Origin of the sequence: Micromonospora zingiberis (assembly GCF_004331455.1) — a bacterium.
Lineage (GTDB): Bacteria > Actinomycetota > Actinomycetes > Mycobacteriales > Micromonosporaceae > Micromonospora > Micromonospora zingiberis.
In genome coordinates this window covers 170,404-631,776 of record NZ_SJJR01000001.1, presented here as the reverse complement: position 1 = coordinate 631,776, position 461,373 = coordinate 170,404, and the positions used below count along the sequence as shown (strand labels likewise).

At 71.4% G+C, this 461,373-nt stretch carries 394 protein-coding genes, 6 pseudogenes and 1 riboswitch (2 of these 401 cut by a window edge); of the genes and pseudogenes, 240 read left to right on the top strand and 160 right to left on the bottom strand.

Features of this window, described 5'->3' with window-relative positions; genetic code table 11:
• The 4 genes from rfbA to E0H26_RS02780 all read left to right on the top strand — a co-directional run.
• A protein-coding gene (gene rfbA, locus E0H26_RS02795) for a glucose-1-phosphate thymidylyltransferase RfbA (RefSeq protein ID WP_131300374.1) crosses the window boundary here: on the top strand, nucleotides 1-105 show its end. Its footprint begins 795 nt before the window's first position; only the last 105 of its 900 coding nucleotides appear in the window; its start codon lies off the left edge, out of view; the stop codon is at nucleotides 103-105.
• Nucleotides 102-716, top strand: coding sequence for a dTDP-4-dehydrorhamnose 3,5-epimerase (gene rfbC, locus E0H26_RS02790; RefSeq protein ID WP_131300372.1), 615 nt, complete (start codon nucleotides 102-104; stop codon nucleotides 714-716). Before rfbA ends, rfbC begins: the two co-directional genes overlap by 4 nt.
• Nucleotides 717-788: 72 nt before the next feature.
• The gene (gene pafA / locus E0H26_RS02785; RefSeq protein ID WP_131300370.1) at nucleotides 789-2,147 is read left to right on the top strand and encodes a Pup--protein ligase; all 1,359 of its coding nucleotides are present in this window, start codon (nucleotides 789-791) and stop codon (nucleotides 2,145-2,147) included.
• 54 nt (nucleotides 2,148-2,201) lie between these two features.
• Nucleotides 2,202-2,387, top strand: coding sequence for a hypothetical protein (locus E0H26_RS02780; protein WP_131300368.1), 186 nt, complete (start codon nucleotides 2,202-2,204; stop codon nucleotides 2,385-2,387).
• Between the two features lie 52 nt (nucleotides 2,388-2,439).
• On the opposite strand, the gene E0H26_RS02775 is transcribed toward E0H26_RS02780, so the two are convergent.
• Nucleotides 2,440-3,558 carry a DUF3866 family protein gene (locus tag E0H26_RS02775; protein ID WP_131300366.1) on the bottom strand — a complete coding sequence of 373 codons (1,119 nt, stop codon included), beginning with the start codon at nucleotides 3,556-3,558 and terminating at the stop codon, nucleotides 2,440-2,442.
• Between the two features lie 171 nt (nucleotides 3,559-3,729).
• Between E0H26_RS02775 and E0H26_RS02770 the strand changes: the two genes are divergently transcribed.
• The 6 genes from E0H26_RS02770 to E0H26_RS02745 all read left to right on the top strand — a co-directional run bounded on the left by E0H26_RS02770 (nucleotide 3,730) and on the right by E0H26_RS02745 (nucleotide 8,606).
• On the top strand, nucleotides 3,730-4,719 hold the full coding sequence (locus E0H26_RS02770; protein WP_131300364.1) for a helix-turn-helix transcriptional regulator: 990 nt from the start codon (nucleotides 3,730-3,732) through the stop codon (nucleotides 4,717-4,719).
• A 31-nt stretch (nucleotides 4,720-4,750) separates the two neighbouring features.
• Nucleotides 4,751-5,749: a helix-turn-helix transcriptional regulator gene (locus E0H26_RS02765; protein ID WP_131300362.1), complete on the top strand. Its 999-nt coding sequence runs from the start codon at nucleotides 4,751-4,753 to the stop codon at nucleotides 5,747-5,749.
• Between the two features lie 9 nt (nucleotides 5,750-5,758).
• A complete protein-coding gene (locus E0H26_RS02760; protein WP_131300359.1) occupies nucleotides 5,759-6,007 on the top strand; it encodes a hypothetical protein in 249 nt (82 codons plus the stop codon).
• A 206-nt stretch (nucleotides 6,008-6,213) separates the two neighbouring features.
• Nucleotides 6,214-6,504 (top strand): Sec-independent protein translocase subunit TatA, encoded by a 291-nt coding sequence (gene tatA / locus E0H26_RS02755; RefSeq protein WP_131300357.1) that lies wholly within the window; start codon nucleotides 6,214-6,216, stop codon nucleotides 6,502-6,504.
• A gap of 18 nt (nucleotides 6,505-6,522) precedes the next feature.
• Nucleotides 6,523-7,473 carry a twin-arginine translocase subunit TatC gene (gene tatC / locus E0H26_RS02750; protein WP_131300355.1) on the top strand — a complete coding sequence of 317 codons (951 nt, stop codon included), beginning with the start codon at nucleotides 6,523-6,525 and terminating at the stop codon, nucleotides 7,471-7,473.
• Between the two features lie 206 nt (nucleotides 7,474-7,679).
• A complete protein-coding gene (locus tag E0H26_RS02745; protein ID WP_131300353.1) occupies nucleotides 7,680-8,606 on the top strand; it encodes a diacylglycerol kinase in 927 nt (308 codons plus the stop codon).
• Nucleotides 8,607-9,420: 814 nt separating this feature from the next.
• Here the strand turns inward: E0H26_RS02745 and E0H26_RS02740 are convergent.
• A complete protein-coding gene (locus E0H26_RS02740; protein ID WP_240741981.1) occupies nucleotides 9,421-10,176 on the bottom strand; it encodes an HAD family hydrolase in 756 nt (251 codons plus the stop codon).
• Between the two features lie 86 nt (nucleotides 10,177-10,262).
• Between E0H26_RS02740 and E0H26_RS02735 the strand changes: the two genes are divergently transcribed.
• Nucleotides 10,263-13,043, top strand: coding sequence for a DEAD/DEAH box helicase (locus E0H26_RS02735; RefSeq protein ID WP_131300351.1), 2,781 nt, complete (start codon nucleotides 10,263-10,265; stop codon nucleotides 13,041-13,043).
• Between the two features lie 167 nt (nucleotides 13,044-13,210).
• Nucleotides 13,211-14,101, top strand: coding sequence for an MHYT domain-containing protein (locus E0H26_RS02730; RefSeq protein ID WP_131300349.1), 891 nt, complete (start codon nucleotides 13,211-13,213; stop codon nucleotides 14,099-14,101).
• Between the two features lie 54 nt (nucleotides 14,102-14,155).
• On the opposite strand, the gene E0H26_RS02725 is transcribed toward E0H26_RS02730, so the two are convergent.
• Nucleotides 14,156-15,676 carry a chitinase gene (locus E0H26_RS02725; RefSeq protein WP_131300536.1) on the bottom strand — a complete coding sequence of 507 codons (1,521 nt, stop codon included), beginning with the start codon at nucleotides 15,674-15,676 and terminating at the stop codon, nucleotides 14,156-14,158.
• A gap of 187 nt (nucleotides 15,677-15,863) precedes the next feature.
• On the opposite strand from E0H26_RS02725, the gene E0H26_RS02720 reads away from it, so the two are divergent.
• From E0H26_RS02720 to E0H26_RS02710, 3 genes are all read left to right on the top strand, one after another.
• Complete coding sequence (locus E0H26_RS02720; protein ID WP_131300347.1) at nucleotides 15,864-16,274, top strand: type II toxin-antitoxin system Phd/YefM family antitoxin; 411 nt, start codon at nucleotides 15,864-15,866, stop codon at nucleotides 16,272-16,274.
• Nucleotides 16,275-16,382: 108 nt separating this feature from the next.
• On the top strand, nucleotides 16,383-17,513 hold the full coding sequence (locus tag E0H26_RS02715; protein ID WP_240741980.1) for a transporter substrate-binding domain-containing protein: 1,131 nt from the start codon (nucleotides 16,383-16,385) through the stop codon (nucleotides 17,511-17,513).
• The gene (locus E0H26_RS02710; protein WP_240741979.1) at nucleotides 17,417-18,565 is read left to right on the top strand and encodes a hypothetical protein; all 1,149 of its coding nucleotides are present in this window, start codon (nucleotides 17,417-17,419) and stop codon (nucleotides 18,563-18,565) included. The genes E0H26_RS02715 and E0H26_RS02710 overlap by 97 nt, the downstream gene beginning before the upstream one ends.
• On the opposite strand, the gene smpB is transcribed toward E0H26_RS02710, so the two are convergent.
• The gene (smpB, locus tag E0H26_RS02705) at nucleotides 18,551-19,042 is read right to left on the bottom strand and encodes an SsrA-binding protein SmpB (protein WP_131300345.1); all 492 of its coding nucleotides are present in this window, start codon (nucleotides 19,040-19,042) and stop codon (nucleotides 18,551-18,553) included. The genes E0H26_RS02710 and smpB overlap by 15 nt on opposite strands.
• Before the next feature lie 70 nt (nucleotides 19,043-19,112).
• Nucleotides 19,113-21,419, bottom strand: coding sequence for a hypothetical protein (locus E0H26_RS02700; protein ID WP_131300343.1), 2,307 nt, complete (start codon nucleotides 21,417-21,419; stop codon nucleotides 19,113-19,115).
• Nucleotides 21,420-21,684: 265 nt separating this feature from the next.
• Between E0H26_RS02700 and E0H26_RS29095 the strand changes: the two genes are divergently transcribed.
• Together E0H26_RS29095 and E0H26_RS02695 are read left to right on the top strand one after the other, a co-directional pair.
• Nucleotides 21,685-21,828 carry a hypothetical protein gene (locus tag E0H26_RS29095; RefSeq protein WP_165521739.1) on the top strand — a complete coding sequence of 48 codons (144 nt, stop codon included), beginning with the start codon at nucleotides 21,685-21,687 and terminating at the stop codon, nucleotides 21,826-21,828.
• Entirely contained in the window at nucleotides 21,828-23,105 is a 1,278-nt protein-coding gene (locus E0H26_RS02695) for a YeiH family protein (RefSeq protein ID WP_240741978.1), read from the top strand. The genes E0H26_RS29095 and E0H26_RS02695 overlap by 1 nt, the downstream gene beginning before the upstream one ends.
• 277 nt (nucleotides 23,106-23,382) lie before the next feature.
• On the opposite strand, the gene E0H26_RS02690 is transcribed toward E0H26_RS02695, so the two are convergent.
• The 6 genes from E0H26_RS02690 to E0H26_RS02665 all read right to left on the bottom strand — a co-directional run bounded on the left by E0H26_RS02690 (nucleotide 23,383) and on the right by E0H26_RS02665 (nucleotide 29,172).
• Nucleotides 23,383-24,111: an ABC transporter ATP-binding protein gene (locus E0H26_RS02690; protein ID WP_131300341.1), complete on the bottom strand. Its 729-nt coding sequence runs from the start codon at nucleotides 24,109-24,111 to the stop codon at nucleotides 23,383-23,385.
• The gene (locus E0H26_RS02685; RefSeq protein ID WP_131300339.1) at nucleotides 24,084-24,920 is read right to left on the bottom strand and encodes an ABC transporter permease; all 837 of its coding nucleotides are present in this window, start codon (nucleotides 24,918-24,920) and stop codon (nucleotides 24,084-24,086) included. Before E0H26_RS02685 ends, E0H26_RS02690 begins: the two co-directional genes overlap by 28 nt.
• Nucleotides 24,917-25,885: an aliphatic sulfonate ABC transporter substrate-binding protein gene (locus tag E0H26_RS02680; protein ID WP_131300337.1), complete on the bottom strand. Its 969-nt coding sequence runs from the start codon at nucleotides 25,883-25,885 to the stop codon at nucleotides 24,917-24,919. Before E0H26_RS02680 ends, E0H26_RS02685 begins: the two co-directional genes overlap by 4 nt.
• Before the next feature lie 271 nt (nucleotides 25,886-26,156).
• On the bottom strand, nucleotides 26,157-26,669 hold the full coding sequence (locus E0H26_RS02675; RefSeq protein ID WP_131300335.1) for an NUDIX domain-containing protein: 513 nt from the start codon (nucleotides 26,667-26,669) through the stop codon (nucleotides 26,157-26,159).
• Between the two features lie 68 nt (nucleotides 26,670-26,737).
• Nucleotides 26,738-28,783, bottom strand: coding sequence for an amylo-alpha-1,6-glucosidase (locus tag E0H26_RS02670; RefSeq protein ID WP_131300333.1), 2,046 nt, complete (start codon nucleotides 28,781-28,783; stop codon nucleotides 26,738-26,740).
• On the bottom strand, nucleotides 28,780-29,172 hold the full coding sequence (locus tag E0H26_RS02665; RefSeq protein ID WP_131300331.1) for an SCP2 sterol-binding domain-containing protein: 393 nt from the start codon (nucleotides 29,170-29,172) through the stop codon (nucleotides 28,780-28,782). Before E0H26_RS02665 ends, E0H26_RS02670 begins: the two co-directional genes overlap by 4 nt.
• A gap of 464 nt (nucleotides 29,173-29,636) precedes the next feature.
• Between E0H26_RS02665 and E0H26_RS02660 the strand changes: the two genes are divergently transcribed.
• Nucleotides 29,637-29,951: a TraR/DksA family transcriptional regulator gene (locus tag E0H26_RS02660; RefSeq protein WP_131300329.1), complete on the top strand. Its 315-nt coding sequence runs from the start codon at nucleotides 29,637-29,639 to the stop codon at nucleotides 29,949-29,951.
• A 23-nt stretch (nucleotides 29,952-29,974) separates the two neighbouring features.
• Here E0H26_RS02660 and E0H26_RS02655 read toward each other — a convergent pair whose 3' ends face one another.
• Nucleotides 29,975-30,454 (bottom strand): ATP-binding protein, encoded by a 480-nt coding sequence (locus tag E0H26_RS02655; RefSeq protein ID WP_131300327.1) that lies wholly within the window; start codon nucleotides 30,452-30,454, stop codon nucleotides 29,975-29,977.
• Between the two features lie 95 nt (nucleotides 30,455-30,549).
• Here E0H26_RS02655 and E0H26_RS02650 point away from each other — a divergent pair, with 95 nt between their 5' ends.
• From E0H26_RS02650 to E0H26_RS02640, 3 genes are all read left to right on the top strand, one after another.
• Nucleotides 30,550-30,909, top strand: a complete 360-nt coding sequence (locus E0H26_RS02650) for a VOC family protein (RefSeq protein WP_131300326.1) — start codon at nucleotides 30,550-30,552, stop codon at nucleotides 30,907-30,909.
• Nucleotides 30,910-31,140: 231 nt separating this feature from the next.
• The gene (glpK, locus tag E0H26_RS02645; protein WP_131300324.1) at nucleotides 31,141-32,658 is read left to right on the top strand and encodes a glycerol kinase GlpK; all 1,518 of its coding nucleotides are present in this window, start codon (nucleotides 31,141-31,143) and stop codon (nucleotides 32,656-32,658) included.
• A gap of 131 nt (nucleotides 32,659-32,789) precedes the next feature.
• Complete coding sequence (locus tag E0H26_RS02640) at nucleotides 32,790-34,121, top strand: metallophosphoesterase (RefSeq protein WP_131300322.1); 1,332 nt, start codon at nucleotides 32,790-32,792, stop codon at nucleotides 34,119-34,121.
• 53 nt (nucleotides 34,122-34,174) lie between these two features.
• Here the strand turns inward: E0H26_RS02640 and E0H26_RS02635 are convergent, their stop codons facing one another.
• Nucleotides 34,175-35,155, bottom strand: a complete 981-nt coding sequence (locus E0H26_RS02635; RefSeq protein ID WP_131300321.1) for a TetR family transcriptional regulator — start codon at nucleotides 35,153-35,155, stop codon at nucleotides 34,175-34,177.
• Between the two features lie 104 nt (nucleotides 35,156-35,259).
• Here E0H26_RS02635 and E0H26_RS02630 point away from each other — a divergent pair, with 104 nt between their 5' ends.
• The 3 genes from E0H26_RS02630 to E0H26_RS02620 all read left to right on the top strand — a co-directional run bounded on the left by E0H26_RS02630 (nucleotide 35,260) and on the right by E0H26_RS02620 (nucleotide 38,243).
• Nucleotides 35,260-36,162 carry an ABC transporter ATP-binding protein gene (locus E0H26_RS02630; protein ID WP_131300319.1) on the top strand — a complete coding sequence of 301 codons (903 nt, stop codon included), beginning with the start codon at nucleotides 35,260-35,262 and terminating at the stop codon, nucleotides 36,160-36,162.
• The gene (locus tag E0H26_RS02625; protein ID WP_131300317.1) at nucleotides 36,159-37,784 is read left to right on the top strand and encodes an ABC transporter permease; all 1,626 of its coding nucleotides are present in this window, start codon (nucleotides 36,159-36,161) and stop codon (nucleotides 37,782-37,784) included. Before E0H26_RS02630 ends, E0H26_RS02625 begins: the two co-directional genes overlap by 4 nt.
• Before the next feature lie 318 nt (nucleotides 37,785-38,102).
• Nucleotides 38,103-38,243, top strand: a complete 141-nt coding sequence (locus E0H26_RS02620; RefSeq protein WP_240741977.1) for a hypothetical protein — start codon at nucleotides 38,103-38,105, stop codon at nucleotides 38,241-38,243.
• 490 nt (nucleotides 38,244-38,733) lie between these two features.
• Here E0H26_RS02620 and E0H26_RS02610 read toward each other — a convergent pair whose 3' ends face one another.
• The 4 genes from E0H26_RS02610 to E0H26_RS02595 are packed head-to-tail and all read right to left on the bottom strand — an operon-like array spanning nucleotide 38,734 to nucleotide 40,354.
• Nucleotides 38,734-39,162, bottom strand: coding sequence for a hypothetical protein (locus E0H26_RS02610; protein ID WP_131300315.1), 429 nt, complete (start codon nucleotides 39,160-39,162; stop codon nucleotides 38,734-38,736).
• The gene (locus tag E0H26_RS02605) at nucleotides 39,159-39,812 is read right to left on the bottom strand and encodes a hypothetical protein (RefSeq protein WP_131300313.1); all 654 of its coding nucleotides are present in this window, start codon (nucleotides 39,810-39,812) and stop codon (nucleotides 39,159-39,161) included. Before E0H26_RS02605 ends, E0H26_RS02610 begins: the two co-directional genes overlap by 4 nt.
• Nucleotides 39,809-40,069 carry a hypothetical protein gene (locus E0H26_RS02600; RefSeq protein WP_131300311.1) on the bottom strand — a complete coding sequence of 87 codons (261 nt, stop codon included), beginning with the start codon at nucleotides 40,067-40,069 and terminating at the stop codon, nucleotides 39,809-39,811. The genes E0H26_RS02605 and E0H26_RS02600 overlap by 4 nt, the downstream gene beginning before the upstream one ends.
• 3 nt (nucleotides 40,070-40,072) lie before the next feature.
• Entirely contained in the window at nucleotides 40,073-40,354 is a 282-nt protein-coding gene (locus tag E0H26_RS02595) for a hypothetical protein (protein WP_240741976.1), read from the bottom strand.
• Nucleotides 40,355-40,658: 304 nt separating this feature from the next.
• Here E0H26_RS02595 and E0H26_RS02590 point away from each other — a divergent pair, with 304 nt between their 5' ends.
• Together E0H26_RS02590 and E0H26_RS02585 are read left to right on the top strand one after the other, a co-directional pair.
• Nucleotides 40,659-41,021: an effector-associated constant component EACC1 gene (locus E0H26_RS02590; protein WP_131300309.1), complete on the top strand. Its 363-nt coding sequence runs from the start codon at nucleotides 40,659-40,661 to the stop codon at nucleotides 41,019-41,021.
• On the top strand, nucleotides 41,018-42,172 hold the full coding sequence (locus E0H26_RS02585; RefSeq protein ID WP_131300307.1) for a caspase family protein: 1,155 nt from the start codon (nucleotides 41,018-41,020) through the stop codon (nucleotides 42,170-42,172). The genes E0H26_RS02590 and E0H26_RS02585 overlap by 4 nt, the downstream gene beginning before the upstream one ends.
• Here E0H26_RS02585 and E0H26_RS02580 read toward each other — a convergent pair.
• The 7 genes from E0H26_RS02580 to E0H26_RS02550 all read right to left on the bottom strand — a co-directional run bounded on the left by E0H26_RS02580 (nucleotide 42,160) and on the right by E0H26_RS02550 (nucleotide 51,977).
• On the bottom strand, nucleotides 42,160-44,874 hold the full coding sequence (locus E0H26_RS02580) for a site-specific DNA-methyltransferase (RefSeq protein ID WP_131300305.1): 2,715 nt from the start codon (nucleotides 44,872-44,874) through the stop codon (nucleotides 42,160-42,162). The genes E0H26_RS02585 and E0H26_RS02580 overlap by 13 nt on opposite strands.
• Complete coding sequence (locus E0H26_RS02575) at nucleotides 44,874-47,936, bottom strand: BPTD_3080 family restriction endonuclease (protein ID WP_131300303.1); 3,063 nt, start codon at nucleotides 47,934-47,936, stop codon at nucleotides 44,874-44,876. The genes E0H26_RS02580 and E0H26_RS02575 overlap by 1 nt, the downstream gene beginning before the upstream one ends.
• 169 nt (nucleotides 47,937-48,105) lie before the next feature.
• Nucleotides 48,106-48,837, bottom strand: coding sequence for an amino acid ABC transporter ATP-binding protein (locus tag E0H26_RS02570; RefSeq protein WP_131300301.1), 732 nt, complete (start codon nucleotides 48,835-48,837; stop codon nucleotides 48,106-48,108).
• Nucleotides 48,834-49,616 carry an amino acid ABC transporter permease gene (locus E0H26_RS02565; protein ID WP_131300299.1) on the bottom strand — a complete coding sequence of 261 codons (783 nt, stop codon included), beginning with the start codon at nucleotides 49,614-49,616 and terminating at the stop codon, nucleotides 48,834-48,836. The genes E0H26_RS02570 and E0H26_RS02565 overlap by 4 nt, the downstream gene beginning before the upstream one ends.
• 35 nt (nucleotides 49,617-49,651) lie before the next feature.
• Nucleotides 49,652-50,497 carry an ABC transporter substrate-binding protein gene (locus E0H26_RS02560; RefSeq protein ID WP_131300297.1) on the bottom strand — a complete coding sequence of 282 codons (846 nt, stop codon included), beginning with the start codon at nucleotides 50,495-50,497 and terminating at the stop codon, nucleotides 49,652-49,654.
• Nucleotides 50,498-50,772: 275 nt separating this feature from the next.
• Nucleotides 50,773-50,885, bottom strand: a riboswitch (SAM riboswitch).
• A gap of 55 nt (nucleotides 50,886-50,940) precedes the next feature.
• Nucleotides 50,941-51,597, bottom strand: coding sequence for a hypothetical protein (locus E0H26_RS02555; protein ID WP_131300295.1), 657 nt, complete (start codon nucleotides 51,595-51,597; stop codon nucleotides 50,941-50,943).
• Nucleotides 51,598-51,599: 2 nt separating this feature from the next.
• Nucleotides 51,600-51,977: a PadR family transcriptional regulator gene (locus tag E0H26_RS02550; protein ID WP_131300293.1), complete on the bottom strand. Its 378-nt coding sequence runs from the start codon at nucleotides 51,975-51,977 to the stop codon at nucleotides 51,600-51,602.
• A 294-nt stretch (nucleotides 51,978-52,271) separates the two neighbouring features.
• On the opposite strand from E0H26_RS02550, the gene E0H26_RS02545 reads away from it, so the two are divergent.
• The 8 genes from E0H26_RS02545 (at nucleotide 52,272) to E0H26_RS02510 (ending at nucleotide 58,852) form a co-directional block, all read left to right on the top strand.
• A complete protein-coding gene (locus E0H26_RS02545; RefSeq protein ID WP_131300291.1) occupies nucleotides 52,272-52,574 on the top strand; it encodes an urease subunit gamma in 303 nt (100 codons plus the stop codon).
• A complete protein-coding gene (locus E0H26_RS02540) occupies nucleotides 52,571-52,894 on the top strand; it encodes an urease subunit beta (protein WP_131300289.1) in 324 nt (107 codons plus the stop codon). Before E0H26_RS02545 ends, E0H26_RS02540 begins: the two co-directional genes overlap by 4 nt.
• The gene (locus E0H26_RS02535) at nucleotides 52,891-54,594 is read left to right on the top strand and encodes an urease subunit alpha (protein WP_131300287.1); all 1,704 of its coding nucleotides are present in this window, start codon (nucleotides 52,891-52,893) and stop codon (nucleotides 54,592-54,594) included. The genes E0H26_RS02540 and E0H26_RS02535 overlap by 4 nt, the downstream gene beginning before the upstream one ends.
• Nucleotides 54,594-55,277 (top strand): urease accessory protein UreF, encoded by a 684-nt coding sequence (locus tag E0H26_RS02530; protein WP_131300285.1) that lies wholly within the window; start codon nucleotides 54,594-54,596, stop codon nucleotides 55,275-55,277. The genes E0H26_RS02535 and E0H26_RS02530 overlap by 1 nt, the downstream gene beginning before the upstream one ends.
• The gene (gene ureG / locus E0H26_RS02525) at nucleotides 55,267-56,058 is read left to right on the top strand and encodes an urease accessory protein UreG (RefSeq protein ID WP_131300283.1); all 792 of its coding nucleotides are present in this window, start codon (nucleotides 55,267-55,269) and stop codon (nucleotides 56,056-56,058) included. Before E0H26_RS02530 ends, ureG begins: the two co-directional genes overlap by 11 nt.
• Nucleotides 56,058-56,831 (top strand): urease accessory protein UreD, encoded by a 774-nt coding sequence (locus E0H26_RS02520; protein ID WP_131300281.1) that lies wholly within the window; start codon nucleotides 56,058-56,060, stop codon nucleotides 56,829-56,831. Before ureG ends, E0H26_RS02520 begins: the two co-directional genes overlap by 1 nt.
• A 107-nt stretch (nucleotides 56,832-56,938) precedes the next feature.
• A complete protein-coding gene (locus E0H26_RS02515) occupies nucleotides 56,939-57,685 on the top strand; it encodes an SAM-dependent methyltransferase (protein ID WP_131300279.1) in 747 nt (248 codons plus the stop codon).
• A 99-nt stretch (nucleotides 57,686-57,784) separates the two neighbouring features.
• Nucleotides 57,785-58,852 carry a serine hydrolase gene (locus E0H26_RS02510; protein WP_131300277.1) on the top strand — a complete coding sequence of 356 codons (1,068 nt, stop codon included), beginning with the start codon at nucleotides 57,785-57,787 and terminating at the stop codon, nucleotides 58,850-58,852.
• Between the two features lie 140 nt (nucleotides 58,853-58,992).
• On the opposite strand, the gene E0H26_RS02505 is transcribed toward E0H26_RS02510, so the two are convergent.
• Complete coding sequence (locus E0H26_RS02505) at nucleotides 58,993-59,442, bottom strand: MarR family winged helix-turn-helix transcriptional regulator (RefSeq protein WP_131300275.1); 450 nt, start codon at nucleotides 59,440-59,442, stop codon at nucleotides 58,993-58,995.
• A gap of 97 nt (nucleotides 59,443-59,539) precedes the next feature.
• Here E0H26_RS02505 and E0H26_RS02500 point away from each other — a divergent pair, with 97 nt between their 5' ends.
• The 7 genes and pseudogenes from E0H26_RS02500 to E0H26_RS02470 form a co-directional block, all read left to right on the top strand.
• Entirely contained in the window at nucleotides 59,540-60,667 is a 1,128-nt protein-coding gene (locus E0H26_RS02500) for a substrate-binding domain-containing protein (protein WP_240741975.1), read from the top strand.
• Between the two features lie 454 nt (nucleotides 60,668-61,121).
• The gene (urtA, locus tag E0H26_RS02495; protein ID WP_131300274.1) at nucleotides 61,122-62,366 is read left to right on the top strand and encodes an urea ABC transporter substrate-binding protein; all 1,245 of its coding nucleotides are present in this window, start codon (nucleotides 61,122-61,124) and stop codon (nucleotides 62,364-62,366) included.
• Between the two features lie 85 nt (nucleotides 62,367-62,451).
• The gene (gene urtB / locus E0H26_RS02490) at nucleotides 62,452-63,339 is read left to right on the top strand and encodes an urea ABC transporter permease subunit UrtB (protein WP_131300272.1); all 888 of its coding nucleotides are present in this window, start codon (nucleotides 62,452-62,454) and stop codon (nucleotides 63,337-63,339) included.
• Nucleotides 63,336-64,496 carry an urea ABC transporter permease subunit UrtC gene (gene urtC / locus E0H26_RS02485; protein WP_131300270.1) on the top strand — a complete coding sequence of 387 codons (1,161 nt, stop codon included), beginning with the start codon at nucleotides 63,336-63,338 and terminating at the stop codon, nucleotides 64,494-64,496. The genes urtB and urtC overlap by 4 nt, the downstream gene beginning before the upstream one ends.
• A complete protein-coding gene (urtD, locus tag E0H26_RS02480; RefSeq protein ID WP_131300268.1) occupies nucleotides 64,496-65,269 on the top strand; it encodes an urea ABC transporter ATP-binding protein UrtD in 774 nt (257 codons plus the stop codon). The genes urtC and urtD overlap by 1 nt, the downstream gene beginning before the upstream one ends.
• Nucleotides 65,266-65,961, top strand: a complete 696-nt coding sequence (gene urtE / locus E0H26_RS02475) for an urea ABC transporter ATP-binding subunit UrtE (protein ID WP_240741974.1) — start codon at nucleotides 65,266-65,268, stop codon at nucleotides 65,959-65,961. The genes urtD and urtE overlap by 4 nt, the downstream gene beginning before the upstream one ends.
• A 38-nt stretch (nucleotides 65,962-65,999) precedes the next feature.
• A pseudogene (locus tag E0H26_RS02470) lies at nucleotides 66,000-66,435 on the top strand (cellulose binding domain-containing protein); the annotation flags it as partial.
• Nucleotides 66,436-66,641: 206 nt separating this feature from the next.
• Here E0H26_RS02470 and E0H26_RS02465 read toward each other — a convergent pair.
• The 6 genes and pseudogenes from E0H26_RS02465 to E0H26_RS02440 all read right to left on the bottom strand — a co-directional run bounded on the left by E0H26_RS02465 (nucleotide 66,642) and on the right by E0H26_RS02440 (nucleotide 70,201).
• A complete protein-coding gene (locus tag E0H26_RS02465; protein WP_131300265.1) occupies nucleotides 66,642-67,118 on the bottom strand; it encodes a Rieske (2Fe-2S) protein in 477 nt (158 codons plus the stop codon).
• A 26-nt stretch (nucleotides 67,119-67,144) separates the two neighbouring features.
• Nucleotides 67,145-67,657 (bottom strand): DUF6529 family protein, encoded by a 513-nt coding sequence (locus tag E0H26_RS02460; RefSeq protein WP_165521748.1) that lies wholly within the window; start codon nucleotides 67,655-67,657, stop codon nucleotides 67,145-67,147.
• Between the two features lie 116 nt (nucleotides 67,658-67,773).
• Nucleotides 67,774-68,547 (bottom strand): hypothetical protein, encoded by a 774-nt coding sequence (locus E0H26_RS02455; protein ID WP_131300261.1) that lies wholly within the window; start codon nucleotides 68,545-68,547, stop codon nucleotides 67,774-67,776.
• Nucleotides 68,548-68,801: 254 nt separating this feature from the next.
• Nucleotides 68,802-69,347: pseudogene (locus tag E0H26_RS02450) on the bottom strand (STAS domain-containing protein); the annotation flags it as partial.
• 80 nt (nucleotides 69,348-69,427) lie between these two features.
• Entirely contained in the window at nucleotides 69,428-69,697 is a 270-nt protein-coding gene (locus E0H26_RS02445; RefSeq protein ID WP_131300258.1) for a GlsB/YeaQ/YmgE family stress response membrane protein, read from the bottom strand.
• 36 nt (nucleotides 69,698-69,733) lie between these two features.
• Nucleotides 69,734-70,201: an STAS domain-containing protein gene (locus tag E0H26_RS02440; protein WP_131300256.1), complete on the bottom strand. Its 468-nt coding sequence runs from the start codon at nucleotides 70,199-70,201 to the stop codon at nucleotides 69,734-69,736.
• A 154-nt stretch (nucleotides 70,202-70,355) separates the two neighbouring features.
• Here E0H26_RS02440 and E0H26_RS02435 point away from each other — a divergent pair, with 154 nt between their 5' ends.
• From E0H26_RS02435 to E0H26_RS02410, 6 genes are all read left to right on the top strand, one after another.
• Complete coding sequence (locus E0H26_RS02435; RefSeq protein WP_131300254.1) at nucleotides 70,356-71,039, top strand: response regulator transcription factor; 684 nt, start codon at nucleotides 70,356-70,358, stop codon at nucleotides 71,037-71,039.
• Nucleotides 71,036-72,391: a sensor histidine kinase gene (locus E0H26_RS02430; RefSeq protein ID WP_131300252.1), complete on the top strand. Its 1,356-nt coding sequence runs from the start codon at nucleotides 71,036-71,038 to the stop codon at nucleotides 72,389-72,391. The genes E0H26_RS02435 and E0H26_RS02430 overlap by 4 nt, the downstream gene beginning before the upstream one ends.
• Nucleotides 72,388-72,966: a GerMN domain-containing protein gene (locus tag E0H26_RS02425; protein WP_131300251.1), complete on the top strand. Its 579-nt coding sequence runs from the start codon at nucleotides 72,388-72,390 to the stop codon at nucleotides 72,964-72,966. Before E0H26_RS02430 ends, E0H26_RS02425 begins: the two co-directional genes overlap by 4 nt.
• Before the next feature lie 135 nt (nucleotides 72,967-73,101).
• Entirely contained in the window at nucleotides 73,102-73,368 is a 267-nt protein-coding gene (locus tag E0H26_RS02420) for a GlsB/YeaQ/YmgE family stress response membrane protein (RefSeq protein WP_131300249.1), read from the top strand.
• A 147-nt stretch (nucleotides 73,369-73,515) separates the two neighbouring features.
• The gene (gene htpG / locus E0H26_RS02415) at nucleotides 73,516-75,432 is read left to right on the top strand and encodes a molecular chaperone HtpG (protein ID WP_131300247.1); all 1,917 of its coding nucleotides are present in this window, start codon (nucleotides 73,516-73,518) and stop codon (nucleotides 75,430-75,432) included.
• A gap of 122 nt (nucleotides 75,433-75,554) precedes the next feature.
• Nucleotides 75,555-76,211 carry a diacylglycerol/lipid kinase family protein gene (locus E0H26_RS02410; RefSeq protein WP_240741973.1) on the top strand — a complete coding sequence of 219 codons (657 nt, stop codon included), beginning with the start codon at nucleotides 75,555-75,557 and terminating at the stop codon, nucleotides 76,209-76,211.
• Here E0H26_RS02410 and E0H26_RS02405 read toward each other — a convergent pair.
• The 3 genes from E0H26_RS02405 to E0H26_RS02395 all read right to left on the bottom strand — a co-directional run bounded on the left by E0H26_RS02405 (nucleotide 76,138) and on the right by E0H26_RS02395 (nucleotide 78,279).
• On the bottom strand, nucleotides 76,138-77,349 hold the full coding sequence (locus tag E0H26_RS02405) for an MFS transporter (protein ID WP_131300245.1): 1,212 nt from the start codon (nucleotides 77,347-77,349) through the stop codon (nucleotides 76,138-76,140). The genes E0H26_RS02410 and E0H26_RS02405 overlap by 74 nt on opposite strands.
• Nucleotides 77,350-77,426: 77 nt before the next feature.
• Entirely contained in the window at nucleotides 77,427-77,906 is a 480-nt protein-coding gene (locus E0H26_RS02400; protein WP_131300243.1) for a hypothetical protein, read from the bottom strand.
• Between the two features lie 52 nt (nucleotides 77,907-77,958).
• Nucleotides 77,959-78,279 (bottom strand): hypothetical protein, encoded by a 321-nt coding sequence (locus E0H26_RS02395; RefSeq protein WP_240741972.1) that lies wholly within the window; start codon nucleotides 78,277-78,279, stop codon nucleotides 77,959-77,961.
• Nucleotides 78,280-78,604: 325 nt separating this feature from the next.
• Between E0H26_RS02395 and E0H26_RS02390 the strand changes: the two genes are divergently transcribed.
• Both E0H26_RS02390 and E0H26_RS02385 read left to right on the top strand, forming a co-directional pair.
• Nucleotides 78,605-81,364, top strand: coding sequence for a M14 family metallopeptidase (locus E0H26_RS02390; protein WP_131300241.1), 2,760 nt, complete (start codon nucleotides 78,605-78,607; stop codon nucleotides 81,362-81,364).
• Between the two features lie 24 nt (nucleotides 81,365-81,388).
• Nucleotides 81,389-82,021: a hypothetical protein gene (locus E0H26_RS02385; RefSeq protein WP_131300239.1), complete on the top strand. Its 633-nt coding sequence runs from the start codon at nucleotides 81,389-81,391 to the stop codon at nucleotides 82,019-82,021.
• A gap of 139 nt (nucleotides 82,022-82,160) precedes the next feature.
• Here E0H26_RS02385 and E0H26_RS02380 read toward each other — a convergent pair whose 3' ends face one another.
• The gene (locus E0H26_RS02380; protein WP_206024810.1) at nucleotides 82,161-84,194 is read right to left on the bottom strand and encodes an RICIN domain-containing protein; all 2,034 of its coding nucleotides are present in this window, start codon (nucleotides 84,192-84,194) and stop codon (nucleotides 82,161-82,163) included.
• Between the two features lie 243 nt (nucleotides 84,195-84,437).
• Here E0H26_RS02380 and E0H26_RS02375 point away from each other — a divergent pair, with 243 nt between their 5' ends.
• A complete protein-coding gene (locus tag E0H26_RS02375; protein WP_131300234.1) occupies nucleotides 84,438-85,508 on the top strand; it encodes a LacI family DNA-binding transcriptional regulator in 1,071 nt (356 codons plus the stop codon).
• Between the two features lie 74 nt (nucleotides 85,509-85,582).
• On the opposite strand, the gene E0H26_RS02370 is transcribed toward E0H26_RS02375, so the two are convergent.
• The 4 genes from E0H26_RS02370 to E0H26_RS02355 form a co-directional block, all read right to left on the bottom strand.
• Nucleotides 85,583-87,661, bottom strand: coding sequence for a beta-galactosidase (locus tag E0H26_RS02370; protein ID WP_131300232.1), 2,079 nt, complete (start codon nucleotides 87,659-87,661; stop codon nucleotides 85,583-85,585).
• Between the two features lie 73 nt (nucleotides 87,662-87,734).
• Nucleotides 87,735-89,066 carry an ABC transporter substrate-binding protein gene (locus tag E0H26_RS02365; protein ID WP_131300230.1) on the bottom strand — a complete coding sequence of 444 codons (1,332 nt, stop codon included), beginning with the start codon at nucleotides 89,064-89,066 and terminating at the stop codon, nucleotides 87,735-87,737.
• Nucleotides 89,067-89,092: 26 nt separating this feature from the next.
• Nucleotides 89,093-90,016 (bottom strand): carbohydrate ABC transporter permease, encoded by a 924-nt coding sequence (locus tag E0H26_RS02360; protein WP_131300228.1) that lies wholly within the window; start codon nucleotides 90,014-90,016, stop codon nucleotides 89,093-89,095.
• Nucleotides 90,016-90,927 (bottom strand): carbohydrate ABC transporter permease, encoded by a 912-nt coding sequence (locus E0H26_RS02355; RefSeq protein WP_131300226.1) that lies wholly within the window; start codon nucleotides 90,925-90,927, stop codon nucleotides 90,016-90,018. The genes E0H26_RS02360 and E0H26_RS02355 overlap by 1 nt, the downstream gene beginning before the upstream one ends.
• Before the next feature lie 226 nt (nucleotides 90,928-91,153).
• On the opposite strand from E0H26_RS02355, the gene pdxY reads away from it, so the two are divergent.
• Nucleotides 91,154-92,005, top strand: coding sequence for a pyridoxal kinase PdxY (gene pdxY / locus E0H26_RS02350; protein ID WP_131300224.1), 852 nt, complete (start codon nucleotides 91,154-91,156; stop codon nucleotides 92,003-92,005).
• A gap of 857 nt (nucleotides 92,006-92,862) precedes the next feature.
• On the opposite strand, the gene E0H26_RS02345 is transcribed toward pdxY, so the two are convergent.
• The 7 genes from E0H26_RS02345 to E0H26_RS02315 all read right to left on the bottom strand — a co-directional run bounded on the left by E0H26_RS02345 (nucleotide 92,863) and on the right by E0H26_RS02315 (nucleotide 101,214).
• Nucleotides 92,863-95,250, bottom strand: coding sequence for a WD40/YVTN/BNR-like repeat-containing protein (locus tag E0H26_RS02345; RefSeq protein ID WP_240741971.1), 2,388 nt, complete (start codon nucleotides 95,248-95,250; stop codon nucleotides 92,863-92,865).
• Between the two features lie 122 nt (nucleotides 95,251-95,372).
• Nucleotides 95,373-95,840, bottom strand: coding sequence for a hypothetical protein (locus E0H26_RS02340; RefSeq protein ID WP_131300222.1), 468 nt, complete (start codon nucleotides 95,838-95,840; stop codon nucleotides 95,373-95,375).
• Nucleotides 95,841-95,857: 17 nt separating this feature from the next.
• Nucleotides 95,858-96,733, bottom strand: coding sequence for a carbohydrate ABC transporter permease (locus E0H26_RS02335; protein WP_131300220.1), 876 nt, complete (start codon nucleotides 96,731-96,733; stop codon nucleotides 95,858-95,860).
• Nucleotides 96,730-97,728, bottom strand: a complete 999-nt coding sequence (locus E0H26_RS02330; protein WP_131300218.1) for an ABC transporter ATP-binding protein — start codon at nucleotides 97,726-97,728, stop codon at nucleotides 96,730-96,732. The genes E0H26_RS02335 and E0H26_RS02330 overlap by 4 nt, the downstream gene beginning before the upstream one ends.
• Nucleotides 97,725-99,011 carry an ABC transporter substrate-binding protein gene (locus tag E0H26_RS02325; RefSeq protein ID WP_131300216.1) on the bottom strand — a complete coding sequence of 429 codons (1,287 nt, stop codon included), beginning with the start codon at nucleotides 99,009-99,011 and terminating at the stop codon, nucleotides 97,725-97,727. The genes E0H26_RS02330 and E0H26_RS02325 overlap by 4 nt, the downstream gene beginning before the upstream one ends.
• On the bottom strand, nucleotides 99,008-99,916 hold the full coding sequence (locus tag E0H26_RS02320; RefSeq protein ID WP_131300214.1) for a carbohydrate ABC transporter permease: 909 nt from the start codon (nucleotides 99,914-99,916) through the stop codon (nucleotides 99,008-99,010). Before E0H26_RS02320 ends, E0H26_RS02325 begins: the two co-directional genes overlap by 4 nt.
• Before the next feature lie 53 nt (nucleotides 99,917-99,969).
• On the bottom strand, nucleotides 99,970-101,214 hold the full coding sequence (locus tag E0H26_RS02315; protein ID WP_131300212.1) for a PucR family transcriptional regulator: 1,245 nt from the start codon (nucleotides 101,212-101,214) through the stop codon (nucleotides 99,970-99,972).
• A 147-nt stretch (nucleotides 101,215-101,361) separates the two neighbouring features.
• On the opposite strand from E0H26_RS02315, the gene E0H26_RS02310 reads away from it, so the two are divergent.
• From E0H26_RS02310 to E0H26_RS02300, 3 genes are all read left to right on the top strand, one after another.
• Complete coding sequence (locus tag E0H26_RS02310; protein ID WP_131300210.1) at nucleotides 101,362-101,793, top strand: helix-turn-helix domain-containing protein; 432 nt, start codon at nucleotides 101,362-101,364, stop codon at nucleotides 101,791-101,793.
• A 40-nt stretch (nucleotides 101,794-101,833) separates the two neighbouring features.
• On the top strand, nucleotides 101,834-102,265 hold the full coding sequence (locus E0H26_RS02305) for a VOC family protein (protein WP_131300208.1): 432 nt from the start codon (nucleotides 101,834-101,836) through the stop codon (nucleotides 102,263-102,265).
• An 85-nt stretch (nucleotides 102,266-102,350) separates the two neighbouring features.
• The gene (locus E0H26_RS02300; protein WP_165521737.1) at nucleotides 102,351-103,088 is read left to right on the top strand and encodes a maleylpyruvate isomerase family mycothiol-dependent enzyme; all 738 of its coding nucleotides are present in this window, start codon (nucleotides 102,351-102,353) and stop codon (nucleotides 103,086-103,088) included.
• A gap of 138 nt (nucleotides 103,089-103,226) precedes the next feature.
• Here the strand turns inward: E0H26_RS02300 and E0H26_RS02295 are convergent, their stop codons facing one another.
• The 3 genes from E0H26_RS02295 to E0H26_RS02285 form a co-directional block, all read right to left on the bottom strand.
• On the bottom strand, nucleotides 103,227-104,174 hold the full coding sequence (locus tag E0H26_RS02295) for a sugar phosphate isomerase/epimerase family protein (RefSeq protein WP_131300204.1): 948 nt from the start codon (nucleotides 104,172-104,174) through the stop codon (nucleotides 103,227-103,229).
• Nucleotides 104,175-104,253: 79 nt separating this feature from the next.
• Nucleotides 104,254-106,365 (bottom strand): PQQ-dependent sugar dehydrogenase, encoded by a 2,112-nt coding sequence (locus E0H26_RS02290; RefSeq protein WP_131300202.1) that lies wholly within the window; start codon nucleotides 106,363-106,365, stop codon nucleotides 104,254-104,256.
• Nucleotides 106,366-106,730: 365 nt separating this feature from the next.
• Nucleotides 106,731-108,158, bottom strand: a complete 1,428-nt coding sequence (locus E0H26_RS02285; protein WP_206024808.1) for an arylsulfotransferase family protein — start codon at nucleotides 108,156-108,158, stop codon at nucleotides 106,731-106,733.
• Nucleotides 108,159-108,844: 686 nt separating this feature from the next.
• Here E0H26_RS02285 and E0H26_RS02275 point away from each other — a divergent pair.
• The 8 genes from E0H26_RS02275 to E0H26_RS02240 all read left to right on the top strand — a co-directional run bounded on the left by E0H26_RS02275 (nucleotide 108,845) and on the right by E0H26_RS02240 (nucleotide 116,995).
• On the top strand, nucleotides 108,845-109,225 hold the full coding sequence (locus E0H26_RS02275; RefSeq protein WP_240741970.1) for a nucleotide pyrophosphohydrolase: 381 nt from the start codon (nucleotides 108,845-108,847) through the stop codon (nucleotides 109,223-109,225).
• Nucleotides 109,226-109,346: 121 nt separating this feature from the next.
• The gene (locus E0H26_RS02270) at nucleotides 109,347-111,284 is read left to right on the top strand and encodes a DUF2075 domain-containing protein (RefSeq protein WP_131300200.1); all 1,938 of its coding nucleotides are present in this window, start codon (nucleotides 109,347-109,349) and stop codon (nucleotides 111,282-111,284) included.
• Between the two features lie 232 nt (nucleotides 111,285-111,516).
• Nucleotides 111,517-112,254, top strand: a complete 738-nt coding sequence (locus E0H26_RS02265) for a TauD/TfdA family dioxygenase (protein ID WP_131300198.1) — start codon at nucleotides 111,517-111,519, stop codon at nucleotides 112,252-112,254.
• Nucleotides 112,241-113,266 carry a hypothetical protein gene (locus E0H26_RS02260; RefSeq protein WP_131300196.1) on the top strand — a complete coding sequence of 342 codons (1,026 nt, stop codon included), beginning with the start codon at nucleotides 112,241-112,243 and terminating at the stop codon, nucleotides 113,264-113,266. The genes E0H26_RS02265 and E0H26_RS02260 overlap by 14 nt, the downstream gene beginning before the upstream one ends.
• Before the next feature lie 19 nt (nucleotides 113,267-113,285).
• Entirely contained in the window at nucleotides 113,286-114,080 is a 795-nt protein-coding gene (locus E0H26_RS02255) for a protein phosphatase 2C domain-containing protein (RefSeq protein ID WP_276320373.1), read from the top strand.
• A gap of 63 nt (nucleotides 114,081-114,143) precedes the next feature.
• Nucleotides 114,144-114,581: an NUDIX hydrolase gene (locus E0H26_RS02250; RefSeq protein WP_131300192.1), complete on the top strand. Its 438-nt coding sequence runs from the start codon at nucleotides 114,144-114,146 to the stop codon at nucleotides 114,579-114,581.
• A gap of 272 nt (nucleotides 114,582-114,853) precedes the next feature.
• Complete coding sequence (locus tag E0H26_RS02245) at nucleotides 114,854-115,297, top strand: hypothetical protein (RefSeq protein ID WP_131300190.1); 444 nt, start codon at nucleotides 114,854-114,856, stop codon at nucleotides 115,295-115,297.
• Between the two features lie 81 nt (nucleotides 115,298-115,378).
• On the top strand, nucleotides 115,379-116,995 hold the full coding sequence (locus E0H26_RS02240) for a flavin monoamine oxidase family protein (RefSeq protein ID WP_131300188.1): 1,617 nt from the start codon (nucleotides 115,379-115,381) through the stop codon (nucleotides 116,993-116,995).
• A 77-nt stretch (nucleotides 116,996-117,072) separates the two neighbouring features.
• Here the strand turns inward: E0H26_RS02240 and E0H26_RS02235 are convergent, their stop codons facing one another.
• From E0H26_RS02235 to E0H26_RS02225, 3 genes are read right to left on the bottom strand one after another with little or no spacing between them, the layout of a single operon-like run.
• A complete protein-coding gene (locus E0H26_RS02235; protein ID WP_131300186.1) occupies nucleotides 117,073-117,861 on the bottom strand; it encodes a hypothetical protein in 789 nt (262 codons plus the stop codon).
• 35 nt (nucleotides 117,862-117,896) lie between these two features.
• A complete protein-coding gene (locus E0H26_RS02230; RefSeq protein ID WP_131300185.1) occupies nucleotides 117,897-119,210 on the bottom strand; it encodes an HEXXH motif domain-containing protein in 1,314 nt (437 codons plus the stop codon).
• A complete protein-coding gene (locus E0H26_RS02225; protein ID WP_131300183.1) occupies nucleotides 119,207-120,406 on the bottom strand; it encodes an FxsB family cyclophane-forming radical SAM/SPASM peptide maturase in 1,200 nt (399 codons plus the stop codon). The genes E0H26_RS02230 and E0H26_RS02225 overlap by 4 nt, the downstream gene beginning before the upstream one ends.
• A gap of 293 nt (nucleotides 120,407-120,699) precedes the next feature.
• Between E0H26_RS02225 and fxsA the strand changes: the two genes are divergently transcribed.
• Genes fxsA through E0H26_RS02210 form a run of 3 tightly spaced genes read left to right on the top strand, consistent with a single transcriptional unit; the run spans nucleotide 120,700 to nucleotide 125,724 of the window.
• Complete coding sequence (gene fxsA / locus E0H26_RS02220; protein ID WP_131300181.1) at nucleotides 120,700-120,882, top strand: FxSxx-COOH cyclophane-containing RiPP peptide; 183 nt, start codon at nucleotides 120,700-120,702, stop codon at nucleotides 120,880-120,882.
• Nucleotides 120,869-124,720, top strand: coding sequence for an FxSxx-COOH system tetratricopeptide repeat protein (fxsT, locus tag E0H26_RS02215; protein WP_131300179.1), 3,852 nt, complete (start codon nucleotides 120,869-120,871; stop codon nucleotides 124,718-124,720). Before fxsA ends, fxsT begins: the two co-directional genes overlap by 14 nt.
• Nucleotides 124,721-124,731: 11 nt before the next feature.
• Nucleotides 124,732-125,724: a hypothetical protein gene (locus E0H26_RS02210; RefSeq protein ID WP_131300178.1), complete on the top strand. Its 993-nt coding sequence runs from the start codon at nucleotides 124,732-124,734 to the stop codon at nucleotides 125,722-125,724.
• Between the two features lie 14 nt (nucleotides 125,725-125,738).
• Here the strand turns inward: E0H26_RS02210 and E0H26_RS02205 are convergent, their stop codons facing one another.
• Nucleotides 125,739-127,940, bottom strand: coding sequence for a BREX system ATP-binding domain-containing protein (locus E0H26_RS02205; RefSeq protein WP_165521734.1), 2,202 nt, complete (start codon nucleotides 127,938-127,940; stop codon nucleotides 125,739-125,741).
• Between the two features lie 314 nt (nucleotides 127,941-128,254).
• On the opposite strand from E0H26_RS02205, the gene E0H26_RS02200 reads away from it, so the two are divergent.
• Nucleotides 128,255-130,057: a RyR domain-containing protein gene (locus tag E0H26_RS02200; protein WP_165521733.1), complete on the top strand. Its 1,803-nt coding sequence runs from the start codon at nucleotides 128,255-128,257 to the stop codon at nucleotides 130,055-130,057.
• The gene (locus tag E0H26_RS02195; protein ID WP_131300173.1) at nucleotides 130,047-130,556 is read left to right on the top strand and encodes a hypothetical protein; all 510 of its coding nucleotides are present in this window, start codon (nucleotides 130,047-130,049) and stop codon (nucleotides 130,554-130,556) included. Before E0H26_RS02200 ends, E0H26_RS02195 begins: the two co-directional genes overlap by 11 nt.
• A gap of 51 nt (nucleotides 130,557-130,607) precedes the next feature.
• Here the strand turns inward: E0H26_RS02195 and E0H26_RS02190 are convergent, their stop codons facing one another.
• The 5 genes from E0H26_RS02190 to E0H26_RS02170 form a co-directional block, all read right to left on the bottom strand.
• Nucleotides 130,608-131,234, bottom strand: a complete 627-nt coding sequence (locus E0H26_RS02190; protein WP_131300171.1) for a response regulator transcription factor — start codon at nucleotides 131,232-131,234, stop codon at nucleotides 130,608-130,610.
• Nucleotides 131,231-132,427, bottom strand: coding sequence for a sensor histidine kinase (locus E0H26_RS02185; RefSeq protein WP_131300169.1), 1,197 nt, complete (start codon nucleotides 132,425-132,427; stop codon nucleotides 131,231-131,233). The genes E0H26_RS02190 and E0H26_RS02185 overlap by 4 nt, the downstream gene beginning before the upstream one ends.
• 10 nt (nucleotides 132,428-132,437) lie before the next feature.
• Nucleotides 132,438-132,887 (bottom strand): ABA4-like family protein, encoded by a 450-nt coding sequence (locus E0H26_RS02180; RefSeq protein WP_131300168.1) that lies wholly within the window; start codon nucleotides 132,885-132,887, stop codon nucleotides 132,438-132,440.
• 48 nt (nucleotides 132,888-132,935) lie between these two features.
• Nucleotides 132,936-133,868, bottom strand: a complete 933-nt coding sequence (locus tag E0H26_RS02175; protein WP_240741969.1) for a hypothetical protein — start codon at nucleotides 133,866-133,868, stop codon at nucleotides 132,936-132,938.
• A 184-nt stretch (nucleotides 133,869-134,052) separates the two neighbouring features.
• On the bottom strand, nucleotides 134,053-138,738 hold the full coding sequence (locus E0H26_RS02170; RefSeq protein WP_131300166.1) for a tetratricopeptide repeat protein: 4,686 nt from the start codon (nucleotides 138,736-138,738) through the stop codon (nucleotides 134,053-134,055).
• A gap of 958 nt (nucleotides 138,739-139,696) precedes the next feature.
• Between E0H26_RS02170 and E0H26_RS02165 the strand changes: the two genes are divergently transcribed.
• Nucleotides 139,697-140,401, top strand: a complete 705-nt coding sequence (locus E0H26_RS02165) for a CBS domain-containing protein (RefSeq protein ID WP_131300164.1) — start codon at nucleotides 139,697-139,699, stop codon at nucleotides 140,399-140,401.
• Between the two features lie 142 nt (nucleotides 140,402-140,543).
• Here the strand turns inward: E0H26_RS02165 and E0H26_RS02160 are convergent, their stop codons facing one another.
• Nucleotides 140,544-141,179 carry a CG0192-related protein gene (locus E0H26_RS02160; RefSeq protein ID WP_131300162.1) on the bottom strand — a complete coding sequence of 212 codons (636 nt, stop codon included), beginning with the start codon at nucleotides 141,177-141,179 and terminating at the stop codon, nucleotides 140,544-140,546.
• A gap of 154 nt (nucleotides 141,180-141,333) precedes the next feature.
• On the opposite strand from E0H26_RS02160, the gene E0H26_RS02155 reads away from it, so the two are divergent.
• The 3 genes from E0H26_RS02155 (at nucleotide 141,334) to E0H26_RS02145 (ending at nucleotide 144,159) form a co-directional block, all read left to right on the top strand.
• Entirely contained in the window at nucleotides 141,334-141,909 is a 576-nt protein-coding gene (locus E0H26_RS02155; protein WP_131300161.1) for a Dps family protein, read from the top strand.
• A gap of 9 nt (nucleotides 141,910-141,918) precedes the next feature.
• On the top strand, nucleotides 141,919-142,266 hold the full coding sequence (locus E0H26_RS02150) for a hypothetical protein (protein ID WP_131300159.1): 348 nt from the start codon (nucleotides 141,919-141,921) through the stop codon (nucleotides 142,264-142,266).
• 219 nt (nucleotides 142,267-142,485) lie between these two features.
• Nucleotides 142,486-144,159, top strand: a complete 1,674-nt coding sequence (locus tag E0H26_RS02145) for a serine/threonine-protein kinase (RefSeq protein ID WP_131300158.1) — start codon at nucleotides 142,486-142,488, stop codon at nucleotides 144,157-144,159.
• A 49-nt stretch (nucleotides 144,160-144,208) separates the two neighbouring features.
• Here E0H26_RS02145 and E0H26_RS02140 read toward each other — a convergent pair whose 3' ends face one another.
• Nucleotides 144,209-145,018, bottom strand: a complete 810-nt coding sequence (locus E0H26_RS02140; RefSeq protein ID WP_240741968.1) for a FadR/GntR family transcriptional regulator — start codon at nucleotides 145,016-145,018, stop codon at nucleotides 144,209-144,211.
• Between the two features lie 188 nt (nucleotides 145,019-145,206).
• On the opposite strand from E0H26_RS02140, the gene E0H26_RS02135 reads away from it, so the two are divergent.
• The 8 genes from E0H26_RS02135 to E0H26_RS02100 all read left to right on the top strand — a co-directional run bounded on the left by E0H26_RS02135 (nucleotide 145,207) and on the right by E0H26_RS02100 (nucleotide 152,864).
• The gene (locus tag E0H26_RS02135) at nucleotides 145,207-146,445 is read left to right on the top strand and encodes an ABC transporter substrate-binding protein (RefSeq protein WP_240741967.1); all 1,239 of its coding nucleotides are present in this window, start codon (nucleotides 145,207-145,209) and stop codon (nucleotides 146,443-146,445) included.
• Nucleotides 146,446-146,515: 70 nt separating this feature from the next.
• Nucleotides 146,516-147,463 carry a carbohydrate ABC transporter permease gene (locus E0H26_RS02130; protein WP_240741966.1) on the top strand — a complete coding sequence of 316 codons (948 nt, stop codon included), beginning with the start codon at nucleotides 146,516-146,518 and terminating at the stop codon, nucleotides 147,461-147,463.
• Nucleotides 147,460-148,275: a carbohydrate ABC transporter permease gene (locus tag E0H26_RS02125; protein ID WP_131300154.1), complete on the top strand. Its 816-nt coding sequence runs from the start codon at nucleotides 147,460-147,462 to the stop codon at nucleotides 148,273-148,275. The genes E0H26_RS02130 and E0H26_RS02125 overlap by 4 nt, the downstream gene beginning before the upstream one ends.
• A gap of 6 nt (nucleotides 148,276-148,281) precedes the next feature.
• Nucleotides 148,282-149,430 (top strand): galactonate dehydratase, encoded by a 1,149-nt coding sequence (gene dgoD / locus E0H26_RS02120; protein WP_131300152.1) that lies wholly within the window; start codon nucleotides 148,282-148,284, stop codon nucleotides 149,428-149,430.
• A gap of 2 nt (nucleotides 149,431-149,432) precedes the next feature.
• On the top strand, nucleotides 149,433-150,071 hold the full coding sequence (locus tag E0H26_RS02115) for a bifunctional 4-hydroxy-2-oxoglutarate aldolase/2-dehydro-3-deoxy-phosphogluconate aldolase (protein ID WP_165521732.1): 639 nt from the start codon (nucleotides 149,433-149,435) through the stop codon (nucleotides 150,069-150,071).
• Entirely contained in the window at nucleotides 150,068-151,042 is a 975-nt protein-coding gene (locus E0H26_RS02110; protein WP_206024806.1) for a sugar kinase, read from the top strand. Before E0H26_RS02115 ends, E0H26_RS02110 begins: the two co-directional genes overlap by 4 nt.
• A 24-nt stretch (nucleotides 151,043-151,066) precedes the next feature.
• The gene (gene manD, locus E0H26_RS02105) at nucleotides 151,067-152,296 is read left to right on the top strand and encodes a D-mannonate dehydratase ManD (RefSeq protein WP_131300148.1); all 1,230 of its coding nucleotides are present in this window, start codon (nucleotides 151,067-151,069) and stop codon (nucleotides 152,294-152,296) included.
• A complete protein-coding gene (locus tag E0H26_RS02100) occupies nucleotides 152,286-152,864 on the top strand; it encodes a gluconokinase (RefSeq protein WP_131300146.1) in 579 nt (192 codons plus the stop codon). Before manD ends, E0H26_RS02100 begins: the two co-directional genes overlap by 11 nt.
• Before the next feature lie 43 nt (nucleotides 152,865-152,907).
• On the opposite strand, the gene E0H26_RS02095 is transcribed toward E0H26_RS02100, so the two are convergent.
• The 3 genes from E0H26_RS02095 to E0H26_RS02085 are packed head-to-tail and all read right to left on the bottom strand — an operon-like array spanning nucleotide 152,908 to nucleotide 154,946.
• Nucleotides 152,908-153,129, bottom strand: coding sequence for a hypothetical protein (locus E0H26_RS02095; protein ID WP_131300144.1), 222 nt, complete (start codon nucleotides 153,127-153,129; stop codon nucleotides 152,908-152,910).
• A 21-nt stretch (nucleotides 153,130-153,150) separates the two neighbouring features.
• Complete coding sequence (locus E0H26_RS02090) at nucleotides 153,151-153,993, bottom strand: ABC transporter permease (RefSeq protein ID WP_131300142.1); 843 nt, start codon at nucleotides 153,991-153,993, stop codon at nucleotides 153,151-153,153.
• Nucleotides 153,990-154,946: an ABC transporter ATP-binding protein gene (locus E0H26_RS02085; protein ID WP_131300140.1), complete on the bottom strand. Its 957-nt coding sequence runs from the start codon at nucleotides 154,944-154,946 to the stop codon at nucleotides 153,990-153,992. The genes E0H26_RS02090 and E0H26_RS02085 overlap by 4 nt, the downstream gene beginning before the upstream one ends.
• Before the next feature lie 444 nt (nucleotides 154,947-155,390).
• Between E0H26_RS02085 and E0H26_RS02080 the strand changes: the two genes are divergently transcribed.
• The 9 genes from E0H26_RS02080 (at nucleotide 155,391) to E0H26_RS02040 (ending at nucleotide 167,264) form a co-directional block, all read left to right on the top strand.
• Nucleotides 155,391-157,535 carry a TOMM precursor leader peptide-binding protein gene (locus E0H26_RS02080; RefSeq protein WP_165521731.1) on the top strand — a complete coding sequence of 715 codons (2,145 nt, stop codon included), beginning with the start codon at nucleotides 155,391-155,393 and terminating at the stop codon, nucleotides 157,533-157,535.
• Nucleotides 157,536-157,590: 55 nt separating this feature from the next.
• On the top strand, nucleotides 157,591-157,773 hold the full coding sequence (locus E0H26_RS02075; protein WP_131300136.1) for a hypothetical protein: 183 nt from the start codon (nucleotides 157,591-157,593) through the stop codon (nucleotides 157,771-157,773).
• 180 nt (nucleotides 157,774-157,953) lie between these two features.
• A complete protein-coding gene (locus tag E0H26_RS02070) occupies nucleotides 157,954-158,172 on the top strand; it encodes a thiazolylpeptide-type bacteriocin (RefSeq protein WP_131300134.1) in 219 nt (72 codons plus the stop codon).
• A 76-nt stretch (nucleotides 158,173-158,248) separates the two neighbouring features.
• Complete coding sequence (locus tag E0H26_RS02065; RefSeq protein WP_131300132.1) at nucleotides 158,249-158,434, top strand: thiazolylpeptide-type bacteriocin; 186 nt, start codon at nucleotides 158,249-158,251, stop codon at nucleotides 158,432-158,434.
• Nucleotides 158,435-158,522: 88 nt separating this feature from the next.
• Entirely contained in the window at nucleotides 158,523-160,481 is a 1,959-nt protein-coding gene (locus E0H26_RS02060) for a TOMM precursor leader peptide-binding protein (RefSeq protein ID WP_131300130.1), read from the top strand.
• Nucleotides 160,482-160,491: 10 nt separating this feature from the next.
• The gene (locus E0H26_RS02055) at nucleotides 160,492-162,171 is read left to right on the top strand and encodes a SagB family peptide dehydrogenase (RefSeq protein WP_131300128.1); all 1,680 of its coding nucleotides are present in this window, start codon (nucleotides 160,492-160,494) and stop codon (nucleotides 162,169-162,171) included.
• A 41-nt stretch (nucleotides 162,172-162,212) separates the two neighbouring features.
• The gene (locus E0H26_RS02050; protein WP_131300126.1) at nucleotides 162,213-164,987 is read left to right on the top strand and encodes a lantibiotic dehydratase; all 2,775 of its coding nucleotides are present in this window, start codon (nucleotides 162,213-162,215) and stop codon (nucleotides 164,985-164,987) included.
• Nucleotides 164,980-166,029 carry a thiopeptide-type bacteriocin biosynthesis protein gene (locus tag E0H26_RS02045; protein ID WP_165521730.1) on the top strand — a complete coding sequence of 350 codons (1,050 nt, stop codon included), beginning with the start codon at nucleotides 164,980-164,982 and terminating at the stop codon, nucleotides 166,027-166,029. The genes E0H26_RS02050 and E0H26_RS02045 overlap by 8 nt, the downstream gene beginning before the upstream one ends.
• On the top strand, nucleotides 166,026-167,264 hold the full coding sequence (locus E0H26_RS02040) for a M50 family metallopeptidase (RefSeq protein WP_131300122.1): 1,239 nt from the start codon (nucleotides 166,026-166,028) through the stop codon (nucleotides 167,262-167,264). The genes E0H26_RS02045 and E0H26_RS02040 overlap by 4 nt, the downstream gene beginning before the upstream one ends.
• 105 nt (nucleotides 167,265-167,369) lie before the next feature.
• Here the strand turns inward: E0H26_RS02040 and E0H26_RS02035 are convergent, their stop codons facing one another.
• From E0H26_RS02035 to E0H26_RS02020, 4 genes are all read right to left on the bottom strand, one after another.
• Complete coding sequence (locus E0H26_RS02035) at nucleotides 167,370-168,254, bottom strand: carbohydrate ABC transporter permease (RefSeq protein WP_131300120.1); 885 nt, start codon at nucleotides 168,252-168,254, stop codon at nucleotides 167,370-167,372.
• Nucleotides 168,251-169,384 (bottom strand): carbohydrate ABC transporter permease, encoded by a 1,134-nt coding sequence (locus tag E0H26_RS02030; RefSeq protein ID WP_131300118.1) that lies wholly within the window; start codon nucleotides 169,382-169,384, stop codon nucleotides 168,251-168,253. Before E0H26_RS02030 ends, E0H26_RS02035 begins: the two co-directional genes overlap by 4 nt.
• Nucleotides 169,385-169,462: 78 nt before the next feature.
• Nucleotides 169,463-170,713 carry a sugar ABC transporter substrate-binding protein gene (locus E0H26_RS02025; protein ID WP_131300116.1) on the bottom strand — a complete coding sequence of 417 codons (1,251 nt, stop codon included), beginning with the start codon at nucleotides 170,711-170,713 and terminating at the stop codon, nucleotides 169,463-169,465.
• Nucleotides 170,714-170,745: 32 nt separating this feature from the next.
• Nucleotides 170,746-171,726 (bottom strand): LacI family DNA-binding transcriptional regulator, encoded by a 981-nt coding sequence (locus tag E0H26_RS02020; RefSeq protein WP_240741965.1) that lies wholly within the window; start codon nucleotides 171,724-171,726, stop codon nucleotides 170,746-170,748.
• A 153-nt stretch (nucleotides 171,727-171,879) separates the two neighbouring features.
• Between E0H26_RS02020 and E0H26_RS02015 the strand changes: the two genes are divergently transcribed.
• On the top strand, nucleotides 171,880-173,994 hold the full coding sequence (locus E0H26_RS02015) for an amylo-alpha-1,6-glucosidase (protein ID WP_131300514.1): 2,115 nt from the start codon (nucleotides 171,880-171,882) through the stop codon (nucleotides 173,992-173,994).
• A gap of 69 nt (nucleotides 173,995-174,063) precedes the next feature.
• Here E0H26_RS02015 and E0H26_RS02010 read toward each other — a convergent pair whose 3' ends face one another.
• Nucleotides 174,064-174,720 carry a TetR/AcrR family transcriptional regulator gene (locus E0H26_RS02010; RefSeq protein ID WP_131300112.1) on the bottom strand — a complete coding sequence of 219 codons (657 nt, stop codon included), beginning with the start codon at nucleotides 174,718-174,720 and terminating at the stop codon, nucleotides 174,064-174,066.
• A gap of 83 nt (nucleotides 174,721-174,803) precedes the next feature.
• Here E0H26_RS02010 and E0H26_RS02005 point away from each other — a divergent pair, with 83 nt between their 5' ends.
• Together E0H26_RS02005 and E0H26_RS02000 are read left to right on the top strand one after the other, a co-directional pair.
• On the top strand, nucleotides 174,804-175,751 hold the full coding sequence (locus E0H26_RS02005; protein ID WP_131300109.1) for an NAD(P)-dependent alcohol dehydrogenase: 948 nt from the start codon (nucleotides 174,804-174,806) through the stop codon (nucleotides 175,749-175,751).
• A gap of 174 nt (nucleotides 175,752-175,925) precedes the next feature.
• The gene (locus E0H26_RS02000) at nucleotides 175,926-176,447 is read left to right on the top strand and encodes a flavin reductase family protein (RefSeq protein WP_131300107.1); all 522 of its coding nucleotides are present in this window, start codon (nucleotides 175,926-175,928) and stop codon (nucleotides 176,445-176,447) included.
• Between the two features lie 36 nt (nucleotides 176,448-176,483).
• On the opposite strand, the gene E0H26_RS01995 is transcribed toward E0H26_RS02000, so the two are convergent.
• The 3 genes from E0H26_RS01995 to E0H26_RS01985 are packed head-to-tail and all read right to left on the bottom strand — an operon-like array spanning nucleotide 176,484 to nucleotide 179,588.
• Nucleotides 176,484-177,467, bottom strand: a complete 984-nt coding sequence (locus E0H26_RS01995; protein ID WP_240741964.1) for a carbohydrate kinase family protein — start codon at nucleotides 177,465-177,467, stop codon at nucleotides 176,484-176,486.
• Nucleotides 177,460-178,413: a glycoside hydrolase family 68 protein gene (locus tag E0H26_RS01990; RefSeq protein WP_131300105.1), complete on the bottom strand. Its 954-nt coding sequence runs from the start codon at nucleotides 178,411-178,413 to the stop codon at nucleotides 177,460-177,462. Before E0H26_RS01990 ends, E0H26_RS01995 begins: the two co-directional genes overlap by 8 nt.
• A 50-nt stretch (nucleotides 178,414-178,463) precedes the next feature.
• The gene (locus E0H26_RS01985; RefSeq protein ID WP_240741963.1) at nucleotides 178,464-179,588 is read right to left on the bottom strand and encodes a LacI family DNA-binding transcriptional regulator; all 1,125 of its coding nucleotides are present in this window, start codon (nucleotides 179,586-179,588) and stop codon (nucleotides 178,464-178,466) included.
• Nucleotides 179,589-179,870: 282 nt separating this feature from the next.
• Between E0H26_RS01985 and E0H26_RS01980 the strand changes: the two genes are divergently transcribed.
• From E0H26_RS01980 to E0H26_RS01965, 4 genes are read left to right on the top strand one after another with little or no spacing between them, the layout of a single operon-like run.
• Nucleotides 179,871-181,232 (top strand): ABC transporter substrate-binding protein, encoded by a 1,362-nt coding sequence (locus tag E0H26_RS01980; protein ID WP_131300103.1) that lies wholly within the window; start codon nucleotides 179,871-179,873, stop codon nucleotides 181,230-181,232.
• Nucleotides 181,233-181,277: 45 nt separating this feature from the next.
• Entirely contained in the window at nucleotides 181,278-182,249 is a 972-nt protein-coding gene (locus E0H26_RS01975) for a carbohydrate ABC transporter permease (RefSeq protein ID WP_206024804.1), read from the top strand.
• Nucleotides 182,246-183,073: a carbohydrate ABC transporter permease gene (locus tag E0H26_RS01970; protein WP_206024802.1), complete on the top strand. Its 828-nt coding sequence runs from the start codon at nucleotides 182,246-182,248 to the stop codon at nucleotides 183,071-183,073. The genes E0H26_RS01975 and E0H26_RS01970 overlap by 4 nt, the downstream gene beginning before the upstream one ends.
• 6 nt (nucleotides 183,074-183,079) lie before the next feature.
• A complete protein-coding gene (locus E0H26_RS01965; RefSeq protein WP_131300101.1) occupies nucleotides 183,080-184,228 on the top strand; it encodes a serine hydrolase domain-containing protein in 1,149 nt (382 codons plus the stop codon).
• Nucleotides 184,229-184,353: 125 nt separating this feature from the next.
• On the opposite strand, the gene E0H26_RS01960 is transcribed toward E0H26_RS01965, so the two are convergent.
• Complete coding sequence (locus E0H26_RS01960; protein ID WP_131300099.1) at nucleotides 184,354-184,698, bottom strand: nitroreductase/quinone reductase family protein; 345 nt, start codon at nucleotides 184,696-184,698, stop codon at nucleotides 184,354-184,356.
• 174 nt (nucleotides 184,699-184,872) lie between these two features.
• A complete protein-coding gene (locus tag E0H26_RS01955) occupies nucleotides 184,873-185,685 on the bottom strand; it encodes a type 1 glutamine amidotransferase family protein (RefSeq protein WP_131300097.1) in 813 nt (270 codons plus the stop codon).
• Nucleotides 185,686-185,739: 54 nt separating this feature from the next.
• Here E0H26_RS01955 and E0H26_RS01950 point away from each other — a divergent pair, with 54 nt between their 5' ends.
• On the top strand, nucleotides 185,740-186,216 hold the full coding sequence (locus E0H26_RS01950; RefSeq protein WP_131300095.1) for a hypothetical protein: 477 nt from the start codon (nucleotides 185,740-185,742) through the stop codon (nucleotides 186,214-186,216).
• Nucleotides 186,217-186,502: 286 nt separating this feature from the next.
• Entirely contained in the window at nucleotides 186,503-190,231 is a 3,729-nt protein-coding gene (gene lacZ, locus E0H26_RS01945) for a beta-galactosidase, LacZ type (RefSeq protein ID WP_131300093.1), read from the top strand.
• Nucleotides 190,232-190,343: 112 nt separating this feature from the next.
• Here the strand turns inward: lacZ and E0H26_RS01940 are convergent, their stop codons facing one another.
• Both E0H26_RS01940 and E0H26_RS01935 read right to left on the bottom strand, forming a co-directional pair.
• Nucleotides 190,344-191,027 (bottom strand): response regulator, encoded by a 684-nt coding sequence (locus E0H26_RS01940; RefSeq protein ID WP_131300092.1) that lies wholly within the window; start codon nucleotides 191,025-191,027, stop codon nucleotides 190,344-190,346.
• Complete coding sequence (locus tag E0H26_RS01935; RefSeq protein WP_131300090.1) at nucleotides 191,024-192,400, bottom strand: sensor histidine kinase; 1,377 nt, start codon at nucleotides 192,398-192,400, stop codon at nucleotides 191,024-191,026. The genes E0H26_RS01940 and E0H26_RS01935 overlap by 4 nt, the downstream gene beginning before the upstream one ends.
• A 170-nt stretch (nucleotides 192,401-192,570) precedes the next feature.
• Here E0H26_RS01935 and E0H26_RS01930 point away from each other — a divergent pair, with 170 nt between their 5' ends.
• The 7 genes from E0H26_RS01930 (at nucleotide 192,571) to E0H26_RS01900 (ending at nucleotide 203,565) form a co-directional block, all read left to right on the top strand.
• Nucleotides 192,571-194,778, top strand: coding sequence for an MMPL family transporter (locus tag E0H26_RS01930; protein ID WP_131300088.1), 2,208 nt, complete (start codon nucleotides 192,571-192,573; stop codon nucleotides 194,776-194,778).
• Nucleotides 194,779-195,273: 495 nt separating this feature from the next.
• Nucleotides 195,274-197,541, top strand: a complete 2,268-nt coding sequence (locus tag E0H26_RS01925; RefSeq protein WP_131300087.1) for an alpha-L-fucosidase — start codon at nucleotides 195,274-195,276, stop codon at nucleotides 197,539-197,541.
• 91 nt (nucleotides 197,542-197,632) lie between these two features.
• The gene (locus tag E0H26_RS01920) at nucleotides 197,633-198,703 is read left to right on the top strand and encodes a sugar ABC transporter substrate-binding protein (protein WP_131300085.1); all 1,071 of its coding nucleotides are present in this window, start codon (nucleotides 197,633-197,635) and stop codon (nucleotides 198,701-198,703) included.
• A complete protein-coding gene (locus E0H26_RS01915) occupies nucleotides 198,700-200,241 on the top strand; it encodes a sugar ABC transporter ATP-binding protein (protein WP_131300084.1) in 1,542 nt (513 codons plus the stop codon). The genes E0H26_RS01920 and E0H26_RS01915 overlap by 4 nt, the downstream gene beginning before the upstream one ends.
• Nucleotides 200,234-201,280, top strand: a complete 1,047-nt coding sequence (locus tag E0H26_RS01910; RefSeq protein ID WP_131300082.1) for an ABC transporter permease — start codon at nucleotides 200,234-200,236, stop codon at nucleotides 201,278-201,280. The genes E0H26_RS01915 and E0H26_RS01910 overlap by 8 nt, the downstream gene beginning before the upstream one ends.
• A gap of 81 nt (nucleotides 201,281-201,361) precedes the next feature.
• On the top strand, nucleotides 201,362-202,684 hold the full coding sequence (locus E0H26_RS01905) for an enolase C-terminal domain-like protein (protein ID WP_131300081.1): 1,323 nt from the start codon (nucleotides 201,362-201,364) through the stop codon (nucleotides 202,682-202,684).
• Entirely contained in the window at nucleotides 202,681-203,565 is an 885-nt protein-coding gene (locus E0H26_RS01900) for an amidohydrolase family protein (RefSeq protein ID WP_131300079.1), read from the top strand. Before E0H26_RS01905 ends, E0H26_RS01900 begins: the two co-directional genes overlap by 4 nt.
• A gap of 129 nt (nucleotides 203,566-203,694) precedes the next feature.
• On the opposite strand, the gene E0H26_RS01895 is transcribed toward E0H26_RS01900, so the two are convergent.
• Complete coding sequence (locus tag E0H26_RS01895; RefSeq protein ID WP_240741962.1) at nucleotides 203,695-204,294, bottom strand: FadR/GntR family transcriptional regulator; 600 nt, start codon at nucleotides 204,292-204,294, stop codon at nucleotides 203,695-203,697.
• Nucleotides 204,295-204,518: 224 nt separating this feature from the next.
• Between E0H26_RS01895 and E0H26_RS01890 the strand changes: the two genes are divergently transcribed.
• The 6 genes from E0H26_RS01890 (at nucleotide 204,519) to E0H26_RS01865 (ending at nucleotide 212,541) form a co-directional block, all read left to right on the top strand.
• Nucleotides 204,519-204,854 carry an L-rhamnose mutarotase gene (locus E0H26_RS01890; RefSeq protein WP_131300077.1) on the top strand — a complete coding sequence of 112 codons (336 nt, stop codon included), beginning with the start codon at nucleotides 204,519-204,521 and terminating at the stop codon, nucleotides 204,852-204,854.
• Nucleotides 204,851-205,876: a zinc-dependent alcohol dehydrogenase gene (locus tag E0H26_RS01885; RefSeq protein ID WP_131300076.1), complete on the top strand. Its 1,026-nt coding sequence runs from the start codon at nucleotides 204,851-204,853 to the stop codon at nucleotides 205,874-205,876. The genes E0H26_RS01890 and E0H26_RS01885 overlap by 4 nt, the downstream gene beginning before the upstream one ends.
• Complete coding sequence (locus E0H26_RS01880) at nucleotides 205,873-206,634, top strand: SDR family oxidoreductase (RefSeq protein ID WP_131300073.1); 762 nt, start codon at nucleotides 205,873-205,875, stop codon at nucleotides 206,632-206,634. The genes E0H26_RS01885 and E0H26_RS01880 overlap by 4 nt, the downstream gene beginning before the upstream one ends.
• Nucleotides 206,635-207,217: 583 nt before the next feature.
• Entirely contained in the window at nucleotides 207,218-208,600 is a 1,383-nt protein-coding gene (locus E0H26_RS01875) for an RICIN domain-containing protein (protein ID WP_131300070.1), read from the top strand.
• 119 nt (nucleotides 208,601-208,719) lie between these two features.
• Complete coding sequence (locus E0H26_RS01870) at nucleotides 208,720-209,196, top strand: hypothetical protein (protein ID WP_131300068.1); 477 nt, start codon at nucleotides 208,720-208,722, stop codon at nucleotides 209,194-209,196.
• A 345-nt stretch (nucleotides 209,197-209,541) separates the two neighbouring features.
• Nucleotides 209,542-212,541, top strand: a complete 3,000-nt coding sequence (locus E0H26_RS01865; RefSeq protein WP_131300065.1) for a glycoside hydrolase family 95 protein — start codon at nucleotides 209,542-209,544, stop codon at nucleotides 212,539-212,541.
• 117 nt (nucleotides 212,542-212,658) lie between these two features.
• Here the strand turns inward: E0H26_RS01865 and E0H26_RS01860 are convergent, their stop codons facing one another.
• Nucleotides 212,659-213,960 (bottom strand): hypothetical protein, encoded by a 1,302-nt coding sequence (locus E0H26_RS01860; RefSeq protein WP_131300063.1) that lies wholly within the window; start codon nucleotides 213,958-213,960, stop codon nucleotides 212,659-212,661.
• A gap of 589 nt (nucleotides 213,961-214,549) precedes the next feature.
• On the opposite strand from E0H26_RS01860, the gene chvE reads away from it, so the two are divergent.
• The 4 genes from chvE (at nucleotide 214,550) to E0H26_RS01840 (ending at nucleotide 219,879) form a co-directional block, all read left to right on the top strand.
• Nucleotides 214,550-215,680, top strand: coding sequence for a multiple monosaccharide ABC transporter substrate-binding protein (gene chvE, locus E0H26_RS01855; protein ID WP_131300061.1), 1,131 nt, complete (start codon nucleotides 214,550-214,552; stop codon nucleotides 215,678-215,680).
• A gap of 105 nt (nucleotides 215,681-215,785) precedes the next feature.
• The gene (mmsA, locus tag E0H26_RS01850) at nucleotides 215,786-217,324 is read left to right on the top strand and encodes a multiple monosaccharide ABC transporter ATP-binding protein (protein ID WP_131300059.1); all 1,539 of its coding nucleotides are present in this window, start codon (nucleotides 215,786-215,788) and stop codon (nucleotides 217,322-217,324) included.
• The gene (mmsB, locus tag E0H26_RS01845; protein ID WP_131300057.1) at nucleotides 217,321-218,571 is read left to right on the top strand and encodes a multiple monosaccharide ABC transporter permease; all 1,251 of its coding nucleotides are present in this window, start codon (nucleotides 217,321-217,323) and stop codon (nucleotides 218,569-218,571) included. The genes mmsA and mmsB overlap by 4 nt, the downstream gene beginning before the upstream one ends.
• A gap of 120 nt (nucleotides 218,572-218,691) precedes the next feature.
• Complete coding sequence (locus E0H26_RS01840) at nucleotides 218,692-219,879, top strand: ROK family transcriptional regulator (protein ID WP_131300055.1); 1,188 nt, start codon at nucleotides 218,692-218,694, stop codon at nucleotides 219,877-219,879.
• Nucleotides 219,880-220,053: 174 nt separating this feature from the next.
• On the opposite strand, the gene E0H26_RS01835 is transcribed toward E0H26_RS01840, so the two are convergent.
• Nucleotides 220,054-221,703, bottom strand: coding sequence for a glycoside hydrolase family 27 protein (locus E0H26_RS01835; protein WP_131300053.1), 1,650 nt, complete (start codon nucleotides 221,701-221,703; stop codon nucleotides 220,054-220,056).
• An 851-nt stretch (nucleotides 221,704-222,554) separates the two neighbouring features.
• Here E0H26_RS01835 and araB point away from each other — a divergent pair.
• The 9 genes from araB to E0H26_RS01790 all read left to right on the top strand — a co-directional run bounded on the left by araB (nucleotide 222,555) and on the right by E0H26_RS01790 (nucleotide 235,379).
• A complete protein-coding gene (gene araB, locus E0H26_RS01830) occupies nucleotides 222,555-224,240 on the top strand; it encodes a ribulokinase (protein WP_131300051.1) in 1,686 nt (561 codons plus the stop codon).
• Nucleotides 224,237-224,911: an L-ribulose-5-phosphate 4-epimerase gene (locus tag E0H26_RS01825; protein ID WP_131300049.1), complete on the top strand. Its 675-nt coding sequence runs from the start codon at nucleotides 224,237-224,239 to the stop codon at nucleotides 224,909-224,911. Before araB ends, E0H26_RS01825 begins: the two co-directional genes overlap by 4 nt.
• A gap of 126 nt (nucleotides 224,912-225,037) precedes the next feature.
• Nucleotides 225,038-226,042: an ABC transporter substrate-binding protein gene (locus E0H26_RS01820; protein ID WP_240741961.1), complete on the top strand. Its 1,005-nt coding sequence runs from the start codon at nucleotides 225,038-225,040 to the stop codon at nucleotides 226,040-226,042.
• Between the two features lie 184 nt (nucleotides 226,043-226,226).
• Nucleotides 226,227-227,768, top strand: a complete 1,542-nt coding sequence (locus tag E0H26_RS01815) for a sugar ABC transporter ATP-binding protein (RefSeq protein WP_131300046.1) — start codon at nucleotides 226,227-226,229, stop codon at nucleotides 227,766-227,768.
• Nucleotides 227,765-228,829 carry an ABC transporter permease gene (locus E0H26_RS01810; RefSeq protein ID WP_131300043.1) on the top strand — a complete coding sequence of 355 codons (1,065 nt, stop codon included), beginning with the start codon at nucleotides 227,765-227,767 and terminating at the stop codon, nucleotides 228,827-228,829. Before E0H26_RS01815 ends, E0H26_RS01810 begins: the two co-directional genes overlap by 4 nt.
• Nucleotides 228,826-229,815 (top strand): galactofuranose ABC transporter, permease protein YjfF, encoded by a 990-nt coding sequence (gene yjfF / locus E0H26_RS01805; RefSeq protein WP_131300040.1) that lies wholly within the window; start codon nucleotides 228,826-228,828, stop codon nucleotides 229,813-229,815. Before E0H26_RS01810 ends, yjfF begins: the two co-directional genes overlap by 4 nt.
• Before the next feature lie 27 nt (nucleotides 229,816-229,842).
• Nucleotides 229,843-231,345, top strand: a complete 1,503-nt coding sequence (gene araA, locus E0H26_RS01800; RefSeq protein ID WP_131300037.1) for an L-arabinose isomerase — start codon at nucleotides 229,843-229,845, stop codon at nucleotides 231,343-231,345.
• Nucleotides 231,346-231,837: 492 nt separating this feature from the next.
• Complete coding sequence (locus E0H26_RS01795; RefSeq protein ID WP_131300034.1) at nucleotides 231,838-233,922, top strand: family 43 glycosylhydrolase; 2,085 nt, start codon at nucleotides 231,838-231,840, stop codon at nucleotides 233,920-233,922.
• 467 nt (nucleotides 233,923-234,389) lie between these two features.
• Entirely contained in the window at nucleotides 234,390-235,379 is a 990-nt protein-coding gene (locus tag E0H26_RS01790; RefSeq protein WP_206024800.1) for a LacI family DNA-binding transcriptional regulator, read from the top strand.
• Between the two features lie 311 nt (nucleotides 235,380-235,690).
• Here the strand turns inward: E0H26_RS01790 and E0H26_RS01780 are convergent, their stop codons facing one another.
• From E0H26_RS01780 to E0H26_RS01770, 3 genes are all read right to left on the bottom strand, one after another.
• Nucleotides 235,691-237,064, bottom strand: coding sequence for a glycoside hydrolase family 10 protein (locus E0H26_RS01780; protein WP_131300029.1), 1,374 nt, complete (start codon nucleotides 237,062-237,064; stop codon nucleotides 235,691-235,693).
• Nucleotides 237,065-237,595: 531 nt separating this feature from the next.
• A complete protein-coding gene (locus E0H26_RS01775) occupies nucleotides 237,596-240,337 on the bottom strand; it encodes a beta-L-arabinofuranosidase domain-containing protein (RefSeq protein ID WP_131300026.1) in 2,742 nt (913 codons plus the stop codon).
• Between the two features lie 239 nt (nucleotides 240,338-240,576).
• Entirely contained in the window at nucleotides 240,577-241,968 is a 1,392-nt protein-coding gene (locus E0H26_RS01770) for a glycoside hydrolase family 43 protein (RefSeq protein WP_131300024.1), read from the bottom strand.
• Between the two features lie 540 nt (nucleotides 241,969-242,508).
• Between E0H26_RS01770 and E0H26_RS01765 the strand changes: the two genes are divergently transcribed.
• From E0H26_RS01765 to E0H26_RS01730, 8 genes are all read left to right on the top strand, one after another.
• Nucleotides 242,509-244,020, top strand: coding sequence for a glycosyltransferase family 39 protein (locus E0H26_RS01765; protein ID WP_206024798.1), 1,512 nt, complete (start codon nucleotides 242,509-242,511; stop codon nucleotides 244,018-244,020).
• Between the two features lie 186 nt (nucleotides 244,021-244,206).
• Complete coding sequence (locus E0H26_RS01760) at nucleotides 244,207-246,066, top strand: glycosyltransferase family 2 protein (protein ID WP_240741960.1); 1,860 nt, start codon at nucleotides 244,207-244,209, stop codon at nucleotides 246,064-246,066.
• Entirely contained in the window at nucleotides 246,054-247,202 is a 1,149-nt protein-coding gene (locus E0H26_RS01755; RefSeq protein WP_131300019.1) for a glycoside hydrolase family 26 protein, read from the top strand. Before E0H26_RS01760 ends, E0H26_RS01755 begins: the two co-directional genes overlap by 13 nt.
• 278 nt (nucleotides 247,203-247,480) lie before the next feature.
• On the top strand, nucleotides 247,481-249,040 hold the full coding sequence (locus tag E0H26_RS01750) for an MFS transporter (protein WP_240741959.1): 1,560 nt from the start codon (nucleotides 247,481-247,483) through the stop codon (nucleotides 249,038-249,040).
• Between the two features lie 136 nt (nucleotides 249,041-249,176).
• Nucleotides 249,177-250,058 (top strand): bifunctional helix-turn-helix transcriptional regulator/GNAT family N-acetyltransferase, encoded by an 882-nt coding sequence (locus tag E0H26_RS01745; RefSeq protein WP_131300016.1) that lies wholly within the window; start codon nucleotides 249,177-249,179, stop codon nucleotides 250,056-250,058.
• 33 nt (nucleotides 250,059-250,091) lie between these two features.
• Nucleotides 250,092-251,720 (top strand): isovaleryl-CoA dehydrogenase, encoded by a 1,629-nt coding sequence (locus tag E0H26_RS01740; RefSeq protein WP_131300013.1) that lies wholly within the window; start codon nucleotides 250,092-250,094, stop codon nucleotides 251,718-251,720.
• 447 nt (nucleotides 251,721-252,167) lie between these two features.
• Nucleotides 252,168-254,192 carry a cellulose binding domain-containing protein gene (locus E0H26_RS01735; RefSeq protein WP_240741958.1) on the top strand — a complete coding sequence of 675 codons (2,025 nt, stop codon included), beginning with the start codon at nucleotides 252,168-252,170 and terminating at the stop codon, nucleotides 254,190-254,192.
• A 189-nt stretch (nucleotides 254,193-254,381) separates the two neighbouring features.
• A complete protein-coding gene (locus E0H26_RS01730) occupies nucleotides 254,382-254,816 on the top strand; it encodes a DUF7144 family membrane protein (protein ID WP_131300007.1) in 435 nt (144 codons plus the stop codon).
• Here the strand turns inward: E0H26_RS01730 and E0H26_RS01725 are convergent.
• A complete protein-coding gene (locus E0H26_RS01725) occupies nucleotides 254,813-256,444 on the bottom strand; it encodes an esterase/lipase family protein (RefSeq protein WP_131300004.1) in 1,632 nt (543 codons plus the stop codon). The genes E0H26_RS01730 and E0H26_RS01725 overlap by 4 nt on opposite strands.
• A 210-nt stretch (nucleotides 256,445-256,654) precedes the next feature.
• Here E0H26_RS01725 and E0H26_RS01720 point away from each other — a divergent pair, with 210 nt between their 5' ends.
• Nucleotides 256,655-257,560 carry an oxidoreductase gene (locus tag E0H26_RS01720; protein WP_131300001.1) on the top strand — a complete coding sequence of 302 codons (906 nt, stop codon included), beginning with the start codon at nucleotides 256,655-256,657 and terminating at the stop codon, nucleotides 257,558-257,560.
• Nucleotides 257,561-257,695: 135 nt separating this feature from the next.
• On the opposite strand, the gene E0H26_RS01715 is transcribed toward E0H26_RS01720, so the two are convergent.
• Nucleotides 257,696-259,096 carry an extracellular catalytic domain type 1 short-chain-length polyhydroxyalkanoate depolymerase gene (locus E0H26_RS01715; protein WP_131299999.1) on the bottom strand — a complete coding sequence of 467 codons (1,401 nt, stop codon included), beginning with the start codon at nucleotides 259,094-259,096 and terminating at the stop codon, nucleotides 257,696-257,698.
• 344 nt (nucleotides 259,097-259,440) lie between these two features.
• Here E0H26_RS01715 and E0H26_RS01710 point away from each other — a divergent pair, with 344 nt between their 5' ends.
• The 4 genes from E0H26_RS01710 (at nucleotide 259,441) to E0H26_RS01695 (ending at nucleotide 263,551) form a co-directional block, all read left to right on the top strand.
• Entirely contained in the window at nucleotides 259,441-260,715 is a 1,275-nt protein-coding gene (locus E0H26_RS01710) for an MFS transporter (RefSeq protein ID WP_131299996.1), read from the top strand.
• Between the two features lie 211 nt (nucleotides 260,716-260,926).
• The gene (locus E0H26_RS01705; protein WP_131299994.1) at nucleotides 260,927-261,778 is read left to right on the top strand and encodes a fumarylacetoacetate hydrolase family protein; all 852 of its coding nucleotides are present in this window, start codon (nucleotides 260,927-260,929) and stop codon (nucleotides 261,776-261,778) included.
• On the top strand, nucleotides 261,775-262,566 hold the full coding sequence (locus tag E0H26_RS01700; protein ID WP_131299991.1) for an SDR family NAD(P)-dependent oxidoreductase: 792 nt from the start codon (nucleotides 261,775-261,777) through the stop codon (nucleotides 262,564-262,566). The genes E0H26_RS01705 and E0H26_RS01700 overlap by 4 nt, the downstream gene beginning before the upstream one ends.
• 16 nt (nucleotides 262,567-262,582) lie before the next feature.
• Nucleotides 262,583-263,551, top strand: a complete 969-nt coding sequence (locus E0H26_RS01695; protein ID WP_131299988.1) for an aldo/keto reductase — start codon at nucleotides 262,583-262,585, stop codon at nucleotides 263,549-263,551.
• A gap of 60 nt (nucleotides 263,552-263,611) precedes the next feature.
• Here E0H26_RS01695 and E0H26_RS01690 read toward each other — a convergent pair whose 3' ends face one another.
• Nucleotides 263,612-265,849 carry a glycoside hydrolase family 95 protein gene (locus E0H26_RS01690; RefSeq protein ID WP_131299985.1) on the bottom strand — a complete coding sequence of 746 codons (2,238 nt, stop codon included), beginning with the start codon at nucleotides 265,847-265,849 and terminating at the stop codon, nucleotides 263,612-263,614.
• Between the two features lie 288 nt (nucleotides 265,850-266,137).
• Between E0H26_RS01690 and E0H26_RS01685 the strand changes: the two genes are divergently transcribed.
• Complete coding sequence (locus E0H26_RS01685) at nucleotides 266,138-267,295, top strand: macrolide family glycosyltransferase (RefSeq protein WP_131299982.1); 1,158 nt, start codon at nucleotides 266,138-266,140, stop codon at nucleotides 267,293-267,295.
• 64 nt (nucleotides 267,296-267,359) lie between these two features.
• On the opposite strand, the gene E0H26_RS01680 is transcribed toward E0H26_RS01685, so the two are convergent.
• The 3 genes from E0H26_RS01680 to E0H26_RS01670 are packed head-to-tail and all read right to left on the bottom strand — an operon-like array spanning nucleotide 267,360 to nucleotide 269,902.
• Nucleotides 267,360-267,713 (bottom strand): PepSY domain-containing protein, encoded by a 354-nt coding sequence (locus tag E0H26_RS01680; RefSeq protein WP_131299979.1) that lies wholly within the window; start codon nucleotides 267,711-267,713, stop codon nucleotides 267,360-267,362.
• On the bottom strand, nucleotides 267,706-269,226 hold the full coding sequence (locus tag E0H26_RS01675) for a sensor histidine kinase (RefSeq protein ID WP_131299976.1): 1,521 nt from the start codon (nucleotides 269,224-269,226) through the stop codon (nucleotides 267,706-267,708). The genes E0H26_RS01680 and E0H26_RS01675 overlap by 8 nt, the downstream gene beginning before the upstream one ends.
• A 7-nt stretch (nucleotides 269,227-269,233) precedes the next feature.
• On the bottom strand, nucleotides 269,234-269,902 hold the full coding sequence (locus tag E0H26_RS01670; protein WP_131299973.1) for a response regulator transcription factor: 669 nt from the start codon (nucleotides 269,900-269,902) through the stop codon (nucleotides 269,234-269,236).
• Between the two features lie 151 nt (nucleotides 269,903-270,053).
• Between E0H26_RS01670 and E0H26_RS01665 the strand changes: the two genes are divergently transcribed.
• Nucleotides 270,054-270,551: a GNAT family N-acetyltransferase gene (locus E0H26_RS01665; RefSeq protein ID WP_131299970.1), complete on the top strand. Its 498-nt coding sequence runs from the start codon at nucleotides 270,054-270,056 to the stop codon at nucleotides 270,549-270,551.
• A 115-nt stretch (nucleotides 270,552-270,666) separates the two neighbouring features.
• Here the strand turns inward: E0H26_RS01665 and E0H26_RS01660 are convergent, their stop codons facing one another.
• The 5 genes from E0H26_RS01660 to E0H26_RS01640 form a co-directional block, all read right to left on the bottom strand.
• The gene (locus E0H26_RS01660) at nucleotides 270,667-272,532 is read right to left on the bottom strand and encodes an adenylyl cyclase (RefSeq protein ID WP_131299967.1); all 1,866 of its coding nucleotides are present in this window, start codon (nucleotides 272,530-272,532) and stop codon (nucleotides 270,667-270,669) included.
• A gap of 247 nt (nucleotides 272,533-272,779) precedes the next feature.
• Complete coding sequence (locus E0H26_RS01655) at nucleotides 272,780-274,243, bottom strand: PepSY-associated TM helix domain-containing protein (RefSeq protein ID WP_131299964.1); 1,464 nt, start codon at nucleotides 274,241-274,243, stop codon at nucleotides 272,780-272,782.
• A 217-nt stretch (nucleotides 274,244-274,460) separates the two neighbouring features.
• Nucleotides 274,461-275,630: a 4-hydroxybenzoate 3-monooxygenase gene (locus tag E0H26_RS01650; RefSeq protein WP_131299961.1), complete on the bottom strand. Its 1,170-nt coding sequence runs from the start codon at nucleotides 275,628-275,630 to the stop codon at nucleotides 274,461-274,463.
• A gap of 70 nt (nucleotides 275,631-275,700) precedes the next feature.
• Nucleotides 275,701-276,561, bottom strand: coding sequence for an IclR family transcriptional regulator (locus E0H26_RS01645; protein ID WP_240741957.1), 861 nt, complete (start codon nucleotides 276,559-276,561; stop codon nucleotides 275,701-275,703).
• Between the two features lie 13 nt (nucleotides 276,562-276,574).
• On the bottom strand, nucleotides 276,575-278,035 hold the full coding sequence (locus tag E0H26_RS01640; RefSeq protein WP_131299958.1) for a benzaldehyde dehydrogenase: 1,461 nt from the start codon (nucleotides 278,033-278,035) through the stop codon (nucleotides 276,575-276,577).
• A gap of 250 nt (nucleotides 278,036-278,285) precedes the next feature.
• Between E0H26_RS01640 and E0H26_RS01635 the strand changes: the two genes are divergently transcribed.
• The 10 genes from E0H26_RS01635 to E0H26_RS01590 all read left to right on the top strand — a co-directional run bounded on the left by E0H26_RS01635 (nucleotide 278,286) and on the right by E0H26_RS01590 (nucleotide 287,408).
• Nucleotides 278,286-279,104: a CoA transferase subunit A gene (locus tag E0H26_RS01635; protein ID WP_131299956.1), complete on the top strand. Its 819-nt coding sequence runs from the start codon at nucleotides 278,286-278,288 to the stop codon at nucleotides 279,102-279,104.
• Nucleotides 279,101-279,871, top strand: a complete 771-nt coding sequence (locus tag E0H26_RS01630) for a CoA-transferase subunit beta (protein ID WP_131299953.1) — start codon at nucleotides 279,101-279,103, stop codon at nucleotides 279,869-279,871. The genes E0H26_RS01635 and E0H26_RS01630 overlap by 4 nt, the downstream gene beginning before the upstream one ends.
• Nucleotides 279,872-279,947: 76 nt before the next feature.
• The gene (locus E0H26_RS01625) at nucleotides 279,948-281,129 is read left to right on the top strand and encodes a thiolase family protein (protein ID WP_131299950.1); all 1,182 of its coding nucleotides are present in this window, start codon (nucleotides 279,948-279,950) and stop codon (nucleotides 281,127-281,129) included.
• Nucleotides 281,130-281,144: 15 nt separating this feature from the next.
• Complete coding sequence (gene pcaH / locus E0H26_RS01620; protein WP_131299947.1) at nucleotides 281,145-281,882, top strand: protocatechuate 3,4-dioxygenase subunit beta; 738 nt, start codon at nucleotides 281,145-281,147, stop codon at nucleotides 281,880-281,882.
• Nucleotides 281,875-282,444: a protocatechuate 3,4-dioxygenase subunit alpha gene (gene pcaG / locus E0H26_RS01615; RefSeq protein WP_131299944.1), complete on the top strand. Its 570-nt coding sequence runs from the start codon at nucleotides 281,875-281,877 to the stop codon at nucleotides 282,442-282,444. The genes pcaH and pcaG overlap by 8 nt, the downstream gene beginning before the upstream one ends.
• On the top strand, nucleotides 282,419-283,759 hold the full coding sequence (gene pcaB, locus E0H26_RS01610; protein WP_131299941.1) for a 3-carboxy-cis,cis-muconate cycloisomerase: 1,341 nt from the start codon (nucleotides 282,419-282,421) through the stop codon (nucleotides 283,757-283,759). The genes pcaG and pcaB overlap by 26 nt, the downstream gene beginning before the upstream one ends.
• Nucleotides 283,756-284,538 carry a 3-oxoadipate enol-lactonase gene (gene pcaD, locus E0H26_RS01605; RefSeq protein WP_131299939.1) on the top strand — a complete coding sequence of 261 codons (783 nt, stop codon included), beginning with the start codon at nucleotides 283,756-283,758 and terminating at the stop codon, nucleotides 284,536-284,538. The genes pcaB and pcaD overlap by 4 nt, the downstream gene beginning before the upstream one ends.
• Entirely contained in the window at nucleotides 284,535-284,915 is a 381-nt protein-coding gene (gene pcaC / locus E0H26_RS01600; protein ID WP_131299936.1) for a 4-carboxymuconolactone decarboxylase, read from the top strand. Before pcaD ends, pcaC begins: the two co-directional genes overlap by 4 nt.
• On the top strand, nucleotides 284,912-285,694 hold the full coding sequence (locus E0H26_RS01595; RefSeq protein WP_131299933.1) for an IclR family transcriptional regulator: 783 nt from the start codon (nucleotides 284,912-284,914) through the stop codon (nucleotides 285,692-285,694). The genes pcaC and E0H26_RS01595 overlap by 4 nt, the downstream gene beginning before the upstream one ends.
• A gap of 142 nt (nucleotides 285,695-285,836) precedes the next feature.
• The gene (locus E0H26_RS01590) at nucleotides 285,837-287,408 is read left to right on the top strand and encodes a Na+/H+ antiporter (RefSeq protein WP_206024794.1); all 1,572 of its coding nucleotides are present in this window, start codon (nucleotides 285,837-285,839) and stop codon (nucleotides 287,406-287,408) included.
• Nucleotides 287,409-287,420: 12 nt separating this feature from the next.
• On the opposite strand, the pseudogene E0H26_RS30530 reads toward E0H26_RS01590, so the two are convergent.
• Both E0H26_RS30530 and E0H26_RS01585 read right to left on the bottom strand, forming a co-directional pair.
• Nucleotides 287,421-287,753 (bottom strand): annotated as a pseudogene (locus tag E0H26_RS30530) (helix-turn-helix domain-containing protein); the annotation flags it as partial.
• Nucleotides 287,754-287,818: 65 nt separating this feature from the next.
• Nucleotides 287,819-288,650, bottom strand: a pseudogene (locus E0H26_RS01585) (RsbRD N-terminal domain-containing protein); the annotation flags it as partial.
• An 83-nt stretch (nucleotides 288,651-288,733) separates the two neighbouring features.
• Here E0H26_RS01585 and E0H26_RS01580 point away from each other — a divergent pair.
• Nucleotides 288,734-289,825 carry a ferredoxin reductase gene (locus E0H26_RS01580; RefSeq protein WP_131299927.1) on the top strand — a complete coding sequence of 364 codons (1,092 nt, stop codon included), beginning with the start codon at nucleotides 288,734-288,736 and terminating at the stop codon, nucleotides 289,823-289,825.
• 15 nt (nucleotides 289,826-289,840) lie between these two features.
• Nucleotides 289,841-290,983 carry a fatty acid desaturase family protein gene (locus E0H26_RS01575; RefSeq protein WP_131299925.1) on the top strand — a complete coding sequence of 381 codons (1,143 nt, stop codon included), beginning with the start codon at nucleotides 289,841-289,843 and terminating at the stop codon, nucleotides 290,981-290,983.
• Between the two features lie 41 nt (nucleotides 290,984-291,024).
• Here the strand turns inward: E0H26_RS01575 and E0H26_RS01570 are convergent, their stop codons facing one another.
• Together E0H26_RS01570 and E0H26_RS29085 are read right to left on the bottom strand one after the other, a co-directional pair.
• Entirely contained in the window at nucleotides 291,025-291,861 is an 837-nt protein-coding gene (locus E0H26_RS01570; RefSeq protein ID WP_131299921.1) for an alpha/beta fold hydrolase, read from the bottom strand.
• Between the two features lie 58 nt (nucleotides 291,862-291,919).
• Nucleotides 291,920-292,096 carry a hypothetical protein gene (locus E0H26_RS29085; protein WP_165521727.1) on the bottom strand — a complete coding sequence of 59 codons (177 nt, stop codon included), beginning with the start codon at nucleotides 292,094-292,096 and terminating at the stop codon, nucleotides 291,920-291,922.
• A 191-nt stretch (nucleotides 292,097-292,287) separates the two neighbouring features.
• Here E0H26_RS29085 and eccB point away from each other — a divergent pair, with 191 nt between their 5' ends.
• Together eccB and E0H26_RS01560 are read left to right on the top strand one after the other, a co-directional pair.
• Complete coding sequence (gene eccB / locus E0H26_RS01565) at nucleotides 292,288-293,673, top strand: type VII secretion protein EccB (RefSeq protein WP_131299918.1); 1,386 nt, start codon at nucleotides 292,288-292,290, stop codon at nucleotides 293,671-293,673.
• Nucleotides 293,674-293,917: 244 nt separating this feature from the next.
• Nucleotides 293,918-294,376 (top strand): hypothetical protein, encoded by a 459-nt coding sequence (locus E0H26_RS01560; protein WP_131299915.1) that lies wholly within the window; start codon nucleotides 293,918-293,920, stop codon nucleotides 294,374-294,376.
• A 115-nt stretch (nucleotides 294,377-294,491) separates the two neighbouring features.
• On the opposite strand, the gene E0H26_RS01555 is transcribed toward E0H26_RS01560, so the two are convergent.
• The 3 genes from E0H26_RS01555 to E0H26_RS01545 all read right to left on the bottom strand — a co-directional run bounded on the left by E0H26_RS01555 (nucleotide 294,492) and on the right by E0H26_RS01545 (nucleotide 296,918).
• A complete protein-coding gene (locus E0H26_RS01555; RefSeq protein WP_240741956.1) occupies nucleotides 294,492-295,061 on the bottom strand; it encodes a dihydrofolate reductase family protein in 570 nt (189 codons plus the stop codon).
• 85 nt (nucleotides 295,062-295,146) lie between these two features.
• Nucleotides 295,147-295,809 carry a response regulator gene (locus E0H26_RS01550; protein ID WP_131299909.1) on the bottom strand — a complete coding sequence of 221 codons (663 nt, stop codon included), beginning with the start codon at nucleotides 295,807-295,809 and terminating at the stop codon, nucleotides 295,147-295,149.
• Nucleotides 295,806-296,918, bottom strand: coding sequence for a sensor histidine kinase (locus tag E0H26_RS01545; protein WP_131299906.1), 1,113 nt, complete (start codon nucleotides 296,916-296,918; stop codon nucleotides 295,806-295,808). The genes E0H26_RS01550 and E0H26_RS01545 overlap by 4 nt, the downstream gene beginning before the upstream one ends.
• Nucleotides 296,919-297,133: 215 nt before the next feature.
• On the opposite strand from E0H26_RS01545, the gene E0H26_RS30525 reads away from it, so the two are divergent.
• A complete protein-coding gene (locus E0H26_RS30525; RefSeq protein ID WP_420812770.1) occupies nucleotides 297,134-297,478 on the top strand; it encodes a DUF6223 family protein in 345 nt (114 codons plus the stop codon).
• A gap of 39 nt (nucleotides 297,479-297,517) precedes the next feature.
• On the opposite strand, the pseudogene E0H26_RS01535 reads toward E0H26_RS30525, so the two are convergent.
• Nucleotides 297,518-298,126 (bottom strand): annotated as a pseudogene (locus E0H26_RS01535) (class I SAM-dependent methyltransferase); the annotation flags it as partial.
• Between the two features lies 1 nt (nucleotide 298,127).
• Entirely contained in the window at nucleotides 298,128-298,487 is a 360-nt protein-coding gene (locus E0H26_RS01530) for a MerR family transcriptional regulator (RefSeq protein WP_131299903.1), read from the bottom strand.
• Nucleotides 298,488-298,541: 54 nt separating this feature from the next.
• On the opposite strand from E0H26_RS01530, the gene E0H26_RS01525 reads away from it, so the two are divergent.
• Nucleotides 298,542-299,513 (top strand): aldo/keto reductase, encoded by a 972-nt coding sequence (locus E0H26_RS01525; RefSeq protein ID WP_131299900.1) that lies wholly within the window; start codon nucleotides 298,542-298,544, stop codon nucleotides 299,511-299,513.
• Nucleotides 299,514-299,536: 23 nt separating this feature from the next.
• On the opposite strand, the gene E0H26_RS01520 is transcribed toward E0H26_RS01525, so the two are convergent.
• Both E0H26_RS01520 and E0H26_RS01515 read right to left on the bottom strand, forming a co-directional pair.
• Complete coding sequence (locus tag E0H26_RS01520; protein ID WP_131299897.1) at nucleotides 299,537-300,160, bottom strand: class I SAM-dependent methyltransferase; 624 nt, start codon at nucleotides 300,158-300,160, stop codon at nucleotides 299,537-299,539.
• A 23-nt stretch (nucleotides 300,161-300,183) separates the two neighbouring features.
• Nucleotides 300,184-300,795, bottom strand: coding sequence for a class I SAM-dependent methyltransferase (locus tag E0H26_RS01515; RefSeq protein ID WP_131299892.1), 612 nt, complete (start codon nucleotides 300,793-300,795; stop codon nucleotides 300,184-300,186).
• A 431-nt stretch (nucleotides 300,796-301,226) separates the two neighbouring features.
• On the opposite strand from E0H26_RS01515, the gene E0H26_RS01505 reads away from it, so the two are divergent.
• The 10 genes from E0H26_RS01505 (at nucleotide 301,227) to E0H26_RS01460 (ending at nucleotide 309,882) form a co-directional block, all read left to right on the top strand.
• Complete coding sequence (locus tag E0H26_RS01505) at nucleotides 301,227-302,612, top strand: MGH1-like glycoside hydrolase domain-containing protein (protein ID WP_240741955.1); 1,386 nt, start codon at nucleotides 301,227-301,229, stop codon at nucleotides 302,610-302,612.
• A gap of 168 nt (nucleotides 302,613-302,780) precedes the next feature.
• Entirely contained in the window at nucleotides 302,781-303,425 is a 645-nt protein-coding gene (phoU, locus tag E0H26_RS01500) for a phosphate signaling complex protein PhoU (RefSeq protein ID WP_131299889.1), read from the top strand.
• A gap of 202 nt (nucleotides 303,426-303,627) precedes the next feature.
• On the top strand, nucleotides 303,628-304,704 hold the full coding sequence (gene pstS, locus E0H26_RS01495; protein ID WP_131299885.1) for a phosphate ABC transporter substrate-binding protein PstS: 1,077 nt from the start codon (nucleotides 303,628-303,630) through the stop codon (nucleotides 304,702-304,704).
• A 76-nt stretch (nucleotides 304,705-304,780) separates the two neighbouring features.
• Nucleotides 304,781-305,773, top strand: a complete 993-nt coding sequence (gene pstC / locus E0H26_RS01490) for a phosphate ABC transporter permease subunit PstC (RefSeq protein WP_131299882.1) — start codon at nucleotides 304,781-304,783, stop codon at nucleotides 305,771-305,773.
• Entirely contained in the window at nucleotides 305,770-306,684 is a 915-nt protein-coding gene (gene pstA, locus E0H26_RS01485) for a phosphate ABC transporter permease PstA (RefSeq protein WP_131299879.1), read from the top strand. Before pstC ends, pstA begins: the two co-directional genes overlap by 4 nt.
• 1 nt (nucleotide 306,685) lies before the next feature.
• The gene (pstB, locus tag E0H26_RS01480) at nucleotides 306,686-307,549 is read left to right on the top strand and encodes a phosphate ABC transporter ATP-binding protein PstB (RefSeq protein ID WP_131299876.1); all 864 of its coding nucleotides are present in this window, start codon (nucleotides 306,686-306,688) and stop codon (nucleotides 307,547-307,549) included.
• 29 nt (nucleotides 307,550-307,578) lie between these two features.
• Entirely contained in the window at nucleotides 307,579-308,322 is a 744-nt protein-coding gene (locus E0H26_RS01475) for a winged helix-turn-helix transcriptional regulator (RefSeq protein WP_131299873.1), read from the top strand.
• Nucleotides 308,319-308,897 (top strand): DUF6416 domain-containing protein, encoded by a 579-nt coding sequence (locus tag E0H26_RS01470; RefSeq protein ID WP_240741954.1) that lies wholly within the window; start codon nucleotides 308,319-308,321, stop codon nucleotides 308,895-308,897. Before E0H26_RS01475 ends, E0H26_RS01470 begins: the two co-directional genes overlap by 4 nt.
• A 50-nt stretch (nucleotides 308,898-308,947) precedes the next feature.
• Nucleotides 308,948-309,331, top strand: a complete 384-nt coding sequence (locus E0H26_RS01465; protein WP_131299870.1) for a DUF2267 domain-containing protein — start codon at nucleotides 308,948-308,950, stop codon at nucleotides 309,329-309,331.
• Between the two features lie 68 nt (nucleotides 309,332-309,399).
• Complete coding sequence (locus tag E0H26_RS01460) at nucleotides 309,400-309,882, top strand: type II toxin-antitoxin system PemK/MazF family toxin (protein WP_131299867.1); 483 nt, start codon at nucleotides 309,400-309,402, stop codon at nucleotides 309,880-309,882.
• Between the two features lie 122 nt (nucleotides 309,883-310,004).
• On the opposite strand, the gene E0H26_RS01455 is transcribed toward E0H26_RS01460, so the two are convergent.
• Nucleotides 310,005-310,652, bottom strand: coding sequence for a GGDEF domain-containing protein (locus tag E0H26_RS01455; RefSeq protein WP_131299864.1), 648 nt, complete (start codon nucleotides 310,650-310,652; stop codon nucleotides 310,005-310,007).
• A gap of 254 nt (nucleotides 310,653-310,906) precedes the next feature.
• Between E0H26_RS01455 and E0H26_RS01450 the strand changes: the two genes are divergently transcribed.
• The 5 genes from E0H26_RS01450 (at nucleotide 310,907) to E0H26_RS01430 (ending at nucleotide 315,282) form a co-directional block, all read left to right on the top strand.
• Nucleotides 310,907-311,149: a DUF397 domain-containing protein gene (locus E0H26_RS01450; RefSeq protein ID WP_131299861.1), complete on the top strand. Its 243-nt coding sequence runs from the start codon at nucleotides 310,907-310,909 to the stop codon at nucleotides 311,147-311,149.
• A gap of 138 nt (nucleotides 311,150-311,287) precedes the next feature.
• A complete protein-coding gene (locus tag E0H26_RS01445; protein WP_420812769.1) occupies nucleotides 311,288-312,169 on the top strand; it encodes a helix-turn-helix domain-containing protein in 882 nt (293 codons plus the stop codon).
• A 177-nt stretch (nucleotides 312,170-312,346) separates the two neighbouring features.
• The gene (locus E0H26_RS01440; protein ID WP_131299855.1) at nucleotides 312,347-313,393 is read left to right on the top strand and encodes a LacI family DNA-binding transcriptional regulator; all 1,047 of its coding nucleotides are present in this window, start codon (nucleotides 312,347-312,349) and stop codon (nucleotides 313,391-313,393) included.
• Between the two features lie 2 nt (nucleotides 313,394-313,395).
• Nucleotides 313,396-313,602, top strand: coding sequence for a hypothetical protein (locus E0H26_RS01435; protein ID WP_131299852.1), 207 nt, complete (start codon nucleotides 313,396-313,398; stop codon nucleotides 313,600-313,602).
• A 108-nt stretch (nucleotides 313,603-313,710) separates the two neighbouring features.
• Nucleotides 313,711-315,282: a serine/threonine-protein kinase gene (locus tag E0H26_RS01430; protein WP_131299849.1), complete on the top strand. Its 1,572-nt coding sequence runs from the start codon at nucleotides 313,711-313,713 to the stop codon at nucleotides 315,280-315,282.
• A gap of 6 nt (nucleotides 315,283-315,288) precedes the next feature.
• On the opposite strand, the gene E0H26_RS01425 is transcribed toward E0H26_RS01430, so the two are convergent.
• Nucleotides 315,289-315,981, bottom strand: a complete 693-nt coding sequence (locus tag E0H26_RS01425; protein ID WP_131300491.1) for a carbon-nitrogen hydrolase family protein — start codon at nucleotides 315,979-315,981, stop codon at nucleotides 315,289-315,291.
• A 97-nt stretch (nucleotides 315,982-316,078) separates the two neighbouring features.
• Here E0H26_RS01425 and E0H26_RS01420 point away from each other — a divergent pair, with 97 nt between their 5' ends.
• Together E0H26_RS01420 and E0H26_RS01415 are read left to right on the top strand one after the other, a co-directional pair.
• On the top strand, nucleotides 316,079-316,885 hold the full coding sequence (locus tag E0H26_RS01420) for a DedA family protein (RefSeq protein WP_131299847.1): 807 nt from the start codon (nucleotides 316,079-316,081) through the stop codon (nucleotides 316,883-316,885).
• 83 nt (nucleotides 316,886-316,968) lie between these two features.
• Nucleotides 316,969-317,394 (top strand): protein-tyrosine phosphatase family protein, encoded by a 426-nt coding sequence (locus tag E0H26_RS01415; protein ID WP_131299844.1) that lies wholly within the window; start codon nucleotides 316,969-316,971, stop codon nucleotides 317,392-317,394.
• A 117-nt stretch (nucleotides 317,395-317,511) separates the two neighbouring features.
• Here the strand turns inward: E0H26_RS01415 and E0H26_RS01410 are convergent, their stop codons facing one another.
• Nucleotides 317,512-318,822, bottom strand: a complete 1,311-nt coding sequence (locus E0H26_RS01410) for a hypothetical protein (RefSeq protein WP_240741992.1) — start codon at nucleotides 318,820-318,822, stop codon at nucleotides 317,512-317,514.
• A gap of 315 nt (nucleotides 318,823-319,137) precedes the next feature.
• Between E0H26_RS01410 and E0H26_RS01405 the strand changes: the two genes are divergently transcribed.
• The 3 genes from E0H26_RS01405 to E0H26_RS01395 all read left to right on the top strand — a co-directional run bounded on the left by E0H26_RS01405 (nucleotide 319,138) and on the right by E0H26_RS01395 (nucleotide 322,591).
• The gene (locus E0H26_RS01405; RefSeq protein ID WP_131299841.1) at nucleotides 319,138-320,430 is read left to right on the top strand and encodes a D-alanyl-D-alanine carboxypeptidase family protein; all 1,293 of its coding nucleotides are present in this window, start codon (nucleotides 319,138-319,140) and stop codon (nucleotides 320,428-320,430) included.
• A 72-nt stretch (nucleotides 320,431-320,502) separates the two neighbouring features.
• Nucleotides 320,503-321,741, top strand: coding sequence for a D-alanyl-D-alanine carboxypeptidase family protein (locus E0H26_RS01400; RefSeq protein ID WP_131299839.1), 1,239 nt, complete (start codon nucleotides 320,503-320,505; stop codon nucleotides 321,739-321,741).
• 7 nt (nucleotides 321,742-321,748) lie between these two features.
• On the top strand, nucleotides 321,749-322,591 hold the full coding sequence (locus E0H26_RS01395) for a M15 family metallopeptidase (protein WP_131299836.1): 843 nt from the start codon (nucleotides 321,749-321,751) through the stop codon (nucleotides 322,589-322,591).
• A gap of 262 nt (nucleotides 322,592-322,853) precedes the next feature.
• On the opposite strand, the gene E0H26_RS01390 is transcribed toward E0H26_RS01395, so the two are convergent.
• The 3 genes from E0H26_RS01390 to E0H26_RS01380 form a co-directional block, all read right to left on the bottom strand.
• Nucleotides 322,854-323,813 carry an endonuclease domain-containing protein gene (locus E0H26_RS01390; protein WP_240741953.1) on the bottom strand — a complete coding sequence of 320 codons (960 nt, stop codon included), beginning with the start codon at nucleotides 323,811-323,813 and terminating at the stop codon, nucleotides 322,854-322,856.
• A gap of 327 nt (nucleotides 323,814-324,140) precedes the next feature.
• The gene (locus E0H26_RS01385; RefSeq protein WP_131299833.1) at nucleotides 324,141-324,335 is read right to left on the bottom strand and encodes a DUF397 domain-containing protein; all 195 of its coding nucleotides are present in this window, start codon (nucleotides 324,333-324,335) and stop codon (nucleotides 324,141-324,143) included.
• Nucleotides 324,328-325,203, bottom strand: coding sequence for a helix-turn-helix domain-containing protein (locus tag E0H26_RS01380; RefSeq protein ID WP_131299831.1), 876 nt, complete (start codon nucleotides 325,201-325,203; stop codon nucleotides 324,328-324,330). Before E0H26_RS01380 ends, E0H26_RS01385 begins: the two co-directional genes overlap by 8 nt.
• A gap of 370 nt (nucleotides 325,204-325,573) precedes the next feature.
• On the opposite strand from E0H26_RS01380, the gene E0H26_RS01375 reads away from it, so the two are divergent.
• Nucleotides 325,574-325,873 (top strand): hypothetical protein, encoded by a 300-nt coding sequence (locus tag E0H26_RS01375; protein ID WP_131299828.1) that lies wholly within the window; start codon nucleotides 325,574-325,576, stop codon nucleotides 325,871-325,873.
• On the opposite strand, the gene E0H26_RS01370 is transcribed toward E0H26_RS01375, so the two are convergent.
• Complete coding sequence (locus tag E0H26_RS01370) at nucleotides 325,850-326,635, bottom strand: alpha/beta hydrolase (RefSeq protein WP_131299825.1); 786 nt, start codon at nucleotides 326,633-326,635, stop codon at nucleotides 325,850-325,852. The two genes, E0H26_RS01375 and E0H26_RS01370, sit on opposite strands and share 24 nt — an antisense overlap.
• Nucleotides 326,636-326,873: 238 nt before the next feature.
• Here E0H26_RS01370 and E0H26_RS01365 point away from each other — a divergent pair, with 238 nt between their 5' ends.
• The 10 genes from E0H26_RS01365 to E0H26_RS01320 all read left to right on the top strand — a co-directional run bounded on the left by E0H26_RS01365 (nucleotide 326,874) and on the right by E0H26_RS01320 (nucleotide 338,680).
• Entirely contained in the window at nucleotides 326,874-327,803 is a 930-nt protein-coding gene (locus E0H26_RS01365) for an ion transporter (protein ID WP_240741952.1), read from the top strand.
• Nucleotides 327,804-328,005: 202 nt separating this feature from the next.
• Nucleotides 328,006-330,828, top strand: coding sequence for a Na+/H+ antiporter subunit A (locus tag E0H26_RS01360; RefSeq protein ID WP_131299822.1), 2,823 nt, complete (start codon nucleotides 328,006-328,008; stop codon nucleotides 330,826-330,828).
• On the top strand, nucleotides 330,825-331,295 hold the full coding sequence (locus E0H26_RS01355) for a Na(+)/H(+) antiporter subunit C (protein WP_131299820.1): 471 nt from the start codon (nucleotides 330,825-330,827) through the stop codon (nucleotides 331,293-331,295). Before E0H26_RS01360 ends, E0H26_RS01355 begins: the two co-directional genes overlap by 4 nt.
• Complete coding sequence (locus E0H26_RS01350; RefSeq protein ID WP_131299817.1) at nucleotides 331,292-332,869, top strand: Na+/H+ antiporter subunit D; 1,578 nt, start codon at nucleotides 331,292-331,294, stop codon at nucleotides 332,867-332,869. Before E0H26_RS01355 ends, E0H26_RS01350 begins: the two co-directional genes overlap by 4 nt.
• Nucleotides 332,866-333,489 carry a Na+/H+ antiporter subunit E gene (locus E0H26_RS01345; protein ID WP_240741951.1) on the top strand — a complete coding sequence of 208 codons (624 nt, stop codon included), beginning with the start codon at nucleotides 332,866-332,868 and terminating at the stop codon, nucleotides 333,487-333,489. Before E0H26_RS01350 ends, E0H26_RS01345 begins: the two co-directional genes overlap by 4 nt.
• A complete protein-coding gene (locus tag E0H26_RS01340) occupies nucleotides 333,486-333,746 on the top strand; it encodes a monovalent cation/H+ antiporter complex subunit F (protein ID WP_131299814.1) in 261 nt (86 codons plus the stop codon). Before E0H26_RS01345 ends, E0H26_RS01340 begins: the two co-directional genes overlap by 4 nt.
• A complete protein-coding gene (mnhG, locus tag E0H26_RS01335) occupies nucleotides 333,743-334,120 on the top strand; it encodes a monovalent cation/H(+) antiporter subunit G (RefSeq protein WP_131299812.1) in 378 nt (125 codons plus the stop codon). Before E0H26_RS01340 ends, mnhG begins: the two co-directional genes overlap by 4 nt.
• A gap of 177 nt (nucleotides 334,121-334,297) precedes the next feature.
• Nucleotides 334,298-335,497 (top strand): RtcB family protein, encoded by a 1,200-nt coding sequence (locus E0H26_RS01330; protein WP_131299809.1) that lies wholly within the window; start codon nucleotides 334,298-334,300, stop codon nucleotides 335,495-335,497.
• Nucleotides 335,498-335,571: 74 nt separating this feature from the next.
• On the top strand, nucleotides 335,572-337,893 hold the full coding sequence (locus E0H26_RS01325; RefSeq protein ID WP_165521726.1) for a LamG domain-containing protein: 2,322 nt from the start codon (nucleotides 335,572-335,574) through the stop codon (nucleotides 337,891-337,893).
• A 40-nt stretch (nucleotides 337,894-337,933) separates the two neighbouring features.
• Nucleotides 337,934-338,680, top strand: coding sequence for a DNA alkylation repair protein (locus tag E0H26_RS01320; RefSeq protein ID WP_131299803.1), 747 nt, complete (start codon nucleotides 337,934-337,936; stop codon nucleotides 338,678-338,680).
• Here E0H26_RS01320 and E0H26_RS01315 read toward each other — a convergent pair.
• A complete protein-coding gene (locus E0H26_RS01315) occupies nucleotides 338,654-339,883 on the bottom strand; it encodes an acyltransferase family protein (protein WP_131299800.1) in 1,230 nt (409 codons plus the stop codon). The genes E0H26_RS01320 and E0H26_RS01315 overlap by 27 nt on opposite strands.
• A 136-nt stretch (nucleotides 339,884-340,019) precedes the next feature.
• Here E0H26_RS01315 and E0H26_RS01310 point away from each other — a divergent pair, with 136 nt between their 5' ends.
• Nucleotides 340,020-340,634, top strand: a complete 615-nt coding sequence (locus tag E0H26_RS01310; protein WP_131299797.1) for a TetR/AcrR family transcriptional regulator — start codon at nucleotides 340,020-340,022, stop codon at nucleotides 340,632-340,634.
• Nucleotides 340,635-340,845: 211 nt separating this feature from the next.
• Entirely contained in the window at nucleotides 340,846-345,636 is a 4,791-nt protein-coding gene (locus E0H26_RS01305) for a CHAT domain-containing protein (RefSeq protein WP_131299795.1), read from the top strand.
• Between the two features lie 12 nt (nucleotides 345,637-345,648).
• Here E0H26_RS01305 and E0H26_RS01300 read toward each other — a convergent pair whose 3' ends face one another.
• Nucleotides 345,649-346,410 (bottom strand): NPP1 family protein, encoded by a 762-nt coding sequence (locus E0H26_RS01300; RefSeq protein ID WP_240741950.1) that lies wholly within the window; start codon nucleotides 346,408-346,410, stop codon nucleotides 345,649-345,651.
• 220 nt (nucleotides 346,411-346,630) lie between these two features.
• On the opposite strand from E0H26_RS01300, the gene E0H26_RS01295 reads away from it, so the two are divergent.
• Complete coding sequence (locus E0H26_RS01295) at nucleotides 346,631-347,611, top strand: ion transporter (protein WP_131299789.1); 981 nt, start codon at nucleotides 346,631-346,633, stop codon at nucleotides 347,609-347,611.
• A gap of 27 nt (nucleotides 347,612-347,638) precedes the next feature.
• On the opposite strand, the gene E0H26_RS01290 is transcribed toward E0H26_RS01295, so the two are convergent.
• From E0H26_RS01290 to E0H26_RS01275, 4 genes are all read right to left on the bottom strand, one after another.
• Nucleotides 347,639-348,553 carry a Gmad2 immunoglobulin-like domain-containing protein gene (locus E0H26_RS01290; RefSeq protein ID WP_131299787.1) on the bottom strand — a complete coding sequence of 305 codons (915 nt, stop codon included), beginning with the start codon at nucleotides 348,551-348,553 and terminating at the stop codon, nucleotides 347,639-347,641.
• On the bottom strand, nucleotides 348,550-349,965 hold the full coding sequence (locus E0H26_RS01285) for a sensor histidine kinase (RefSeq protein ID WP_131299784.1): 1,416 nt from the start codon (nucleotides 349,963-349,965) through the stop codon (nucleotides 348,550-348,552). The genes E0H26_RS01290 and E0H26_RS01285 overlap by 4 nt, the downstream gene beginning before the upstream one ends.
• A gap of 13 nt (nucleotides 349,966-349,978) precedes the next feature.
• Entirely contained in the window at nucleotides 349,979-350,659 is a 681-nt protein-coding gene (locus E0H26_RS01280; protein WP_131299781.1) for a response regulator transcription factor, read from the bottom strand.
• A 98-nt stretch (nucleotides 350,660-350,757) separates the two neighbouring features.
• Entirely contained in the window at nucleotides 350,758-351,327 is a 570-nt protein-coding gene (locus tag E0H26_RS01275) for an AMIN-like domain-containing (lipo)protein (protein WP_131299778.1), read from the bottom strand.
• Between the two features lie 228 nt (nucleotides 351,328-351,555).
• Between E0H26_RS01275 and E0H26_RS01270 the strand changes: the two genes are divergently transcribed.
• From E0H26_RS01270 to E0H26_RS01260, 3 genes are all read left to right on the top strand, one after another.
• Nucleotides 351,556-352,740, top strand: a complete 1,185-nt coding sequence (locus E0H26_RS01270; protein ID WP_131299775.1) for a snapalysin family zinc-dependent metalloprotease — start codon at nucleotides 351,556-351,558, stop codon at nucleotides 352,738-352,740.
• A gap of 71 nt (nucleotides 352,741-352,811) precedes the next feature.
• Nucleotides 352,812-353,852: a TRM11 family SAM-dependent methyltransferase gene (locus E0H26_RS01265; RefSeq protein WP_131299772.1), complete on the top strand. Its 1,041-nt coding sequence runs from the start codon at nucleotides 352,812-352,814 to the stop codon at nucleotides 353,850-353,852.
• Nucleotides 353,853-354,033: 181 nt separating this feature from the next.
• On the top strand, nucleotides 354,034-355,143 hold the full coding sequence (locus E0H26_RS01260) for a ricin-type beta-trefoil lectin domain protein (protein ID WP_131299769.1): 1,110 nt from the start codon (nucleotides 354,034-354,036) through the stop codon (nucleotides 355,141-355,143).
• Nucleotides 355,144-355,173: 30 nt separating this feature from the next.
• On the opposite strand, the pseudogene E0H26_RS29705 reads toward E0H26_RS01260, so the two are convergent.
• A pseudogene (locus E0H26_RS29705) lies at nucleotides 355,174-357,720 on the bottom strand (CDP-alcohol phosphatidyltransferase family protein).
• A gap of 95 nt (nucleotides 357,721-357,815) precedes the next feature.
• Here E0H26_RS29705 and E0H26_RS01245 point away from each other — a divergent pair.
• From E0H26_RS01245 to E0H26_RS01215, 7 genes are all read left to right on the top strand, one after another.
• Nucleotides 357,816-358,796, top strand: a complete 981-nt coding sequence (locus E0H26_RS01245) for a zinc-dependent alcohol dehydrogenase (protein ID WP_131299763.1) — start codon at nucleotides 357,816-357,818, stop codon at nucleotides 358,794-358,796.
• A 3-nt stretch (nucleotides 358,797-358,799) separates the two neighbouring features.
• Complete coding sequence (locus tag E0H26_RS01240; protein WP_131299760.1) at nucleotides 358,800-359,231, top strand: 6-pyruvoyl trahydropterin synthase family protein; 432 nt, start codon at nucleotides 358,800-358,802, stop codon at nucleotides 359,229-359,231.
• Between the two features lies 1 nt (nucleotide 359,232).
• Entirely contained in the window at nucleotides 359,233-360,270 is a 1,038-nt protein-coding gene (locus E0H26_RS01235; protein WP_165521725.1) for a glycosyltransferase family 4 protein, read from the top strand.
• Complete coding sequence (locus E0H26_RS01230) at nucleotides 360,267-361,139, top strand: class I SAM-dependent methyltransferase (RefSeq protein ID WP_131299757.1); 873 nt, start codon at nucleotides 360,267-360,269, stop codon at nucleotides 361,137-361,139. The genes E0H26_RS01235 and E0H26_RS01230 overlap by 4 nt, the downstream gene beginning before the upstream one ends.
• A gap of 86 nt (nucleotides 361,140-361,225) precedes the next feature.
• On the top strand, nucleotides 361,226-362,164 hold the full coding sequence (locus tag E0H26_RS01225; RefSeq protein WP_131300479.1) for a lysylphosphatidylglycerol synthase domain-containing protein: 939 nt from the start codon (nucleotides 361,226-361,228) through the stop codon (nucleotides 362,162-362,164).
• A gap of 11 nt (nucleotides 362,165-362,175) precedes the next feature.
• The gene (locus E0H26_RS01220) at nucleotides 362,176-362,805 is read left to right on the top strand and encodes a GTP cyclohydrolase II (RefSeq protein ID WP_131299754.1); all 630 of its coding nucleotides are present in this window, start codon (nucleotides 362,176-362,178) and stop codon (nucleotides 362,803-362,805) included.
• Nucleotides 362,802-363,509 carry a RibD family protein gene (locus E0H26_RS01215; RefSeq protein WP_131299751.1) on the top strand — a complete coding sequence of 236 codons (708 nt, stop codon included), beginning with the start codon at nucleotides 362,802-362,804 and terminating at the stop codon, nucleotides 363,507-363,509. The genes E0H26_RS01220 and E0H26_RS01215 overlap by 4 nt, the downstream gene beginning before the upstream one ends.
• Before the next feature lie 106 nt (nucleotides 363,510-363,615).
• On the opposite strand, the gene E0H26_RS01210 is transcribed toward E0H26_RS01215, so the two are convergent.
• The 5 genes from E0H26_RS01210 to E0H26_RS01190 are packed head-to-tail and all read right to left on the bottom strand — an operon-like array spanning nucleotide 363,616 to nucleotide 369,139.
• Entirely contained in the window at nucleotides 363,616-364,179 is a 564-nt protein-coding gene (locus tag E0H26_RS01210; RefSeq protein WP_131299748.1) for a GNAT family N-acetyltransferase, read from the bottom strand.
• Nucleotides 364,172-366,229, bottom strand: coding sequence for a penicillin acylase family protein (locus E0H26_RS01205; RefSeq protein WP_131299745.1), 2,058 nt, complete (start codon nucleotides 366,227-366,229; stop codon nucleotides 364,172-364,174). Before E0H26_RS01205 ends, E0H26_RS01210 begins: the two co-directional genes overlap by 8 nt.
• Complete coding sequence (locus E0H26_RS01200) at nucleotides 366,226-367,035, bottom strand: ABC transporter ATP-binding protein (protein ID WP_131299742.1); 810 nt, start codon at nucleotides 367,033-367,035, stop codon at nucleotides 366,226-366,228. Before E0H26_RS01200 ends, E0H26_RS01205 begins: the two co-directional genes overlap by 4 nt.
• Nucleotides 367,036-367,067: 32 nt before the next feature.
• Nucleotides 367,068-368,090 (bottom strand): FecCD family ABC transporter permease, encoded by a 1,023-nt coding sequence (locus E0H26_RS01195; RefSeq protein ID WP_131299738.1) that lies wholly within the window; start codon nucleotides 368,088-368,090, stop codon nucleotides 367,068-367,070.
• Nucleotides 368,087-369,139 (bottom strand): FecCD family ABC transporter permease, encoded by a 1,053-nt coding sequence (locus tag E0H26_RS01190; protein WP_131299735.1) that lies wholly within the window; start codon nucleotides 369,137-369,139, stop codon nucleotides 368,087-368,089. Before E0H26_RS01190 ends, E0H26_RS01195 begins: the two co-directional genes overlap by 4 nt.
• 115 nt (nucleotides 369,140-369,254) lie before the next feature.
• On the opposite strand from E0H26_RS01190, the gene E0H26_RS01185 reads away from it, so the two are divergent.
• The 7 genes from E0H26_RS01185 to E0H26_RS01155 all read left to right on the top strand — a co-directional run bounded on the left by E0H26_RS01185 (nucleotide 369,255) and on the right by E0H26_RS01155 (nucleotide 377,288).
• Complete coding sequence (locus tag E0H26_RS01185; protein ID WP_131299732.1) at nucleotides 369,255-370,280, top strand: ABC transporter substrate-binding protein; 1,026 nt, start codon at nucleotides 369,255-369,257, stop codon at nucleotides 370,278-370,280.
• Nucleotides 370,281-370,416: 136 nt separating this feature from the next.
• On the top strand, nucleotides 370,417-371,961 hold the full coding sequence (locus E0H26_RS01180) for a pyridoxal phosphate-dependent decarboxylase family protein (RefSeq protein WP_131299729.1): 1,545 nt from the start codon (nucleotides 370,417-370,419) through the stop codon (nucleotides 371,959-371,961).
• Between the two features lie 35 nt (nucleotides 371,962-371,996).
• Nucleotides 371,997-373,277, top strand: coding sequence for a lysine N(6)-hydroxylase/L-ornithine N(5)-oxygenase family protein (locus E0H26_RS01175; protein WP_131299726.1), 1,281 nt, complete (start codon nucleotides 371,997-371,999; stop codon nucleotides 373,275-373,277).
• Nucleotides 373,274-373,852: a GNAT family N-acetyltransferase gene (locus E0H26_RS01170; protein WP_131299723.1), complete on the top strand. Its 579-nt coding sequence runs from the start codon at nucleotides 373,274-373,276 to the stop codon at nucleotides 373,850-373,852. Before E0H26_RS01175 ends, E0H26_RS01170 begins: the two co-directional genes overlap by 4 nt.
• 50 nt (nucleotides 373,853-373,902) lie before the next feature.
• Complete coding sequence (locus tag E0H26_RS01165) at nucleotides 373,903-375,702, top strand: IucA/IucC family protein (protein ID WP_131300477.1); 1,800 nt, start codon at nucleotides 373,903-373,905, stop codon at nucleotides 375,700-375,702.
• Between the two features lie 84 nt (nucleotides 375,703-375,786).
• Nucleotides 375,787-376,371: an RNA polymerase sigma factor gene (locus E0H26_RS01160; protein ID WP_206024792.1), complete on the top strand. Its 585-nt coding sequence runs from the start codon at nucleotides 375,787-375,789 to the stop codon at nucleotides 376,369-376,371.
• A complete protein-coding gene (locus tag E0H26_RS01155) occupies nucleotides 376,368-377,288 on the top strand; it encodes a CU044_5270 family protein (protein WP_131299720.1) in 921 nt (306 codons plus the stop codon). The genes E0H26_RS01160 and E0H26_RS01155 overlap by 4 nt, the downstream gene beginning before the upstream one ends.
• Nucleotides 377,289-377,356: 68 nt before the next feature.
• On the opposite strand, the gene E0H26_RS01150 is transcribed toward E0H26_RS01155, so the two are convergent.
• The 4 genes from E0H26_RS01150 to E0H26_RS01135 form a co-directional block, all read right to left on the bottom strand.
• Complete coding sequence (locus E0H26_RS01150) at nucleotides 377,357-378,361, bottom strand: phosphotransferase family protein (protein ID WP_131299717.1); 1,005 nt, start codon at nucleotides 378,359-378,361, stop codon at nucleotides 377,357-377,359.
• Between the two features lie 83 nt (nucleotides 378,362-378,444).
• Nucleotides 378,445-381,150 carry a hypothetical protein gene (locus tag E0H26_RS01145; protein ID WP_131299714.1) on the bottom strand — a complete coding sequence of 902 codons (2,706 nt, stop codon included), beginning with the start codon at nucleotides 381,148-381,150 and terminating at the stop codon, nucleotides 378,445-378,447.
• A gap of 94 nt (nucleotides 381,151-381,244) precedes the next feature.
• Nucleotides 381,245-382,273 (bottom strand): LacI family DNA-binding transcriptional regulator, encoded by a 1,029-nt coding sequence (locus E0H26_RS01140; RefSeq protein ID WP_131299712.1) that lies wholly within the window; start codon nucleotides 382,271-382,273, stop codon nucleotides 381,245-381,247.
• Between the two features lie 88 nt (nucleotides 382,274-382,361).
• Nucleotides 382,362-383,204 carry a class I SAM-dependent methyltransferase gene (locus tag E0H26_RS01135; protein WP_131299707.1) on the bottom strand — a complete coding sequence of 281 codons (843 nt, stop codon included), beginning with the start codon at nucleotides 383,202-383,204 and terminating at the stop codon, nucleotides 382,362-382,364.
• Between the two features lie 148 nt (nucleotides 383,205-383,352).
• On the opposite strand from E0H26_RS01135, the gene E0H26_RS01130 reads away from it, so the two are divergent.
• Genes E0H26_RS01130 through E0H26_RS01120 form a run of 3 tightly spaced genes read left to right on the top strand, consistent with a single transcriptional unit; the run spans nucleotide 383,353 to nucleotide 386,470 of the window.
• Nucleotides 383,353-384,504, top strand: a complete 1,152-nt coding sequence (locus tag E0H26_RS01130; protein WP_131299704.1) for a Gfo/Idh/MocA family protein — start codon at nucleotides 383,353-383,355, stop codon at nucleotides 384,502-384,504.
• Nucleotides 384,501-385,655 carry a dihydrodipicolinate synthase family protein gene (locus tag E0H26_RS01125; RefSeq protein ID WP_131299702.1) on the top strand — a complete coding sequence of 385 codons (1,155 nt, stop codon included), beginning with the start codon at nucleotides 384,501-384,503 and terminating at the stop codon, nucleotides 385,653-385,655. Before E0H26_RS01130 ends, E0H26_RS01125 begins: the two co-directional genes overlap by 4 nt.
• The gene (locus tag E0H26_RS01120) at nucleotides 385,652-386,470 is read left to right on the top strand and encodes a sugar phosphate isomerase/epimerase family protein (RefSeq protein WP_131299699.1); all 819 of its coding nucleotides are present in this window, start codon (nucleotides 385,652-385,654) and stop codon (nucleotides 386,468-386,470) included. The genes E0H26_RS01125 and E0H26_RS01120 overlap by 4 nt, the downstream gene beginning before the upstream one ends.
• Nucleotides 386,471-386,539: 69 nt before the next feature.
• On the opposite strand, the gene E0H26_RS01115 is transcribed toward E0H26_RS01120, so the two are convergent.
• Nucleotides 386,540-387,448: a 5'-3' exonuclease gene (locus E0H26_RS01115; RefSeq protein ID WP_131300473.1), complete on the bottom strand. Its 909-nt coding sequence runs from the start codon at nucleotides 387,446-387,448 to the stop codon at nucleotides 386,540-386,542.
• Nucleotides 387,449-387,661: 213 nt separating this feature from the next.
• Nucleotides 387,662-388,432, bottom strand: a complete 771-nt coding sequence (locus E0H26_RS01110; protein WP_131299697.1) for a DJ-1/PfpI family protein — start codon at nucleotides 388,430-388,432, stop codon at nucleotides 387,662-387,664.
• A 151-nt stretch (nucleotides 388,433-388,583) separates the two neighbouring features.
• Here E0H26_RS01110 and E0H26_RS01105 point away from each other — a divergent pair, with 151 nt between their 5' ends.
• The 6 genes from E0H26_RS01105 to E0H26_RS01080 all read left to right on the top strand — a co-directional run bounded on the left by E0H26_RS01105 (nucleotide 388,584) and on the right by E0H26_RS01080 (nucleotide 395,976).
• The gene (locus E0H26_RS01105; protein WP_240741949.1) at nucleotides 388,584-389,564 is read left to right on the top strand and encodes a GlxA family transcriptional regulator; all 981 of its coding nucleotides are present in this window, start codon (nucleotides 388,584-388,586) and stop codon (nucleotides 389,562-389,564) included.
• Nucleotides 389,565-389,631: 67 nt separating this feature from the next.
• A complete protein-coding gene (locus tag E0H26_RS01100) occupies nucleotides 389,632-390,747 on the top strand; it encodes a M24 family metallopeptidase (protein ID WP_131299694.1) in 1,116 nt (371 codons plus the stop codon).
• Entirely contained in the window at nucleotides 390,744-391,886 is a 1,143-nt protein-coding gene (locus E0H26_RS01095; RefSeq protein ID WP_131299691.1) for an acyl-CoA dehydrogenase family protein, read from the top strand. Before E0H26_RS01100 ends, E0H26_RS01095 begins: the two co-directional genes overlap by 4 nt.
• A 130-nt stretch (nucleotides 391,887-392,016) precedes the next feature.
• Nucleotides 392,017-392,514: an Lrp/AsnC family transcriptional regulator gene (locus E0H26_RS01090; RefSeq protein WP_131299689.1), complete on the top strand. Its 498-nt coding sequence runs from the start codon at nucleotides 392,017-392,019 to the stop codon at nucleotides 392,512-392,514.
• 325 nt (nucleotides 392,515-392,839) lie between these two features.
• On the top strand, nucleotides 392,840-394,294 hold the full coding sequence (locus E0H26_RS01085) for a polysaccharide pyruvyl transferase family protein (RefSeq protein ID WP_131299687.1): 1,455 nt from the start codon (nucleotides 392,840-392,842) through the stop codon (nucleotides 394,292-394,294).
• Nucleotides 394,291-395,976 carry a CDP-glycerol glycerophosphotransferase family protein gene (locus tag E0H26_RS01080; protein WP_131299684.1) on the top strand — a complete coding sequence of 562 codons (1,686 nt, stop codon included), beginning with the start codon at nucleotides 394,291-394,293 and terminating at the stop codon, nucleotides 395,974-395,976. Before E0H26_RS01085 ends, E0H26_RS01080 begins: the two co-directional genes overlap by 4 nt.
• Before the next feature lie 75 nt (nucleotides 395,977-396,051).
• On the opposite strand, the gene E0H26_RS01075 is transcribed toward E0H26_RS01080, so the two are convergent.
• Nucleotides 396,052-396,660: a histidine phosphatase family protein gene (locus E0H26_RS01075; protein WP_131299681.1), complete on the bottom strand. Its 609-nt coding sequence runs from the start codon at nucleotides 396,658-396,660 to the stop codon at nucleotides 396,052-396,054.
• 152 nt (nucleotides 396,661-396,812) lie between these two features.
• On the opposite strand from E0H26_RS01075, the gene E0H26_RS01070 reads away from it, so the two are divergent.
• Nucleotides 396,813-397,007 (top strand): CsbD family protein, encoded by a 195-nt coding sequence (locus E0H26_RS01070; protein ID WP_131299679.1) that lies wholly within the window; start codon nucleotides 396,813-396,815, stop codon nucleotides 397,005-397,007.
• A 66-nt stretch (nucleotides 397,008-397,073) separates the two neighbouring features.
• On the opposite strand, the gene E0H26_RS01065 is transcribed toward E0H26_RS01070, so the two are convergent.
• Complete coding sequence (locus E0H26_RS01065) at nucleotides 397,074-398,477, bottom strand: KamA family radical SAM protein (RefSeq protein ID WP_131299676.1); 1,404 nt, start codon at nucleotides 398,475-398,477, stop codon at nucleotides 397,074-397,076.
• Between the two features lie 141 nt (nucleotides 398,478-398,618).
• On the opposite strand from E0H26_RS01065, the gene kdd reads away from it, so the two are divergent.
• Genes kdd through E0H26_RS01035 form a run of 6 tightly spaced genes read left to right on the top strand, consistent with a single transcriptional unit; the run spans nucleotide 398,619 to nucleotide 405,272 of the window.
• Complete coding sequence (gene kdd / locus E0H26_RS01060; protein WP_131299673.1) at nucleotides 398,619-399,674, top strand: L-erythro-3,5-diaminohexanoate dehydrogenase; 1,056 nt, start codon at nucleotides 398,619-398,621, stop codon at nucleotides 399,672-399,674.
• Between the two features lie 4 nt (nucleotides 399,675-399,678).
• A complete protein-coding gene (locus E0H26_RS01055) occupies nucleotides 399,679-401,247 on the top strand; it encodes an amidohydrolase (RefSeq protein ID WP_131299670.1) in 1,569 nt (522 codons plus the stop codon).
• Nucleotides 401,244-402,800 (top strand): lysine 5,6-aminomutase subunit alpha, encoded by a 1,557-nt coding sequence (kamD, locus tag E0H26_RS01050; protein ID WP_131299667.1) that lies wholly within the window; start codon nucleotides 401,244-401,246, stop codon nucleotides 402,798-402,800. The genes E0H26_RS01055 and kamD overlap by 4 nt, the downstream gene beginning before the upstream one ends.
• Entirely contained in the window at nucleotides 402,797-403,552 is a 756-nt protein-coding gene (gene kamE, locus E0H26_RS01045) for a lysine 5,6-aminomutase subunit beta (RefSeq protein ID WP_131299664.1), read from the top strand. Before kamD ends, kamE begins: the two co-directional genes overlap by 4 nt.
• On the top strand, nucleotides 403,552-403,944 hold the full coding sequence (kal, locus tag E0H26_RS01040) for a 3-aminobutyryl-CoA ammonia lyase (RefSeq protein ID WP_131299662.1): 393 nt from the start codon (nucleotides 403,552-403,554) through the stop codon (nucleotides 403,942-403,944). The genes kamE and kal overlap by 1 nt, the downstream gene beginning before the upstream one ends.
• A complete protein-coding gene (locus E0H26_RS01035) occupies nucleotides 403,941-405,272 on the top strand; it encodes a glutamate mutase L (RefSeq protein WP_131299659.1) in 1,332 nt (443 codons plus the stop codon). The genes kal and E0H26_RS01035 overlap by 4 nt, the downstream gene beginning before the upstream one ends.
• A gap of 425 nt (nucleotides 405,273-405,697) precedes the next feature.
• Here the strand turns inward: E0H26_RS01035 and E0H26_RS01030 are convergent, their stop codons facing one another.
• The gene (locus E0H26_RS01030; protein ID WP_131299656.1) at nucleotides 405,698-406,279 is read right to left on the bottom strand and encodes a helix-turn-helix domain-containing protein; all 582 of its coding nucleotides are present in this window, start codon (nucleotides 406,277-406,279) and stop codon (nucleotides 405,698-405,700) included.
• Between the two features lie 71 nt (nucleotides 406,280-406,350).
• Between E0H26_RS01030 and E0H26_RS01025 the strand changes: the two genes are divergently transcribed.
• Nucleotides 406,351-407,931 carry a bifunctional NAD(P)/FAD-dependent oxidoreductase/class I SAM-dependent methyltransferase gene (locus tag E0H26_RS01025; protein WP_131299653.1) on the top strand — a complete coding sequence of 527 codons (1,581 nt, stop codon included), beginning with the start codon at nucleotides 406,351-406,353 and terminating at the stop codon, nucleotides 407,929-407,931.
• 9 nt (nucleotides 407,932-407,940) lie between these two features.
• Here the strand turns inward: E0H26_RS01025 and E0H26_RS01020 are convergent, their stop codons facing one another.
• Nucleotides 407,941-408,456 carry a pyridoxamine 5'-phosphate oxidase family protein gene (locus tag E0H26_RS01020; protein ID WP_131299650.1) on the bottom strand — a complete coding sequence of 172 codons (516 nt, stop codon included), beginning with the start codon at nucleotides 408,454-408,456 and terminating at the stop codon, nucleotides 407,941-407,943.
• A gap of 83 nt (nucleotides 408,457-408,539) precedes the next feature.
• Between E0H26_RS01020 and E0H26_RS01015 the strand changes: the two genes are divergently transcribed.
• The 4 genes from E0H26_RS01015 (at nucleotide 408,540) to E0H26_RS01000 (ending at nucleotide 412,341) form a co-directional block, all read left to right on the top strand.
• Nucleotides 408,540-409,223: a winged helix-turn-helix transcriptional regulator gene (locus E0H26_RS01015; protein WP_206024790.1), complete on the top strand. Its 684-nt coding sequence runs from the start codon at nucleotides 408,540-408,542 to the stop codon at nucleotides 409,221-409,223.
• Nucleotides 409,224-409,240: 17 nt separating this feature from the next.
• Nucleotides 409,241-410,857, top strand: coding sequence for an apolipoprotein N-acyltransferase (gene lnt, locus E0H26_RS01010; protein WP_240741986.1), 1,617 nt, complete (start codon nucleotides 409,241-409,243; stop codon nucleotides 410,855-410,857).
• A 32-nt stretch (nucleotides 410,858-410,889) separates the two neighbouring features.
• Nucleotides 410,890-411,696, top strand: a complete 807-nt coding sequence (locus E0H26_RS01005) for a polyprenol monophosphomannose synthase (RefSeq protein WP_131300465.1) — start codon at nucleotides 410,890-410,892, stop codon at nucleotides 411,694-411,696.
• A gap of 90 nt (nucleotides 411,697-411,786) precedes the next feature.
• Nucleotides 411,787-412,341 (top strand): FxsA family protein, encoded by a 555-nt coding sequence (locus E0H26_RS01000; protein WP_131299647.1) that lies wholly within the window; start codon nucleotides 411,787-411,789, stop codon nucleotides 412,339-412,341.
• 137 nt (nucleotides 412,342-412,478) lie between these two features.
• Here E0H26_RS01000 and E0H26_RS00995 read toward each other — a convergent pair whose 3' ends face one another.
• The 6 genes from E0H26_RS00995 to E0H26_RS00970 form a co-directional block, all read right to left on the bottom strand.
• Entirely contained in the window at nucleotides 412,479-412,820 is a 342-nt protein-coding gene (locus tag E0H26_RS00995) for an RNA polymerase-binding protein RbpA (protein WP_007070998.1), read from the bottom strand.
• 271 nt (nucleotides 412,821-413,091) lie between these two features.
• Nucleotides 413,092-414,261: a coiled-coil domain-containing protein gene (locus E0H26_RS00990; protein WP_131299644.1), complete on the bottom strand. Its 1,170-nt coding sequence runs from the start codon at nucleotides 414,259-414,261 to the stop codon at nucleotides 413,092-413,094.
• Nucleotides 414,262-414,288: 27 nt separating this feature from the next.
• A complete protein-coding gene (locus E0H26_RS00985; RefSeq protein WP_131299641.1) occupies nucleotides 414,289-415,326 on the bottom strand; it encodes a LacI family DNA-binding transcriptional regulator in 1,038 nt (345 codons plus the stop codon).
• On the bottom strand, nucleotides 415,323-417,770 hold the full coding sequence (locus E0H26_RS00980) for a beta-glucosidase family protein (RefSeq protein ID WP_131299638.1): 2,448 nt from the start codon (nucleotides 417,768-417,770) through the stop codon (nucleotides 415,323-415,325). The genes E0H26_RS00985 and E0H26_RS00980 overlap by 4 nt, the downstream gene beginning before the upstream one ends.
• Nucleotides 417,771-418,015: 245 nt before the next feature.
• A complete protein-coding gene (locus E0H26_RS00975) occupies nucleotides 418,016-419,233 on the bottom strand; it encodes an ROK family transcriptional regulator (RefSeq protein WP_131299636.1) in 1,218 nt (405 codons plus the stop codon).
• 244 nt (nucleotides 419,234-419,477) lie between these two features.
• A complete protein-coding gene (locus E0H26_RS00970; RefSeq protein ID WP_131299633.1) occupies nucleotides 419,478-421,826 on the bottom strand; it encodes a TIM-barrel domain-containing protein in 2,349 nt (782 codons plus the stop codon).
• 164 nt (nucleotides 421,827-421,990) lie between these two features.
• Here E0H26_RS00970 and E0H26_RS00965 point away from each other — a divergent pair, with 164 nt between their 5' ends.
• Complete coding sequence (locus E0H26_RS00965; protein WP_131299630.1) at nucleotides 421,991-424,066, top strand: beta-galactosidase; 2,076 nt, start codon at nucleotides 421,991-421,993, stop codon at nucleotides 424,064-424,066.
• A gap of 9 nt (nucleotides 424,067-424,075) precedes the next feature.
• On the opposite strand, the gene E0H26_RS00960 is transcribed toward E0H26_RS00965, so the two are convergent.
• Nucleotides 424,076-424,726 carry a LysE family translocator gene (locus E0H26_RS00960; protein ID WP_131299627.1) on the bottom strand — a complete coding sequence of 217 codons (651 nt, stop codon included), beginning with the start codon at nucleotides 424,724-424,726 and terminating at the stop codon, nucleotides 424,076-424,078.
• Between the two features lie 132 nt (nucleotides 424,727-424,858).
• Here E0H26_RS00960 and E0H26_RS00955 point away from each other — a divergent pair, with 132 nt between their 5' ends.
• Nucleotides 424,859-425,326, top strand: a complete 468-nt coding sequence (locus E0H26_RS00955) for a DnaJ family domain-containing protein (RefSeq protein WP_131299624.1) — start codon at nucleotides 424,859-424,861, stop codon at nucleotides 425,324-425,326.
• Between the two features lie 24 nt (nucleotides 425,327-425,350).
• On the opposite strand, the gene E0H26_RS00950 is transcribed toward E0H26_RS00955, so the two are convergent.
• Nucleotides 425,351-426,055 (bottom strand): MerR family transcriptional regulator, encoded by a 705-nt coding sequence (locus E0H26_RS00950; RefSeq protein WP_131300463.1) that lies wholly within the window; start codon nucleotides 426,053-426,055, stop codon nucleotides 425,351-425,353.
• Nucleotides 426,056-426,138: 83 nt separating this feature from the next.
• On the opposite strand from E0H26_RS00950, the gene E0H26_RS00945 reads away from it, so the two are divergent.
• On the top strand, nucleotides 426,139-427,737 hold the full coding sequence (locus E0H26_RS00945; protein WP_131299622.1) for a DUF6194 family protein: 1,599 nt from the start codon (nucleotides 426,139-426,141) through the stop codon (nucleotides 427,735-427,737).
• Nucleotides 427,738-427,913: 176 nt separating this feature from the next.
• Here E0H26_RS00945 and E0H26_RS00940 read toward each other — a convergent pair whose 3' ends face one another.
• From E0H26_RS00940 to E0H26_RS00900, 9 genes are all read right to left on the bottom strand, one after another.
• Nucleotides 427,914-428,381, bottom strand: a complete 468-nt coding sequence (locus tag E0H26_RS00940) for an HNH endonuclease (RefSeq protein WP_131299619.1) — start codon at nucleotides 428,379-428,381, stop codon at nucleotides 427,914-427,916.
• A gap of 4 nt (nucleotides 428,382-428,385) precedes the next feature.
• Entirely contained in the window at nucleotides 428,386-428,733 is a 348-nt protein-coding gene (locus tag E0H26_RS00935) for a CU044_2847 family protein (RefSeq protein WP_131299616.1), read from the bottom strand.
• Between the two features lie 15 nt (nucleotides 428,734-428,748).
• Nucleotides 428,749-430,077: an ABC transporter substrate-binding protein gene (locus E0H26_RS00930; protein WP_131299613.1), complete on the bottom strand. Its 1,329-nt coding sequence runs from the start codon at nucleotides 430,075-430,077 to the stop codon at nucleotides 428,749-428,751.
• A complete protein-coding gene (locus tag E0H26_RS00925) occupies nucleotides 430,074-431,162 on the bottom strand; it encodes a hypothetical protein (protein WP_131299610.1) in 1,089 nt (362 codons plus the stop codon). Before E0H26_RS00925 ends, E0H26_RS00930 begins: the two co-directional genes overlap by 4 nt.
• On the bottom strand, nucleotides 431,162-432,604 hold the full coding sequence (locus E0H26_RS00920) for a VWA domain-containing protein (RefSeq protein ID WP_131299607.1): 1,443 nt from the start codon (nucleotides 432,602-432,604) through the stop codon (nucleotides 431,162-431,164). The genes E0H26_RS00925 and E0H26_RS00920 overlap by 1 nt, the downstream gene beginning before the upstream one ends.
• Nucleotides 432,605-432,632: 28 nt before the next feature.
• Nucleotides 432,633-434,852 carry a serine/threonine-protein kinase gene (locus tag E0H26_RS00915; protein ID WP_131299604.1) on the bottom strand — a complete coding sequence of 740 codons (2,220 nt, stop codon included), beginning with the start codon at nucleotides 434,850-434,852 and terminating at the stop codon, nucleotides 432,633-432,635.
• On the bottom strand, nucleotides 434,849-436,522 hold the full coding sequence (locus E0H26_RS00910) for a trypsin-like peptidase domain-containing protein (RefSeq protein WP_338106179.1): 1,674 nt from the start codon (nucleotides 436,520-436,522) through the stop codon (nucleotides 434,849-434,851). Before E0H26_RS00910 ends, E0H26_RS00915 begins: the two co-directional genes overlap by 4 nt.
• A gap of 84 nt (nucleotides 436,523-436,606) precedes the next feature.
• Nucleotides 436,607-437,389: an FkbM family methyltransferase gene (locus E0H26_RS00905; RefSeq protein WP_131299599.1), complete on the bottom strand. Its 783-nt coding sequence runs from the start codon at nucleotides 437,387-437,389 to the stop codon at nucleotides 436,607-436,609.
• Between the two features lie 55 nt (nucleotides 437,390-437,444).
• On the bottom strand, nucleotides 437,445-438,992 hold the full coding sequence (locus tag E0H26_RS00900) for an ArnT family glycosyltransferase (RefSeq protein ID WP_131299596.1): 1,548 nt from the start codon (nucleotides 438,990-438,992) through the stop codon (nucleotides 437,445-437,447).
• Nucleotides 438,993-439,077: 85 nt separating this feature from the next.
• On the opposite strand from E0H26_RS00900, the gene E0H26_RS00895 reads away from it, so the two are divergent.
• From E0H26_RS00895 to E0H26_RS00880, 4 genes are all read left to right on the top strand, one after another.
• Entirely contained in the window at nucleotides 439,078-439,548 is a 471-nt protein-coding gene (locus tag E0H26_RS00895) for a MarR family winged helix-turn-helix transcriptional regulator (RefSeq protein ID WP_131299593.1), read from the top strand.
• 133 nt (nucleotides 439,549-439,681) lie between these two features.
• Nucleotides 439,682-440,098, top strand: a complete 417-nt coding sequence (locus E0H26_RS00890) for a DUF6069 family protein (protein ID WP_131299590.1) — start codon at nucleotides 439,682-439,684, stop codon at nucleotides 440,096-440,098.
• Between the two features lie 108 nt (nucleotides 440,099-440,206).
• Nucleotides 440,207-441,205 (top strand): tyrosine-type recombinase/integrase, encoded by a 999-nt coding sequence (locus tag E0H26_RS00885; protein WP_131299587.1) that lies wholly within the window; start codon nucleotides 440,207-440,209, stop codon nucleotides 441,203-441,205.
• A gap of 76 nt (nucleotides 441,206-441,281) precedes the next feature.
• Complete coding sequence (locus E0H26_RS00880; RefSeq protein ID WP_131299584.1) at nucleotides 441,282-441,740, top strand: Rv0361 family membrane protein; 459 nt, start codon at nucleotides 441,282-441,284, stop codon at nucleotides 441,738-441,740.
• Here E0H26_RS00880 and E0H26_RS00875 read toward each other — a convergent pair whose 3' ends face one another.
• The 7 genes from E0H26_RS00875 to E0H26_RS00845 form a co-directional block, all read right to left on the bottom strand.
• Entirely contained in the window at nucleotides 441,741-442,439 is a 699-nt protein-coding gene (locus tag E0H26_RS00875) for an ABC transporter ATP-binding protein (RefSeq protein ID WP_131299582.1), read from the bottom strand. It lies immediately after the preceding gene.
• Nucleotides 442,440-442,503: 64 nt separating this feature from the next.
• A complete protein-coding gene (locus tag E0H26_RS00870) occupies nucleotides 442,504-443,472 on the bottom strand; it encodes an ABC transporter ATP-binding protein (RefSeq protein ID WP_131299579.1) in 969 nt (322 codons plus the stop codon).
• A gap of 49 nt (nucleotides 443,473-443,521) precedes the next feature.
• On the bottom strand, nucleotides 443,522-446,218 hold the full coding sequence (locus E0H26_RS00865; RefSeq protein WP_131299576.1) for an ABC transporter permease: 2,697 nt from the start codon (nucleotides 446,216-446,218) through the stop codon (nucleotides 443,522-443,524).
• A gap of 164 nt (nucleotides 446,219-446,382) precedes the next feature.
• Entirely contained in the window at nucleotides 446,383-449,586 is a 3,204-nt protein-coding gene (locus E0H26_RS00860) for an FtsX-like permease family protein (protein ID WP_131299573.1), read from the bottom strand.
• Nucleotides 449,587-449,729: 143 nt separating this feature from the next.
• Nucleotides 449,730-450,458: a thymidine kinase gene (locus E0H26_RS00855; RefSeq protein WP_131299570.1), complete on the bottom strand. Its 729-nt coding sequence runs from the start codon at nucleotides 450,456-450,458 to the stop codon at nucleotides 449,730-449,732.
• Nucleotides 450,459-450,519: 61 nt separating this feature from the next.
• Complete coding sequence (locus E0H26_RS00850; RefSeq protein WP_131299566.1) at nucleotides 450,520-451,914, bottom strand: MFS transporter; 1,395 nt, start codon at nucleotides 451,912-451,914, stop codon at nucleotides 450,520-450,522.
• A 24-nt stretch (nucleotides 451,915-451,938) separates the two neighbouring features.
• The gene (locus tag E0H26_RS00845; protein ID WP_131299563.1) at nucleotides 451,939-452,706 is read right to left on the bottom strand and encodes a glycerophosphodiester phosphodiesterase family protein; all 768 of its coding nucleotides are present in this window, start codon (nucleotides 452,704-452,706) and stop codon (nucleotides 451,939-451,941) included.
• Nucleotides 452,707-452,817: 111 nt separating this feature from the next.
• Between E0H26_RS00845 and E0H26_RS00840 the strand changes: the two genes are divergently transcribed.
• Entirely contained in the window at nucleotides 452,818-453,801 is a 984-nt protein-coding gene (locus E0H26_RS00840) for an aldo/keto reductase (RefSeq protein ID WP_206024787.1), read from the top strand.
• A 21-nt stretch (nucleotides 453,802-453,822) separates the two neighbouring features.
• Here the strand turns inward: E0H26_RS00840 and E0H26_RS00835 are convergent, their stop codons facing one another.
• Nucleotides 453,823-454,602, bottom strand: coding sequence for a lysophospholipid acyltransferase family protein (locus E0H26_RS00835; RefSeq protein WP_131299560.1), 780 nt, complete (start codon nucleotides 454,600-454,602; stop codon nucleotides 453,823-453,825).
• Nucleotides 454,603-454,778: 176 nt separating this feature from the next.
• Between E0H26_RS00835 and E0H26_RS00830 the strand changes: the two genes are divergently transcribed.
• Genes E0H26_RS00830 through E0H26_RS00820 form a run of 3 tightly spaced genes read left to right on the top strand, consistent with a single transcriptional unit; the run spans nucleotide 454,779 to nucleotide 457,731 of the window.
• Nucleotides 454,779-456,191, top strand: a complete 1,413-nt coding sequence (locus E0H26_RS00830) for a cytochrome ubiquinol oxidase subunit I (protein ID WP_131299556.1) — start codon at nucleotides 454,779-454,781, stop codon at nucleotides 456,189-456,191.
• Between the two features lie 14 nt (nucleotides 456,192-456,205).
• On the top strand, nucleotides 456,206-457,204 hold the full coding sequence (gene cydB / locus E0H26_RS00825) for a cytochrome d ubiquinol oxidase subunit II (protein WP_131299553.1): 999 nt from the start codon (nucleotides 456,206-456,208) through the stop codon (nucleotides 457,202-457,204).
• Between the two features lie 53 nt (nucleotides 457,205-457,257).
• Nucleotides 457,258-457,731 (top strand): OsmC family protein, encoded by a 474-nt coding sequence (locus E0H26_RS00820; protein ID WP_131299550.1) that lies wholly within the window; start codon nucleotides 457,258-457,260, stop codon nucleotides 457,729-457,731.
• Nucleotides 457,732-457,789: 58 nt separating this feature from the next.
• Here the strand turns inward: E0H26_RS00820 and E0H26_RS00815 are convergent, their stop codons facing one another.
• Together E0H26_RS00815 and E0H26_RS00810 are read right to left on the bottom strand one after the other, a co-directional pair.
• Nucleotides 457,790-458,497 (bottom strand): hypothetical protein, encoded by a 708-nt coding sequence (locus E0H26_RS00815; RefSeq protein WP_131299547.1) that lies wholly within the window; start codon nucleotides 458,495-458,497, stop codon nucleotides 457,790-457,792.
• A gap of 70 nt (nucleotides 458,498-458,567) precedes the next feature.
• Nucleotides 458,568-459,029: a peroxiredoxin gene (locus E0H26_RS00810; protein ID WP_131299544.1), complete on the bottom strand. Its 462-nt coding sequence runs from the start codon at nucleotides 459,027-459,029 to the stop codon at nucleotides 458,568-458,570.
• 128 nt (nucleotides 459,030-459,157) lie between these two features.
• On the opposite strand from E0H26_RS00810, the gene E0H26_RS00805 reads away from it, so the two are divergent.
• Nucleotides 459,158-459,886 carry an SDR family oxidoreductase gene (locus tag E0H26_RS00805; RefSeq protein ID WP_131299541.1) on the top strand — a complete coding sequence of 243 codons (729 nt, stop codon included), beginning with the start codon at nucleotides 459,158-459,160 and terminating at the stop codon, nucleotides 459,884-459,886.
• 1 nt (nucleotide 459,887) lies between these two features.
• Complete coding sequence (locus E0H26_RS00800) at nucleotides 459,888-460,496, top strand: GNAT family N-acetyltransferase (RefSeq protein ID WP_131299538.1); 609 nt, start codon at nucleotides 459,888-459,890, stop codon at nucleotides 460,494-460,496.
• A gap of 150 nt (nucleotides 460,497-460,646) precedes the next feature.
• Here the strand turns inward: E0H26_RS00800 and E0H26_RS00795 are convergent, their stop codons facing one another.
• Nucleotides 460,647-460,850 carry a DUF397 domain-containing protein gene (locus E0H26_RS00795; RefSeq protein ID WP_131299535.1) on the bottom strand — a complete coding sequence of 68 codons (204 nt, stop codon included), beginning with the start codon at nucleotides 460,848-460,850 and terminating at the stop codon, nucleotides 460,647-460,649.
• A gap of 135 nt (nucleotides 460,851-460,985) precedes the next feature.
• On the opposite strand from E0H26_RS00795, the gene E0H26_RS00790 reads away from it, so the two are divergent.
• Nucleotides 460,986-461,373, top strand: the 5' portion of a protein-coding gene (locus E0H26_RS00790; protein ID WP_131299532.1) for a tyrosine-type recombinase/integrase. 614 nt of this gene lie beyond the right edge of the window; 388 of the gene's 1,002 nt are visible here — the first part of the coding sequence; its start codon is at nucleotides 460,986-460,988; the stop codon falls past the right edge of the window.

Below are 461,373 nucleotides of genomic sequence, written 5' to 3'. Positions count from 1 at the left end.
CGCGCCCTGGCCGAGCCGCTGACCAGCAGCGGCTACGGTGACTATCTGCTCGACCTGCTCGCCGACGAACGCCACGAGCTGATCGGGCCCGGGGAGGTCCGGTGAAGCTGCGGCCGATGGGCATCGAGGGTGCCTGGGAGATCACGCCACAGCAGCACGGCGACTCCCGGGGCCAGTTCCTGGAGTGGTACCGCTCCGACCGGCTCGCCGAGGCGGTCGGGCATCCGCTGCGGCTGGCCCAGGGCAACATCTCGGTCTCCGCCCGCAACGTGGTGCGCGGCATCCACTTCGCCGACGTGCCACCCGGGCAGGCGAAGTACGTGACCTGTGTCCGTGGCGCGGTGCTGGACGTGGTGGTCGACCTACGGGTCGGCTCGCCCACCTTCGGGCAGTGGGAGAGCGTACGCCTGGACGACGTGGACCGGCGCGCCGTGTACCTGGCGGAAGGGCTCGGCCACGGCTTCTGCGCACTGACCGACGACGCCACCCTCAGTTACCTCTGCTCGACGATGTACAACCCGTCGGTCGAGCACGCGGTGAACCCGCTGGACGAGGAACTGGGCATCGAGTGGCCGAGCGAGACACCGTTGCTGTCCGCCCGTGACGCCGCCGCGCCGACCCTGGCGCAGGCCCGTGCATCGGGGCTGCTGCCGGACCATGACACCTGCCGGCGCCGGGTCGCCGCGCTGGACGCCGAGCAGCCCGACGGGCGGTGACCGTTGCGGCGCGGGGCAGCGCGCGTGCCACGACAGTGACGAATCGGCGCCTCGTACGGCTAATGTCTCATCATGGAACGGCGAATCTTCGGTCTGGAGACCGAGTACGGCGTCACCTGCACCTACCGCGGACAGCGCAGGCTGTCCCCTGACGAGGTAGCCCGGTACCTATTCCGCCGGGTGGTGTCCTGGGGCCGGTCGAGCAACGTGTTCCTGCGTAACGGCGCCCGGCTCTACCTGGACGTCGGCTCGCACCCGGAGTACGCCACCCCGGAATGCGACTCGGTGGTCGACCTGGTGGCCCACGACCGGGCCGGCGAGCGCATCCTGGAAGGGCTGCTCGTCGACGCGGAGAAGCGGCTGCACGACGAGGGCATCGCGGGCGAGATCTACCTGTTCAAGAACAACACCGACTCGGCCGGCAACTCCTACGGCTGCCACGAGAACTACCTGGTCTCCCGGCACGGGGAGTTCGGCCGGCTGGCCGACGTGTTGATCCCGTTCCTGGTCACCCGGCAGTTGATCTGTGGCGCGGGCAAGGTGCTGCAAACCCCGCGTGGCGCCGTCTACTGCCTCTCCCAGCGGGCCGAGCACATCTGGGAGGGGGTCTCCTCGGCCACCACCCGCAGCCGTCCGATCATCAACACCCGGGACGAGCCGCACGCCGACGCCGAACGGTACCGCCGGCTGCACGTCATCGTCGGCGACTCCAACATGAACGAGGTCACCACGCTGCTCAAGGTCGGCACCGCCGACATCGTGCTGCGGATGATCGAGGCCGGGGTGGTGATGCGCGACCTCACCCTGGAGAACCCGATCCGGGCGATCAGGGAGGTGTCGCACGACATCACCGGCCGGCGCAAGGTGCGGCTGGCCTCGGGCAAGGAGGTCAGCGCCCTGGAGATCCAGCAGGAATACCTGACCAAGGCGACCGAGTTCGTCGAGCGCCGGGGCGGGGACCAGACCGCCAAGCGGGTGGTCGAGCTCTGGGGCCGGGTGCTGCGGGCGGTGGAGACCGGCGACCTGGAGCCGGTCTCGCGGGAGATCGACTGGGTGACCAAGCTGCGGCTGATCGAGCGCTACCAGCGCAAGCACGACCTGCCGCTGTCGCACCCCCGGGTCGCCCAGATGGATCTCGCCTACCACGACCTGCGTCGGGGCCGGGGGCTCTACGCGCTGCTGGAGCGGCGTGGCGACGTGGACCGGGTGGCGACCGATCCGGAGATCTTCGAGGCGAAGGAGACGCCGCCGCAGACCACCCGGGCCCGGCTGCGCGGCGAGTTCATCCGGCACGCCCAGGAGAAGCGGCGCGACTTCACCGTCGACTGGGTGCACCTGAAGCTCAACGACCAGGCGCAGCGCACCGTGCTGTGCAAGGACCCGTTCCGCGCGTACGACGAGCGGGTGGAACGGCTGATCGCCAGCATGTGACCGGCCGCACCGGGCCCGGCCACGCCGGGCGGGCCCGGGTAGGCTGGCCGGACCATGCTTCCTTCCGAACCTTCCACCCAGGGTGCCCAGCGGCAGAGTTGGCTCGAACGTCGCCGCGACAAGGTCCGCGCCGAGATCGAGCGCAATCGCCGAGGCGAGTACACCGTCCCGACCTGGGTGCTGGCGTTGGCCCTGGCCCTCATGGTCGGCGGCTGGATCGCCCTCATCCTCTTCGCCTGAGGTGTAAGGAAGGGCACCTTATTAACGCCTCCGGTAGAGCAAGGGGCCCCTCTTAACGCGTACCCCCGGCTTGGGGTGTCGGCGCGGCGGCGAGCAGGCGGGCGGCGTGTCGGCCGGCCGCGGCGGCGGCCAGGAAGTAGGCGTGGTCGGCGTCCAACCCGCGGCCCATCGTCGACAACGGCACCGGGCTGCTCCGCAGCGCCGCGTCCAGCCCGGCGGTGTCCACCCGCCGCACGATGTGCCGTTCGGCCAGCGGCGCCAGCGCGGCGTCGACCTCGGCGGCCAGCGCCGGCTCCAGACCGTCGGGCACCACCAGCTCCGCGCGGGCCAGCGCCACCCGGCCGTACGCGGTCAGGCTGTGATGCGACACCCCACGGTGCCGCGCCCGGGGGTCGGCGTCGGAGATCCGCAGCGAGCCGACCGGCCGCCCGCCCAGCGTGGCGACCGCGTTGACCGCCTCGCCGACCGCCACCCCGGAGAAGCCCCAGCGGGTACCCGTACCGAGGTTGCCGGGGCCCTGGGCCACCACCGCCACGTCGGCGTGCAGCACGTGCCGGGCGGCGAGCAGGCCGCTGTGCAGCGTGGATGCCTCCAGGTCCCCGCCGAACGCCTGCCCGACGCTGATCGTGCCGACCAGCTCGTCGCGCAGGGCGGACAACGTACGGGAGAACCAGGCCGGCAGCGCCCCACCGTCGGTGAGCAGGTACGCCACCCGGGCCGGCGGGGCATCGGCGTGGATGCCGGCCAGAATCGCCGGCAGCGCGGAGTGCAGATCGGCGGTGACGACCGGGAGGCCGGCCAGGTCCTCGGCGGCGGCCAGCACCTCGTGGTGCGGTGACGCCTCCTCGTCGACGCCGAGCAGGATGGGTTGCAGCGGGGTGTAGCGGGCCTTCACCAGGTGGCCGGCGTCGCGGCTGTCGACCGCCTGCGGCGGGTCCGGCGGCAGCCGGTCCGGCAGCGCCACGACCAGGGCGTACCCCCCGGTCCCCAGCCCCATCAGCAGCGCCCCGGCGTTGAGCAACACCCGGTCGCCCGGCTCGGGCGTGCCGACCAGTTCCGGGTACGCCAGCGCCCGCATCGACGTGCCGTCGGTGAGATGGACGTCGATCTCCACCGCGCCGGCCCACTGCCGTCGCCGCGCCGCCACCGTACCCACCCGCCATCGCACCATGCCCGCACGCTAACTGCCGCGCCCGCGCCTGCCGCAGCGGGGTGTGGGTGCCTCGTCCGGTTGTTAACAAGGGGCCCCTGCTCTACCGGAGGCGTTAATAAGGTGCCCTTCCTTTTGAGAAGGGCGGCGCGGGTGCGTGCGGGGGGTGGCGCGGCTGCTAGCGTCTACGGGGTGTCGCGCAGCCGCACCGAACGCCTGGTCAACCTGGTGATCTGTCTGCTGTCCACGCGGCGGTTCCTGACCGCCGCGCAGATCGCCGCGACCGTGCCCGGTTACGAGCACGACCCCGACGACGCCCGTGAGCACGAGGCGTTCCAGCGCAAGTTCGAGCGGGACAAGGCCGAACTGCGGGAGTTGGGCGTGCCGCTGGAGACCGGCACGGCGAGTGCCTTCGACGCGGAGCCCGGATACCGGATCGCCCGCCGGGAGTACGCGCTACCCGAGATCCCGCTCAAACCGGATGAAGCCGCCGCGGTGGGCATCGCGGCACGGTTGTGGCAGCACGCAGGGCTGGCCGCTGCCGCGTCGTCCGGGCTGGCCAAGTTGCGTGCCGCCGGGGTGGACGTGGACCCCCAGGCCACCCTCGGGCTGGAACCGATGGTCACCGTCGATCCGGCGTTCGCGCCGCTGACCGCCGCCGCCCGGGACCGGCGCGAGGTCCGCTTCGACTACCGGGTACCGGACCGGGACGCGCCCGATCGCCGGCGACTTCAGCCGTGGGGTGTGGTCTGCTGGCGTGGGCGCTGGTACGTGGTCGGCCACGATCTCGATCGTGACGCCACCCGCTGTTTCCGGCTGTCCCGGGTCGTCGGCCAGGTCCGCGCAACGGGTACGGCCGGCGCCTACGACCCACCGGCCGGCGTCGACCTGATCAGCCATGTGGCCCGCTGGTCCGGCCCGACCGAGCACACCGGGCGGGCCACCGTCCTGGTCACCCCCGGGCGGGCCGCCGGCTTGCGGCGTTGGGCGGTCGACGTGACCACCGGGCCGGAGGCGGACCGACTGGTCCTGCCGTACACCGACGCGGAGCTGCTCGCCAGCCATCTCGTCGGCTACGGTCCCGACGTGCGGGTGCTCGACCCACCCGAAGTACGCGACGCGGTCATCCAGCGGCTCAAGGAGATCGCCGCCCGGCACGACTCGTTGGCGGTGGTCCTGTGAACCCCGCAGTCTTGAGCGGAAGGCGGATGCGGTGAAGGCCGGCACGCGTACCTCCGCCGACCGGTTGGCGCGGTTGCTCAACCTGGTGCCGTACCTGCTCGCCCGGCCCGGGATCGAGATCGCCGAGGCGGCCGGGGACCTCGGGGTGACCGAACGGCAGCTGCGCGAGGACCTGGAACTGCTCTGGGTCTGCGGGCTGCCCGGTTACGGCCCGGGTGACCTGATCGACATGGCCTTCGACGGCGACCGGGTGACCATCACCTACGACGCCGGCATCGACCGGCCGCTGCGGCTCACCCCGGACGAGGCCCTGGCCCTGGTCGTCGCGCTGCGGATGCTGGCGGAGACCCCCGGGGTGGCCAACCGGGAGGCCGTCGAGCGGGCCCTCGCGAAGATCGAGGACGCGGCCGGCGACCTGGTCACCGCCCCGGTGGAGGTGCGACTGCCCGGTGACGCGCGTCGGGTCGAACAGCTGCGCGCCGCCGTGGAGGGTGGGCGTGCCCTGCGCATCACCTACTACACCCCGGCCCGCGACGAGACCACCGAGCGGGTGGTCGACCCGCTGCGGGTGCTGATGTTCGGTGGCCGGGCGTACGTCGAGGCGTGGTGCCGGCGGGCCGAGGCGGTACGGCTGTTCCGGGCCGACCGGATCGACGCGGTCACCGAGCTGGACGAGCCGGCCGTGGTGCCGGCGCAGGCCCGCCCGCACGACCTCAGCGAGGGGGTGTTCCGGCCCTCGCCGGACCTGCCGCTGATCACGCTGCGGATCGGCCGGGGCGAGCGCTGGATGACCGAGTACTACCCGTGTGAGCGGGTCGAGTCCGACGGCGAGCGGTGGGTGGTTTCGCTCCGGGTCACCGACCTCGGCTGGGCCCGGCGGTTCGTGCTCGGGCTGGGCCCGGACGTCACCGTGCTTTCCCCGGCCGAGCTGGCCGAGCAGGTCCGCGACACGGCGGTGGCGGCGCTGGACGCGTACGCGACGCCGGTGCCGCCCGGCGCGGACCCGGCGGCGAGCGTGCCCAGGCAGTAGGCTGGCGCCGTGCTGAAGTGGATCGTGCTCGCGCTGGTGCTGGTGCCGTTGGTCGTGCTCGCGCTGGCGGTCCGACCCGTGCTGGCCCGGCTGCCCCAACTACGTCGGGCGGCCGTGCGCCTCAAACAGCGCGCCGACGAGGCGGCGGCGTTGCGCGCGGCGGCGGAGAGCCTCCAGCAGCGGGCCGAGGGGTTGCAGGGCCGGCTGGAGACGACTCAGCAGCGGCTGACCTTGATCAAAGCCCGGCGCGGCGACTGAGCGCCGAGCGCCTGGTCCACTGCTGAGCGGAGCAGCCCGTTTTCGGGTACGAAGATCCAACCGATGGTTGACGGGACACTCGCAGGTGGCCGAGACTTCACCCGCCGGGACGATTCCACCACCGCCCGGTGGGTGGCAACAGCCAATGTCGGACGTACGATGGGCTGCGGAACCACCCCCGTTGACACAAGCGACTGGAGCTTCACATGGGTGCCCTCAGGCCCTGGCACATCGCCGTACTCGTGGTCGTGCTGATCCTGCTCTTCGGCGCGAAGCGGCTCCCTGACGCGGCGCGTTCCCTGGGTCGTTCGCTGCGCATCATCAAGGCCGAGACCAAGAGCCTGGCCGACGACGACGAGCGCGACCTGGCCAGCAAGGCAGACGCGCAGGCCGGCTACCAGCCGCTGACGCCGCAGCAGCCCACGCAGCAGCAGCCGTACCAGGGCACGGTGCAGCAGCCGGTCGCCGACCCGGTGCAGCGCGTCCGCGAAAACTGAGCGAGGGGCCCGACCACCGTGGCCTTCGCCCTGCGTAAGCGTGGCCCGAGCAACTTCGAACGGGCCTCCGACGGCTCGATGACCCTCGTCGAGCACTTCCGCGAGCTGCGTACCCGGCTGTTCCGGGCATCACTGGCGATCGTGGTCGGCCTGATCGCCGGCTTCGCGCTCGCCCAGCCGGCGTTCAACCTGCTCAAGCAGCCGTACTGCCGGCTGCCCGGGATGATGGTCGACGGCGACTGCCAGCAGTTCCTGATGCTCGCTCCCGCCGACGGCTTCATCCTCAAGCTCAAGTTGGCGCTCTGGATCGGGTTGATCATCGGTGCCCCGGTCTGGCTCTACCAGTTGTGGGCGTTCATCGCACCCGGCCTGCACCGCAACGAGCGCAAGTGGGCGTACGTCTTCGTCGCGATCGCCGCGCCGCTGTTCGCCGCCGGTGCGGTGCTCGCCTATTTCGTGGTCGACAAGGGCCTGGCGTTCCTGCTGGAAGCCGGCGTCACCGGCACCGATTCGCAGCTTGAGGTGACCCGCTACATCAGCTTCGTCACCACCATGATCCTGCTCTTCGGGGTGGCCTTCGAGTTCCCGCTGACCCTGCTGATGCTCAACTTCACCGGCGTGGTCAGCGCCAAGCGGCTGCTCAGCTGGTGGCGGGTGGTGGTCTTCGTCTGCTTCGCGTTCGCTGCGGTGGCCACGCCGGACCCGGGCCCGTTCGGCATGACGCTGCTGGCACTCTGCCTCAGCCTGCTCTACTTCATCGCGGTCGGGGTGGCGTTCCTCAACGACAAGCGCCGGGGACGCGGCAAGGAGATCTATGCCGGCATCGGCGACGACGAGGTCTCCCCGCTGGACGTCGACCGGGAGCCGGTGCAGGCCGGCCGGCCGGTCGACCAGGTCAGCCCGATCGACGCCCCGGAGCCGATTGTGGCGCCCAAGCCGATCGAGCGGCGCTACGACGACGTGACCTGACCGGTTCCGACGAGCACCGGAAGACGCCGCCCCCGCATGGGCGGCGTCTTTCGTCGTCCCGGCATCCTGCTGCGACTGCGCCGAAGGCGCCGGCATCGCCCGGTGCCGGGGACGGCCAAGCCATGCTGCCGCCGAGCGCCGTTGGCTGACCGGCCGGCGCTGCCGCCCGGTGCCGACTGGACACCGCGGGAACCACGGCAGGTACGGTGCACGCCGTGACCGCAGACGATCACCGCCCCGACGGGCCGGTCGCCGTACTTGCCAACCCGACCGCCGGGCGCGGCCGGCACCGCGGCCTGCTACCGGAACTGCTGGACCGGCTCTCCACCGCCGGCCGGCCGGTACGACTGTTGCGGGCCGACAGCGCCGACGGCGCGGAGGCGGCCTGTCGAGCGGCCGTGGCCGACGGCGTCGCCGCACTGATCGCGGTCGGTGGCGACGGTACGGTGCACCGGGCGATGCAGGCGGTCGCCGGCACCGCCGTACCCTTCGGGCCGGTTCCGGCCGGCACCGGCAACGACTTCGCGGTGGAGACGGGCTTTCCGAGCGAGCCTCGGGCGGCCGCTGACGTCATCGCGGCGGCGTTGCGCGAGGGCCGTAGCCGCCCGGTCGACCTGGCTCGGATGACCGGCGCCGACGGTACGGTCCGCTGGTACGGCGCGGTGCTCGCAGCCGGCTTCGACGCCATCGTCAACGAGCGGGCCAACCGGATGCGCTGGCCGCGCGGCCCGCGCCGCTACGACCTCGCGATAGTGGCCGAGCTGGCCCGGCTGCGCCCACGCCGCTACACCCTCACCCTCGACGGTGAGCGGGTCGAGGTGGACTCGGTGTTGGTGGCGGTCGGAAACACCGCCAGCTACGGCGGCGGGATGCGGATCTGCCCGGCCGCCGACCCGACCGACGGTCTGCTCGACGTGGTGGTCGGTGGCCGTTTCGACCGCCGCACGCTGATCCGGGTCAAGCCGCGCATCTACGCCGGCACCCACGTCACCCATCCGCTGGTCCACACCTACCGGGCCCGCACCGTCACCATCGCCGCCGAGGACATCACCACCTATGCCGACGGTGAACGGTCCCTACCCCTCCCCGTAACCGTCACCGCCACCCCCGCAGCCCTCCACCTCCTCCACTAACCCCACCCCCGGCTCCTCGGGCCTCCACCCCTCGCCGCCCCGGCCACGCCGCCCCCGCCCGCCCGACCCCTCATTCCCCGCCGCGTCGTGTCGCCCGCCCCGCCTCTCACCCCGCGCCGCGTCGTGACGCCCGCCCCGCCTCTCGTTCCGCGCCGTGTCGTGACGCCCGCCCCTCATTCCGCGCCGTGTCGTGACGCCCACCCCTCATTCCGCGCCGTGTCGTGACGCCCACCCCTCATTCCGCGCCGTGTCGTGACGCCCACCCCTCATTCCGCGCCGTGTCGTGACGCCCACCCCTCACCCCGCGCCGTGTCGCCTGCCCAGCCTCTTCATCCCGCCGTCGATCTTGCAGTTTTCGTCCGGACGTAAGCCGCCAGACGGGCATAAGGGCGACGAAAACTGCAAGATCGGCGCGAGCGCGGGCGCGGGCGGGAGCGCGGGCGCAGGCGCGGGCGGGAGCGGGAGCGTGGGGCGGGAGCGGGGAGTGGGGGGTAGGTTCTGGCTCGCGGATCTTGGTACGAAGCGGCCCCGATCGGGGCCCCGATCGGGGCCGTTTCGTACCAAGATCCGCGGCTAGGATCGGGTGAAGCGGATCGGGTCGGCCGGCGGTGTCGATCGGGTGGCCGACCAGCGATGTTGGACCGCGGCGTGGACGCAGTAACGCAGTCAGGTCGAACGCGGCTTCAACCTCACGGGCACTGGCGCGACCAGGCGGCCCCGACGTGCTCGGTACCCACTTCCACGACTTGCTCGACTCGTCGGACTTCGATCGGGCTACCCGCCGTCCCTGATTACGAGATCCGCGAGGCAGAACCTAGGGGTGGGGGGTGGTGAGGGCGAGGGCGGAGCCTAGGCCGTTGGGGTGGCCGGGGTCGGCGGTGGGCAGGACCAGGACGGCGCAACCGGCGGCTACGGCGCCGGCGTCGGCCGGGGTGTCGCCGACCATCAGGGTTCGCTCCGGGTCGACGCCGAGCATGCCGCAGGCGCGCCAGAAGATGGCCGGGTCCGGCTTGCAGCGGCCGACCTCGTAGGAGAGTACGAAGGCGTCGACCAGGTCGGCCAGGCCCCAGGCGGCGAAGTGCGGCCGGATGTCGAAGCCGATGTTGCTCACTACCGCCACCCGTACGCCGGCTGCCCGCAGTGCGGTCAGGGTGGGGGCGGTGTCGGGATACGGTACCCAGCCGTCCGGTATCAGTAGCCGCTCGTAGAGGGCGTCGGCGAAGCCGTCGATGCCGGCATCGACGGTGGCGGCCAGCCCGGTGTAGGCGCCCCGGTGGGCGTGCTCGTAGAGGTCCCGGTCGGCCCAGAGTTCGGCCAGGTGCGGCGGCACCCGGGCGGGCAGCGGTCCCCCGGCGCGGCCCGCGGTGAGCAGCCGGTCGGCCAACGCGGTGGCCCGGACCCGGTCGAGTTCCACGCCGCACGTGGCCGCGGCGGCCAGGACCCAGTCGCGGGGCTCCTCGACCTGGGCGAGCGTGCCGTGGAAGTCGAGCAGTACCGCCTCCACCTGCCGGCGGGACGGCCTCGGCTGGACGTCGCGGACAAGGTCGGTCGGTTCGGCATGATCCGGCACGTCGTGCACCCTACCGACCCACTCCGACCATGCTGCCGGTCGGCCTTGCCGGGTGCCTGTCAGGCGCACGGACTAATCTTGGTGGCATGTCGAGCCCCGCCGAGCGGTACGCCGCGGCGCGCCGCCGGGCCGCCCAGGCCTCACAGTTCCCGGCGCTGGAAGAGTTCACCGTTGACCTGGGGTTCGACCTGGACGACTTCCAGCGTGAGGCGTGCCAGGCGCTGGAGCGGGGCAGCGGCGTGCTGGTGTGCGCGCCCACCGGCGCCGGCAAGACGGTGGTCGGCGAGTTCGCCGTACACCTGGCGCTGCGTGGCACACCGGGGCAGCCGGCGGTGGCCGACGGCGCCCGGCGCAAGTGCTTCTACACCACCCCGATCAAGGCGCTGTCCAACCAGAAGTACCACGACCTGGTGGATCGCTACGGTGCCGAGCAGGTGGGGCTGCTCACCGGCGACAACGCCATCAACGGGGACGCGCCGGTGGTGGTGATGACCACCGAGGTGCTGCGCAACATGCTCTACGCCGGCTCGGCCACGCTGGAGGGCCTGGCCTACGTGGTGATGGACGAGGTGCACTACCTGGCTGACCGGTTCCGGGGCGGGGTGTGGGAAGAGGTCATCATCCACCTGCCCGCCTCGGTGACCCTGGTGTCGCTGTCGGCGACGGTCTCCAACGCCGAGGAGTTCGCCGACTGGCTGATCACCGTGCGCGGTGAGACCACGGTGGTGGTCAGCGAACACCGGCCGGTGCCGCTGTGGCAGCACATGCTGGTCGGCAAGCGGATGTTCGACCTGTTCCACGATGCCGCCGCGGCCCGCAAGCACGACGTGCACCCGGAGTTGCTGCGCTACACCCGGGAGACGGCGCGCCGTCTCGATCTGGGCGAGGGACGTTCGGCGGGGCCGGGTGGCGGCCGGCGGGGACCGCGCTGGCGGGGGCCGATGCGGCCGGACATCGTCGACCGGCTGGACCGCGAGGGGTTGCTGCCGGCGATCCTGTTCATCTTCAGTCGGGCCGGCTGTGACGCCGCCGTGCAGCAGTGCCTGGCCGCCGGGCTGCGGCTCACCTCGCCCGAGGAGCGGGCGGAGATCCGTCGGGTGGTGGAGTCCCGGGTGACCGCCATTCCCGGCGAGGACCTGTCGGTGCTGGGCTACTGGGAGTGGCTCGACGGGCTGGAGCGTGGGCTGGCGTCACACCACGCGGGGATGCTGCCGGCCTTCAAGGAGGTCGTCGAGGAGTTGTTCGTCCGTGGTCTGGTCAAGGCGGTCTTCGCCACCGAGACCCTCGCGCTGGGCATCAACATGCCGGCCCGCTGCGTGGTGCTGGAACGCCTGGTCAAGTACAACGGCGAGGCGCACGTCGACCTGACGCCGGGGGAGTACACCCAGCTCACCGGGCGGGCCGGACGTCGGGGCATCGACGTGGAGGGGCACGCCGTGGTGGTGTGGTCCCCGGAAACCGACCCGCGGCATGTGGCCGGTCTGGCCTCCACCCGCACGTACCCGCTGCGGTCCAGCTTCCGGCCGTCGTACAACATGGCGGTGAACCTGGTCGGCAGCGTCGGCGCGGAGCCGGCCCGGGCGCTGCTGGAGTCCTCGTTCGCCCAGTTCCAGGCGGACCGGTCGGTGGTCGGCCTGGCCCGGCAGGTGCAACGCAACACCGAAACCATCGAGGCGTACGGGGTGGAGGCGGAATGCCACCACGGGGACTTCGACGAGTATTTCGGGCTGCGGGTGGCGATCGCCGACCGGGAACGGGCCATCGCCCGGCAGGGGCAGAGCCAGCGCCGGGCGGCGGCGGTGGCGGCGCTGGAACGGCTGCGTGTCGGTGACGTGATCCGGGTGCCCTCCGGGCGCCGTGCCGGCCTGGCCGTGGTGCTCGACCCGGCCGCCGGTGGCTTCAGCGAGCCCCGCCCGCTGGTCCTGACGCAGGACCGTTGGGCCGGGCGGATCAGTCCCGCCGATTTCACCACGCCGGCCGAGGTGCTGGCCCGCATCCGGGTGCCGAAGCACTTCAATCCCCGCAATCCGGCCGCCCGGCGTGACCTGGCCGCGCAGGTCAGCGGCACCGGGCTGGACCGGCACTCCCGTCGGGGGGCCCGGGGTCGGCAGTCGGGGGAGGACCACCAGCTCACCCAGTTGCGCGGCGAACTGCGGCGTCACGCGTGCCACGCCTGCCCGGAGCGGGAGGAACACGCCCGGTGGGCCGAGCGCCGCCGGCGCCTGGAGCGGGACACCGAGGAGCTACGCCAGCGGGTGGCCGGCCGTACGGGGTCGCTGGCGCGGACCTTCGACCGGATCGTCGCGCTGCTCACCAGCCGGGGCTACCTGACCGCCGAGGGGGAGGTGACCGACGCGGGGCGGATGCTCGGGCGGATCTGGACGGAGGCCGACCTGCTCGTCGCGGAGTGCCTGCGTCGGGGCGTCTGGGACGGGCTGTCGCCGGCCGAACTGGCCGCCGCGGTCTCCGTGGTGGTCTTCGAGGCCCGGCGCGACGTCGACGAGCGGGCCTCGTTGCCGCGTGGCGCGGTCGCCGAGGCGGTCGACTCGACCCTGAAGCTGTGGAGTGAGATCGAGGCCGACGAGGCGGCCCGTGGTCTCGCGGTGACCCGCGAACCGGATCTGGGCTTCGCGTGGCCGATCTACCGCTGGGCCCGGGGCGAGGCGTTGGCGAAGGTGCTGGGCAGCGGGCACGAACTCGACGGTGAGATGCCGGCCGGCGACTTCGTCCGGTGGGCTCGACAGGTGGTGGACCTGCTCGGCCAACTGGCCGACTCCGGTGGTGCCTCGGTCGAGCTGCGGGCCACGGCCCGCCAGGCGATCGGTGTCGTCAACCGGGGTGTGCTCGCCTACCACGCGCCGGCCTGACGGGCACTCACCCGACCGCTGCACGATCGGCGCCGACGCGGCCGCGAAAATCACCAGAAGTCGACCTTCCGCACGGGCCGATGATCCTATTGTGCCTGCTGAGAGGTTCCCTGATCATGTTACCGGCGCGTCAACAGCGTGCCGGTAATGCTCTGGGGGGAGCCGCCGTGGCGGAAATCAATCATTTCGAGTACGGATGGATCACACCTGCGCTCAGCTATGCGCTGTCGGTGCTGGGCTCCGTTCTCGGACTCATCTTCGCGGGCCGGATCCGTGCCGCGTCAAGTGCCGGCCAGCGGGTCTGGTGGGGGCTGCTCGCGGCCTGGGCCCTCGGCGGTACCGCCATCTGGACCATGCATTTCATGGCGATGCTCGGCTTCGCCGTGGCCGGCTCGCGGATCAGGTACGACGTGCCGGTCACCGTGGCCAGTGCGCTGATCGCGGTGGCGGCCGTCGGCATCGGGTTGGCCATCGTCGGCACCGGTCGGCTGTCGGTGGTACGGGTGCTCGCCGGTGGCCTGTTCACCGGCCTCGGGGTGGCGGCGATGCACTACACCGGCATGGCGGCGATGCGGCTGAACGGCCAGTTGGGCTACGACGCGGTGCGGGTCGGCCTCTCCGTGCTGATCGCGGTGGTTGCCGCCACCGTCGCGCTGTGGCTCGCGGTGACCGTCCGTCGGGGCGCGGCGATCTTCGCCTCGGCGCTGGTGATGGGCGTGGCGGTCAACGGCATGCACTTCACCGGGATGAGTGCCCTGTCGGTGCACGTGCACGAGCAGCGGGGAGAGGTGGCCGGCGCGGAGGTGGGTGCCCTGCTGATCCCGATCGTGCTACTTGTGATCTTCGGCGTGGTGGGGCTGGTCTACGCGCTGCTCGCCGCGCCGACCGACGAGGACCGGGCCGCGGCGGCCTACCTGGAGGCCCGGCGTGCCCCGGCGTCGGCCGTGTCAGGTCAGGCGGCCATCGACTCGCCGGATCCGGTGGGTTTGCGCGCCCGCTCCACCCTGGCCCGGCCGGGTGCCCCGTTCCCGTCCCGGCGGGACCATCCGCCGCGCTGATCCGCGCGGCCGTGGCGCCCGAGCAGCGTCGGTCAGGGCCACGGCCGGCGGTGCTCAGGGCAGGGATTTCAGGTACGGACCGTGGTTGCGGCTGAACTCCCACTGGTAGTACCGGTCCCAGTTGATCGACCAGGTCATCAGTCCCCGGAGGTGGGGATTGGTGCCGCTGCGCGGGGTGTAGCTGCCGCAGCGCAGTCCCTGGACCAGGCAGCTGACCGCCGACTGGATGCCGGCGGGAGCGAGGTAGCCGTTGCCGGCGCTGACCGACGAGGGCGCGCCGAAGGCCACCTGGTCCTGACGTAGGGCGGGGAACCGCCGGTCCGGGTTGCCGGCGACCGGGAACCCGGCGAGCAGCATGTCGGTCATGGCCACGTGGAAGTCCGCGCCGCCCATCGTGTGGTACTGGTTGTCCAGTCCCATGATCGGTCCGGAGTTGTAGTTCTGGACGTGCAGCACGGTCAGGTCGTCGCGCAGTGCGTGGATCACCGGTAGGTACGACCCGGCCCGTGGATCCTGGCCGCCCCAGGGTCCGGGGCCGTAGAACTGGTAGCCCAGCTGGACGAAGAAGGTTTCCGGCGCCATGGTGAGTACGAGGTTCGGCCCATAGCGTTGCTTGAGGGCCCGGATCGCGGCGATCAGGTGGACGATGACCGGGGTGGTCGGGTTACGGAAGTCGGTGTCGCCGGGATTCAGGTAGAGGGAGTGGCCCTCGAAGTCGATGTCGAGTCCGTTCAGGCCGTACCGGTCGATGATCGCCGACACCGAGCGGACGAAGGCGTCCCGGGCGGCGGTGGTGGTGAGTTGGACCTGCCCGTTCTGGCCGCCGATGGAGAGCAGCACCTTCTTGCCCTGCTGTTGTTTGGCGCGGATCGCGGCGATGAACGCCGTCTCGCTCTCCACGCCCGGACATTCGGTGACCGGGCAGAGTTGGAAGCGGATGTCGCCGGAGGTGACCGAGGTCGGTTCGCCGAAGGCCAGGTTGATGACGTCCCAGTCGGCGGGCACGTCGGCCATGCGCAGGTAGCCGGAACCGTTGGCGAAGCTGGCGTGCAGGTAACCGATCAGCGCGTGGCGGGGAATCCCGCCCGACGGCGGTGTGGTCGGCGGCGGTGTGGTCGGTGGTGCTGTGGTCGGTGGCGGTGTGGTCGGCGGTGCGGTGGTCGGTGGTGGCGTGGTGGGTGGACTGGTCGGGGTGCCGCCGCAGGGTGCGCCGTTGAGCAGGCAGTCGGTGGGTGTGCCCGGGCCGGTGGCCAGGAAGCCGAACGAGACCGAGGCGCCGGACGCGATGGTGCCGTTCCACGACCGGTTGGTGAAGGTGTGCCGCTGGCCGACGCTGCTGACGGTGGCGTCCCAGTAGCTGCCGAGGGTGGTGCCGGTGGGCAGCGTGAAGGTGACCTGCCAGGAGGTGATGGTGCCGGCCCCGCCGTTGGTGATGGTGTACTTGCCCTCCCATCCGGTGCCCCAGTCGGCGGTCTTGACGAAGCTGGCGGTCGGGCCGGCGGCCCGAGCCGGGCTGGCCGCCACGAGCGTGCCGACGGCGGCGGTGGTCAGGGCCGCGAGGGCGGCCAGCAGCAGATGTCGGGCAGGGCGACGCATCCGGACCTCCCGGGGAACGAGAGCCGTCGATCGACGGATGGACAATTATTAAGTTTGTTTACTGTGGATGTCCAGTGTCCGCGTCACCGGTGGCGGGACGGTTCGGCGGCAGGCTCCCTCGTGGACGGTTGCGGAAAGTGTCGTACCCGGCACCGACGATGTATTCATGGCTGTCCCCGCCCTCACCCCGCGCAACACCCCGCCGCGCTCGCTGCCGTTGCGCGAGGCGCGCACCCGACTGAGTCAGCTCGTCGCGATGGCGGAGCTGACCGACACCGTCACCGTGGTAACCCGCGATGGCGACGCCCGGCCGGTCGCCGCCATCGTGCCGGCCGACGCCGCCCGCAGTGCGGCTCAGGCTCGCGCCGACGCCGACCGGCTCGCCGAGGTGACCGCAGGCTGGGCCCGGCGCCTCGAAGCGCAGCGCGAGCAGGCCGGTCGCCGGCACGCCGCCGAGTTGCGGGCGATGCGAGCGGCGCTCGCCGAGGTGTGGGCCGAGTTGGAGCGGCGGGCCGCGCCGGGAGATCCCGAGTTGGCCCGACTGCGTGCGGCGCACGCGGACCGCCTCGCCGGCTGACCTCCGGTCGTCGGGTCCGCCAGCATCTCGCTTAGGTAACTGTGGGTCACCTGGTGGTGCCGGTCGGCCACAATAGACCCTCACGGCAGGTCGTATCCGGGGGTGACGATGGGCGAGTCAGAAGCACCGGCCGGCGGCGCGCTCCCGCCGCGGTCCGCCACCCCTGGCCCGACGGCCCGAATTCGGCGGCTGCGCCTCGTCGCGCTGCTCATCCTGCTGGTGGTGGCTGCGGTCACGGTGGTGCGGGTGGTCAGCGTGGTCGGCCCGCCCAGCCGTGAGCAACTGCGGGAACGGGCCGGGCTGACCGGCAAGCAGGAACTGCTCATCGGCGTCAAGGACGACCAGCCAGGGGTGTCGCAGCTGCTGGAGAACGGGGCGTTCGCGGGCTTCGACATCGAGATCGCCTACATGATCGCCGAGGATCTCGGATTCGACGCGCCACGGGTGCGGTTCCTGCCCATCGAGAGCGAGGACCGGGCCCGCCGGCAGGCTCTCGTCCCCGGTGAGTCCCGCTACGTCACCGTCGACCTGGTCATCGCCTCCTACAGCATCACCGAGAGGCGTCGGCAGCAGGGCGTGATCTTCTCCGCGCCCTACCTACAGACCGAACAGTCGGTGGTCACCCGAGCCGACAGCGACCTGCGGCCGACCACCTTCACCGATCTCGCCGGTCGGAAGGTCTGCACGCTGGCGACCTCGACGGCCGAGCAGAACCTGGCCGCGGCCGGCGCCCAGGCCCACGGCCGCAACCGGATCCGCCAGTGCATCCAGGAGTTGTACGACGGCGAGGTCGACGCGGTCACCACCGATGCGGCGATCCTGGCCGGCTTCGTGGCTCCGCCGCCGGTCGGCGAGGCGCCGCCGGCCAGCAAGCTGACCAACCCCAAGCCGTTGCGTCACTTCGACATCGGCGCCGACGGCGACGAGCTGTGGGGCGTCAACACCGGGCCCAACCCGGCCATGCGTGACCTGGTCAATCTCTCGTTGGAGGAGGCGCGTACCGGCCACAACGGCAAGCGCTGGCGGGCCGCCTTCGACCGGTACTTCGGCCACGCGCAACAGTACAACGACGAGCAGCAGGTCGCGGTCGACCGGCAACCGCCGCCCGGACCGGCGGACAAGGTGGAGGTGCGACAGTGGCCATGGGAGAGGTCCGCATGGCGGCACCCGAACCAACCACGGCCGGGGCTGTCGCCCGTCGCCGCCCGGGTGCGCGCCAGACGCAGCAGTGGCTGCTGACCCTGCTGCCCGCCTTCCCGCTGCTGCTGCTGGTGCTGCGGCTGTGGCGGCTCAGCCGGCAGGACATGTCGACGATGCTGCTGCTCGTGCAGTACGTCAGCCCGCTCGGGTTGCTCAGCGCGCTGCTCATCGCCCTGGTCTGGGCGGTGCCGCTGGTGGTGCTGGTGCCGGTGGTGCTCGGCCGACTGTTGCAGGTCAGCGCACCGGACCGGTTCGACCCGGAGCGGTCGCTGCTCGCCTACGCGGCGGCGCGTACGCCGGGCTGGGTGTTGGTGGTGACGGCCGCGCTCGCCGCCCTCACCTGGCAACTGCGGTTCCTGCCGGCCCTGCTGATGTTGCTGGTGTGGCTGGTCGCCCTGCACACCCGCAGTCGCTACCCCGACCGGCCGCGACTGCTGGTGGCCACCGGTCTGGTCGTGCCGGTCGTCGTCGCGGCGGCTGGCTACGCCTGGCTCGCCCCGGCCATCCGGGCGGCGGTCGGGCACGGGGAACTGGCCACCGCCCTGCTGCTGGCGCTCCCGCCGGCCGGCGCGCTGGTGCTGACCGGCCCGGTGCCGGCGCGGATGGCCCCGGCGGTGACCCGGACGGTCATCTACGCCGTCGGCGCGCTGATGCCACTGCTGACCGGCGCGGTGTTCCTGCGCGTCCCGCTGCTGCCCGCGGTGGCCGTCGAGGTCGGTCAGCCGGAGACCCAGGAGGTGGTGCTGGGCGAGGCGGTGACGGTCACCGACCGGATGACCATCGTGCTGAGCCGCGGCGGCGAGGTCCGCTTCCTACCCAATGACGACGTCCGGGCGCAGGTGCTCTGCCCGGACGCGGGTCGGGTGCCGAGCAGCCGGGTGGAGGTGGCCGGCTGGCCGGTGGAGGACACCGCGTTGGAATGGCTCATGCCGCGCCGGCCGGTCGGCGCGCCGGACCCGCGCTGCGGCGGTCTGGTGCCGTTGCCATCACCATCGACAACGCCACCGCCACCGCCACCGACAACGCCACCGCCACCGCCACCGCCATCGCCACCGCCATCGACCTCGCCGTCGGCGTCAGCGGGGCCGTGATCGTCCCTTGAGACGCCGGCCCAGCTCGCGGGCGATCTCGCGGTCCGCGTCGCGGGCGGCGAGCACCTGCCGCTTGTCGTACGACCTGCGCCCCTTGGCCACGGCGAGTTCGACCTTGGCCCAGCCACCGGAGAAGTACATCGACAGTGGCACGAGGGTGAAGCCGCCCTCCCGGATCTGCGCCAGGATCCGGGCGATCTCCACCCGGCGCAGCAGCAGCTTGCGGGTCCGGCGGGGGGCATGGTTGGTCCAGGTGCCGTAGGCGTACTCGGCGATGTGCAGGCCGTACAGCATGATCTCCCCGTCACGTTCCTGGGCGAAGGCGTCGACCAGCGACACGCGGCCCGCTCGCAGCGACTTGACCTCGGTGCCGGCCAGCACGATCCCGGCCTCGTACGTCTTGAGGATGGTGTAGTCGTGCCGGGCCTTGCGGTTCGACGCGATCAACGTCGGCTCGGGGCGACGGGAGGTGCTCACCCGGCGAAGGATATCCGCTGCCCGGACGCCGATCGGGTGGCCGTTGCGGTGCCGGCTCAGCGGTGCCGGCTCAGCGGTGCCGGGTCCGCAGCCGGCCGGCCAGATCCGTTACCGCAGCGGTGAATCGGGAATCGGCCTCGCCGGGCCAGTGCCCGGTGATCTGCGGCGGCACGCTGTCCCCCGGTGGGGGAACCACGTCCGCCGGGTCGCGTAGTCGTCGATCGACCGTGCCCGGCGGCCCGGGCGTCACCGGTTCCCGGCCCGGCCGGTGGGGTGAGAAGACCCAGCCGCCGATCGGATCGGTGTCCCGCCACAGGTTCACCCACCGCCAGTTCACCCGCTCGCCCACCTCGCGTAGCACCTCCTCGTCGACGTACGCGGGAAACAACCGCCCGTACAGCCGGCGCAGCGGTGACCCGTACGTGAGCAGGGCCAGATGGCCGCAGACCTGGTGGGGTAGCTGCAACACCGTGGCGGCGAGCAGCACCGCGCCGTGGCTGTGTCCGGTCAGCAGTACGCCGTGACCCTGTTCGGTGAGGTAGGTGATCCGTCGGCTCAGCTCGGGCACCGCCCGCTCCGCGTAGCAGGGCGGCGCGAACGGGTGTGCCGCCCGGGGCCAGAAGGTACCCAGGTCCCACAGCACACCGACGTACCGGCGGAACTCGGCCGTGCGGTAGGCGAAGATCCCCCCGATGAGCAGGCCGAGTACCACGACCGCGATGAGGAAGCTGCCCACCTGGATGCCGAAGTTCGTCGCGGCTTCCGGTATCCCGGTGAGCCGCTCCACGACCTCGCCGGGGGAGATCTGCAACATGCCGAGCGTGATGGTGGGCAGGCCCGCGCCGACCATGCAGGCGTAGACCACCGCGAGGATCTCCAGGCGTTCGGTGAACCGGGCTCGCGCGATGGTCCGTTCGACCTGGCGCAACCGGTAGCGGGCGGCGGGCGGGGCGTCGGGGAAGTCCCGGGCCACGGTGGCGCGGGCGGTACGCATTCGCGCGGATCGGCTGGCCAGGGTCACCACCACCGCGCCGATCAGCACGGTCGCGGCGGCCACGAGGAACACGAAGATGGCCCATTTGAAGCCCAGCGGGGCGGAGATGTCCCGCTCGCCGTCGGCTGCGGCGCGGCGGTTGAGCAGGTCCGCGACCCGGAAAACGAGGTCCGCGGAGAGGGCGATCGCCAGACCGGTGGCGACGGCGGCGATGACCGGGGCCCCGAGCCCCTGCAACGGTCCCGACCCGAGCCCGTCGCAGCCGAAACCACGCCGCATCTCGTCGGTGTCGACCCCGCTGGCCGGCCCGGCGGGTCCACCCGCCGCGGTCGCGCCGCGACGCAGTTGGCCGCGGCTGGCGAAGACCATCACGCCGAGCACGAAGAGCAGGATCGTCTGCGAGAGGATGACCAGGCTGCCCAGCATGCTGTAGCCGGGCAGGCCCACGTGTGGTCGCCAGGGCGTCGGGTCGACCGCCAGCACGACGAGGACCAGTGCGGTGAGCACGCAGGCGGCCGTACGCAGACCGGCGCAGACGCGGTCCACCGGTCCGCTGTCCGGGGCGTCGATCCAGCAGTGTGCGCAGATCAGCGCGACACAGGCGCCGAGCATCGCGCCGGCGACGACACCGAGTACGACGCTCACGGCCGAGGCGCCCGAGTAGATCCGGGCGATGAGCAGGCCGGTGCTCAGGGTGACGAAGCCGGCGGCGACGTGCACCGAGCGCAGGCGGCCCACCACCGGTGCGCTGTCCCACTGGCCCACGGCGCTGAGTTGGTGCGGCCCGGAGCCGTTGGTGGTCGTGTGGAAGGCGTCGAAATTGCGCCCCGGTCGTACGCCGAGCCGCCAGACCAGCGTCAGGGCGGCGGCCGGTGCCACGGCGAGCACCGCCAGGCGTAGGCCGGTGGGTCGACCGCCGAGCCAGGACAACCACGGTCGGCCCGTCAGGCAGGTCGGGTTCGACATGCATCGGGCGGCGACCAGGTCCAGCGCGACGCCCATCGCGGCGAGCACGTACAGCATGGTGAGAGTGAGGGCGAGCAGCCGGCACACCGCCTTGAGCCCCGCGCCGGAGGTGCCCCGGGCCGCCGGTCGCATCCAGATCGCGACGTTGCAGAGCATGAAGGGCAGCAGGAACACCAGCGACAACGTTCGGACGGTGGTCCCGGAGGGCAGATCGCTCCAGCGGTACGCCTCCAGGGTCACCCCGGCCGGGCCCTCGGCGTCCGGGTAGCCGGGACGCGGACGGTAGAACCCGCCGCTGCCGTCCCCGGCCACCTGGTAGCTGTGCGGGCGGTCCAGGATCTGCTCGGCCCCGGCACCGGAGACGCCGTGCACCCGCAGCTCCACGACGTCGTCGGTTGGCTGCGGTCCGCTGGTCATTCGTCCCCCGGGTGGTGTCTGCCGGCCGGAGCCGCCTGGATCCGTCCGGACCTGCGGCATGGCGTCGCCGTCTACCCGTCCCGACGCCGGTCACGCCTGCGCCCGGTGTGGCCGATGCGTCGGCAGCGAAGCGGCACCCGGAGGCCGGATCGGGCACGGGAGTCTTGAAATCCTAGTTTCCCGGTAGGAATATAGGTCTACGTTCGTCCGGACCCCCTTCCATCGACGGGCGGTCGCCCCCCGCTGACCTTCGAAAGAGACATCCATGACCAAGCAGCAACCTCCCACCTCGCCCACCGCCCCCGAGAGCCGGTTCGCCATCAACGAGGACTGGGCCGCCACGATCCTGGGCCTTGCCCTGCTCGGCCTGGTCCTGGCCGGTGCGATTCCCGCCGGGCTGGTGCCCTGATGACCGCCGACACGACCCGGCCGGCGCCGGACACCGAGACTCCGACCACACCGCCACCGGCGACCGGACCGCAAGCCACCGGCGTTGAGCCGGCCGAGCGCCCCGCCACCACCGAGCCCACCCCGCCACCGGCCACCACCGAGCCAGCCCAGTCACCGGCCGATCCGGCGGCGGTACCGCCCGGTGCGGCCGGCCGCTCGGGCGCGTTCTGGGCCTGGACCGCCGCCGGGCTGCTGGTGGTCCTGTTCCTCGCCGCGCTGACCCGCTACCTCGAACAGAACGTGCCCGAGTGGGCGGCCGGCACCGCGCTGGAGGACATCGGTGCGGCGATCGAGTACCCCGTCTACGCCATCCTGCTCGGCCTGCTCGGCAACCTCGTGGTCACGCTGACCGGGCTGCGCGACCGCATCGCCGCCGCCTTCCGTACCGAGTTCTTCATCAAGACCGGACTGGTGCTGCTCGGCGCCTCGATCAACCTGGCCGTCATCGCCAGCGCCGCCGGGCCGGCCATCGCCCAGGCGATCCTGCTGATCAGCGGGGTGTTCCTGTTCACCTGGTGGCTGGCCGGGCGGCTCGGCCTGGACGACAAGCTGCGCGCCCTGCTCGCCTCCGCAGTGTCGATCTGCGGGGTCAGCGCGGCCATCGCCGCCGCCGGGGCGGTCCGCGCCCGCCGCGAGCAGCTCGCCTACACGGCCAGCCTGGTGATTGTCTTCGCCCTGCCGTCGATCTTCCTGCTGCCCTGGCTGGCCGACGTGCTCGGCCTGGAGTCGGCGGTGGCCGGCGCCTGGATCGGTGGCAACATCGACACCACCGCCGCGGTCACCGCCGCCGGGGCGCTGGCCGGCGAGGAAGCCCTACAGATCGCCAGCATCGTCAAGGTGACCCAGAACGCGCTGATGGGCGTGGTCGCGGTGGCGCTCACCGCCTACTTCGCACTGCACGTCGAGCGGCAGGCGGGCGCGGCCCGCCCGGGGCTGGGCGAGCTGTGGCGCCGCTTCCCGAAGTTCGTCCTCGGCTTCGTCGCGGCATCGGTGATCGCCACCTGGTACCTGAACGCGGCCGGGGCGGACGGCAAGGCCACCATCGCGATCGTCAACGACCTGCGAGTCTGGTTCTTCATCCTGGCCTTCGTCAGCATCGGCCTGGAGGTCCGGGTGTCGGCACTGCGGCAGGCCGGATGGCGCCCCGTCGTCGTGTTCGGTGGCGCCACGGTGTTCAACCTGGTTCTCGCGCTCGGTCTGGCCTCGCTGCTGTTCGCCGGCTTCTCCACGAACTGAGCGCCGGCCGCCACGCCAGGTTGATCGACTCGGTTCCGGCGGAATGGTGGACTTCTGGCGCCCGGGATACCGCCATCTCGCCGGAACGGCGAGCCGATCTGCGGCCCGCCGAGGGGAGCCGCTGACGGCGACGGCCCGGAACTGGATCCCTTGACTCCAGTTTCGGGCCGTCGCCGGCTGGGCGACGGTGCGGGGTGTGGTCAGGTCAGCCAGCCGAGGAACCGTCGGTGCAGCACCGCCTGAGTTGCGGTGCCGTGGTTCAGGTGGACCTCCGGCCTCAGGTGGGTACACCGAGTCGATCGAGCAGGCGGCGGCGTAGCGCGCCGAAGGCGGGGTCGTCGGGAGTCCGGGTCGGGCCGAGGGGCACGGCCAGTTCTTCGGCGATGACGCCGTGTTCGAGTACGAGAAGCCGGTCGGCGAGCAGCAGCGCCTCGTCCACGTCATGGGTGACCAGCAGCGCGGCGAAGCCGTGCTCGGCGCGCAACCGGCGCAGCAGGCCCTGCATACGCAGCCGGGTGAGGGCGTCGAGCGCGCCGAACGGTTCGTCGAGCAGCAGTAGGTCCGGCTCCCGGATCAGGGCCCGTGCGACCGCGACCCGCTGCGCCTGCCCGCCGGAGAGTTCGGCGGGCCAGGCCCGGTGCCGCTCGGCGAGGCCGACCTCGGCCAGTGCCCGGGCGACCCGGTCGGTCACGTCCGGACCGGACAGTCCGAGTGCGACGTTGTCGGCGACCCGCTTCCAGGGCAGCAGCCGGTGTTCCTGGAAGACCACCGCCGTGGTGCCGCGCAGCACGATCTGGCCGGTGGCCTCCTGGTCGAGGCCGGCGAGCACCCGCAGCAGGGTGCTCTTGCCGGAGCCGCTGCCGCCGAGCAGGGCGACCACCTCGCCCGGCGCGATGTTCAGGCGTACGCCCGCCAGCACCGTGCTGGCACCGAACTGACGGCGTACGCCCGTGGCGGTGAGCACCGACGCGTGGCCGGTCAGGTCGCCCGAAGTCCCCGGCGCCATGCCAGCGTCCTCCTTTCCACAGTCCGGATGGCAACGTCGGAGAGCAGGCCGAGCAGGGCATAGACGAGCAGGCCGAGGACCACCACGTCGGTCTGGCTGAACTCGCGGGCCTCCATCATCAGGAAGCCGATCCCGGTCTGGGCGTTGACCTGCTCGCCGACCACGAGGCTGAGCCAGGCGGCGCCGATGGCCAGCCGCAGGCCGAGAAAGAGCGCGGGCAGCGCGCCGGGCAGCACCACGTGCCGTAGTCGGGCGACCGGCCCCAGCCCGCAGGTACGGGCCGCCTCGACCAGCCGTTCGTCGATGTCCCGAATGCCGGCGTAGGTGTTGAAGTAGAGCGGGAAGAAGGCACCGAGAGCAACCAGGCTGACCTTCAGCGACTCGCCGATGCCGACCCAGATGATGAGCAGCGGCACCAACCCGAGATGCGGCAGCATCCGGGCCATCTGCACCGGCGGGTCGACCAGGTCGTCGCCGATGCGGAGCAGTCCGGCGACGGCGCCGAGAAGCAGGGCGAGTCCGCCGCCGATGAGCAGACCGGTGCCGGCCCGGGTGAGCGAGTCGAGCAGGTGCGTCAGCAGGGTGCCGTCGCGGGTCAGCCGCCAACCGGTGGCCAGCACCGTGCTGGGCGCGGGCAGCTTCTCCGGGGCCAGCAGCCCGGACCGGGCCGCCAGCTCCCACCCGGCGACCAGCAGGACCGGGGTGGTGAGCCGGCGCCACGCCTGGGTGCGTCCGGGCCGCCGGGAGACGCCCGGTGCGACGGCCGGTGCCGCGACCGGCGCCGGTGGGATGACCGTCGCCCTGGTCACCGGAACACCTCGGTGAAGCGGCCGTCGACCCGCGCGCGGATGTCGACCGGGCCGGGGATCAGTTCGAGGGTGGCGAAGCCGTCCGCGATGGCCTGCAACTCGTCGCCCACCGCCGGCGTGACCGGTGCCAGGGCCCGGGCGCTGCGGGCCAGGGCCCGGCTGGTGACATCCTCGGGGATCTTCAGTTCCGGGGCGAGCACCGTGGCCCGTTCGACCGGGTTGGCGATGCCCCAGTCGGTGACCGTGCGGTACGTACGCAGGAACGCCTCGATCTGCGCGGACTTGTTCGTCAGCGCGTCCGGGTGGGCCAGCACGTACTCGCGGTTGCTGGCCAGGCCGGTGGCGTCGGCGAGGATCCGTACCCCGGGTCGCTCGGCGAGGGCGAAGTAGGGATCCCAGATCACCCAGGCGTCGACCTGCCCGTTGTCGAAGGCGGGCCGGCCCTCGGCGGGCTTGAGGTACTTGACGTTGATGTCCTGCAACGTCAGGTTGTTCGCGGCCAGCAGGCGGACCAGTAGCCAGTGCACGTTGGAGCCTTTGTTGAGCGCCACCGTGCGGCCCTTGAGGTCGGCGAAGGTACGCAGCCCGGAGTCCTCCTTGACCAGTACGGCCTCGCCCTGCGGTATCGGTTCCGAGGTCCCGATGATCTGGAACGGGATCTTGCCGGCGGCGGCGAAGATCGGTGGTGCCTCCCCGGTCTGGCCGAGGTCGATGGAACCGGCCTTGAGCGCCTCGGTCAGTGCCGGCCCACTCTCGAACAGCGACCACTCGACGTCCGGCGCCGCACCTCGGGCCTTGACCAGGCTCAGCCCGCCGAAGCGCTGGTAGCCGATGCGCAGTCGGGGCGTGTCGTCGTCTCCGCCGGCCGGTTGACCGCCGCAGCCGGTCAGCGCGCCGACGGCGACCAGGGCGAGCGCCGCCAGGGCGGCGATGACGCGGACTCGACGCGGGGCAGGGGTATGCATGCGGGCTCCTCGACAGCACGGGGGGATCGAGCGGACATCGATCGCCGTCCGCCGCCGACAGCCTACTAACCCGATAGGTTTTATGGGTAGCCTGCGCGGGTCGCCGTCCACATCGGACCGGTCGGACCAGCCACCGTCGTCCGGAGGATCGAGCCCTGCCGTTTCGTCCTGTCCGGACACCCCGACCTGGCCGTGCGCGTGCCCCAGCCCACCGGTATTCCGTTCGGCACGCCGCCGGTACCGGCCGGGCGTGGCTGGTCGAAGTGGCGGTTCAGCCGCGGTGGCGGGCGAAGAAGTCGGTCAGCACCTGGGTGTGCGTGGAGAAGGCCAGCTCGGTCGGCTCGGTCAGCACCAGCCACTCGGTGGCCTCCGGGGTCGGCGCCGATGCCGGTAGTTCCTCGACCGGGCGGGCCGGCAGCTCACCGAAGATCATTATCGTGCCGCCGGCCGGTGCGCTGTGCACCGCGACGAGTTCGGCCCCGCCCGGTTCGGCGGCCAGCCCGGTCTCCTCCCGTAGCTCGCGTACCAGGGCCTCAGGCCACTGCTCGCCGTACTCGATGAAGCCGCCCGGTAGTGCGAGCAGCCCACGGGCCGGCTCGATGGCGCGGCGGACGGCGACCACGCCGAGGCCGGCCGGGGTCAGCACCGGCAGCAACGCCACCGCGACGGGCAGCGGATTACGCCAGACCGTCTGGCCGCAATCGGCGCAGAGCCGGGGCCAACCGGCCTCCGCCGGATACGCCGTGCCGCAGTACGAGCAGTGCGAGTGGGCCACGCCGGTCATGCCGATGCACGTTACCGCCGCCGTCGTGCGACCACCGGACCCGGGTCAGCAATGCGGGACGGTGCTGGTCAGGGGACGGTGACGCGGGCATTGCCGATCGCGTCCATCCGGCCCCACCGCCCGGGGATGTCGAGCAGCTCGATCCGGCCGAACCGCTGCGGTATCGCGGGGTGCACCACCAGGTGCTCGCCGTACGGTTCGAGGCCGAGCAGGGTGCGCAGCAGCAGGAAGATGGCGCCGGTGGCGGATGCCTGCGGGCTGTTCGCCGCCGGATACGGCACCGGATACCGGGTCAGGTCCCGGTCGTAGCCGGCGAACGACTCCGGCATCCGCCCGGCGAAGTGCTGGGCGGCGTCGATGATGGTCTCGGCGATGACCCCGGCCTCCGCGACGAAGCCGTACCGGCGCAGTCCGGCGGCGATCAGCGAATTGTCGAACGGCCACACCGTGCCCAGGTGGTAGCCGAGCGGGTTGTACCTGGCCTGTCCCTTGCCCAGGGTCCGGACGCCCCAGCCGGAGAACAACCCGGGCCCGAGCAGGTGACCGGCCACCGCCGGGGCCCGGGACTCCTCCACGATGCCGCTCCACAGCAGGTGGCCCATGTTCGAGGCGAGGGCGTCGACCTGGTCACCGTCCGGACCGAGCGCCAGCGCGAAGTACTCGCCGTCGCGGATCCAGAAGTCCCGGTTGAACCGCTGCTTGAGCTCCGCCGCCTGCCGTTCCAGGCGGTCGGCGTACGCCGGGTCGCCCCAGAACTCGCGCGCCAGCCGGGCGCCGCGCCGCTTGGCGTCGTACGCGTAGCCCTGCAACTCACAGGTGGCCCGGGGCAGCCCGGGCAGCCGGCCGTCGCGGTAGCAGATCGCCTCCGGCGAGTCCTTCCAACAGTGGTTCATCGCGCCGGTTCGTTCGTTGCGGCGCTGGTACCAGACGTAGCCGTCGCCGCGTAGGTCGGCGTACTCGTCGATCCAGTGCAGGGCCGCGCGGGCCGCGTCCTCGAGGTTGCGGACCAGGTCGGCGTCGCCGGTCCAGCGTTCGTACTCGTCGAGCAGCACGACGAACAGCGGGGTGACGTCCGCACCGCCGTAGTACGGCGACTGGGGCCGCTCCTCGAAGGCGGCCATCTCCCCGTAGCGGAACTCGTTGAGCATCTTCCCGGGCTCCTCGTCCCGGAAGTCGTCGAGCACCATGCCCTGATCCAGGGCGAGCAGTCGCAGCGTGGTGGCGGCCATCCGGGGCACGAACGGCAGGGTCTGGTAGCAGGCGAGGATGGCATCGCGGCCGATGATGGTGGCCGACCAGGGCAGGCCGGCGGCGAGCATCGTCTCGTGTGGCAGCGCGAGCGGGGAGAACCGTAGGCCGGCGAGGTCCACCAGTCCGCGGTTGTAGGTCGTCGCCAGCGGCTCCCAGTCACACTCCAGCCGGGGCGCGTCGCTCAGCCACTGCCTCAGGTCATGGCGCAACTGGGCACCGACCTGGCCGTGCCCGTGCCGTAGCTGCTCGCGGATGTCGGCGCCGTCCGGGCGTAACACCATGCTCCTGACGTTCAGCGTGGTGCTCCACCGCGCCTGCCGGTCCACCCGGATCCGGTAGGTCAGCCCCTGGTCGTCGATGTCGGCCGGCTCGCTGGTCGAGACATCGGTGACCCGGTGGAACCTCTCCCGCTGGTAGCCCAGCCGCAGCCTGTCGTCGGACACCTGCCGGTAGCCGCGCAAGCTCGACGCGTGCGGCCAGACCACGTTGTAGATCGGCGCGAAGTCGCTGTCGATGTCGAGACGTACGACGTAGTCGACCGGCTCGCCGGTGTGGTTGAGCACAGTCAGCCGTTCGGTGAAGCTGCTGTCGGAGATCCACCGGTCGCGGATGACCGAGACCTTCGCGTCGACGTAGTGGGTCGGATTACCGGGGACCAGGAAGAACCGGATCTCGTAGTAGCTCGGCTCGTGGATCGCCAGTGGGTGCAACCGCTCTCCGTCGAGGCTCAGCCGCCAGGTGGAGAGGAAGCGGGTGTCGAAGGCGAAGAACCCGCTCGGACTGGTCGGGCTGAAGGCCATGTCCCCGTTGTCCTCGCTGAGCGCGAAGATGTTGCCGTCGAGGATGCGCACCATCTTCTTCATCGTGGCTCCCGGTCGCCCGCCGGCCACTGTCGGGCGGCCAGGGCCCGGGGGTGGCGGGCTCCCGGCGGTGGGGCGAACAGGCGCTCAAGCATGATCACCCAGCGGAACTCGCCATCCGCGGTGAAGTCGTTGCGCAGCCACGCCGGCAGTGGTTTGACCTCGCCGTGCGCCATCCGGAGGAAGAGCGGCTCATCGGCGCGGATCACGGTGTCGGCGTCCGCCACGCCGCCCTGGGAGACGGTGACCCGACCCTGCTCGATGGTGACCAGCCAATGGTCGACACCGTCGGGGCGGACCAGGTCGAAGCGAACGCTGCCGGAGACCTGCCGCAGCATCCGACCCCCGCCGTGGGCGAGGGCGTCGAAGAACGCACGTACGGACTCCGACATCGCACCACCTCCAAGGGTTGCGACCCGGCGGCGATTGGCAGCGGAGGACCGAATCGGTGGGCGGCGTCGACCTGGCTCGGCTCCGCCACTGTATGTCACCTTAGCGTCTTTGATCCGCTTTCGGGGCTGCTCTGTCAGGGCACCCCTCTCCCGGCGCTGGTGGTGGGGGGCGTCGACTTCCCGCCGGCGGCGTCGGGCGGTCGTGGATATGCCATTGGGCTTGCGCCATGGGTGGGTCTATGGTGGTTCGATGTACCCCGCCGCGTTGCTGGACCGCGTCGCCGTCGTCACGGCGACGCTGGTGTCGGCTGCGGCGACCCGTCCGGTGTGGGTTTCCGGGCAGGCCGGTCACGGCCAGCCGAGCCCCGCCGGCCGGAGCCCTCCGGTAGTCGTCCATCCACGCAGGGACGACCAGGGCGAAGCCAAAGGCTTCGGCCCTTTTCTTTTTCCGGAAGGGATCCGACATGAGCACCGACACCTACGACCAGAAGTGGCTGACCGAACTCAGGGCGACGCTGACGCACGAGTTCGAGGCGCAGACGGCGCGGCTGACCCAGCTGACCGCCGACACCGGCGACCCGGGCGAGGCACACACCAACGCCGCGTTGATCGCCGCCACCCGGCAGAGCCTCGACCGGATCTCCGCCGCGTTGCGGCGGCTGAACTCCGGTAGCTACGGCGATTGCGAGCGGTGCGGTACGGCCATTCCCCGCGAGCGCCTGGAGATCCTGCCGCAGGCCCGCTTCTGCGTGCCCTGCCAGCAGAAGCAGAACGGCTGACCGGGTGCGGGCTGCCGGCCGCCCTAGCGGTGCGGCAGCCCGCCCTCGCCGAGCGTGCCGTCCACGATCAGCGGAGCGGTGACCGTGGCGGTCATGCCGTCCGGCCGGTGGGTGAGGGTCAGTGCTCCGGTCAGCTGATGAGCCAACCAGAGTCCCCGGCCGCCCGGGGTGTTGGTGGCCGGCAGGTGCACCGTCAGGTCGGCGCCGCCGGGCCCGTGGTCGGTGACCTCGCAGACCAGCCGGTCGGCGCGCCGGAACAGTTCGAGTCGACCCTGGCCACCGCCGTGCAGCACGGCGTTGGTGACCAGTTCGTGGACGGCCAGAACGAGATCCTCGGCCGCGTCGCCGCGCAGGCCCGCAGCGACGATCCGCGTGGCGAGCAGGTGCCGCAGTGCGGTCACCGTCTGCCCGGTGAAGGCCAGCGACAGCAGTGGGGCGCCCTCGTCACCGCCGGGTGACGGGCCGCTCGGGCCGCTGGCGTCCGGTCGGCCGAGGTTGTTCATGCTGGCAGATTACGTTGTCCAGCGACATCCGCGACCCTTGCCAGACGGCAAGGGACCCCGGTCTGACCTGGCAAGGGGGCCGATACGATGATCGAATGCCGCAGCTCGCCGCGATCGTGATCCACTGCCGCGACCCGTACCTGATCGCTCCGTTCTGGAGCACGGTCACCGGACTGCCCGTCGCACCCGCGGACCGTGCCAAGCTTGCCGCGCGCTCGCTGGGGCCGACCGAGTCGGTGCTGCTGACCGACCCGGACGGTGACGGCCCGGACATCTGGATCGCGCCGGCGCAGGAGTTGCCACCGGTCGGTCGGGTGCACCTGGACCTGGCGATCGAGGACGGGGAACTCGCGACGGTCGTCGCGGCGGGTGCCACGGTGGTGCGTACGCTGTCGCGCTGGACGGTTCTGGCGGACCCGGAGGGCAACGAGTTCTGCCTCTTCCAGCGGCATTGATCACGCCAGCCGTGGTGACCGGGATCACTCGCGCGGTGCGGCCAGCGAACGGTCCGGGCGGTCGTCGCCCGGTCCGGCGGCGCGGTGACAGTGGTGGCGACCGGGGCCGGGCCGTGCTTTGCTCTGCTTCAATCCACGCCACGCTTCGTCAGCGGAGTGGGGCACAGCGCAGCCGAGCAGGGCGCCCGCAGCGGCCGGGGCGCGACGACCACAACAGGGGGATACCCGGACATGGCTGACTTCGTCGGCGCCATCGACCAGGGCACCACCAGCACCCGCTTCATGATCTTCGATCACGGCGGCAACGAGGTGGGTCGCCATCAGCTGGAGCACCAGCAGATCCTGCCCCGGTCCGGCTGGGTGGAGCACAACCCGCTGGAGATCTGGGAACGGACCCAGACGGTGGTGCGTACCGCGCTGAACACGCACAGCCTGGACGCCACCGACCTGGCCGCGCTCGGTGTCACGAACCAGCGGGAAACCACGGTGGTGTGGAATCGTCGCACCGGCCGGCCGTACCACAACGCGATCGTCTGGCAGGACACCCGTACCGACCGCATCGCCTCCGCGCTGGAGCGCGACGGACGGGGCGCGGTCATCCGGCGCAGGGCCGGGGTGCCTCCGGCGACCTACTTCTCCGCCGGCAAGATCCAGTGGATCCTGGAGAACGTCGACGGGGTACGGGCGGCTGCCGAGCGCGGCGAGGCGGTCTTCGGCAACACCGACACCTGGCTGCTCTGGCACCTGACCGGCGGCGTCGACGGTGGCGCGCACGTCACCGACCCCACCAACGCCAGCCGCACCATGCTGATGGACCTGGAGACGCTGGACTGGGACGACGAGCTGCTGTCGTTCTTCGACATCCCCCGGGCGATGCTGCCGCAGATCGTCCCCTCCTCGGACCCGCACGCCTACGGCACCACCCTGCCCAACGGCCCGTTCGCCGGGGCGGTCCGGATCACCGGCGATCTGGGTGACCAGCAGGCAGCCACCGTCGGGCAGGTCTGCTTCGCGCCGGGCGAGGCCAAGAACACCTACGGTACGGGCAACTTCATGCTGCTCAACACCGGTACGGAGATCGTCCGCTCGGAGGCCGGCCTGCTCACCACGGTGTGCTACCAGTTCGCCGGAGAGGCACCGGTGTACGCGCTGGAGGGCAGCATCGCCGTCACCGGCTCCGCCGTGCAGTGGCTGCGCGACCAAATCAAGATCATCAGTAGCGCCGCGCAGAGCGAGGACCTCGCCCGCCAGGTCGACGACAACGGCGGGGTCTACTTCGTGCCCGCCTTCTCCGGCCTGTTCGCCCCCTACTGGCGGGCCGACGCCCGGGGCGCCATCGTCGGGTTGTCCCGCTACCACACCGACGGTCACATCGCCCGGGCCACCCTGGAGGCGATCTGTTACCAGAGCCGGGACGTGGCCGAGGCCATGGCGCAGGACTCCGGCGTGACCCTGGAGTGCCTCAAGGTCGACGGTGGGGTCACCGTCAACGACCTGTGCATGCAGTTGCAGGCGGACATCCTCGGTGTACCGGTCAGCCGGCCGGTGGTCGCCGAGACCACGGCCCTCGGTGCCGCGTACGCCGCCGGACTGGCCGTCGGCTTCTGGAAGGACACCGACGAACTGCGGGACAACTGGAACGAGAGCCGGCGCTGGCAGCCGTCCTGGTCGCCGCAGGAGCGCGCGTCCGGGTACGCGAACTGGCGGAAGGCGGTCCGGCGCACGCTCGACTGGGTGGACGTGGAGTGACCTCGCGGGGTGACCAGGTTTCACGGACACGCCGTGAGCGCCTGATGACGCCTGGTTGACCGGCGTGTCCGGTTGGTCTGCCTTAGCATGCCGATGTCGGGCACGGGGGCCAGGCGTGGAGAGGGGCAACCATGCGGGTCACGCGCGCGATCGTCGCGGTCGTGGTCGTACTTTCGGGCGGAGTGCTGACGGGCTCGGCGAACGCGGCCGCGCCGTCGCCGTTCACTGTGGTCAACGGGACGATCCAGCCGGCCACCGGGAGCCCGGAGCCGCCGTCGGGCACCCATGCCACCCTGTGGCACAACGCCAGCTATGCGCTGACCACGGTGCAGGGCGCCGGATCGTTGGTGGTGGGCGCGATCGGCGACCACTGCGACGGGTGGCCGACCATCCGGGTGAGCGTGGACGGTGCCCCGCTCGGCGAGGTGTCCGTGGCCAGCGCCACGGACTACGGCGCCTACCGGGTCGGCTCGGTGCTGCCCGAAGGGCAGTACAGCGTCCGGATCGAGCTGGTCAACGACCGGTACACCAGCGAGTGCGACCGCAACGTGCACCTGGCGTACGCCCGGATCGAACCGGCGCCGGCCGTCGACACCACGTTCAGCTTCGCGGTCGTGCCGGACACCCAGGAGGAGGTGCTGGACGCCTCGGACGCCCGGTTGCGCCAGCGCGTCGACTGGCTGGTGGCGCAGCGCGGCGCGCTCGACCTGCGCTTCGTCACCCACTCCGGCGACGTGGTCAACTACGACACGCCGGATCACGTCCAGTACGTCCGGGCGAGCAGCGCACTGCGACCGCTGGAGCGGGCCGGGGTGCCGTACACGCTGGCCGTCGGTAACCACGACACGCAGATCTTCGGCCCGGACGGCGAGCCGCGGCGGCCGGCCGGGCCGCTGTTGCGCGACACCACGGTGTTCAACCGGTACTTCACCGCCGAACGCTTCGGCGCGGTGCGGGGCCAGTTCGAGGCGGGCAAGGTCGACAACGCCTACGCCACCTACACGGCCGGGGGAGTGCGCTGGCTGGTGCTGACCCTGGAGTTGTGGCCCCGCCGGGCGGCGGTCGCCTGGGCACGGGGCGTCGTCGCCGCCCACCCACGGCACAACGTCGTCGTCGTGACCCACCACTACCTGGAAAGCGACGCGACCATCGGGCAGAGCGCCGGGTTCGGCTCCACGAGCCCGCAGTACGTCTTCGACAACCTGGTGCGCCAGTATCCCAACATCCGGTTCGTCTTCTCCGGGCACACGGGCACGGCGGCGGCGCGGGTGGACACCGGCGTGCACGGCAATCGGGTCTACTCGTTCCTACAGACCTTCCACTCCCGACGGACCAACCCGGTACGGCTGGTCGAGGTCGACACGGCGGCGGATTCGCTGCGTACCTGGATCTACGCGCCGCACACCGACGAGGGCTTCCCGGCGCACGACCGCGCGTACGCCGGGATCGGCCTGGTGCGCTGAGACGCTGCCGCGACCCTCCGCCGGAGCCGGTGGAGGGTCGCGGCGTCTCAAAACTAACTCAAAACCGTCTCGTTATTGCCCGACGAATTGAGATACCGGTAGAGGGTGGCCCGGGAGACCCCGCAGGCGGCGGCGATCTCGTCGATGGAATGGCTGCCCGTCTCGTGCATCCGGCGGGCCGCCGACAACTGCTCCGGGCTCATCGACCGGGGCCGGCCGGGTCGCCGTCGGCCCACCCGTACCGCCCCGGCCGCGCCGTCGACCCGACCCGGGCCGTCGCCGCCGAAGGCAGCGTCGCCGTCGACCACCGCACCGTTGCCGCCGGAGGCAGCCGCGCCGTCGACCGCCGTGCCGGTGCGGGCGCGCGTGGACCCATCGTCGAGGGTGGAGCCGCCACCGGTGCGGACGGCCGGAGCCGGCGTCGGGCCCGCATCGACAGCCGCCCGTCCGGCGTCACCGTCGGGCCCGCCAAGGCAGGAGTCGTCGCCCGGCGCGTCGGCCAACAGCCGGCGGACGCCGTCGAGCATGTCGGCGCGCAGCACCGGCGCGGGCACCTCCATGAGGAACACCACCGGGTCGCTGCACATCGCGATGGCCTGCACCGCGCGGACCCGGTCGCGGCGGCTGGCACGCGGGCCGGCGAGGATCTCGTTGGCCCGCATCGCGATCCGCACCAGACGGTGGTACGTGCTGCCCTGGTCGACGAGCGCGAGGTCGTGCAGGAGCATGCCGAGCGGACCGCGATGTTCGAGCATGGTGTCCACCCAGTCCTCCAGCAGCCGCCACCTGGCCTGCTCGGGTGGCAGCGCCCCGGCGGCGTCCACCAGCTTCTCCAGGTCGCCGACCATCGGTTCGGCCAGGGCGGTGAGCAGGTGTCCCTTGCTGGGGAAGTGGTAGAGGATCGCGGCCTTGGTCAGTTCGAGCCGCTCGGCGATCTGGCGCAGCGAGGTGCGCTGGTAGCCCTGCTCGGCGAACAGGTCGAACGCGGCGCGCAGGATTCGGCCGCGGGTGCCGTCGGTCTCCGCCCAGGTCATGGCGCTCAGCGTAGCCGCTGCTGACCGCCGGATGGTCGGCCTGGCGCCGATCCCTTACCATCGGTCAGTACAGTGAGTCGCAGCGGTACGACGGGGAGGCGTCCATGTCCGTGATCTCCATCGACAACCTGGTCAAGACGTTCGGCAGCGTACGCGCGCTCGACGGGCTCGACCTGCGGGTGGAACCGGGGGAGGTGCACGGCTTCCTCGGACCCAACGGCGCTGGCAAGTCCACCACCATCCGGATCCTGCTCGGCCTGCTCCGCCGAGACTCCGGGCAGGTGAGGGTCCTCGACGGCGACCCGTGGCGGGACGCGGTCGCGCTGCACCGACGCCTGGCGTACGTGCCGGGCGACGTCAACCTCTGGCCCAACCTCTCCGGCGGCGAGGCGATCGACCTGTTCGGCGCCCTACGCGGTGGCCTCGACGAGCGCCGACGCGACGAACTGCTGCGCCGCTTCGACCTGGATCCCACGAAGAAGTGCCGCACCTACTCCAAGGGCAACCGGCAGAAGGTCGCCATCGTCGCCGCCTTCGCCTCCGACGTCGAGCTGTACGTGTTGGACGAGCCCACCTCCGGGCTGGACCCACTGATGGAGGCGGTGTTCCAGGAGGAGGTACGCCAGCTCACCCGGGCCGGCGCCAGCGTGCTGCTCTCCAGCCATGTGCTGGCCGAGGTCGAGGCGCTCTGCGACCGGGTCAGCATCATCCGCGAGGGGCGCATCGTGGAGTCCGGCACCCTCGCCGAACTGCGGCACCTGGCCCGCACCACGGTCACCGTCGAGACCGTACGTCCCCTCACCGGGGTGACCGACCTGCCCGGAGTGCACGAGGTCCGGGCGGTCGACGGTCGGGTCCGGCTGGAGGTCGAGCCCGCCCACCTCGACACGCTGCTCGGCCACCTGGTCCGCTTCCAGGTCCGCGCCCTGACCAGCGCACCGCCCACCCTGGAGGAGCTGTTCCTGCGGCACTACGGCGACACCGTCAACGGCGGCGGTGACCGATGAGCACCTTCACCGGCACCGGCCGGCTGGCCCGGCTCGCCGTCCGCCGCGACCGGATCCGGCTGGGCATCTGGGTGCTCGGCACGCCCCTGATCGGGTACGCCCTCGCCGAGAGCGTCGCCGGGCTCTATCCCGACGAGCAGACCCGCCTCGGGTACGCCGAAACGGTGATCACCAGCGTGGTCGCCCGGGCGTTCAACGGCCCCATCGCCAGCACCGAACTCGGCGCCGTGGTGGTCACCGAGTCGTACCTGACGCTGGCGCTGCTCGCCGCCCTGCTCAGCACCTTCGCCGTGATCCGGCACACCCGGCAGAACGAGGAGACCGGTCGCGCCGAACTGCTCGGCGCCGCTCCGGTCGGCCGGTACGCCCTGCTCACCGCCGCCCTGGTCGTGGTGGTGGGCGCCAACCTGATGGCCGCCGCGCTGCTCGCCCTGGCCCTCGTCGGCACCGGCCTGCCGGTCGCCGGATCGGTGGCCGCGGCGGCGGCGATCGGTGGAGTCGGCGTCGCCTTCACCGGCGTCGCCGCCGTCACCGCCCAGCTCTCGGTCACCTCCCGAGGCGCGAACGCCCTCGCCGCCGCCACGGTCGGTGTCGCGTTCCTGCTGCGGGCCGCCGGTGACGTGCTCGGCGAGCGCGGTGCCGGCGGCACCCGCCTGGACAGCGCCTGGCCCAGCTGGCTGTCCCCGCTGGGCTGGGGCACCCAGATCCGGGCCTTCGGCGCGGAACGCTGGTGGGTTCTCGCCCTACCGCTCGCCCTGCTCGTCGCCGGGATCGCCGTGGCCTACCTGTTGGCCGAGCGCCGAGACGTCGGTGCGGGTCTGCTCGCCGCGCGTCGTGGACCCGCCCGGGCCGCGGCCGGACTGCTCAGCCCGGCCGGGCTGACCTGGCGACTGCACCGGGGCGCGCTGGCCGGCTGGGCGGTCGCGGTGGGCGTGCTCGGCCTCGCCATGGGCGTGGCCGGGAACGAGGTCGACGCCATGATCGCCGAGAATCCGCAGGCGGCCGAGGTGATCGCCCAGCTCGGTGGCGGTGCGGAACTTGTCGACGCGTACCTGGCCGCGATGCTCGGGCTGTTCGCGTTGACCATCGGGGCGTACGTCGTGCAGGCCCTGCTGCGGACCCGCAACGACGAGTCCGACGGCATCCTCGAAGCGCTGCTCGCCACCGCCGTCAGCCGCACCCGATGGCTCGGTACGCAGGTGCTCGGCGCCATCCTCGGCGCGTCGGCGTTGGTGCTGCTGGCCGGCGTCACCACCGGCCTCGGCTACGGGGCGGCCGCCGGTGACCCGATCGGCTGGGCGGTGGAACTGGCCGGCGCGGCGCTGCTGCGGCTACCGGCCCTGCTGGTGGTCGCCGGCGTGGTCACCGCCCTGTTCGGCGTACTGCCGCGCTGGTCGGTCGCGCTGAGCTGGACGCTGCTGATCGCCTTCCTGCTGCTCGGCCAACTCGGCCCGGTGCTCGACCTGCCGCAGGCCGTACTCGACCTGTCCCCCTACACCCACGTCCCCTCCGTACCCGCCACCGATCCGACGCTGCTGCCCCTGCTCACCCTCACCGCCGCAGCCGCCGCCCTGCTCACCCTCGGCCTGGTTACGTACCGCCGCCGCGACCTCACGGTGTAAGGAAGGGCACCTGCTTAACGCCTCGTGCATAGCACGGGCCCCTTCTTAACAAGCGGGTGTTCCGCACAGGCACCCAGCGACGACGGCGCGGCACATCTGGCGCCGCCGTTGTGCGGGTTCAGCCTCTTCCGCCGGTAGCGCGACCGTGCCGGCCGAGGTAGCGGGCGGCGAGCGCCACACCGCCGCCGAGGACGGCACCAAGCGCAAGGCCGACTGCGCGGCCCTGGGGCCTTCCGCTCGGCGCATCATGCGGTTCCGGTTCGGTTGTCCAATCGCCATATCGCCATGTCTGTGTGGATCTTTGGCGAAGAGGCCATCGTGGCCACGCACATCGGTGCCGGGCTCGGACAGGACTCCGTGACACTGCACCTGCGGCGTGTGCAGGACGGCGGCATGTTCGACCGGTACGTGGAGCACTTCGAGTCACTGTGGTCCGACGGCAGACCCGCCGATTCGTAGGGCTGAGGGGAGGTCGCTCCCGTAGCCTTCGTTCTGCCAGGTCTGCACGTCGATCTTGCTGCACATTCGCACCAGCAACACTGAGCACCGACCGGTACGCGTCCCCTTCAACCCGTTGTTGGCGACCGGAATCAAGTCGTCACCCCCCCCATGGGAACCTGGCAATAATCGCCAGGCTCCGGCCCGAAGAAGCCGCCGGATGATCATCGTGCCGGCCGGACTGGAGGACGTCGACGCCATCATGGGCTGGCGGTGGGAACGCGTAGCGTGGCTCGCTGTCCGAGGGGAGGAGTAGTGGTCGATTCCGTTGCCCCGCTCGGCCCTAGTGGCTACGGTCTCATCCGGACAGACGTGGATGGTGTGGGAGGAGCCAGGGCAGGGCGATTACATAGTCTGATGTCAAGGCTCTGAGCTGGGGATTCGCTGAGTGAGTGGCCGGTGGTACCTGTTCACCCTATGGATCGGTACGCACGAAATGATCATCTAACGCCTACATGTACTCGGCCGCGACCTCCTCTGCCTCTGCCACGAACTCGTTGAGTTCGTCCGGAGTCAGCGTCATCTCTAGGAGCAGTTGTCCAAGTACGAAGATCTCGGCGGCGATCATGGTCTCGGCTGGGATGTTGTCGACCAGTTGCGGCTCACCGAGAGCGGCTCGGATGAGACCTTCCATCTCAAGGGCCGGCAGGGTGTCGCCCTCGTCGTATCGGGCGCGGGTTGTGGCCACCCAAGCGGCTACATCGGTCGGGGTGGTGCCGGGGCCAAAGTAGCGGTTGACGGCGAGGGTGAACGCCGCACCGATGACCTGGAGGCCACCGATCCAGCCGCCACGGCCGATCTCCGCGACAAGCGCCTCGGCAGAATCCCAGTCAGCTCGGGCCAACGCCCGGACAAGCTCGCTGAGCGCCTGAACCGTCATCGCTTCAACCTCGCAATCATCCTGCTTGCCGCCATCGCGAACCATCGCGCCCCCATGCCTGCCAACAGGCCGACCACCACAAGGTTGCCTGCGGCCTCCGCGTTGTCAATCTTTGGCCGTGGTGCGGTGCCCGGGGCAGAGGGGGTGCCAGTTCCCGTGTGGTGTGTTCCGGTAGGACCCTTGGGGCCACGATAGATCTTGATTATCTGCTGGGTGGCCTCGGTGGCGTTGGTTACCTGCTCCTGTAGTTCGTCGGCTTTCCGTACGGCCCGGGTGAGCATTCCCCGCATCCGCTCGCGGGTGAGGGCACGGCGGTCGCTGTCCGTCAGGATTTCCTCGCCGGACGGCGGGCCGGAGTCGGCGGCTGGTAGCGAAACCGATCCCGGCGCGATGACATTCGCATACGCCCCGATGTGTCGGGCCGCGTCGCTGCACAGCCGGGATAGCCGGTGAGCTTTGTCGACGCCGACGCGGCTCTGTATCACCGCTGCCCGGAGCTTCGGATGATCGGTGCCTGTGCCGACCCGGGTGTAGAGGGCGTTTGCCTCAGCGGCGTCTGTTGCGGCGCGGGTGGCGCGTACCGCGATGCCGTCCAGTTGGTCCACGGCGGATTTGAGTTGGGCGATGACCTGGGCGAGCAGGCCACTCATCCCAGCACGTCCCGGTACGCGCTGCCGTTGTCCGCAGCGGCGGCGATGACTCGCAGGGTCAGCTTTACCTCGCGGATGGCGTCGGCGATGGCCTTACGGGCCTGCGCTGCCTCGGCCCGCTGGCTGTCGTGCAGGGTGGCGAGCACGAGCGCGGACACCTCGTCCAGGTCCGTACCGACCCCCTCGACCGTCGCCCCGGCCTGGTCCAGGGATTGGTGCGCTTGCGCTAGGGCCGCCTTGACCTCACCGATACTCACCGGTCAGCCAAGAATGCTGATGTACTGCCGGGCCGCCTGGGTGCTGCCCGCAAGGACGGTGGCCGCCTCGATCAACCGCTGCTTGCTCTGTTCGGCGCGGTTGATCGCCTCGGAGATTGCGGGATGTCCGGTGCCGGCGGCGACCGCACGTAGCCGGGAGAGCACCTGCTCGGTGCCCTCGATCGCGGCCCGGATCTGGTTCGTCGTCGCGTTACTCTGCGCGGCTGCCTGGGTAAGCTCGGCCTTGACTTGCTCGATGCTGGCCATGCCGTCCTTCCGGTCCACAGCGAGGGATGCTGGGCGCTCCCGCACACGCCGTAGCGGAGCAGACACTACCCAACATGAATCCCCTTGCGTAGCCCCGTTTGCCTGAGCCGGCGTGACAGCGGCAGGCCGACGCTGCCAGCGCTCAACTACTCCTCTCGTTTTCCGGTCACGAGGTAGTTGACGTCTCGGCAGAACGAAGAGTTCGGCGCTCTGGCTGGTCGTGATGACCTGAGCCCAGGTGCCTGCCTAGGCCAGAGCGTAGAAGACCACGCCTGTGGGGTGTTGGGCGAGTTCCGGTTCCTCCCTAATGAATAATGGCGCTATGGCGCTGATCAACGTGTCACTTCTTGATGGGAATCCCAGCGACTTGTATTCCCTGGTCGATTGGCTTCAACGCACCGATGACCTCCATGGCAGGGTCAGGATGGTGCCCCGCCAACCAGGTCCAGAGGATATGGGCAGCGCGATGGAGACCCTTTCGGTAGCGCTCGGCAGTGGTGGCTTGGGCGCTGTGCTCGCCGGTGCCCTGTCGACCTGGTTGGGGACGCGAAGGGCACGCATCAGCGTCGAGTTCGTCGAGAGCGATACGGGCGAGACCATCCGGAAGGTGGAGGTCGAGGCCACCAACGCGAAATCCGTCAAAGATATGTACGCCCTGCTGGCTCCCGGTCGGACGGTGCCATGACCGCCCGACTGCCAGAGCGACACTCCTCGCGGGCGCTACTCATCGGCGCATCAAAGTTCAGCTACCCGGGCTTATTCGACCTGCCTGCGGTGATCAACAACGTGCAGGCGCTGTCTGGCCTGCTCACCGATCCAAAGTTCGGGGGTTTTGACGAGGCGGGGTGTCGAGTTCTGACGGATCCGGCGACGCAGCAGGTGGGTGACGCCATCCATGCCGTGGCCGACGAGGCGCTCGATACGCTCGTGTTGTACTACGCTGGCCACGGGGTGCTGAGCCAGCGTGGAGACCTGTTCCTGGCTGTTGATGACACGAATCCGGATCCACGACGCGTCCGCTACTCAGGGGTCCCGCTGGACTGGTTCCGATCCGCGCTGGCCGAGAGTCCCGCCCGGAACCGGGTGCTGATCCTCGATTGCTGCTTCTCGGGTCGGGCTGCGGAAGCAATGTCGGACGCCGCCTCCATCGTGCGCGGCACACTCGATATCCGGGGCACCTACACGCTGGCGTCGGCGCCTGCCTATGAAGCCGCTGTCGCGCCGATCGGCGCACGCTTCACCGCATTCAGCGGTGAGTTGCTGACAGCGTTGCGGCAGGGCATCCCCGGTGCTGGGCCGCTACTTACACTCGGCGATATCTATCCGACGCTGACCCGGGCGCTGCTTGCGAGCGGTCTGCCTCGCCCACAGCATCTCGGCACAGGTCTGGCCGACCACATCGCACTTACCTGCAACCCTGCCTATCGGCCCGCGACCCTACCCGCCGTCAAGTCGCGTCCGGTCGCGGAACCGCGTCGAAGCACCGCCACGGTTGGTGGACGTGCTGCGAACGAGCAGGATCCGAAAGTGGCTGCCGAGTTCCACGCAGCCATGCTGGACGGTTACCGGAGGGCCAAGAAGGAGTTGAACTACAACGCGGCCTACTTCCTGCAAATGGTGCAGCAGATAGGCGGGCTTGAGGCGGCCCGCCGCTTGATCAGGGCAAGCTCGGTTTCCAGCGGTTTCACCACTTTGTGGGAGAAGGGCAGGCTTGACCTTGCAGTTGAGGCGGTGGTGCTGCAAGACCGATTCACCGGACTGTTCACCGAGGAGGAACTGGACATTGCCCGGAACCGGTTGGCGGAGTACGGCTACTCGCCTGCTCAGACTTCGTAGACCTTGACCACCTCGTCGCCGTAGTGGTTGACCACCTTCACCGCGATCTTCCCTGACCCGGGACGGGAGAACGGCCGAGAGCGGTGGCCGTAGAGGCTGGACCAGGCAGACTCGTCGATCTGCGCGCGTAGCGCCTTGCGCAGCCGGGAGTACGGGTCCAGCCCGTCCGGCTTGCCTTCGCTGCCGGCGAAGTAGATGTGCCGGACGAAGAACTCTTCCTCGTTGTAGTCGGTGTCGATCATCCACAGGGCGATGTCGTCGACGCCGTTGTCCGGCCGCAGCTCGCCGGTGGTGGGGTTGTAGACGTCGACACCGCGGATCTCGACAATGAGCCCCTCCGGTGCCGGGTCGATGGCGATGTCCGGCTCGCCGAAGACCGTGAAGAGATTGGCTGTTCCGGTCTTCTTGAGCAGGGTGTCGCCCATGGCCAGGTCCGCGTTCATCCGGACGAGCAGAATGGGAAGCCGTCCGAGCTGCCGCTGCTCCGCCACGGTCGCGAAGTCGTTGCCCTCCGGAGCGAACTTGCCAGCCGCCTCGCTCGCACGACCGTCGAAGCCGAACGCGCACACCAGCAGCAGGTCGAAACCGACGCCCTTGAGTGCCTCCCGGGCTGCGTCCTTGACGAAGTCGGCGTCCACCGTGCCGTACTGCGGGCCGACGCTCACCGCGATCCGCGCTGAGGTGCCCTCGTCGTCGTTGCGTCGCGCGGCCTCCGCGTGGACGAACTTGCCGGGGTACGGATTCAGCGAAGCGAACTCCAGCCGCTCGTTACGCCAGCCGTTCTGCACCCCTGCCTTGGTGAGGTTGTCCAGGATGGTCTTGACGTAGGCGTTGACATCGGTCCCGGTGGCTTGCTCCTCGGTGATCGAGAAGTTGGCCGACCGGTGTGGCGACAGGCTCTCCACGGTGAACTTGCCAGCCACGCGGATGCGCTTCTTGTCTTCGTAGGGCCGGTCGTAGAGCAATTCGGTCTCGGCGTGCCGGGCGATCGCCGCGTCGATCTCCTTGCGGCTCATGCCCTCCTTGATGTCCGGGTTGTTGGCGATGGACTTCAGCGTCACGTGCGGGACGCGCTCGTAGACAAAGCCCTTGCGGATGTCATTACCCGGCACAGTGGGCGGCGACTCGCTGCCGGACAGTTCCCGTTCCTTGGCCCGGCCCTCAACAGAGTCAGCGAGCAGGTAGGCGGGATACTTTGCGCCCACCAGCCGCTGTCGGGCGAGCGTGATCGCCACCCGCGAGGTGTCGATGGTGATCCACCGTCGCCCCCACTGCTCAGCCACGTACGCGGTGGTCCCCGATCCGCAGGTCGGGTCCAACACCAGGTCCCCCGGATCGGTGCACATCAACATGCACCGTTCGACGACTTTGGTGTTGGTCTGAACAACGTAAACTTTAGGGTCGCCGAAACCAGATGTAACTGTGTCATCCCAAAGGTTGCTAAACGGGAACGCTGCGAAATCGTCGAAATATCGGACGTAAGTTAGCGTATTGCCGACGGGCATGAGGCGGCTGGCGCTCTTGAGGCGTGCCATGCCAGTCTCATTCGTCTTCCAACGTGCCTGCATGCCGGGAGTAAAAGTGCGTCCATCTGCTTGTACTTCGAACCACGATGACGCACCTTCCCCTTTGGCTCGCCCAGCGCTCTGGCTAGTGAGCTGATCCCGCCTGAACAGGCGTCCAGGCTTTCTCCCAAGGAGGGCATCCTGGTCCGCCTGCATCCGGACGCCATCGGGTGTTTCTATCCAACTATATTGGCCTGAGCCTTGGCCGCCGTACTCGCGAGTTTTGAATAGATGGCGATACTTGACTCTGCTGCGGTCCAAGCAATACCAGAGGATGTAGTCGTTCACTCCACCCAGATAGTCGCCGGTTGAGCTAGTGGTCTTCTTGTACGTGATCAGTGATATGAAATTGTCGGGGCCGAAGACTTCGTCGAGGAGGCAGCGGACTAGGTGGACGTTTTCGTCGCCGATCTGGACGAAGACGCTGCCGGACTCGGTGAGCAGGTCGCGGGCGATGATCAGCCGGTCGCGTAGGTAGGCCAGGTAGGAGTTGATGCCCAGCTCCCACGTGTCCCGGAACGCCTTGATCTGCTCGACCTCGCGGGTGACGTCGGCGAGATTGCCGTCCTTGACGTCCCGCTTGCGGGCCGACATCTGCCAGTTGGAGCCGAACTTGATGCCGTACGGCGGGTCGATGTAGATCATCTGGACCTTGCCGCGCAGGCGTTCCTTCTCTGCGAGCGATGCCATGACGCGCAGCGAGTCGCCGAGGATCATCCGGTTGGACCAGTTGGCCTGGTGCTGGTAGTACTCGACCGACTGCCAGTTGTCCAGCCCGTCGAAGTCGGCGTAGTCGTCGGCGAAGAGGCCGAGCTGCTCGTTCTCCCGAGGGCGGGCCTTCTCGCTGGCCCTGCGCAACTCCTCGACCAGGGTGCGCGGGGCGATCTTCTCCTGGATGTAGATCGGTGGGGCCTCGACCACCAGGTCTTCGGCGTCCTGTTCCTTTTTACCGATCCAGACGAGCTGCGGGTCCAGGCTCGGATCGCGTTCCTTCTTGACCTGCTCGATCCGGGCGGCGTCGGCCGAGACGAACTCCTGGCCGTCCGGCGTCGGCAGGTGCACCCGCCGGTCCGTCGGGTGCGCGATCGCCTGCACCGGCACAGGGCTGACGGCGGTCTTGCGGCTCCTCGGGGGCATCAGACCAGCTCCTCCTCGGCGGGTACGGCATCGGTGAGCGCCGCCGCGCCTTGCAGGGCGAACAGCGCATCGATGGCAGGTCGAAGGTCGCGTTTGGCGGTGGTCGGGTCACGAAGTTCGCAGAAGCTCCAGCGTCCGAACCGGCCGCTGTTGTTGACCGCCTGCACCCAGAGATTGCGGGCGGCCCAGGACTTCTGCGAAGCCTCGGACTGTGACTTGCGACCGCCCGACACCTCCACGATCAGGGTGCGGGTGATCTCGTCGCCGGTATCGGCCAACCTGACCAGGAAGTCCGGGTAGAACTTCCGGCTCCGCCCGGCGTGTTCGTACGGGATGAAGAAGTCGAGGTGGTCGTTGCGGACGTACGCGCCGACTTGGTCCTCCGGCAGCGACTCGATCGCCTGGGCGACGGCCCGCTCCCAAGCGTTGCCGTCCTTACCATCGAGGGTCACGAGGTTGACCTGGCACCGTCGCGGGTCCGTCGGCCAGACCTCCCTGGTCGTCCGGAAATCGACGCTCGACGTGGTGCCGACCGGGTCCGTCGTCCGCAGCACCGGTAGCACCCAGCGTTCCCGCCGGCCACCCTGCCAGGTGATCGACTGCGAGACCTTCTCCACCGCCTCGGCCTCCCGAAGCAGGATCAGCCCGACCGCCTGGTCATCTCGGAGTTCGACGCAGCGACGGAGCCACTGTTGAGCGATCTGAAGCACCTGCGGGAAGTACCACGGCCGGAGGTCACCGTCCCCGGTGAGCAACTTGCGCTTGAGTACCTCACTGGCCAACCGGTAGGCCACGAACTGTCCACGGAGGCGCTTTAACCGTTCGAGGCCGTGCACGTCCTCCTCGCCGACCTGTCCCGCCACCATGGTCTTCGTCGGGAGGTCCTGTCGAGACAGGATCATCTTCAGGTCTTGATCCCTGAAGTCGCCGACCAGCGGCACGTCGGGTATCTCCAGGTGGTATCCGACCACCCGCGGAAAGGTGATCTCCAGCTTTGCCGCGTCGCGGTCCGGCTCGGCCCGCACGTTGCGGACCGGCTTCATCGGCAGCTCCCGGCTCACCGCCACCGTCGGGATGAACTGGAACGGAACACCGTAGACATCCGCGTACTCGGGAGTGAACATGCCGTTCTCGTCGGCGACGTACGAGCGTCGCCGCAGGCCCCGGCCGACCACCTGCTCACACAGCAACTGGGTGCCGAAGGCCCGTACCCCGAGGATGTGGGTGACCGTGTTGGCGTCCCAGCCCTCCGTCAGCATGGAGACGCTGACGACACACCGTACCGGCTCACCGAGCTTCCCCGGTTTACCGACGGTGTTCATCACCTCACGCATCAGCTCCGCGTCGCCGATGTCGTCGGCGCTCCGGCCAGGGAAACGCTCGGCGTACTCCTGTTTGAACTCCGCGATCTCTCGTGCTGCGGTGCGGCGGAATTCCGGTGACAGGCTGCCGGACTCGAACTCCGCAGCGTCGACGAGGATCGTGCGCTGCCGGTGCAGCCACTGCCCGTCCGCCACGTTGCTGAACAGGGGTAGCTGTCCGGCGGTCGGCAGCAGATGACCGGCCTGTTCACGGTCGTAGCCGCCGATCCACTCGTAGACGGCCTTCGAGATCGTCGTGTTGCTGCAGACGACGATGAACACGGGTGGCGGTTGTCCGTGGGCGGCAGCCTCCGACTTTTCCCATGCCTCGAACGCCGAGACGTAGGAGCCGTAGAGACTGTGCAGGGCGGCGGTCAACGCGCCAGGCAGATCCGCTGGAGTGAAGTCCTGGTTGGACCGGCGTCCACCCTTGGGCAGGGCGTCGCGGATCTCCTGCCAGAGGTTCAGGTAGGTCACGCGGTTGGCGACCCGGTCGTCGTCGACCGGCACCCGGGGAATCTTGACGATGCCGGCCTCGATGGCGTCGATCAGCGAGAAGTCGCTGACCACCCAGGGAAAGAGCGTGCCCTCCCGGTAGCCGGATCCGGCCAGGAAGAAGGGGGTTGCAGATAGGTCGTACACCCTTTTGATGCCGACCTTGGCGCGGACCGCTTCCAGGCCGCTGAACCATATTTTGGCGTCCTCGGCCCGGTCGGCGGCCTCTTTGCGCTCGTCGCCGCGCAGATTCTCGACGGTGTCGGCGTCCGGCTCCGGCTCGCCGGCACGTCCCCGGTAGCAGTGGTGTGCCTCGTCGTTGAAGACGACGATCTCCGACGATCCGCCGAGTTCGCGTAGCACCCGGCTGACCATCTGGGCCGGGGTTTCCCGAAACGGGTCGGGTCGGCCGGGCGCTACCAGGGCCTTGGTGTTTCCGGTCGCGTTGCGGCCGAAGCGGGTTTCGCGGAGTTGGAAGGCATGGAAGTTGGTGATGACGATCTTTGCCTGACCGAGGTCGTCGACGAACTCGGCCGGCACCAGATCACGCTCGCGGTAGTAGTTGCCCGGATCCTCCGGCAGCAGAACTCTGAGCCGGTCGCGGATGGTGAGCCCGGGGGTCACCACCAGGAACCGCTTGGCGAACGTCTTGTCGTATCGGGCATGGACTTTGTTGATGGTGTGCCAGGCGATCAACATGGCCATCACCACCGTCTTGCCGGTACCGGTCGCCATCTTGAGAGCCGCGCGGGGGAGTCCGTTGTTGTGCTCGGCGTTGTGCGCGTCCAGATCGTTGTTGATCCAGCTTCCCTGCCACTTTGTCGCGCCCTCGGCAAGGAAGATGGCCGTCTCGACCGCCTCACGCTGGCAGAACAGGATCTTGTTGTCCCGCTCCGGATCGCTCCAGTACTCCAACAGGCGGCGGGTCACCGGAGTGACGTTGGGCCAGCCTGCCTCCCGCCACGCGTCGACGCGCTCTCGGACATCATTGACCTGCTTGTTGGGCTTGATGTCATCTTCGGTGAAGACCTGCAACTCAAGCTGCTGCCCCCGCTTGCGAGGTTGTGGCACCGGGATGAAGAAGCTCGACGGTCGCCGCTGCTCCTCGATCCGGTCGGTGATGCCGTCCCGGTCGAAGGCGAAGTGGCGGGTGGGGCGGCCGTACGGCGAGTTGATGATCGGGTTGTCGATGACCCGGTCGCTCAACGCTGACCTCCCGGTTGAGTTGGATGTTGCAGATTCGAGCGACAGCCTATACCGGCCGTTAGAAATCGAGGCTGAGGAGCCTGTTGTGGCGGCCCAACGGCGGTCGCCGCAGAACGCGATGCGCATACTCCTGCACCGGAGGGTGATGTTGGATGCGCTGGCGTTCGCCTCAGAGCACCTGGGAGAGGAAGCGGCGGAGGCGGGGGTGCGCGGCCGACTCGAAGATCGCGGTCGGTTCGCCGGCTTCGAGGACCACGCCGGCATCCATGAAGGCGACTGTGTCGGCGACCTCGCGGGCGAAGCCCATCTCGTGGGTCACCACCACCATGGTCATGCCCTGCGTCGACAGGTCCGCCATCAGTGCCAGTACGCCCTTGACCAGTTCCGGGTCCAGCGCCGAGGTCGCTTCGTCGAAGAGCATCACCTGCGGCTGCATGGCCAGCGCGCGGGCGATGGCGACGCGTTGCTGCTGCCCGCCGGAGAGGTGGGCCGGGCGGGCGTCGGCCTTCGCCACCAGCCCGACCCGGTCCAGGTGTTCGCGGGCCACCGCCACGGCCTCGTCCTCGCCGAGTTTGCGGATCCGGCGCAGGGCCAGGGTGATGTTGCGCAGCACGCTCATGTGGGGAAACAGGTTGAACTGCTGGAACACCATGCCGATTCGCTGGCGTAGGGCGTCCGGGTCGTCGCGCAGTACGCTGCGCCCGTCCAGCAGCACGTCGCCGCGATCCGGTTCGAGTAGCCGGTTGACGGTCCGCAGCAGAGTGGACTTGCCCGAGCCGGAGGGGCCGATCACGCAGGCGGTGGCGCCTCGGGCGACGTCCAGATCCACCCCGCGCAGCACCTGGTGGCGCCCGAAGGCCAGGTGCACGTCGCGCAGGCTCAGGCTGACCGAGCTGCTCATCGTTGGTTCCCTCCGGCGGCGCCGGGCAGCGCCAGGTCCAGGTCGTCGGGGTCGTCGCCGGCCGCTGCGGTGGCCGGTCGGCCGTGCCGTAGCCGGCGGTCGATCCAGTTGACGACGTGCGTCAGCGGCACCGTCAGCGCCAGGTAGAAGAGTCCGGCCAGCAGCAACGCCGACTGGTTGCCGGTGTTGGCCGCGTAGTCCTGCCCGATCCGGAACAGTTCCCGCTGGCTGGCCAGCAGGCCGAGGAAGTAGACCAGGCTGGAGTCCTTGATCAGGGCGATCAGCTGGTTCACCCAGGCCGGCAGGATCCGCCGGATGCCCTGCGGGATGACCACCATCCGCATCGCCTCACCCCAGGAGAGCCCGAGCGCGCGGGCCGCCTCCAACTGGGTGGCCTCCACCGACTGGATGCCGGAACGGAAGATCTCACCGATGTACGCGGCCGCGATCAGCGACAGCGCCAGGATGCCCAGCGGGTACGGGTTGGGTCCCCACACCTGCATGCCCAGCGGGGCCAGCCCGACCCCGATCAGCAGGATCGTGGCCGCCGCCGGCAGGCCGCGGAACACGTCGGTGTAGACCCGCGCCGGCCACCGCAACCAGCGGGTACGCGAGATGCCCGCGACCGCCAGCACGATGCCCAGCGCCGAGCCGAGCAGGGCGGCGGTGACCGCCAGGATCAGCGTGTTCGGCAACCCGACGGTGATCATTTCGGGTAGCGCCTCGCGCATCGACTCCCAGTCGAAGAACGTCTCCCACAGGGTGCGCAACGGATCCACGGTCGACCTCCGCCCTACTCGCTCGTCGTCCTACCTCAGGAGGCGGCCGGCGCCGACACGTCGCCGCTGCCCGGGGTGAAGTCGGCCGGAATGGGCCGGCCCGGGTAGTACTGCTCCTGCAACCGGGTCCAGGTGCCGTCGGCGATCACCTCGTCCAGGGCCTTGTTCAGCGCCTCGCGTAGCGCGTCGTTGCCCTTGGCGAAGGCGTACGCGGTCGGGGCCGGGCTGAGTTCCTTCGCCGCCACCTTGATCTTGCCGCCGCTGTCGGCGGCGGTCTTCTCACCGATCTCGGCCGGGGCGATCCAGGCGTCCGCCGTGCCGGCCTTGAGTTGGTTGATCGCGCCGTTGTAGTCCGGCACCCGCACCGGGTCGAGGCCCTTGTTGGTGGCGTAGTCGTCCTGCACGGTGCCCTGCACCACCACGACGCGCTTGCCCGGCAGTTCGTCGAAGCTGGTCAGCGCCGAGCCGGCCGGCACGTCCAGACCGAAGTAGCCGAAGTCGTAGCCGTTGCCGAAGTCCACGGTCTTCTTGCGCGCCTCGGTGATGGTGATCGAGGAGCTGCCGATGTCGAACTTGCGGGTGTTGACCTGCGACAACAGTGCCGAGAAGTCGGTGCCGACGAACTCCACCTTCAGGCCGAGCTTGTCGGCGGCGGCGACCAGCAGGTCGTTGTCGAAGCCGGTGAACTTGCCGTCCTTGAGGTACACGTTCGGCGGCGCGTCGGTGAGCGTGCCGGCCCGCAACACCCCCGGCTGGAGCAGGTCGTACGGGTTGTCGGCGGTGCCGGCGGAGTCCGAGCCGCAGGCGGTGAGGGTGGCGGCACCGAGGATGGCGGCGACGCCGACGGCGGCGGCCCGGGTCAGGGCAGGAAGGATGCGCACAGGTGTCTCCTGGTTGAGCGGCGGCGGGCACGGACGTGCCACACCGACGGTCCGCCGCGCGACGGACCGCTGGGATGGGTGGACGTACGGACGTGGCGGTCGACCGACCAACTCGGGTCGGTGACCGGCGGCGACGCGGTCAGCTACACGCGGCGCTGCAGACCCGCATCATGTCGACGTGCCGGCGCCGGGTCAGGCCCGGGCGGGCCGCGACGGGAGCGGGTCGACTGCGGTACGACATGGGTCTCCTCAAGGTCGTGATGACCTGGGACACCAGGCCACGCTTGCACCGGAGGTCGCTCCGATGCCTGGTCCTCACCCGGGGCACCCCTGCGCGGACGAGGGTTGCCGGCCAGCGAGCCGGGGCTTGACGCTGGCGCTCATGACCTGTTGCCGAGGCTAGCAGCCGGTGACGGGGCAGCGTCCACCCGTTATGACCACCCTCACGCCCGCGCCGGGCGGCGGTGCAGGGCCAGGCGCCGGGCCAGGATCGTGGCGCCGGCGAGCGCCGCGATGACCATGGCGACTTCGACGGCGACCACCTCCGGTGCGGTGCTGTAGTCGGTGGACCAGGCGAACCCGATGGTGATCGGGGTGACGACGATGCCGGCCGCCGGCAACAGCAGCGTCATCATCCAGGCGGTGCGCCGGATCTGGGGCAGGTCGCGCAGCCGCAGCCGTACCGCGACGACCGCGGCGGCCACCACGACGGCGGCCGGCAGCCCGTAGTAGACGCCGACCCCGACCAGGATCGGCACGTCGACCGAGCGCGGAATGTCGATCATGCGGACGAAGAGTGGATACAGCGCGTTCAGCAGGGCGTAGCCGAGCAGGCTGCCGAGCACCGCACCGGTGAGCGCGGTCCGTAACAGCCGGCCGTAGTCGCGGCGTACCCGCCGGACGCCGGCCTCGTCGGCGAGCCGCCGGGCGAATCCGGCGACGTCGCCGCCGATCAACTGCGCCGGGTCGCCGCCGTCGGCGGCCGCTGCCGCCAGGTCGAGGCGTAGGTCGGCGGCGAGCGCCTGCCGGTCGGCCGAACCGACCCCGTAGGCGCGCCACGCCCGGTCGGCCTCGGTCAGGACGCTGTCGAGGGTGTCCATGGTCAACTCCTGGGCGAGGTGGGGTCGGACGGGACGATGATGGCGTTGACGGTGTCGGCGAACCGGCTCCACTGCTGCTGCCATGCGTCGAGGTGGACCCGGCCGGATCCGGTGAGTGCGTAGACCTTGCGGGGCGGGCCGGTCGGACTGGCCTGCTGTTCGTCGGCGACGAGGCCGAGGCGACGCATCCGGGTCAGCAGCGGGTAGATGGTGCCGTAGCTGATCGGGCCGAAGCCGGCCGTCTCCATCCGGCGTACCAGCTCGTAGCCGTGGGCCGGTTCGCGGGCCAGCAGTGCCAGCAGGCACATGTCCAGCGCGCCGCGCAGGAGCTGTGTGTGGCGGTCGTTGTCGTCGGTCGGCTGGCTTCCTGCCACTACCATGCGACACATAATAGCCCACTATTCGGTGTGGCGATATACCGGTCATCGGATTCCCGCGCCGCATGGTTGCCGACGGCCCGCGTGATCCCTTACGGTCTGCTCAGCGGTGGGCGGTGCGGTCCGCATCCGAGAAGACACCGCCGGTGCTCCGCGACGCCGGGCCGGGATGGTGGAATCCCGCACCAGCGAGCGTGTGGCGGACGAACCGGCGGGCGAACCCCGACCTGCGGGCGGCGCGTCGAGGCGCCGGTGCCTGTGGCGTACGGGAGCGCGGACACCCACCGGGAGCACCCCGTGTACCTCACCCCCCACGAGCAGGACCGTCTGCTCGTCCACGTGGCGGCCGACGTCGCCCGGCGCCGCCGCGAACGCGGCCTGCGTCTCAACTATCCGGAAGCCGTCGCGGTGATCACCGCCTTCCTGCTCGAAGGGGCCCGCGACGGCCGGTCCGTGGTCGACCTGATGTCCGCCGGCCGCACCGTCCTGAGCCGGGACGACGTCCAGGACGGCATCCCCGAGCTGCTGGGGGAGGTGCAGGTGGAGGCGACGTTCCCGGACGGCACCAAACTGGTGACGGTGCACCACCCGATCCCGTGATCCCCGGGGAGATCCTGCCGGCCACCGGACCGGTGGAGATCAACGCGGGCCGGCCGGTGACCACGCTGCTGGTGGTCAACACCGGGGACCGGCCGGTGCAGGTCGGCTCGCACTACCACTTCGCCGAGGCCAATCCGGCCCTGGACTTCGACCGGGACATCGCCTGGGGGCAGCGGCTGGCCGTACCGGCCGGCACGTCGGTGCGCTTCGAACCGGGGGTGAGCCGCACCGTCGACCTGGTGCCGTTGGGCGGCGCCCGGGTCGTGCCCGGCCTGCGCGGTGAGTGCGCTGGCGCACTGGACGGGAGGCGGGACGCATGAGCATCGTGGAACGGAACCGCTATGTCGCGCTGTACGGGCCGACCACCGGTGACCGGATCCGGCTGGCCGACACGAACCTGCTGATCGAGGTGGAGCACGACCACTGTGCCGGCGGCGACGAGGCGGTCTTCGGCGGCGGCAAGGTGATCCGCGAGTCGATGGGCCAGTCCCGGGCCACCCGGGCCGAGGGCGCCCTGGACACCGTCATCACCGGCGCGGTGGTCCTCGACCACTGGGGCGTGGTCAAGGCCGACGTGGGGCTGCGGGACGGCCGGATCGTCGCCCTCGGGCGGGCCGGCAATCCGGACACCATGGACGGTGTGCACCCGGACCTGGTGATCGGCCCGGCGACCGAGGTGATCGCCGGCAACGGCCGGATCCTCACCGCCGGTGCGGTCGACACCCACGTGCACCTCATCTGCCCGCAGATCGTCACCGAGGCCCTCGCGGGCGGGGTGACCACCCTGGTCGGTGGCGGTACCGGGCCGGCCGAGGGCACCCGGGCCACCACGGTCACCCCGAACGCCTGGCACCTGGCCCGGATGCACGAGGCCCTCGACGCGTTCCCGGTCAACGTGCTGCTGCTCGGCAAGGGCAACACGGTCTCGGCGGAGGCGCTCTGGGAGCAGCTGCGGGCCGGTGCCGGCGGGTTCAAGCTGCACGAGGACTGGGGCACCACGCCGGCCGCGATCGACGCCTGCCTGCGGGTCGCGGACGCCTCCGGCGTGCAGGTGTCGATCCACACCGACACCCTCAACGAGGCCGGGTTCGTCGCCGACACGCTGCGGGCGATCGGCGGGCGGGCGATCCACTCGTACCACACCGAGGGGGCCGGGGGCGGGCACGCGCCGGACATCATCACCGTCGCCGGTGAGCCGAACGTGCTCCCGTCGTCGACCAACCCGACCCGCCCGTACACCCGCAACACCCTGGCCGAGCACCTCGACATGCTGATGGTCTGCCACCACCTGAACCCGGCCGTGCCGGAGGACCTGGCGTTCGCGGAGAGCCGGATCCGACCGTCCACGATGGCCGCCGAGGACCTGCTGCACGACCTGGGCGCGATCTCCATCATCGGATCGGACGCGCAGGCGATGGGCCGGGTCGGCGAGGTCGTGCTGCGGACCTGGCAGAGCGCGCACGTGATGAAGGCGCGGGTGGGGGCGTTGCCGGGTGACGGTGCCGCCGACAACCACCGGGCCCGGCGGTACGTGGCGAAGTACACCATCTGCGCGGCCATGGCCAACGGGCTCGACCACGAGATCGGCTCGGTGGAGCCGGGCAAGCTCGCCGACCTGGTGCTCTGGGAGCCGGCGTTCTTCGGCGTCCGACCACACCTGGTGATCAAGGGCGGGTTCATCGCGTACGCCCAGATGGGTGACGCGAACGCCTCGATCCCGACGCCGCAGCCGATGCTGCCCCGGCCGATGTTCGGTGCGTACGGCGGCGCGGCCGCCGCCACCAGCCTGGCGTTCGTGGCACCCGCCGCGCTCGACGCGGGGCTGCGGCTGGACGTGCGGCGCCGGGTGGTGCCGGTGGCCGACGTACGGTCGCGCGGCAAGGCCGACCTGCCGGAGAACAACGCGCTGCCGCGCATCGAGGTCGATCCGGACACCTTCACCGTCCGGATCGACGGCGCGGTGGTCGAACCCGATCCGGTGACCGAACTGCCCATGGCCCAGCGGTACTTCCTGTTCTGATGACCGCACCGACGATGTTGCTGCTGCTCGCCGACGGGCGGTTCCCGGCCGGGGCGCACGCCCACTCGGCCGGTCTGGAGGCGGCCGTCGCGGCGGGGCGGGTCACCGACCTGGCCACGCTGGGGGAGTACCTGCGCGGCCGGCTGGCCACCGCCGGGCTGGTCGCGGCGGCGTTCGCGGCGGCGGCCCGCCGGGCGGCCTGGTCGGCCCGGCGGCCCGCCACCCTGGTCCGGCTCGACGCCGAACTGGACGCGCGTACCGCCTCGCCGGCCCAGCGGACGGTGTCCCGCCGGCAGGGCCGGGCACTGCTGCGGGCCGGCCGCGAGATCTGGCCCACGGCCGCCTTCGACGACCTGCCCGCCACGCCGGGCGGCCCACACCAGCCGCTCGCCCTCGGGCTGGTCGGTGCCGCCGCCGGTCTCGACCCGGCGCAGGTCGCCACGGTCGCCGCCCACTCGACGGTGACCGGTTCGGCCAGTGCCGCCGTACGCCTGCTCGGCCTCGACCCGTACCAGGTGCAGGCCCTGCTGGTCCGGCTCGCCGGTGCCTGCGACGCCACCGCCGCGCGGGCGGCGCGGGCCGCCGAACAACCACCGCAGCGGCTGCCCGCCGCCGCCGCGCCCCTCGCCGACATCCATGCCGAAGCTCACGCCACCTGGGAGGTGCGTCTCTTTGCGTCCTGAAATCGACCACGATGAGTCCGTTCCCCACACCCACCCCGAGCCGGGGGTCGACCCGCACGCCCCGCTGCCGCCGGCCGTCCGGGCGCTGCGCGTCGGCATCGGCGGGCCGGTCGGCTCGGGCAAGACCGCCCTGGTCGCCGCGCTCTGCCGGGCGTTCGCCGACGAACTGCGCCTCGGGGTGGTGACCAACGACATCTACACCACCGAGGACGCCGACTTCCTCAAGCGGGCCGGGGTGCTCGATCCGGCCCGGATCCGCGCCGTGGAGACCGGGTGCTGCCCGCACACCGCCATCCGCGACGACATCGGCGCCAACCTCGACGCGGTCGACGAACTGGCCGAGGCGCTCGGTCCGCTGGACCTGGTGTTGGTGGAGAGCGGCGGCGACAACCTGACCGCCACCTTCAGCCGGGGCCTGGTCGACCGGCAGATCTTCGTGGTGGACGTGGCCGGCGGGGACAAGGTGCCGCGCAAGGGCGGGCCGGGGGTCACCGCGGCCGACCTGCTGGTCGTCAACAAGACCGACCTGGCGCCGATGGTCGGCGCGGACCTCGCGGTGATGGACCGCGACGCCCGGGCCCGGCGCGGCAGCCTGCCCACGGTGTTCCAGTCCATCACCGAGGACCCCCTCGCCACCCGGGTCGCCGAGTGGATCCGCCACGAACTCGCCCACCATCGCGTGACGGCGGCCAGCACCGGACCGGGCGATGTGGACCGATCCGCGTCGGGCGAGATGGGACGACCGACGCCGGTCGTCGCGGCCTCCGCCGGGCAGGTCTGATGCGGGCCACCGCCCGGCTGGTGGCCCGCGCCGACCGGCACGGCCGCACCGCCCTGGCCGAGCTGCGTGGCGAGAGCCCGCTGCTCCTGCGCCAGGTCGCGGCCACGGGCGGTGGCGTCACGGTGTACGTCGTCGGCGGTGCCGCCGGTCCGCTCGCCGGCGACGAGTTGCGTCTGGACGTCGAGGTCGGCCCGGGCGCGGTGGTACGCGTGCAGACCGTCGCCGCGTCCATCGCGCTGCCGGGCCGCCCCGGCGCGGTCTCCAGGATGCTGGTCCGGGTGTCCGTCGCGGCAGATGCCGTGCTGCACTGGCTGCCGGAGCAACTGGTCGCGGCGGCCGGCTGCGCGCATGTCGCCGACGCCCAGGTGGACGTCGCCGAGGGCGGCACCCTGCACTGGCGGGACGAGTTGATCTGCGGCCGGCACGGCGAGCAGCCCGGCCACGCCGAGATCAACACCTGGGTCGACCTGGCCGGCCGACCGCTGCTGCGGCAATCGCTCAGCGTCGGGCCGGACGCGCCCGGCTGGGCCGGTCCGGCGGTGCTTTCGGGAGCACCCGCCACCGGCTCGTTGCTGGTGGTCGACCCGGCCCGGCCCGCCGAACCGCCGGCCGTACGCGGCACGGTCGCCCGGCTGCCACTGGCCGGTGGGCCGGCGACGCTGTGGACCGCCACCGCCCCCGACGCGCACACCCTGCGGACGTACCTCGACGGGGCGAACAGCAGCGCCGCTTCGGCCGGGGGAGAGGTGAACGGGCGGGTCCGAGTCGGATGAGGTCGCCGCCGAGTGGCGAGTGGTGATGACAGGCCCGGCCCACGCCGCGACGGGTTGCGGGTAAACCGGTTGGGCGCGTAGGGAAAAGCGGCTAGCGTGCCGATCTCATGGATCTGCCTCGAAGTTTCGTCATCCGCGAGGGTGACCTGCGCATCCTCAACCCGTTCGACGCCGGCAAGCTGGCCACGCTGGGTCGGGCGCTGAAACTCGCACCGGGTACGTCGATCCTCGACCTGTGCAGCGGCAAGGGTGAGCTGCTCTGTACCTGGGCCCGCGACCACGGTGTGGTCGGCACCGGAGTCGACATCAGCACCGCCTTCACCGCCGCCGCCCGCCAGCGAGCGACCGAGCTGGGCGTGGCCGAACAGGTCCGGTTCGTGCACGGCGACGCCGCGTCGTACGTGCCTGACGAGCCGGTCGACGTGGCCGCCTGCGTCGGGGCCGCCTGGATCGGCGACGGCGTCGCCGGCACCCTGGAGATCCTCGCCCGGTGGTTGCGTCCGGGCGGGTTGGCACTGATCGGTGAGCCGTACTGGCGGATCGATCCGCCCGACCAGGCGACCGTCGAGGGCTGCGACGCCACCAGCCGGGACGATTTCCAGGGCCTGCCCGGCCTGGTCGCCCTCTTCGGTGAGCAGGGCTGGGACCTGGTCGAGATGGTGCTGGCCGACCAGGACAGTTGGGACCGTTACGCGGCGGCGCACTGGCTCAATCTGCGTCGCTGGCTGGACGACAACCCGGACGACCCGCTCGCCGACGAACTGCGGCAGGAGCTGACCGACGATCCGCTGCGCCATGTCCGTTATCGCCGTGAGTACCTGGGCTGGGGCGTCTTCGCTCTCAGTCAGCGGTGAATCCACATCGGACGACCGGGCGGGCGTTGGGTTGGTATGGCACCGTGTGTCCGGTGCCGGCAACCGCCGGTCTGACCGCGAAAGTCAGGAGTGTGGCAAATGGCCAAGCAGCTGAGTCGGCGAGCCGCGATCGGAATCGGCGCGGCGACGGCGGCACTGGTGGCGGCACCGCGTAGCGCCTCCGCCGCACCGGGCGCGGATCCCGCACCGGGCGTGGATCCCGCACCGGGCGTGGCCGACCCCGCCGCCGGGGCAGGCGTCGGCACCGGGTCGGCGTCGAGCCTGATCCGCCATGCGTACCAGCATCGGAAGGCGGCCGCCGGTGGCGTGTGGCACTCGCACGTCGCGATGCTCGACAGCGCTGGCGCGCTCGGTGTGGTCGTGGACGATGACGCCGACCGGGTGACGCACGGCTACAGCGTGCAGAAGCTCGCGGTCGCGGTGGCCGTCATGGACAAGATCGACCGGGGTGAGCTGCGGCTCGACCAGCGTCTCGACCTCACCGCCGACATCATCCTCGGCGGCAGCGGGATCTACTTCCTCCAGACCGTCTGGGGCGACGAGGTCACGGTGGCGAACTTCCTCACCGCCCTGCTGCTCGTCTCCGACAACACGGCCGTACGGATGTGCGGCCGGGTGGTGCCGGCACTGGAGATCAATCAGATCCTCGCGGCCAAGGGCTTCGCCCACACCCGGGTGGAGCCGGTGGCCAACCCGAACCGGTTCTTCCTCGGCGTCACCACCCCACGGGAGACCCACGACCTGCTGTGGCGGCTGGCCAACAAGACCCTGCTGTCCACCCGGTCGTGCAACTTCCTGCTCGGCATCCTGCGGTGGATCAACGGCTACCACGACGGGATCCGCCGCGACATGTCCTCGGCCGAGCGCAGCCGGGTCGCCACCAAGTACGGCGCGGACTACGACTCGCGTGGCGCCGCCCGGCACGAGGTCGGCATCATGTTCGACCCCACCGGCGCACCGACCCTGACCTACGCGTTCTTCGCCGACTCCCTGGGCGACCTGGACAACTACGGCGGTACCCACCCCGCCGTACGGGCCCACGCGTCCCTCGGCCGGACCATGTTCGACGCCATCGCCCCGATCACCCACCGCACCGCCCGGTCCCGCCACTCCATCCCCCAGTTCCGCCCCGTCAACGGCGGCTGACCCGGGCCCGCCGGGTCGGCGGAGTTCGGGAACCGTCGCACGGTCGACGTGGAAGATCGTGCCCGTTTCGGGATCGAGTGGTGTCGCAGTCGCGGTGCGACCACCCGATCCCGATTCGAGCGCGACCGTGGGCTCGAAGGTCAGGCCGGGCTCGGGGCTCGCCGACGGTCCGCGTCGAACCGCTCGATCAGGCCGCTGAGCAGCGCCGCCAGGTCGGCGTCGGCCACCGCGGTCAGCCCGGCCAGGTCCGCCTGGATCAGTGCGGAAAGGCGCTCGTGTTCGTGGCGCCCACGGGTGGTGAGGTAGGCCCGGATGCGGCGGCGGTCGATCGGGTCTACCCGGCGGAAGACCAGGTTACGGTCGACGAGCTGGTCGACCAGTTTGGTCAGGGTGCCCGGCGGCAGGGACGCCTCGGTGGCCACCTCGCTCATCGGGTGGCCCAGGCCGTCGGCGAGCAGGCAGAGCACCCGCCACGCCTCGATGCTGAGCGACTCGTCGGCGAGTAGCCCGCCGACCCGGCGCGCGAGCAGCCGCTCGGCGCGGGTGAGCAGGGGCAGCAGGTCGGCTGCGGAGCCGGGAAACTCTGACATGGCACTCCCGCCTTGCGGTTGCCGGGTCATCGTACCGAGACGTCCCGCTGGATGGGGAGGGCTGGTCATCACCATCGGTGGCGGCCACCATGTGTTCATGTCCGCGCCGGCACCGGGGTACGGGCGCCCGCAGGCGGGGGAGAGTGTCGCCGCCGGGGCGTCCTGGCTCACCGTCGACCGGGGCGTGGTCAGTATCGCGCTGGTGTACCCGATGCGCGGGCCGGCCGGCATGTTCGGCCCGAGCTGCGAGCTGTGCGCCCAACTCGCCGTCGAGCAGGTCAACGGTCGCGGTGGGGTGCTGGGCCGGGAGCTGCGGCTGGTGCCGGTCGACGGCGGGGCGCCACCGGCCGAGGTGGCCGCCGAGGTCGAGGCGCTGGTGTCGGTCGGTGCGGTGCAGGGTGTCACCGGCTGGCACATCTCCTCGGTACGTCAGGCGGTGGCGCCGCGCATCGCGCACCGGGTGCCGTACGTCTACACCGCGCTGTACGAGGGCGGTGAGCGTACCGAAGGGGTCTTCCTGACCAGCGAGACGCCGGACGCGCAGCTCTGGCCGGCGATGCGGGTGCTCGCCGCCGACCTGGGGGTGCGGCGCTGGTTCGTGGTGGGCAACGACTACGTCTGGCCCCGCCGGACCACCCGGGCCGCGTACCGGTACGCGCTGCGCAGCGGTGGCCGGGTGGTCGGGCACCACTTCCTGCCGCTGGAGACCCACCAGTACGCCGAGGTGCTGCGCCGGATCGAGCGCAGTGACGCCGACGCGGTGCTGATGCTGCTGGTCGGGGCGGACGCGGTGCGGTTCAACCGGGCGTTCGCCCGGTCCGGCCTGGACCAGCGGTGCCTGCGGTTGAGCACGTTGATGGACGAGAACATGTTGCTGGCCAGCGGTGCGACCAACACCCGGCGGCTGTTCAGCACCGCCGGCTTCTTCGCCGGCCTGGTCACCCCGGAGAACCTGGACTTCCACGGCGCGTTCGGCCGCCGGTTCGGGTTGGAGGCGCCGCCGCTGGGCAGTCTCGGTGAGTCCTGTTACGAGGGGGTCATGCTGCTCGCCGCGCTGATCGCCAAGGCCGGCACGCTGGACGTCCGGGCGGTGGAGGCCACGGCCGACGTGGTGACGTACGACGGGCCCCGGGGTGAGCTGCGGTTGCGGCGCCGTCACGTCCGCCAGCGGATCTACCTCGCCGAGGCCGACGGTCTGGATTTCACCGTCCTCGCCGAACTGTGACCTTCGGTGGCCCGGCCGTGCCTTGACACGCCGGGCCGCCCGCCGCCTAAGATACTTCCTGCGTGAAGTATCCGGCCGGTGTGCCGGATATCGCCACCCGCCCGACGGGTGGTCGAATCGGTGCCCACAGCGGCCGATAATTGTGTGCCGGTGCCATTCCGCCGAATCTCCGTGGCGGGGCGCCGGCATTTTCGCGTCCCGCTTCGACATGCGCGACTACGGCCAGTGGAAACAGTCTATTGAGGATCGGGAAACATCCGCGCAACGAAGCGGATCGAAGCTTTCCCTGCCCGATATTCGAATCGGTGCCCGGCCGGCGTCCACCCGCCCCGTCGGGCATCGCGATGTTCCGACGGACCGCACCGTAAACCGCAGATCAGCACTCTCGACCCGGGACCGGCGATCGTTCCCGGGCAACTGACTCCACGCCTCACATGCGACGCAGGGAGAATTGATGACACTGTTCCGGGGCCGCCGCATCCTGGCGGGTGCCATGACCCTGGTCGCCGCGGCTGCACTGGCCGCGTGCGGCAGCAAGACCACCGACCAGAACACCTCCGCCGGCGTCACCGCCGACGTCTCCGGCGACACCGTCAAGGTGGGCCTGCTCAACTCCCTGTCCGGCACGATGGCCATCAGCGAGGTGACCGTCCGCGACTCGATCATGCTGGCGATCGAGGAGATCAACGCGGCCGGCGGGGTGCTCGGCAAGAAGATCCAACCGGTCGGTGAGGACGGTGCCTCGGACTGGCCGACCTTCGCCGAGAAGGCCGAGAAACTGATCCGCGAGGACCGCGTCGCGGCCGTCTTCGGCTGCTGGACCTCGGCCAGCCGAAAGGCCGTAAAGCCGGTGTTCGAGAAGAACAAGGCACTGCTGTTCTACCCGGTGCAGTACGAGGGCCTGGAGCAGTCGCCGTACATCTTCTACACCGGTGCGACGACCAATCAGCAGATCGTGCCCGGCCTGGACTACCTCAAGGCGCAGGGCGCCAAATCGCTCTACCTGGTCGGTTCCGACTACGTCTTCCCGCGGACCGCGAACAAAATCATCAAGGCGTACGCCGAGGCCAATGGAATGAAGGTGCTGGGGGAGGACTACGCCCCGCTCGGCTCCACCGAGTTCGGCACCATCACCAACAAGGTGAAGTCCTCCGGCGCGGACGCGGTCTTCAACACCCTCAACGGTGACAGCAACGTGGCGTTCTTCAAGGAGTACAAGTCCGCCGGGCTGACCGCGACCAGCATGCCGGTGGTGTCGGTGTCGATCGCCGAGGAGGAGGTCAAGAGCATCGGCACCCAGTACCTGGAGGGCCAGCTGACCGCCTGGAACTACTACCAGACCACCCCCGGCGCGGCCAACGAGAAGTTCGTCGCCGCGTACAAGGCCAAGTACGGGGCGGACAAGCCGACCAGCGACCCGATGGAGGCCGCGTACGTCTCGGTCTACCTGTGGAAGGCGATGGTGGAGAAGGCCGGCGCCTTCGACGTGGAGAAGGTCCGGCAGGCATCCGACGGGATCACCTTCGAGGCGCCCGAGGGACTGGTCACCGTGGACGGCGCGACCCAGCACATCGCCAAGACCGCCCGCGTCGGCAAGGTCGGCGCGGACGGCCTGATCACCGAGGTCTGGAACTCCGGTGCGCCGATCACGCCGGATCCGTACCTCAAGAGCTACCCGTGGGCCGGCGGCCTGAGCTGACGGCAGGCCCTGGGACAACCCGACCCGGGCGGCGCCGCACGGCCCGCCCGGGTCGGCACCCCACCAGCAGTACGGAGTACCCACCGTGACAGTTCTCATCGGTCAACTCTTCACCGGCGTCAGCATCGGAGCGGTGCTGCTGCTCATCGCGCTCGGCCTGGCCCTCACCTTCGGCCAGATGGGCGTGATCAACATGGCGCACGGCGAGTTCATCATGGCCGGCGCCTACACCACCTTCGTCCTGCAACAGGTCATCACCGCGGCCGGCTGGTCGCTGCTGATCGCCCTGCCGGTGGCCTTCGTGGTGGCCGGCGCGATGGGTGTGCTGCTGGAGATCCTGCTGATCCGTCGCCTCTACGCCCGCCCGCTGGACACCCTGCTGGTCACCTGGGGCGTGTCGCTGATCCTGCAACAGCTGGCCCGGGACATCTTCGGCAGTCCGAACGTGCAGACCCGCGCCCCGGAACTGCTCACCGGCAACATCGCGCTGCCCGGCGGGATCACCGTGGCCAACAACCGGCTGTTCATCCTGGCCCTGGCCGGCGGCGCGGTCGTCGCGTTGACCGTCGCGCTGCGGGTGACGCCGTTGGGTCGCCGGATCCGGGCCGTGGTGCAGAACCGCGACCTGGCCGCCGTCTCCGGCATCGCCACCGCCCGGGTCGACCGGATGACCTTCTTCATCGGCTCCGGCCTGGCCGGCATCGCCGGGGTCGCCCTCACCCTGCTCGGCCCGATCGGCCCGACCATGGGCACCAACCTGATCATCGACGCCTTCCTGGTCGTCGTGGTCGGCGGGATCGGCCAGCTCAAGGGCACCGTGATCGTCGCGTTCGCGCTGGGCGTGCTCCAGGCGAGCGGCGAGTACCTGACCACCCTCAGCGTCGCCAAGGTGATGGTGTTCGTCGCCATCGTCGCGTTCCTGCAGTGGCGGCCCCAGGGCATGTTCACCCTGCGTACCAGGAGTTTGGCATGACCACCGTCGCCCGAGACCCCGTCACCGCCGCCGATCCGACGCCACCTGCGGCCAAGCCGGCGGCCGGACCGTCGCGCCACCGCTTCCGCGCTGTCGCCGGGTTCGCCTTCGGCGCCGCCCTGCTGTTCGCCGTGGCGCCGCTTCTCCTGTCGGACTTCCGGCTCTCCCTGCTGGCCAAGTACCTCTGCGTGGCCATGGTCGCGATCGGTATCGGCCTGGCCTGGGGGCGCGGCGGCATGCTCGCCCTCGGTCAGGGCGTCTTCTTCGGCCTCGGCGGCTACGCGATGGCCATGCACCTCAAGCTCGCCGACGCGGGCCCCGGCAACATGCCCGACTTCATGCTGCTGTACGGGCAGCTCGACGAGCTGCCACTGTGGTGGCGGCCGTTCGCCAGCCCATGGTTCGCGTTACCCGCCACGGTGCTGCTGCCGATGGCGGTGGCGTTCGTGCTCGGCTCGCTGGTCTTCCGACGCCGGGTACGCGGTGCCTACTTCGCCATCCTCAGCCAGGCCCTCGCCGCCGCCATGGTGATCCTGCTGATCGGCCAGCAGGGCACCACCGGCGGCACCAACGGACTCACCGACATCCAGGGCTTCTTCGGCTACGACCTGGACGACCCGGTCAACCAGCGGATGGTCTACTTCATCATCGCCGGCACCCTGCTGGCGCTGCTGGCCCTGACCCGGCACCTGATGCAGAGCCGATACGGCGAACTGCTGGTGGCGGTCCGCGACGGCGAGGAACGGGTGCGCTTCCTCGGCTACGACCCGGCCACCGTCAAGCTCGTCGCGTACGTGGTCGCCGCCGGCATGGCCGGGCTGGCCGGTGCGCTCTTCGTGCCGGCGGTCGGCATCATCTCGCCGGCCATGATCGGGATCGTCCCGTCCATCGAGTTCGTCATCGGCGTCGCCATCGGCGGGCGGGCCACCCTGCTCGGGCCGGTGCTCGGCGCGGTGGCGGTGGCCTGGGCCCGTACCGCCCTGTCGGAACGCTTCCCCGGCACCTGGACGTACCTGCAGGGGCTGCTGTTCGTGGTGGTGGTGGCGTTCCTGCCCGGCGGCCTGGCCTCGCTGGTCGGTCTGCTCCGACGCGGCGACGGCGAGCGGCGGCCCGGCTGGCTGCGCCGGTCACGCCGAACGGAAGCGGAGGCGTCGTGATGACCGAGCAACTGCACGGGCTCTACGTGCGAGACCTGCGGGTGAGCTTCGACGGGTTCACCGCGGTCGACGGGGTGAGCCTCGACGTGGCGCCGGGCGACATCCGCTTTCTGATCGGCCCCAACGGCGCCGGCAAGACCACCCTGGTCGACGCGGTCACCGGGCTGGTCAAGGCCACCGGCTCGGTCCGCTTCGGTGACCGGGAACTGCTCGGTCGCCCGGTGCACCGGATCAGCCGCCTCGGCGTCGGCCGCACGTTCCAGACCTCGACGGTGTTCGAGGAACTTACCGTGTTGCAGAACCTCGACATCGCGGCGGGTGCCCGACGCGGCTGGGCGACGCTGCTGCGTCGCCGGCACGGCGTGCCCGACGAGGTGGCCGAGGCCCTGGAGGTCATCGGCCTGGCGAGCCGGGCCGACCAACTCGCCGGCACCCTCGCGCACGGCCAGAAGCAGTGGTTGGAGATCGGCATGCTGCTCGTGCAGGACGCCCGGCTGTTGCTGCTCGACGAGCCGGTGGCCGGGATGAGCCACGAGGAACGCGACGCCACCGGGCAACTGCTGGAGCAGGTCAGCCGCGACCGAACGGTGGTGGTGATCGAGCACGACATGGACTTCCTGCGCCGGTTCGCGCGTACCGTCACCGTGCTGCACGCCGGGAAGGTGCTCAGCGAGGGCACCGTCGCGCAGGTGCAGGCCGACCCGCGCGTGCAGGAGGTCTACCTCGGCCACCCGGTCGACGCCGGGACGGCCCCGACGGCTACGGAGGCATGATGCTCACCATCCGGGGCGTGCACGCCGGTTACGGGCGGAGCCGGGTGCTGCACGGTGTCGACGTCACCGTGCCCGGCGACGGGGTCGCCACCGTCCTCGGCCACAACGGGGCCGGCAAGTCCACGCTGCTGCGGGTCGCCGCCGGGCTGCTGCGGCCCAGCGCCGGTAAGGTCGAGTGGGACGGCGAGGACATCACCCGGCTCGCCCCGCACCAGCGGGTCGCCCGGGGAATCGCGTACGTCCCCCAGGGCCAGCAGTGCTTTCCGCACCTGACCGCGGCGGAGAACCTGCGCCTGGTCGCCGACGGGCGCCCGGACGGTGCGGCGGCCACCGCCGAGGTGCTGGAGTTGTTCCCGGCGCTGCGTACGCTGCTGCGTCGCCGGGCCGGGCTGCTCTCCGGCGGGCAACGCCAGCAACTGGCCATCGCCCGAGCGCTGATCACCCGGCCCCGGTTGCTGATGCTCGACGAACCGACCGAGGGGATCCAGCCCTCGGTGGTGGCCGAGATCCAGGAGCGGATCGTGGCGCTGATCGCGCAGCGGGGCTTCAGCGTGCTGCTGGTCGAGCAGCATCTCGGGTTCGCGCTGCGGGTGGCCGACCGGTACCACGTACTGGAGTCCGGGCGGGTCACCTCCGCGGGCGACGGTGGCGGCGACGCGGAACGCACCGTCCGGGAGGCTCTCGCCGTGTAGCCGGCTGGTCAACTCCGTACCGACGGAATGGCGGTATTACCACCTACCGCGCCACGAACCTCACGGCGTCGACCAGCTACACCTTCACGGTGCGGGCCCGCGACGCGGCCGGCAACGTCTCGGTGGCCTCGCCGCCGCTGACCCTGACCACACCGGCCGGCGACACCGGTGGCGGTGATCGGGGTTGCGCCGCGACGTACCGGGTGGTCAGCTCCTGGCCGGGCGACTACCAGGCGGAGGTGACGGTGCGCAACACCGGCACCACGGCGATCAGCGGTTGGACGGTCAGCTGGACCGCTCCCGCCGGCACCACCATCTCGTCAGTGGAACGGTCGGTTGACCACGTCCGGCAGCTCGGTGACCGTCCGCAACGAGCCGTACAACGGTCAGCTCGGCACCGGGGCCAGCACCACCTTCGGGCTCACCGGCAACGGATCGGGCGTGCCGGCCGCGCTCACCTGCGCCGCGTCCTGACCTGCGCCGGGGGACCCCTGCCCCACCCGCCCCCGGGTCGGGGCAGGGGCCGTCCGGAATCGCGATGCCATCCCGAACGGCCCCGCGCGGCCCGGGCCTGGGATGGGCCGCGTCATCGGGGTACGCCATGGACCCCGGTGGTCGAGGTCCCTGGCCGGTCGTCGCCCGGCCAGGGACCTCGGCTGGACCGGGACCCGGCCCCCGGTCTAGGCCAGCCGGATGGCGTCACCTTCGACGGTGACGTTCGCGGCCGGCAACGGGGCGCCCGCTGGTCCACTACGGACGGATCCGTCCGCGATGTCGAAGACGCTGTTGTGGCAGGCACAGGTGATGACGCCGTTGTCGACCGAGGTGACGGTGCAGCCCTGGTGGGTGCACTTGGCCGAGAACGCCTTGATGGTTCCCTCGGTGGGCTGGGTGACCACCACGCCGGCCGAGGCGAAGATCGCGCCGCCGCCGACCGGAATGTCGGCGAGGGCGGCCAGCGCCGGGGGGCCGCCGCCGTCGTCCGGCGCACCCGAGCCGGACGGGCCGGCGCTGCCGCCCGGCGGGGCCGGTGGCGGTGGGGCTGCCGCCGGTTGGCCGTACGTCGCGCAGCCGGTCAGTGCGGCCACTCCCGCCGCGCCCGTGCCGGCCAGGAAAGCCCGTCGCGACCGGCAACAGCCGGCCTGCTCGTGGTTCATCTGTGCAGCCTTTGCCTTTCGGAGATTCAGAACTGGATGCCGAAGGTGGTGAAGTACCAGACCGACGAGGTCAGGAAGACACCGATCAGGGCGACGAACACCACCCCGCCGACCACCGGTAGCACCCAGCCGGCGAGACCCCGTTTGGGCAGGGTCAGCATCTTGGTGGCGAACGCACCGAAGAAGAAGCAACCCAGCAGGGAGTGCAGCAGCGTACGGGTGTCGTAGTCGGCGAAGCCGAGCGCGTACAGGCAGTGCACCGCGACCGGGACGGTCAGCAGGAACGCGATCCGCCCCGACCAGCGGTGTGCGGTGCCGGCCCAGGACGGGGAGATCCCGCCGAGCCGGCCCCACATGGACAGCGCGGACAGCAGCTGGATGACGGCGAAGAACGCCGCCCCGGTGCCCAGCCACACCTTCACCGTCAAGGGTGACGAGAAGCCGGCCACGTTGACCGCGATGCCGGTCGGGGTGTGGGTGCGGCCGTAGACGCCCAGCGCCACGGCCACGCCCGCCCCGACCACCAGCGGCACCAGCATCGAGGGGCGCTGGCGTGGTGCGGCCGGCGCACCGCCGAAGTCGCGGATCACCTCGACGGTGGGCTCCGCCGGGCGGCGGGGCACCGTACGCACGTTGCCCTGACGGTGCTGGGACATCACCGCGCCCCGGGAACGACCGGCTCGGCGGCGATTGTCACTCCGTTGACCACGGTGCTGTAGAACGCCGGGTCCAGCGGCGGCGCGGGGATCGGCTTGCCGTTCCAGGTGACGATGCCGATCTGCGTACCGTCGGGCAGCATGATCCAGCCGCCGTCGATACCGGCCTTGCGGACCTCGTTCGAGGCGCGGTAGATCGCCGGGGCGGTGCCGGAGCCGGACTTGGTGACCGCCTCCTCGACCACCTTGTCGTCGGGCTGGGCGGTGAACTTCCACCGGCGGACACCGACGATCATCTCGCCGCTGGCGCTGTCACCGCGGATGATGCCGCTCAGCTTCGCGTCGTTCCCGGTCAGTTCGATCTTTCCGTCGCGTACCGTGCCGGACAGCCACACCTCCATGCTCTTGCCATCGCAGACGTACGCCTCGGCTTTGCCGCCCTTGACGGTGATGGCGATGGTGGCGCCGTTCTCCAGCTGGCCGATCCAGTTCTGCTCCACCGAGGCGACCTCGGTAGACGACCCGTCCGGTGCGTCGGGCGGGGAAACCTCGGCCGGGCGGGTGCTGGCGGGGTCCGGTTGCTCCTCGTCCACGGGGGCCTCGGCGTCGGCCTCGACGTCGACATCGGCCTCCGGTGGTGCGGCGACGGCCGGTGGGCCGGTCTCCCCGGTCGGTTGGGTGCTCGGCGGGGATGCCTGTGCACTCATCGTGAACAGCACGGCAGCCGTCACCGCCCCCGACAAGAGGGTGAGCAACGGGGTCAGGCGCTTCATGGGCCACTCCCTTCGCCATGAGGTACGGCAACGGAAGTGGATCGGTTCAACGCCGGCCCTGAAACCTTGCCGGATGACCTCGGCCCGGACGGGGCAGACCCGCCGGCGGCTCAGACGGTGACGCGGGTGACCGGTCGACGGGCGGCGGATGCCTGTCGGGGCGCCAGGGACCGGGGCCGGCTCGCCTCGGCCGGCGTCACGTCGACCAGCACGACGTCGCCGGCGGTGGGCGCCTCGGCGCGTAGCTGGGCGAGGGCCTCGTCGCGGCTGGCGAAGATCGGGAAGACCCCGTCGAGTTTCATCGTGTGCAGCACGGTACGGATGAACCGCGACGGCGCGGCCAGGCAGAGCCGCTCGCCCCGCTCGCGTACCTCCCGGTGGGCGCGGACCAACAGGCCCAGCCCGACCGAGTCGATGACCTGGACGTGCACCAGGTCCACCACGACCGTCCCGGCCAGGGCCACGGCGTCGCGCAACGCGGCACGCAGCGCCTCGCCGGCATCCGCACCGAGATCGCCGCCGCTGGCCAGCACCGCCACCTCGTCACCCTGCCCGGCCGGGAGGCCCGCTCCGGGTCCACCGGTACGGTCGCCGCCGCCCGGCGTGGTGCCCGGCGGCAGGGTGCTGCACCGGGGGCAGCGGTGCGGACCGGTGGCGAACGGGGAACCGCTCCAGCCGTGGTCGGAGACCAGTGTCCAGACGACCTCGGCATCGGGCAGCACACAGGCGGTGCCGGTGGTGGTCTCGCCGCACACGTCGCAGATCAGGGTCATCAGGTTGTCGTCCGGTACGACGGTCATCCTGCTTCCTCTCCGGTGCCGTTGGTGCGAGGCCGGGACATGGGCTCGGGGCGAGCGGCGGGTGGGGCCGCCGTGCGGACTCAGCGGGAGTCTGAGTGTTCCTTGCTGGCGGTGGCGACCACGATCACCACGCCGACGGCGGCGAGACCGGCTTGGACGACGAGGCCCAGCAGGCTGAACCCGTGGGCTCCGACGAGCCAGGCACTGATGGCGCCGAGCAGCGCGGCCGCGGCGCCGATGGTCATGGTGAGCCACAGTGGAACACCCGGACGACCGGGGACGACGAGCCGGCCGAGTACACCGACGGCGAGGCCGACGGCCAGGGCCGCGGCGATCCCGGCGATGGTCATGCTGCTCCTCGTCTTCGTGTCTGGGTGGCCGCTGGATCAGGTCCGCACGGTGACGGCGGCGCGGCCGTACGCCGCCGGGTGACCGGCGGCACCTACCGCCGCGCCGACGCCGGCTGGCGCTGTCGCGTCGGTGGATGGTGTCGCGTCGGTCGACGGTGCCGCCGAGTCACCTGTCGAGGCGGACGGCGCCGTGCCGCCGGTGTGCACCGGCAGGATCTGGTCCAGCCGGGCGGTCTGCAGGATGCGGGCGATGCGCGGGTTGGGATCGCGTACCGACAGCACGCCGCCGGTGCGGACCATCCGACGGTGCACGTCGAGCAGCAGTCCGATGCCCGCGGCGTCGATGTGCCGGCACCCGGACAAGTCGATCATGACCTGTTGCGGTCGCAGGGCGAGCAGCCGGTCGAACACCGTGCCGGTCTCCGGCAGGCAGGCCAGGTCGAACTCGGTGATGGCCACCTCCACCAGCGGCACGGTGCACTCGGGGCGTCGTGGCGTGGTCACGTCGGTGCCCCCTCTCCTGCTGTCCCGAGGTCGGCTCTCACCCTGCCCAGCGGGGTTGGCAGGCACCGCGCGGACGTATGACAGTTGCGTGACAAAACACCCTGAAGCCGGTGGTGGTTGGCCGGTCGGTGCGCGCTTGGGGATGATTCCGGGTATGACAGCCGTGCTGGTGATCGAGGACGACGACCGGATCCGGTTGGCGTTGCTGCTCGCCCTGGAGGACGAGGGCTACGAGGCGCAGGGTGCGGCCACCGCCGAGGAGGGGCTGCGGGCCCAGCGCCGAACCCCGGCCGACTACGTCCTGGTCGACCTGATGCTGCCCGGCATCGACGGTTTCGAGTGCATCCGTCAGCTGCGGCGCGACGACGACGTGCCGATCGTGGTGGTCAGTGCCCGCGACGACACCCATGACATCGTCGCCGCGCTCGAGGCCGGTGCCGACGACTACGTGGTCAAACCGGTGGCGATCAAGGAGCTGACCGCCCGGCTGCGGGCGCTGCGGCGGCGGGCCCGCACGGTGGCCCCGCTGGAGGAGCCGGTGCCGGTGCTCGCCTTCGGTGAGCTGGAGGTCAGCCCCGAGGCCGGGGAGGTACGCCGGGGGGGTGAGCCGGTGGCGGTCACCCGGACCGAGTTCCGACTGCTCTGCGAACTGGCCGAGCACGCCGGGCGGGTGCTCTCCCGTCAGCAACTGCTCAGCCGGGTCTGGGGGTACGACACCGGCGACGAGCGCCTGGTCGACGTGCACGTGGGCCGGCTGCGCCAGAAGATCGAAGCCGACCCCGCCAATCCCAAACACCTGGTCACCCTGCGTGGGCTCGGCTACAAACTGCAACGATGAGACGCCTCGGACTACGTGCCCGGGTCACCGCGGCCTTCGCCGTCGGTGCCCTGCTGCTGTCGGCCTCGATGGCCCTGGTGTCGTACGAGCTGACCCGTCGTACGCTGCTCGACGAGCGGGAACGCGCGGTGCTGCGGGCGGCCTACTACGACGCGGAGGTGGTCCGCGCCGGACTCGACACCGAGAATCCGGACGCCGGTGAGGCGCTGCGGACGCTGGACACCGGGACCAGCCGGCGCGCGGTGGTGTATCTCAACAACGACTGGTACAGCCGCGCCGCCGACAACGGCCTGACCTCCGCCATCCCGGCGCGGATGCGGGAACTGGTCAGCGCGGGGGAGCCGGCGGTGCAGCGGATCCGGGTCGACGACCAGCCGGTGCTGCTGGTCGGCGTGCCGTTGTCCGACTCGGCGTCGTTCTACGAGATCGCCTCGCTGCGCGAGCTGGAGCAGACCTTTCAGGTCCTGGCGTTGGCGCTGACCGCCGTCGCGATCATGGTGGCCGGTTCGGGTGCCGCGCTCGGTTGGTACGCCACCCGGCACGGGCTGCGCCCGCTGACCGCCGTCGCCGACGCCGCCGAGCGGATCGCCGCCGGTGACTTCACCACCCGCCTCGCACCCGACACCGATCCGGACCTGACCCGGCTGTCGACCTCCTTCAACCGGATGGTCGACGAGTTGGCCCAACGCATCGACCGGGACCGGCGGTTCGCCGCCGACGTCAGCCACGAGCTGCGCTCACCGCTGCAGACGCTCGCCGCGGCGGCGAGCGTGCTGGCCCGGCGCCGGGACAACCAGGACGAGCGGACCGCCACCGCGGCCCGGCTGGTGGCCGACGAGATCGACCGCTTCCAGCAACTGGTCAACGACCTGTTGAACCTGGCCCGCAGCGACCAGCCGGTCCACCGGGAGTCGGTCGACATGGTCGAACTCGCCCGGCAGTCCTGCCGGGACCGGGACCTGCCGGAGACGATGGTGCGGTTGGCGGTGGGCACCCCGGGGACGTGGCGGGTGGACCGGCGCCGGGTCGCCCAGGTGCTGACCAACCTGCTCGACAACGCCGAACGGTACGGCGCGGGCCCGGTCGCGGTACGGCTGTCCCGGGCGGGCGACGTCGGCGTGGTCGAGGTGGACGACGAGGGCCCGGGGGTGCCGGTGGAGGACCGGAAGTCGATCTTCGATCGGTTCGTGCGGGGTCGGGCGGCCAACTACCGAGGCGGCGGTGACGGCACCGGCCTCGGGCTCGCGCTGGTGGCCCAGCACGCCGCCGCCCACGGTGGCGACGCCTCGGTCAGTGACCGCCCGGAGGGTGGCGCCCGGTTCCGGATCACGTTGCCCGGGAGCCTGTCATGACCGTCACCCGCGCCGGCCACGGCGCCGTGGCCGCCGTACTGCTCGCCCTGGTCGCCGCCTGTGGGGTGCCGGGCGAGGACCGGCCCCGGACGGTGACTCCACCGCCCGGCCCCTTTCCGTACACCGCGACCGCCGCGCCGACCACGGCCGAGACCGGCGCCGTGACCGAGGTGCTCTATTTCGCGCGGGACGACCGGCTGGTGCCGGTGATCCGCCGAATCGACGAGCTACCGACGGCCGCCGCGCAGCTGCGGGACCTGCTCGCCGGACCGACCCACCCCGAGCGCGACGACGGCCTGACCAGCGCCCTGCCCGGTGCGCTGAGCAACGCGCTCGTCGAACTGGTCGACGGGCAGGCCCGGGTCACGGTCACGCCGGCCGCCGCCGACACCGGCCGGATCGACGAGATGCTCGCCTACGGGCAGATCGTCTGTACGCTCACCGCCCGGACCGACGTCAACGCGGTGATCTTCCTGCGCGACGGCGCTCCGTTGAGCGTGCCCCGGGGGGACCACTCGTTGTCGCCGGATCCGCTCACCATGGCCGACTACGCCGTCCTGATCAGCCTCCGCTGACGATCGATGACGGGTGTCGCACGGAACTGTGACGGTTGCGACACAAAGCGATCGGCGACGGGCGTCGACGTTTGAATGGCCTTCAGGCCGGGGCACCAGAGCTGCCGACGTAACCGCTCGGAGGGACAGGCTCTCGTGGAAATCACCGGCTTCTTCACCGCCATCGTCATCGGTCTGATCATCGGCGCGTTCGGCCGGCTCGTCGTACCGGGACGCCAGCGCATCCCGATCCTGCTGACCATGCTGATCGGTATCGTCGCCGCGATTCTCGGCACGCTCGTCGCCGCGGCGCTCGGCGTGGACGACACCCGTGGCATCGACTGGATCGAACTGTTCATCCAGATCGCCTTCGCCGCGGTCGGTGTCTCGCTCCTCGCCGGTGTCTACGGCCGCCGCCGCTGACCCGATCCGTCCGCCGGCCCGTCCCCGCCAGCCGGGGGCGGGCCGCGCCGTGCCGGCAAGGGTGGACCACCGGCGCACGCGGACAGCGACGACTCGTATCCTTTCCGCGAATCGTCGTGGCGGACGAGTAGAGAAGGGAACGAGGGCGTGAACGATCGGGCCGAGACGTTGGAGTTCCAGGCCGAGGCCCGTCAGCTGTTGCAGCTGATGGTGCATTCGATCTACTCGAACAAGGACGTTTTTCTCCGTGAACTGATCTCTAACGCCTCGGACGCGTTGGACAAACTGCGGCTGGCCGCGTTGCGCGACAAGGACCTCACCGCCGACACCGACGACCTGCACGTCACCATCGAGGTCGACCGGGACGCCCGCACGCTCACGGTGCGGGACAACGGCATCGGCATGACCCGCGACGAGGTCGTCTCCGTCATCGGTACGATCGCCAAGTCCGGCACCGCCGAGCTGCTGCGCCAGCTGCGCGAGGCCAAGGACGCGGGTGCCTCGCAGGAGCTGATCGGGCAGTTCGGGGTCGGCTTCTACGCGGCGTTCATGGTCGCCGACAGGGTCGAGTTGACCACCCGCCGGGCCGGCGAGAGCGGTGGCACCCACTGGGCGTCCAGCGGCGAGGGCACGTACACCATCGCCGCGCTCGACGAGGCGCCCCAGGGCACCGCGGTCACGCTGCACCTGAAGCCGGCCGACACCGAGGACAACCTGCACGACTACACCGCCGAGTGGACGATCCGCGAGATCGTCAAGCGGTACTCCGACTTCATCGCCCACCCGATCCGGATGACCGTCGAGCGGTCCGCTGCCGACGACGCCGAAGCCACCACCGAGACGGTGACGCTCAACTCGATGAAGGCGCTCTGGGCCCGCCCGCGTGGCGAGGTCGAGCCGGCCGAGTACCACGAGTTCTACAAGCACGTCGGCCGCGACTGGGCCGACCCGCTGGAAACCATCCACATGCGCGGTGAGGGCACCTTCGAGTACGAGGCGTTGCTGTTCATCCCGTCGCACGCGCCGCTCGACCTGTTCTCACCGCAGGGCCGCCGGGGCGTGCAGCTCTACGTCAAGCGCGTGTTCATCATGGACGACTGCGACGCGCTGATGCCCAACTACCTGCGCTTCGTCAAGGGCGTGGTGGACGCCCACGACCTGTCGCTGAACATCTCCCGGGAGATCCTCCAGCAGGACCGGCAGATCCGGGCCGTGCGCCGCCGGCTGGTCAAGAAGGTGCTCGCCACGGTCAAGGACCTCAAGACCGGGCAGCCCGAGCGGTACCGCACCTTCTGGACCGAGTTCGGCGCCGCGGTCAAGGAGGGCCTGCTCGAGGACACCGACAACCGGGACGTCCTGCTGGAGATCCTCTCGGTGGCCTCCACCCACGACCCGGCCGAGCTCACCGACCTGGCCGGCTACGTCGGCCGGATGAAGGACGGCCAGACCGACATCTACTACGCCACCGGCGAGCACCGCGCGACCATCGAGAACTCGCCGCACCTGGAGGCGTTCCGCGCCAAGGGGTACGAGGTGCTGCTGCTCACCGACCCGGTCGACGAGGTCTGGGTGGAGCAGGTGGGCAGCTACGACGGCCGGACCCTGCGCTCGATCGCCAAGGGCGAGGTCGACCTGGACACCGAACAGGAGCGCGCCGAGGCCGAGGCGGAGCGGGAGCGGCAGCGCGGCGAGTACGCCGACCTGCTGACCTGGATGGGCGGCGTGCTGGCCGACTCGGTGCGGGAGGTGCGGCTGTCCTCGCGGTTGACCACGTCACCGGCCTGTGTGGTCGGTGACGCCCACGACCTCACTCCGACGCTGGAGAAGATGTACCGGGCGATGGGCCAGGAACTGCCGAAGGTCAAGCGGATTCTGGAGATCAACCCGGGTCATCCGCTCGTCGCCGGGCTGCGCAAGGCGTACGAGCAGGGTGGTGCGGACGGATCCCTGGCCGAGACCGCCGAGTTGTTGTACGGCACGGCGCTGCTCGCCGAGGGCGGGGATCTGGCCGATCCGTCGAGGTTCGCCCGGATCCTCGCCGACCGCCTCGCCCGCACCCTGTAGGGGCTCGGGCGGCTGAAGCATGATCGCGCTCGACCGGGATCGGATGGCCACGCCGTCGCGGCGCCGCCACCCGATCCCGGATCGGGCACGAACCCGGCCCAGGCTCGGTCGGCCCCGCGCCGGTGGCGATCCTGCCCGCCGGCACCGCCAACCTCTTCGCCGGCAACCTCGGCATACCCGAGGACCTGCCGGCGGCGGTCCGGATCGGTCTGCACGGCCGGCGCCGCCGCCTCGACCTCGGCAAGCTCAACGGGGAGCACTTCGCGGTGATGGCCGGCGCCGGGTTCGACGGGGAGCTGATCCGCGCGGCCGACCGGGAGCTGAAGGGCCGCCTCGGCCGGCTCGCGTACGTGTGGACCGGGCTGCGGCACGTACGCGGCGAGTTGACCCGTACCCGGATCACCGTCGACGGTGACCGCTGGTTCGACGGCGAGGCCAGCTGCGTGCTGTTCGGCAACGTCGGCACGATCACCGGTGGCATCCCGGCCTTCGACGACGCCCGCCCCGACGACGGGGCGCTGGAGATCGGTGTGTCGACGGCCAGCGGCGCGATCGACTGGGCACGCACCCTGGGCCGGATGGCCAGCGGCCGATCCGAGGACTCGACGTTCGTCCGGATCACCCGAGGCCGCAAGGTCAAGGTCCGCTTCGCCGAGCCCAAGACGTACGAACTGGACGGTGGCGCCCGGTCGCGGACCAGGCGGCTCAAGGTCCGATCCGTGCCGGCTGGGCTGACCGTGTGCTGTCCAGATCGGTCCGCGACCGCCCCGACCGAGTGAGCCGGTGCCCGGCCAGCGCGGCGGCGGTGAGGCAGCCGGCGGCGGCGAGGACGAGCGGTGGCCGGGCGCCCAGCAGCACGGCCGCGGAACCGAGCGGCGTGGCCACCGCGATCGGTCCGAACATGACAGTGGTGGCGGTCGCGGCGGCCCGGCCCAGCAACTCGTCCGGACTGTGGGTCTGTACGGCGGTGACGGCCGCGACGAGCGTCCACGGCAGACCGACCCCGGCCACCACCGAGGCGGCGAGCACCGCCGGCCACCAGGGCAGGCCACGGGCCAGGCAACTCGCGCCGAACAGGGCCGCGCCGACCACGGCCACGGTGGCCGGGCCGAACCGGGCGATCAGCCGGCCGACGACCAGGCCGCCGGCGATCGAGCCGGCGCCCTGTGTGCTGAGCAGGACGCCGAGGAAGGCCGCCGGCATACCCAGCACGCCGGTCACGATCTCGTATCCGGCGGCGGTGACGAACGTCGACATGCCGATCGCGGTCGCGGCGAGGGTCAGCGGCAGTCGGATCGACGCCGAACCGAACAGCACGGCGAGGCCGGCGCGGGCGGCGCCACGCCGGTTCCTGGTGGCCCGTGGGGTGCGGGTCAGGCGCAACGCCGCGTAGCCGACCGCCACCAGGGCCGGGGCGACGGCGGCGAGCAGCGCGACGAGGTGTCCGCCCTGCCAGGCGTACAGGCCGGCGCCGGCCAGCGGGGCGACGAGCTTGACGCCTTCCTGGGCGCTGGAACGCCAGCCGTTGACGTGACCGAGTTCGGCCGGTGACAGCGCGGCGGGCAGGATGGCGCTCTCGCCGGCGTCGATGAGGACGTAGGCGATGCCGTACACCGTGCAGACGGCGAACAGCAGCCAGGTCTGCGCTGGCCCGCGTACCGCCAGCAGGGTGGGTAGCACGGCGGCCAGGGTCAGGTTCGCCGCGATCAGCAGCGGCCGGCGGGGCAGCCGGTCGACCAGCGCGCCCAGCCACGGTCCGGCGAGCGTGGGGGCGTACACACAGAGCCCGGCGAGGGCGGCCAGCCCGCTGGATCCGGTCAGGTCGAGGATCCAGATGCCGGCGACCAGGGCCATCGCGCTGCCGCCGAAGCCGGACAGCACGGAGATGGTCACGAACAGGATCGCGTTTCGCCGCACCGGTGCCTCCGGGTTGAGTCGAGCTGACTCACAGCCTCAATCCTGAGTTGACCCGGAGCAATAGTGGCGAGGCCCTGTCAACGTACTGTTGACAGGGCGGTGTGCAGATCGCGGCTGACGGCGCGGATCGGAAGTGGCAGCCGGCGTCCGGCGGTGGCGAGGTCGGCGGCGACGTGTCGGGCCAGGTCGTGCAGGGCGCCGGGCTCGGCGTCCAGGGCGAGGGCGATGGTGTGGCGGGTCAGTGCGGCGCCGGAGAAGCGGCCGTCCCAGCGGCGGTCCGCCTCGATCCAGCGATGCAGCCCGGCGAGCAGGGCGCGCAGCCCGGCGACCTCACCCGGCCAGCGTCGGTCGGCCGTGACCCGCCGGGCCCGGCGCCCGGCGGCCAGCCGCTGGCGCCGCTGCTCGGCGGCCTGCCGGCTGCCCAGCCCGAGCGCCGCGCCGACCTGGTGCCAGGTCGCCCCGGCCTGCCGAGCCTGGTCGATCAGGTCCAACTCCGCCTCGTCCAGGTGGTCGCGGGCCGTCCGGATCCCCGCGAGACGGTCCAACGGCTCACGCACCCGTCAACGCTATCTTGACAGTCGGCGGGGCCAACCCGTGCTGTCCGGCCGCTCAGGCGGCTGCGGAGTCGCCGCGTGGCTGCTCGCCGTGCCAACTCGGCAGCGCCACCGGTGTCGGCCAGACGCCCTGCCGGCCGGGTGCCGGTGGCGCATCCGCCGAGCCGCCCTGTGCCAGGTTGAGGGCCCGTTGTGCCTGCTGCCAGGGCGCGCAGGGCCAGTCCTGTCCCGCGCAGAGCAGGTGGGCGCAGCCGCCGTCCTCGGCCGGAGCGTGCGCGTCGGCGACGTCCAGGGCGAGTCGCCACAGCAGCGGATCGGTCACCTGCTCCGGACGGTCGGAGGTGTGGCTGGGTCGGTTGCCGGCATTCTCGGACACGCGTGGTCCCCCCTTTTACACGAGCTTCATCGCTCTTGCTCTCCAGTCTGCATGCAGGTCAAACACCTGATCGGCTGCCATTCGCCAAGGTGGGGGTGATCACCTGTCCATACTTTGGGATGATTGACAGTTGACCTTCGGCGGACGAAAGTGGTCCGCAACCTGATCACTCCTATGGTCCGGTGCGTGACGCTACGTAGTCGGTGATGCGGGTGGCGTCCACGCCGGACGCCTTGTCGTGCTGGCCGTCACGGGGGTACTGGCGGCCGAGGCGAGGCTCGTCATCCCCACCCCCACCGCACGCCGAGAAGGGGCCACAAGCCTCATGTCTGAGTTCCGTACCCGTTCCCGGTGGCGACGCCGGGTACCCGTGTCCGCCGCGCTGGCGGCCGGCACGGCGGTGCTGCTGCTGGTCAGCCCGGCCGCCGCCGTTCTGCCGCAGGCCGCCGCCCCCGCTCCGGTCCGTGAGACCCCCGAAGACCTCGGCCGGCTGGCCGACGAGAAGGCCAGCGTGGTCGAGGTGCTGCTGGCCGACAACGACGAGTTGGACGCGCTGGTGGCCACCGGCGTCGACCTCGACCACCACGTCGACCGGACCGAGAACGGCATCGTCGTACACGCCGTGGTGACGGGCAACGAGGTCGACAGCCTGACCGCCGCCGGCTTCACCTTCGGCAAGGTGCTGCACACCCCGGCCGACTCCGAGGCCCGGATCGCCGAGCGGGAGGCGACCATCGCCGAGCACCTGGCCGACAACCAGGAGTTCATGGCGGGGGCGGGGATGGCGGCCCGGGCGGCCGTCTCCGACGTCAAGATCATTCGCGCCGACTACTACACCAACGGCACCAGCCAGGTGCTGTCGGTGGAGGCGAAGTGGGCCCAGGGCCAGACCGCCACCACGGCGCTCACCGTGGCGCGGGACAGCGGGCCGGGCACCGAGATCGGTTCCGGCGGTACGCAGAACATCACCCGCTTCGTCGACGCCGGGGTCTACATGTACCACCGGGGCGCGGCGAACGTGACCAGCAAGCCGGAGTACGTGCGGATCACCAGCCCCACCGGTGACGTGGCGGTGGCCAAGGTGAAGGAATGGCTGCCCATCGAGGGTGACGCCCCCGAGGGACCGGGCTACCAGAAGGACTTCGTCACCAGCTACCTGACCCCCACCGAGCTGTACGCCCGGATCAAGGCGGTGGCCGAGCAGTACCCGAGCATCTCCGAGATCGTCGAGCTGCCGTACAAGACCAACGGCTACCGGCGCAAGGCGCAGGCCGTGCTGGGCACCGCCAACGCCAGCCGGGTCGGCGTGGACTCGCTGGCCTGGGGCCACGAGGGCGGCAACAACGTCTCGGTGGAGCTGGCCAACCCCGGTGCCGCCGACTCGCCGCTGGCGGTCACGGTCACCGGCAGCGACGTACGCGTCAGCCTGGCCACCAACGCCGCCGGTGCCGTCACCAGCACCGCGGCTGAGGTCGTCGCGGCGCTGAACGCGCAGGCGGGGACGCTGCTGACCGCGTACACCTATCGGGGTAACGCGGGCACCGGCGTGGTCGCCACGGCCGCGAAGACCACGCTGACCGACGGCCTGGCCGCGCCGGCATCGGTCTCCCGTGACCCGCACTCGGTGTACGCCATCCGGATCGGCAAGCACCGTGACGGCTCCAAGCTCGGTGTGCTCGCCTACGCCCAGGAGCACGCGCGCGAGTGGGTTCCGCCGCTGGTGACCATCGAGACCGCCGAGCGACTGCTGCGCAACTACGAGCACGACGCGAACACCCGTGAGCTGGTCGACAACCTGGACATCTGGATCGCCCCGTCGATCAACCCGGATGGCGGGCACTACTCGTTCTACGACTTCAACTCGCAGCGTCGGAACATGACCAACCACTGCCCGCTCACCGGGAACGCGGACTTCCTCGCCCGCAACTCGTGGGGTGTGGACAACAACCGCAACTACACCGAGTACAGCCTCTTCGACGGCTACTCGGGCGCCTCGACCAGCTGCACCAGCGACACGTACGCCGGACCGAGCGAGCTGTCGGAGCCGGAGAACAAGAACGTCGACTGGCTGGCCTCCCGGGGCAACATCAAGTTCTCGATGAACCTGCACTCCTCGGGTAACTACTTCATGTGGTCGCCCGGCTCGTACGCGACCCCGGGCCGGATCTCGGCGCCGCGGCCGACGCTGGCCGAGGAGTCGCTGTTCTGGGGTGCCTCGTCGCGGATCCTCACCGCCATCAAGCGGCACCGCAACCTGGCGGTCACCCCGGCGCGTACCGGACCGATCGCCGACGTGCTCTACTCGGCGGCCGGCAACTCCGGTGACATGCTCTGGTACAAGTACGGCATCTACGCCTGGAACTTCGAGGTCGGCACCTCCTTCCAGCCGACCTGGGCGTCGGCCAAGGAAGAGACCCTGGAGTACTCCAACGGTCTGGTCGAGATGCTGCGGGTGGCCCGCGACTACGACACCGACACGGTGGCACCCACCAGCACGGTGAACGTCGAAGCGAGCGCCACGCCCGGCATGGTCGACGTCACCTTCGACACCAGCGAGCCGGCGGCGGTCTTCTACACCGTCGACGGCAGCCGGCCCACCTACGAGTCGGCGCTCTACGGCTCGGCGGGTGTCCGCGAGGGCGGCGAGACCCTGACCCTGCCGAGCGGCACCACGCTGCACTGGTTCTCGGTCGACTCGCGGGGCAACGTGGAGGGCGGCTACCTGCCCGACGGAACCAGCACCAACTACAACAAGAAGAAGGTGTGGGACCCGGAGGCGCTGCCCGTGACGGTCACCGTCCAGGTGCGGTGCGTGGCGGGCAAGGCGTACGTCGCGGTGCAGGCGAACAACGAGCACAACGCGGGCGTGAGCATCGCCCTGGAGAGCGCGTACGGCACCAAGGCCGCCGCCAACGTCGCGCCGGGCGGTAACACCTTCCAGCAGTTCAACACCCGGGCGACCGCGGTCGCCGCCGGCTCGGCGTCGGCGCGTGCCACCGGGACGCTCGACGGCACCGCGGTGACGACCGTCGTCACCAAGGAGTACGCGGCCCTCAACTGCGCCGACCCCCGGCCAGCTCAGTAACTGAATGCAATGACGGAGAGTCGAATGAACACATGGAGTCGTAAGCGGCTGGTCGCCGCTGGCGCCGCCGGTGCCCTGCTGGCCGGGTCGGTGGCGGTGGGATCACCGGCCCTGGCCGAGCCGGGTGACAGCGCCGACGTGTCGGTGACGGTCGACATCGAGGAGATCAAGGAACCGGGTGTGCTGGCGATGTCGATCGCCGGTGATTCGGTGGCGTTGGCCGAGGACGGCTCGACGCTGCTGGTGCGTCAGTTCGTCGGCACCCTGCCGACGGTGACCGTCACCGACACCCGTACCGCCGACGAGGTGCCGGCGGGTGCCGCGTGGGCGGTGCTGGGTAGTGCCACCGACTTCACCGGTGACGCCGGTCAGGCGTCGATCGGTGCCGGGCACCTGGGTTGGAAGCCGAAGCTGATCGATGGTGGTGACACCGGTCTGGTCAGTGAGGGTGAAGAGGTGGTGACGGTGTTGGACGAGCCGACGCAGCCGGGTAACAACGTGGGTCTGGTGGATCAGGAGTTGCTGGTCTCCACGTTCGATTCGGGTGCGGTGGCTGGTGACGCGTACACGGTGAACGCGGATCTGTTCCTGCGTACGCCGGGTGATGTGGCGGCGGGTGCGTACACCTCGACGCTGACCCTGTCCCTGTTCGAGTAGGGCCGGAACCGAAAGGGGGGCCGTGATGGCGCGGCCCCCCTTTCGCCATCAGCACCGGGGCCCGGCAGGCCGAGGGGAGGGCCACCGGCCGTCGTGTCGACCATGTCGGCGCGGTGAGCGGTTGCGGCCCGCCGGGCAGTCACGGGGTGGCGGTCACGTCCACCACCTGCCAGCGTTGGTTGGCACCGGAGTTCGGCTGCCAGGTCGAGACACCCGCCCCGTCGTGGGTGGCCTGGCCGGCGACGTCCAGCAGTCGTCCGGTCGCCACGTTGACCAGAGTGTGGGTCCCGTCCCCGGTGCTGGACAGGATCCACTGTGCGGCCGGCGACGGGGTGGCGCTGGCGGGTACCAGCGTTGCCCCCTGATTCACCACGGCCAGGTGCTGGCCGCCGACGGCCGTGCTGACCACGTACCGCGCCCGGTTGCCGTAGCCGGGGTCCAGCCTGGTCAGTCGCCATCGTTGCGACACGTCGCCCGCGCTGTCGGTGCGGATCACCACCGCACTGCCGGACGGGGTGAGCGAGCGGCCACTCTGCACGCCCCGCAACCGGTAGGTCCGCTGGTCCTGGATGGGGGCGGCGGCCGGGTCGACGCCGCTGACCCCGGTGAGCAGGAAGGTGGTCACCGACTGGGCGGGCACCTCCAGTTGGGCGATGCGGCCGTCGACACCGACCGTGACTCCCCGGGTCAGTGCGCCGCTGGCGCTGGTGACGACCGGGGTCACGGTGGCGTCCGGCGCGACGGCCCCGAACGCGGACAGGTCCAGCCGGACCGTCCGGGCGGCGGCGGTGGAGTTGACGTGTACGACGGTGGCCCGACCGTCGGCGGAGACGGCCGCCACGCTGTTGCTGTCGCCGACCCGCACCAGCCGGTCACCGGGCCGGATGTGGTGGGTGAAGTTGCGCAGCGTGTGGAACTTGGTGTTCGTGTAGATCGGACAGCTGCGCAGGGTGTCGGTGCGGGTGCAGGCGAAGGAGACCTGGATGCTGCCCCAGTTGCCACCCTGCGGGAACTCGCCGCCGGGCTTCATGTTGTCGTAGTCCTCGACCGGCTGCCAGAGCACCCAGGCGGTCGGCTCCAACTCCCGCAGGTCGTCGACGATGTGTTGGGCGATGCCAAGGCCGGGAAGCATGCTGGTGAAGCTCTGGCCGGTGCTCCAGGAGCCCTCCACCTCACTCATCCACAGCGGCTTGTCGGCGGCTTTGGCGATGTCGCGCACCACGGTCCGCTGGCCGGTGCCGTAGGTGTGCACGTTGAGCCGGTCGATCTGGTCGCGTACGTCGTCGGCGTAGGCGTTCCAGTTGGTGGCGAAGGTGCCCGGGTTCGTCTCGTCCATCGCGGCGAGGGCGGTGCGGCTGCCCTCGGCCCGCAGTCGCTGCGCGACCGCGCGTAGCACCTGCTGTTGTCGGGCCGGGCCGGCGTGCGCCCCTTCCTGCCGTCCGCCGACCGGGTTACCGTCGGCGCCGAGTCGGGTGGACCAGTAGTTCGTGTTCGGCTCGTTCAGCGGGTCGATGCTGTCGACGGTGATGCCGTGGGCCTGTTCCAGGTGCCGGGTGGCCCGCACCAGGTAGGTGGCGAAGTCGTCGACGGTGTCGGCCCGGATCTGCTCGGTGCTGGCGTCGAAGCCGCCGGAGACGTAACCGCTGACCGTCTGGAACCACGGTGGTGAGTTGCTGAACGTCTCCCAGCGGGTCACGTCGTCCTTGATCCGGTCGATCCACCACCGTTGTGCCGGGTCCGCGTCCCAGTTCCAGTGGGCCGGGTTGTCGGGGTTCCACCAGTCCCGGTCGGCGCGGGTGGTGCCGGCCGGCGCCCGCCACCAACCCGGCACGGCGCCGCCCGGACGCAGGTAGTCGGGGACGTCCGGGGCGTTGCCGCCACCGATGTTGTACCGCGCGATGTTGAGGTTGAGCCCGGTCGCGCCGAACAGCAGCTCGGCCAGCCGTTCTCGGATCTCGTCCGGGTAGCCACCGGTGGCGTTGGCGAACCAGACGAGGCTGGTGCCCCAGCCCTCGAACTCCGCGCCCTGGTAGGAGGGGTCGGGTCGGACGGTGACCACCGTCGCCGCCTCGGCCGGGGCACTGTCGGTGGCGACGGTGCCCGCCGCCGCGGCGGTGGCGATCAGGACCGCGCCGAGCGTTCCGGCCAGCCGCCGGCTGCGATGTCCGTGCACGATGGACGGCCTCCTTCGGCCCTGGAGCCCCGGATCGCGGTGCGGCGACGGCCGGCGACAACCGAAACGAGCGGCTAATGTTTGCGTAAACATCGGTGGCGATGATGGTCCCAGTCGGCTACCGGCGAGTCAAGGGCGACCGCGCCGTGCCGATGGCACCGCCATCCCGACCGACTACGTAGGGTGGTGCCCCGGGGGCGGGCACCGACCTGACCCGGGACGCGGACGAAGGGAGCCGACGGGATGAGCGAGTCCCCGCCACGTGGCGTGGCACCGGACCCGGCCGGCGACAACGGCCGGGCGCCGCGCCGCCGTCGCGTCTCGATGGCCGACGTCGCCCGGCTGGCCGGAGTCTCGGCGCAGACCGTCTCCCGGGTGTCGACCGGCCACCCCGGAGTGGTCGGCTCGACCCGCAAGCAGGTGCTCGACGCCATGCGCACCCTCGGCTACCGCCCGAACAGTGCCGCCCGCGCCCTCAAGTACGGCGAGTTCCGGACCATCGGCGTCATCCTGTTCACCCTCTCCACCACCGGCAACAGCCGCACCCTCGAAGCGATCGCCAGCCACGCGGCCGACGAGGGCTACGTGATCACCCTCATCCCGGTCGCCGCGCCCACCCAGGACGGCGTGTACGGCGCCTTCACCCGGCTCGGCGAACTCGCCGTCGACGCGGTCATCGTCATCATGGAGGTGCACCTGCTGGACAGCACGACGCTGGTGCTGCCGCCGGACGTCCCCGTGGTGGTGGTCGACTCGGACGCGGGTGACCGCTACTGCGTGGTGGACACCAACCAGGACGACGGTGCCCGGCAGGCGGTCGACCACCTCCTCGACCTCGGCCACCGTACGGTGTGGCACGTCGCGGGTCCCGAGGAGTCGTACGCGAGCCAGCGGCGGACGCTGGCCTGGCGTACGGCGCTGGCGGAGGCGGGCCGCCCGGTGCCGCCGCCGTACCGGGGGAACTGGTCGGCCGAGGCCGGCTACCGGATCGGGCGGGAACTGGCCGACCGGACCGACTGCACGGCGATCTTCGTGGCGAACGACCAGATGGCCCTCGGGGTGCTGCGTGCCCTGCACGGTGCCGGCCGGATCGTGCCCGGTGAGGTCAGCGTCGTCGGCTTCGACGACATCGCCGAGGCGGGCTCGTTCATCCCACCCCTGACCACCGTCCATCAGGACTTCGCGGAGGTCGGCCGCTGCTGCGTCGAGGCGGCGTTGCGCCAGGTCCGCACCGGCTCGGCGGAGACCGGGACCACGCTGGTGCCGACCCGACTGGTGGTACGCGACAGCACGGCGCCCCCACCGGGTGGATGACCCGATGGGGGCGCCTTCGACGGTGCGTGGCGGGATCACGGCACGCCCCGTCGACGTCCCTGGTCGCGGCGTGGTCAGCCGGGGGACCAGCGGGACGCGGCGAGGGGCACGCCGAGGCCGGCGGCCGGCGGCCGGTCCGGTGCGGCGGCGAGGGTGCGTACCGTGACGCCCCGGGGTGGCAGCACGTCGTCGTCGCCGAGTAGCGCGGTGCCGGGCAGGCTCGGCAGGCCGACCGGCTCGTCGGTGCGGTTGATCAGGAACCGGTAGGCGCCCCGGATCGTCAGTTCCACCCGCCCGCGCAGCGCCTCGGGCAACTCGGAGGCCAGCCCGGCGGCCTGGGTGAGCTGGTCCAGCACCGGGACCAACCCGGCGACCCCGAGCCTGGTCGACACGTAGCTCGCCGAGCCGGTACCGACCGGTCGCCGGGTGATCGCCGGGCGACCCGCCTGTTCTCCGGTGTGGTACGAGGCGAGCACGGTCACGTCGGGATCGGTCACCTCGATCCGGTCCGTCCACAGGGTGCCGACCTCACCGGTGTCCAGCGTCACCTGGTCACCGTCGAGCAGCGGGCCGAACTCCTCGATCCGGATACCGAGCAGGTCCCGCAGGGCGCCCGGGTAACCGCCCAGCCAGACGTGGTCGTGCTCGTCGACGACGCCGGAGAAGTAGGTGGTGACCAGGTGCCCGCCCTGCTCGGCGAAGCGGCCCAACCGGGCCGCCAGCGGCGCCGGCATGACGTGCAGGATCGGCGCCACGACCAGGCGGTATCCGTCCAGTGGTGCGGCCACCGGCAGCACGTCGGCCCGGACACCCAGGGCCAGGAGGGCCGAGTACCAGTCCAGCGCCTCCTGCCGGTAGCGCAGCAGGGAGGTGGGGTGCGAGTCCAGTTCGCTGACCCACCAGGACTCCCAGTCGAAGAGGATGGCGACCTCGGCCGGCGTCCGGTCGGTGCCCGCCACCTCCGCCAGGTCGGCCAGCTCGGCACCGAGGTCGCGGACCGCCCGGAACACCGCGCTCTCCTCACCGGCATGCGGCACCATCGCCGAGTGGTACTTCTCCGCGCCGGCCGCGGACTGGCGCCACTGGAAGTAGCAGACCGCGTCGGCGCCGTGCGCCACGTGGGTCAGCGAGTCCCGGGCCAGCTCGCCGTGGCGTTTGGCCAGGTTGACCGGTTGCCAGTTGACGGCGCTGGTGGAGTGTTCCATCAGGAACCAGGGCCGCCCACCGGCGAGGTTGCCGACCAGGTTCGCCGAGAAGGAGAGCTCGTCGAGGGACTGCGGGCCCGGGTGCCGGTAGTGGTCGTTGGCGACGAAGTCCACCTCGTCCGCCCAGTCGGCGTAGTTCATCCCCGAGGTGCCGGACATGACCATGAAGTTGGTGGTGATCGGGATCCGGGGGTTCGCTGCCCGCAGGATCTCGCGTTCGGCGCGCAGGTGATCCCGCAGAGCGTCGGAGGAGAACCGCTTGAAGTCCAGTTGCTGGGTCGGGTTGGGGTGGGAGGCGGCCCGCCGGGGTGGCAGCACCTGCCCGAAGTCGCCGTACCGCTGGGACCAGAAGTCGGTGCCCCAGGCCCGGTTGAGCGCCTCGACGCTGCCGTAGCGGGCCCGCAGCCAGTGCCGGAATGCCCGCGCCGCGTCGTCGGAGTAGTCGTAGACGTTGTGGCAGCCCAACTCGTTGCTGATGTGCCAGGCGGCGAGCGCCGGATGGTGGGCGTACCGCTGTGCCATCGCCTCGACCAGTCGCAGCGCGTGGGCGCGGAAGACCGGTGAGGTCGGGCGCCAGTGCTGCCGGGCGCCCGGCCAGACGGTCTGCCCGTCCCGGTCGACCGGGAGGATCTCCGGATGGGCGGTGGTCAGCCAGGGTGGTGGCGAGGCGGTCGCGGTGGCCAGGTCGACCGCGATGCCGTTGTCGTGCAGCAGGCCGATGACCTCGTCCAACCATCCGAAGTCGTACTCGGCCGGGGCCGGTTCCAGGCGGGCCCAGGAGAAGATGGCCAGCGAGACGATGTTGACCCCGGCGGCGCGCATCGCCCGTACGTCGTCGTCCCAGACTGCTCGGGGCCACTGTTCGGGGTTGTAGTCCGCGCCGAACGCGAGCCGGGGGCGGCCAGCTGCCGGCCAGCGCAGCCAACTCGGGGTCTCACCGGATGCCATCACTTCTCCCTGGAGGGTCGGACGTTGACACGGCCGGGCCGGGCCGCCGTGGTCGGCCCGGCCCAGCCGCCGGCTACCGGAGGGTGAAACCCTGCTCGGTGCCGTACTTCGCGGCGGCCTCCCGCCAGGCGTTCAGGCCGTCCTGCAACGAGGTCGAGCTGACGTACGCCTGGCCGACGGTGTCGTTGAAGACGCTGTTGGCGTACACCTGGAAGGGCAGGTACGACCAGCCGCTGACGACGTTCTTCGCCGACTCGGCGAACACCTCGTTGGCCTTCTGGCCGCCGAAGTAGCTGAATTCGGTGGCGAGGAACTCGGGCGAGTTCAGCTCGGCGGTGGTGGCCGGGAAGGCGCCACCCTTGAGCCGGATCGCCACTCCGTCACCGGCGTTGGCGTAGTTGATGAAGCCGTACGCCAGGGCCTTGTTGTCGGCCTTCTCGGGGATGGCCAGTGAGCTGCCGCCGTTCTCGGCGCTGGCGGTGCCGCCGGCCTGCCACTGCGGCAGCGGCGCGACCCGCCACTTGCCGGCGGCGGCCGAGGCGCCGGAGGTCAGGTTCGCCGGCATCCAGGCACCGATCACCAGGCTGGCGATGGTGCCGTTGGACAGGCCCTGGAACCACTCGTCGCTCCACGGCGCCACCGGCGCGACCAGCTTCTCGGTGATCAGCTGCTGCCACAGGTTGGCGAACTGGGTGGTGCCGGCGTCGGTGAAGTCCACCTTCACGGAGGTGCCGTCGACCTGGAACGGCCGGCCGCCGGCCTGCCAGATCATGCTGGTGGCGAAGCCGGCGTCCCCGGCGTCGTTGATCAGGTAAGCCTTCGGGTCCGCCTGGCGCAGTTTGCGGGCCGCCGCGACGAAGTCGGCCCAGGTGGCCGGCACCTCGATGTCGTGCTTGTCGAAGACCTCCTTGTTGTAGAACAACGCCATCGGTCCGGAGTCCATCGGCAGGCCGTACACGCCGCCGCCGGTGTTGACCGACGCCCAGGGGCCCGGGGTGAAGGTGCCGCCGAGCCCACCCGCCCCGTACGCCCGCAGGTCGGTGACCGACTTGGCCAGCGCGAACTGGGGCAGGGCGTAGTACTCGACCTGCGCCACGTCCGGCACGCCGCTGCCGGCGGCGATGGCGTTCTGCAGCGCGGTGTACTGGTCGTTGCCGCTGCCGGCGTTGACCAGCTTGACCTTGACCTTCGGGTACTTGCGCTGGAAGCCGGCGACGACCTCGGTGATGGTCGGCTCCCAGGCCCAGACCGCGATCTCACCGCCGGCGTCCAGGGCCGCCTGGATGTCGGCCGCGGAGACCGGCCCGTTCGGTGTGTCGGCCGGATCGTCGCTCGACGCGCAGCCGGTGAGCGCCAACGCGGCCACGGTGGCCGCCGTGACGATCTTCGTAAGGGTTCTTCTCATCGATGTCCCTTCATGGTGGTGGGTGTTCACTGCTTGACGCTGCCGGCGGCCAGTCCGGACTGCCAGTAGCGCTGCAACAGGAGGAAGGCCGCCAACAGCGGCAGGATCGTCAGCAACGAACCGGTGACGACCAGGTGGAACACCGCCTCGCCACCGGCGGTGCTGGCCTGCTTGTTCCAGGTCTGCAACCCCAGGGTCAGCGGATACCAGTCGGGATTGCGCAGCATGATCAACGGCAGGAAGTAGTTGTTCCAGGTGGCCACCATGCTGAACAGCAGCACCGTCACGATTCCCGGGGCGAGCAGCGGCAGGCAGAGCTGGAAGAAGGTGCGGAACTCGCCCGCGCCGTCCACCCGGGCGGCCTCCAGCAGCTCGTCCGGAATCGCCTCGGCGGCGAAGGTCCACATCAGGTAGAGCCCGAACGGGGTGACCAGCGACGGGACGATCACCGACCAGGGCGTGTCGGTGATCCCCAGCCGGCTGAACATCAGGAAGGTGGGTACCGCCAGGGCGGTACCGGGCACGGCGATCGCCCCGATGACGACCGCGAAGACCGCCCGCTTGCCGACGAAGTCGAACTTGGCCAGGCCGTACCCGCCGAGGGTGGCGAGCAGGGTGGCGCCGCCGGCTCCGACCAGGACGTAGCCCAGGGTGTTCGCGAACCAGCGCAGGAAGATCCCGTCGCGGTAGGTGACGGTCTGCGCGATGTTGTCCCAGAGCGCGAAGTCGCTGGCGAACCAGAGGCCGAAGGAGGTGAACAGGCCCTCCTGGGACTTGGTCGCACTGATCACCAGCCAGACCAGCGGGAAGAGGCTGTAGACCAGCACGATCCCGGTCGACACGGTGAGGGTGAGGCTGCGCGCCGGGCGGCGCCGGGGCCGGCGTCGCTCGACGGTGGCCGACCGGGCGGTGGCCGGGCGGGCGGTGGCCGGCTCTGCGGTGGTGGCCATCAGGGTTCCCTCCGCATGCCGCGCAGTTGGACGAGGTACGCGATCGCCATGGTGATCAGACCCATCAGCACGGCCACCGTGGCGGCGTAGTTGAACTGCTGCCCGGAGAAGGAGAGCGAGTACGCGTACAGGTTGGGCGTGAAGTAGGTGGTGATCGCGTTGGGCGCCAGGTCCTTGAGGATCGCCGGCTCGTTGAACAGCTGGAAGCTGCCGATGACCGAGAAGATGGTGGCCACCACCAGGGCGCCCCGGATGGCGGGGAGCTTGATGGCCCGGATGATCCGGAACTGGCCGGCACCGTCGATCGCCGCCGCCTCGTAGAGCGAGGTCGGCACCACCCGCAGCGCCGAGTAGAAGATCACCATGTTGTACCCGACGAACTCCCAGGTCACGATGTTGCCGATGCTGAGCAGGATCAGTTCGGGGGTCAGCGGACTGGGCAGGGTCAGCCCGAGGGCGTCGTTGAGGCTGCCGACCAACCCGAACTGGGTGCCGTACAGGAAGCCCCACATCAGGGTGGCGACGACCGCCGGTACCGCGTACGGCAGGAAGACGCCGACCCGGAAGAACCGCATCCCGTGCAGCCGGCCACTGTCGACGGCGAGCGCCACGAGCAGGGCGAGGAAGAGCATGATCGGCACCTGGACCGCGAGGAACAGCGACACCCGGCCGAGCGCCGACCAGAACTGCGGGTCGGTCAGGGCCCGCTGGTAGTTCTCCAAGCCGACGAAGCTGGTCCCGCCGATCAGGCGCTGGCGGTACAGGCTGAGGTAGATCGAGTAGCCGATGGGGGCGAGGAAGACCAGCGCGAAGACCGCCATGAAGGGACCGACGAACTGCCAGCCCGCCAACCCGCGGCGGCGCCGTCGAGCCGCCGCCGCGCCCCGGGCGGTGACCTGCGGGACTGTCATAGGCCCGTACTCCACATCAGTCGTCGATGTTTGCGCAAACATGCCGGCTGTCGAGGCAGCCGGCGATGCGCGCGGGCACCGGAGGGAAACGCAACGTGGGGGTTATGTGCGTGTTAACGCAAACATCGCTGATGGTCGCATCGGGACCGATCATCGTCAACCCTGCCGCCGGGCCAGCGACCCGACCCGGGAGGAACCAGCAGGCGGCAACGGCGATGATGGGACGGTGAAGATCCTGTCCATCCAGTCCTCGGTCGCCTACGGCCACGTCGGCAACTCCGCCGCCGTGTTCCCGCTGCAACGACTCGGCCACGAGGTCTGGCCGGTGCTGACCGTGCACTTCTCCAACCACACCGGCTACGGCGCGTGGCGCGGCCCGCTACTGGCCCCGGCCGACGTCGCCGAGGTGATCGCCGGCATCGCCGATCGGGGGGTGCTCGGCGACGCCGACGCGATCCTCTCCGGCTATCAGGGCGACCCGGCGATGGGCCGGGTCATCCTCGACGCGGTGACCCTGGTCAAGACCGCCAACCCGGACGCCGTCTACTGCTGCGACCCGGTGATGGGCGACGTCGGCCGGGGCATGTTCGTCCGGCCCGGCATCCCGGAGTACCTGCGCGACGTGGTCGTACCCCGGGCCGACATCGTCACCCCGAACCAGTTCGAGCTGGAGTTCCTCGCCGGCCGCCCGACCGACTCACCGGAGGCGCTGCTGGCCGCCGTCGACGTGGTCCGCGCGACCGGCCCCCGACACGTCCTGGTGACCAGCGTGCTGCACGGTGCCGTACCGTCGGGGTCGCTGGAGGTGGTGGCGGTCTCCGACGAGGGTGCCTGGGCGGTGACCACCCCGCTACTGCCGATCAACCCGAACGGCGGCGGCGACGTCACCGCCGCGCTGTACCTCGCGCATCTGCGCACCACCGGCTCGCCCGCCACCGCCCTGGAGCAGACCACCGCCTCGATCTTCGCCGTGCTGGAGGCGACCCTTGCCGCCGGCACCCGGGAACTCCAACTGGTCGCCGCCCAGGAGGCGATCGCCCACCCGCCGCCCCGGTTCCCCGCCCGCCGGCTGCGCTGACCGCCCAGCAGCGCCGGGGCGACGAATCCCGCCCTCTGCCGGGCGATCGCCTATCCGTCGGCCCGGTTCCCCGCCCGCCGGCTGCGCTGACCGCCCGGCAGTGCCGGGGTGATGAATCCCGCCCTCTGCTGGGCGGTCGCCTATCCGTCGGCCCGGTTTCCCTGCCTGTCGGCTGTGCTGCCCGGCCGGCAGTGCCAGGGCGATGAATCCCGCCCCTTGCCGGGCGATCGCCCGCCCGTCGACCCGGTCCCTGCCCGTCGGCTGCGCTGCCCGGCTGCGCTGCCCGGCTGCGCTGCCCGGCTGGCAGTGCCGCGGGGCCCCGTGCCGGACTATGCCTCGGTCCGGGCCCTGTCGAGCTGAGTCGCTTCTGCTATCACCAGGATCGACCGCCGGCCGGCTTGCCGGCCCACGCGGGCCCGTGTCGTTACGTCCGCCGCCGGCGCCTGCGCAGCCGAGGACTTGCAGGTACCCGAGGTCGCCCCGCCGCGCAACGCCACAGTCGTCCGATGCTGCCGGCGCCTGCGCACCTGCGGCCTGCGCCGTGTGCACGACAACGCCTCGCTCGCCGCGAACCGTTCGCGCTATCAGCTCGACAGGGGCCGCTTGCGGGTCGGGCGGGGAGGGGCGGTCCAGGTCAGCTCGACAGGGCCGGTCCGGCCGGACAGCTGCGCGAAGGCCGGACAGCTGCTGCGCGGGCCGGACAGCTGCTGCGCAGGCCGAACACCTGCTGGCGCAGGCCGGAGGCCACCTCACCCGGACGGGTGAGGTGGCCTCCGGTTCTGGTTCGGGCCGGTGTGTCCAAGTCCCTGACCGCCGCTTGGGGGCCTCCGCGTCGGCAATCGGGGACTTCGACGGGGTTAGCCGGCGCGGCAGGACGACAGCGTGCCCACCAGGCCGACCCCCGGGTCCTTCAGCGGCAGCCGGGTGGACGCCGCCGGGCAACGCGGGACCGTCAGGTCGTAGATGCCCCGACCGAACGTGGCGGCGGTGAGCTGCCGCGACGGCTCGTGGTAACGCAGGTACATCACTGCCGCCTGCGGCAGGTCCGCGCCGAGCGCGGCCCACTCGCCGCCGTTCCAGCCAGACAGGAACACACCGACGTCGGTGCCGACCAGCAGCAACCCGTCGGCGGTCGGGATCACCGAGTTGACCGGCGCGTCGGGCAGACCCCGACCGATGTCGGTCCAGGTGTGCCCGCCGTCGCGGGTCATCATCACGTGCGCCCGGTCGCTGCCCGAGCGGAAGCCGGAGAACGTGGCGTACGCGATGTTGGCGTCGTTCGGGTTCACCGCGACCCGGGTGACCCAGGTGCCGGGCAGTTGCGCCGGGTCGACCTCGTGCCAGCTCCCGCCGAGGTCGCGCGTCCACCAGAGCTTGCCGTCGTCGGTGCCCACGTAGAGCGTGTTGCCGTCGGTGGGCGCGGCGGCGATCGTGGTGATCGTGCCCCACGGGTAGCCGGACGGGTCGTTCGGGCCACCGCCGGTCAGGTCGGGGCTGATCGCCGTCCAGGTACGACCGTTGTCCGTCGACCGGTTCACGATGTTGCCGGCGTAGTACATGACGTTCGGGTCGTTCGGGTCGAACTGCAACGGGGTCAGCCAGTTGCGCCGCTGCGAGGTGGTCTGGCCGGTCCCGATGTTCTGCCGTGGCGTGCCACCGGCGGTCTCCGACCGGTAGCAGGCGCCGTACTGGCTGCACCCGAAGACGATGTTCGGGTTCTCCGGGTGGATCAGGGTCTGCAGGCCGTCACCGCAGCCGATGGCGTTCCAGGGGCCGCCGGGGCCGTTATAGCCACGGTTGCAGCCGTTGTCCTGGGTGCCGCCGACCTTCAGGCTCGGGTCGGTCTGCGCCACGTCGACGGTGTAGAACTGCGTGTACCGCTCGTCGGTGGACTTCACCCAGCCGCTCGCGCCGTTGTTCTGCGAGCGGTAGAAGCCGCCGTCGTTGCCGAGGTAGACCCGGCCCGGCACCTTCGGGTCCCAGCGCATCGAGTGCTGGTCGGCGTGTACCCCGCCGACGGAGGAGAAGCTCTGCGCGCCGTTGGTGGAGCGCATCAGGTTCACGCCCATCAGGAACAGGTGGTTGGCGTTGCCCGGATCGACGAAGATCTTGCCGAACCACCAGCTGAACGTCGACTGCGACGCCTGGTTGGCGCTGATCGGCTGCTGCGTCCAGGTGTCGCCGCCGTCGTCGGAGCGGTAGAACGCCCGGAACGGCCCGAGGGCGGTGCCGACGTACGCGTACAGTCGCTGCGGGTTGTTGGGGGCCAGAGCGAGTCCCCAGCGGCCCTGGTCGGCGTCGGTGGGCAGGCCGGTGGTCATCCGCTGCCAGTTCTGGCCGCCGTCGTCGGAACGCCAGAGGCTGGAACCGGGGCCACCGTAGGTGCGCTGGTGGGGCTCGCGCAGGTGGTCCCACATCGCGGCGTACACCCGGTCGGGGTTGCTCGGGTCGATCAGTACCTCGGTGGCGCCGGTGGTGTCGTTCGGCGGGGCGAGGACCTGCTGCCAGCTGTCACCGCCGTCCTCGGTGAGGTAGACGCCGCGCTCGCCGCCGGGAACGAACAGGTTGCCGCTGGCCGCCGCGAAGATCCGGTCCTCGTTGCTCGGGTCGATCGCGAAACGTCCGATGGCGTGGCTGTCGGCCAGCCCGACCCGGTGCCAGCTGGCACCCCGGTCGGTGGAGCGGTAGACGCCGTCGCCGCCGAAGGTGATGGAACCACCGCCGGGCTGCGCCTCACCGGTGCCGGCGAACAGGACGCCGTCACTGGTCATGGCGACCGCACCGATGGCCTGACCCCAACCGTCCGGCCAGGCCGGGGTGAAGGTGGCGCCGGCGTCGCTGGACTTCCACACGCCACCGGAGGCGGCGGCGATGAACACCTGGTCCGGTACCTGCGGGTCCACCGCGATGTCGACGACCCGGCCACCGATGTTGTGCGGCCCGAAGAAGGACCAGTTCCGCTCGGCCAGCGGCCGGTAGACGCTACGGGTACGGGCAGCCAGCTGGTTGGCCGCGCCGCGGGCGTTGACGTACTTGGCCACCGACAGGTCGGTGCTGCCGTCGCTCATCCGCTGGGCGGTCATCCACTCGTCGGGCAGTTCCATCGGGCCGGTGGGCAGGTTGGTGGCCAGCGACGGTGCGGTCGGTGGTGGGCTGGACGACGCGGCCAACGCGACCGTGGCGAGCAGCCCGAGCACCGCCGTCGCCGCCAGCCCGCGATGACGTCTCGCGAGGGTGAATATCATTGCGTCTCTCCTGATCCGGACGTGAACGGTCCTGTGTGCGCACGCTAGAGTGCGCATCGGTGAACGTCACCGAGCATCTGTCGGGAAACGCGCCGTCCGGTTAGGACAGGTGTCGAGGCATCTCAGCCGCTACGGAACTCGGGTAGGCCGGCGTCCTCGGAGTCGGGTCCCACCATCACCGTCAGCGTGGTGCCGTCGGCGCACAGCGCCCCGGCCCGCAGGTACATCCGCCGGTCCTGGGTTCGGGCCAGCACCTCGGTCTCGAAGATCTCGTCCTCGACGCGGAGCAGGTCGATGTCGGTGCGCTGCTCGTAGTGGGCGCGTACGTCCAACGGGGACATCCGGATGGTGGCCGCCACACTGGTCAGTACGCCCTGCTCGACCACGCTGGTGACCCGGGCGCCCTCGGGCAGGACCAGACCCGGCACGTCGGCGGCGACCTCCGGTTCGTCGTCCATCGGCACCCGGTCGCAGCTGGGCAGGTTCGCCAGCAGGTCGCGTCCGGCGCCGGCCGGTGCCGGCGTGCCACCACCGCAGGCGGCCAACAGCGGGAGCACGACAACGGTGGCGGCCAGGACCCGGAACCTCATCGCAGCAGGATGCCAGCTCATCGCAGCACCCGCCAGCGCCGGACCAGGAGCAGCAGCCCGGTGATGATCACGGCAGTGATCAGCATCAGCAGGATGGTGACCAGCGAGCCGTACGCGAAGCCGGAGAACTCGAAGACCTGGTCGAAGATGTAGACCGGCAGGTAGAGGGTGGCGTTGGCCGGCCGGCCGTCGGTCAGCACGTACGCCGGTACGAAGTTGACCTGGAGGGTGAGGATGATGTCCCGCACCGCCAGCAGCACCAGCACCGGCGCGAGCAGCGGCAGGGTGAGCCGACGCAGCTGCCCGAACGGGCCGCAGCCCTCCAACGCCGCTGCCTCGTACAGCCGGCCGTCCAGCAGCCGGCGGGCGGCCAGCACCACCACGAACCCCTCGCCGATCGGGAACGCGAGCATCAACACCACGCCGATCCGGGCGGTGGTCGGGTCGGCGAGCCAGTTGTACCCGGCGTGCCCGAACAGCCCGAGGAGTTGGTTCAACGGCCCGTACAGCGGGTTGAGTACCCACAGGAACAGCACCGCCAGGGCCACGTCCGGAATGACGGTGGGCAGGTAGACGGCGGTGCGGAACCAGCGGCCGCCGGGGCGTGGGGCGGCGAGCAGCAGGCCGAGCCCCACGGCGGCGACGAAGCGCACCGGCACGGCGAGCGACACGTGGAACAGTGACGCCTGGAGGCTGTCGAGCAGGAACCGGTCGTCGAGCATCCGCCGTACGTTGGCCAGGCCGACGAACTGCGGGTCCCGGGTCAGTCCGGTGTGGTCGGTGAACGCGTACCCCACGTTGAGCAGCGCCGGCACCGCGACGAGCAGGGCCACCGCGATGGCGTACGGGGCGAGGAACGCCCAGCCGGTCAGCGCCGGCCGGGGGCGGGTCACCGGCGCCGTCCGGTGGCCGCGTCGAACCGGTGCAGCCGGTCGGCGCGCAGCCGCACCTCGTCGCCGGGGCCGACGCCGGGGCGGGGTCCGGTGCGGACGGTGAGCCGGGTGCCGTCCGGGCAGCGGGTCAGCAGGATCGCCTCGCTGCCCAGCGCCTCCACCGCCTCGACGGTCGCGGCGATGCGCCCGGCGTCGTCGAGCGTCAGGTCCTCCGGCCGTACGCCGAGGGTCAGCGTGGCGTCGCCGCCGAGCACCCCGCCGCCGGGAACCAGGTTCATCGGTGGACTGCCGAGGAACCCGGCGACGAACGTGTCGGCGGGGGCGTCGTACACCTGCTGGGGTGGGCCGACCTGACGGATCTGCCCGGCGGCCAGCACCACCACCCGGTCGCCGAGGGTCATCGCCTCGTGCTGGTCGTGGGTGACGTGGATGGTGGTGGTACGCAGTTCCCGGTGCAGGGCGAGCAGGTCGGCGCGGGTGGCGAAGCGCAGCGGCGCGTCCAGGCTGGCCAGCGGTTCGTCGAGCAGGTAGACGCTCGGGTCGCGCAGCAGCGCCCGGGCCAGCGCCACCCGCTGGCGTTGCCCGCCGGACATCTGGTCGGGGTAGCGGTCCAGCAGGTCGCCGATGCCGAGCCGTTGCGCGGCGATGCGGGCCCGCTGGTCCGCCTCGGCCCGCCGCACCTTGCGTACCCGGAGCCCGAAGGTGAGGTTGCCCAGCACGGTGAGGTGCGGAAACAGCGCGTAGTCCTGGAAGACCATCGCCACCGCGCGCCGGTGTGCCGGCATCCGGGCGACGTCGACGTCGTCGACCAGGATCCGGCCACTGTCCGGCCGGTCCAGCCCGGCGATCAGCCGCAGGATGGTCGACTTGCCCGACCCGGACGGCCCGACCAGGGTGATCAGCTCGCCGGCCCGGACCTCCAGGTCCACGCCGTCGACGGCGGTGGTCGTCCCGTACGACCGGGTCAGCGCCGCCAGCCGGATGACACCCTTCACTTGCCCACCGTCAGGGCGAACAGTGGACGGACCCGTTCCTCCAGTTGGCGCAGCCCTTCTTCCCGGTCGACCCGGCCGTAGAAGACCTCCGCCAGCAGACTGTTCCCCTCCTTCTCCACCCGCGACCAACTGCCGGTGCGCGGGGTGGCCCGCAGGTGCGGCTCGGCGTCGAGGAAGACCTGTGAGGAACGGGGTGGCTTGGCCGGATCGAGGAAGGCGGGGGAGTTCGCCACCTCCAGGCGGGACGGCACGGTACGGCCGGACTCGGCGAGGGTGCGCTGCCCGGCCTCGCCCATCGCGTACTCGATGAACCGCCACGCCGGCCGGTGGTCCGCCAGCCCGGCGCTCATGCAGTACGCGTCGCTGTGCAGGATCGACGCCGGCACCCCGCCCGGCGCCACCGGCAGCGGCGCGACGTCCCAGCCGAAGTCGGTGATGGTGCGCAGGGTGGGCACGGCGACCCGACTGTTGAGGTACATGCCGAGCGTGCCGCGCAGGAACCGGGCCTCGCTGGACTCGCTCTGTTCCTGCGCGTCCGGCGGCACCACACCGTGGCGCAGTTGCAGGTCGACGAACCAGTCCACGGCCGCCCGGGCGGCCGGGTCGTCGCGCAGGGTCAGCCGGCTGGGCCGTTGCTCGTCGTCGACCAGCTCACCCCCGTTGGACCAGACGAACGGGGCGAGCCGGGGAATGGACGGCTCGACGCCGAGGCCGTACCGGCCGTCGCGGGTCAACGCCTTCGCCGTGGCGAGGAAGTCGTCCCAGGTCCAGCCCGGCGTCGGTACGGGCACACCGGCGGCGCGGAACAGGTCGGCGTTGTAGTAGACCACCAGTGAGGACAGGTTCTGCGGCAGGCAGGTCAACTCCAGACCGTCGAACCGGAACGCGTCCAGCGCCCGCGGACTGAAGTCGCTCTCCCGGATCGCCTCGCTGGTGTCCAGGTACGACTGCACCGGCTCGATCGCCCCCTGCGCGGCGAACTGCCCGTAGCGGCGGTAGTTCAGCAGGAACACGTCCGGCGGTCGGCCCCCGGCGAACGAGGTGGTCAGCCGGGCCATCAGTTCGTCCTGGGTGGCCACCGGGGACAGGGTGACCGGCAGGTCCGGATTGGTCGCGGTGAAGCCGGCCACCAGTTCCCGGTAGCCGGCGATCTCCTCCGCGTCGCCGAACAACACCACGGTGATGCCGGCGCGGTCGGCCGCCCGGTCACCAGACGTGCATCCGGCGCCGACCAGCAGCACGGTGAGCAGGGTGGCGCACGCGCGCCGCCAGGGCGGGGTCATCGGCGTCCTTTCGAGCGAAGCGCCGCCAGCGGATCGTCGGCCAGCAGGATCCGCTGGGCGAACAGAAACACCAGTACGCACGGCGCGGTGGCGATCACGCTGCCGGCCATCAACAGCGGCCAGTCCGTCGGGTTGAGCAGCAGCAGGAACCGCAGGCCCAGCGGCCAGGTGTAGCGGTCCCCGCTGGTCAGGTACAGCAGCGGGTCGATGAAGTTGGACCAGTGGAAGGTGAAGGCGAGCACCGCCACCGCGAGCGTCGCCGGTTTCACCTGGGGCAGCGCCAGCCGCCGCCAGATGGTCAACCAGCCGGCGCCCTCCAGCCGGGCGGCCTGCAACTGGCTGTCCGGTACGCCGCCGAAGCTCCACGCGTACAGCAGCACCAGGAACGGGCTGACGGCCAGCGCCGCCGGTGCCAGCAGCGGCAGGTAGGTGTCGACGGCTCCGGCCAGCCGGAACACCTCGAACCGGGTGGCCCACACGGCGGTGACCGGCACCAGCAGCACGACCAGCAGCCCGAGCAGTGCCCGGCGTCGCGCGGCGCCGGACAGCAGCCGCAGCCCGAAACCGGTAAGCGAGGCCACCAGCACGGTCACCGGGACGGCCAGCGCGACCACCAGCGCCGAGTTCGCCAGGTAACGCAGCAGCGGCACCAGTTCCGGCAGCCGTGTGTACGCGGCCGTGGTGGGTTCGGCCGGCCACAGCTCCAGGGTGCGTGGCGGTGGGGCGCCGGTCGGGCGCAGCGATCCGACGAGCATGAACCACAGTGGGGCGACGAACAGTGCCGCGAAGAGGGCGGGCACGACGTAGCGCCCGAGCCACCGCCCGACCACCGCGCCACCCCCTGTCCACAACCGGCGCACCACGCACGCTGCGCCGAACCTATGGATCGGCTCGCCACCGGTCATCGGGCACCTGTCGAAGATCTCCGAGCCGGGTTGCTACGTGTGTCGCAGCCGCCTCACTCCTCGGGTCGATGCTGCCCGGTCAACCGGGCCAGTTTGAGTCCCAGGTGCAGGCAGAGCCGCTCGTCGCCGTCCTTGAGGTCGGTGCCGGCGAGTTCCTCGATGCGTTGCAGTCGGTAGTAGAGCGTGGTGCGGTGCAGCCGCAGCCGGGCGGCGGTGGCGTGGGCGTTGCCGGCCTGGTCCAGATACCGTTCCAGTGTCGTCAACAGCACCTGGCTGCCCGGGGTGGCCAGTAGCCGGGCCAGCCCCGAATGCACGTCGGCCACCGTGAGCTGCTGGTCGCCGAGGCGGGCCAGCACCCGGTAGCTGCCCAGGCCGGACCAGAAGACCACCCGGCCCAGCGCCGGCAGTTGCGCACCGACCCGCGCCGCGTGCAGGGCCTCGACGTACGACTCGACCGCGTCGGCCAACCTCGGTCGCGCCTGGCCGACGCCGACCACGGTGCGTTCCACCGAGCCGAGGCTGCGGGTGACGTGTTGCAGGTCCTCGTCGAGTTGGCGGGCGGCGGCCTCCGGGGCGGGCCGACCGGCGGCCGGTTCGGCGGGCAACAGCAGCACCCCGTGGTCGTGCCGGACCAGGTGCAGGGCCTCCCGGATGCCGGCCCGGCGGCGGGCGGCCACCAGCGACTGCTCCAGCGCGATACGGGCCAGTTCGTCGGGTTGCCGGTGCGCGGGTGAGACGAGCCGGGCGACCAGCGCCGCCCGGGGGCCGTCGGCGGCGATCATCCCCGCCTCCAGCAGGGCCCGGGCCGCCTGGTCGCGGGTGTCCGGGCTGTCGGCGAGCAGCGTACGGGCCGCCTCGGTCTCGCTCTGCGCGGCCAGTTCGCCGAGCAGGTTCTCCCGGTACAGGGCCAGCGAGAGTTCCTTGAGCAGCCCGGTCGCCGTCAGGTCGACGTCGGTCATGGTGGCGTCGGGGTCGATGAACCACACGTAGCCGAGGAGCAGTTCGTGGTGGCGTACCGGCACGCACAGGCGGGGCAGCAGTCCCAACTCGGGTCGGGCGGGGGTGCGTACCGGCCCCCGGGCGTCGACGATGCCGAGATCGCGCAGCCAGGCGACGACCTCGGGGGCGTTCTGCCGGCGCAGGATCGAGGCCCGGCGGACCTCGTCGGTCAGGCCGGTCTGCTCGCTGTACACGACGACCCGCTGACGTCGGTCCTCGATCAGGGCGGGACGGCCGGCGTGGGCGGCGACGGCATCGACGATGCGTTGCAGTTCGCCCCGCACCAGGCCCCCTCTCACGTCACGGACCCTGGCGCGCGGCAGCCAACCCGCGCACCCCCGCCATGATCAGGATCCTGTCTACACCCGCAATAGGCGTTCAACCACGCTGATTCGTTACAGCTATGTGCATCATTCTCCCCTCCGCCGTCACATAGGCTCGACGTGATGAGCCGACCACCCCGCCGTGCCCCAGGTGACCTGCTGGTTCACCTGCGAAGGGCCCGCGACCACATGGACCGCCACTACACCGAGCCGTTGGAACTCACCGCCGTCGCGGCGGTCGCCGGCATCAGCAAGTATCACTTCCATCGCTTGTTCACCGTCACGTACGGGTGCTCACCCGCCGCGTACCTGTCACAGCGGCGCATCGAACGGGCTCAGGACCTGTTGCGGGCCACGAACCTCACGGTGACCGAGGTCTGTTACGCGGTCGGCTTCGCCAGCCTCGGCTCGTTCAGCAGCCGGTTCCGCGAACTCGTCGGCGAGCCACCGAGCGAGTTCCAGCGCCGCTGGGCGAGCAGCGGCGCGCCGCGCATCCCGGGCTGCTTCGTGTTCATGGTGGGATTCGCCGAGCGGCGCGGTGACGCCGCAAGCTAGGAGAAGTCGTCACCGCCTCGGCGTCGCCTAGCCTGGCCCCATGATTACCAACGTCTCGCTGACCAGCGTATTCGTCAAGGACATCGATGCCGCCAAGGCGTTCTACGTCGACGTGCTCGGCTTCGTCGAACGTACCGACATCACCATCGGTGACGGCTCCTACCGGTGGTGCACGGTCGGCCATCCCAGCCAGCCGGAACTGGAGGTGCACCTGACCCTGCCCGGCCCGCCGCTCTCGCCCGAGGTGGCCGAGCTGTTCCGCCGGGCGCAGGACGAGGGTGGCCTGTTCGCCGTCGGGCTCGCCGTCGACGACTGCCACAAGACCTACGACGACCTGCGGGCCAAGGGAGTGGAGTTCCTCCAGGAACCGGCGGAGCGCCCGTACGGCGTGGAGGCCGTCGCCCGCGACAACTCCGGCAACTGGCTGGTCCTGGTGGAGCACCGGGAGTTCACCCCGGCCGACTTCGACTGATCACCACAGCCCCGGCGTGGCGGCCACCCGCAGGAGGGCACGTGGGCGGATGCCGGCCACCGCCGCGGCCAATACCCTGACCGGCATGCGCGTCTTCGACATGATCGTCGATGAGCGGCGCCGGGCGGCTGATCTTTTCGACGGACTGACGGCCGACCAACTGCGTCAGCCGAGTCTGTGCGCGGGCTGGACGGTGCACGACGTCGCCGCTCACCTGATCACCTACCTACGGTTCGGCCAGTTGAAGATCTACACCGCCATCGTCACGACCGGCGCCGACTTCGACCGCTTCAACGTGTTGCTCACCCGCCGGGCCGCCCGGCTGCCGATCGAGGAGATCGTCGCCCGGCTGCGCCGCAACTCGGCTAGCCGGACCACGATCCCGCGGTCCGGCTACGACCCGGTCCTGACCGACCTGCTGTTGCACGACCTGGACGTGCGGGTCCCGCTGGGGCTCGACCGCGACACCCCGGAGCAGCGGCTCCGGGTGGCGTTCCGGCACCTGACCGAGCAGCCGTCGCCCGGGTACGCGTTGGGCGACCGCCTCCGGGGCCTGCGGCTGGAGGCGACCGACACCGGCTGGGTGCACGGCACGGGACCGGCAGTTCGGGGCCGCGCCGACGCCCTGCTGCTCGGCATCGGCGGGCGGCCGTGGGCCTTCGACCACCTGGCCGGTGACGGAGTGCCCCTGCTGCGGGCCCGGGTGCTGGGCCGAATCCGACCGGGGCTGGTCGGCCGGCTGATGGCACCGCTGCGGGTGCTCGCGAGCCCTCCGCCACGTGAGCGCCGGTCCCGCGAAGCGGGGGCGCCCGGGGCGGCGTGAACCTCGTGGCCGCCGTACCGTCCCGACGGACGCCTCGGGCCGGCCGGTCGCCCGTGATCGTGCCAGCGCCACGGCGCACCGGGCGATGACGTCGCCGAACACCGGGCCACGAGCGGCCCGGTGCCCGGCGGTGTCCGGTCAGTACCGCAGCTTGCGCAGGTAGCGGTAGCCGACCTCGGCGGTCTGCTGGGGCGTCACGTCCGGGGTGTCGTTCTCGACGATGTACTCCAGTACCGAGTGCCCCCGGAAGATCCGGGCAAAGTCGATCATCCCGGTGCCCAGGTCGGCCATGTCGCCGTCGGCGGCGTGCCGGTCCTTCACGTGGTACTGGAGGACCTGCTGCGGTGCACGGCGGATCACGTCCAGGGTGAAGCCCTCCGGGTCGGCCGCCCCGACACCGGACTGGATGCCGCCGGTCACCGCCCAGTAGATGTCGATCTCCAGGTGGACGAGCTTGGGGTCGAGTTCGGCGGTCAGCACGTCCCAGGGCGTACGGCCACCGCCGAGGTCGATGGTGAACTCGTGGGCGTGGTTGTGGTAGCCGTACCGCAGGCCCGCCCGGCGTGCCGCCGCGGCCTCCACGTTCATCTGCTCCGCCCAGCGCTTCCAGTCGTCGGCGCTCTCGGAGTACAGGTACGGCACCACCATGAACTTCTGGCCCAGGGTGACCGCGTTCTGGATCTTCTGCCGCAGCGCGGCGGCGTCGGCGCTGATCCCGTCGTGGCTGGAACTGGCCTTGATCCCGATGCCGTCCAGGAACCGGCGCAGCTGAGCAGCACTGCGGCCGAAGTAGCCGAGCGCCAACTCCACCTTCGGGTAGCCGATGCGGGCGAGATGTCTGAGGGTGGCGTCGTAGCCCGGTGCGCCGTTCAGCGCGTCACGGACCGTCCACAACTGGATGCTGATCAGGCCCGGCGGCACGTGCCGCCGACCGGTGCGACCGGGACCGGCGACCGCGGCGGTCGCCCCCACCCCGGACGCGACCAACCCCACCCCGGCGGCGGCCGCCAACGAACCGCGCAACAGGCCCCGTCGGTCGATGACGGACCGCCGCAGCGCGGCCTCGCCGTCGTACCCGTAACACATGTGGCACTCCTCTCGTGGTGCGTGACCCGGGACCGGGGTCCCCGGCCGGCTCGCGCCGGGCCAGGGACCCCGACCAGGGCTAGCGGGTGGGAACCAGGACGACCTCGGCGGTGCCGGTCAGCGGCGGCAGACCCTCACCACCCGGGTCGGTGTACGACGCGACGAACACGGCGGACAGGTTGTCGGTCGCCGGATCGTGCCCGGACGGCACCGTGGTGGTGATCGAACCGGTGCACCCGTTGGCGGTGGTCATCGGGTGACCGTGGTCGTCGTGGCCCAGGATGTAGGTCACGCTGACCCGGGCGCAGTCCACCGGCTGGTCGTCGGTGACCCGCACCTCGAACCGCACCACGTCACCGAAGGTGAACGGCTGCCCGACCACCGGGCTGACCAGTTCCACCACCGGCGCGGCGTTGCCGACCACCACCCGGACGGAGGCCGAGGCGGACCGTCCCTTCTGGTCGGTGACCTTCAGGGTCGCCTCGTAGATGCCGTTCTTGCGGTACGTGAACGTCGGGTTCGCCTCGCGCGAGTCGACCTTGTCGTCATCGTCGAGGTACCACTCGTACCGGAGTCGGTCACCGTCCGGGTCGGCGGTGCCCTCGCTGGAGAACTCCACGGTCAGCGGAGCGAGTCCGGCGGTCTGGGTGGCCGACACCTGCGGCACCGGGCTGTGGTTGCCGTCCCAGCCGATGTAGTCGATCCGGGCCAGCTGGGCGTCCGGGTTCTCGCTGAAGAAGCCGTCGCCGTACTCCAGCACGTAGAGCGCGCCGTCCGGGCCGAACTCCAGGTCCATCGGGTTGTCGAAGACCACCGACGGCAGCACCGACTCGATCCCGCGCAGCGCGCCGCGCCGGTCCAGCTCGAAGGCCTTCACGTAGTCGCGGGTCCACTCGTAGAACAGCGGCTTGCCGTCGTAGTACGCCGGCCACGCCACCGGGTTGCGGCCCCGCGTCGTACGGTGGTCGAACTGGTACGCCGGCCCGGCCATCGGCCCGATGCCGCCGGTGCCCAGCTCGGGGAAGTTCGGGGAGAGTCCGTAGCCGTACCAGACGTCCGGCTGTTCCACCCGGGGCAGCTTGCGCAGCCCGGTGTTGTGCGGCGACTCGTTGACCGGGGCGGCACAGTCGAACGGCTCGCCGGACTGGTTGGTGGCGAAGTCGTAGTCGCGGTACGGCAGATCCGGCGTGACACAGTACGGCCAGCCGTGGTTGCCCGCCTTACGGGCGGCGATCCACTTGCCCTGCCCGGCCGGCCCGCGCTGCGGGTTCGGCTGGCTCGCGTCGGGGGAGTAGTCGCCGACGTACAGCTCGTCGGTCTTGCGGTTCAGCTCGATCCGGAACGGGTTGCGCAGACCCATCAGGTAGATCTCCGGCCGGGTACCGGACGTGCCCTTCTTGAACAGGTTGCCGTCCGGGACGGTGTACGAGCCATCGGCGCGGACCTTGATCCGCAGGATCTTGCCGCGCAGGTCGTTGGTGTTGGCCGAGCTGCGTTGTGCGTCGTACGCCGGGTTGCGGCCGGGGCGCTCGTCGATCGGCGTGTACCCGCCGGACTCGAACGGGTTGGTGTCGTCGCCGGTGGACAGGTAGAGGTTGCCCTTGCTGTCGAAGACGATGTCCCCGCCGACGTGGCAGCAGATGCCCCGGTCGACCGGCACGTCGAGGATCTGCTGCTCGGTGCTCAGGTCCAGCTTGTCCTTGACCAGGCGGAAGCGGGAGAGCCGGATCAGCCCCTCGAAGGGCGCGAAGTCCTCCTCGGTGCCCCAGGTCGGCGCGTCACCCTCGTTCACGTCCGGGGTCGACGGGTCGTCGACCGGGGTGTCCATGGGCGGTGAGTAGTACAGGTAGACCCAGTTGTTGCCGCCCTTGCCGAAGTTCGGGTCGATCGCGACGTTCTGCAGGCCCTCCTCGTCGTGCTGGTACACGTCGAGGGTGGCGGCGATGGTGTTGCGACCGGTGGCGGGGTTGTGCAGCCACACCTGACCGGCGCGGGTCACGTGCAGCACCCGGCCGTCGGGGAGTACGGCGAGGTCCATCGGCTCGCCCGGCCGGTCGTTGAGGGTGACTTTCTGGAAGGCCGTCTCCGGGGGAGCGCTGGTGGCGTCCGGTGCGGCCATCGTCGGGGTCGGCGTCGCGGTGAGCGCGATGGTGGTCAGGCCGGCCACGGCGAGCGCGAGTCGTCTCTTCAACTGCCTCTCCTTCTACTGAGGACTGATCGGGGCAGGTCGCAGACGTACGGCTGGTTCCTCCTTGTGGGTGGGCAGCACGGAATCGCCCTTCGACGCCGCTTCGCGGGTCTGGGCGTGGGTTCTGATGGGTGTGGGGGGCGCCGGGGTGGTCGGATGGGTGGCGGTCACGGTCGAGGCACTGGCCCCCGTATCGGTTCACCTCGACGTAACATCTCGCCTGAAGCTAACAAAGCGGATGTCCATGTGTCTATGGCTTCCGACGGTCTGCGCCCAAACTTTCCGCTAAGACAGCGAAAGCGCCGTCCGTACAGTAAAAACCGCCCCCTGCTCGGCGTCCCGAGCGGAGGGCGGCAGGTCGGCGGCGCTCAGTCGTCGAGCCGGACCACCGCCGAGGCGGACAGCACGGCCCGGTCCGCGTCCAGCGCCCGCACCTGGAAGTACGGCCCCGGGCTCCCGGTGCCGACGGCCGTCTCGAACCCGCTCCGCATGGCGTGCTCGACCACCACCGCCAGCGACTCGGGATCCGGACCGGCCAGCACCTGCCACGCCCGGGTCACCGTCGACCCGTTCCACGACACGTGGACGACGCTCTGCCCGCCGACCCGACGCACCGCCGCAGCCGGCGGGTAGTACGGCGTGCCGACCCACTCCCCGCGTACGACCCGGTCGGAGACGTTCTCCCCGGGCATCCGCGCCTCGTAGAGCAGCCGGCCGTCGCCCGCGTACTCGGAGTAGTACTGACTCTGCCCCCACCCGACGAACTCGTTACCGTCCGGCAGCCCTTGCAGGCTGCCCGCCGACGACGCGTACACCGGCGGCCGGTGCGGATAGGCCCGCTCTACGGTCGCGGTGCGCTGGTCGAGGTCGAGCTGGAGGACCAGCCCACGGGACTGCTGCCCCGGCGTGCCACCCGACTGCTCGCAACAGCCGTTGTCGAACAGCCCGATCCGGTTGCCCACCCGGAAGCGGGCGTCGTGCTGCCAGGAGAAACTCGCCTGCGGCCCGAAGCTGAAGTCACTCTGCGCGCCACCGAGCCGCCACCGGATCTCCCCGCCGGCCCGGCCCACCGCGTACACCGTCGACATGTTCCGAGACGAGATCAGCAACTCCCCGTCCGGACCCTCGTCGATCGAGTTCAGGTGGTACGCGTCCCACACCCCACCGGTGCTCCACGCCTGCGCCGCCGGCACCCGCGACTCGGCCGGATCGACATGCTCACGGACGTTCCAGGAGAAGACCAGATCCCCGGTGGCCAGGTCCACCTCCTGCACCTCGCCGTTGAGGATCGCCCCGTCGGCCGGCCCACCGTACGCCCGCAGATCCGCCGGCTCGGCACGGGAGGCCAGGAACAGCGCGGTGCCCCGCCGGGTCAGCAGGAACTCGTGCCGGTCGGCGTGGAACCCGTTGCGGGCGGTGACCGTCTGCCGCAGCCGGTAACTCGAATCGAAGACGTAGTAGCAGCCACCCGGCCCGGTCGTACCCACCGGCGACGGCGAGCGCCGATCCGCGGCGGCGGGAGGCGTGATGGGGCCCTGCCACCAGGTCAACACCGGCTGCGCCGCGCCGGTCTGCGGGTCGTACCAGGTCTGCACCCTGAAATCGGCATTCTGTAGCCCCGGCGACGGCAACGGCCGGAACCACACCGGATCACCGCCGCCGTCGAGGATCAACGCCCCGGTCTGGCCGACCATCGCCGATTCGCTGTACGGAGCGACGAAGACCTGACCAGCAGCGGTGCCCGACCGGTGCGTGCTGACGGCGACCCGCATCGGACGCAGATGCGGCGCCGACACGAAACTCCACACCTGCCTGCCCGAGGTGATCGACGGCTGCCCGGCCGAATCGTCAGCCGAGGATGTCTCGTTCGCACACGGCGCCGGCTGCGTCTCGTACCCGGGCGGCTCCGGCGGCCCGTCGGCCTCCACGCCGCCCCCGGCGTCCGCAGAGCCCCCGGCGTCTGCGGTGCCCCCAGCGTCCGTGGTGCCCCCGGAGTCCGTGGTGCCCCCGGAGTCCGTGGTGCCCCCGGAGTCCGTGGTGCCCCCGGAGTCCGTGGTGCCCCCGGAGTCCGTGGTGCCTCCGGCCGACGTGGGCCCTCCCGGGTCCGTCGATCCGCCGGGTCCTGCGGCAGCCTCCGGCGATGCGCTGGCATTGGTGGCCGGAGCGGCACGCGGCGCCAGGCCGCTGCAACCCGCCCCGCCGGCACCCGCGAGCATGACGGCAGCCAGCACGAGCGCCGCCGGCAGCCGCCGGCTAAGACTGCTCGCGGTACGGCTCGTCCGCATGTTCGGATCCGACACCACTGCCCCCGTACCCCGGAGGGAAGGTGAATTACTCTCCTGCCCGGCCAAGCTACCATTTTCCGGTCACGCCGGGGCGGACTCCGAACCCACCCTCCGGCCGTACCTCGTCATGGTTCTCCCTTCCGGCTGGGCCGACTGGTCGCGCTGCCGGGTATTCGACGCCGGTAGGGTTCGACCTTGTGGAGGAACCGAATGACCGTGGGTTGGCGGACCTTGCGGACCAGCTACGCCGGTTTGCCGACGCGCGGGACTGGCAGCGGTTCCACACCCCGAAGAACTTGGCAATGGCACTCGCCGGGGAAGTGGGCGAACTACTGGCGGAACTACAGTGGCTCACTCCGGAGGAGTCTGTCGGCATGATGGCTGACGCGGATCATGCCGACCGGGTACGGGCCGAGATTGGCGACGTCATGATCTACCTGGCCCGACTGGCCGACGTGCTGGGAATTGACCTTGTAGCGGCGGCCAACGACAAACTCGCGGACGCGGCCCGACGCTATCCGGTCGAGCGGGCATTCGGGACAGCGGCCAAGGCTCGGTCGTCCGACACTCCTGGCTAGCCACTACCGCCTTGATCCGACTCGGTAAGGTGCTCAGAGCCAAGCGGTCCGACGGGCTTCCGGTGCACGGATATGCCCCCCATCCGCACGATTACTTCGTGCTGCCTGGGGGCACCTGCCAATGTCGGCGTTCCGTACGTCCGCAGCCAACCTGCTGCGTCTCGCCACCGAGGGCACACTCGCCGACCGTATCGCCGAGCACCTGCGAGCAATGCGCCACGGCGTGAGCCCGGCCGAGCAGCGCTCGTGGAAATCCAGCCTGCTGGTGCTGGCGCAGGATCTCGCCGATGCGGGCCTCGGTCAGGTCGAGGTACTGGTCGAGTATCAGCTGCCGTTGACGAGCCGGCGTATCGACGCGGTGCTCGCCGGAGTCGATCCGCGTAGCGGGGATGATTCCTATCTGGTTGTCGAGCTGAAACAGTGGTCGTATGCCACCGCGTACGAGGAATCGGACACCCTGGTCGCCGTAGAGCATGCACGCGGAGCGCGACTCCATCCGGGCCAACAGGTTGCTGACTACTGCCAATATCTCATCGACTTCCTGGGCGTTCTGGGCCGCCAGCAATATCCGCTGCACGGCGCGGCCTACCTGCACAACGCCGTCGACCGGGACGTTGCCGATCTGCTCGACCGGCCGGTCACCGAGCAGAGCCGTCTGTTCACCAAGCAGCGGCGCGGGCAGTGGCTTGACTATCTACAGTCGCGGTTCGCACCGGCCTCCGGTGCGACCGCCGCAGATCGGTTCCTCACCAGCACCGTCCGACCCAGCCGGCACCTGTTGCGGTACGCCGCGCAGGAGCTCAAGGAAAGGCCGCAGTTCACCCTGATCGACGAGCAGCGCGTGGCGTACGAGTTGGTGCTGCACGCGGTCGAGCGGGCCAGGACGACGAACCGCAAACGGGCGGTGGTGGTGGCGGGTGGACCGGGTAGCGGCAAGAGCGTCATCGCGCTGTCGGTGATGGGCGAGTTGGCCCGTCAGGGCCGGTCGGTGCTGCACGCCACCGGCTCCCGGGCCTTCACCCAGACCCTGCGCCGATACGCGGGACGCGGTTCGACCCGGCTACAGGGGATGTTCAAGTACTTCAACAGCTTCATGGATGCCGGGGCCAACGACATCGAGGTGCTGCTCTGTGACGAGGCCCATCGGATCCGGGAAACCTCGGTCAACCGTTTCACGCCGAAGACCCGCCGGGACAGGGCCCGCCCGCAGTTGGACGAGCTGATCTCGGCCGCGCGGGTGCCGGTCTTCCTGCTCGATGAGCACCAGGTGGTCAAACCTGGCGAGTTGGGCAACGTCGAGGTCATTTCGGCGTACGCCGAGAAGCTGGGCCTGGAGGTCGAGGTCGTCTCGCTGCATGACCAGTTCCGGTGCGGCGGCAGTACGGCGTACGAGGAGTGGGTGCTCAAGCTGCTCGGCCTCGACGCCGGTGGACCAATTGTGTGGGCTGGCGACGGCAAGTTCGACCTGCGGCTCGCGGAGTCACCGACACAGTTGGAGGAGTTCCTCCGGACTCGCCAGCGTCTGGCGGGAGCGCCCGGCGAGCCCGGACAGACCGCCCGGATGTCTGCCGGCTACTGCTGGCCCTGGAGCGACCCTCGGCGCGATGGCAGCCTGGTACCGGATGTGGTGCTCGGTGACTGGGAGCGCCCGTGGAACGTCAAGAGCGATCGCAGCGTGGGTGACGCTCCCGGCAGCCCTTTCTGGGCCACCGACCCCAACGGCTTCGGCCAGGTGGGCTGCGTCTACACCGCCCAGGGCTTCGAGTACGACTGGTCCGGCGTCATCCTTGGGCCCGACCTGGTGGCTCGCGGCGGTCAGCTGGTGGCCCGGCGGGCCGAGTCGAAGGATCCGGCACTGCGTAGCCGCAAGGCCGTCAGTGAGGACGAAGCCGACCGGCTGATCCGCAACACCTACAAGGTGCTGCTTACGCGTGGCATGCGCGGGACGATCATCTATTCCAGTGACCCGGAAACCCGTGAGTTTCTCGCTGGTCTGGTGAAACCCGTCCGCGGGGTGGAGACGCACTACGAACAGAGCGGCGCCCCGGAGGCCGGGTAGCCGCTCGTGTCCCTGCACCCTCGGTGGGAGGGCATCGCGTGACCGCCGGTGTTGGCCAGCGTGGCCGCGCTGCCATCGTCCGCCCCGTAAGGCGACGCAATCTGGAATTTGCGGCTCGTGGAATTAGAAAGATCGTGAGCTGCTGTCGGATTTTTTCCAGCGATATTCCGGCGAGATTCTTCGACTATAGTCGATTGCTCGACGACGTCACTCGAACATTGCTGGGCGGGCCATGCGACTGCTGGAGACGGACGGTGGAACCCAGATCGCCGCCGACCAGATTCCCGCTATTCTTGCCCGTGACGGCATTGTACTGATCAAGCAGGGGGGTGTCGCCGAAGTCCGGGAGTTGCTCGACACCTGGACGGAGCCTGTTGACCATCCGCATCAAGCAGGTGCAGGGCTCACGATCATTTCGCCGCGAGAGGTGCCTGATCATCTGGAAAACGTTGCGGGTTTCTCTCGCGGCCTCCTGTCGCCGCACACAGATCGAAGCCTCCACGACCAGCCGCCCAGCCTGGTTGCCGCCTTGATGGTGTCCGGTGCGCCCGATGGCGGAGAAGGGGTCCTGGTCGATGGGGCGCGCGTCCTACGGCAACTCCGTCTCGATCATGCCGAGTCGGTGTTGGCCGGGTTGCGGTTGGTCACTGCTGAGGGTGCGCGTGATGTCGCTGTCCTGGATATGCGAACTGGTCTCATCAGGATTCGCTACCGCGATGACGATGTTGCCCAGCCGCACAGCACCTATGGACCGGGGGATCCGGCCGCGGAATTCCGGCACCTGGTTCGCGTCACCGCGAGGACCGTCCATCTTGCTGCGGGGGACGGATACCTGATCCATAATCATCGAATACTGCACGGACGGGCGGAGTTCAGCGGTGATCGGCTTCTCGTGCGGCTACTCGCCAAGGTCAAAAGCGGCCATCCTTATGCATGGCTGAATCGGGGGTTCCAGCGTGCGGATTCCTAGGGCCCGATCGGCTCCGACGGCAAGTCTCGCGCGGGCCCGGCTCGCCACGGATCTGGCGAAGACGCGACCAGCCGATGCGGAATTTCCGCTGGCCATCCGTGCGGTAATGGAGGCACATCCAGAGCCAGAGCCGGCGCTGCGGGCGATCCTCGACGATCGGGCCGCGCGAGCGCGGACCCGCTTCGCGGCACTGTACGCGCTGTTGCTGCGCCTACGTCGGGAGGAACGCCACGCGGAGTACGCTGCGGTGGTACGCCAGCACGAGGCAGAGTTCGGAGCCGAGCCGTATTTTCACACGTTCCGGGCGATCGCTGCGCGCACTCGGGGTGACCTTGCCTCCCTTCGAAGCGCCGTCGAGTATTCCCGCCACGCGGTCGCAGCCATGCCGGATGTGCCGGCGGTGGTGCACCAACTGGCCGCCTTCTGGGTCGAGTATCTGGAACGACTCGAAACACCACAGCGCCCTCACGAACTCGATGAGGTCGAGCGCCACATCGACCGTGCGATCAGCCTGTCGCAGGGCAGGGTGGCTCACTACTTCGAGACGAAGGGCCGGGTGCTGGCGCTGCGTGGAGAGTTCGAGGCGGCTCGCTCTGCGGTGGCGCAGGCCATCGAGTTGGAGCCGAGATCCGCCCGCGACTATCTGCGTCGACTGACGCAGTACCAGGCCACTCGGGTCCGTATCGACCTGATGCAGGAACGGGCGCGGTGGGCCCAGGCCCACGAACGTTTCCGTACCGAGCTTGCCGAGTTCAAGACCCAGCAACTTCAACTGCTTGGCCTGCTGGCGGCGGTCGTCGCGTTCATCGCCACCGGTGGGAACATCGCGAGTCAGACCGGAGGAATCGACGGCATCCGGCTGATGCTCGTGGCCTCCGGCGCGGTCGGTGTGGTGTTCGGTACGTTCTCTCTTGTCAATAACAGTCGGATACGCCGAGTGGTAGTGGCAGTTGCGTTCGGCTGTGCGCTGATCGGGGCGGGGATCTTCTTACCCGCCTCGTGGATGTCATGAGGGACGGCGACCGGTGCGGATGCGAACGGCGATATCAACGGCAGGTGGCGTACGGACGAACGAAGACCGGGTCGGCTATGGAGGGACTCTCGCCTGGGTGATCGATGGGGCCACCGACCTGTATCAGGAGGCCGCGCTACCTGCCGAAAGCGATGTGCAGTGGCTGGTGGACACCATCGGTCAATACTTGTCCGAGGCCGGCGCCGACGGGTATCGGGGCTCGGCCGCCACGCTGCTCGAGGCGGTTGCCGATGATGTCGCTGAGCGGCAGGCGGCCCTGAAATTTCCGGCCGAGCGAGTGCCACCGGCATGCTCGATCGCGCTCTGCGTCGACCAGGGCACCAGTTATGACATCAGCCGAATCGGCGATGCGACAGCCGTGATCGCAGGTCGTGAGCCCTCCGTGCTGGCCACCGGGTATTTTGACCGCCGCGAAGCGGCGGCGGTCGCAGCCCGTGAAAAGGATCCCGAACGGGTTACCGCCGCCATGCACGAGCGGCGGCTGTACACCATGACTTCCGGCGACAGCGAATCCATCTTCTCCGGTCATCTGCGACGCCGCTTGCGCCCGCACGGTGTCGCAGGCACCTGGGCGGCAACCGACGCCGTCCTGCTCTGCACGGACGGCTTCGCCCGGCTGATCACCGACTACCAGATCTACCGGGACTGGGCAGACGTGATCCTGCATGCCTTGGACCACGGCCTGCCGTACCTGGAGAAGCTGATCCGGGAGGCCGAGAACCGGCCCACACAAGGGGCGGGCCGGTTCAAACGAGCCGATGATGTGGCTGCCGTGCTACTCACCCCGAACTGAGTCCACGCCCTGCTGCTCGAGAGTTCGCCGGAGGCCCGCTCCCCGCAACCCATGAGGATCCGTATGACCGAACATCCCCCGTACCTTGTCGAACGCAATCCAGGCTACTTCGAGTATCAGTTGCCGATCTCGGTGAAGCTGGTTGTCGACTACCACGGCCGGGTGCCGCTGCTCAAGAACGAGCGAGACGAGTGGGAGCTACCCGGCGGCAAGCTCGAAGTCGGTGAGACACCCGAGGATGGCGTCTGCCGAGAGGTCGCCGAGGAACTCGGCCTTACGGTAGCCAGCGTCGACATCGTGGACACCTGGGTTTACGAGATCACGCCATTGCGGCACGTCTTCATCGTCAGCTACGGCGCGAGATATATGGGGTCGGAGGATCTCGCATATTCGGCCGAACACAAGGACCTCGGCGTGTTCGGGTACGACGAGGTGGTGGGTCTGCACATGCCCGAGCCGTACAAGAGGACCATCGCCCGCTGGCGAGACCTCCTCGTCTGATCGCAGCGTCTTCGCGCGGGTGAGTCGTCACCCTTGAGGAGCCGAACCCGTATCCGAGGACTGGCAGCTCGCCGATCCCGCCGGCTCACCCCTATCCGTCGTGCGCGAGGTCCGCGATCGGATCCGGGCCCGCGTCACCGGTCTCCTTGCCGAACTGACCACTCTCGACCGCCTCGCCGGCGGCCGGTGTTGAACGCGCGATCCGTGCAGGCGCCGGCGTGCACCGCTGATCTACGATCCAGCGGTCCGGCCAGCACCCAGGGATGGTCAACATGTCCGATGACACCGATCTGCGCGTCCGCCACCTCGACACCCTCCAGGCGACCATCGGTCGTCTGTCCCAGCACTCCTTCACCATTCGCGGCTGGACGGTCACCGTGGTGTCGGCCGTCTTCGCGCTGTTGACCACCCAGTCCGGTGCCTCGTCCCACGTGACCCTGCTCGCCCTGTTGCCGACCGCCATCTTCTGGGGGTTGGATGCCTACTACCTGCACCAGGAGCGCCTCTACCGGCGGCTCTATGCCGCCGCCGCAAATCGCCTGACCGACCCGGCCAGCCCGGACGTGATCCCGTTCGACATGAACACCACCCCGTTCCGGGCCACCACCCCCAGTTGGGTGCGGACGCTGGTCACGCCGACGGTGGCGGCCATTCCGGTGGTGCTGACCTTCGCCATTCTCGCCACCTGGATGGTCGCCGTCGCCGCCGACCGGTGACGCCCGCGTTACCGCGACGACGCATCGGCGAAATCCGTCACTGAGATCGTCACCCATCGATCTTGTGTGAGGGAGGCGACGGTGACCACACCAACGACGCGGCGCCAGTTCCTACAGGCGGTCGGGGTGTCCGGCGGAGCGGGTGTCCTCTACGGCACCATGGGTGCCCTGGGCCTGACGCCGGCCGCGCAGGCGGCACCGGCGTTCCGGGCCCCCGAACGCTCCGACTTCACCCTCACCGGCCGGACCACGAAATCCGTCCTCGTCCTCGGCGCCGGCATCGCCGGCCTGGCGACCGCGTACGAGCTTGGCAAGGCGGGCTACCAGGTGCGGATCCTGGAGGCGCGCAGCCGTCCCGGCGGTCGCAACTGGACGGTGCGCGGTGGCACCGTGGAAACGGACCTGGACGGGCAGACCCAGCGGGCCCGGTTCACCGGTGGCCAGTACCTCAACGCCGGGCCGGCGCGGATCGCCCAGCACATGGTGACCCTGGACTACTGCCGGGAGCTGGGCGTGCCGGTCGAGGTCTTCGGCAACCAGAACGCGGACAGCTATTACTTCAACGACAACGTCGGTGCGCTCTCCGGCCGGCCGATCCGGCACCGGGAGGCCAAGGCCGATGTCTACGGCTACGTCTCCGAACTGCTCGCCAAGGCCACCGACCAGGGCACCCTCGACGGGTACCTGACCGGTGAGGACAAGGAACGGCTGCTGGAGTTCCTGCGCGGGTTCGGCGCCATCGGCGGCCGGGTGGCCGGCGACCCGGCGGCCAGTTGGCGGTACGCGGGCACCAACCGGCGTGGCTACGAGGTGGAGCCGGGTGCCGGCTTCGAGGCGGGTACGCCGAAGCTCACCCCGTACCCGCTGGCCGACGTGCTGGCCAGCGGTGTCGGCCGGTACATCTCCTTCGAGTTCGGCTACGACCAGGCGATGCTGATGTTCCAGCCGGTGGGTGGGATGGACCGCATCGCGTACGCCCTGGAGGAGGCCGTGGGTCGGCGCCTCATCACCTACGGCGCCGAGGTCCGGTCCATCTCGAACACCGGCTCCGGTGTTTCCGTGGTCTACGCCGGAGCCGACGGCCGGACGCGGACCGCCACCGCGGACTTCTGTGTCTGCACGATTCCGCCGCAGGTGCTGGCGAAGATCCCGTCGAACCTCGCCGAGCCGGTCCGGACCGCCCTGGCGTACGCCGTCCCGAACGCCACCGGGAAGATCGGGTTGCAGTACCGCCGGCGGTGGTGGGAGCAGGACGAGAACATCTACTCCGGCATCACCAACACCAACCTGGACCTGGCCGCGATCTGGTACCCGTCGTACGGCTACCACGGTGCCAAGGGCCTGGTCGTCGGGTACTACAACACCGGGGCCAACGCCCGGGCGTACGCCGCCCTGTCACCGGCCGAGCGGGAGGCCCGCGCGGTCGCGCAGGGAGTCCGGATCCACGGCGAGAAGTACCGCACCGAGCTGGAGACCTCGTTCTCGGTGGCCTGGGACCGCACCCGTTACTCCGAGGGCGGCTGGGTGTCGTGGCCGTCGCGCACCAGCGGCGGGCACTACGGCCGGCTGCTGGAGCCCGACGGCCGGGTGTACTTCGCCGGTGACCACCTCAGCCACTACATCGCCTGGCAGGCCGGGGCGTTCGAGTCGGCCCGCAAGGTCGTCACCGACCTGCACACCCGGGTCATGTCGAGCTGACCGCGCGACCAGCTCCGACCCGGCCGGAAGCCGATCGAAGACCGCTCCGACCCGGCCGGGAGCCGCTCGACGGCGGCTCAGCCGGGGCGGTGATTGTTGGCGCGACCGACCCGCTGGATGAGCGCCTCGACCCAGCGTTCGAACCGGCTGCTGCTGCCACCGCCGAGCAGCCCGGTCAGGTCGTCCTCGGTCACCCCACCCCGGGCGGCCAGCGACTCGACGAGCGTGCGCAGCCGGCGGTGGTCGTCGTCGGCCGGGCCCTCGCTGAAGCTGCCCGTGCCCAGGTGCCGCTGCACGTCCTGGAGGATGTCCATCATCTGCGGCAGGGTCTCGATGATCTGGGACAGGCCGGCCTCGCGCGGGCTGGACGACCCGCGTAGCTCTTGCAGGGTGAGGGCGACCGACATCGGGGTGACGATGTCGGCACCCTCACCGAAGGCGTCGATGGCCCGACCGAGCTGGTCCTTGGCGTTGTGCACGCTGTCCAGGTCGGTGTGGTCGACCAGGATCACCCGCATGCCCTGCACGTCGAACGGCAGTTGTTGGTCCTTCGCCAGCAGCTGCACGAACGGCTTGCGCAGCGCGTGCCGGACCGCCAGCTCGTAGAAGACGTTCGGGTTCTGGTCGGTGAGGTCGGCGATGACCAGGTCGTTCTGGATGATCCGGTCCAGCACCTGGGAGGTGATCAGGCCAGCGCGTTCGATTTCGTCGCCACGTACCGCGACGTAGCCGCGCTTCTCCACCACCGGCCGGATGACGTGCTTGAGGATCTGGTCGCTGCGTTTGCGGATGTCCGAGCCCTCCGGGCCGATCGGTGCGATCACGAAGCACTCACGGCGCGTCGGCTGGTCGATACCCTCCCCCATGGACACAGCGTAATGGAGACCAGCGATACGGGTTGTCAGCCGGTCGGCGCCCGGCGCCGGTCCCACCGGTTGCGGTGCCCGTCGAGTAGTTGCCGGGCCCGCTCGGCCGCCCGCGACGTCACCGGCTCCGTCGCCCAGCGGGCGAGCACCCCGGCCATGCCGTCGACCAGGTGCCGGCCCACCGGGGTCAGCCGCCGCTGCGCGGCCAGCACCCGTACGGTGTCACCGGCGGCCCTGGTCCACCGGGCGAACTCGACCTCGGCGCGGTACCGGGCCGCACCGGCGACCGTCACCCGGGCCTGCCGGCGCCAGAACCCCGCCACCCCCAGATGCGCGTACACGCCGTGCAACAGGCCGTCCAGGGGCCGCGGGTCGGTCCGCCACGGCGCGTAGAACAGTTCCGGCGGCCCCGGCTCCAGCAGGGCGAACATGTCGTTCAACGCGGCCAGTTTGGCGTGCTGGATCTCGTGGGCCAGCACGACGGCGGCGGACCGGGCGTCCGGTGGCAGCGACATGGCCACCGATCCGAAGGCGTGGTGGAACGTGCCGCTGCGGCTGCCGGCCCGGGGCGAGGGGACCGGCACCAGCGCCCGCATCGCGCCGGAGATCTCCTCGGCGACCGGTCGGTGGTCCTCGACCAGGACGCGCCATGCCCCGTCCAGTCGGGACCGCCAGGGGCCGGTCAATCCGCCGCCGATCCGGTGGCCGGCGCCGATGCCGGGAACATGTCGCCAGGTGCGGGTGTCCAGTAGCAGGGACAGCCGCAGTCCGTGGTGTGCGAACTCCAGCCGGAGCATCGGCTGCCAGCGCGGGTCGGTCGACCCGGCGCCGATGGCGACCCGCTCGCCCGCGCCGTACGCCCAGGCACCTCCGCCGGTGACCCGGATCCGGGCCCGGGTGGTGGAGACCGGCAGCGTTGCCGTGCCGAGGCCGGGCAGATCCAACCGGCCGTTGGCGCCGGTGGCGAGCGGGACGTCGAGGTCGGCGTCGGTCCCGGCGCGTACGGCCGCGGTCGCCGCCACCGCGGCCAGCAACCCGGGGTACGCCTGCGCGGCGTCGGCCCCGCCGAGCAGTGCCGCGGTGCCGAACGCCCAGGCGGCCACCGGCGGATGCCCGAGCGCCGTGGCGCGTTGGTCGGGCCGCATCCCGGCCAGCAGCCGGTACGCCGCCTCGACCGCCGCCCGGTCGGGGTGCCCCCGCTCCCGCAGCAGCAGGACGATCGAGCGGACCAGCAGCACCGATTTACTGTGTTGGGCGGCCCGTAACCGGGCCACGGCGTCCGCGCCACCGCGACCGGCGGCCAACTCGTCAAGGACCGACCTGGGCAGCCGGTGCTCGGTGGGGATCATCGGGCCGCCCCGGACAGCAGCGTGAGATCGCGTCGCACGGTGCGACCGATGTGGCTGATGAGGGCGTACAGGTCGGGGCAGTAGACCGACGGATTGTCGAAGCCGTTGTCGGCCCGGTAGCGGTGGGTACGTAGCCCGCCGCCGCACACCTGGCGCAGGTCACAGACCTGACAGGTGGCGCAGAGCGCCGTCAGGCCGGCCTGCTGCGCACGGACCACCGGCAGGTCGAGCGCGTCGTCGAACCGGTCACGCAGCACGTGCAGCCCGGTGTGGGCGGCGCCGGCGTGGGCGGCGGCGAGCGTGTCGTCCATCTCGATCGCACCGTCGGTCTGCACCACCGCCACCGCGCCGGGACTGGTACCCACCCCGGCCAGCCGGGAGGTGCCACCGAGCAGCACCTGGATGATCTCGTCGAAGAGGCGGATGCGTACGGGGGGCCCCGGCGCGTGGTACCACTGCTCGAAGACGGCGATCAGCCAGTCCGCGTACGGGGTCGGGTGGGGTTGTGGTGCCCGCCCGGGTGGGGGAGTGCTCCAGGTGCCGTGTGGCAGCAGGAAGTCCACCGTCGGCGGCCGGTGCGCCAGCAGGCTCCGGTAGGTGGTGACCGGGTCGTTGCGCAGGTCGATGGTGCACAGCAGACCGTTGAACAGGTGCGGGTAGCCGGTGGCGAGTCGACCGATGGCCGCGTCGACCCGGTCGTGGCTGCCCCGCCCGTCGGGCCCGCGCCGGTGCCGGTCGTGGGCCGTCCGGTCCCCGTCGAGGCTGAGGCTGACCCGTACGTCGAGCCGATCGAACAGTCGCAGGTACGCCTCGTCCAGCCGGATGCCGTTGGTCTGCACGGTGAGCCGGACCGGCACCGGGGCCACGGCCTGTCGGATGGCCGACACGGCGCTTTCGATCCGCGTCGGCCCGGCCAGCAACGGTTCGCCGCCGTGCAGGACGACGGAGACGACGCCGAGCCGGTGCGCGCGGGCGTGCTCGCCGATGCGGCGCGCGGTCGCGTCGAGCACCCCGGGCGACATCGTCCGGGGCAGGTCCTGCCAGCGCTGGTCGGCCATCGTGTAGACGTAGCAGTGGTCGCAGGCCAGGTCGCAGCGACTGTGCAGCTTGAGCACGAACTGGCGGAAGGCGACGGGCGGGGCGCGGTGGATGGCCGAATCACCGGCTGGCCGGTGGTCGTCGTCGGATCCGGGCATCAGGGGCTCCACGATCAGGCGGCGGCCGGCGGGCCGCCGTCGACGCCCACCAGCATACATCGACGTACGACGTTGACCGGGCGTCGTGCCACCGGCATGCGCTGCGTGACCGTCGCCGGGTCGGGTCCGGGCGAGGCGGCACGCCATCCGCCGTGTCGGTGGCGGGGCGCTGCTCCTTGGCGTCGACACCGTACCGTTATCATGGGCGTACGCAGCGGATCTGGCCAACGATCGATGTCCGGCTTCGAGGCGACGCGATCATTGTGCGATACGCAGACAGGCGGTGATCGGGGATGGACACCGGGGAGGACGTGTTGCGCTCCGATCTGATCGATCTCACCGATGTGGACCTGGCCACGCTCGAAGGCGTGCCCAACCAGGTCCTCCTCGCCGCGCTGCACCGCCTGCAACGTCGCAGTGCCGCCGCCGGCGACCAGTACGCGGGCTGGCAGAGTGCGATCGATGGCGACGACTGACCAGCAGACCGGCCCGGCCACCGTGGGCGTGACCGAGCCGGTGGCCCACTGCACCATCGTGTCCTTCGTGTCACCCAACAACGGCAACGCCGGGCGCAGCAGCGCGGTGGCCAACATCGCCTGGATCCTCGCCTCCCACGGCAAGCGGGTCCTCGCGGTCGACTGGTGCACGAAGACCCCCCGGGTCTACGACTACCTACGCTCCTTCCGGGTCGACGCCGTGGTGAGCGCCGGGGTGCTCGGCCCGGAGTTGGCCGCCCTGACCAGCCCGCATCCGGACGTGCCCGTCCACCGTGCCCCGATGGTGGGTACACCACCCGCGCCGGAGCAGGGCTTCCTCTACCGGTACGCGATTCCGGGGTCGAGTCACGGGTTCGCGATGGTCGGAGTGAGCCTGGAGATCGACGGCCTTCCCGAGGTGGACCCGGTGCGGGCCCGGCAGTTGTTGCGGCAGGCCGGATTCGACTACGTCCTGATCGACACCCCGGTGGATCTCACCATGCCGGGCGTCAGCTACACCGCGATGCTCAGCGACGTCGCGGTGGTCACGATTCCGCCTCGCCGCCCGGCGTTGCAGGAGGCCGCCGACCTCGCCGTCCAACTGCAACGGCAGGCCACCGGCGGCATCCGACTTCTCGCGGCGCCGACGCTGCGTGACGTCAGCCAACCGTGGTACGGCGAGGCCCGGGACTCGGCCCGCAAGGCGTTCGCGAAGCTGCTCGACGACTCCGCCGGTGCGCCGAACTCCTCGATCGAGATCGTGGAGGTGCCCGAGCCGACCTACGACACCTACGACGACGTACTGGCGGTGCTGGCCGACGCCCCCGGCGAGCAGAGCAGCCTGCTGTCGGCGTACGAACAGATGGCCTCCTGGATCAGCGGTGGCACGGTGACCCGGGTGGCCGAGGTGCCCGAGCGGATCCGTCGCCGCTACCGCCGGGGCGTACTACTGGACCGGGCGGAGAGCGCGGACGAGATCCACGTGCTGTACGAGCCGGCCGACCGGCCGTACGCCGACTGGATCGCCGGGCAGCTGCGGCGGGCCAACGTCCACGTCCATCCGCACGCACTGCGCTCCGGCGCCGCACCGGCGTACGAGGCGGACGCCACCGTGCTGGCCCTGCTCTCTCCGGGGGTGCTCCGGGTGCTCGGTGCCGGGCTGGCGACCGCGCCCGGCACCGACGTCGAGGTGTTCGGTGTGCTGACCGGCGGCCAACCGCCCAAGCAACTCGACCCGAACCGGATCATCGACCTGCGGGAGATCGACGCGGCTCGGGCCCAGCCGCTGCTGCTGAGCCGGCTCGGCCTCATCGCACCCACCCAGCCCACCGGCGACCTGCGGTCCGCGCCGCGCTACCCGGCGGAGACGGATCGTCGGCTGCGCTCCAACCTGCCCCCGCGCAACGAGTCGTTCGTCGGTCGCAGCGAATACCTCGAACGGCTGCGGGACCAGCTCACCGACGGGGGCGGGCCGGTGACCCTCAGCGGCGGGGCCGGCGTCGGCAAGAGCGAGATCGCCCGCGAGTTCGCCCACCGCTTCGCCTACGACTACGACGTGGTCTGGTGGATCCCGGCGCAGGACCGGGAGACGGTGCAGGCGGCCCTGGGCGAGCTGGCCCAGGAGATCAACGTGGTGGACAGCGTCGGCGCGGCGGAGGCGGCCGTGGCCGCCCTGTCGACGCCGCGTGGCACCATCGCCCGCTGGCTGCTGATCTACGACAACGCCGACGACGCCGAGGTGCTGAGCGGACTGCTGCCCCGGGTCGGCGCCGGTCACGTCCTGTTCACCTCGCGCGACGACGGGTCCTCGAATCTGCCGGCACCGCTGGAGGTGGCGGCGTTCAGCGGCGACGAGAGCGTCGCCATGCTGCGGCGGATGCTCGGCATCAGCGCCAAGGACGCGCGGGCCATCGCCGCCGCGGTCGACCACCTGCCGTTGGCCCTGCGGTTGGCCACCGCCTGGATCCGTGAGCGCACCCGGACGCTGGAACGCGAGGGCGTGCCGAACCTGGTGGCGGTCGGCCGGTGTGTCGAGGAACTGCTGTCCTGGCTGAGTCAGCCGGGCGCGGAGGAGCCGACCGAACGGATTCCGGGCTCGCGCACCTCCACCGTGGCCCGGGTGCTGGACAACACCCTGGCCACCCTGCGCGAGACCAGGTTCGGGGCGTTGGCGATCCGGGTGGCCGAACTCGCCGCGTTCCTGTCACCGGAGGGGATCGGGCTGCCGCTGTTGCGGTCGACGCCGATGCTGGTCCAGCTCGCCGCGGCGGCCGAGGCCGACCCGGAGGAGTTGCTGCTCGCCGCCGGAGAGATCGACCTGGTGTTGACGGTGGGCGCCCGGTTCGCCCTGTTCGACATCGACTGGGGGCGGGGTGCCGCGCTGCGGATGCACCGGGCCATCCAGGTCCTGATCCGGGAGTCGATTCCCGAGCCGCAGCGGCGGGAACGGCACCGTCAGGTCCTGCACGGGCTGGCCGGTTACGCGCCGACCGACCCGGAGGCCGACGACCGGCGCTACCTGCCGATCTTCGAGGAACTGCAACGCCATCTCGTACCGTCCGGGGCGTTGACCGCCGACGACGTGCGGGTGCGGCACTGGGTGGTCAAGCAGGTCCGCTACCTGTTCCACTTCGGGGACAGCGACGCCTGGCAGTCCGCGGTCCGGCTGGCGCAGCAGGCGTGTGACCGTTGGACGGCCGGCGGCGACTTCGACCAGTTGACCATGCGGCTGTTCGTGCAGACCGCGAACCTGCACCGGGTGCTCGGCCGCCCTCAGGATGCCCTCGACCTCGACGATCAGGTGCTCAGCGAGCAGCGCCGCCGGTACGGCCTGCGGCACTTCCGTACCCTCATCGCCGGTCGGGGTCGCGGCGGTGACCTGCGTGGTCTCGGCCGCTTCGAGGACGCCCTGGTGGAGGATCAGGCAACCCTCGTCGCCTACCAGGAGGTGCTCGGTGGCGATCACCCGAACACCCGGATGGCGATCAACAACCTGGCCATCTCCTTCCAGTTGACCGGTGACGCCCGGGAGGCGTTGCGCCTGGCCCACCAGCTGTTCGATCGGTGGATGACCCTGTTCGGGCCGGACGAGCCAGCGACGTGGCGGGCCTCGCGTCTGGTGGGCACCCTGGAACGCGAGGTCGGCGAGTACGAGCTGTCGCTGGCCACGTTGCGGGGGACCCTGGAACGCGTGCACGAACTGCGCTCGGCCAACCCACTCGACGAACTACAGGTCAACCGCAGTCTCGCGGTCACCGAGCGGCGCCTCGGGCTGACCCTCGCCGCGAAGAAGCGCAGCATCGAGACGTTCCGTGGCTACCGGGACCGGTTCGGCGAGGACCATCCGCTCACCCGGTCCAGCCTGCTCAGCATGGCGATCGACTACTACCGGGCCGGGGACGCCGGGATCGCCGTCGAACACGCCATGCGCTGCCTGCGTGGTTACGAGCGGACGTTGGAGACCGGGCACCCGTTCACGGCGGTCTGCTCGGTCAACCTCGGCATCTGTCACCGGGGCACCGGCGAGTACGACCACGCGATCCGCGACGGGGAGCGGGGCATGCGCACCCTACGGGTCCGGCTCGGGGACGCCCACCCGTGGACGTTGACCGCGGCCACCGCCCAGGCTGGTCACCTGGCCGCCCGCGGTGACCTGGCCGACGCCGTACGCATCCAGCAGGAGACGCACCTGACCAGCCTGCGTTTCCTCGGCCGGCGGCACCCGTGCACCACCGACGCCGCCGCCAACCTCGCCGCGATCGTCGCCCGCCGGGACGGGGCGGACGGCGCGGGTGTGACGGCGTTGACCGACACCGACATCGACGTGCCGAGAAGCTGAGGAGTGACCAGGTGACCGACCCGCAGCTGATCGCTGCCGTGGTGGAGGAGTCCGCCGAGCAGGACGTGCCGGGGTTCCGCAAGAAGCGGGACCTGTGCCGGCAGTTCCTCCTCAACGACCAGGCCGTCTACCACGTCGCGCACTACACCGGCGGGGTGCTCGACTTCTCGCTGGACCTGTTGGCGCACGAGTCGGCGCCGGCCGGTCGACCCGACACGGAACCGGCGCAGCGCCGCGAGGCGTACCGCCGGGTGGGTGCCCAGCTGGTGTACCGCGCCGCCGACCTCAACCGGCGGGTCTGGCACCTGCAGTGCGGCGGGCTGGTGCGGCTGGCCATCCAGACCCGGGTCGACTTCGTCTTCTGCAACGCCACGGTCGGTGGGGAACACGTGGTGGGCTTCGCGAAGACGTCGCCGGCCACCGATGCGGTGGTCAACCCGGCCACGGCGAGTCGGACCGACCAGGGCGCCGCGAAACTCGCGAGTGACCTGCGGGGACTGACCCGACAGCCGGCCCAGAACCTGGGTGGTTGGCTGACCGAGGAGTACGACCAGTCGGCGTCGGCCGGCGAGGACATCGCCCCCTACCTGACCGGCGTGGCGGACCGCGACGGGATCCTCGCCCGGTCCCTGCGGTCGGCGGGGTTGCACTACCTCAGCCATCACCGGTTGGGGGAGCAGGTGGCGGCGGTCGACATCCTGGGGCATCCCGATCTCGAACAGTTCTTCAGCCGGGGCGCCACCGTGGTCGACCGTCGTATCGGCTACGAGCGGTTGGCCCGTGACCTGTCGTTGCTGGCGCTACAGGTCAGCCGGGACCTGCGGCGGGTGATCACCGGAGAGGTCGAGCGGCTGGTCCTCGACGTGGAGATCGGGGCGGTCTACTACTACCTGCTCGCACCGGACGACTACCTCTTCGGCGTCTGCCTGGACCAGGACTGGGTCAGCCACGCCGACCAGGCCATGTGGAGAGTGGGCGCGCAGTTGTCGGCTGCCCGGAGCTAGGCGGTGCCGGCGGGTCAGCCGTCGACCACCTGCCGGCGTACCCGGCCGCTGAGCCCGTCGAACATCGATCGCGCCTCCGACCAGTTGAGGGACCGGTCCGCCGGCTCGACCGTACCGCCACCGTCGGGCAGGGCCAGGTCGTCGAGCAGGTCCAGTTGGAACAACGGTAGATATTCGGCGATCCCGTCGTAGGTCTCGCAGAGTCGATCCAACCGGTGCAGGTCGGCCGGATGGGGGGCACGACGATGGTTGACGTACCACTGTTCGACCCCGGCACGGAACGCCTCGATCAACCGCCGCAGCACCAGCGCCGTGCCCAGCGCCCGCTGCACGTCGCGCGACCGCAGGCCGGAGCGCAGCGGCACCGCCTCGCCGGAGGTGCGTCCGGGCTCTGGCCGGCACGGGGCGAACGCGTCACGCAGGTGGCGTTCGAAGCCGGTGAGCTGGTCGAGCGCCCGCATCGCCTCGGCGAAGACCCGGGCCACCCGGCCCGGCAGCGGGCTGGCGAGGCCGACATCGGTCTGGTGCGCCGACGCCGCCGCGTCGCGGTGCGTCGTCCCTCGGGAATCCTGGCGCAGGTCACCCCGGATCTCGTCAAGCTGGTACGACAGCCGTTCGAGCGAGCGCTGGGCGTTGGTCTGTTGGCGCTGGATGCGCTCGACCCGCTGCCGCACGGAGGTCAGCGCGTCCTCGCCGAGCGCCTGCTCCAGCCGGCGCATCGACGCCTTGACGCTGCCGGACAGATCCTCGGCGAAGGTCTGCGGATCGTGGACGATCGGCTCCACACTGAACGTCTCGGTGAGGTCCACGGCGAACTCCGCCGGCAGGTGCCCGACGACGACGAGGATCACCTCGCTGTCCGGCACCGCCGCCCGGATCGCCACGACCCGACTGTTCAGCTCGTCGACCTCCTCGGCCTTGAGGACCGACTCGGTCAGCAGCACGCAGCAGCCCGCGCCCTGCTCGTCCAGCGGCACCCAGAAGTCGACCGGCAGATCCCGCAGCGAGCCGATCAGGTGGTCCCGCTGGTATGACCAGCCCTCCTGGGTGAGCACCCGCCGTACGTCGGCGGCGACGTCCTGCCGGCTGGCCAGGTCGAACTGGATCCGCACCGCCTCCCGGACCATGCGGTGGGTGACCGGGGTGCCGTCCTGCATCGCCCGCTGGTAGAGGTGATAGCACAGCCGGATCAGTCGACGTGGCACACCGTCGGTCAGGTTGGTCAGGTATTCGGTGGTCTCCACCGTGAAGGGCGTCAGCCTCGCCTGGCCGAACGCCCGCAGTTGGCTCTGCCGGATGAAGTCGCGCACGTCCTGCGCGTTGAGCGCCGACATCCGTACGATCGGCCCGATCCGCTGGCGGACCTGCGGGGTGAGCAGGTGCAGCAGTTCGGGTAGCCCGGCGATCACCAGCAGCGCCCCGGCCGACCCGAAGACGCCGATCATCTTGGAGAAGCGGGCCAGCGTCTCGTCGCCCGGTCGCCCGGCCGCCGAGAGGATCTTGTCCAACTCGTCCAGCACCAGGACGAACCGCTCGTGTCGGCGCGCGTACAGCAGCGCCAGCACACCCATCGTCTCCACCGCGCCGGACTCCACGTCCGTCCGCGCGGTGACCCCGACGCTCACCAGCGCCGGCCCCGGTGGGTAGCCCATCAGCCAGTCCCAGGCCATCGCCTCGGTGGCCGGATCGATCAGCATCGCCAGCACCGTGCCGAAGGCCGGGTCGGTGGTGACCTCGGCCAACTCGTCACGGAGCCGCTCGGCAAGCAGTTGCGTACCCGGCGGAGTCCGCTCATCGTCGGGCGTCGCCGGGCCATCGGGTGCGGTCGCCGTAGCGGCCAACGCCGCGCGGTAGTCGTCCACCAGGGCGCGTACCGCCTCGCGGGACAGCCGGCCCAGGAACCGGCGGCTCAGCGACAGGAACGTGTCGGCCGGCGCGTCGAGGTACACGGCCTGACCCGCCCGGGTGGTGTCGCGCCGGGCGTGGGCCAGCAACTCGGCCGCGAGGTGGGTCTTGCCGGTGCCGTAGTCACCGACCACGGCGACCGTTCCGCCGTTGCCGGTGTGCAGGTAGTTGTCCAGGTGGGCGAGAGCGTCGCGGATGGCCACCGTGACCACGGTGGTGGCGAGCGCGCCACCCTCGCTCACGCGGGCCACCGCCGTCGGGGAGAACGGGTTGACCGGGCCGACCGCCGGCGGATCTTCGTTTGCGTCCATTGCCCTGATCCTCCGGTAGCTCTGGTCTGGGCACCAGGCAGTCCCACGCCGGAGGCCGGTTCCCCGTGCAGGCCGCCACTGGAACGTCCTCAAATCGTAGCCGTCGGTAGCCATCCAGGCGGACCCCCAGTCGGGCACAGATGGGGCTCACCTGCAAAAAAGAGCCGATCGGCGGGCATGCCGGACGTCTTCGCGATCGACTGCGTCCAATACCATTGGCGCATGGGAGCAACCCGGTGGCCGCACCGCGCACCGGGGCCGTCCCACCTGGCCGGTTCGCCTGCACACGGCCCTCCGGAGGAGGACACCGTTTCATGACGTACCCGGCCTCCGGCTTTGGCCGGCCGTCCGCCTGGTGGCTGCGGGCGGTGTTCGGCGTCATCGGAGTGGTCGCCCTGGTCCTCGGCTACCTCGGGTTCGACCGCCTGCGTACGGTGCGACCGGAGGCCATTCACGATTCCTACGACGTGCTCTACTACGCGCTGCAACTCTTCGTGCTCAGCGCCGAACCCTTCGAGGAGCCCGGCCCCTACCCGTGGCAGTTGCAGGTCGCCCGGTTCGTCGCCCCGCTGTTCACCCTGCTCGCCGTGGCCGAGGCGGCCCGCCTGCTGCTGGCCGCCGAGATCCGCCGGTTGCGCGCCCGGCGGGCCAGCGGTCACGTGCTGGTCTGCGGTGACTCCCAGTTCGCCCAGATGCTCGCCGACCGGCTCTTCGCCGATGGCGAGCGGGTGGTCGTGGTGCGTTCCGAACCGTTCGGGCCGCTGGAGTACCGCCGCCGCCGGTACCTCGGGGTCATCGGCGACCCCACGAGTGTCGAGGTGCTGCGCGGCGCCGGCCTGCCCCGGGCACACACCATCTACGCCTGCACCCACGACGATGACCTGAACCATGCGATCGCCAACACCGCCAGCCGACTGATCCAGGACCGCCGGCACCCACCCCGGGTCTACGTCCAGGTCCACGATCCGGAGATGTGCCTGTCGTTGCAGGCGCGGCGGCTCGGCGCCGCCGGTTCCAGCCGGCTGCGGCTGGACTACTTCCACGTCGACGACATCGCCGCCCGCGCGCTGCACCGGCACCATCCGCTGCGACCGGCGCGGGGCCGGGCCACGACGGTGCTGATCGCCGGCAACGGCAGCTTCCGTCGCGCCCTGCTGGTGGAGACGGTCCGGCACTGGCGGGCGCAGCACACCCGGCCGGACCTGGCCGGTACGCCGCTGCGGGTGGATCTGGTGGCACCGGACGCCAGCGCCGAACTCGCCCTCGTCTCGGCGCGTTACCCGTTCCTGAGTACCGTTTGCCGGGTGACGGCGTACGACCTGGACATCGACGGACTGACCGGGTTGGCGCAGTTCGCCGCCGGCGGCTACGACCGCATCTACCTCTGCGGGCCGGACGAGGACTCCGGCCTACAGTTCGCGCTCGACACCCCCGCGCTCTGGCAGGGCACCCGCAGCAGCGTCTTCGTGCCGGTCTACCGGCAGGCCGCGCTCGCCGCCGCCTTCCACGGCGACTCCCGGCACGACCTGCTCGACGAGGTGCACGGCAAGCTGTGCCTCTACCCGGTGCTGACCCATGCCTGCGAGGCCCGACTCATCGCCGAGGACCTCACCGAGCGGCTGGCCCAACAGATCCACGAGCGGTATCTGCACGCCCGGCAGCGGGCCGGAGTGCGTCTCGGAGACGCCCCGGCGATGGTGGACTGGTCCCGGCTGCCCGAGTCACTGCGCCGCGCCAACCGCAGCCACGTCCAGGACATCGCCGCCAAGTTGCTCAACCTCGGCTGTGTCGTCGCACCCCGGCACGGGCACACCGGGGACGCCTCGGCGGCGGGGCAGGCCATCGCCGACCGGATCGAGCAACTGGCCCGCCTCGAACACGAACGGTGGTGCCGGGAACGGCGCGCGGAAGGCTGGACGTACGGTGACCCGCGGGACGACGTCCGGCAGCGACATCCCGAGCTGCGGCCGTGGGACGACCTGACCCCCGCTGTGCAGGAGCAGAACCGCGAGGAGATCCGGGCCCTGCCGGACGTGCTGTCCGACAGCGGGTTCGAACTGATCCGGCTGACCGCCGCGGTACCCGCACAACGGCCAGGAGCAGCCGATGGTCGCTGAGCACAGCCCGCTTCGCGTCGGCATCGCGGGTCACATCCACCTGGCCCCCGGCAGCGAGCGGCCGATCGCCGACGCGCTGCGGGTCGAACTGGACCGGATCAGCGACCGGCCGGTGCACGGCGTCACCTGTTTGGCGGCCGGCACCGACCAGATCTTCGCGCGGGTGGTCCTGGCCACCGGCGGCACGTACGAGGTGATCCTGCCCGCCCTGGACTACCGCGACACGATCGTCGAGCCGAGCCGGGCCGACTTCGACGAGCTGCTGGCGCGAGCCACCCGGGTCATCCACACCGGGTACCGGCACTCCGACACCGCCGCCTACCTGGCCGCCAACCGGGAGCTACTGAGCCGGGCGGACCGGCTGGTGGCGGTCTGGGACGGGATACCGGGCTGCCATGCGGCCTCGACCGACCGGACCGTCGACGAGGCCCGGCAGCGGGGCATCCCGACCACGGTCCTCTGGCCCGCCGAGGCCCGCCGCGCCGACCGCCGGCCCTGACGGTCGCGGTCCGCGTCCGGGAGGGCGGCGGCCCGACGGCCCGGCCCGTCCTCAGACGCCGCGGGCGAACAGGGCCAGGCGTACCCGGTTCGGGCTGCCGGTCTTGGTCATCAGGCTGGTGATGTGCGTCTTGACGGTGGTGACGCCGATGTGGAGCCGCTCGCCGATCTCCGCGTTGGACAGGCCCTCGGCGACCAACTCCAGCACCGCCTGCTCGCGGGCGGTCAGCCCGTCGACCGGCTCCGGTGCGTCGGCGCGGGCGCGCACCGCCCGGTGCACCAGCCGCCGCAGTACCTCCTGGCTGAACGGGCTGTCGCCGGCCGCGGCCCGGCGGATGCCGTCGAGCAGGTCGGTGGGGGGCGCGTCCTTGAGCAGGAATCCGCAGGCCCCGGCGGTCAGGGCCGGATAGAGGTGGTCGTCGTCGCCGAACGTGGTCAGCACCAGCACCCGGGTGGTGGGGCGGTCGGCGAGGATGCGGCTGGTCGCGGTGATTCCGTCCACGCCCGGCATCCGCAGGTCCATCACCACCACGTCGGGCCGCAGCCGGGCGGCCAGCGACACCGCGTCGCGGCCGTTGTCGGCCTCGCCGACGACGTCGAGGTCCGGCGCGGCGTCGCAGAGCATCCGCAGGCCGGCGCGGATGAGGTGCTGGTCGTCGACCAGCAGTACGCGGATCATGAGGCCCCTTCCGGTGCGGCGGGCAGTACGGTACGCACCTGCCAGCCCGTACCCGTCGACCGGTCGCCGATCGGCCCGGCCGCCAACCGGCCGCCGAGCACCTCGACCCGCTCCCGCATGCCGGGGATGCCGTGGCCGCCGCCGGCCGGCACCCGGGCCGGCACCGAGCCCCGCCCGTTGTCCGCGACCTCCCAGTGCACCGCCCCGTCGACCAACCGGACCGTCAGCCGGGCCACGGCGGAGGTGCCGGCGTGCTTGGCCACGTTGGTCAGCGCCTCCTGGGTCAGGCGCAGTACGGCCAGGCCGCGTACCGCGTCGATCGAACCGATGGCCGGGTCGATGTCGGCCTCCACGGTGACCCCGGCCTGACGGGCCCGGTCCACCGCCGCGCCGAGCGCGGCCGGCAGCGCCGACGGTTCGATCGCGGTCAGCGCCGCGTCGCCGCGTACCCCGTCGGGGTCGCGCAGCACGGCGACCAGCTGGCGCAGGTCGGCCAGGGCCGCCGTGCCGGTGCCGTGCACGTCGTCGAAGACCGCGCCCACCCGTGGATCCAGGTCGGTGAGCACATGCCGGGCCACGCCGACCCGTAGCACCATCGACGCCACGTGATGCGCGACCACGTCGTGCAGCTCGCGGGCGATGGCGCTGCGTTCGTCGGCGCGGGCGGCCCGGGCCTCCGACTCCCGGCGGCGCTGCTCCTCCGCCGCCCGCTGCTGCGCCTGCTGGCCCAGTTCGCGGGTGGTCCGGACGACCAGCCCGAGCAGCAGCGGAACGCCGACCTCCAGCAGCAGCCCGACCACACCGGTAAGGAAACGTGGCAGCGGGCCGCCGATCGAGTCGGTCAGGTCGACCACCGCCAGCCCGGCAGCGGCCAGCCAGATGGTCCGGGTCCGGTCGGCCCGCATGGTCAGTTCGAGCAACGCCCAACTGGCACCGACATGGTTGATCGTGGTGTCGTCGAGCAGCCGGATCGCCACGGCCAGCAGCGCGGTCTGCACCACCAGGTTGACCAGGGGCCGGCGGTGGAACACCAGTCCGAGCGAGAACGCGAGCACCGCGAGGGCCCATTGCAGGGCGGTCGGTCGCGCGCCACCGAGCGGGACGAAGATCAGGTAACCGAGGCCCGCGAGGACGAGCAGGACCATCCGCACGAAGCTGTCCCGCGCGTCGAACAGCCGCCCCACCCACCCCACGCGGCTCACCCTAGCGCTCGGCGGCGGCGGGGCGAGGCGTCGCCGGCCGCGTCCACCTGCCCCGGATGATCAGGTACGCGGCCAGGCCGAGCGGCCCGAGCAGGATCGTGAGCACCAGCACCGGCGCCATGATCAGCGACGGCACGCCACGTTCCCGGCTGTCGAGCCACGCCCACCGACCGACGAACAGGTCGAACACGATCATGTGTGCCCAGCCCGCTGCCGCGCCGACCGCCCCACCCAGCAGCTCACGCACCCCGTCCAGGGTCGGCGACAGTACGGCCGGCAGCACCTCGGCGAGCGCGGGGAGCACCAGGACCGCGTAGATCAGCAGGCCGGGCGCCACCATCAACGGCGACTTGATGATCCGGGCGGTCACCGACCAGTTCGGCAGCAGGATCATCAGCACCCAGAAGGGCGCAGCCACCGCGAACGTCAGCGTGAACAGAACCTCGGTCATGCCTGCTCTCCTTCTTACGGTCGGCTGTGCACCTGATGTTCCGCTCGCTCACGCCGCCAGCGCCACTTCGGGTTTGCGGCCACTGGCCAGCACCAGGCCGGCGGCGGTCACCGTCGCCACCAGCAGCGCCGCGGCAACGCCCAGGGTGAGCGCGTCCGGCCGCAGCAGCGGTTGCCCGCGCAGCGCCTGCCAGGTCAACAGGACCGTCAGCCCCCCGTACGCGGTGCCCGCGACGACCAGCAACCGCGCCCGGGTACGCCCGCCGAGCCGGTCACCGCCGTACCGGCCGAGCAGGATCGCCAGGACCGGCAGCACCTGCATCGCGTGCAGCCCCACGAAATGGCCGATCCGCAGGTCCCCGCCGGTGCTGCTCCAACCGACCAGGGGCAACCCGGCCCCACCGTCGGCCACGCCCACGCTGTGCGCACCGGCGATCCCCTCGACGCCGGGCGCCTGACCGGGCAACACCATCGGGATCGCCACCAGCATGCCGAGCAGCGCCAGCCCCAACCCCAGCCTGATCGCGTACCGGCCGGCCCGGTCCGCGATCGGCTGCCGCAGCACCGCCACGGACAGGACGAGGTGCGCCCCGAACAGCACCATGATCGCCGTACCCATCAGCATCCACAGCACGGCATTCAGCGGGCTGGTCACGTTGTAGTGGCTGGTCGTACCCCGCAACACCTGTCCGACGATGACGACCATCTCGACCACCGCCATCGCCATGATGACGGTGGTCGCCCACTCCGCGATCCGGCTCCGCCAACGCAGCAGGGAGAGCATCCAGGCCAGCGTCACGCCGTACAACGCCAGGGACACCGCGAACTTGAACGGCTTCAGCCAGATCGGCGCGCCGGTCAACACCCGCCCGTCGGCGACGATGCCGACGGCGCAGACGACGGCGAGGCCCGCCATCGCCCAGACGAAGACCATCAGTGGACGGTGCCAGGTCACGCCCCGGCGCGAACAGGTAGCAGTCATGCGTCAGATGCTGTTCGGCGCGGTGCCGCGTCGCGCCCGACCGCCGGCCCCAATCGCGTCCCCTGGTCTGGCCACCACCTCCTACCCAGGTAGGAGAACGGCGGAGGGCGGCCGGCGTACACCATGCCCCCCACGAGCTGCTGGTGCGTCCGGCTGGCATCGCCGGGCGGTCCAGGGGGTGTCGTTACGTCGCCGCACCCTCTTCGGGAAGACTTCCCAGCAACTCGCTGATCGCCCGAACGCGGTCAGTCATGCCGATTTTTTGGGCGGCAGCCAGGCTTCCCTCCAGTACCAGTCGAGCCTCATCGATCCGGCCCGCGCTGGCCAACAGCCAGCCGAGGGTGCCACCCACGACGGCAATGCCGTCGGGGCGTTGCAGTTGGACGAGAATCTGGAACGCCTCGACCAATTGCGAAAATGCCGAATCGTATTCCCGCCGCTCAATATAAACTTGCGCTAGCCCCCACTTCGCGCCTGCGATCCCGTCGAGGTCTCCGTGATTCTGGTGCACTTCTAGCCGCTTGCGGTGCAGGTCGGCGGCGCCGTCGTAGTCGCCGCGTTGGTGGAGGATGTCGGCGATCTGTCCCCAGGTGATGGCCGTGGATCGGGTGTCGCCGAGGCGTTCGTAGACGGGTAGTTCGACGTCGCGGCGGATGCGTAGTGCTTCGTCGTAGTCGCCGCGTTGGTGGAGGATGTCGGCGACCTGTCCCCAGGTGATGGCCGTGGATCGGGTGTCGCCAAGGCGTTCGTAGATCGGAAGTTGTCGTTCCCGGAGGATGCGTAGTGCTTCCTCGTGATCGCCGCGTTGGAAGAGGATGTCGGCGATCTTGCCGTGGCAGATGGCGGTCGACCGGGTGTCACCGAGGCGTTCGTACGCGGGTAGCTGTAGTTCCCGGCGGATGCGTAGTGCCTCGTCGTACTCGCCGCGTTGATAGAGGATGTCGGCGATCTGTCCCCAGGTGATGGCGGTGGATCGCGTTTCGCCGAGGCGTTGGTAGACGGGTAGTTCGATTTCGTGGCGGATGCGTAGTGCTTCGTCGTAGTCGCCGCGTTGATAGAGGATGTCGGCGATCTTGCCGTGGCAGATGGCGGTGGACCGGGTGTCGCCGAGGCGTTGGTAGACGGGTAGTTCGATTTCGTGGCGGATGCGTAGTGATTCGTCGTAGTCGCCGCGTTGGTGGAGGATGTCGGCGATCTGTCCCCAGGTGATGGCGGTGGACCGGGTGTCGCCGAGCCGTTCGTAGACGGGTAGTTCGACGTCGCGGCGGATGCGTAGTGCTTCGTCGTAGTCGCCGCGTTGATAGAGGATGTCGGCGATCTTGCCGTGGCAGATGGCGGTGGACCGGGTGTCGCCGAGCCGTTCGTAGACGGGTAGTTCGACGTCGCGGCGGATGCGTAGTGCTTCGTCGTAGTCGCCGCGTTGATAGAGGATGTCGGCGATTTTGCCGTGGCAGATGGCGGTGGATCGGGTTTCGCCGAGGCGTTCGTAGGCGGGCAGCTGTATTTCCCGGCGGATGCGCAGTGCCTCGTCGAAGTCGCCGCGCTGGAAGAGGATGTCGGCGATCTTGCCGTGGCAGATGGCGGTTTCCCGCGTGTCGCCGAGGCGTTCGTAGACGGGCAGCTGTATTTCCCGGCGGATGCGTAGCGCCTCGTCGTAGTCACCGCGATGTTGGAGGATGTCGGCGATCTGTCCCCAGGTGATGGCCGTGGATCGCGTTTCGCCGAGGCGTTCGTAGACGGGTAGCTCGACGTCGCGGCGGATGCGTAGTGCCTCGTCGTAGTCGCCGCGTTGGTGGAGGATGTCGGCGATCTGTCCCCAGGTGATGGCGGTGGATCGGGTTTCGCCGAGGCGTTGGTAGACCGGTAGTTCGACGTCGCGGCGGATGCGTAGTGCCTCGTCGTAGTCGCCGCGTTGATAGAGGATGTCCGCGATCTTGCCGTGGCAGATGGCGGTTTCGCGAGTTTCGCCGAGGCGCTCGTAGACGGGTAGTTGTATCTCGCGGCGGATGCGTAGTGCTTCGTCGTAGTTGCCGCGGCGGAAGTGGATGTCACCGATCCCGCCCATCGCGGCGGCGGCCTCCTGCTCCGATCCGGCCGCCGTGAACAGATCATGCGCACGCCGGAACAGTTGCTCGGCCTGCTCCGGCTCGCCCCGCTCCCGCAGGAATTCTGCCCGCTCCGCGATGACCCGGGCCTGCTCCAGCGGGTCGGTATCCTGCTCACCCTCGTCCTGCACCTGCCGGAGCGCACGGTCGAACAGTCCGCCCGCCGCGTCGCCGTCGCCGCTGGTCACGGCCGCATCGGCGACCCGGCGGAGCAGGATGGTCGGCACCGGTGTGTGGTGCCGGTCGAGCAGTGCGATCGCCTCCCGCCCGAGGTGGAACGCGTTTATCGCCCGGCCGGTGCGGAGCGCCCGCACAGCCGATGCGGCGCAGGTGGCGACGACCACCGGATCGTCGGCGGCAAGAGCAAGTCGGGTCAGTTGCAGATCCAGGGCCGCGCCCCGCCTGGAATGGTTCGAGACGTCGCCCCAGGCGGCGAAGAGTGGCTCGACCACCAGGGCGGCCAGCGTGGTGTGCTCGTCAGCGGTGAGCGGATCGATCCGCCCGGCGGCCAACGGGTTGGCGGCCATGGCGGGACGCTGCGGGTCGTACGCGTCGGGAAAGACGTCCAGGAGTCCGAGCCCACGCAGCCGGGTCGTCGACCCGCCCGTCTGCCTGGCCAGCACCTCGATCACCGGCGCCGGCACCGGCAGGTCGAACAGCGTGACCGTCCGGAGCAGGGCGACGTGCGTCGGCCCGGCCACGGTCAGCAGCTCGTCCAGGTCCAGGTTCTCCAGGAACGTGCGGACGTCGGCGTCCGAGGGCAGGTCGCCCTGGCGCAGGTACGCCTCCAGGCCGGCCACCGCCGCATCGGCCCGTTCCAGGGTCACCTGCTCGCCGTAGACCAGCCGCCGACCGATGAGATCCTGAAGGCCGGGGTTGCCGCCGCTGGCGGTGAGTGCCCGCCGGGCCAACTCGGCCCGCTCGGTCTGCCGGTCCGGTGGGGTGAGTGCCTGTTGCCGGCGTTGGAGTTTGCGCTGGGCCACGCTGGACAGCGGACGTAGCTGCACCGGTTCCAGCCGGGACTCCAGCCCGCCGAGGGTGAACAGGTAGCGGCTGGTCAGCAGCAGCCGGCTGTCGGTCTCGGCCGGGTCGAACGCGCGCAGCACCGCCGCCAGCATCGGGGCGGCCCCGGCCAGCAGCCGGTGCGGGCCGGTCGGGTCGGGTTCGAGGATCTGCTCCAGATCGTCGATGATCAATAGCAGTGGACGCTGACCGTCGCCGGGCTGGGCGCACGGGCCGGTGAGCAGGTCGATCAACACCGCCTCAAGGGCCTCGGGCCGGGCGCGCACCTCCGGCCGGCGGCGTTCGATCAGCTCCCGGGCGGCCGGGTTGGCGCGTACCGCCTCGGCGATTTCGTCGAGCACCGCCATCGCGCTGTAGTCGCCGAAGACCACCGCGACCGCGCGATCCGGGAAGCGGTCCACGACCCGCGCGGCCAGGCTCGACTTGCCCAACCGCCCCTGGCCGTGCAGCAGAACCCCGGCCCGCTCGCCCGCGCGCAGCGCCCGTAGCGCCTGCTGCAACTCGGGTCGCCGGCCGACGAACATCTCCGCCGCCGCGACCGGCACCTGCTCCTTGCCCTTGAGGAAGGTCGTGATTCCGCGTACGGCCGACACCAGCGACCGCCGCCGGGTGCCCGCCACCAGCGGCCCACCCCCGGTCGGCCCCAGCCACAGCCGTGCCAGGTGCCAGTCTGTCCGTACCGCCGGGTCTGTCGACTCGAACAACGCCCGGCGCGCGTCACCGACCGCCACCGCGAGATCGGCCCGCGCGCCCAACTGGCCGTACAGCTTCTCGGCGAAGACGATGGCGGCGAGGTCGCCGACCGAACCGTCCCAACCCAGCACCGCCGGTACGCCCGCCGACACCAACGCGGTCGCCAGCGAATGCGCCACCAGAGCGTCGCCGTCGGCAGGCCGGCCGGCGCCGGCACGTTTTCCGCTACCCGGTGGCAGATGACCGGCCGCGTCGGCGGCGGTGGCGGTCAGGCAGGCCGAGACGAACACCAGCCGGGGCATCGCCGTCAGCAACCTGACCAGGTCCGCGCCGGTCGTCGGGCGGCCGTCACCCAGCTCGTCTTCGAGCAGCAGCACCGGCACACCGGGCCGGCCCGGCTGCACCGGATAGTTGTTCAGCCCGTGACACGACAGGTGCAGCACCGGGAAGCCGCCCAGATCGGCGAGCCGATGCGCCAACTGCTCCGGGTCACCGGTGTCCTCGACCATCAGATCGAGTCGGGTGTCGCCGACCGCGCGTAGGATCGCCGCTTCCTCGGCCTCGAAATCCAGCTCATGCTGCCCGCGTGGGGACGCCGCCATGAAGGCCAGCCCCAACCGGAACCCGTCGAGCGCCGGCCGGGGGCCGGGTGTTCCGAGCCGGCGGACCACGGAGAACCGCGCCAACTCGTCCTCCACGAGGAACCCACCGCCCGGCCGGGCCAACAACTCGTACGGCGCACGCAACGCCGCCCACGCCCGGTCGGATGGCGTACGCGGCCCCTGGACCTCGAAGACCAGTGGTGTCGGTGCCCGCTTCAGCAGGGCGGACAGTTGACCGTGCTCGGAGTCCAGCCACTCGTACAACTCGCGGCCCAGCGCGACGAACACGCCATCGTCGCTGTTGGCCTGCACCGCGCGTACGTAGCGTGCGGCCAGCCCGTCGAGCAACGCCGCGTCGTCCCCACCCAGCGTCCGTCGGGGCCCGACCCGATCCCCGTCGATCAGCACCTCGAAGCCGGTGTCGTCGAGGACGAGACCAGTTGTCACGCGAGCCCTCCCGTGCCGATTCTCACCGCATTGCCGAACAGTTGCCGGGAGCACGAGGGCGTCGGTGATCGTTTCCTGAACGAAGATCGAATGGTGTCCCCACCGCCCACTCCCCGGGATCACCGTCAGGCGAGCAAGATGATCGCCACACTACCCAGCAGATGCTCACGTGCAAGCAATGTCGAGAACCTGACAGGATCTGTTGTTCGACTGTCTCATATGGTCGCTCGCGTTGCCGAAAGCGATCACGGAATTGCCGGTCCGAGATCCGCGTCGAGGGATGTCACCGGAACCGGCACATGGCGGCCCTCAACAACCCGGTCATTCTGACCTGGACTGGGCATCCCGGTCCGCGAGGCCCGAGCCGACCGTCGATGGGTGCGGTGGGTGTCTGCTGGTGCGGCAGCGCAGCCGCAGGCGGCCTTGGGCCCGGCTCGGGACTACACCTCCGCCCGCGTCCATCGGCGGAGCGTGCCGTCTCACCACACGGGAGGCAGTCAGTAGACCTTGGAACGTTTCCGTTAGCTCCTAACGGAAACGTTCCAAGGTCTACTATGGGCGGTGCCCGAATCAAGCTTCGGGGTTGAGAGATGACCAGTCGCGGGATTGGCTCGGAAGCTCTCCGAACCGCGTCCACCAACTCCTGTTGGCGGCCAATGACGACAGCCTTGTGTTTGTTGTCGGGACGTTGTTCCTCGCCCGTGCCGCGAGCAGGCCAGTGCGCACATGCGAGAGATCTCCTGATGGGCGGGGCCGGAGAGTTCCTGGAGCCGGAACGTTGTCGTCCACGATCTCCGGCAACTGCCCTGTCACCTGCCTGTCGTCCAATCGAAGAGACCCCCGGTCGCGGTTCAGGCCATCCCGGGCCCAAGGTCCCGAAGATCGGGGTCGGCCGGCACTGAGCTGCCCCGATGGGTGGGTCATAGCGTGGGTTCGCAAGCCGACAGAGGAGGTCGTGATGCGGGCCTGGCAGGTGGGCGATGTGATGACCAGGGACGTCGCCACGGTGGTGGAGCAGACGCCGTACCGGAGGATCGTCGATCTGCTTGCCGAGCGGCGGGTCAGTGCCGTGCCGGTGGTGGACGACTTCGGGCACGTGCGAGGGGTGGTGTCCGAGGCGGACCTGCTGCACAAGGTGGAGTGGATGGGCGAGCCGCACGAGCGGCGGGTCTTCGAGCGGGCCCGGCAGCGTACGGCGCGCCGCAAGGGCGAGGCGGGGATCGCGCGGGAGCTGATGACCGCGCCGGCGGTGACCGTCTCCCCGCACACCTGCCTGGTGGCCGCCGCCAAGCTGATGGACCGTGAGCAGGTCAAACGTCTGCCGGTGGTGGACGACCTGGGTCGGGTCGTCGGCATCGTGACCCGCGGCGACCTGTTGCGCGTACACCTGCGTCCCGACGCGGACATCCGCGACGACGTGGTGCAGGAGGTGCTGCGGCGGGTGTTGGCGGTGCGTGACGGCACCGTCCGGGTCGAGGTGCGCGACGGCGTGGTGACCATGACCGGGAGGCTGGACCGGCGTTCGGCGGTCGACATCGCGGGGCGGCTCGCTGCCCGGGTCAGCGGCGTCGTCGAGGTGGTCAACGAGTTGGGCTTCGACTTCGACGATGCCGACCTGGCCCGCTTCCCGTCGTTCCCCGTGCAGCCGACCCGCGTCCCCTGACACCGACCCGCGTCTCCTGACACCGGTAGCGCACTCGGGCCGGGCTGGCCCGGCTGGACCTCGGCACCTTCACCGACTGACGACCGGCTGGCGGAGTCAGCGGTAGGCGGCCCGCCGGAGCGTCCGGTGGTGGGGTCGGGCGTCAGCGCAGGGTGGCGTACGCCAGCGGTGCGCTGACGCCGTCCCAGGTGCCGGTCAGGGTGGCGCCGGCCGGGCCCGTCGGCTGGCTGCCGGTAAGGCCGGGGCGGCGGGCCAGGGTCAGCTCCACGGTGTCGGTGACGATCACGGTCCGGTCGCCGTCCACCACCCGGCGCACCGCGCCGACGGCCGGTACGTCGGCGCCGGCCCCGTCGCTGGTGATGTCCATGCTGGGGGCGCGGACCTCGGGCCGGCCGTCGACCTCGAAGTACTCCTCGGCCTGCCCGCTGCCGGTGAGGACGGCGTCGGCCAGCGCGGCGGCGTACACCGGGTCGGCGCACGCGTCGTAGACCCAGCGGGTGCCCAGCACCGAGTGCTCCAGGGTGCCGATCAGCCAGGCGTCGGCGGCCGGTAGCGGCGCGCCGCGATAGGTCAGCGGCACCTGGTGGACCGGGCCGGTCCCAAAGCGCACCAGCAGCGTCTCGATGCCGACCTCCCCGGCCGGGTCGTCGAACCGGTACGCGGCCACGCGCACCAGTTCGGCGGCGCTGTCGCCCTGGTACCAGCTGCGGCTGGGCAGCCAGGAGGCCAACAGTTCGAGCTTGGTGGGGCGAAGGTCCGCCCGATGCAGCAACGCCATGCGCCGCATCGTACGTCCGTTCGGCCGCTGACGTGCGGCCCGGCACGGCCCGTGGTCACCGAAGTGTGCGACGCCCGCCAGTGGGTATCCGCCGGCTCACCCAGGGCGGGCGGAGGGCGTCGGGCTGCCGCCGGAGCATCCCGAGGAGGAGAACATGACCCAGCAGAAGGCGCGCTCGGACAGTCAGCCCCGGCTGCACCAGCACGGCCGCGAGATCCAGGCGTACGGCACCGTGCGGCAGTTGCCGGTCGCGCTGTCGTACGACGCGCGGATGTACTCCTGTGAGCGGCTGAACCGGGTACTGGCCGACACCCGGATCCTGCATTCGCTGTACAAGAAGCATCACTGGCTGATGCGCGGGCCGACCTTCTACCAGCTGCACCTGCTGCTGGACAAGCACGCCGACGAGCAGTTGGCGCTGGTGGACATGGTCGCCGAGCGGATCCAGACGCTGGGCGGGATCGCCGTGGGGGACCCCCGGCACGTGGCCGAGATCACCCGGATCCCGCGCCCGCCGGACGGCGCCGAGGAGGTGCCGGCCATGCTGTCCCGCCTGCTGGAGGCGCACGAGACGATCCTCACCGACGCGCACGACGCGGCGGCGCGGGTGGCCGAGCAGGGCGACGACGGCAGCAACGACCTGCTGGTCTCGAACGTCATCCGGACCAACGAGTTGCAGACCTGGTTCATCGCCGAGCATCTGGTCGACACGCCGATCGTCGTGGCGTAGGAGCGCGTCGTGACGGATCTCGGCGCGAAGGTCTCGTACCTCGCACTGGCTGCCGGCACCCCGGTCTACGCCCCCGATTCGACGATGATCGGGATGGTCGAGCATGTCCTCGCCGACGAGCGGCAGGACATCTTCCACGGCGTGATCATCGCGCCGTCCCGGGCCCACCACACGCACCGCTTCGCCCACCGCGAGCAGATCGCCGACCTCTACGAACGGGGCGTGCTGCTGTCGGTGCCGGCCGCAGCGCTGCACGAGCCCGGTACGGACACACCGGCGGAGCAGGCCGAGGAAGCCGACGACCCGGTCCGGCTGGGCCTGCGTCGGGCCTGGGAGTGGCTGGTCCGAGCCCGCTGACCCCGGCGCTGCCTGGTCGGCCGGACGGATCATGGCCCGCACGTGTCGGCGCACCGCACCGCCGCGTCACCCACCGATCAGCCGCAACCACGTGGGGTAGGCGGGAGGCCGGTCCACTCTGGAGTGCCGGTAGGGTCTCTGATCGACCTCCGAGTATCCGTAGGGGAAGACCATGAGCAGAACGGTTCACGGGTCGGCCGCGAACTGTGGGATCGTGACGTGAACCAGCCGTTGCGCCCCGGTGATCCGGTCCGGCTTGGCGATTACCATCTGCTCGGCCGGCTCGGTGAGGGCGGGATGGGCGAGGTGTTCCTGGCCCGCAGTGGGCAGGGCCGGCAGGTCGCGATCAAGATGATCCGGCCCGATTTCTCCGACGACCACGAGTTCCGGGCCCGGTTCCGCAGCGAGGTGAACCAGGCCCGCCAGGTTCCGCCGTTCTGCACCGCCGAGGTGCTCGACGCCGATCCGGATCACGATCCGCCGTACCTGGTGGTGGAGTACGTCGACGGACCGAGTCTGGCCCAGGTGATCCGGGTGCAGGGGCCACTGGGCGCGGGTGCGTTGCACAGCATGGCCGTCGGGGTGGCGACGGCTCTCGCCGCCATCCACGGCGCGGGGGTGATCCACCGGGACCTCAAGCCGGGAAACGTCCTGGTCGCGCTGGGCGGCATCAAGGTCATCGACTTCGGTCTCGCTCGTACCTTCGAGGCGACCAGCCAGCACACCCGTACGAATCAGATGGTCGGCACCATCGCGTACATGGCACCGGAGCGGTTCGAGACCGGACGCAACCGGACGGTCGGTCCGGCGGCCGACATCTTCGCCTGGGGAGCGATGGTCGCGTACGCCGCGACGGGGCGTAACCCGTTCGGTGCGGACAGCGGTGCCGCCATGGCGATGCGGATCCTCAGCCAGCCGCCGGATCTCACCGGACTCGCCGGGCCGTTGCGCGGGTTGGTCGAGCGGGCGCTGGCGAAGGATCCGGCCGACCGGCCCACCGCCCGGACGTTGCTCGACGAACTGCTGGTCTCGGCGCCCTCGGCGAGTGCCGCCCGGACCATGCTCGCCGACGCGGCGTCCGCGCTCACCCTCCGTGCCGCCGATCCGCTGGCATCCACGATGGATGGGGCGAGGGCTCCCGGGCGCGAGGGCGCCGACCCGGACCGGTCGCCGCCCCGGGTGCCGGGGCGGGTCTTCGGTGGGCGGACGGCGAGACGGCGGAATCAACTGCTGGTGTTGACCGCCGTGGCGGTCGCGGCGGCGCTGGCGGTGCCCACCTTCGTGTTCGGTCCGCAGCTGCTCAGCGGTCTCTCCGGAGACGCGGCACCGACCTCCACCGGACCGGCTCGGTCCGGCAGCAGCGCGGACCTCACGTCCACCGGGGAGGGCGGGCCGAGTGCCACACCATCCGCCGGCGTCACCGGCATCCTCAGCGGGAAGCGCCGCACCATGCTGCACATCGCGGAGATCGACCGAAATCTGTCGATGAACTACCGTGGCGAGGTCCGCGTCGGTGACGGTACGGGGCCGGAAGCTCTCTTCGTCCTTGAGCCGAGCGGCGGCAGCGACTACATGATCAAATCGCTGAACCCCGAGATCGATGACCCGTCCTGCCTCGGTGTGAAGGCCCAGCCGGACGGTTTGTCCACGCTTGTGGCTGCCGACTGTGTGGCGGGTCCGGCGACGTTGTTCAGTGTCGCGCGTGCCGAGTTGTTCGCCATCGTGCCTTCCGGCGGGGTCGAGGATGACCAGGGCCGCCCCACCCATGTGCTGCACAACGGGGAACACGGCTTCGTGCAGTGGAGCCGGAGCCGGAAGGTGATCTACCTGGATGCCGTCGGCTACGGCACGCTTGACACGACCTTCAGCCTGGTGGACCGCGGCGCGCTCTGAACCTGCCCGGCGCTGCCGCGGTGGCGAGGTCGGGGGTGTGCGGTCTCGGTCAGGCCGGCTCGGGCTGGGGAGCGAACGTCGACCCGGGCTGGGTGGTGGGTGTCGGCTCGGCGCTGCCCCCCTGTTCCCAGATCGAGGACATCTCGTCGAAGGCGTGTTCCATGATCTGCACCATGGCGCGCCGGGCGGCGTCGCCGTCGCCGCGCTGGATCGACTGGGCGACATCCGCGTGCAGTTGGAGGGCCTGCTCGTGCGGGTAGTGCGGCATCAGGTGGTAGTGATGCCGGCCGATGAGCACCTCGGCGACCAGGTTCTGCAACTTCACGAACATCTCGTTACCCGAGGCGGCGAGTATCCGCTGGTGGAACTCGATGTCCAGGCGGAGGAAGCGTTCCTCGTCGCCGGCCTTGCCGGCGGCCCACATCTTCGCGGCGAGCCCGACCAGTTCGCTCGCGGCGTCGTGGTCGACGCGCTGGGCGGCGAGCCAGGCGGCGTGCGGTTCCACGGCGGTACGCAGTTCGGTGATCGAGCGGATCTGGGCGATGCGGCCGGCCGAGGCCAGCCGCCAGCGGATCACCTGGGGATCGAAGACGTTCCAGTGGTCGGCCGGACGGATCATGACCCCGACCCGGCGGCGGGTCTCGATGAAGCCCATCGACGCCAGCACCCGGAGGACTTCGCGGATCACCGAGCGGGACACCGCGTACCGGTCGACCAGGTCGTCGATGTTGAGCACGGCGCCGGCGGCCAGTTCGCCGCCGCAGATGGCGGTGCCGAGGTGGTCGAGGACGCGTCCGTGCAGCCCGGCCTCGGCAGGGGCGGCCTGAGCGGGTGCAACCCCTGGGGAGGGCAGATTCACGCGTCGGATCATATCAGTTAGGTCTACCACTTGTATAAGTCTGCTTTTTCGGCCTAGCATCCGGACGTTAAGCGGATGTAACAGGCCCAGGTCGCGCCCGTCCCCCCGGGGCCGCGACCAGCACAGAAGGAGAGACGGACGTGGGACGTCGATCAATAATTGGGACATCTCTGGCGGTGGTTGCCGCCATGACGCTGTCCGCCTGCGGCGGCGGTGACGACAGCGGCTCCTCGGACACCGTGCGGGTGACCCTGGTCAACCATGTCTGGACCGAGAACATCCGGAAGGCGCTGCCGGAGTTCGAGCGGGAGACCGGCCTCAAGGTCGAGGTCACCCAGCTCGGCGAGGACCAGCTGTCGGACCAGTACAACGTCAAGCTCAACGCCGGCTCCAGCGACATCGACGTGATGATGTACCGGCCGTTGCAGGAGGGTCGGCTGTTCGCCAAGAACAAGTACCTCGCCGACCTGACCAGCAAGGCCAACGGCAGCGGCGACTTCGACCTCGCCGACTTCCAGTCCGCGCCGCTGAGCGCCACCACCTACGAGGAGAAGGTGGTCGGCATCCCGATCATCACCGAGCAGCAGGTGCTCTACTACCGCAAGGACCTGCTGGAGAAGTCCGGCTTCAGCGCCCCGCCGCAGACGCTCGACGAGCTCAAGGCGCAGGCCGCGAAGATCCAGGCCGACAACCCGGGCGTGGCGGGCTTCGTGTCCCGGACCGGTAAGGCCGCCGCGGTCACCCAGTTCTCCAGCTTCCTCTACAGCTTCGGCGGCGACTTCGTCGACGGCGCGGGCAAGGCCGCCGTCAACAGCGACGCCGCCAAGCAGGCGTACGCGTACTACGGCGGGCTGCTGCGCGAGCACGGGCCGGCCAACATCAGCACCGACATGAGCTGGTCCGAGGCGATGGCCATCTTCACCCAGGGTCAGGCCGCCTTCTACACCGAGGCCAACTCGCTCTACAAGAACGCCACCGACCCGGCCAAGTCGAAGGTCACCGAGACCGTCGGATTCGCGCCGTTCCCGGCCGGCCCGGCCGGCTCGAAGCCGTACAACATCCCCTCCTGGGGCCTGGCCGTCAACGACGCCTCGAAGAACCAGGACAACGCCTGGAAGTTCATCGAGTGGGCGGCCGGCAAGACGCAGACGCTGGAGCAGCAGAAGGCCGGCGTACCGGGTGCCCGTACCTCCGTCTGGGAGAACCCGGAGGGCATCGCCACCTACCCGAAGGACATGGCCGACGCGATCACCGTGAGCCTGGCCAACGGCGTGGGTCACGACCGGCCGCTGGTCGAGCGGGTCGCCCAGGCCCGCGAGATCGTCGGGCAGCCGATCGTCGACGCCATCACCGGCAAGGACGCCGCGGCCTCCGCCGAGACCGCCAACCAGGGTTTCCAGAAGTTCCTGGACGACGAGGCCCGCTAAGTCCGGGCGCGGGGGTGGTGGGGCGAATCGCCCCGCCACCCCCGTCCGGCCTCCCCACCACGGAGAACTGATGCCAGCTGTCACCGCCCCGAGCAGAGCGCCCCGCAGCGCCTCCGTCATGCCCGACACGCCCGGCTGGGCGCGTTGGGCCAACGACCATCGCAAGTGGCTCTTCGCGGCCCCGGCCATGGCCTTCGTCGCCGCGCTGATCATCTTCCCGCTCGCCTGGACCGTCTACCTCAGCCTCACCGACTCGTCGGGGTCCGTCCGGGCCGAGTCGGAGTTCATCGGCCTGCGCAACTACCTCGACGTGCTCACCGACACCGACCGGTTCTGGCCCGCCGTGGGGCGGACCGCCGCGTTCACCGGTGTCGCGCTCTTCTTCGAGGTCGTCCTCGGCATGGCGATCGCCCTGCTGCTGTGGCGTCCGTTCCGGGGCGAGAAGTGGGTCCGGGTCGCCATCCTGCTGCCGCTGGTCGCCACCCCGGTCGCCGTCGGCATGATGTGGCGGCTCATCTTCGACCCCAACATCGGCCTGGCAAACCAGGCGCTCGGCTGGATCGGCATCGGTCCGCAGCCCTGGCTGGCCGGCCAGCACACCGCGCTACCCACCACCATCTTCATCGACATCTGGCAGTGGACGCCGATGGTGGTGCTGATCCTGCTCGCCGGGCTGACCTCGCTCTCCGACGAGCCGCAGGAAGCCGCCATGATCGACGGCGCCAGCGCCTGGCAGCGCTTCCGGCACGTCACCCTGCCGCTGCTGATGCCCACCGTGATCGTCGCGGTGCTGCTGCGCGGCATCGACGCGCTGAAGACCTTCGACATCCTCTACGCCACCAAGGGCCGCGGCGGCGGCTCGTTCAACGAGGTCGAGACCCTCAACGTGTACGCCTACGGCCTGAGCTTCGACTACAACGAGTACGGCCTCTCCTCGACCGTGTTGATCCTGTTCTTCCTGCTCATCATCGCTCTGATGTGGGTCCTCACCGCGCGCAAGAAGGAGGCGGGTCGATGAAGCCGGGTCGCGGGTTCAAGATCTTCCGCGTGGTGGCGCTGGCCGTGGTGGTGCTCTCGCTGCTGCTGCCGTTGATCTGGATGGTCGCCGCGTCGTTCAAGACCAACGTCGACATCTACGACTCCAGCAAGGCCCTGGTCTTCACGCCCACGCTGGACAACTACGACACCGTCCTCCAGCAGGCCAACTACGTCCAGTTCATCGTCAACAGCCTCTGGGTGGCGTTTGCCGCGACCGTGCTGTCACTGCTGCTCGGGGTGCCGGCGGCGTACTCGATGAGCCGGTTCAACATGCGCAAGTCGGCGCTGGTGGTGCTGATGGCCCGGGTCATCCCCGGCGTCTCGCTGCTGGTGCCCTGGTACTACGTCTTCTCGAACCTGCGCATGGTCGGCGGCTTCACCGTGCTGATCCTGAGCCACATGTTCGTCTCGCTGCCGCTGATCGTCTACATCATGATGGGCTACTTCGACGGTCTGCCGGAGGAGTTGGAGGAGGCGGCGCTCGTCGACGGGCTGACCCACATCGGCGCGTTCCGGCGGATCACCCTGCCGCTGTCCATTCCGGGTATCGCCACCGCCGGCATCCTGTCCTTCATCTTCTCCTGGAACAACTTCATGTTCGCCCTGGTGCTCTCCGGTGCCAGCACGAAGACCCTGCCGGTGGCGATCTTCGACTTCGTCGGCTACGCCAGCATCGACTGGGGCGGGCTGATGGCGGCCACCACAGTGGTCACCCTGCCGATCATGATCATCGCGCTGTTCGTGCAGAAGTACATCGTCTCCGGACTCACCGCGGGCGCGACGAAGGGCTGATCGACAATGACCACCATCTCCCGCGTCGAGACGTTCCTCGTCGCACCCCGCTGGCTGTTCGTCCGGGTGGAGACCGACGACGGGCTCGTCGGCTGGGGCGAGGCGACCTGCGAGGGCCGCTCGGAGACCGTACGCACCGCCGTGGAGCAGCTCAGCGAGCTGCTGATCGGCCGGGACGCGCTGCGCATCGAGGACCACTGGCAGGTGATGACCAAGGGCTCCTTCTACCGGGGCGGCCCGATCCTGGCCAGCGCCGTCGCCGGTCTGGACCAGGCGCTCTGGGACATCGCCGGCAAGCGGTACGGCGCCCCCGTGCACCAGTTGCTCGGCGGGCCGGTCCGGGACCGGATCCGGGTCTACGGCTGGGTCGGCGGGGACGAGCCCAGTGAGGTCCGCGACCAGATCGCCGCGCGGGTGGAGGCGGGGCTGACCGCGGTGAAGATGAATGCCTCCGGGCGGATGAGCCCGCTGGCCTCCGTCGCCGAACTCGACGCGGTGGTGCAGCGGGTCGCCGCCGCCCGCGAGGTGCTCGGCGAGCACCGGGACGTGGCGGTGGACTTCCACGGCCGCTTCACCCTCGCCAACGCCCGCCGGGTCGCGCCGCTGCTGGAGCCGTACCGGCCGTTCTTCCTGGAAGAGCCGGTGGTGCCGGAGAACTCCCACCTGATCGGTGAGTTCGTCCGCTCCACCACCACCCCGGTCTCCACCGGGGAGCGGCTCTACAACCGGCAGGAGTTCCTGCCCGTGCTCCAGGCCGGCATCGCGGTCGCCCAGCCGGACCTGTCGCACGCCGGCGGCATCACCGAGGTACGCAAGATCGCCGCGCTGGCCGAGACGTACGACGTGCAACTCGCCCCGCACTGTCCACTCGGGCCGATCGCCCTGGCCGCCTGCCTCCAGGTCGGCTTCGCCACGCCGAACTACCTGATCCAGGAGCAGAGCATCGGCATCCACTACAACCTCGGTGCCGAGGTGCTGGACTACTGTGTCGACCAGCAACCGCTGACCTTCGTCGACGGGTACGTGCAGCGGCTCACCGCGCCCGGACTCGGCATCGAGATCGACGAGCAGGCGGTCCGCGCGGCGGACAAGCGGGGCCACGCCTGGCGCAGCCCCACCTTCCGGCACCTCGACGGCTCGTACGCGGAGTGGTGACCATGACCGACGTGCTCACCACCGAACTCACCGCGACCCGACTGCTGGCCATCATCCGGGGCACCGACACCGCCGCCGCGATCGCCACCGGCACCGCCCTGCTGGCCGAGGGGGTGTCGATCGTGGAGGTGGCCCTGACCACCCCCGGCGCGCTCGACGCCATCGCGGCGATCCGGGCGGACGCGCCGGCCGGCACCCTGGTCGGCGCCGGTACGGTGCTCACCCCGGCCGCCGTCGCCGACGTGGCGGCAGCCGGCGCACAGTTCGTGGTCACCCCGGCCGTGGTCGACTCGATCCCCGAGGCGGCCCGCCGGGGCCTGCCGGTCGCCGCCGGCGCGCTCACCCCGACCGAGGCGTACACCGCCGTGCGGCTCGGGGCCAGCGTGGTCAAGCTCTTCCCGGCGTCGGTGGGCGGCGCGGCGTACCTCAAGGCGCTCCGTGACCCGTTCCCGGACCTCCCGTTCGTGGCGGTCGGCGGGGTGGGCCTGGCCGAGCTGCCCGGCTACCTGGCGGCCGGCGCGGTCGCGGTCGGTGTCGGTGGCCCGCTGGTGGGCGACGCCGCCTCCGGCGGCGACCTCGACGCACTCCGGGAACGGGCCCGTGCCTACCGGGCGGCGGTCCGCGAAGCGGGGCTGCGGTGAGCGAGCCGGACACCGCGCCGCGCGGCGTGGAACTGCTCACCGTCGGCGAGGCGCTGGTGTCGCTGCGCTCGACCGGCCCGCTGGCCGTCGGTGGGCCGCTGAGCATGCACCTGGCCGGCGCGGAGACGAACGTGGCGATCGGGCTGGCCCGGCTCGGCCACCGGACCGCCTGGGTGGGCCGGGTCAGCGACGACGAGCTGGGCGAGTTCGTGCTGCGCCAGCTGCGGGCCGAGGGCGTCGGCACCGACGGGGTACGCCGGGACGCCGAGCGGCCCGCCGGGCTGATGTTCCTGGAACGGCGTACCGCCGATGTGACCCGGGTGCGGTACCACCGGGCCGGATCGGCCGGTTCGGCGCTGCACACCGACGACGTGGCCGCGCCGCTCGCGGCCGGCGCCCGGGTGCTGCACCTGACCGGCATCACCCCGGCGCTGTCCGACAGCGCCCGGGCGGCGACGACCTTCGCGGCCCGGCAGGCCGCTGCCTCGGGCGCGACGGTGTCGCTGGACGTCAACTACCGGGCCGGGCTCTGGTCCCGGGCGGCGGCCCGGGCGGCGTTGACCCCCCTGGCCGGGTACGCGTCGATCGTCATCGCCTCCGCCGACGAACTGGACCTGCTCGCCGAGCCGGGCGCCGACGAGCCGACCGCCGTGGCCGGGCTGCTGCGCCGGGGCGTGCGGACCGTGCTGGTCAAGCTCGGCGCCGACGGGGCCCGCGCGTACACCCACGACGGTGTGCAGCAACTCGCGGCGGTGCCGGTCACCGCCGTGGACACCGTCGGCGCCGGTGACGCGTTCACCGCCGGCTACCTCTCCGGCCACCTCGACGGACTGGACCTCATCGACCGGCTGCGGCGTGCGGTGGCGCTCGGCGCCTTCGCGGTCACCGCGCACGGCGACTGGGAGGGCCTGCCCCGTCGTGACGAGCTGTCCCTGCTCACCGGCAACGCCGCCGGCACCACCCTCCGCTGACCTCCTGCGAGAAAGGCACCCCTCGTGAAGATCGTCGCTGCCGACGTCATCGTTTCCAGCCCTGACCGCAACTTCGTCACCTTGAAGATCACCACAGCGGACGGCATCACCGGCCTGGGCGACGGCACGCTCAACGGCCGCGAACTCTCCGTCGCCTCGTACCTGCGGGACCACGTGGTGCCGTTGCTGATCGGCCGGGACGCGCACCGCATCGAGGACGCCTGGCAGTTCCTCTACCGCTCGGCCTACTGGCGGCGGGGACCGGTCACCATGGCCGCCATCGCCGCGGTGGACGTGGCGCTCTGGGACATCAAGGCCAAGGCCGCCGGCATGCCGCTCTACCAGCTGCTCGGTGGTGCGTCGCGTACCGGCATCATGGCGTACGGCCACGCCTCCGGGCGGGACCTGCCGGAGCTGTTCGACTCGATCCGCGCCCACCTCGACCAGGGCTACCGGTCGATCCGGGTGCAGACCTCGGTGCCCGGCATCAACGCCGTGTACGGCGTCGCCGCGCAGCCCAGCACCGACGGCAAGCGCTACGACTACGAGCCGGCCCAGCGCACCCCGCTGCCCGCCGAGGAGGACTGGGACACCCGCGCCTACCTGCGGCACCTGCCCGGCGTCTTCGAGGCGGTCCGCGCCGAGTTCGGTCCGGAGCTGCCGCTGCTGCACGACGGCCACCACCGGATGACCCCGATCCAGGCCGCGAAGCTCGGCAAGGCGCTCGAACCGTACGACCTGTTCTGGCTGGAGGACTGCACCCCGGCGGAGAACCAGGAGGCGCTGCGGCTGGTCCGCCAGCACACCACCACCCCGCTGGCCATCGGCGAGATCTTCAACACGGTGTGGGACTACCAGACGCTGATCCGCGAGCAGCTGATCGACTACGTGCGTTCCGCGGTCACCCACACCGGCGGCATCACCGCGATGCGCAAGCTGCTCGACTTCGCCGCGCAGTACCAGATCAAGTCCGGCATCCACGGCCCGACCGACATCTCCCCGGTCGGCATGGCCGCCGCGCTGCACCTGGACCTGGCCATCCACAACTTCGGCATCCAGGAGTACATGCGCCACGGCGCGTTGACCAACGAGGTGTTCCGCCAGTCGTTCACGTTCGCCGACGGCTACCTGCACCCGGGGGAGCAGCCCGGTATCGGTGTGGAACTCGACGAGGACGCCGCCGCGCGGTTCCCGTACCAGCCGGCGTACCTGCCGTTCAACCGGCTGAAGGACGGCACGGTCCATGACTGGTGAGCCGTCGACCCGGCACGTCGTGGTGATGGGGGTGTCCGGCGCCGGCAAGACCACGGTGGCCCGGGGCATCGCGGGGCTGACCGGACTGACCTTCGCCGAGGCCGACGAGTTCCACTCCGAGGCCAACGTGACGCGGATGCGGGCCGGCGTACCGCTGGACGACGACGCCCGCTGGCCGTGGCTGCGCGCCCTGGCCGACTGGATGGCGGCCCGGCACCGGGAGGGCACCTCGACGGTGCTGGCCTGCTCGGCGCTCAAGCGTTCCTACCGTGACCTGCTGCGCCTTGGGCCGCCGGGGGTGGACTTCGTGCACCTGGACGGGCCGACCGAGGTGATTCGGGAGCGGATGTCGCTGCGCGCCGGCCACTACATGCCGCCCAGCCTGCTGGATTCGCAGACGGCGACGCTGGAACCGCTCTGGCCGGACGAGCGGGGCATCGTCCTCGACCTGCGGCAGAGCACCGAGGCGCTGGTCGTTCAGGCGGTGCGGCGGCTCGGCCTGCCGGTGGGCGACGAGTCGCCGGAGGTGCCGGTCGAGCGGCAACCGGATCCGTCCGGCCGTTCGTGAATCGGCGGCGGCGACCCGGCCGAGGAGGTCAGGTCGCCGCCGCTCAGCGCTCGGGCTTGCGGCGGACGAAGTCCTGGTAGGTCTCGTTGGCCAGTTCGGCCTGGCGCAGTTCGGCCTGGCGGATCTCCGCCGCCGACCGGGCGCGGGCCAGCCGCAGCTCGTGGCGGCGGTCCCGGAACCGGGACCAGCCCCGCACCCCGGCCCAGGCGATCCAGCCGCCGGTGGCGACCAGGCCGGTCAACGCGAATGCGAGCAGGAACTCCATCTGTTCGTCCCTTCCGGCGGGTCAGCCGACGTCCCGACGGGCCGCCAGCCAGCTGCCCAGCGTGAACATCAGCAGGGTGTACCCCAGCAGGACCACAGTCGGCAGCACCGCGCTCGACGATTCCAGCACGCCGGGCGTGCCACCGTCGAATTGGGACCGCGCACCCAGCGCGCCGGCCAGCGCGCCGGAACTCGGCGCCAGCAGGATCTTCTGCAACACCGTCAGCGGGCTCAGCACCAGGGCCAGCCCGCTTATCGCGTTCTCCAGGACCAGGGTCCACACCAGGCCGATGGCGATCGCCGTGGCGGTGCTGCGGAAGGCGATCGCGAGGAACCAGCCGATGCTGGCGTGCGCGGTGCAGATCAGCCAGGCGGCGGCCACCGCGCCGGCCAGGTCGGCGACCGGCGGCCAGTCCGCGGCGCGTCCCTCCACCATGGCGAGCACCCCGGTGACCAGTGCCAACGCGCCGAAGGTGGCCACCGCGACCAGCAGGGTCAGCCCACTCAGGACGACGGCGTGGCCGGCCAGCACCTGTCCGCGTCGGGGCCGCTGCGTGAAGATCAGGTTGAGCGTGCCCCAGCGGTACTCGTTGCCGACGACCAGCGCGCCGAGGATGACCACGATGGCGCCGCCGAAGAGGGGGAACAGCCCGATGCCGGTGGTGACCAGTTGGCCGGGCAGGACGGCGGCCAGCAGGGTCTCCGCGGCGTCGGCCTGCTCCGGGTCGCCGGCCAGGCTCAGGTGCACCAGGTAGGGGATGCCGATGCCGAACGCGAGGGCGAGCAGGGTCCAGGTCGCGGTGACCGTCCACACCGCCGGCCGCCGCCGGTCGGCGAACCAGGCGGCCCGTACCGAGGCGATCATCGGTTCGCTCCCGTCGTCGCGGCCGGCTGGTCGGATCGCTGCGGCCGGGATGGCGCCGGTGCGGTCAGTTCCAGGAACGCCTCCTCCAGCGAGTGGCGCAGCGGGCGCAGTTCGCGTACCTCGACGCCGGCGGTGACGAGTAGCCGGTTGAGCGCGCCGGCCAGGGCCGGATCGGTACTGACCCGCAGTTGCCCGTCGACCTGTTGCACCGCCGCGACCCGGTCGTCCGCGCGCAGGCAGGCGATCGCCTCGTCGGTGGGGTCGGCGTCGATGAGCAGTACGCCGGTGCCCAACGCGCCCCGCAACTCGTCCGGCGTGCCCTCGGCGACCAGCCGGCCCCGGTTGATGACCGCGATCCGGTCGCAGACCTGCTCCACCTCGGCGAGCACGTGACTGGAGAGCAGTACGGTCTGCCCGCGCTGGCCGAGGGTCCGCAGCAGTTCCCGCATCTCCGCCACGCCGGCCGGGTCGAGGCCGTTGGTCGGCTCGTCGAGGATCAGCAGGCTCGGCTCCTTGAGCAGCGCGGCGGCCACCCCCAACCGCTGCTTCATGCCCAGGGAGTAGGTGCGAAACGGTGAGCCGGCGCGGTCGGTCAGGCCCACCTCGGCCAGCACCCGGTCGGCGGCGGCATCCGGTACGCCCGCGTACCGGGCGGCCAGCCGCAGGTTGTCCCGTCCGGACAGGTGCGGGTAGAAGGTGGGCGATTCGATCAGCGCGCCGACCCGGGCCAGTTGCCGTCCGGGCGGTTCGCCCAGGACCCGGATGCGGCCACCGCTCGGGCGGACGAGTCCGACCAGCATCCGCATCGTGGTGGTCTTGCCGGCACCGTTGGGGCCCAGGAAACCGAGCACCTCACCCTCGCGTACCCGCAGGTCGAGCCCGTCGACGGCGGTGACCCCACCCGGATAGCGCTTGCTGACCTCGTGCAGTTCGACGGCGAAACGGTCGCCCATCAACGGAGCGCCGTAACCGGAAAATCGGGCAATGGGGACCGGTCCCGTCGATTTTCTCGAATGTTCATGTCTGGTGCCTCGAATTCCCCTGCCGCCACGCAGGGTTGCTTGCACGTCGCCAATTAACTTTTCCTTAGCTGGATCCGGCGTGGTGCCCGGTGGTGCGGTTGCCCAGAAGTCGCGCAGCCTCGGTCCAGGTTGGAGGCACCGCTTCATGCCTTTGACCTGCACCGAAGCCGGGACGCACCACAGGGTAGCGGAGGTCATAGGCTCGCGACAGCCCCTACCCGGCCGCTGAACGTACGTTTTGTCTTAGCCGCAGCTCACGGCCGGGATATTCACCTCGGGCATTACTTTTTTCGAAAGAGTTTGTTGACTGGCGAGTAGATCATGGGCAGCATGTAGTCACTTTCGAGACGGTCGATGTCGATGCATGGGGGCCTGATGAGCGAGTCGCTGGACGGCGGGAAGACGCTGGCAATGCGGCCGAAGCTGCGGCACGACGTGGTCTTCCTGGACGCGCCGGCCGGGGCGTACCTGCGCGGCCCGGACACCGCCTTCCTGATCAAGGGCAGGACGGCCTTCCGCTGGTTGACGTCGCTGAGCCCGTACCTGACCGGCGAACACACCCTCGCGCAGCTCACCGAGACCCTCGACCCGGGGCAGCGGCAGACCGTGCTGACCCTCGTCCGGGCGCTGATCGCCCGTGGCTTCGCCAAGGACGCCGGGGACCGCGCCGAGCTGCCGCCGCCGTTGGCCCGCCGGTTCGCCGCGCAGGTCGAGTTCGTCGACCACTTCACCGACGACCCCACCGGCCGGTTCCTGCGCTTCCACCAGGCCCGGGTGGTGCTGGGCGGTAGCGGGGCGCCGCTGCTCGCCGCCGCCCTCGGTCTGCTGCGCAACGGATGCGTACGGCTGGACCTGTATCCCGACGACGACCCGGGCTGGTACGTCGAGGCGCTGCGGGCCGACCTGGCCGAGTTGCGGGCCGACGGGGTGGCGGCCGAGGCCACCGTGCACGCCGTACCGCTGACCGTCGGCGACGCGGACGCGGTGGTCTACTGCACCGGGCCGGACGGCCTGTCCCGCCTCGCCGAACTGGCCCGCCGCTGCCACCGGGACGGCCCGCTGCTGGTGCCGGTCTGCTGGGACGAGCAGCGCGCGGTGGTCGGGCCGACCGTGGCCGCCGGCCAGGCGCCCTGCTGGCTCTGCGCCCAGCTCCGCCTCACCGCCGCGGCCGACCCGGCGACGTCGGCCGAGTTCTGGCGCCAGCTTGCCGTCTCGGTCGGCGTACCGGCAGCGCTGCCCGAGGTGACCGGGCGGATGCTGGGCAACGCCGCCGCGTTCGAACTGTTCCGGGCGCTCACCGGGGCACTCGCGCCGGACACCGCGGCCGGGGTGCTCCTGCTCGACACGACCACCCTGGAATCCACCCGGGAGCGGGTGCTGCCGCACCCGGCGTGCCCCGTCTGCCGGCACGTCGAGGTGCCCGCACCGCCGACGCCCGCCGACACCGACGACGAGACGTACCAGCGGGCCGAGGTGCTGGTGGCACCGAACGCCGGAGTCTTCACCCGGTTCGTCGACGACCCGCTGGAACAGGCGCCGCTGAAGACGGCCCGGCTGCGGCTGCCCGGCCGCCGAGGGCCCCGCGAGGTGACCGCCTTCGACGTGCACACCGTGATGGGCGCCCGGCTGGCCGCCTACCGGACGGTGATCCGCGACCACGCCGGCCGGTACGCCGATCCGGCCGGTGCGCTCACCACGTCCGCCGCCGAGCTCCGCGAGCGTGGTGCGGATCCGGTGCCCTGGCTGGAGCTGGACACGGCGACCGGCGCACCCCCGGACGACTCGCGGCGGCGGTGGCTGCCCGCCCAGGTGCTCGGCAGTTCCGACCAGGTCTGGGTTCCCGCCGTGCTGGCGCTGCCCGGCGGCGGCCACGGCGCCGGAGAATGGGCCGAGCCGACGGTGGCCGGTGCGGCCGTCGCGGCCACCCTCGACGGGGTGATCGACCAGGGTCTGGCCGACGCGCTCGCCTACCACGCCCTGATCAGCGCCATGCGCGGCCGGTCCGGGCCACGGGAGGTCAGCGAGGAGGAGCTGGTCGGCGACGAAGACACCGCCTTCGTGGTGAAGGCGGCACATCGGCTCGGCTGCCGGCTGACGGTCGTCGCACTGCCCGCAGCCGCCCCGGCGCACGCGGTGCTCGCCGTCACCGAACTACCCGGCACCGACCGCCGTCACTGGGCACTGGCCGGCGGCTTCGACCCGGTCACCACCCGGCTGGCCGCCGTACGGGACGCGGTCGGCCAGGTCCAGGTGCGGCACTTCGAGCGGGCCGACGCCGACCTCGGCGACCCGGTGCTGCGCGACTTCGAGCCGGCGACGCTCGTGGCCGGCCCCGCCCCGGCCGCCACCGACGCCGCCGACGCCTCGGCGGTCACCGACCGGGCCGCCGTGCTGGCCGCGCTGGCCGAACGGTCGATCAGCGTCCTGCTGGTCGAGACCACCACCCGCGACATCAGGGCCAGCGGGGCGTTCCGCAGCGGTGTGGTCCTGCTGCGCCACCACGGCCGCACGGCCGACTGAAACCACCACGACACGTGGTCCAGCGAGGCACCCACCGTGGGAAGGAGGTGGAAACATGCCGATCACCCTGAACGACGAGCTGCGCGAACTGGAGACCGAAACCTTCGAAATCGAAGAGGTCACCGACGGCGGAGAGACGCTCGCGGCCAGCAGCTCCAGCTGCTCCTGCTCCAGCTGTTGCAGTTGCAGCACGTCCAGCTGCTGCAGCACCAGCACCAGCACCTCCAGCTGCGGCTGACCGGGTGAACGGGTTTGCCCCCGACGCCGATGACCTTCCGTCCCGGTGGGACCGCAACACAACGCCCGACCGCCGCCGGCTCACCCCGGCGAGCAGCCCCGCGTGCCTCCGCTGGATCCACCGTGGTGGTGCGGCCCCCACCCCGACGACTGGCGCCGATCGCGGCTCAAGGAGACGTCCGTGCCGACACAACCCCCGCCATCCGGTTCGCTACCCGACTCGGTCCGCAGTGAACTGCGCGACCTGCAGACCGAGACGTTCGAGGTCGAGGACATCGCGGAACTGTCCGCCGACCTGATGGACATCTGCAGCAGTAGCACCAGCACGTCGAGTTGTTCGAGTTGCAGTACGTCCAGTTGTTGCAGCTGCACCTCGTCGAGTTGCAGCAGCACCAGTTAGGTCACCGGGCCGCCGGGTGGTCCGGACGCCCACGGTCGACGTGACCCTCAAGCCCTCCGAGGGGAGGTGTACCCAGATGCCGGAGCTCAGTGAGGAACTGCGCACGCTCGAAACGGAGACGTTCGAGATCGAGGACGTCGACGCGATCGACGCCATGGTCATGGACTGGTCCAGCTCCAGCTGCTCCTGCTCGAGCTGCTGCAGTTGCAGCACGTCGAGCTGCTGCAGCAGCAGCACCAGCACCGGATGCGGCGGCGGATAACCACCCGCCACCGTCCCCGCCGGCGGTCCACGTCGGCGGGGCACCCGGTACCCCGCCCCCGCCGCACGACCGCAGACAGGTGAACCGCATGATCGTCGACGTCCGGACCACCTCCACCGGATGGGACAGCAGCCTCAAGCAGCTCGGTGAGGTGCTCCACGAACGACGCCAGGACCGGCCGCCTCCGCCGGGTCCGACGCCGCTGGACGGGCTCACCGTCCGGATCGCCGCGCTGGGGCTCACCGACGCCAACCGCGACGACGCCGAGGCGGTACCGGGCGGTGCCGTCCTGCCGATCTGGTTGTACGGCAGCACCGCGCTGGTCGGCCCGCGCTGGGCAGCGCCGACGGACGGCCGACGAGGCGGGCCCTGCCCGCTCTGCGTACAGCGTCGCTGGCAGGCCATCCGGGTACGCGAGGAGCGGCACGCCCTGGAGCACGGCGCCCAGGTCGGCACCGTCGGCGCGTTGCCACACCTGACGCCGTTCGCGGTCGACGCGCTGTGGCAGCTGGTGCTCACCGCCGCCAGCAGGGCGTCCGATCGGCCGGGCGTGGGCCGGCTCTGGCAGCTGCGGATGGACACCCTGGAGACGACGACCGTGGCGGTGCTCGCCGACTCCGAGTGCCCGGCCTGCGCCGATCCCGGGGCGGACACCGCCGAGGCCGCGGTCATGCCGTTGACCAGCCGACCCAAGCCGGACCCGGCGGCGTACCGGCTGCGCTCGGCCGCCGAGCTCGACCTGCCGGTGACGGCGCTGGCCAACCCGGTCGTCGGCGCGTTGGGTGGCAGCGCGCTGCGCGCCTACAACGCCACCGCGACCGCGCCGGTGACCGGATATTTCCGGGTACGCAGCCGCTACGACCTGCACGAGATGTGGTGGAGCGGACACGCCAACAGCTACGGCAGCAGCGAGACGTACGCGCTGCTGGAAGGACTGGAACGGTATGCCGGCCAGTTCCCCCGGGGCAAGCGGCCCACGGTCCTCGACAGCTACGCCAACCTCGCCCCGCACGCCCTCGACCCCGCCGGCCTCGGCTACCACCCGGCGTTCTACCACGGCCACGGGCTCTACTACACCCCGTACTCGCCGACCGAGCCGATGCACTGGGTCTGGGGCTACTCGCTGCGCGACCGCGCGTCCCGGCTGGTCCCCGAGCAGTTGGTGTACTACCTGGACCGGCGCACCGACCAACGCAAGTTCGTCCAGGAGTGCTCCAACGGCTGTGCCAGTGGCAGTTGCCTGGAGGAGGCGCTGCTGCACGGCATGCTCGAACTGGTCGAGCGGGACGCCTTCCTGCTCGCCTGGTACGGCTCCGCGCGGCTGGCCGAGATCGACCCGGCCACCTGCCGTGACGAGCGGGTGCACTTCATGATCGATCGGGTGAACCTGCTCGGGTACGACCTGCGCCTCTTCGACACCCGCGCCGACCTGCCCGTACCGGTGGTCACCGCGGTCGCCGTCAAGCGTGGCGACGGGCTCGGCCAGCTCTGCTTCGCCGCCGGGGCCAGCCTGGACCCCGACGACGCGGTCCGCGCGGCGGTCTGCGAAACCGCGTCGTACGTGCCCGGCTTCGACGAGCGGGTGGCCGCCAGCGAGCCGGAACTGCGGGAGATGACCCGCGACTACACCAAGGTCACCGAGCTGAGCCACCACGCCCTGCTGTACGGGCTGCCGGAGATGACCGACCACGCGCGGTTCCTCTTCGACGACCCGCCGCTGCGCTCGATGAGCGACCTGTACGGCGACTGGCTGGCCGCCCGGCCGACCCACGACGACCTGCGGGCCGACACGGAGTACCTGGGCGAGCTGATCGCCGGGCTGGGCGGTGACGTCGTCGCGGTCGACCAGACCTGCCCGGAGCAGGAGATCGCCGGGGTGCACACGGTGGCCGTGGTCGCCCCCGCCCTGGTGCCGATCGACTTCGGCTGGCAGCGGCAGCGGGTGCTCTACAGCGACCGACTGGACCGCCACCTGGCCCGAGGCCAGCACGGACCGGACCGGCTCGGCGCCACCGGCCGCAACCTGAACCCGCACCCCTTCCCGTAGGAGCACCGGCATGCAGCTTCCGGCCCGCGACATCGTGCGGGACTACACCGAGGCGGTCTTCCGCCGGGCCCGGGTTCCGATGGAGCCCCTCAACTTCGAGGTGGACTGGGTCGACCAGCCGTCCCGGCACACCGCATACCCGGGCGCCCCCCGGTTGCCGCTGCCGACGCAGCTGCCCGAGTTGGCCAGCCTGCGCGAGCTGTTCACCCGGACGGATCCGCCGGCACCGGCGGGCTGGTCGTTGACCCGGCTGGCAGCCCTGCTCCGGCTGTCGTACGGGGTGCTCGACCGGCGGATGACCATCAACTGGAACCAGGACGTCGCCAAACGGGCGCACTTCGAGCACGCCGTCTGGGGGCGGGGCACCGCCTCCGGCGGCGGCATGTACCCGGTGGAACTGCACCTGGTCGCCGGGGCCTCCGCGCCGCTGCTGCCCGGCGTCTACCACTACGACACCGGTCGGCACGTGCTCCAGCGCCTGCTGGTCGGCGACGTCAGCGGCACCGTCCGGGCCGGACTGGTCGGCGCCGAGGACGCCGACAGCTACCTGGTGGTGAGCCTCCGGTTCTGGAAGAACTCGTTCAAGTACAACAGCTTCTGCTACCACGTGGTCACCCAGGACCTCGGCGCGCTGCTCGGCTCCTGGGAGCTGCTGGCGTCGGCGCTGGGGGTGCCGCTGCGCCGGCTGCTCTGCTTCGACCCCGAGCCGATGGACCGGCTGCTCGGGTTCGACAGCGACGCGCAGAGTGTCTTCGCCGTCGTACCGCTGCGCTGGGACGCCGCCCCGGCCGAGATCGAAGCCGCCCCGGCCGAGAACGAAGCCGACCCGGTCGGGAGCGCCGGGCCCGTGGCTCCCACCATGGACGGCGGGTCGCCCCACCCGCCGTCGGTGGATCTTCGGGTCCGCTACGCCGCGCACGAACGCTCCGAGCGGGTGCGGCAGTTCGCCGCCGTGACCGCGGTGCACCGGGCGGCGGCCGCCGCTCCGACCGCCGTCGATCCCGCCGCGGTCATCGCCGCGGCGCCCCGGCCACTGTCCGGCGAACCGGTCGCGCTGCCCGGACCCCGGCTCGACCTGCTCGACCGTCCGCTGTCGACGGTGCTGGCCACCCGGTCCAGCAGCTTCGGGCGATTCCGTCGGCCACCCGAACTGACCGCCGCCGAACTCGGCACCACCCTCGCGTTCGCCGCCGCCGGCCGGCCCCACCCGGCCGACGCCGGCCTACCCGCCGACGCACCGGCACTGACCCGACTCTGGGTCTTCGCCAACCACCTCGACGGGCTGCCCGCCGGCGGCTACGCCTACTGCGCCCGGCGGCACGCGCTGCTGCCCGCCGCCCCTGAACCCGACATCGGGATGCCGGCGTTCCTGCAACAGCAGTACTTCCTCACCAACTACACGATGGGACAGGTCGGCGCGGTGCTGGCCATCTCCGGACGGCTCGACGCCGTGCTCGACGCGTACGGTCCCCGGGGTTACCGGATCCTCAACGCCGAGATCGGCGCGGTCGCCCAGCGGGTCTACTGCGCCGCGACCGCGCAGCGGGTCGGCTGCGGTGCGGTGCTGGGTTTCGACAACGTGTCCATGGACGCCGCGCTCGGCCTGGACGGCAGCGACGAACGGACGGTGTTGTTCCTGCTCCTCGGGCGCCACCCGGACGCCGTCGCCGACCTGGAGTACCGGCTGTGACGCCCCCGACCCGCACCGACGCGCCGACGAAGGAGAGACCCGTGACGGTGTCGCTGCCCGCCCCACCGGCCGCCGAGATGTCCTGGCGGATGCCCGAGGTGTTCATGCTGCGCACCGGCGGCCTGCCGCTGGAGGTCGCCGACCGGCTCGCCTTCGACCGCAGCGCCGCCTGGGCCCGCCAGGTCGTCGACCTGGAGACGCGGCTGCGCGACACGGGCCGGGAACTGGCCGACGCGTTGCAGGCGGTGGTGGCCCGCCACCTGCACGACGACGGGCTGCGGCAACGGCTGATCCGGCTGCGCCGCGACGTGTACAACCTGCGCCGACCGCGCCCGGCCAACCCGGCGGACTGGCCGGACGGACCACTGGGCCGCGACACCCACCGGGCGCTCACCGACTGGCTGGAGACCTTCGCGGCGTACCAGCAGAAGTTGACCGACGGCGCGACCGTGCTGGCCGAGGAGCTGACCGAACGCCGCGCGGTGCTGCGCGACCTGGCCGACGACCCCGACCTGCGCGGCGGGATCCTGCTCGCCTCCCCGTCGCTCGACCAGTACCTGCCCGGATACCTCGCCACGGCGGGCCGGCCCGGCAAACGCACCCGCCGGGTGGAGCGTTCACTGCTCGAGTACGCGCTGCGAACCGCCTGCAAGACCAGCCCGTTCAGCCGGCTGACCACCGTCAACGTCGGCACCTTCAGCCGGGGCACCGGCGCGTTGCTCGACGTACGCCCGGCCACCGGTGCCGGCAAACGCGGGGTGACCCGGCTCAACCTCGCCGCCCTGGGGCGGCTGTCGGCGATCGTGCTGGCCGACGAGACGTTACGCGCGGACCTGCCGGTCACCGTCACCACCGGCTGGCGCATCGAACGCGGCCGGCTGCGCTACCTGCGGCGGCGACGGACCAGCTCGGAGGACGGCGACGCGGCGATCACCCTGGAGTCCATCCACGAGTCGCTGTTCGTGCTGCCCACCGGTCAGGTGCTGCACGACATCCTGGCCGCGCTCGACGGCGGTCGCGTCCGGCGACTCTCCGAACTGGCCGCCGAGTTGGCCGCCGACGGCCGTCCCGCCGACGAGATCGGGCAGTACCTGCACCACCTGCTGCGGGTCGGCCTGCTGGTGGTGCCGAACCTGCAACTGGACATCCACGCCGACGACCCGGTGGAGGGCTACCGCCTCGCGCTGTGCGGCATCGACCGGCAGTGGGCCGAGCGGCTCGCCGAGCGGGTCGGTGCCGTCAACCGCCTCGCCACCGACTACCCGGCCGCCGACGTGGCCGGCCGCCGCGCCGCGCTGGCGGGGATCCGCCAGGAACTTGTCGCCGCCCACGCCGACCTCGGCCGCGCCGACGTCCCGGCCCCCCGGACCCTGGTGTACGAGGACGCCACGCTGGACACCGACGCTCCGGTCACCGCCGACCCGGACCGCTGGCAGCGGGCGGTGCTGCCCGGCCTGCGAGCGCTGGCGCGGATCATGCCGGTGTTCGACGTCAACCTGCCCCGACGGCTGGTCACCAAGGGCTTCTTCCAGGCCCGCTACGGTGTCGGCGGGCGCTGCGACGACCTGCTCAGCTTCGCCCACGAGTTCCAGCAGGACTTCTTCGAGCACTACACCGGGCGGATGATGCGCCGTCGGGCGTTCGACGCGGACAACGCCTACGTCCGGCAGGAGAACTGGTTCCGGCAACAGGAGATCACCGCCCTGGACGACGCGCGCGTCGAGGTGGCCCGGCGGGTCGACGAGGCGTACGCCGGGCTGCCGGACGACGCCGAGGAACTGGTGCTCGACGAGGCGTTCATGACCGAGGTGGCCGCCATGGTGCCGGACACGCTCGGCATCCTCGACCCGCGTTCCTTCTTCCTCCAGTTCGCCGACCAGGACGACCGGCAGCGGGTGGTGGTCAACCGGGTCTACTCGGGCATGACGCTGCTCTTCTCCCGCTTCGCGCACCTGTTCGCCGGTGCGGATCTGGCCGGGGCGCTGCGTACCGAGCTGGCCCGGCTCCAGCCGCCCGGTGCGGTGCTCGCCGAACTGCGTGGCGGGTACGACGCCACCAACCTCAACCTGCACCCGGCGGTCACCCCGTACGAGCTGGTCTGCCCCGGGGAGATCAGCTTCCGGCCGGCGGCGGAGCAGATCCACATGGACGACCTCAGCATCGAACACGATCCGGTGGCCGACCGGCTGCTGCTGCGCTCGCGCCGGCTCGACGCCGAGGTCATCCCGGTCTACCTGGGTTTCCTGCTGCCGATGGCGCTGCCGGAGGTGCAGCAGGTGCTGCTCAACTTCGCCCACCTCGGGATGGCCCAGCCGGACCTGTGGGCCGGCACCACCGTGCCGTTGCCGGACCGGGGCATGGTCGGTTACCCCCGCATCGTGCACGGCGACCTGGTGCTGCAACGGCGGATGTGGAAACTGCACCCCGATCACCTGCCACCGGCGCGTACCCCACAGGTCGGCGACGCCGACTGGTTCCTCGGCTGGCAGCGGTGGCGGCGGGAGAACAGGCTGCCGCGCCGGGTGTTCGCCACCCCGGAGGGCACCCGCCTCGCCCCCGCCACCGACGGTGCCGCACCGGCGGGCGGCGGCACGGCGGGTGGCCGCCCGGAGCACAAACCGCTCTATGTCGACTTCGACAGCTACCTCTGTCTGCAACTGCTGGAAGCGATGGGACGCTCCGCGGGCAGCCGGCTGGTCCTCGTCGAGATGCTGCCGGACCGCGACGAACAGGTGGTACGCGGGGAGTCCGGCACGTACGTCACCGAACTGACCGTCGAACTCAACGGTGTCCGAGGGGGAGTGGACCATGACTGACTATCCGTCGCCGGTGGACCACGGCTGGCTCAGCGTCCACGTGTTCTACGCCAGCAACGCCAACCCGATGCTGGTGGAAGGGGTGCGGCCGCTGGTGGACGAGTTGCGCGACGAGGGGCTGATCAGCCGGTACTTCTTCATCAAGTACTGGATGGAGGGCCCACACGTACGGCTGCGGGTGCTGCCGGCCCCCGGCGTCGACCCGGAGCTGGTGCGGGCCCGGGTGGACGAGGCCATCGCGGCCTTCCTGCGTCGCCGACCCGCGCTCTACGAGGTCGACAGCGAGGGACTGGGCGAGCTGTACAAGCAGATGTTCCTCGCCGAGTACGGCCAGCAACGGTGGGATGCCGAGTACGGCCCGACCGGGGTGATGCCGATGCGGGAGAACAACAGCGCCCACCACATCCCGTACGAGCGCGAGTACGGCCGCTACGGCGGCCCGGCCGGCATCGAGTTGGCCGAGTGGCACTTCGAGCACTCCAGCGACGTGGTGCTCGACCTGCTGGCCACCACCAACGTCCACGTACGACCGGTGCTGCTGGGCCTGTCGGCGCAACTGAGCATGATGATGTGCGCGGTGTTTCTCGACGACGACCGGCAGATCGCCGAGTTCCTCGACGAGTACCGCCGGTTCTGGGAGATCTCCTACTCCGAGCCGAGCGACGACTACCACGCCAGCTTCGACACCAGCTACCGCCGGATGGACGTCGCGCTGCGCGACCGGCTCGCCGCCATCCGCGCGGCGGCGCGCGGCCCGGCACCGGCCCGCGCCACCGGGGTCGAAGACCGCTGGGCGGCGCACTGCCGTGAGCTGCGCGACCGGGTGGTCACCGCGGCCGGGCAGGGCAACCTCCTCTTCCAGCGCGGCGACGCCGAGCCCCGCGTGGTCGACGACCTCGACGCGGTCGTACCGATCCTGCTCAGCTCGTACCTGCACATGACCAACAACCGGCTCGGCGTGAGCATCCTCGACGAGATCTACCTGTCGTACCTGATGCGGACCGCGCTGCTCGACGAGCTGGCACCGGCCGGACCCCGATGACCACCGTCGAGGCCAGCCAGAGCGCCACCTGGGCCCGGCCCCGGCTGCGGCCCGGGGTGGTGCTCGGCCCGGGGGTGTGGCGGGACGGGAAACTCGTCCACCACGTGATGGATCCCGAGACCGGCTGGTACTACCGGGTGGGGCCACGGGAGCACTTCCTGATGTCGCGGATGGACGGCACCCGCGGCCTGGACGACCTGGCCGGCGAGTACGCCACCGCCTACCAGCGCCGGCTCGGGCCGGAGAACTGGCAGCAGCTGTTCGGCATGCTGCACCAGCGGCAACTGCTGCACGGCGCGACGGATCCGGATGCCCTCGCCGAACTCACCGCCTCGGCCGCCGCGGGCGCGGCGAAGGCCCGGCGTGGTCCGCTGTCGGCGCGGCTGCCGCTGTTCGACCCGCAGCGGCTGTTCACCCGGGTGCTGCCCTGGCTGGCGCCGGTGTTCACCTGGTGGTTCGTGGTGCCGGCGCTGCTGCTGGCGCTGGCCGTCGCCGGGTACGTGGTCTGGCAGCTGCCGGAGCTGGCCGGCGGCGTCGGTGGTGGCCGCCCGCTGCCGGCCATCCTGATCGCGGTGGTGGTCACCTGGCTGATCGTCTTCCTGCACGAGTGCGCCCACGGGCTGACCTGCCGGCATTTCGGTGGGCGGGTCACCGAGATCGGGGTGATGTGGCGTTTCCCGCTGCTGGCCCCGTACTGCAAGGTCGACGACGTGGTGCTGTTCACCCCGCGCCGGCGGGTGGCCACCGCCTTCGCCGGCGTCTTCGTGAGCATGCTGGCGCTGGTGCCGTTCGCGGCGCTGCGCCTCTGGGGGCCGCCGGACGGGATGCTGTACGACCTGGCCGGCACGATGCTGCTCTTCGGCACCGCCACGGCCGCGATCAACCTGGTGCCGTTCCTACGGCTCGACGGTTACCACATGCTCAGCCACGCGTTGAACCTCGCCGACCTGCGCGCCGACACGTACCGGTTCTACCGCCGGCTGCTGCGCCAGGGACCGCAGGCGGTGCGCGACTACCGCCCACGCGACCGGCTGGCGTACGCCCTCTACGGCCTGGCCTCCGCCCTGTTCGCCGGCACCGTGCTGAGCCTTCTGATCCACTACTGGTACACCACCCTGGCCCGGTGGGTCGGCCCCGGCTGGTCCATCACCATCCTGATCGCCGAAGCAGCCCTCCTGACGGCCCTCCTCACCCACCACACCCGCCGCCGCCCGGCCCCACCCCGCCCCCGTTGATCAAGAGGTTTGCGTCGGAGTACGGCCTGATCCCAGACGCAAGGCTCTTGATCAACGAGGGCGGAGGCGGGGGAGGGGGGAGAGGGGAGGGGTGGAGGGGTGGGGTTAGGTCTTGTCGGCGCCTTCGTTGGCGTCTCGGACGAAGTGGCGTTGGAAGACGACGAAGATGATCGCCACGGGGATGGTGGCGAGCAGGGCGGCGCCGAGCTTCAGGGGGTACTGGGTGCCCTTGCCGAGCGAGCCGCTGACCAGGTCGGCGAGGCCGCGCGGCAGGGTGAACAGGCTCGGATCCTGCACCGAGACCAGGCTGTGCGGGAACTCGTTCCAGGAGCCCTGGAACGACAGGATGGTCAGGGTGATCAGGGCTGGCTTCGCCATCGGCAGCACCACCGACCAGTAGGTGCGGAAGATGCCGGCGCCGTCGATGCGGGCCGCCTCCTCCACGCTGACCGGAATGGACTCGAAGAACTGCTTCATGATGAACACGCCGGCGGCGTCGGCGAGCAGCGGCAGGATCAGTCCGGTGTAGCTGTTGTAGATGCCGAGCTGGTTGAGCACCAGGAACTTCGGGATCAGCAGCACCACACCGGGCACCGCCATCACCGCGATGACCGCGGCGAACAGCCCGCCACGACCCCGGAAGCGCAGCCGGGCCAGCGCGTACCCGGCGAGTGAGCAGAAGAACACCCGGCCGGCGGTGGCCAGCACCGTCACCAGCACCGAGTTGCCCAGCCAGAGCGGGAAGTTGGTGCCGGTGAAGATCCGGACGAAGCCGTCGAGCACCAGCGGGTCGGGGATGGGTGACAGCGGGTTGGTCGCCGCGTCCGGCTCGGTCTTGAGCGAGTTGCCGATCTGGATGACGAACGGGTAGAGGAAGACCAGCGAGAAGAAGACCAGGACGGCGTACCCCAGGAAGCGGGTGGCCAGGGTGCGTGGCCCCCGGTCGCCGCGCCGCGTGGGCGTCGCCGGTCGGTCGGCCAGGGTGGTCATCGCGCGGTTCCTTCCGGTGTACGACGTCGACGGCGCCGCCCCCATCGGGACCGTTCGGGATCCCGGTCGGCCATCAACCAGCGTTGGGTCAGGGTGAGCACGATGATGATCAGGAACAGGACGAAGGAGATCGCCGCACCGGAGCCGTACTCGAAGTCCCGAAACGCGGTGCGGTACGACAGGTAGGCCGGGGTCAGGGTGGTCTTGGCCGGGTCGCCCTGACTCATCACGTACACCTGGTCGAAGACCTGCCAGGAGCCGATCAGGCCGAGGGTGAGCACCAGGAAGGTGGTCGGCTTGATCATCGGCAGGGTGACGTGGCGGAACCGCTGCCAGCGGCCGGCACCGTCGAGGGTGCTGGCCTCCTCCAGGGCGACGGGGACGTTCTGTAGGGCGGCGAGGAACATCAGCATGAAGGTGCCGGAGGTGGTCCAGATGACCAGCGCGATGATCGACGTCATCGCCACACTGGGCCCGGACAGCCACTCCCACCAGCTCAGCCCGAACGGCCCGCCGTCGGTCAGCGCGGCGGGTGGGGTGTCCACGCCGACCACGCCGAGCAGCAGGTGCAGCACGCCCCGGGAGTCGGCGAACCACTGCGGCCCGCTGATGCCGAACATCGCCAGCAGGCTGTTGACCGCGCCGGAGTTGGCGAACAGGAACAGGAACACCACGCTGATCGCCACCGAGCTGGTGACCGACGGGAAGTAGAACGCGGTCCGGAAGAAGCTCTTGCCCTTGAGCAGCCGGTTGTTGACCACCAGCGCCAGCCCGAGGGCGAGCACCGTCTGCGTCGGTACGACCAGCAACACGTAGTACAGGTTGTTGCGGATGCTGGTCATGAAGTCCCGACGGGCCAGGCCCTCGTCGGTGAACAGCCGCGTGTAGTTGTCGGTGCCGACGAACGGCACCTTGCCGGTGAACGGACTGCCCTGCCCGTTCCAGCCGGTCAGGCTCACCCACAGCGCCATCAGGATCGGCAGCAGCAGGAACAGCCCGAGGATGACGATCACCGGCGCGACGAACAGCCAGCCGGCGATGTTCTCGTTGGCGCGTACGCTGCCGCGCGGTCGGCGGCGATCTGGTTCGCCGCTCGCGGTCGCCGCGGCCGGCAGCACGTTCGTCGCCATCTTTCCCTCCCTCCGGTCGGGTGGAAGCAGGGGCCCCTTCCTAACGCCTCAGGTATAGGAAGGGGCCCCTGCAATCACTCAGTTGCCGCCGAGCGCGGCCTGGGCGTTCTTGTCGAAGGTGGCGAGGATGTTCTTCGGGTCGCCGTTGGCCAGACCCTGCAGGCCGGCCTCCAGGTCCTGTAGGACGCTGTCCATCTTGGGGGCGTTCACCGGACCCTGGGCGTACTCGGCGCCGTCGATGAACGGCTTGTCGGCGGGGAACGCCGCGGTGTACTGGTCGCGGACCGACTGGCGCGAGGGCATCACACCGAACGCCGTGGCGAAGGCCATCTGCTGCTCGCCGCTGGTCATCGCCTCCACGAACGTGATCGCCTGCTCCTTGTACTTGGACTTGGCGGCGATGCCCCAGCACTGGGTGAAGGAGAGGGTGCCCTTGCCGGCCGGCCCTGCCGGCAGCTCGACGACCTGGTACTTGACGTTCGGGAAGTCGTTCTGGAGGGCGCCCTTGATCCAGTTGCCCTCGATGGTCATCACCGCGGCGCCCTTGCCGAACGCCTCACCGGACCAGCCCGCGTCGAGCTGCTTCGGGAAGCGGACGAGACCCTCGGTGACCAACTCCTTGACGTACGTCAGCGCGGCCACGTTCGCCGGGCTGGCGCCGGTGGCGGTACGCCCGTCGGAGTTGAGCAGCCAGCCACCGTTCTGCACGAAGAAGGCGCCGATGCGGTCGCGGGTGTCGCCCAGCACCAGCGGCACCATCCCCTTCGCCTTGATCTTGCGCGAGGTGGCGGTGAGCTGGTCCCAGCTGGTCGGCACGTCGGCGTCGGTCAGTCCGGCCTTGCTCCAGAGTTCGGTGTTGATCTGGAGGGCGAGGGTGGAGAAGTCCTTGGGGGCGCAGTACAGCTTGCCGTCGTAGGTGAAGGTGTTGCGCAGGCTCTCGTAGAAGTCGCCGGTGTCGCTGATCTGGTCACCGTACGGTTCGAGGGCGCCGACGCTGGCGTAGTCGGCGAAGCGGGTGGCGTCGACGTAGAAGACGTCCGGCGGGTTGCCGCCGGCCAGCCCCTGGCCGAGCTGCTGGGTCAGGTCCTGGGCGGGTACCACGGTGGCCTGGTTGCCGGAGGCGGTGGCCCAGGCCGCCGCGGCCTCCTGGACGGCCTTGGTCTCGGCGTCCCCGGAGGAGCCGATCATGATCTGGAGACTGGCCGGGCCGGTGGACTGGGTGGTCTCACCGGCGGAGTCGTCGAAGCCGCTGCCGCAGGCGGTGGTGCCGAACAGTGCGGCGGCGGTGAGGCCGGCGACGGCCACCCTGGTGAGGGCGCGAGGTGTCATCGGATTGTTCTCCTGAGGTGGGGGACGGAATTTCAGGCGAGGTGCCGCAGGACCAGTGCGGGTCGTAGCAGCACCTGCCGGGGGTCGCGGTGCGGCCCGTCGAGCAGGTCGGTGAGCAGGTCGACGCAGCGGGCGGCGGCGTCGCCGAGGGGCTGGCTGACGCTGCTCAGGCCGATCGCGGCGGCGACGGGCGTGTCGTCGAAACCGATCACCGGCAGGGTGGTGCCGGCGCCGCGCAGCGTCTGGAGTGCACCGAGGGCGAGTGAGTCGCTGGCGCAGACCAGGGCGGTGGGTGGGGTGGCGCGGCCCAGCAGTTCCCGCGTCGTACGCGCACCCTCGGCGATGCCGTCCTCGGTCCCGGTGTCGAGTCCGTCCGGGTCGACGCCCGCGCCGAGCAGGGCCCGCCGCCAGCCCGCGCGGCGGTCGTCACCGACTCCGGAACCGGCCGGCCAGCCGAGGAAGCCGACGTGTCGGTGACCGGCGGCGATGAGGTGGCCGGTCGCCTCCGCGGTGCCGGCCGCGCCGTCGACGTCGACCCAGCTGTGCGCCTGCGGGTGGTCCCACGGCCGTCCGAACGTGACGAACGGAATCTCCCGTTCGGCGAGCCAGGCGGTACGCGGGTCACCGTGATCGGTGCCGGTGATCACGAAACCGTCCAGGTCGTACGTGCTGAGCAGGTCGCCGTACGCGGTGATCTCACGTTCGTCGTCGGCGGCGGTGTAGAGCATGACCCGGTAGCCGGAGGCCTCGGCGGTCTCGGTGAGCCCGTGCAGGAAGCGGTCGAGCACCGAGCCGTTGATGCCGTCCCGGGTCGGTTCGATGCGTACCGCGATCAGCCGGGAACGGCCGGTACGCATCTGCCGGGCGGCCTGGTTGGCCCGGTAACCCAGAGTGACGATCGCGTCCTGTACCCGTTGCCGGGTCTCGGGTCGCACGATGTGCGGCGCGTTGATGACGTTGGACACGGTCTGCCGGCTGACCCGGGCGTGCCGGGCCACCGTCGCGATGGTCACCTTTTCTGCCACGTCATGCCTTTCGGGGGGCTTGAACGATCCAATTTGGATGAGGCAGGATTGGATCGTTCAAGTTGCTGGAGTGTTTCGGACTCTGCACCGCCCGGAACCGTCTGTCAAGAGGCTGTTCCACCGATGAACCTGGAGTCGTACGTGACCGCACGCCACCTGCAACCCCTGCTGCATGACCTGGTCGGGGTCGTCCTCGCGCCGACCAGTGCGATGGGGGACCCCGCCGGGCAGATCCGGCCGCTCGGCGTCCAGGGCGTCTTCCACGCCGACACCCGCGTCCTGTCCCGTGCCGAACTGCGCGTCGACGAGCAGGAACCCGAGTCGATCGGGCACGCGCCGGTCGGCGCCCACGCGGCCCGCTTCGTCGGTCTGGCCCGCTGGCTCGGCGACCCCGGCGCCGACCCGACCGTCCGGCTCGACCGGATCCGCCGCCTCGAACGGTACGGCCTCACCGAGGAGATCCAGGTGGTCTCCACCGCCGACGTGCCGGTGCAGGCCACCGTCACCGTCGACCTCGGCTGCGACCTCGCCCCGATCGAACGGGTCAAGACCGGCTTCGACACCGCGTCGTTGCCCGCGCAGGAGCTGGCGCCCGACCGGCTCGGTTGGACCGCCGGCAGCACCACCGTCACGGTCACCGCCGAGGACGCGCAACTCGACCTCGCCGGTGACCGGTCCCACGCCCCCCGGCTGGCCTGGTCGGTAAGCCTCGGACCACGGCAGAGCCGGACCCTGCGCTGGCGGCTCACCGTCACCGACCCGCGCGCCGTCGTGGCGTACCCGCCCACCGAGCCGACCTGGGCCGAGCCGCAACTGCGGGCCGACGACCGACGGTTGACCCGGCTGCTGCATCGCGCCCTCGACGACCTGCACGCGCTGCGGCTGGCCGACCCCGACGCCCCGGGCGACGTCTTCCTCGCCGCCGGGGTGCCCTGGTTCCTCACCCTGTTCGGGCGGGACAGCCTCTGGGCCGCCCGGATGCTGCTGCCGCTCGGCACCGACCTGGCCGCGGGCACCCTCAACGTGCTGGCCCGCCGGCAGGGGCGGCGCACCGACCCCGGCACCGGCGAGCAGCCCGGCAAGATCCTGCACGAGCTGCGGCGCGGCGAGTTCAGCCTGCCCGACAACGGGCTGCGGCTGCCGCCGGCCTACTACGGCACCGTGGACGCCACCATGCTCTGGATCAACCTGCTGCACGACGCGTGGCGCTGGGGGTTGCCCGCCGTGCGGGTCGAGCCGCTGCTGCCGCACCTGGAGGCCGCGCTCGGCTGGCTGCGCGAGCACGCCGACGCCGACGGCGACGGGCTGATCGAGTACATCGACACCACCGGGCACGGGCTGTCCAACCAGGGCTGGAAGGACTCCGGCGACGCCGTGCGGTTCCGCGACGGGAGCCTGGCCACCGGGCCGATCGCGCTGGCCGAGGTGCAGGGTTACGCCCACGAGGCGGCCCTCAACGGCGCCGCGCTGCTCGACGCCTTCGACCGGCCCGGCGGCGACCGCTGGCGCGAGTGGGCCACCCGGCTCGCCGCCCGGTTCCGGGCCGCCTACTGGGTCGACGGCCCGCACGGTCCGCAGCCGGCCCTCGCCCTGGACCGGGACAAGCGCCCGGTCGACTCGTTGACCAGCAACATCGGGCACCTGCTCGGCACCGGTCTGCTCGACGGTGACGAGCAGGCACAGGTGGCCCGGCTCCTCGGCACCGACACCCTGGCCGGGGCGTACGGGCTGCGGACGATGTCGACCCTGGACGCCGGGTTCAGCCCGCTGTCGTACCACTGCGGCTCGGTCTGGACCCACGACACCGCCATCGTGCTCGCCGGCCTGGCCCGGGCCGGATTCCACGAGCCTGCCCTGCGGCTGGCCGACGGGCTGCTCGCCGCCGCCGAGGCGTTCGACTACCAGCTACCGGAGTTGCACGGCGGTGACGACCGGTCCGGGCTCGGTCGGCCGGTGCCGTACCCCGCGGCCTGCCGTCCCCAGGCCTGGTCGGCCGGGGCGGCGGTGTCGCTGCTGCACGCCGCCGCCGGTGTCTACCCGGACGTGCCGGCCGGCACCGTACGGGTGGCGCCGCTGGCCGGCCCGGGTCTCGGTGCGGTCTCCGTGACCGGTCTGCGGATCGCCGACGCCCACCTCGACGTCACCGTCGACGCCGCCGGGCACGCCACGGTCTCGGGCCTGCCGGCCGGGCTGACGGTGACCACGGCCCCGATCCCGGCGCAGCGCGCCGCTTCGGTGCGGGCCGCCGGCCGATGACCTCCGGGTACGTCTCCTGTCGCCGGAGGGCAGGAGACGTACCCGGAGCAACAGCCGGGGCCGACCCGGTCAGGCCGTCTCGCGGGCGTGGTGGCGTTGGAGGCTGTCGAGGATGAGGTCGAGGCCGAACCCGAACTCGTCGGCGTAGCGGTAGTCGCGGCCCACCACCTGGTTGGTGATCATCTCGACCAGGTGCGGGTACTCGTCGGCTGGTAGTGCGTGCCGGATCTCGGCGACGAACTCGTCGGCTCCCTCGCCGGCCTCGAACGGGAGGTTCAGCTCGGTCAGCACGAAGCCGTACACGTAGGCGTCGATCGCCGAGAAGGCGTGCGCCGCCAGGGTGACCGAGAAGCCGTTGCGTCGCAGGCAGGCGAGCACCGTGTCGTGGTGGCGCAGGAGCGCCGGCCCGGGGGAGCGGCGCGACTCGATGAGGCCGAGGGCCCAGGGGTGCTGGGACAGCGCCCGGCGACTGGACTCCGCCCGTTCGGCCATGGCCGGCCGCCACGGCTGGTGCGGTTCGGGCAGCTCGATCTGCGTGAAGATCCAGTTCGCCAGGCCGTCGAGCAGCGCGTCCTTGCCGGCGAGATGGTGGTAGAGGGACATCGCCTCGACGCCGAGTTCCTTGCCGACGTTGCGCATGCTCACCTGGGCGACGCCGCCCCGGTCGGCGACCCGTACGGCCGCGGCGATGATGCGGTCGTGGTTGAGCGCTGGACGACGAGCCATCACAGGGAAACTCCGGTCCTGATTGCCGACTTACGGGTGTAAGGCTATCATGCCACCAGACTTACGAGTGTAAGGAGAGCGCCGTGCTGGCAGCAGTTGTGGATCGATACGGCCCGCCCGACGTGGTGCGCCTCGCCGAGGTCGCCCGGCCGCGACCCCGTTCCGGGGAAGTGCTGGTGCGGGTCCGGGCGGCGGCCGTCACCTCGGCCGACTCCCGCATCCGGGGCGCGCGGTTCCCGGCCGGCTTCGGCGTGCCCGCGAGGCTGGCGTTCGGCGTCGTCCGGCCCCGTCGCCCGACGCTGGGCAGCTCCTTCTCCGGCATGGTCGAGCAGGTCGGTGCCCAGGTCGGTGGCTTCGCGCCAGGTGACGAGGTGTGCGGCATGACCGGCGTGCGGCTCGGCGCGCACGCCGAGTACGTGGCGGTGCGGGCGGACCGGCTGGCCCGCAAGCCCAGCGAGGTCACCCACGCCGACGCCGCCGGGCTGCTCTTCGGCGGCAGCACGGCGCTGTTCTTCCTGCGCGACAAGGCGGACGTCGGGCCGGGCGCCACGGTGCTCGTCAACGGCGCCTCCGGTGCCATCGGTACGAACGCGGTGCAGCTCGCCCGGCACTTCGGTGCGACCGTCACCGCGGTGACCAGCGCGGCGAATCGCGAACTGGTCACCGGGCTGGGTGCCGAGCGGGTCATCGACTATGCCGAGGGTGGCCTTGCGGCCACCACCGAGCGATTCGACGTGGTGCTGGACGCGGTCGGCAACCTGTCGATCGAGTCCGGTCGGCGGCTGCTCGGTAGCCAAGGGGTGCTGCTGCTGGTGGTGGCGAGCCTCGGGGAGACCATCCGGGCGCGCGGCAACGTGGTGACCGGGGCGGCGCCCGAGCGGGTCGCCGACTTCGAATTCCTGCTCGGTCTCGTCGCCGGGGGCGAGATGACCGTCGTCCTCGACCGGGTCCACGGCCTCGACGGCATCGCCGACGCCCATCGTCGCGTGGACAGCGGCCGCAAGGTCGGCAACGTGGTGGTCTGCCCGTAGGGCCATCCGGCGCCGGGTGCTCGACGGTGCCCACGGTCTGGGTACCCGGGGTGCGCCTTGTCATGGTCCGCGCTGTCGGCCCACAATACCCATATAACCAACCGGACCAATAGGTTATATGGTCGGGGCCTGCCCCGGCTCGCCCCCAGCAGCCCGGACCACAGGGAGGACCGCATGGCGTCCACCGACGATCTCGCGCCCGTCGACGCCGACGTGACAGAGCTACGGCGCCTGCTGAGTCACCAGGCCAGCACGGTCGCCGTGGTCACCGCACCCGGGCCACCGCTGACCGGGTTCACCGCCACCTCGTTCACCACGGTCTCGCTGCGGCCGCCGGTCGTGTCGTTCTGCCTGGACACCGCCGCGTCCAGTTGGCCTGCGGTGGCCGTCGCGCGGCATGTCGGAGTGCACCTGCTCGCCCACCATCAGCAGGACCTCGCGCGGACCTTCGCCACCAGCGGGATCGACCGGTTCGCCGCACCCACCCGCTGGCGGCCCGGCCCGGAAGAGGTGCCCGTCCTGGCCGACACGCTCGCCTGGATGCTCTGCCGGGTGATCGACCGGGTCACGGTCGGCAGCCACGCCATCGTGCTCGCCGAGCCGGAACTGCTCCACCGCGCCGACGCCGGCTCACCGCTGCTGTACCACCGGGGTGGCTACACCGGCCTGCCGGTGGCCCGGGAGGCGGCCCGCTGAGCCGGTCGACCGGAACAGCACGCGTTCCCGGCCTGGTCAGGTGGACGCGTCCGACTCGCCGCCGCCCGCCCGACCGCGCAACTCGTGCCGGTACGGCGGGTCGGCGCCGGCACGGGTGCAGGTGACTGCGGCGACCTCGACCGCGTACCGCAGCGCGGCGGCGATGTCCTCGTCGGACCAGTCAGCGCCGGCCCGGGACAGTTCGGCGAGCATCCCGGCGGTGAACGCGTCACCGGCACCGATGGTGTCCACCACGTCGATCGCCGGTGCCGGCTGCCGGAACCCGCGCGTGCCGGAGAAGGCGACCGCCCCACCGGCACCCAGGGTCACCACGGCGAGGGTGACCCCGAGATCCTGCCAGTGCCGCAGGACGTCCTCGACTGGCCAGCCCGGGTAGAGCCAGGCCACGTCCTCCTCGCTGGCCTTGACGAGGTGGGCCAGCCGCACCAGGTGCTCGGTGCGGGTGCGGGCCTCGGCGGGAGTGCCGATCAGGCCGGGCCGGATGTTCGGGTCGACGCTGACCAGCGTGCCCTGGGCCCGCGCGGTACGCAGGGCGTCGGCCACCCGGTCGGCGCCGGGGGAGAGGAACACCGCCAGCGAGCCGGTGTGCAGGATGCCTCGGCCGGTCAACGCCGGAGACAACTCCTCGTCGCGCCACTGCCAGTCGGCGGTGCCGTTGACGTAGAAGTCGTAGGCGGCCACCCCGTCGTCGCTCAGCGCGGCGATCGCCAGGGTGGCCGGGTCGTCGGTGTCGACGGCGTGCCGCAGGTCGACGCCGTTGGTCTCGGCGTGCGTACGCAGTTGCCGGCCGAACCGGCTGGTGGCGAAGCGGGCGAGCAGCGTGGTCGGTACGCCGAGCCGGGCCAATCCCACGGCGACGTTGAGCGGGCTGCCGCCGGGGTGGGCGGCGAACCGGCCGTCCGGTGCCTGCACCAGGTCGACGACCGCCTCACCGAGGACGGTGACCGCCGCGTCGTCGCCCATTTCCGGCGCCGGTTCCGGCGCCCGCACCTCAGCCACCCGTGCTCGCGGCTGCCGGTAGCCGGGTGAGCAGGCCGGCGGCCGGGTCGTAGCGGACCGGGATCGGGTCGCTGATCTCACCGACGAACTGACCGTCGGCGTGGTCGACGAAGCCGATCAGGGACCAGCCGTCGCCGTCGGGCACCAGCCGTGGCGCGTACAGGTCGGGCAGCGCGATCGGCTGAGCGGCCGACACGTCCCACGGCCCCTGGACCGTCGGCGCGGGCACCACCCAGAGCTGCTCCTCGGACCCTCGGCTGGCGGCGATGGCGTTGGTGCAGAACAGCAGCAGCGGCTGCCCGTCCACGACGGCGACCTGGGGCACCTCGAGGTGACCGAAGCCGGCCGGCGCGGACAGCGGCGGCTGGACGGTCCAGTTCAGCAGGTCCGGGGAGGTCGCGTGGCCGACGACGCCCCGCGCGTCGGCGGGTCCCTGGTTGGCGCGGGCGGTGATGAGCATGTGCCAGCCGTCGCCGGCCGGATCCGGGAACACCCACGGGTCACGCCAGGCCTGCTCGTACCACATCTCGCGGTCGAGCAGTTCGTACCAGGTGGGGTCGGCCTCCACGAGGGGGCCGTCGCCGTGCCGGTGCCAGGTGACCAGGTCGTCGGAGACGGCCAGGCCGATGCGCTGGACGAGGCCGTCGTCCGCCCGGCCGACGCCGGTGTAGAACAGGTACCACCGCCCGTCCGGGCCGCGGACCGTGCAGCCGGTCCAGGTGGCCAGGTCGTCCCAGCCGGGGGAGTCGGCGGGCACGAGCGCGTCGGGAACCAGCCGCCAGGTGCGTAGGTCGTCGGAGACGGCATGGCCGATCGAGGCGCGCCGGTGGCGGCGGTGCGGGTCGAGCAGGGCCCGGGACGCACGCAGGAAGAATGCGTGCCACGAACCGTTGTCGTCCTGGGCGTACCAGCTGTCCCACACCCAGTGGTCGGGCAGACGTAACATGGCGGGGAACGTACCAGTAAATCGGTTTAGCGGCTACCGCGGGGCGGCCGTCAGTCGTGCGGCGCCACCCAGGGCGAGCCGGCCGGCGGGCCCACGGAACGACGCCGGCGCAACGGCATCGGTACGAACGACGGCGACTCGGCTTCGCCGTCGAGCAGCAACTCCACCGCCCGGCGACCCATCTGCTCGTGCGGCAGGGCGGCGGTGGACAGCCGGGGGCGTAGCCAGGAGGCGGTGGGGTCGTCGTCGAAGGAGATCACCGAGATGTCGTTCGGGATGGTCAGTCCGGCCTCGCCGAGCGCCTGGTAGGCGCCGAAGGCGAGTCGGTCGTTCATGCAGATGATCGCCGTCGGCCGCTCGGGTCGGCCGAGTAGCGCCCGGGTCGCGGTGTAGCCGTGTTCCGGTAGCCATTCGGGGCAGAAGGTCTCGCTGAGCAGCTTGACCCCGGCGGCGGCCAGGGTGGCCCGGATGCCGCGCAGCCGGGCCTCGGCGGCGAGCGAGATCTCGGGATCGCGTTCCTTCTGCCGGTTGCGCCCGATCAGCGCGATCCGGTCGCGGTGTCCGTGCCCGAGCAGCGTCTCGGCGACCGTGACGCCGGCCCGCTCGTCGTCCGGCAGTACGCAGGGCAGCTTCTCGGCACTTGTCGCGTTGAGCAGCACCACCGGGCCGCTGAGGATCGCTGGCGGCACCGCCAGGCGGCGGGTGGCCATGGCCGCGTAGATCACCCCGTCGACCTGACGGTCCAGGATCGCCTCGATGGCGTACTGCTCGAACGCCGCGTCGCCCTGGGTCTCGGTGATGAGCAGGACGTGGTCGCGTTCGCGTGCCGCGTCCAGGGCGCCGCGGATCAGACCACCGGCGAAGCGGGTGGTGGCGACGATATCGGAGACGAAGGCGATGGTGGCGGTCTTGCGGGTACGCAGGCTGCGCGCGGCCACGTTGGGTCGGTAACCGAGTTCCTCGGCCGCCGCGAAGACCCGCTGGTGTGCCTCCGCGGACAGCCGGGTCCCCTCGCGCCCGTTCAACACCATCGACGCGGCCGTCTTGGACAGCCCTGCCCGCTTGGCGACGTCGGCCAGGGTTACTCGGTTACGGCCCATCAGTCCTCCGATCGCGGCGGTCCGTCGGGCGCCGCTGTCCCCCACCATGATGCGTTGCCGCCGGTGGCTGGTCACCAGCGGGCGGCCCGCCCTCGACGGCCGGTCAGGTGAACCAGCTGTTTCCGGACCGTTGCCAACTCGTTCTTGACAGTCCCCGGCATCACGCGCATGCTCTGCTAAATCAGTTTAGCGACGAGGTTCAGCTGTTGGCGGAGGGCGTAATCCGCCAAGTTTCCCATTGGGTACCGCGAGCCGGAGTTCCGGTGCGCGACGTCCGTTGTCGGCCTGTGGCCGGGACCGGAGGTCGCCCCCGGCCGCCAGTCGGCGAGGCACGCGGAAGAGTCAAGGAGCATTGAGGTGCCGGAGTTCTCGACCAGGTTCACCCGACGCCGGCTGGCACTGCTGGTGCCGCTACTTACCGCCGGCCTGACCATCACCGCCTGTAGCGCGCCGGGCACGGAGCAGACCACGTCGGGTGACTCCGACGCCAAGGTCAGCACCGAGCTCGGAACCGACCCGATCACCCTGGAAATGTACGCCGAGACCGGTTTCCCGCTGGCCAAGGCGCTCGCCGACGAGTTCACCAAGCAGCACCCGAACGTCAAGTTCAACGTCCGCGAGGACCAGTTCACCGTCATCGTCGAGAACGCGCCGCGCGTGCTCTCCTCGGACAACGCGCCCGACATCATCCGGCTGCCCACCATGGTCGACCTGGTCAAGGACGGGCTGCTGAAGAACCTCGACCCGTACTTCGACGCGCACGGCTGGGACAAGTTCCCCGCCTCCCAGCTGGTGCAGCTGCGGCTCACCGACGGCGGTGCGCAGCGCGGCAGCGGCACCCTCTACGGCATGGGGCTGGGTTACAGCGTCACCGGTGTGTTCTACAACAAGAAGCAGGCCGAGCAGATCGGCATGACCCAGCCGCCGGCCACCATCGCCGAGTTCGAGGACCTGCTGGCCAAGGCGAAGGCCGCCGACCTGCTGCCGATCATGCAGTTCAACAAGAACACCGCCGGCATCAACTTCCCGTACCAGGCGCTGCAGAACCAGTTCGGTGACGCCAGCCAGATCGCGGACTGGATCTTCCAGAAGCCGGGCGCCACCTTCGACACCCCTGGCTCGCTCAAGGCCGCCCAGACCATCGAGAAGTGGGCCAAGGCCGGCTACTTCCCGAAGGACGCCAACGCCATCGACTACACCGCGATGATGGGCGAGTTCCAGAAGGGCAACGGCCTGTTCATGTTCAACGGCGACTGGGAGTCGGCGAACCTGGACAAGAACATGGCCGGTGACGTCGGCTTCTTCCTCTTCCCCGGTGAGAGTGCCGGCGCCAAGCACGTCGCGATGTCCGCCCCGAACACCTTCGGCGTCGGCGCCAAGGCCAAGAACCCGGACGCCGCGGCGTACTTCCTCAACTGGGTGCACACCAACGACAAGGCCCGGGAGATCTCGGTGAACGTCGGTGGCTCGCACCCGGGCGGCCCGAGTGACCTGGCCCTGCCGGCCGTCGGCGACGGCACCGTACTGGCCGAGACCCTCAAGGCGTCGCAGCAGCTCGGTGCCGACAACGGTGCGGTCGACTTCACCGCCAACGCCACCGGTGGCATCTTCGCCGCGGCCATCACTCCGGAGATGCAGAAGCTGATCGCCGGCCAGCAGACCCCCGAGGGATACGTCAAGGCGGTCCAGGCCGAGTACGAGAAGGAACTGTCCCGTTGACGTCCTCCCCCGCCTGACGGCAGGGGTATCCACGGAAGGAATCCGATGACGTCTGCCCTCGGCAGCGTCCCCGCCGGGCCGGGCACCGCGCCCCGGCCCGGCGGGGCGGACCCCCAGCGACCCGTGCGGCTCCACCGGAAGCGGTGGGGCCGCACGGCCCGGTGGATCGGCTGGCTCTGGGTCCTGCCCGCCCTGATCATGTACGGGTTCTTCGTGCTGCGCCCGCTCGTGCTGACCGTGCAGTACTCGATGTACCGCTGGAACGGCATCGGACCGGCCCGGTGGGTCGGGTTCGACAACTACCTGACCGTCTTCACCGACCGGGACCTGCTGAAGATCATCTCGAACGCGTTCATCCTGATCATCTTCTTCAGCTTCATCCCGGTCGCGCTCGGCCTGCTGGTGGCCAGCCTGGTGCGGCGCATCACCACCGGCCCGGGCGGCACCCTGGTCCGTACCGTGCTGTTCCTGCCGCAGGTGATCCCACTGGTCGCGGCCGGCATCGCCTGGAGTTGGGTGCTGTCCAGCAGCGGCCTGGTCAACCAGGTGCTGCGGGCCATCGGACTGGAGGCCATCACCCGCCCCTGGCTCGGCGAGTTCAACACCGCGCTGCCGGCGGTCGGGGTGATCGGTACCTGGATCATGCTGGGCCTCTGCACCATCCTGCTGGTCACCGGCATGAGCAAGATCGATCCGTCGCTCTACGAGGCGGCCCGGATGGACGGGGCCGGCCCGATCCGTGAGTTCTTCGCGGTGACCCTGCCCAGCCTGCGCCAGGAGATCGGCGTCTGCCTCACCGTCACCGTCATCGCCGCGCTGGCCAGCTTCGACATCGTCTACATCTCCACCAGCGGCGGCCCGGGCATCCAGACCACCGTGCCGGGTCTGGAGATCTACCGGCTCGCCTTCTCCCAGCGGCAGGTCGGGCTCGCCTCCGCCCTGGGCGTGGTGCTGATGCTGCTGGTGCTGCTCTGCGTACTGCCGATCCAGCGGCTGACCCGAGGGGAGAAGCCATGAACATGACCAGTCGCAGCGAGCGGGTGAGCGGACGGATCTTCCTGATCGCCCTGGTCGTGGTCACCCTGCTGCCGTTCCTCAGCATGCTGTCGGCGGCCCTGCAACCACGCGGCACCGTACCCACCGGCCTCGCCTGGCCGGCGGACCCACAGTGGAGCAACTTCGTCGACGCCTTCACCGCCGCGAACATGGGTGCCCTGCTGAAGTCGAGCATGCTCATCGTGGCCGGGGTCGTACCGATCGGGGTGCTCATCGCCACCATGGCCGGCTTCGGGCTCGGCCACCTGCGGGTGCCCGGCGGTCACATCGCCTTCGGGCTGTTGCTGCTCGGCCTCACCCTGCCCTTCGAGGCAGTGGTCACCCCGCTCTACTACCAGATGCGTGACCTGGGCCTGCTCAACACCCGGTGGGCGATCATCCTGCCACTGATCGGCCTCTACATGCCGTTCGCGGTGTTCTGGATGCGGGCCCACTTCACCAACGTGCCCCGCGAGTTGTCCGAGGCGGCCCGGGTGGACGGCAGCAACACCTGGCAGCTGTTCTGGCGGGTGCACGTGCCACTGGCCCGACCGGCGATCGCCTCGCTGACGATCCTGCTGTTCCTCTGGACCTGGAACCAGTTCCTGCTCGCCATCGTCATGGTCGACGATGCCACCAAACGGACCATGGCTGGTGCGCTGGGCGCGTTCCAGGGACAGTGGGGGACCGACCTGGTGCTGCTGTGCGCCGGGTCGCTGCTGATCCTCACCCCCACCCTCATCGTGTTCCTGATCTTCCAGCGACAGTTCATCAAGGCCCTGCTCCAGGGCTCCGTGAAGGGATAGCGGGTCGTGACCGACACCCAGATCCACGGTGACGTCGACGACGGCTTCGGCCGGGTCGCCGACGTGTTCCGTGACAACTTCGCCCACCGCCGGGAGGTGGGCGCCGCCGTCGCCGTCTACCTGCGCGGTCGCAAGGTCGTCGACCTGCACGGCGGGTCGGCCGACCCCCGGGCGGGGCGCCCGTGGACTGCGGACACCACCGCCGTCGTCTTCTCCTGCACCAAGGGGATCATGGCGATCTGCGCGTACCTGCTGGTCCAGCAGGGTCAACTCGACCTGGACGCGCCGGTCACCCGCTACTGGCCCGAGTTCGGCAAGCACGGCAAGGCGGAGATCCCGGTACGCTGGCTGCTCACTCACCAGTCCGGCCTGTCGGCGCTGGACAAGCAGTTCACCCGCGAGGAAGTGCTCGCCTGGGACCCGGTGATCAAGGCGATCGAGGACCAGACGCCACTGTGGCAGCCGGGTACCGCCCACAGCTATCACCCGATCACCTACGGCTGGCTGATCGGCGAGGTGATCCGCCGGATCACCGGCGAGATGCCGGGCGCCTACTTCGCCCGGAACCTTGCCGAGCCACTCGGCCTGCGTACCTGGATCGGCTTGCCGGCCGCCGAACGCGACGCGGTCGCCTGGATGCTGGGGCCGATCGGTGACCTCGGCCCGGCCAACCACCCGGTCGCCGAGCGCGGCATCACCATGGGCGGCGCCTTCGCCTTCCCCGCCGACGAAGACGGCCTGGTCAGCTTCAACGACCCGGCCATCCAGGCGGCGCAGATCCCCGGCGCGGGCGCGGTCAGCACGGCCGAGAGCCTGGCCCGCCTCTACGGCGCCTGCGTCACCGAGGTCGGCGGACCCCGGCTGCTCACCACCGCGTCCGTCGACGACGCACTCACCCTCCGCGTCGCCGGGCAGCAGGTGTACGGACACCCCGATGCCGGACACCGGTGGGGCACCGGGTTCCTGGTGCACTCCGTGCCCCGGCCGATGCTCGGCACGCGCAGCTTCGGCCACGACGGCGCGGGCGGGCACCTGGCCTTCGGCGACGACACCCACCAGGTCGGCTTCGGCTACGTGGTCAACCAGATGGGTGGCATCGACGACGAGCGCGCCAACCTGCTCAGCGCGGCGGTGCGCGACTGCCTGGGGGAGTAGCGGGACAGCTCCGCCCGGCTCTGCCCGCTGATCGTCCGGTGCCCGCGCCATCCGCTCCGCGTGGGCACCGGCTCGTCACCGCGTCCCGCCGAGCCCGCCTCAGCGGGCAGCGGCCGGCGGAGGGATCAACCCTCCAGGCGTACGGTGACGCTCACCCGTCCCCGGTCGTCGCGTCGGGCGACCGCGTGCCCGGTTCGGTCGACGCCGTCCAGTTGCAGGGCGATCGGGCCGCCCTCACCCAGGAAGTTGCGCCACCAGTTCTTCGAGTCGGGCATCGCCACGCTGATCGTGACGGTGTCGCCAGCGCGTCGGAACGACACCGGGGTGCTGAAGGTGCGGCCCGAGCGGCGTCCGGTGTAGGTGACCACTGTCAGGTTCCTGCTGAGCAGGGGGCCCAGTCCGGGCGAGGAGCGCAGCGCCATGACCGCCGAGTTGACGCGGTTGACGACTCGCCTGGTCCGCGGTCCCATTCGTGCCAACAGATCCTCCACAAGCGACAGTACCGATTGCTGGCGAAGCTAACACGGAGGCTCAGGGGGCCGATCGACGGGCTCGCCGTCCCCGGCCCCACGTGTTGCGAGCGCACTGGTGAGGCGGTACGTCACCCGGCTCCGGGTGACGTACCGCCTCCTCGGCGAGCTGGCTCAGCGGTGCGCCGCCGTCATGCCGGTGAGCAGCTTGTCGATCTCGTCCGCGAGGGCGTCCACGCCCTGCGGGCCGTTGGTCGAGACGACCTTGACGGAGGGCTCGTAGTACACCTCGACGGAGGCCGGATTGGGCTTGTGCAGGTTGTGGATTCCGGCGGCCTCAAGTGCCTCGTCGATGTAGTACGTGAGCCGGGTCTGTTGGTCGGGCACGTGCAGGTAGCCGTAGTCCTCGGCGGCGCGTTCGGCGGCCTTGGGCACGGTGCTCACCGTGGTCCCGGCGAAGGGGTTCGCGTCGAGCCGGTACGGGTTGCCGTGCTCGTCGATGCGCGACCGCGTCGAGGTGAGGATCACCGGCGCGTGGCAGATCAGCGAGACCAGCACCTCGTTCTCCCGCAGGACGTGCAGCAACTCGCCCAGCCACGGGTCGTCCCGAAAGCTGATCATCGGCGCGTGACCACCGGGTGCGTGGAAGAAGTCGAACTCGGCCAGGTCGAAGTCGTCACCCGGGTCGCGGTGGCGCGCCACGATCTGCCGAGCGGAGAGGTAGTCGCGTCGGGGCAGGGTGGCCAGCCGGGCGGTCAGGTCCGCCTGGATGGCGGCGGCCTCCCGGTCGGTGCCGGGGAGTACGTCGGAGAGCGTGACCTGCCCCAGGTGTCGCGCCAACACCCCGAGCTCCTGGTCGCTGCGGGTGACCAGGGATGCGTACCGGTCGCGGTAGTTGGCCAGGTCGAAAGCCGGGTCGGCCTGTAGTTCCCGGGCCTGCCGCATCGTCGCGGCAAGCTCGGCGACGGCGAAGTACGGCAACGCCATGCCGTTGATGTCGACCTGCGGCAGATCGCCGTCGACGGTGGCGAAGGTGAACTCGTGCGTGCCCTCGAACCGTCTCGCGGGCGACGTTTCTTCAACTACTTCCCGGCCAAGGAAGACGTCATCACCCAGCCGGACCCGCAGGAGCGCGCCGTCTGGGCCGACATCCAGGCCCGGCACGTCGACACCGAGCCGCTCTGGCAGGCGTTGACCGCCACCGTCCTGGAAGGGTTGGCCTCGATCGAGGACTCGTTCGTGGCGCTGCGGCGGATCAAGGCGTCCGCCCCCGCGATGGCCGCGACGTTCGGCAAGGGCAGTCGGTGGATCAGTGAGGACCTCCGCCAGTGGGTCGAGCGGCGGACCCCGGCCGAGCAGTTGCCCGCGGCCCGGCTGCAACTGAACGTCGTGATGGCGGCCCTGATGACCGCGTACGAGCAGTGGCAACCCGACGAGCCGTTCGGCGACTTCATCGACACCGCCCGCCGGCACCTCGCCGCCGCCGGAGCCGGCTTCGCGGGCCCGGCGGGTCGCTGAGCCTCGCCGCGTCGCCCTGTTGGGCCGGCCGTTGTCTCGACGGCCGGTCCAGGCGGAACTCGCCAGTCATCAGACCAAGTTGTTGCCGTGTGGCTCTGCTGCGTGCTCGTGTCCGGGGTGTTGCGTCGGGACATTGACATACATCTGATGATTACCATACGGTTACAGCGGGATTCATCGATGCCCGGATCATATGGGTTGGGTCGTTTTCACCCCTCGACCTTCCGGCGCACGCCCCCGGTGAGCTGAACCCCGTTGACGCTGTGCCCGGAAGGGAGACATCAGCATGTCCGAATCGCTGGGACCGGAGGTCCGTCGGCGGCTCCTCCTCGGAGCCGGTCTGGGCGCCCTGAGCTCCATGGCCATGCCCTGGTCGGCGGGCGCTTCGGCGGCACTGCCGCAGGGCCTGGCCGCGACCTGGGACGATCCGCCCAACGGCTATCCCGAGTGGAACAACAACATCGGGATCTTCCAGGTCAACGCCCAGCCGGCGCACGCGACCTTCATGCCGTACGCCGATCTCCAGCAGGCGCTCAACGCCGACCGCAGCACCTCGCCGTACCGGTTCAGCCTCGACGGCACCTGGCGATTCCAGCACGTCACCCGGGCGGCCGACCGGGATCCCAACTTCCACCGGACCGATCTCAACGACAGCACCTGGCGCACCATCCCGGTGCCGTCCAACTGGCAGCAGCACGGCTACGACTTCCCGATCTATACGAACATCGCGTACCCGTGGTGGGGTGGCACCGGCTACGACGAGGCCCGCACGCCGCCGTTCGTACCGACACAGTTCAATCCGGTCGGGCAGTACCGCCGTACCTTCCAGGTCCCCGCCGGGTGGCAGGGCCGGCGCATCCACATCCACTTCGAGGGGGTCAAGGCCGCCTTCTACCTGTGGATCAACGGTACCCGGGTGGGCTACCGCGAGGGTTCGTACACCCCGGCCGAGTTCGACCTCACCGACCACCTCCAGGCGGGAAACAACCTGATCGCCGTCGAGGTATTCCGGTTCCCCGACGGCGACTGGCTGGAAGACCAGGACATGATCCGGCTCTCCGGGATCTTCCGGTCGGTCTACCTCTACTCGCTGCCCACCGTGCACCTGCGGGATTTCAAGATCGAAACCCCGCTGCGCGACAACTACACCAACGCCGACATGGTGGTCGCCGCCAGCGTGCGCAACAGCGGCACCCAGCAGACCGGCACCTACACCGTCGAAACCCAGCTGTACGACCACAATCGACAGCCGGTGTGGCCGGAACCGCTGCGTACCCAGATCGCCATCGGCTCGGTGGCGCCCGGACAGGACGCCACCGGGCGGGGCAGCCGGGCCGTCCCGGGGCCCCGGCTCTGGTCCGCCGAGTACCCCAACCTCTACACCGCCGTACTCCAACTGCGGGCCCCGTCGGGCGCGGTCGTCCAGATCGTGTCGGCCCGGGTCGGATTCCGCGAGTTCGCCATCCGCAACGGACTGATCCGCATCAACGGCCAGCCGGTCTCCCTGCGTGGGGTCAACCGGCACGAGATGGACCCGGACCGGGGTGCCGCGCTGAACCGCGCCGACATGATCCGCGACATCCGGGTGATGAAGCAGCTCAACATCAACGCGGTACGCACCGCGCACTACCCGAACATCCCGACCTTCTACGAACTCGCCGACGAGTACGGCCTCTACGTCATGGACGAGGCCAACCTCGAGACGCACGGCGTGATGGGCAGCTATCCGGCCTCCCGGGCGGACTGGACCGCGCCCGTCATCGACCGGGCGAGCGCGATGGTGCACCGGGACAAGAACCACCCCAGCGTGGTCATCTGGTCGCTGGGCAACGAGGCCGGCGGGGGCAGCAACTTCGTCACCATGCGCAACTGGATCCGGGCGGCCGACCCGACCCGGATCATCCAGTACCAGGGCGACAACCGGCCGGAGGTCAGTGACCTGCGCGTCGAAGGGTACGAGTCGCTGGCCCGTACCGAGCAACGCGCCCACGACCCGGACCAGCGGCCGTACGTGTCACACGAGTACGCCCACTCGATGGGCAACTCGACCGGCAACCTCAAGGAGTACTGGGACATCTACCGGCGCTACCCGATCCTGCAGGGCGGGTTCATCTGGGACTTCGCCGACCAGGCGTTGCGCCGCCCGGTGCCGAACGGCGGCGGCGCCACCTACCTCTCCTACGGCGGAGACTGGGGCGACCGACCCGACTTCGAGGGCGCCTTCTGCGGCAACGGCATCGTCGACGCCGACCGCCGGGCCGGCGGCAAGGCCGTGGAGGTCAAACAGGTCTACCAGGCGATCAACGTCACCGCCGGTGCCGACATCACCAGCGGGAACATCCGGATCACCAACGAGTACCTGTTCACCAACGTCAACGCCTTCGAGGGGCGCTGGTCGCTGATCGCGGACGGCCAGGTCGTCTCCAGCGGCACCCTCACCGCGCAGCAACTCGACGTCGCACCACTGTCGAGCCGGACGGTCCAGCTGCCGATCCAGCGGCCGGGCACCATCGCGCCCGGGGCCGAACACTTCCTCCAACTGTCGTTCCGGCTCCGCGCGACGCAGCTGTGGGCCGACGCCGGGTTCGAGGTGGCCAAGCAACAGCTGCCGGTCAACTTCAACAGCCCGCCGATCCAGCCCACCCCGGTCAGCAGCGTGCCGACGGTGACCCTCGCCGAGACCGGCACCAGCGTGACCATCACCGGCACCGGGTTCGCCGTCACCATCGCCAAGGCGACCGGCCTGATCACCGCGTACGACGGGCTGGGCATCCGGCTGGTCAACTCCGGTCCGACGCCGAACTTCTGGCGGGCGCCGAACGACAACGACCGGGGCAACGGCCACCCGACCCGCAACGCCACCTGGCGACGGGCCGGTGCCAACCGGACGGTGTCCACAGTCGTGGTGACCCGACTGTCGGACCGCGCGATCCGGGTCGACGTCAACGGCACCCTGCCGACCAGCACCACGTCCACGTACACCACGACGTACACGGTCTTCGGTAACGGCGAGATCAGGGTCGACAACACGCTGCGCCCGGGCGCGTCGAGCCTGCCCTACATCCCCGAGGTCGGCACGATCCTGATGCTGCCCGGCGGGCTGGACCGGCTGCGCTACTACGGCCGGGGGCCGGAGGAGAACCACTGGGACCGGCGCACCGGATCCGACGTCGGCGTGTACCAGTCGACCGTCGCGCAGCAGTGGACCGGTTACCTGCGCCCGCAGGAGAACGGCAACAAGACCGACGTACGCTGGGCCGCCCTGACCGACGGCAACGGCCGGGGCCTGCTGGTGGCCGGCGACTCGCTGCTGGAGGTCAACGCGTCGTACTTCACGCCGGAGGACCTGTCCGTCGGCGTCCGGCACGACTACCAGCTGACCCGGCGTCAGGAGATCGTGCTGCGGGTCAACCACAAGCAGATGGGGGTCGGCGGCAACGACACCTGGGGCGCGCACACCATCGACGCGTACAAACTGTTCCCCGACCGGACCTACAGCTACACCTACCGGCTGCGGCCGCTGCCCGACGTCGGTCAGGCGATGGCCCTGTCCCGGCAGCCGGTCGGCGAGGTGACCGGCGGTGCACCGGTGCAGCCCGGCGTCCACTACCGCCTCGTCGCCCAGCACAGCGGCAAGGCCGCCGACATCAACGCCAACTCCACCGCGCCCGGGGCGCAGCTGATCCAGTGGCCGGTCGGCAGTGGCCTCAACCAGCAGTTCGACTTCGTCGCCTCCGACGGCGGTCACTACCGGATCCGGGCCCGGCACAGTGGACTCGTGCTCCAGGTGGCCAGCAACAGCAGTGGCGCCGACATCACCCAGCAGCCCGACAGCAACGCCGCCAGCCAGCAGTGGCGGCTGGTCGACCACGGTGGCGGCGTGGTCAGCCTGGTCAACCGGCAGAGTGGGCTGGCGATGGACGTGTACGCCGTGTCCACCGCCGACGGAGCCCGGATCTCCCAGTGGACGCTGTCCGGCAACCCCAACCAGCGCTTCCAACTGCAACGCGTCTAGGTCCTAGCCGCGGATCTTGGTACGAAAGGGCCCTCACGGGGCCCTCACGGGGGCCGCTTCGTACCAAGATCCGCGCGGGACAGATGGGTGTCGACACCGATCCTCGGCCCGCTCAGCGGGCGGGCAGTCGGTCGCCCTGGCGTACCAGACCGCTCTGGTACGCCAGGACGACCAGTTGCGCGCGGTCGCGGACGTTGAGCTTGGTCATCGCCCGGTTCACGTGGGTCTTGGCGGTCAGCGGTGAGACGAACAGCCGGTCGGCGATGTCGTCGTTGGACAGCCCGTGCGCGACGAGCACGAGCACCTCGCGCTCCCGGTCGGTGAGCAGGTCGAGGCCCCGGATCCGGCTGTCCGGCGGCGACCGCAGCTCGGCGAGGAACCGGCTGACCAGCGCGGTGGTCGCCTTCGGTGAGAGCAGCGCGGCACCGTCGGCGACGACCCGGATGGCGCGCAGCAGCTCCTCGGGCGCGACGCTCTTGCCGAGGAAGCCGCTGGCACCGGCCTGGAGCGCGCGTACCACGTTGTCGTCGTTCTCGAAGGTGGTGAGCACCAGTACGCGGACTCCGGCCAGGTCGTCGTCGGCGCCGATGCGGCGGGTGGCCTCGATGCCGTCCAGCCGGGGCATCCGGATGTCCATGAGTACGACATCGGCGCGGCAACTGCGGGCCAGGTCGACCGCGGCCCGCCCGTCCTCCGCCTCGGCGACCACCGCGAAGCCCGGCTCGGAGTCGATGATCATGCGGAAACCGGCGCGGATCAGCGCCTGGTCGTCGGCGAGCACGACCCTGATCGTCACGCCGGCTCCCGGTGTGCCCGGGCACTGGCCCAGGCCGGGCACACCCGGGCGCCCGCCCCGGCGTCGAGCGCCCCGGCGCTGGTGCCGGTGGGCAACGGTCCGGTGCTGGTGCCGGTGGGCAACGGTCCGGTGCTGGTGCCGGTGGGCGCTGGCGTGGCCCTGGTCCCGGTGGCAGCGCAGGCCAGGGGGGCCGGTGGGTCGGCCGGATGGTGCCGAGGTTCGTCGGTGGGCAGGGCGGCGTGCACTCGGAACCGGCCGTCGTCGGTCGGGCCGGCGCTGACCCGACCGCCTGCCGAGGCGGCCCGCTCGTGCATGCCCACCAGGCCGTAGCCGGCGCCGGAGGCGGGCGGGAACGGCCGGATCTCGTTGTCGATGTCGAGGACGACACCGCCGGGCGTGTACTCGACGAGCAGCCCGGCGGTGCCGAGGCCGTACCGGTGCGCGTTGGTCAACGCCTCCTGAACGATCCGGTAGGCGGCGAGGTCGACCAGCGCGGGTAGCTCGCGGGCCGGGCCGCGCTGCTGGTGGCGTACCCGGAAACCGGCCGCCGCCAGGCCGGCGAGTAGTTCGGGTAGTTGGGCCAGGCCCGGCGTCGGCTCGGTGCTCTCCGTCTCGCCGGGCCCGCGCAGCATGCCGACCACCGTCTGGATCTCCTTCAGGACGGTGTCGGAGGCTTCCCGGATGTGTGCGAGCACCGGCCCGATCCGCTCGGGCTGGCGTTCCAGCACGTGCGCGGCGGCACCGGCCTGCACGTTGATCACGGCGATGTGGTGGGCGACCACGTCGTGCAGTTCCCGGGCGATGCGGAGCCGTTCCTCCACGACCCGTCGCCGGGCCTCCTCGTCGCGGGTCTGCTCGGCCCGGTGGGCCCGCGCCTCCACCTCCAGGATGTAGGCGCGTTGGGTACGCCGCGCGTCGCCGACGGCCGCGGCGAGGAAGATCCACGCGAACACGCCGAGGACCTCCAGCCGCCACCAGTTGTCGGGGGCCACCACCAGACCGGTCAGGTAGACCACCGACGATGCGGCGACGGCGCAGGTCCAGCCCCGCCGGCGGTCGGTGTGTGCGGCGATCGAGTACGTGATGACCCCGATTGCGATGATCAGACCAGGATTGCTCACTCCGTGCCATATCGCGCCGGCCGTGGCGACCGTGGAGATGCCCAGCGCGAGCCAGGGACGGATGCGTCGCAACAGCACCGCGACGAAGGCCACCGTGGCGATCAGCATGTCGCCGAACGCGGGTTGCCCGTCCTCGGCCGCCTTGCGCAACACGGCGATCGAGAGCACCACGGCCAGCAGCAGGTCGAGCAGCAGCGGCCTACCCACCGCCTGCCTGAGCGCGCTGAACCGTACGGCGTTCCTGGTCTCCATCGTCCTGAACGGTACGCGTCGTCACCGCCCCATGCCTCCTGCACGCGTAGTAGCTGGACGGCGTCCGAATACCACGCTCGTGGTACGGACCTGCCTGCGTACGGACGACGCTTGGCGGCTGCGCGAATGCAAGCGTGGACACGTTCCGTAGTCGGCGTACTGGAGACTCGATGGCTACCTATCTGTATCGGCTCGGCAAGCTCAGCTTCCGCCGCCGAAGGCTGGTACTGGCGCTGTGGGTGGCGCTGCTCGCGGCGCTGGGGGTGGGCGCGTTCACGCTCTCCGGACCGGCCGCCGAGAACTTCTCGATTCCCGGTACCGAGGCCCAGGAGGCTCAGGACCTGCTCGCGCAGCGTTTCCCGCAGGCCGCGGCCGGCAACGCCCAGGCGCGGGTGGTCTTCGCCGCGCCGGCCGGGGAGAAGCTGACCGACCCGCAGAACCGGGCCGCCGTGGCGGCGACGGTCGCCCAACTGCGCGACCTCGGGCAGGTCGCGGACGTCACCGATCCGCTCGCCAGGACGGTCAACCAGGCCGGTACGGTCGCGTTCGCACAGGTCACGTACCAGGTTCAGGCGGACGGCATGACCGATGCGGATCGGGCGGCGTTGATCGCCGCGCTCGACGTCGGCCGGACCACCGGCCTGACCGTCGAGGCCGGCGGCGACGCGATGCAGGAGCGTGGCGGTGGGCAGAACGCCAGTGAGGTGATCGGTCTGGCGGTTGCCGCGGTGGTCCTGCTGATCACCTTCGGCTCACTGGTCGCGGCGGGGCTGCCCCTGCTCACGGCGATCATCGGGGTGGCCGCCGCGTTGGCCGCGATCCAGATCGCCTCGGGTTTCGTCGAACTCGGTGCCACCACTCCCACTCTCGCGCTGATGCTCGGGCTCGCCGTGGCGATCGACTACGCCCTGTTCATCGTCTTCCGTTACCGGCAGGAACTGGCCCAGGGGCGTACCGGTGTCGAGGCGGCCGGCCGCGCGGTCGGCACCGCCGGGTCCGCGGTGACCTTCGCCGGGCTGACCGTGGTGATCGCGCTCACCGCGTTGGCCGTGGTGAACATCCCGTTCCTGACTCAGATGGGCCTGGCCGCGGCCGGTGCGGTGGTGGTCGCCGTGTTCATCGCGTTGACCCTGCTGCCCGCCCTGCTCGGCTTCGTCGGATCGCGCGCCCTCGGCCGCCGGCAACGCCGTACGCCGGGCGCCGAGACGACCGCACCGGCGGCTCGGCGCACCGCCGGACGGCGCTGGGCCGAGCTGATCACCCGGCGTCCGCTGGTGGCGGTGCTCGCCGCCACGCTGGGCCTGCTCGTGGTCGCCGTCCCCGCCCTGGACCTGCGACTCGGCCTGCCGGGCGACAACATGGGCTCGGCGCAGAGCACCCAACGCAAGGCGTACGACCTGCTCACCGAGGGTTTCGGCGCGGGCTTCAACGGGCCCCTGATGGTGGTGGTGGACGCCGCGGGCAGCGCGGACCCGCAGGCTGCCGCAGCGGACGCCACGGCCACGGTCCAGGCTCTGTCCGGGGTTGCCACGGTCGCCCCGCCGGCCTTCAACCCCGCCGGTGACACGGCGATCCTCCAGGTGGTGCCGACCAGCGGACCGGACAGCGAGCAGACCACCGACCTCGTACACGCGATCCGGGACCAGGCGCCGGGACTGACCGACCGGACCGGGGCCGACCTGGCGGTCACCGGCGCCACCGCGATCAACATCGACATCTCGGCGCGGATGGGCGGGGCCCTGGTGCCGTACCTGGCGGTCATCGTGCTGCTGGCGTTCCTGCTGCTGACCGTGTTGTTCCGTTCGCTGCTGGTGCCGTTGAAGGCGATCGCCGGGTTCCTGCTCAGCGTGGCCGCGACGTTCGGCGCGCTGGTCGCGGTGTTCCAGTGGGGCTGGCTGTCCGGTCTGTTCGGGGTCGAACAGACCGGACCGATCGCCAGCCTGATCCCGGTGCTGCTCATCGGCATCGTCTTCGGGTTGGCGATGGACTACGAGGTCTTCCTGGTCACCCGGATGCGTGAGGAGTTCGTGCACGGCGCCGAGCCGACCCAGGCGGTGGTCAACGGCTTCAGCCACAGCGCGCGGGTGGTCACCGCCGCCGCCATCATCATGATCAGCGTGTTCGCCGGTTTCATCCTCGCCGACGAGTCGATCATCAAGTCGATCGGGTTCGCGCTCGCGGCGGCGATCCTCTTCGACGCCTTCGTGGTGCGGATGACCCTGGTACCGGCCGTGATGACGCTGCTCGGCAAGCGGGCCTGGGCACTGCCGGGCTGGCTGGACCGGATCCTGCCGGACGTGGATGTCGAAGGCGACCGGCTGCGTACGGCGGCCGAGCCGGCCCCGCCCGAGCGGGACCTGGTCGACGCCGCTCGCTGATCCGGGCCGCTCCGAGAACTGCCACCGGTCGACCCGGTGGCAGTTCTCGTTTCAGGTGACTGGCGCTCGACGGTACGGGCGATTTGTCCAGCGGAAACAAGCTGGCAATTTTAGTGCCATCGATGTTAACGTTCGCACAGTGGCGCCGCGTGCGGGAACACTGCCTCCGCAGGTGCCTCGATGTGACCGCCAACATGACGGGTTTCGGCGGGTTCGGGCCCACCGCCTCGCGGCCGTCGGCCCGCCCCGGCTGTGCCGCGTGCTGGTGGCCGCCGGCCGGACCGGGGTCCTCATGATCCCCCTTCCGTCGCCCCGAGGCGAATTCATCAGACCTATCGCTGCCTGCTCAGCTCCATGGCCGGCGAGCACGATCGTCACGAGCACGCATCTCTTCCAAACAGGGGCGTTGACGTTACATACCGGAAACGCTTAACGTCTGATGTCTAAGGCACGCGAGCTCCACCACCCCCGCCACCGTGTTTTGGAGGGATCCCCATGTCCCGTCCCCCGCTCACCCGACGCTCGCTACTGGCCGCCCTCGGCGCGGGTGGCGCCGCCGCCGCGGTCGGCATCGGTGCCGGCGGCATCGCCCGCCCGCTGCCCGCCCACGCCGCGATCCCCGGCCCCTCCAGCTACGCCGAGACGTGGGCCTCGGTCGGCCAGCACCCTGCGGCAGCCGAGTGGTTCCAGGACGCCAAGTTCGGCATCTACTTCCACTGGGGCGCGTTCAGTGTTCCGGCGTACGCCAACGAGTGGTACCCGCGCAACATGTACAACGCCGGCTCGAACGAGAACAACCACCACCGCAACACGTACGGCGACCCGTCGGTCTGGCCGTACCACAACTTCATCAACGGGGCGAACGACCGCTCGGGCCGGTTCGTGCAGTTCGCCCCACGGCTGCGCTCGGCCGGCGGCAACTTCGACCCCAACGAGTGGGCGCAACTGTTCGTCGACGCCGGGGCCCGGTTCGCCGGGCCGGTGGCCGAGCACCACGACGGTTTCTCCATGTGGAACAGCCAGGTCAACGAGTGGAACTCGGTGGCCCGGGGGCCGCGCCTGGATCTGCTGCGGCTGCACACCGACGCGATCCGGGCCCGAGGGCTCAAGGTCATGGTCGCCATGCACCACGCCTTCAACTTCACCGGCTTCTACGGCTGGGCGCCGCAGCAGTCCGACCCGAGCCTGCGCAAGCTGTACGGCCAGTTGGGCACCGCCGCGCAGGAGCAGCTCTGGTTCGACAAGCTGCGGGAGATCATCGACCAGGCGCAGCCGGACATCATCTGGCAGGACTTCGACCTGCGCCGGATCAGCGATGCCCAGCGGCTGCGGTTCCTGGCGTACTACTACAACCGGGCCGTCGCGTGGGACAAGGAGGTCGTCGCCACCTACAAGGACGGCCTGGAACTCGGCGGTGCGGTCTACGACTACGAGCGCGGTGGTCCGGCCGAGCTGCGTGAGCCCTACTGGCTCACCGACGACAGCATCAGCAGCTCCAGTTGGAGCTACACCGTCGGGCTCGGCTACTACACGCTCAACCAGATGCTGCACTCGTTGATCGACCGGGTCAGTAAGAACGGCAACATGGTGCTCAACATCGCGCCGATGGCCGACGGCACCATCCCGACCGGGCAGCAGACCCTGCTCCGCAGCATCGGTGACTACCTGCGCCGCTTCGGTGAGTCGATCTACTCCACCCGGGCCTGGACCGCCTTTGGTGAGGGGCCGACCCGGATGGGCGGCGGTTACTTCGTCGCGCCGGTGGCCGGCACGCCGCAGGACATCCGGTTCACCCGCAGCAAGGACAGCCGGGTGCTGTACGCCACGATCCTCGGCTGGCCGGGCAGCACGGTCAACATCACCACGCTCGCCTCGAACCGGATCAACCTCAGCTCGCTGGCCGGCGTACAACTGCTCGGCTCGACCGCCGGCAGCTACATCAACCTGCCGACCCGTACCCAGGACGCCACCGGGCTGCGGATCACCATGCCGTCGGCCAGCGCACCGTTCAGCGCGCCGGCGTACGTGGTCAAGCTGACCTTCAACGGTCCGATCCCGACGCTCGGCGGCGGACCCACCGTCTCGCCCCCGGTCAGCGTCTACCAGCACACCGGTTACGAGAACGGCGTCAACCTGGCGGTCGGCAGCTACACCGCGGCCCAGTTGCAGGCGGCCGGCGTCGGGCTGCGGACCATCTCGTCGGTCCGGGTCACCGCCGGCCACCAGCTCGTCGGGTACGCCAACGACAACTTCTCCGGCACCAGCTGGACCTTCACCAGCGACAACGCCGACCTGCGCAACACCGGCAACAACGACGCCATCGCCTCGCTGCGGGTCACCTTCAATCCGGCGACGTACCAGCGGATCACGAACGTGACCAACGGGCTGGTCCTCGACAGCGGCGGCAACGTCGCCTCCGGCGCGCAGCTGAAGCAGTGGAGCTGGGACAGCAGCACCAACCTGCAGTGGCAGCTCGTCGACCTGGGCACCGGCTACCACCGGATCGTCAACCGCACCAACGGGATGGTGGTCGACGGCTTCGGCGCCACCAGCAGCGGCGCCGCCGCGCAACAGGCGCCGTGGAACGGCAGCAACAACCAACAGTGGCAGATCACCGACCAGGGCAACCGGCGGTACCGGATCGCCAACCGGGCGACCGGGCTGGTGCTCGACGGCGGTGGTCAGGTCGCCTCCGGCTCCATCGTCAAGCAGTGGAGCTGGGACGGCAGCACCAACCTGCTGTGGACCATCACCGCAGTCTGATTCCCTCGCACTCCCGTCCGACCTGTGTCGCCGTGACCTTCAGGGTTGCGGCGACACACGTCGGATGACTCCCGAATATGGAGGAAGATCAATGAATCGTAGGGCTCTGCTGAGCGTGGGGCTGGCGACGATGCTCACCGCGTCCGCCACCTTCGCCGCCGGCTGCGGCAACGACGCGGGCGGCGGGACCGGCTCGGGCGGTTCCGAGCTGTTGGTCGGGGTGGACTACCCGCGCTCGGACACCGACTTCTGGAACTCCTACATCAAGTACGTGCCGCAGTTCGCGGGGGAGTTGGGGGTCGAGCTGAAGACCACCAACTCGCAGAACGACATCGCCAACCTGATCTCGAACGCGCAGACCTTCATGAGCCAGGGGGTCAAGGGCGTGGTGATGGCCCCGCAGGACACGGCGGCGATCGCCCCGACGCTGGCCCAACTGGACAGCCGGAAGATCCCGGTGGTCACCATCGACACCCGGCCGGATACCGGCAACGTGTTCATGGTGGTCCGCGCCGACAACCGCGCGTACGGCACCAAGGCCTGCCAGTTCCTCGGTGCCAAGCTCGGCGGCCAGGGCAAGGTCGTCATGCTCCAGGGCGGCCTCGACTCGATCAACGGTCGGGACCGCACCGAGGCGTTCAACGAGTGCATGCAGAAGGACTTCCCCGGCATCACCGTCTTCGGTGAGGCCACCGACTGGAAGGCGGACGTGGCGGCGTCGAAGTTGCAGACCCGGTTCGCCTCCGACCCGGACATCAAGGGCATCTACATGCAGTCGTCGTTCGCCCTGTCCGGCACCCTGCAGATCCTCAAGCAGCGGGGTCTCCAGGTGCCGCCGAGCGACCCGAAGCACGTCTTCGTGGTCTCCAACGACGGCATTCCGGAGGAGCTGAAGAACATCGGCGAGGGCCTCATCGACGCCACCGTCAGCCAGCCGGCCGACCTGTACGCCAAGTACGGGCTGGAGTACGTCAAGGCGGCGATCGAGGGCAAGACGTTCCAGCCCGGCCCGACCTCGCACGGCAGCAACATCATCCAGGTACGCGAGGGCCTGCTGGAGGACCAACTGCCGGCGCCGCTGGTGACCCTGGACGGGGCGCCCATCGGTGGCGAGCCCACGACGAAGTTCGATGACGCGTCGCTGTGGGGCAACAACGCATGAGTGCCACCCGGCAAGCCACGACCGACGGGCCGGTCGGCGACGACCGGCCCGTCGTCGAGGCGGTGAACATCACCAAACGTTTCGGGTCCACCCTGGCCCTGTCCGAGGCCGGCATCGTGGTCCGGCGCGGGGAGACGCACGCCCTGGTCGGGCGCAACGGCGCCGGCAAGTCGACCCTGGTCAGCATCCTCACCGGGCTGCACGCCGCGGACGAGGGCTGCGTCGCCTTCGACGGTCGGCCGGCGCCGCCGCTGGGCGACCGTGACGGGTGGCGACGGCAGGTCGCGTGCGTCTACCAGAAGTCGACGATCATTCCGACGCTGACCGTGGCGGAGAACCTGTTCCTCAACCGGCACGCCCGTGGGCCCGGCCGGCTGATCCGTTGGAGCACGTTGCGCCGGCAGGCACAGGAGTTGCTCGCCGAATGGTCGGTGGACGTCGACGTACGCCAGCCCGCCTCGACGCTCACCGTCGAGCAGCGACAGTTCGTGGAGATCGCCCGGGCGCTGTCCTTCGGAGCCCGCTTCATCATCCTCGACGAACCGACCGCCCAACTGGACGGCGCCGGCATCCAGCGGTTGTTCACCCGCATCCGCGACCTGCGCGCCCAGGGCGTCACGTTCCTGTTCATCAGCCACCACCTGCAGGAGATCTACGAGATCTGCGACCAGGTGACGGTGTTCCGCGACGCCCGGCACATCGTGACCGCCCCGGTGGCCGAGCTGAGCCGTCCGGCGCTGGTCGCGGCGATGACGGGGGAGGACGTGAGCATGCCCGAGGCGGTGCACCGTCCGTTGTCCGCCGACGTACCGGTGCTGCTGTCGGTGCGGGACCTGGTCACCGCCTCCGGCGCCGAACTGTCGCTGGAGGCGAGGGCCGGCGAGGTCGTCGGCATCGCCGGCGGCGGGGGCAGCGGCAAGGTCGAGGTGGCCGAGGCCATCGTCGGCCTGGCCCGCCCGGCGGGCGGGACGGTCACCCTCGACGGCCGGCAGTTGCGGGCGGGCAGCGTACCCGACGCGCTCGCCGCGGGCGTCGGTCTGGTCCCGCAGGACCGGCACCGGGAGGGCCTGGTGCCGTTGCTGTCCATCGCGGAGAACGTCACGATGACCGTGCCGCACCGGGTCGGGCGGCGTGGTCTCATCTCCCCGGCCCGCCGCGACGCCCTCGCCCGGCAGACCATCGCCGACCTCGCGATCAAGGCCGCCGGCCCTGAGGTGCCGGTCTCCGACCTGTCCGGGGGCAACCAGCAGAAGGTGGTCATGGGCCGGGCGCTGGCCAGCGACCCGAAACTGCTGGTGCTCATCACGCCGACCGCCGGGGTCGACGTGCGGTCCAAGCAGACCCTGCTCGGCGTCGTCGACGAGGTACGAGGCCGCGGCACGGCCGTGCTCGTCGTCTCCGACGAGCTGGACGACCTGCGGATCTGTGACCGCGTGCTGGTGATGTTCCAGGGGCGGGTCGTCCGCGAGATGGCCCACGGCTGGAGCGACAACGATCTGGTAGCCGCCATGGAAGGGGTGGATCTCCACCATGTCTGAGACGCTGTCCACCGCCGCGTCGCCGCCCACGGCGCCGCCACCGTCGCCACCGGCCTCGCCGCCGTCGCGGACCCTGGCCATCGCCCGGCTGCGCGACCTGGCCCTGGTCCCGGCGATCATCGCGGTCGCGATTGTCGGGTTCATCGTCAACCCGGTCTTCCTCAGCTCCGACAACATCATCAACGTGCTGCAGAGCATGTCGGAGATCGCCATCGTGGTCCTCGCCCAGACCATCGTGCTGATCACCGGGAAGATGGATCTGTCGCTGGAGTCCACCTTCGGGCTGGCCCCCGGCATCGCCGCCTGGCTGATCATCGACCCGGCCCTGACCCGCGGCCTCGGGCTCGACTTCCTCCCGTCGGCCTGGGCGGTCCCGGTCGTGCTGGCCGTCGGCGCCCTGGTCGGTGCCTTCAACGGGCTGCTCATCGTCCGGTTCGGGCTCAACGGGTTCATCGTCACGCTGGGCATGCTCATCGTGCTGCGGGGTCTGCTGACCGGCATCTCCGGCGGCCAGACGTTCTTCGCCCTGCCGGAGTCGATGACCTACCTCGGCTCGGCCAGCTGGTTCGGCGTTCCCGCCTCGATCTGGTTGTCGTTGCTGCTGTTCGGCGGCGGCATCGTCGTGCTGGGCTTCACCCGGGCCGGTCGGGCGCTCTACGCCATCGGCGGCAACGTCGACGCCGCCCGCGCCGCCGGTATCCGTACCGACCGGGTGCTGTGGATCGCCCTGATCGTCGCCAGCATGCTCGCCGCCCTGGCCGGGTTGCTGATGAGTGGCCGGCTCGCCGCGGTGCCCGCCGCGCAGGGCAGCGGCGCCATCTTCCAGGTGTTCGCCGCCGCGGTCATCGGTGGGGTCAGCCTCAACGGCGGCAAGGGAACGGTGTTCGGCGCCTTCACCGGCGTCCTGCTCCTGTTCATGATCATCAATGTGCTGACCCTGGCCGGAGTGCCCGCGCAGTGGACCAACTTCCTCAACGGCACGGTCATCCTGGTGGCCCTGGTGGTCTCCCGAATCACTGGAGGCAAGGCGCAGACATGACGTGGACCCCTCCGGCGGCCAGCGGGCCGAGGCGGACCGACGAATACCCGGCACAGGCAGATCGATCCCACAGGAGTTCCGGTGACTGAGCTCATCTCGTCCGTAGAAACCATCGACGTACGGTTCCCCACGTCCCGCCATCGTGACGGGTCAGACGCGATGAACCCGTTCCCGGACTACTCCGCCGCCTACGTGCTGCTGCGTACCACCGGCGGAGCCGAAGGGCACGGGCTGGTCTTCACGGTGGGCCGCGGCACCGAGATCCAGGTGGCGGCGGTGCAGTCGCTGGCCGCCATGGTGGTCGGTCAGCCGGTGGACGAGCTGATCGCCGACCCCGGCGCGCTGGCCCGGCGGCTCGTCGGCGACAGCCAGATCCGCTGGCTGGGGCCGGAGAAGGGCGTGGTGCACATGGCCGCCGGCGGCCTGGTCAACGCGGTCTGGGACCTGGCCGCCCGGCGGGCCGGCAAGCCGCTGTGGAAGCTGCTCGCCGACCTCACCCCGGAACAGATCGTGGCCCAGGTGGACTTCCGCTACCTGCGCGACGCCCTCACCGAGCAGGAGGCGTTGGCGCTGCTGCGGGCCGCCGCCGACGGCCGGGCCGAGCGTGAGCGGACGCTGCGGGCCGACGGCTACCCCGCCTACACCACCACGCCAGGTTGGCTGGGCTACGACGACGAGAAACTGGCCCGGCTCTGCAAGGAGGCCGTCGAGGCCGGGTACCAGCTGATCAAGCTCAAGGTCGGCGGGAACCTGGCCGACGACGTACGCCGGATGGGCATCGCCCGGCAGGCCGTCGGGCCGCACGTCCGCATCGCGGTGGACGCCAACCAGATCTGGGGCGTACCCGAGGCGATCCAGTGGATGCGCGAACTCGCCGAGTTCGACCCGTACTGGATCGAGGAGCCCACCTCACCGGACGACGTGCTCGGCCATGCCGCCGTACGCAAGGCCCTCGCCCCGGTCAAGGTGGCCACCGGCGAGCACGTGCACAACGCGGTGATGTTCAAGCAGCTGCTCCAGGCCGACGCGGTCGACGTGGTGCAGATCGACGCCTGCCGGGTCGCCGGGGTCAACGAGAACCTGGCCATCCTGCTGCTCGCCGCCAAGTTCGGGGTGCCGGTCTGCCCGCACGCCGGCGGCGTGGGCCTCTGCGAGCTGGTGCAGCACCTGGCCATGTTCGACTTCGTCGCGCTCAGCGGCAGCACCGACGACCGCGCCATCGAGTACGTCGACCACCTGCACGAGCACTTCGTGGATCCGGTACGCATCAGCGACGGTCGTTACCTGGCACCCACCGCGCCGGGCATGAGCGCCCAGCTCGTCCCCGCCGCGCTGGCCGACTACCGCTACCCGGACGGCCCGGAGTGGGCGGCGCCGACCATGGCGGGAGCACCGGCGGCATGATCATCGACGCGCACCACCACCTGTGGCGGCCGGAACGCGGCTACACCTGGCTCGACGAGCCGGAACTGGCCGCCATCCGCCGGCCGTTCACCCCGCAGGATCTGACCGCCGAGCTGACCGCGAGCGGGGTGCACGGCACCGTGCTGGTGGAGGGGGGTCGCTGCCATCCCGACGAGGCAGCGGAGTTCCTCGGCTACGCCGTCGACACCGCGCCGATCCTGGGCGTGGTGGCCTGGCTCGACGTGGCCGCCGGTGACGTCCGCGAGACCATCGGACGGTACCGGCGGCTGCGCGGTGGTGAGTTGCTGGTCGGGCTCCGTTCGCAGGTGCAGGGGGAGGCCGATCCGGACTATCTCGATCGGCCCGACGTGCGTCGTGGCCTGGCCGAGATCGCCGCCGCCGGGCTGGTGTTCGACCTGGTGATCCGGGCCGATCAGCTGCCGGCGGCGGCGCGGGTGGCGCAGGCGCTGCCGGACGTCCGCTTCGTCCTCGACCACCTCGGCAAGCCCCGGATCGACGAGGGCGCGGCGGGACTGCGGCGATGGCGGTCGCCCTTCGCCGACCTGGCGGCCAACCCCAATGTCACCGCGAAGCTGTCCGGCCTGGTGACCGAGGCGGGGCCGGGCTGGTCGCCGGAGGACCTGCGGCCCTTCGTCGAGGTGGCGGTCGAGCAGTTTGGGCCGGAACGTCTGATGTTTGGCTCGGACTGGCCGGTGTGCCTGCTCAGATCGGACTATTCGGGCGTACGGCGGGCGTTGGAGGCGGCGTTGCCGCCCCTGACCACCCCGGAGCGGTACGAGATCTTCGCCGGCACCGCGGTGCGTACCTACGAGTTGGCCGGGCGGGTGGCCCGGCTCGCCCCGACCGGACCACCCGCATGAACACCCCGCCGGGGCACGTCCACTTCGGACCCGCGCTAGGCGTCCGCCGCCTTGGCCGCGAGCACCATGCGCAACCACGCCTCGGAGGTGTTCACGTGCATCAGGGCGCTGGCCTGGGCGAGCAACTGGTCACGCGACCGCAGGGCAAGGTAGATCGAGTGGTGTTCGTCGATCGTCTTGTGTGCCGCGTTGCCCTCGATCAGGCCCCGCCACACCCGGGCGCGCAGCGTACCTGGACAGCCCGTCCAGCAGCGAGGTGAGCGTCTCGTTGCCGGTGGTGGCGATGACGGTGTGGTGGAAGGCGGTGTCGAACTGGATCAGCTTCTCGGCGTCGTCGGCCGCCGCCCGCATGTCCTCCAGGATCTGGGCCAGCTCGTCGAGTTCGGTGTCGGTCATCCGCAGCGCCGCCAGACCGGTGGCCACCGGCTCCAGCATCCGGCGTACCTCCATGACCTCCAGCAGGGTGTCGTCGCGCAGCAGCTCCACCGCGACACCCAGCCCCTCCAGCAGCAGTCGGGGAGCGAGGCTGGTCACGTAGGTGCCGTCGCCGCGTCGTACGTCGAGCACCCGGGCCGATTCGAGCACCTTCACCGCCTCCCGGACCCCGCTGCGGGACAGCCCCATCTGGGCGGCCAGTTGCGGCTCCGGTGGCAGCCGTGCCCCGGGCGGCAGCTCGCCGCTCTGGATCATGCTCCGGATCTTCGCGATCGCGTCGTCGGTCAGTGCCATCCACGCCCCCTTCGGACCGGCCTGCCTCGCGCCATCGGCGCGGATCCGCCGTCTGCGGCCGGCACCGGCAGCCCTCACCACTATAGAGACGTCCGACGTTTGTCGTCCCTGAGGTGCGCCTCGCCGTCCAGGCGGCGGGACCGGCGCCGCGCCACGACCGCCGAGAAGCGGCGACCCCTGGACACCCCGCCACCGGCCGACACCTCGATCAGGGAGGGTTTGACGTGCGACGTTACGGCTGGGTGATCCGGCTGCGGCCGGAGCGCCGGGAGGCGTACCTGCGGCTGCACGCCGCCGTCTGGCCCAGTGTCGAGCAGACCCTGCGGGCGGCCAACATCCGCAACTACAGCATCTTTCTCCACGACGACCTGCTGTTCGGCTACTACGAGTACGTCGGCGACGACCACGAGGCGGATCAGCGCCGGATCGCCGACGACCCGCAGACGCAGGCGTGGTGGAAACTGACCGACCCGTGCCAGGAATCCCTCGCCCCACCCGGATCGGGGCACTGGTGGGCCCCGATGCGCGAGGTCTGGCATCTGACCGAGGAGGCGGCGTGAACCGCAGCGCGTACTACGTCGGCGAGCAGAGCTTCGTCGTCGAGCAGAGCAGCCCGGAGCCGCCCGGCCCCGGCCAGGTCCGCATCGACGTCGCGTACACCGGCATCTGCGGCACCGACCTGCACATCGCCCATGGTGCGATGGACCAGCGGGTCCGGGTACCGGCGGTGATCGGCCACGAGATGTCGGGCCGCATCGTCGAGGTCGGTGCCGGCGTCGAGGGCCATCGGGTCGGTGATCCGGTGACCGTGATGCCGCTGGACTGGTGCGGCGAGTGCCCGGCCTGCCGCGCTGGGCACTCCCACATCTGTCACCGGCTCAACTTCGTCGGGATCGACTCGCCCGGCTCGATGCAGCAGTCCTGGACGGTCCCGGCGCGGATCCTGGTGCCGCTTCCGGCGGACCTGTCGCTGGCCCACGCCGCGCTGGTGGAGCCGACCGCGGTGGCCGTGCACGACGTCCGGCGCTCCCGGCTCGCCGCCGGTGAACACGCGGTGGTCATCGGGGCCGGCCCGGTCGGGCTGCTGATCGGCACGGTCGCGCAGGCGACCGGTGCCGAGGTGACCGTACTCGAACTCGACCCCCGGCGCCGCGAACTCGCCGCCGAACTCGGGCTGTCCACGGTGGATCCGTCCGCCGTCGATGTCGCCGGCTACGTCCAGGAGGTGACCGGGGGAGCCGGTGCCGAGGTGGTCTTCGAGGTGTCCGGCTCGGCCGCCGGGGTGCGCACCGCGACCGACCTGCTCGCCGTACGCGGGCGGCTGGTCGTCGTGGCGATCCATCCCACCCCGCGCGAGGTGGACCTGCACCGGATCTTCTGGCGCGAGCTGGAGGTGATCGGGGTACGCGTCTACGAGCACGCGGACTACGTCGAGGCGGTCCGGCTGGTGCACGGCGGGCAGGTGCCGGCCGATCGTCTGATCTCTCGAATCGTGCCCCTGGCCGAGGTGGCGCAGGCGTTCCAGGCGCTCGCCGCCGGTGGCGACGTCAAGGTACTCGTCGACTGTGGAGGCAACGCGTGAGCCTGTTCGACCTCAGCGGCCGGCTGGCCGTGGTGACCGGCTGCCGGCGCGGCATCGGCCTGGCGATGGCGGACGCCCTCGCGGCGGCCGGCGCTGACGTGATCGGGGTGAGCGCCGCGTTGGAGGAGACCGGCAGCGAGGTCGCCGAGCGGGTGGGCGCGCATGGTCGTTCGTTCCTGCCGTACCGGGCCGACCTGTCCGACCGGGGCGCTGTCCGCGCGCTCACCGAGTGGCTCGGCCAGCGGGATCGGCCGGTCGACATCCTGGTCAACAACGCCGGCACGATCCGCCGCGCGCCTGCGGCCGAGCACGCCGACGAGGACTGGGACCACGTACTGGAGGTCGATCTCTCGGCGCCGTTCGTGCTCGCCCGCGAGATCGGTCGGGGCATGATCGCCCGTGGCCACGGAAAGATCATCTTCACCGCGTCGATGCTGAGCTTCCAAGGGGGCATCACCGTGCCCGGCTACGCCGCCGCGAAGTCGGGGGTCGCCGGGCTGACCCGTGCGTTGGCCAACGAGTGGGCGCGGCACGGGGTGAACGTCAACGCCATCGCGCCGGGCTACATCAGTACCGACAACACCCAGGCGCTACGCGAGCAGCCGGAGCGCAACCAGGCGATCCTGGAGCGGATCCCGGCCGGGCGCTGGGGTCGGCCCGACGACCTCGCGGGAATCACCGTCTTCCTGGCCTCCGACGCGGCGGCCTACGTGCACGGGGCGATCATCCCGGTCGACGGTGGGTGGCTCGCCCGCTGAGCGGTGGATGTCCCACCTGCCCTTGCAATGTTATCGATAACATTATATCTTTCGATATAAGGGTGTATGACACCCTTCGTCGCCCGCGACGGACACCGTCGGGCACCGCCAGCAGGGCATCCGAGTTGCTGGTGACCGGCCTCGACCGTTTTTCGGCGGCGTCACCAGGGCGGGCGTTGGGCGGCTCGCCGACCGCCACGAGGCGTGGCCGGGTCCGGGCACTTGCGCCGCCGCTTCCGGCGGCGAAGCCATCCGCCCGGCCGGCCCTGCGGCTCATCGTTGCCGGCCACCCTGGCGCGCCCCTCGCGAGGTCCCACCAAGCTGCACCCCGGTTGCCAGAAGGGAGGAATCCCCTGTCCGCGAACCGCTGACCGGGTGTCCCGCGTCCTCCGTCCCGCCGGGCGAGCCCGGCTTGCGACGCCCACCCCGATCGAGCGCATGCACCGGGCAGCGTCCTCGGGCGCTGCCGTCCACACCATCACCGACGGTGCCTGGCACCGTCCCCGCGTCGTCAGACGCGAAAGGAGATCCTCATGCGCCTGCGAACGTACCGACCCGGCCTCGAAGCGAGGGGAGCCGCGAGATGTTGACGCGTAGATCCCTCTACCGACCGGTGGCCGTCCTGCTCGCACTGACCCTGGCCGGCGCGGCGCTGCAGCCGGCTCCGGCCGCCGCCGCACCGACCACCGGCGCGGCCACCGTGACCGCTGACGTGGGCACCTTGGCCGCGACCGCCGGCTGCGGCCGGGCTCCGGGCCTGAACAGCGGCACCCACACCATCCAGAGCAACGGCAAGAGCCGCAGCTTCATCCTCCGGCTGCCCGGAAACTACAACAACAACAATCCGTACCGGCTGGTGTTCGGGTTCCACTGGTGGGGCGGCACCGCCGTCGACGTGGACACCGGCCAGACCGTGCAACGGGACGTGTGGTCGTACTACGGGCTCCAGCGGCTGGCGAACAACAGCGCGATCTTCGTCGCGCCGCAGGGCCTCGGCAACGGCTGGGCCAACGCCGGCGGCGAGGACGTCACCTTCGTCGACGACATGCTGCGGGTGATCGAGCAGGCCCTCTGCGTGGAGACGACCCAGCGCTTCGCGGTCGGGTTCAGCTACGGCGGCGCGATGAGCTACGCACTGGCCTGTGCCCGGGCGAACGTCTTCCGGGCGGTCGCCGTCTACGGCGCCCCACGGGAACTCAGCGGATGCAGCGGCGGCAGCCAGCCGATCGCGTACTTCGGTGCCCACGGCATCAGCGACAACATCACCTCCGGGCGGGCGCTGCGAGACCGGTTCGTCCGCAACAACGGCTGCACCGCCCAGAATCCGCCGGAGCCGGCGCAGGGCAGCCTCACCCACCGCACCACCACCTACTCCGGCTGCCGGGCCGGCTACCCGGTGGTCTGGGCCGCCTTCGACGGCGGTCACATCGCCGCGCCGCAGGACGGCGCGCCGGGCGACAGCGGCTCGCGGACCTGGCTGCCCGGCGAGACGTGGAACTTCTTCACCCAGTTCGGTGGCACCACTCCGCCGCCGGGCAACGGCGGCATCCCCACCGGCTGGGCGAGGATCACCAACGTCGCCACCGGCCTGTCCCTGGACAGCGGCGGATCCGTGCCGACCCAGTCGATGTTGAAGCAGTGGAGCTACAACGGGAACTCGAACCTGCAGTGGCAGCTCGTCGACTCCGGCGGCGGCTTCTACCGGCTGGTCAACCGCACCAACGGGATGGTGGCCGACAGCTGGGGCGACGCCAGCAACGGAGCGACCGCGGTGCAGGCGCCGTGGAACGGCCACGTGAACCAACAGTGGCGATTGACCGACCTGGGCAATGGCCGGTACCAGGTGATCAACCGGGGCACCGGCACGGCGCTGGACTCCGGCGGCGACACCACCGTCGGCTCGCGGGTCAAGCTGTGGGCGCCGGACGGCAGCCCGAACCTGCAGTGGACCATCACCGCGATCTGAACCTGACCGGCGTCGGTGCACATCGGCGCCATTCGGCACTCGGCTGACCGGCAAGGGCCGGGGGTGGCTTCGGGAATCCGGAGGCCACCCCCGGATTCCCGCCGCTAGAAGGGGGATCCATGCGGCTGACCGGCCGGATGAGGTACGCGGCACACGCGTCCAGGCGCACCATCGTCGACCCTGCCGAGCAGGCCGATCGTACGCGCCGTCAGTACCTCGAACCGAGTAGGGAAGAGGTGGCCGTGGCCGCCGCCTTCGACCTCTCGTACCGCGATCTGCCCGCCGGTACGCGGCGGCTGTTGCGGTATCTCGGCCTGCACCCGGGCCCGGACTTCGACGTGCGCGCCGCCGCGGCGCTGGGCAACCTGACCCTCGTGCACGCCCGACGTGCCCTGGCTGAGCTGAGCCAGCGCGACCTGATCGTCCAGCGCGGCACTCGCTACCGGATACCCGAGCTGATCGCCGAGCACGTACGCCGGCTGGCCGTGGACGAACCGGCCGTACTCCGCGCCGCCGCCCTCGACCGGCTGGCCCAAATCGGACCGACACACCATCCCGGTCGCGCTGTCGCGGCCAGGCCGGGAGGCGACGACTGATCAGCCTTGACGCCCGGGAGGCATCCGTTCACATCTGATGTCTAGCCCCGATGGTCACCGGTCTGTCGGCGCCTCCGCGCGCCCCGGCGGACCGCCTCCGGCTGCCCGGAAACCCGCGACTTCCAGGTAATTTGTTGGCCCTGTGACCGGCAGGTATCGACCATTGCCCATCGAGTCGAGCGGGAGTAACATTCGCGAAACACATCAGATGTCTGCCTGTTTCGCAGGCTACCGGCGACCTGACGCATTGCGGCCGCGGCTGGCTCCGACGGGCTGATTCAGAAATTGGCTCTTCATAGTTCCCGCGCTTCGGGTGGCCGAGATCGGTCACCGGTTGGAGGATCGATGTCAGACCTGACCCGACGGCAGGCCCTCAAGATCGGCGCGGCGGGTGCCGGTGGCGCCCTGCTGCCGCTGCCGTGGACCGCGATCGCCCGAGCCGACTCGGTGGCACCACCACAGGTGCTGGCGGCCGGCGACCTGGCGCTCTGGTACGACCGGGCCGCCGGCACCGACTGGCTCCGTGCACTACCGATCGGCAACGGCCGACTCGGCGCCATGGTGTTCGGCAACACCGACACCGAACGACTACAGCTCAACGAGGACACCGTCTGGGCTGGCGGACCGCACGACCCGAGCAACCCCAGAGGACTGGGCGCGCTCGCGGAGATCCGGCGGCTGGTCTTCGCCAACCAGTGGACCCAGGCCCAGGATCTGATCAACCAGAACATGATCGGCAACCCGGGCGGGCAGTTGGCCTACCAGACCGTCGGCAACCTTCGGTTGGCCTTCCCCTCGGGCAGCGCCTCCCAGTACGAGCGGCAACTGGACCTGACCACCGCGACCACCTCCTGCTCGTACGTGGTGAACGGGGTGCGCCACCAGCGGGAGGTGTTCGCCAGCGCGCCGGACCAGATCATCGCGATGCGGCTGACCGCCGACCGGACCGGCTCGATCACCTTCACCGCCACCTTCGACAGCCCGCAGCGCACCACGGTGTCCAGCCCGGACGGGTCCACGATCGCCCTGGACGGCGTCTCCGGCAACCAGGAGGGCGTCACCGGCGCCGTCCGGTTCCTCGCCCTGGCGCACGCCACCGTGAGCGGCGGCACCGTGACCAGTTCCGGCGGCACGTTGCGGGTCACCGGCGCCAACAGCGTGACCCTGCTGATCTCGATCGGCTCCAGCTACGTCAACTACCGCAACGTCGGTGGCGACTACCAGGGCATCGCGCGCCGGCATCTCACCGCGGCCCGGGCCAGCAGCTACGACCAGCTGCGCGCCCGGCACGTGGCCGACTACCAGACCCTGTTCAACCGGGTGAGTCTCGACCTGGGGCGTACCTCCGCCGCGGACCAGCCCACCGACGTCCGCATCGCGCAGCACAACACGGTCAACGATCCGCAGTTCTCCGCGCTGTTGTTCCAGTTCGGCCGGTACCTGCTGATCGCGTCCTCCCGGCCCGGTACCCAGCCGGCGAACCTCCAGGGCATCTGGAACGACTCGCTGACCCCGGCCTGGGACTCGAAGTACACCATCAACGCCAACCTGCCGATGAACTACTGGCCGGCCAACACCACGAACCTGTCGGAGTGCCACGCGCCGGTCTTCGACATGATCAGAGACCTTTCGGTCGCCGGGGCCCGCACCGCCCAGGTGCAGTACGGCGCCGGCGGCTGGGTCACCCACCACAACACCGACGCCTGGCGGGCCACCTCCGTGGTCGACGGCGCGTTCTGGGGCATGTGGCAGACCGGCGGCGCCTGGCTGGCCACCATGATCTGGGACCACTACCTGTTCACCGGCGACCTCGAATTCCTCCGGGCCAACTACCCCGCGATGAAGGGCGCCGCCCAGTTCTTCCTCGACACCCTCGTCACCGAACCCAATCTCGGCTACCTGGTCACCAACCCCTCCAACTCGCCGGAGATCGGCCACCACGCCAACGCCAGCGTCTGCGCCGGCCCCACGATGGACAACCAGATCCTGCGGGATCTCTTCGACGGCTGCGCGCGGGCCAGTGAGCTGCTCAACGTCGATGCCACCTTCCGCGCCCAGGTAAGAGCCACCCGGGACCGGCTCGCCCCGACCCGGATCGGCTCGCGCGGCAACATCATGGAGTGGCTGTACGACTGGGTGGAAACCGAACGCACCCACCGGCACATCTCCCACCTCTACGGCCTGGCCCCCAGCAACCAGATCACCAAACGCGGCACCCCGCTGCTCTTCGAAGCCGCCCGGCGCACGTTGGAGATCCGTGGCGACGACGGCACCGGCTGGTCCCTGGCCTGGAAAATCAACTTCTGGGCCCGGATGGAAGAGGGCAACCGCGCCCACGACCTGATCCGCTACCTCGCCACCCCCGCCCGCCTCGCCCCCAACATGTTCGACCTGCACCCACCGTTCCAGATCGACGGCAACTTCGGCGCCACCGCCGGCATCGCCGAAATGCTGCTACAAAGCCACGCCAACGAACTGCACCTGCTACCGGCACTGCCGACGGCCTGGCCCAGCGGACGGGTCAGCGGCCTGCGGGGCCGGGGCGGGCACACCGTCGGCATCACCTGGAGCAACGGCCAGGCCAGCGAGATCCTCGTCCGGCCGGACCGGGCCGGCACGGTGCGCCTGCGGGGCCGGATGTTCACCGGCACCTTCACCGTGGTCGACACCGCCGACGGCTCGGCGGCCCGGACCACCCGGATCGAGTCCGACCTCATCGAGGTCACCGTCGCGGCCGGGCGCACCTACCGGGCCACCGGCTCCGGCACCGTTCCCACCCCACCCACCTTGGAGCGGAGCTTCACCAACGTCAGCACCACCAACGACACCAACACCGGCGCCGGGAACTTCGACGGCAACGGGGCCACCCTCTCCGCCCAGGCCCTGGCCCAGGCCGGGGTCACCCCGGGCAGTACGGTGAGTCGCAACGGGGTGAACTTCCGCTGGCCCAACGTCGCCCCGGGTGGTGCCGACAACGCCATCGCCTCCGGACAGTCGATCAGCGTGACCGGCACCGGACGCACCCTCGGTTTCCTCGCGACCGGCACGTACGGTGCCGTCTCGGGCACCGCCACCGTGGTCTACGCCGACGGCACCCGGCAGAGCTTCACCCTGAGCACCCCCGACTGGTACGGCGGACCGCACGCCGGTGCCACCGCCGCCATCGTGATGGCGTACCAGAACCGGCCCGGCAACCAGCGGCAGAACACTGCTGCCTGCGTCTACTACGTCGGGGTGGCGTTGCAGAACAAGGCGGTCGCCCGGATCGAACTGCCCAACATCAGCGCGCGGCCCGCCGCCGGCGTACCGACCATGCACATCTTCGCCATCGCGATCGGGGCCTGACGCCAGACACGCGAACGGGCCCGCGCTGGTGCGCGGGCCCGGTACCCCCGGGCTCGCCGGCCGCACCACCTGGTGCGGCCGGCGAGCCGTGTCAGGACACTCCGGTCACCCGGTTCGTCACCGCTGAGCCAGCAGCCACTGCAGGATGCTGCTGTCCTCGTACGTCGGGCCGTAGGCCGCGTGGTAGTCGGGCAGCGAGAACGCCTCGTTGCCGTACTCCGTGTAGCGCAGCAGCTCGGCGATCTGCTCGGGCGACTTGCCCCGTGCCTCGTACGCCGACCGCAACGCGGCCTGGGAATTGCGCGCCAGCGAGATGTTGAGCAGGTGGTCGTTGACGCCGTGGGTGATCCAGAGCGGCACCTCGCCGGCGGCGATGGCCGTCGCCTGGCTGGCGCTGACCTGGAAGCCACCGGTGACCAGGCCGGCGGTGAACAGGTCCGGACGCTTGGCGAACGCCTCCCACAGCAGACGCGAGCCGTACGAGACGGTGGTGGCGTACACCCGGCCGGTGTCCACCGAGTAGTCCTTGACGAACTGCTCGACCAGCCTGATCAGCAGGTCACCCTCGGCGGGCAGGCCCACCCGCTGGTTCTGCGGAGCCAGCACGATGACATCCTCGGTGCTGCCGGTCCAGCTCGACTGGAGCCAGGCCGTCGCCGGAATGTCGGCGGCGATCTGTACGCCCAGGTTGTCGCCGTCCCAGCCCATCCCGTGACCGGGCAGGACCACCATCAGCGGGTACTTCTTACCGGGCTGGTAGTTCTTCGGCAGGTGGTAGTGGTACGGCAGCACCATGCCACCGCTGAGGTACGAGCCGTACTCGAAGTCGTCGACGAGCAGGTTGACGGCCTTCTCGGTGACCCGGTGCGAGGTCTTCGGCGCCGCCTTGGCCAGCACCGGGCCCTTGCCCTGGCCGTTGCCCGGCTGCGCGTGGACGTCCTTGCGCTGTACCACCTGGGTCGGCAGGTCCTCGTTCACCTTGACGTGGCAGAGGAAGGTCGGGCACTTGGAGAGGATGACCGTCCAGCCGAGGTTCTCGTCCGGGTCCAACTCGACGATGACGTACCGGCCCGGTGCCGACCGGCGGTCGGATCGGGTGGTCGGCGCGCTGTTGGTGTAGGTGTGGGTGACCTTCCGCTCGGCCAGCTTGGGCAGGTCGTCGATCGGGTTGAAGCGGAAGTTGTACTTCGTGTCGGACACCGAGAAGGTCGAGTTGTCCAGGGTGCGCGGGTTGACCGTCGTCGGGTACTCGACGGCCACGGCCGACACCTTCTGACCGTAGGTGTAGACGGTGGTGATGGGGGTGATGCTGGTGATGCCGCCGGCACCGCCCCGGTCGCTGGCCGCGGCATAGGCCGTGCCGGACAGGCCGAGCGCCAGCGCCGCGGCGCTGGCGATCAGCGTCCTGCGCAGTCTCATCGATCCTCCTTCGTGGGACGCGACTGGCCCGTCTTCCCGGGGTCACGCGCGTCCGTGGCAGTGGTGGGGGTGGTGTCCAGGGAGACAGTCGCTAAACTGATTTAGCAGAGCATCTGCCCGGGGTGCGTCCGGTGTCAAGACCAATTCGGCAACGGGCCGGAAACGCCGGGTTCATACCGACCGGACGCGGATCGGTCGATGGGTCGGGCCGGGCGCCCGTGGCGATGCCGATCCGTCGGTGCCGGGGCGCCGTGATGGTGCGGATGCCCGTGGCGCGCGTCCGCTCTCCGGACGCGCGTTGCCGGTTGCGGTCGACGCGATGCGCTCTGTGTCGGGTGCCGTCCCGGGGGTATCATCCTGTGTCGATGAGAGCCTCCGGATGTGGTCGCCACGGGCGCCGGTCCCGTTCCCGCTACACCGCTCTGACCTGCGGCAACCTGGCCGATCGGACGAGCGGTGGGAACGTTACGAGACCGTGACCGCTGGATTTCGAAACAGGTGTTGACCTGGCGAATGTGAGCGCTAACACTTGGCCTCCAAGTGCGACCCGGCAGCCGTCTGACGGCGCGAATTCAGATTGGGGAAGCCAGTGAGCAGAAGAATCCTGGCCGTTCTCGGTAGCGCCGTCCTGGCGCTGAGCATGGCGGCCTGTAGCGGCGAGGGTGCCGGCAGTGGCGGTAACGACAGCGACAAGCCCGGCGATCTGACCATCGGCGTCTCGATGCCCACCCAGACCTCCGAGCGGTGGATCGCCGACGGCAACTCCGTCAAGGAGAAGCTGGAGGCCAAGGGCTACAAGGTGGACCTGCAGTACGCCGGCGACGACATCCCCACCCAGTCGCAGCAGGTCGACCAGATGATCACCCGTGGTGCGGACGTGCTGATCATCGCGGCGATCGACGGCACGGCGCTGAGCGGGCAGTTGCAGGCGGCGGCCGACGCCAAGATTCCGGTCATCGCCTACGACCGGCTCATCCGGGACAGCCCGAACGTCGACTTCTACGTCAGCTTCGACAACTACAAGGTCGGTGTGGCGCAGGCGACCGCGTTGCTGGTCGGCCTCGGCGTACAGAACAAGGACGGCTCGAAGGGCAACGCGAGCGGGCCGTTCAACATCGAGCTGTTCGCCGGCTCGCTCGACGACAACAACGCCCACTTCTTCTTCAACGGCGCGATGGACACCCTCAAGCCGTTCGTCGACGACGGCACGCTCAAGGTGAAGTCCGGGCAGACCAAGATCGAGCAGGTGGCGATCCTGCGCTGGCAGCAGGAGGCCGCGCAGAAGCGGATGGAGGACCTGCTGACGTCGAGCTACAACGACGGTGGCAAGGTCGCCGGCGTGCTCTCGCCGTACGACGGTCTGTCGCGGGGCATCATCACCGCCCTGCAGAACGCCGGCTACCGCGGCGACATGCCGGTGGTGACCGGGCAGGACGCCGAGATCGCCTCGGTCAAGCTGATCAACGACGGGGTGCAGAGCTCCACCATCTTCAAGGACACCCGACTGCTGGCCGAGCAGGCCGTGGTCGCCGGTGAGTCGTTCCTCCAGGACAAGTCGCCGGAGGCCAACGACACCGAGACCTACAACAACGGGGTCAAGGTCGTCCCGTCGTACCTGCTGCCGGTGCAGACCGTGTTCAAGGACGACATCAAGCCCGTCCTGATCGACTCGGGCTACTTCACCGCCGAAGAGGTCGCCTCCGGCCAGGCCAAGGGCTGACGGTGACTCGCCGGGCTCGGCGGTGGTGCCCGCCGCCGAGCCCGGATTTCTCTCGCATTGACTACTCTGCTTTCTCACCACGATCTAGACCGCAGGACGGTGATCATGGACGACAACATCCTTGAGATGCGTCGCATCACCAAGACCTTCCCGGGGGTGGCGGCGCTCCAGGACGTCACGCTCGCCGTACGGCGTGGCGAGATCCACGCCATCTGCGGCGAGAACGGTGCCGGCAAGTCCACCCTGATGAAGGTGCTGTCGGGGGTCTACCCCTCCGGCAGCTACGAGGGCGAGATCCTCTTCGACGGCAAGCCGGTGGACTTCCGCGGCATCCGCGACAGCGAGTCCCACGGCATCGTCATCATCCACCAGGAACTCGCCCTGGTGCCGTACCTGTCCATCGCCGAGAACATCTTCCTCGGCAACGAGCGCCGTGGCCGGGGCGGTCTGATCGACTGGAACCGCACCAACGCCGACGCGGCGAAACTGCTCGCCTCGGTCGGACTGCACGAGAATCCGGTGACCCCCGTCGTGCAGCTCGGCGTGGGCAAGCAGCAGTTGGTGGAGATCGCCAAGGCGCTGTCCAAAGAGGTCAAACTGCTGATCCTGGACGAGCCGACGGCCGCGCTCAACGACATCGACTCGGCGCACCTGCTCGACCTGATGCGACGGCTGCGTGACCAGGGCATCACCTGCATCATGATCTCGCACAAGCTCAACGAGATCACCTCGATCGCCGACTCGACCACCGTGTTGCGCGACGGCCGGACGGTGGAGCGGCTGGAGATGGGCTCGGGCGAGGTGACCCAGGAGCGGATCATCCGTGGCATGGTCGGCCGCGACCTGGACAGCTTCTACCCCGACCGGGTTTCCGTACCCGGCGCGGAGGTACTGCGCATCGAGGACTGGACGGTGCGGCATCCCACCCAGGATCGCCTGGTCGTCGACGGGGCCACGCTCGACGTACGCGCCGGCGAGGTGGTCGGCATCGCCGGGTTGATGGGCGCCGGACGCACCGAACTGGCGATGAGCGTCTTCGGGCGCTCGTACGGCCGCGACATCTCCGGTCGGCTGTACATGCACGGCAGGGAGATCAAGGCGCGTTCGGTGGCCGAGGCGATCAGCAACGGGATCGCGTACGCGACCGAGGACCGCAAGCGCTTCGGGCTGAACCTCATCGAGGACATCCGCCGCAACGTCTCCTCCGCCGGGCTGCGTAAGCTGGCCCGCTTCGGCTGGGTGCACGACAACGAGGAGACCCGGGTCGCCGAAACGAGCCGGCGCGACATGAACATCAAGGCGCCGAGCGTGATGTCCGTGGTGGGCAAGCTGTCCGGCGGCAACCAGCAGAAGGTCGTCCTGTCGAAGTGGCTGTTCACCGACCCGGACGTGCTGATCCTGGACGAGCCGACCCGCGGCATCGACGTCGGGGCGAAGTTCGAGATCTACACGATCATCAACCGGCTGGTCGCCGACGGTAAGGCGGTCGTCATGATCTCCTCCGAGTTGCCGGAGTTGCTCGGCATGTGCGATCGCATCTACACCCTCTCGGGAGGCCGGATCACCGGCGTGCTGCCGGTCGCCGAGGCAACCCAGGAGAGGCTCATGGAACTCATGGCGAAGGACAAGGAACCCGTCAGATGACCAGCACCAAGCCCTCCTCGGCCGCCAAGGGTGCGCCGGCCGAGAGTGCTCCCGCCGCCGCGCTGCACGTCGGCACCAGTGATCCACGTACGCTGATCATGAACAACCTGCGGCAGAGCGGCATCTTCGTGGCGCTCGTCGTCATCGTCGCGCTCTTCGCGTTCCTCACCGACGGACTCTCGCTGAGCCCGGGCAACATCACCAACATCGTCCTGCAGTACTCGTACATCCTCGTGCTCGCCATCGGCATGGTCATCGTGATCATCGGCGGGCACATCGACCTGTCGGTCGGCTCGGTGGTGGCGCTCACCGGTGCGGTCTCCGCCGTGGTCGTCATCCGGCAGGGGCAACCCTGGTGGGTCGGCGTGATCGCGGCGGTGGCCGTCGGACTCGCGGTCGGGGCGTGGCACGGCTTCTGGGTGGCGTACGTCGGCATCCCCGCGTTCATCGTGACCCTGGCCGGCATGCTGCTCTTCCGTGGCCTCACCCTGCGGGTGCTCGACAACATCTCGCTGTCGCCGTTCCCGACCGAGTACAACCAGATCGCGGCGGGCTTCCTCAACGGACTGATCGGCGGTGACGGCTACGACGCCTTCACCCTGCTCATCGGTGGCATCGCGGTGGCCGGCTACGTGGTCAGCGGCTTCCGTACCCGGGTGGCGCGGATCCGCTACCAGCAGCCCGTGGAGTCGTTCGCGCTGTTCGTCGCGCGGATGGCCCTGGTCGGCGCGGTGGTCATGTGGTTCGCCTGGCAGTTGGCCAACGCCCGGGGTCTGCCGATCGTGCTGATCATCCTGGCCGCGCTGGTGCTGGTCTACGGTCTGCTCACCCGGCGTACCGTGTTCGGCCGGCAGGTCTACGCGATCGGTGGCAACCTCTCGGCGGCGATGCTGTCGGGTGTGAAGGTCCGTACCGTCAATTTCTGGATCTTCGTCAACATGGGCTTCCTGTCCGCGGTGGCCGGCATCATCTTCTCCTCGCGGTCCAACGGCGCCCAGCCGGCCGCCGGCAACATGTTCGAGCTGGACGCGATCGCCGCGGCCTTCATCGGCGGCGCGGCCGTCACCGGCGGCGTGGGCACCGTGGTGGGAGCCATGGTGGGTGGCCTCATCATGGCGGTGATGAGCAACGGCATGCAGCTGATGGGCGTGGACCAGTCGATGCAGTCGGTGGTGAAGGGGCTGGTGCTGCTCGTCGCCGTGGCCTTCGACGTCTACAACAAGCGGCGCGCCGGCGCGGCGCGCTGACGCATCGGCGTGGGTCGGCCGGCGACGGTCGGCCCACGTCTGTCTTGACGTCGCGGCCCGTCGTGACCACACTGCCTCGCGTCGACAAGTCCGCATCAGCGCCGATGCCGGAGGATCCGATTGATCCAGGAGGAGATCCGTCGGCGTAACGCCGGCACCCTGCTGCGCCACGTGCACCTGGGCGGCGCGGTGTCCCGTGCCGAACTGGCCGCGAGGATGGGACTCAACCGCAGCACCATCAGGGCGCTCACCACCGAGCTGGCCCGGGTCGGCCTGGTGCAGGAGGAAACCCCGTCGGACACCGGCCGCGCCGGTCGGCCGTCGCTGCTGGTCCGGCCCGCATCCGACCGGTGCTACGTACTGGCCTTCGACGTCGCCGTGGACCGGTTGGTCGCCGCCAGGGTCGGGCTGGGTGGCGTCGTCCTGGACCGCCGCGAGGCGGCACGCCCCCGCGCCGGGCCCGACCTGCCGCGGGTGGTCGAGATCCTGGCCCGCTTCGGTCGTCAGTTGCATCGCGCCGCGCCGCCGCAGGCGACCTGCGTGGGTGTGGGGGCGTCGTACTGCGGGATGATCCGCCCCGGCGACGGGATGGTGCGCTTCGGCCCGGACCTGGGCTGGGTGGACCAGGCGTTCGGCGCCGAACTGGGCCGCCGTCTCGGGCTCGGGCTGCCGGTGGCGGTGGGTAACGAGGCGCATCTGGGCGCGCAGGCCGAACAGCAGCGTGGCGCGGGCATCGGCTTCCAGAACCTCATCTACCTGCACGGGGATGTCGGTGTCGGCGGAGGGATCATCGTCGGTGGTCGGCTGCTCGGCGGTGACGGCGGCTACGGCTGCGAACTGGGGCACATGGTGGTCAACCCGTACGACGGTCGGCCCTGCGGCTGTGGTTCGTCGGGGTGCCTGGAGGCCGAGGTCGGCGAGCGGGCCCTGCTCGACGCCGCCGGCCGGCCCGCCGAGTTGTTCGGCCGCGACGCCATCCGGGCGGTGGCCGACGACGCCGACCGGGGAGATCCGGCCGCCCGCGAGGCGCTACGCCGCGTCGGCGACTGGCTCGGCATCGGCGTCGCGAACCTGATCAATCTGTTCAACCCCGGCATGGTGGTCTTCGGCGGGATGCTGTGCGACCTGTATCCCGGCGCGGCAGCCCAGGTCCGGGCTCGGATCGCCCGCAACGTGTTGCCGGTCGCCCGAGAACACGTACGCCTGCGCACCGCCGCCCTCGCCGACGACGCCACCTTGATCGGCGCCGCCGAACTGGCCTTCACCCCCCTCCTGACCAACCCCCTCCACCCCACCCCACCCCCCTAACCCCACCCCCACCCCCACCCCCGCCCCCGCCCCCACCACGCCGCCGATCTTGCACTTTCTGACCCGACGAAAGCCGCGAATCCGGCATTCCGGCGACCAGAAGTGCAAGATCGGCGGGTGGGTGGGGTGGGGGTAGGGGTGGGGTGGGTGGGGGAGTGGGGGTGGGGGTGGGGGTTAGGCGCGGGACCAGCGTTGGTTGGCGGCGGTGTGGCAGGTCCAGACGAGGACGGTGGTGCCGTTGACGGTGCCGTTGTTGTTGACGTCGAGGCAGAGGTTCGGGAAGCGGACGCTGCTGATGGTGCCGTTGCTGTTGAAGGTCCACTGCTGGTTGGTGCCGCCGTTGCAGTCCCAGATCTGCACCGGCGTACCGGCGGTGGCGCTCGTCGAGATGTTCAGGCACTTACCGAGCACCTGGAGCGCCTGACCGCTCTGGGTGAAGCTCTGGTTGCTGTTGCTGTGGCAGTCCCAGATCAGGGTCGCGGTGCCGTTGGCGGTGCCGCTGTTGTTGACGTCGAGGCACCGGCCGGACGACTCGCTGCGCAGCCGGAAGGTGGTCGGCGTCGGCGGGTTGGTGGTGCCGCCGCCACTGACCCGGTACACCACGGTGCCGTGCGCCGGCACGCTGGCGGAGATGGCGCCGGTGGTGGTCGAGGTGCCGTTGGTCCAGGCGTCGCGGAGCGTGAACGAGCTGCCGGACTTGCCGATTGCCGCCGCCGTGGTGGACACGGTGGTGGTGGCGTTGCTCTGGTTGAACAGGGCGACGGCGACGTCGCCGTTGGCCAGCCGCTTGGCCAGCACCCGCCGGGTGCCGTCGTTGGACACCTGCACGGCCTGGAGCGCCAGCGAGTCCTGGTTGATCGCGATGAGGTTCTGGTTACGCAGGATGTTCAGGGTTGCCGTGCTGGCGTTGCGCAGGTCGTTACCGGCGATCAGCGGCGACGCCATGATGGCCCAGAGGGCGAAGTGGCTGCGCATCTCGGTGTCGTTCATGCCGCCGTTGCCGACCACGAGCATGTCCTGGTCGTTGAAGGATCCCGGCGAGGCGTACGGGGCCAGCGGCACGGTGACGTTGACGATGTTCTGGATGCCCATCGGGTAGCCGTTGGTCTGGCCGGTGTTCCACGCGTTGGTGATGTCCTCGGTGGTCCGCCACATGTTGGCGATGTCGCCCCAGTTGCGCTGGGGGCCGGTCTTCTCGTGGATGCTGTTCGGGTTGATGCTGTAGACGATGGGCCGACCGGTGGCCGCCAGGGCGTCCCGCATCAGGGAGAACCCGGCGATCTGGTCGTTGATGGTGCCCCAGGGCGAGCACCAGTCGTACTTGAGGAAGTCGACGCCCCAGGCGGCGAACTGCCGGGCGTCCTGGTACTCGTGGCCGAGGCTGCCGGTGGAGCCGGGCCAGGCACCGAAGTACTGGGCGCAGGTCTTCTCCCGGGGCACCTGGTAGAGGCCGAAGAGCAGGCCCCGGGCGTGCAGGTAGTCGCCGAGGGCCTTCATGCCGCTGGGGAAGCGTCCCGGATCGGCCTGGAGGTTGCCCTGGGCGTCGCGGTTGGGGTTGAACCAGCAGTCGTCGACGACGACGTACTTGTAGCCGAGGTCGCGCATTCCGTTGTTGACGATCGCGTCGGCCATCTGCCGGATCAGCGTCTCGTTGATGTTGCAGCCGAAAGTGTTCCAGGTGTTCCAGCCCATCGGCGGGGTGCGGGCCACACCGTTGTTGAGCGCCTGTGCGGGTTTTGGCGAGTGGAGTCCGTCGACGACGACTGTGGTGAGCGTCAACACCAGGACGCTCAGGACGGCCAACCATCGTGGTCGTGCGCGCATTCGATCCTCCTCGGGTCACAGGGCAGTCACCGATGACTGACCGCGGTTTGTCAGATAGCCCAGGTGGGGTTCGTTGAGCGGGCGCGGGCAGGTGTGGTCTGCTCGCGGTGAGGTGGACGGAGTGCCGCCGACCGTGGCGGGGACGCCGTTCGGCCCCGGTCTGTCCGCGGATCGCGTCGGCCGTCACTGTCGTCGCGCCGGGCGCGGGGCTGGTGGCGGTGGCGGTGGCAGTTCACCCGGACGTGGGGCGCTCCGATGTCAGGGATGTTATCGCTGACATCCAATTCTGTAAATCATCGTCGATCAATGCCGGATTGGCTCCCGGTCTCCTCGGCGATGCGATTAGCTGCGGGTCGCCGTCAAAGCCGCATGTGGGAACGATTCAGATGAGGCTGATCGACGTCCGGTCCCGCCGCGTCGGGCCCGTCCGACGAACCGAGCCGATCATTTCGGCAGGTGGTCAGTTGTTAACGCTCATGTTGTTCCGGTGAGCCGGTCCCGGTGGCGGCGGAGAGCCCGGGCGCCGACGCCCGGCGCCCGTCGCCGCGGTGGCTGACCGGGTCGGTCCGGCTGGTTCGGTCGTCGGTGGCGGCCCGGTGGCCACGAGGCCGCGGCGTGGCCGGCCGACACCCCCCCGACCCGGCTCACCCGAGCGGTGGAGGCGGGTCGGTGATCGCACCGGAGGGCGGGGCGGAGAGCCCCGTGGCGCGGACCATCCGTCGAGCGCACCCGCCGCTGGCGAGCGGCCGGGCCGGTCGCCGTACTCCGTTACGGAGCTGTTGCCGGCAGGTGTCTTGACGGCACCGGATGTGAGCGTTAACACTGAGGTCCGTCATCGGCCGGAGGTGAGCATGAGCGGTGTGGACGAAGTCGGCGACCGGTATGTCGTCGGAGTCGACTACGGGACCCTGTCCGGGCGGGCCCTGGTGGTCCGCGTACGCGACGGGGCCGAACTGGGGACGGCGGTACACGAGTACCGCAACGCCGTGATCAGTTCCGCCCTGCCCGACGGCGGTACGCCCCTGCCACCGGACTGGGCGTTGCAGGACCCGCAGGACTACCGCGACGTACTGCGGTACGCCGTGCCGGCGGCGGTGACGGCCGCCGGAGTGGATCCGAACGACGTGGTCGGCATCGGCGTCGACTTCACCGCCTGCACCGTCCTGCCGACGCTCGCCGACGGCACGCCACTGTGCGAGGTGCCGGAACTGCGCCAGCGCCCGCACTCCTGGGTCAAGCTCTGGAAGCACCACGCCGCCCAGCCGCACGCCGACCGGATCAACGCACTGGCCCACGAGCGCGGTGAGCCGTGGATCGGCCGCTACGGCGGCAAGATCTCCGCCGAGTGGCAGTTCGCCAAGGGTCTGCAACTGCTGGAGGAGGACCCGGAGGTCTACCGGCGGGCCGAGCGCTTCGTCGAGGCCGCCGACTGGATCGTCTGGCAGTTGTGCGGTGTCGAGACCCGCAACGTCTGCACGGCCGGTTACAAGGGCATCCTGCAGGACGGCAGGTACCCCTCGGCGGACTACCTGACCGCGCTCAACCCCGACTTCGGTGACTTCGTGGCCAAACTCGACGGTCCGCTGATGCCGTTGGGTGGCAAGGCCGGCGAGCTGACCGCCCAGGCCGCCGCGTGGACCGGCCTGCCGCAGGGGATCGCGGTGGCCGTCGGCAACGTCGACGCACACGTCACCGCCGCCTCGGCGCAGGCGCTCGCCCCGGGCCGACTGGTGGCCATCATGGGCACCTCCACCTGCCACGTGGTCAACGGCGCACACCCGGCGGAGGTCGCCGGGATGTGCGGGGTCGTCGACGGCGGCATCAGCGCTGGCGCCTGGGGCTACGAGGCCGGCCAGAGCGGTGTCGGCGACATCTTCGGCTGGTTCGTCGAGCACGCCGCCCCGGCGGAGTTCGCCTCGCACGAGCGGCTCACCGAACTGGCCGCCGCCCAGCCGGTCGGCGCCCACGGTCTGGTCGCGCTGGACTGGTGGAACGGCAACCGGTCGCTGCTGGTCAACCACGATCTCAGCGGGATGATCGTCGGCCTGACGCTGGCCACCCGCCCGGAGGACATCTACCGGGCGTTGCTGGAGGCGACCGCGTACGGCACCCGGATGATCATCGAGGCGTTCGTCGCGGCCGGGGTGACGGTCGACGATCTGGTGATCGCCGGTGGCCTCACCTCGAACAAGCTGTTGATGCAGATCTACGCCGACGTCACGAACCGGCCGCTGGGCATCATCGGCTCCGCGCAGGGGCCGGCGCTCGGCTCGGCCATCCACGCCGCGGTGGCCGCCGGCGCGTACCCCTCGATCCACGAGGCGTCGGAGGCGATGGGTCGGGTGAGCGCGGCGGTCTACCGGCCGGATCCCGACCGGGTACGCGCGTACGACGCCCTCTACGCCGAGTACCGGACGCTGCACGACCACTTCGGTCGCGGCGCCAACGACGTGATGCTGCGCCTGCGGGCGATCCGGAACGCGGCTGCGGAGTCGACCGCGGCGACGAACGAGAACGCGCTGGAGGTGGTCGCATGATCGAGCGTGATTTGCGTGAGACCGTCGCTCGGCTGCACGGCGAACTGACCCGCTACGGTCTGGTGGCCTGGACGGCGGGGAACGTCTCCGCGCGGGTGCCCGGCCGGGACCTCATGATCATCAAGCCCAGCGGCGTCGACTACGACGACCTCGCGGCGGACAACATGGTGCTCTGCGACCTCGATGGCGTACCCGTCGAGGGCGAGTTGTCCCCGTCGAGTGACACCGCCGCGCACGCCTACGTCTACCGCGCCATGCCCGAGGTGGGCGGGGTGGTGCACACCCACAGCACGTACGCGACCGCCTGGGCGGCCCGCGGCGAGTCGATTCCCTGCTGGCTGACCGCGCAGGCCGACGAGTTCGGCGGGGAGATCCCGGTGGGCCCGTTCGCGCTGATCGGCGGCGACGACATCGGCAAGGGGATCGTCAGCACCCTCACCGGGCACCGTTCGCCGGCGGTGCTGATGCGCAACCACGGCGTCTTCACCATCGGGCGCTCCGCCCGGTCCGCGGTCAAGGCCGCGGTGATGTGCGAGGACGTCGCCCGGACCGCGCACCTGGCGCGTGCGCTCGGGCAACCGGTGCCGATGGCGCAGGCCGACATCGACGCCCTCTACGACCGCTACCAGAACGTCTACGGCCAACGTCCGTCGCCTCCGGCGACCACCTAGCCGGGTCGCGGGCTCACCATCGGCCCACGACCAGATTCGCACCACCCTGCACAGGATCCACACCACCAGTACCCCGCGTCGCCCGCCCCGGTGGGCGACGCGGACCCGCACACCCGAGGAGATCCGATGAGAAACATGAGAATGTCCCTCGCGCCTCGGCGCGCCGTCGCGGCGCTCGCCGCCGTACTGCTTGCCGGCAGCGTGGCCGCCTGCGGCAACAGCGACACCGGAGCCGGAGGCGGCGGCGGTGACGACAAGATCGTCCTGGGCTTCTCCCAGGTCGGCGCGGAAAGCGGCTGGCGGACGGCCAACACCAACTCCATCAAGGAAGCGGCTGCCGAAGCCGGCATCGACCTGAAGTTCGACGATGCCCAGCAGAAGCAGGAGAACCAGATCAAGGCCATCCGCAACTACATCCAGCAGAAGGTCGACGTGATCGCCTTCTCGCCGGTGGTGGAGTCGGGTTGGGACACGGTGCTCAAGGAGGCCAAGGACGCCGGGATCCCGGTCATCCTGACCGACCGCGCCGTGGACTCGGCCGACAAGTCGCTGTACAAGACCTTCCTCGGCTCGGACTTCGTCAAGGAAGGCCGGCTGTCGGGGGAGTGGCTGGTCGAGAACTCCAAGGACGCGACCGGCGACGTCAACATCGTCGAGCTTCAGGGCACCACCGGTTCGGCCCCGGCCAACGACCGGAAGAAGGGCTTCGGCGAGGCGATCGCCGCCGACCCCAAGCTGAAGGTCATCGCCTCCCAGTCGGGTGACTTCACCCGTGCCGGCGGCAAGCAGGTCATGGAGCAGTTCCTCAAGGCCCACCCGAAGATCGACGTGCTCTTCGCGCACAACGACGACATGGGTCTCGGCGCCCTTGAGGCGATCACCGCGGCGGGCAAGGTGCCCGGCAAGGACATCACCATCATCACCATCGACGCGGTCAAGGACGGCATGCAGGCCCTGGCCGACGGCAAGTTCAACTTCATCGCGGAGTGCAGCCCGCTGCTCGGTCCTCAGCTGATGGACCTGGCCAAGAAGGTGCACGCGGGCGAAGAGGTGCCGCCGCGGATCGAGACCGAGGAGACCACCTTCACCCAGGAGCAGGCCAAGACGGCCCTGCCCAACCGCAAGTACTGATCGACGCCCGGGGTCGCCACACTGAACGTGGCGGCCCCGCCGCGTCGCCCACTTCCCCCACGGACTGGGCGGCCCGACAGTCCGGTGCCACGTCCGCCCGGTCGACCGACAGGTCGGTCGGGCGGACGGCGCGGGAACGCCGTAGCCCCCCGTATCGACAGAACCCAGAAGAAGGTCTGATGGGATGACGGATAGCCGTCCGGTCCTGACAATGACCGGGATCAGTAAGTCCTTTCCTGGAGTGCGCGCCCTCCACAATGTCGATTTCCGGCTCTATCCGGGCGAGGTACACGCCCTGATGGGCGAGAACGGCGCCGGCAAGTCGACCCTGATCAAGGTGTTGACCGGGGTCTACGGCATCGACGAGGGCACCATCACCCTGGGCGACGAGCAGGTGGCCTTCTCCGGGCCGATGCAGGCGTCCGCCGCCGGGGTCAGCACGGTCTACCAGGAGGTCAACCTCTGCCCGAACCTCTCGGTGGCGGAGAACATCTTCATCGGCCGGGAGCCCCGCCGCCTCGGCGCCGTCCGCTGGGGCGAGGTGCGACGGCAGGCCCGGCAGCTGTTGACCCGCCTCGACCTCGACATCGACGTCACCGCGCCGGTGGCCAGCTACTCCCTCGCGGTGCAGCAGATGGTCGCCATCGCCCGGGCGATCGACGTGCAGGCCCGGGTGCTGATCCTGGACGAGCCGACCTCCAGCCTGGACGCCGGTGAGGTGGCACAGCTGTTCCGGGTGATGCGCCAGCTGCGCGACGAGGGGATCGCGATCCTCTTCGTCACCCACTTCCTCGACCAGGTCTACGGCATCGCCGACCGGATCACCGTGCTGCGCAACGGCACCCTGGTCGGCGAGTACCCGACCGCGGAGCTGCCGCAGCTCGCCCTGGTCGAGAAGATGATCGGCAAGGAACTCGACGTCCTGGAACGGATCGAGGAGCAGCCCCGGCGGGAACTCGCGGCCGTGGAGGGCGGGACCCCGTTCGTGGCGGTCTCGGAGTTGGGTCGCAAGGGCGCCGTCGCCCCGTTCACCCTGAACATCCACGCCGGTGAGGTGGTCGGCCTGGCCGGACTGCTCGGCTCCGGTCGTACCGAGGCGGCAAGGCTGTTCTTCGGCGCCGACCGGGCCGACCGGGGCGAGGTCGCGGTGAACGGTACGCCGACCAGCCTGCGTAGCCCGATCCAGGCCATCGAGCAGGGCATCGGGTTCTGTTCGGAGAACCGCCGCGCGGAGGGGATCATCCCCGACCTGACCGTTCGGGAGAACATGATCCTGGCGATGCAGGCGGCCCGGGGCTGGCTGCGCCCGATCCCGCGGCGCCGCCAGGACGAGCTGGTCGAGCAGTACATCAAGGCGCTGAGCATCCGGCCCGCCAACCCCGACCTGCCGGTACGCAACCTGTCCGGCGGCAACCAGCAGAAGGTCCTGCTGGCGCGCTGGCTGATCACCGAGCCCCGGCTGCTCATCCTCGACGAGCCGACCCGTGGCATCGACATCGGGGCCAAGGCCGAGATCCAGAAACTCGTCGTGCAGCTCTCCGACGGCGGCATGGCCGTGCTGTTCATCTCCGCCGAGCTGGAGGAGGTGCTGCGGCTGAGTCACAAGGTCGTGGTGATGCGGGACCGGGAGATGGTCGCGCAGCTCGACAACGACGACACCGTGGACGCCGACCGCGTCATGCAGACCATCGCCAGCGGATCACAGCGGGAGGAGGCGAACCAGTGAGCGAGCGTCTAAAGCCGATCTTGAGTCACCGGCTGTTCTGGCCGTTGGCCGTCCTCGCCGTGATGGTGGTGGCGAACACGATCTACCGTCCCGGCTTCCTGGCCGTCGAGGTCAACAACGGGCACCTCTACGGCACCCCGATCGACATCCTCCGGTTGAGCGCCCCGCTGATCCTGGTCGGGCTGGGCATGACCCTGGTCATCGCCACCGGCGGCATCGACCTGTCGGTCGGCTCGATCTGCGCCATCAGCGGTGCCATCGCCTGTCTGCACATCAGCGAGGCGTCGGACCAGAACAGCCTGGTCACCGTCTTCACCGCGCTCGCCATGGCGCTCGGCGCCGCGCTCGTGCTCGGCGCCTGGAACGGTGTGCTGGTCTCCGTGATCGGCATCCAGCCGATCATCGCCACGCTGATCCTCATGGTGGCCGGTCGGGGACTGGCGCAGCTGGTCACCGAGGGCCAGATCATCACCATCAACTCCGGGCCGTACCGGGCGATCGGGCTGGGGCACTTCCTGACCCTGCCGCTGGCGATCTTCATCGCGTTGGGCGCGGCCCTGCTCGTCGCGGCGCTCACCCGCCGCACCGCCCTCGGCATGATCATCGAGTCGGTGGGTGGCAACCGCGAGGCCAGCCGGCTGGCCGGCATCCGGTCGTCCCGGATGGTCTTCCTCGTCTACGTGGTCAGCGCCGCCTGCGCCGCCGTCGCCGGCTTCATGATGACCGCGAACGTGTCCAGCGCCGACGGCAACAACGCCGGTCTCTGGGTGGAACTCGACGCGATCCTCGCCGTCGTCATCGGCGGCACGTCCTTGGCCGGCGGCCGGTTCTACCTCAGCGGCACCATCGTCGGCGCACTGATCATCCAGACTCTCACCACGACGGTGTACGCCATGAACATCTCCCCGCAGACGGCACTGCTGTTCAAGGCGGTGGTCGTCATCGCCGTCTGTCTCATCCAGGCACCGGCCTTCCGCGCCAAGTTCGGCCGGCGCGGGCGCGGCACCCCGCCCCCGGCGGCCCCGGCGCAGCCGCGACAGAAGGAAGAGGTGACGGCGTGACCACGAGTTCGCTGACCACCGGCCCGAGCTGGGCGCGGCTGCCCCGGCGGCACGTGCCGGTGCTGGTCACCCTCGCCCTGTTGCTGGTGATGTACAGCATCGGGGTATCCCAGTACCGCGCCTTCTCCAACGTCCAGGTCATCTTCAACATCTTCATCGACTACGGCTTCCTGCTCGTGGTGGCCGTCGGGATGACCTTCGTGATCCTCACCGGTGGCATCGACCTGTCGGTCGGCTCGGTGGTCGCGATGACCGCGATGGTCTCGGCGTGGTTGCTCCAGTCGGGCCTGCCGGCGTTGCTGGTGCTGGTCATCGCGCTGCTCATCGGGCCGGCCCTCGGGTTCCTGATGGGCTGTGCGATCCACTTCTTCGACATCCAACCGTTCATCGTCACCCTGGCCGGGATGTTCTTCGCCCGGGGGATGTGTACGTTCATCAGCTCCTCGTCGATCCCGATCACCGACGGTTTCTGGACCACGATGGCCCAGCACCGGATCGGTGACCCGCGGGGCAACTTCGTCTCGATCGGCGTGCTGATCACCTTGGCGGTGGTCCTGGTCGCGGCGTACGTGCTGGCGTACACCCGGTTGGGGCGCAACGTGTACGCCATCGGCGGCAACCCGCAGTCGGCGCTGCTGATGGGCCTGCCGGTGGCGCGTACCCGGATCGCGGTCTACACCATCAGCGGGTTGTGCTCGGCGATCGGCGGGATCCTGCTGTCCTTCTACACGCTTTCCGGGGCACCGCTGATCGCGGTCGGGATGGAACTCGACGTGATCGCGGCGGTGGTGATCGGTGGAACGGTCCTCACCGGTGGCTCGGGCTACGTCTTCGGCACCGTGCTCGGTGTGCTCGTGCTCGGCGTGATCCAGGCGCTGATCACGTTCGACGGCAGCCTCAACTCCTGGTGGACCAAGATCGTGATCGGAGGGCTGCTCTTCGCGTTCATCCTTTTCCAGCGCCTCATCGGCATCCGCTACAAGTGACCGCCCCTCTCGCGGAAGGCAACTCCCATGGCAGCACAACCTGAACCCGAGGTCTGGTTCCTCACCGGAAGCCAGGCGATGTACGGCGAGGACACCCTCCGGCAGGTGGCCGAGCAGTCCCGTCAGATCGCCGCCCTGCTCGACGACTCGCCGCACATTCCCGCCCGGGTGGTCTGGAAGCCGGTCCTGACCACCAGCGCCGACATCCTGAAGGTCTGCCAGGATGCCGCGGTGCAAGGGGCGGTCGGGATCATCGCCTGGATGCACACCTTCTCGCCGGCCAAGATGTGGATCACCGGCCTGGACGCACTGCGTACGCCGCTGCTGCACCTGCACACGCAGGCCAACGTCGAGCTGCCGTGGCACGACATCGACATGGACTTCATGAACCTGAACCAGGCCGCCCACGGCGACCGGGAGTTCGGGTTCATCCAGACCCGGCTCGGGGTGGCCCGCAAGACGGTCGCCGGCCACGTCACCGACCCCCGGGTGGTCTCCCGCGTCGGCGCCTGGACCCGGGCGGCGATCGGCTGGTCGGCGATGCGTTCGCTGCGCCTGGCCCGGTTCGGCGACAACATGCGCGACGTCGCGGTGACCGAGGGCGACAAGGTGGAGGCGGAACTGCGCTTCGGCGTGTCGGTCAACACCTACGGGGTCAACGACCTGGTCCGGGCGGTCGACGAGGTGGCCGAGGCGCAGATCGACGACCTGGTCAAGGAGTACGACGACACCTTCCGGGTGGCCGCCGAGTTGCGGCCCGGCGGCGATCGGCACGACTCGCTGCGCTACGCCGCCCGGATCGAACTGGGTCTGCGTACCTTCCTGGACGCCGGCGGTTTCCGCGCCTTCACCACGAACTTCGAGGACCTTGGCGGCCTGCGGCAACTGCCCGGCATCGCGGTGCAGCGGCTGATGGCCGACGGGTACGGCTTCGGCGGTGAGGGGGACTGGAAGACCTCCGTGCTGGTGCACACGGTCAAGGCGATGGCGGTCGGCGCCGACGGCGGCACCTCCTTCATGGAGGACTACACCTACGACCTCACGCCGGGCGAGGAGCTGATCCTCGGCGCACACATGCTCGAGGTCTGCCCGACGATCGCCGCCGGGGTGCCGAACGTCGAGATCCACCCGTTGGGCATCGGTGGCCGGGAGGACCCGGTCCGGCTGGTCTTCGACGCCGAGCCCGGCCCGGCGGTGGTGCTCGGCCTGGCCGACATGGGCGAGCGGTTCCGGCTGGTCGCCAACGAGGTCGACGTGGTCCCGCCGCCGCAGCCGCTGCGCCGGCTTCCGGTGGCCCGGGCCGTCTGGCGGCCCCGCCCGCACCTGGCCGGCTCGGCCGAGGCGTGGATCACCGCGGGCGCTCCGCACCACACCGTACTGTCCCAGGCGGTGGGCGTGGAGGAACTGCACGACCTGGCCGAGATGGTCCGAACCGAACTGGTGGTCATCGACGCCGACACCGAACCCCGCCGCTTCGCCAACGAACTGCGGTGGAACCAGGCCTACTACCGGCTCGCCCGGGGTTTCTGAGCACGATCCTGCCCGGCGTGCCGGGTCTGCCGCTCCGGCGGCCCGGCCCGGTACGCCGTGGCGGCAGCTCGCGGTCCGCTGGCTGCCGCGCCGCGCCGCGCCCCTGGCCCGCCACCCGCCGGCCGGGGCGCCGCTGCGCCCACCGCCGTCCGACCCGCCACTTGCCGCCGGCCGGGACGCGGATTGCCCTTCGCGCGCGTGACTCGACAGCCCGTACGGCTCGGTCGTCCGCGTCCTTCGCCCCGCCGTCGCCCGGTGGATGTTACGTCTTGACTAACGGCGTGTTATCGCTCACAGTCGATAGTGAAGACGGACGATATCTGTGGCTGGCCGGGCCGCTCGCGTCTCTTCTCAGCAAATGATCTCGCATTCATCCCCAGGGCGAGGGGCTGCATGTTAGCGATCACATGCCTGAACGAAGATCATCATGGCGCTCGCCGCAGTGGAGGCCGTCCCCCCGGTCGTACGGCTCTGCATTCCTGAAGGAGGATCATGGTTGCCATTGGCGAGGTCTCAGGACCCGCGCCGCGTGGGCGCGGGTGGTGGTCGCGGCTGTGCGCCGCGGTGGCGGCGGTGGTGGTGGGCGGCACGTTGGTGGCGGTGGCACCCACGCCGGCTTCGGCGGCGACGGTGGACACCAACGCCTGGTACGTGTTGGTCAACCGGAACAGCGGTAAGGCGTTGGATCTGTACAACCTGGCCACCACGGACGGGGCGCGGATCACGCAGTGGACGCGGAACAACGGCAATCAGCAGCAGTGGCAGTTCGTGGACTCCGGTGGTGGCTACTACCGGTTGAAGTCGCGGCATTCGGGCAAGGTGCTGGACGTTCACAACTTCTCCACGGCGAACGGTGCGTCGATCGTGCAGTGGGCTGATCACAACGGGACGAACCAGCAGTTCCGGCTGGCCGATTCCGACGGTGGCTACGTCCGGTTGATCAACCGGAACTCGAACAAGGTGATGGAGGTGCAGAGCGCCTCGACCGCCGACGGCGGCAACATCGTGCAGTACGACGACTTCAACGGCAGCCACCAGCAGTGGCAGCTGGTCCGCGTCGGCGACAACCCCGGCACCCCCGGCGGAAACTTCACCAACCCGGTGGTCTGGCAGGACTTCGCGGACGTCGAGGTGATCCGGGTCGGCGACGTCTACTACATGACCGCCTCCACGATGCACTACTCACCGGGTGCGCCGATCCTGCGCTCCTGGGACCTGGTGAACTGGGAGTTCGCCGGGCACTCGGTGCCCAGGTTGGACTTCGGCACCAAGTACGACCTGCCCAGTGGGCAACAGGCGTACGTGGAAGGCATCTGGGCCTCGACACTCGCTTACCGGCAGAGCAACCGGACGTACTACTGGGCCGGCTGCATCGGCTTCTCGCAGACCCACATCTACACCGCCTCGGCCGTGGACGGCACCTGGAGCCGGCACGCCACCCTCCCGAACTGCTACTACGACGCCGGCATGCTGATCGACGACAACGACACCATGTACGTCGCGTACGGCAACGGCACCATCAGCGTGGCGCAGCTCTCCGCCGACGGGCGCACCCAGGTGCGGTCCCAGCAGGTCTACCAGACGCCGTCGAGCATCGGCACCCTGGAGGGCGCCCGGTTCTACAAGCGCAACGGCGCCTACTACATCTGGCTGACCCGCCCCGCGAACGGCCAGTACGTGCTCAAGTCGACGAACGGACCCTTCGGCCCGTACGAGCAGCGGCAGGTGCTGCTCAACATGCAGGGCCCGATCTCCGGCGGTGGGGTGCCGCACCAGGGCGGACTGGTGCAGCTGCCGAACGGCTCCTGGTACTACATGGCCTTCACCGACGCGTACCCGGGCGGACGGATGCCCACCCTCGCGCCGATCACCTGGACCGCCGACGGTTGGCCGCAGGTGCAGACGGTCAACGGCGCCTGGGGCGTGAACTACCCCAACCCGCTCCCGCTGCGTCCGGTCAAGTCGCTCATCGGCGCCGACACCTTCGCCGGCACCACCCTCGGCCCGCAGTATGAGTGGAACCACAACCCGGACAACAGCAGGTGGTCGGTGAACAACGGGCTGCGCCTGCAAACCGCCACGGTCACCAACGACCTCTACCGGGCTCGCAACACGATCACCCACCGCATCCAGGGCCCGACGTCCACGGCGACCGTCGAGCTGGACTACTCGACGATGCGCGACGGCGACCGGACCGGGCTGGCCATGCTGCGGGACGCCTCGGCCTGGATCGGGGTCAGACGTGACAACGGGGCGACCCGGGTCGTGATGACCAACGGGCTGAACATGAACACCAACTGGGACACCACCAGTACCGGCAGCGAGATCGCCAGTGCGGCGGTCTCCGGCGGGCGGATCTGGTTGCGGGCCAACGCCGACATCAGACCCGGCTCCGGCCGGCAGGCACGCTTCTCGTACAGCACCGACGGCGTCAACTTCGTCTCGTTGGGCAACGCCCTGACGCTCAACAACAACTGGACGTTCTTCATGGGGTACCGGTTCGCCATTTTCAACCACGCGACCCAGGCACTGGGTGGCGCGGTGACGGTGCGGCGCTTCGAGGTGGCCACGCCCTGATTCCGATCATGAGGCGACCCTCGATGTGGGTACGGCGCTCTCCTCCGGCAGCGCCGACCACCGGGACGGAGGTCACCGTTCACCGGTGACCGGCGGGTGGCGCCCGATGATGGGCGGGCGCCACCCGCACTCTGCGCGGATCCGTGCCGCATTCCAGCGGAACTGCGGCACGGATCCGCCGCGCGGCGGCACCGTCGCCATGCCGAGGATCAGGGTGTTCGGATCGATCTTCTGTCGATCGGTGCTGATCAGAAGACCGACATCCGCGATGCGCGCCTGACCTGTCGGCGATTGACGTCGTCGCTGTCGTAGACTGTGCGTGATCTAGCGCAAGCCACCCCGGCGGGCACGGGCCGGCGTGGGCGCCGCGAGAGGGATCGTGAATCAAAGCCGCTCCGGTCAGTGTCGACGGGCCGCGGCGACCCACGGGCATGCGGGAGTGTGAGATGGCCGTACGCGATCCTGCGATGACGGACGTGGCTCGCCTCGCTGGCGTCTCCCACCAGACGGTTTCGCGAGTGCTCAATGGCCACCCGAACGTGCGGGAACAGACCCGGCTGCGGGTCCAGGCGGCGATTGCCGAACTGGGCTACCGGCCTAACCGAGCGGCCCGTGCACTGGTCACCGGTCGCTCTCAGGTGATTGGCGTGGTCGCGCAGAACACCACCCTTTACGGTCCGGCGTCGTTGCTGGCCGCCCTGGAGCAGGCCGCCGCGGAGTCGGGCTTCGCGGTGAGTGTGGGCAGTGTCCGCGACCTCGATCACCGGTCGATCTCGGCGGTGGTCGAACGGCACCTGGCCCACCGGGTCGCCGGCATCGTGGTGATCGCACCGGTGGAGTCGGCAGGCGAGGCGTTGGAGCGCCTGCCCAAGGACGTCCCGTTGGTCACGGTCGACGGGGATCCGCGCCGGCCGATGCCGCTGGTGACGGTGGATCAGGCAGCCGGTGCCCGGGCCGCGACCCAGCATCTGCTCGAAGCCGGCCACCGTACGGTGTGGCACGTCTCCGGGCCGTCCGACTGGTTCGACAGCGCGGGTCGTATAGAGGGTTGGCGGACAGCCCTCATGGCGGCGGGAGCGGAGATCCCGCCGCTGGTGCCAGCGGACTGGTCGGCCGCGGCCGGCTACCGGTGCGGACAGATGCTGGCGCGGATGCCCGACGTCACCGCGGTCTTCACCGCAAACGATCACCTCGCTCTCGGCGTGCTGCGGGCCCTGCACGAGCATGGCCGCCGGGTGCCGGACGACATCAGCGTGGTCGGCTTCGACGACGTGCCGGAGGCGGCCTACTTCATCCCACCGCTGACCACCGTCCGACCGGACTTCGACGCGGTGGCCCGGGCCAGCCTGGAGATGCTGCTGGCCCAGATCGAATCGGACAGCGGCGGCGCCCTCCGCGAAACCATCGCCCCCTCCCTGGTACCCCGCCAAAGCGTCACCACCCCACCCCACCGCTAACCCCCAACCCCCCACCCCACCCCCCTCACCCCACCCCCCCAGACCTCCCACCCCCAACCCCCAGACCTCCGCGTTGATCAAGAAGTTTTGGTCGGGCAACAGCTCAATCCCGACCAAAACTTCTTGATCAACAGCCCGGGTCGGGGTGGAGAGTGTGGACGCCGGGGTGGGACTGCGTTGATCAAGAGGTTTTGGGGTTGGAAGGGCTTGGGTCCTGACCGAAACCTCTTGATCAACCGGGCGGTGGGGTGGGTTGGGGTGGGTGGGTTGGGGGAGAGGGTGGGGTGGGGGAGAGGGTGGGAGGGTGGGGGTTAGGTGGCGGTGCAGGTGGGGGTGGTGGAGGGGGCGGTGCCGGTGCCCTGGAAGCCGAACTCGGTGCTGCCTCCCGCGCCCAGTTGGCCGTTGTAGCTGACGTTGCTGAAGTTGACCGTTCCGGTGCTGCCGCTGGCCTGGGCGTTCCAGGTGCCGGTGACGGCCGTGCCGCCGGGCAGCGTGACGCGTACGGTCCAGCCCCGGATCGCGGCGTTGCCGGCGGTGACCCGGATGGTGGCCACGAAGCCGCCGTTCCAGGTGTTCAGCGACACCGAGGCGGTGCAGGCCGCGTTACCGGGCGGAGGCGGGGTGGTGGTCGGCGGCGGGTTGGTCGGGTTCGGAGTGACGCTGTTCAGCGCGTTGAGCACCGAGTTGTACGCCGGCTTCTTGTTTCCGTTGGCGTCGAACAGCAGCGGGTTCTCCCCACGCCGCCAGGAGTCGTTGTCGCGGACACCCCAGACGGTGATGCCGTTGCACCGGGCCACTGCCAGGCAGGCCCGGGTCACCCGCTCGTAGATGCTGGCCTGGTTGGAGCCCTGCGCGACGTCCAGCTCGGTGATCTGCACGTCGACGCCGAGGTCGGCGAAGCGTTGCAGGTTCGCCTGGTAGTCGCTGGCCAGGCCGGTGCCCAGGTGGGACTGGAAGCCCACGCAGTCGATCGGTACGCCGCGGGATTTGAAGTCGCGCACCATGTTGTAGATGCCGGTGGACTTCGCGTTGATCCCGTCGGTGTTGTAGTCGTTGTAGCAGAGCTTGGCGTTCGGGTCGGCCGTGCGGGCGGTACGGAACGCCACCTCGATCCAGTCGTTGCCGGTGCGTTGCAGGTTCGAGTCCCGCCGCCCGCCGCCACCACCGTCGGCGAACGCCTCGTTCACCACGTCCCAGGAGTGGATCTGCCCCCGGAAGTGGCCGGCCACCCGGTTGATGTGGTTGATCATGGCGTTGCGCAGGGCGGTGCCGGAGAGGTTCTGCGCCCAGCCGGGCTGCTGGGCGTGCCAGACCAGGGCGTGCCCGCGTACCGACATGCCGTTGGCGCGGGCGTGCGCCACCAGCCGGTCCGAGCCGGTGAAGTTGAAGACGTTCTGCTGGGGCTCGGTGGCGTCCCACTTCATCTCGTTCTCGGCCACGATGGAGTTGAACTCGCGGTTGAGAATCGTGGTGTGCTGCGTGTTGGAGAACATGAACGAGCTGGTGGCCGCCCCGAAGTAGCGGCCACTCTGGGCCGCCGCGGCGCCCAGCGTGGTGGCCGCGGCGTTGGCGGCGGGCGCCACCAGGGCGGTCGGGGCGATCAGCGCCACGCCCGCCGCGAGGGTCAACAGGACGGTACGCGGCCGCACCCTCGGGGTGCGGTCGGTTCGGGATCTGCGGATCATGGTTGGAGCCTTTCCGGTGGTGGTTGGTGTGTGGTGCGACGACCCGCGTCGGGCGCCGACGAACTGGTCCGGCGCAGGGCGGAACCAGGCCGGCATCGGGTCACGGCACGCCGGTGCCGGTAATCGGTGGGGTGGACGCGTCGAGTCGCCCGTGGCAGCCGGCTGCCACGAGATGGATCGCTGCTGCCTACCGTCGGGGCGGCCGCCACCAGCGCGGTGACGCGCGGCGCCTCGCGGGTTTGTCGGCCCGGACAGGTCGCCGGTAGGCGGTGGCGGGATCGGCTGGCGTCCCGCGCCGGCCGGACGGACGGCGACCTCGAAAAGGAGCGTGCCCTGTTACTCCTTGGCCAGAAGCTAGCATGTTATCGATAACACGCTCAAGTGATGTCGATGAATCCGCCTGCAGCTGCGGAACCCACCCTGCGCAGCCGGCGGCCCGGCGTCGCGGGCGCCCGAGGACGCTCACGACACCGGGCCGCCGATGATCGTCGCCTCGACGTCCCGGCATCACCGGGGACGTCGGCGGCTGCCCTAGATGAACCGCCAGCGGTGGTCACTGGCACCGTTGTCGTCCCAGATGACGATCTGGGTGCCCTGGCTCGACGAGGCGTTGAGCACGCCGAGGACCCGCCCGCCGTTGGCGCACTGGATCCGGAAGTAGCCGTTGGCGCCGTACCGCAGCCGCCACCGGTGCGCGTTCGAGCCGTTGTCCGCCCACTGCACCACCCGGGCACCGTTGGCGTTGGCGCCGTTCTCCACGCCCAACACCTTGCCGCTGTTCGAGTTGCGTAGCCGCAGGTAACCGCCGCTGTCCACGATCGCGGTCCAGAGGTGGTCGGCGGTGCCGGTGTCACCCCACTGGATCACCAGGCCGCCGTCGGCGGTGGACATGTTCTGGACCCCGAGCACGAGACCGGTGGCCAGGTTCTGGATCCGGCGTGCCCCGTTGGGGACGAACCGCCACTGGTTGTCGGGCGTGCCGTTGTCGGGGTCCTGCACCACCCGGGCGCCCTGTGCGGTGGAGCCGTTCAGTACGCCCAGCAGCTTGCTGCTGTTGCCGTTGCGGAGCTTGTGCGAGCCGTCACCGACGTCCACGATGGTCCAGCGGTGGTCGGCCGTGCCGGTGTCCGACCATTGCAGGACCTGCGCGTTGTCGGCGGTCGACATGTTCTGTACGCCGAGCACCTTGCCGCTGTTGGCGTTGCGCAGGCGGACCGCACTGCCGTCCACCACCAGTTGCCAGTCGTGGTCGGCGGTGCCGTTGTCGGCCCACTGCAATGCCGGGGCGCCGTCGGCGGTGGACATGTTCTCGATGCCGAGCACCAGGCCGCTGGCGGCGTTGACCAGCCGGAAGGTGGCCCCGGCCGGACCGGAGGAGCCGCCGCTGCTCCAGTAGACGGTGTAGTTGTGGCCGTGCGCGTCGTAGAACGGGAGCAGGTTGACCTGGGCGCCGTTGGCGGTGGCGGTGAAGGTGAGCGCCGAGGTGCTGGTGCGGGTGACCGAGGCGGTGGCCAGCGCGGGCAGCGCCGACAGCGCGGTGTTTCCGTAGTTGCCGGAGAGCACCGCCGGGCCGTACGTGAGCGCCACGACGCTCGGGTTGTCGTTCGCCGGCTCCACGATGACCCGCATCGGCAGCCGTACGGTCACCGTGTCGCCGGAGGTCCAGGAGCGGGTCAGGGTGGCGTACGTGCCGGGGGTGGTGGCGATGTTCTGCGCCGTGCCGTTGACGCTGACCGTGGCGCCCTGGGTCCAGCTCGGGATGCGGATCCGCATCGTCCACGAACCGCCGACGCTGCCGGTGACGGTGAGCGTGCTGGTGTCGCTGGCCGGGTAGCTGGTCGACTGGGTGACCGTGATGCCGCGCTGCGACCAGTTCAGCACCGACGGCATGAACAGGTTCACCGTCAACGTGCTGCCGTTGTGGAAGTAGATCGAGTCCATCAGGGTGGTGTTGTTCTCCAGCCCGGTGCCCTGGCAGCACCAGAAGGAGTTGTAGTCGGTGCTCCAGGTGCCGCCACCCCAGGCCGGTCCCACGCCGCGCCGGCCGCCCGGTTGCAGCGGCGTGAAGTAGGTGATGTGGCCGTGGTTGTCGGCCGGGTTCTGCGCGCCGACGAGGTGGTTGAGCAGCGCCCGCTCGTAGAAGTCGAAGTACGCGACCCGGTTCGGGTCGAGCAGCCACAGTTCCCGGGTCAGCTTGAGCATGTTGTACGTGTTGCAGTGCTCGCAGGTGTCGTTGCGCAGGTACCCGGAGATGGCGTTCGCGGCCCGGAAGTGCTCGGCCTGGCTGTTGCCGCCGATGGCGTACGTGCGGGTGTCGACGGTGAGGTTCCAGGCGTTGCTGGCGATGTCGCGGTAGCGGGTGGTGCCGGTGGCCTTGAACTCGCGGGCCGCGCCGATCCACTTCGGGATCTGGGTGTTGGCGTGCAGACCGTTGAGTTGATCCTGGTTGGCGGCGAGCGGGTTGAACACGGCGGCATGGTCGAACCGCTGGGCGGCGGTCAGCCAGCGGGCGGTGCCGGTCTGCTGGTACAGGTCGGTCAGCACCGCGTTCATGCCGCCGAACTCGGTGCCCAGCATGGCCTGCATCTGCGCCGAGGTGAGCCGGCCGGTACGCCAGTCGACCCAGCCGGCCAGCGCCAGCAGGACGTCCCGGGCCTGGGTGTTGCCGATGTGCCGCCACACGTCGAGCAGGCCGACGAGGGTCTTGTGGATGGTGTAGTACGGCACGTTGCCGTTGTTCAGCGTCCGGGCCTCGACGGCGGTGAAGTCGGACTCGGGGTAGCCGCACAGGTATCCGGTGTTGAATCCGGCGGCGGCGTTGTTGGCCTGGCACTTGGCCAGCTCGGCCACCATGTAGTTGGCCTTGTCCCGGCAGGTGGTGTCGCCGAGTACGGCCCACATGTGTGACCAGGCGGTCAGGAAGTGCCCCTGGGAGTGGGTGCGGAACGGGAAGCTGGGTGCCTCCCAGCCGCCGAGCGCCGCGGCGCCACCGGTGGCCAGGCGGTGGTTGGCGCGGAAGTTGTAGAGCAGCCGGTCCACGTCGACGAAGCGCAGGTAGTTCAGGGTGCGGTTCTGGTTGTCCAGCCACCGGCTGGCGGTCAGTCGCACCTGGCCCATGTCGAAGGCGTACGCGGAGACGCCGAGGTCGGGTCGGACCGGCGGGATCGCCGCGCTGGCGGTGCCGCCGCGCAGGGCGGGGCCGACCGCGGTGGCGAGGGCAGCCGCGCCAGCGGCCTGGAGCACGTGCCGACGGTTGAGGGACGGGTAGGGCATCACGGCCTCCGAGTTGCGTACGGGGAAGGCCGGGGCGGGCGGTCCCACGGTCGTGGTGGGCCGGCTGCGGGACCGGATGCGGGCACGACCGCGCACCGGGACCGCCACGCCCCGGCGTGCGTGGCGCCGGAGGGGACGGTGTTGCCACGCGGGTGGGGGTACGGCAGACCGGGTGGGCGGTGTGTCCGTCGCCCACCCGGGTTGGCCGGGGCGGTGCGCCGCCCCGGCCGGGTGGATCGTTACGAGGTGACCCGGAAGGTGGCGTCCTGCCGGTCGCTGGCGCTGGAGGAGGAGCTGAGCGGGTCGATGCGCAGGACGTAACCGGCGTGCCGCAGGTAGTACGTGGGGAAGTTGTACGACCGGAACGACGACCAGGCACTGTCGGCCAGCCCGGCGGTGCGGTAGAAGGTGGCGTCGGCGCGGAAGGTGGCGCTGTTGTCGTTGGCGGCCAGCCGCGCCACGTAGCCGTTGTGCCGCAGGAAGCTGCCGGGCACGTTCACCGACTCGAACGAGACTCCGGCCGAGTCGGCGAGGCCGGGCACCATCCGCCACATCTGGTCGCGGTGCGGGTCGAACGGGTACGGGTCGATGCGGATCGCGCCGTTGAGGTGCCGGACGAAGTAGTCGGGGAAGTTGGACGACTTCAGCCGTACCCAGTTCGGCAGGCCCCAGCGGGTGACCACCGCGTTGTACTCGGCCTCGGTGATGCCGACGATCGAGCCGTGCTTGGAGTTCAGCGGCGGGGTGTAGTCGCGCTGGTTGAGCACCGACCACGAGTTGCCGCCGATGTTGTTCGTACCCCAGAGGTAGAAGTCGTTGTTGACCGGGCTGAACGAGTCGCCCCACAGCCACCAGCCCGACCCGTCGTTGCGCTTGAGCAGGTGGGCACCCTCGATCGCGTTGCCCTGCCGCAGCCCGCTGGTGTAGGTGGTGAAGCTGTTCGGCGCGCCGGTGTTCGAGCGGGCGCCGTAGAGGTTCCCGTTGGCCAGGTTCTTGTAGTACATGTACGTCACGCCACCGTCGACGTGGATGTCCGCGTCGAGGACCGGGAAGCCCGGGCTGAAGTAGGTCTGCGGGGCGCTGACGGTGCGGAAGTCGCTGGTGTAGTTGACCAGGAACAGGTCCGTGGTGGTGTTGGCCGAGTAGACGATGGCGTACTGGCCGCGCCCGGCGTCCCAGAACACCGTCGGCGCCCAGGTGTGCACGTTGTTGTAGGTGTGCATCTGGATGCGCCGGTAACCGGTGAAGCTGGTCAGGTTGGTCGAGTCGTAGACGTGCAGGTACTGGCTGTTGCGGCCGAAGTTGAGGCCGTACAGGTCGGTGGCGACCACCACGAACGTGCCGTCCTGCTTGCGGAAGATGAACGGGTCCCGTAGGCCGAGGTCACCGGCGGTCGGGGTGACCACCGGGTTGTTCTGGTTCAGCGGCGACCAGTTCAGACCGTCCCGGCTGACCGCGAGGTGCAGGCCGTAGTTGGCCGCCGACTGGTTCGGTGACTCGGTGAAGTAGGTCTTGAGGTACGCGGTGTAGGTGGCTGCCGATGCGGCCTGCGGGTTGATCGCCAGGCCGGTGGCGGTGAGCCCGGCGGTGGCGACCGCGCCCAGGGTGAATGCTCGTCGACTCAGGGCCATCGTGCTGACCTCTCTGGGGTGGTGGGACGGGGGTGACTCCCGCACGCCAAGGGGCTGGGGACGGCCCTTGAGCCAGGGAACGGCCGGCGGGCAGGAGGTGTCGCCGCGGTGGGTGGTGGGGCTCGGGGCCCTCGGCGGGGCGTCGGAGACGGCGGCACCGCAGGCGACCCACGACGCCCGGACCGGGCATTGTGTGCGGCCCGTGGCGGTGGACGGCCCTGCCCGTCTCGACGGGCCGAGATTCCGAAGTGTTATGCGCCAATGTCGATGTTATCGCTAACATAGCGGTTCTGTTAACAGGTGCGCAAGCCTCAGGTTTCCGGCGGGCGCGGGGACGAAATCCGTTCGCAATACCCCCCTGCCGCTCACCCTGCGCGGCGGCCGGGCATCGTACGGCGGCTCGGCCGGTCGTCCCGGCTGCTTGCCGCCTTTCGCGTACGGCATACCGGTTTGACGGTTTTTGTGGCTATATCGCCCCACTGGTGAAACCCGCTCAATACGCTCCTGGACTACCGAACCCACGGAGATGCGTGAGACACGATGACGGACGCCGACACCATCGTCCTGCCCCGACTCGGGTCGCCGGAGGCCACCGAGGACCCCTGGGGTGAAGGCCACGGCGAGGCATCGGGCGAGCTGGCGGACGCCACCGGCCGCTGGCGGCTCGCCGTCTGGCTGGTGCCAGCCCTGCTGATGAGCGTGCTCGGCGTCGTGCGGGCCGGCGTACCCGGGCTGGGCATGGCGGAGCTCGCGACCTGGGGCGGGGTCGCCTCGCCCTGGCGGGACACCCTCTCGACGCTCCGTTGGGACGACGCCGCGCCGTACCACCTGCTGGTGCGGGCGTGGGCGGAGCTGTTCGGCACCTCCGACCTGGCGCTGCGCGGACCCTCCGTGCTCGCCATGGCCATCGCGGCGGCGCTCGTGGCGGTGATGGCCGCCCGGATGTTCGCGCCCGGCACCGGGATCCTGGCCGGCGTCCTGTTCGCCCTGCTGCCGACGTCCGCCCGGTACGCGCAGGAGGCCCAGCCGTACGCGCTCACCCTGCTGGCCGCGGTGCTCGCCACCTGGCTGCTCCAGTCGGCCGTGGACCGGCCGAGACTCTGGCGCTTCGGGCTCTACGCCGCCACGGTGGCGTTGCTGGGTCTGTGCAACGTGGTCGCGCTCCTGCTGCTGGTCGGCCACGGCTGGACCGTGCTCGCCTTCCGGCGCCCGGCGGCGCTCCGCTGGCTGGCCGCCGCGCTCGTCGGCGCGCTACCGGCGGCCGGCCTGCTCTGGCCCGCCACGCAGTCGGGCGTACGACTCGCGCAGGCGGCGCATCCGAGCCTGAGCGCGCTGGCCGCGACGCCGGGGACGTTGTTCGGCGTCACCGCGCTGGGCGTGGTGCTGCTGGTGCTGGCGCTGCTCAGCCTGCCGCTGCGCTATCCCGCCGCGGTGTTCACCGCCTGGGCGGTCGTGCCGCCGCTGGTCCTCCTGCTCGTCGCGCAGGCGGCGCCGATCTGGCGGCCGGAGTTCATGCTCTTCACGTTGCCGGCCTGGGCGACGCTCGGCGCGGCCGCGCTCGCCCGGGTGCGCGTCCGCTGGTCGGCGGGGGTGCTGGTGGCGATAGCCGTGCTCGGCACGCCGACGCAGCTCGCCGTCCGGTCGCCCGACGGGCACCAGCAGGCCACCCGGCAACTGGCGGAGATCATCGAGGGCCGGTTGCAACCCGGCGACGGCGTCGTCTACGCCACGGCCGGTCGGGAGGCCGCATCGGTCGCCCGCAACGTGGTGGCGCACTACCTGCCCGCCGACCGCCGCCCCAGGGACGTGCTCGCCACCGGGCCGCGACGCGTCGACGGGCGCCGGCCGGTCGTCGAGTGTGCGGACGTCGCCGGGTGCCTGGGGGACACCCGACGGCTGTGGGTCGTCCGTCTCGACGAGCAGGTGGATCCGGTGCAGGCGGTCGGCGGCGTGAAGGAGCAACTGCTGCGAACGCGATATCGGGTGGCCCAGGTGTGGCGTCCGGCAGGGCTCACCCTGGCCCTGCTGGTGGACGAGCGAACGGATCTGTAGCCCGTTGGGGGCCGGGCTGGGTATTTGAGTTTTTTGCCCATATTTGTCCCCTTAACATCAGTGGTAGCCGTGTTCGTGGCGAGCAGGAAATCCTTGGGGGGCAACGTGGGCGTCGCGACCGATACGCGCGTGTCTCGGGACCCGGCGGAGCGGCCGCCCGGTGGCGGGGCCGCGAGGAGCGATCCGGTGCGGCCGTCACCCGCCCGACGCCCCGACCGTCGCCAGCTCAACATCAGGGCCCGCCTCGCGTACGCCCGCTGCGGGGCGAGCGCCGGACCGCTCGTCGCGCCGCGACATCCGCAGGCGGCGGTCGAGTTCCGCGCCGTGCTGTCGCCCGCCGCGCGGCTCGTACTGACCCTGCTCGTCCTGGTCAACAGTGCGGCCGGACTGCTGCTCGTCGGCTGGCTGCTGCTGCCCGAGCACGTACCCGGCTCCGGCGTGACCGGGCTCGGCGACTGGCAGACCGCCGTGGCCCGGCTCGGCTTCTGTGTGATCGTCGGCGTCGAACTGATCCGCCTCGCGCAGAACATGGTCGTCTGGGTGTTCGCGTACCACGCCAAGGATCCCGTCCCGGTCGATCCTCCGGTCGGCCTGCGGGTGGCCCTGCTGACCACGATCGTGCCGAGCAAGGAGCCGATCGACGTCGCCGAGCGGACCCTGCGGCGGATGCGGCAGATCGTCTACTGCGGGCAGGTCGATGTCTGGATCCTCGACGAGGGTGACGATCCGGCGGTGAAGGAGATGGCCGCGCGGCTCGGCGTACGCCACTTCAGCCGCAAGGGACGACCGGAGTACAACCAACCCGGCGGGGAGTTCCGGGCCCGGACGAAGTCCGGCAACCACAACGCCTGGCGGGCCGAGCACGAGCAGCACTACGACGTGGTCGCCAACGTCGATCCGGACCACGTGCCGCTGGCGAACTTCCTGGAGCGTACGCTCGGCTACTTCCGCGACCCGGACGTCGCCTTCGTGGTGACGCCCCAGGTCTACGGCAACATGCACCAGAACCTGGTCGCGCACGGCGCGTCGGTCCAGCAGTACCTCTACAACGGACTGATCGCCCGTGGTGGCAACGGCCTGGACGCCCCACTGCTCACCGGCACCGGCCACCTGTACCGGCCGGCCGCGTGGCGCAGTATCGGCGGCTACCAGGACTCGATCATCGAGGACCACCTGACCAGCATCCGGATCCACGCCGCGGTCAACCCGGAGACCGGCAACCAGTGGAAGGGCGTCTACACCCCCGACGTGGTGGCCATCGGGGAGGGCCCGACCTCGTGGGCGGACTACTTCAACCAGCAGAAACGGTGGGCGGCGGGCATCTGCGAGATCCTGGTCCGACCCGAGTTGCGGGCCCCGCGCGAACTGCGGTCCCGACGACGCTGGCACTACCGGCTGCTCCAGTTCTACTACCCGAGCGTCGCGGTCAGCCTGCTGCTGGGCAACTTCGCCACCGCCGCGTACCTGCTCACCGGGGTGAGCGCCGCCCGGCTCGACATCGCCGTCTGGTCGGTGCTGTGGAGCGCCACCATCTGCACCTGGTCCGCGCTCTGGCTCTGGCTGCGTCGGTTCAACATCGCGCCGCACGAGCGGGAGGAGATCGGCCTGGTCGGCATGGCGCTGGCGCTGTTCGCCGGCCCGATCTACGTGGCCGCCGCCGTCGGTGCGCTGCTGCGCCGCAAGCTCGGGTTCGTGGTGACCGCCAAGGGCAGGCTGCGGACCAGCGAGTCGCTCGGTGCCTTCCGGCTGCACCTGTGCTGGGCGGCCTTCGCCGCCGGCCTGCTCGCCGTGAGCTTCGTGCTGGACCACGGCCGTACGCCGTTGCGGATATGGCCGGCCCTGACCCTCCTGACCGGCCTCGGTCCACCGCTGATCGCGTGCCTGTCGGCGCTCCGGGCCCGGGGCGCGCACCGCGCCGATCCGACCGGACGCCGAGGCCGGGGCCGGCGCGATCAGTCGAGCGCCCGCCATCGCGCCGTCGTCGCCCAGCCCGCCCGGGCGACGGCACCGGTGGTCGCCTCCCGGGAGGCGACATGGCACGGCTGACCCTGCCTCGGGTGGCCATGTCGCTGGTCGGCGCGCTGCTGCTGGCGTACGCCTTCGCCATCGCGCCGGGCGCCGGGGGATCGCCACCGGCGCCGTCGGACCGGGTGGCGGTACGCGACCCCAGCCCGCCGCCGTCCCCGAGCCCGTCGTCGCCCGCGCCGTCGCCGGAGGTGTTTCCCCCGGCGGAGAAGGTCTTCATCGGCATCGCGACCAAGGAGGGACCGCACGACTTCACCCCCGTGGAAGCCTTCACCACGACGGCGAAGTACCACCCGCAGGTCATGCTCTTCGGGTCCGGCTGGGCGACCGACACCTTCGACCGGTCGCTGTTCGACGCGATCAGCGACCGGGGCATGCTGCCGATGCTGGCCTGGGAACCATGGGACTACCGGTTGGACGAGGAGGCCCGCGAGAAGGGCGCGGCGCGTGGCACGATCGACCGGCTCCGCTCCCGGCAGCCCGACTACCGGCTGTCCCACATCACGCGCGGCGACTTCGACGACTACCTGCGCTCCTGGGCCGAGGGGATCAAGGCGCTCGACTACCCGGTGGCCATCCGGTTCGCGCACGAGATGAACGGCAACTGGTACCCGTGGTGCGAGACCGCCAACGGCAACCGGCCGGGCGACTACGTACGGGCCTGGCGCCACGTGCACGATCTGTTCGAGTCCGCCGGAGCGACCAACGTGATCTGGGTGTGGAGCCCGAACGCCAGGTGGGACGGCTCGACCCCGAAACTCGAAACGCTCTACCCCGGCCACGACTACGTCGACTGGATCGGCATCTCGGGCTACTACGGCATGGGCGCCTTCTCGAAGTACCGGTCCTTCGACGCGATCTTCAAGGAGACCATCGGAGAGATCCGCGCCTTCAGCGCCAAACCGATCGTCATCACCGAGACCGCGGCCTCCGACATCGCCGGCCGCAAGGCCGAGTGGATCACCGAGACGTTCCGGTTGCTACCCGAGCACGCGGGCATCATCGGGCTCATCTGGTTCGAGGTGAACAAGGAACGGGACTGGCGGATCGTCAGCTCCCCGGCCGTCTCGGCGGCCTTCGCCCGGGCCGTGGCCGACCCGCGCTACCAGTTCACCTGGTCACCCGGGTTGCTCCCGCGCACCGAACTGGCCGACTGACACCCACGCGTATCGACCTGTCCCGCTGACGCCCGCTCCTGCCGAGCTGGCCGGCCGAGGTCCGCTCCTGCGCCCGTCTGCCCGTCTGCCGAACTGCCTGGCTGGTTCGGCTGCCTTCCTTCCTGCCGGGATGCCTGCCTGCCGGGCTTCCCGCCTGGTCGCTCCCGGGACCGGGCTTGACCCTCGACCGGGTCGAGGCCGGACAGTGCCGGGCGCGAGACACCGACCGGCGCCGCCCACCGGCACCGGCGGGCGTGATCCGGTGAGCGGGAGGAACCGTGGCAGCGACATCGACCGGCCGTGCGACATCGTCCGGTGGGGCGACATCCGCCGGCAGTGCGGCGTTGGCCGGCAGTGCGACGTTGGCCGGCAGTGCGACGTCGGCCGGCAGTGCGACGTTGGCCGGCAGTGCGACGTTGGCCGGCAGTGCGACGTCGGCCGACAGTGCGACGTTGGCCGGCAGTGCGACGGCGGTGCCGGGTGGGTACTGGGCGTGGCTGGGCGGGACGGCGCTGTCCCTGATCGGTGTCCAGGCCATGGCGTTCGCGATGGCCTGGGTGGCGGCCGGACAGGGCGGCGGCTTCGCCGCCCTGGTGCTCACCGCGATCAACCTGCCTCGCGTCCTGCTGTTGCTGGTCGGTGGGGCGGTGGCCGACCGGGTCGGGCCCTGGCCCGTCATGATCGTCTCGGTCGCCGTGATGGTGGTGGTCGCCGTGGCGTCGGCCCTCGCCGTCTGGTCGGTGACCGACCCGCGACTGCCGCTGCTGCTCACCGCCCTGGCCATCGGGATCGTGGACGCCTTCCATCTGCCGAGCACCGGCTCGATGCCCCGGCGGCTGGTGCCACCGGCGGCCCTGGCCCGTGCGATGTCGGCCCGGCACCTGGCCGGCCAACTGGCGTTGTTCGCCGGGCCGGCGGCGGGCAGCCTGATCCTCGCCGCCGCCGGGCTCGCCGTGGTGGCCCTGGCCAACGCGGCGAGCTTCCTGGTGCTGCTGTGGGTGCTGCTCGCCCTGCTGCCCCGGGCCAGACCGCAGATCAAGCCGACCCCGGCAGGCCGGCAGGCCGAGTGCCCCCCGACCGGGCAGCCGGGTGTGCTCACCCCGGCAGGACAGCAGGTCAAGCCCACCCTGACAGGACACCTGGCCAAGCCCACCCTGACAGGACACCTGGCCGAGCCCACCCTGACAGGACAGCGGGGCGGCGCGTCGCGGGGTGTGGCGGCGCGTCGGGCGGAGCCGCTGTGGCGGGCCCCGCTCGACGGGCTGCGGGTCGCCTGGTCGCATCCCGTACTGCGGGCGACACTGCTGTTGACCGGCGTGGCCGCCGGGTTTCTGCTGCCGGTGACCACGCTGCTCGTACCGTTGCTGGCTCGTCAGCGGACGTGGTCGCCGCAGGCTGCCGGCGTGGTCGTCGCCGCGGTGGCGCTGGGCACCGCCACCGTCGCGGTGGCGGTGCTGATCCGGGGGGCGCTGCCCCGGCCGGGTGCGGTGGCCGCCGCCGGTCTGCTGGTGGCCGCCGGTGGCGTGGTCGGGCTGGCCGGTGGCGGCACGCCCACCTGGGCGGCCGTGGCCGGGTTGGCGGTCGGCGCCGGATCGGGCGTCTTCGCCACCCACGTCGGCCCGCTGATCCTGGCGGCCACGCCGGCCACCCACCTGGCCCGGGTGCAGTCGGTGCTCGTACTCGTGCAGAGCCTGCCGTTGCTGCTGACCACCAACGTGCTCGGCTCGTTCGCCGAGGCCACCCGGGCCTCGACCGTGCTGTACGGCTGTGCCGCCGCGCTGGGCACGGCCGGACTGGTGGCGCTGGCCTCGCCGATCCTGCGCCGCCGATCCGACTGACCGCCGACCCTGCGCCGCCGATCTGGCTGACCGCCGACCCTGCGGCGCCGATCCGGCTGACCGCCGATCCTGCGGCGCCGATCCGACGGGCCGTCGGTCTACCGGACGCGGGAATGCCTGACTAAAGTCAGTAATCATGGATCGTGGACTTGTCGACGTGGTGCGACGCTTCAACCGCTCGGTCACCCAGCGCGTCGGCGCCCTGGACGATGGTTACCTCTCCCGCGACCGGCCGCTGGCCCAGTCGCGGCTGCTCTGGGAGATCGGCCCGGTCGGCGCTGAGGTCGCGGCCGTGCGGACCCGGCTGGATCTCGACGCCGGCTACCTCAGCCGGCTGCTGCGGACCCTGGAGAGCGCAGGGCTGATCGTGGTGGGCCCCGGCGCCGGCGACGGCCGGGTGCGGACCGCCCGGCTCACCGAGGCCGGTCGGGCGGAGTGGGCGGTGCTCGACCGCAAGTCCGACGAGCTGGCCTGGTCGGTGCTCGAACCGCTCACCGACGGTCAGCGCAGTCGGCTCACCTCCGCCATGGCCGAGGTCGAGCGGCTGCTGATGGCATCGCTGGTCACCATCGAGCCCTGCCATCCCGGCGAACCCCGGGCGCGGGCCTGCCTGCGGGCGTACGTGCGGGAACTCGCCGCGCGGTTCGACGCCGGCTTCGACCCCGGCGGCAGCAGCGTCGACGACCACGAACTCGTGCCCCCGGCCGGGCTGTTCCTGGTCGCGACCGTGGCGACCGAGCCGGTGGGTTGCGGCGCGCTGCGGTTGTGCCCCGGCGAGCCCGCCGAGATCAAGCGCCTCTGGGTGTCCGATTCGGTGCGTGGACTCGGGGTCGGTCGCCGCCTGCTGGGTGAACTGGAACGCCGTGCGGTGGCCGCCGGCGCCGACCTCGTCCGGCTGGACACCAACCGCAACCTGACCGAGGCGATTCGGCTGTACCGCAACTCCGGCTACCACGAGATCCCGGCCTACAACAGCAACCCGTACGCCCACCACTGGTTCGCCAAGCCGCTAGCCTGACCACCTTTCCGCCACTGTCGCCGGGAGTTCGCCGTGACCACACACGAGGTGTTCAACCAGGTGCCGCCGCTGGTCGGTCACGACACCGCCGACGACCCGGCGCTGCTGGACGGGCTGGCCCGCGAGGGCGCCGGCTGGGCCGTCGGGCAGGTACGTGAACTCGGCCGGCTCGCCGGCGGTGCACCGGCCATCGAACACGGCCGACTGGCCAACGAACACCCGCCGGTGCTGCGTACCCACGACCGCTACGGTCACCGGGTCGACGAGGTGGAGTTCCACCCGTCCTGGCACGAGCTGATGCGTACCGCCGTCGAGCACGGCCTGCACGCCGCACCCTGGGCCGACGACCGACCCGGCGCGCACGTGGCCCGCGCCGCGAAGTTCTACACCTGGCGTCCCGACGCCGGGCACGGCTGCCCGATCTCGATGACCTACGCGGCGGTGCCGGCGCTGCGGCACGCACCGGACCTGGCCGCCGGCTACGAACCGCTGCTGACCGCCCGGACGTACGACTTCGGGCTGCGCCCGCCGCTGACCAAGCGGGGGCTGCTGGCGGGGATGTCGATGACGGAGAAGCAGGGCGGCTCCGACGTACGGGCCAACACCACCGTCGCACGCCCACAGCCCGACGGTAGCTACCGGTTGGTCGGGCACAAGTGGTTCACCTCCGCGCCGATGTGCGACCTGTTCCTCACCCTGGCCCAGGCACCCGACGGGCTCACCTGTTTCCTGGTCCCACGGGTGCTGCCCGACGGCACCCGCAACCCGATGCGCCTGATGCGCCTCAAGGACAAGCTCGGCAACCGCTCCAACGCCTCCGCCGAGGTCGAGTACGAGGACGCGGTGGCCTGGCGGGTCGGCGACGAGGGCCGGGGCGTACGCACCATCATCGACATGGTCAACCTGACCCGTCTCGACTGCGTCATCGGTGCGGCGGCCGGCATGCGCCAGGGCCTGATCACCGCCGCGCACCACGCCGCGCACCGCAGTGCCTTCGGCCGGTACCTGGTCGACCAGCCGCTCATGCGCAACGTCCTGGCCGACCTGGCGGTGGAGTCCGAGGCCGCCACGGTGCTGATGATGCGGCTGGCCGGCGCCACCGACCGGGCGGCCCGGGGCGACGCGACCGAGGCCGCGTTCAAGCGGATCGCCCTGGCCGTCGGCAAGTACTGGGTCTGCAAGCGCTGGCCGGGGCACGCCGCCGAGGCGCTGGAGTGCCTGGGCGGCAACGGGTACGTCGAGGAATCCGGCATGCCCCGGCTGTTCCGCGAGTCGCCGCTGAACTCCATCTGGGAGGGTTCGGGCAACGTGGCCGCGCTGGACGTGCTGCGGGCGCTCGCCGGCCAGCCCGAGGTGGCGGCGGCGTTCCGCGCCGAGCTGGCCGCCGCGGCCGGCGCCGACCCGCGACTGGACGCCGCGGTACGCCAGGTCGAGGCGGACCTCGCCGACCCCACCGACCGTGAGGTACGCGCCCGGCGGCTGGTGGAGCAGTTGGCCCTGGTGTTGCAGGGCGCGCTGCTGGTGCGCCACGGCCATCCGGCCGTGGCCGACGCCTTCTGCGCCTCCCGGCTCGCCGGGGACCGGGGCCACGCGTACGGCACCCTGCCGACCGGCGTCGACTTCACCGCGATCCTCGCCCGTTCCACCCCCACGCTGACCTGATCTCGCACCCTCTGGATCTTGGTTGGATACCGCCCCTCGGAGGGCGTTCGTCGTCCAAGATCTTCCGGGCGGAGGGCTGGGCGTTGAGGGGTGGGGCGGCGTTGTGGGATTCTTGTTCGTCGATGCGTTGTCGCGCGTGAACGACCGTCGCCCGATGGGCAGCCGGGGCCGTTGTGGCCTGCGGCGGGTGACGGTGGGTGAGCCGGTGCCACCCGCGACGTCGTCGAGCCACCTCCGACGAATCCCCAGCGCCCAGCGGGTACCCGAGCAACCTGCGACGACGAGGCGACGGCGCCTCCGCCGGTGATCGAGGCACGTGCCGGGCCGGGGCGGAACTCGCCCGCGACCAGAAGGACAACCATGAGAATCTCGAACAGGTACGGTGTTCGATCCTTTGCCCGGCCAGCGTGGCCGTCCCGACCCGCCCGCGCGGCGCTCGTCGCGAGCATGCTGCTCGGCACGAGCCTGCTGACCGGGGTCGGCGCGCCGAGTGCCGGCGCCGCTGTCGCGCCGGTCAACGTCACCGTGAACGCGCGGGCCGGGCTGGCCACCGTGTCCGACACCGCACTCGGCGTCAACCACGCCATCTGGGACCAGTACCTGGCCACCCACGAGACGTCGGACCTGCTGCGCTCCGCCGGGGTCCAGATGCTGCGTTACCCCGGCGGCTCGTACGCCGACATCTACCACTGGCGCGACCACACCGCGCCCGGCGGCTACGTCGCCCCCGGCACCGACTTCGACACCTTCATGGGGGCGGCGCGGCGGGTCGGCGCCGAACCGATGATCATCGCGAACTACGGCACCGGCACCCCGGCCGAGGCCGCCGACTGGGTGCGGTACGCCAACGTGACCAAGGGCTACGGCGCCCGGTACTGGACCGTCGGCAACGAGAACTACGGCAACGGGCACTACGGGTCCGCCTGGGAGGCCGACCACCACCCCGACAAGAGCGCCACCTACTACGCGAACCTGGTGGTCTCCTACGCGGAGGCGATGAAGGCCGTCGACCCCACCATCAAGGTCGGCGCGGTGCTGACCATGCCGGCCAACTGGCCGGACGGCCTGACCGCCGGCAACGACCCCGGCCCGTGGAACCAGACCGTCCTCGCCATCGCCGGACCGAAGATCGATTTCGTCGACGTGCACTGGTACCCGGGCGGCAACGCCGCCGAGTCGCTGCCCCGGACCAGCCACATCACCGACGCGGTCCACCTGCTGCGGCAACAGATCACCCGGTACGCCGGACCGGACGCCGGGCGCATCGGGATCAGCCTCACCGAACTCAACGTCACGGCCGACGGCATGACCAGCCAACCGGCCGCCCTGTTCCTGGCCGACGCCTACAGCGGGCTGCTGGCCGCCGGTGTCTTCACCGTGCACTGGTGGAACGTGCACAACGGCATCGGCCGGGTGAGCACCGTGGCGGGGCAGACCGACTACGGCGACTTCGGGCTGCTCTCCAGCGGCACCTGCACCCCGGACGGCTCGGTCTGCGAACCACCGGTCAACACGCCGTTCGCCGCGTACCACGGGCTGTCCATGATGAGCCGGTTCGCCCGCAGCGGCGACCAGTTCATCCGGGCCGGCTCCGACCAACCGCTGGTGAGCGCGCACGCGGTGCGGCGGGCCAACGGTGAGGTGGCGGTCCTGCTGGTGAACAAGGACCCGGACAACGCGTACCCGGTGACCATCGACTACGCCGGGTTCGCCCCGGCGACCGGTGCGCCGACGGTCCACACCCACACCAACGGCGCCACCGCCATCGCCACCGGCCGCAGCGGCACCGCGACCAGCCGCACCCTGCCGCCGTACTCGCTGACCACGCTGGTGGTCGGCCCGGCGGCGGCGGCGACCGGCGTACCTGGCGCACCCGGCCAACCCCGCGCCAGCGGCGTCACCGACCGGGGCGCGACGATCTCCTGGCCGGCGGCCACCCCGGGGGCCAGCCCGATCGCCAAGTACGAGGTCCACCGGCAGAACGGCGCGGTCAGCGAGCAGATCGGCGAGACGACCGGCACCACGTTGACCGTCGGCAACCTCGACCCGGGCCGCAGGTACACGGTCAACGTGCTGACCCGCGACACCGCCGGGCGGGTCTCCTGGGCCTCGCCGCCGCTGACCTTCACCACCGGCAGCCCGGCGGTCAGCGGATGCGCCGTCCGCTTCGCCACCACCACGGACTGGGGCAACGGCTACGTGGCCAGCGTCGACATCGTCAACAACAGCGGGCACCCGGTCGACGGCTGGACCCTGACCTGGACCTGGCCGACGTCCTGGCAGCGGGTGGGCAGCGGGTGGAGCGCGAACTGGGAACAGGTCGGCGGCAACGTCCGGGTGACCGGTACCGACGACAACCGCCGGATCCCCGCCGGGGGCACCACCAACGTCGGCTTCGTCGGCGAGTACAGCGGTCCGAACGTCGCGCCGACCGCGTTCCGGCTCAACGGCACGCTCTGCACCGTCAACTGACCCCACCCGGCCCGCCGGCGGCGACACCGCACGCCCCGCCGGGGGCCGGTCGGCAGTGCCATTGCCGGCGGCGGGGCGGTCGGAATGCTCCCGTTCCGCCGCTCGGGCCACCGGGTTCCGGCTACGCTGACCGCCTCGGCGCTGGTGCGGGTCAGGTCCCGCACGACGGGCTCGACGGGCGGTGGGCCGGTGGACACGAAGGTCGGCTCGCACGGCCCGGCAACCGAGCGGAGGACCGGCGACCGGCGCCTGCTCAGCGGGCTGTGTCTCGGTGTGGCCGGCGCGTTCGATGTCGTCGTCGCGGCGTACGAGATCGCGGTGGACCCGTACGTGGTGGTCGACGAGGCTGGCTTCCACAATCTCGACGTCACCGGCTGGACCTGGCTGCGACTGGGCGTCGGGGTGGTGATGGTGCTGTCCGCGCTGGCCTTGACGACTGGCCGCAGAGTCGTCGTCCTCGTGGCGATCGGTGCCGGCGTGGCCGGCATCGTGACCGCCGCGCTGCTCTTCCCCTTCCAACCGGGCACGGAGGCGATCTCGTTGGTACTCGCCGCGGTGGCGGTGTGGCTGCTCGTCGGCCAGGCGCGGCGCCGGTCACCCCGGCAGGATCAGCGGCGGCGTTAGGAGCAGAGCTGCTGTTGCAGGAACGGCCGCCGGCCCGGGGGGAGGCCGGCCCGCCACACCGGGTTGAGGCTGACCACCAAGGGCGGGGCCTGCCAGGCCGAACCGACACGCTGCAGGACGCCGTACTCGCTTCTCGGGCGTTGCAGGTTCGCGCCGGACAGGAAGTCGATTATCTGGCTCGTCACCGTGGAACGGCCGAGGAAACCGGCGTGGAAGGCCGGCACCTCGACCACCGGGATCTTGGTGTACGGGCCGGGCGGCGCCTCGACGGCGGTGATGGTGGGTAGGAACGCGATGACCCGTACCCCGGGGATGGGGCACATGGTCTGGTAGCGGTAGAACGGCCCATCGGCCTCGATGAGGGAGCGGACGAAGGGCTCGTCCGGGTTGTGGTCGTGCACGAACACGTTGGCCAGGCCGAAGATGCCGCGTAGCAACCAGCCGGCGGCGATACCCCAGCCACGGTCGGCCTCCGGCGGGGGATAGTAGACCCGGGCCGGGCGGGCGAGCGGGCTGAACATCATCAGCACCCGTACCGGCGATTCCGCCCGGTCCCTCAGGTAGGTGCGGGCCACCATGGCGCCCTCGCTCTCGCCGATCAGCGCGATCGGCCGGCCGGTACGCCGATGCAGGGTGTCGACCTGCGCGGCCAGCAGTTGTGCGCTGTCGGCCAGGGACTGCTGGGTGGCCTCCGGCGGATAGGGCAGGGGTCGGCCCTGGTCGTCGAGGCCGACATAGGAGAAGCGGCGTACCCGAGGGTCCACGGCGGGCCGGCCGTCGTAGGCGGAGTCGTGCCCGGCGAGCAGGATCACCGCGTACGGCACCTGCGCGGCGAGCGGCTGGTCGAAGATGGGCGGGTCGAAGGTGTCCCGCTGGCCGGCGTGCGGCGCCTGGAAGACCTGCATGACCACCGGCGCCGACATCGCCAGCACCACCACGATCGGTACCGTCGGTGTCCGGGGCAGCCGCACGACGTTCGGCAGCAGCGCGGCGTGCACCGTCCGGTTCCACAGCAGGCCGTTGACCACTCCGGCGGCGAGGGCGACCAGCGGCGTCCAGCCGGGGGAGGCGCTCCAGACCAGACCGCCGGCCACCGACAGGGCGACGAGGTCCAGCAGCGACCAGCCGAACAGTTCCGCCGACGGCAGTCCGCGCCAGCCGCCCGGCCCGACCGACATCCGTTGCAGGAAGGGCGCGATGACGATCATCGGGCCCAGCGACACGAACACCAGCCAGGACAGTGCGACGGCCGACGCGGCGATCGACATCGCGGCGAAGGGTGCCACGATGACCGCCGTGAGCGCGGCCACGCCCAGGTTGCGACCGACCAGGTGACGGGTCGGGGGCCGGGGCAGGTGCGCCGGCCAGGCCAGCCGCACCAGGACCGCGGAGAGCAGACCTCGCAGGGTCACCGCGGCCAGCAGGCCGAGCCCGAAGGTCAGCCAGGAGTTGTGGTAGACGAGCAGCCAGCGCAGGTCGTGGTACGTGTCGTACGGCCAGACGCCGGTGGCCTGCGGCGCCAGCGCCTGCGGCGACCGGAAGTCGATCCCCACCAGAATCGCGGCCTCGATCAGCGGCACCGCCCCCGCCACGGCGAGCAGCGCCAGCAGGCGACGCGACGGTGACACGGGGCCTCCTTCGCGCGGTGCCGGCGCAGGATTCTCGCCCGTCCTGCCGGTCGAAAAGCACCATATCGTGGCAATAGCCGGATATCCGGCTACTCGGTGCAGCGGTCCGCCGGAAAGGGCCGCCGGTGGTGGCTTGACGATGTGATCAAACTCGGTCAACCTGGTCGCGCCTACCGGCTCAGTGGTCGGCAGTGGACGAAGGAGCGACAGATGCGGCGCTGGACGTACGACGACATTCCCGACCAGGGCGGTCGTACCGTGATCGTCACCGGTGCCAACGGCGGGCTCGGCCTCGAGACCGCCCGGGCGCTTGCCGGCCGGGGCGCGCGGGTGGTGCTCGCCTGCCGGGATCGCGGCAAGGGGGAGGCCGCGGCCGACCAGATCCGTGCGCAGTACCCGGACGCCGAGGTGAGCTTTCGCCCGCTCGACCTGGCCGACCTCGACTCGGTGGCCGCGTTCGCCACCGCGTACCAGGCCGAGCACGACCGGCTCGACCTGCTGATCAACAACGCCGGGGTGATGTATCCGCCGCTGCGGCGCACCCGGCAGGGCTTCGAACTCCAGTTCGGCACCAACCACCTCGGCCACTTCGCGCTCACCGGCCGGTTGCTGCCCCTGCTGCGGTCCACCGCGCAGGCCCGGGTGGTCAACGTGGCGAGCAACGCCTACCGCACCGGGCGGATCGACTTCGACGACCTGAACTGGCAGCGGCGGCGCTATTCACGGTTCGCCGCCTACTCGCAGAGCAAGCTCGCCGTCCTGCTGTTCACCCTGGAACTGCACCGCCGGGTGGCCGCGGACGGATCGTCGCTGCGGGTCACCGCCGCCCATCCGGGCTGGACCTACACCGGACCCAGCCAGGGCCGGGACCGCTTCGTCACGGTCGTCAACGGCATCGGCCGGTACGTCGCGATGAAACTGGCCGACGGGGTGCTGCCGACGTTGCGCGCCGCGACCGACCCGGAGGCCGACAGCGGCAGCTACTGGGGGCCGGCGCACCGCCTGGAGAACTCCGGCCCACCGGTGCCGGCGAGCCGTAGCGAGCGGGCCCTCGACGTCGCCGTGGCGCAGCGCCTCTGGACGGAGAGCGAACGCCTCACCGGCGTGACCCCGTAAGGAAGGGCACCCTGTTAACGCCTGCGGTAGAGGAAGGGCCCCCTTTTAACAGAACGCCGATCGAGCGGGCGGAATCCCGGCCCGGCGCGCCGGTGCCCCGGCCGGAAGCGGCCGGGGCACCACCTGGTCGAGGGTTCAGCTACAGCCGACCCCGTTCAGGGTGAAGCGGTTGGGCGGCGTGTTGGTGCCGTTGTGGGTGGCCTGGAGGCCGAAGCTGACGCTCTGGTTGGCCGCGATCGTGCCGTTGTAGGCGACGTTGCGCGCGGTCACCTGGTTGCCGCTCTGGGTCACCGTGGCGTTCCAGGCGCTGGTGACCTGCTGGCTGTTGGGCCAGGTCCACTGCACGGTCCAGCCGTTGACCGGGTTCGGCGTGGTGTTGGTGACGGTGATGGTGGCGACCAGGCCGTTGTTCCAGGAGTCGGCCGTGTACTGCACCCGGCAGGACGTCGAACCGGGCGGCGGCGTGGTCGGCGGGGGCGTGGTCGGCGGCGGCGTGGTCGGCGGGGGCGTGGTCGGCGGGGGCGTGGTCGGCGGCGGCGTGGTCGGTGGTGGGGTGGTGGGTGGCGGCGTGGTCGGTGGCGGCGTGCTGCCGGTCAGGCCGAAGAAGTCGATGGCGGCCCGGGCCATACCGGTCGACGGGAGGCTGTGCCCGGCGCCCTGGATGGCGTACGCCTCCACCCGCACCGTGCCCGACGAGTCGGCGAAGCGGCGGCGGTTCCAGTTGGTCTGCGGGGTGTCGGTGGACGTGGGGGTCTGGCTCAACCCGGCCACGTTCGTCCACTGCTCGACCGACTCCTGAAGCAGCTGGAAGGGGATGAGGTTGTCGGCGGTGCCGTGCCACAGCTGCACCCGGGGACGGGCACCGGTGTAGCCGGGGTACGCCTGCCGGACGGCGTCGCCCCACTGTTGCGGGGTCCGGTCCATCCGGCCGTTGACGCACTGGCTGTTGGTGGGCGGGAAGTCGGCGGCGTTGGCGAAGCAGTTGAACGGCACACCCATGAACGCCGCCCCGGCCTTGTACACGTCCGGGTAGAGCGCCATCAGCGCCTGGGTCATCATCCCGCCCGACGAACTGCCGGTGGCGTACACCCGCTGTGGGTCGCCGCCGTACTGGCGCTGGGCGTAGCCGACCATCGACATGATCGAGACGGGGTCACTGCCGCCGTCGCGTCGCTTCGCGGCGGCGGACCACACGTCGAAGCAGTTGCCGAAGCCGGCCTGCTGGGTCGCGGTCGGATAGATCACCACGAAGCCGTACTGGTCGGCGAGCCGGGCGAACTCACTGCCGGAGTAGAAGCCCTGGCCGGATCCGCCGCAGCCGTGCATGGCCACCACGATCGCCGGGTTCGCCGGCCGGGCGTCCGGTACGTAGATGTGCATCCGCATGTTGCCCGGGTTGCTGCCGAAGTTCGTCACCTCGACCAGGGACGCGGCGGAGGCCGGCGACGGGGCCAGTACGACGCCCGCCACGGCTAACAGGAGCGCGGCAGCCAGGGATCCCAGCGCCGCTACGGTTCGGTTCACGTCCACCTCCATGGACTACGGAGCGACACCGGACCGGGCCACGCCGAACGTGGGCGTCGGTGGACCGAGGACGAGGACCGGCGTCGCGATGCGGGAGGTGCTGCCCTACGGAGTCTGGCGTCCGTTCACCTCGCCACTGTCAGCGGTGCAATTCATGCCAATCCGCTGCTCGCGCGTAGCCAAAGTATGGGCGTGCGCCGCGCGACGGAGCAAGATGCTTGTAGATATCGATAATTTCGGTCATCCATGATCGTAATTCTTAATGATCGCGCGCCGCTCGGGCCGGCCACCCGCACCGGCCGACGCACGGCCTCACGGGGTCGAGCGTGGGTCGTGGCTCTGCGATGATCTGGCGCATGACGGGGGTCGGGGAACCGGTACGCACGGAGCACACGGCGCCGGCCCGACCGGGGCCGGATGGCCTGGGTGGCAGGTACTGGCGGCTCTGGTCGGCGTCGGCGGTGTCCAACCTCGCCGACGGGATCGTCAAGATCGCCCTTCCGCTGGTCGCCGTCGGTCACACCGGCTCGCCGGTGCTGGTCGCCGGGGTGGCCGCGGCGTTCAGCCTGCCGTGGCTGCTGTTCGCGTTGCCGGCCGGCGCACTCGTCGACCGGCTCGACCGGCGGCAGGTGATGCTGGTTGCCAACACCCTGCGGGCGGCCCTGTTCGGTGCCCTGGCCCTGGCCGTGGCGCTCGACGCCGGCTCGATCTGGCTGCTCTACCTGGTGGCCTTCGGCGCGGGCGTCGCCGAGACCCTGTACGACACCTCGGCCCAGTCGATCCTGCCGCAGCTTGTGCCGCGCGCGGTGCTACCAAGGGCGAACGGCTGGCTGCACGCCGTCGAGCTGGCCGCCAACCAGTTCGTCGGCCCGCCGCTGGCCGGTTTCCTCGTCGCGGGCGGGGTGGCCTTCGCCGTGGCTGGGCCGGCCGGGCTCTGGGCGGTCGCCGTCGCCGCCCTGCTGCTGGTCGGTGGCCGGTTCCGGGTGGAACAGCAGGGCGCCGGTACGCTGCGCGCCGACATCGCCGAGGGGGTCGGTTTCCTCTGGCGGCACCGGCTGCTACGGACCCTGGCCACGATGGTGGGGATCAGCAACTTCATCACCAACGCGGTCTTCGCGGTGCTGGTGCTGTACGCGGTCGGCCCGGACTCGGCCCTGGGGCTCACCGAGCCCGGCTACGGGCTCCTGCTGACCACCATCGCGGCGGGCATCGTGCTCGGGTCGCTCGTCGCCGGGACGATCGAGCGGCTGCTCGGCCGGGCCCGCGCGCTCGGTGTGTCCGTGGTCGCGATGGCGGTGGTCGTCGGCGCTCCGGCGCTGACCACCAACCCGTACCTGCTCGGAGCGCTCTTCCTCGTCGGCGGGGTGCTGCTCGCCGCCTGGAACGTCATCACGATCTCGCTACGCCAGCGGATCACCCCGGATCGGCTGCTCGGCCGGGTCAACAGCGGCTACCGGCTACTGGCCTGGGGAAGCATGCCGGTGGGCGCGCTGGTCGGCGGGGTGCTCGCCGAACTGTTCGGCCTCCGGGCGGTCTTCGCCATCATGGGTGCGCTGGCGCTGACCCTGCTGCTCGGCATGCTCCGGGTCACCGACGTCAACATCGAGGCCGCCGAACGCGCCGTTGCCTGACCGCTGCGCCCTCACCCGCCGGCCAGACATCGGAGGTCTCGGTCGGGGAGGGTGCGGCCCCGGCCGCCCCACCGGGCGGCGCAGATCGGCGACTTTCGGCGCCTGGAATCACGGATTCATTTCGGATCAGTTTCCGGTCGGGTCTTGCCGCACACTCGTCGCTCCGGATAGAACCAGGCGATAGATCGGATGTCTGGCCGGAGGGTGCACGGTGAAGCTACTGCGAGTGGGAGCGGTCGGGCAGGAGCGGCCAGCCGCACTGGACCGGGCTGGTCGACTGGTCGACCTGTCCGGCCTGGTGACCGAGATCGACGGGGCGTTCCTCGGCGGCGACCGCCTGGACCAGGTGCGTGCCGCGCTCGACGAAGGCTCGCTTCCCGGCGTCGATCCCGAGATCCGGATCGGCGCCCCGATCGCCCGGCCCGGCAAGATCGTCTGCGTCGGATTGAACTACTCCGACCACGCCGCCGAGACCGGCGCGACGCCGCCGGCCGAGCCGGTCCTGTTCATGAAGGCGTCGAACACCGTGGTCGGACCGGACGACCAGGTCCTCATTCCCAAGGACAGCCGCAAGACCGACTGGGAGGTCGAACTCGCGGTCGTCATCGGCCGCACCGCCCGCTACCTGACGGGTACGGCGCAGGCGCTGGACTGTGTCGCCGGATACACGATCTCCAACGATGTATCGGAACGTGAGTTCCAGCTCGAACGCGGCGGCCAGTGGGACAAGGGCAAGTCCTGCGAGACGTTCAACCCGCTCGGTCCGTGGCTGGTCACCGCCGACGAGGTGACCGACCCGCAGCAGTTGGGCCTGCGGCTCAGCGTCAACGGCACGCTGCGCCAGGACGGCAACACCAAGAACATGATCTTCGGGGTGGCCGAGATCATCCATTACGTCAGCCGGTTCATGGTGCTGGAGCCCGGCGACGTGATCAATACCGGTACGCCGGCCGGGGTGGCCCTCGGGCTGCCCGAGCCGAAGCCGTACCTGCGCGGCGGTGACGTGATCGAGGTCGAGATCGACGGGCTCGGTCGGCAACGCCAAACGGTCGGCAACGCATGAGCGGGGAGTTCGCCGGGCTGGCCGCCGTGGTGACCGGCGGGGGATCGGGCATCGGGCTGGCCGTGGCCCGGCTGCTCGCCGACCGGGGCGCCGCCGTGGCCTGCCTCGACCTCGACCCCTCCGGTGTGCCGGCGCCGCTGCACGCCATCGGGTGCGACGTCAGCGACGCGGACTCCGTGGCGAGGGCGGTGACGGCCGCCGTGGCGCGGCTCGGCGGGCTCGACGTACTGGTCAACAATGCCGGTGCCGGCGCGCAGGGCACCATCGAGGCGAACCCGGACGACGAGTGGCACCGGGTGTACGACGTCAACGTGGTCGGCATCGTCCGGGTCACCCGGGCGGCGCTGCCCTATTTGCGGGCCTCCTCGGCCGCCGCCATCGTCAACACCTGCTCGATCGCGGCGACCGCCGGCCTGCCCGGCCGGGCGCTGTACAGCGCGACGAAGGGCGCGGTGCAGGCGCTGACCCTCGCCATGGCCGCCGACCACGTCGGTGAGGGCATCCGGGTCAACTGCGTGAACCCGGGCACCGTGGACACCCCGTGGGTACGCCGGCTGGTCGACGCCGCCGCCGATCCGGCCGCCGAGTTCGTGGCGCTGCGCGCCCGTCAGCCCATCGGGCGACTGGTCACACCCGCCGAGGTCGCTGCCGCAGTCGCCTATCTGGCCAGCCCGCTGGCCGCCGCCACCACCGGGACCGTGCTCGCCGTCGACGGCGGAATGCACGGACTCCGGATGCGCCCGGCCGCCCCCACGGCCGCGCGTACCGACCACCATCCCCACCCGTGAATCGAGGCAGGTAGGCATGAGACGTACCCGGCTAGGTGGGTCAGACGTACCGGTCAGTCAGCTCGGCTTCGGCGCGGCCGGGATCGGCAACCTGTACCGGACCGTGCAGGAGCAGGCGGCGTACCGCGCCGTCGAGGCCGCCTGGGATGCGGGCATCCGCTACTTCGACACCGCCCCGCACTACGGCCTCGGCCTGTCCGAACGCCGGCTCGGCGCCGCGCTGGCCGGTCGGCCGCGCGCCGAGTACACGGTGTCCACGAAGGTCGGTCGGCTGCTGGTGCCCTCGCCGCAGACCGCGCACCTGCGCGACGACGAGGGCGGGTTCGACGTCCCGGCCGACCATGTCCGCGAATGGGACTTCAGCGCCGACGGGGTACGCAGGTCGCTGGAGTCCAGCCTCGACCGGCTCGGACTCGACCGGGTCGACGTGGTGCTGCTGCACGATCCCGACGACCACTGGCGGCAGGCGGTCGAGGAGGCGTACCCGGCATTGCACGAGCTGCGCGAGCAGGGCGTGGTGGGTGCCATCGGCGTCGGCATGAACCAGTGGCAGATGCTGCACCGGTTCGTGGTCGAGACCGACATCGACACGGTCATGCTCGCCGGTCGGTACACGCTGCTCGACCAGTCGGCGCAGGAGCGCCTGCTGCCCAGCTGCCAGGAGCGCGGGGTGTCGGTGCTCGCCGCCGGTGTCTTCAACAGCGGTGTGCTCGCCACCGAGGAACCGGGCCGGATGTACGACTACCGCCCGGTGCCGCAACCGGTGTACGACCGGGCGGTCCGGATCGCGGCGACGTGCCGGCGGCACGGGGTGACGTTGCCCCAGGCGGCTCTGGCCTTCGTGGCCCGGCACCCGGCAGTCGCGACCGTGGTCGTCGGGGTGAAGAGTGTCGAGCAGGTCGCCCGCAACGTGGAACTGCTCGCCAAGCCGGTGCCCGACGCGCTCTGGGACGACCTGGTGGCCGAGGGACTGCTGGATTCCTGAAGCCTCAGGGCCACGGCGTCAGGGCCACGCCGTCAGAACCATGGCGTCAGAAAGATGGCGTCAGGGGCGCGGCGGCGGCATCGCCGGCTCTACCAGCACGTCCCCGCCGTTCACCCGGACCACGATCGGGTCGCGGCGGGCGGTGCGGTCGGCCACGACCGTGAAGTCCGTGACCCGGCCGGCGCGCCAGACGCAGCTGACCCGGTAGCCGCCCCGGGCACGCAGGCCGTGGAACGAGCCGTCGGCCCAGTGCCGGGGCAGCGCCGGCAGGAGGTGGATGGTGCCCTGGTGACTGTGCAGCAGCATCTCGGCGATCGCCGCGGTGATGCCGAAGTTGCCGTCCAACTGCATCGGTGGATGGGTGCACAGCAGGTTGTCCAGCGTGTTGTGTCGCAGCAGGCCACGCAGCATGTACCACGCCGGCTCCGCCGCGCCGAGGCGGGCGAACAGCGCCGCCCGCCAGGGCCAGGTCCACGACCGGCGGCTGTCGCCGGAGACGGTGGTGTCGCTGGTCGGGCTGCCGTCGCGGGCCCCGCACCGGGCCTTGAGCGACACCAGGGCGGCGGCCGCGAACTCCGGTGACCCGGCGGGGGTGATCTGCCGGCCGGGGAAGACCGCGAACAGGTGTGAGGTGTGCCGGTGCACGTCGTCCGGGTCGTCCCGGTCGGTCCGCCACTCCTGGAGTTGGCCCCACCGCCCGATCCGGTTCGGCGCGAGACGGGATTGCAGGTCGGCGACGGTGGCCTGGTATTCGGGGTCGACGTCGAGGGCGGTGGCACAGTCGAGATAGTTCTGGAACAGGTCCCAGATGATCTGGTGGTCGTACGGCACGCCGTCCTCGCGGGGGCCGTGCTCCGGCGACCACCCCTGCGGCGCGACGAGGTGACCGGAGCCGTCGTCGACCAGCCGGTCCTGCCAGAACTGGCAGATCTCCTTGATCATCGGGTATGCGGTGTTCCGCAGGTAGCCGGCGTCCTGACCGAAGGCCCAGTGTTCGTAGAGGTGTTGCGCGTACCAGGCGCTGGCGACGGTGTTCCACTCCCACGCGTTGCCGCCGAAGATGCTCTGGCTCGTGCGTGCCGTCCAGCCCCGGGTACCGGCGCCGAAGGCGTTGCGGGTGGCGACCCGGCTCGGCACCGCCACCTGCCGTACGAACTCGACGAGCGCCTGGTGGCTGTCGCCGAGGTCGGTGGTCTCGGCGCACCAGTAGGTCATCTGGACGTTGATGTTCGTGTGGTAGTCCGCCGCCCATGGTGGCTGGTTGCTGTCGTTCCACAGCCCTTGCAGGTTGGCCGGCAGGCCACCCGGTCGGGAGGAACTGTGCAGCAGGTACCGGCCGAGGACGAACATGGTCTGCTCGAGGCCCGGGTCGGCGCCGCCCGCGCGGTACCGGGCCAGCCGTACGTCCGTCGGCAGTGCTACGACGTCGTCGGCGCTGGCGCCCCAGGTCACCCGGACCCGGCTGGCCACCGCGTTGCACTGTGCCAGGTGGACCGCGCGCAGCGCCGGATAGGGCTGTCCGGCCGCCGCGTCGACCGTCGCGCGGGCGACCGGCTCCGGGGCCGGTCCCCGCCACCGCGTGGCCGCGTCGAGCCGGTAGTCGGTACGCGCGTCCAACAGCAGCGTCAGCTGCGTCGCCGACCGTACCCGCAGGTGGCAGCCGTGGGCGGTGACCTGCCCGTCGGTCGCGGCCACGCGCAGCACGGCGGCGTGTCGCAGGCCGTTTCCCAGCGTGCCGGCAAAGGAGATGGTCCGGGCCGGGCCGTCGGCGGTCGCGGTCGCCGCCTGCGCACTGACGAGGGTGATGTCGCAGTCGAGCGCCTCGGTCTGCTCGGCCTGGTAGCGGAAGACCAGCAGATCGGCGGTACGGCTGGCGAACGCCTCCCGTAGGACCTGCCGCCCGGGGGAGCCGAAGCGGGTGGTGTGGATGCCGGATTCGAGATCGAGCGCCCGCTGGTAGTCGACCGGCTGCTGGTGCGGGGCGCGGAACCGGAGGTGGAGGTCACCGAAGGCCCGGTACGAGCCGAAGCCGGTCGTGCTCGGGTCGAACACCTCGTCGGGTTGCCCGGCCAGGGCGTTGTCGTAGTCGTTGACCCCGCCCCACAGGCTCTGTTCGTTGAACTGGATCCGCTCGTGGTCGGGTTGGCCGAAGAGCATCGCGCCGAGGCGACCGTTGCCGATCGGCAGTGCCTGGGACTGCCAGTCCACGGCCGGCCGCTGGTACCAGAGCGTATGCCCGCTGGGGGCCGTGGGCGGCGGTGCGGCGGGCGGACCGGTCGGGGGCGGTTCGGTGACTATTGGCCGGACAGTACCGGCCGGCGATCACGGCCCACAAGCGACGACGGTTTGACCGGTCTGCTCCGGGGCACTACGGTCGGACGCGTGATCATCGCGTACGTGCGCCTGCGTTCCGCCTGAGGCGGCGCTTCGCTCCGGTCGTCCGTCGACCGGAATCTCGTCGGCCCGATGCCGCCCTCGCTGAGGTGAGTGGCCCGGGTCCGCTCCGCGTCGTGTCGCCTGTCGGATGACTCTTCTCCTCCGATTCGACGGGACCTGTCTCAGATGCGTAAACCAGCTCATATCGCCATGGTTGGCTGCACCGCACCCAGCCACATCTACCCCTCGTTGTCGCTGATCCGCGAACTGGTCGACCGGGGACACCGGGTGACCTACGTGGTCGGCCAACCGCTCACCGGCCTGGTCGCACCGACCGGCGCCGAACCGATCGCCCACCCGTCGATCCTGCCCCAGGGCGACACCGCGTGGCCGGAGGATCCGGCCACCGCGATGCGGGTGTTCCTCGACGAGGCCATCGCGGTGCTGCCGAGGCTCACCGCACACTACGACGCGGACCGGCCGGACCTGGTGCTCTACGACATCGGCGGGCTGGCCGGCCCGCTGCTCGGCGCCCGGTACGGTGTGCCGGCGGTGCAACTGTCCCCGACGATGGTCGCCTGGACCGGCTACGAGCAGGACATGGCCGACTTCTTCACCGCACTGGCGGCCTCGCCCACCGGGCGGGACTACTACGCCACCTTCGACGCCTGGCTGGCCGCCAACGGAATCCACGAGGACGCGCGTACCTTCGTGACCTTCCCGAAGCAGGTGCTGTCGCTCATCCCGCGGGTGATGCAGCCGTACGCCGACCGGGTGCCGGACGCGGTCCGGTTCGTCGGCCCGTGCCTGGACCCGGACCGGCTCACCGAGCCGGGGTGGGCGCCGCCCACCGACGGGCGACCGGTCCTGCTGGTCTCCTTCGGTACGGCGTACAACGACCAACTGCCGGTCTACCGGGCCTGCCTGGACGGGATCGCCGACTCGCCGTGGCAGGTCGTACTGGCCATCGGTGACAAGGTCGATCCGGCTGATCTGGGGCCGTTGCCGGGCAACGTCGAGGTGCATCGCCGGGTGCCGCAGCTGGTGGTGCTGGCCCACGCGGCGGCCTTCGTCACCCACGCGGGCATGGGCGGCTGCACCGAGGCCCTCTGGTTCGGTGTGCCCACGGTCGCGATCCCGCAGGCGGTCGACCAGTTCGGCAACGCGCAGCAGTTGGTCGAGGCCGGTGTCGGCCGGCTGCTGCCCGCCGAGGAGGTCAGCGCCGAGACGCTGCGCGCCGCGGTGGACGCGGTCGCCGACGACGCGCTGGTGCGCGGCCGGTTGACCGAGATCCGGTCCGAGGTACGGGCGAACGGCGGAACCGGCAGGGCGGCGGACGCGGTGGAGGAGTTCCTCACCGAACGCTGACCGTCGCGCGGCGGGCCACCCACCCGGAGTCGTTCCGCACGGGTGGCCCGCCGTGCCGCGCGGATCAGTCGTCGTCGAGGATCGCCCCGGTCACGGCGTCCACGTCGACCTCGCGTTCCCGGCCGCCGAAGACGAACTCCATCTCCCAGATCGGGCCTCCGTCGCGTTCGTCCAGTTCGGCCTCGATCACCCGGGCCCCGACGAACTGGCGGGTGACGATCTCGGCGGCCTGTACGGCGTTGACCGGCCGTGGCCCGAACTTCGCGTCCAACCGTGGATCGATCTCGATCTCGAAGCTCGCGCCGGACCCCGTGCCGACCCGCTGCCGGGAGTCCTTGGCGGTGGCCAACGCGGTACCGGCGATCAACGGGACGGCGACACCGGCGACGGTGACCGCGACCAGCACTGCTCTACGCATCCTGACCTCCGAGGGGGTGCACTTCTGCCGTGCCGTGAGCCCGTGCGGACCCGACGCCGATCGGCTGCTGACGACCCGGAGTACGCGCGGCCGGGGCCAGCGGGCTCAGCCCCCGGCCGAACTCTGGCCGGGCCCTGGCCGATTCCTGGCACTGCGCCGCCGGCAGCGACACCACGGCGGCCACCCCCGGGCCGTCCGTCGCGTCCAGGCGCGCCGACCCGCCGCAGGCCACCGCGAGCTTGCGGACCAGCGCCAGCCCGAGCCCGGTGCCGCCCGAAGGTGCGCCGGGCGCCCGCCAGAACGGTTCGAACGCCTGCGTACGCTGCGCGGCGCTGAGCCCGGGCCCGGCATCGGTGACCCGCAGTTCGACACCCCCACCGTCGCTCGCCGGGCCCCACGAGACGGTCACCGTACTGCCGCACGGGGCCACGACCAGCGCGTTGGCCAGCAGGTTGTCCAGGATCTGCTCCACGGCGCCGGGCAGCGCCCAGGCGTACTCCTGCTCCGATCCCCGCACCCGCAGCGTCACCGACCGGTCGGCGGCCAGCGGCAGCCAGGACTCGATCCGGGTCGCCACCACGGCGGCCAACCCCACCGGTTCACCGGGCTGCACCGGGTGCGCGCTGCGGGTCATCTCCAGCAGGGTGTCGACCAGTCGGGCCAGCCGGTCGGTCTCCACCAGGGCGGCCCGCAGGTTCGCCTCGCCGGCCGCGCCGATGTCGGGTTCGAGGTTCTCCAGCCGGAGCCGCAGCGCCGCCAGCGGTGTGCGGAGCTGATGTGAGGCGTGACCGACGAACGACTGGTGGGCGGCGATCAGCTCCTGCAACCGGGTGGCGGTGGCGTTGAAGGTGGCCGCCAGTCGGCGCAGCTCGGGTGGTCCGCCGGGGGCCGTCGGCGACATCTGCCCGTCGGCCAGTCGCCGGGTGGCCCGCTCCAGTTCCCGTACCGGCCGGCCGAACCAGCGGGCCAGGGCGACAGCCACCACCGCCACGGCCGCGAGTACGACCACCGCGACGCCGGCCAGCACCGACCAGAACTGGTGGATGCGGGCGGTCATCGGCCCGGTCGGGGCACTGAACAGCAGCGCGCCCTGGTCCGGCTTGCCGGGATGGATCGGCACCGCGACCCACATCGTCGGCACCCCACCTGAGGTACGGATTCCGCTGCTCACCCGCCCACCGGCCACGGCGGAGAGGTTGACCGCCGAGGCCAGCGCGGCGGCCGCGGGCAGATCCTGGCGGGTCGTCGCCAGCAACGTGCCGCTGCCGTCGACGATGTCGACCTCACCGTTCCACCGCCGAGCGGACTCCTCGGCCAGCAGGTCGATCTGGTCCCGCTGCTGTTGGTCGAGTGCGGTGTCGACGAAGGCGGCGAGCACCTCCGCGTCGTGTTCGAGGTGCCCGAACACGCGCTGCTGTTCGCCGCGCTGGTACACGTAGCCGAGCGGCACGGCGAGCGCCACCAGGATGAGTAACGCGAAGCTGAGATAGGTGACCAGGAGCCGGCGGACCATCTGCGGATCAGCAGGCCACGCCGAGCCGGAAACCCACCCCTCGCACGGTCGTCACCCAGGCCGGATCGCCGAGCTTGCGCCGCAGCGAGGCGACGTGGAAGTCGAGCGTCTTGCCCCGGCCGAAGAAGTTCGGCGACCACACGGTTTCCAGCAGGGCGCGCCGGGTCAGCACGGCACCCGGATCGGTGGCCAGGGCGACCAGCAGGTCGTACTCCTTCGGGGCCAACGCGACCGGCAGGCCGTGCAGCCGTACCTGCCGGGTGCGGTGGTCGATGACCAGTTCGCCCACCTGCTGCGTACGCTCAGGCGCCGCCGTACCGTCGGCCGGGTGGGTGCGCCGGCGGACCGCGTGCATGCGGGCCACCAGCTCGCGCAGGCTGAACGGTTTGGCCAGGTAGTCGTCCGCACCCAGTTCCAGGCCCAGCACCCGGTCGGCCTCGCCGCCCCGCGCGGTCAACATGATGACGGGGACGTCGGTGGAGCGGCGCAACGCCCGGCAGACCTCGATGCCGTCGATGTCCGGCAGCCCCAGGTCGAGCAGCACCATGTCGGTGGGCGCGGCGGTGAGCGCCGCCGCGCCGGTGACCACCCGCCGCGCGCTGATGCCGTAGCGGGCCAGCCCCTCGACCAGCGGTTCGGCGATCGAGTCGTCGTCCTCGACCAGCAGCACGTCCATCCCACACCCTCTTCACGTATGTCGTGCCCGGCGTCCGGTGCCCGTGCGGCGCCGCGGGCAGGTGCGGGCGTGCAGGAGTACGGTGAGGCGCCGACGGGCAGTTCAACGGTGGCCGTCGCTGATCCAGGTGGTGTGCCGAACGGGGTGGCCGATGGTCGACGTGGTGCTGCGGCCGATGACCGCCGCCGACGCCGACCGGGTGCTGGCCATCTACCAGGCCGGTTTGGACGGCGGGCAGGCCAGCTTCGAGACGCTCGCGCCCGACTGGGCGTCCTTCGACGCCGGGCGGTTGCCGGCGCACCGGCTGGTGGCGGTCGACGGCGAGGCAACGCTGCTCGGCTGGATCGCCGTCTCGCCCACCTCGACCCGGCCGGTGTACGCCGGGGTGGTGGAGCACTCCGTCTACGTCGACCCGGCGGCGCGGGGGCGGGGCGTGGCCCGGCTGCTGCTCGACGGTCTGATCACCTCGACCGAGGCGGCGGGCATCTGGACCATCCAGTCCGGTGTGTTTCCGGAGAACCTCGCCAGCCTGGCGCTGCACGACCGGGCGGGTTTCCGGGTGGTCGGCGTCCGGCAGCGGGTGGGCCGCCACCATGGCCGCTGGCGCGATGTCGTGCTGTTGGAACGGCGCAGCCCCGTCGTCGGCTGAGCCGCGTCAACCCCGTCGTCGGGGGAGCCGTGTTAACCCGGTCGTCGGGGGAGCCGTGTTAACAAGGGCCCCTTCCTCTACCGGAGGCGTTAGGAAGGGGCCCTTCCTTACCGGTCTACGGGTATTGCTTGAGGTAGACGGGGGCGCCGACGCGGGTCATGTCGGCGGCCTCGCCGACCCCGTTGACCACGTGGTCGATGGTGCCGGCGCTGAGGTTGACCGTCATGATGTGCCGTAGCCGGATGCCGGGGCGTACCGGCACCTCGAAGCCGTTCTCGGTCCGGATCGACGGGTTGTTCTGGTTGAACACGTACACCCCGCCGCCGTGCAGGGTGTGCTGCCGGACCCGGTCGCCGACCTTGTAGCCGGCCCACCCGTTGGTCTTGCCGTTGTGCCAGTCGGCCTGCGTCGGCGGGTCGTACGGCAACTCGTTCTGGTAGAGGATCGTGGTGCCGTGCTCACCGTTCCACACGGTGTTGTACCGCTGGAAGTGCTCGACGAAGAGGCCGGTGGCGGTCACGTGATCGCCGTTGACGATCACGCCGTAGCGCCCGGTGTTGGTACGCCAGCGGTCGGTGTCGCCGTTGACGCCCTCGGTGAAGCCCTCGACGCCGTGGTCGCCCCGCCACACCCAGGTGTGGTCGATCAGAACGTGGTCGCTGTTGACCTCCAACGCGGTGTCCGTCTTGCCGATGTGCGGCCCGCCGACCCGGAAGTACACGTCGGAGAGCGTGGTCGGGTTCTTCGGCGTGCCACGGTCGGGGCCGCTCTTGCGGCCGACCCGCAGCAGCACCGGTGACTCCTTGAGCCCGGCGTCGATGGTGACCCCGGCGACCACCACCCCGGGTACGCCCGCGATGTCCAGCGGCACCGACCCGTTGACGGCGGTGAGGGTGGCGTGGCCGATGCCGAGGACGATCGTGTCCGGTCGGCGTACCTCGATGCTGCGGGCCACGTCGTACACGCCGGGGGTGAGCAGCAGGTGCTTGCCCCGGGCGAGCTGGGCGTTGATCACCTGTACCGGGTCGGACGGCCTGGCGACGAAGAAGTCACCGATCGGGATGCTCCGTCCGGGCGTCAGGCCGTTGGCCCAGGTGATGCCCCGGGTGTCGCGGCGGGCGGCGGGTACCCGGACCTGGTACTTGCCCTTGGCGTCGACGAACAGGTACGGCTTCTCCCGGCTGACCGGGGTGCGGTCCAGGGTGGTGTACGGCGGGTCGGGGAAGCCGGCGTCGTCGGGGGCGCCGACCACACCGGAGAACACCTGGTTCCACACCCCGTTGGACCAGCTTTCGACCTCGCTGTCGCGGGTCAGCCACTGTTGCTGGGAGCCGTTGGTGGTGGCCGGCAACCGGGAGTCGGCGATGAAGCCGCCGCTGGCGTACTGCGGTCCGTTGGTGCAGTAGTCCATCAGCGACAGCCCGCCGCCGCTGATGTCGAGCCGGCGCATCGACACCGCCTGGGACACCGCCCAGAAGTTGGCCGTGGCGCGGCAGTCGTCCTGGCCGGCGGCGTTGACGTGCAGCGAGAGGTTCGACAGCGTACGCCAGAAGTTGACCAGCGCGATGCAGTTGCCGGTGCCGCCCTCGGTGAGGCAACGGTTGTACGCCTCGATCTTGCCGTTGATGACCACGTCGGTGGGGGAGGCACCCAGCCCGGAGATCTCCGTGTAGTAGCCGACCTTGATCTGCAACGGCTGCTCGTCGGTGCCGTACCGGCCGGGCCGGAACAGGTAGGCGTGCCGGGTGGTGCCCATCTCGTTGTCCACCTGTGCGGCGTGGGCCGCGTCGAGGACGGCCTGGATCCGGCTGACCGGCATGCTCGGGTCGAAGATCGTGACGTGGGGCCCGAGGTCGGGGGTGGTCGGTCGCGGCGGACCGGCGCTGACCGGGGTGTTGGTGGCCACCGCGGTGGTGGCCAGCACGAGCCCGAAGGCCAGTGCCCGGCCGAGCCGTCGACGGTGTGGTGGTGGAGTCGGCATGGGTGCGTCCTTCCCGTCGGGTTGCGGCCCGACGACGTGGTGGATGCGGCGTGAGAGCGCTCTCTCGCCGCGCCGGACCGGTGCCACGGTGGTGGAGAAGTGGATTGAGATCTTTCTACCCCGTAACGCCGCCGCGCGCCATGCCCGCGTACCGAATCGGACGCCGGTGCGCGACTCCGTTCCGGCGCGATGGCGGGATCCCGGTGTAACCGGCCACCGCCGATCCGCCGGAACGGAGTCGACGGCGTCAGCTACTCGCGGGCGCGGACCGGCCGGCACGTCGTCGGGCCACGAAGCCCAGCACGACGTCGATGACGAGGAAACCGAGCAGCGTCACCCCGAACCACGGCAGGGCCCAGCCGAGCGCGGCGACCACCGGCACGCCAAGCAGCAACGCCCACCACGGCACGTTACGCAGGGCACCCCGGGCGGGCGGGGCGCCGACCAGCGCCCGCCGGTCCGCCCGGGTGGGGCGGCGCTGCCACCACATCCGGTAGCCCCAGACCACGACGCAGAGCAGGCCGACGGCGATGGCGGCGAGCAGGATCTGGTTGACCGGGCCGAAGAGCAGACCCATGTGTGCCTGGATGCCGAGCGCGCTGAGCTTGGCCAGCAACGGCCAGTCGGCGAAGTCGCTGCGCGCGGTCACCGCACCGGTGTCAGGGTCGACGGCCACCCGGTCCCGCCCGACCGGCCAGGTGTTGTCGGTCTGGCCGACCGCCCAGGCGTCGCCGGCCTCGCCGGGGCTGATCTCGACCGGGCCGCCCAGCCCGGCGTTGCGGGCCGCCGCCAGCACCCGGTCGAAGGTCGCCGGGTCGGCCGCCGCCGACGGTGCCCCGCCGTGCTGATGGTCCCCGCCACCCGTGGCAGGAGCGCCGGTCAGGCTGGTCGACAGGGCCGGGCGGCCGGCGTCGAGCGCGGTCAGGCCGGCGGCGAAGTTCTCCCCGGCGAACCGGGACCAGGTCAGCCCGGTCGCCGAGAGTCCGAGCAGTCCCACGGCGAGCCAGACACCGAGGGTGGCGTGCCAACCCCGGGTCCGCCGTACGCCCCGCCCGGTGGTGAGATCCGGCACCAGCAGGTGCTTCACCCGGCTCCGGCCGGCGCTGCGGCGCCGCCACCACAGGATGATGCCGCCGAGCGCCAGCACCCACAGCCAGCTCGCCGCGATCTCGGAGTAGTGCCGCCCGAACTCGCCCAGGTGCAGGTTGCGGTGCAGGTCGTCCAGCCAGGTGGTGGCGGGCGTGGAGCCGAACCAGGTGGTCAGCTGCCCCTTCACCTCGCCGGTGTACGGGTCGACGTAGACGGTGTGCTGCCGGTCGCCCAACTCGGGCAGCGCGAAGACCACCTGGGTCGTCCGGTCCCCGGTGCCGGGGGACACGGTGACCAGGCTGCCGTCCGGGTGGGCGGCCTGCGCCGCGACGATCTGCTCGGCCAACGGTCGCGCCTGCTCGCCGACGGTGGCGACGGTCAACTGGTCGCCGTAGAGCACGCGATCCAACTGCGGCGTGACGGTGTACGCCAGACCGGTCAGCGCGGCGACCACCAGGAACGGGGCGACCAGGATGCCGGCGTAGAAGTGCAGGCGGACCAGGAGCGCGGCCAGCGGCGACGGGCGCCGCTGCGGGCGGTTCGGCGGCGCTTCGGCGGTGGACGGGTCAGGGCCGGGGGAGGGTTCCGGCGTGGGTGTGCCGGGTACTTCGGTCAGAGACATGCACTTTTCCGATCGGAGTAAGGTTCTTTGGTGCGGACCTGGCCCGTGCCCTTCGGGTCAGTGGTTGCTGCCGTCGCCCGGATGCCCGCCGCTTGAGCACCTAGTCGGACGCCGGCCCGCACCAGTTCCCGCCACCTGAACCGGACTCGCCCCCGAGCGCCGGTGATCCACTCGGTTGGGTCGGAGTTGCGGTCAGCGCAACCCCGGCGTGGTCGGGTCAGACGGCAGGAAGGCCGACGTAGTTCTCGGCGAGGCTGGTGGCGTACGCGGGGGAGGTCGTCACGTAGCGCAGGGTCGCCGACTGGAGCTTGGCCTCGTACGGGTCGTCGGCGTCGAGGCGGTGCAGCATCGAGGTCATCCACCAGGAGAACTGCTGCGCCCGCCAGACCCGACGCAGGGCGGTACGCGAGTAGTCGTCGAGCAGGTCGGTGCCGCCGTCGGCGTACCAGGCGGCGAAGGCGTCCCCGAGCAGCGCCACGTCGGCCAACGCCAGGTTCATGCCCTTCGCGCCGGTGGGCGGCACGATGTGCACGGCGTCGCCGGCCAGGTACAGCCGCTGCCACTGCATCGGCTCGACCACCAGGCTGCGCAGCGGGGTGATGGACTTCTCCAGCACCGGCCCCTCGTTGAGCGTCCAGTTCGGCACCGTCTCCAGGCGGGTCCGCAGCTCGGCCCAGATCCGCTCGTCGGGCCAGTCGGCGATGTCCTCGTCGGCGGGGACCTGGAGGTAGAGCCGGGAGATCTCCGGCGAGCGCATGCTGTAGAGGGCGAAGCCCCGTTCGTGGTGGGCGTAGATGAGTTCGTCCACCGCCGGTGCGGCGGCGGCGAGTACGCCCAGCCAGGCGAACGGATAGGTGCGCTCGTAGGTGCGCAGTACGCCGTCGGGGACGGCGGCCCGGCTCACCCCGTGGAAGCCGTCGCAGCCGACCACGAAGTCACAGTGCAGCTCCTCGTCGCGCCCGTCGTGCCGGTAGTGCACCACCGGCGCGGATTCCAGGCCGGACAGCCGGGTCGCCGCGGCCTCGAACAGGATCGTGCCACCGGCGGCGAGCCGGGCGGCGATCATGTCCTTGACCACCTCCTGCTGGCCGTACACGGTGATCGCCCGGCCGGTCAGCTCGGTCATCGGCACCCGGTGCGACTCGCCGTCGAAGCGCAGCTCGATCCCCTCGTGCCGCATCCCCTCGCGGTCCAGGCGGGCCCCCAGGCCGGTGTCGCGGAGCAGGTCGACCGAGCCCTGTTCGAGCACCCCGGCGCGCAGCCGGTGTTCCACGTACTCCCGGCTGCGGCTCTCCAGCACCACCGAGGAGATGCCGTGCCGGTGCAGCAGGTGCGACAGCATGAGACCAGCCGGTCCCGCTCCGACGATGCCGACCTGGGTACGCATCCGTGCCTCCTCGATCCTCCCGCCGACGACCTCGCCGCCCGCGCTGAGCCTGCCTGCCGCTGGGCTGGCCTCAGCCTGCCCGCTGCCGGCCCGGGGCGCCGCTGTCGGTTTCCGTCCAGTGGAAGGCGGGTTCTGCCGCTGCGCCGCTCGCCTGCCGCGCATCGTACGGTTGCTGGGCCTCGACCAGCCGGGCCGCCACCTGGTCGGCCGCCGCGCGTAGCGCCGGGACCAGCCGTTGCGGTGCGGCACCGAGGCTGTGCCCGACGACGCCGATGGCGGCCAGCACGGTGCCGTCGGGTCCGTGCACCGCCACGGCGACCGAGCAGGAGCCGAGGGTCATCTCCTCGTGGGTGCGCGCCCAGCCCCGCTCGCGGACCGTGGCCAGCTCACGGGCGAGTCGGCCGGGCTCGGTGACGGTGTACGGGGTGCAGCGGCGCAACGGCTGCCGCAGGTGCGCGGCGACCACCTCCGGTGGGGCGTACGCGAGCAGCGCCTTGCCGACTCCGGTGGCGTGCAGTGGCAGGCGGCCCCCGGCCCGGGAGATGGTCGGCACCGAGCGGTGGCCGGTGACCTTCTCCACGTAGAGCGCCTCGTCGCCGTCGCGGACCGCCAGGTGCACGTTCTCCCGGACCGTGGTGTACAACTCCTGGAGGTAGGGCAGCGCCACCTCGCGCAGTTGACCGTGCAGTGGGGAGAGCAGACCGACCTCCCACAGCCGTACGCCGATGCGGTAGGTGCCGTCGGCGGCGCGGGCCAGGGCCCGGCCGCCGACCAGTTCCGCGACCAACCGGTGGGTGGTGGCCAGCGGCAGGCCGCTGCGCCGGGCGATGTCGCTGAGCGTCAGCGCCGGGTGGGCCGCGTCGAACGCGCCGAGCACGGCCAGCACCCGCGACGTCACCGACGCGCCGGGGGAGCGGCTTCCGCCCGCCATCGCTGGCCCCGACTCAGAACGGGTACCGGGTGATGTCACCCTGCATGGTCAGCCACTGCGTCTCGGTGAACGCCGCCACGTTCGCCGCCGGCCCACCGAACCGGGAGCCGGTGCCGGAGGCGCCGACCCCGCCGAACGGGGCCACCGCCTCGTCGCTGACGGTCTGGTCGTTGATGTGCACGATGCCGCTCGGGATCCGGTCGGCCAGCGCCATCGCCTTCATCACGTCACGGCTGAGGATGCCCAGCGACAACCCGTACTCGGTGTCGGCGGCCAGCGCTGCGGCCTCGTCCAGGTCGGTGAAGCTGAGCACCGGGGCGACCGGACCGAAGACCTCCTGCGCGTACGCCGGAGTGGCCGGGGTGACGTCGGCGAGCACCGTCGGGCGGTAGAACAGCCCGTCGTAGCGGCCACCGGCGGCCAGCCGGGCGCCCGCGTCGACGCTCGCCGTGACCAGCGCGTGGATCTTGTCGCGCTGCGCCTCGTCGATGATCGGCCCGAGCGCCACCCGCTCCTTGCCGGGGTCGCCGACGGGCAGGTGGTCGGCCTTCTCGGCGAGGGCGTCGACGTACCGTTCGGCGAGGGTGGCGTGCACCAGGTGCCGGCCGGTGGTCATGCAGATCTGCCCCTGGTGCAGGAAGGAACCCCAGGCGCCGGCCGAGACGGCGAGGTCCAGGTCCGCGTCGTCGAGCACCACCAGGGCGGAGTTGCCGCCCAGTTCCAGATGCGCCCGCTTGAGGTGCCGGGCGGCGGCCTCGCCGACCTTGCGGCCCGCCGCGGTCGACCCGGTGAAGCTGACCACGCGTACGTGCGGATCGGCGACCAGTGCCTCGCCGGTCTCCGCCCCGCCCGGCAGCACGTGCAGCAGCCCGTCGGGCAGCCCGGCCTCCTCGAAGACGCGGGCCAGTGCCAGCCCGCCGGACACCGCCGTGCGGACGTCGGGCTTGAGCACCACCGCGTTGCCCAGCGCCAGTGCGGGCGCGACCGAGCGGATGGCCAGGATCAGCGGGAAGTTGAACGGGGAGATCACCCCGACCACGCCGACCGGTCGCCGCCGGGCCAGGCTCAGGCGCGGCTGCGCGCTCGGAATGATCTCGCCCAGCGGATGCGAGGCCAGCGCCGCCGCCTCGTAGCACTCCTGCGCGGCGGTGGCGGTCTCGACGCCGGCCTTCGGCGGGATCGACCCGGCTTCGCGGACCAGCCAGTCACCGACTTCGGTGGCGTGCTGCTCCCACAGTGCGCCGGCCCGGCGCAGCACGGCGGCCCGGTCGAGGTAGCTGGTGGCGGCCCAGGCGCGCTGCGCGGCGGCGGCCCGCGCGCCGGCCCGGGCGACGTCCGTGGCGTCGGCTACGCCGACCTGGCCGATCTCTTCGCGGGTGGCCGGCGAGCGGACCGGGGCGCTGCCGCCGGCCGCCTCCACCCAGCCGTCGCTGTAGATCGTGCCGTGCCAGGTGCCGGTGTCGAGCAGGGGCATGGTGATCCTCCTTGCGGCTGGGTGATGGTCCGGAGGAGAGTTGGCAGGCTGTTCGCAACCCGAACGATCGTTCTCATTCAGAACATTTCACGGGCTCTCTGGCGAGTCAACCGATGCCCGCGACAAATCTGCGGGCCGGATCGGGCGCGTTGACGGATCCCGGCGCCGGGCATTACGTTCGAGATGTGTACGCGAGTCCGCATGCCGAACACCGGCGGCGGGCGCTGGACCCGAGAAGGCGGGAAGGCTGATGGCGAAGCTCGTCTCGCTGGCCGACGGTGTGGCGGAACTGGTCCGCGACGGCGACACCGTGGCGCTGGAAGGATTCACCCACCTCATTCCGTTCGCCGCCGGTCACGAGATCATCCGACAGCGACGGCGCGAGCTGACCCTGGTCCGGATGACTCCCGACGTCATCTACGACCAGCTCATCGGCGCCGGCTGCGCCCGTCGCCTGGTCTTCTCCTGGGGCGGCAACCCCGGCGTCGGCTCCCTGCACCGCTTCCGCGACGCCGTGCAGAACTCCTGGCCGGTGCCGCTGGAGCTGGAGGAGCACAGCCACGCGGGGATGGCCAACCGGTACGTCGCGGGCGCCAGTGGCCTGCCGTTCGCCGTGCTGCGCGGCTACACCGGCACCGACCTGCCCCGGCACACCACCAACATCCGCCCGATCGACTGCCCGTTCACCGGGGAGACGCTGACCGCGGTCCCCGCCCTGCGACCCGACGTGACCGTGGTGCACGCCCAACGCGCCGACCGCGCCGGCAACGTGCAGATGTGGGGCATCACCGGGGTGCAGAAGGAGGCGGTGCTGGCCGCCGAACGGTCGCTGGTCACCGTCGAGGAGATCGTCGACGAACTGGATCCGGTACCCGGGCAGGTGATCCTGCCGGGCTGGGCCGTCACCGCGGTGGCGCACGTCCCCGACGGTGCGCACCCGTCGTACACCCAGGGCTACTCGGTGCGGGACAACGACTTCTACCGGGCCTGGGACGCGATCAGCCGGGAACGGGCCAGCTTCCAGGACTGGATCGCCCGGCACGTGCTCGACGCGGAGGTTCCGGCATGACCGCCGACTACAGCGCCGACGAGATGATGACCGTCGCCGCCGCCCGACAGTTGCGCGACGGCACCGCCTGCTTCGTCGGCATCGGGCTGCCCAGCACCGCGGCGAACCTGGCCCGGGTCACCCACGCCCCGAACCTCGTGCTCATCTACGAGTCCGGCTGCCTCGGCGCCAAGCCCGACCGGCTGCCGCTGTCCATCGGCGACGGCGTGCTCGCCGACACCGCCGACGCGGTGGTCTCCGTACCCGAGGTCTTCAACTACTGGCTGCAACCCGGGCGCATCGACGTCGGATTCCTCGGCGCCGCGCAGCTCGACCGGTACGGCAACATCAACACCACGGTCATCGGGGGTGACTACACCGACCCGAAGGTCCGGCTGCCCGGTGCCGGCGGCGCGCCGGAGATCGCCGCCTCCTGCGGCGAGGTGGTGGTCATCGTCCGGCAGAGCCTGCGTACCTTCATCGACCGCGTCGACTTCGTCACCTCGCTCGGCTACGGCGCCGGGCCGGGTGACCGGGCCCGGCTCGGTCTGCGCGGCGGCGGACCCAAGACGGTCATCACCGACCTCGGCGTCCTCGAAGCCGACCCGGTCAGCTGCGAACTCACCCTCACCCGGCTGCACCCCGGCGTCACCGTGGACCAGGTCCGCGCCGCCACCGGCTGGCCCCTCGCCGTCGCCGACGAACTGGCCACCAACGAGCCACCCACCGCCGACGAACTCGCCATCCTGCGCGCCCTGGAAGCCACCAAACAGGCAGTGCCGTCATGAGCGAGCGTCAGCGAGTGAATCGTCGGTTCGGTGCGGTTGTGCCTCATGGCGGCACGCAGCGAAGCGGAGTGCCGTCATGAGCCGCGATGTGTACGTGCTGGACGCGGTGCGGACCCCGATCGGCCGGTACGGGGGCGGCCTGGCCGGCGTACGCCCCGACGACCTCGCCGCCCACGTGGTCCGCGAGATCGTCGGCCGCAATCCGGGGCTCGACCCGGCCCGCATCGACGACGTGCTGTTCGGCGACGCCAACGGCGCCGGTGAGGACAACCGGGACGTGGCCCGGATGGCGGTGCTGCTGGCCGGACTGCCGCCGTCGGTGCCCGGCGCCACCGTCAACCGGCTCTGCGGCTCCGGGCTGGAGGCGGTGATCGGCGCGTCCCGGGCCATCGCCCTTGGTGACGCCTCGATCTGCCTCGCCGGTGGAGTGGAGTCGATGAGCCGGGCGCCCTGGGTGCTCGCCAAGCCGGAGCAGGGCTACCCGCGCGGGCACGAGACGCTGCACTCCACCACGCTGGGCTGGCGGCTGGTCAACCCCCGGATGCCCGAGCAGTGGACGGTGCCGTTGGGCGAGGGCGCGGAGATCCTCGCCGAGCGCTACGGCATCACCCGCGACGCCCAGGACGAGTTCGCGCTGCGCAGCCACCAACTCGCCGACCGGGCCTGGCACGACGGCGGGTACGCCGACGAGGTGGTCGTGGTGCCCGGCACCGACGTCGCGCGGGACGAGAGCATCCGGCCGACCACCACCATCGAGGCGCTCGGTCGACTCAAGCCGGTGTTCCGGCCGGATGGCACGGTCACCGCCGGCAACTCGTCGCCGCTCAACGACGGGGCGAGCGTCCTGCTGCTCGCCGATGCCGCCGGTGCCGAGCGGGTCGGCCGCGCACCGCTGGCCCGGATCGTCTCCCGGGCGGTGACCGCGATCGAGCCGCAACTGTTCGGCATCGGCCCGGTGGCCGCCGCCGAGCAGGCGCTGGACCGTGCCGGACTCGGCTCGGCCGATCTCGACGTCGTCGAGCTGAACGAGGCCTTCGCCGCGCAGTCGCTGGCCTGTCTGGCCCAGTGGCCCGAACTCGATCCGAAGATCGTCAACCCGCAGGGCGGAGCCCTCGCCCTCGGCCACCCGCTCGGCTCGTCCGGGTCGCGGATACTCGGATCGTTGGCCTGGCAGTTGCACCGTCGCGGCGGTGGCCGGGGGCTCGCCGCGATCTGCATCGGGGTCGGCCAGGGGCTGGCCGTCGTACTGGAAGCCTGAAGGGGAGCGAACCCAATGAGCGAGACCACCCGGAAGCTGGTGCTGCCCGGCTACCGGCGCGACGACGTCGAGGCCCACCCGCCGCTGCTCAGCCCCGGCTACGGCTCCACCGTCACCCGTGCCCCGCAACAGCCGCTCAGCTATCTGCCGCAGCGGCTCACCGAGATCACCGGGCCGCTGCTCGGTGAGGGGCGCCTCGGTGAACTCGACCACGACCTGACCCGCCAGCACGACGGTGAGCCGCTCGGGCAGCGGATCATCGTGCACGGCCGGGTCGTCGACGGCGACGGCCGGGCGGTGCCGCACACCCTGGTGGAGATCTGGCAGGCCAACGCCGCCGGCCGCTACCGACACGCCATCGACAACTGGCCGGCACCGCTGGACCCCAACTTCACCGGGGTCGGCCGGGCCCGCACCGACGCGCAGGGCCGCTACCACTTCGTCACCGTGCAGCCCGGCGCCTACCCGTGGCGCAACCACGACAACGCCTGGCGGCCGGCGCACATCCACTTCTCGCTGTTCGGCCGGGCGTTCACCCAGCGGCTGGTGACCCAGATGTACTTCCCCGGCGACCCGCTGTTCTTCCAGGACCCGATCTTCAACTCGGTCCGCGACCCGCAGGCCCGCGAGCGGATGGTGGCCCGCTACGACCACGCCGCCACCCGTCCCGAGTGGGCGTTGGCCTACCAGTTCGACATCGTGCTGCGGGGCCGGGAGGCGACCCCCTTCGAGGATGAGGACGACGATGAGTGAGCGCCGGGGCGTCACGCCCGCCCAGACCGTCGGGCCGTACCTGCACATCGGCCTGGTCTGGCCGGACGGCCGGTACGTGGTGCCCGAGGGCACCCCGGACGGCTTCTGGATCCGGGGCCAGATCTTCGACGGCACCGGCGCCCCGGTGGTCGACGCGCTGGTGGAGAGCTGGCAGGCCGACCCGGACGGCCGCTTCGACCACCCCGACGACCCGCGTGGCGCCCGCCCGGCCACGGTGCCCGGCTTCCGTGGCTTCGGCCGCGCCGAAACCGACGCCCACGGCCGGTACGCGCTGCACACCCTGCGGCCCGGACCGCTGCCCACTCCCGAGGGGGAGACCGAGGCACCACACCTGAACCTGTCGGTGTTCGGCCGTGGCCTGCTGCACCGCCTGGTCACCCGGATCTACTTTCCGGACGAGCCGGCCAACGCCACCGACCCGGTGTTGCGTAGCGTCGACCCCAGTCGCCGCGACACGCTCGTGGCCCGGCCGTCCGCCGACGGCTACCAGTTCGACATCCGCCTACAGGGAGAGCATGAGACCGTCTTCTTCGCCGTCTGAGGCGCTGCTGCGCGGGCTCTCCGGCACCCCGGAGGTCGACGTCGAACTCGACGACCAGCGGCTGCTCCAGGCGATGCTGGACGTGGAGGCCGCACTCGCGTACGCCGGTGCCGACGTCGGTCTGCTGCCCGCTGCGGTCGCCGACGAGATCGCCCGGCACTGTCGCGCCGACCGGTACGACCCGGCGGCGCTCGGCGCGGCCGCCGACGCCGCCGGTAACCCGGTGGTGCCGCTGGTCCGGCAGTTGACCGCCGCCGTCGCCGAACCGGCCCGCCCCTGGGTGCACCACGGCGCCACCAGCCAGGACGTGCTCGACAGCGCCCTGGCGCTGGTGGTGACGCGGGCCGCCGTACCGCTGCTGGGGCTGCTCGACACCGCCACCGACGCCGCCGCCGGTCTGGCCCGTGCCCACCGCGACACCGTCATGGTGGCCCGCACCCTCGGGCAGCAGGCGGCCCCCACCACCTTCGGCCTCAAGGCCGCCGGCTGGCTGTACGGCCTCGACGCGGCGCGCACCCGGCTGGCGGGGGCGTGCGCCGCACTGCCCGCGCAGCTCGGCGGAGCCGTCGGCACCCTCGCCGGGTACGGGCCGGCCGGGCCGGCCATGGTGCGGCGGTTCGCCGACCGGCTCGGCCTGGCGGCGAGCCCGCTGCCCTGGCACACCCACCGCCAACCGCTCCTCGACCTGGCCGCCGCCCTCGGTGGGCTGCTCGCGGCCACCGGCAAGATCGCCCTCGACGTCGGCCTGCTGGCGCAGACCGAGGTGGCGGAGGTGACCGAGGGGGGCGAGGGACGCGGCGGGTCGTCGGCGATGCCACACAAGCGCAACCCGGTCGACTCGGTCCTGGTCAGCGCCGCCGCCCGGCGCGGCCCCGGACTGCTGGGCACCCTGTTCGCCGCCGCCACCCAGGAGCACGAACGGGCCACCGGCGGTTGGCACGCCGAATGGGAACCGCTGCTGGAGTTGGTGCACCTGACCGGTGGCGCCGCCGCCCGCACCGCGCGGATGCTGACCGGCCTGCGCGTACATCCGCAGCGGATGCGGGCCAACCTCGACGCCACCGGTGGGCTGCTGCTCGCCGAGGCCGTCGCCACCCGCCTGGCACCGGCGCTGGGCCGGGCCGCCGCACACGACCTGGTCGCCCGGGCCGCCGCCGGCACCTCCTTCCGGGCCGCCCTGCTCGCCGAGCCCGAGGTCCGGGCCCACCTGTCCGTGGCCGACGTCGACGCGGCTCTGGACCCGGCCGGCTGGCTCGGCAGCGCCGGTGAACTGGTCGACCGGGCCCTCGACCGACACCAGAGGAGCACCGGGTGACCGATCGCCTGCACGCCACCGTGGACGGCCCGCCCGACGCGCCGGTGCTGGTGCTGGGTAGCTCCCTGGGCACCACCGGCGCCATGTGGCAGCCGCAACTGGCGACACTGGCCGCCCGGTTCCGGGTGGTCCGTTACGACCACCTCGGTCACGGCGGCTCGCCGGTGCCGGCCGGGCCGTACCGCATCGGGCTGCTCGGCCGGAAGGTGCTGGAGTTGCTCGACGACCTGGAGGTCGGGTCGGTGCACTATGCCGGGCTCTCCCTCGGCGGCATGGTCGGCATGTGGCTGGCCGCGCACGCCCCCGACCGGATCGACCGGCTCGCCCTGCTCTGCACCTCGGCCTGCCTGGGCCCGGCCGACGGTTGGCGGGCCCGGGCCGCCAGCGTCCGCGCCGGCCAGTTGGGCGCCATCGCCGACACCGTGGTGTCCCGCTGGTTCACGCCCGGCTTCGCCGCCGCCCAGCCCGACACGGTCGCCCGCTACCGGGACATGCTCACCGCCACCCCGCCGGCCGGCTACGCCGCCTGCTGCGAGGCGATCGCCGACATGGACCTGCGCACCGACCTGGCGGCCGTACGCGCACCGACCCTGGTGATCGGCGCCGCCGACGATCCGGCCACCCCGCCGGAGCACGCCGTCGACATCGCCGAACGGATCCCGTCCGCGCGGCTGGTCGTCCTGGCCGACGCCGCACACCTGGCCAACGTCGAACAGCCCGCCGCCGTGGCGGATCTGCTCGGCGCCCACTTCGAGCCGGAAGGCGGGACGAGCCCGTGACCGACCAGCAGCGACACGACGCCGGAATGGCGGTCCGGCGGCAGGTGCTCGGGGACGCGCACGTCGACCGGGCGGTGGCCAACACCGACGAGTTCACCGCCGACTTCCAGGATCTGATCACCCGCTACGCCTGGGGCGAGATCTGGACCCGGGACGGCCTGGACCGGCGCACCCGCAGTTGCATCACCCTCGCCGTGCTCGCCACCCTGCACCACGACGAGGAACTGGCGATGCACGTGCGGGCCGCCTTGCGCAACGGGCTGACCCCGCAGGAGGTCGGGGAGGTGCTGCTCCAGGTCGCCGTCTACGCTGGCGTACCGGCCGCGAACCGGGCGTTCAAGGTGGCTCAGGAGACCCTGCGGCAGGAGGCCCAGTGACCGACGCGGCGCGATCGGGGGAGTTCGTCCAGTCCCTGGAGCGTGGCCTGGCCGTGATCCGCGCGTTCGACGCCGAGCATCCCCAACTCACCCTCAGCGAGGTGGCCCGGTCCACCGGGCTGACCCGGGCCGCCGCCCGCCGGTTCCTGCTCACCCTGGTCGAGTTGGGCTACGTACACACCGATGGGCGACTGTTCGCGCTGCGCCCACGCATCCTCGACCTCGGCTACGCCTACCTGTCCAGCCTGAGCCTGCCCGAGGTGGCCCAGCCGCACATGGAGGCGCTGGTCGCCCAGGTGCACGAGTCCTGTTCGGTGTCCGTCCTCGACGGCGACGAGGTGGTCTACGTCGCCCGGGTGCCCACCAAACGGATCATGACGGTGGGGATCAGCGTCGGCACCCGGTTCCCCGCGTACGCCACCTCGATGGGGCGGGTGCTGCTGGCCGCCCAGCCGGCGGACTGGCTGGACGACTATCTCGCCACGGCGCAGCTGCGACCGTTGACCCGGCGCACCATCACCGACGCGGCCAAGCTGCGTACCACCCTGACCCGGATCGCCACCCAGGGCTACGCGATCGTCGACCAGGAGTTGGAGGAGGGCCTGCGGTCGCTGGCCGCGCCGATCCGTGGCGAGAACGGTTCGGTGATCGCCGCGGTCAACGTGTCCGCGCACGCGAGCCGGGGCACCTTCGAGACGATCCGCCGGGAACTGCTGCCACCGTTGCTGGCCGCCGCCCGGCGCATCGAGGAGGATCTGGGCGCCGGCCCCCGCCGGTAGCCGCTGCATGGTCGGGCGCCCGCGCGAGGTGTCCCACCCGGGTCTGAAGCAGTGAGCCGCGCAGGTCAGCGGCCATCGGGCGAATCGGCCCGGGGCGGCCGTTCGGCGTACCACCATGTGGTGGGCGACGAACGGGGGCGACGTGCACGAACTGCTGCTGATCATCACGCTGGGTGTCACCGTGCTGATCGGTACGACCATCGGCGGCCGGTACCGGGTCGCCCCGCCGGTGTTGCTGATCTGCTTCGGGGCGCTGCTCGCACTGTTGCCGCCGTTCGGGCATGTGGTGCTCGACCCGGAGGTGGTGCTGCTGCTGTTCCTGCCGGCGATCCTCTACCGGGAGAGCCTGACCACCAGCCTGCGGGAGGTCCGGGCGAACATCGTGGTCATCGCCCTGCTGGCGGTCGGGCTGGTCGGCGTCACGATGGTGGCGGTGGCCCTGGTCGCGCAGCGCCTCGGCATCGACCCGGCGGTGGCCTGGGTGCTCGGCGCGGTGCTCGCCCCGACCGACGCGGCGGCGGTCGCCGGGCTGGCCAAGCGGATGCCCCGGCGGCTGCTCACCACCCTGCACACCGAGAGCCTGATCAACGACGGCACCGCGTTGGTGCTGTTCGCCGTCGCGTTGGGCCTGCTCGGTGGCGGCGCGGCACCGAACGCCTTCGAACTGGTCGAGCGGGTCGGCCTGTCGTTCCTCGGCGGCATCGCCGCCGGCCTGCTGGTCGGCACCGTCGTGATCCTGATCCGCAAGCGGCTGGACGACCCGCTGCGGGAGGGCGCGATCAGCGTACTCACCCCGATCGCCGCCTTCTTCCTCGCCGACGCGATCCACGAGAGCGGGGTGCTCGCGGTGGTGGTCTCCGGGCTGATGATCGCCTACGCCAGCCCTCGGGTGATCCGGGCCCGCTCCCGCGTGCTGGCCCTGTCGTTCTGGGACCTGACCACCTTCCTCATCAACGGCGGACTCTTCGTGCTGGTGGGGATGCAGATCCCCCGGGCGGTACGCGAGGTCACGAGTCTGTCGCTGCTGCGCGCGATCCTCATCGCGGTGGTGGTGGCCGTGGTGCTGGTGGTGGTCCGGATGCTCTGGCTGCACCTGACGGCCACCGCCGCCCGACTGCTGGACCGGCGCAGGATCGGACGCGAGCGTCGGGTCAACTGGCGGATCCGTACCGTCGCCGGCTGGGCCGGGTTCCGGGGTGCGGTGTCCCTGGCGGCGGCGCTCGCGGTTCCGTTGACCGTCAACGGTCGACCGGTACCGGACCGTGACCTGATCATTTTCTGCGTGGCGGCGGTGATCCTGCTGATCATGCTGGTGCAGGGCACCACCCTGCCGCTGCTCACCAACTGGGCCGGGCTCACCGGGGACCCGGAACGCGCCGACGAGAAGCGGCAGGCGCAGCTGCACGCCACCCGGCAGACGCTGCACGCCCTGCCGGACATCGCCGACCGGGTCGGCGCCGACCCGGACACCCTGCGGCGCCTCCAGGACGAGTACGAGGGTCACCTCGACGCGGTGGAGTCGGAGTCCCAGGACGAGACGGCGGCCGCGCGGGAGGTCGAACGGCAGCTTCGCCTGGCCGCGCTCGACCACAAGCGGCGCGAGATCACCCGACTACGGGACCGCCGGCAGATCGACGACGCCGTGCAGCGTGAGTTGGAGGCGCGGCTGGACGTCGAGGAGATCCGCCTGCTCGGACCACGGACCCTCGAATGACGCCGCCCGTGCTCAGGTCGCGGTGCCGACACCGACCGGTAGCGCCAGCGCCACGGTGAGGTCGAGCAGGCTACGCGGGTCGCTGAGTCGCTCTCCGTACAGCTGGCGCAGCTGCCCCATCCGGTAACGCACCGTCTGCGGGTGGACGAACAGGTCGGCGGCGATGTCGTCGCGTCGCCCCTGGTGCAGCAGCCAGGAACGCAGCGTCTCGGTGAGCCGCTCCGCGGTGGCCGCGGGCAGTGCGGCGAGCGGTTGCAGGACCCGGGCGCGCAGGTCCGCCAGGGCCTCCATGTCGGCGCTGAGCAGCAGCTCGGCCAGGTGCCGGTCGGTGTCCAACGGCTCACCGTCGGCGGGCTGGACGATGTCCAGGTCGGCCGTCCGCAGCACCCGGCGGTAGGACGAGCAGGCCCGCGCCCAGGGGCGGGCCGGCCCGAGCACCGCGCGGCGGCCGTGCAGCACCCGGGCGAGCTGCCGCCGCCGGTCGCCGTGCATGTCCGGCACCAGCAGGACCGCCTTCTCCTCGCCGGGTTCACCGGCGGGCAGATCCTCGCTGCTCTCCAGGGTGTGCTCGTCCAGCAGCGCGAGTGCGCCGCGCAGCTTGGCCTGCGGCAGCAACGCGACGGTGAGGGTTTTCGGGATCGGCCAGTCCGCCCGCTGCGCGCTGCGCAGCAGCACGTCCTCCGGCTCGCCGGCGAGCAACTGCTCGGTGAGCCGTTCCAGGTTGCGTCGCCGCGCCCGGCCGACGCTGGCCAGCTCGTCGGCGTGCCCGGCGACGCTGGCGGCGGAGAGTTCGTCGATGTAGGCGAACATCAGCTCGGCGAACTCCGCGACGGTGGCGGCGGGCAGCCCGATCGCCACGGTGGCGGCGGCCATCTCCCGCCAGGAGACCCGGGCGCCGACCCGGTAGGCGGCCAGCAGCGCGTCCACGCTGCGGCCGGACCGGGCCTCACCGCTGCCGAGGGCGTACGCCGCCTCCAACGCCGGCACCAGCGGAGTGCTCGGGTCGGTACCCTGGGCTCGTTCGAGCAGCTGGAGGAAGGTACCCAGCGCGATCTGCACCGCGTTTTCGATCTTGTCCCGCATCTGGCCGGTCAGGGTGCCGGAGTAACTGGGTACCTCGGCCGTGATCGCGCTGACCGTCCGCCCGGCGACCAGCGGTAGGCGGTCCCGCAGTTCGCGGGCCACGCGCTGGTCCAGCTCGAGGCGGGCCGCCTGGTGAGTGGTTCCGGAGGGATCCGCCACGTTGTTCTCCCCGCACAAAAGGGATGGATTGCTTTACCTTCGCTGGCCAAGATTTTATGCCAGCACGCCGCGACCATCGTCGTATGACCGCCACCGTTCCGCCACCGGGCACGAAAGGGTCCCTCCGGCGCCGCCTGTGGCGGCTCGCCGAGACGGTGACCACGCCGGTACTGCCCGGGGACTACCTCGACCTGGTCGCCCCGCTACGGGCCGGCGCCGACCTGCGCGGCCGCATCGTCGCCGTACGACCGGAGACCCCGGACGCGGCGACCGTGCTGATCCAGCCCGGCCGCAGCTGGCGCGGGCACCTGCCGGGCCAGTACGTGCGGCTCGGCGTCGACGTCGACGGCGTACGCCAGTGGCGGGCCTACTCGGTGACGTCGGCGCCCGGACGGCGGTCCGACCCGATCTCGGTGACCGTCAAGGCGATCCCGGACGGGGTGGTCAGCAACCACCTGGTCCGCCGGGTGCGGCCCGGCACGATCGTGCAGCTCGACCAGGCACGCGGCGACTTCGTCCTGCCCGAGTCGGTGCCGTCGCGGGTGCTGTTCCTCACCGCCGGCAGCGGCATCACCCCGGTCGCCGGGATGCTGCGCGGTGGCGCCCTGGCCGGCAGCGACGTGGTGTTGATCCACTCCGCGCCCACCCCGGCCGACGTGGTGTTCGGCGCGGAACTGCGCGACCTCGCCGCGCGCGGCGTGATCCGGCTGGTGGAGCGGCACACCGAGATCGACGGCCTGCTGGACGTGGCCGAGCTCGACGCCCTGGTCCCGGACCACCTGGAGCGCGAGACCTGGGCGTGTGGCCCGCTCGGGCTGCTCGACGCGGTCGAGCAGCACTGGGCCGCGCGGGGGCACGCCGACCGGCTGCACACCGAACGGTTCCGGCCGACCATCATCACCGCTGGCGACGGCGGCACCGTCACCTTCACCCGCTCGTCGGTGACCGTGCAGGCCACTGGCGCCACCCCGCTGCTCGACGCCGGCGAGAACGCCGGGGTGTTGATGCCCTCGGGCTGCCGGATGGGCATCTGCTTCGGCTGCGTGCTGCCGCTGCGCCAGGGCGCGGTCCGCGACCTGCGCAACGGGCAACTCACCACCGCTCTGCCGGGCGACGGCGTACGCGTGCAGACCTGCGTGTCGGCCGCGGCCGGCCCGTGTGAACTCGAGATCTGATCGGAGAACGTCGACGTGACCGTCATCCAGAACAAGGCCGACAACCCGATCGCGCACCTCAGCGCCGAGGACATCGAGAATCTCGGCAAGGAACTCGACGCCATCCGGGAACGAGTGATCAACGACCGGGGTGAGCGGGACGCCGCCTACATCCGCAAGGTCATCTCCACCCAGCGCAAGCTGGAGGTCAGCAGCCGGGTGGTGCTGCTGTTCTCGCTGTTCCCGCCGGCCTGGATCGTCGGCACCGCCGGGCTGGCGGTGGCCAAGATCCTGGAGAACATGGAGATCGGGCACAACGTCCTGCACGGCCAGTGGGACTGGATGCGGGACCCGAAGATCCACTCGACCGCCTGGGAGTGGGACCACGCCACCCCGGCCGAGCAGTGGAAGCAGTCGCACAACGAGCTGCACCACCGCTACACCAACGTGGTCGGCAAGGACAACGACCTCGGCTACGGCATCATGCGCGTCGACGAGGACCAGCCCTGGCACCCGGCCTACCTGGGCCAGCCGTTCTACAACTTCGTCAACGCCTGCTTCTTCGAGTACGGCGTCGCCGCGTACGACCTGGACCTGGGGCAGAAACTGAAGAACGGCGGGCACAAGGATCCGGTGTTCCGGGCCCAGCTGCGCGCCGCCGGCCGGAAGATCCGCCGCCAGGTGCTCAAGGACTACCTGCTGTTCCCGCTGCTGTCCGGCCCGTCGTTCTTCCACACCATGGCCGCCAACTTCACCGCGAACCTGATCCGCAACCTGTGGAGCCACTCGGTGATCATGTGCGGGCACTTCCCGGAGGGCGTGGAGACCTTCTCGAAGACCTCGATCGAGGGTGAGACCCGGGGCGAGTGGTACCTGCGGCAGATGCTCGGCTCGGCCAACATCAGCGGCAGCCGGTTGATGCACATCATGACCGGCAACCTGTCGTACCAGATCGAGCACCACCTCTACCCGGATCTGCCGAGCAACCGCTACCAGGAGATCGCCCCCGAGGTACGCGCACTCTTCGACCGTTACGGGCTGAAGTACACCACCGGCTCGCTGCCCCGGCAGGTCTTCTCGGCCTGGAAGAAGGTCTTCCGGCTCTCCCTGCCGAACCGTCGCCGCCCGGAGATCTCCGAGGACCGCCCGACCCCGACGCTGGTGGCCGCCGGCACCTGATCCCGCGCGGACTGCGGTGGCGCGGCGCGCTCAGGGCGGGCTCAACCCGCTTCGGCGCGCAGCCACCGCAGCGCCGCCTCGGCGCCGTGCAGCACCGAGATGTGCCCGTCGTGCGGTGACCGGCGCAGGGTCGCGGTCGAACAGCGCTCGGCCAGCCACTCGGCGTGCGCCACCGGGGCGATGCCGTCCTGATCGCCGTGCAGCAGCAGCACCGGCGCGCAGATCCGCGCCGGATCGGCACCCCACGGCGCCACGTACGCCAGGTCGTCGTCGATCAGCCCGCCGGGCCCGGCCCGCGTGGCCGGCTCCACCACGCTGCCGAACCAGGACCAGACGCCGGCCAGGGCCGCCTCGTCGGCGTCGGTGAACTCCGGGTCGTACCGGACACCGGACGATTCGTGCCGCTCCTTGGCCGCAGGTCCCGCCGCGGCCGCCCGTAACGACGCCACTCCCGAGGCGATCATCCCGGCGTACCAGTCCAACCCCTCGGCGCCGTACGGTGCCAGCGCGGCGGCGGCGACCACCGCCGTCACCCGGCCGGGCAGCAGCGCCGCGCAGGCCAGGGCGTGTGAGCCGCCACCGGAGTGGCCCATCACCGCGAAGCGTTCGACACCGAGGGCGTCGGCGACCTCCCCGGCGTACCCGGCGGCGTCGCCGAGCCGGCGTCCGAGCCGGCGCGGCGATCCGCCGTAACCCGGCCGGTCATAGGAGATCCACCGCAGCCCGAGCCGGTCGGCGGCGGCGAACAGCGGCGCCGGCGGGGTGCCGAGATTCGGTGTGCCGTGATGCCAGAGCACCGCGAGGCGACCGGTCCCGCCGGTGTCGTACCCGTGCAGGACGCCCCCGTCCGCCAGTTCGAGATCGAACTCGGTCAGCATCGGGCGAGCATAGCCACCCCTGGGCCGCTGCGGCGCCCGACCGGGCTGCCGGTCCGGCTCAGCGGCGGCTGGGGTAGTTGTGGGCCGACCGGCGGCCGTTGACGAAGGCGAGCACGATCACCGCGGCGAGCGCGATCAGCCCGATGATCACCAGCCAACGGACCGCTTCGAGGAGCAGGCCGAGCAGAACGATCACCCCGGCGATCACCCCGACGACCCAGAGCAGCGCACGCATCTTCCACCTCCCGAACCTGCCGCCTGGGCGATCCGGACGGCCTGCCGACTTCAGCTACCCGATAACGCTCAGCTCATGCCGGATGGCCATCTCGGGCACGGATCGTCGCCCGGCCGGCGGTGACGCGCGGTCCACGGGACATCGACGCAACGCATATCCTGTGCGCCGACCCGCTCGCCGGAAGGGAAGCCATGCCGTCGCGGCAGGACCAGCTGCACTCGTACCAGTTCACCCTCCAGCGGGTGGTCGCCGCGCTGGTGATGCGCGAGACCGATCCCGCGCAGTCACCGTTGCGCCGGCTCGCCGGTGCGGGGATGGCCAGTGTCCTGGTGGCGGTCATCGGGCTGGGCGGCTCCGCCCTCTACGGCCTGTTCACCGGCGGCGACGCGAAGTGGCGCGACGCCGCGGCGGTCATCGTGGAGAAGGAGTCGGGGGCTCGGTTCGTCTACCGCGAGAACCGGCTGCATCCGGTACCCAACTACACCTCCGCGCTACTGATCATCGGCACCGAGCGGCCGAGGACCGTGCTCGTGTCGCGGCGGTCCATCGACGGCGTACCCCGTGGTCTGCCCCTGGGCATCGCCGACGCACCCGACTCGCTGCCGGCGGCCCCCCGGCTCTCGGCCGCGCCCTGGACGGTCTGCTCGACCAGCCCGCAGCCCGGCCGGCGCGAGCCCCGCGCGGTGCTGCTGATCGGCACCGGCGACCCCGGCGGTCGGCCGCTGCGTGACGAGGCGTTGATCCTGCGTGATCCCGGCGGCAGGCTGCACCTCGTCCAGCAGCAGCGCCGGCATCTGATCCGCGACGCCGACCGGGTGCTGGCCGCGCTGGCGACCACCCGCGCCCGGGCCGTGCCGGTCGCCGCCGCCGTACTCAACACCGTGCCCGCCGGGCTCGACCTCGCCCCGCTCGACCTACCCGGCCTCGGTGGACCCTCCGACCGGGTCGCCGGCGCCCGGATCGGAGACGTTCTGCTGGTCAGCAACTCCGGCGGCGGACGACAGTACGCGGTCGTGCTACGCGCCGGCCTCGCCGGCATCACCGAGTTGCAGGCCGCCCTGCAACTCGCCCGCACCGGCCAACGCGAACCCGAGCAGATCAGCCTCGGTCGGTTCGCCGCCCTGCCACAGCTGCCCGACCTCGCGCCCACCGGACCCGACGCGCCGCCGAGTTCGCCGCCTCGACTGGCCGCCGCCGACTCGCCGGTGCTCTGCGCCGTCGTCGGCGACGACGCGGCAAGCGTCGACCTGCGACTCGACGCCGCCCTGCCCGACCTGAGCGCCGCCACGCCCACCGGTGGCGGGGTGGCGGGCCGTACGGTGGCCGATCACGTCCTGGTCGAGCCGGGACGCGGTGCCCTGGTCGAGTCCATGGCCGCCCCGGGCGCCTCCGGCGGGGCGCTCTCCGTGGTCACCGATCTGGGCCGGCGGTACGTCCTCGCCGACGCCGAGGTCTCCGCCATGCTCGGCTACGGACAGACCCGCCCCATCCGGTTGCCGGCGGGCCTGGTCAGCCTGGTTCCCGCCGGGGCGAGCCTGGACCCGCAGGCGGCCCGGCGGGCCGTCACCCCCGGCTGACGCCGGGGTCAGCGGGCCGGTGTCGCGGCCACGTCCTCGACACATGCGAGGCAACGGACAGCGCGGCTACGTTACCAAGACGTCCTCGGGGCGACGGACGGGCCGGAAGCGGCGCCGATGCGTACCGGGGTGAGTATCATCTGATCCAGAGCTATCGATTCAGGAAGACCATATGGTAGGGCCAGGCAGTCCCGACGGCGCGGCTCGGTCCCCGGGTGCCGGCGTGCGGCGAGGACGATGGGGCGTGACGGCGATCGCCGTCGGTCTCGTCTGCCTCCTGGTGCTGGGTCTGGGTCTCGTGGTCCACGTGTTCGGCAGGGTCTTCGAGGGCGATACCCGCCCGACCCTGACCAATGACATCGTGGTGGGAACCTGGCGTGGTGCGGACGACTGCACGTTCACCTTCAATGCCGACGGGACCTTCGTCGCGAGAAATGTCCCGGTCTCGCTGTTCAACCCTCCGGGCACGACGGCTCCCGCCGACGTGGCACGGGGAGAGTGGGAGTTGACGGCAGCGATCGAAGACCCCGGTGGGCGGCTGGCCACCGTGCAGCTCGGTTTCGAGACCGTAGGCGAACAGGGCCAGGTCGGGATCCACTTCAGCACGAGGCTGCGTTCGAACACAGTGGACGGAGAGCCGGTGCTGTACTGGTTCAATGGTGATCCGGATTTGAATCGCCGGTTCATCCTCGAAAAGGATTGACCATGACGAACGGCCGGACCCCAGGTGGGTCCGGCCGTTCGGCGTTGACGCCGGGGGAGCGGGCGGGGCGGATCACGGCTCAGCCGTCTGCTCGCCCGGTCGGTCCGGGCGGCTGTCACGCCGTGGCGCGGGCGCCCCGGACCGCGTACCGATGCATCGTGACGCCCTCGTCGAACGACGCCTGTTCGAGCAGATCGAGTTCGAGCGGCTCGTCGTGCGTGTCGAACAGCGGTCGACCGGCGCCCAGGATGACGGGATGGGTGAACAGCAGCAACTCGTCGAGCAGTGTGGCCCGCAGCAGTTGGGTGGCGAGCGTGGCGCCGCCGACCCCGATGTCCCCGTCGGACTCGGCGCGTAGCCGCGCGAGCTGCTCGATCACGTCGTCCCCGCCGATGATCCGGGTGTTGTGGTCGGCGCTGGTGCGGGTGCGCGACACCAGCACCTTGGGCATCGACGTCCAGATCTCGCCGTACTCGCGGATGAAGTCCGGCAGCGAGTCGTCGGTGCGGGCGGCCGGCCAGAACGCCTCCATCGTCTCGTAGATCGTGCGTCCCTCGACCGAAAGCGACATCGCCCGCGCCCGCTCGTTGAAGACGCGATGCAGCGATTCACCGATGCGCATCCACTGGCCACCGCCCTCCTCGCCCGGGGCGTACTCGATCTTCAGATCGAGGGAAACATTCATCCAGTACACGAACCGACCCGGCACCACGGCCTCCCAACGGTGACGATGCACGCCTGCCCGCCGATGACGGTAATGCAAGCGGCCGTCACCGGTTGCCCGGACGCACCAGGCCGGATTCGTAGGCGAACACCACCAGTTGGGCGCGGTCGCGGGCCTGGAGCTTGGTCATCGCCCGGTTCAGGTGGGTCTTTGCCGTGACCGTGCTGATGACCATACGAGCGGCGATCTGCTCGTTGGACAATCCCTGCGCGGCCAGCGCGACCGCCTCACGTTCCCGATTGGTCAGGCCGGTCAGCGCGGTCGTGTCCGCCACGTGCGGTGGCTGGGTGACGTACCGGTCGATCAGCTTGCGGGTGATGGACGGTGCGAGCAGCGCATCGCCGCGCGCCGCGACCCGCATCGCGTGTAGCAGGTCCTCCGGCTGGATGTCCTTGACGAGGAAACCGGCGGCACCGGCGCGCAGCGCGTCGAAGACGTACTCGTCCAGGCCGTAGCTGGTCAGGATGACGACGTGCACCCCGGACAGGGTCGGGTCGGCGGCGATGCGTCGGGTCGTCTCGATGCCGTCGACGGTGGGCATCGAGATGTCGATCAGCGCGATGTCGGGCCGGTGTCGCCGGGCCAGTGCCAGAGCCTCGCGGCCGTCACCGGCCTCGGCGACCACCTCGATGTCGTCCTCCGCGTCGAGCAGCGCGCGGAAGCCACTGCGGATGAGCGGCTGGTCGTCGACCAGCAGCACGCGGATCACGACGCCCGTTCCACGGGCAGCTCGGCGTGGACGCTGAAGCCACCCTCACCGCGTGGCTCGGCGCGCAACCGGCCGCCGAGGGCGCTGACCCGTTCCCGCATCCCCAGCAGACCGACACCGGGCGAGATCGACTCCACGGCGGCCGTGCCGTCGTCATCCACCCGGATCGCGACCGCGTCGGGCCGGTAGTCGATGCGGATCGTCGCGGTGGTGGCGGCAGCATGCCGGCTGATGTTGGTCAGCGACTCCTGGACGATCCGGTACGCGGCGCGGTCCACCGCCGACGGCAGATCCGTCCGCTCTCCCTCGATCGACAGCGTCGCGTGCAGCCCGGTGCCACGGGCGCGCCGCACCAGCTCGGGCACCTGGTCGATGCCGTACGGCCGGCGGTCGCCGTCGTCGCGCAGCGTCTCCAGCGTCGCACGCAGCTCGCGGGCTGCCTCGCGGCCGGCGTCGCGGATCGCCAGCAGCGCCTCCGGCACCGGCTCGCCCCGCTTGGCCGCCAGATGTACGGCCACCTCGGCCTGCACCTTGATCACCGCGATCTGCTGGGTGAGCGAATCGTGCAGCTCCCGCGCGATGTGCAGCCGCTCCTCTCCGGCCCGCCGCCGCGCGCTCTCCTCGCGGGTGCGCTCGGCCTCGTCCGCGCGCCGCTCGGCCTGCCGCAACGCCTCACCCGCCGCACCGGCCGCGATCAGCCAGGCCAACTCCAGGACGTTCCGGGCCTGCACGAACGCCTCGCCCGCGTCGCGCAGGCCCGCCGCCATCGCCGCGACGGGCAGGGCGGCCAACATCACCGCACTGGTCGCCACCGTGGCGATCCGGCGCCCCGCTCGCATCGCCGCGTAGACCGCGAACAGGTACGCCACGGCGAACACGTCGAAGCCGGCCGCCTGGTAACCCAACGCGCACAACCCGGTGACGACCAGCACCGCGACCGGTGCGCGGCGGCGCGCGACCAGTGCCAGGCCGCCCGCGATCAGCAGCACGGCACCGAGCAACTCGGTACCGCCCGCCAGAGTTCGTCCGGTCAGCCCGGTGACCAGGAGGATCGCCGCCACGCCGACGGCGATCAGCCAATCCCGGACACCGACCTCTGCTGGGCCCATGCGCGCACCCTAGTCGCACTCGGCCCGAGCCGACTCGTACCAGCGCGGTAGCGGTGACTACCGCAGGTGCGGTCGTTTCCCCGGCGGCTACCACGCCCGCAGTAGTCGTCTGCCGCGCGTACGGCAGGGCGGATTGTCCACGTCGGCACGACGCGGCGCGACGGGTCCGGCAGACAGGATCAGACGAGATCGACGAAGTGAAGGAGGAACACCTGATGTCCCTGACCGACCTGCTCGCTGCCGCCACCATCGACCCGTACACCCTGACCACCGGGCGAGGCGTGGGCGCTGTCGCCGCGGTCGTGGCGCTGGCCGGATCGGTCGTCGGCGGCCTGGCGCTGGCCCGGGCAGACGGCGGCCGTGGCGGCAGGGGCCGATCGGCGGTCGCCCTGACCACGGGAGCCGCCGGCATCCTCGTCGGCGGCTGGGTGGTGGCCACCGCCGACGGCGGACCGGGTACCGGCAACGGCATCGTCGGCGGCTATGTGGCCATGCTGCTCGGGCTGCTCGCGATCATCCTCGGTGCGCTGGCACGGGCCCGTTCCCGGCGGGCCACCTGACGCCACCCGGCCCGGCCCCGCGCTCCACCGGGCGAAGTCGGCGACAGCCCGTCTGCCGCCCTGGACCTCCCCGAGCGACGCGGCGGTGAGCTGGGGAACCTGCTCGACGGCCACGGTGGCGAAGCCGGCCACGGCGAAGGCGGCTTCGACGTCGGCGATGCGCGGATAGCTGTCGAGCACCCGGACGGCCTCCGGAAAGTAGCGGAACAGCGTGATCGCCTCGGGTCGTCCGGCGAACGCCGACCGGATCAGCACCGGGGCGCCGGGCCGCAGCACCCGGCGCAGCTCGCGTGCCGCCGCGGTCAGGTCCGGAACGTTGTGGATCACAGTGGACATCCACACGGCGTCGACGCTGCCCCCGGGTAGCGGGATGTGCGCGGCGTCGCCGGTGAGCACGGGCGCGAACACCGAGCGGGCCCGCATCGCCGCCGCCGGTTCGACGGCGATCACCTCGGCGTCGGGAAACCAGCCGGCGAAGGCGCGGGCCCAGCTACCGGTGCCGGCGCCCAGGTCGAGCAGCCGCATCCCCGGACGCGGGTCGAGGTGCCGGATCGCGGCGGCCCGCCAGGCGGCGAGCCCGTCGTCGGTGAGGTGCCGGCTGGCCGCGAACGCTGCCGCGTCGGCCTGGTCGTACGCGATCCGGGCCATGTCAACCAGCCGACCCCTCGTACCAGGCGATCTTCTCGTCGACCCGGGCGCGATAGCGTCGGAGCTGGTCGATCTGGTTGTCGACCGCGACGGCGTGTTCGCGCAGCAGGGCGATGCGTTCGGCGATCGTGTTCGGGTCGCGGCACAGTTCGCCGTAGCGGCGCAGCCGTTCGATGGGCATGCCCGCGTCGCGCAGGCACCGCAGAAAGTCGAGTGTCGACAGGTCACTGTCGCTGTAGGTCCGGCGCCCACCGGCCGTCCGCGCGACCGGGGCGAGGATGCCCTCTCGTTCGTAGTACCGCAGTGTGTCGACGGAGAAGCCGCTGCGCTCGGCGGCCTCCGCCGGAGTGTAGGTCCGCATCCTCCCGACGCTACCGCTTGACCTGGAGCGCGCTCCAGGTTGAATCGTGGTCGCATGACTACCGATCACCTGGACCAGTCTCAGTCCCCTGCGGTGTCCCCGCTCGTGCTCGGCGCGATGACCTTCGGCACCCTCATCGACGAGAAGACGTCGTTCGAACTGCTCGACCGGTTCGTGGAACGCGGCGGCGAGTGGATCGACACCGCCGACTGCTACGCCTTCTGGCTCAGCGCCGACGGGCGGGGCGGGGCCAGCGAGCGGATTGTCGGCCGCTGGCTCGCCGCCCGTCCCGGTGCCCGTGATCGGGTCCGCATCGCGACCAAGGTGGGCGCGGAACCGCTGTGGAAGGGTTCCTGGCCCGAGCACCGCGCGGGGTTGAGCCGCCGAGCGATCAGCGACGCCTTCGCGGGCAGCCGGCAACGCCTCGGCGTCGACCATGTCGACCTGCTCTGGTTGCACCAGGAGGATCGCGCCACGCCCATCGAGGAGAGCGTGGACGCGATCGCCGACCAGGTCGCCGCCGGCACCGTACGCCGGGTGGGTGCCTCCAACCATCCGGCCTGGCGGGTCGAGCGGGCCCGCGCACACGCCACCGCCCGGGGCACCACGCCGATCGACGCCCTCCAGTTGAACGCCACCTATCTGCGGGTCCGTCCCGGCACCCGCCCGGACGGCGTGGTCCATCCCCACGGTGTGCTCAGCGACGAGCAGGCCGACCACGCCCGTACCCACCGACTGGAGATCTGGGCCTACACGCCGCTGCTCAGCGGGGCCTACGACAATCCGGCCAAGCCGATCCCGCAGGTGTACGACCACCCGGGCAACACCCGGCGGCTGGCGGCCGTGGACGCGGTGGCCGGCGACATCGGCGCGACGCGCGGCCAGGTGGTGCTCGCCTGGCTGGTCAGCCGGGGCATCCGGCCCATCCTCGGCGGCAGCAAACTCCACCAGCTCGACGCCGCCCTCGACGGCGTTGCCCTCCGCCTCGACGACGCGCAACTCGCCCGACTCGACTCGGCGGACTGAGCGGCGGGCTGCCGCGCGGGGGATCAGGCGGGTCGGCGTAGCACGCTGACGGCGAAGTCCGCGCCGTCCCGCCAGCGGCGCAGGTCCCAGGTGGCGAAGCGGTGTTCCAGCAGCAGGCCGGCGGTGGCCACGTCGGCGTCGAAGTCGCCGAGCGGATAGCCCCGGTCGGTGCCGAAGCCGACCGCGATCACCGCGTCCGGGTGCAGGTGCGCGGCCACCCGGCGCAGCACGGTCGCTTCGGTGCCGGCGGCCACGAAGGTCATCACGTTGCCGGCCAGCACCGCCGCGTCGAACGGCTCCGGTTCACCGGCCGCCGCGAGGTCCAGCTCCGCCAGGTCGGCGACCAGCCAGCGGGGCCCCGGGTGGTCGGCGCGGGCCGCCTCGATCAGCACCGGGTCGGCGTCCACGCCGAGCACCGTGTGGCCCCGGGCGGCCAGCTCGGCGCCGACCCGGCCGGTGCCGCAGCCGGCATCGAGGATCCGCGAGCGCGGCGGCACCAGCGTGTCGAGCAACCGCGCCTCACCGGCCAGGTCGACGCCCTCGGCCGCCAGCCGCCGGAACCGGTCGACGTACCACTGGGAGTGCTCCGGCGCGGTGTCGGTGGCCCAGCGGGTCGGCTTGCCGGAGGTGGTGCTGCGCTCGCTCATCGGATCACCGTAACCAGCGGCGGTCAGGGCAACTGGGCCACCGTCACGAACTCGTTGTAGGTGAACACCCGGCCCGCGGCGCGGGGAAAGGGGAACGAGTACTGGCGCAGCACGGTCAGCCCGAGCGCCCGGCAGTCCTCGGCGGCCTCGGCGAAGCCGACGAACCGGACGTGCGACGAGTCGCTGTGGTAGCCGCGCTCCTGCGGGGTGATGAACACCGCCCGGCCACCGGAGCGGACGAACGGCAGGTACGAGCCGACCACCTCGCGGGCCTGCTCGGCCGGCATGTGCTCCAGCAGGTGCGCGGCGAGCAGCGAGTCGAAGGCGCCGGGACGGGCATGCTCGGAGGCGAAGAACTCCTCGATGGTGTACGCGTCGAGACCGAGCGCGCGGCTGTGCGCCACCGACGTCGGATTGTGGTCCACCCCGACCGCACCGGTGCCGAGATTGATCAGGTTTCGGCCCAGCCCTGAGCCGACGTCGAGGGTCCGGCCCAGACGCAGCCGTCGCAGGTTCCACCGGTAGGGCGCCTGCACGTCCAGGATCCGCTTCCAGCGCGCACCGCTGAGCCGTTGCAACCGCTGGGTGTAGTCTTCGCCCTCGGTACCCGTGGGGCCCTGCCGCGCCTGACTCATCCAGGGGCTCCTTCGCGTCGTGGTGTCACTCGACCTGCCGGCGCCCCCGTGCGCGTGATCGCTGTCGGATCCATCGATTGGTAATCGACCATCTTCTACCGATATGCGTCGGTGTCCAGCCTATCCCGGGATTCGGTGCCAGCGGGAGGGGACACCGCACGCTGAGTCGGCGTGACCCGGCCGGTGCCGCCGTCCACCGCCACGATCGCACCGTCAGGTAGTGCCGCAGCGCCAACACCGGACTGACGATGATCGAGTACCGGACCGGCCGGGCGCCCGGCCTGGTGATGTTCAACGACCTGAGCCATCTGCCGGCCGACCTGCGCTGGACCGGGGCCCGCAAGGACGGGCGCCCCTGAGGTGGTCGGGCGGGCGGAGGCGCGATCTGGCCGGGTCCTATCCTGGAGCCCAGCGCTACCGGGATGTGACACATGGTGAGATGGGCCGTTACGCCGGCCGGGTCGGACACGACACCGGCGGGTGACACCGCGCCACGGGATCAGGGCAGCCTCGTCGCGCTGGCCCGGGCCACGCTCGACGGCAACTGGGAGCACGACCACACGGTGCCCTCCCGCACCCTCTACCCGCATCAGTGGAGCTGGGATTCGGCGTTCGTCGCGATCGGCTGGGCGCACCTGCGCCCCGACCGGGCCTGGACGGAACTGACCAGCCTGTTCGATGCCCAGTGGCGCGACGGCCGGGTGCCGCACATCGTGTTCAACCCCGCGGTCGCCGACAGCGCGTACTTTCCGGGCCCACGGTTCTGGGCATCCGCGACCGTCGAGGGGGCACCGGCGACCGCCACCTCGGGCCTGGTCCAGCCGCCCGTGCACGCCCTGGCCGCCTGGCACGCCTACCGTCGCGCACCGTCCGAGTACGCCCGTGCCGCGCTGGGCCGGCTCTACCCACGCCTGGTGGCCCAGCAGCGCTATCTGACCACCCGCCGCGACGTCGGCGGCGCCGGGCTGGCCAGCATCGTGCACCCGTGGGAGTCCGGACTGGACAACAGCCCCGCCTGGGACGACCCGCTGGCCGCCGTACCGGCCGAGGCGGCGGTGCTGCGGGCGTACCGACGGCGCGACATCGTGCACGCCGCCGCCGCGCACCGACCCACCGACCTGGACTACGCGCGGTACGTCGCCATCGTCACCGCCTACCGCGCGGCGAACTACCGGGACGACGACCTGATCGACCGGCACCCGTTCCTGGTGGAGTGTCCGCTGTTCAACGCGGCGCTGGGCGCCGCCGAGTCGGCTCTGGCGCACATCGCCGAGGAGATCGGCGCGGATCCGGGTCCACACCGGCAGCGGGCGGCCCGGATCACCACGGCGCTGGTGGACCGGTTGTACGACCCGACGACCGGCACCTTCCACCCGCGTGACCTGCGTACCGGCCGGCTGACCCCGGCTCGTACGGTGCTCGGGCTGACCCCGTTGATCCTGCCCGACCTGCCGCCGCGCCAGGTCGAGGCGATCCTGGTCGAGGCCGGCTCGCCCCGCTTCGGCCTCGCCGAACGGATGGCCCGACCGCTGCCCAGCCACGACCGTACCGCCGCCGACTTCGAACCGCTGCGCTACTGGCGTGGTCCCAGTTGGATGAACATCAACTGGTTGGTCCGACGCGGCCTGCTCGCGCACGGGCAGCCCCGACTGGCCGTCGGTCTGGGTACGTCGATGGTCGAGTTGGCGGCCACCGCCGGCTGCCACGAGTACTTCCACCCGGACACCGGCGCGGGCCTCGGCTCCCCGGCCTTCAGCTGGACCGCGGCCCTCCTGCTCGACACCCTCACCGAGGATCAAGGAAGGGCCCCCTGTTAACGCCGGGTGTATAGCAGGGGCCCCTGCTTAACAACGCAACCGCCGAGGCTCGCGCACCGCCAGCGGGCCGTGTCCGGCGGGTAGGTTGCTGGCCAGGGCCGGGCCGGCGCGGCGCAGCGGTGCTGGTGTCGCAGCAGGACGAAGCGCGGCCCGACGGACGGAGGGGCGATGGGCCGGGACAGCTACGACGAGCAACTCGACCGGCTCACCGGTGTACTGGCGACGATGAGCCGCGACGCCAGCGCGGCGATCCGGACAGCCAGCACCGCCCTGCTCGACGTGGACCGGTCGGCCGCCGAGCGGGTGCTGGCCGGCGACGCGGTGCTCGACCGGCTGCGGGCCGAGGCCGAGGCGATGATTCCCGAGGTGCTGGTCCGGCATCAGCCGGTCGCCTCCGACCTGCGTCTGGTGGTGTGCGCGCTGCGGATCGCCGGCGCCCTGGAACGGATGGGTGACCTCGCCGTACACGTGGCGAAGGTCGTGCTCATGCGGCATCCGGTGGGCGTGGTGCCGGAGCCGGCGGTGCCGGTGCTGACCGCGATGGCGGGCGCCGCGACCCGCATCGCCGACAAGACGACGGTGGTGCTGGCCACCCGCGACCGGCTCGACGCGATGCAGCTCGGGCTCGACGACGACGAGGTCGACGCCGCCCAGGAACGCCTGCTGTCGATGCTGGTCACCGACTGGCCGTACGGCGTGGAGTCGGCGATCGACCTGGCCCTGGTCGGCCGGTACTACGAGCGGTACGCCGACCAGGCGGTGAACGTCGCGCGGCAGGTCGTGTACCTGGTGACCGGGACGATCCGGCTCTGAGCCCGGACGTCCGGGTACCCATTGCGGGCATTTGGTGCGCTCGCCCGGAGAACGTCACATCCCGTCGCCCGCTGGCCACCACCGGAGCCGCCAAGTTCATTTTTCGTTCACCTGGGGCCGGGGGTACGGCTACCTGGGCCTCCTACCTTGACTCGCGTACGGCCCGGACGGGCTGATGCACCCCGATAGAGAGGCTTACCTGGTGAACCGCAACGTGCTTTCGCGGCGCGTCCTCGCTGGCGTCGCGCTTGCCGCGCTCGCGCTTACCGGCTGTGCAAGCAATAACAACAGCACGGAGCCGGGCGGCAGCGGCGGCGACAGCGCCTACGCGAACCTGTCCGGCGAGCTGAAGGCGTCCGGCGCGAGCTTCCCGGATGCGTACTACCAAGAGGTCATCGAGGCGTTCAAGGGTGAGGCCGGCAACCTGACGGTCACCTACAACGCGACCGGTTCGGGCACCGGCAAGAAGCAGTTCGGTGAGGGTCTGGTCGATTTCGCCGGCACCGACAGCCTGGTCAAGGACACCGACGGGGTGGCCGCCGGCTCGTTCCTCTACGTCCCGACGGTGGCGGCGCCGATCACGGTCTCCTTCAACCTGCAGGGCGTGGACAAGCTCCAGCTCAGCCCGGAGACGCTCGCCAAGATCTTCCAGACCGACATCAAGACCTGGGACGACGCCGCGATCAAGGCGGACAACCCGGGTGTCGAGCTGCCCAGCACCCCGATCGTCGTCGCGCACCGCTCGGACGGCTCGGGCACCACCAGCAACTTCACCAAGTACCTCGACGCCGCTGCGGCGGGCACCTGGAAGCTCGGCAGCGGTGACACCGTGGCCTGGCCGGCCAGCACCCAGGGTGGCGAGAAGAACACCGGTGTCGCCCAGATCGTGCAGCAGACCAACGGTGCCGTGGGCTACGTGGACCTCAGCGACGCCAAGGCCACCGGCCTGAAGTTCGCCGCCATCAAGAACAAGGACGGCCAGTTCGTCGAGCCGACGCTGGAGGGCACCACCGCCGGCCTGGAGGGCGCCGAGATCGCCGACGACCTGAGCTACAACCCGCTCAACGCCGCCGGTGCGACCGCGTACCCGATCACCGCTCCGACCTTCATCATCGTGAAGACCTCGTACGGCGACGCCGCCAAGGCGGAACTGGTCAAGGGCTTCCTCACCTACCTGCTCAACGACGGCCAGGACCTGGCCAAGGAGATCGACTTCGCGCCGCTGCCCGCCTCCCTCAAGGAGAAGGCGCTGGCCCAGGTCGACAAGATCCAGGGCTGATCAGGACCAAGATCGCCAGCCGGGGACGGGATCGAAGCGATCCCGTCCCCAGCCGGGTACCTGAGCTGGAGCGAAGATGACCTTGACGAACAAGACCCCCGCCTCCCGGTCGGCGCTGGCCCAGCGTGGCGGCAGCGCCCTCGGCGACCGCGTCTTCTCCTGGTGGACGCTCGGCACCGGCCTGCTGGTGCTGGCGATCCTCGGGCTGATCCTCATCACCACCGTCCGCGAGGCCTGGCCGGCGTTCGACGCGATGGGCCCGCGATTCCTCACCGAACGGATCTGGGATCCGAACCCGGCGACCGGCGAGGCCATCTTCGGCGCGCTGTCCTTCGCGTACGGCACGGCCATCTCGTCGTTGATCGCCCTGCTGTTCGCGGTGCCGGTCTCGGTCGGCATCGCGCTGTTCCTGACCGAGTTGGCGCCGCGTCGCCTGCGCGGGCCGGCGGTGACCGTGATCGACCTGCTGGCCGCCGTACCGTCGGTGGTCTTCGGCCTGTGGGGCATCCTGGTCGTCGCGCCCGCGATGGTCCCGGTCTACCAGGGGCTGCACGACCTGCTCGGCGGGGTTCCGGTGCTCGGCCGGCTCTTCGGCCCGGTCAGCAGCGGTCGCAACTTCATGACGGCCGGCCTGATCCTGGCGATCATGATCACGCCCATCGTCACGTCGATCACCCGCGAGGTGTTCAGCACGGTGCCCCGCGCGGACAAGGACGCCGCACTCGCGCTCGGCGCCACCCGCTGGGAGATGATCCGGGGCGCGGTGTTCCCGCACAGCTTCGGTGGCGTCGTCGGCGCGGTGATGCTCGGCCTCGGCCGGGCGATGGGCGAGACGATCGCGGTGGCCCTGGTCATCGGCGGTGCCACCAACATCTCCGCCAACCTGTTCGCCCCCGGCAACTCGATGGCTGCCGTCATCGTGCAGCAGTTCGGTGAATCCACCGGCACCTTCACCGCGGCCCTGATCGGCCTCGGCGTCGTGCTGTTCGCGATGACGGTGCTGATCAACGTGCTCGCCCAGACGGTCGTCCGTCGGGCCGAGGCCCGGATGAAGGGAAGCGTCGCGTGACCGTCACCGCACCACCCGCCACCCGCCCGGCCGCTGGCGGGCCCGACCTGACCCGGGCCGCCCTGTCGGGTCGCCGCCGGTTCACCAACCACCTCGCCACGGCTGCCATCTGGGCCGCCGTGCTGCTCGCCGTCATCCCCCTGGCCCTGGTGACCTACACCGTCATCAGCAAGGGCGGCGGGGTGATGAGCCTGTCCTTCCTCACCGAGGACATCCCGAACTCCTACCGCCGGGTGGGCGGCGGCATGGCACCGGCGATCGTCGGCACCCTGCTCATCACGGGCGCCGCCGCGCTGATGGCGATCCCGCTGGGCGTCTTCGGCGCGATCTACCTCAACGAGTACGGCAAACAGCGGCCACTGGCCCGGGTGATCCGGCTGATGGCCGACGTGATGACCGGCGTGCCCTCGATCGTGATGGGCCTGTTCGTCTACATCAGCTGGGTGCTGCTCGTCGGTCAGCAGACCGGGTTCGCCGGCGCGCTGGCGCTGGCCTGCCTGATGCTGCCGGTGGTCATCCGCAGCAGCGAGGAGATGCTCCGGCTCGTCCCCGAGGAACTGCGGCAGGCGAGCATGGCGCTGGGCGCCCGCAAGTGGAAGACCACGCTGACCGTGGTGCTGCCGGCGGCGATCTCCGGCATCACCAGCGGTTCCCTGCTGGCGGTGGCCCGCGCGGCCGGCGAGACCGCCCCGATCATCATCGTCACCGGCATCGTCTTCTCGCCCAACTGGAACCTCTTCGACGGCTCCAACACCGCCCTGCCGGCACAGATCTTCCGCAACGCCAGCACCTCGTTCCCGGCCGCGCAGGACCGGGCCTGGGGGGCGGCCCTGACGCTCATCGTGATCGTGCTCGGCTTCACGATCATCGCCCGATTCATCTCGAGCCGGTTCGCCATCAAGGAGCGCTGACATGGCCAGCAACGACACCGACCTGACCACCCGCCCGTCCGTCACGGTGCACGCTCCGGGCAGCACCGCCTCCGGCGTCGAGCCCACCGGCGCACCGGTGATGCAACTGCGCGACGTCAGCGTCTACTACGGCAGCTACGAGGCGGTGCGCGGCACCACCATGCCGATCCAGCAGAACCAGGTCACCGCGATGATCGGGCCGTCGGGCTGTGGCAAGTCCACGGTGCTGCGGGCACTCAACCGGATGAACGACCCGATCCCGGGCGCCCGGGTCAGCGGCGACGTCCTCTTCCACGGCCAGGACCTGTACGCCAGGGACGTCGACCCGATCCAGGTCCGCCGCCGCATCGGCATGGTGTTCCAGAAGCCGAACCCGTTCCCGAAGTCCATCTACGACAACGTCGCCTACGGGTTGCGGATCAACGGCATCAAGGGTCGGCTCGACGACCACGTCGAGGAGGCGCTGACCAAGGCCGCCCTCTGGGACGAGGTCAAGGACAAGGTCCGCAAGAGCGCACTGGCCCTCTCCGGCGGTCAGCAGCAGCGGCTGTGCATCGCCCGGACGATCGCGGTCAAGCCCGAGGTCATCCTCATGGACGAGCCCTGCTCGGCGCTCGACCCGATCGCCACGGCGAAGATCGAGGACCTGATGTTCGAGCTGACCAGCGACTACACGATCGTGATCGTCACGCACAACATGCAGCAGGCGGCCCGGGTCAGCCACTACACCGCCTTCTTCACCGCCGAGGTGGACGACAAGCAGGTGCGCCACGGCCGGCTGGTCGAGTTCAGCCAGACCGGCAAGTTGTTCACCAACCCCACCGACAAGCGTACGGAGGACTACATCACCGGTCGCTTCGGCTGAGTGGTGGCGGTCGACGGAGCCGGTGTGCGATGAACAATCTCGTCGAGGCCACCAGAGGTGACCATCGAGCCGACGGGCGTTTCGTGCTGCTCGTGGTGGACGACGACGAGAGCGTCGGTGCCGCCCTGGTCGCCCAGTTGGCCGACCATCGGGTACGCGGACACCATTACCCGCACGCCGCCGAAGCGTTGCTCGACGCCGGTGCGCTGCAACCCGACGCCGCCGTCGTCGCCGCCGGGCTGACCAGCATGAGCAGCACCGAAGTGGTACGCCTGCTCGCCCGCCGGGCCGGCATTCCGACGGTGGTGGGGGTGGGCGACGACGATGGTGGGGTCGCCGCCGCCGCGCTGAAGGCGGGCGCGACAGCCGGTGTCCGGCGTCCGTACCGGGCCGAGGAGGTGTTGCCGATCCTGCGGGCGATCCGCCCGGAGACCGCCGGCGCCCTCGATCCGCCGATCGAGTTGGGCGGACTGCGGGTGGACCCGTCGACGTTCGAGGTGAGCCAACACGGCCGGGTGGTGGCGCTGCCGTTGAAGGAGTTCCGGTTGCTGTACTTCTTCATGAGTCACGCCGAGCGGACCGTCACCCGGGAGCAACTGCTCGCCGCCGGCTGGGGAGGGGGCTCCGACGACACCTCCAACACCCTGACGGTGCACGTCAAACGGCTCCGTCGGCGACTCGCGCTCGACGGCGACCAGGCGCCGATGATCGTGACCGTACGCGGACTGGGTTACCGCTTCGTGCCGGCCACGACCACGCCCTCGGTGTCGTGACCGCGCTGCCCGGGGGAGCGCCCCACCCGCCGTTGCCGGCGGAAGCCGCCCCGGAGGGCATGGTCCTGTTGGCGGTGCCGCTGGCGTACGTCCCACACGTGGCCCGCCTGCTCGCCGACCTCGACGCCCGGCAGCGCATCACCCCGGTGCCGCGCCGCCGGCCCAGGCCGGTGCCCGACGTGCCGGTCCGGGACTGGACCGTCGACGAGCTGCGACGGCTCAGCCAGGGGGCCAGCGCCACCCACCGTACGGTCGCGGCGATGCTCGACGCGCTCGCCGCCGAGCCGGGGCGGCAGTTCACCGTCCAGGAGTTGAGTCAGGCCATCGGGCGGCCCCGGCAGAAGATCATCGGGGCGATGGCGGGTCTGACCCGGCTGCTGAAGGCGCACCACGACTACGCGGGCCGGGGACTGCCCTTCGATCGGGTACCCGGACGGCCGGAGGCCCCCCGCGAACTCTGCTACCGGGTGGACCAGCATCGTGCCGACTGCTGGCGTAGGGCCCGGCTGGCCCGGGTGACCGACGACCGGCAGCCGGCGGCGGACTCCGCTGCTGCCCCGCCCCCCGCCGTTTAGCCGAGGAGGGCGGGGGTAACCAGCGCGGCGCCTGACGACGGGAGGGTGCCGTGCGGTTTCCCCTATTCGTCGACGCCGTGTCGCGTCGGTCCGGGCTGCCGGTGGAACTGTCCGCCGTCGTGGCGCGTGCGGTGCTGCGGACCATGGCGGAACGGATGACCGGGGGGCCGACGACCGACCCGACCGGGTACCTGCCGGACGAGCTGAGCGATGCCGCCGGCGGCGCGGCGTACACCGCCGGACCCGGCGACTTCCTGCGCCGGGTCGGCGAGCGCGCCGGGGTGGACGAGCAGACGGCGGGCCTCGGCGCGGCGGCGGTCTTCGCGACGTTGCGCGAGGCGGTCACCGTCGACGAGTTCCGGGCGCTGGTCGCCGGGCTGCCCACCGCCGAGGACGGCACCATCGCCCCGATCACCGACGAGACCTGGCCGTAGCGCGCGACCGGCGCCCGCCACGCCTCCCTGCCGCAGTGGCGGTTCCGCCCAGCCGGTAGGCTGCCGCCGTGGCAGGTCTGTTCAGGAGTGTGGCGGCCCGCGTCAGTGCGGTGATCCCGGGTCCCCGGCGGCCGGGGCCGGCCCCGGCCAAGGTCGCGCGGCCCCGTCAGGTCACCGCCTTGCAGCGCCGGCAACTGTCGTACGCCCCCGAGCCCGACGGCCAGGCCGACCCGGGGGAGATCGTCTGGACCTGGGTGTCCTACGAGGACGACCCCCGCCAGGGCAAGGACCGCCCGGTGCTGGTGGTCGGTCGGCACAGCCGGACGCTGTACGGGCTGATGCTCTCCAGCCAGCGCGACCGCGATGGCGAGCGGCACTGGCTGGCGCTCGGGCCCGGTGAGTGGGACCGGGAGAACCGACCCAGCTGGGTGCGGCTGGACCGGGTCCTGACCATGCGGGAGGACGGCATCCGGCGCGAGGGCGCGGTGCTGGACCGGGCCCGCTTCGACCGGGTCGGTGCGGCGCTACGCGCCGGGTACGGCTGGCACTAAAGCCCTGCTCGTCACCCCGGGCGGTGCGGATCGAGCCGCCGTCCGGACCGCACGCCAAAACAATCCGCCACGGGTCGGGCTTGGGATTTCCGGGCTTGGGATCCGGGGTGGGGCGAGCGCGGTCAGCACTCGGCGAGATGTGGGGCGTCGCGCAACGCCTGGCGTGACCGGGCGGCCCCGATGGCCTTGGCTTCGTACATCGCCGCGTCGGCGCGGTCGAGTGCCTCGGTGAGCTGCGTCCCGTGCACCGGTGCCAGTCCGACCGAGGCGGTCACCCGGACGGTGACCGGGCCCAGCGGAATCGGCGCGGCGACCATGTCGTACAGCCGGCCGGTGGCGTGGTCGATCCACCGGCGGTCGACGGTCGGGCTGGCCAGCAGCCCCGCGAACTCGTCACCGCCGAGCCGGGCCACCAGGTTGTCGCCGGCGAAGGTGGCCAGCCGCTCGGCGACACTGATCAGGACCTTGTCCCCGGCGGCGTGGCCGTACCGGTCGTTGATCTGCTTGAAGTCGTTCAGGTCGAGCACCACGGCGACCAGCGGTCGGCCGGCGCAGTCGGTGAGCAGCGCCGCGGCGAGTCGGTAGAACGCCCGCCGGTTCGGCAGACCGGTCAGCGGGTCATGGCTGGCGGCGTGCCGCTCGGCGGTGAGCTCGGCCTGGAGACGGCCGATCTCCGCCTCCGCCCGTACGGCTCGCCGGCCCAGCTGCCAGGAGGAGAGCAGCGCCCCCACCGCACAGATGCCGGACGCGACGGTCAGCGGATCCGGCACCAAATCCTCCCTTCGCCGCGACACGTGCCCACCCTGGCTGACGAGCGTCGCCCGACACCTCGTTTCCCCTGGTGGCGACCAGGTTGGTGTAACAGATTGTGAGCGGATGGGCACCACGCACATGCGCTATCATGCTCGCTGTCCATTGCAGATGCAATAGCAGATGCACGTGCAAATGAACGAGTAACCACACCCTCGTGCCGCTACCGCTCCTCCCACGGCGCCGGCGCCTATCGGAGAGAACAGACGCCCCCATGCAGCAGCAGCCGCCCAACGGTGTACCCGCCAACACGTTGCCTCCCCTCGCCTGGCAGAAGAGCCGCCGCAGCAATCCCAGTGGGAACTGCGTCGAGTTGGCGGAGTTGCCCGGGGGAGCGGGGATCGCGATGCGCAACTCCCGGCATCCCGAGGGCCCGGCGCTGATCTACACCGTCGACGAGATCGCGGCGTTCGTGCTCGGTGCCCGCGATGGCGACTTCGATCATCTGATCGGCTGATCCCGACATCCCATCGACGGGAATCGCCGGGCGCGGGATGGATGTTCACCTCACTGAAGGTTCATGGCATGCTTACACGTCGGCCGGGCCGGTCCACCGGTACGGCTGACTACGGCATGCGGAGGGCGGCAGGTGACCATGGTTTCCGCCGAGGAGGGCCCGGCGGCGGGCCCGACCGTGCTGCGGATGCTGCTGGGCGCCCAACTGCGGCGGCTGCGGGAGTCGCGTGGGGTGACTCGGGAGAGCGCTGGCTGGGAGATCCGTTCGTCCGAGTCGAAGATCAGTCGGATGGAACTGGGTCGGGTCGGCTTCAAGGAGCGTGACGTCGCCGACCTGCTCACCCTCTATGGCGTCACCGCCGAACAGGAGCGTGCCGCGCTGCTCAAGCTGGCGCGCGACGCGAACAATCCAGGGTGGTGGCACCGGTACGGCGACGTCCTGCCGTCGTGGTTCCAGTCGTACCTCGGCCTGGAGGCGGCGGCTGCGCTCATCCGCAGCTACGAGGTCCAGTTCGTCCCGGGGCTGCTCCAGACCCGGGAGTACGCCCGTGCGGTGGTGCTGCTCGGCCACAGCCAGGCCGGGCCGGCGGAGATCGACCGTCGGGTGGATCTGCGGATGCGCCGCCAGGAGTTGCTGCGCCGGCCGCGTCCGCCCCGGCTGTGGGCGGTGGTCGACGAGGCGGCACTGCGCCGGCCGATCGGCGGGCCGAAGGTGATGCGTGGCCAGTTGGAGGCGCTGCTGGAGGCCACCCGTACGCCGAACATCCGGTTGCAGGTCATCCCGTTCGCGGCCGGTGGGCATGCCGCTGCCGGTGGCGCCTTCACCATCCTGCGCTTCGGCGACCAGGACCTGCCCGACATCGTCTACATCGAGCAGTTGACCAGCGCGCTCTACCTGGACAAGCGGGAAGATCTCGACTTCTACGCGGTGGCCATGGAGCGGCTCTGCGTCGAGGCCGAGCCGCCCGAGCGTACGCAGAGGATCCTCGAACAGATCATCGCCGAGTTCGACGCCGGGTGACCCGGCCACCCGCCTGACCGTACGGCGGGGGCCGACCCTTCGGCGGCGCCCGTCACCGCCACCCTGATGGTGGCCCGGGCAGCAGCACGCGCGGCTACCGGATTGACACCTCTCAGTGATGCGACTAATCTCTGGATCGATCCAGTCTGAATCGATCCAGAAGAGGGGAGAGGCCGGGTGAAGCCCACTCTGCGGGCGGTCGCCGAGACCGTCGGTGTCTCACGCAGCACCGTCTCCAACGCCTACGGCCGCCCGGACCAGCTCTCCGCCGAACTGCGCCAGCGCATCCTCGACACGGCACGGCAGATGGGCTATCCGGGGCCGAACCCGACCGCCCGGTCGCTGCGGCGGGGCTTCGTCGGCGCGATCGGGGTGCTGTTCACCTCGCGCCTGTCCTACGCCTTCACCGACCCCTTCGCCGTGCAGTTCCTCACCGGCGTGGCGGAGGCGGCCGAGCACCACGGCAGCAGCCTGTTGCTGGTGCCGCTGCCGGGTGACCTGGTCGGTGCCCGCAAGGCCGTGGAGAACGCCGCCGTCGACGGGTTCTGCGTCTACTGCGCCGGCGACGAAGGGGAGATCGTCGACACCATCCGAGCCCGAGGGCTGCCTTTCGTCACCACCTCCGCGCGCCCTGGGGCCCAGGACCTGTGGGTGGGCATCGACGAGCGGGCCGCCGCCCGGTCGGCGGCCGAGCACCTGACCGGCCTCGGTCATCGGCGGGTCGCCCTGCTCAGTGATGACGTGCTGCCCGACACCAGCCCCGGGCTCGTCCGGGTGTCCGACGTGGCCGACGTGCCGCACCCCACCACCCGGGAACGCCTCGCCGGCTTCGCCGACGCCTTCGCCGCGGTGGGAGTCACCTGGCCCGAGCTGACGATCCTCGCGGCGGCCGACAACACCCGCGCCGCCGGTGCCGAGGCGGTCCGCGCGCTGGCCGCCCTGCCCGAGCCGCCCACCGCCGTGCTGGCCTGCTCCGACGTGCTCGCCCTCGGCGCGCTCGACACGCTGCGCGGCGCCGGCCAGAGCAGTTCGGTGACCGGCTTCGACGACATCGCCGAGGCCGCGTCCGCCGGCCTGACCACCGTCCTGCAGCCCGGAGTCGACAAGGGACGCCGCAGCGCGGAACTCCTGTTCGACCCGCCCTCGGACACCGAAGCACACCAGATCCTGCTGCCCACCACGCTCGTCGTCCGGACCAGCACCGGACCCGCCCCGAGGAGTTGACCATGGAACAGCCCACCGGCTTCATCTTCGCCATCGACGCGGTCACCCGGCACGTGAACTCGGCCCGGCCGGACGCGCCGGTGCGTCCCGAGTCACCGCGTACCGCGCGACTGGCCGGCACCCGTCGACTCACCGCCGACGCCCTACGCCGGCTGGCCGACCAGATCCAACCCGCCCCGCTGACCACCACGCCGAACTGCGCCCAATAGCGGCATCCCCCGTAATCGGGGAGCAAATCCGCACCGATCGTGCGAGAACGGCCACCACCTGCCCGGGCGGGTGGTGCGTCGGCTGGGTGACCAGGCAGACTTGCGCCGATGTCGCCGTTCACCCCCAACCTCCGGCTGCACGACCGCTACGTCGTGCGCGATCGCATCGGCCTCGGCGGGATGTCCGAGGTGTGGCGAGCCGACGACGAGGTCCTCGGTCGCCCCGTCGCGGTGAAGGTGCTCGCCGCGACGTTCGCCGCCGACCCCGATCTGCGGGCCACCATCCGCCGCGAGGCCCGCGCCGCGGCCCGCCTCGCCCACCCGCACGTCACCCAGGTGTACGACTACGGCGAGGCCACCCTCGACGGGGCGATCGTGCCGTACCTGGTGATGGAACTGGTCGACGGGCGCAACCTCGCCGACCGGCTCGGCGACGGGCCGCTGCCCTGGCCGGCGGCGCTGCGGATGGCCGCACAGGTAGCCGCCGCGTTGGCCGCCGCACACCGCATCGGGGTGGTGCATCGCGACATCAAGCCCGGCAACGTCATGCTCACCGAGACCGGTGCCAAGGTGCTGGACTTCGGCATCGCCGCGCTCGCCGGGCCGCGGTCCGCCGGCACCGGACGGGCCGCGGCCGAACCCATGATGGGTACGCCCGCGTACACCGCCCCGGAGCGGTTGCAGGCCGCGGCACCGAACCCGGCCAGCGACGTGTACGCGCTCGGCGTGCTGCTCTACCGCACCCTCACCGGCGACGTTCCGCTGCCCGTACGCAGTTGGGAGGACGCCCTGGTGGTGCACGCCAACCGCCGGCCGGTGCCGCCGCTGCGGGTGCCCGGGCTGCCCGCCGGGGTCGCCGAGCTGGTGCTGGCCTGCCTGGATCCCGATCCGGCGCGGCGACCCACGGCCGGTCAACTCGCCGCGAGGTTACGCGCCGGTGCCACCGGCCCGGTCGGCCCGGCCACCGCCATGTTGCCGATCATTTCCGGTCCGGCCGGCACCGACCAGGACATGGTCACCTCCGTCACCGGACCGCCCCCCGCGCACCCGCCGACCCTCGTCGACCGCACCGGCACCTGGTCCGCGACGGCCACCCCCAGCAGCGGTTCCTGGTCCGCGACCACCGGTCCGCCGGCCGGCATGGCCCGTCCCGGCGGGCCAGTCGTGCCGCCGGGTGGCGCGGGCCGGTCGCGGCGTTCCCGTCCTCCGGTCGGCGTCGTGGTCGCCGCCGCCCTGGTGCTGCTGGTGGGGTTCGGTGCGGTGCAGGCCCTCGGTGACGACACCGGCGACGGACAGCCGACGGCCGCGCCCGCCAGTTCCCCGGCCGCCCCGCCCACCTCGGTCGCGCCCGCTCCGACCCGGCCCAGCCCGACGCCGTCGCCGGCCCAACCCGACCCGGTCAACCTGCGCGGGCTCGCCACCGAGTTCATCGCCATGCTCACCGAGGGGCAGCTCACCGACGACATCGACCGTAAGGTGGCCGACCGGCTCCGCAAGGACCTGGCCAAACTCGCCGCCGGCAAGCCCAAGGACCGGGAGAAGCGGATCGACGACCTGCGCGAGCGCATCGAGGAGGAGGCCGAGCAGGGCCGGATTCCCGCCGACTTCGCCGCCCGGATGGACGACCTGCTGGACCGCATCGAGGCGACTCTGCCCGAGGACGACGACGATGACGACTGACCGACGTCAGGTCAACGTCACCCGCACGTACTCGCCGGGGTCGGCGCCCGCCCGGGCCAGCACCGACCCGTCCGGCGCCCAGACCGCCGAGCGGCCCGCCGTTTCGGTGTAGCCGCCGCCGGTCGGTCCGGCGAAGCTGGCCACCGCGACGAAGACCCGGTGGGTGGTGGCGATCCGCCGGGCCCGCTCGTCGAGCACCGCCAGGTCGGCCGCCAACTCCGTGACAGCGGCGAGGTAGACGTCGACGCCCAGGGCGCAGGTGCGGGCGGCGTGCTCCGCGACCCCGGTGTCCTTGCAGATCGCCAGGCCGAGCCGCCAACCGTCGACGGTGAGCACGACCGGCTCCGGACCGGGCCGGAACCGGCGCGGCTCGTCCCCACCGAGCCACATCTTGCGGTACGCCACCCGGGCACCCGCGCCGTCCACCGCGAGGGTGGCGATGTGCTCGCCGGCCACCGGCGCGCCGACCAGCGCCAGCGTCCCCGTCGCCGCGCCCGCGTCGACCAGCGGCGCCAGCCGTGGGTCGGCCGGATCGACCGGTGCGGCGGCCAACTCGTAGCCGGTCAGGGAGAGTTCCGGGAAGAGCACCACCCGGGCCGCCGCCGTACGGACCAGTGCCGCGTGCGCCGCGACGTTCGCGGCGACGTCGTGCCCGTGACACACCGGCTGGGCCACCGCGATCGGTAGCGAACCACGCACGATTTCAGTCTCCACTGTGACCGAGCCTAGGATCTACCGATGTTCAGAGTCGAGACCCGCGCTGCGCCTGACAGGTGCGGTTCGTAACGTGGTAGGTGTGATTCACTCTCCGCGGACCCCGTCCGCCGTCGGCGCGCTCAGCCAGTCCGCACCACCCGAGGACGGATTGGTCGGCTTCGTCACCGACCTGGTCGAGCGCCTCGGCGGACCGGGCGCGGGCCTCGCCGTCGCGCTGGAAAACCTGTTCCCGCCGATCCCCAGCGAGGTGATCCTGCCGCTGGCCGGGTTCGTCGCGGCGCAGGGCCGGATGAGTCTGGTCGGCGCGATCTTCTGGACCACCCTCGGTTCGCTGCTGGGCGCCCTGGCGCTCTACTGGATCGGCGCCAAGTTGGGCCGGGAGCGGGTCCGCGCGATCGCCGCCAAGCTGCCGCTGGTGAAGCTCAGTGACATCGACCGGACCGAGGAGTGGTTCCTACGGCACGGCGTGAAGGCCGTCTTCTTCGGCCGGATGATCCCGATCTTCCGGAGCATGATCTCCATCCCGGCCGGGGTGGAACGTATGCCGCTGCTCACCTTCGTGCTCTACACCACGCTGGGCAGCCTGATCTGGAACACCACCTTCGTCCTGGCCGGATACCTGCTCGGTGACAACTGGCACCTGGTCGAGTCGTACGCGGGAATCTTGCAGAACCTGGTCATCGTCGCCTGCGTGCTCGGACTGGTCTGGTTCGTGGTGACCCGGCTGCGGCGGTCCCGGCGCTCCGGCGGCCTGCGCTCCAACGACAGCGGCGCCGGCCTGACCGACGCGGCACCGGCCAGCATTCCGGATCCGCACGGACGCGGCACCATCTACCGCAGCGCCTGGGCCGACGGCCAGCAGCCCGACCGCGAACCACCACGCTGATCCCGCCGGCACACCACCGAGCCGGCCCGGCGGGTCCGGGCCCCGCCCGACGGGTCGCCGCACCGGCGGTGCAGACTGCGGTGATGGAGGCCGGATCGGGTTGGGATGACGGTACCGGGGTGGTCGAGCTGCCCGGTGGGGTACGGGTACGCGGACGGCGCATCGCCGACCCCGCGTCGCCAGCGGACTTCGGTCTGTTGCTCGCGCCCGGCCCGACACCGTCCTGGGCGTACCGCCGGGTGCGGTGGCCGGACTTCTGGGTGCCGACCGACCGGGCCGACGCCCTGGACGCGCTGCGGGAGGCGCTGCGGCGCGGGTACGCCGGCCAGCGGGTGGAGGTGGCCTGCCGGGGTGGTACCGGCCGCACCGGCACCGCGTTGGCGGCGCTGGCGATCCTCGACGGGCTGCCCGCCGAGCGGGCGGTGGACTGGGTCCGCGCCGCCTATCGACCCCGCGCGGTGGAGACTCCCTGGCAGCGTCGCTGGCTGCGCCGCCTACCCGGAGACTGAGCCGCCGCCACCTGCGGCACCTCGGCATGACGTGACCCCTACCCCGGGACGTACGGCGGCCCGGGGCGGACGGGGCCGAAGCCGCCGCCCACCCCGGGCCGTTCACACCTGCCGGGCTCAGCGCACCGTGCAGGGCCGAGCCAGGTTGACCAGGTCACCCGGACGGTCGCCGTTGACCCGACCGATCGCGGTGGCGATCCGGTTGATCGCGGCGACGCGCCGGTCCTCCAGCGGGCCGATGACCGCGTTCCGGACGAAGTTCGCGCCACCCTCGGGCCGGACCGCCAGCTGCGCCAGGCGGGCGTTGGCGTCCGCGATCTGCTGGTTCAGGTTGGCCAGCTCCCGCTGGACCTCGGCGGCGGCCTGGGCCGGCACGGCCGGCAGCCGGTCGGCGACGCTCGGGCAGCTCACCGTCTGCGCGACGCCGGCACCGCCGTTGTTGCCGGCGTTGCCGTTGCCGTTGTTACCCGCGTTCCCGGCGTTGCCGTTGTTGCCCGCGCCGCCGTTGTTGCCCGCACCGCCGTTGTTGCCGTTGCCGGCGTTGCTGTTCAGGGCGCTGGGGATGCCGGGGGCGTTGAGGCCGCAGTTGGCCAGGCTGGCGAGGTTGGGGCGTTGTCCGCCGGCCCGGTTGATGTTGATGCCGATCCGGTCGAGGGCGGCGACGCGCTTGCTGGCCAGCGGGCCGAGGATCGCGAGTTGGACGAAGTTGGCGCCGCCCTGGGGGTTGGCGGCCTGTTGGGCGAGGCGGGCGTTGGCTTCCTCGATCTGCTTGTCGAGGTTGGCCAGTTCCTGCTCGACTCCGGCGAGGGCGGCGGCCGGCACGTTGCTGAGCTTGTCGCGTACCGTCGGGCAGTTCGCCGTCTGCGCGGCGCCGGCACCGCCGTTGTTCCCCGCGTTGCCGTTGCCGTTGTTGCCCGCGTTGCCGTTCCCCGCGTTGCCGTTACCGTTGTTCCCCGCGTTGCCGTTGCCGGTGTTGGCGTTCAGGGCGCTGGGGATGCCGGGGGCGTTGAGGCCGCAGTTGGCGAGGCTGGCGAGGTCGGGGCGTTGTCCGCCGGCCCGGTTGATGTTGATGCCGATCCGGTCGAGGGCGGCGACGCGCTTGCTGGCCAGCGGGCCGAGGATCGCGAGTTGGACGAAGTTGGCGCCGCCCTGGGGGTTGGCGGCCTGTTGGGCGAGGCGGGCGTTGGCTTCCTCGATCTGCTTGTCGAGGTTGGCCAGTTCCTGCTCGACTCCGGCGAGGGCGGCGGCCGGCACGTTGCTGAGCTTGTCGCGTACCGTCGGGCAGTTCGCCGTCTGCGCGCCGCTGCCGGCGCCGTCATCGGCCGAGGCCAGCGTCAGGCCGGCCCCGAGCAGCGCGACCGCGAGGAGGCCGACCCCGCCGACCTTCAAGGCCGCGTGCTTCTGGTGTCGTAGCGTACGCCTGACCATGCATCTCTCCTCATGATTGACCGGCCGGACGGGTCGATGAAGGTCGATCACCGCCGGCTTGTGCGCCGTGGATGCCCGGAAGACAGCTCGACGACGGCGGCCGGCCCGCGTGTCGTGCTTCCCGGGGTGCAGACCGGACGTGCATCGGGAGCGCTCCCGCCGCAGGTCCGGGCAGTGTGTGTGGTTCGGTCGTGGATACGGGGGGTGCGACCGAACAGTTCAATCGGTTGCTCGAAGATCGTCGGCGGCGGCGACCCGTCGGCGCCACGCGGGTGCGGTACGAGGGTGGGGATCTGGCCGTTAGTCTGCGTGTTCATGAGAGTCCGGGCGCTGGGCGCCGTCTCCGCCGTCCTCACGATCGTGGTTTTGCCCGCCACTGCGGGTACGGCGGCGACCACCCAGAGTGCCGTACCGGCGTCGAATGCCCCGGCATCCGCGCCCGCTGCGGTGCCCTGTCCCAAGGCGACGGCGCCGAAGGTCGTCCGGTCACCCCGTCCGACCCCGCCGCCGTCGGTGCCGGAACACCGCGCCGTCGGCGGGGACGCCCTCGCCACTGCCGGGCTCGTCGTACCGCCGCAGGTGCCGGCGCCGCCGAAGGTGACCGCGACCTCGTGGTTGGTGGCCGACCTGGACACCGGTGAGGTGTTGGGTGGGTGCGGTCCGCACGAGTACGCCACCCCGGCCAGCGTGCAGAAGCTGCTGCTGGCCGCGACGATGCTGTCCCGGCTCGACCCCCGTGAGGTCGTCGAGATCACCCGGAAGGACCTGGACATCGCACCGGGCAGTTCGGCGGTCGGGTTGCTGCCCGGTGGCCGGTACCGGGTGAAGACGCTGTGGCTCGGGCTGCTGCTGCAATCCGGCAACGAGGCGGCCAACGCGCTGGCCCGCCTCGGCGGTGGGCCGGACGGCGTGGCCGGCGGGGTGCGGGCCATGAACGAAGAGGCCCGCCGGCTCGGTGCCCGGCAAACCCACGCGGTCACCCCGTCCGGGTTGGACGGTCCGGGGCAGTTCACCAGCGCGTACGACCTGGCCCTGATCGCCCGCGCCTGCTTCGCCGACCCGACCTTCGGCACGTACGCGCGCACCGAGCGAACCCGCATCCCGGCCCAGAAGGCGCTGGGTGCCAAGGGGTTCCAGATCCAGAACAACAACCAGTTGATCTACCGCTATCCGGGCGCCCTGGGCGGCAAGACGGGCTTCACCGACTATGCCCGGCACACCTACGTCGGTGCCGCCGAGCGCGACGGTCGCCGGCTGGTCGTCACGCTGCTCGGCGCCGAGCCCCGGCCACTGCGGGGCTGGGAGCAGGGCGCCGCGCTGCTCGACTGGGGATTCGGCCTGCCCCGCGACGCCACGGTGGGCCGCCTGGTGGAGCCGGGGGAGTTGGACGCCGTACCGTCGCCGCCCGCACCGGACGTGGCGACCGAAGCGCCGGTGGATCCGGTCACCTCGGCCACCCTCGGCGACACCCCGGGCGCGGGCATGTACGTGGCGTTGGCCGTCGGCGCGACGGCGATCGCGCTGGCCGTGGTCGCCGCCCGCCGTGGCCGCGCCGCCGCGAGCGGTCCCGCTGCCGACCGTGGCCGCGTCGCCGACGGTGGCAACTGACCGGAGTCGCGGGACGTCCGTGCTGGTCGATTCGCCGGACTGGCCGGAATTCACCCGATAGTGTCATGGGCTGTGAGAGTCTCCGGCCTGGCCGTGGCGGTGACCGCGGCGCTCCTGACGTCTCCGCTGGTGCCCGTCACCGGTGCCGCTGCGGCGGGACCCGTGCCGTGCCCACGCCCGGCGCCTCCCGCGCCCGGCCCGACGCCGTCGGCGACACCGCCCCCGGACCCGGTCCAGCGGGCGGTGGGCGGCGCCCGGCTGGCGACCTCCGGGCTCGTCGTACCGCCGCAGGTGTCGGCACCACCGAAGGTGGCCGCCGCCTCGTGGTTGGTGGCCGACCTGGACACCGGTGAGGTGTTGGGTGGGTGCGGTCCGCACGAGTACGCCACCCCGGCCAGCGTGCAGAAGCTGCTGCTGGCCGCGACGATGCTGCCCCGGCTCGACCCGGCCGAGGAGGTCACCATCACCGCCGGCGACCTCGACATCGAGCCGGGCAGCTCGGCGGTGGGACTGGTGGCGGGCGGCCGGTACCGGGTCGAGACGCTCTGGCTGGGACTGCTGCTGCGTTCGGGCAACGAGGTGGCCAACGCGCTGGCCCGCCTCGGTGGCGGCCCGGACGGGATGGCCGGTGGCCTACGCGCGATGAACGAGCAGGCCAAGCTGCTCGGCGCGTACCAGACCCACGCCGCGACACCCTCCGGACTGGACGGTCCGGGGCAGTTCACCAGCGCGTACGACCTGGCCCTGATCGCCCGGGCCTGCTTCGCCGACGGTCACTTCCGCCAGTACGTGGCCACCCGGGAGGCGGACATCCCGGCCCAGCCGAAGCAGCGCGCCAAGGGCTTCAGCATCGACAACGACAACCAGCTGCTCTACCACTACCCGGGGGCGCTGGGCGGCAAGACCGGCTACACCGACCTGGCCCGGCACACCTACGTCGGTGCCGCCGAACGCAACGGGCGTCGGCTCGTGGTCACCCTGCTCGGTGCCGACGTGATCGACCAGCGCGGTTGGCAACAGGGTGCCGCGCTGCTCGACTGGGGTTTCGCCCTGCCCCGCGACGCCTCGGTCGGCGTGCTGGTCCGCCCCGGCACCACCACCGCCTCCGCGCCGCCCGCCTCGGTCCCACCCCAGGCGCTGCCCGGTGGCGCGTCCGGTGCCGAACAGACCGGCCGGGGTGCGCTCGCCGGCCAACTCCGGTCAGCCTCGTACGTGGTCCTCGCCGTCGGGTTGACCGTGCTGGTCGGCGCGCTGATCGGGCGTCGCCGCCGGCTGCGTACCGCCGGTCGCGGCCCGACCCCGCGCGGCTGACCGGCAGATGGCGGCCCGCCCGGTCCTCGACGCCGGCCGGCGGCCGGGCTGGTCGAGGATGGCCGTGGTGCTGGTGGTGGGCCTGGTGGCGGGCCTGGTCACCGCGGCCGGATGCAGCCGGCCGCCGCCCGCACCGCAACCCTCACCGGCGCCGGCACGGCCGGGCTTCGTCGTACTGTCCGACGTGGACTCCCGCATCCGCGCCGACATCCGGTACGCCAGCACACACAACTTCGTCGGCCAGCCCGTCGCCGGCTACGCCGAGCCGCTGTGCCTGCTCACCGCCACCGCCGCCGAGGCACTGCGCGCAGTGCAGGACGCCGCGCTCGCCACCGGCCACACCCTCAAGGTGTACGACTGCTACCGCCCCCAACGGGCCGCCGACGAGTTCCGGACCTGGGCCGCCCGCCCCGACGACCAGCAGATGAAGGCCGAGTTCTACCCCCGGGTGGCCAAGTCGGACCTGTTCCCCCGCGGCTACCTCGGGGCGCCCAGCGCGCACAGCCGGGGCAGCACCGTCGACCTCACGCTGGTCGCGGTGCCCGCCCCCGGGCAGGCCCGATACGTCCCCGGCCAGCCACTTGTCGCCTGCACCGCCCCGCGTGCGGAGCGCTTCGGCGACAACAGCGTCGACATGGGCACCGGCTTCGACTGCTTCGACCCGCTCGCGCACACCGGCACCACCCGGATCAGTGTCACCGCCCGGGAGAACCGGCGGCTGCTGCGGCAGTTGATGACCGATGGCGGGTTCGCCGGCTACGACCGGGAGTGGTGGCACTTCCGCTACCGTGCCGAGCCCTGGCCGGACACCTACTTCGACCTGCCGGTCACCCGCTCCTCAGCCGGCTGACCGCCCCGCCGTTCCGCCGCCAGCAGGGCCGCGCGTGATGCGCCTCTCGGCTTGCCCCGCCGGCCAGATCTCGGGTTGCCCGCCGGTCAGTCGGCTTGCCCGGCGGTGAGTTCTCGGGTTGCCCGGCGGTCCGGTTGCCGGGCGGTGAGTTCTCGGGTTGCCCGGCGGTCCGGTTGCCGGGCGGTGAGTTCTCGGGTTGCCCGGCGGTCCGGTTGCCGGGCGGTGAGTTCTCGGGTTGCCCGGCGGTCCGGTTGCCGGGCGGTCAGTTCTCGGGTTGCCAGCCGGCGGCGAGCAGGGCCCGGCGGAGGGTGTCGGCGACCTGGTCCGGGTGTGCGCGGACCAGCCAGGCGGGGAAGCGGAGAATCCGGTCCCCGGTGGTCCAGACGTCGTTCTGGCGCTGCATGTCGGCGGCCCAGTGGCGTACGTCCATGTGGTGTGCACCGTCGATCTCCACGTGCAGCCGCCACGCCCGCCAGTACGCGTCCAGCCAGCGGGTACGCCCCGCCGCGTCGGTCCGCCGCTCCTGGAGGTCCGGCTCGGGCAACCCGGCCCGGCGACAGAGCCGAACGAAGTCGATCTCGCTGAGTGCCTGGGCGCCGCCGGTGACGTCGTCGATGGTCTGCCGGATCAACCGCCGCCGGGGCGCCCGGGGCAGCACGTCGAGCACCGCCGCCAACTCCTCGGGCAACACCCGCCGTTGCTGGCAACCCGCCGCGATCATCTCCTGCGCCTGTCGTACCGACGACGCCCATCCGGCCGCGTCGATGAGGGCACGCGCCGTGGTGGTCCGGGGTGGGCGGCCGACCTGAAGGTGCTCGGCAGGCAACACCGTCGTCCGATGCACCACCACGGCCGCCATGTCGATCGGCAACCGGCGTAGGCCGGTACGACCCGCCCGGCGGTGCGCCGGCACCAGCACATGCAGGGGCTCCCGCCGCAGGCCGCGTACCCCGGCCTCGCCGGCCGCCGTGGCGCCCGCGAGTACCGCACCCGCTCCGGCGGCGAGAACCGCCACCCACAACTGCTGGTCCCGGGTCAGTCGCCCATTCCCGGTCAGCAGCAGCCCACGACTGATCGAACGCCACCGCCCGGAGCGGATCAGCCCCCGCACGGCGCCCTCGGTGAGCACCGCGCGAGCCTGCGCGACGGTGAGCACGCCGGCCTGCTCGAACGCCAGCCACTCCAGAGCCCCGGCCCGCTCGTCGGGAACAACAGCCACCACCCACCCACTGTGGCGCCCCGACCGACGCCCCCACCAGCAAATCTTGGACAGTTTCCGTTAGCAGCTAACGGAAACTGTCCATGATCTAGTGCCGCCTACCGCCGAACCCGGTCAGCAAGGCGAAAACGATCAGCGCCGGCCGGCGACATCAGCGCTTGCGGATGCGCAAACGGTGCGGACTCACTGCGGTGGTGGAGTGCCTGGACGGGCGGGGGCGACATCAGCGCCTGGGGATGTGCAAACGGTGCGGAGGGCACACCCCGACTTGGGTGTGCCCTCCGCACCGTCCCACACGCTCCGCGATGGCAGCTCCGGCTGGTAAGGGTGTCAGCTCAACCCGTCGTGCTTGACGGACTCGACAAAGGAGCGCCACGCGGACGGACCAAACGACAACGCCGGACCAGCGACGTCCTTGCTGTCTCGTACCCCAACGAACCCCGGGCCACCATCCGCCACCTCGACGCAGGCCCCCTCATTGCTGTAGCTGCTCTTACGCCACCGTGCACCGGATATGTCACTCATCGTAGCTCTCCTTGATCACGTCGCTGACCAGATCCTCTGACGCAGACTCCGGTAGGGCAAGGCCCCAGAGCGTCGCCCAGGCTCCCTCGTATGCCTCGACTTCCTTGGGCCGGTCGAGGTAAAGGCTGCCCGTCAGAGACTCGCTGTAGACCGTGGACGGCTCAGCGGGTCGGGTGCCGACCCGTGGGAAGTCCAACAGGATGAACGCCCCCGCGACGGACGCAATGTGCGGCCCCACCGACAGTGGCAAGATCCGCACCTTGACGTTACTCATCTGGTTGATGTTCGCCAGATGGGCAAGCTGTGCCCGCCAGGCGTCCCGATCGGCTATGGGTCTGCGGATGACCGCCTCGTCAATGATCGCCTCGTATTGCGGCGCCGCCGGCCTCCGTCGGGACAACAGCTTCTGTCGCTCCAATCTCAGGGCAACCTTCTGCGCCACCTCTTGCGGCGTTCGGGGCTTTCCACTGAAGATCGTGGCCGCGTAGTCCGGCGTCTGGAGCAGGCCGGGGATGACGTTCGGTTCGTAGTGACGCAACCGTCGCGCTGCCGCTTCCAGCCCTACATAAAGCTCGAACCATGCCGGGATCGCTTCGCCGTAGCTGTGCCACCAGCCGCGGGCTTTGCTTTCTCGGGCCAGGGACACCATGACCTCGGTCAGTTCGGTCGAGGTGCCGTAGTGCTGGCACATCAGGGTGACGTCGTGGGTGCGCAGTGACGTCTGCCCGCTTTCCAGGCGGTACATCTTCGCCCGGGACCATTCCAGTGCCTCGGCGGCGGCTTCGAGATTGATTCCGGCCTCTTCTCGGGCCTGTCGCAACAGTCGGCCGAGTTGCCGTCGGGGTACAGAAGATCCAATGTCGGCCATCGCACCTCGTCTCAGTCCGGCCGGCTCCGGTGTCTCATTTGGAACAGCATTTCGGGCCAGCTGACACGATGTCAATATCATCGCCTGAAATTCTGAGTGAGACGTTGCATCTCGTGTGTCTACCAACCATCGTGGCTGGTGGTAGCCCTGATCACGGTGGTCACAGGAGGTGCGCGGTGCCCCGATGGAAATGGTTTCAGCGTCCGGACGAACCGATCGACGTCACTGTCTTGGTGCCCGGACATGCCCGACGCGGCGGCCAACCCCGCCCGGACCCGGCCGGCCCGCGAGCAGCGCCACCGCACCACCATTCACCGGCCCGATCGCGATTTTCGGTCGCGATCCGCTGCTGCGGTTCGAGGAGATTCCGGTGAGCCAGGAGCAGGGACTCTGGTCGGTTGAGCTGGCCGACCTGCCGGCGGTCGAGGTGGACGACAAACCCGAGGTCGTGGTCCTGGTGCGGGAGGGTGAGCCGATCGGCTGGGCGTTCGTCTTTCCCGACGGCGACTTCTGGCTGATCCGCGACGACGCGCGCAGCGTGACGCACGGCTCCAGCCTGGCTGTCCTGACGAACTTCTGGAGTGCCGTCTTCGCCTGCGACGTGGGTCGGCCGGTGGTCAGGAGTCCGGGTGGCGCGGCAGCCGGCTCAGTCGGTGGCCCGGTCCGGTAGCGGCAACCAGGCGAGCACGTCGGCGATCTTCGCGTCCCAGTACGCCCAGTCGTGCTCGCCGGGGGAGAAGTCCACGGTCAGCGGCAGCCCCTTGGCTCGGGCCGCCTCGACGAACCGCACGTTGTCCTCGTACAGGAAATCCTCGGTGCCGCAGGCGACGTAGAGCGGGGGTACGGCGGTGCCGGCTCGGTCGAGCAGGGCGAGCGGGTCGTCGTCGGTGCCGGCCACCGGGCGGTCGCCGAAGGCGGTGTGCCACACCCGGGCGTCGATCGGGTGGGTCGGGTGTCCGGCGCGGGCGGCGAGGTCGAGCGCGCCGGAGAGGCTGGCCGCCGCGGCGAACCGGTCCGGCTCGCGCAGCGCCCACTTCATCGCCCCGTAGCCGCCCATGGAGAGTCCGGCGACGAAGGTGTCCTGCGGGCGGGTGGAGAGGCGGAAGAAGCCGTGGCAGAGCTGTGGCAACTCCTCGCTGAGGAAGGTCCAGTACCGGTTGCCGTGTTCCTCGTCGGCGTAGAAGCTGCGTCCCACCTGCGGCATCACCACGGCCAGGCCGAGCGGTGCGACGTACCGCTCGATGGCGGTACGGCGTAGCCAGATGGTGTCGTCGTCGCTGAGCCCGTGCAGCAGGTAGAGCACCGGCGGGTCACCGGCGGCGTCCGCCCCGGTCAGCCCGATCTGCGAGCGGGTCCGCTGCGGCAGGATCACGGTCATCGAGGTGCTGAGGCCGAGCGTCTCGGCGAAGAAGTCACAGCGGATCAGGGCCATGAGCGTCGAATGTAACCGACCGGACGCGGGGACCGGTGGGGCTTCTCGGGGCCACGACCCACCCTTGAGGATGGTGCCCAGGTGGCGACCAGCGGGCGAATGATCCGTCGACTCGGTGGGTGATGTTGGTCCGGCGGCCCCGTAGGCTGTCGGCCATGACTGCCGTACGTCGATGCTTGGGTGACGCACGGTGGCTGGCACAGCCGGCCCCGGCGCTCGTGTCGGAGCCGGCCACCCGGTGAGTGACCTGCCTGTGCCGGCCCAGCGACGCGGGCCGGTCGACCCTCCGCAACGCTCCGGGCTGGTCGACGCGTGTGCCCGGATCGCCGCCTCCCGTCCGTTCGAGATCACCATCGTCGCGGTGATCCTGGCCAACGGCGTGGTCCTCGGCCTGGAGACCTACCCCAACCTGGGGACGGCGGGCACCGCGCTGTACGCCGTCGAGTGGGGCTTCCGGACGATCTTCGTCATCGAGATCGCCATCCGGGTGCTGGCCTACGGCCGTCGGCCGCAGGACTTCTTCCGGCAGGGCTGGAACGTCTTCGACTTCCTGGTGATCGCGGCGATCTTCGTGCCCGCCCTGCACGGCGACTCGGCGCTGCTGCGCGTGGTCCGGGTGCTGCGGATGGTACGGCTGGTGCGGTTCTCGCCCGGCCTGCGGACGATCGTCGCCGCCCTGTGGCGCAGCCTGCCGGGCATCGGCGGGTTCCTCGCCCTGGCCATGGTGACCCTCTACGTCTACGGCATGGCCGGCTGGCTGATCTTCGGTGAGGTCTACCCGGAGGAGTACGGGGACATCGGACGGTCTCTGCTGACCCTGTTCGTGCTGCTGTCCCTGGAAACCCTGCCGGACCTCATCGAGCAGGGCATGGAGCTGTCGCCCTGGACGGTGCTCTACTACGGCAGCTTCGTGGTGATCACGGTCAACCTGCTGCTCAACATCCTGATCGCCGTCTTCGTCAACTCCATGGAGGAGGCCCGCCGGTTGGAGATGACCGAAGGGCTGGCCCCCGGCTACGACGAGGACGGCGACGGGGTTCCCGACGAGTTGGACCGTATCGCGATCAGTCAGCGCCTCGACGATCTGCGCACCCTCATCGTGGAGCTTGAGCGGGAGCTGCGGATCGACCGCGACGACGGGCGGGGGCGTCGGGTGCTAAGGGACTGAACGAACGTTTTTGATCGCGCTGGATCCGCTGGTCGGCGTCAGGTTTCAGCCATGCGTCCCAACGTGAAACACCGATGAACTCGACTGCCGTTCTGGGTGCTCTGTCGCCGGACACACCTTTGATCCAAATCACGGCAGATGCAGATCCCGGTCCTTACCGGATAGGGTCGTTGCACCGACTGATGATCTCTGGGGAGGGTGTGTGCTGGTACTGGTGGCGGTCCATGCGCTGACAGCCGTGATCGCCCCGGCGCTGGTGCGGCTCTGGGGGCGGCAGGCCCTCTACCTGGTCGCGTTGGTACCCGGTGCGACGCTGGCGTGGGCGCTGACACATACGGCCACGGTCCGTTCCGGCGAGCCGGTGACCGAGACAGTGACCTGGGTCCCGCAGCTCGGCCTGGAACTCGCGCTGCGGATGGGGACGCTGTCCTGGCTGATGGTGGTGCTGGTCGGGGGCGTGGGTGCGCTGGTGCTGGCCTACAGCGCCCGCTACTTCCGCTCCGACGATCCCGGGCTGGGCCGGTTCGCCGCCGTCTTCCTCGCCTTCGCCGGCGCGATGCTCGGCCTGGTCGTCTCCGACGACCTGCTGCTGCTGTACGTGTTCTGGGAGCTGACCACCGTCTTCTCCTACCTGCTGATCGGCTACGACCCGGCCAAGCGGGCCAGCCGACGGGCCGCCATGCAGGCCCTGCTGGTGACCACGCTGGGTGGCCTGGCGATGCTCGCCGGGTTCGTCATGCTCGGCCAGCACGCCGGCAGCTACCGCTGGTCGGAGGTCGCGGAGAACCTGCCCGGCGGCGGCTATCTCGCGGCCGCCCTGGTGCTGATCCTGCTGGGCGCGTTGAGCAAGTCGGCGATCTTCCCGTTCAGCTTCTGGCTGCCGGGCGCGATGGCGGCACCCACCCCGGTCAGCGCGTACCTGCACGCCGCCGCCATGGTCAAGGCGGGCATCTTCCTGGTCGCCCTGATGGGCCCCGCCGTGGCGGAGGCCACCCCGTGGCGACCGGTGCTGCTCGTCACCGGGCTGATCACGATGTTCTTCGGCGGCTGGTCCGCGCTGCGGCAGGTCGACCTCAAGCTGCTGCTGGCGTACGGCACGGTCAGCCAGCTCGGCCTGCTCATGGTCGTCCTCGGCGCCGGCACCCGGGACACCGCACTGGCCGGCGTGGCCATGGTGCTGGCCCACGCGCTGTTCAAGGCCACCCTGTTCCTCACCGTCGGCGTCATCGACCACGCCACCGGCACCCGTGACCTGCGTGAACTCAGTGGTGTCGGGCGCCGGGCACCCGCCCTGGCGGTGGTCGCGGGACTGGCGGCGGCCTCCATGGCCGGCCTGCCGCCGATGGCCGGATTCGTCGCCAAGGAGGCGGCGGTCGAGGCGCTGCTGCACGGCGGCACCGCCGACCTGGTGGTGCTGGCCGGCGTGATCCTCGGTTCGGTGCTGACCGTGGCGTACACGCTGCGCTACCTGTGGGGTGCCTTCGCCGACAAGCCCGACACCCCGGCCACCACCGTGCGGCCGGTCTCCTGGTCCTTCCTCGCCCCGGCCGCGGTGCTCGCCCTTGCCGGCGTCGCCGTCGGCCTGCTCGCCCCGGCGGTGGATCGCCTGCTGGCCCCGTACGCCGATCTCTACCGGTCCGCCGAGCCCGGCTACCACCTGGCGTTGTGGCACGGCCTCACCCCGGCGCTCGGGCTGTCGGTGCTGGCCGTGGCCGGCGGCGCCGGGCTGTTCCACCTGATGCGCCGCGAGCGGGTCCGGGCCACCCTGCGGCTGCCGTTCGACGGCGCCGCCGTCTACAAGAAGTGCATCGCGCTGACCGACCGGCTCGCGGTGGAACTGACCGGTAAGACCCAGCGTGGTTCGTTGCCGTTCTACCTCGGGGTCATCCTGGTGGTGCTGGTCGTGCTGCCCGGTGGCACGCTGCTGGCCGGCAGCCCCTGGCCGCAGCGGTTCCACCTGTGGGACACGCCGTTGCAGGGGGTCGCCGGTGCCGTGGTGGTGATCGCCGCCGTGATGGCCGCCCGTGCCCTGCGCCGGCTCACCGCGATGATCCTGGTCGGCGTGGCCGGCTACGGCATCGCGTTGATGTTCATCCTGCACGGCGCACCCGACCTGGCGTTGACCCAGTTCCTGGTGGAGACCGTCACGATCGTCATGTTCGTGCTGGTGCTGCGCCGGCTGCCGGTCAAGTTCTCGGAACGTCCGATCCGTTCCAGCCGGCGCGGCCGGATCGCGATCGGGGTCGCCGTCGGCGCCGTCACCGCCGGCATGGCCTACGTCGCGACCGGCGCCCGCCAGGCCATCCCGATCTCCGTCGGCTTCCCCGACGAGGCGGTCTCCTACGGCGGCGGCAAGAACGTGGTCAACGTGACGCTGGTCGACATCCGGGCCTGGGACACCATGGGTGAGATCGCGGTGCTGGTGGTGGCCGCGACCGGCGTGGCCAGCCTGATCTTCCGGCGGGCCCGGGACCTCGACCGGCGCGGCGACATCCCCGGCGGCGGTCGGGCCGAGTCGACCCGGCCACGCTGGCTGACCACCGGTGCCACCGCCCGCGCGCAGTCGGTCATCCTCCAGGTGGTCACCCGGCTGCTGTTCCACGCCATCCTGCTGTTCTCCATCTACCTGCTGTTCAGCGGCCACAACGCCCCCGGCGGCGGGTTCGCCGCCGGCCTGGTGGCGGGCCTGGCCCTGGCCGTGCGCTACCTGGCCGGCGGTCGTACCGAACTCAACGGCGCCGCACCGGTCGACGCCGGGGTGGTGCTCGGCGCCGGACTCTTCGTCGCCGTCGGCACCGGGGTGGCCGCGTTGCTGCTCGGCGGGGAGTTCCTGCAGAGCGCCATGCTCGACTTCTACGTGCCGGTGCTGGGCAAGGTCCACTTCGTCACCTCGGCCTTCTTCGACGTCGGTGTCTACCTGATCGTCGTCGGTCTGGTGCTGGACATCCTGCGCAGCCTCGGCGCCGAGATGGACCGCCAACACGAGACCGAGGACGTCGAGGTACGGGAAAAGGAGCTGGTGTGAGTCCCAACCTCACCTACGTCATCGTGGTCGGCGTGCTCGTCGCCGCCGGTGTGACGCTGCTGCTCGAACGCAGCCTGACCCGGGTGCTGATGGGCGTCATCCTGCTCGGCAACGGCGCGAACCTGCTGCTGCTCACCGGCGGGCGAGCCGGCGGTGCGCCGATCGTCGGCAGCACCCCGCAGGAGGAGATGAGCGACCCGCTGCCCCAGGCGATGATCCTCACCGCCATCGTCATCACCCTCGGCATGACCGCCTTCCTGCTGGCCCTGGCGTACCGCAGTTGGCATCTCAACGGGCACGACGAGGTGCAGGACGACGTCGAGGACCGCCGGATCATGGACCTCGCCGAGCGGGACGAGGGACCGGGTGACGCCGACGCCGGCACCGGTGACGACGATGACGACGACACGGATACCAACAGCGACCGGTCGCTTGCCGCCTCGACCGACGCGGGGAGGGCTGGATGACGTACCTCGTTCCGCTGCCGGTGGTGATGCCACTGCTCGGCGCGGCACTGACGCTGCTGCTGGTGGGGCGCCCGCGCGCCCAGCGGTGGGTGAGCCTCACCGTGCTCACCGCCACCGTCGCGGTGGCCGTCCTGCTGCTGGTGCGGTCCAGCATCGACGGTCCGCTGGTGGTGGAGGTCGGCGGCTGGGTCGCCCCGCTGGGCATCGTGCTGGTGGCCGACCAACTCGCCGCGTTGATGCTGGTGGTCTCCGCCGCGGTGACCCTCTGCGTGCTGGTCTACTCCATCGGCCAGGGCATGGCCGACGGCAACGAGGAAACTCCGCTGTCGGTCTACCACCCCACCTACCTGGTGTTGACCGCCGGTGTGTGCAACGCCTTCCTCTCCGGCGACCTGTTCAACCTCTACGTCGGCTTCGAGATCCTGCTGGTCGCCAGCTACGTGCTGCTCACCCTGGGCAGCACCGAGACCCGGATCCGGGCCGGCACGACGTACGTCGTGGTCAGCCTGCTCTCCTCGGTGATCTTCCTGGTCGCCATCGGCCTGGTGTACGCCTCGACCGGCACGCTCAACCTGGCCCAGCTCGTCGACCGGCTGGACGCCCTCCCCGACGACCTGCGGCTGGTGTTGCAGGGCATGCTGCTGCTCGCCTTCGGCATCAAGGCGGCGGTGTTCCCGCTGTCGGCCTGGCTGCCGGACAGCTATCCCACCGCGCCGGCCCCGGTCACCGCCGTCTTCGCCGGCCTGCTGACCAAGGTCGGCGTGTACGCGATCATCCGTACCGAGACGCTGCTGTTCCCCGGCGGGCGGACGGCCACGTTGCTGCTGGTGACGGCGGTGCTGACGATGGTGGTCGGCATCCTCGGCGCGGTCGCCCAGTCCGACATCAAGCGGTTGCTGTCGTTCACCCTGATCAGCCACATCGGCTACATGCTCTTCGGCGTCGGGCTCACCTCGTCGCTCGGGCTCTCCGCGGCGATCTTCTACGTGGTGCACCACATCACCATCCAGACCACCCTGTTCCTCGCCGCCGGCCTGGTCGAACGAAGAGGCGGCAGCACCGCCATGGACCGTCTCGGCGGCCTGGCCCGGCTGTCGCCGATCCTGGCCGTGTTGTTCTTCGTACCCGCGTTGAACCTCGCCGGCATTCCACCGTTCTCCGGGTTCCTCGGCAAGCTCGGCCTGGTCCAGGCGGGCATCGACGACGGTGGCGTGCTGGCCTGGATCCTGGTCGGCGGTGGCCTGCTCACCAGCCTGCTCACCCTGTACGCCGTCGCCCGGGTGTGGAACCTGGCCTTCTGGCGGGCACCGCACCCGGAGATGCCGGAGGCCGGCGACGCCGCCCAGGCGGCCCGCACCAGTGGGGCGGAACAGCCGCACCAGCCCGTGCCCGCCGGGCAGAGCGGCGCCGTGCTGCCCGGCCTGATGATCGCGCCGACGGTGGCCCTGGTGGTCTTCGGTCTGGTGCTCACGTTGGTGGCCGGCCCGCTGTTCGACCTGAGCACGGACGCCGCCAACGACCTGCTGCAACGGACCCCGTACGTCGACGCCGTCTTCCCGGGAGGTGCGCCGTGAAGCCGGACCAGATGACTCCGGCGGAGCCGACCAGCCCGCCGAACCCGCCCCTGAGCCGGACGGCCGTACGCCGTAACCGGATCGTCGCGGTGACCTTCCTGGTCGTCGTCTGGGTGCTGCTCTGGGGCACGCTGTCCTGGGCCAACGTGATCAGCGGGCTGGTGGTGGCCACCATCCTGCTGACCGTGTTCCCGCTACCGCCGGTGACCTTCGCGGGGCGGATCCACCCACTGGGTACGGCCCGGTTCCTGGTGCGTTTCCTGCGGGACCTGGTCGTCGCCTCCGTCCAGATCGCCTGGTTGGCGCTGCGTCCCCGGCACGTGCCGCGCAGCGCCATCATCGCGGTGCGACTGCGGGTGAACACCGACCTCAATCTCACCCTCACCGCGGAGGCGTTGTCCCTGGTGCCGGGCAGCCTGATCCTGGAGGCCGACCGCAACTCCGGCACCCTGTTCATCCACGTCATCAACGTGGACAGCCTTTCCGAGGTGGAGAAGTTCCGGGGCGAGGTGCTGGAGTTGGAGGCCCGCATCGTCGCCGCCATCGGCTCGCCGGAGGAGCAGCGCCTCGTCCGCGAGAATCCACCGCCACCGGTCGACCTGGAAGGGGCAGCGGCATGACCATCGTCGCCGTGACCGTCACCGCGCTGCTCGCCGTGGCCGGCGCGCTCACCCTCGCCCGCATCATCCGTGGCCCGTCGATCCTGGACCGGGCCGTGGCCACCGACGTACTGCTGGCCATCATCGTCGCCGCCATCGCCACCGAGGCCGCCTACAGCCGCGACGCCACCGCCCTGCCGGTGCTGGTGGTCCTCGCCGTCCTCGGGTTCGTCGGATCGGTGAGCGTCGCCCGCTTCGCCGCCCGGAGAAACAAATGAACCTCGACGCCGTGCTCGACATCGTCGCCGCCGTCTGCCTGATCAGCGGCGCTCTGCTCAGCCTCGCCGCCGGGGTGGCCCTGGTGCGCTTCCCCGACCTGCTCACCCGGATGCACGCCGCGGCCAAGCCGCAGGTTCTCGGGCTGCTGCTGGTGCTGGTCGGGTGCGGTCTGCGGCTGCGGACCGGGGTGGACATCACCACGCTGGTGCTGGTCGGCATCTTCCAGCTGGCCACCGCCCCGGTCGCCGCGCACATGGTCGGTCGGGCCGGTTACCCGCACGACGACATCCGCAGCGACCTGCTCCTCACCGACGAACTCGCCGCCCACCTGGACCGGGTCGCCGAGGACCGACCCGAACCCACCCCCGCCTGACGCTCAATATCAATTGCCACCCCCACCCCAACTCCATACTCTCTCCCCGCGCCGCTCAGCGCGTCGATCATGCACTTGCTGTCGCGGCACAAGCCGCAAAAGTGACGTGTCGGCGACCAGAAGTGCAAGATCGGCGTGGGTCGGCGCGGGGTCGGCGTGGAGTTGGGGAGGTGGGGCATGGGGTTCGGTGTGCTTGCGGGGACGCGGGCGCCGGTGCGGGTGTGGACCGATCCGTACCGCGTCGAGGCGCAGGCTGCTCGGCAGTTGCGCAATATTGGAGGGCTGCCGTGGGTGCACGGGGTTGCGGTGATGCCGGACGTGCACTTCGGTAAGGGAGCCACGGTCGGGTCCGTGATCGCGATGCGGCAGGCCGTCTCGCCGGCCGCCGTCGGGGTGGACATCGGTTGCGGCATGTCGGCGGTACGCACCTCGCTGACCGCCGCGGACCTGCCCGACGACCTCGCCGGGCTGCGCCGGGCCATCGAGGAGGCCATCCCGGTCGGCTTCGCGCAGCGCGACGAGCCGGTCAATCCGCGTCGGATCCGGGGCCTGGAGCAGCGCGGCTGGGACGACTTCTGGCAGCGCTTCACCGGCCTGGACCGCAAGGTGGCGCAGCTGGAGACGCGGGCCCGGCGGCAGTTGGGCACCCTCGGCGGCGGCAACCACTTCATCGAGGTCTGCCTGGAGCAGGGCGGTGCGGACACCGGCCGGGTCTGGTTGATGCTGCACTCCGGGTCGCGCAACATCGGCAAGGAACTGGCCGAGCGGCACATGGCGGTGGCCCGGCGGCTGCCGCACAACGCCGACCTGCCCGACCGGGACCTGGCGGTCTTCCTCACCGGCACGCCCGAGATGGATGCCTACCGCCGGGACCTGTGGTGGGCGCAGGAGTACGCGCGGCGCAACCGGGCGATCATGCTCGCCGTGTTGACGAACCTGGTGCGGGACCGGTTTCCGCAGGTCAGCTACGACGAGCCGATCAGCTGCCACCACAACTACGTGGCCGAGGAGCGTTACGACGGGGTGGACGTGCTGGTCACCCGCAAGGGCGCGATCCGGGCCGGCACCGGCGACCTGGGCATCATTCCGGGATCGATGGGTACCGGGTCGTACATCGTGCGTGGCAAGGGCAATGAGGCGGCGTACTGCTCGGCGTCCCACGGGGCCGGGCGGCGGATGTCCCGTGCCCAGGCCAAGCGGACGTACAGCACCGACGACCTGGCGGCGCAGACGTCCGGAGTGGAGTGCCGCAAGGACGCCGGGGTGGTCGACGAGATCCCCGGCGCGTACAAGGACATCACCGAGGTGATGGCCCAGCAGCAGGATCTGGTCGAGGTGGTGGCACACCTCAAGCAGGTGGTCTGCGTGAAGGGCTGACGGATTCGTCCACGGGGGGTTACGAGGTCATGCGGGCAACTGGGGGACAGGCAGGGACGGCCGGTGCGTGGACGGTGCGGCTGGGCGATCGGCGCGGTCACCGGGCGCCCGCGCACCGGCCGGTCCGGGTCGCCGGCCTGACCGGCTACGTCGATCCGCTGGGCGTACGCCCGGGGGAGACACTGCGGGTGCACCTCTGCGCTCCGGCGGCGTACGAGGTCGCGGTGGGACGCCTCGGGCGCGACGCGTTGCTGCTGCCGGCGCCGGACGACGCGGCGGACCGGGCCGAGGTGACCTGGCTGGCGCGGGCGTCGTCGCCCACCGCGAACCGCCACGACGTGCACCCCGGTTCGTACGGCGTGGCCACGCCGGTCGACCGTCCGCGCACGGTGTCGGCCTGGGTGCGGGTGTGGCACCTGCCGGCCACCGTCGAGACGTCGAGTTGGGCGGCGGTCGTCAGCGACCTCGACTACCCGGACCGGTGCGGTTGGGCGCTCGGCATCGACGCCGACGGCCGCCCGGGGTGCTACGTCGGTGACGGCGGGCATCACGACCGGCTGAACTGGACCTTCGCCGATTCGTCGCTGCTGCACCGGCTCGGCGAATGGGTCCACCTCGCCGTCACCGTGGACGGTGACCGGGTCCGCCTCTGGGTCGACGGAACCACCGCCGCCGAGGGAACAGCAACGCCCGGTGCCGACCAGACCGGTGCCGCGGAGCAGACCGGTGCCGAGCAAGCCGGTGCGGCGCAGATCGGTGCGGCGACGGCCGGTGCGGTGATGGCCGGGGCGGCGATGGCCGGGGCGGCGACGGCCGGGGCGGTGCGGGTCGGTGCGGCGGCGCAGAGCGGCCTCGTCGACCACCTGTTGGACGGCGACGTGAGTGGCGTCGCCCTCTTCGCGCGGGCGCTGACCCGACCCGAGGTGATCGCCTTGACCGAGGACCGGGCGATGTCGCCGACCGTGCCGGTGGCGGCCGACGCGTTGCTCGCCCACTGGCCGCTGCGGGAACGCTCCGGCGCCACCGCGATGGACATCAGCGGCAACGAGCGGCACCTGAGCCTGGTGAACAGCCCCACGCTGAACCTTCCCGGGCCACCGGCCTCCCCGGCCATCGGCCGACCCGGCTACGACCCGGACGCCGACCTTACCCGGGGCGGCTGCATCCGGTTCTCCTCCGACGACCTGGTCGACTGCGGGTGGCCGGCCGGCGCCGAGATCGTCGTGCCCGAAGACGCCGACAGCGGCACCTACCACGTACGGGTGACGCTGGCCGGCGCCGACGACGAGCCCCTGGAACTGCCCTTCGTGGTGGTACGCCCGCAGCCCCGCCGCCCACGTTCGGTCGCGCTGCTCTACGCCACCTTCACTTGGACGGCGTACGCGCGCCGCGCCACCGACGGCGTACACATCCCGGGTCTCGCCTCCTCCGCCTACACCCGCAACCTCGGTGGCCGCCTCTTTTTCCAGCTCGGGATGCGGATGCCGTTGCCCCGGGTGCAGCCGTTCGCGCACCGCAGTCACCTGCGCGACGCGACCCTGCACCAGCACCTGGTCCGGCCCGAGCGGCACGCCGAGTCCTGGCTGGCCCGGGAGGGTTACGCCTACGAGTGCATCACCGACGTGGAACTCGACGCGGATCCGGCGCTGCTGGAGCGGTTCGCCGCGCTGATGATCGTCGGGCACAACGAGTACTGGACGCAGCACATGCGCGACGGCGTGGAGAACTACCTGCGCGGTGGCGGGAACGTGGTCTGCCTCAGCGGCAACACGGCGTTCTGGCGGGTCAGCTACCACCCGGACAGCAAGGTGATCGAGACCCGCAAGACGACCCATCCGGGGGAGGGCATCGGCGACGCCTGGCTGCCGCCGCAGGAGTGGGGCGAGCGTTGGCACACCGACGGCCGTCCGGGCGGCAAGTGGTCCCACCTCGGGCAGCCGACCAGCGAGCTGCTGGGGCTGGAGACGCTGGGCTGGATCGACAGCGGCGACCGGAGCGCGTACGCATCCTTCACGGTCACCGCGCCGGAGCACTTCCTGTTCCACGACCCGCACCCGGTGCCGGTCGAGGCCGGCAACCTGATCGGCACCCGCTCCCACGACGGCCCGGCGGTCAGCGGCTACGAGATGGACGGGCTGCCGCAGGCGCAGGGCATGCCGGCGCTGGATCCCGCCGGGCTGACCGTACTGGCCCAGGCCGAGCACGGCGAACGGTTCGTCGCGCACTGGGGCACGGATCAGGGGCACGGCGCGGACCTGATCTACTGGGAACGCCCGGCGGGTGGCCGGGTGCTCAACGCCGGGGCGACCAACTATCCGGGGGCCCTCGCGGTCGACCCGGGCCTACAGGCGCTCACCTGCAACGTCCTGCACCACATGGGCGTGGACCGGTCCTGAACCGGCCCGCCACGACCTGGTCGCGGTAGGTTGCACTGTCATGGCCACCGCCGCAGATGTCCGTCGCGCCCTCGCCGGTCTCGCCGACCCGGACCGGGCGGCCGGGGTGAGCCGGTACCTGCAGATGGTGCCCGGCGGGTACGGCGAGGGCGACCGGGCCATCGGTGTCGCCGTGCCGCAGCAGCGCAGGGTGGCCGGCCGGTACTGGCGTGACCTGCCCCTCGACGAGGTGGCGACGCTGCTGACCAGCGACGTGCACGAGGAGCGGCTGACGGCGATCTTCATCCTGGTGCGCAGGTTCACCAGGGGCGACGAGGCGGAACGTGACACGATCGTCCGCCTGGTGCTGGCCAACACCGACCGGATCGACAACTGGGATCTGGTGGACTCGTGCGCGCCGTACCTGCTCGGTCCCTGGCTGCTCGACAGGGACCGCAGCGTACTCGACCGACTGGCCGCGTCCGACCTGGTGTGGGAGCGGCGGATGGCCATCATGGCCACGTTCGCCTTCATCAGGGTCGGTGACTTCGAGTGGACCTTCCGGCTCGGCGAACGGCTGTTGCGTGATCCGCACGACCTGGTCCACAAGGCGGTCGGTTGGATGCTGCGCGAGGTGGGCAACCGGGACCGCGCGGCGGCCGAGCGGTTCCTGACCCGGTGGCACCGGGACATGCCCCGGGTGATGCTGCGGTACGCGATCGAGAAGTTCGAACCCCGGCGCCGCCGGGAGTACCTGACCGGCCTGCCCACCCCGCCTGCCCTACAGCACGGCGCGCAGGCCGGGTAGGCGTCGAGCCGGTATGGCGACGGCCGCGCTGACCACGATGGCAAGCGCCGAGACGATGGCGAACGTGGCCAGGGTGGGCAGCGCGGCACCGGCGAGGGCGAACTGGAGGGCCACCACGATCGGCAGATGGATCAGGTAGATCGCGTAGGAGCTGGCAGCCAGCGCGCGGCTGAGCTTGTGGTGGCCGGTGAAGGCGTCCCGGAACAGGGTGAGCAGCCCGACACTCAGCCCGACACAGATGACCGTCTCCACGAGGGTCCAACACGCCGACGCGGCGGAGGCGCCGCCGGTGGCGAAGTAGGCGGTGTCCGTACCGGTGACGAAGAGGCCGGCGGTGAGCGCCAGGCCGATCGCCAGCCAGGTGTAACCGACCCGGCGGGACAGGTGGCGCAGCCAGTCGTAGCGGTAGGCCAGCACTCCGGCGGCGAAGAAGGCGGTGTACTGGGCCAGGCGGGCCGGTTCGGCCTGGATGAACTCGAACAGCGGCACCCACTCGTCGAGCGGGTAGCGGATCCGGACCAGGAACGCGACCACCGTCAGCGCGAGGGTGAGGCCGAGCAGGGCCCGGTGGCCGGGAGTGCGGGTCAGCCACCCAGGGGCCGGGCGGCGCCGGTACCGGCCGACCAGGCGGGCCACCGTCCGGCAGGCGAGGTAGAGCAGGCTGAACACGAGCAGGTTCTGGATGAACCAGAGGTGCCCGAACTGTAGGTCCGGCCAGATCGGGCCGGTCCATCCGGCCGGCTCGGCGCTGAAGCCGAGGAAGACGTCCCGGTAATAGCGACCGAACGAGATCGGTGGGTTGCCGCGGTACTGGACGTAGTAGGTGTACATCAGTGCCGGAATGATGGTGGCGGAGCCGACCAGGAACGGGATGCCGAGCCGGGTGAGCCGGCCACGGGTGAACCCCCATCCGCCCTTGCGGTCCACCGAGCGGGGCACCAGGTACGCGGCGACGAAGAACAACAGGCTCATCCGGAACGCCCCGCCGACGGCCGACACGGTGGCCAGTTCCTCGGTCCGCTGGTCGCTTCGGAAATACCACCAGTCGGCCGGCCCGTACGGCTGGGCGGCGTGATGGATCACCACCATCAGGATCATCGCCACCCGCAGGTTGTCCAGGTAATGCAGGTGGGGCCGCCGGGGTTGTTGGTCAGGCGGGTGCACGGACGACGCCGCCGGGCCGCGCGAGGAGATGCTGTTCATGTGTTCAACGTACTGAACAACTGTTTAGTCTGGCATCGGGTGGCCCCCGGGGGTCGGCCTCGGGGATGACCCCGAGGTGACCGGCCCGCGCGGTGTCGCTGCCGGCGGCGGTCGCGCGGTGGCATACGGTTCGTGCATGCGAGCGACGCCGGCATCGGACCTGACCGGGCGGGCGCGGCTGCGCGCGGCCGCCCTGCGGCTCTTCGCCGAGCGTGGGTTCGGGGCCACGTCGGTACGGGCGGTGGCCGCCGCGGCGGGCCTGTCTCCCGCGCTGGTGGTCCACCACTTCGGCTCGAAGGAGGGCCTGCGCGCGGCGGTGGACGAGGACGTCCTCGACCGCATCGGCGCCGCGCTGCGCGACATCGACGGCACCGAGGACCTGATGGCCTCGCTCGGTGCGGTCTCGGCCCGGATGTTCGGCGCCGATCCGCTGCTGCGCGGCTACCTGCGCCGGGTCCTGCTGGAGGAGAGCCCGTCCAGCGCCGCCCTGTTCGCCCGGCTGTTGGCCGGCGCCCGCGTCGAACTGGACCGGCTGGCCGCCGCCGAAGAGGGCCGGATCGACGGCGATCCACAGTGGGCACCGTTCCAGATGCTCTGCCTGATCCTCGGGCCGCTGCTGTTGGAGCCGGTCATGCAGCCGAATCTGGACCAACCGATGTTCGACCCGCAGGTGCTGGCCCGGCGCAGCGCCGCGAACCAGCGGTTGCTGCGGCACGGGCTGTTCGGAGCGACGCCGGACGCCGAGGGATAACCGCCCTCTTCGTACGGCCGAATGAGTCGGGTCAGCCGCTCCACTTCGGTCGGTCACGCGATAAATCAACTATCCGGCCGGCTCGAAAAAATTGGCCGACATCAGTCGATCGGCACCAGGTGAGTCGCGTACGCGACGGGGTTGTCGTGTTGTGGTAGTTGTGTCGATGCGGTGACTGTCAAATCCATGCTGGGATTGCTGGGGAGTTCGGGTGGGCGAGGCCGACGAGCCGGTACGGGTGCTGATTTCTTATGCCCATCAGGATTCTGATCATCAGGAGGCGGTCCGGCGACTATGGACGCTGCTCCGGGTGCACGGAATTGACGCGCGCCTCGATCTGAGCGCGGCGGCCCAGCGGGAGTTCTGGCCGGCGTGGATGTCCGAGCAGCTCCGGGCGGCGCGGTACGTGTTGCTGGTGGCCTCGGCGGCCTATCGCGAGCGGGGTGAGGGTCGGGGCGAGACGTCGGTGGGCCGGGGCGTGCGCTGGGAGTCCCGGCAGTTGATGGAGCGGTGGTATGCCGACGAGAAGGCCGGCCTGCGTTCCATCCTGCCCGTGGTGCTGCCCGGCAGTGACCCGACCGAACTACCGGACTGGATGTTGCCGTCGGGCGCGACGGTGTACCACGTCGAGGAGTTCACCCTGGCCGGTGCCGAGGCACTGCTGCGGGTGCTGACCGACCAGCCGCTCGACGTGGAACCGCCGCTGGGTCGGGTGCCCGCGCTGCCGGCCCGACCGGCGGCCGACCTGACGCCACCGGCCTTCGTCAGCCGCAGCGGCCTGCGTACCGAGTTGGTGGTCGACGCGCGGGTGGTCGATCAGACGCTGACCTGCGAGGTGACGCTGGCCGAAGCGCCGCTGTGCCGGCGGGAGGCCGTCCTGCCTCCGGAGTTGACGAACGTCTGGTCCGCGCTGTCGGCGGGGCCGAAGGCCGCGCAGGAACGGTTGCTCGCCGCCGGACGCGCGCTGACCCGGGCGGTGTTCGACGAGGCGGGACAGCGGCTGGTCGCGGACCTGGTGGCCGGGCTCCGGCCACAGGACGAGTTGGCGGTGGTGTGGCGTGCGTCCGGCCCGGCGCTGGCGGTGCCGGTGGAGGCGCTGCGGCTGACCAGCAGCGGCGGCGAGGAACTCGGCCCGCTGGCGTTGATCGGTGGGGTCAGCGTACGTCGGCAACTCGGCGACACCGGCCCGCGGCCGGAGACGACCGGGTTGCCCGGCCCGTTGCGGGTGCTGGCGGCGGTGGCGGCACCGGAGGAGAGCCGGACGGCGAACACTCCGCTGGACGTCGAGGCGGAGATGCAGGCGCTGCTGGACGCCGTCGGTGAACTCGCCGCCGGCGCGAACGGTCAGGTACGCATCCTGGAGGTCGCGTCGCTGTCGCAGATCACCGCCGCGCTCCGGTCGAGCGACTACCACGTACTGCACCTGTCGGCACACGGGTCACCGTCGTCGGTGGAGTTGGAGGACGAGGACGGCAACCCGCAGCAGGTGCGCTGCCGGGATCTGATCAACGCGATCCGGGATGCCAAGGCGGCGGTCCCGTTGATCGTACTGTCGTCGTGCGCGGGTGCCGCGGGCGGCGGCGAGGCGATCGCGGCCGGGCTGATCGACGCGGGCGCGGACCGGGTGGTGGCGATGCAGGCGACGGTCAGCGACCGGTACGCCACCCAGTTGCTCGCCCAGTTCTACCGGGAACTGGCCACCGGCCCGGGTCGGCATCCGGCCGGTGCCCTGGCCCGGGCCCGCCGTGCCGTGGAGCGCGCCCGGCGGTCCACCGACGAGACGCCGCTGCCCGAGTACGCGGTGGCGACCCTGTTGTGCGCCGGCGCGGACCGCCCGCTGATCGAGGCGGCCCGTCCGCCCGTCCCGCTGCCCGCCAACGCGATGCCCTCCGGCACCTCCGTCCGCGAGCTGGGCATCGGCCAGCTGATCGGCCGCCGGACCCAGCTGCGGGAGGGCACGGCGGCGCTGCGGCGTACCGAGTCGGCACGAGACCGGCACGGCACGATCAGCGGCGTGCAGTTGATCGGTGTCGGCGGCATCGGCAAGACCGCCGTCGCCGGCCGGCTGGCCACCCGGGTTCGCGGCGACGGGATGCTGCCGGTGGTGCACGACGGCCGCTGGAACCCGTCCGCTCTCTTCGCCGCCCTGGCCGCCACGCTGGACGCCGTACGCCCCGGTGACGCGGCGGCGGCGGTCCTGGTCGCCGCCGACCTGCCGGACACCGCCAAGGTGGGGCTGGTCGGGCAGTTGCTGGCGACGGTGCCGGTGCTGCTCGTCTTCGACGACTTCGAGCAGAACCTGACCCCGGGCGGTGGACAGTTCCTCGATCCCGCCTTCGACGAGGTCTTCACCGGCTGGTGCGACGGCGCCGACGTCGGCGCGATCCTGGTGACCTGCCGGTACCCGCTGCCCGGCGACGACCGCTACCTGGTGTCCATTCCGGTCGGGCCGCTCTCCCCGGCGGAACTGCGTCGCCTGCTGTTGCGGCTGCCCGCGCTGCGCGGCCTGACCGGCGAGGACCTGCGCCTGCTGATCCGCACCATCGGCGGGCACCCCCGGCTCATCGAGTACGTCGACGCCCTGCTGCGCGGGCGCCCGACCCGGCTGCGACAGGTGCAGAACAAGCTGCGCGACCTGGCCCGACGCGAGGGCATCGACCTCAAGCGCCCCAGACCGGTCGGCGCCGCCGTCGAGGACGCCCTGCTGCTCGGCGGCGCCGACATCCTCCTGGACGAGCTGCTCGACCTGCTCACCGACCACGAACGCGAGGTGCTGCGACAGCTGTCGGTCAGCCGCGCGCCGATGACCCTGGACGACCTCGCCCAGGCCATGGCCGATGCGACCCTCGCGGACCAACTGGCGGCCGAGACCGAGCGCCTCGCCGACCTCACCCTGCTCGCCCCCGGCGACACCATCCTGGTCCACCCGTGGACCGCCGAGCTGCTCGACCGCCGCCCCGACCCCGACCGCAGCCGCCGCCACGAACAGGCCCTGCGGATGCGGCTGAACCGCCTCGAAAACGGTCGGATGGCGTACGAGGATCTGATCGACATTCCCCGGCACCTGGCCGCCCTCGGCAGGTTCAACGAGATCACCGGTCTCGCCACCGAGGTCGCCGCCGCCCTACCGGGGGTGCTGGCCGCCAGCGCCTACCTGGCCGAGATCCGTCCGCTGATCCCCAGCACGGAACGGGCCTGGTACTACATCGCCAAACGCGAGTACGAGGCGATCCGGGCGGCCGGCGAGCTGCGTAGCGCCCGTGGGCTGCTGGAACAGATGAAGGAGAACATCGACCAGCGGATCGCGGCTGATCCGCTCAGCGATCACAACCTGGCCGATCTGTCGGTGTTGCTGGTCGACCTGGGCGATCTCGCCACCGACATCGGAGACCTGGACACCGCCCGCCGGCACTTCGAGTCGGCACTGCAGACCTTCCCCGCCGATGAGGCCAGCATCCGGTCGAACAGTTGGTGGCAGAAGCGGCCCGCGGTCATCCGCGACCGGCTGGGGAAGATCGCGAGTGCGGCCGGGGACCTGAGCGGCGCCCGCGAGCACTTCGAGACCGCCTCCGCGATCGTGCAGCGGCTGGTCGCCGACGATCCGGCCAACACCGAGTGGCAGCGTGACCTGTCGGTCAGCCACAACCGGTTGGGCGAGGTGGCGCGGCTGGTGGGCGACGGGGCTTCCGCGCGGGAGCACTTCGAGGCGGCTCGGGCGATCCGGCAGCAGTTGGTGGCCGCTGATCCGGCCAACGCCGAGTGGCGGCGGGGCCTGTCGGTCAGTCACGACCGCCTGGGCGATGTGGCGATGACGGTGGGTGACCTGGCCGACGCCCGGGAGCACTACGCGGCGGCCCTGGCGATTCGGCAGCAGTTGGTGGCCGCCGACCCGGCGAACGCCGAGTGGCAGCGGGACCTGTCGATCAGCCGGAACCGGCTGGGTGAGGTGGCGGTGGCGGTGGGCGATCTGGCCGCCGCGCGGGAGCATTTCGAGGCCGCGTTGGTGGTCGCGCAGCGGCTGGTGGCCGCCGATCCGGCGAACGCCGAGTGGCAGCGTGACCTGGCGATCAGCCGGAACCGGCTGGGTGACGTGGCGGTGGCGGTAGGGGATCTGGTCAGCGCCCGGGAGCACTTCGAGGACGGGGCGGCGATCGTGCAACGGTGGGTCGCGGCCGATCCGACCAACGCGGAGTGGCAGCGGGACCTGTCGATCAGCCGGAACAAGTTGGGCGGGGTGGCGCGACTGGTGGGGGATCTGGCCGCTGCCCGGGAGCACTTCGAGGCGGGGCTGGTGGTCGCGCAGCGGCTGGTGGCCGCCGATCCGGCCAATGCCGAGTGGCAGCGTGACCTGTCGGTCAGTTACAACCGGGTGGGGGAGATGGCCCGACTGGCCGGGGAGGTGACGGCCGCCCGGGAGCATTTCGAGGCGAGCCGGGTGATCGCGCAGCGCCTGGCGTCCGCCGATCCGGCCAATGCCGAGTGGCAGCGGGACCTGTCGATCAGCCGGAACAAGCTGGGTGACGTGGCGGTGGAGGAGGGGGATCTGGCGGGTGCCAAGGAGCATTTCGAGGCGGGGCTGGTGATCGCGCAGCGGCTGGCGTCCGCCGATCCGGCCAATGCCGAGTGGCAGCGGGACCTGTCGATCAGCCGGGACCGGTTGGGTGACGTGGCGGTGGAGGAGGGGGACCTGGCGGCGGCCAAGGAGCATTTCGAGGCCGGTCTGGCGATCGCCCAACGGCTCGCCGCCGCCGATCCGGCCAACGTGCAGTGGCAGCGCGACCTGGCGATCAGCCATGAGCGGCTGGGTGAGGTGGCGCAGTCGGTAGGGGATCCGGCCGCTGCGCGGGAGCATTTGACGACCGCGTTGGCAATTCGGCAGCAGTTGGTCGACGGCTCGGGCAACGTCGATTCGCAGCGGCATCTCGGCGCGCTCATCCGCAAGATCGAGCGCCTCGATTCCGGCGCGGAACAGACCGAGGCGGAGCAGGCCGGCGCGGAGTGACGGGAGACCGGGTCAGCCGTACGGGTTGAAGGCAATTCCGGCCGGCTTGGCGGCGTTCAGCAGGTACTCGAACGAGCCATCCTTGATCTTGATGGTGGCGGCGCCGAAATTGGCCGCCATGAGCCGGTCGCGCAACTCGGTGCTGGGCCAGCCGTTCCAGTCCACGACCGGCGGGTAGTGCCAGGTGCCGTAGTGGTTCTCCGGTGGCTCGTCGTTGTTGTTGGCCAGCCGGAAGAAGTGCGTCGACGCGCCGTCCTTGTGGTAGACGACCTTCGGGTGCGTACCGTCGAATCGGACCTGCGCGCGTGGGTAGGTGCGTTGGCTGCTGTGCTGGGTGGTGCTGACGTACTCGACCCGGTTGGCCGCCTGGTCGACCCAGGAGATGACGTGTTCCCAGTCGTGCCGGTGGCCGCCGAGGCCGCTCCCGTGCACGGCCTGGTCCTTCTCGAAGTAGCTGGCGTAGACGATGGCGCACCAGCCGTTGTTGCACTTCGACCGGGCGTAGGTCTGCGACATGTCCAGGTCGGAGCGGTCCCGGCAGTTGTCGTTGATGGCCCCGGTGGTACGCAGCCCGCCGTTGATCGTGCCGTCCGGGCTGATCGCCGAGACGGCGTAGCAGCCGTCGGTGTCGTAGTCGTAGGCGGGGGAGAAGGACGACTCGTACCCACCGGCGTGGTGCGGCAGGTTGGGCAGCGAGTCCGCGTAGGCCGGCGTGGCGGGGACGAGGATCCCGAGCGCGACCAGCCCGGCCAGCGTCGGTAGGGCGCGGCGCATCCATCGAAGCATGGGCATTTGTATCTCACGGCCCCGGGATCGAGGTCAAGAGGAAACGCGAGAACGACTCACGACCAACCGGCGGGGCGGCCGTCGACGACCGCCCGGATTCCGGCGCGCCGTGGTGACCAGGGATGCGTCCTATGTGGGCGGTCCGCGTGCCCGTCCTGTCCCGGGATGTCATAGGCTGCCGTCGGTCGTGAGCCGGTCGAGGAGTAGCATGACGCGCACTGTCCGTGGTTCGTTGCACCGGCTCGCCGCACGGTGTCGTGTCGTCGTCGGCGCACCCTGGTTCAACCTGGCCAGTTTCGCGGTGGTCATCGTCAACGCGGTGGCGTTGGGCCTGGAGACGTACGGGAACCTCGTCGCGACCGCCGGCACCGCGCTGCGCGCGGTCGAGTACGCCTGCCTCACGCTGTTCGTGCTGGAACTGCTGATGCGGTTCGGCGCGCACGCCACGGCACCGGGCGGGTTCTTCCGCGACCGGTGGAACGTCTTCGACCTGCTGATCGTGGCCGCTCCGCTGCTGCCCGGCGTACGGGAGAACGTGACGTTGCTGCGGCTGTTGCGGCTGGCCCGCATCGTCCGGGCGTTCCGGCTCTTCCCGAGTCTGCGGGTGATCCTGGTCGGCATCCGGCGCAGCCTGCCCGGCCTGGGCAGCTTCCTGCTGGTCACCGCGCTGCTGCTGTACGGGTACGCGATGCTGGGCTGGATGCTGTTCGGCACCGCGTACCCGGAGGAGTACGGCACCGTCGGGCAGGCCATGCTCACGCTGTTCCTGCTGCTGTCGCTGGACGGCATCACCGACACGCTCCAGGCCGGCCGCGAGGTCACCGAGTGGGCGGTGCTGTACTACGTCTCCTACATGGTGGCCGCCTGCTACCTGCTCACCAACCTGCTGGTGGGCCTGGTGCTGACCGCCCTGCAGGAGGCGCACCAGGACGAGCAGGTCGCCGCGCAGCGGGCCGGGCGTCCGACCAGCGGTCACGCCGAGGACGAGCCGTCGGTGCGTGAGCAGCTGGCCCGGGTCCAGGCGATCATCACCGACCTCGAACGGCGGCTGCCGGAACCCGTCCCGGTCGGCCCGGCAGCCACCGCCCCGCCGGAGGCGCCCCCGGTCGCCGAGGTCGGCACGCTCGTACTGCCGAAGCCCCGCACCGATCGGCGGTCCCGTACCCGAGGGCGCCGCAGGCGCAGGTGACCACGTCGACGCCGCGGCTCCGGGGCGTCACCCGGTGGCGGCGAGCGTCACCGGTACGGCGACCAGTTTCGTGCGCGAGCCGTCGGCGGCCGACACCTCGTACGCCTCGATGGTGCCGGACTGCGCGCGGGCCAGCCGGTAGCCGATGGTGAGCCGGTAGCTGCCCCGGCAGCCGGTGCCGCAGGTGGCGGTGGTGAAGCCGGTGGCGAGTTGGCGGCCGGCGGCGTCGACCACCCGGACGCTGACCGTCGCCTCGAACACGTCGGCGTTGCCGGTGACCGTGATCGGGCTGGTCACCCGCGCCCCGATGACCGGCTCGGTGACCACGACCGGCGGCAGCAGGTCGGCGTAGTCGGCGCGGCCGGTGGGCGCGGCGGTGCCGAAGTCGACGCGCCGAACGGTGCCGAACTGGGTGAGCGTGTAGACCACCTGCGCCTCGCGCAGCCGGCCGGTCGCCGCGTCGGGCGCCTCGGGCAGCCGTACGGTGGCCACCCCGGCGGCGATCCGGCTCACCTGCGCCCCGTCGGGCAGCAGGGTGACCAGGCCGGCGTCGGCCTCCGTGCGGGTCGGTCCGGCGGCCAACTCGTCAAGCGCCAGGCGGGAGGTGGCCACGGTGGCCGGTCGGGTCCGGCGGGTCGGCACGAGCAGCCCGGCCCGGACGTACCACAGCTCCAGGGTGAGGCTCGTCGGGCGGCTGGTGGTCGGGGTGCCGGCGCTCGGCGGTGCCGGTGCGGCGGTGCCGGCCGTCGCCGGTGCGGTGCTGGCCGACGGGCCGGGGATGCCGGGGCCGGCCGAGGTGGAAGCGCTCGGTGTCGGTGTGCCGGCGGTGGGCGCCGGGCCGAGCGAGCCGACCCGCGACGTGGCGCAGCCCGAGGCCAGCAGCAGTACCGCCACCGCCGCGACCAGGTGTCGGTTCCGAGCACGATGCGCCGGCCCGCTCATCCGGCACCGCCGGGTGGCACCTGGTCGCCTGGATCGGCACCGTCGTCGGCGTGATCGGGCAGGTCGAGGCGGAACCGGGTGCCGGTGCCCGGGGCGCTGTGCACGGTGAGTCGGGCGCCGAGCAGCCGGGCGTTCTCCTGGGCGATGGCCAGGCCGAGCCCGCTCCCACCACCGGAACGCGCCGGGTCGACCTTGTGGAAGCGGTCGAAGACGCGCGGCAGGTGCTCGGCGGGAATGCCGGGCCCCTGGTCGTCGACCTCGAAAACGACGTGGGTGCCGACCCGGGCGACGCGGGTGGTGATCTCGCCGCCGCCGTGCCGTACCGCGTTCGAGATCAGGTTGCCCAGCACCCGCTCCAACCGGCGGGCGTCGGTGCGGACCCGTACCGGGGCGCCGTCGACCGTCACCTGACGCTGCCAGCCGCCAGCGGCGACGATCGCGTGCAGCAGCGCCGCCGCGTCCACGTCGCTGCGGGCCACGGCCTCCTGCCCGGCGTCCAACCGGGAGATCTCCATCAGGTCCTCCACCAGCCGCCGCAACCGGATCACGTCACCGACCAGCAGCTCACCGGCGCGCCGGGCGTCGCCGGGCAGCTGGTCGAGGTGGTCGCGGAGCAGCGAGGCCGCGGCCACCAGAGCCGTCACCGGGGTACGCAGTTCGTGCGCGACGTCGGCGGTGAAGCGTCGCTCCCGCTCCTGCGCGCGGTGCAGCGCGGCGATCTTCGCCTCCAACGCCTCGGCCATCTCGTTGAACGAGGCGGCCCAGGCACTGAACTCGTCCCGGCCCCGCACCGGCAGCCGGGTCGCCAGCAGCCCTTCGGTGATCGCCCGGGCGGCCCGGCTGGCCCGGCCGACCGGCTCCAGGGTGCGCCGGGCGAGGGTGTGCCCGACCGCGGCGGCGAGCAGCGTCACCAGCACCCACCCGGCCGTGAGGGCGTTGCGGAGCTGGTCCAGGCCGGCGGCGACGTGCTCCTCGTCGGTGATCACGTACAGCTCGGCGGTGGAGCCGGGGATCCGCCCGCCCACCACCAGCAGCCGGGTCGGCCCGCTGCGCTGGTAGCCGAGTTGCCCCTCCGCGACGCTGGCCCGGAGCCGTTCGTCCAGCGGCGGCGCGTACGCCGGATGCGACGGCCAGACATCCCCGGCGACCAGCACCACGTGCCGACCGCTGCCCTCGTAGCTGCTGAGCAGCTCCGCGCGGCGCTGCTCGGTCAACGGAAGGAACTGCCCGGCCAGCACCAGCCGGTACCGGGCGTCCGCCGCGGCGGCGTGCAGCGAGGCGTCGTAGCGGGCCTGCCGCAGCAGCAGGTACGACCCGCCGGCGAGTACCCCGGCGGAGACCCCGGCGACCAGCACGAACGCGATGGTCAGCCGGCGGCGCAGCCGGCCGGGGCGTACCGGGTCCGTGGCCATCTCCGCCGCCCGCTCAACCGGGGGTCAGCTTGTAGCCGGCACCGCGTACGGTGCGGATCAGTCGCGGGTTGGCCGGATCGTCCTCGATCTTGGCGCGGAGTCGCTGCACCGCCACGTCGACCAGCCGGCTGTCGCCCAGGTAGCCCTGCTCCCAGACCCGCTCCAGCAGCAGTTCGCGGGTGAAGACCTGCCCCGGCCGGCGGGCCAACTCCAGCAGCAGCCGGAACTCGGTGGCGGTCAGCGGCAACTCGTGGCCGTCCCGGCGGGCCACGAAGGCGCCCGGGTCGAGCTCCAGGCGCCCGACGCGCAGCGGGCCCGGTTCGGGCGGGTTGACCGAGCGGCGCAGCAGCGAGCGCACCCGGGCCACCAGTTCGGGCAGGTCGAAGGGTTTACGAAGGTAGTCGTCGGCGCCGCACTCCAGCCCGACCACCACGTCGATGGTGTCGGTACGGGCGGTCAACATGAGGATCGGCACGGAACTGGTGCGCCGGATCTCCCGGCACACCTGAAGGCCGTCCAGCCCGGGTAGCAGCACGTCCAGCACGATCAGGTCGACCGACCCGGCCCGCCAGGCGGCGAGGCCCTGCCGCCCGTCGGCGGCGGTGTCCACCCGGAAGCCGGCGCGGCGCAGCCCGAGGGCGGTGACCTCCCGGATGGAGGCGTCGTCCTCGACCACCAGCACGCGGCCATCCATGATGCACCCAGGGTAGTCCTGGCCGCCCCGGTCGTCGCTCGGCGTGACGGTCGGGGACGGGTGGCCGACCGACGCCGGACACCCGTCCCCGTGGTCGGTCACTGCTGCCACTGGTGTGCCACGTCGAGCACGATCCGGCTGTGCGTGCCGGGGCCGGTCAGGACGAGGACCCGGAAGGGCAGGCGGGCCCGTACGCCGACGGCGAAGGTGCTGTAGCCCTCGTAGCTGCCGCCGAAGACCACGTCACGCAGCGTCTGGTAGCGCAGCACGGTGGCCGCGTGCTCGCCGACCCGGTACGGCACGGTGGCGACGTGCTCGCCGTCGTACCCGGGCGCCCGCAGCGAGACCCGCAACAGTGCGTCCCCGGCGGTGTACGGCGACAGCGCCAGCCCCTCACCCTCGGTGTACGTCTCGCCGTAGCCGACGGCGTAGCCGGTGACCGCCCCGTCGAACTCGAACACCACCCGGTCGAAGCAGTCGTGTCGGCCGGTGCGTACCTCGATCAATGGTGCGCCGCTCAGCGTGCCGGCGTCCTTGTCCGCGCTGCCCCAGGTGATCCCGCAGTACGGCGCGCCGGTCGCCGCCGTGCCCGGGGTGGGGGTGCCGGCCATGGCCAGTAGCGTGGTGCACGCCACCGCCAGGGCGGCGAGAGTTCTGCTGATCCGCATCGTGGTCTCCTCTCCGCTGCCGCCCGCCCACCTGGGCCGGCGTTGCTCGTGGAGTCCACGGTCGACACGCTCCGCCACCGTGGCCTCACCGGGACGTAACAGCCGGGTAACGGCGGCCGGGCGGTATGACGCTTCCGCGATGACATCTATTGAGTGGTTGCTACTAATATTCACGCACATCAATAGCGGCGCGTCGATGCGCCGCGGGTACCCGCAGGGGAGTGCGTGATGATCCGACGACAACTGCTACGCGCGGCCACCGTCGCGTTGGCGGCGGCGCTGGCCGCGACCGGGCTACAGGTGGCCACCGCCGCCAGCGCCTCCGCCGCCCGGACCGTCTACTACGACGCCAGCCGGGCCGGCGAGTTCCGGACCAACTTCGACCAGGCCGCCCAGATCTGGAACAGCCGGGTCAGTAACGTCCGGCTGGTGCCCGGCACGCCCGCCAGCGTCACCATCCTGGTCGACGACGGCTGGCCCCGGGCGCAGGTGACCGGGCTGGGCTCCGGCCGGATCTGGATGGGGTGGCAGGCGGTCAACCAGGGCTACCACCGCACCCGGATCGCCAGCCACGAGTTCGGCCACATCCTCGGCCTGCCCGACCTGCGTACCGGCCTCTGCTCCGACCTGATGTCCGGCAGCAGCGCGCCGGTCTCCTGCACCAACGCCAACCCCACCACGACCGAGGCGAACCGGGTCAACCAGCTCTTCGCCGGCAGCCTGCGCGCGTCAGCCGTCACCGGGACCTACACCTGGACCGAGGACGCCGACTTCGGCACCTTCGTCGTCGGTGGTCGGCCGGCCACCGAGAACTACCCCTGGCTGGTCTACACCTCCGGCTGCACCGGCACGCTGATCAAGTCCAACTGGGTGGTCACCGCCAAGCACTGCTCGACCCCGTCGTCGGTGCGGGTGGGCAGCGTCAACCGCAGCAGCGGCGGCACCGTGGTCGGCGTCAGTCGGGCGGTCAACCACCCGACCATCGACGTCAAGCTGTTCCAGTTGTCCAGCTCGGTCAGCTACGCACCCGCGCCGATCCCGACCTCCTCGGGTGCGGTGGGCACCGCCACCCGGATCATCGGCTGGGGGCTGACCTGCCCGGTGCGCGGCTGCGGCACGGCGCCGACCACCGCGTACGAGCTGGACACCTCGATCGTGGCGGACAGCCGGTGCAGTGGCATCAACGCCACGTACGAGATCTGCACCAACAACCCGAACGGCAACTCCGGCGCCTGCTACGGCGACTCCGGTGGCCCGCAGGTGCGCCGGATCAACGGCGTGTGGAACGTGATCGGCGCGACCAGCCGCGCCGGCAACAACAACGCCACCTGCGCCACCGGCCCGTCCATCTACGGCGACCTGTCCTCGATCCGCTCCTGGATCAACACCCAGGTCGGCGGCCTCCCCGCCTGACAGTGCGGTTCCCCCGCCTGTGCCGATGGTGCGCGCAGGCGGGGGCCGCCGGCATGGGATAGTGGCTCGCTGTGAATCGGTATGGGGTGTTGATCCTGCCTTCGAGCAACCGGGTGTACTCGGGGGCGGCGGTCGAGTTGACGCGGGCGGAACTGGAGATCTTCGGTGCCGCGGTGCTCGGCGGGCGGATCGGGGCGGTGGAGACGGCCACCGTCGGCGGGGTGCCCTACGTGACGTTCGACGTCGACGGCGGGCTCAGCGAGCGGGACGTGGCGCTGCTGGGCAACCTGTCCAGCGCGTACGCGCTCTTCGAGTTCGTCGGCGATCTGCTGCGCCCGGTGCCGCTGACCCGGCTGGACCGCTTCGACGACGACCTGATCACCATCCTCAAGTACCCGGGCAAGACCAACGAGCAGTTCACCAAGCTGCTGCTCAACGTGACGCTGCTCGCCTCGGACTGGGCCGGTGACCTGCTGACCCGGCGGTTCCGGGTGCTCGACCCGCTGTGCGGCCGGGGCACCACGGTCAACCAGGCGATCATGTACGGCTTCCACGCCGCCGGCCTGGACCGCGACAGCAAGGACTTCGAGGCGTACCAGGCGTTCCTCACCACCTGGCTCAAGCGCAAGCGGGTCAAGCACCGGGTGCTGGAGTCCGGGCCGGTACGCCGGGAACGCAAGGTGGTCGGCCGGCGGCTGCGGCTGGAGGTGGCCGCCTCGAAGGAGGCGCACAAGGCCGGCGACGTGCAGACGGTGGACGTGGTCAGCGCCGACACCACCCGGGCCGGTGAGTTCTTCCGCCCGGAGAGCGTCGACCTGGTGGTGGCCGACGCGCCGTACGGCGTACAGCACGGCAGCCGGACCGCCGACGGCCTGGCCCGTGACCCGCTCGCGCTGCTCGCCGCCGCCGTGCCGGGCTGGGCGCGGCTGCTGCGCCCCGGCGGCGCCCTCGGCATCTCCTGGAACACCAACGTGGCCCGACGGGAGGCCGCCGCCGAACACCTGGCCGCCGCCGGCCTCACCGTCATGGACGAGACCCCCTGGCGCGGCCTGGCCCACCGGGTCGACCAGGCGATCGTCCGCGACGTCCTGGTGGCCCGCAAACCGGCCTAGGTGCTGTCTCGAAGATCTTGGTACGAAACAGCCCTCATGGGGGCCCTCATGGGGGCTGTTTCGTACCAAGATCTGCGGCGGCTACGGCGGTGGGTCGAGGTTGACTGCTACGAGTGGGACCGTAACAATCGATTAACGTCGTTGTTAACGTTCACCAATCTTTCCGTGGCAGGAGTCGATGATGCGTACGAGGGCACGATGGCTCGCGATGATCGCCGCGTTCGGTCTGGTGGCCCTCGGCGTGGCGACGGTGCCCGGCACCGCCGGTGCCGAGTCCAACGGCGGGGTGCGGGTGATGCCGCTCGGCGACTCCATCACCGAGGGCACCCAGATCCCGGGCGGATACCGGATCGGCCTCTGGCAGCGCCTGGTCAACGGCAGATACACCGTGGACTTCGTCGGGTCGCAGTTCAACGGGCCGGCCAGCCTCGGTGACCGGGACCATCAGGGGCATCCCGGCTGGCGCATCGACCAGATCGACGCCAACATCGTCGGCTGGCTGAACACCCAGCGACCGCAGAGCGTCCTGCTGCACATCGGCACCAACGACATCCTGCAGAACTACAACGTGAGCACCGCGCCCAACCGGCTCTCCACCCTGATCGACCGCATCACCACCACCGCCCCCAACGCCGAGGTCTTCGTCGCGCAGATCATCACGCTCACGAACACCAACCAGGCGGCGGCCGTACGCACCTTCAACGCGGCGATCCCGGGCATCGTGCAGAGCAAGGTGAACGCGGGCAAGCGGGTACACCTGGTGAACATGCACGCCGCCCTGACCACCGGCGACCTGATCGACGGCATCCACCCGACCGCCACCGGCTACGACAAGATGGCCGCGGTCTGGTACACCGCGCTCCAGTCGGTGCCCGGCAGCATCGGCACCCCCGGCAGCGGGGCAGCGACCAGCGCGATCGTCGGCGCCCAGTCCGGCCGGTGCCTCGACGTGCCGGGCTACAGCACCGCCAACGGCACGCAACTCCAGTTGTGGGACTGCCACGGCGGCACCAACCAGCAGTGGACCCACACGTCCGGCCGGGCGCTGACCGTCTACGGAAACAAGTGCCTGGACGCCGAGGGCTACGGCACCACCCCGGGCACCCGGGTCACCATCTACGACTGCCACGGCGCAACCAACCAGCAGTGGAACGTGAACGCCAACGGCACCATCAGCGGCGTACAGTCCGGCCTCTGCCTGGACGCCAACGCCGCCGGCACCGCCAACGGCACCCGGCTGGTCCTCTGGACCTGCAACGGCCAGGCCAACCAACAGTGGAGCCGGCGGTAGGCGCTCACCACGCCGCCGCCGGCTCCGGCCTCAGCCGGCCTGCGGGCCGAAGGTGGTGAGGAAGCGGTCGCGGAAGGCGTCCATCGGCCAGACCGGGGCGTCGGCATCCGGGGTGAGGCCCTCCTGCCAGCCCCAGTCGGCGATCCGCTCCAGCACGGCGGGGTCCTTCGCGACCAGGTGGACCGGCACGTCCGGGCTCGGGTTGTCCCCGGTGACCACCGGCGCGGGCTGGTGGTCACCGACGAAGACCAGCACGGTGTCGTCGTCGCCGTAGGTCTCCAGGTAGGAGATCAGGGTACGCAGGGTGTAGCTGACCCCGTGCCGGTAACCGGTGCGGGCCTGCGCCGTCGGCGTACCGATGATGCCCTTGCGGAACACCTCGCCGTCGTCGATGTCGTCCCAGTCCACCAGGGACGGCACCTTGGTCCAGGGGGAGTGGCTGGAGACCAGCGCCAGTTCCGCCATCACCGGACGGTCCCGGGGCCCGGCCAGTTCGCGCTTGTGGAACTCGTTGATGGCGTACTGGTCGGGCATCGGGGAGAAGGCGAACCGCGGGCCCTGGTAGCCGAGGTCCGGGCCGCCGTAGAACTGCTCGTAGCCGTAGAACTGGCCCTCCGGCCAGGCCTGGTTGACCGCCGGCATCACCCCGACCGTACGCCAGCCGGCGCTCTGGAAGGCGTCACCGAGGGTGAACCGGTCGCTGGCGAGCAGGCTCTTGTGCCGCTGGTTGTTGTCGATCCACAGCCCGGACAGCAGGGTGGCGTGCGCCAGCCAACTGCCGCCGCCGATGGTCGGTGAGGTCAGGAACCCGCTGCGGGAGGAGAACCCCGCCGCCGCCAGCCGGCCGGTGCCCTCGTCGAGCAGCCGCTGGACGGACGCGAACTCCGGGTCGGTGACCGCGTCGCGGCCGTAGCTCTCGACGAAGGCGATCAACACGTTCTTGCCCTGCAGGCCGGTCAGCAACTGCTCGCCGGGGACGTCCCGGAACGGGTCCCGCCCCACCTCGGCCACGAAGGCCGCGCGGTCGGTGATCCGCTCGCGTACCTCCATCACGTGGTCGTGGACGAGAGCGCTGGCGTTGGTGTCGGCCACCAGCACCCCGGTCACGATCCGGGCCTGGAAAGCGGCGAGCAGCGCCCAGACCACCACCAGCGTGGCGACCACCCGGGTGCTGCCGGTGCGGTGCCGCACCAGCAGCCGGGACAACCGCACGGTGGACAGCGCGGTCAACACCGGCACGGCCAGCAGCAACAGCCCGACCCCCAGCGCGATGCCGATCGCACCGGGTCGACCGATCGACTCGGCCACGAAGCTGAACGCCTCGTCCAGCAGGGACCAGTCCAGCACCAGGTCGAACGGGCGGCCCAGGGAGGAGTAGAAACCCAGGTCGCCGATCTTCACCATGACCACCAGACCGAGCAGCAGGCCGGCGAACACCGCGACCACCCGGCGGGGCCGGCCGGGTAGTGCGAGCAGCAGGGCGGCGAGCAGCAGCGCCTCCAGCGGAATCCGCAGGAACGCGCCGGGCTGCATCCGCCACGGCTGGTTGGGCAGGGTGAACGCGGCCAGCACCAGCGCGGCGGCCAGCAGCGTCAGCACCCCGGCCAGCACCCGGCGGCGTCGGCTCACCGACCCGCCGGGTGCGCCGGACGCCTCGTCGGTGCTGGCGTCGACGGTGGTCGGGGCGACGGTGCTCCGCTCGCCCGTGCGGGTGGTCTCGTCGGTGCCCGTGGCGAGCACCGGGTCGGAGATCGACAACTGGTTTCTCCCAGGTCAGCGCAGCGACAGGACGGGCGCGGTCGACAGGTCGCGTTCCTCGATCCGGTCGAGCGGGCGGACGCCGAGCGGCACCCTCGCGACGACGATCGTGGCGACGGTACGCGGGGCGCGCTGCCGCCACAGCCAGGCCACGTCCCGCCCGAACGACTCGACCAGCAGACCGAGCGCCAGCATCAGCAGGAGCGTCGTCGCCAGCCCGGGCAGCACCTGGGACGCGGCGACGGCGAGCATGATCCCCTGGACCGCGGCGACCACCTTACGCCAGTACCGGGGCGGCAGTTGCGCGTCCATCCAGGGCAGCACCCAGCTCACGGCGAGGAAGGCGTACCGCATCAGGCCGATGGCGAGCACCCAGACCCCGACCGACGGGGCGACGTAGAGGCTCAACACCAGCACCAGGACCGAGTCGACCTCCATGTCGAAGCGGGCGCCGAGCGCGCTGGCCGTGCGCGTACGCCGGGCCACCTTGCCGTCCACGGCGTCCAACGCCAACGCCACCGTGGTCAGCACGACCAGCACCGCCACCGGCGCCGGTCGACCGGCGATCAGCGCGTCGGCGACCAGCGCGGTCACCCCGCCCACCAACAGCCCCCGGCCCATGGTCACCCAGTCGGCGGGGCCGAGCCGGGCCGAGTCGGCGTGCCGCAGCCCCCGGACCAGTGCCAGGCAGGTCACGGCACCGTACGCCAGGCCAGCGAGCCAGCCCGCGACGCCGAGGCCGACGGTCGCGGCGAGCCCGGCCAGCAGGACAATCTGGACGATCAGCCCGATTTGCGGACCGGTTCGAACTGTGGACACCGTGCCTCCGTGTTTATGATCGACGACCCCTGTGAGGGAAGTACGGAAAACATGACGGATCGGTTCGGTCCGGACGCAGGTGAGGAGAATTGCCGGTGACGCGAGCCGCCCGCGCCTTCTGGCTCCGCGCACCCGGTGAGGGGGAGATCCGCCCGGTGACGCTACCCGAGCCGGGCCCCGACGAGGTGCAGGTGAGGACCAGGTTCTCCGGGGTCAGCCGGGGTACCGAGACGCTGGTCTTCGCCGGCAAGGTGCCGCCCAGCCAGTACGCGACGATGCGCGCCCCGTTCCAGGAGGGCGAGTTCCCCGCCCCGGTCAAGTACGGCTACCTGAGCGTGGGTGAGGTCGAGCAGGGGCCGGCCCACCTGCGCGGGCGGACGGTGTTCTGCCTGCACCCGCACCAGAGCGCGTACGTGGTGCCGGCCGACGCGGTGACCGTCGTACCGGACGAGGTGCCGGCGGCCCGCGCGGTGCTGGCCGGCACGGTGGAGACGGCGGTCAACGCGCTCTGGGACGCGCCACCGCTGCTCGGCGACCGGGTCAGCGTGATCGGCGGCGGCATGGTCGGCTGCGCCGTCGCCGCGTTGCTGGCCCGCTTCCCCGGCGTCCGGGTGGAACTGGTCGACACCGACCCGACCCGGGCCGAGGTGGCCGCCGCGCTCGGCATCGACTTCGCCGTACCCGAGGCGGCCAGCGGGGGCCGGGATCTGGTGGTGCACGCCAGCGCCAGCGCCGCCGGCCTGCAACGCGGCCTGGACCTGCTCGCCGCCGAGGGCACCGTGCTCGAACTGAGCTGGTACGGCGACCGGCAGGTGCAGCTCTCCCTCGGCGCGGCGTTCCACTCCGGACGGCTGACCATCCGCAGCAGCCAGGTCGGCATGGTGGCCCCCGCGCGCCGCAGCAGCCGTGGGTACGCCGACCGGCTGGCGCTCGCCCTCGACCTGCTGGCCGACCCGGTGTTCGACGCGCTGATCACCGGGCGGTCGGCGTTCGCGGAACTGCCCGACGTCCTTGCCCGACTGAGCGCCGGCAGCCTGCCCGCGCTCTGCCATCTCATCACCTACGACGGGGAGTGATCCGTGTTCAGTGTGACCGTCCGTGACCACATCATGATCGCCCACAGCTTCCGTGGCGACGTCTTCGGCCCCGCCCAGCGGCTGCACGGCGCGACGTTCGTGGTCGACGCCAGCTTCCGTCGTCCCGACCTCGACGCCGACGGCATCGTGGTCGACATCGGGCTCGCCACCGACCAGCTCAAGGCCGTGCTCGGCGAGCTGAACTACCGCAACCTGGACGACGAACCCGCCTTCGCCGGCACCAACACCACCACCGAGGTGCTGGCCCGGACCATCGCCGACCGGCTCGCCGACCGGGTGCACGCCGGTCATCTCGGCGCCGGCGCCCACGGACTGACCGGCATCACCGTCACCCTGCACGAGTCACACGTCGCCTGGGCCAGCTACGAACGGTCACTGCCGGGCGCGAACGGTGCCGGCGAGGGCACCGGCTGACGTGCCCACCGTGCACGTGGTCCTGCCCGGGGACATCGACGACCCGGCAGCGCCCAGCGGCGGCAACGGCTACGACCGGCGCATCTGCACCGGGCTCACCGCCGCCGGCTGGGCGGTACGCGAACACGCCGTACCCGGCGCCTGGCCGGAGCCGTCCCCGGCCGAGCGCGCCCGGCTCGCCGAGGTCCTCACCGGGCTGCCCGACGGCGCGCTGGTGCTGGTCGACGGCTTGATCGCCTCGGTGGTACCGGACGCCCTGGCGGCGCACGCCCGACGGCTGCGCCTGGTCCCGCTGGTGCACCTGCCCCTCGCCGACGACACCGAGGCGCGGGCGCTGGCCAGCGCCACCACCATCGTCGCCACCAGCACCTGGACCCGCGACGAGCTGCTGCGCCGGTACGCGCTGCCGCCGTCCCGGGTGCACGTCGCCGCCCCCGGGGTGGACCCGGCACTCGCCGTGCCCGGTTCACCGGGCGGCACGGCGCTGCTCTGCGTCGCCGCAGTCGCCGCGCACAAGGGGCACGACGTGCTGGTGGAGGCGCTGGCGGCGGTGGCCGACCGGCGCTGGACGTTGACCTGCGTCGGCCCGCTGCACCGCGAACCGGAATTCGTCGACCGGCTGCGCGAGCGGATCACCGCGAACCGGCTCGGCGACCGGATCCGGCTGGCCGGCCCGCTGGTCGGTGACCGGCTGGCCGCCGAGTTCGTCGCCGCCGACCTGCTGGTGCACCCGTCGCGTGGGGAGACGTACGGGATGGTGGTCACCGAGGCGCTGGCGCGCGGCCTCCCGGTGCTCGCCACGGCGGTCGGCGGCCTGCCCGACGCCCTCGGGCACGCGGCCCCGGGACAGCGTCCGGGAATGCTGGTGCCGCCCGAGGACCCGGGCGCCCTGGCCGACGCGCTGCGCCACTGGCTGGACGACGCGCCCCTGCGGCAGCGGCTGCGTCGGGCCGCCCACCAGCGGCGGGCCACCCTCGACGACTGGACGAGCACCACCACGCGGATCACCACGGCCCTCAGGGAGGCGATGGCGTCATGACCGAGCACCAGGTGGTAGAGATCGAACACCAGGTGGCCGAGGGAGCGCCCGTCGAGCTGCCACCGGACTTCGCGCAGTGGCTCGCCCTGCGCGAGCCCGCCGACGTGGCGGCCCGTGCCGTGGACCTGGTCGAGGCGGTCCGCGCGACGCTGACCGGCGACGGACCGTACGTGCTGCACGACCTGGGGGCCGGCACCGGATCGTTGGGGCGCTGGCTGGCCCCGCTGCTACCCGGCCCGCAGCACTGGATCCTCTACGACCAGGACCCGGATCTGCTGGCCCGGGCCCGCGCCGACATGCCCACCGCCGCCGCCGACGGCGCACCGGTGACCGTGCACACCCGCCAGGGCGACCTGACCCGGCTGCGCGCCGCCGACCTGGCCGGCGCGGCCCTGGTCACCGCCTCGGCCCTGCTCGACATGCTGACCGCCGCCGAGATCGACCACCTGGTCGCGGTCTGCGCCGAGGCCGGCTGCCCGGCGCTGTTCCTGATCTCGGTGACCGGCACGGTGCGGCTCACCCCGGCCGACCCCCTCGACGGCGAGATCGCTGACGCGTTCAACGCCCACCAGCGCCGCACCGCCGGCGGCCGGCGACTGCTCGGCCCGGACGCGGTCGACGCCTGCGCCACCGCGTTCGCCCGGCACGCGATGACCGTGCGGACCCGGCCCAGCCCGTGGCGGCTCGGGCCGGAGCAGGCCGACCTGACGGCGCAGTGGCTCACCGGCTGGCTGGACGCCGCCTGCGAGCAACGCCCGGAGCTGACCGACCTCACCCGCGAGTACGCCCAGCGTCGGCTGGCGGAGGCTAAGGCGGGCCGACTCCGGGTACTGGTCGACCACACCGACCTGCTGGCTGTGCCGCATTGAACCGGCGGCCCGCCGGTTACGTGCGTACAGTCAGAAAAGATCACCATGCCGGGGAGGCTTGCGTGGGGGATGAAGCTGGTGGCGCCCTGTCCACGGCCGCCCCGGCGGGCCGGTCCTTCTGGGGCTGGCTGCGGCCGGCGCTCGGGCTCGCCGTACTGGTGGGGCTGCTGTGCTGGCTGGGAACCGGGCCGTTCCTGGCGGGGTTGCGTCTGATCGACGCGCCCGCGCTGGCCGCCGCGTTGGCCATCGGCGTGCTCACCACGGTCTGCGTCGCCTGGCGGTGGAGCCTGGTCGCCGAGGGGCTCGGGGTCGGGCTGCCGCTGCGTGCGGCGGTGGCGCACTGCTACCGGGCGGTGTTCCTCAACGCCACCCTGCCCGGCGGGATCCTCGGCGACGTGCACCGCGCGGTGCGCCACGGCCGCGATGTCGGCGATGTCAGTCGGGGCATCCGGGCCGTGGTGTGGGAACGCGTCGCCGGCCAGCTCGTGCTGGTCGCCGTCGCGGTGGTGCTGCTGTTCGCCTTCCCGTCGCCGGTGCGGCCGTACCTGCCGGTGGCGACCGCCATCGCGGTGGCCGCGCTGGTCGGCGTGGTGCTGGCCGCCCGGCTGCTGCCGGACTCGGGCGCCTCCCGGTTCACCCGCGCGATGGTCACCGCCGTGTCCGACGTGCGCGCCGGGCTGCTGGGCCGGCGCACCTGGGCGGGGGTGCTGCTCGCCTCCGCGCTGGCCGTCGCCGGGCATCTCGCCACGTTCCTGCTGGCCGCCCGCACGGCCGGCTCCACCGCTCCACTGACCCTGCTGCTGCCGCTGACCCTGCTGGCCCTGCTCGCGATGGGGGTGCCGGCCAACGTCGCCGGCTTCGGCCCCCGCGAGGGGGTGGCCGCGTGGGCGTTCGCCGCCGCCGGTCTGACCGCCGCCGAGGGGGTGGCCACCGCGACGGTGTACGGCGCCCTGGTGCTCGTCGCGAGCCTGCCCGGAGCCGCCGTGCTGCTGGCCCGACGTGTCCGTGTACCTGCCACCGTCTGACGAGGAGAGCCATGTCCGAATCACTGCCTGTCGCCACTGTCCGGACGCAGGTGACCGTGCCGCTGCGGTTCTCCGACGGCTACCGCACCACCGCCCGGCTGCACACCTTCGACGGGCTGGTCGACGGCCGGGAGCACCTGGCCTTCGCGCTCGGCGCGAACACCGCCGGGGCGGTGCCGCTGGTCCGCCCGCACAGCGAATGCCTGACCGGTGACGTGTTCGGCAGCCAGCGCTGCGACTGCGGGCCGCAGTTGCGCGAGGCGGTGCAGCGCATCGCCGAGGTCGGCGGCTACCTGCTCTACCTGCGGCAGGAGGGTCGCGGCATCGGCCTGTACGCCAAGCTCGACGCGTACGCCCTCCAGGACGCCGGACTGGACACCTACGAGGCCAACGTCGCCCTCGGCCACGACGAGGACGAGCGTGACTACACGGTGGCCGCGCAGATGCTCGCCGCGCTCGGCGTCGGGCCGATCGCGGTGCTGACCAACAACCCGGAGAAGACCGACCAGTTGAGCCGGCTCGGTGTCACGGTGACCGAGCAGGTGCCCACCGGCGTGTTCCTCTCCCCGGCGAACGCCGACTACCTCGCGGCGAAGGCCAGCCGCGCCGCCCGTGCCGCCGACCTACCCGTCGTCCGGTGACCGGCCAGTCCCCGGCGCGCCGGCCGTACGTGCTGCTCAGCTGCGCCACCTCGATCGACGGCTACATCGACGACGCCACCGACGAGCGGCTGCTGCTGTCCAACGACGCCGACCTCGACCGGGTCGACGCGGTCCGCGCCGACTGCGACGCGATCCTGGTGGGTGCCGGCACGGTCCGCCGTGACGATCCCCGGCTGCTGGTCCGCTGCGACCGTCGCCGGGCCGACCGGGTCGCCCGTGGCCTGCCGGAATCCCCGACCAGGGTGACCGTGACGGGCTGCGGTGACCTGGACCCGGATGCCCGGTTCTTCACCGTGGGTGACACCGAGCGGATCGTCTACTGCGCCAGCGAGGCGGTGGAGAAGACCCGGCACCGGCTCGGCGAGCGGGCCACCGTGGTCGACGCCGGTGACCCGGTCGACCTGTCGCGCGCCCTGGCCGACCTGGCCGACCGGGGGGTGCGCCGGTTGCTGGTGGAGGGTGGCGCGCTGGTCCACGGCCAGTTCCTCACCGCGGGACTGGCCGACGAACTGCACCTCGTGGTCGCCCCCTTCTTCGTGGGGGATCGGCGGGCACCCCGCTTCGTCGGCGACGGCCACTTCCCGTGGCACTCGGCCCGGCGGGCCCAGGTGGTCGAGGCCCGCCAGATCGGCGACGTGGTGCTCACCCGGTACGCCCTGTCGGAGCGCTGCGAACCGGCCTGAGCACGGGCGGGCCACGCCGGTGGCCGTTGATCAACTCGGTTCCGGCGGAATGGTGGGCTTCTGGTGGCCCGGATACCGCCATTCCGCCACAACGGCGGCAGTCGGCTTACGTGTCCCGCCGGAGCGCGGGGGTGCGGTCGAGGAACATCAGGCGGGCCTGTTTGTGGGGCAGGTCGATCAGCGGGCCCTCGGTGAAGCCGGCCCGCCGCAGCCGGGCGATCGCCTTGTCGTTGCGGGCGTCCGGCTCCATCACCAAGCGCAGCCGGCGGGGGTCGGTGAAGACGAACGTGACGAACTCGGCCAGCAGGGTGCCGGTGAAGCCCGGCTCGGGGCGGGTCGGCGTACCGATCAACAGGTGGCCGCCATGGTCGCCGGGGCGTACCGGGTAACACTCGCCGACCGGGTCGTGCTCCGGTTCGTAGGTCTGGAACAGCGCCACCGGCCGCCCGTCGCGCAGCGTCAGGTACGCGTGGTGGGTGGGCAGCGAGTCGACGTACCGGTAGACCTCGGCGACCCGGTCGCGGTCGGCGTCGCGCATCCCCCAGAACCGGGCCCGCTCCTGGCTGACCCAGTCGTGGATCACGTCGGCGTCGGCGTCCGGGTCGACCGGCCGGAAGGTGACCACGCCGAACCCGGGGACCTTTCGCTGGTAGTGGTGCTGGTCAGTCATCGTGCTCCTCGGTCAGCCGGTCCCAGTCGCAGGTCACCTCGATCAACTCGCCGCGTACCCACCGCGGAAGCTGGTCGTCGCGGTGCGGCCCGGCGCCGGTGGCACCCAGCGGCACCACCCAGCGGCTGTCCTCGCGCCGGGCCAGGTCCCACACGTAGCGGGCGGCTGGGCCGCGCGAGCACAGGTCGGTGACCCCGGGAACGCTGGAGGTGGCCAGTACGCAGTCGTGGTCGCCGGCCAACTCCGGTCCCGGCGGCGCGGTCGGGTCGGGTAGCGCCTGCCACGGCGCGAGCCGGTGGCGCCGGCCCCACCGGCGGCCGTCGCCCGCCGCGGCCACCTCCTCGGCCGCTGCCCGCACCAGCGCGTCCGCGTTCAGGCCGGGCAGGTCGGCGCGCAGCAGCGACGGCACCGCGTACCCGACCCGGGGCAGCAGGGCCAGCCAGGGCCGGAACACCTCCGGGTGGGCCGGTGGTTCGGTCAGCCCGGCCAGCGCCGGGTGGGCGGCGAGCCGGCGGACCACGGCCGCCCGCAGGTCGGCGAAGCTGGCCGCGTCGACGCTGTCGGCGGCCATCCGACGATCCCAGCGCAGCAGCCGCTCGCGCAGCGCACGCCCCTCGGCGGTGAGCCCGTCCAGGTCGGCGAGGCGGTCCAGCAGCGGGCCGGCCGCCGCCAGGTAGGTGTCGGTGTGTACGGCCGCCAACTGCTCCGGCCGCCAGCCGGTGCGGGCGGTCAGCAGTTCGCGGATCCGGTCGGCCCGGTACGGCGGCGCGAACTCCACCCCGAGCCCGGCGGAGATGCCCCGCTCGTTGGCCATCACCGCCACCTGGTCGACCGGCGTCTTCGGCATCGGCTGCCAGCCCCGCCAGGCGTACGCCGCGTCCCAGCCGGGCACCACCCGCAGCCCGTTGTCGGGATGGCGGTCGGGCACCCGGCCGGCGACCCGGTGCAGCAGCCCACCGGCGGTGTCGGCGGCGAGCACCACGTTGACCGGTTCCACCCAGCCGTCGAGCGCGGTGTCCAGGTCGCCGACGGTACGGGCGCGCAGTAGCGCGGGCAGTACGGCGAAGCCGAGATCGCCGCCGACCCGGGGTGGGTGCCGCAGGCTGACCGTCAGGTCGGGGTGCTCGTCGGGTCCGCCGGAGATCACCGGTCCCCGCTCGGTCTCGATCACCTCGACCTCGACCGGTTCGCCGCCGGCCACCTCGATCGTCTCGACCTGCCGGTGCGCCGGCCGCCACCCGTGCGGCCCGTACGCCTCGACCAGCTCACCCCGGCGGCGCAGGCGTTCGGCGTACACGTCCTGGTAGTCGGCCATCGCGTTGGTGATGGCCCAGGCGACGGTGCCGGCGTGGCCGAAGTGCGCGATGCCCGGTACGCCGGGCACGGCGAAGCCGAGCACGTCGTACTCCGGGCAGGCCAGCCGGATCTGCTGGTAGATGCCGGGGGCCTCGATGAACCGGTGCGGGTCGCCGGCGATCAGCGCCGCGCCGCTGGCGGTGCGCTCGGCGGCGAGCAGCCAGCCGTTGCTGCCCGAGGTGACGTGACCGTCGACGGCGAACAGCCCGGCCGCGTCCGGGCCGAGCCGGCGGATCACGTGCTCGCGCCAGAGCTTGCCGGGGAAACCGGCGAAGAGCACGTGATGGGTCAGCCAGAGCGCCAGCGGCGTCCACGGCTGCCAGCGTCCGGGGGCCAGGCCGGTGGCGGCGAACTCGGGTGCTCGGGCCGCACCGGCGGCCAGCCCGGCGTTGACCCCGTCGACGTAGCGACCCACCCACCGCGCGGTCGCCGGGTCGAGAGCGGCGTGGCAGCGCCGGGCGGTGTCGTCCAGCCGGACCCGGCGGGCGAAGCGGTCCCAGTCGAGCGCTTCCGGGCCGAGGAAGGCCGCGCTGGTGCCCTGGGACCGGTGTCGTTCCACCTCGATCTGCCAGGCCCGGTCGAGCGCGGTGACGTGTCCCTGGGCGAAGGCCAGCGCATCGTGGTCGGCGGCCCGTAGGTGTGGGATCCCGTACGCGTCGCGGTACCGCCGGGCGTGGCGCTGACGCTCGTTCACGGCGTCACCGTACCGGTGCGCGACCGGGCGGCCGGGATCACCAACGGGGTACCGGTCTCCGGGTCGTCGATGACCCGGCACGGCAGCCCGAAGACCTCCTCGACCAGTTCGGCGGTGACGATCCGGCCCGGTTCGCCGGCGGCGACCACCCGCCCGTCGCGCATCGCGATCAGGTGATCGGCGTACCGGGCCGCGTGGTTGAGGTCGTGCAGCACCGCGACCAGGGTGCGGCCCTGCTCCTCGTGCAGCCGGGCGCAGAGGTCGAGCACCTCGATCTGGTGGGCGATGTCCAGGTAGGTGGTCGGCTCGTCGAGCAGGAGCAGCGGGGTCTGCTGGGCCAGCGCCATGGCCAACCAGACCCGTTGCCGCTGGCCGCCGGAGAGTTCGTCGACCAGCCGGTCGGCCAGGTCGGCGACGCCGGTCGCGGCCATCGCCTCGGCCACGATCCGTTCGTCGTCGCGGGACCACTGGCGCAGCAGACCCTGGTGCGGGTAGCGGCCCCGGGAGACCAGTTCCGCCACGCCGATGCCGTCGGGGGCGGTCGGTGACTGGGGCAGCAGCCCGAGGGTGCGGGCCACCGCCCGGGCCGGCCGTCGCTGGATGTCCTCGCCGTCGAGCAGCACCGCCCCGGCGGCCGGCTTCAGCAGCCGGGACAGTGCCCGCAGCAGGGTGGACTTGCCGCACGCGTTCGGACCGATGATGACCGTGAAGGACCGGTCGGGCACCGCGACGGTCAGGTCGTCGGCGACGATCCGCCGCTCGTAGGCGAGCCGTAGTCCGCTGCCACCCAGCCGGGAGGTCGGCATCCTGGTTGCTCCGTTCTCGTCGTTGGGGGAGGTCACAGCCGGCCCGCCCGGCGTTCGGTGGCCAGCAGCCAGACCAGGTAGCCGCCGCCGAGCACGCCGGTCACCACGCCGACCGGAAGTTGGCTGGGGAAGGCCCGCAACGCCACCTGGTCGGCGACGACGATGATCAGCGCGCCGATGATCGCGGCGGGCAGCAGGTTGGTCCCCGGTGCCCGGGTCAGCCGCCGGGCCAGGTGCGGGGCGGTGAGTGCGACGAACGACACCGGGCCGGCGGCAGCGGCGGACAGGGAGACCAGCAGCACCGCCGCGGCGAGCAACAACATCCGCAGCCGGGGCACGGGTACGCCGAGCCCGCTGGCGGCGTCGTCGCCCAGTTCGGTCATCCGCAGCGCCGGGCCGCAGGCCAGCAGCACCGGCCACGTGACCGCGAGGGCGGCCAACAGCGGCGCGGCGTCGGACCAGCCGCGACCGTCGAGGCTGCCGGTGAGCCAGAGCATGGCCCGGGCCGCCTCCATCAGCGGCGCGCGGGTCAGCAGGTAACCGTTGACGCCGGTGAGGATGGCCGACATGCCGATGCCGACGAGCACCAGCCGGTAGCCGTGCACGCCGCGCCGCCAGGCGACCAGGTAGATCAGCAGGCCGGTGAGGATGCCGCCGATCGCGGCGGACCCGGCCAGGGCGGTGCTGCTGCCGCCGACGACCACCACGACGAGCGCGCCGGTCGCCGCGCCCTGGGTGAAGCCGAGCACGTCCGGGCTGCCCAGCGGGTTGCGTACCAGGGCCTGGAAGACCGCGCCGGCCAGTCCGAGCGCGGCCCCGACGGCCAGCGCGGTGACCAGCCGGGGCAGGCGCAGTTGGGTGACGATGAACTCCTCGGCGGCGCTGCCACCACCGGTCAGGGTGCGCAGCACGTCGGCCGGTGACATCGGATAGTCGCCATGCCCGACGGCCAGCACGCCGACGGCGAGCGTGAGCAGTGTGCAGGTGGCGCCCACCGCGAGGGCGCGGGGACGCAGCCGGAGGGAGAGCCCGCCCGGGGTACGGATCACGATCACGGGCGGGCCGTCCTCGTCCGGGTCACCAGCCAGAGGAAGAGCGGGCCGCCGAGCACGGCGGTGACCAGGCCCACCTGCAGCTCGCCGGGGCGGCCGAGGACCCGACCGAGCACGTCCGCGCCGAGCAGCAGCACCGGGGCGAGCAGTGCGCAGTACGGCAGCAGCCAGCGCAGGTCCGGCCCGGTGAGCGTACGCACCAGGTGCGGCACCAGCAGCCCGACGAAGACGATCGGCCCGCAGGCGGCGGTGGCGGCACCGCAGAGCAGCGTGATGGCGACGATCACCGTGGCCCGGATCAGCGCGGGGCGGGCGCCCAGGGCCCGGGCGGTGTCGTCACCGAGGGCCAGCGCGTTGAGCGGCCGGGCGGCGGCGAGCGCGGCCAGCAGCCCGACCACGATGAACGGCAGCACCCGTCGCACGGTGGCCTCGTCGGCGCTGGCCAGCGAGCCGACGGTCCAGAACCGCAGCCGTTGCAGGCCGGCTGCGTCGAGCAGCATCACCGCGCTGACGTACGAGTAGAGCGCCGCGTTGAGCGCCGCGCCGGCCAACGCCAACCGGGCCGGGGTGGCGGTACGCCCACCACCGACGGCGTACACGCCGACGGTGACGGCGGCGGCGCCGCCGAGCGCGAACCAGACCTGGCCGGTGCCGCCGCCCACCCCGAACAGCAGCGCGGCGGTGGCGATCGCGGCGGCGGCGCCCGCGTTGATGCCGAGCAGACCGGGGTCGGCGAGCGGGTTGCGGGTCAGCGCCTGCATCGCCGCGCCGGCCGTGCCGAGCGCGGTGCCGGCGAGCAGGCCGAGCAGGGTCCGGGGCAGCCGCATCTCGTGCACCACGGCGTAGTCGGCGGCAGCGCGGTCGGTGAGCGCCGGCCACACCTCGGACAGGGGGATCGGCTTGGCGCCGACGGCGATGCTGAGCACCGCGACCGCGACCAGGGCCAGCGCGGCGGCGACGAGACCGGCGGTACGCAGCGCGACCCGACGCGGTCGGGGTGGCGGAAGTGACCGGGCCGGCGTCTCGGGGCGTGGCGAGGCGATGACGGACAGTGTGAGCTCCTGTGTGGTGCGAAACGCCGAGCGGGGCTTGACAGGGGGTTAGGTTAGGTTAACCTAACCCCGGCTGTCCACGGCCATCCCCTGACCCTGATCGAAAGACGACACGATGCCTGACCCCGTACGCCGTCTCTCCCGCCGCGGGCTGCTCGCCGCAGGTGGTGCCGGCGCCCTTGCCGCCCTGCTCGCCGGCTGCGGCCGGGAAAACCCCCGCACGCCCGGCCCGGATAGCGCAGCGGGCCCCTGGTCGTTCACCGACGACCGTCCCGAGACGGTCACCGCGCCGGCCCGCCCGGCCCGGGTGGTGGCCTTCACCGGGGTGGCGGCCGCTCTGGTCGATTTCGGACTCAGCCGGGAAGTGGTTGGTGTTTTCGGCGAGACGAAGAAGGCCGACGGCAGTGCCGAGGCGCAGGCCGGCGACCTCGACGTGGAGAGCGTGGAGATCCTCGGCAACGTCTGGGGCGAGTTCAGCGTCGAAAAGTACGCCGCGCTGCGCCCCGAACTGCTGGTCACGCACATGTACGACCCCGGCGCCTACTGGTACGTGCCGGACGAGAGCAAGGACAAGATCCTGCCGCTGGCGCCGGTGGTGACCATCACCACCGCCCGGGTCCCGATGACCAAGCCGATCGAGCGTTACGCCCAACTCGCCGAGTCGCTCGGCGCCGACCTGTCGGCGGCGAAGGTCACCGACGCCAAGACGCGCTTCGAGGCCGCCGCCGAGGCGGTGCGCCAGGCGGTCAAGGCCAACCCGGGCATCAAGGTGATGGCCGCCTCCGGCAGCCCCGACCTGTTCTACGTCTCCAACCCCAAGGTCAGCACCGACCTGATGTACTTCGCCGAACTCGGCGTCGACATCGTGGTGCCCACCAAACTCGAAGCCGGCGACTACTTCGAGGCGCTCAGCTGGGAGAACGCCAGCAAGTTCCCGGCCGACCTGATCCTGCTCGACAACCGCAGCACCGCCCTGCAACCGACCGACCTGGCCGCCAAGCCCACCTGGAAGCAACTGCCCGCCGTGCAGGCCGGCCAGGTCACGCCCTGGGACGCGGTGCCCCGCTTCTCGTACGCCGGCGCGGCACCCCTGCTGGAGAACCTCGCCACCGCGATCCAGGGCGCGAAGAAGCTCACCTGACGCCTCCGGGCGGCCCGCGCACCACCCCGCCGGCCGCCCACCCCACCACCCTCCGAGCCCGCAGCACCCGCCGCCCGACGTGTGGGCGGCGGGTTCCGGCTGCCCGAAAACCGATCCCCGAGCGTGGAGGACGTCCATGACCCTGCCGGTGCAGACCACCGAGGCAACGCCGACCCGGCCGACGAGCGGGCCCACGACAGCCCAGGCCCACCTGTTCCACGACGGCACAGTCGAGGAGTACCGGCAGGCGGTGGCCGCCGGCACCGACCGGGTGGCCCGGCGGGTCGCCGAGGCCACCGGACCCTGCACCGGCGTACGCCCGGACCAGTTGCTCCCGCTGGTCGACGCGATCGACCTGGACCGGCCACTGCGCGACACCACCGCCGCCCTCGACGAACTGGACGAGGTGTACCTGCGCGACGCGGTCTACTTCCACCACCCGCGCTACCTGGCCCACCTCAACTGCCCGGTGGTCATCCCGGCGCTGCTCGGTGAAGCGGTCCTCAGCGCCGTCAACTCCTCCCTGGACACCTGGGACCAGAGCGCCGGCGGCACCCTGATCGAGCGGCGCCTGATCGACTGGACCGCCGGCCGGATCGGCCTCGGCCCGGCCGCCGACGGGGTGTTCACCAGCGGCGGCACCCAGTCCAACCTGCACGCCCTGCTGCTGGCCCGGGAGGAGGCCCTGGCCGGGGCGACCCCGACCGACCGGCGCATCCTGCTGCCCCAGCTGCGGATCATCACCTCGGCCGCCGGCCACTTCAGCGTGCAGAAGGCCGCCAAGCTGCTCGGCCTGGCCCCGGACGCGGTCGTGGTGGTGCAGACCGGACCCGACCGGCGGATGCGCGCCGGTGCCGTCCGGCACGAGATCGGCCGCTGTCGGCGTGCCGGCCTGACGGTGCTGGCAGTGGTCGCCACCGCCGGCACCACCGACTTCGGCACCATCGACCCGCTCGACGAGATCGCCGAGGTGTGCACCACCTCCGGCGTGTGGCTGCACGTCGACGCCGCGTACGGCTGCGGGCTGCTGGTCTCACCGACCCGCCGGCACCTGCTCGCCGGCATCGAGCGGGCCGACTCGGTGACCGTCGACTACCACAAGTCCTTCTTCCAGCCGGTCAGCTCCAGCGCCGTGCTGGTCCGCGACCGGCGTACGCTGCGGCACGCCACCTGGCACGCCGACTACCTCAACCCGGCCCGGTCGGTCGCCGAACGCATCCCCAACCAGGTCGACAAGAGCCTGCAGACCACCCGCCGATTCGACGCCCTCAAGCTCTGGCTGACGCTGCGGGTGATGGGCCCGGACGCCGTCGGCGAACTCTTCGACGAGGTCTGCGACCGGGCCGCGCAGGCATGGGAGCTGCTCGCCGCCGACCCCCGGTTCGAGGTGCTCACCCGCTCGGCACTGAGCACTGTGGTGTTCCGCTGGCGGCCCGCCGGCACCCCGGCGGACCTCGCCGACGCGGCGAACCTGCACGCCCGGGCGGAGCTGGCCGCCTCCGGCCTGGCCGTGGTCGCCGGCACCAAGGTCGACGGCCGGCACTACCTCAAGTTCACCGTGCTCAATCCCGCGACCACCGCCGCCGACGTGGCGTACGTGCTCGACCTGATCGCCGAGCACGCCGGCCGGTACGCGCACACCCACGCCGTGCCCGCCGCTCTCACCTGCCCGGTCGGCTGAGCATGCCGACGCCGCACCCGAGCCTGGAGGGCCGGATGGAAAGCTACGACTTCATCGGGATCGGCCTCGGCCCGTACAACCTGGGCCTGGCCTGCCTGACCGCGCCGATCGCCGAACTCGACGGGCTGTTCCTGGAGGCCCGCGACGACGTGTCCTGGCATCCCGGCATGCTGCTGGAGTCGTCCCGGTTGCAGACCCCGTTCCTGGCCGACCTGGTCACCCTCGCCGACCCGACCTCGCCGTACTCCTTCCTCGCCTACCTCAAGGAGATCGGCCGGCTCTACCCGTTCTACATCCGGGAGAGCTTCTTCCCGCTGCGCGTCGAGTACGACGCGTACTGCCGTTGGGCCGCCGGCAAGCTGCCCAACCTGCGCTTCGGCCACCAGGTCACCGCCGTCGAGTACGACCCGACCGACGAGCGGTACGTGGTCACCGCCACCGTGGGCGACAGCACCGTCAGCCACCGGGCCCGGCACCTGGTGCTCGGCACCGGCACCCCGCCGCACCTGCCGGCCGCCTGCGTGGGGCTGGACTCCGACGCGGTGCACAACTCGCGCTACCTCGAACACCGTGACGCGCTGCGCGGCAAGCGCAGCATCACCATCGTCGGCAGCGGGCAGAGCGCCGCCGAGATCTACCACGACCTGCTCACCGACATCCACACCTACGGCTACCAGCTGAACTGGGTGACCCGCTCGCCGCGCTTCTTCCCGCTGGAATACACCAAGCTCACCCTGGAGATGACCTCGCCGGACTACGTGGACTACTTCCACGCCCTGCCCGAGCCCACCCGCTACCGGCTGGAGGCCGAGCAGAAGGGGTTGTTCAAGGGCATCTCCGCCGACCTGGTCAACGACATCTTCGACCTGCTCTACGCCACCAGCGTGCACGGCCCGGTGAACACCCGCCTGCTGACCAACACCGAGCTGACCGGCGTCGCCTACGACCGGTCCACCGGCCGGCACACCCTGCGGCTGCGCCACGTCGAGCAGGGGCGGGACCACACCCTGGACACCGAGGGGCTGGTGCTGGCCACCGGCTACCGCTACCAACTGCCCGCCTTCTGCGACCCGATCCGCGACCGGCTGCGCTTCGACGACCACGGCCGCCTCGACGTGGCCCGCAACTACAGCGTCGACCACACCGGGCGCGGCGTGTTCCTCCAGAACGGCGGCACCCACACGCACAGCATCACCTCACCCGACCTCGGCATGGGCCCGTACCGCAACGCCTGGATCATCCGGGAACTGCTCGGCCGGGAGACGTACCCGATCGAGAAGTCGATCACCTTCCAGGAGTTCGGGGTACCCGCGTGACCCGGCTCGTGCACACCCGCCACGACCCGCGACTGGGCGAGTTCGCCCTGCGTACGCTCGACGTGGCCGCCGATACCCCGCTGCTGCACCGGTGGGTGACCCATCCCAAGGCGGCGTTCTGGCTGATGCAGGACGCCGACGAGGCCCGGGTCGCCGAGGAGTACCAGCGCATCGCCGCACACCCGCACCACGACGCCTTCCTCGGGTTGTGGCGGGGCGAACCCGCCTTCCTCGCCGAGCGGTACGACCCGTCCCAGGTCGAGTTGGTCGGGCTCTACCCCGCCCAGCCCGGCGACGTGGGCATGCACTTCCTCTGCGCGCCGACGCAGGCGCCGGTGCACGGCTTCACCCGCGCCGTGCTCACCACCGTGATGTCGTGGCTGTTCGCCGACCCCGCCGCCGCCCGGGTGGTGGTCGAGCCGGACGTACGCAACACCGCCGTGCACGCCCTCAACGCGGCCGTCGGCTTCGAGGTGATCGGCCCGATCAGCAAACCGGAGAAGCAGGCCCTGCTGAGCATCTGTACCCGTGCGCGGTTCCTCGCCGCGACCGGTAGCGAAGGAGCATCGCTGTGACCACCACCGACCGGCAATCCGACCGTCCCCGGCCGCGGGCCTCCGCCGCGCTGCCTGCCGCCTGCTCACCGGTCGCCCACCTGCGCCCGCAGACGTGGGAGCGGGCCAACCGGCTGCTGGTCCGCAAGGCCCTCGCCGAGTTCGCCCACGAGCGGCTGATCACCCCCGCACCGGACGGCCCGAGCACCGACCCCACCGGGTGGTACGCGGTGACCAGCGACTCCGGCGCGGTGCGCTACCGGTTCACCGCCCGGGTACGCACCCTGGAGCACTGGGACATCGACCCGGACAGCATCACCCGGCACCGCGACGGCGAACCGCAACCGCTGGACGCCGTCGACCTCTGCCTGGACCTGCGCGACGCGCTCGGCCTCACCGACCGGATCCTGCCGGTCTACCTGGAGGAGATCAGCTCCACCCTGGCCGGCATCGCCTACAAGCTGGACCGTCCGCTACCGACGGCGGCCAAGCTGGTGGAGGCGGACTTCCAGACCATCGAGACCTCGATGACCGAGGGCCACCCCTGCTTCGTGGCCAACAACGGCCGGCTCGGCTTCGGCGTCGACGAGTACCACCGCTACGCCCCGGAGACCGCCCGGCCGGTACGCCTGGTCTGGCTGGCCGCCCACCGCGACCACGCCACCTTCACCAGCGCCGCCGACCTCGACTACGACGCTCTGGTCGGGGCCGAACTGGACGAGGCGACGCTCGCCCGGTTCGCCGAGACGATGACCGGGCTCGGCCTCGACCTGGCCGACTACCTGCTCATCCCGGTGCACCCCTGGCAGTGGTGGAACAAGCTGTCCGTCACCTTCGCCGGCGAGGTGGCCCGCCGTCGGCTGGTCCACCTCGGCGAAGGGCCCGACGACTACCTCGCCCAGCAGTCCATCCGCACCTTCTTCAACGTCACCGCGCCGCGGCGGCACTACGTCAAGACCGCGCTGTCGGTGCTGAACATGGGCTTCATGCGGGGACTGTCCGCCGCGTACATGGAGGCCACCCCGGCCATCAACGACTGGCTGGCCGACCTGATCGCCGGTGACGAGGTGTTCCAGGCCACCGGCCTGACCATCATCCGGGAGCGGGCCGCCGTCGGCTACCGGCACCGGCAGTACGAGGCCGCCACCGACCGCTACTCGCCGTACCGGAAGATGCTGGCCGCGCTCTGGCGGGAGAGCCCGGTGCCCGGCCTGGCGCCCGGCGAACGGCTGGCCACCATGGCGTCGCTGCTGCACCTCGACGCCGACGGTCGTTCCTTCGCCGCCGAACTGATCGCCGCCTCCGGGCTGACGCCGGTGCACTGGCTACGCCGCTACCTGGCCGCCTACCTGACCCCGCTGCTGCACGCCTTCTACGCCTACGACCTGGCCTTCATGCCGCACGGCGAGAACGTCATCCTGGTGCTGCGCGACAACGCCGTGCAGCGGGTGATCTTCAAGGACATCGCCGAGGAGATCGTGGTGATGAGCACCGAGGCGAGCCTGCCGCCCGCCGTCGAGCGGATCCGGGCCGACATCCCGGAGGACATGAAGCTGCTCTCCATCTTCACCGACGTCTTCGACTGCTTCTTCCGCTTCCTCGGCGCCATCCTCGCCGACCAGGGCGTGGTGGACGAGGAGACCTTCTGGCGTACCGTCGCCGACTGCGCCACCGAGTACGCCGACCAGGTGCCCGACCTGGCCGACCGGCTCGCCCGCTACGACCTGTTCGCCCCCGAGTTCGCACTGTCCTGCCTCAACCGGCTGCAACTGCGCGACAACCAGCAGATGGTCGACCTGGCCGATCCGTCCGCCGCGCTGCAACTCGTCGGCGCGCTGGCCAATCCGCTCGCCCGTCACACATCGTCCTGACGCCGCCGGTCGCCGGCCGGGTCAGCGCCGGAGAAACTGTCCGCCGATGGTGGAACCCCACGACGGCTGCGGACAGGTACAGGTGTGACAGCACAGCTGCGGCTCCGGATCCGGGCCGGCGACACCGATGCCTTCGGTGAACTCTTCGACACGCATGCCGATGCGGTCTACCGGCACGCGGTGTGGAGCGAGGGCGATCCGGCGCTCGCCGAGGACGTGGTGTCGCTGACCTTCCTTGAGGCGTGGCGGATCCGTGCCTCCCTGCACCCGGACGGGGACAGCCTGCGGCCCTGGCTGCTCGGCATCGCCACCAACGTGCTGCGCAACCGGCGGCGGGCGGCCCGACGGCACCGGGAGGCGTTGCGCCGGCTGCCGGTACGCGACACCGTTCCGGACTTCGCCGACGAGGTGGTCGGCCGGATGCACGACGCCGACCAGGTGGCCGCCGCCATCGCCGCGCTGCGGGCACTGCGCCGAGCCGACCGGGAGGTGTTCCTGCTGTGCGTCTGGTCGCAACTGGACTACGCGGCTGCCGCCGACGCGCTGGGCGTACCCGTCGGGACCGTGCGCTCACGGCTGTCACGGGCCCGGACCCGGCTGCGGGAGCTGGCGGAGCGGGAGCTGGCCGGTACCCGAATCGTCCCCGTCGAGCAGGGAGACTACCGATGAGCGAGCCCACCGCTCCCCAGGTGCCGGCCATCCCGACGGCGCGCCGGCAGGCACTGCGCCAGCACCTGATGAACGAGGTCACCCGGCCGGCCCGGCGGCCACAGCGGATGCTGGTGCTCGCACCGGCGGCGGCCGTGCTCGCCGTGGTGGTCGCGGCCGGAGTGATCGCCCAGCCGTGGGCACCGCGGAGCGCGCCGCTGATCGTGCCGGTCCACCAGGGCGAACACGTCGGCGCGCCGCTGTTGCTGAACCAGATGGCCGTGGCGGCCGCCGACACGCCGCCACCCGGCGAGGGTGAGTACGTCTACATCAGGAGTCGGGTTGCCGTCGCCGAACTGGGTGACGGCCCGGCCCGGCTCGGACCGGCGTACGAGCGGGAGATCTGGATTCCTCGGTACGAGCGGGGTGACGGGCTGCTCCGGCAGCCCTTCCTCGAACTGCCGGTGATCGGGGTGATCCCGGACCGGACGACGCTGCCGGACATGCCACCGAACGCGGAGGTCGTCGATCTGCCCGGTGATCCCGACGAGTTGCTGGCAAAGCTCCACCGGGAGCGCGACGAGCGCGGTCGCGGCAGCAGTCGCGACGGCGCGGCGTTCACCGCGATCGGCGACCTCCTGCGCGAGTCGCTGCTGCCGCCACCGACCAGCGCCACGCTCTACCGGGCCGCGGCCAGGATCGCGGGGGTCGAGGTGGTCCGTGGGGTCACCGACGCGGCCGGCCGCCGAGGGATCGCCGTCGCGCGCACCGAACAGGGCCGGCGCGACGAGTGGATCTTCGATGAGCGGACCTTCGAATACCTCGGCGAACGCAGCTACCTCGTGGCGGACACCGCCGACGGGCCGGCCGGTACCGTGCTGGCCACGGCCGCCGTGCTGCGACGGGCCGTGGTGCCGGAGCGCGGACAACGCCCGTAGCCGGTGGCCGCCGAGCGGACGGCCCGGCGCCGCCTCCGGCCCGGCCCGGCAGTGTGCGAAATCGCCGGTCAGTTCGCGGCGAGGTCGGCGAGGTCGCGCTCCAGTAGCTCGGCCAGCAGGGTGTGCCGACCGGGGTCGTTGTCGACGGTGCTGCCCCGGCTGGGCATCTCCACGGTCATCAGCAGGTGCAGGTGCATCCGGTACAGCGCCAGCCGGCGGCGTACCCCGTCGTCGAAGACCAGCGGCATGCCGGTGGCGTCGGCGTAGCCGCGCAGGAACGGATGGTCCGGCTCGTCCTCGGCACGGCGGAACAGCAGCGGGGAGACCAGGTCCAGCAGCGGATCGCCGTAGAGGAACCGCTCGCCGTCGACCAGCCCACACATCCGGTACGTGCCGGTGTCGTCGGGCGCGGCCAGCACGTTGCCGTCCCAGCAGTCGAAGTGCAGCAGGGCCGGTCGGCGTACCTGGTCGAGCCGGTCGCCGTGCCGGGCGACCAGGGCGCGGAAACGTTCCGGCGGGGCGGGTAGCGAGACGTCCCAGTCGGCGGCGTCGGCGAGCAGGTCGTCGATGATCGCCGTGAACGCCACCCGCCAGGTCGACCCGGCGGCCCGGCCCGCGTCGTAGCCGAACCGGTCGCCGGTGATCCGGTGTACGGCGGCCATCGCCGCGCCCAGGTCGGCGCGGGCCGACGCGTCGTCGGTGTCCAGTTCGGGCAGGGCCCGGCCGGGCAGCCGGGTGGTGAACAGCCATTCACCGAGGCGCGGGTGCACGCCGTGGTGCAGCACCTCCGGCACCGGCACCGTCGGTGCGCCCTCGGCGACCCGCCGGAAGTAGCGGGCCTCGGCGGCGAGCAGCCCGGTCTCGTAGCGCAGGAGCCGCGCCGTGGGCGGCGGGGCCACCTTGAGCACGACCGCGCGGTCGTCGTCGAGGTGGCCCCACCACACGGTGGCGAAGCCACCACCGGTCAGCGGTCCACAGTCGATCAGCCGGCGGTCGGGGCCGAACGAGGCCCGGACGAAGTCGACCACGTCATCGGCGGACAGGGCTCGTTGGGTGGGACTGAGCGGCGGCACCCGACCAGGGTATGCGGCCGGCAGCCGCGGTCCGACCCGTGCCGGGCCCGGGGCCACACCGGTGGCCCCGGGCCGCGCCGTCGTCAGTCGTCGGTGACCACGCCGGTCAGTACCTCGGGCAACACCGGACCGCCCGCGACGCCGTACGGATGCAGCTCGACCAGTTCGTCCGGCTCGACAAGTGAATCGGTGACCGTCGGTATGGTGAGCTCACCGGTGGCCGCGTCCGGGGGAATGAACACGGACGGCTGCAGCCAGGTCTGCGACAGCGGGCGGGACGGCTCCACCGGGTCGTAGGCGTTCTGCGCGTACCAGTCCGGGTCGACGTCGGTGGTGGACAACTCCACCCCGTCGGCCGGAGCCACCGGCAGGAAGTACGCGAAGATGCCCACCTCGGTCGGCGCGGACGTGACGAAGCGCCAGCTCAGCGTCGCACCCTCGGTGGCCCGTACGGTGCTGGACTCGATGGAGACGCCCGGGTCCGGGTCGTCGTTGGCGACCGCGAGCCCACCGTGGTATCCGCCGACCACGACACCCCGCTCCGCCTTGGCGAGCAGCGTGTGCCGCTCGGTGTAGTTCCACACCGTGTCACCGACGACCTCGACCGGCACCCGGACGGTGCGCTGACCGGGACGCACGGAGGCCAGCCAGGACCGTTGTGTGGACGCCACCTCGTCGAACAGGAAGAATCGCACCACACCGTCGCCGCCGCCCGTCACGGTCACCGGAATCTCGTACGTCTTGGCGCCGGAGTCGCCCTCGCGGACCTCAAGGGTGTCGACGTCGATCCGAGGCAGGCGTGGTGCGCTCGGGTCGGGCGTGCCCGGCTGCCAACCCCACGCGTCGAGCAGCCAGGCACGGCCGGTCACGGTGCGCGGAGTGAGTTCGATGGCGGCCAACCGGGCGGGTGCGCCCCTGAGTGGCACCCGCACCTCCTGCGCCCAGTACGAGGTCGTGTGCTCGGTGCCGGGCAGGCCGTCGATCCGCACCTCACCCAGCCGGCTGCGCCGGCCGTCCACGCCGACGACGGAAACGTCGAACCGGGTCCCGGTCGTGTTCGGTGGCACGATGACGCGCATCGCCAGGTCGCGGGCACCGGCAACGGTGACCGGCCGGGCCGGGCTCAGCCGGATCGGCCGCCCCGCGGCCGACCAGCTCAACGCCGCCGCGTACCGGCCGGGCTCGGGTACGGTCCAGAACGGTACGAAATGGGCCAGCAGCGCGTTGTGGTCCGCCGGGTCGAGGCAGGAGCGCTGCGCGTCGTCGCTGACCTGGTCGCAGATCCGCGCCCCACCGGACAGCCCCGTCGACGGATCCGGGGCGAGCAACGGCGTGCGATTACCGCCGAGGGCGTGACTGAACACCCGCGCCGGGTCGGCCGAGGGTGCCCGCCGGCCACTGCCGTCGAGAAGCGGCCGGATCCGGTCGTCACCGCCGACGAAGAGCCGCGCGGCAGCGGCGATGTAGGTCGCGCCGAGGTTCTGCTGTTGGGCCGGGGTGAGCCGGGTCGGGGTGCCGGGGGAGCAGACCGGGTCGTGCTCGCCACCGGAGGACCAGAGGAAATCGTCCTCGGACGGCGCCACCGACTGCCCGGGCGTCCACTCCGTGTTGAAGAAGTTGTGGTTGGCGCCCACCACGTACAGCGCGCTGCGTAGCGCCCGACTGCGGCTGACCCCCCGAGTGCCGTCCACGTACAGCTGGCCTGGGAGATCGTAGACGTCACCGTCACAGCCGGGCAGGATTGTCACCGACGGGACGTCCGGCACCGGGTTGTGGCCGTAGATGGTCGGCCCGATCAACATCATGCCGCGGATCGCCCAGCGGACCCGGCCCGGATAGCCGTCGTTCGCGGCCAGCGGCGGGGTGAGCGAGTCCATCGCCGCGCGGTTGACGCCCTCGCCACCACGGGAGTGCCCCATCAGGAACACCTGCGACAGGTCGGCGCGCGGCGCGGCACGCACGATCGCCGGTGCGCCGGCCCGGCCGGCACCAGCCCAGTCGGCCCACTTGCCCAGATGCCGCCGGACGAGTGCCGAGCGGGCCTGGGCGCCGCCGTCCTCGGGCTCCCAGTCCTGGGCGTTGATCCCGTTGGCCGCGATGGACACCGTCACGTAGCCCTGCGAGGCGAGCAGCCGCTGGGCCTGGAGGTAGCCACGGTGACTCGGGACCGGATCGCTCCCCGGCGGGCAGGGCCATTGCAGCGGTACGATCACGTCAGCGCGGTAGCAACTGCCGTGCCGGCCGTGCAGGAACAGGGCGAGGGGCCGGGCACCGGAGGCACCCCGCGGCGCGACCACGACCGCCCGCATCTCGACCTTCTCCGGGAAGTCGGGCAGCTTGACGGCGGGCAGATCGTACTCCCCGCTGATGTGCCGGTAGGGACCGGCGATTCCGGGGTCGACGGTGCCGGCTGGCAGTGGGCCGGGCGTGGCGGTGACCGGCGGGGCACGGCGCGGGCTACGCGGTGCGGGCTGGTCGATCCGCCTGCCGCCGGCCCGTACCGTCAACTCGTCCAGCCGGACGGGCCCGTCCAGCCGGAGGCTGAAGGTCCGGCCGTCCGGGTGCGGGCGGACCCGACCGAGTCGCCGGTCGCCCGACCAGAACTCGACGGCGGCAGCGCCCATCGGCACCCGTTCGTCCGAACGCCAGGTCAGCTCTCCGCCGGTCATCGACCAGCCATGGGCTGCCGGTCGCGGTGCCGGGCCTGCGGGGGGAGCGGCCAACGCCACCCCGGCCGCCCCGGTCACCAGCGCCACGGCGAGCACAGCGGACATCAGGAATCTACGCATGTGCTGATGTCTATCTCAAACGCGCAACTCGGCGGCGCGGGATTGATTCGTCAATCGCGCGAGTTAATAAGGGACCCTTGCTATGCACGAGGCGTTAATAAGGTGCCCTTCCTTTCACCGGTCCGGAGCTGTCCCGGCGGACCAGTTCGGCGGCGAGTGACTCCACCCGGGGGGCGGGGGAGCCGGCGTCCAGGGCCAGTGCCATCGCCCGGGCACCCATCTCGACCAGCGGCAGCCGGACGGTGGTCAGTGCCGGGGTGACGTCCCGGGCCATCGGCATGTCGTCGAAGCCGAACACGCTGAGTTGGCCCGGCACCGCCAGCCCGCGGGAGCGCAGCAGCGACAGCGCGCCGATGGCCATCGAGTCGTTGAGCGCCGCGATCGCGGTCAGTCCGGGTTCCGCGTCGAGCAGGGCGGCGGTGGCCTCGGCACCGCTGTCCCGATCGAACTCGGCGTACCGGACGAGGTGCTCCGGCAGCTGCCGGCCGTGCTCGGTGAACGCCTCACGCAGCCCGGTCAGCCGGTCCGTCGTGGTGGTCAACACCCGGGGCCCGGCCACCACCGCGACCCGTTCGTGGCCGAGCCGGCAGATCTCCTGCCCGAGCAGCCGGGCCCCGCCGCGGTTGTCCGGCATCACCGCGTCGCCGGAGTGCTCGTGCCGGCCGATCACCGCCACCCGCCCGCCGGTGGCCTCGTACGCGGTGAGCTTCCCGTTGAGCAAGCGGGTGAATTCGGGGGCGTGGTAGCCGGAGCCGGCCAGGATGATCGCGGCCACCTGCTGTCCGCGCAGCAGTTCGACGTACTCCAATTCGCGTTCCGGGTCGCGGTAGCTGTTGCAGATCATCAGCAGCCGTCCCTGGTCGGTGGCGACCCGTTGCAGCCCCCGGGTGATCTCGGCGAAGTACGGGTCGGAGACGTCGTGCACGATGACGCCGACCGCACCCCGGTGCGAGCGGGCCAGCAGTTGCGCGTGGGCGTTCGGTACGTACTGCAACTCGGCGACGGCGCGCAGCACCCGTTCACGCAACTCGTCGGTGACCGGCTTGCTGCTGCCGTTGATCACTCGCGAAGCCGTGGCGGGAGAGACGCCCGCCCGCCGGGCCACATCGGACAGCGTCGCCACTCACGCCCCCTCCCGTGTCGCGCCGGCCGCGCGATCAGCGTCACGGTACCGCAGTGCGCCTGCCCAGCCGTGGCATGGTTCGCGCAGCTCAAACCGGCAGGCCGGGACGGGTCGGCCCGGTCCGTGACGGGCCGCCGGGCACCGTCGCCCGGGCGAGCAGGTGGGCGCTGGCCGCGACGAGCGCCGGTTCGCTGCCGTAGGTGCGGGCCAGCAGCAGCGCGGCGGTGAACAGCTGCTCCGCCATCGGTCCGTGCGCCCCCGCCTCGGCGGCGATCCACGCCGGCCCCTCGATGCCCTCGACGGTGACGTCCACCAGGCCGGCCGCGTGGCATTCGCCGACGAGTTCCTCGACCCGATGGAAGTAGGCATGTGTGAAGCCGAGCGTCGGGTCGTTGCGGCCGTCGGTGAGCAGCACCCGGGCCTCCTCGAGCATCCGGTCGTCGAGCCGCCCGGTGGCCGCGAAGTCGAGCGGCCCGGCGAACCGGGAGATCGCGGCGGCGAGGACCAGGCCGCCCGGACGGGTGACGCGGACAGCTTCGGTCAGGGCGGTGCACCGGTCGGTGTGGTCCGGCAGGTGGTAGAGCGGGCCCAGCAGCAGCGTCGCGTCGTAGCTGTCGTCCTCCTCCGGCAGCGCGCGGGCGTCGGCGACCTCCGCGTCGAGGCCGGGTCGCCCCGCCCGGGCCCGGTCGACGTGCGCGGGCACCAGATCGAGCAGCCGGACCTGGTAGCCCAGGGCGACGAGGGCGCGGGCGTACTCGCCGGTCCCGCCACCGACGTCCAGGATCCGAGCCGGCGCCACGGGCAGCGACTCCCGCAGGATTTCCAGGGTCCGTTGCCGCTCCAGCCGGGCCTGTGGCCGCCCACGCAGCCGCAGATCTTCGCGGTACCGGTCGGTGTAGTAGGCGACGATCCCGCCGGACTGCTGTTCCATCCGGTGATTGTCGTGCCGCACGCGGATCGGCCGCGACCCGGTTCCGGCGCGCCCGGTCAGCGGGGAAAGCCCTTGCCTGAGGGTGGGCGACCAGCCTAGGCTAGCCAGGAAAGCGCTTACCTGCACGTGTACCGACGGAAGGACCGCCATGACCCGCAGGTCGATCGGCATCATCGTCAACGGCGTCACCGGCCGGATGGGATACCGGCAGCATCTGGTGCGTTCCCTGCTGGCCATCCGGGCCGCCGGTGGGGTGCCGCTGGCCGACGGCACCACCGTCTGGCCGCACCTGGTCCTGGTCGGACGCAGCGAGAACAAGCTGCGGGAGATCGCCGAACGGCACGGGCTGGACGACTGGACCACCGACCTGAGCGCCGCGCTGGCCCGCGACGACGTCGAGATCTACTTCGACGCCCAGGTCACCCAGCAGCGGGAGAAGGCCATCCGGCAGGCCATCGAGGCCGGCAAGCACATCTACACCGAGAAGCCGCTCGCCGAGGACACCGCCGCCGCGCTCGACCTGGCCCGCGCGGCCCGCGCCGCCGGCGTACGCACCGGAGTGGTGCAGGACAAGCTGTTCCTGCCCGGGCTGCGCAAGCTCAAGCGACTGCTCGACGGCGGCTTCTTCGGCCAGGTGCTGTCGGTGCGCGGCGAGTTCGGCTACTGGGTCTTCGAGGGCGACTGGCAGCCCGCCCAGCGTCCGTCGTGGAACTACCGGGCCGAAGACGGCGGCGGGATCGTGGTCGACATGTTCCCGCACTGGCACTACGTGCTGGCGGAGCTGTTCGGTGAGGTGCGGGCGGTCTCCGCCACCATCGCCACGCACGTTTCGCGCCGCGTCGACGAGGCCGGCCAGTCGTACCAGGCCACCGCCGACGACGCCGCGTACGCGGTGTTCGAGCTGGCCGGCGGCGTCATCGCCCAGCTCAACTCGTCCTGGTGCGTCCGGGTGTTCCGCGACGAACTGGTGGAGTTCCAGGTCGACGGCACCGAAGGCAGCGCGGTGGCCGGGCTGCGGCGCTGCCGGGTGCAGCACCGGGCGGTCACCCCCAAGCCGGTGTGGAACCCGGACCTTCCGGTCACCGAGGAGTTCCGGTCACAGTGGACGGAGGTGCCGGACAACGAGGACTTCGACAACGGTTTCAAGGTGCAGTGGGAGGCGTTCCTGCGGCACGTGGTCGCCGGTGAGCCGTTCCAGTGGGACTTCCTGGCCGGAGCCCGGGGCGTGCAACTCGCCGAGCTGGGCCTGGTCTCGGCCCGCGAGGGTCGCCGCGTCGAGGTGCCGGAGCTGGCGCTGTGAGCGGCACGACGGTCACCCTGCCCGGTGGTGCGCGACTGCGGCTGGCCGGGGGCACCGGGCACCCCCGCCCGGACGGTCCGCCGCGTAGCCGGATCGCCTACGCCGCCGCGCACGTGGTGGCCGACCCGGGCGCCGACAACACTCCCGGCACCCCGGCCGTGCTGGACTGGGACCGGACCCTCGCCTTCCGTCGGCACCTCTGGTCGTACGGACTCGGGGTGGCCGAGGCGATGGACACCGCGCAGCGCGGCATGGGCCTGGACTACCCGGCCACCCGGGAGCTGATCCGGCGCAGCGCGGCGGAGGCCCGCGCGGCCGGCGGCCGGATCGTCGCCGGCGTCGCCACCGACCAGCTCCCGCCCGGCCCGGCCACCCTCGGCGAGGTCGCCGCCGCCTACCGCGAACAGCTCGCCGACGTGCAGGCCGCCGGCGCGGTGCCGGTGCTGATGTGCAGCCGCCACCTGGCCGCCGCGGCCCGCGACGCCGAGGACTACCTGCGGGTGTACGACGAACTGCTGACCGCGGCCGACGGCCCGGTGGTGCTGCACTGGCTCGGCCCGATGTTCGACCCGGCGCTGACCGGCTACTGGGGCTCGACCGAGCTGGACCTGGCCGCCGACACCGTCGTCGAGCTGATCAAGTCCCACCCGGCGCGGGTGGACGGGATCAAGGTGTCGCTGCTCGACGCGCAGCGGGAGGTGGCGTTGCGCCGCCGGCTGCCGGACGAGGTCCGCCTCTACACCGGCGACGACTTCAACTATCCGGAGCTGATCAAGGGCGACGACACCGGGCATTCCGACGCGCTGCTGGGCGTCTTCGCCGCCATCGCACCGGCCGCCGCCGCCGCGCTGGCCGCCCTCGACCGTGGCGACCTGGCCGGGTACGACGAGATCTTCGACCCCACCGTGCCCCTGGCCCGGCACCTGTTCGCCGCGCCCACCTGGTACTACAAGACCGGCATCGTCTTCCTGGCCTGGCTCGCCGGTCACCAGGACCACTTCACCATGGTCGGCGGTGTGCAGTCCGGCCGGTCCCCGGCCCACCTGGCCACCCTGCTCACCCTCGCCGACGCGGCCGGCCTGCTACCCGACGCCGACCTGGCCGCCGCCCGCGCCCGGGCCTACTTCACCGTCGCCGGGGTGACCCAGTGACCGACCACCGCGCGGCCCTGCGCCGCTTCTCCCTCAACCAGGCCACCACGAAACACTGGCCGCTGCCCGACGTGGTGGCCGGCTGCGTGGCCGCCGGCGTGCCGGGCATCGGCCTGTGGCGGGAACCGGTCGCCGAGTACGGCCTCGGACGCGCCGCCAAACTGGTCCGCGACGCCGGTCTGTCGGTGACCACTCTGTGCCGGGGCGGCTTCTTCACCGCCGACGACTGGCGGGACGAGAACCTGCGGGCCATCGAGGAGGCCGCCACCCTCGGCGCACCGGTGCTGGTGCTGGTCTCCGGCGGCCTACCGGCCGGCAGCAGGGACATCGACGGGGCCCGGGCCCGGGTGGCCGACGCGATCGCCGAACTCGCCCCACACGCCGACGCCGCCGGGGTCACCCTGGCCATCGAACCACTGCATCCGATGTTCAGCGCCGACCGGTGCGTCATCGCCACCCTCGGCCAGGCCCTCGACATCGCCGAACACTTCGACCCGAGCGTGGTCGGCGTCGTGGTGGACGCCTACCACGTCTGGTGGGACGACACCGTGTACGCGCAGATCGCCCGGGCCGGGGAGTGGATCGCCTCGTTCCAGGTCTGCGACTGGATCACCCCGTTGCCGGCGGGGGTGCTGCTCGGCCGGGCGTTGCCCGGCGACGGCTGCATCGAGTTGCGCCGGCTGCGCGAGGCGGTCGACGCGGCCGGCTACACCGGCCCGATCGAGGTGGAGGTCTTCAACGCCGAGGTCTGGGCCCGCCCCGGCGACGAGGTGCTCGCCGCGGCCATCACCGGCTACCTCCGCGACGTCGCCTGAACGACCGGATCGGAAAGATCTTGGTGCGAATGTGCCTCTTGAGGGGCGCAGGCGCACCACGATCCCCGTTTAGGCCGCGTCGGCGCGGGTGGCGAGGGCGTCGACGAGGCGGCGCGTCGAGCCGGCCAGGTTCCAGTGCTCGGCCAACTCGATCAGCCGCTCGGGGGCGGCCGGCGCCACCGGCAACTCGGTGGACAGCGCGGGTAGCGGTACGTCCAGGGCGACCCGGACCACCTTCGGCGCCACCGCGAGATAGTCCCGGGCGGCGTCGAGCTTGGCGCGCAGGCCGGGCGCGAAACCGGAGGCCGGGTCGTCCAGGGCGGCGAGGATTCCGGCGATGTCGCCGTACCGGTCGACCAGCCGGGCGGCGGTCTTCTCGCCGACGCCGGCCACCCCGGGCAGCCCGTCGCTCGGGTCGCCACGCAGGGCCGCGAACTCGGCGTACCGCTGTGCCGGTACGCCGTAGCGGGCGCGCACCGCCGCGTCGTCGCAGTCCTCCAGCTTGGCCACGCCCCGCCCGATGTAGAGCAGCCGTACCCCGCGCTCGTCGTCGACCAACTGGAACAGGTCGCGGTCGCCGGAGACCACCTCGACCGGCCCGGGTTGGCTGACCGAGAGGGTGCCGAGCACGTCGTCGGCCTCGTAGCCGGAGGCGCCGACGACCGTGATGCCCAGCGCGTCGAGCATGTCGAGGATCATCGGCACCTGCGGGGTGAGGGTGTCCGGCACCACCTCACCCCCCTCGGGCGCCACCCGGTGCGCCTTGTACGACGGCAGCAGCGCCACCCGCCAGTCGGGTCGCCAGTCGTGGTCCATCGCGCACACCATCCGACCCGGCCGGCGGGTGCGGACCAGGTGGGCGAGCATGTCGAGGAAGCCGCGTACGGCGTTGACCGGCTGCCCGTCGGTGGTCTTCGCGGCCGACTCGGGGATGCCGAAGTAGGCCCGGAAGTAGAGGCTCGGCGCGTCGACGAGCATGATCGGGGTCTGCTGTGCCACGTCCGACAGCCTGGCACACCCCACCGACGTTCGCCGCGACCGGCACGACGCCCACGAGCGGCGGCTTGGGTCGGAGCGGGTTGGCAACCGTCGGCCGGCGCGCCCCCTGGGTCTCGGTGTCCCGGAGAACGCGCCGGCCCGCCCCGTCCGGGTGCTGGGCGCCGTGGCGCCGATCCTGCGGCGATGCGGGAGTCAGCGGGTCCAGACGGTGCCCTGGGGCTCGTATTCGAGGATCCGCGTCACCAGGTCGGCGGCGTCCGCGCCGAACTCGCGGCGCACGAGGTGTAGCCCCAGGTCGAGGCCGGAGGTCACCCCGCCGCAGGTGACCAGGTCGCCGTCGTCGACCACGCGGGCCCCGGTGACGATGCCGCCGTACGCGGCGAGCTTGTCCTTGACCATGTGGTGGGTGATGCACGGACGGCCCCGGGTCAGTCCGGCGGCGCCGAGCAGCAGCGCGCCGGTGCAGACCGAGGCGATCACCAGCCCGTCGCGCGGCGCGCTGGCGATCTTCCTCGGTAGGTGACCCTTGTTGATCTCCAGTTCGACGCCGGGCCGGTCCGGTCCGGTGAAGCCGCTGCCCGGCACGATCAGGAGGTCGGCTTGCCGGGGTGACCATCCCTTGCCGACCTTGACCCTGGTGTCGCCGCCGGCGGTGACCGTGCGGGGGCGGTCGGCGGTGACGTAGTCGATGGTCAGGGGGGCGCGGGCGGCGTTGCGGGCGATGGTCAGCACCTCGTACGGCCCGATGAAGTCCTGCTCCTCGATGCCGTCGAACATGACGACCTGCACGCGCAGCGGGCGGGTCGGTGACCAGGTCGTGGCGGGGGTTCGGTCGAAAGTTCTGCCGTGCGCGGCGGCGGTGGCCGGTGGGGCGCCGGCGAGCGCGGCGGCGCCGACGACGAGACCGGCACCGAGGGCGGTACGCCGTGAGACGGCCGCGAAGGGCGGGGAGTGACGTGTCATGTCGTAGCGGTCGCCGGGGTCGCGGTGCCGGTTCCGGCCGGCTGGCGGTCGGTCCGGATCCGAGGCGTACGGGTCCGGATCCGTGGTTTCCCGTACCGGTTCGGGGGCCGCTCCGGACGCGCGAGGAGCGGCCCGGGCAGACTGCGTCGTCGTGGTGGCAGACGCAGTCCGTGATGTCGTCCTGGTCGTGTACGACGGGGTGGTCCTGATGGACCTGGCCGGACCGTTGCAGGTGCTCCACTGCACCGGCGCCTACCGGATCCGGCTCGCGTCGTCGGACGGTCGGGCCGTCCACACCGACGTCGGATTACGGCTGGATGTCGGCCTGGCGTTGGCGGACGTCGGTGGTGACGTGGACACGGTGCTGGTCGCCGGATACTCGCCGAACTCCGGCCGCCGGCCGCCGGACGGCCTCGTCGCCGAGGTGCGGCGGATCGGTGGCCGGGCGCGGCGGGTGGCGTCGATCTGTACCGGTGCGCTGCTGCTGGCTCGGGCGGGGTTCCTGGACGGTCGGCGGGCCACCACCCACTGGGCCGTCTGCGGCGACCTCGCGACCCGGTTCCCCCTCGTCGCGGTGCAGCCCGACGCCATCTGGGTACGCGATGGCCCGGTCCTCACCTCCGCCGGGGTGACCGCCGGCATCGACCTCGCGCTGGCGCTGGTCGCCGAGGACCTCGGCGCCGACCGGGCCCGGGTGGTCGCCATGAACCTGCTCGTCTTCCTTGCGCGTCCCGGCGGCCAGGCCCAGTTCGACACCGCGGCCGACCGGTTCACACCGCGCGATCCGACCCTGCGCCGCGTGCTCGACGACATCCGGAGGCGCCCCGCGGCGGATCATCGGCTGGCCGAGATGGCGCACCGCGTCGCGGTGAGCGAGCGTCAGCTGACCCGCCTGTTCCGTCGGGAGCTGGAGACCAGCCCGGCCCGCTACGTCGAGCAGGTACGGGTGCGCGAAGCCCGGACGTTGCTCGAGTCCGGCGGCGACGGCGTCGCCACCATCGCCCGCCGATGCGGCTTCGGCTCGGCCGAAACGATGCGTCGCGCCTTCGTCCGCGTCGTCGGCGTCACCCCGACGGACTACCGCCGTCGTTTCCACACCTCGGCGCTGGACCGCTCCGACCAGTTTCCCTGACCGGTCTGGGCCGGAGAAGGCCGGCCCGTCCGTACCACCGCACCCAAACGACCGTTAAGCTGTCGGGGTGGGATCCGAGGAACTGTACCCGCCGCAGCGGCTGGTCGCCGCGCAGCGCGCCACCGCCGCCGCGGGCCTGGACGCGCTGCTGCTCAGCCCCGGCTCCGACCTGCGCTACCTGACCGGCTACGACGCCCACGCCGGTGAACGGCTGACCCTGTTGGTGCTGCCCGCCGAGGGTACGCCGACCCTGATCGTGCCGACCCTGGAACGGCCGGCGGCCGAGGCGTCCCCGGCGCCGGCCACCGGTGTACGCATCGTCGACCACGCCGACGGCACCGACCCGTACCCGCTGGTGGCGGCGGCGTTCGACGGGCCGGCCGACGCGGTGGGCCTGGCCGACCGGATGTGGGCCGAGCAGGTCCTCGCACTGCGCGCGGCGTTGCCCGGTGCCCGGCAGCGACTCGCCTCGGAGGTGCTGCGGGAACTGCGGATCCACAAGTCGGCCGCGGAGATCGCCGCGCTCGCCGAGGCCGGCGCGGCGATCGACGCCGTGCACGCCCGGATGGGTGAGTGGCTGCGGCCGGGGCGTACCGAAATCGAGGTGGCCGCCGACATCGCCGCCGCGATCCGCGCCGCCGGGCACGTCACGGTCGACTTCGTCATCGTCGCCGCCGGCCCGAACGGGGCCAGCCCACACCACGGCACCTCGGATCGGCCGATCGGCGCGGGCGAGCCGGTGGTGGTGGACATCGGCGGCACCATGCCCTCGGGTTACCGCTCCGACTGCACCCGCACGTACTCCGTGGGCGGCCGGCCGCCGGCCGAGTTCGGCGACTACTACGCGGTGCTGCACGCCGCGCAGCGCGCCGCCGTGGCGGCGGTCCGCCCGGGCGTACGCGCCGAGGCGGTCGACGCCGCCGCCCGCGAGCCGATCGCCGCCGCCGGCTACGGCGACGCCTTCCTGCACCGCACCGGCCACGGCATCGGCCTGGACGGCCACGAGGAGCCGTACGTGGTGGCCGGCAACGACCGCCCACTGGCGGCGGGGATGGCGTTCTCCGTCGAACCGGGCATCTACCTGGCCGGGCGGCACGGTGCCCGGATCGAGGACATCGTCGTCTGCACCACCGACGGCGTACGACGGCTCAACACCACCCCCACGGAGCTCATCGCACTATGACTGTCGACCGGATCCTGCCCACCGACGAGGCCCACGACCTGCTGGAGCTGGCCACCGAACTCGCCGACCGGGAACTCGCGCCGAAGGTGACCGAGTACGAACAGCGCGCCGAGTTTCCCCGGGAGGTGCTGCGCACCCTGGGCCGGGCCGGTCTGCTGGGGCTGCCGTACGCCGAGGAGCACGGCGGTGCGGCCCAGCCGTACGAGGTCTATCTCCAGGTGCTGGAGATCCTGGCCAGCCGCTGGCTCGCCGTTGCCGAGGCGGTCAGCGTGCACACCCTGTCCTGCTACCCGGTCGCCGCGTTCGGCACCGACGAACAACGCAAGCTGCTGCCGGACATGATCGGCGGCGAGCTGCTGGGGGCGTACTGCCTCTCCGAGCCGCAGGGTGGCTCGGACGCCGCGGCGCTGACCACGAAGGCGGTCCGCGCGGGCGACGAGTACGTGGTCACCGGCACCAAGGCGTGGATCACCCACGCCCAGGTGGCCGACTTCTACAACATCTTCTGCCGCACCGGCGGTCCCGGCCCGCGCGGCATCTCCTGCCTGCTCGCCGACCGGACGACGGCGGGCATCGCGCCGCAGGTCGCCGAGCGCACCATGGGCCTGCGTTCCTCCCCGGTGGCACAGCTCGTCTTCGACGACGCCCGGGTGCCGGCCGACCGGCTGGTCGGCGGCGAGGGCAACGGCTTCACCATCGCCATGTCCGCGCTGGACTCCGGCCGGCTCGGCATCGCCGCCTGCGCGGTGGGGCTGGCCCAGGCGGCGTTGGACTACGCGGTGGACTACGCCCGCCAGCGCCAGCAGTTCGGCCGTTCGATCATCGACTTCCAGGGCCTCGGGTTCATCCTGGCCGACCTGGCCACCCAGATCTCCGCCGCCCGGGCGCTGACGCTGGCCGCGGCGCGGCTGCGCGACGCCGGCCGGCCGTACTCGATCGAGGCGGCGAAGGCGAAGCTGTTCGCCACCGACATGGCGATGCGGGTGACCACGGACGCCGTGCAGGTGCTCGGCGGCGCCGGTTACGTGGCCGACCACCCGGTGGAACGCTACATGCGGGAGGCCAAGGTGCTGCAGATCGTCGAGGGCACCAACCAGATTCAACGGCTGGTGATCTCCCGGTCCCTGGCCAAGGGCTGATCCGGGGCCGGCCGGCACCGACCCACCGGGCGGTGCCGGCCGTACCAGGCGGAGTCGACTCATCGCCGAGCGCGAGATTCGCCGGGCCGGTACGTCGCACATCGGGCGCTTTCCCGGTAGGTTGCACGCCGTGGAGGAGATCGATCGGGCCATCGTCGCGGCACTGACCGTCGATGGTCGGCTGTCGTACACGGACCTCGCGGAGAAGGTTGGCCTGTCGGTCTCGGCGGTGCATCAGCGGGTACGCCGGCTGGAGCAGCGCGGGGTCGTCAAGGGCTATGCGGCGCGGGTCTCCTTCGAGTCGCTCGACCTGCCGTTGACCGCCTTCGTGGCGATCCGGCCCTTCGACCCCTCGCAGCCCGACGACGCGCCGGAACGGCTCGCTCATCTGCCCGAGATCGACTCGTGCTACTCGGTCGCGGGGGAGGACTTCTACCTGCTGTTGGTGCGGGTGGCCGGCCCGGCCGACCTGGAGCGGGTGCTCCAGGAGATCCGCACCTCGGCCAACGTCACCACCAGGACCACGGTGGTGCTCTCCACCCCCTACGAGCACCGTCCCCCGAAGGTGGCGCAGCCGGCGGACCAGCTCCGGCAGCGTGGCGTCCCGGCCGAGTCGCCCGGCTCGTAGCCGGGTTCGGCGGCCCCGGGGCGGCCGGCCGCCCCGATCCGACGTCGGGGACGAAGCGGGCTCGGCCGCGAGCCGAGGAGATTGTGCCAAATGGGTCGAGATGATCGAGAACACCCGACCCCCGGTGCGGTCGACTCCCCGGATGCGGAGCTAGGATCCATCCCTGATTCTGCGGAAGTGAGACCCGATCATGAGCGGCGGCGGCCGCCCGGTGTCACCTGAATGGTGCCTCGACAGCGGGTCGCTCGGCGTGTCGTCAAGGGGAGGATGAGATGTTCCGACCGCTACGGTCGAGGTTCAGCCACACGGTGTGCGGAGTCCGCTCATGACGCGCATTCTCGTTCGCGCCGGCAAGCACCCGGCAACCGTGCTGTCCCACGAGCAGAGTCTGGCCACCTCGCGGCTGGGTGTGTTCGGGTCGAACTCCGGGAACATGCTGTTCTACAGCGCCGTCTTCCGGGCGCTGAGCGTGCCCGACGCCGAGTTGGTCGCCAACTCGTACGTGCACGAACGCCCGGTGCACCTGGGCCGGTACATCGACCGGACGAACGAGGAGTTCGACCGGTTCGTCCTGCCGATGGCGAATTCCTACCGGGACACGTTCCTGCCGCATCTGGAACGGCTCGCCAAGGTCATCGAGAAGCTGACCATCCCGGTCACGGTGGTCGGCATCGGCGCCCAGCTGCCGTACGGCACCGACTTCGACACCCTCCCCGACGAGTACAAGCGCATCGTCACCCGGTTCACCCGCGCGGTGCTGGACCGCTCCGCCTCGATCGGCGTGCGCGGCGAGTACACCGCCCGGATGTTGAAGTACCTGGGCTTCGGTGACGAGCACGTACGCGTGATCGGCTGCCCGTCGATGTTCGGCAACGGGCCGCTCGGGCCGCTGGTACGCAAGGTCGACCGGCTCAGCTACGACAGTCCACTGGCGATCTCGTACACCCCGAAGGTCAAGGGGGTCGACCGGCTGGTCGAGGCGAACACCAACCGCTACCCCAACAGCGTGATCGTGCCGCAGCAGCACCACCGGCTCGCCCTCATGCTCTGGGGCGAGAACCCGGCCAAGGTCGGCAACAAGCGGATGCCGATCCACACCGACCACCCGTTGTACGAGAACGACCGGATGCGCTTCTTCGTGGACACCTCGACCTGGGTCGAGTTCATGGCCGAGCAGCACTTCGCCTTCGGCACCCGCATCCACGGCAACGTCGCCGCCGTGCTGGCCGGCACGCCGGCGGTCGTGCTGGCCCACGACTCGCGGACGGTCGAACTCGCCGAGTACCACGGCATCCCCTACCGCCTCTACGCGGACCTGCCGCCGGATGTCGACGCGCAGCAGCTCTACCAGGAAGCCGACTTCGACACCTTCGCGCCGCGGCAGGCCCCGACCTTCGAGACCTACCTGCGGTTCCTCGAGCACAACGACCTTGAGCACGTGTTCCAGCCGGGCAAGGAGAACCCCGCCTACGACAAGGCGCTCGCCGCCGCCAAGTTCCCCGGCCCGGTGCACACCCTGATGGCCTCGGACACCGTCGGGCGGCGGCAGATCATGTCGCGCCTGCGCTGGCTGCGGCAGGGCCACGACGGCGACCTGGCCCGACCTGCCTATGACTTCGAACCCCCCTTCCGCGAGCCCCGCGGATACAAGTCACTCGAGGAGCGGGTAACCCAGTTGGAGAAGGAATTGAAGGTGCAGCAGAACTTCCTGGCGAGCTGGCGTGGCCGGGTCAGCCGGGTGCTGCGGATGAACGGTACGTCGACGGGCGCTGGGCGGTGACCGGCAAGTCCGGACTGCGTGGGTGGCTGGCGGGCCGGCTACCCACCCTGTCGGCCGAGGTGGCGGCGCTGATCGCCCTGCTGCTGGCGGCGGTGGCGGCCTCCCCGCTGTGGGCGCTGGCCCCGGCCCTGGTCGCGGTCGGTCTGCTCGGCTACACCTGGCGTAACGCACTGCGCGGCGGCTCGGTTCCCTCCGGGTCGACCGTGGTGACCCGCCTGCTCCTGCTGGCCTGCGCCTACCTGCTCGGCGTGGTGCACAGCGGGCAAGACGTCGCCCTGGCGCTGGGTGTCGGTGGTGCTGCCCTGGCGATCCTCGCCGAGCCGGCGGTGTCGGCCACCTCCCGCTCGGTCTATCCGGTCTCGGCGAACCTGCGCGGCAGCGGCCTGCGGCCCAACCTGCGCCCCAACACCAGCCGGGCGGTGCTGGTCAACGGCGTCGCGGTGGTGGTCGCGCTCGGTTGCGCGTTCCTCGGCGCCCCCGGGGTGGTCGCGCTGGTGGTGTCGGCCGCGGCGCTCGCGCTGCTGGCGTTCACCGGCTGGCAGGCGGTGACCCGGGTACAGGCCCGGCACGCCAGCGAGACGAGGCTGAACGCGGCGCTGGCCGCCTACGAGCCGGCCTTCCTGCTGCACTGGGAGGCACCGGCCGGGACCGCGTACCAGGTCGCGATGTGGCTGCCCTATCTGGAGCGGCTCGGCAAGAAGTACTTCGTGCTGGTGCGTTCCGAGGCCAACTTCAACGAGGTGGTGCGCCTGACCACGGCGCCGGTGGTGCTGCGGACGGGGTTGACCCAGCTCGACGACGTCATCGTCCCGTCGCTGCGGGCGGCCTTCTACGTGAACACCGCGACGAGGAACAACCACCTCGTCCGGTACACGAACCTGACGCACATCCAGCTCAACCACGGCGACAGCGACAAGGTGCCGAGCCACAACCCGGTCTTCCGGATGTACGACAAGAACTTCGTCGCCGGCCAGGCCGCGGTCGACCGGTTCGCGGCCAACGGCGTGCGCATGCCGGCGGAGATGTTCAGCATCGTGGGTCGTCCGCAGGTGGAGAACGTCGCCATCGCCACCACGCCGATCGCCTCGATCACCGCTCCCCGGGTCCTGTACGCCCCGACCTGGGCCGGCTTCTACGCCGACTCGAACTACTCGTCGCTGCACGTCGGCTACGACATCATCAAGGCGTTGGTGGCCCGGGGATGCAGCATCGTCTTCCGGCCGCATCCGTACACGATGCGCTCGGCGGCGTTGTTGCAGGAGTCCGAGCGGATCAAGACGCTGCTCGCCGAGGACCGCCGGGCCAACGGTCGGCCGCACGTGTTCGGCCCCGAGGCCGAGACGAAGATGTCGGTGGTGGACTGCTTCAACGCCTCGGACGCGATGGTGTCGGACGTGTCCAGTGTGGTGGCCGACTACCTGTTCTCGGAGAAGCCGTTCGCCATGGTCGCGGTCTCGACGCCGGGGGACCGGTTCACGGACGCCTTCCCGCTGGCCCGGGCGTCGTATGTGATCGACGCGCACAGCGGTCGGGTGGCGAATCTCGACCTGGTCCTGGACGACCTGTTGGGCAGCGATCCGCTCGCGGCGACCCGGCACGACCTGAAGAAGTACTACCTCGGCGACATCCCGGCGGAGGGGTACGCGCAGCACTTCCTCGACGAGGCGGGTCGTTACCTCTGATCTGACGGGTGACTGGCTCCGGTACCGGCGTGGCACGCGCTGGACCGGGGCCAGTCGTCGTTGGTGGGGGGCCGGTCAGTGCCGGGCTGTCGAGGCGGCGGGCGCGGTCGGCGGGGCGGGGGTGTGGTTCCAGCGGAGGATGACCCGCCGCCCGTGTTCGTGGCCGAGCAGGCTGAGGGTGGCGGTGTCCAGACGCAGCAGTCCGCCGGCCGACGGCGGCAGGCCGACCCAGCGCGCGCCCAGGACACGCAGCGAGTGGGCGTGTCCGACGAGGGCGACGGAGCCCCGGTCGAGTAGCGGATGCAGCCGGTGGAGCAGGCGGTCGACGCGTTCGCCGACCTCGCTGGGGGACTCCCCGGCGGGGCATCCGTCGGTCCAGACGTTCCAACTCGGATGGTCGTGGTGGATCTCGTCGGTGGTCCGTCCCTCGTATTCGCCGTAGTTCCATTCGGCCAGGTCCTCGTCGGTGTCGGCGATGGTCAGGCCGGCCAGTTGGGCGGTGCGTACCGCCCGCAGGCGGGGGCTGCTCAGCACCGCGACGTAGCGCTGGTCGGCCAGGGCGGGAGCGAGGGCGCGGGCCTGTCGCTCGCCGTCGGGGGTCAGCTCCAGGTCGGTGTACGAGGTGTGCCGGTGGCTGGTGCTCCAGGCGGTCGCGCCGTGCCGGACGAGCGTGATCTGTCCCATTGGCCCAGTTAACCAGCCGCCGCGAATCCCCGATCACCTAGCTTCCTAGGACGCCTTACGCGATGTGCCACCCGGCACGGGTTTCCGTCCGCGAGCCCGGGGGACACCAACACGGAGGGGCGCCACGCCCCAGGCGGAGCAGAGGAGGCGACATGAGCTTCACCGACAAGGCGAAGAACAAGGTCGAAGAGATGAGCGGCGCCGCCAAGGAGCGCATCGGCGACATGACCGACAACGAGCGCATGCGCGCTGAGGGTGCCGGCGCACAGGCCGAGGCCCGGGCGCGGCAGGCCGGTGAGAACGTCAAGGACGCCGGCCGTGACGCCAAGGACGCGTTCACCCGGTGACGCGCCAATGGAAGAGGGCCGCCGGACAGATCCGGCGGCCCTCTTCGTACGTGCGGTGGTCGTGGGTCAGTCGTCGCGGTGGGTCCGCCACCACTGCTGACCGGCCTCCGGCAGCGTGTCGATCGGGTCGTAGTAGGCGTACCGCTTGCTGAGCGCGGCCAGGTCGGCGGACTCGATCGAGGTGCGGTAGTTCTTGGTCCAGTACGAGATGCCGCGTTCGCGGTCGTACTCGGTGACCATGTGGACCCAACGCTTGCCGACGAACGGCACGTCACAGACGATCCGTGGGGTGGCGTAGCCGGGCAGGTAACCCATGATGTCGTGCTGGAGCTGTTGGGCGTGCCAGACCGGGACCCGCCAGTGCTCGGCGTTGGGGATCATGTCGCACATGTAGAAGTAGTACGGCAGGATGCCGGCTTCGCCCTGGAGGCCGAAGCAGAGGTCGAGCAGGTCCTTGCTGGTGGCGTTGACGCCGCGCATCAGGACGCCCTGGTTGCGTACGTCGCGGACGCCGACGTCCAGTGCCGTCTGGGCGGCCTTGGCGACCAGTGGGGTCAGCGACTGGGCGTGGTTGACGTGGGTGTGGATGGCCAGGTTGACGCCGCGCCGGGCGGCGGTGCGGGCGACCCGTTCCAGTCCCTCGACGACGTCGGGCTGGAGCCAGTGCTGGGGCAGGCCCATGAGGGCCTTGGTGGCGAGCCGGATGTCGCGGATGGTCTCGATCTCCAGCAGGCGCATGAGGTAGGACTCGAGGTTGCGCCAGGGCACGTTGGCCACGTCGCCGCCGGAGACGACCACGTCGCGGACGCCGGGGTGGGCCTTGAGGTAGGTGATGTGGGCGTCGTACCGGTCGACGGGCTTGAGGGTGAGCTTGAGTTTGTCGACCGTGGGGGTGGAGTTGCCGACCAGGTCCATGCGGGTGCAGTGGCCGCAGTACTGGGGGCAGGTGGAGAGCAGTTCGGCGAGCACCTTGGTGGGGTAGCGGTGGGTGAGGCCCTCGGCGACCCACATGTCGTGTTCGTGCAGGGAGTCGCGGCTGGCGTACGGGTGTGACGGCCAGTCGGTGCGCCGGTCGGAGGCGACCGGGATCATGTATCGCCGGATCGGGTCGGCCAGCAGCGCCTCGGTGGTCGGCGGGGCGAGCGGCACCATGGTGTTGATCATCTGGGGTGGTACCAGCATCGACATGGTGGCCAGGGCGTGCTGGTCGGCTTCCAGGTCGGCGTAGAAGGTCTCGTCGACGGTGTCGCCGAGCACGGTGCGTAGCTGTTTGACGTTCTTGACGCAGTTGACGCGCTGCCATTGGGCGTTTTCCCACTGGTCGCGGGTGACGTGGCGCCAGCCGGGGAAGCGGGTCCAGTCGGGTTCGACGAGTGGGGCGCGGCGGTATTCGTAGGGCTGGCCGGTGTTGGTGGTGGGGGCCGGCGGGGTTGCCGGGGTGCTCTGCACCGGCGGGTGGGTCTGGGTCACGGCCCCTCCTGATGGTTGTGGCTGATCAACGACCCCCGAAGGGTACTGGAAATTATCCGGTGAAGAAATTATTCTGCCGTAAGTTTTCCCGCCACGCGAGCCTCGGTCGGAGGTTCAGGCGGCCGGACAGGGGAGGTCGGCGTGACGTCACCGGTGGGTCTGCACCGCGTCGTGGAACCGGCGGGGGTGCTGCCGCAGGCGGCCTGGCGGCTGGACGCACGGCCGGAGATCGCGCCGAACGAGGTGCGGATCCGGGTCGAGCGGCTGAACCTGGACGCGGCGAGTTTCCGCCAGTTGTTCGAGAAGCACGGTGGTGACGGTGCCGCGGTCCGCGCCGAGGTGCTGGAGATCATCTCGACGCGGGGGAAGATGCAGAACCCGGTGACCGGGTCGGGTGGCATGTTGATCGGCACGGTCGAGGAGGCCGGCCGGCGTTCGCCGCTGGGCCTCAAGGCGGGTGAGCGGATCGCCACGTTGGTGTCGCTGACGTTGACGCCGCTGGTGGTGACGGACGGGCTGGCGCGTTGGGACGGGCGCAGCGAGCAGGTGCCGTGTGACGGGTGGGCGATCCTGTTCGCCCGGTCGATCGCGGCGGTGTTGCCGGAGGATCTGGATCCGCAGTTGTCGCTGGCGGTGCTGGACGTGTGTGGTGCGCCGGCGTTGACGGCGCGGATGGTGTCGCGGTACGTGGCGGAGCGGGCGGGGGATGCGCGGCCGGTGTCGGTGGCGGTGATCGGCGGTGCGGGTAAGAGTGGCTCGTTGTCGTTGGCCGCCGCGCGGCAGGCGGGGGCGGGCCGTACGGTCGGGGTGGTGCCGGTGGCGGCGGAGCGCGACGCGTTGGTGGCGGCGGCGCTGGCGGATGCGGTGGTGTTGGCCGATGCCCGGGATCCGGTGGCGTTGTCCACGGCGGTGACCTCGGCGCTGGGGGTGCCGGCGGACGTGACGGTGGTCTGTGTGGATGTGCCGGGCTGTGAGCATGGGGCGGTGCTGGCGACGGCGGACGGCGGCACGGTGATCTTTTTCTCGATGGCGACGAGTTTCGCGGCGGCGGCGTTGGGGGCCGAGGGCCTGGCGGCGGACGTGACGATGCTGGTGGGGAACGGGTACGTGCCGGGGCACGCGGAGTTGGCGTTGGGGTTGTTGCGCGGGGAGCCGGGGGTGCGTGGGCTCTTCGAGGCGCGGCTGGCGGCAGACTGAGGCCATGACGAACAACCCCTCGACGTTGTACCGCGGTGGAGTGCTGCACTGTCCGGCGGATCCGTCCGCGACGGCGCTGTTGGTGCGGGATGGGCGGATTGCCTGGTTGGGTGCGGACGCGGATGCGCCGGCCGCGGACCGGGTGGTGGAGTTGGCCGGTGCGTTGGTGACGCCGGCTTTCGTGGACGCGCACGTGCATGTCAGCGATACCGGGCTGGCGTTGTCGGGGCTTGACCTGTCCGGGGTGCGTTCGGCTGGTGAGTTGTTGGACGCGGTGTCGGCGTTCGCGGTGGGGTTGCCGGTGGACGCGGTGGTGTTGGGGCACGGTTGGGACGAGTCGACGTGGGCGGTGCCAACTCCGCCGGGGGCGGCGGAGTTGGGGCGGGCGGCCGGTGGGCGGCGGGTGTACCTGTCGCAGGCGTCGATTCATTCGGCGGTGGTGTCGTCGGCGTTGCTGGCGGCGTGTCCGGAGGCGGCGGCCGTGCCGGGGTACGACGAGTCGGGGTGGTTGCGGCTGGACGCGCACCATGTGGTGCGGGCGGTGGCGCGTGCTTCGGTGACGCGGGCGCAGCGGGTGGCGGCGCAGCGGGTGGCGCTTGAGCATGCGGCGTCGTTGGGGATCGCGGCGGTGCACGAGTGCGGTGGGCCGGAGATCTCCGACGAGGAGGACTTCACGGGGCTGTTGGCGTTGTCCGGTGCGGGGGTGCCGGAGGTGTACGGGTACTGGGGTGAGTTGGGTGGTGCGGCGCGGGCTCGGGAGTTGGGTGCGGTCGGGGCCGGGGGTGATCTGTTCGCGGATGGGGCGTTGGGGTCGCGTACGGCGTATCTGTCGCAGGCGTATGTCGATGGTGACGGGTGTGGTCATGGGTATCTGAGCGCGGAGCAGGTGCGTGATCACCTGTTGGACTGTGCGGCGCAGGGGATGCAGGGCGGGTTCCATGCGATCGGGGATGCGGCGATTTCGACGGTGCTGGCGGGTTTCGCGGCGGCGGCGCGGCGGCTGGGTACGGATCGGGTGCGTGCGGCGCGGCATCGGGTGGAGCATGCGGAGGTCATGGATCGGCGGTTGATCGCCGGGTTCGTGGAGTTCGGGGTGGTGGCGTCGATGCAGCCGGCGTTCGACCGGTTGTGGGGTGGCGCGGGTCGGATGTACGAGGCGCGGTTGGGGTTGGCGCGGTCGTTGGCGTCGAATCCGATGGGGGCGATGCACGCGGTGGGGGTGGCGTTGGCGTTCGGTTCGGATTCGCCGGTGACGCCGTTGGATCCGTGGGGTTCGGTGCGGGCGGCGGCGGCGCATCACAGTCCGGTGCAGCGGATGAGTGTTCGGGCGGCGTTCGCGGCGCATTCGCGGGGTGGGTGGCGGGCGGTGCACCTGGACAGCGAGGGGGTGTTGGCGTTGGGGGCGCCGGCGACGTTCGCGGTGTGGTCGACGCCGGCGGGGGTGGAGCGGGGTTTGCCGGTGTTGCAGGCGGAGGATCCGGAGTTGCGTGGCGCGCAGGATCCGACGCCGTTGCCGGTGTGTCGGGCGACGGTGCTGCGCGGTGACGTGATCTATCAGGAGGGCGTTTTGTGACAGGGAAGCTTGGGTTGGATCCGGCGCTGGTGGCGCGGGCGCGGGAGTTGGCGCGGCGGGCCGGGCGGCCGGTGGTGGAGTTGGCGCGTAGCCACACCACGGTGTCGGTGGAGCGGGCCGTGTTGCGGTTGGCGGGGGTGTCCGGCGCCGATCCGGATGGCATTCCGTGGGTGAACCGGCTGGTGGATGCCGTGGTGGCGGATGTGGGGTTGGGGCACGGGGTGGCGGTGCCGGTGTTCGACGCCCTTGTCCGGGAGGGCATCACGGATGTCACGTTGCTGGCGCAGAAGGCGGCGGCCGGGTCGGTGCGGTTCGACCAGCCGACCGGGCGGGCGGCGACGGCTGCGCGGCGGGCGGCGCGTAGGTCGGTCGGGGTGGGAGTTCGGCGGGTCGATCGGCGGCGGGCGGAGCGGGATCGGTTGGTGAAGCGGTACGGGGATCCGGCGCAGCGGCCGTGGATCTATCTGATCGTGGCGACGGGGGACATCTACGAGGACATTCCGCAGGCGCAGGCGGCGGCGCGGGCTGGTGCGGACGTGATCGCGGTGATCCGTTCGACGGGGCAGTCGTTGTTGGACTATGTGCCGGAGGGGGCGACGCGGGAGGGGTTCGCGGGGACGTACGCGACGCAGGAGAACTTCCGGTTGATGCGGGCGGCGTTGGATGTGTCGTCGAGGGAGTTGGGCCGGTATGTGCGGTTGACGAACTACGCGTCGGGCCTGTGTATGCCGGAGATGGCGACCCTCGCCGGTCTTGAGCGGTTGGACATGATGCTCAACGACTCGATGTACGGGATTCTGTTCCGGGACATCAACCCGATTCGCACGTTCGTGGATCAGCGGTTCTCGCGGCAGGTGCACGCCCGGGCGGGGATCATCATCAACACCGGTGAGGACAACTACCTGACCACTGCGGACGCGGTGGACGAGGCGCACACGGTGACGGTGTCGCAGCTGCTGAACGAGTATTTCGCGCATGAGGCGGGGTTGGCGGACTGGCAGTTGGGGTTGGGGCACGCGTTCGAGATCAACCCGGATGTGCCGGAGTCGTTGCGGTTGGAGTTGGCGCACGCGTTGTTGGCGCGGGAGTTGTTTCCGGATGCGCCGTTGAAGTGGATGCCGCCGACGAAGCACATGACCGGTGACGTGTTCCGGGGCAATCTGCTCGACGGGTTCTTCAACCTGGTCGGTGCGATGACCGGGCAGGGCATTCTGCTGGTGGGGATGATGACCGAGGCGGTGGTGACGCCGTGGTTGTCGGATCGGGACATCGCGGTGCAGAACGTGCGGTATGTGTTGGGTGCGGCGGGTGGGTTGCACGAGGATTTCGTGCCGGCGTCGGGTGGGTTCATCCAGCAGCGCGCGAATCGGGTTCTCGGTGAGGCGGTGGACCTGCTGGAGCGTATCGGTGAGCAGTCGTTGTTGTCGGCGATCGCCGAGGGCACTTTCGGGATCATGAAGCGGCCGGCGGACCGGGGTAAGGGTCTGGCCGGGGTGGCGCGGCACGAGGCCGATTACTACAACCCGGCCACGGAGATCCTGGAGGCGGCATGAGCACGGTGGAGCGGAAGATCGTGCGGCCGTACGGGGACACCACCGGTGACGGCATGGTGCAGGTGTCGTTCACGTTGCCGGTGCCGCATGACAAGCGGGCCGAGGGTGCGGCGGTCCAGTTGGCCAACAAGATGGGCATGGATCCGGCGATGCTGGTGCACGCGAAGCAGATGGGTGACGGGTTCACCTTCTTCGTGGTGTATGGGCGGGTGAACCATCTGGTGGACCTGGCGGCGGTGCAGGTGGTGGAGCGGGATTTTCCGCTGCTGGGTGCCAAGGAGGTCAACGCGGTGGTGAAGCAGAAGCTGCGGCGCAAGTTGTCGGTGGTGGGGGCGTGTATCGGTACGGACGCGCACACGGTGGGCATCGACGCGATCCTCAACGTGAAGGGCATCGCGGGGGAGAAGGGCCTGGAGTACTACCGGGAGCTGAAGGTCACCAACCTGGGGGCGCAGGTCAGTGTGCCGGAGTTGGTGGAGGCGGCCCGGCAGGAGCGGGCTGACGCGGTGCTGGTGTCGCAGGTGGTCACGCAGCGGGACGCGCATCTGCACAACACCCGGGAGATGTCCGCGGCGTTCCGGGAGGCGTTGCCGGCGGGGAAGCGGCCGTTGCTGATCGTCGGCGGGCCGCGGTTCGACGAGACGATGACCGGCGAGTTGGGGGTGGACCGGATTTTCGGTCGGGGTACCACGCCGGGTGAGGTGGCCAGTTACCTGGTCCACGCGTTGATCACGAACAAGAGGGCGAAGTGATGAGTGATTCCCGGGTCGGGTTGACCGTGACGCATCGGCGGTATGTGCCGTATTCGCATGCCCACTATGCCGGCAACCTGGTCGACGGTGCGTACGCGTTGGGTTTGTTCGGTGACGTGGCCACGGAGGTGTGTATCCGTACCGATGGGGACGAGGGTTTGTTCGCCTCCTATTCGGATGTGCAGTTCCGGGCGCCGATGCGGGCCGGGGACGTGTTGGAGGTGGTGGCGACGGTGACGCGGGTGGGTAGCCGCAGCCGCACCATCGACTTCGAGGCGCGGGTGGTGTGTCGGGGGCGTCCGGATCGTGGCGAGTCGGCGGCCGAGGTGTTGGCGGAGCCGGTGGTGGCGGTGACGGCGACCGGCACGGTGGTCGTTCCGCCGGTGGGGTGAGCGTCGCGGTCTGCGCCGACGTCGGTTCGACGTTCACGAAGGTCGCGGTGGTCGATCTGGACGGTGGTGGTCTGGTCGCGGCGGCGTCGGCGCGTACGTCGGTGGACACTGACGTGTTGCATGGGTTGGATGCGGCGGTCGGTGCGGCGGTGGCGGGTCTGGGGGCGCGGGACGTGCCCTGGTTCGTGTGTTCGTCGGCCGGGGGTGGGCTGCGGTTGGCGGTGGTGGGTTACGAGCCGCTGGTGACCGCGCAGGCGGGTCGGCGGGTCGGTTTGTCGGCGGGTGCGGACGTGGTGCATGTGGCCGCCGGTCGGCTTGGTCGGGTCGAGTTGACGGCGTTGCGGGCGGCCCGCCCGGACGTGGTGCTGCTGGTCGGTGGTACCGACGGTGGGGACGCCGAGACGTTGACGCACAACGCGACCCGGTTGGCGCGGGCCCGTTTCCGGGTGCCGGTGGTGTTGGCGGGCAATGTCGACGTCCGCGACGAGTTGCGTGCGCTGCTGGTGTCGGCGGGGGTGCCGGTGACGGTGGCCGACAATGTGCTGCCCCGGATCGGGGTGTTGGCGCCGTTGTCGGCGCGGGAGGCGATCCGGCAGGTGTTCCTGCGGCACGTCATCGGTGGTAAACGGTTGTCGCGGGGTGGTCGGTTCGCCGGGTTGGTGCGGGCGGCGACGCCGGACGCGGTGTTGACCGGGGTGGAGGCGTTGGCCGAGGTCGCCGGTGGTGACCTGGTGGTGGTGGATGTGGGTGGGGCCACCACGGACGTGTATTCGGTGTTGACGCCGGACGAGCGGGCCAGCGGGCCGGGCCGGGAGGTGGCCGGTTCGTTGTGGCGGGCCCGGACGGTCGAGGGTGATCTGGGGATGCGGTGGAGTGCTCCCGGGGTGGTGCGGGCCGCGGTCGAGGAGCGGCTGGTGGGGGAGGCGGAGCGGGTCGAGTTGGTGGTGGCGGCGGCGCTGCGGGCCGCCGATCCGGGGTGGTTGCCCGCTGACGGTGCGGGGCGGGCGGTCGACGCGCGGATCGCGGCGTTGGCGGCGACGGTGGCGTTGCGTCGGCATGCCCGTGGGGTCGGTACCGGGGAGCGGTCCGGGCGGGATCTGCGGGACGTGCGGTTGCTGGTCGGGTCGGGTGGGGTGCTGCGGCACGCCCCGGACAACGACGGGACCGGTGTGTTGGACGCGGTGTTGACCGATCATGCCGGTGGGTGGGCGTTGCCCCGGGCGGCGCGGTCGGTGGTGGACACCGACTACGTGTTGGCCGCGGCGGGGCTGCTGGTGGGGGACCATCCGGTGGCGGCGCGGGGATTGCTGCGTCCACTGCTGGGCTGACGGGGTGTGTCGGTGCGGGTGCGGTGGGTGGCTGCCGCTGCGACACGCCGGGGTGCGGCGACGACTCGTCGGTGGTGGGTTGACAAGGGCGGGGGTGGGCCACGTACCGTCTTTGAGTCCTACCACGGGAAGCGGCTGTTGTTCGCTTCGTCCCTTCGTCCGCTGGCCGAGCGACACGATGTCGCGGCGGCCAGGTCCAGCGGGCGGGGGTCGGCGGGGCGGCGCGAACCGGCCGCGGTTACCGGTGTATGGGCAGGGTGAGGTGCACGGCCAGTAGACAACGGCCCGACGGGGGCAGCCAGTCGCCGTCCGGTCGGTCCGAAGGTCGTCGTGCCCCATTCTCGCCCCACCGGCCGGGAAGGGGCCTGGGAGCATCGGGGCGCGGCGTGAGCCGCGCCCCGACTTGGTGTGGTGGGTACGGTCGTTCAGTTGGTGGCGGGGCGGGCGCGTACGTGCAGCCGTTCACCCTGCGGGCCGAACAGGTTGAGTACCTCGGTGGGTTCCGGCCCGGGGTTGGTGACGCAGTGCGGGGTCCGGGTGTCGAACTCGGCCACCTCGCCCGGTTCGAGAATCAGGTCGTGGTCGCCGAGTCGTAGGCGCAGCCGGCCGGAGAGTACGTAGAGCCATTCGTAGCCCTCGTGGGACTGTGGTTGCGGGTCGGCGGGGGTGTACGGGGGCAGGATCTGTTTGAACGCCTGTAGCCCGCCGGGACGGCGGGTCAGCGGCAGGAACGTCATGCCGTGCCGGACGATGGCGCGGGGTCGTACCCGGGGGTCGCCGACGGCCGGGGCGCCGACCAGTTCGTCCAGCGGCACCTGGTGGGCGCGGGCCAGTGGCAGCAGCAGTTCCAGGGTGGGGCGGCGGTGTCCCGATTCGAGTCGGGACAGGGTGCTCACCGAGATGCCGGTGGTGTCGGCGAGTTCGCTCAGTGTGGTGCCGCGTTGCTTGCGCAGCGCCCTCAGTCGGGGTCCCACCGCCGCCAGCACCGCCACCTCGTCGTTTGCCATAGCAGCAACAATACTTGTCGTTTCAGCCTGTCGGGTGGATGGTGGGGCGCGGAACCGACGAGGGAGTGGACATGGACGACAGGTACGACGTGGTGGTGGTCGGTGGCGGGGCCGCCGGCCTGGCCGGGGCGGCGACGCTGGCCCGGGCGCGTCGCTCGGTGCTGGTGGTGGACGCCGGTGAGCCGCGTAACGCCCCGGCGGCCGGGGTGCACAACTACCTCGGGCGGGAGGGGACGCCGCCGGGGCAGCTGATGGCGGTGGGCCGGGACGAGGTGACCGGCTACGGCGGGCGGATCGTCGCCGGGCGGGTCGATGCCGTCGACCGCGACGGCGACGGGTTCGTGCTCACCGTCGACGGCCGGCGGGGCGTGCGGGCGCGGCGGCTGCTGGTCACCACCGGCCTGGTCGACGAGCTGCCGCCGGTGCCCGGGTTGACCCAGCGGTGGGGCCGTGACGTGCTGCACTGCCCGTACTGTCACGGGTGGGAGGCGCGCGACCGGCGGATCGGGGTGCTGGCCACCGGCCCGCTCGCCGCGCACCAGGCCCGGCTGTGGCGGCAGTGGAGCGCCGAGGTGGTGCTTCTGCCGCACCAGGAGTCGGAACCCGACCCCGAGGAGGCCGAGCGGCTGGCCGCCCGGGAGGTGGCCGTGGTGCCCGGTCCGGTCGTCGGGTTGACCGTCGAGGCCGACCGGCTGACCGGTGTGCGGCTGGCCTCGGGTCAGCACGTCGCTCTCGACGTGCTGGTGGTGGCCGCCCAGATGACCGCGCGGTCGGCGTTGCTGGAGTCGTTGGGGTTGGCGCCGGTGGACGTGGAGATGCTCGGTCACGTGGTCGGTCGGCAGGTGCCGGCCGAGGCGTCGGGTGCCACCTCGGTGCCGGGGGTGTGGGTGGCCGGCAACGTCGCGGACGTGTCCGCGCAGGTGATCCGGGCGGCCGGGGCCGGGATGATGGCCGGGGCGGCGATCAACGCGGAGCTGGTCGAGGAGGACACCCGGGAGGCGGTGGCGCGGCATCGGCGCCAGCGGGAGGAGATGTTCACCGAGGCCGCGTGGGAGCAGCGCTACCAGGCCCGGCCGGCGGTGTGGAGCGGGCGACCCAACCCGCAGTTGGTGGCCGAGGTGGCCGGGTTGACGCCGGGTCGGGCCCTGGATGTGGGCAGTGGTGAGGGGGCCGACGCGGTGTGGCTGGCCGAACAGGGCTGGCGGGTCACCGGCGTGGACATCTCGGCGACCGCGTTGGGGCGGGCCGCCGAGCACGCCCGGGCCGCCGGTGGGCAGGTCGCCGAGCGCATCGAGTGGGTCCACGCCGACCTGCTGCGGTCCGGGCTGGACGAGGCGGCGTACGACCTGGTGTCGGCGCAGTTCATGCAGTTGCCGCCGCAGCCACGGCGGGAGCTGTACGCGCGGCTGGCCGCCGCGGTGGCCCCGGGTGGGCGGCTGCTGATCGTCGGGCATCACCCGTGGGATTTGCATTCGACGGCGCATCGCATGCACTTCCCGGAGATGATGTTCACCGCCGAGCAGGTCGCCGACCAGTTGGATCCGGAGCACTTCGAGGTGTTGGTGGCTCAGGCCCGGCCGCGCACGATCGTGGACCCGCAGGGGCACGACGCCGTCGTGCACGACGCGGTGTTGCTGGCCCGTCGGCGGTGAGTGGGCCGGTCAGTCGCGGCCGATGCGGGCGAAGTCCTCGGCGGTGGTGATGCCGCGCGGGAAACGGGTGACGAAATCCAGCACCCCGACCCAGGTGGGGCGCAGTGCGATGCGGGCCATCACCAGGCCGGGGCCGTCGAGTTCGGCGCGGATCGCCGCGACGGCCTGCTCGCCGCCGTAGCGGTGGTGTGCGGCCAGGTACTCCGGCGCGATGCCGTCGACGTCGGTGACGGTCACCGGGCCGCGGAGCAGCAGTACCAGCGGCGGTGGACCGGCCGCGTCGATGGTGACGGCGACCTGGGGTCGGGCCCGCAGGTGGGCGATCTTGCGGGCACCCCCGAAGGTGCAGAAGACCACCTCGTCGTCGGTGGCGTGGAACATCATCGGCAACACCCGGGGCGTGCCGTCGGGGGCCACGTAGGCGACCCGGGCGAGTTCGGTGGAGGCCAGTAGTTGACGGGCCACCGGATGGTCGAGCAGGCGTGGGTCACCCTGGGGCAGGGTGGCGTCGGTGCCGCTGTCCACGGCGTCTCCCTCCGTAGCGATCACTCCTAACCTAGGAGTAGCCGCTGCGGGGTGGCAAGCATCACACCGGCTAGGCTGGGCGGGTGAGGCCCTACGACGACCGGTGCGGTGTGGCCCGGGCACTGACGGTGATCGGTGAACGGTGGGCGCTGCTGGTCGTCCGGGAGTTGCTGCTGGGCCCGAAACGCTACGCCGACCTCACCCGTGGCCTGCCCGGCATCAGTCAGAACGTGCTCGCGCAGCGGCTGCGTGACCTGGAGGCCGCCGGGCTGCTCGTCCGGCGTAGCCTCGGCCCGCCGGTCAGTGCCCGGGTCTACCAGCTGACCGACCGGGGTCACCAGCTCGACGAGGTGTTGCTGGCGTTGGGCCGCTGGGGCAGCCGGCAGCCCGAACCGGCCGTCGGCGGGTTGAGCGCCGACGCGCTGATGCTCGCCCTGCGCACCATGTACGACCCGCACCGGGCGGCCGGGCTGCGCACCCGGGTCGGGTTGACCGTCGGCGTGGACCGGTTCGTCGCCGAGGTCGCACCCGCCGGGCTGACCGTCAGCCGGGACACCGACGGCCCCTGCCCGACGGTCATCGACGTCGACGTCGACACCCTGCCCGAGGTGGTGTTCGGCGGGCGGGCACCGGCCGACGCCGAGGCCGCCGGGGCACTGCGGATCACCGGCGACCGGATGGCCGCCCATCGCTTCCTGGGCAGCTTCACCCGCCCTGCGGGCGGCGACACGGACGCCACCTCCGGCCGGGTAGCCTTCGGCGCGTGACCGCGCCCGATTCGCCCGTGACGACCGTGGAACCCGGCCACACGGCCACCCCGCCGCACCACCACGCGCCGAGCCGGCGCCCGGTGCGCCTGCCGGCGGCCGTGGCCATGGCGGTGACCGCCGGGTTGGCACTGCTACTGGCCTTCCCGCCGTACGGGTGGTGGCCGCTGGCCCCGGTGGGCGTGGCCCTGCTGGCGGCGGCGACGCACCGGCGGCGGTTGCGGGCCGGTGCCGGTCTGGGGTTCCTGACCGGTCTGGCCCTGTTCGCGCCGTTGCTGGCGTGGACGAACCTGCACACCGGTTACCTGCCGTGGGTGCTGCTGTCGTTGTTGCAGGCCGGCTACCTGGCGTTGTTGGGGTTGGCCACGGCATGGGTGTCACCGTTGGCCGACCGTTTCCCGGTGGCCTGGCCGGCGCTGACCGGCGTGCTGTGGGTCGGGCAGGAGGCGCTGCGCGACCGGACCCCGTTCGGCGGGTTCCCGTGGGGGCGGCTCGCGTTCGGTCAGGACGGCTCGCCGTTGCTGCGGTTGGCCGCCGTCGGCGGTGCCCCGCTGGTGACGTTCGCGGTGGCGCTGGCCGGCGGGCTGCTCGTCGCCGGGGTGTGGTGGCTGGCCCGGGCCCGACGTCAGGGCACCGAGCCCCGGTGGTGGGTGCCGGCCGCCGGCGCCGGCGCGGCCGTCGTCCTGCTGTTCACCGGTGGGTTGATGGTGCCGCTGGCGGCGCCCGGCTCCGGTGCCAGCGTGACGGTGGCCATCGTGCAGGGCAACGTGCCCCGGCTGGGACTGGACTTCAACGCCCAACGGCAGGCGGTGCTCGACAACCACGTCAACGCGACGATCGAACTGGCCGGCGAGGTCACCGCCGGCCGGCGGGAGCAACCCGACCTGGTGGTGTGGCCGGAGAACGCCAGCGACATCGACCCGCTGCGCAACCCGGCCGCCGGGGCCCGGATCTCGGCCGCCGCGGACGCCATCGGCGTACCGATCCTGGTCGGTGCGGTGCTCGCCGGGCCCGGCCAGGGGCAGGTGCGCAACGCGGGGCTGCTGTGGCGTCCGGGTAGCGGACCGGACCTGGAGCAGCTGTACATCAAACGTCATCCGGTGCCGTTCGCGGAGTACGTGCCACTGCGCAACATCGCCCGGATGGTGAGCAAGCAGGTCGACCGGGTACGCGCCGACTTCGTCGCCGGCACCGAGCCGGGGGTGGTGCGTACCCCGGCGGCGGTGCTCGGCGACGTGATCTGTTTCGAGGTCGCCTACGACGGGTTGGTCCGCGACACGGTGATCGGTGGGGCGCAACTGCTGGTGGTGCAGACCAACAACGCCACCTTCGACGTCGCCGAGGCCCGCCAGCAGCTGGCCATGGTGCGGTTGCGGGCCGTCGAGCACGGCCGGCCCGCGTTGATGGCCTCCACGGTCGGTGTGTCCGGGTTCGTCGACCCCGACGGGCGGGTAAGCGATGCGACCGGGTTCAACACCCGCGCGGTCGTGGTACGGCAGCTGCGCCTGACCGAGGGACGCACGCTGGCGACCCGGCTCGGCATGCTGCCGGAGGTGCTGCTGGCCGGGCTGGCCGTGGCCGCGCTGGCCGGCGCGGCCGTGCTGCGGCGCCGGACGGGCGACCGGCCCGACTAGACCCGCGGGCCGGTACGAGGGAGGCAGCGGTGGTGCAGGAAACCGACATCCGCCCGGCGGTGACCGGGGTACCGGGGGTGGGCCGGGTACTGGTGGTCATCCCCACCTACAACGAGGCCGACAACGTCTCGACGATCGTGACGCGGGTGCGGCGGGCCGCGCCGCAGGTGGAGGTGCTGGTCGCCGACGACAACAGCCCCGACGGCACCGGCGGCATCGCCGAGGACCTGGCCCGCGCCGACGGGCGGATCCACGTGCTGCACCGGCAGGGCAAGCAGGGCCTCGGCGCGGCCTACCTGGCCGGGTTCGCGTGGGCCCGGCGGCGGGGCTTCGACGCGGTGGTGGAGATGGACGCCGACGGTTCGCACGCCCCGGAGGACCTGCCCGCCCTGCTGGCCGCCGCCGCCGACGCCGACGTGGTGATCGGATCGCGGTGGACGCGCGGCGCCCGGGTGGTCAACTGGCCGCTGCGGCGGCTGCTGCTGTCGCGCTGCGGCAACCTGTACGCGCGGCTGGCGTTGGGTATGCCGGTCGCCGACGCCACCGGCGGCTACCGGGTCTACCGGTCGAGGGTGCTGGACATGCTGGACCTGGACTCGGTGTGCTCGCAGGGCTACTCGTTCCAGGTGGAGTTGTCCCGGTTGGCGCATCGGGCTGGTGCCCGGATCGTGGAGGTGCCGATCACGTTCGCGGAACGGGAACGTGGTGACAGCAAGATGAGCCCGTTGATCGTGGCCGAGGCGCTGTGGCGGATCACCGGCTGGGCGGTCCAGGACCGGCGTTCGGCGGTGCGCCGCGGGTGGCGGGCGGCCACGGCGGGGCAGGCGCGGTGGCCGTGAGCCGGGTCGTGTCATGCTGGAGGTACGCAGACGGCTGCGCCATATCGGCCAGCCGCGTACGATGACACGCCATGCGGCGGATGGGGTGATATGCGCCGGTCACTACGGTTCGTGCCGTTAGCCCTGCTGGTTTCCGTGGTCGTCGAGCTGGCCGTGTTCGTGCTGGTGGGCCGGGCGATCGGCTTCGGCGCGGCGACACTGATGGTGTTCGCGGCCTCCCTGCTCGGCATGGTGCTGCTGCGGCGTGAGGGGATCCGCGCCTGGCGGGGGTTCCGGGACGCCGCGCAGTCCGGCCGGCCACCGGGCGCGCAGGTCACCGACGGGCTGGTGGGTCTGCTCGGTGCGCTGCTGCTGGCGACCCCCGGCCTGGTCAGTGGCCTGGTGGGGTTGGTGCTGCTGGTGCCGCCGGTGCGCGCACTGGCGCGCGGCGGGATGCAGCGGGCCACCGAGCGCCGGGTGTCGTCGATGGCCGCCGGTGACCTGTTCGGGCCGCGCCGGGTGCGGGTGTACCGGGGTGCGTCGCAACAGCCGGCCGACGCCCCCCGTCCCGAGCCGGCGGGCCCCGCCGGCCAGCAGCAGCCGGCCGGTCCGCCGCTGGCGGACGACGGCCGAGCCATCGAAGGCGAGATCGTGGAACCCCGCTAGGTCCTGTCTCGCGGATCTTCCGCGGATCTTGGTACGGAGCCCCCGTGAGGGCCGTCTCGAACCAAGATCCGCGAGACAGAACAACGACGACGGCGCCCCTCGGAGATCCTTCTCCTGGGGGCGCCGTCGTCGGTGTGTCAGGCGCGACCGCGGCGGGTGCGAACCTCCTGCAGCCGCTCGGCGAGGATGTCCTCCAGCTCGGCGATCGAACGCCGCTCCAGCAGCATGTCCCAGTGGGTACGCGGCGGCTTGGCCTTCTTCTGCTCCGGCTCGGTGCCGTCGACCAGCCGGGCCACGCTGCCGTCGAACTTGCATTCCCAGGTGGTGGGCACCTCGGCGTCGACGGCGAACGGCACCTCGAACTGGTGGCCCTTGGCGCACAGGTACTCGCGGGTCTGCCGCGGCGCGAGCTCCGTGTTGCGATCGGATTCGTAGCTGACCGCGCCCAGTCGGCTACCGCGCAGCATACGCTCGCCCATGATCGACTTCCCCTCTTCGGTGGTGCTGGTCCTGTCGGTGTAACGGTCCGCCACTGTCGGGCCATTCCCGCGACCGCGCCTCGACGGCCCGCTACCGCGGATGCGTAGTCAAGGGTAGCCGGCCATGGCGTACGCCCGGCGGGGTCTGCCCCGGCCGGGTCGTTCCGGCGGACCGCCGCCGTCAGCGGAAATGGTAGCCCGGTGGGCTGCCCCGCGGGCGATGCGGTCGGTGACGCGCCGAGGTGGTCGCGTTCCGCGCCGCCGACCGTCCTCAGCCGGCCCGGGTCAGCGCGGTGGCCAGCTCCGCGACCTGACCGGCGAGCTGACCCACCCGCTGGCGGGCGTCGTCGCGGTCGGCCTCGGCCGCGTCCAACCGCCGGGTCAGCTGCGCCGCCCGACCGTCGGCGGCCGTTGCCGCCTCCCGTGCGGCGGCCAGGTCGGCGCGCAGGGTGTGCACCTCGGTGACGGTGGCGGCCAGGTCGGCGCGCAGCGAATCGGTGTCGGCGATGGCGGCGGCCAGGTCGAGGCTGGCCTGACGGGCCGTGGCCTGCGCCCGCTGTCGTTCCGCATCGGCGTGCGCCCGCGCCTGCTCGACCCGCTCGACCTCGGCGCGGGCCTCGGTGAGCTGCCCGGTCAGCTGCTCGGCCTCGGTACGGGTCTGGGTGAGTTCGGCCCGCAGCTGCGTCAGCTCCGCCCCGGACCGCGCCAGCTCGGCCCGCAGCTGCTCGATCCGTGCCGTGGCCTCGGTGGTGGCCTGGTCGGCGCGGTGCGCGGCGGCGCGGGCGGTGTCCCGTTCGGCGACCAGCGCGGCGGCCTGCCGCCGCTCGGCGTCCAGGTCGGCCCGCACCGCGGCCAACTGCGTGCGGGCGGTGTCCCGGTCGGCTTCGGCCTGCGCCCGCAGCGCCTCGGCGGCGGCCGTGGCCCGCCGGGCGTCGTCGCGGCCCACCTGCGCCTGCTCGGCCCGCGCCTCGGCCGCCGCCGCCTGCGCGGTGGCCCGCTCGGCGTCGTCGCGGGCCTCGTCGCGTTCCGCCACGGCCAGCTGCGCCTGCCGGCGGTCCCGTTCGGCCCGGGCGGTGGCGTCCTCGGCCGCCCGCAACGCCTCGTCCCGTTCGGTCTGCGCCGCCGCGACGGCACCGGCGGTTTCCGCCCGCACCTGGGCCAGCTGCCGTTCCACACCCGCCGGGGACAGCTCCGCGTGCAGGGCCTCGGTCAGCGTCTGCACGACCTGGTCGAGCCGATCCACCGCCTCCCAGGTGCGGGCCACCTGGCCGGGCAGCCCGGGGGCGTTGCGGTGGCGCATCCGGCTGTTGCGGGAGGCCCGCTGGCAGGCGCCGTCGTTGTCCCGGCAGTACCGGAACGGCCGACCCGCGCCGGCCCGTTGTGGCACGTCGCGTCCGCAGTGGGCGCAGGGGCGGGTGTCGGTGTCGGGCTCGGCGTCCATCGAACGGGAAGTCTAGTGGCCGCCCGATCACCGGCCCGGGCTGGACGTGCTGTCCCGCACCGTCAGCCGCGGTGGCAGCAGCGTGACCTCCGGCACCAGTTCGTCGTGCAGTTTGCGCATCACCAGGGACACCGCCTGCCGGCCGATCTCCTCGGCGGGCACCGGCACACAGGTGAGCCGGGGACTGGCATGTTCGGCGAACTGGTCCGGGCAGACCGCCACCACCGACACGTCCCGTGGCACCCGGCGGCCCAACGCGGACAGTGCCGCCTGCATCGGCCCGACCGCCGCTTCGTTCTGCACGATCAGCGCCGAGATGTCGGGATGCCGGGCGAACAGCCCGACCACCCGCCGGTGGACGTCGGCGGCGTTCTCCTCGCAGGGCAGGGCGACCACGTCGACGCCGTGCCGGGCCGCCGCCTCGATCACCCCGGCGCGGGTGCGGTGGGCGAACCCGGTGCCCCGTTCGTAGACGGCGGCCGGGGCACCGAGCAGCGCGAGACGCCGGTGACCGAGGCCCGCCAGGTGTTCCACGCAGAGCTGACCCGCCCGGTGGAAGTCCAGGTCCACACAGGTCAGCTGGCGGGTGTCGGTGGGCAGGCCGATGAGTACGCTGGGGCGGCCCAGCTCCCGCAGCAGCGGGACCCGCACGTCGTGCAGTTCCACGTCCATCACCAGCACCCCGTCGACCAGGGCACCGGCGGCGATGCGGCGCAGCCCTGCCGGGCCCTCGTCGGAGGTGAGCAGCAGCACGTCGTGGTCGTGGCCCCGGGCCGAGGTCACCACGGCCGTGGCGAACTGCATCACCACCGGCACCTGGATGCCCGACCGGAGCGGCAGCACCAACGCGATCACGTTGGCCCGGCGGCTGGCCAGGGCCCGGGCCCCGGCGTTCGGGTGGTAGCCGAGCAGCCGGATGCTGGCCAGCACCCGGCTGCGGGTCAGCTCGGAGATGGCGCGTTTGCCGCTGAGCACGTACGACACGGTGCTCACCGCCACACCGGCGTGCCGGGCCACGTCGGCGATGGTCGGCTGACCGGACGCGACCCGTCCACGCCGGGTCACCGGGCTCCGCTCGCGCTGGGCTGCCGTGACGAGGTCGGCACCGCCTCGCCGCGTACGGCCACGGCGCCGATCAGCCGGACATCGGTGGCGGAGCGGCCGACCAGCACGGTGTGGGTGGCGTCCTCCACCACCTGGCCACCCCGCTCGCTGTCCCACCAGCCCAACTCGGCGGTCCGCAGCCGGAGGGTGACCGTCCGGCACTCGCCGGGGCCCAGGGTGACCCGGGTGAAGTCACGCAGCTGCCGCAGCGGCTGCTTGACCCGGGACCGGCGCTGCCGGGTGTACAGCTGCACCACTTCCTCGCCGGCCCGGGTGCCGCTGTTGGTGAGCTCCACGCTCACCTCGATCTCCGTACCGGCGGTGACCGTCGCCGCGCTCAGGCGCAGGTTCGCGTAGTCGAAGCGGGTGTAGGACAGCCCGTGCCCGAACGGGTACAGCGGCTCACCCCGGTAGTACAGGTAGGTGGAGTCGGCGCCGATCACGTCGTAGTCGAGCAGGTCGGGCAGTTCGGCGGCGTCGGCGTACCAGGTCTGGGTGAGCCGGCCACCCGGCTCGGCGACGCCGAGCAGCACGTCGGCCAGCGCGTTGCCGTGTTCCTGCCCACCGTGCGCGGACCACAGCACCGCCGGCAGGTGCTCCCGCGCCCAGCCGACCGCGTACGGGTAGCTGCTGGTCAGGACCAGCACCGTACGCGGATTGGCGGCGTGTACGGCCCGCAGCAACGCCTCCTGCCGGGCCGGCAGGGCCAGGTCGACGCGGTCCTCGGTTTCGCGTCCGTTGACCATCGGATGGTTGCCCAGCGCCACCACCGCCACGTCGGCGGCGGCGGCCAGTGCGGCGGCCTCGGCCGCGCCGTCCCCGCCGAGTTCGATACCGAAGGCGGTGGCCGCCTGCGGCCCGTCACCGTCGACCCGCAGCCGCCCGTCGGCGTCCACGGTGACGTACCGGTCGGTTGCCAGGTGCCGCAGCAGCGCGGTGCCGCCGGGCAGCGGGTCGAACTGGAAGGTTTCCCGCACCACCCAACCGCCCGGCCCGCGACGGTCGTTGACCAGCAGGCCGTCGTCGTCGGCGCCGACGTGCCGGCCGTTGCCGACGGCCCGTAGCGCCACCGTGTCCCGCCCCCAGTCGAACACGTCGAACCAGGCGGCCTCGGCGCCGAGGGTCAGCGGGCCGCCGTCGGTGCTGTTCGGGCAGCTGACGTACTGCTCGTCGACCCGCAGCGCGATCCGGTCGGTGCCCGGATGGGTGGTGACCTGCGGCAGTCGCGTGGCCAGCGCGTCGCGCAGGGTCACCGCGTACGGCAGGGTGCCGCTGTACCAGTCCTCGTACACCGCGTCGGCGAGCGGGCCGAGCACGGCGATGCGCGGCGGCGACGCGAGGGGGAGCAGCCCGTCGTTGCCCAGCAGCACGACGGACTGGCGGGTGGCCTCCCGGGCCAACTCGCGATGCTCCGGGCAGTTCACCACGTCGGCGGTGATCGTGGCGTACGGGTCGGTCTCCGGTGGGTCCAGGTCACCCAGGCGCAGCCGGAGGGTGAGCGCCCGGCGGACCGCCCGGTCCACGTCGGACACGCTGATCAGCCCACGGCGCAGCGCCTCGGCCAGACGCCGCCGGGTGGGACCGCTGTCGGCGGCGTCCTCGGTGAAACTGTCGATCCCGGCGCGCAGGGCGGCGGCGAACCCGCTGACCTGGTCGGGCAGGTGACCCTGCACGCCGGCGAGGTTGCCCACCGCGTCCGCGTCCCCGACGACCAGCACCTCGCCCGGCGCCCACCGGCGCAACTCGTCCTCGATCAGCGGGCTCAGGTGCGCGGGCACCCCGTCGACCAGGTTGTAGGAGGCCATCGCGGCGACCGCCGCGCCAGCGGCGATGGGGGCACGGAACGCCGGTAGTTCGTACTCGTGCAGCACCCGTGGCGGCAGGTCGCTGGAGGTGGTGGCCCGGTCGGTCTCGTTGTTGTAGCCGAGGAAGTGTTTGACCGTGGGGGCGGTACGCAGCCGTTGCGGGTGGTCGCCGCGCAGCCCTTCGGCGTACGCGGTGGCCAGCCGGCCGGTCAGCCACGGATCCTCGGACCAGCCCTCCTCGTTGCGCCCCCAGCGGGGATCCCGCAGGGGGTTGACCACCGGTGCCCACACGTTGAGGCCGACCTGGTGCGGGTCGGCGTGGTGCTTGGCGCGTACCTCGTCGCCGGCGGCGGCACCGACGGCCCGCACCAGCTCGGGGTTCCAGCTGCTGGCCAGTCCGATCGCCTGAGGGAAGACGGTGGCCGGGCCGAGCCAGGCGACACCGTGCAGCGCCTCGGTGCCGGTACGGAAACCGGGCAGGCCGAGCCGGGGTACCGGCGCCTGCCACTGGTGCAGCAGGCCGATCTTCTCCGGCAGGGTCAGCTGGGCGACCAGGGCGTCGACGCGTTCCTGGTGGGAGGGCATGGTGCGGTCGGTCATGGTGGTTCGCCTTCCAGTGCCCGGCGCGCCGAAGGTCGAAGCGCTTCGACGACGGATGGCCGAGCGGCATCGCAGGTCAGGGTGGGATGACGGTCGTCGGCCCGGACGCTGGCGAAGCGCTTCGACAAACCGTGGAAAGCGAGCCGCCCCGGGTGCCCGAACGGAGCGGCTCGCTTCGAGGTTGGCACCCGCGACGGGCCCGGTCAATACTCGGCGCCGGGCCCGTCGGCCGGCTACCGCTCGGCTCAGCGGGCCGGTAGGCGTCCGGCCTCGACGGTGGCCAGCGCGGCGGTGGCACCGCCCAGCGCCGCTGCGGTGTCCAGGATGGAGGCGTCCAACCGGCAGCCACCGGCACCCGGGGCGTGCGCCCGCGCGGCCAGCCCGGACCGGGCCGCCGGCAACAGCCAGGGCGCCAACGTGGCGAGGTGGTCGCCCAACACCACCGCCTCCGGGTTGAGCAGGTCGACCAGGACGGCCACCCCCCGCCCGAGGTGCCGGCCGGTCTCGGCCAACCCGCTCAGCACGGCCGGGTCGTCCTGTCGGGCCAGCGCCACGATCCGCTGCAACTCCGGCAGGTAGTCGGTGACCGGGCCGTCGGCCTCGACGTCGGGCAGCAGCCGGCGTACCACGGCGGGTAGCCCGACCAGGGCGGTCAGGCAGCCCCGGCTGCCGCAGAAGCAGTCCGGGCCGGCCGGGTCGAGGCAGAGATGGCCGATCTCGCCGGCGAAACCGCGCCCGCCGCGCAGCAGTCGGCCGGCCGCGATGATGCCCGCGCCGACGGCGATGCCGCCGGTCAGGTGCACCAGGTCGGCGGTGCCCGCGTAGCCGCCGTGGCGTTGCTCGGCGAGGGCGGCGAGGTTGGCGACGGTGTCGACACCGACGGCGAAGGTCGGTTCCCGCAGCGCCGCGCGGAGCTCGGTGGCGACGGGAACCTCCTGCCAGCCGAGGGCGGTGGCCAACGGCACCGCCCCGGCGGCGTCGACCAGCCCGGGCACGCCGACGGTGAGACCCAGCACGGTGCGGCCCTGCGCGGTGACCCGCCCGATCGCCCGGCGGGCCAGCGCGGCCAGCGCGCGTAGCGTCTCGGTGGGGGAGACCGTGCCGGCGGCGAAGGCCCGCCGCCAGGTCAGCAGGCGGTTACCGCCCAGGTCGATGGCGACCGCCACCAGTTCGTCGGCGCCGATCTGTAGGCCCAGGGCGGCGTACGGCTCGCCGTCGAGCACGAGCATGGTCGCCGGCCGGCCGACCCGGTTCTCGGTCAGCCCGATCTCGCGGATCAGCCGCTGCTCGATCAGCTCGCTGACCAGGCTGGAGACGGTGGCCTTGTTCAGGCCGGTGTGGGCGGCGATGTCCGCCCGGGAGCAGGGGGCGTGCAGGCGTACGTGTCGCAACACCACCGCCCGGTTGGCGACCCGCACGTCACCGAGGTCGGTCGGCTGCGGCTCGTTGTGGATGCTGATCACGATCTGCCCGCTCCCTGCGCCGTGTCGCGGCGCGCGTCCATCATCGCGTACCGCCGTGGCGGAGCCGGGCACGCCCGCCGGCCTCGCTGGCACTTCCGCCCGGGGGACGGATCGTCGCCGATCGGTCTATTCGATTGGAAACCCAACTAATACTAGTCGGGGGGCCCGGTGCCGCAAACTCGCGGCCGGTGCCCCGACGCGCGCCGCGCCCGGCTCCGTCCAGACCCGGCGCGACGCGCGCCGGTCAGTCCTCGTCGGGGAACAGCCCCGCGAAGGACCCGACGGTCACCGCCGCACCGTTCAGCAGTGACCGGCCCGGCCGGTGGTCGTCACCGACCCCGGCGAGGACCAGTTGCCCCACCCGCAACGGTCCTCGGGTCCGGACCCGCAACTGGGGGCCGTCACGGATCGCCTCGATACTGGTGTCGCCGTTGACGTCGTGCACCACGGTGGTGCCGTCGACGGCTCCCCAACTGACCAGGGTCACCTCGGGGAACGGGCCGTCGCCGACGGTGGCGCCCGGCGCGACCAGCGGCAGCAACGCGCCCCGGCGCACGTACAGCGGGATCCGGGCCAGCGGCACGGTGACCCGCAGGTGCTGCCCACCCGCGTACCGCTGGCCGGTCGCCGCGTCGATCCAGTCGTCGCCGGTCGGCAGGTAGACGTCGCGGCGCCCGGCGGGGTCGACCACCGGTGCGACCAGGAGGTCGGTGCCGAGCCGGTACTGCAGGTCGCTGGTCCAGGCCGTCGGGTCGTCCGGGGTGTCGACCAGCAGGGCGCGCATCATCGGCGTGCCGGTACGCGCGGCGTGTACCGCGGCCGACCACAGGTACGGCATCAGCCGGTAGCGCAGGCGCAGCGCGGCCACCGCGTGGCGCTGCGCCGACGCGGGGAAGTCCCACGGCAACCGGCTGCTGGTGCCGTGCAGCCGCACCAGCGGCGACAGCGCACCGAACTGTGACCAGCGGACGTACAGGTCGGGGTCGGGGGTGCCGTGGAAGCCGCCGGTGTCGTGGCTCCAGAAGGGCACCCCGGACAGGCCGTGCGACAGGCCGCCCCGCAGGGTGCTGGCCAGCGCCGGCCAGGTGGCGTTGACGTCGCCGCTCCACTGCGCGCTGTGCCGCTGCCCACCCAGGTACGACGAGCGGGCCCACACCGTACGATGCCCGGCCACCTCCTCGGTGACCTGGGCTACCACGTCGTTGAACAGCAGGGCGTACACGTTGTGCAGTTCGACGCCGGTCATCCCGTTGTGCGCCACCGCGTCGGCCGGCACCCCCTCGGCGAAGTCGGTCTTGAACACCGCCACGCCCTGTTCCAGCAGGGGGCGCAGCAGCCGGCTGAACCACTGCACGGCGTGCGGGTTGGTGAGGTCCAGGATGGCGCTGGCCGGGTAGTTGCCGTGCCACACGTCGGCGACGTACGTGCTGCCGTCGGGTCGGCGCAGGAAGTAGCCGGCCCGCTCTGCCTCGTCGTAGAGCGGGCTCGCCGTCATCAGGTACGGGTTCATCCAGAGGCAGACCCGGAAACCCTGCTCGGCGAGGGTGCGCAGCATCCCGGCCGGGTCGGGGAACGCCTCGGCGTTCCAACGCAGATCCGACCAGGTGCCGGCCACCTGCCAGTAGCAGTCCAGGTGCAGCACGTCGCAGGGGATGTCGCGCTGCCGGATCCGGCGGGCGCGGTCGAGCACCCGCTGCTGGCTGTCCGGATAGAAGCCGGAGGAGATCCAGGTGCCGAACGCCCAACGGGGCGGCAGGTACGGCCGGCCGGTGAGCGAGTCGAGACGGTCCAGCACCTCGGCGGGGCTGGGCCCGGCCAGGACGTAGTAGTCCAGCAGGTCGTCGGGGACCAGGATCTGCACCGCACTGTGGGTGGACTGGCAGACGTCGAACTGCACCGGCAGCCCACTGTCGACCAGCACCCCGTAGCCCCGGTTGGACAGGTAGAACGGCACGTTCTTGTGGGACCGGTCGGACTCGCTGCCGAAGGCGTCGAAGTTCCACATCAGGGCCCGTTGGCCGCGCTTGTCCAGCGGGGTGAACTTCTCGCCGAAGCCGACGAAACGCTCGTCGCCCGGCGCGACGAAGCTCTCGTGCCAGGCCACGCGCATGCCGTCGGCGGTGGACCGGCCGAACGGCAGGGTGCGCTGGCGGCCACTGATGTCGACGGTGCCCGCGTCCTGTTCGACGAGCAGGGAACCGTCGGGGCGCCGGAACCGGATCCGCCACGGGTCGAGTTGGATCTCGGCGGCCAGTGCGCCGGCGCTGACCCGTACGTACCGGTCGTAGGTGCTGACCGTGGCCGGGTGATTCGGCGGGTGGACCAGCGTCACGGCGCGGGCCGAGCGGCTGCGGGCCTGGGGCTCGTCGGCGAGACGTACCCGGATCACGCCGTGGCCGGCCGCGTCGATCCGTACCACCGTGGTCGCGCCGTCGGTCAGGGTGACCGTGAAGGCCGCGCCCTGCGGGTCGGTGCCGGCCAACTCGGCCCGGACCACCGTGGCCGGGGCGTCGCCGTCGGGGCCCCGCATCGGCAGGTCGGGCGGGTCGGCGACGAAGGTCTCGTACGGCACCAACGGCGGTCGGTACGGCATCGGTGTCTCCTCGACGGCGGCTCAGGCGGTGCCGACAGTTTCTTTAACTCCCCAACGAACTGTCAATGAAAAGCATCGATTGCGAAAGTATCGGTCCTGTTTGACATGGGCAAAGCCAATCCCTAGTTTGGACGCATCTCAAACTAAATGGACGGGTGGGTGGCATGTTCAGCGACGGCCGACTCTGCTTCGGCGGTGACTACAACCCGGAGCAGTGGCCGGCGCGGGTGTGGGCCGAGGACGTCGCGTTGATGCGTCAGGCCCGCGTCAACCTGGTCACCGTCGGCGTGTTCGCCTGGTCCCGCCTGGAACCGGCGCCCGGCCGGTACACCTTCGACTGGCTCGACCAGGTACTCGACCTGCTGCACGCCGGGGGCATCCGAGTCGCGCTGGCCACCCCGACGGCCTCCCCACCGCCCTGGTTCTCCTCGGCCCACCCGGGCGCGCTGCCGGTCACCGCCGACGGTGTCCGGCTGCACCACGGCAGCCGGGACACCTACTGTGCCGCCGCACCCGCCTACCGTACGGCCGCCCTGCGCATCGCCGCCGCCCTCGCCGACCGGTACGCCCACCACCCGGCGCTCGCCCTCTGGCACGTGCACAACGAGTACGGCACCAGCTGCCACTGCGAACACACCGCCCGGGCGTTCCGCCGCTGGCTGGCCGAACGGCACGGCGACCTGGCCGCCCTCAACGACGCCTGGGTCACCAGTTTCTGGAGCCAGCACTACTCCGACTGGGCGCAGATCACCACCCCCCGAGCCACCCAGTACCTGGCCAACCCCGGCCAACTGCTGGACTTCCGCCGCTTCTGGTCGGACACCCTGCTGGCCGCGTACGCCGAGCAGCGCGACCTGCTGCGCGCCGCGAACCCGGCCATCCCGATCACCACCAACTACGTGCTCGGCGACTGGGTGCCGGTCGACCACGCCCGCTGGGCCGCCGAGGTGGACCTGGTCGCCGTCGACCACTACCCGTACGCGGTCGACATCGGCGCCGAGGAACAGACCGCCCTGGTCGGCGACCTGGCCCGGGGCTGGGCCCGGCACGCCGCCGCCCGCCGCCGCGCACCCGAACCGGTCACCGCCGCACACCGACCCGGCCCGGAGCCGGTCGCCGCCCACCGGTCCGCCACCATCCCATCCGCGGCGACACCGTCCTGGCTGCTGATGGAGAGCGCACCCAACCAGATCCACACCGCCGGACGGATGCACACCAAGGAACCAGGGCGGATGATCCGGCACAGCCTGGCCCACGTCGCCCGGGGCTCGCGCGGCGCGATGTTCTTCCAGTGGCGGGCCCCGGCCGGCGGTGCCGAACGCTTCCACTCCGCGCTGCTGCCACACGCCGGCCCGGACACCCGGGTCTTCCGGGAGGCGACCGAACTCGGCGCCGCGCTGGAACGGCTCACCGAGATCGACGGAAGCGTCGAGGCCACCGTGGCGCTCGCCATGGACGCCCCGAGCGGCTGGGCGTTGCGTCACCCGGGTCTGCCCTCGGATCGACTCGACCACCCCCAGGAGGCCGCCGCCGCCCACCGGGCCCTCTGGCGCGCCGGCTACGGCTGCGACGTCGTGATGCCCGGCGACCCGCTCGCCGGCTACCGGTTGCTCGTCCTGCCCGCCCTCTACCTGACCAGCGACGCCACCGCGCAGTGGGTACGCGAGTACGTCAGTCGCGGCGGTCACCTGCTGGCCACCTACCTCAGCGGTGCCGCCGACGAGCACGCCCGGGTACGCCTCGGCGGCTATCCCGGCGCGCTGCGCGACCTGCTCGGCGTCTGGGCGGAGGAGTTCCACCCCCTGGCCGACGACGCCCACGTCCGGCTCACCGGCGGCGGGACCGGACGGATCTGGTCCGAGACGCTGCGGCTGACCGGGGCGCAGGTGGTCACCGCGTACGCCGGTGGGGTGCTCGACGGCCTGCCGGCGATCACCCGGCACCGGGTCGGCGCCGGCACGGCCTGGTATGTCTCCACCCGCCCGGACGACGAGACGTACCGCCGGTTGCTCGACCGCGCCGCCCGGGCCGCCGGCGCCCGCCCTGTCTGCCCCGACGCGCCCGCCGGTGTCGAGGCGGTCCGCCGCCGTGGCGACGGAAAGAGCTGGCTGTTCCTGTTCAACCACACCGACCGGCCGCAGCGGGTCCCGGCGCGGGGTGTCGAGCTGCTCACCGCGACCCCGGTCGACGAGGCGGTGACCCTACCCCCGGGCGGCGTCGCCGTACTCCGCGAGCACTGACCGGCCCGGTCAGGGGGTGGCGACCACCGCGCGGGAACGGTCGGCGGCGATGCGCACCGCCAGCGCCGCCAGCACCGTGCCCATCAACAGCCGCTGTACGCGCAGCCACAGCGGTCGCCGGCCGAGGAACCCGGCGATCCCGCCGGCGGTCAGCACGATCAACGCGTTCACCGTCAGCGCCACCGCGATCTGGGTCAGCCCGAGCAGCAGGCTCTGCACCGCCACGTTGCCTCGGGCGGGGTCGATGAACTGCGGTAGCAGCGACACGTACAGGATCGCGATCTTGGGGTTGAGCAGGTTGGTGACCAGTCCCATGGTGAACAGCCGGCGGTTCGGGTCCGGCGGCAGCGGCGCCGGGGTGAACGGCGACTGACCGCCCGGACGCATCGTCTGCCAGGCCAGCCACAACAGGTACGCCGCCCCGGCCAGCTTCACCACCGTGTACAGCGCCGGCACCAGCACGAACACGGTGGCGATCCCGGCCACCGCGGCGGCCAGGTAGACCGCGAAACCCGCCGCCACCCCGAGCAGCGACACCAAGCCGGCCCGCCGACCCTGGGTCACCGACCGCGACACCAGGTAGACCATGTTCGGTCCCGGCGTCAGCACCAGCCCCAGGGCGACAAGTGCGATTCCGACAATTCCGGCCGTGCTCACCATCGCCTGCCCCCGTTCCCACGTCCGGGCCGAGCCTAGACGGTGACTCGCCGGCCACGGTCCCCGGAATGCGGCCGGCTGCGGTGACGCTGTATACCGTGGGGGCACTTACGGTGAGTGTGGGAGGTGGCGCAGATGGACAGCTGGGAGGCATCGGTCGAGGCGCAGATCCGCTCGGCCCAGGAACGCGGCGAGTTCGACGACCTGCCGGGTGCCGGCAAACCGATCCCCGGTCGTGGTCTGCCCTACGACGAATCCTGGTGGATCAAGAGCTTCCTGGAGCGTGAGCAGGTGCCCAGCGACCTGCTGCTGCCCACCCCGCTGCTGCTGCGCCGCCGCATCGAGCGGCTGCCCGACGAGGTCCGCGACCTGCCCACCGAGCAGGCCGTGCGGGCCTGCGTCGCCGACCTGAACGCCGAGGTGATGGCCTGGCTGCGCAACCCGTCCGGCCCGAAGGTCGCGGTGCGCCCGGTCGACGCCGACGCCCTCGTCAGGCAGTGGCGGGCCGACCGGGCCACCGCCACCACCACCGCGCCGGTACCTGCCGCCGCCCCGCAGCGCAGGCGTCCGTCGATCTTCTTCCGCCGCCGCCGCGCCGCCTGACCCATCCGTGTCAGCCCGCACACCTCACCGTTGATGAGTCCGCTCGCGGAAGGACAGGTAGTCCGCGAGGCGGGCGGATCCGGTGAGCATCGCCCGGCCGCGGGCCGTGAGTCGATTCCGCCACTGATCGATCGACGCCGCCAGCGGGCCTGGCCCACCGGCGGCGTGCACCTGCTCGATCACGGCCGCGATGCGATCCAGCGGGTAACCGCCACGGCGCAGCAGATGGGCGAGTTCGGCGTCGCGCACGTCGTCGGGCGAGTAGGTCCGCCCGGTCCGTGACCGGGCCGGGGCCAGGATGCCGGCGCGTTCCCACTTGCGCAACGTGGCCGGGGTGACCCCGATCCGGTGCGCCAGGACACCGACCGAGACGGGCCCGCCTGGACCTGGTGTGGCCGGTGTGGAGGATGTCAGCACGACAGCCGCCGAGGCGACCCGGTCCACCGTCTCCCGGTCGCGTTGAAGCTGCACGTGGGCGCCGTCGAGGACAGCCAAGGCCGTCGGGATGTCGCCGCCGAGCACCGACCTCATGATCTCCCCGGCCGCGCGGTAGCCGTACCCCGCGACAAGCGCGACGTAGGTGTCCAGCGCGCCCGCATGGTCGTCGGTGTAGACCCGGTAACCGCTCGCCGTCCGCGCGGCGCACGGGATCACCCCGGCCTGCTCGTAGTTGCGGACCGCCTGCGCGGACAGCCCGTGCGCCCGCGCCAGATCCACCGGCCGGTACACCATGGTTTGAGACTTCACCGGATCCTTCTTCGGTGATTCGGCGTCAAAGTTTCAACCGCTGGTTCAACGATACGGTTGAGGTCATGCTTTTCGACACCGAGTTGCAGTCCCTCATCGCCGCACGCCGGCCGCAGCTGCTCGCGATCGGCGAGCCCTACCACGGCGAGCCGGCGTTCCCTCGCCTGCGCAACCGGATCCTCGAAACCCTTGCCCGGTACGGCTTCCGGTCGATCGCGATCGAGTCGGACCGGGCCGCCGGCCTCGCCGTCGACGACTACGTGCAGGGCCGGCGCGACGAGGTGGACCTGACCGCCGGCATCAGTCACGGCTGGGGCACACACCCCGCCAACCGCGAACTGGTCGACTGGCTGCGCGCCCACAACGACAAGCTGCCGCCCGGCGAGCGCATCGCCTTCCACGGCTTCGACGCGCCCACCGAGATCACCGGCGCTCCCAGCCCTGGGCCGTTTCTGCGTGAGCTGCGCGAGTATCTCGGAGTACCAGCGCTCGACCTGGACCGCCTGGTCGGCGACGAGGGACGCTGGACCGCGCCGGAAATCATGTACGACGCGACGCGGTCTCCCGGCCGGTCGCCGGAGGCTGCCGCGCTGCGCGGCCTCGCCGAAGATCTCCGAACGCAGGTGTACGCCGAGGCGCCCCGCCTGATCAGAGACACCGGCCCGGAGTCCTGGAACCGAGCCAGGGTGCTCGCCACCACGGCCATCGGCCTGCTCGCCTACCATGCCGCGATGGCCGAACCGGGCAGTCAGCGGATCGGCCGCCTGCTCGCCGTACGTGACGCGCTGATGGCGCAGAATCTGCTCGACATCCTCGCTGTCGAGCGGGACCGGGGACCGGTCCTGGTCTTCGCCCACAACACCCACCTGCAGCGGCAGCCGAGCCGGTGGGCCACCCACTGGGAGGGCCAGGATCTGGCGGCGGAGTGGAACGGCGCCGGTTCGATCGTGTCGCCACTGCTCCGGGAAAGGTACGTGTACGTGGCCGGCAGTCTCGGGGCGAGCGGGCCGGTCGGCCTGGGGCAACCGGAGCCCGGCACCTACGAGGAACGGCTCGGCCCGGAGACCGGGATCTTCCCACCTCCGGTTGGTGGCAATCTCCGCGAACGCGCGGTGGACCTGCTGGGGTACTTCCCGCTGGACACCGGCACGATCGAGAGTTGTGACGCGATCCTGCACATCGGCTCCGAGCCTGGGGCGGCAGACGCGGCCCGGATCACCGGCCTTCCCGGGGTGACCGAGACCCGGATCCCGCCGGGCTCCGACATGCCGCCCTACACCTGGGGCGACCGGTTCTTCTTCGCCGGCGAGGATCGCATGCGGCCGTTCGCCACGATCGTGTTGCACGACGTCCCGGACTTCGACGAGCGGTCCCGCCTGTCCGAGCCCGGACGGTACCGACTCAACATCGAGGTGGGGCGTGCCGAGTTCCGGAACCTGTTCGGCTACGGCCCGGAGGAGTTCGCCGCGCACCGCGACGGGCTCGACTTCGCGGAGACGGACCGTCTGATGCCGCATCCGGCCTACGCCGTGCAGGGCTGGGCAAGCGTGGTCAACCCGGGCCCGGCCACCGCGGAAGAGGTGGCGCGGCTGGTGGTACTGGCGCGTTCCCGCAGCGCGGATCGCGAGCACCGCAGCAGTCCGCGCCCGAGCATCGCGCCCTGACCGACCACCGCGATGCTCGCCACGCCACACCAGGCCCGGATTAACGTATTGCATTACCCGGTAATCCGATAATTGATCGCCACAAAGCGGGCATACCGTGCACGCATCATAATGACTGTTAAGGTGCGTAAGTACTTACGCTGGTGTAGTCGTGGCCGACGTCGGCCTGATGGCGATCAGGACGACGAACGTCCGTACGTCGCGCGGGCCTCGGCGACCTCTGCGGCCTGACGCTCACGCCAGCGCTGCTGGGCCTGCCGGTTGCAGGTCCGGCAGTTGCGCCGGAGGCGGCCCGTCGCGGAGTCGATCTCCCGGTCGTGGCCGTTGCGGCACCGTGGGCGTTGGGTGCGTTCGCGACAGTTGTCCGCATGGGTGAGCTGGCGCAGGTGGGCAGGCTCGATGCAGTCCGGCGTACCGCAGTCGTGGTGCACCTCAAGGGCAGGGTCGTAACCGCCGACGAAGACCACGTACGCCGCGATGTGTGCCCAGGCCCGGCCCGCCAGTTTCTGGTACCCGCCACGCCGGCTGCCGTAGCCGCGTACGACGAGGCATCCGTTGTCGGCGCGCGTCGAGCGGCTCAGCAGGTACGCCCGGAGGGTCTCCTCGGTGAAGTGTCGCGACAGGCCGTTGATCTGGGACAGCACCGGGTCAGGGTACGGCTCGGGGGTGGGTGCCGCCGCCCGCTGACCGCTGCCAGCGCACGGTGACCTCGAACTGGCCCTGCACCCCGGTCCGGGCGATCACGGCGTTCGCCTCCGCGGTCAACTGCACCCCGAACTTGATCTCGACCTCGTCCGGCCGGTGCGGCATCGACTGGAACTGGGCGAGTGCGGCGGAGGCGGCGTCGCGTACCTCCGCCAGCGCCCGGTCGAACGTCACCTGCGCCTCGCGGACGGTCTTGCCGGCGTTGGCGGCCGGCGTCACGCCCGGCCTGCCGTCGACCTCCACCACCACCGAGCCGCCACCGTCGAGGGGGAACCTGCGTAGTTCGGTCATCGTTCACGTCCCTTGTCACTCGGTCGAGGGGGCGGCCGGATCGCAGCCCAGGTCCATCCACTCGTCGCGCGGCACCGCCCGGCTGACCGCGTCGAGTTCGGTCAGCAGCGCGTCGATCCGGTCGGGCTGTTCGAGATAGACCAGCACCGCCCGTTCGAAGGCGGCGGCCATCGCCGCCGGCATCAGGTCCGACCCGTCCCGGCACAGCGTTCCGGTGCCGAGGCGGGCGGTCATCTTGGCGATGATCGGATCGGCGTCGGTACCGACCGGTCCACGTCGGTTGAAGTACAGGCCACCGCTGGACTCGTGCCAGATCCGCTGCGCCTCCTCCGAGGCCAGATAGGCCATCAGCGTCCGCGCCGGCGCGGTGTCCCGGAACATCGCCGCAACGTCGTCGGACACCTCCTGTAGCGAAGCGGTGTCCGCCTGGCCGATCGGTGGCGTGGCAAAGAAGTCGAATGCTCCCGGGGTGACCTCCGGCAGGGACAGGTAGTGCCGGACGGTGAAGGAGCCCTGATGGTCCAGGTAGCAACCAGACTCCTGGCGGAACAGACCTGACCCCGCCTCCGTCCAGGTGGAGAAGAGCGCGGCCCGCGCCGTGGCCCGCGACGTCGCGGACGTCCCCAGCAACTCACCCCAGGTGTGCCAGGCGTCGCGGACCTGTTTCGAGGTCCAGTCCAGCTCGCCTCGGGTCCACTGCTCGTAGGTCCGCTGCCCGGACTGGTGCAGCAGGATGTCCTCGATCCAGTCCGTGCCCGGCCAGCCGGAGACCGGTGGAGAACTCATCCCCAGACACCACGGCACTCCGTTTCTGGCCTCGATGCCCCGGGTCAGGGCGAGCAGTTCCGGCCAGGTCTTCGGGGGCGGCTCGCCGACGTCGGCGAGCCGGCCGGGTGGATACCAGAACACGCTCTTGAGGTGCGTGGCGATGGCGACCGCGTAGACGTGTTTCGGGCCCGCCCCGCTGCCGAGGCGGATCAACTGCGCGGCGGCACCCGCGTCGTCGGTCAGTTGGGCGATGCCGTCCAGCGGTCGCAGCGCGTCCTGGTTGACGTACCGTTGCAGGTCGTTGAGGCGGGGCACGATCGCCACGTCGGGTGGGCGTTGCCGTTCGATGCCGGCCTGGAGCACCTGACTGACGTCCCGGTGGCCCTGGTAGTCGGCGCGGATGCCGGTCTCTGCCTCGAATCCGTCGAGCACCGCGCGGAAGATGACCTCCTCCTCGCCGGTCCAGGAGCCGAGGACGGTGACCTGCCCGGCCGGCTCGGCGGCGGAACATCCGATCAGGCCGGTGCCGGCCAGCATCAGCGTGAGCATGGCCAGTGCGATTCTGCGGTGGGTCATGGCGTCCGGTGTCCGTACTCGGCCAGGCGGGGCTGTAATCCCGCGAGCACCAGCACCGCGATGCCGAGGGCCAGCACCGGCAGGACGAACTCCACCAGGCGGCTGTCGGCCGCCCGGTCAGCGTGGGCCATCGTGTCCGCCTCCAGGTTCGGCGACCGCTGCGGTGTCGACTCCGCTGCGGGACGGGCTTCGCCGTCGAGCGCCGCGATCAGGGTTTCGCACCCGCGCGGGCACTCGTCGCCCACTTCGACCGCGAGCCGCGCGGCGGCCTCGGCACGCACCTGGTGCAGCTGTTGTTGTCGGATCTGCTGGACGGACTCGACGTGCTGCCCGACCCGATCCAGGTGCGTGGCCGCCTGCAGGCTCAGCGAGGTCAACACCACCATCGCCACCATGGCCAGCGTCGCCAGCAGGAGCGGGACGTTCACCACCCGCCGGAACCGACGCAACAGGTACACCTGTGCCAGCACCAGCAGCGTGCCGAGGGCGACCAACGGCAGCAGCCAGGCGATCGGGGTGACCGGTTTCGTCCAGCCCGCGTCCACCTGCTCCTTCAGCACGTCCAGCTGCTTCTGCCGCAGCGCGTCGAGCAGGACGAGGATGTCGTCCAACAGGCTCGTCGCGTCGCGCAGCGCGGCGGCACCGAGCGCCCGCAGGCTCGCGTCCCGGTACCGCGCATCGGCCTGCCCGATCAGGCCGGTGTAGGTGACCAGCAGCGCCTCGACCGTCTGGATGTCGCGGGTGCCGTCGTCGCCGGCCGCGTTGTTCTCGGCCACCAGCGTCAGGTACTGGCCGGCACCGGCGATCTGGCGCTGGTACTCCACCCCCGGCCCGCCCAGCACCGTCGCGCCGTCGGCGAGGTTGCGTACCGCCGCGGCGTGCGCGCTGCGCAGCGCGTGCTGCGCGTCGTGGACGGCGAGAATCGCCGGCACGGACCGGGTGGCGGCCGCGTCGGCCGTGCGCGCCACGCCGAGGAAGACGGTCAGGCAGCCCGCCAGGGCCAGGGCCGTGGCGACGAGCAGGGCCGAGCGCAGGCGCAACAGGGTACGGCGGGTGGTGCTGACGCGGCGCGGGCTGGCCGCCATCACGTACCCGCCCGTCCGCTGGTGCCGGCGGCATCCAGTTCGGCGCCGCACCGCTCGCAGTATCCGGCGTCGCCCGGCGACGAGGCGCCACAGGCGCCGCAGAGCCGGTCCACTTCCGTCGGTCCCTGCTGCGCGGGTGGGGTCGGGCGGTCGGGGTGCAGGGTCTGGCTCGACATGACGGAGCTGACGTTCACATCGATCCGGCTGAGGTTCGGTTTCAGCCGCACCACGCCAGTGGGCTCGATGTCCACCAGGTGCCGCAGTTGCACCAGCGCCGACTCGTCCTGCGCGGCGGTGGCCAGCTCGACCGCCCGGGCCCACTGGGCGTGGGCTTCGATCCGGTCGCCCTGGTCGTACGCGTCGCAGCCGGCGTTGATGGCCCGGCGGACCTCCTCCTGCCCCAGCACCTGGGAGACCTCGACGTCGAGGCGAGCGGACTTGACCAGGTCGTCGGTCCAGTTCACCAGCACGGCGGCGGTGTCGGCGGTCACCTGCCCCGCCACCACCAGATCGACTCGGGCGGCCAGTCGATCCTCGTCCTGGACGCTGTCCGGCGCGGTGACGTCGAGGCGGAGGTGGAAGTCGCGGCGTTCCGCCCCCCACGACCCGGTGGTGAACTCCACCGTCCGCTCGTCGACCTCGTCCGCGTACTCGGTGAGGTCGGCGAGGGTGGGTCTGGCCTGCTTGAGCAGGCCCACCCGGGCGAACGGCAGAGTCCGCACCCGGATCCGTACGTCGGGTTGCAACTTGGCCAGGGCGCCGTGGATCGTCTCGCGGAAGCCCGCCTCCAACTCGGCTGGCTGACGTACCGCCTCGGCGGTGCCGCTCAGCACGGTGGCGATCCGGGTCAGGTCGCGGGGACGCCAGCCGTCACCGACGCCCCGGGTGTCGCAGACGAACCGGCCGACGCAGGTACGCAGGACCCGGTCCAGGTCCTCCGGGCCCTCGTGCTGGTTGATGCCGTCGGTGAGCAGCAGGACGTGGCAGAGCGCCGACGGCTGGGTCGGCAGCAGGTCCCGCGCGGCGGCCAGCCAACTGCCCATCGCCGTTCCGCCGCCGGCGCTGAGCCGGGCGACCATCGCCTTGGCCCGCGTGCGGTTTTCCGCCGACGCGGCCGCCAGCCCGGGCTCCGCCGGATAGATCACCCGGGCCCGTTCCGTTCCTTCCACCACGGCGAACCGGACCCCGTCGGGCAGCGCGTCGATGGCGGCGGCGGTGGCCCGGCGCGCCGCCGCGATCTTGGTCGGTGGATCGGCCATCGACCCGGAACAGTCGATCACGAGCACCTCGGCCAGTCGGGACGGCTCCGCCTGGGGTGACCTGTCGTCCCCGTCGGTCTGCCGTCGGCCGGTGATGGAGACGATGGCGTGCATCTCGGTGCCGCCCACCGGCAGGTACCTGTTCTGGTTGACCTCCAGGCTGAACTCCAAGCCGGTGTCCACGTGTCACGCTCCCCGCTAGATCGGTCGCTCACCATCGGGTCCGGGGTCGCACCGCGTTCGCCCGGTCGATCAGTACGTGGTGGTCCTCGGGCTGGTCTGCCTGCTGGGCGAGCGCCCGGTATGACCTGTCCAGCAGTTCACGGACGCCACGCTCGGTCGGCGGTACACCGAGCGCCGGTCCGCGGACCAGGCCGCTGGCGTTGCCGGACCGGATCAGATCGAGGGCCACCTCGCGGATAGCTGCCGTCAGCCGGTCGCGGGACTCGCCGTGCCGCTCGCCACCGTCGAGGTGCAGCAGGGCCAGCCGACGGACCGCCTGGTTCAGCTCGCCCGCACCGGGCAGCCCGCTGGCGAGCCGGGACGACAGGACCCGGACCGCGGCGATCCGGGCGGCGTCGTGATGCCGGGACAGCGCCGGAACCTCGTCGAGGATGGCCACGGCCCCGGCCCGGTCGGTCGCGGCCAGCCGGAGCCGGGCCAGCCCGAACGCGGCGCTGGCCTGGAACGGGTCCCGCCGCCACACCGCGGCGTAGTAGCGGGTGGCCCGTACGCCGTCACCGTCGCGCTCGGCGCAGTAGCCCAACGCGAGCTTGGGGGCGATCTCACCCGGGATGTCGGCGTACACGGCGTCGAACTCGCGGGCGGCCTCGTCGATCCGGTCACCGGCGAGCGCGAGCAACGCCCGGTGCCAGGTGAGTCGCCAGTCCGCGGCGGCCCGTACGCCGAGCAGCGCCGTGGCGGCGGTCAGGGCGTCGACGGCCGAGCGGGGATCGGCCAGTTCGAGATGGGCCCGGCACCGACCGAGTTCCACCTCCACCGACGCCTGCCGCACGGTGGCGAGCTTGTTGAGCAGGCTCTGGGCGTCGGGTGCGTCGATCGTGGCGAGTTCACCGGCGGCCGGATCGTCCGGGTCGGGTCGCGGTACCGGCAGGCCGAGCGCGACCGCGCGGGCGGTGGGGCAACCATCGGGCAGTACCGGGTGGTCCTGCTCAGCGGTCCAGGTGTGCAGCGGCGGGACCAGCCCGAGACCCGTGTCGAGTAGTCGGGCGGAGGGCTGGAAGAGCGATACCGGCTCGGGCTGCCGCTGGTCCCGGCCGCCCGCCACGATCTCCCGCAGCACCCCGAGGAGTTGCTCGGACATCTCGCTGGCGGTGGCGAACCGACGATTCCAGTCGGGGTGCGTGGCGCGGGCGACGAGCCGGCGGAACGACTCGACGCCCAGGGCGTCCCGAGCCGCGCCGGGCGTGCCCGGGCCGGGTGTGTGGTACGCGAACAACTCGGCCAGCGTCCGACCGAGGGCGAACAGGTCGGACCGGGCGGTCGCCCCCCGGGTCTGGAGTTCCTCCATGCTGACCAGGAAGTCGGGGGAGCCGACGAGCCCTGCGCAGCCGCCGTCCTCGCGGCGTACCCCGCCCAGGTCGATCACCTTGACCCGGTCTGCGGTGCGCATCACGTTGTCCGGCTTCATGTCGGTGTAGAGGAGCCCACGCCGGTGCAGGTAGTCCAGCGCGGCGAGGATCTCGTGACCGTAGGCGAGGATGTGGTCCAGCGGCAGCGTGACGTCCGGCTGCCGGGGATCCTTCGCGGCGCTCAGCAGCCGGCGCAGCGACATGCCGTCGAGATAGTCCATGACGATGTAGCCGGTCGGACCGGCGACCGGGTCGTCGTGGAGGGCGAAGTCGATGCTGCGCACGATGTTGGGGTGGTCCAGCGAGTTGAGGAACTGTCGTTCCTGGACCGCCGCGGCCAGCGCCTTCTCGTCGTTGGCGTGCAGCACACCCTTCAACGCGACCTCGATGTGGTCCTGATGGGTGTCCTTGGCCAGGTAGATCCAGCCCTGGCCGCCCCGGGCGAGACAGCGGACCACCTGGTAACGGTCGGCGACGACGACACCGGGACGCAGGCCGGGCAGGAAACTGAACGGGGTACGGCAGCGGGGGCAGAATCCCTCGTCCAGGCCGGGTCGGCCGGCCCGGCCGCGGCCGACCGGGTGACCTTTGGCGCAGAACCGCGCCTCCTCCGGCACCCGCAACGACTGGGTGACCGCCTGGTCCGGGGCGAAGGTCAGCACCGGCAGCGAGACGAGACTGGCCACCGTCCAGCTGTCCCGGGCGGCGGACCGGGACACCTGCGACCGGTCCGGCTGGTCGGCGGCGACCGGCGGAGGAACGGGGGACAGGCCGCAGCGGTCGCAGTAGCCGGTTTCGTCGACGCTACCGGGGCAGCCGACAGTCCGGGTGCAGCTCAACCGACACCCCCTCGTCGTTGGTCCTCGATCCGGGTCAGGACCGCGTCGCTGAACCGGCGTACCGCCGCCTCGGCCGCCGCCAGTTCGCACGGGCCGTCGAAGAGCAGTTCGTACGCGCTGCGGTAGATCGGACTCAGCACCGGGTCCTCGGCCAGCCGGTGGCGTACCGCCATGGCGAGGAAGCCGTCCAGCCGCCCCCGCAACTCCGACCAGCTCTCCTGTAACGCCACGAGGCGCTGCCGGACCGCCTCGGCCTCGCGTAGCGCCCGGTCGGTCGCTCGCTCGGTGGACGCCAGCCCGGCGGCCAGGGAGTCGCGGTCGTGCGCGGCGGCGGCCCGCAGCGCGGTGAGCCGCATCCGCAGCGGGGTCGCCCGGGACGGCACCTGCGGCGGGTCGGCCACCCGCGCGGCGACGTCCTGGTAGCTGCGGCGGGCTGTCTCCTCGACGTCGCGCAGGCTCTCCACGCGACGGGCGAGCAGGGTGATGCGCAGCGGCACCGACTCGCTGCGGAAGGTCAACAGCATCCGGAGGTCCCGCGCGGGTGCCTGGTCCACCAGCGGCAGCACCACTGTGGAGAGCAGCTTCTCCGGCTCGTCCGCCTCGTCGATGTTGTTGATGATCAGGGCTTGTGGCGGTGTCGCGTGGCCGGCATCGCCGGCCGGCCCATCGGTCGCGCCGATCCAGTCGGCGATCTGCTGGGACACGTCGCCGGTGCGGCGACCCGCCGCCTCCACGGCCAGGTCGATGCTGCCGACCGGCGGGACGGCGAGTTCACCGTCCGGGTCGGCGTCGCGGCCGCTGGGCGGGCGGAACTCCCGGCTGGAGAAGACGGCGGCCCGGCGGACCGCCGCGGCGGTGCCGGATTCCGGATGGACGGTCACGATGACCAGCACGTTGGCGGGTAGCCGGTGGCCGAAGAAGTCCGCGATCCGGCGGGCGCTGGGCGCGTCCACCGGGGTCTGGTCGGGTAACCGGAAGTCGAGGTCGACCGAGGGTCGGCCGGACACCCAGTCGCCCACCCGGGGAAGGTAGTGCAGGATCGTCTCGACCGGAATCATCCAGGAAAGCCCGCTGGCCGGGGCGTGACCGGCGACCGCGTCCTGACCGCCGTCGCTGTTTCCGTACGTGCTGACCACCATTCCGACGACGTGCCCGGTCGACTCGTCGGTCACCGCCGCGCCGCTGAAGCCCTGGATGATCTGGGGACCGGTGGTCGAGGAGTCCATCTGGACCCGTTCCCGTCCCGCCCCGGACCGTCCGGCGAGCCGCGCCCTGACGTACACGCCGTGTTCCAGTGTGTCGGGGTAGCCGCACACGACGACCCGTCGGCCCGAGGGGCGCACGCGGCGCAGCGGCGCGAACGGACCGTGCGGCAACGGCGTCACCAACTCGAGCAGCGCCACGTCGCCGCGCCCGTCGCTGGTCGGCGGGGCCCAACAGCCGGGCACGACACGGGCGGACACCGTCGGGACGCCCGGTTGACCGACGAGGTCGACGTCGACCGGCCAGGCGGGCAGGCCGTCGTGTGGGTCGGGTTCACCGGCCGCGCCGACGACATGGGCGCAGGTCAGCACATGACGCTCGTCCAATGCCATGCCGGCGCCGAGAACCCTCCGGTGCGGGCCACGGATTCGGACCGGCCACGGCGCGTTGCCAGAGTCGACCTGCACTTTGCTGAGCGTAATCGATCTGTGCCAATTCCGTGGCCCCCGTTCGGGGGTCCGGGTCGCCCGCCGAGTGGACTCCGGCGACGTCTACCGCATCGCGGGCGGGACGCAGTAGACGTCGCCGGAGTTGGCCTCGTGCGGCAGCGTGAGCAGGTGCATGGCCATCTCGGCGGCGGAGACCCAGCCACCGAGGGTCAGTGTCTTCTCGTCACCAAGGGCCACGTCGAAGCCGCCGAAACCGAGTGCCGCCAACCGGTCCAGGCAACGCAGCGCCACCGACCGTCCGATGGTGGTGAACTCGAACGACAACGCCGGCAGCGGCCGGGTCAGGCCGGCGAGCACGGCGTCCTCGAACCCCTCCACGTCGATCTTGGCGAAGGTCGGTGTGCCGTGTTCGGCGATCAGCGTGTCGACGGTGGTGACCGGAACTTCGATCTGGCCGTCCCACACCTGCCCCTCCCAGCCGCCGGCACCCGCGGCGGCGGCGACGAAGTCGGGGGAGGCGGTGGAGACGGTCGGGTTGGCGGAGTTGACCAGGAAACTGACCCGCCCCGGCTGCGCCCCGCAGGCCGCTTCGACGAGCGTGACCTGGTCGTCGTCGGCGTAGAGGGCACGCAACACCCGCAGGCACGACGGTTGTGGCTCCACGGCGACCACCCGGGCACCGAGCCGGCGGAAGCTGCCGATGTGGTCACCCACGTGCGAGCCGATGTCGAAGACCAGGTCGCCGGGGCGGACGAAGCGCGCGTAGAAGGCGTCCATCGCCGCGTCACGCTCCGGGTCGCCGTAGTAGACCTCAAGGGAGCGGCGCAGCGAGGCGGTGGCCGGGTCGGCCTTGAGTGCCTCGACCACAGCGGATTGGGTGCCCATCGCAGCACCTTAGCCCGCCGACGCGGCCGGTCATGGCCGTACGTGTGGGCGGCGGTCACCCGGTGTGGCGTACCTCGGTCGCCCAGATCTCGGCCCACGGACGACGCAGCCCACGGCACAGCCAGATCGGCCCGCCGTTCTCGTCGTTGTCCACCGACACCCGCTGATCCACCCGGCCGGCCAGGGTCACGTCGGTGAACCACGTCCGCAACTGGTCGGGGCGCTGCCAGCCGACGGCGATCACCACGTCGGCGCCGGCCGGTGGCCGTCCGAAGTCGGCCATGCTGTTGTGGCCCGAGTAGGCGGCGGGCAGGCCGCGCTGCGGGCCGTAGCGGGCGACCGCGCCGGCCTCGCCGTAGTTGCCGGTGAGGATCACCGCCCGGTTCTGCTCGTCGGCGGGCAGTTGCCGGTGCACGACGGCGAGCGAATCGGTGAACGCCGGCCAGCCGATGGTTTCGCCCGCGTCGTAGTTGACCGCCACCACGAAGCCGGGCAGCCGGTCGGCCGGCAAGGTCGGCAGCAGCAGCACCATGTTGCTGACGGCGGTGAGTGCCACGACGGCCGCCAACAACGCGCGCCGCGCCCGGGTCCGGCCGCGCGTGGCCCAACCGGCGGCGACGACCGCGCCGGCGGCGGTCAACACCAGCAGCAGCGGGGCGGGGTAGTAGCCCTTGCCGCCGGCGAGCAGCACGACACCGGTGACGACCAGCCACGCCCAGCCCAGCGGCCGGTAGCCGCGCCACGTCGGGTGGCGCAGCAGCACGATCAGACCAGCCACCCAGATCGGTACAACGAACGGACTGATGATCACGAACTGGAGGAACAGGGCGTCGAGCCGGCCGCTGTAGGAGCTGTCGCCACCGGAGATGGTGGCGGCGACCCCGAGCTGGGGAAACCCGTTGACCGCCTGCCAGGCCAGGGTCGGGGCCGCGAGCAGCACGAAGAGCCCGGCGGCCAACAGCACGTTCCGGTCGCGCAGCAGCCGGCGTGGCCCGGCGATCGCCAACCCGACGAGCAGGCCCACGGCAAGCAACGCGGGCAGCAGCTTGTTGAGCATGCCGACGCCGAGTACCGCACCGACGGCCAGCGCCCACCGGCTGTCGCCGCTGCGCAGCAGTCGTACCGTGCCCAGCGCGGCGGCGAGCCAGATCACCAGGTCGACGGTGGTGGTGCTGAGCAGGTGGCCGCTGGCCAGCACGATTCCGGACGCGCCGCCGAGCAGAGCGGCGAGCGTCTGCGCGCCCCGGCCGGCGCCGAACTGCCGGGCGAGCGCCGCGACCAGCAGCACCGCGCCGGCGGCCAGCAGTGCCGACGGTGTACGCAGGGCGAGCAGACTGTCCGGTGCGACCGTGTCGACCAGCCGGGCCAGGGCGGGCACCAGTGGTCCCTGGTCCACGTAACCCCAGTCGAGGTGGCGCCCGGCGAGCAGGAAGTACAGTTCGTCGCGGTGGTAGCCGTAGCGTGGCGCCAGCGTCAGCAGCAGCGCCGTGACCGTCGCGGCGATCAGCCACGGGCCGGTGGCCCGTGGTCCGGGTGCGGATGGTGCCGGTCGGGTGGCGTCCACGCTGACCGGGGGTGCCGTCGGCGTTGTCACGACGCCCATTGTCCGCCAGATCGGCCCGCGGCGGTGCCCCGAGTCCGTGACCGGGCAACGATCCCGACCCGGAACATCTTGTTAACCTCAGAGGATGACCTCCCCGTCGCCAGGTCGCCCGTCGGATCTGATGTTCCTGCTCAGTTGGGCCAGTCACGCCCTGCGCGCGGAGCACGCCGCGGGCCTGGCCGAGCTTGGCATCTCTCCCCGGGCGCACTGTGTGCTGGCGCGGGCCCGGGTCGGTGGTCTGACCCAGCGGCAGATCGGTGAGCTGTGCGGGGTGGACAAGACCACCATGGTGGTGACCCTCGATCAGCTGGAGGCGGCTGGCCTGGTCCGGCGGGTTCCGTCGCCGACCGACCGGCGGGCCCGGCTGGTGGAGGTGACCCCGCCGGGGGAGCGGATCCTCGACCAGGCCCAGGAGATCGCCGCGCGGCTCGAACAGGACGTGCTCGCCGCGCTGCCCGAGGCGGAGCGTGAGGTGTTTCTCCGCGCGGTCCAGCGGCTGGTCGGCGAGCGGCTCTCCGGTGCCGGCGCGTGTGGGACGGCCGGCTCGGTCTGTTAGCCGGCGCTACCGACGGGCGGCCTGGGGCGGTACCACCGCACCCGGGCCGCCCCTTATTGTCCAGTCGCAGATAGTCTTGATCGGGACTATCTGGTACGGTCGCGTTATTGTTCTCCCCGATCGAGGAGTGGCCATGACCGGCACCGTCGTGGAAGCCGTCCGCACCGTCTCGCCCGTACGTCGTCGCGCGCTCGGCGTGATCGCCGCCGTCGCCGCCTGCGCCGTCATCTGGCTCGTCGGCGCGCTGGGCGGCGTCGACTACGCGGTACGCGCCCCGGACCAGCCGGTGACCGTGATCAACCTGGGCGCGGTCCTCGTGGTCTCCCTCGGCTCGGCGCTGCTGGGCTGGGCGGCGTTGGCCGTCCTGGAGCGGATCGCCGGCCGCCGCGCCACCGCCATCTGGTTCAGCCTCGCGCTGGCGGTGACCCTGCTGTCCTTCGCGCCCCTGCTCCAGGTCGACGCCACCGCCGGAGCCAAGATCGCCCTGGGCGTGATGCACCTGGCGGTGCCGGGCGCGTTGATCGCCCTGCTGCCGAAGCGGGACCACTGAGCACCGAGACCGGTGGTGGCGCGCCACCACCGGTCTCGGGGACGGTTTGATCATGCGTGCCGGCGCGCCTGATCGTGAACCAGCCCGACGGCTGAGAACCTTTTTCACATGCCCGCGCACGACACCCCGGTACTGTTCCGCCCACCGGACCACCCCGCCCTGCCCGGTGGTCCGATCGCCGTCACCGAGGCGTGGCTGCGCAACCGGCGACTCAGCGAACACACCCGCGACGCCTACCGACGCGACGTCGCCCACTGGCTGGCCTGGTGCACCAACCGCCACCTCGACCCCCTACGGGTGAACTTCCTGCACGTCAACGAGTACGCGCGAACGTTGGAAGCCACCCTGGTCGCGCGCACCGGTCGCCCGCTGACCCCGGCGACCGTGGCCCGCCGACTGTCCGCCCTGTCCAGCTGGTACGACTTCCTGGTCAAGCTGCGGGCGGTCGACACCAACCCGGTCGCCGACGCCGACCGGCCCCGGGTCGACCGCGACCACTCCGCCACCGTGGGCCTGAGCCCCGACGAGGTCGACGCGCTGCTCGCCGCCGCCGAAGCCGACACCGGGCCGACCGCCGCCCGCAACCGGGCCGCCATCGCCCTGCTCGCCGACCTCGGGCTACGGGTCGGGGAACTGGTCGCGCTGGACATCACCGACCTCGGCGCGGAGCGGGGACACCGCAGCGTCCGCTTCACCGGCAAGGGCGGCAAGGCCCGCCGCCGCGCCCTGACCCCCTCCACCGCACACGCCGTCGACACGTACCTGGTCGAGCGGGCCGCCACCCAGGGCGTGGACGTGCACCGGCTCGCCGGCCCACTGCTGGTCACCGCCAGCGGCGCACGCCTGGACCGGCACTCGGTGTTCCGACTGGTCCGCCGGCTCGCCCGCAGCGCCCAGATAGCGGCGTGGGCGCACCTGTCGCCACACTCGCTGCGCCACGCCTTCGCCACCACCGCCCGCGCCGAGGGAGTACCACTGGAGGACGTGCAGGACGCGATGGGTCACGCCGACCCACGCACCACCCGCCGCTACGACCGGGACCGGCACAACCTCGACCGCGACCCGGCGTACGCCATCTGGGCCGCCCGCGCCCGCCGCCGCAGCTGACCACCGGCGGCACCGCACCATCGTCGACGGCGGCTTTCCGCCCGCCGTGCCGGCTGATTCTCTACCGTCTGATGATGTGGGCGCTGCGCAGCCGTGGAGCAGACCGGCCCGGCAACGCCACCCGCTGCGGGCTGGCCTCGCCTTCGCCGGGATCGGGGTCGCCCTGTGCTGTGTCGGCGTCGCCGGGCTGGGCGCCTGGAACATACAGGTGGTCACGCAGGCCGCCGGCCCGGTCCGGGAAACCGCCGAGGGATTCCTCCGGCAGGTCACCGCCGGCGACACCGACGGCGCGTACGAGCACCTCTGCACCGACGCCCGGGGCCGGTGGAGCGAACTCGGCTTCACCAGCTGGGTACGCACCCCACCGGTGGTGCGCGACTACGAGATCCTGGACGTGTCGGTGGCCACCCGCGCCGGCCGGCCGTACGGCACCGTCACCGTACGGCTGACCCGCGACAGCGGCAGCAGCGAACAACGTGACCTGTCGGTGGTGCGGGAGGACGGCGGCTGGCGGGTCTGCGGCGACCCGTACTGATCACACCGGGACCGGCTCGGTGGACTCGACGAGCCGCCCGTCACGCAGCACCAGCACCCGGTCGGCCAACTCCACCAGGGTCGGATCGTGGGTCGCCACCAGCGCGGTCATCCCGCGAGCGCGCACCACCGCCCGCAGCAGGTCCATCACCGCCCGGCCGGTCTCCGAGTCCAACTGACCGGTGGGCTCGTCGGCGATCAGCAGCGCCGGATCGTTGGCCAGCGCCCGCGCGATCGCCACCCGCTGCTGCTGGCCACCGGACAGCTCGTACGGCCGCTGCGCGGCATGACCGCCCAGCCCGACCATCTCCAGCAGCACCGACACCCGCTCCTCGCGCTGCGCGGCCGGCACCTTCGCCAGCCGCATCGGCACCCCCACGTTCTCCGCCGCGGACAGGATCGGGATCAGCCCGAACGACTGGAACACGAACCCGATGTCGTCGCGCCGCAGCCGCAGCAGATCCCGCTCACCGGCCGCGGTCACCTCGTGACCGGCCACCCACACCCGTCCTGCGGTGGGCCGGTCCAGGCCACCGATCAAATTCAGCAGGGTGGTCTTGCCCGCCCCCGAACGACCCCGCACCGCGACCAGTTCACCCCGCCCGGCCCGCAGCGACACGTCCCGCAGCGCGTGGACCACCCGGTCACCGCTGCCATAGTCGCGGCACAGACCCTGCACCCGGACCAGATCCTCGCTCACGCCGCCACCTCACCTGGCACGCCGCCGGCCGGCACCCACCCGGCACCGCGTCGATGGTTCGCGTTCACGCCGCACCACTCTCCTCGCCGGAGCGGACCTGCACGTGATCCGGCTCCAAGGTCAGCTTCACCCGGTCCCGCAACGCCAGCGCGTCGACGAAACCAGCCGGCAACTGCATCCGTCCGGCCCGATCCAGCACCGCGTACTCCTCGGTGACCAGTTCCTCCACACCGTCGGCACCGATCCGTGCCCGACGGTGCACCTCCGAGGCGGTCCGCCCGTCCCGGATCGCGATGGTCCGCCGCACCTGCGAGGCGACCTGCGGATCGTGGGTGACCACCACGACGGTGACGCCCAGTTCGGCGTTGATGGCGCGCAACGCCCCGAACACCTCCGCGGCCGTGGCCTCGTCCAACTCACCGGTCGGTTCGTCGGCGAAAAGCACCTCCGGGTCGTTGGCCACCGCCACCGCGACGGCACACCGCTGCTGCTCGCCACCGCTCATCTGTCCCGGCCGGCGATCCGCGCAGTACCCGACGCCGACCATCTCCAGCAGTTCCATCGCCCGCCGCCGGCCCGCCCGGCCACCCCGGCGGGCCAACCGCATCGGCAGCTCGACGTTCTCCCGCGCGGTCAGATAGGGCAGCAGGTTACGGCCGGTCTGCTGCCACACGAACCCGACCGTGTGCCGCCGGTACCGCAACCGCTTACGCGCCGACATCGTCAGCAGGTCGTAGCCGGCCACCCGGGCGATCCCCGCGGTCGGGGTGTCCAGCCCGGACAGGATGTTCAGCACCGTGGACTTGCCGGAACCCGACGCCCCCACGATGGCCACCAGCTCACCCCGGTCGACCACCAGGTCCAGCCCCTGCAACGCGACGACCTCCACCCCCTCGGTGGTGAAGATCCGCACCAGGCCATCGCAGACGATGTGCCCGCGCAGCCGCTCCGCCCCACCGGCGCGGGCCGCCGCCCGCTCCGCCGCCCGCTGTTGCAGCGTCGCCAGGTCGGGCACGTCCTGAACCAGGCTCATGAGCATGCTCCACTTCGCCACCTGCGGCCCTGTCGAACCACCAGCTCACTCATCCGTTCTCCTCTCCCAGACGCAGCACCTCACCGAGGCGCATCCGTCGGTTCACCAGGCTCTCCGCCAGCAGCCCGGCCGCCAGACCCAGTACCACCAGCGCCAGCACCCCGCCCACGACCAGCGGATCGAGGTGGTCACGGATCGGCACCCCCGGCGCGAACGCGGACAGCCCGAGCGTCGGGCCGAGAATCCGGGGCAGCACCGCGCCGACCACCGCCCCGGTCAGCGCCGCGACCACCACCAGTGGCACCAACTCGTACACCAGCAGCCGGCGGCCGTGGGCGGCGGACAGACCCAGCGTGCGCAACCGGGACAGCATCCGGCCCCGACCACCGGCGTCGGCGACCACCGCGAACCCCACCGCGAGTACGGCCAACGCCGTCCCACCGGCCGCACCGGCGGTGAACGCCAGGGTCAGCACCTCGTTGGCGCCGGTGCGGTCCAACCCCTCCCGGTACGCCCGCCAGGTCTGCACCGCCGCCGGCAACTGCGGCCGGGTCACCGCCACGCCGAGCACCGCAGACTGTCGCTGCCGCTGGGCGTCGTCGGCGACACCCAGCAGCCGCGCCTGATCGATGTCGTCCCCGGCGAGCAGGTACTGGTTCGGGATGATCGGGGTGTCCGCGTACTCGGGTAGCGCCTGCCACGGCAGCACCACGAACCGTTCCACGCCCAACCCGACGCCGGGGAAGTCATCGGCCACCGCGGCGACCCGGAACCCGTAGAGCCGGCCCTGCACGTCGGCCGCCACCACCGCGTCACCGAGATCCGCCGCCACCTGCGGGGAAACCACCGCGGGCACCGCGGCGTCGCCCCGCTCGGCGGCCCGCAACGCGGCCGGCACGTCGATGTCGACGCCGCTGTGCGCCACCACCTCGGCGAACGCGGGACCGTCCACCACCAGCACCCGGGCCTGGCCGAGCAGCCGGGCCTGCGGCCCGTCGTCGGACAGCAACCGCCGGTTCGAGTCGACCCACACCCGGGCCACCGCCGCCACCCCCGGCACCTCGGCCAGCGCGGCACCGGCGTCGGGGGTGAAGGCGTACCCGGTCAGCAGGGCATCGCCCGGCACGGTCAGCGTCGCGGCCCGATCCCGGGCGGCCGCCACGGTGGTCGTCACCACCCCACCGAACACCCCCGTACTGACCGCGACGATCAGCACGGCCAGCGGCCCCAACGCCACCGGATCCCCCCGCCCGGCCCGCGCCACCCCGAGGAACAGCAGCGCACCCCGGGCGCGCCCGGCCAGCCGGCCGGCGAGCCCCAGCGGCCACGGCAGCAACCGGATCGCCACCAGTGCGGCGGCGACCGCGACCAGCACCGGCACCGCACTGAGGTACGCGTCGACCCCACCGGCCGCATCGAGACCACGACGGCGCAGCAGCAGTACGCCGACGACGGCCAGCACCAGCACACCGGCCTCCAGGGTCAGCCGCCGCACCGACGGACGTTGCCGGATCAGATCCGCCCGGCGGGCGACCGTCCCGACCCGCCGCGCGGAGAACATCGCCAGCGCCGGCACCACGGCGGTGGTCAACAGGGCGAGCAGCACCAGCGGCCACAGCCCACCGTCGGTGCGCCCCGGCATCCGGCTACCGATCAACGCGCCGACCAGCACGGCCACCGGCTGCACCGGCGCCGCCTCGGCGAGGGTCCGCCAACCGATCGCGGTCAGCGACGCGCCCCGCGCCCGCAGCAACGCCAACTCGTCGCGGCGGCGTTGCACCGCCAGCCGGGCGGCCAACAGGATCAGCCCGAGGAGACTGGCGATCAGCCCGGCCTGCACCACGGCCAGCAGCGCCCGTACCGCGTTCAACTGGTCGGCGAAGCGGACCAGCGCGAAGTCCAGCGACGTCTGCACCGTCGAACCCGGCAGCCACTCGGTGCGCCGCGTCTCGGCCACCGCCGCGGTGACCTCCGCCAACGTCGAGGTGGTCAGCCGGTGCTCGTCGACCCGATACCGCCAGCTGTACACCGCCGGGACACCGCTGGCCATGGCGACGCCATCCAGTCCCGCCCAGTCGGTGACCGCCCGGGTGACGTACGGCTCACCGTCCTCGATCGGAACGACCGGTTCCAGGCCGACCTTCAGGTCGTCCCAGACCGGATCATCCGCGTCGACCGGATCGAACACCCCGACGACCTGCGCCTGCGCCACCCCTCCGGGGCCGGTCAGCCGTAACCGGGTGCCGGGCCGCAGCGACAGCGTCTCGGACAGCCGCTGCGACACCGCCAACTCGGCCGGCCCACCCGGCTGGGTACGCGGCCACCGCCCGGCAACGACGACGGCGGCCTCCGGCACCCCGGTCTGTGCCCGCAACCCGAACAGCTTGGTCGCGCCACCGTCCATCGGCGGGTCGTCACCGGTGGCGGTCAACTTCTCCTCGGGCAGCCCGGCGGCATACCACCGGCGGTCGATCAGGGCGGGCAACGGCTGCGGCAGCCCTTCGGCGTGCTGGTCGAGGGCGGCCTGACCGGCCTCGGCCACCGTGACGTCGTGGGGCCGCTGCTCGACCGCTATCGACACGTCGCGGACCAGGTGCGGCAGCCGCTGCACGTCCGCACGCAACCCCCGGTCGCCGTACCCGTTGGCCAGCCGTGGTGCGGCGGTCACCAGCAACGCCGCCACCAGTCCCAACACCGCCAGCAGCCCCAGGTGGGCGCCGTACGCCCGAAACCGTCGCACGCTCACCGGTCCTCCCGTTCGTTCGCGGCTGCGGGGCTCGCAAGCTCACTCCTCGCGCTCACCGGGCTGGCCTTTCGTTCACGACTGCGGGGCTCGCAAGCTCACTCCTCGCGCTCACCGAGCTGGCCTTTCGTTCGCGGCTGCGGGGCTCGCAAGCTCACTCCTCGCGCTCACCGGTCCTCCCCCGTGCGGAGGTGGGTGGCGGTGAGCCGACGCCGCATGGTCACCGAGACGGCGGCGCTGAACGCCAACGCCAGGGCCAGCAGGCCGACGCCGGTGGCCAGCACCGGCAGCCAGTCGACGTTCAGCAGTGGCGGTGGATCGGGCCGGTCGGCGGACGGGGTGAGGACGACCAGCGGCGCCATCGTCGCCGCGACGCCGACCCCGACGCCCAGCCCGACCAGTACGCCCATCCCGGCGAGCAACGACTGCTCGGCCAGCAGGGACCGGGCCACCAGGCGGTGTCCCGCGCCGAGGGTGTGCAACACCGCGAGTTCGGCGGCCCGGCGTCGGGCGGTGGCGCTGACATCCACCGCGATGCCGACGGCGGCGAGGAGCACGGCGGCGAGCGCCGCGCCGAACAACGCGCCGCGCGCCCCCACCCCGAACGGGTCGCGGGCCAGCTCGGCGGCGACGTCCTCACGGCTCAGCACGCTCAGCCCACCGAACGCCAGGGCCGCCGCGCCCACCTGCTCGGCCTGCCCGGGCTCGGTGGACAGCCACCACTCCTGCGGCGTACGGAGCAGACCGCTGTCGTGGAACAGCCGCGCGCTCAGCGACGGCAGGTCGACCAGCAGGGCGGCGTCCTCGGCGTCACCGGGCAGCGCCGACACGGTGCCGACCACGGTCACGTCGACGTCGGCGCCACCGAGGAACAACCGGGTCTGCGCGCCGGCGTCGACCCGCAGGGCGGCGAGGGCCTGCGGGGTGGCCACCACGGGCACCCGTCCCTCGGCGGGCCGGGTGATACCCAGCTGTACCAGCGACGGTCGGCCGTACCAGCCCTCGGACTGGGGGCGGACGTAGCGGGCGTGCAGGGCGCCACCGGTCACGGTGGGTGTGGCCACCGGACCATCGCGGCCCAGCAGCCGCCACGGTTTCCCGCCGGTCAGGTCGATCGGCGTGCCGGCCGAGGCATCCGAGCTGGCCCGCAGGTCGGACAGCCGCCAGTCCAGGGTCATTCCCGGTGAGCCGACGGTCTCGGCGGTGAACCCGGCCAGCCGCCACGGGCCGCCCACGGCCGGCAGGTCGACGGAGAAGCGCAGGGTTTCCCGGTCGCGGCTGGTGCCCAACGGCAGCCGCCGGTGGGCGTCGCGGGGGCCCACGAGCACCGCCTGGTGGCGTACCGAGCCGCTGACCTCGTACCCGTCGGCGCGGGTGAGCAGGCGACCGGTCAGCCGCCGGGTGTCGGCGGGCAGTGTGGTGGCCGGGGTCTGGACCCGTCCTTCGGTGAGGGTGTCGAACAGCTGACCGGTGGACCCGCCGGCCAGGTCGGCGCGGACACGGACCACGTCCCGGGCGGCGTCGGCGTCCACCGCCAGCATGGTGGCCGGTTCGGCGGCCGGCCCGAGGCGCACGCTGTCCCGCCAGACCGGCCGGACCGCCTGGGTGCCGGCCAGGCCGGCGACCTGTTCGGCCCGGCCGTCCGGAGCGGTGTTGTTGACCTCGGTCAGCCGCAGGTCGGCGCCGACGCGGTGGGCGGCCTGGTCCCGCAGGGACCGGTCGGAGGTGCTGGCGAGGGACCAGGCGAGGGTGCCGACCGCGACGGCGAGGGCGAGCAGCAGCACCGGTCCGGCGTGCGGGCGTCGGCCGGCCTGCCAGGTGCCGAGGATGGTGGCGGTCCACGGTCGACGGTCCAGCCACCGTTCGGCGAGGCGGATCAGCGGCGGCAGCAGCCGCAACGCCAGCACCGCCCCGGCCAGCACACCCAGCGTGGGTGCGGCGGCCAGCAGCGGGTCGACGCCCAGGTCCCCGCCACGGGAACGCGACAGCGGGGAGGAGTAGCGGCTGAGCTGGTACCAGGCGAGTACGGCCAGACCGACCAGGAGGAGGTCCAGCCCGGCCCGCTGCACCATGCCCCGGCGGCTGGGTCGGGACCGGCTGGCCAGGTCGGCGACGTAGCTGTCCCCGCGACGCAGGCTCGGTCCGATCATCGCCAGCGCACAGCCGAGGGCGGCGGCACCCGCCACCAGCCACACCACCGCATCGGGTGTGTGGTCCGCCGGCAGCGAGATCGCGGCGAGCCCGGGTAGCCGGTCGGCGAAGCCGAGCAACTCGGCGGCGAGCAGCGGGGCGAGGCCGGCGGCGGGCAGCACCACCAGGGTGGCTTCCCGGGCGGTCAGCCCGGCCAACTGCCAGCGGGCGGCGCCCCGGGCGCGCAGCAGGGCGGTCTCACCCCGACGGTGCTCGGTGAGCAGCACGGCCACCAGCAGCAGCGCGTACCCGCCGAGCACCACCACCAGCAGCATCGGGGTGACCAGCGCGGACCGGCCGACGAGGGTGGCCTGTTGCAGCCGTTGCACCAGCGCACCGAGGTCGCTGGTGGCCAGCGCCGAGTCCCCGAGACCGGCCGCGGCCGGGGTGCTGGTGGTGATCTGGCGCGCGGCCGTGGCCAGCCGGTCCAGGGCGGCGCCGGTGCCCACCCCGGACAGGTCCGGTTCGACGAGCCAACCGGCGGAGGCGTTGGCCAGGAAGTGGGCGGTGAAGTCGTCCTGGGCCACCACCATCGGACCGTACGTGGCCGCCTGCGGTAGCGAACCGGTCGCCGTCTCCGGGGCGAGCCGCCAGTACGCGGCGTCGGGGTCCAGGGGCGTGAAGACACCCACCACGCTCACCTCGGTGACCCGGTCGGTCAGCCCGTCGGTGATCGGAATCCGGTCACCGACACCCACCCTCAGGGTGGCCGCCGCGGCGGCGGCCAGCGCGGTCTGGACGCGTCCCGCATGGGGTTGCGGCCAGGCACCGTCGACGAGTCGGGCGTGTGTGGGCAGGTCGTCGAGGAAAATCACCGAGGCGTACGTGGTGCCGGTGCGGTCGGCGACGGCGTCGCCGATGTCGCCGCGCAACTGCCGGCCGGCGGCGTATCCGGCGGTGCTGACCCGGGCGGGTAGCCCGTCCAGGTCGGCCTCGACGTGTTCGCGCAGCGCGGTGTCGCGTTCCCGCAACGCCTCGACGGTACGCCCGGCGGACGCCCGCACGAGGACCGACCGTTCCTGCGCGGTGGCTGCGCTCAGCACGTTGCGGGTGCCGGAGTCGACGACGTCCCGGCTGTACGCGGCCAGCCCGGTGAGGGCCACCGTCGCCACCAGTGCCGCTCCGGCGGCGGCGAGCAGCAGTCCCTTCGTCGCGCGGGCACGCCGCAACGCGAACCTCATCCGTCCTGTACCCCCGCTGCGTCGCGGGCCGCTGTGGCCCGTGGTCGATGTCGTTACGCAACACAAGGGGCGGGGCCCGGGAAAAGGTTCGCAGCAGTGATCGTTTCGTTATCCGGGCCGGGTGCGGGCGCCCGGCCGGGCCGTCAGCTGCCGGCGGCGGTGGGGCCCAGGTCGCCGCTGCGGTGGTGGCGCCGGCACAGCACCTGGTAGCGCACGTCGGCGCTGTCGACGGTGTCGCCGATGACGACCTGCTCACCTTCGCGGACCACCCGCCCGCCGGCGACCCGGGCGTTGAGCAGCCCTTCACGTCCGCACCAGCAGAGCACCTCGACCTGGATCCGGGCTACCGAGTCGGCCAGTTCGAACAGCCGCTGGGCGGCGGGGAACAGGCAGGACCGGAAGTCGGTGGCCAGACCGAAGGCGTACACGTCGACGTCGTAGCTGTCGACCAGTTCGGCCATCTGCTCGACGTGTTCCACCGAGTAGAAGCTGGCCTCGTCGCAGATCAGGTAGTCCACCCGTACCCCGTCGGCCCAGGCGTCGCGGACCAGGGCCCGCAGGTCCAACTCGTCGGTGACCTCGGTGGCCTCGTGGGCCAGGCCGATGCGGGTGGTGACCTGCGGGCCGAGGGAACGGTCGATGCGAGTGGTGACCAGGCCCCGGCGGCCCTGCCGGGAGTGGTTGTAGTTCATCTGCAGGGCCATCGTGGACTTGCCGCAGTCCATCGGCCCCCAGTAGAACCGCAACGCGGCGGCGTGCGCCGGCCGCCCGTCGACGCCACGGGCGGCGACACACCCGGCCGGGGTGTCGCCCGACCCGGCCAGCGCGGGTCGGGACAAACAGGTCGGTACGGCGTCAGCGGGGCTCGTCACGGACGGGCAGCCTAGCCGATCGGCGGCGACCAGCCGATTACCGCCGGGCCTGTGGTGTGGGTCAGAGCACCCGTGGCGGGGTGTTTCCGGCCGCGATGATCGCCCGACGCATCGGTACCGCCAACAGCAGCAGGAAGCCGACCACGAAGAAGATCAGCAGCGACACCAGGCCCACCCGGTAGGAGCTGGTCAGCTGGAACACCAGGCCGAACGCCGCCGGGCCGAGCCAACTGGTGCCCTTGTCGCTGATCTCGTAGAAGCCGTAGTACTCGCCTTCCTTGCCGGCCGGAATCAGCTGGCTGAACAGGGACCGGCTCAGCGCCTGGCTGCCGCCCAGCACCAGACCGATGGCCGCGCCGAGGACCATGAACGGCACCGGCGCCTCGGCCGGCAGCCGGAACGCCGCGACGATCACCGCGGTCCACAGCACCAGGCTCAGCAGCACCGTCTTCCACGCGCCGATGCGTGCGGCCAGGCCGCCGAGCCCCAACGCGCCACCGAAGGCCAGGAACTGCACCAGCAGGATCGTCACGATCATCGTGCTCTGCCCGAGCCCCAACTCCTCGGTGCCGTAGACGCTGGCCAGGGTGATGACGGTCTGGATGCCGTCGTTGTAGACCAGGAACGCCAGCAGGAAGAACAACGTCAACGGGTACGCCTTGACCTCCCGCAGGGTGCGGCCGAGTTGCCGGAACCCGTCGAGTAGCACGTTGCCCCGGTCACCGGCGGCCAACGCCGCGGCGGTGGGGTGTTCACGCAGCCAGCGCAGCGGGAACAGGGTGAACGCCGCCCACCACACGCCGGCCGAGACGATCGACCAGCGGGCCAGGTCGAGGGTCCGCTCGGGGGTGCCGTCGCCGAACGACTGCACCACGACCAGGTTCAGTGCCAGCAGCAGGCCACCACCGAGGTAGCCCAACGCCCAGCCCCGGCTGGAGATGCCGTCGCGTTCGTCCGGCCCGCCCAGTTGCGGCAGGAACGAGTTGTACACCACGATCGCCGCGCCGAAGGCGATGTTCGCGACCATGAACAACGCGCCGCCGAGCAGGTACCGGTCACCGGTGACGAAGACCATCCCGATGGTGGCGAACGCCCCGGTGAACGCGGCGCCGGCCAGCAGCCGCTTCTTGTGCAACGACCGGTCGGAGATCGCCCCGATCACCGGCAACACGAAGACGGTCAGAAACACCGACGCCGAGATCAGGAACGGGAAGTACGAGCCGACGGCGACCTTGATGCCCAGCGGGTAGACGTACCCGGCGCAGTCCGCGTCGGGGGCACACCCGGCGGCCATCTTGGCCACGCTGGTCAGGTACGGCCCGAGGAACACCACGACGACGGTGGTCTGGAAGGCCGAGTTGGCCCAGTCGTAGAGGTACCAGCCGGTGCGTTCACGACGGGTGCTGGTGGGGGGTGGGGTGTCGTCCTGCGCGGCGGGGGTCACCGTCTCGGCCATGTGGGGGTCCTTTGCCCGGGTTGCTCAGGCGGCCCAGTGGCCGCGGCTGCGGTAGACGTCGCGCAGCACGCCGACGTGATCGGTCATGATGCCATCAACCCCAAGATCAAGTAACTCGTGCATCTCGGCAGGTTCGTCGATCGTCCAGACATGCACCTGCAACCCCAGCCGGTGCGCCGTCCGCAGGAACCGACGGTCCACCACCGGCAGCCGACCGAAGCGCACCGGCACCTGCGCGGCCACCACCGACGGCGGCAGCCGCAGCCGCCGCCCGGTCAGCGACGCCCACCGCAGCCGCACCACCCCCCGCACGCCGAGGCTGGTCGCCACCCGCCCGTGGGTCAGCGCACGTAGCTTGGCCAGCCGGGCGTCGCTGAACGAGGCGAGCAGCACCCGCTCGCCGGCTCCGGCCCGGCCGACGGTGGCCACCGTCGGCGCCACCGCACGGTCGGACTTGACGTCGATGTTGAACCGCACCTGCGGCCACGCGTCGAGCACCTCGTCGAGGCGGGGCACCACCGCGGCACCACCGACCCGCACCGAGGCCAACTCGGCCCAGCGCAGCTCGGCCACCCGACCGCGCTGGCCGGTGACCCGCCGCAGCGTGTCGTCGTGGAACACCACGGCCACCCCGTCGGCGGTGGCCTGCACGTCGGTCTCCACGTACCGGTAGCCGAGGTCGATCGCGCGGGCGAAGGCCGCCGTGGTGTTCTCGTCGCCGGCGGCGGCACCGCCGCGGTGCGCGAACGCCAGCGGTGTCGACGCGTCGAGGTAACGGGGACCGGGTGGCACGCAGCGCAGTATGCCCGGCCCCGGTGACCTGCCGGTGACCGGGACGTGGCGAACCACCCGCCCGGTCGCCCGGACGCGGACCACCGAGATCGACTGTGCTATCCACGTCCCATGACCGACCACCAGGACCCGCCCTCGGCGAGCACCGTGACCGACATTCGTGCGCACCGGCTGATCTACGGGTGCATGGGGCTGGGCGGAGGGTGGGACCGGCAGCCCTACGGCGCACCGGAGATCGCCGCCGCCGAGGCGGCGATCGAGGCCGCCCTGGAGATCGGCATCACCGCCTTCGACCACGCCGACATCTACCGCCACGGCAAGTCCGAGGCGGTCTTCGGTGAGGTCCTGTCCCGTACGCCGGGCCTGCGCTCGCGCATCCTGCTGCAGACCAAGTGCGGCATCCACCTGCCCGAGGACGGCCGGCCGGGCTTCTACGACCTGCGCGGCACGCACATCGTGCGCAGCGTGGAGCAGAGCCTGACCCGGCTGCGCACCGACGTGATCGACGTGCTGCTGCTGCACCGGCCGGATCCGCTGGCCGACCCCGAGGACGTCGCGCAGGCCCTCGCGTCGCTGCACCGGCAGGGCCTGGTGCGGCACTTCGGCGTGTCGAACATGGCCGCCGCACAGGTGGCCCACCTACAGGCCCACCTGGACCTGCCCCTGGTGGTCAACCAGTTGCAGATGAGCCTGGCCGACCGGGACTGGCTGGAGGCCGGCGTCCTGGTCAACACCCGGCCCGCCGCCACGCTCGGCTTCCCCCTCGGCACCGTCGAGCACTGCCAGCGCAACCGGATCGGGGTGCAGGCCTGGGGGCCGCTGGCCGGTGGACGTTTCACCGGCGCCGGACAGACCCCGGCGGAGCACGCCACGACCGAGCACGTCGCCGCGCTCGCGCACCGCCACGGCACCACCCCGGAGGCGATCATGCTGTGGTGGCTGCGACGGCACCCGGCGCGGATCGCGCCGGTGATCGGCACCGCCCGCCCCGAGCGCATCCGCGCCTGCGGCGACGCGGTACGCCGCGAGCCCGAACTGACCCACGAGCAGTGGTACGAGCTGTGGCTCACCGCCCGCGGCGAAGCCCTGCCATGATCGGTTACGGCGCGCCGTCGGTCAGCCGGCGGCGGGCCGGCGCCGGTGCGAACGGCTGGTGTCGACCGGCCGACCCGGATCGACGTACCGGGGGCGGTCGGGCTCGTCCGGTCGCAGCGGCGCGAGGGTGTCGGTCAGCGCGTCGATGATCCGGTCGGTGGCCGTCCGAGCGGCACCGGGCACACCGTGGCCCAGGCCGCTGAGGTCCACCGGCGCACCGAAGTGCACCCGTACCGTCGGGCGGCGCAGCAGCGCGCGGACCACCCCACCGAGCAGCCCCCGGGGCGCGCGGTAGGGGAGTACCTCGTGTGAGCCCCACTGGGCGACCGGGATGACCGGCGCACCGCAGGCCAGGGCGAGCCGGGCGGTGCCGGTCTTGCCGCGTTCGGGCCACATCCCCGGGTCCAGACCGATGCGCCCCTCCGGATAGACCAGCACAGCCGCGCCGCCGGCGGCGGCCGAGGCGGCGTCGTCCAGGGCCCGGTGTACGCCACTGGTGCCCCGGTCCACCCGGATGTGCCCGGCCCGGCGCATCGCGGTGCCGATCAGCGGGGCGCGGAACAGCCCGCCGGTGGCCATGATCCGGGGCGCGATCCGACGCTCCCGGCAGGCGGCGGCGAGCACGATCGGGTCGAACGGGCTGATGTGGTTGGCGGCCAGGATCAGTGGCCCGCCACGCAGCGCGGCCGGCACGTCGCCGGTGACCTCCAGCCGGGCCAGCACTCCGACGACCAGGCGGGCGAGCAACTGCGCGAACCGCCAGATCAGCGGCGGCTGCCAGGGGGAGTAGACCGTGTCCATCAGCGGCTCATGGTCGCACGCCCGGCACCGGAGACGACGGTCAGGGCGGGCCCTCCGCCAGAGGTGATCAGGGTCATTGGTCCCGGGGCGCTTCGGGTTGCCCGCCTCTGCACAACGTCGTACGACGAGTTGTAGTATTTACTACGTCTTGTAGTACGAGCGCCTGGGGGTCGCAGGTGGACGCGTTGGACGTCGCCCGCTGGCAGTTCGGTGTCACCACCGTCTACCACTTTCTCTTCGTACCACTGACCATCGGCCTGTCCGTCCTGGTCGCCATCCTGCAAACCCTCTGGCACCGCACCGGAGACGAGAAGTACCTCAAGCTCACCAAGTTCTACGGCAAACTCTTCCTGATCAACTTCGCGATGGGTGTGGTCACCGGCATCGTGCAGGAATTCCAGTTCGGCATGAACTGGAGCGACTACTCCCGCTTCGTCGGCGACATCTTCGGCGCGCCCCTGGCCATCGAGGCCCTGGTCGCCTTCTTCCTCGAATCCACCTTCATCGGCCTATGGATCTTCGGCTGGGACCGACTGCCCAAACGCCTGCACCTGGCCAGCATCTGGGCCGCCGCCATCGGCACCAACCTGTCGGCCTACTTCATCCTCGCCGCCAACTCGTTCATGCAGAACCCCGTCGGCTACTGGGTCAACCCGGAAACCGGCCGCGCCGAACTGACCGACTTCGTCGCCGTCCTCACCAACAAGGTCGCCCTGATCACCTTCCCGCACACCATCGCCGGCGCCTTCCTCGTCGCCGGATCCCTGCTCGTGGCCGTCGCCCTGTGGCACCTGATCCGCAACCGCGACAGCCCCGACACCCCCGCCTACCGGTTCGCCGCGAAATTCGGCTCCTGGGTCACCCTGGTCTCCGCCGCGATCGTCGTCATCACCGGCGACATCCAAGGCAAGATCATGACCCAGGTGCAGCCGATGAAGATGGCCGCCGCCGAAGGGCTCTACACCACCGAGAGCCCCGCCTCGTTCTCCGTACTCACCGTCGGCAGCCTCGACGGCAGCCGCGAACTGTTCGCCATCAAGATCCCGTACCTGCTGTCGTACCTCGGCACCGGCGACCCCAACGGCACCGTGCACGGCATCAACGACCTCCAGGCCCTCTACACCGCCCAGTACGGCCCCGGCAGCTACACCCCGATCATCCCCGTCACCTACTGGAGCTTCCGCTTCATGATCGGCTTCGGGCTCGCCGCCGCCGCCATCGCCCTGCTCGTGCTCTGGACCCACCGCAAGGGCCGCACCCCACGCGGCAAATGGCTACTCCGCGCCGGCCTGGTCATGCCCGTCCTGCCGCTGCTGGCCAACTCCTTCGGCTGGATCTTCACCGAGATGGGCCGCCAACCCTGGATCGTCTTCGGCGAGATGCTCACCCGCGACGGCGTCTCCCGCAGCGTCTCCCTGGGCGAGGTCCTCACCAGCTTCGCCGCCTTCACCCTCATCTACGCCACCCTCGCCGTCATCGAGGTCAAACTCCTGATCCGCTACGCCAAGGCCGGCGTACCCGACGTCACGCCCGACCCGGAACCCGACGACACCGACGACGCCGACCGCCCGCTCGCCTTCGCCTACTGACCCGGAGCCCCACCGTGGAACTGACCACCATCTGGTTTCTCCTCGTCGCCGTGCTCTTCACCGGCTACTTCATCCTCGAAGGCTTCGACTTCGGCGTCGGCATGCTGCTGCCCGTCCTCGGCCGCGACGACCGCGAACGCCGCGTCATGATCAACACCATCGGGCCGGTCTGGGACGGCAACGAGGTCTGGCTCATCACCGCCGGCGGCGCCATGTTCGCCGCCTTCCCCGAGTGGTACGCCACCCTCTTCTCCGGCTTCTACCTACCCCTGCTGCTCATCCTGCTCGCCCTGATCGCCCGCGGCGTCGCCTTCGAATACCGCCACAAACGCCCCGAAGCCACCTGGAAACAACGCTGGGACAAGGCCATCTTCTTCGGCTCACTCATCCCCGCCATCCTGTGGGGCGTCGCCTTCGCCAACATCCTGCGCGGCGTACCCCTGGACGCCGACCACGAATACGTCGGCGGCCTGCTCAACCTGCTCAACCCGTACGCCCTGCTCGGCGGCGCCACCACCGCCGCCCTGTTCCTCACCCACGGCGCCGTGTTCATCGCCCTCAAGACCGTCGGCGACATCCGCCACCGCGCCGCCACCCTCGCCGTCCGCCTCGGCGTGGTCACCGCCGTGCTCGCGGTCGCGTTCCTCACCTGGACCCTGACCATCCGGTCCAGCACCGCCGCCGTCGTCCTCGCCGTCGGCGCCGCCCTCGCCCTGCTCGGCGGCCTCGCCGCCGCCAAGGTACGCCGCGAAGGCTGGGCCTTCACCGGCACCGCCGTCGCCATCGGCCTGGCCGTGGCCACCCTCTTCGCCGCCCTCTTCCCCAACGTGCTGCCCTCCACGCTGGACCCGGCCGGCACACTGACCGCCACCAACGCCGCCTCCACCCCCTACACCCTCAAGATCATGACCTGGGTGGCGGTCATCTTCACCCCCATCGTGCTCGCCTACCAGGGCTGGACCTACTGGGTGTTCCGCAAGCGCATCGGCGTCGCCCACATCCCGCAACACTGACCGCCGCCGGGCCGGGGACCACACACCCCGGCCCGATCCGGCACCATGACCCCATGCCTCACCTGCACACCCACACCTACGCCACCACCGTCACCTGGACCGGCAACCTCGGCACCGGCACCAGCGGCTACCGCGACTACCGCCGCGACCACGACATCACCGCCGACGGCCCCCCACCCATCCCCGGCAGCTCCGACCCCACCTTCCGCGGCGACCCCACCCGCTGGAACCCCGAACAACTCCTGCTCGCCGCCCTGTCCCAGTGCCACATGCTCGCCTACCTGCACCTCTGCGCCGACAACGGCATCGTCGTCACCGACTACGTCGACCACGCCACCGGCACCATGACCACCGACAACACCGGCAGCGGCCACTTCACCGAAGTCGTCCTGCACCCCCAGGTGACCGTCGCCGACCCCGACACCGCCGACACCGCCACCGCCCTGCACGACGACGCCCACCACCTCTGCTTCATCGCCAACTCGGTCAACTTCCCGGTCCACCACCAACCGACCACCCACACCTGAAGCACCCAAAAACCAGGGGCCCAGAGCGACACGCCCCGGGCCCCCAGCAACACCACACTCAACCCGCCTCGCGCAGATCCGCCAACCGGGCCTCGATCTCGGCCAACTCGGCCCGCAACTTCTCCGCCTGCCGCTCGGCCTCCGCCCGCTCCGCCGCCAGGATCTGCTCCACCGCCTCGTGCACCCCCGGCACGTCCACCAGCGCCACCATCCGCAGCGCCTCCGCCGGCTTCAACACGTACGGCTTCGCCAACACCTTGCTGCCCTGCTGCGCCGCCACCGTCCACTCGCCCTCGGCGTACGCCAACGTCACCGTCAAGCCCGCCGGCCCCTTCGGCTTCGCCGCCTTCACCGCCCGCCGCGCCGGCTTCGCCTCCACCGATTCCACCGTCTCCACCTTCGACTCCTCCTGAACCTTCGGCTCCTCCCGACGCGGCTGCGGCACCCGGTCCAACACGAACTCCGGCTCCGCCACCACCGGCTCGACCGGCACCGGCTCCACCTTCGACTCCGCCGGCCGCCGACCCGCCCCACGCGGCGCCACCGCCACATCAGCGGGGGAGAAGGGCAACTCGTCGCGCCCGAACCGCACCACCACGAACTCGTCGGACACCGACGGATCGGTCAACTCGACCACCTGCCCCAACTGCCCGGCGATCTGACCCGCCGCCGCCGTGAACACCACCTTCGGTTTACGACCCGCGGCCAACGCCTCCCGGATGCCACGTACCTCGTCCTCGGACAAACCCTGGCCAGCGGCACCCATCACACAACCTCTCCTCGTACACGTGTTCAACCGCCTGCCTTGATACCAGCCGCCGCCGACAACCCGATGATCAGCCCCCCAACGCCCGCAACGCCCGATCCGCATGATCGTTCATGCCCAGCTCACTGTGCACCACCTCGACGACCCGCCGATCCGTCCCGATCACGAACGTCATCCGCCGCATACTCAACGGCCCCAACGGCAACCGCCGCCGCACCCCGAACTGATCCGCCACCACACCATCCGGATCCGACAACAACGGAAAATCGAACCCGTTCCGCCGCGAGAACTCCGCCTGCCGCGCCACCGAGTCCCGACTAATCCCGACCCGCTGCGCCCCCACCGCCGCGAACTCCGCCGCCAGATCCCGAAAATGACAACTCTCCGCCGTGCACCCCCGCGTCATCGCCGCCGGATAGAAGAACAACACCACCGGCCCCCGCGCCAGAAACTCCGACAACCGCCGCACCTGGCCCGTCTCGTCCGGCAACTCGAAATCCTCGACCAGCTCACCGACCCGTACACCCGCCACCAGCACTCCTCAATCGACACCTGCGACAGCAAGCGAACAACGCCGTGTGCTCGACCACACCGCGCTGCCCGCCGCACCGACCGCCACGGTAACGTCGCCGCCAGCAGCCGGGACAGGGGAGAGGGCCAATGACACCCGTCACCGTCATCACCGGAGGCAGCCGCGGCATCGGCGCCGCCACCGCCCGCCGCCTCGCCGCCGCCGGCCACCACCTCGCCCTCGGCTACCGCCGCGACCACACCACCGCCGACACCCTCACCGCCGAACTGCGCGCCACCGGCGTACGCGCCATCGCCGTACCCGCCGACACCCGCGACCCCGACCAGGTCACCGCCCTCTTCGACGCCGCCGCCGAACTCGGCCCCATCACCGGACTGGTCAACAACGCCGGCATCACCAGCCCCATCGGCCCCTTCACCGACCTACGCCTCGACGACGTACGCGAAGTCATCGACGTCAACCTCATCGGCTACATCCTCTGCGCCCAACAGGCCGCCCACCGGATGACCCACGGCGCCGCCATCGTCAACGTCTCCTCCGTCGCCGCCACCCTCGGCAGCCCAGGGGAGTACGTCCACTACGCCGCCGTCAAAGCCGCCACCGACGCCCTCACCATCGGCCTGGCCAAGGAACTCGCCCCACACGGCATCCGGGTCAACGCCGTCGCCCCCGGCATCATCCGCACCGACATCCACGCCCTGTCCGGCCAACCCGACCGACCCGACCGCGCCGCCGCCCGCATCCCACTCGGCCGACCCGGCGAACCCGACGAAGTCGCCGCCGCCATCACCTGGCTACTCAGCCCCGACGCCTCCTACACCACCGGCGCCGTCCTCCGCGTCGGCGGCGGCCTCTGACATGCCCCTGCTGACACCCCCGGCCCTGCCACCCGGCACCCTCGGTCACCAGCCCCAACCCGACATCAACGGCGCCGGCCTGCGACTACGCCCGTGGCAACCGACCGACCGGCCCGCCGTACTCGCCGCCTACGCCGACCCCGCCATCCAACGCTGGCACTGCCGCACCATGAACGACGACGAGGCCCACACCTGGCTCACCACCTGGACCCACCGCTGGCACGCCGAAACCGGCGCCGGCTGGGCCATCACCGACCCCACCGGCGTCCTCGGCCAGATCAACCTGCGCCGACTCGACCTCGCCGACGGCATCGCCGAAGTGTCCTACTGGGTCCTACCAGCCGCCCGCGGCCACCACGTCGCCACCCGCGCCCTGACCACCCTCACCACCTGGTGTTTCACCACCGGCCTACACCGTCTCGAACTCAACCACTCGACCGCCAACCCGGCCTCGTGCCGCGTCGCCCAACACGCCGGCTACCCCGCCGAGGGCACGGCCCGCCGCGAAGGCCACCACGCCGACGGCTGGCACGACACCCACCGGCACGCCCGCCTCCGCACCGACCCGCCGCCGACACCACACCGCCGGCAGTACGCCCCCGGCGGGTGACATCGGATCGATCCGACGTCACCCGCCAGCCAGCGACTCACTCGAAGAACTGCACTCCTGTAGCGTCGATAATTGACATTATGTCAAGTTGGGCGATCGTGGCCCTCCTCGATCGCGCGAGGGGCGGCCGCCCGGTCCGGCCGGCGGCGGTCAGGGACGCAGGCCCCGGCGCTTGACCGCGCCGACGAACGCCACCCAACTCTGCGTGTCCAGTACGAGGATCGGGCCGCCCTGGTCCTTCGAGTCACGAAGACCAACCGACCGTGCCGTCACCGCCACCTCGACACATTCGGCGTTTCCATTCAGGCTGCGGCTACTTTTGCGCCACATCGCACCGTCGAACTCACGGCTCATGTCGCCCTCCCCATCGATCAGGCTCAAGCGGGAGCGTAGCTCTCAGCAAGGTCACGCCGGGGGCCGACGGGGGCCCGCAGTGGGGCCACTCCCCTCTGTTGTCAGGGAACCCGAAAAAGCTGCATAATATGCCTTATGCATGACAAATCGGGTGATTCGCTCGCGGAGCTGGTCGGGGAGTTTCTGACCGCACGTGCCACCCGCAAGCCCTCCCCCCACACCCAGCAGGCGTACCGGCGGGATCTTCTCACCGTGGGCACGCTCGCCGCGGAGTTGGCCACTCCTCCCCTCCCCCTCGCCGATCTTCGGATCGGAGCGCTCTCCCCCGGGTTGCTGCGGGCGGCGTTCGCCCGGTTCGCCGCTGACCGGGCCGCCGCCTCGGTCGGGCGTGCGTGGTCGACCTGGAACAGCTTCTTCACGTTCCTGGTGGCCGAGCAGGTGGTGCCCGGTAACCCGATGCCGGCGGTCGGGCGTCCCCGTACGCCGCTCCCCCAGCCGAAGCCGCTGCGGGGCGAGGACACGC

Coding starts and splice junctions, on each gene's coding strand:
- E0H26_RS01175 (WP_131299726.1), top strand. CDS start 371,997: ATGGAAAGCTACGACTTCATCGGGATCGGCCTCGGCCCGTACAACCTG.
- E0H26_RS01340 (WP_131299814.1), top strand. CDS start 333,486: ATGACCATCGTCGCCGTGACCGTCACCGCGCTGCTCGCCGTGGCCGGC.
- E0H26_RS01990 (WP_131300105.1), bottom strand. CDS start 178,413: ATGTTACGTCTGCCCGACCACTGGGTGTGGGACAGCTGGTACGCCCAG.
- E0H26_RS00860 (WP_131299573.1), bottom strand. CDS start 449,586: ATGAGGTTCGCGTTGCGGCGTGCCCGCGCGACGAAGGGACTGCTGCTC.
- E0H26_RS01790 (WP_206024800.1), top strand. CDS start 234,390: ATGACGGACGTGGCTCGCCTCGCTGGCGTCTCCCACCAGACGGTTTCG.
- E0H26_RS01555 (WP_240741956.1), bottom strand. CDS start 295,061: ATGAATGTTTCCCTCGATCTGAAGATCGAGTACGCCCCGGGCGAGGAG.
- E0H26_RS01820 (WP_240741961.1), top strand. CDS start 225,038: ATGAGAAACATGAGAATGTCCCTCGCGCCTCGGCGCGCCGTCGCGGCG.
- E0H26_RS02030 (WP_131300118.1), bottom strand. CDS start 169,384: ATGGCGACGAACGTGCTGCCGGCCGCGGCGACCGCGAGCGGCGAACCA.
- E0H26_RS02000 (WP_131300107.1), top strand. CDS start 175,926: ATGGCGTCCACCGACGATCTCGCGCCCGTCGACGCCGACGTGACAGAG.
- E0H26_RS02300 (WP_165521737.1), top strand. CDS start 102,351: ATGCGCGTCTTCGACATGATCGTCGATGAGCGGCGCCGGGCGGCTGAT.
- E0H26_RS01285 (WP_131299784.1), bottom strand. CDS start 349,965: ATGGCCACGGACCCGGTACGCCCCGGCCGGCTGCGCCGCCGGCTGACC.
- E0H26_RS02195 (WP_131300173.1), top strand. CDS start 130,047: ATGGTCGCTGAGCACAGCCCGCTTCGCGTCGGCATCGCGGGTCACATC.
- E0H26_RS01280 (WP_131299781.1), bottom strand. CDS start 350,659: ATGGATGGCCGCGTGCTGGTGGTCGAGGACGACGCCTCCATCCGGGAG.
- E0H26_RS02585 (WP_131300307.1), top strand. CDS start 41,018: ATGACCGCCCGACTGCCAGAGCGACACTCCTCGCGGGCGCTACTCATC.
- E0H26_RS01525 (WP_131299900.1), top strand. CDS start 298,542: ATGACTACCGATCACCTGGACCAGTCTCAGTCCCCTGCGGTGTCCCCG.
- E0H26_RS02370 (WP_131300232.1), bottom strand. CDS start 87,661: ATGGCATCCGGTGAGACCCCGAGTTGGCTGCGCTGGCCGGCAGCTGGC.
- E0H26_RS00895 (WP_131299593.1), top strand. CDS start 439,078: ATGACCTCCCCGTCGCCAGGTCGCCCGTCGGATCTGATGTTCCTGCTC.
- E0H26_RS01915 (WP_131300084.1), top strand. CDS start 198,700: ATGAGTGCCACCCGGCAAGCCACGACCGACGGGCCGGTCGGCGACGAC.
- pstB (WP_131299876.1), top strand. CDS start 306,686: ATGGCCAGCAACGACACCGACCTGACCACCCGCCCGTCCGTCACGGTG.
- E0H26_RS01450 (WP_131299861.1), top strand. CDS start 310,907: ATGCAGCAGCAGCCGCCCAACGGTGTACCCGCCAACACGTTGCCTCCC.
- E0H26_RS02360 (WP_131300228.1), bottom strand. CDS start 90,016: ATGGCCACCACCGCAGAGCCGGCCACCGCCCGCCCGGCCACCGCCCGG.
- E0H26_RS00905 (WP_131299599.1), bottom strand. CDS start 437,389: ATGGGCACCCAATCCGCTGTGGTCGAGGCACTCAAGGCCGACCCGGCC.
- E0H26_RS02255 (WP_276320373.1), top strand. CDS start 113,286: ATGCGAACGGCGATATCAACGGCAGGTGGCGTACGGACGAACGAAGAC.
- E0H26_RS01900 (WP_131300079.1), top strand. CDS start 202,681: ATGATCATCGACGCGCACCACCACCTGTGGCGGCCGGAACGCGGCTAC.
- E0H26_RS02530 (WP_131300285.1), top strand. CDS start 54,594: ATGACCGCACCGACGATGTTGCTGCTGCTCGCCGACGGGCGGTTCCCG.
- E0H26_RS01975 (WP_206024804.1), top strand. CDS start 181,278: ATGACGTCTGCCCTCGGCAGCGTCCCCGCCGGGCCGGGCACCGCGCCC.
- E0H26_RS02245 (WP_131300190.1), top strand. CDS start 114,854: ATGTCCGATGACACCGATCTGCGCGTCCGCCACCTCGACACCCTCCAG.
- araA (WP_131300037.1), top strand. CDS start 229,843: ATGGCAGCACAACCTGAACCCGAGGTCTGGTTCCTCACCGGAAGCCAG.
- E0H26_RS01110 (WP_131299697.1), bottom strand. CDS start 388,432: ATGACACGTCACTCCCCGCCCTTCGCGGCCGTCTCACGGCGTACCGCC.
- E0H26_RS02665 (WP_131300331.1), bottom strand. CDS start 29,172: ATGTCGGAGTCCGTACGTGCGTTCTTCGACGCCCTCGCCCACGGCGGG.
- E0H26_RS02375 (WP_131300234.1), top strand. CDS start 84,438: ATGAGCGAGTCCCCGCCACGTGGCGTGGCACCGGACCCGGCCGGCGAC.
- E0H26_RS01145 (WP_131299714.1), bottom strand. CDS start 381,150: ATGCGTAGATTCCTGATGTCCGCTGTGCTCGCCGTGGCGCTGGTGACC.
- E0H26_RS01655 (WP_131299964.1), bottom strand. CDS start 274,243: ATGTCTCTGACCGAAGTACCCGGCACACCCACGCCGGAACCCTCCCCC.
- E0H26_RS02670 (WP_131300333.1), bottom strand. CDS start 28,783: ATGAAGAAGATGGTGCGCATCCTCGACGGCAACATCTTCGCGCTCAGC.
- E0H26_RS01430 (WP_131299849.1), top strand. CDS start 313,711: ATGTCGCCGTTCACCCCCAACCTCCGGCTGCACGACCGCTACGTCGTG.
- E0H26_RS00900 (WP_131299596.1), bottom strand. CDS start 438,992: ATGGGCGTCGTGACAACGCCGACGGCACCCCCGGTCAGCGTGGACGCC.
- eccB (WP_131299918.1), top strand. CDS start 292,288: ATGCCGTCGCGGCAGGACCAGCTGCACTCGTACCAGTTCACCCTCCAG.
- E0H26_RS01780 (WP_131300029.1), bottom strand. CDS start 237,064: ATGATCCGCAGATCCCGAACCGACCGCACCCCGAGGGTGCGGCCGCGT.
- E0H26_RS02515 (WP_131300279.1), top strand. CDS start 56,939: ATGGATCTGCCTCGAAGTTTCGTCATCCGCGAGGGTGACCTGCGCATC.
- E0H26_RS01315 (WP_131299800.1), bottom strand. CDS start 339,883: ATGAACAGCATCTCCTCGCGCGGCCCGGCGGCGTCGTCCGTGCACCCG.
- E0H26_RS01000 (WP_131299647.1), top strand. CDS start 411,787: ATGCGCCGGTCACTACGGTTCGTGCCGTTAGCCCTGCTGGTTTCCGTG.
- E0H26_RS01370 (WP_131299825.1), bottom strand. CDS start 326,635: ATGGCCCTGATCCGCTGTGACTTCTTCGCCGAGACGCTCGGCCTCAGC.
- E0H26_RS02590 (WP_131300309.1), top strand. CDS start 40,659: ATGGCGCTGATCAACGTGTCACTTCTTGATGGGAATCCCAGCGACTTG.
- E0H26_RS01515 (WP_131299892.1), bottom strand. CDS start 300,795: ATGAGTCAGGCGCGGCAGGGCCCCACGGGTACCGAGGGCGAAGACTAC.
- E0H26_RS01910 (WP_131300082.1), top strand. CDS start 200,234: ATGTCTGAGACGCTGTCCACCGCCGCGTCGCCGCCCACGGCGCCGCCA.
- E0H26_RS01445 (WP_420812769.1), top strand. CDS start 311,288: ATGGTTTCCGCCGAGGAGGGCCCGGCGGCGGGCCCGACCGTGCTGCGG.
- E0H26_RS00800 (WP_131299538.1), top strand. CDS start 459,888: ATGCCCCTGCTGACACCCCCGGCCCTGCCACCCGGCACCCTCGGTCAC.
- E0H26_RS00850 (WP_131299566.1), bottom strand. CDS start 451,914: ATGGCCGAGACGGTGACCCCCGCCGCGCAGGACGACACCCCACCCCCC.
- E0H26_RS01330 (WP_131299809.1), top strand. CDS start 334,298: ATGGGGTTCGGTGTGCTTGCGGGGACGCGGGCGCCGGTGCGGGTGTGG.
- E0H26_RS01310 (WP_131299797.1), top strand. CDS start 340,020: ATGCGAGCGACGCCGGCATCGGACCTGACCGGGCGGGCGCGGCTGCGC.
- E0H26_RS01720 (WP_131300001.1), top strand. CDS start 256,655: ATGCGGCGCTGGACGTACGACGACATTCCCGACCAGGGCGGTCGTACC.
- E0H26_RS01645 (WP_240741957.1), bottom strand. CDS start 276,561: ATGGCGGGCGGAAGCCGCTCCCCCGGCGCGTCGGTGACGTCGCGGGTG.
- E0H26_RS01085 (WP_131299687.1), top strand. CDS start 392,840: ATGACGCGCATTCTCGTTCGCGCCGGCAAGCACCCGGCAACCGTGCTG.
- E0H26_RS01385 (WP_131299833.1), bottom strand. CDS start 324,335: ATGAGTGACATATCCGGTGCACGGTGGCGTAAGAGCAGCTACAGCAAT.
- E0H26_RS01715 (WP_131299999.1), bottom strand. CDS start 259,096: ATGGAGGTGGACGTGAACCGAACCGTAGCGGCGCTGGGATCCCTGGCT.
- E0H26_RS01025 (WP_131299653.1), top strand. CDS start 406,351: ATGGACGACAGGTACGACGTGGTGGTGGTCGGTGGCGGGGCCGCCGGC.
- E0H26_RS02025 (WP_131300116.1), bottom strand. CDS start 170,713: ATGACACCTCGCGCCCTCACCAGGGTGGCCGTCGCCGGCCTCACCGCC.
- E0H26_RS02305 (WP_131300208.1), top strand. CDS start 101,834: ATGATTACCAACGTCTCGCTGACCAGCGTATTCGTCAAGGACATCGAT.
- E0H26_RS01505 (WP_240741955.1), top strand. CDS start 301,227: ATGGTGAGATGGGCCGTTACGCCGGCCGGGTCGGACACGACACCGGCG.
- E0H26_RS02385 (WP_131300239.1), top strand. CDS start 81,389: ATGAACACATGGAGTCGTAAGCGGCTGGTCGCCGCTGGCGCCGCCGGT.
- E0H26_RS02060 (WP_131300130.1), top strand. CDS start 158,523: ATGATCGTCGACGTCCGGACCACCTCCACCGGATGGGACAGCAGCCTC.
- E0H26_RS01070 (WP_131299679.1), top strand. CDS start 396,813: ATGAGCTTCACCGACAAGGCGAAGAACAAGGTCGAAGAGATGAGCGGC.
- E0H26_RS01185 (WP_131299732.1), top strand. CDS start 369,255: ATGCCTGACCCCGTACGCCGTCTCTCCCGCCGCGGGCTGCTCGCCGCA.
- E0H26_RS02190 (WP_131300171.1), bottom strand. CDS start 131,234: ATGATCCGCGTACTGCTGGTCGACGACCAGCACCTCATCCGCGCCGGC.
- E0H26_RS02550 (WP_131300293.1), bottom strand. CDS start 51,977: ATGGTAGTGGCAGGAAGCCAGCCGACCGACGACAACGACCGCCACACA.
- tatA (WP_131300357.1), top strand. CDS start 6,214: ATGGGTGCCCTCAGGCCCTGGCACATCGCCGTACTCGTGGTCGTGCTG.
- E0H26_RS02425 (WP_131300251.1), top strand. CDS start 72,388: ATGACCGTCACCCGCGCCGGCCACGGCGCCGTGGCCGCCGTACTGCTC.
- E0H26_RS02580 (WP_131300305.1), bottom strand. CDS start 44,874: ATGCCCCCGAGGAGCCGCAAGACCGCCGTCAGCCCTGTGCCGGTGCAG.
- E0H26_RS02355 (WP_131300226.1), bottom strand. CDS start 90,927: ATGACAGTCCCGCAGGTCACCGCCCGGGGCGCGGCGGCGGCTCGACGG.
- E0H26_RS00835 (WP_131299560.1), bottom strand. CDS start 454,602: ATGGACACGGTCTACTCCCCCTGGCAGCCGCCGCTGATCTGGCGGTTC.
- E0H26_RS02155 (WP_131300161.1), top strand. CDS start 141,334: ATGACCCAGCAGAAGGCGCGCTCGGACAGTCAGCCCCGGCTGCACCAG.
- E0H26_RS01130 (WP_131299704.1), top strand. CDS start 383,353: ATGACCCGCAGGTCGATCGGCATCATCGTCAACGGCGTCACCGGCCGG.
- E0H26_RS02365 (WP_131300230.1), bottom strand. CDS start 89,066: ATGAGAAGAACCCTTACGAAGATCGTCACGGCGGCCACCGTGGCCGCG.
- fxsA (WP_131300181.1), top strand. CDS start 120,700: ATGGACACCGGGGAGGACGTGTTGCGCTCCGATCTGATCGATCTCACC.
- E0H26_RS02640 (WP_131300322.1), top strand. CDS start 32,790: ATGCGGGTCACGCGCGCGATCGTCGCGGTCGTGGTCGTACTTTCGGGC.
- E0H26_RS02080 (WP_165521731.1), top strand. CDS start 155,391: ATGAGCGAGTCGCTGGACGGCGGGAAGACGCTGGCAATGCGGCCGAAG.
- E0H26_RS02295 (WP_131300204.1), bottom strand. CDS start 104,174: ATGTGTTACGGGTACGACGGCGAGGCCGCGCTGCGGCGGTCCGTCATC.
- E0H26_RS29095 (WP_165521739.1), top strand. CDS start 21,685: ATGACCAAGCAGCAACCTCCCACCTCGCCCACCGCCCCCGAGAGCCGG.
- E0H26_RS00925 (WP_131299610.1), bottom strand. CDS start 431,162: ATGGCGGCCAGCCCGCGCCGCGTCAGCACCACCCGCCGTACCCTGTTG.
- E0H26_RS00965 (WP_131299630.1), top strand. CDS start 421,991: ATGTTCAGCGACGGCCGACTCTGCTTCGGCGGTGACTACAACCCGGAG.
- E0H26_RS02510 (WP_131300277.1), top strand. CDS start 57,785: ATGGCCAAGCAGCTGAGTCGGCGAGCCGCGATCGGAATCGGCGCGGCG.
- E0H26_RS01200 (WP_131299742.1), bottom strand. CDS start 367,035: ATGCCGACCTCCCGGCTGGGTGGCAGCGGACTACGGCTCGCCTACGAG.
- E0H26_RS01415 (WP_131299844.1), top strand. CDS start 316,969: ATGGAGGCCGGATCGGGTTGGGATGACGGTACCGGGGTGGTCGAGCTG.
- E0H26_RS00970 (WP_131299633.1), bottom strand. CDS start 421,826: ATGCCGTACCGACCGCCGTTGGTGCCGTACGAGACCTTCGTCGCCGAC.
- E0H26_RS01520 (WP_131299897.1), bottom strand. CDS start 300,160: ATGAGCGAGCGCAGCACCACCTCCGGCAAGCCGACCCGCTGGGCCACC.
- E0H26_RS01395 (WP_131299836.1), top strand. CDS start 321,749: ATGGCGGCCCGCCCGGTCCTCGACGCCGGCCGGCGGCCGGGCTGGTCG.
- E0H26_RS01295 (WP_131299789.1), top strand. CDS start 346,631: ATGACGCGCACTGTCCGTGGTTCGTTGCACCGGCTCGCCGCACGGTGT.
- E0H26_RS01695 (WP_131299988.1), top strand. CDS start 262,583: ATGAGACGTACCCGGCTAGGTGGGTCAGACGTACCGGTCAGTCAGCTC.
- E0H26_RS01475 (WP_131299873.1), top strand. CDS start 307,579: ATGAACAATCTCGTCGAGGCCACCAGAGGTGACCATCGAGCCGACGGG.
- E0H26_RS01530 (WP_131299903.1), bottom strand. CDS start 298,487: ATGCGGACCTACACTCCGGCGGAGGCCGCCGAGCGCAGCGGCTTCTCC.
- E0H26_RS01765 (WP_206024798.1), top strand. CDS start 242,509: ATGACGGACGCCGACACCATCGTCCTGCCCCGACTCGGGTCGCCGGAG.
- E0H26_RS01865 (WP_131300065.1), top strand. CDS start 209,542: ATGTCAGACCTGACCCGACGGCAGGCCCTCAAGATCGGCGCGGCGGGT.
- E0H26_RS02225 (WP_131300183.1), bottom strand. CDS start 120,406: ATGCCCGGATCCGACGACGACCACCGGCCAGCCGGTGATTCGGCCATC.
- E0H26_RS01770 (WP_131300024.1), bottom strand. CDS start 241,968: ATGGCCCTGAGTCGACGAGCATTCACCCTGGGCGCGGTCGCCACCGCC.
- E0H26_RS02555 (WP_131300295.1), bottom strand. CDS start 51,597: ATGGACACCCTCGACAGCGTCCTGACCGAGGCCGACCGGGCGTGGCGC.
- E0H26_RS01700 (WP_131299991.1), top strand. CDS start 261,775: ATGAGCGGGGAGTTCGCCGGGCTGGCCGCCGTGGTGACCGGCGGGGGA.
- E0H26_RS01320 (WP_131299803.1), top strand. CDS start 337,934: ATGGCCACCGCCGCAGATGTCCGTCGCGCCCTCGCCGGTCTCGCCGAC.
- E0H26_RS02235 (WP_131300186.1), bottom strand. CDS start 117,861: ATGGGGGAGGGTATCGACCAGCCGACGCGCCGTGAGTGCTTCGTGATC.
- E0H26_RS01435 (WP_131299852.1), top strand. CDS start 313,396: ATGGAACAGCCCACCGGCTTCATCTTCGCCATCGACGCGGTCACCCGG.
- E0H26_RS02660 (WP_131300329.1), top strand. CDS start 29,637: ATGAGCACCGACACCTACGACCAGAAGTGGCTGACCGAACTCAGGGCG.
- E0H26_RS01570 (WP_131299921.1), bottom strand. CDS start 291,861: ATGCTGACCGAGTTCGATCTCGAACTGGCGGACGGGGGCGTCCTGCAC.
- E0H26_RS01860 (WP_131300063.1), bottom strand. CDS start 213,960: ATGAGACTGCGCAGGACGCTGATCGCCAGCGCCGCGGCGCTGGCGCTC.
- E0H26_RS01960 (WP_131300099.1), bottom strand. CDS start 184,698: ATGGGACCGCGGACCAGGCGAGTCGTCAACCGCGTCAACTCGGCGGTC.
- E0H26_RS02095 (WP_131300144.1), bottom strand. CDS start 153,129: ATGGAGTTCCTGCTCGCATTCGCGTTGACCGGCCTGGTCGCCACCGGC.
- E0H26_RS02435 (WP_131300254.1), top strand. CDS start 70,356: ATGACAGCCGTGCTGGTGATCGAGGACGACGACCGGATCCGGTTGGCG.
- E0H26_RS00930 (WP_131299613.1), bottom strand. CDS start 430,077: ATGACCCACCGCAGAATCGCACTGGCCATGCTCACGCTGATGCTGGCC.
- E0H26_RS00840 (WP_206024787.1), top strand. CDS start 452,818: ATGACCGACCACCAGGACCCGCCCTCGGCGAGCACCGTGACCGACATT.
- E0H26_RS01660 (WP_131299967.1), bottom strand. CDS start 272,532: ATGCCGACTCCACCACCACACCGTCGACGGCTCGGCCGGGCACTGGCC.
- E0H26_RS02135 (WP_240741967.1), top strand. CDS start 145,207: ATGACGCTGTCCGCCTGCGGCGGCGGTGACGACAGCGGCTCCTCGGAC.
- E0H26_RS01745 (WP_131300016.1), top strand. CDS start 249,177: ATGGATCGTGGACTTGTCGACGTGGTGCGACGCTTCAACCGCTCGGTC.
- E0H26_RS02710 (WP_240741979.1), top strand. CDS start 17,417: ATGGGAGAGGTCCGCATGGCGGCACCCGAACCAACCACGGCCGGGGCT.
- E0H26_RS01795 (WP_131300034.1), top strand. CDS start 231,838: ATGGTTGCCATTGGCGAGGTCTCAGGACCCGCGCCGCGTGGGCGCGGG.
- E0H26_RS02675 (WP_131300335.1), bottom strand. CDS start 26,669: ATGACCGGCGTGGCCCACTCGCACTGCTCGTACTGCGGCACGGCGTAT.
- E0H26_RS02010 (WP_131300112.1), bottom strand. CDS start 174,720: ATGGCTCGTCGTCCAGCGCTCAACCACGACCGCATCATCGCCGCGGCC.
- E0H26_RS02130 (WP_240741966.1), top strand. CDS start 146,516: ATGCCAGCTGTCACCGCCCCGAGCAGAGCGCCCCGCAGCGCCTCCGTC.
- E0H26_RS01380 (WP_131299831.1), bottom strand. CDS start 325,203: ATGGCCGACATTGGATCTTCTGTACCCCGACGGCAACTCGGCCGACTG.
- E0H26_RS02345 (WP_240741971.1), bottom strand. CDS start 95,250: ATGATATTCACCCTCGCGAGACGTCATCGCGGGCTGGCGGCGACGGCG.
- E0H26_RS02630 (WP_131300319.1), top strand. CDS start 35,260: ATGTCCGTGATCTCCATCGACAACCTGGTCAAGACGTTCGGCAGCGTA.
- E0H26_RS01955 (WP_131300097.1), bottom strand. CDS start 185,685: ATGGCGTTGCCGTACTTCGCCGTCGCCGAGCTTGCCGCGACGATGCGG.
- mmsB (WP_131300057.1), top strand. CDS start 217,321: ATGACCAGCACCAAGCCCTCCTCGGCCGCCAAGGGTGCGCCGGCCGAG.
- E0H26_RS02715 (WP_240741980.1), top strand. CDS start 16,383: ATGGGCGAGTCAGAAGCACCGGCCGGCGGCGCGCTCCCGCCGCGGTCC.
- E0H26_RS00990 (WP_131299644.1), bottom strand. CDS start 414,261: ATGGACGCCGAGCCCGACACCGACACCCGCCCCTGCGCCCACTGCGGA.
- E0H26_RS01870 (WP_131300068.1), top strand. CDS start 208,720: ATGCGGCTGACCGGCCGGATGAGGTACGCGGCACACGCGTCCAGGCGC.
- E0H26_RS01935 (WP_131300090.1), bottom strand. CDS start 192,400: ATGGAGACCAGGAACGCCGTACGGTTCAGCGCGCTCAGGCAGGCGGTG.
- E0H26_RS02090 (WP_131300142.1), bottom strand. CDS start 153,993: ATGATCGCCTCGGTACGGGCCGCCTGGTTCGCCGACCGGCGGCGGCCG.
- E0H26_RS00795 (WP_131299535.1), bottom strand. CDS start 460,850: ATGAGCCGTGAGTTCGACGGTGCGATGTGGCGCAAAAGTAGCCGCAGC.
- E0H26_RS02455 (WP_131300261.1), bottom strand. CDS start 68,547: ATGAAGCGCCTGACCCCGTTGCTCACCCTCTTGTCGGGGGCGGTGACG.
- E0H26_RS01835 (WP_131300053.1), bottom strand. CDS start 221,703: ATGCGCGCACGACCACGATGGTTGGCCGTCCTGAGCGTCCTGGTGTTG.
- E0H26_RS02160 (WP_131300162.1), bottom strand. CDS start 141,179: ATGGCGTTGCTGCATCGGGCGGACCTTCGCCCCACCAAGCTCGAACTG.
- E0H26_RS01650 (WP_131299961.1), bottom strand. CDS start 275,630: ATGCGTACCCAGGTCGGCATCGTCGGAGCGGGACCGGCTGGTCTCATG.
- E0H26_RS01825 (WP_131300049.1), top strand. CDS start 224,237: ATGATCGAGCGTGATTTGCGTGAGACCGTCGCTCGGCTGCACGGCGAA.
- E0H26_RS01775 (WP_131300026.1), bottom strand. CDS start 240,337: ATGCCCTACCCGTCCCTCAACCGTCGGCACGTGCTCCAGGCCGCTGGC.
- E0H26_RS01930 (WP_131300088.1), top strand. CDS start 192,571: ATGGCTACCTATCTGTATCGGCTCGGCAAGCTCAGCTTCCGCCGCCGA.
- E0H26_RS02635 (WP_131300321.1), bottom strand. CDS start 35,155: ATGACCTGGGCGGAGACCGACGGCACCCGCGGCCGAATCCTGCGCGCC.
- pafA (WP_131300370.1), top strand. CDS start 789: ATGGAACGGCGAATCTTCGGTCTGGAGACCGAGTACGGCGTCACCTGC.
- E0H26_RS01580 (WP_131299927.1), top strand. CDS start 288,734: ATGACCGCCACCGTTCCGCCACCGGGCACGAAAGGGTCCCTCCGGCGC.
- urtC (WP_131300270.1), top strand. CDS start 63,336: ATGACCACCGTCGCCCGAGACCCCGTCACCGCCGCCGATCCGACGCCA.
- E0H26_RS02035 (WP_131300120.1), bottom strand. CDS start 168,254: ATGACCACCCTGGCCGACCGACCGGCGACGCCCACGCGGCGCGGCGAC.
- E0H26_RS01155 (WP_131299720.1), top strand. CDS start 376,368: ATGAGCGAGCCCACCGCTCCCCAGGTGCCGGCCATCCCGACGGCGCGC.
- E0H26_RS30525 (WP_420812770.1), top strand. CDS start 297,134: ATGTCCCTGACCGACCTGCTCGCTGCCGCCACCATCGACCCGTACACC.
- E0H26_RS02720 (WP_131300347.1), top strand. CDS start 15,864: ATGGCTGTCCCCGCCCTCACCCCGCGCAACACCCCGCCGCGCTCGCTG.
- E0H26_RS01075 (WP_131299681.1), bottom strand. CDS start 396,660: ATGGGACAGATCACGCTCGTCCGGCACGGCGCGACCGCCTGGAGCACC.
- E0H26_RS01055 (WP_131299670.1), top strand. CDS start 399,679: ATGACGAACAACCCCTCGACGTTGTACCGCGGTGGAGTGCTGCACTGT.
- E0H26_RS01290 (WP_131299787.1), bottom strand. CDS start 348,553: ATGAGCGGGCCGGCGCATCGTGCTCGGAACCGACACCTGGTCGCGGCG.
- E0H26_RS02570 (WP_131300301.1), bottom strand. CDS start 48,837: ATGAGCAGCTCGGTCAGCCTGAGCCTGCGCGACGTGCACCTGGCCTTC.
- araB (WP_131300051.1), top strand. CDS start 222,555: ATGAGCGGTGTGGACGAAGTCGGCGACCGGTATGTCGTCGGAGTCGAC.
- E0H26_RS29085 (WP_165521727.1), bottom strand. CDS start 292,096: ATGCGTGCGCTGCTCTGGGTCGTCGGGGTGATCGCCGGGGTGATCGTT.
- E0H26_RS02735 (WP_131300351.1), top strand. CDS start 10,263: ATGTCGAGCCCCGCCGAGCGGTACGCCGCGGCGCGCCGCCGGGCCGCC.
- E0H26_RS02075 (WP_131300136.1), top strand. CDS start 157,591: ATGCCGATCACCCTGAACGACGAGCTGCGCGAACTGGAGACCGAAACC.
- glpK (WP_131300324.1), top strand. CDS start 31,141: ATGGCTGACTTCGTCGGCGCCATCGACCAGGGCACCACCAGCACCCGC.
- E0H26_RS01920 (WP_131300085.1), top strand. CDS start 197,633: ATGAATCGTAGGGCTCTGCTGAGCGTGGGGCTGGCGACGATGCTCACC.
- E0H26_RS00885 (WP_131299587.1), top strand. CDS start 440,207: ATGCCCGCGCACGACACCCCGGTACTGTTCCGCCCACCGGACCACCCC.
- E0H26_RS02100 (WP_131300146.1), top strand. CDS start 152,286: ATGACTGGTGAGCCGTCGACCCGGCACGTCGTGGTGATGGGGGTGTCC.
- E0H26_RS02125 (WP_131300154.1), top strand. CDS start 147,460: ATGAAGCCGGGTCGCGGGTTCAAGATCTTCCGCGTGGTGGCGCTGGCC.
- E0H26_RS02520 (WP_131300281.1), top strand. CDS start 56,058: ATGCGGGCCACCGCCCGGCTGGTGGCCCGCGCCGACCGGCACGGCCGC.
- E0H26_RS00955 (WP_131299624.1), top strand. CDS start 424,859: ATGGACAGCTGGGAGGCATCGGTCGAGGCGCAGATCCGCTCGGCCCAG.
- urtD (WP_131300268.1), top strand. CDS start 64,496: ATGACCGAGCAACTGCACGGGCTCTACGTGCGAGACCTGCGGGTGAGC.
- E0H26_RS02115 (WP_165521732.1), top strand. CDS start 149,433: ATGACCGACGTGCTCACCACCGAACTCACCGCGACCCGACTGCTGGCC.
- E0H26_RS01875 (WP_131300070.1), top strand. CDS start 207,218: ATGTTGACGCGTAGATCCCTCTACCGACCGGTGGCCGTCCTGCTCGCA.
- E0H26_RS02700 (WP_131300343.1), bottom strand. CDS start 21,419: ATGACCAGCGGACCGCAGCCAACCGACGACGTCGTGGAGCTGCGGGTG.
- mmsA (WP_131300059.1), top strand. CDS start 215,786: ATGGACGACAACATCCTTGAGATGCGTCGCATCACCAAGACCTTCCCG.
- E0H26_RS01925 (WP_131300087.1), top strand. CDS start 195,274: ATGTCCCGTCCCCCGCTCACCCGACGCTCGCTACTGGCCGCCCTCGGC.
- E0H26_RS02180 (WP_131300168.1), bottom strand. CDS start 132,887: ATGACCGAGGTTCTGTTCACGCTGACGTTCGCGGTGGCTGCGCCCTTC.
- E0H26_RS02200 (WP_165521733.1), top strand. CDS start 128,255: ATGACGTACCCGGCCTCCGGCTTTGGCCGGCCGTCCGCCTGGTGGCTG.
- E0H26_RS00870 (WP_131299579.1), bottom strand. CDS start 443,472: ATGAGCCTGGTTCAGGACGTGCCCGACCTGGCGACGCTGCAACAGCGG.
- pcaG (WP_131299944.1), top strand. CDS start 281,875: ATGAGTGAGCGCCGGGGCGTCACGCCCGCCCAGACCGTCGGGCCGTAC.
- E0H26_RS02320 (WP_131300214.1), bottom strand. CDS start 99,916: ATGACCGGTGGCGAGCCGATCCATAGGTTCGGCGCAGCGTGCGTGGTG.
- E0H26_RS00980 (WP_131299638.1), bottom strand. CDS start 417,770: ATGACCGACCGCACCATGCCCTCCCACCAGGAACGCGTCGACGCCCTG.
- E0H26_RS02445 (WP_131300258.1), bottom strand. CDS start 69,697: ATGACCATCGCCGGGATCGCCGCGGCCCTGGCCGTCGGCCTCGCCGTC.
- E0H26_RS01635 (WP_131299956.1), top strand. CDS start 278,286: ATGGCGAAGCTCGTCTCGCTGGCCGACGGTGTGGCGGAACTGGTCCGC.
- E0H26_RS01135 (WP_131299707.1), bottom strand. CDS start 383,204: ATGGAACAGCAGTCCGGCGGGATCGTCGCCTACTACACCGACCGGTAC.
- kal (WP_131299662.1), top strand. CDS start 403,552: ATGAGTGATTCCCGGGTCGGGTTGACCGTGACGCATCGGCGGTATGTG.
- pcaH (WP_131299947.1), top strand. CDS start 281,145: ATGAGCGAGACCACCCGGAAGCTGGTGCTGCCCGGCTACCGGCGCGAC.
- E0H26_RS01260 (WP_131299769.1), top strand. CDS start 354,034: ATGCGTACGAGGGCACGATGGCTCGCGATGATCGCCGCGTTCGGTCTG.
- E0H26_RS02780 (WP_131300368.1), top strand. CDS start 2,202: ATGCTTCCTTCCGAACCTTCCACCCAGGGTGCCCAGCGGCAGAGTTGG.
- E0H26_RS02690 (WP_131300341.1), bottom strand. CDS start 24,111: ATGGCGCCGGGGACTTCGGGCGACCTGACCGGCCACGCGTCGGTGCTC.
- E0H26_RS01685 (WP_131299982.1), top strand. CDS start 266,138: ATGGTTGGCTGCACCGCACCCAGCCACATCTACCCCTCGTTGTCGCTG.
- E0H26_RS02535 (WP_131300287.1), top strand. CDS start 52,891: ATGAGCATCGTGGAACGGAACCGCTATGTCGCGCTGTACGGGCCGACC.
- phoU (WP_131299889.1), top strand. CDS start 302,781: ATGGGCCGGGACAGCTACGACGAGCAACTCGACCGGCTCACCGGTGTA.
- E0H26_RS02175 (WP_240741969.1), bottom strand. CDS start 133,868: ATGACTGCTACCTGTTCGCGCCGGGGCGTGACCTGGCACCGTCCACTG.
- E0H26_RS02625 (WP_131300317.1), top strand. CDS start 36,159: ATGAGCACCTTCACCGGCACCGGCCGGCTGGCCCGGCTCGCCGTCCGC.
- fxsT (WP_131300179.1), top strand. CDS start 120,869: ATGGCGACGACTGACCAGCAGACCGGCCCGGCCACCGTGGGCGTGACC.
- E0H26_RS02270 (WP_131300200.1), top strand. CDS start 109,347: ATGTCGGCGTTCCGTACGTCCGCAGCCAACCTGCTGCGTCTCGCCACC.
- E0H26_RS02605 (WP_131300313.1), bottom strand. CDS start 39,812: ATGAGTGGCCTGCTCGCCCAGGTCATCGCCCAACTCAAATCCGCCGTG.
- E0H26_RS01710 (WP_131299996.1), top strand. CDS start 259,441: ATGACGGGGGTCGGGGAACCGGTACGCACGGAGCACACGGCGCCGGCC.
- E0H26_RS02695 (WP_240741978.1), top strand. CDS start 21,828: ATGACCGCCGACACGACCCGGCCGGCGCCGGACACCGAGACTCCGACC.
- E0H26_RS02650 (WP_131300326.1), top strand. CDS start 30,550: ATGCCGCAGCTCGCCGCGATCGTGATCCACTGCCGCGACCCGTACCTG.
- E0H26_RS02085 (WP_131300140.1), bottom strand. CDS start 154,946: ATGGGCGACCGTTTCGCCGTCGAACTGCACGAGGTCAGCAAGCGCTAT.
- pstC (WP_131299882.1), top strand. CDS start 304,781: ATGACCTTGACGAACAAGACCCCCGCCTCCCGGTCGGCGCTGGCCCAG.
- E0H26_RS01350 (WP_131299817.1), top strand. CDS start 331,292: ATGACGTACCTCGTTCCGCTGCCGGTGGTGATGCCACTGCTCGGCGCG.
- E0H26_RS02465 (WP_131300265.1), bottom strand. CDS start 67,118: ATGAACCACGAGCAGGCCGGCTGTTGCCGGTCGCGACGGGCTTTCCTG.
- E0H26_RS01220 (WP_131299754.1), top strand. CDS start 362,176: ATGTCCGAATCACTGCCTGTCGCCACTGTCCGGACGCAGGTGACCGTG.
- E0H26_RS02230 (WP_131300185.1), bottom strand. CDS start 119,210: ATGATCCCCACCGAGCACCGGCTGCCCAGGTCGGTCCTTGACGAGTTG.
- E0H26_RS01095 (WP_131299691.1), top strand. CDS start 390,744: ATGACTGTCGACCGGATCCTGCCCACCGACGAGGCCCACGACCTGCTG.
- E0H26_RS00820 (WP_131299550.1), top strand. CDS start 457,258: ATGCCTCACCTGCACACCCACACCTACGCCACCACCGTCACCTGGACC.
- E0H26_RS01630 (WP_131299953.1), top strand. CDS start 279,101: ATGACCGCCGACTACAGCGCCGACGAGATGATGACCGTCGCCGCCGCC.
- dgoD (WP_131300152.1), top strand. CDS start 148,282: ATGACCACCATCTCCCGCGTCGAGACGTTCCTCGTCGCACCCCGCTGG.
- E0H26_RS01640 (WP_131299958.1), bottom strand. CDS start 278,035: ATGCCCCTGCTCGACACCGGCACCTGGCACGGCACGATCTACAGCGAC.
- E0H26_RS01270 (WP_131299775.1), top strand. CDS start 351,556: ATGATCCGACGACAACTGCTACGCGCGGCCACCGTCGCGTTGGCGGCG.
- E0H26_RS02680 (WP_131300337.1), bottom strand. CDS start 25,885: ATGCATACCCCTGCCCCGCGTCGAGTCCGCGTCATCGCCGCCCTGGCG.
- kamE (WP_131299664.1), top strand. CDS start 402,797: ATGAGCACGGTGGAGCGGAAGATCGTGCGGCCGTACGGGGACACCACC.
- E0H26_RS01970 (WP_206024802.1), top strand. CDS start 182,246: ATGAACATGACCAGTCGCAGCGAGCGGGTGAGCGGACGGATCTTCCTG.
- E0H26_RS01670 (WP_131299973.1), bottom strand. CDS start 269,902: ATGGACGTGCTGCTGGTCGAGGACGACGACTCGATCGCCGAACCGCTG.
- E0H26_RS01180 (WP_131299729.1), top strand. CDS start 370,417: ATGACCCTGCCGGTGCAGACCACCGAGGCAACGCCGACCCGGCCGACG.
- E0H26_RS02775 (WP_131300366.1), bottom strand. CDS start 3,558: ATGGTGCGATGGCGGGTGGGTACGGTGGCGGCGCGGCGACGGCAGTGG.
- E0H26_RS02505 (WP_131300275.1), bottom strand. CDS start 59,442: ATGTCAGAGTTTCCCGGCTCCGCAGCCGACCTGCTGCCCCTGCTCACC.
- E0H26_RS02265 (WP_131300198.1), top strand. CDS start 111,517: ATGCGACTGCTGGAGACGGACGGTGGAACCCAGATCGCCGCCGACCAG.
- E0H26_RS01230 (WP_131299757.1), top strand. CDS start 360,267: ATGACCGAGCACCAGGTGGTAGAGATCGAACACCAGGTGGCCGAGGGA.
- E0H26_RS00815 (WP_131299547.1), bottom strand. CDS start 458,497: ATGGGTGCCGCTGGCCAGGGTTTGTCCGAGGACGAGGTACGTGGCATC.
- E0H26_RS00890 (WP_131299590.1), top strand. CDS start 439,682: ATGACCGGCACCGTCGTGGAAGCCGTCCGCACCGTCTCGCCCGTACGT.
- E0H26_RS02250 (WP_131300192.1), top strand. CDS start 114,144: ATGACCGAACATCCCCCGTACCTTGTCGAACGCAATCCAGGCTACTTC.
- E0H26_RS02655 (WP_131300327.1), bottom strand. CDS start 30,454: ATGAACAACCTCGGCCGACCGGACGCCAGCGGCCCGAGCGGCCCGTCA.
- E0H26_RS02055 (WP_131300128.1), top strand. CDS start 160,492: ATGCAGCTTCCGGCCCGCGACATCGTGCGGGACTACACCGAGGCGGTC.
- E0H26_RS01030 (WP_131299656.1), bottom strand. CDS start 406,279: ATGGCAAACGACGAGGTGGCGGTGCTGGCGGCGGTGGGACCCCGACTG.
- E0H26_RS00995 (WP_007070998.1), bottom strand. CDS start 412,820: ATGGGCGAGCGTATGCTGCGCGGTAGCCGACTGGGCGCGGTCAGCTAC.
- E0H26_RS02325 (WP_131300216.1), bottom strand. CDS start 99,011: ATGACCCCGCCCTGGCGGCGCGCGTGCGCCACCCTGCTCACCGTGCTG.
- E0H26_RS02040 (WP_131300122.1), top strand. CDS start 166,026: ATGACCACCGTCGAGGCCAGCCAGAGCGCCACCTGGGCCCGGCCCCGG.
- E0H26_RS00935 (WP_131299616.1), bottom strand. CDS start 428,733: ATGACCGAACTACGCAGGTTCCCCCTCGACGGTGGCGGCTCGGTGGTG.
- E0H26_RS01815 (WP_131300046.1), top strand. CDS start 226,227: ATGACGGATAGCCGTCCGGTCCTGACAATGACCGGGATCAGTAAGTCC.
- E0H26_RS00945 (WP_131299622.1), top strand. CDS start 426,139: ATGCTTTTCGACACCGAGTTGCAGTCCCTCATCGCCGCACGCCGGCCG.
- E0H26_RS02460 (WP_165521748.1), bottom strand. CDS start 67,657: ATGCTGGTGCCGCTGGTGGTCGGGGCGGGCGTGGCCGTGGCGCTGGGC.
- urtE (WP_240741974.1), top strand. CDS start 65,266: ATGATGCTCACCATCCGGGGCGTGCACGCCGGTTACGGGCGGAGCCGG.
- E0H26_RS01300 (WP_240741950.1), bottom strand. CDS start 346,410: ATGCGCCGCGCCCTACCGACGCTGGCCGGGCTGGTCGCGCTCGGGATC.
- E0H26_RS00960 (WP_131299627.1), bottom strand. CDS start 424,726: ATGGTGAGCACGGCCGGAATTGTCGGAATCGCACTTGTCGCCCTGGGG.
- E0H26_RS02205 (WP_165521734.1), bottom strand. CDS start 127,940: ATGGACGCAAACGAAGATCCGCCGGCGGTCGGCCCGGTCAACCCGTTC.
- urtA (WP_131300274.1), top strand. CDS start 61,122: ATGACACTGTTCCGGGGCCGCCGCATCCTGGCGGGTGCCATGACCCTG.
- E0H26_RS01680 (WP_131299979.1), bottom strand. CDS start 267,713: ATGCGTAGAGCAGTGCTGGTCGCGGTCACCGTCGCCGGTGTCGCCGTC.
- E0H26_RS01675 (WP_131299976.1), bottom strand. CDS start 269,226: ATGGTCCGCCGGCTCCTGGTCACCTATCTCAGCTTCGCGTTACTCATC.
- mnhG (WP_131299812.1), top strand. CDS start 333,743: ATGAACCTCGACGCCGTGCTCGACATCGTCGCCGCCGTCTGCCTGATC.
- E0H26_RS02340 (WP_131300222.1), bottom strand. CDS start 95,840: ATGAGGTTCCGGGTCCTGGCCGCCACCGTTGTCGTGCTCCCGCTGTTG.
- E0H26_RS01405 (WP_131299841.1), top strand. CDS start 319,138: ATGAGAGTCCGGGCGCTGGGCGCCGTCTCCGCCGTCCTCACGATCGTG.
- E0H26_RS01895 (WP_240741962.1), bottom strand. CDS start 204,294: ATGGCACTGACCGACGACGCGATCGCGAAGATCCGGAGCATGATCCAG.
- E0H26_RS00805 (WP_131299541.1), top strand. CDS start 459,158: ATGACACCCGTCACCGTCATCACCGGAGGCAGCCGCGGCATCGGCGCC.
- E0H26_RS02045 (WP_165521730.1), top strand. CDS start 164,980: ATGACTGACTATCCGTCGCCGGTGGACCACGGCTGGCTCAGCGTCCAC.
- E0H26_RS02165 (WP_131300164.1), top strand. CDS start 139,697: ATGCGGGCCTGGCAGGTGGGCGATGTGATGACCAGGGACGTCGCCACG.
- E0H26_RS02065 (WP_131300132.1), top strand. CDS start 158,249: ATGCCGGAGCTCAGTGAGGAACTGCGCACGCTCGAAACGGAGACGTTC.
- E0H26_RS01545 (WP_131299906.1), bottom strand. CDS start 296,918: ATGGGCCCAGCAGAGGTCGGTGTCCGGGATTGGCTGATCGCCGTCGGC.
- E0H26_RS01275 (WP_131299778.1), bottom strand. CDS start 351,327: ATGCGGATCAGCAGAACTCTCGCCGCCCTGGCGGTGGCGTGCACCACG.
- E0H26_RS02430 (WP_131300252.1), top strand. CDS start 71,036: ATGAGACGCCTCGGACTACGTGCCCGGGTCACCGCGGCCTTCGCCGTC.
- pcaB (WP_131299941.1), top strand. CDS start 282,419: ATGAGACCGTCTTCTTCGCCGTCTGAGGCGCTGCTGCGCGGGCTCTCC.
- E0H26_RS01665 (WP_131299970.1), top strand. CDS start 270,054: ATGGTCGACGTGGTGCTGCGGCCGATGACCGCCGCCGACGCCGACCGG.
- E0H26_RS02390 (WP_131300241.1), top strand. CDS start 78,605: ATGTCTGAGTTCCGTACCCGTTCCCGGTGGCGACGCCGGGTACCCGTG.
- E0H26_RS01755 (WP_131300019.1), top strand. CDS start 246,054: ATGGCACGGCTGACCCTGCCTCGGGTGGCCATGTCGCTGGTCGGCGCG.
- E0H26_RS02310 (WP_131300210.1), top strand. CDS start 101,362: ATGAGCCGACCACCCCGCCGTGCCCCAGGTGACCTGCTGGTTCACCTG.
- E0H26_RS01115 (WP_131300473.1), bottom strand. CDS start 387,448: ATGCTCGTCGACGCGCCGAGCCTCTACTTCCGGGCCTACTTCGGCATC.
- E0H26_RS01410 (WP_240741992.1), bottom strand. CDS start 318,822: ATGGTCAGGCGTACGCTACGACACCAGAAGCACGCGGCCTTGAAGGTC.
- E0H26_RS02610 (WP_131300315.1), bottom strand. CDS start 39,162: ATGACGGTTCAGGCGCTCAGCGAGCTTGTCCGGGCGTTGGCCCGAGCT.
- E0H26_RS01625 (WP_131299950.1), top strand. CDS start 279,948: ATGAGCCGCGATGTGTACGTGCTGGACGCGGTGCGGACCCCGATCGGC.
- E0H26_RS01735 (WP_240741958.1), top strand. CDS start 252,168: ATGCTGCTCGGCACGAGCCTGCTGACCGGGGTCGGCGCGCCGAGTGCC.
- E0H26_RS01210 (WP_131299748.1), bottom strand. CDS start 364,179: ATGACTGACCAGCACCACTACCAGCGAAAGGTCCCCGGGTTCGGCGTG.
- E0H26_RS02500 (WP_240741975.1), top strand. CDS start 59,540: ATGTCCGCGCCGGCACCGGGGTACGGGCGCCCGCAGGCGGGGGAGAGT.
- lacZ (WP_131300093.1), top strand. CDS start 186,503: ATGTCCGAATCGCTGGGACCGGAGGTCCGTCGGCGGCTCCTCCTCGGA.